The sequence below is a fragment of the Corallococcus sp. AS-1-12 genome, from assembly GCF_020036995.1.
Lineage (GTDB): Bacteria > Myxococcota > Myxococcia > Myxococcales > Myxococcaceae > Corallococcus.
On sequence record NZ_JAIQDD010000008.1, the window covers coordinates 1 to 357,425 of the forward strand.

303 protein-coding genes and 1 pseudogene are annotated in these 357,425 nt (G+C 71.4%); 169 read left to right on the forward strand and 135 right to left on the reverse strand.

Translation table 11 applies throughout. The annotated features are described in order from the left end of the window. The first annotated feature begins 509 nt into the window (after nucleotides 1-509). The 3 genes from K8556_RS15250 (at nucleotide 510) to K8556_RS15260 (ending at nucleotide 4,618) form a co-directional block, all read left to right on the forward strand. Nucleotides 510-1,415 carry a DUF2381 family protein gene (locus tag K8556_RS15250; protein ID WP_223740808.1) on the forward strand — a complete coding sequence of 302 codons (906 nt, stop codon included), beginning with the start codon at nucleotides 510-512 and terminating at the stop codon, nucleotides 1,413-1,415. After that, nucleotides 1,412-3,337 carry a serine/threonine-protein kinase gene (locus K8556_RS15255; RefSeq protein WP_223740809.1) on the forward strand — a complete coding sequence of 642 codons (1,926 nt, stop codon included), beginning with the start codon at nucleotides 1,412-1,414 and terminating at the stop codon, nucleotides 3,335-3,337. Before K8556_RS15250 ends, K8556_RS15255 begins: the two co-directional genes overlap by 4 nt. 117 nt (nucleotides 3,338-3,454) lie before the next feature. Then, nucleotides 3,455-4,618: a protein kinase gene (locus tag K8556_RS15260; protein WP_223740810.1), complete on the forward strand. Its 1,164-nt coding sequence runs from the start codon at nucleotides 3,455-3,457 to the stop codon at nucleotides 4,616-4,618. Nucleotides 4,619-4,642: 24 nt separating this feature from the next. Here the strand turns inward: K8556_RS15260 and K8556_RS15265 are convergent, their stop codons facing one another. Then, complete coding sequence (locus tag K8556_RS15265) at nucleotides 4,643-7,540, reverse strand: PAS domain-containing protein (RefSeq protein WP_223740811.1); 2,898 nt, start codon at nucleotides 7,538-7,540, stop codon at nucleotides 4,643-4,645. Between the two features lie 184 nt (nucleotides 7,541-7,724). Between K8556_RS15265 and K8556_RS15270 the strand changes: the two genes are divergently transcribed. Continuing rightward, nucleotides 7,725-8,105, forward strand: a complete 381-nt coding sequence (locus K8556_RS15270; protein WP_223740812.1) for a response regulator — start codon at nucleotides 7,725-7,727, stop codon at nucleotides 8,103-8,105. A gap of 10 nt (nucleotides 8,106-8,115) precedes the next feature. Here K8556_RS15270 and K8556_RS15275 read toward each other — a convergent pair whose 3' ends face one another. After that, the gene (locus K8556_RS15275) at nucleotides 8,116-8,493 is read right to left on the reverse strand and encodes a response regulator (RefSeq protein ID WP_223740813.1); all 378 of its coding nucleotides are present in this window, start codon (nucleotides 8,491-8,493) and stop codon (nucleotides 8,116-8,118) included. Nucleotides 8,494-8,582: 89 nt separating this feature from the next. Continuing rightward, the gene (locus K8556_RS15280; protein ID WP_370639929.1) at nucleotides 8,583-10,037 is read right to left on the reverse strand and encodes a response regulator; all 1,455 of its coding nucleotides are present in this window, start codon (nucleotides 10,035-10,037) and stop codon (nucleotides 8,583-8,585) included. A gap of 292 nt (nucleotides 10,038-10,329) precedes the next feature. On the opposite strand from K8556_RS15280, the gene K8556_RS15285 reads away from it, so the two are divergent. The 7 genes from K8556_RS15285 to cheB (K8556_RS15315) are packed head-to-tail and all read left to right on the forward strand — an operon-like array spanning nucleotide 10,330 to nucleotide 19,988. Continuing rightward, on the forward strand, nucleotides 10,330-10,722 hold the full coding sequence (locus tag K8556_RS15285; RefSeq protein ID WP_223740815.1) for a response regulator: 393 nt from the start codon (nucleotides 10,330-10,332) through the stop codon (nucleotides 10,720-10,722). Next, complete coding sequence (locus K8556_RS15290; protein WP_223740816.1) at nucleotides 10,719-12,791, forward strand: chemotaxis protein CheW; 2,073 nt, start codon at nucleotides 10,719-10,721, stop codon at nucleotides 12,789-12,791. The genes K8556_RS15285 and K8556_RS15290 overlap by 4 nt, the downstream gene beginning before the upstream one ends. Continuing rightward, nucleotides 12,788-13,234: a chemotaxis protein CheW gene (locus K8556_RS15295; RefSeq protein WP_223740817.1), complete on the forward strand. Its 447-nt coding sequence runs from the start codon at nucleotides 12,788-12,790 to the stop codon at nucleotides 13,232-13,234. Before K8556_RS15290 ends, K8556_RS15295 begins: the two co-directional genes overlap by 4 nt. Further along, nucleotides 13,215-15,758: a methyl-accepting chemotaxis protein gene (locus K8556_RS15300; protein WP_223740818.1), complete on the forward strand. Its 2,544-nt coding sequence runs from the start codon at nucleotides 13,215-13,217 to the stop codon at nucleotides 15,756-15,758. Before K8556_RS15295 ends, K8556_RS15300 begins: the two co-directional genes overlap by 20 nt. Nucleotides 15,759-15,763: 5 nt before the next feature. Continuing rightward, nucleotides 15,764-18,124: a HEAT repeat domain-containing protein gene (locus K8556_RS15305; protein WP_223741078.1), complete on the forward strand. Its 2,361-nt coding sequence runs from the start codon at nucleotides 15,764-15,766 to the stop codon at nucleotides 18,122-18,124. A 14-nt stretch (nucleotides 18,125-18,138) separates the two neighbouring features. After that, nucleotides 18,139-18,960 (forward strand): protein-glutamate O-methyltransferase CheR, encoded by an 822-nt coding sequence (locus tag K8556_RS15310; protein ID WP_223740819.1) that lies wholly within the window; start codon nucleotides 18,139-18,141, stop codon nucleotides 18,958-18,960. After that, on the forward strand, nucleotides 18,957-19,988 hold the full coding sequence (gene cheB / locus K8556_RS15315) for a chemotaxis-specific protein-glutamate methyltransferase CheB (protein WP_223740820.1): 1,032 nt from the start codon (nucleotides 18,957-18,959) through the stop codon (nucleotides 19,986-19,988). The genes K8556_RS15310 and cheB (K8556_RS15315) overlap by 4 nt, the downstream gene beginning before the upstream one ends. A 23-nt stretch (nucleotides 19,989-20,011) precedes the next feature. On the opposite strand, the gene K8556_RS15320 is transcribed toward cheB (K8556_RS15315), so the two are convergent. The 4 genes from K8556_RS15320 to K8556_RS15335 form a co-directional block, all read right to left on the reverse strand. Further along, a complete protein-coding gene (locus K8556_RS15320; RefSeq protein WP_223740821.1) occupies nucleotides 20,012-21,529 on the reverse strand; it encodes an ATP-binding protein in 1,518 nt (505 codons plus the stop codon). 404 nt (nucleotides 21,530-21,933) lie between these two features. Further along, the gene (locus K8556_RS15325) at nucleotides 21,934-23,340 is read right to left on the reverse strand and encodes a sigma-54 dependent transcriptional regulator (protein WP_223740822.1); all 1,407 of its coding nucleotides are present in this window, start codon (nucleotides 23,338-23,340) and stop codon (nucleotides 21,934-21,936) included. Beyond that, complete coding sequence (locus tag K8556_RS15330; RefSeq protein WP_223740823.1) at nucleotides 23,322-24,800, reverse strand: HAMP domain-containing sensor histidine kinase; 1,479 nt, start codon at nucleotides 24,798-24,800, stop codon at nucleotides 23,322-23,324. Before K8556_RS15330 ends, K8556_RS15325 begins: the two co-directional genes overlap by 19 nt. A 100-nt stretch (nucleotides 24,801-24,900) precedes the next feature. Beyond that, complete coding sequence (locus tag K8556_RS15335; protein ID WP_223740824.1) at nucleotides 24,901-25,095, reverse strand: hypothetical protein; 195 nt, start codon at nucleotides 25,093-25,095, stop codon at nucleotides 24,901-24,903. 246 nt (nucleotides 25,096-25,341) lie between these two features. Here K8556_RS15335 and K8556_RS15340 point away from each other — a divergent pair, with 246 nt between their 5' ends. After that, nucleotides 25,342-25,764: a response regulator gene (locus K8556_RS15340; RefSeq protein ID WP_223740825.1), complete on the forward strand. Its 423-nt coding sequence runs from the start codon at nucleotides 25,342-25,344 to the stop codon at nucleotides 25,762-25,764. Between the two features lie 6 nt (nucleotides 25,765-25,770). Here the strand turns inward: K8556_RS15340 and K8556_RS15345 are convergent, their stop codons facing one another. The 9 genes from K8556_RS15345 to K8556_RS15385 form a co-directional block, all read right to left on the reverse strand. Next, nucleotides 25,771-27,075 (reverse strand): dicarboxylate/amino acid:cation symporter, encoded by a 1,305-nt coding sequence (locus K8556_RS15345; protein WP_223740826.1) that lies wholly within the window; start codon nucleotides 27,073-27,075, stop codon nucleotides 25,771-25,773. Between the two features lie 17 nt (nucleotides 27,076-27,092). Further along, complete coding sequence (locus tag K8556_RS15350; protein WP_223740827.1) at nucleotides 27,093-28,874, reverse strand: monovalent cation:proton antiporter-2 (CPA2) family protein; 1,782 nt, start codon at nucleotides 28,872-28,874, stop codon at nucleotides 27,093-27,095. 96 nt (nucleotides 28,875-28,970) lie between these two features. Next, on the reverse strand, nucleotides 28,971-30,698 hold the full coding sequence (locus K8556_RS15355; RefSeq protein WP_223740828.1) for an ATP-binding protein: 1,728 nt from the start codon (nucleotides 30,696-30,698) through the stop codon (nucleotides 28,971-28,973). 112 nt (nucleotides 30,699-30,810) lie between these two features. Next, nucleotides 30,811-31,878, reverse strand: coding sequence for a chemotaxis-specific protein-glutamate methyltransferase CheB (gene cheB / locus K8556_RS15360; protein ID WP_223740829.1), 1,068 nt, complete (start codon nucleotides 31,876-31,878; stop codon nucleotides 30,811-30,813). Continuing rightward, on the reverse strand, nucleotides 31,875-34,028 hold the full coding sequence (locus K8556_RS15365) for a response regulator (protein ID WP_223740830.1): 2,154 nt from the start codon (nucleotides 34,026-34,028) through the stop codon (nucleotides 31,875-31,877). The genes cheB (K8556_RS15360) and K8556_RS15365 overlap by 4 nt, the downstream gene beginning before the upstream one ends. Nucleotides 34,029-34,031: 3 nt before the next feature. Further along, nucleotides 34,032-35,675 (reverse strand): methyl-accepting chemotaxis protein, encoded by a 1,644-nt coding sequence (locus K8556_RS15370; RefSeq protein ID WP_223740831.1) that lies wholly within the window; start codon nucleotides 35,673-35,675, stop codon nucleotides 34,032-34,034. Then, complete coding sequence (locus K8556_RS15375; protein WP_223740832.1) at nucleotides 35,672-36,286, reverse strand: chemotaxis protein CheW; 615 nt, start codon at nucleotides 36,284-36,286, stop codon at nucleotides 35,672-35,674. Before K8556_RS15375 ends, K8556_RS15370 begins: the two co-directional genes overlap by 4 nt. Before the next feature lie 12 nt (nucleotides 36,287-36,298). Continuing rightward, nucleotides 36,299-38,038 (reverse strand): protein-glutamate O-methyltransferase CheR, encoded by a 1,740-nt coding sequence (locus K8556_RS15380; protein ID WP_223740833.1) that lies wholly within the window; start codon nucleotides 38,036-38,038, stop codon nucleotides 36,299-36,301. Continuing rightward, nucleotides 38,035-38,520 carry a chemotaxis protein CheW gene (locus K8556_RS15385; RefSeq protein WP_171423634.1) on the reverse strand — a complete coding sequence of 162 codons (486 nt, stop codon included), beginning with the start codon at nucleotides 38,518-38,520 and terminating at the stop codon, nucleotides 38,035-38,037. The genes K8556_RS15380 and K8556_RS15385 overlap by 4 nt, the downstream gene beginning before the upstream one ends. 214 nt (nucleotides 38,521-38,734) lie before the next feature. On the opposite strand from K8556_RS15385, the gene K8556_RS15390 reads away from it, so the two are divergent. From K8556_RS15390 to K8556_RS15400, 3 genes are all read left to right on the forward strand, one after another. Next, nucleotides 38,735-40,318, forward strand: a complete 1,584-nt coding sequence (locus tag K8556_RS15390; protein WP_223740834.1) for an NAD(P)/FAD-dependent oxidoreductase — start codon at nucleotides 38,735-38,737, stop codon at nucleotides 40,316-40,318. Nucleotides 40,319-40,393: 75 nt separating this feature from the next. Beyond that, complete coding sequence (gene dgt, locus K8556_RS15395; protein ID WP_223740835.1) at nucleotides 40,394-41,842, forward strand: dGTP triphosphohydrolase; 1,449 nt, start codon at nucleotides 40,394-40,396, stop codon at nucleotides 41,840-41,842. Between the two features lie 28 nt (nucleotides 41,843-41,870). Continuing rightward, complete coding sequence (locus K8556_RS15400) at nucleotides 41,871-42,716, forward strand: hypothetical protein (protein ID WP_223740836.1); 846 nt, start codon at nucleotides 41,871-41,873, stop codon at nucleotides 42,714-42,716. A 6-nt stretch (nucleotides 42,717-42,722) separates the two neighbouring features. Here K8556_RS15400 and K8556_RS15405 read toward each other — a convergent pair whose 3' ends face one another. Both K8556_RS15405 and K8556_RS39490 read right to left on the reverse strand, forming a co-directional pair. Then, nucleotides 42,723-43,082 carry a VOC family protein gene (locus K8556_RS15405; protein WP_223740837.1) on the reverse strand — a complete coding sequence of 120 codons (360 nt, stop codon included), beginning with the start codon at nucleotides 43,080-43,082 and terminating at the stop codon, nucleotides 42,723-42,725. A gap of 166 nt (nucleotides 43,083-43,248) precedes the next feature. Then, nucleotides 43,249-45,033 (reverse strand): methyl-accepting chemotaxis protein, encoded by a 1,785-nt coding sequence (locus tag K8556_RS39490; protein WP_304503971.1) that lies wholly within the window; start codon nucleotides 45,031-45,033, stop codon nucleotides 43,249-43,251. A gap of 304 nt (nucleotides 45,034-45,337) precedes the next feature. On the opposite strand from K8556_RS39490, the gene K8556_RS15415 reads away from it, so the two are divergent. Continuing rightward, complete coding sequence (locus tag K8556_RS15415; protein ID WP_223740838.1) at nucleotides 45,338-45,547, forward strand: CsbD family protein; 210 nt, start codon at nucleotides 45,338-45,340, stop codon at nucleotides 45,545-45,547. An 89-nt stretch (nucleotides 45,548-45,636) separates the two neighbouring features. On the opposite strand, the gene K8556_RS15420 is transcribed toward K8556_RS15415, so the two are convergent. After that, entirely contained in the window at nucleotides 45,637-45,798 is a 162-nt protein-coding gene (locus K8556_RS15420; RefSeq protein ID WP_167548270.1) for a hypothetical protein, read from the reverse strand. Between the two features lie 435 nt (nucleotides 45,799-46,233). On the opposite strand from K8556_RS15420, the gene K8556_RS15425 reads away from it, so the two are divergent. After that, nucleotides 46,234-47,190 (forward strand): universal stress protein, encoded by a 957-nt coding sequence (locus K8556_RS15425; protein ID WP_223740839.1) that lies wholly within the window; start codon nucleotides 46,234-46,236, stop codon nucleotides 47,188-47,190. A 37-nt stretch (nucleotides 47,191-47,227) separates the two neighbouring features. Next, nucleotides 47,228-49,093 (forward strand): ABC transporter ATP-binding protein, encoded by a 1,866-nt coding sequence (locus K8556_RS15430; RefSeq protein ID WP_223740840.1) that lies wholly within the window; start codon nucleotides 47,228-47,230, stop codon nucleotides 49,091-49,093. A 7-nt stretch (nucleotides 49,094-49,100) separates the two neighbouring features. Here the strand turns inward: K8556_RS15430 and K8556_RS15435 are convergent, their stop codons facing one another. After that, nucleotides 49,101-49,460, reverse strand: coding sequence for a co-chaperone YbbN (locus K8556_RS15435; protein ID WP_223740841.1), 360 nt, complete (start codon nucleotides 49,458-49,460; stop codon nucleotides 49,101-49,103). Between the two features lie 214 nt (nucleotides 49,461-49,674). Between K8556_RS15435 and K8556_RS15440 the strand changes: the two genes are divergently transcribed. Then, nucleotides 49,675-50,925, forward strand: coding sequence for an SMI1/KNR4 family protein (locus K8556_RS15440; RefSeq protein WP_223740842.1), 1,251 nt, complete (start codon nucleotides 49,675-49,677; stop codon nucleotides 50,923-50,925). Nucleotides 50,926-51,031: 106 nt separating this feature from the next. On the opposite strand, the gene K8556_RS15445 is transcribed toward K8556_RS15440, so the two are convergent. After that, complete coding sequence (locus tag K8556_RS15445; RefSeq protein WP_223740843.1) at nucleotides 51,032-51,307, reverse strand: hypothetical protein; 276 nt, start codon at nucleotides 51,305-51,307, stop codon at nucleotides 51,032-51,034. 115 nt (nucleotides 51,308-51,422) lie between these two features. Beyond that, complete coding sequence (locus K8556_RS15450; RefSeq protein WP_223740844.1) at nucleotides 51,423-52,070, reverse strand: vancomycin high temperature exclusion protein; 648 nt, start codon at nucleotides 52,068-52,070, stop codon at nucleotides 51,423-51,425. Between the two features lie 285 nt (nucleotides 52,071-52,355). On the opposite strand from K8556_RS15450, the gene atpG reads away from it, so the two are divergent. The 10 genes from atpG to K8556_RS15500 all read left to right on the forward strand — a co-directional run bounded on the left by atpG (nucleotide 52,356) and on the right by K8556_RS15500 (nucleotide 61,338). After that, nucleotides 52,356-53,249 carry an ATP synthase F1 subunit gamma gene (gene atpG, locus K8556_RS15455; RefSeq protein WP_223740845.1) on the forward strand — a complete coding sequence of 298 codons (894 nt, stop codon included), beginning with the start codon at nucleotides 52,356-52,358 and terminating at the stop codon, nucleotides 53,247-53,249. Nucleotides 53,250-53,580: 331 nt separating this feature from the next. Next, nucleotides 53,581-55,026 carry a F0F1 ATP synthase subunit beta gene (gene atpD, locus K8556_RS15460; protein ID WP_120587022.1) on the forward strand — a complete coding sequence of 482 codons (1,446 nt, stop codon included), beginning with the start codon at nucleotides 53,581-53,583 and terminating at the stop codon, nucleotides 55,024-55,026. Between the two features lie 7 nt (nucleotides 55,027-55,033). Beyond that, on the forward strand, nucleotides 55,034-55,591 hold the full coding sequence (locus tag K8556_RS15465; protein ID WP_223740846.1) for a hypothetical protein: 558 nt from the start codon (nucleotides 55,034-55,036) through the stop codon (nucleotides 55,589-55,591). A gap of 29 nt (nucleotides 55,592-55,620) precedes the next feature. Then, a complete protein-coding gene (locus K8556_RS15470) occupies nucleotides 55,621-56,025 on the forward strand; it encodes a F0F1 ATP synthase subunit epsilon (protein WP_223740847.1) in 405 nt (134 codons plus the stop codon). 110 nt (nucleotides 56,026-56,135) lie between these two features. Then, complete coding sequence (locus K8556_RS15475) at nucleotides 56,136-56,405, forward strand: hypothetical protein (protein WP_206787250.1); 270 nt, start codon at nucleotides 56,136-56,138, stop codon at nucleotides 56,403-56,405. 414 nt (nucleotides 56,406-56,819) lie between these two features. Further along, on the forward strand, nucleotides 56,820-57,851 hold the full coding sequence (locus K8556_RS15480; protein WP_223740848.1) for an ADP-ribosylglycohydrolase family protein: 1,032 nt from the start codon (nucleotides 56,820-56,822) through the stop codon (nucleotides 57,849-57,851). Nucleotides 57,852-58,044: 193 nt separating this feature from the next. After that, complete coding sequence (locus K8556_RS15485) at nucleotides 58,045-58,449, forward strand: phage holin family protein (RefSeq protein ID WP_223740849.1); 405 nt, start codon at nucleotides 58,045-58,047, stop codon at nucleotides 58,447-58,449. Continuing rightward, complete coding sequence (locus K8556_RS15490) at nucleotides 58,446-58,943, forward strand: hypothetical protein (RefSeq protein ID WP_223740850.1); 498 nt, start codon at nucleotides 58,446-58,448, stop codon at nucleotides 58,941-58,943. Before K8556_RS15485 ends, K8556_RS15490 begins: the two co-directional genes overlap by 4 nt. Before the next feature lie 36 nt (nucleotides 58,944-58,979). After that, entirely contained in the window at nucleotides 58,980-60,326 is a 1,347-nt protein-coding gene (locus K8556_RS15495) for a cytochrome ubiquinol oxidase subunit I (RefSeq protein ID WP_223740851.1), read from the forward strand. After that, a complete protein-coding gene (locus tag K8556_RS15500; RefSeq protein WP_223740852.1) occupies nucleotides 60,316-61,338 on the forward strand; it encodes a cytochrome d ubiquinol oxidase subunit II in 1,023 nt (340 codons plus the stop codon). Before K8556_RS15495 ends, K8556_RS15500 begins: the two co-directional genes overlap by 11 nt. Here K8556_RS15500 and K8556_RS15505 read toward each other — a convergent pair. From K8556_RS15505 to K8556_RS15530, 6 genes are all read right to left on the reverse strand, one after another. Continuing rightward, nucleotides 61,328-61,855, reverse strand: a complete 528-nt coding sequence (locus K8556_RS15505) for a hypothetical protein (RefSeq protein ID WP_223740853.1) — start codon at nucleotides 61,853-61,855, stop codon at nucleotides 61,328-61,330. The two genes, K8556_RS15500 and K8556_RS15505, sit on opposite strands and share 11 nt — an antisense overlap. Before the next feature lie 42 nt (nucleotides 61,856-61,897). After that, the gene (locus tag K8556_RS15510; protein WP_223740854.1) at nucleotides 61,898-62,668 is read right to left on the reverse strand and encodes an SDR family NAD(P)-dependent oxidoreductase; all 771 of its coding nucleotides are present in this window, start codon (nucleotides 62,666-62,668) and stop codon (nucleotides 61,898-61,900) included. Nucleotides 62,669-62,725: 57 nt separating this feature from the next. After that, nucleotides 62,726-63,307 (reverse strand): SAM-dependent methyltransferase, encoded by a 582-nt coding sequence (locus K8556_RS15515; protein ID WP_223740855.1) that lies wholly within the window; start codon nucleotides 63,305-63,307, stop codon nucleotides 62,726-62,728. A 154-nt stretch (nucleotides 63,308-63,461) separates the two neighbouring features. After that, nucleotides 63,462-65,051 carry a glucose-6-phosphate isomerase gene (locus K8556_RS15520; protein ID WP_223740856.1) on the reverse strand — a complete coding sequence of 530 codons (1,590 nt, stop codon included), beginning with the start codon at nucleotides 65,049-65,051 and terminating at the stop codon, nucleotides 63,462-63,464. 162 nt (nucleotides 65,052-65,213) lie between these two features. Next, entirely contained in the window at nucleotides 65,214-66,110 is an 897-nt protein-coding gene (locus K8556_RS15525; RefSeq protein ID WP_223740857.1) for a sterol desaturase family protein, read from the reverse strand. 20 nt (nucleotides 66,111-66,130) lie between these two features. After that, on the reverse strand, nucleotides 66,131-66,778 hold the full coding sequence (locus K8556_RS15530) for a TetR/AcrR family transcriptional regulator (protein WP_223740858.1): 648 nt from the start codon (nucleotides 66,776-66,778) through the stop codon (nucleotides 66,131-66,133). 605 nt (nucleotides 66,779-67,383) lie between these two features. On the opposite strand from K8556_RS15530, the pseudogene K8556_RS39775 reads away from it, so the two are divergent. Beyond that, nucleotides 67,384-67,551, forward strand: a pseudogene (locus K8556_RS39775) (M23 family metallopeptidase); the annotation flags it as partial. Between the two features lie 222 nt (nucleotides 67,552-67,773). On the opposite strand, the gene K8556_RS15540 reads toward K8556_RS39775, so the two are convergent. Next, a complete protein-coding gene (locus K8556_RS15540) occupies nucleotides 67,774-69,483 on the reverse strand; it encodes a GTPase (RefSeq protein ID WP_223740859.1) in 1,710 nt (569 codons plus the stop codon). 79 nt (nucleotides 69,484-69,562) lie between these two features. Then, complete coding sequence (locus tag K8556_RS15545; protein ID WP_223740860.1) at nucleotides 69,563-70,270, reverse strand: hypothetical protein; 708 nt, start codon at nucleotides 70,268-70,270, stop codon at nucleotides 69,563-69,565. 313 nt (nucleotides 70,271-70,583) lie between these two features. On the opposite strand from K8556_RS15545, the gene K8556_RS15550 reads away from it, so the two are divergent. Then, nucleotides 70,584-71,903 carry a hypothetical protein gene (locus tag K8556_RS15550; RefSeq protein WP_223740861.1) on the forward strand — a complete coding sequence of 440 codons (1,320 nt, stop codon included), beginning with the start codon at nucleotides 70,584-70,586 and terminating at the stop codon, nucleotides 71,901-71,903. A gap of 78 nt (nucleotides 71,904-71,981) precedes the next feature. On the opposite strand, the gene K8556_RS15555 is transcribed toward K8556_RS15550, so the two are convergent. Continuing rightward, nucleotides 71,982-74,261: a di-heme oxidoredictase family protein gene (locus K8556_RS15555; protein ID WP_223740862.1), complete on the reverse strand. Its 2,280-nt coding sequence runs from the start codon at nucleotides 74,259-74,261 to the stop codon at nucleotides 71,982-71,984. A gap of 290 nt (nucleotides 74,262-74,551) precedes the next feature. Between K8556_RS15555 and K8556_RS15560 the strand changes: the two genes are divergently transcribed. After that, nucleotides 74,552-75,202 carry a 2OG-Fe(II) oxygenase gene (locus tag K8556_RS15560; RefSeq protein ID WP_223740863.1) on the forward strand — a complete coding sequence of 217 codons (651 nt, stop codon included), beginning with the start codon at nucleotides 74,552-74,554 and terminating at the stop codon, nucleotides 75,200-75,202. Beyond that, nucleotides 75,199-75,861, forward strand: coding sequence for an SRPBCC domain-containing protein (locus tag K8556_RS15565; RefSeq protein WP_223740864.1), 663 nt, complete (start codon nucleotides 75,199-75,201; stop codon nucleotides 75,859-75,861). Before K8556_RS15560 ends, K8556_RS15565 begins: the two co-directional genes overlap by 4 nt. A 22-nt stretch (nucleotides 75,862-75,883) precedes the next feature. On the opposite strand, the gene K8556_RS15570 is transcribed toward K8556_RS15565, so the two are convergent. Then, nucleotides 75,884-77,494, reverse strand: coding sequence for a sodium:proton antiporter (locus K8556_RS15570; RefSeq protein ID WP_223740865.1), 1,611 nt, complete (start codon nucleotides 77,492-77,494; stop codon nucleotides 75,884-75,886). Between the two features lie 183 nt (nucleotides 77,495-77,677). Here K8556_RS15570 and K8556_RS15575 point away from each other — a divergent pair, with 183 nt between their 5' ends. Both K8556_RS15575 and K8556_RS15580 read left to right on the forward strand, forming a co-directional pair. Next, nucleotides 77,678-78,580, forward strand: coding sequence for a dimethylarginine dimethylaminohydrolase family protein (locus K8556_RS15575; RefSeq protein WP_223740866.1), 903 nt, complete (start codon nucleotides 77,678-77,680; stop codon nucleotides 78,578-78,580). After that, the gene (locus K8556_RS15580) at nucleotides 78,570-79,364 is read left to right on the forward strand and encodes a hypothetical protein (RefSeq protein ID WP_223740867.1); all 795 of its coding nucleotides are present in this window, start codon (nucleotides 78,570-78,572) and stop codon (nucleotides 79,362-79,364) included. Before K8556_RS15575 ends, K8556_RS15580 begins: the two co-directional genes overlap by 11 nt. Before the next feature lie 6 nt (nucleotides 79,365-79,370). Here K8556_RS15580 and K8556_RS15585 read toward each other — a convergent pair whose 3' ends face one another. Next, a complete protein-coding gene (locus tag K8556_RS15585; protein ID WP_223740868.1) occupies nucleotides 79,371-80,024 on the reverse strand; it encodes an MBL fold metallo-hydrolase in 654 nt (217 codons plus the stop codon). Between the two features lie 139 nt (nucleotides 80,025-80,163). Here K8556_RS15585 and K8556_RS15590 point away from each other — a divergent pair, with 139 nt between their 5' ends. The 3 genes from K8556_RS15590 (at nucleotide 80,164) to K8556_RS15600 (ending at nucleotide 87,131) form a co-directional block, all read left to right on the forward strand. After that, on the forward strand, nucleotides 80,164-82,047 hold the full coding sequence (locus K8556_RS15590) for a lipase maturation factor family protein (RefSeq protein ID WP_223740869.1): 1,884 nt from the start codon (nucleotides 80,164-80,166) through the stop codon (nucleotides 82,045-82,047). Between the two features lie 139 nt (nucleotides 82,048-82,186). Next, entirely contained in the window at nucleotides 82,187-86,176 is a 3,990-nt protein-coding gene (locus tag K8556_RS15595) for a protein kinase (RefSeq protein ID WP_223741080.1), read from the forward strand. 115 nt (nucleotides 86,177-86,291) lie between these two features. Continuing rightward, a complete protein-coding gene (locus tag K8556_RS15600; protein WP_223740870.1) occupies nucleotides 86,292-87,131 on the forward strand; it encodes an Ig-like domain-containing protein in 840 nt (279 codons plus the stop codon). 9 nt (nucleotides 87,132-87,140) lie between these two features. On the opposite strand, the gene traB is transcribed toward K8556_RS15600, so the two are convergent. From traB to K8556_RS15620, 4 genes are all read right to left on the reverse strand, one after another. Next, entirely contained in the window at nucleotides 87,141-88,769 is a 1,629-nt protein-coding gene (gene traB, locus K8556_RS15605; protein WP_223740871.1) for an outer membrane exchange protein TraB, read from the reverse strand. After that, a complete protein-coding gene (gene traA, locus K8556_RS15610) occupies nucleotides 88,766-90,823 on the reverse strand; it encodes an outer membrane exchange protein TraA (protein WP_223741081.1) in 2,058 nt (685 codons plus the stop codon). Before traA ends, traB begins: the two co-directional genes overlap by 4 nt. A 185-nt stretch (nucleotides 90,824-91,008) precedes the next feature. Continuing rightward, on the reverse strand, nucleotides 91,009-92,073 hold the full coding sequence (locus K8556_RS15615; protein WP_370639930.1) for a hypothetical protein: 1,065 nt from the start codon (nucleotides 92,071-92,073) through the stop codon (nucleotides 91,009-91,011). Between the two features lie 87 nt (nucleotides 92,074-92,160). Then, nucleotides 92,161-93,906: a GTPase gene (locus tag K8556_RS15620; protein ID WP_223740873.1), complete on the reverse strand. Its 1,746-nt coding sequence runs from the start codon at nucleotides 93,904-93,906 to the stop codon at nucleotides 92,161-92,163. Nucleotides 93,907-94,017: 111 nt separating this feature from the next. Here K8556_RS15620 and K8556_RS15625 point away from each other — a divergent pair, with 111 nt between their 5' ends. After that, a complete protein-coding gene (locus K8556_RS15625; protein ID WP_223740874.1) occupies nucleotides 94,018-95,397 on the forward strand; it encodes a thioredoxin family protein in 1,380 nt (459 codons plus the stop codon). Nucleotides 95,398-95,425: 28 nt separating this feature from the next. Here K8556_RS15625 and K8556_RS15630 read toward each other — a convergent pair whose 3' ends face one another. Both K8556_RS15630 and K8556_RS15635 read right to left on the reverse strand, forming a co-directional pair. Continuing rightward, nucleotides 95,426-96,574: a metallophosphoesterase gene (locus tag K8556_RS15630; protein ID WP_223740875.1), complete on the reverse strand. Its 1,149-nt coding sequence runs from the start codon at nucleotides 96,572-96,574 to the stop codon at nucleotides 95,426-95,428. 42 nt (nucleotides 96,575-96,616) lie between these two features. Then, nucleotides 96,617-97,744, reverse strand: a complete 1,128-nt coding sequence (locus K8556_RS15635; RefSeq protein ID WP_223740876.1) for a LuxR family transcriptional regulator — start codon at nucleotides 97,742-97,744, stop codon at nucleotides 96,617-96,619. A gap of 389 nt (nucleotides 97,745-98,133) precedes the next feature. Between K8556_RS15635 and K8556_RS15640 the strand changes: the two genes are divergently transcribed. From K8556_RS15640 to K8556_RS15665, 5 genes are all read left to right on the forward strand, one after another. Then, nucleotides 98,134-99,309, forward strand: a complete 1,176-nt coding sequence (locus tag K8556_RS15640) for an amino acid deaminase/aldolase (RefSeq protein WP_223740877.1) — start codon at nucleotides 98,134-98,136, stop codon at nucleotides 99,307-99,309. 4 nt (nucleotides 99,310-99,313) lie between these two features. Next, a complete protein-coding gene (locus K8556_RS15645) occupies nucleotides 99,314-100,669 on the forward strand; it encodes a D-arabinono-1,4-lactone oxidase (RefSeq protein ID WP_223740878.1) in 1,356 nt (451 codons plus the stop codon). 143 nt (nucleotides 100,670-100,812) lie between these two features. Beyond that, entirely contained in the window at nucleotides 100,813-101,754 is a 942-nt protein-coding gene (locus K8556_RS15650; protein WP_223740879.1) for a hypothetical protein, read from the forward strand. Beyond that, the gene (locus K8556_RS39495) at nucleotides 101,751-104,612 is read left to right on the forward strand and encodes a DUF4105 domain-containing protein (RefSeq protein ID WP_370639931.1); all 2,862 of its coding nucleotides are present in this window, start codon (nucleotides 101,751-101,753) and stop codon (nucleotides 104,610-104,612) included. The genes K8556_RS15650 and K8556_RS39495 overlap by 4 nt, the downstream gene beginning before the upstream one ends. Before the next feature lie 748 nt (nucleotides 104,613-105,360). Further along, complete coding sequence (locus K8556_RS15665) at nucleotides 105,361-105,849, forward strand: hypothetical protein (RefSeq protein ID WP_223740881.1); 489 nt, start codon at nucleotides 105,361-105,363, stop codon at nucleotides 105,847-105,849. Between the two features lie 10 nt (nucleotides 105,850-105,859). Here the strand turns inward: K8556_RS15665 and K8556_RS15670 are convergent, their stop codons facing one another. Continuing rightward, on the reverse strand, nucleotides 105,860-106,195 hold the full coding sequence (locus tag K8556_RS15670) for a PilZ domain-containing protein (protein WP_158619177.1): 336 nt from the start codon (nucleotides 106,193-106,195) through the stop codon (nucleotides 105,860-105,862). A gap of 125 nt (nucleotides 106,196-106,320) precedes the next feature. Here K8556_RS15670 and K8556_RS15675 point away from each other — a divergent pair, with 125 nt between their 5' ends. Beyond that, nucleotides 106,321-106,842, forward strand: a complete 522-nt coding sequence (locus K8556_RS15675) for a GreA/GreB family elongation factor (RefSeq protein WP_223740882.1) — start codon at nucleotides 106,321-106,323, stop codon at nucleotides 106,840-106,842. Here the strand turns inward: K8556_RS15675 and K8556_RS15680 are convergent, their stop codons facing one another. Continuing rightward, nucleotides 106,843-107,559, reverse strand: a complete 717-nt coding sequence (locus K8556_RS15680; RefSeq protein ID WP_223740883.1) for a class I SAM-dependent methyltransferase — start codon at nucleotides 107,557-107,559, stop codon at nucleotides 106,843-106,845. A gap of 125 nt (nucleotides 107,560-107,684) precedes the next feature. On the opposite strand from K8556_RS15680, the gene K8556_RS15685 reads away from it, so the two are divergent. From K8556_RS15685 to K8556_RS15700, 4 genes are all read left to right on the forward strand, one after another. Then, nucleotides 107,685-108,173, forward strand: coding sequence for a hypothetical protein (locus K8556_RS15685; RefSeq protein ID WP_223740884.1), 489 nt, complete (start codon nucleotides 107,685-107,687; stop codon nucleotides 108,171-108,173). A gap of 149 nt (nucleotides 108,174-108,322) precedes the next feature. Then, nucleotides 108,323-109,048 (forward strand): SDR family oxidoreductase, encoded by a 726-nt coding sequence (locus tag K8556_RS15690; RefSeq protein WP_223740885.1) that lies wholly within the window; start codon nucleotides 108,323-108,325, stop codon nucleotides 109,046-109,048. Next, on the forward strand, nucleotides 109,045-109,839 hold the full coding sequence (locus K8556_RS15695) for a dihydroneopterin aldolase (RefSeq protein WP_370639932.1): 795 nt from the start codon (nucleotides 109,045-109,047) through the stop codon (nucleotides 109,837-109,839). The genes K8556_RS15690 and K8556_RS15695 overlap by 4 nt, the downstream gene beginning before the upstream one ends. Before the next feature lie 75 nt (nucleotides 109,840-109,914). Next, nucleotides 109,915-110,661 (forward strand): queuosine precursor transporter, encoded by a 747-nt coding sequence (locus K8556_RS15700; RefSeq protein WP_223740887.1) that lies wholly within the window; start codon nucleotides 109,915-109,917, stop codon nucleotides 110,659-110,661. 46 nt (nucleotides 110,662-110,707) lie between these two features. On the opposite strand, the gene K8556_RS15705 is transcribed toward K8556_RS15700, so the two are convergent. Then, nucleotides 110,708-113,317 carry a U32 family peptidase gene (locus tag K8556_RS15705; RefSeq protein ID WP_223740888.1) on the reverse strand — a complete coding sequence of 870 codons (2,610 nt, stop codon included), beginning with the start codon at nucleotides 113,315-113,317 and terminating at the stop codon, nucleotides 110,708-110,710. 131 nt (nucleotides 113,318-113,448) lie between these two features. Here K8556_RS15705 and grxC point away from each other — a divergent pair, with 131 nt between their 5' ends. The 4 genes from grxC to K8556_RS15725 all read left to right on the forward strand — a co-directional run bounded on the left by grxC (nucleotide 113,449) and on the right by K8556_RS15725 (nucleotide 119,567). Beyond that, entirely contained in the window at nucleotides 113,449-113,727 is a 279-nt protein-coding gene (grxC, locus tag K8556_RS15710; RefSeq protein WP_223740889.1) for a glutaredoxin 3, read from the forward strand. 264 nt (nucleotides 113,728-113,991) lie between these two features. After that, nucleotides 113,992-115,644, forward strand: a complete 1,653-nt coding sequence (locus tag K8556_RS15715; protein ID WP_223740890.1) for a nitrous oxide reductase family maturation protein NosD — start codon at nucleotides 113,992-113,994, stop codon at nucleotides 115,642-115,644. 52 nt (nucleotides 115,645-115,696) lie between these two features. Beyond that, nucleotides 115,697-117,655 carry a PAS domain S-box protein gene (locus tag K8556_RS15720; protein ID WP_370639933.1) on the forward strand — a complete coding sequence of 653 codons (1,959 nt, stop codon included), beginning with the start codon at nucleotides 115,697-115,699 and terminating at the stop codon, nucleotides 117,653-117,655. Then, on the forward strand, nucleotides 117,645-119,567 hold the full coding sequence (locus K8556_RS15725; RefSeq protein ID WP_223740892.1) for a GAF domain-containing sensor histidine kinase: 1,923 nt from the start codon (nucleotides 117,645-117,647) through the stop codon (nucleotides 119,565-119,567). The genes K8556_RS15720 and K8556_RS15725 overlap by 11 nt, the downstream gene beginning before the upstream one ends. A gap of 21 nt (nucleotides 119,568-119,588) precedes the next feature. Here K8556_RS15725 and K8556_RS15730 read toward each other — a convergent pair whose 3' ends face one another. After that, entirely contained in the window at nucleotides 119,589-120,449 is an 861-nt protein-coding gene (locus K8556_RS15730) for a general secretion pathway protein GspE (RefSeq protein ID WP_223740893.1), read from the reverse strand. A 314-nt stretch (nucleotides 120,450-120,763) separates the two neighbouring features. Here K8556_RS15730 and K8556_RS15735 point away from each other — a divergent pair, with 314 nt between their 5' ends. From K8556_RS15735 to K8556_RS15750, 4 genes are all read left to right on the forward strand, one after another. Beyond that, the gene (locus tag K8556_RS15735) at nucleotides 120,764-121,501 is read left to right on the forward strand and encodes a MotA/TolQ/ExbB proton channel family protein (protein ID WP_223740894.1); all 738 of its coding nucleotides are present in this window, start codon (nucleotides 120,764-120,766) and stop codon (nucleotides 121,499-121,501) included. Nucleotides 121,502-121,661: 160 nt separating this feature from the next. Next, nucleotides 121,662-122,150: a biopolymer transporter ExbD gene (locus K8556_RS15740; protein ID WP_223639154.1), complete on the forward strand. Its 489-nt coding sequence runs from the start codon at nucleotides 121,662-121,664 to the stop codon at nucleotides 122,148-122,150. 18 nt (nucleotides 122,151-122,168) lie between these two features. Then, nucleotides 122,169-122,747: a biopolymer transporter ExbD gene (locus K8556_RS15745; RefSeq protein ID WP_223740895.1), complete on the forward strand. Its 579-nt coding sequence runs from the start codon at nucleotides 122,169-122,171 to the stop codon at nucleotides 122,745-122,747. A gap of 113 nt (nucleotides 122,748-122,860) precedes the next feature. After that, nucleotides 122,861-123,520 carry an HAD family hydrolase gene (locus K8556_RS15750; RefSeq protein ID WP_223740896.1) on the forward strand — a complete coding sequence of 220 codons (660 nt, stop codon included), beginning with the start codon at nucleotides 122,861-122,863 and terminating at the stop codon, nucleotides 123,518-123,520. Between the two features lie 73 nt (nucleotides 123,521-123,593). Here the strand turns inward: K8556_RS15750 and K8556_RS15755 are convergent, their stop codons facing one another. Next, the gene (locus K8556_RS15755) at nucleotides 123,594-124,727 is read right to left on the reverse strand and encodes an acyl-CoA desaturase (RefSeq protein ID WP_223740897.1); all 1,134 of its coding nucleotides are present in this window, start codon (nucleotides 124,725-124,727) and stop codon (nucleotides 123,594-123,596) included. A gap of 358 nt (nucleotides 124,728-125,085) precedes the next feature. Between K8556_RS15755 and K8556_RS15760 the strand changes: the two genes are divergently transcribed. Then, on the forward strand, nucleotides 125,086-125,292 hold the full coding sequence (locus tag K8556_RS15760; RefSeq protein ID WP_014400218.1) for a cold-shock protein: 207 nt from the start codon (nucleotides 125,086-125,088) through the stop codon (nucleotides 125,290-125,292). Between the two features lie 92 nt (nucleotides 125,293-125,384). Further along, on the forward strand, nucleotides 125,385-125,576 hold the full coding sequence (locus tag K8556_RS15765; protein WP_014400217.1) for a hypothetical protein: 192 nt from the start codon (nucleotides 125,385-125,387) through the stop codon (nucleotides 125,574-125,576). A gap of 90 nt (nucleotides 125,577-125,666) precedes the next feature. Here the strand turns inward: K8556_RS15765 and K8556_RS15770 are convergent, their stop codons facing one another. Continuing rightward, a complete protein-coding gene (locus K8556_RS15770) occupies nucleotides 125,667-125,888 on the reverse strand; it encodes a hypothetical protein (protein WP_143903121.1) in 222 nt (73 codons plus the stop codon). 212 nt (nucleotides 125,889-126,100) lie between these two features. Between K8556_RS15770 and K8556_RS15775 the strand changes: the two genes are divergently transcribed. After that, nucleotides 126,101-128,554: an ATP-binding protein gene (locus K8556_RS15775; RefSeq protein ID WP_223740898.1), complete on the forward strand. Its 2,454-nt coding sequence runs from the start codon at nucleotides 126,101-126,103 to the stop codon at nucleotides 128,552-128,554. Between the two features lie 7 nt (nucleotides 128,555-128,561). On the opposite strand, the gene K8556_RS15780 is transcribed toward K8556_RS15775, so the two are convergent. After that, complete coding sequence (locus K8556_RS15780; protein ID WP_223740899.1) at nucleotides 128,562-129,152, reverse strand: YqaA family protein; 591 nt, start codon at nucleotides 129,150-129,152, stop codon at nucleotides 128,562-128,564. A 117-nt stretch (nucleotides 129,153-129,269) separates the two neighbouring features. Between K8556_RS15780 and K8556_RS15785 the strand changes: the two genes are divergently transcribed. From K8556_RS15785 to trxA, 5 genes are all read left to right on the forward strand, one after another. Beyond that, a complete protein-coding gene (locus K8556_RS15785) occupies nucleotides 129,270-129,926 on the forward strand; it encodes an LON peptidase substrate-binding domain-containing protein (RefSeq protein WP_223740900.1) in 657 nt (218 codons plus the stop codon). 127 nt (nucleotides 129,927-130,053) lie between these two features. Beyond that, nucleotides 130,054-131,946 (forward strand): NAD(+) synthase, encoded by a 1,893-nt coding sequence (gene nadE, locus K8556_RS15790; protein WP_223740901.1) that lies wholly within the window; start codon nucleotides 130,054-130,056, stop codon nucleotides 131,944-131,946. Between the two features lie 201 nt (nucleotides 131,947-132,147). Next, a complete protein-coding gene (locus tag K8556_RS15795) occupies nucleotides 132,148-133,341 on the forward strand; it encodes a hypothetical protein (RefSeq protein WP_223740902.1) in 1,194 nt (397 codons plus the stop codon). Nucleotides 133,342-133,510: 169 nt separating this feature from the next. Next, nucleotides 133,511-133,834 (forward strand): FKBP-type peptidyl-prolyl cis-trans isomerase, encoded by a 324-nt coding sequence (locus tag K8556_RS15800; protein ID WP_223740903.1) that lies wholly within the window; start codon nucleotides 133,511-133,513, stop codon nucleotides 133,832-133,834. 11 nt (nucleotides 133,835-133,845) lie between these two features. Then, entirely contained in the window at nucleotides 133,846-134,229 is a 384-nt protein-coding gene (gene trxA / locus K8556_RS15805) for a thioredoxin (RefSeq protein ID WP_223639122.1), read from the forward strand. A 38-nt stretch (nucleotides 134,230-134,267) separates the two neighbouring features. On the opposite strand, the gene K8556_RS15810 is transcribed toward trxA, so the two are convergent. Beyond that, on the reverse strand, nucleotides 134,268-135,140 hold the full coding sequence (locus tag K8556_RS15810) for a hypothetical protein (protein ID WP_223740904.1): 873 nt from the start codon (nucleotides 135,138-135,140) through the stop codon (nucleotides 134,268-134,270). Nucleotides 135,141-135,272: 132 nt separating this feature from the next. Here K8556_RS15810 and K8556_RS15815 point away from each other — a divergent pair, with 132 nt between their 5' ends. Then, entirely contained in the window at nucleotides 135,273-137,756 is a 2,484-nt protein-coding gene (locus tag K8556_RS15815) for a TonB family protein (RefSeq protein ID WP_223740905.1), read from the forward strand. Then, nucleotides 137,753-138,565, forward strand: coding sequence for a hypothetical protein (locus K8556_RS15820; RefSeq protein ID WP_223740906.1), 813 nt, complete (start codon nucleotides 137,753-137,755; stop codon nucleotides 138,563-138,565). Before K8556_RS15815 ends, K8556_RS15820 begins: the two co-directional genes overlap by 4 nt. 1 nt (nucleotide 138,566) lies before the next feature. Here K8556_RS15820 and K8556_RS15825 read toward each other — a convergent pair whose 3' ends face one another. The 6 genes from K8556_RS15825 to K8556_RS15850 all read right to left on the reverse strand — a co-directional run bounded on the left by K8556_RS15825 (nucleotide 138,567) and on the right by K8556_RS15850 (nucleotide 143,174). Next, nucleotides 138,567-139,103 (reverse strand): Uma2 family endonuclease, encoded by a 537-nt coding sequence (locus tag K8556_RS15825; protein ID WP_223740907.1) that lies wholly within the window; start codon nucleotides 139,101-139,103, stop codon nucleotides 138,567-138,569. Nucleotides 139,104-139,231: 128 nt separating this feature from the next. Next, the gene (locus tag K8556_RS15830) at nucleotides 139,232-140,200 is read right to left on the reverse strand and encodes an Ig-like domain-containing protein (RefSeq protein ID WP_223740908.1); all 969 of its coding nucleotides are present in this window, start codon (nucleotides 140,198-140,200) and stop codon (nucleotides 139,232-139,234) included. Nucleotides 140,201-140,312: 112 nt separating this feature from the next. Then, nucleotides 140,313-141,062 carry a putative metal-binding motif-containing protein gene (locus K8556_RS15835; RefSeq protein WP_223740909.1) on the reverse strand — a complete coding sequence of 250 codons (750 nt, stop codon included), beginning with the start codon at nucleotides 141,060-141,062 and terminating at the stop codon, nucleotides 140,313-140,315. 128 nt (nucleotides 141,063-141,190) lie between these two features. Then, the gene (locus K8556_RS15840) at nucleotides 141,191-141,835 is read right to left on the reverse strand and encodes a hypothetical protein (protein ID WP_223740910.1); all 645 of its coding nucleotides are present in this window, start codon (nucleotides 141,833-141,835) and stop codon (nucleotides 141,191-141,193) included. 9 nt (nucleotides 141,836-141,844) lie between these two features. Next, nucleotides 141,845-142,438, reverse strand: a complete 594-nt coding sequence (locus K8556_RS15845; protein WP_223740911.1) for a hypothetical protein — start codon at nucleotides 142,436-142,438, stop codon at nucleotides 141,845-141,847. A 40-nt stretch (nucleotides 142,439-142,478) separates the two neighbouring features. Continuing rightward, the gene (locus K8556_RS15850; RefSeq protein ID WP_223740912.1) at nucleotides 142,479-143,174 is read right to left on the reverse strand and encodes a hypothetical protein; all 696 of its coding nucleotides are present in this window, start codon (nucleotides 143,172-143,174) and stop codon (nucleotides 142,479-142,481) included. Nucleotides 143,175-143,410: 236 nt separating this feature from the next. Here K8556_RS15850 and K8556_RS15855 point away from each other — a divergent pair, with 236 nt between their 5' ends. Both K8556_RS15855 and K8556_RS15860 read left to right on the forward strand, forming a co-directional pair. Continuing rightward, the gene (locus K8556_RS15855; RefSeq protein ID WP_223740913.1) at nucleotides 143,411-144,274 is read left to right on the forward strand and encodes a deoxyribonuclease I; all 864 of its coding nucleotides are present in this window, start codon (nucleotides 143,411-143,413) and stop codon (nucleotides 144,272-144,274) included. 5 nt (nucleotides 144,275-144,279) lie between these two features. After that, nucleotides 144,280-145,992, forward strand: a complete 1,713-nt coding sequence (locus K8556_RS15860) for a carboxypeptidase regulatory-like domain-containing protein (RefSeq protein WP_223740914.1) — start codon at nucleotides 144,280-144,282, stop codon at nucleotides 145,990-145,992. Nucleotide 145,993: 1 nt separating this feature from the next. Here K8556_RS15860 and K8556_RS15865 read toward each other — a convergent pair whose 3' ends face one another. The 6 genes from K8556_RS15865 to K8556_RS15890 all read right to left on the reverse strand — a co-directional run bounded on the left by K8556_RS15865 (nucleotide 145,994) and on the right by K8556_RS15890 (nucleotide 151,187). Further along, a complete protein-coding gene (locus tag K8556_RS15865; protein ID WP_223740915.1) occupies nucleotides 145,994-146,533 on the reverse strand; it encodes a MarR family transcriptional regulator in 540 nt (179 codons plus the stop codon). A 141-nt stretch (nucleotides 146,534-146,674) separates the two neighbouring features. Then, entirely contained in the window at nucleotides 146,675-148,582 is a 1,908-nt protein-coding gene (locus K8556_RS15870) for a hypothetical protein (protein WP_223740916.1), read from the reverse strand. Between the two features lie 41 nt (nucleotides 148,583-148,623). Then, nucleotides 148,624-149,259, reverse strand: a complete 636-nt coding sequence (locus tag K8556_RS15875) for an EcsC family protein (protein ID WP_223740917.1) — start codon at nucleotides 149,257-149,259, stop codon at nucleotides 148,624-148,626. A gap of 43 nt (nucleotides 149,260-149,302) precedes the next feature. After that, nucleotides 149,303-149,743 (reverse strand): hypothetical protein, encoded by a 441-nt coding sequence (locus K8556_RS15880; protein ID WP_223740918.1) that lies wholly within the window; start codon nucleotides 149,741-149,743, stop codon nucleotides 149,303-149,305. A 108-nt stretch (nucleotides 149,744-149,851) separates the two neighbouring features. After that, nucleotides 149,852-150,244, reverse strand: a complete 393-nt coding sequence (gene panD / locus K8556_RS15885; protein WP_206787356.1) for an aspartate 1-decarboxylase — start codon at nucleotides 150,242-150,244, stop codon at nucleotides 149,852-149,854. Between the two features lie 100 nt (nucleotides 150,245-150,344). Next, entirely contained in the window at nucleotides 150,345-151,187 is an 843-nt protein-coding gene (locus tag K8556_RS15890; protein WP_223740919.1) for an LEA type 2 family protein, read from the reverse strand. A 90-nt stretch (nucleotides 151,188-151,277) separates the two neighbouring features. Between K8556_RS15890 and K8556_RS15895 the strand changes: the two genes are divergently transcribed. The 5 genes from K8556_RS15895 to K8556_RS15915 all read left to right on the forward strand — a co-directional run bounded on the left by K8556_RS15895 (nucleotide 151,278) and on the right by K8556_RS15915 (nucleotide 157,064). Continuing rightward, nucleotides 151,278-152,804, forward strand: a complete 1,527-nt coding sequence (locus tag K8556_RS15895; RefSeq protein WP_223740920.1) for an alpha/beta hydrolase — start codon at nucleotides 151,278-151,280, stop codon at nucleotides 152,802-152,804. Nucleotides 152,805-152,818: 14 nt separating this feature from the next. After that, nucleotides 152,819-153,553 carry an ATP-binding cassette domain-containing protein gene (locus K8556_RS15900; RefSeq protein WP_223740921.1) on the forward strand — a complete coding sequence of 245 codons (735 nt, stop codon included), beginning with the start codon at nucleotides 152,819-152,821 and terminating at the stop codon, nucleotides 153,551-153,553. Then, the gene (locus K8556_RS15905; RefSeq protein ID WP_223740922.1) at nucleotides 153,550-154,722 is read left to right on the forward strand and encodes an ABC transporter permease; all 1,173 of its coding nucleotides are present in this window, start codon (nucleotides 153,550-153,552) and stop codon (nucleotides 154,720-154,722) included. The genes K8556_RS15900 and K8556_RS15905 overlap by 4 nt, the downstream gene beginning before the upstream one ends. A gap of 93 nt (nucleotides 154,723-154,815) precedes the next feature. Next, nucleotides 154,816-155,889 (forward strand): DUF2804 domain-containing protein, encoded by a 1,074-nt coding sequence (locus K8556_RS15910; RefSeq protein WP_223740923.1) that lies wholly within the window; start codon nucleotides 154,816-154,818, stop codon nucleotides 155,887-155,889. Between the two features lie 110 nt (nucleotides 155,890-155,999). Further along, nucleotides 156,000-157,064 (forward strand): zinc ribbon domain-containing protein, encoded by a 1,065-nt coding sequence (locus K8556_RS15915; RefSeq protein ID WP_223740924.1) that lies wholly within the window; start codon nucleotides 156,000-156,002, stop codon nucleotides 157,062-157,064. Here K8556_RS15915 and K8556_RS15920 read toward each other — a convergent pair. Continuing rightward, on the reverse strand, nucleotides 157,056-158,408 hold the full coding sequence (locus K8556_RS15920; RefSeq protein WP_223740925.1) for a phosphoenolpyruvate kinase: 1,353 nt from the start codon (nucleotides 158,406-158,408) through the stop codon (nucleotides 157,056-157,058). The two genes, K8556_RS15915 and K8556_RS15920, sit on opposite strands and share 9 nt — an antisense overlap. Before the next feature lie 12 nt (nucleotides 158,409-158,420). Next, nucleotides 158,421-160,976, reverse strand: a complete 2,556-nt coding sequence (locus K8556_RS15925; protein WP_223740926.1) for a M1 family metallopeptidase — start codon at nucleotides 160,974-160,976, stop codon at nucleotides 158,421-158,423. 262 nt (nucleotides 160,977-161,238) lie between these two features. Here K8556_RS15925 and K8556_RS15930 point away from each other — a divergent pair, with 262 nt between their 5' ends. From K8556_RS15930 to K8556_RS15940, 3 genes are all read left to right on the forward strand, one after another. Continuing rightward, nucleotides 161,239-162,144, forward strand: a complete 906-nt coding sequence (locus K8556_RS15930) for a hypothetical protein (RefSeq protein WP_223740927.1) — start codon at nucleotides 161,239-161,241, stop codon at nucleotides 162,142-162,144. A gap of 131 nt (nucleotides 162,145-162,275) precedes the next feature. Then, nucleotides 162,276-162,986: a CHAP domain-containing protein gene (locus tag K8556_RS15935; RefSeq protein ID WP_223740928.1), complete on the forward strand. Its 711-nt coding sequence runs from the start codon at nucleotides 162,276-162,278 to the stop codon at nucleotides 162,984-162,986. A gap of 130 nt (nucleotides 162,987-163,116) precedes the next feature. Next, complete coding sequence (locus K8556_RS15940) at nucleotides 163,117-163,893, forward strand: biosynthetic peptidoglycan transglycosylase (RefSeq protein WP_223740929.1); 777 nt, start codon at nucleotides 163,117-163,119, stop codon at nucleotides 163,891-163,893. Between the two features lie 41 nt (nucleotides 163,894-163,934). On the opposite strand, the gene K8556_RS15945 is transcribed toward K8556_RS15940, so the two are convergent. Together K8556_RS15945 and K8556_RS15950 are read right to left on the reverse strand one after the other, a co-directional pair. Continuing rightward, the gene (locus K8556_RS15945) at nucleotides 163,935-164,876 is read right to left on the reverse strand and encodes a polysaccharide deacetylase family protein (RefSeq protein ID WP_223740930.1); all 942 of its coding nucleotides are present in this window, start codon (nucleotides 164,874-164,876) and stop codon (nucleotides 163,935-163,937) included. Further along, the gene (locus K8556_RS15950) at nucleotides 164,873-165,343 is read right to left on the reverse strand and encodes a MauE/DoxX family redox-associated membrane protein (protein WP_223740931.1); all 471 of its coding nucleotides are present in this window, start codon (nucleotides 165,341-165,343) and stop codon (nucleotides 164,873-164,875) included. Before K8556_RS15950 ends, K8556_RS15945 begins: the two co-directional genes overlap by 4 nt. Nucleotides 165,344-165,441: 98 nt before the next feature. Here K8556_RS15950 and K8556_RS15955 point away from each other — a divergent pair, with 98 nt between their 5' ends. Then, on the forward strand, nucleotides 165,442-166,380 hold the full coding sequence (locus tag K8556_RS15955; RefSeq protein WP_223740932.1) for a LysR family transcriptional regulator: 939 nt from the start codon (nucleotides 165,442-165,444) through the stop codon (nucleotides 166,378-166,380). Nucleotides 166,381-166,410: 30 nt separating this feature from the next. On the opposite strand, the gene K8556_RS15960 is transcribed toward K8556_RS15955, so the two are convergent. Together K8556_RS15960 and K8556_RS15965 are read right to left on the reverse strand one after the other, a co-directional pair. Continuing rightward, entirely contained in the window at nucleotides 166,411-166,995 is a 585-nt protein-coding gene (locus K8556_RS15960; protein ID WP_223740933.1) for a hypothetical protein, read from the reverse strand. Then, nucleotides 166,992-167,690 (reverse strand): hypothetical protein, encoded by a 699-nt coding sequence (locus tag K8556_RS15965; protein WP_223740934.1) that lies wholly within the window; start codon nucleotides 167,688-167,690, stop codon nucleotides 166,992-166,994. The genes K8556_RS15960 and K8556_RS15965 overlap by 4 nt, the downstream gene beginning before the upstream one ends. Before the next feature lie 192 nt (nucleotides 167,691-167,882). On the opposite strand from K8556_RS15965, the gene K8556_RS15970 reads away from it, so the two are divergent. The 5 genes from K8556_RS15970 to K8556_RS15990 all read left to right on the forward strand — a co-directional run bounded on the left by K8556_RS15970 (nucleotide 167,883) and on the right by K8556_RS15990 (nucleotide 174,830). After that, nucleotides 167,883-169,259 (forward strand): bifunctional lysylphosphatidylglycerol flippase/synthetase MprF, encoded by a 1,377-nt coding sequence (locus K8556_RS15970; RefSeq protein ID WP_223740935.1) that lies wholly within the window; start codon nucleotides 167,883-167,885, stop codon nucleotides 169,257-169,259. A gap of 289 nt (nucleotides 169,260-169,548) precedes the next feature. Beyond that, nucleotides 169,549-171,444, forward strand: a complete 1,896-nt coding sequence (locus K8556_RS15975; RefSeq protein WP_223740936.1) for a sodium:proton antiporter — start codon at nucleotides 169,549-169,551, stop codon at nucleotides 171,442-171,444. Between the two features lie 102 nt (nucleotides 171,445-171,546). Continuing rightward, nucleotides 171,547-172,857 (forward strand): cytochrome-c peroxidase, encoded by a 1,311-nt coding sequence (locus K8556_RS15980; protein WP_223740937.1) that lies wholly within the window; start codon nucleotides 171,547-171,549, stop codon nucleotides 172,855-172,857. Between the two features lie 12 nt (nucleotides 172,858-172,869). Further along, nucleotides 172,870-173,988, forward strand: a complete 1,119-nt coding sequence (locus K8556_RS15985; protein WP_223740938.1) for a metallophosphoesterase — start codon at nucleotides 172,870-172,872, stop codon at nucleotides 173,986-173,988. A gap of 23 nt (nucleotides 173,989-174,011) precedes the next feature. Beyond that, nucleotides 174,012-174,830, forward strand: a complete 819-nt coding sequence (locus K8556_RS15990) for a c-type cytochrome (protein WP_223740939.1) — start codon at nucleotides 174,012-174,014, stop codon at nucleotides 174,828-174,830. A 39-nt stretch (nucleotides 174,831-174,869) separates the two neighbouring features. Here K8556_RS15990 and K8556_RS15995 read toward each other — a convergent pair whose 3' ends face one another. Together K8556_RS15995 and K8556_RS16000 are read right to left on the reverse strand one after the other, a co-directional pair. Next, entirely contained in the window at nucleotides 174,870-175,058 is a 189-nt protein-coding gene (locus K8556_RS15995; RefSeq protein WP_223740940.1) for a hypothetical protein, read from the reverse strand. A 56-nt stretch (nucleotides 175,059-175,114) separates the two neighbouring features. After that, nucleotides 175,115-175,324: a hypothetical protein gene (locus tag K8556_RS16000; protein WP_223740941.1), complete on the reverse strand. Its 210-nt coding sequence runs from the start codon at nucleotides 175,322-175,324 to the stop codon at nucleotides 175,115-175,117. 944 nt (nucleotides 175,325-176,268) lie between these two features. Between K8556_RS16000 and K8556_RS16005 the strand changes: the two genes are divergently transcribed. Beyond that, nucleotides 176,269-178,632 (forward strand): hypothetical protein, encoded by a 2,364-nt coding sequence (locus K8556_RS16005; protein ID WP_223740942.1) that lies wholly within the window; start codon nucleotides 176,269-176,271, stop codon nucleotides 178,630-178,632. Nucleotides 178,633-178,674: 42 nt separating this feature from the next. On the opposite strand, the gene K8556_RS16010 is transcribed toward K8556_RS16005, so the two are convergent. The 3 genes from K8556_RS16010 to K8556_RS16020 all read right to left on the reverse strand — a co-directional run bounded on the left by K8556_RS16010 (nucleotide 178,675) and on the right by K8556_RS16020 (nucleotide 182,159). Then, nucleotides 178,675-179,709, reverse strand: coding sequence for a rod shape-determining protein (locus K8556_RS16010; RefSeq protein WP_014400170.1), 1,035 nt, complete (start codon nucleotides 179,707-179,709; stop codon nucleotides 178,675-178,677). Between the two features lie 207 nt (nucleotides 179,710-179,916). Then, entirely contained in the window at nucleotides 179,917-180,636 is a 720-nt protein-coding gene (locus K8556_RS16015; protein ID WP_223740943.1) for a glycosyltransferase family 2 protein, read from the reverse strand. 56 nt (nucleotides 180,637-180,692) lie between these two features. Then, nucleotides 180,693-182,159: a pyridoxal-dependent decarboxylase gene (locus tag K8556_RS16020; RefSeq protein ID WP_223740944.1), complete on the reverse strand. Its 1,467-nt coding sequence runs from the start codon at nucleotides 182,157-182,159 to the stop codon at nucleotides 180,693-180,695. 160 nt (nucleotides 182,160-182,319) lie between these two features. Between K8556_RS16020 and K8556_RS16025 the strand changes: the two genes are divergently transcribed. From K8556_RS16025 to K8556_RS16070, 10 genes are all read left to right on the forward strand, one after another. Next, entirely contained in the window at nucleotides 182,320-182,631 is a 312-nt protein-coding gene (locus K8556_RS16025; protein ID WP_223740945.1) for a hypothetical protein, read from the forward strand. Between the two features lie 64 nt (nucleotides 182,632-182,695). Further along, on the forward strand, nucleotides 182,696-183,523 hold the full coding sequence (locus K8556_RS16030; RefSeq protein WP_223740946.1) for a 2,3,4,5-tetrahydropyridine-2,6-dicarboxylate N-succinyltransferase: 828 nt from the start codon (nucleotides 182,696-182,698) through the stop codon (nucleotides 183,521-183,523). Between the two features lie 82 nt (nucleotides 183,524-183,605). Further along, nucleotides 183,606-184,238, forward strand: a complete 633-nt coding sequence (locus K8556_RS16035; RefSeq protein ID WP_223740947.1) for a cupin domain-containing protein — start codon at nucleotides 183,606-183,608, stop codon at nucleotides 184,236-184,238. Nucleotides 184,239-184,283: 45 nt separating this feature from the next. Next, a complete protein-coding gene (gene dapE, locus K8556_RS16040) occupies nucleotides 184,284-185,372 on the forward strand; it encodes a succinyl-diaminopimelate desuccinylase (protein WP_223740948.1) in 1,089 nt (362 codons plus the stop codon). 157 nt (nucleotides 185,373-185,529) lie between these two features. Next, nucleotides 185,530-185,925 carry a cell envelope biogenesis protein TolA gene (locus K8556_RS16045; protein WP_223740949.1) on the forward strand — a complete coding sequence of 132 codons (396 nt, stop codon included), beginning with the start codon at nucleotides 185,530-185,532 and terminating at the stop codon, nucleotides 185,923-185,925. A 223-nt stretch (nucleotides 185,926-186,148) separates the two neighbouring features. Beyond that, nucleotides 186,149-188,407: a family 2 encapsulin nanocompartment cargo protein terpene cyclase gene (locus K8556_RS16050; RefSeq protein ID WP_223740950.1), complete on the forward strand. Its 2,259-nt coding sequence runs from the start codon at nucleotides 186,149-186,151 to the stop codon at nucleotides 188,405-188,407. Between the two features lie 54 nt (nucleotides 188,408-188,461). Then, nucleotides 188,462-189,859: a family 2B encapsulin nanocompartment shell protein gene (locus K8556_RS16055; RefSeq protein WP_223740951.1), complete on the forward strand. Its 1,398-nt coding sequence runs from the start codon at nucleotides 188,462-188,464 to the stop codon at nucleotides 189,857-189,859. A gap of 28 nt (nucleotides 189,860-189,887) precedes the next feature. Next, complete coding sequence (locus K8556_RS16060) at nucleotides 189,888-191,288, forward strand: family 2B encapsulin nanocompartment shell protein (protein ID WP_223740952.1); 1,401 nt, start codon at nucleotides 189,888-189,890, stop codon at nucleotides 191,286-191,288. A gap of 147 nt (nucleotides 191,289-191,435) precedes the next feature. Then, nucleotides 191,436-191,954 (forward strand): cytochrome c nitrite reductase small subunit, encoded by a 519-nt coding sequence (gene nrfH / locus K8556_RS16065; RefSeq protein WP_223740953.1) that lies wholly within the window; start codon nucleotides 191,436-191,438, stop codon nucleotides 191,952-191,954. Further along, entirely contained in the window at nucleotides 191,951-193,384 is a 1,434-nt protein-coding gene (locus K8556_RS16070; protein WP_223740954.1) for an ammonia-forming cytochrome c nitrite reductase subunit c552, read from the forward strand. The genes nrfH and K8556_RS16070 overlap by 4 nt, the downstream gene beginning before the upstream one ends. Before the next feature lie 10 nt (nucleotides 193,385-193,394). On the opposite strand, the gene K8556_RS16075 is transcribed toward K8556_RS16070, so the two are convergent. The 6 genes from K8556_RS16075 to K8556_RS16100 form a co-directional block, all read right to left on the reverse strand. Beyond that, nucleotides 193,395-194,834, reverse strand: a complete 1,440-nt coding sequence (locus tag K8556_RS16075; protein ID WP_223740955.1) for a hypothetical protein — start codon at nucleotides 194,832-194,834, stop codon at nucleotides 193,395-193,397. A 317-nt stretch (nucleotides 194,835-195,151) separates the two neighbouring features. Next, nucleotides 195,152-196,396, reverse strand: coding sequence for a hypothetical protein (locus K8556_RS16080; protein ID WP_223740956.1), 1,245 nt, complete (start codon nucleotides 196,394-196,396; stop codon nucleotides 195,152-195,154). Between the two features lie 8 nt (nucleotides 196,397-196,404). Continuing rightward, nucleotides 196,405-196,716 (reverse strand): 4a-hydroxytetrahydrobiopterin dehydratase, encoded by a 312-nt coding sequence (locus K8556_RS16085; protein WP_223740957.1) that lies wholly within the window; start codon nucleotides 196,714-196,716, stop codon nucleotides 196,405-196,407. A gap of 75 nt (nucleotides 196,717-196,791) precedes the next feature. Beyond that, nucleotides 196,792-198,276, reverse strand: a complete 1,485-nt coding sequence (gene glpK / locus K8556_RS16090) for a glycerol kinase GlpK (RefSeq protein WP_223740958.1) — start codon at nucleotides 198,274-198,276, stop codon at nucleotides 196,792-196,794. A 213-nt stretch (nucleotides 198,277-198,489) separates the two neighbouring features. Then, complete coding sequence (locus K8556_RS16095) at nucleotides 198,490-198,726, reverse strand: hypothetical protein (protein WP_223740959.1); 237 nt, start codon at nucleotides 198,724-198,726, stop codon at nucleotides 198,490-198,492. A gap of 361 nt (nucleotides 198,727-199,087) precedes the next feature. Beyond that, nucleotides 199,088-200,071, reverse strand: coding sequence for an SDR family NAD(P)-dependent oxidoreductase (locus K8556_RS16100; RefSeq protein ID WP_223740960.1), 984 nt, complete (start codon nucleotides 200,069-200,071; stop codon nucleotides 199,088-199,090). 186 nt (nucleotides 200,072-200,257) lie between these two features. Here K8556_RS16100 and K8556_RS16105 point away from each other — a divergent pair, with 186 nt between their 5' ends. The 3 genes from K8556_RS16105 to K8556_RS16115 all read left to right on the forward strand — a co-directional run bounded on the left by K8556_RS16105 (nucleotide 200,258) and on the right by K8556_RS16115 (nucleotide 202,129). Further along, nucleotides 200,258-200,791, forward strand: a complete 534-nt coding sequence (locus tag K8556_RS16105; protein WP_223740961.1) for a hypothetical protein — start codon at nucleotides 200,258-200,260, stop codon at nucleotides 200,789-200,791. 4 nt (nucleotides 200,792-200,795) lie between these two features. Then, entirely contained in the window at nucleotides 200,796-201,638 is an 843-nt protein-coding gene (locus K8556_RS16110; RefSeq protein WP_223740962.1) for a hypothetical protein, read from the forward strand. Nucleotides 201,639-201,715: 77 nt separating this feature from the next. Then, nucleotides 201,716-202,129, forward strand: a complete 414-nt coding sequence (locus K8556_RS16115) for a DUF6194 family protein (protein ID WP_223740963.1) — start codon at nucleotides 201,716-201,718, stop codon at nucleotides 202,127-202,129. A 1-nt stretch (nucleotide 202,130) separates the two neighbouring features. Here the strand turns inward: K8556_RS16115 and K8556_RS16120 are convergent, their stop codons facing one another. Genes K8556_RS16120 through K8556_RS16130 form a run of 3 tightly spaced genes read right to left on the reverse strand, consistent with a single transcriptional unit; the run spans nucleotide 202,131 to nucleotide 206,605 of the window. Then, nucleotides 202,131-203,333 (reverse strand): lipocalin-like domain-containing protein, encoded by a 1,203-nt coding sequence (locus K8556_RS16120; protein ID WP_223740964.1) that lies wholly within the window; start codon nucleotides 203,331-203,333, stop codon nucleotides 202,131-202,133. A gap of 3 nt (nucleotides 203,334-203,336) precedes the next feature. Then, nucleotides 203,337-205,877 (reverse strand): FtsX-like permease family protein, encoded by a 2,541-nt coding sequence (locus tag K8556_RS16125; protein WP_223740965.1) that lies wholly within the window; start codon nucleotides 205,875-205,877, stop codon nucleotides 203,337-203,339. Further along, nucleotides 205,874-206,605: an ABC transporter ATP-binding protein gene (locus tag K8556_RS16130; RefSeq protein ID WP_223740966.1), complete on the reverse strand. Its 732-nt coding sequence runs from the start codon at nucleotides 206,603-206,605 to the stop codon at nucleotides 205,874-205,876. The genes K8556_RS16125 and K8556_RS16130 overlap by 4 nt, the downstream gene beginning before the upstream one ends. 224 nt (nucleotides 206,606-206,829) lie before the next feature. Here K8556_RS16130 and K8556_RS16135 point away from each other — a divergent pair, with 224 nt between their 5' ends. Continuing rightward, complete coding sequence (locus K8556_RS16135) at nucleotides 206,830-208,950, forward strand: ATP-binding protein (protein WP_223740967.1); 2,121 nt, start codon at nucleotides 206,830-206,832, stop codon at nucleotides 208,948-208,950. Here K8556_RS16135 and K8556_RS16140 read toward each other — a convergent pair. After that, entirely contained in the window at nucleotides 208,901-209,725 is an 825-nt protein-coding gene (locus tag K8556_RS16140; protein WP_223741082.1) for an alpha/beta fold hydrolase, read from the reverse strand. The genes K8556_RS16135 and K8556_RS16140 overlap by 50 nt on opposite strands. Nucleotides 209,726-209,795: 70 nt before the next feature. On the opposite strand from K8556_RS16140, the gene K8556_RS16145 reads away from it, so the two are divergent. The 10 genes from K8556_RS16145 to K8556_RS16190 all read left to right on the forward strand — a co-directional run bounded on the left by K8556_RS16145 (nucleotide 209,796) and on the right by K8556_RS16190 (nucleotide 218,032). Further along, on the forward strand, nucleotides 209,796-210,089 hold the full coding sequence (locus K8556_RS16145) for a DUF3467 domain-containing protein (RefSeq protein ID WP_223740968.1): 294 nt from the start codon (nucleotides 209,796-209,798) through the stop codon (nucleotides 210,087-210,089). 59 nt (nucleotides 210,090-210,148) lie between these two features. Then, nucleotides 210,149-210,901, forward strand: coding sequence for a hypothetical protein (locus K8556_RS16150; protein WP_370639936.1), 753 nt, complete (start codon nucleotides 210,149-210,151; stop codon nucleotides 210,899-210,901). A gap of 43 nt (nucleotides 210,902-210,944) precedes the next feature. Further along, nucleotides 210,945-211,844 (forward strand): oxygen-dependent coproporphyrinogen oxidase, encoded by a 900-nt coding sequence (gene hemF / locus K8556_RS16155; RefSeq protein ID WP_223740970.1) that lies wholly within the window; start codon nucleotides 210,945-210,947, stop codon nucleotides 211,842-211,844. Beyond that, complete coding sequence (locus tag K8556_RS16160) at nucleotides 211,844-212,365, forward strand: hypothetical protein (RefSeq protein ID WP_223740971.1); 522 nt, start codon at nucleotides 211,844-211,846, stop codon at nucleotides 212,363-212,365. The genes hemF and K8556_RS16160 overlap by 1 nt, the downstream gene beginning before the upstream one ends. Nucleotides 212,366-212,539: 174 nt before the next feature. Continuing rightward, nucleotides 212,540-213,607 carry an Immediate early protein ICP0 gene (locus K8556_RS16165; RefSeq protein ID WP_223740972.1) on the forward strand — a complete coding sequence of 356 codons (1,068 nt, stop codon included), beginning with the start codon at nucleotides 212,540-212,542 and terminating at the stop codon, nucleotides 213,605-213,607. 61 nt (nucleotides 213,608-213,668) lie between these two features. Then, a complete protein-coding gene (locus tag K8556_RS16170) occupies nucleotides 213,669-214,283 on the forward strand; it encodes an RNA polymerase sigma factor (protein ID WP_014400131.1) in 615 nt (204 codons plus the stop codon). An 85-nt stretch (nucleotides 214,284-214,368) separates the two neighbouring features. Further along, nucleotides 214,369-215,028 carry an anti-sigma factor gene (locus K8556_RS16175; RefSeq protein WP_223740973.1) on the forward strand — a complete coding sequence of 220 codons (660 nt, stop codon included), beginning with the start codon at nucleotides 214,369-214,371 and terminating at the stop codon, nucleotides 215,026-215,028. Continuing rightward, nucleotides 215,025-215,477 (forward strand): hypothetical protein, encoded by a 453-nt coding sequence (locus K8556_RS16180; protein WP_223740974.1) that lies wholly within the window; start codon nucleotides 215,025-215,027, stop codon nucleotides 215,475-215,477. The genes K8556_RS16175 and K8556_RS16180 overlap by 4 nt, the downstream gene beginning before the upstream one ends. A gap of 643 nt (nucleotides 215,478-216,120) precedes the next feature. Further along, on the forward strand, nucleotides 216,121-216,357 hold the full coding sequence (locus K8556_RS16185) for a hypothetical protein (protein WP_014400128.1): 237 nt from the start codon (nucleotides 216,121-216,123) through the stop codon (nucleotides 216,355-216,357). Nucleotides 216,358-216,418: 61 nt separating this feature from the next. Further along, nucleotides 216,419-218,032 (forward strand): phospholipase D-like domain-containing protein, encoded by a 1,614-nt coding sequence (locus K8556_RS16190; protein ID WP_223740975.1) that lies wholly within the window; start codon nucleotides 216,419-216,421, stop codon nucleotides 218,030-218,032. On the opposite strand, the gene K8556_RS16195 is transcribed toward K8556_RS16190, so the two are convergent. Both K8556_RS16195 and K8556_RS16200 read right to left on the reverse strand, forming a co-directional pair. Continuing rightward, a complete protein-coding gene (locus K8556_RS16195) occupies nucleotides 218,029-219,396 on the reverse strand; it encodes a hypothetical protein (RefSeq protein WP_223740976.1) in 1,368 nt (455 codons plus the stop codon). The two genes, K8556_RS16190 and K8556_RS16195, sit on opposite strands and share 4 nt — an antisense overlap. A gap of 104 nt (nucleotides 219,397-219,500) precedes the next feature. Next, a complete protein-coding gene (locus tag K8556_RS16200) occupies nucleotides 219,501-220,097 on the reverse strand; it encodes a hypothetical protein (protein ID WP_223740977.1) in 597 nt (198 codons plus the stop codon). Between the two features lie 270 nt (nucleotides 220,098-220,367). On the opposite strand from K8556_RS16200, the gene K8556_RS16205 reads away from it, so the two are divergent. The 7 genes from K8556_RS16205 (at nucleotide 220,368) to K8556_RS16235 (ending at nucleotide 227,565) form a co-directional block, all read left to right on the forward strand. Further along, the gene (locus K8556_RS16205; protein ID WP_120547074.1) at nucleotides 220,368-220,748 is read left to right on the forward strand and encodes a BlaI/MecI/CopY family transcriptional regulator; all 381 of its coding nucleotides are present in this window, start codon (nucleotides 220,368-220,370) and stop codon (nucleotides 220,746-220,748) included. A gap of 4 nt (nucleotides 220,749-220,752) precedes the next feature. Further along, the gene (locus K8556_RS16210; protein WP_223740978.1) at nucleotides 220,753-223,050 is read left to right on the forward strand and encodes a M56 family metallopeptidase; all 2,298 of its coding nucleotides are present in this window, start codon (nucleotides 220,753-220,755) and stop codon (nucleotides 223,048-223,050) included. 86 nt (nucleotides 223,051-223,136) lie between these two features. Then, nucleotides 223,137-224,852, forward strand: a complete 1,716-nt coding sequence (locus K8556_RS16215) for an aldehyde dehydrogenase (RefSeq protein WP_223740979.1) — start codon at nucleotides 223,137-223,139, stop codon at nucleotides 224,850-224,852. A gap of 51 nt (nucleotides 224,853-224,903) precedes the next feature. Beyond that, nucleotides 224,904-226,079, forward strand: a complete 1,176-nt coding sequence (locus K8556_RS16220) for a tetratricopeptide repeat protein (protein WP_223740980.1) — start codon at nucleotides 224,904-224,906, stop codon at nucleotides 226,077-226,079. A gap of 72 nt (nucleotides 226,080-226,151) precedes the next feature. After that, a complete protein-coding gene (locus K8556_RS16225) occupies nucleotides 226,152-226,703 on the forward strand; it encodes a hypothetical protein (protein ID WP_223740981.1) in 552 nt (183 codons plus the stop codon). Between the two features lie 78 nt (nucleotides 226,704-226,781). Then, complete coding sequence (locus K8556_RS16230; protein ID WP_223740982.1) at nucleotides 226,782-227,165, forward strand: hypothetical protein; 384 nt, start codon at nucleotides 226,782-226,784, stop codon at nucleotides 227,163-227,165. A gap of 7 nt (nucleotides 227,166-227,172) precedes the next feature. Further along, nucleotides 227,173-227,565 carry a hypothetical protein gene (locus K8556_RS16235; protein WP_223740983.1) on the forward strand — a complete coding sequence of 131 codons (393 nt, stop codon included), beginning with the start codon at nucleotides 227,173-227,175 and terminating at the stop codon, nucleotides 227,563-227,565. A gap of 108 nt (nucleotides 227,566-227,673) precedes the next feature. Here K8556_RS16235 and K8556_RS16240 read toward each other — a convergent pair whose 3' ends face one another. Beyond that, nucleotides 227,674-228,810: a cyclic nucleotide-binding domain-containing protein gene (locus K8556_RS16240; RefSeq protein WP_223740984.1), complete on the reverse strand. Its 1,137-nt coding sequence runs from the start codon at nucleotides 228,808-228,810 to the stop codon at nucleotides 227,674-227,676. After that, entirely contained in the window at nucleotides 228,807-230,396 is a 1,590-nt protein-coding gene (locus tag K8556_RS16245) for a cation:proton antiporter (protein WP_223740985.1), read from the reverse strand. Before K8556_RS16245 ends, K8556_RS16240 begins: the two co-directional genes overlap by 4 nt. Nucleotides 230,397-230,567: 171 nt before the next feature. Between K8556_RS16245 and K8556_RS16250 the strand changes: the two genes are divergently transcribed. Both K8556_RS16250 and K8556_RS16255 read left to right on the forward strand, forming a co-directional pair. Continuing rightward, complete coding sequence (locus K8556_RS16250) at nucleotides 230,568-231,338, forward strand: ABC transporter ATP-binding protein (RefSeq protein ID WP_223740986.1); 771 nt, start codon at nucleotides 230,568-230,570, stop codon at nucleotides 231,336-231,338. Next, nucleotides 231,335-232,138 carry an ABC transporter permease gene (locus K8556_RS16255; RefSeq protein ID WP_223740987.1) on the forward strand — a complete coding sequence of 268 codons (804 nt, stop codon included), beginning with the start codon at nucleotides 231,335-231,337 and terminating at the stop codon, nucleotides 232,136-232,138. The genes K8556_RS16250 and K8556_RS16255 overlap by 4 nt, the downstream gene beginning before the upstream one ends. Here K8556_RS16255 and K8556_RS16260 read toward each other — a convergent pair. After that, complete coding sequence (locus K8556_RS16260; protein ID WP_223740988.1) at nucleotides 232,135-233,307, reverse strand: sorbosone dehydrogenase family protein; 1,173 nt, start codon at nucleotides 233,305-233,307, stop codon at nucleotides 232,135-232,137. The genes K8556_RS16255 and K8556_RS16260 overlap by 4 nt on opposite strands. Nucleotides 233,308-233,472: 165 nt before the next feature. Between K8556_RS16260 and K8556_RS16265 the strand changes: the two genes are divergently transcribed. The 3 genes from K8556_RS16265 to K8556_RS16275 all read left to right on the forward strand — a co-directional run bounded on the left by K8556_RS16265 (nucleotide 233,473) and on the right by K8556_RS16275 (nucleotide 236,357). Then, the gene (locus tag K8556_RS16265) at nucleotides 233,473-234,051 is read left to right on the forward strand and encodes a type 1 glutamine amidotransferase domain-containing protein (RefSeq protein ID WP_223740989.1); all 579 of its coding nucleotides are present in this window, start codon (nucleotides 233,473-233,475) and stop codon (nucleotides 234,049-234,051) included. Between the two features lie 414 nt (nucleotides 234,052-234,465). Next, nucleotides 234,466-235,341, forward strand: coding sequence for a hypothetical protein (locus K8556_RS16270; RefSeq protein ID WP_223740990.1), 876 nt, complete (start codon nucleotides 234,466-234,468; stop codon nucleotides 235,339-235,341). Between the two features lie 131 nt (nucleotides 235,342-235,472). Then, a complete protein-coding gene (locus K8556_RS16275) occupies nucleotides 235,473-236,357 on the forward strand; it encodes a type IV toxin-antitoxin system AbiEi family antitoxin (RefSeq protein ID WP_223740991.1) in 885 nt (294 codons plus the stop codon). Here K8556_RS16275 and K8556_RS16280 read toward each other — a convergent pair. Next, the gene (locus tag K8556_RS16280) at nucleotides 236,334-237,221 is read right to left on the reverse strand and encodes a nucleotidyl transferase AbiEii/AbiGii toxin family protein (RefSeq protein ID WP_223740992.1); all 888 of its coding nucleotides are present in this window, start codon (nucleotides 237,219-237,221) and stop codon (nucleotides 236,334-236,336) included. The genes K8556_RS16275 and K8556_RS16280 overlap by 24 nt on opposite strands. Nucleotides 237,222-237,244: 23 nt before the next feature. After that, nucleotides 237,245-238,168 (reverse strand): DUF1684 domain-containing protein, encoded by a 924-nt coding sequence (locus K8556_RS16285; protein WP_223740993.1) that lies wholly within the window; start codon nucleotides 238,166-238,168, stop codon nucleotides 237,245-237,247. 116 nt (nucleotides 238,169-238,284) lie between these two features. Between K8556_RS16285 and K8556_RS16290 the strand changes: the two genes are divergently transcribed. Both K8556_RS16290 and K8556_RS16295 read left to right on the forward strand, forming a co-directional pair. Beyond that, nucleotides 238,285-239,127, forward strand: a complete 843-nt coding sequence (locus tag K8556_RS16290; protein WP_223740994.1) for a 2-oxo acid dehydrogenase subunit E2 — start codon at nucleotides 238,285-238,287, stop codon at nucleotides 239,125-239,127. A 28-nt stretch (nucleotides 239,128-239,155) separates the two neighbouring features. After that, nucleotides 239,156-239,386, forward strand: a complete 231-nt coding sequence (locus K8556_RS16295) for a hypothetical protein (protein ID WP_223740995.1) — start codon at nucleotides 239,156-239,158, stop codon at nucleotides 239,384-239,386. Between the two features lie 15 nt (nucleotides 239,387-239,401). Here the strand turns inward: K8556_RS16295 and K8556_RS16300 are convergent, their stop codons facing one another. Continuing rightward, on the reverse strand, nucleotides 239,402-240,151 hold the full coding sequence (locus K8556_RS16300; RefSeq protein WP_223740996.1) for an SDR family oxidoreductase: 750 nt from the start codon (nucleotides 240,149-240,151) through the stop codon (nucleotides 239,402-239,404). A gap of 104 nt (nucleotides 240,152-240,255) precedes the next feature. Here K8556_RS16300 and K8556_RS16305 point away from each other — a divergent pair, with 104 nt between their 5' ends. After that, a complete protein-coding gene (locus tag K8556_RS16305) occupies nucleotides 240,256-240,861 on the forward strand; it encodes a TetR/AcrR family transcriptional regulator (RefSeq protein WP_223740997.1) in 606 nt (201 codons plus the stop codon). 91 nt (nucleotides 240,862-240,952) lie between these two features. Continuing rightward, nucleotides 240,953-241,498 carry a hypothetical protein gene (locus K8556_RS16310; RefSeq protein WP_223740998.1) on the forward strand — a complete coding sequence of 182 codons (546 nt, stop codon included), beginning with the start codon at nucleotides 240,953-240,955 and terminating at the stop codon, nucleotides 241,496-241,498. Between the two features lie 54 nt (nucleotides 241,499-241,552). On the opposite strand, the gene rsgA is transcribed toward K8556_RS16310, so the two are convergent. Further along, nucleotides 241,553-242,644, reverse strand: coding sequence for a ribosome small subunit-dependent GTPase A (gene rsgA / locus K8556_RS16315; protein WP_223740999.1), 1,092 nt, complete (start codon nucleotides 242,642-242,644; stop codon nucleotides 241,553-241,555). Nucleotides 242,645-243,000: 356 nt separating this feature from the next. On the opposite strand from rsgA, the gene K8556_RS16320 reads away from it, so the two are divergent. Beyond that, the gene (locus tag K8556_RS16320) at nucleotides 243,001-243,738 is read left to right on the forward strand and encodes a MerR family transcriptional regulator (protein ID WP_223741000.1); all 738 of its coding nucleotides are present in this window, start codon (nucleotides 243,001-243,003) and stop codon (nucleotides 243,736-243,738) included. Between the two features lie 77 nt (nucleotides 243,739-243,815). Here K8556_RS16320 and K8556_RS16325 read toward each other — a convergent pair whose 3' ends face one another. Then, nucleotides 243,816-244,604, reverse strand: coding sequence for a hypothetical protein (locus K8556_RS16325; protein WP_223741001.1), 789 nt, complete (start codon nucleotides 244,602-244,604; stop codon nucleotides 243,816-243,818). 273 nt (nucleotides 244,605-244,877) lie between these two features. Between K8556_RS16325 and K8556_RS16330 the strand changes: the two genes are divergently transcribed. The 4 genes from K8556_RS16330 (at nucleotide 244,878) to K8556_RS16345 (ending at nucleotide 257,580) form a co-directional block, all read left to right on the forward strand. Continuing rightward, nucleotides 244,878-245,777 (forward strand): hypothetical protein, encoded by a 900-nt coding sequence (locus K8556_RS16330; protein WP_223741002.1) that lies wholly within the window; start codon nucleotides 244,878-244,880, stop codon nucleotides 245,775-245,777. Between the two features lie 222 nt (nucleotides 245,778-245,999). Next, nucleotides 246,000-253,442, forward strand: coding sequence for a HAMP domain-containing protein (locus K8556_RS16335; RefSeq protein WP_223741003.1), 7,443 nt, complete (start codon nucleotides 246,000-246,002; stop codon nucleotides 253,440-253,442). Between the two features lie 119 nt (nucleotides 253,443-253,561). Then, nucleotides 253,562-255,535: a PAS domain S-box protein gene (locus K8556_RS16340; RefSeq protein WP_223741004.1), complete on the forward strand. Its 1,974-nt coding sequence runs from the start codon at nucleotides 253,562-253,564 to the stop codon at nucleotides 255,533-255,535. Nucleotides 255,536-255,654: 119 nt separating this feature from the next. Next, nucleotides 255,655-257,580 (forward strand): sulfatase-like hydrolase/transferase, encoded by a 1,926-nt coding sequence (locus K8556_RS16345; protein WP_223741005.1) that lies wholly within the window; start codon nucleotides 255,655-255,657, stop codon nucleotides 257,578-257,580. On the opposite strand, the gene K8556_RS16350 is transcribed toward K8556_RS16345, so the two are convergent. The 13 genes from K8556_RS16350 to K8556_RS16410 form a co-directional block, all read right to left on the reverse strand. Then, the gene (locus K8556_RS16350; protein WP_223741006.1) at nucleotides 257,577-258,488 is read right to left on the reverse strand and encodes a DUF3396 domain-containing protein; all 912 of its coding nucleotides are present in this window, start codon (nucleotides 258,486-258,488) and stop codon (nucleotides 257,577-257,579) included. The two genes, K8556_RS16345 and K8556_RS16350, sit on opposite strands and share 4 nt — an antisense overlap. After that, nucleotides 258,485-259,276, reverse strand: a complete 792-nt coding sequence (locus K8556_RS16355) for a hypothetical protein (protein WP_223741007.1) — start codon at nucleotides 259,274-259,276, stop codon at nucleotides 258,485-258,487. Before K8556_RS16355 ends, K8556_RS16350 begins: the two co-directional genes overlap by 4 nt. A gap of 38 nt (nucleotides 259,277-259,314) precedes the next feature. Beyond that, the gene (locus tag K8556_RS16360; RefSeq protein WP_223741008.1) at nucleotides 259,315-260,247 is read right to left on the reverse strand and encodes a type VI immunity family protein; all 933 of its coding nucleotides are present in this window, start codon (nucleotides 260,245-260,247) and stop codon (nucleotides 259,315-259,317) included. Continuing rightward, nucleotides 260,244-260,957: a hypothetical protein gene (locus K8556_RS16365; RefSeq protein ID WP_223741009.1), complete on the reverse strand. Its 714-nt coding sequence runs from the start codon at nucleotides 260,955-260,957 to the stop codon at nucleotides 260,244-260,246. The genes K8556_RS16360 and K8556_RS16365 overlap by 4 nt, the downstream gene beginning before the upstream one ends. 114 nt (nucleotides 260,958-261,071) lie before the next feature. Further along, nucleotides 261,072-261,758 (reverse strand): DISARM system phospholipase D-like protein DrmC, encoded by a 687-nt coding sequence (drmC, locus tag K8556_RS16370; RefSeq protein ID WP_223741010.1) that lies wholly within the window; start codon nucleotides 261,756-261,758, stop codon nucleotides 261,072-261,074. Next, nucleotides 261,749-263,596: a DUF1998 domain-containing protein gene (gene drmB, locus K8556_RS16375; RefSeq protein ID WP_223741011.1), complete on the reverse strand. Its 1,848-nt coding sequence runs from the start codon at nucleotides 263,594-263,596 to the stop codon at nucleotides 261,749-261,751. Before drmB ends, drmC begins: the two co-directional genes overlap by 10 nt. After that, nucleotides 263,583-266,921 (reverse strand): DISARM system helicase DrmA, encoded by a 3,339-nt coding sequence (gene drmA / locus K8556_RS16380; protein ID WP_223741012.1) that lies wholly within the window; start codon nucleotides 266,919-266,921, stop codon nucleotides 263,583-263,585. Before drmA ends, drmB begins: the two co-directional genes overlap by 14 nt. Nucleotides 266,922-266,929: 8 nt before the next feature. Beyond that, nucleotides 266,930-270,847: a DNA methyltransferase gene (locus K8556_RS16385; protein WP_223741013.1), complete on the reverse strand. Its 3,918-nt coding sequence runs from the start codon at nucleotides 270,845-270,847 to the stop codon at nucleotides 266,930-266,932. Next, nucleotides 270,847-274,041: a DISARM system SNF2-like helicase DrmD gene (drmD, locus tag K8556_RS16390; protein ID WP_223741014.1), complete on the reverse strand. Its 3,195-nt coding sequence runs from the start codon at nucleotides 274,039-274,041 to the stop codon at nucleotides 270,847-270,849. Before drmD ends, K8556_RS16385 begins: the two co-directional genes overlap by 1 nt. A gap of 105 nt (nucleotides 274,042-274,146) precedes the next feature. Beyond that, nucleotides 274,147-275,061: a DUF3396 domain-containing protein gene (locus K8556_RS16395; RefSeq protein ID WP_223741015.1), complete on the reverse strand. Its 915-nt coding sequence runs from the start codon at nucleotides 275,059-275,061 to the stop codon at nucleotides 274,147-274,149. Then, nucleotides 275,058-275,768: a hypothetical protein gene (locus K8556_RS16400; protein ID WP_223741016.1), complete on the reverse strand. Its 711-nt coding sequence runs from the start codon at nucleotides 275,766-275,768 to the stop codon at nucleotides 275,058-275,060. The genes K8556_RS16395 and K8556_RS16400 overlap by 4 nt, the downstream gene beginning before the upstream one ends. A 113-nt stretch (nucleotides 275,769-275,881) precedes the next feature. After that, on the reverse strand, nucleotides 275,882-276,799 hold the full coding sequence (locus K8556_RS16405; protein ID WP_223741017.1) for a DUF3396 domain-containing protein: 918 nt from the start codon (nucleotides 276,797-276,799) through the stop codon (nucleotides 275,882-275,884). Next, nucleotides 276,796-277,566, reverse strand: coding sequence for a hypothetical protein (locus tag K8556_RS16410; RefSeq protein ID WP_223741018.1), 771 nt, complete (start codon nucleotides 277,564-277,566; stop codon nucleotides 276,796-276,798). The genes K8556_RS16405 and K8556_RS16410 overlap by 4 nt, the downstream gene beginning before the upstream one ends. Nucleotides 277,567-277,843: 277 nt before the next feature. Here K8556_RS16410 and K8556_RS16415 point away from each other — a divergent pair, with 277 nt between their 5' ends. Next, nucleotides 277,844-279,559 carry a DUF4157 domain-containing protein gene (locus tag K8556_RS16415; protein WP_223741019.1) on the forward strand — a complete coding sequence of 572 codons (1,716 nt, stop codon included), beginning with the start codon at nucleotides 277,844-277,846 and terminating at the stop codon, nucleotides 279,557-279,559. A gap of 6 nt (nucleotides 279,560-279,565) precedes the next feature. On the opposite strand, the gene yedA is transcribed toward K8556_RS16415, so the two are convergent. Beyond that, nucleotides 279,566-280,465, reverse strand: a complete 900-nt coding sequence (yedA, locus tag K8556_RS16420; RefSeq protein WP_223741020.1) for a drug/metabolite exporter YedA — start codon at nucleotides 280,463-280,465, stop codon at nucleotides 279,566-279,568. A 205-nt stretch (nucleotides 280,466-280,670) separates the two neighbouring features. Here yedA and hrcA point away from each other — a divergent pair, with 205 nt between their 5' ends. Further along, on the forward strand, nucleotides 280,671-281,702 hold the full coding sequence (hrcA, locus tag K8556_RS16425) for a heat-inducible transcriptional repressor HrcA (RefSeq protein WP_206787492.1): 1,032 nt from the start codon (nucleotides 280,671-280,673) through the stop codon (nucleotides 281,700-281,702). 15 nt (nucleotides 281,703-281,717) lie between these two features. Here the strand turns inward: hrcA and K8556_RS16430 are convergent, their stop codons facing one another. Then, entirely contained in the window at nucleotides 281,718-282,626 is a 909-nt protein-coding gene (locus K8556_RS16430) for a lipid kinase (protein WP_370639934.1), read from the reverse strand. A 309-nt stretch (nucleotides 282,627-282,935) separates the two neighbouring features. Here K8556_RS16430 and K8556_RS16435 point away from each other — a divergent pair, with 309 nt between their 5' ends. Further along, nucleotides 282,936-283,388: a transcriptional regulator gene (locus K8556_RS16435; RefSeq protein ID WP_223741021.1), complete on the forward strand. Its 453-nt coding sequence runs from the start codon at nucleotides 282,936-282,938 to the stop codon at nucleotides 283,386-283,388. Between the two features lie 69 nt (nucleotides 283,389-283,457). Here the strand turns inward: K8556_RS16435 and K8556_RS16440 are convergent, their stop codons facing one another. The 3 genes from K8556_RS16440 to K8556_RS16450 all read right to left on the reverse strand — a co-directional run bounded on the left by K8556_RS16440 (nucleotide 283,458) and on the right by K8556_RS16450 (nucleotide 285,473). After that, nucleotides 283,458-284,171 (reverse strand): HAD family hydrolase, encoded by a 714-nt coding sequence (locus tag K8556_RS16440; RefSeq protein WP_223741022.1) that lies wholly within the window; start codon nucleotides 284,169-284,171, stop codon nucleotides 283,458-283,460. 46 nt (nucleotides 284,172-284,217) lie between these two features. After that, entirely contained in the window at nucleotides 284,218-285,039 is an 822-nt protein-coding gene (locus K8556_RS16445) for a hypothetical protein (RefSeq protein WP_223741023.1), read from the reverse strand. An 86-nt stretch (nucleotides 285,040-285,125) separates the two neighbouring features. Beyond that, nucleotides 285,126-285,473, reverse strand: coding sequence for a hypothetical protein (locus K8556_RS16450; protein WP_120524715.1), 348 nt, complete (start codon nucleotides 285,471-285,473; stop codon nucleotides 285,126-285,128). A gap of 216 nt (nucleotides 285,474-285,689) precedes the next feature. On the opposite strand from K8556_RS16450, the gene K8556_RS16455 reads away from it, so the two are divergent. From K8556_RS16455 to K8556_RS16465, 3 genes are all read left to right on the forward strand, one after another. Beyond that, complete coding sequence (locus K8556_RS16455) at nucleotides 285,690-286,691, forward strand: site-2 protease family protein (protein WP_223741024.1); 1,002 nt, start codon at nucleotides 285,690-285,692, stop codon at nucleotides 286,689-286,691. Then, nucleotides 286,688-287,452: a hypothetical protein gene (locus tag K8556_RS16460; protein ID WP_223741025.1), complete on the forward strand. Its 765-nt coding sequence runs from the start codon at nucleotides 286,688-286,690 to the stop codon at nucleotides 287,450-287,452. The genes K8556_RS16455 and K8556_RS16460 overlap by 4 nt, the downstream gene beginning before the upstream one ends. A gap of 155 nt (nucleotides 287,453-287,607) precedes the next feature. After that, nucleotides 287,608-289,605 (forward strand): ATP-dependent DNA helicase, encoded by a 1,998-nt coding sequence (locus K8556_RS16465; RefSeq protein ID WP_223741026.1) that lies wholly within the window; start codon nucleotides 287,608-287,610, stop codon nucleotides 289,603-289,605. On the opposite strand, the gene K8556_RS16470 is transcribed toward K8556_RS16465, so the two are convergent. The 6 genes from K8556_RS16470 to K8556_RS16495 all read right to left on the reverse strand — a co-directional run bounded on the left by K8556_RS16470 (nucleotide 289,559) and on the right by K8556_RS16495 (nucleotide 296,119). After that, complete coding sequence (locus tag K8556_RS16470) at nucleotides 289,559-291,712, reverse strand: TonB-dependent receptor (RefSeq protein WP_223741027.1); 2,154 nt, start codon at nucleotides 291,710-291,712, stop codon at nucleotides 289,559-289,561. The genes K8556_RS16465 and K8556_RS16470 overlap by 47 nt on opposite strands. Nucleotides 291,713-291,840: 128 nt before the next feature. Beyond that, entirely contained in the window at nucleotides 291,841-292,110 is a 270-nt protein-coding gene (locus K8556_RS16475) for a DUF5684 domain-containing protein (protein WP_223741028.1), read from the reverse strand. After that, nucleotides 292,071-292,259, reverse strand: a complete 189-nt coding sequence (locus K8556_RS16480; RefSeq protein WP_223741029.1) for a hypothetical protein — start codon at nucleotides 292,257-292,259, stop codon at nucleotides 292,071-292,073. Before K8556_RS16480 ends, K8556_RS16475 begins: the two co-directional genes overlap by 40 nt. Before the next feature lie 116 nt (nucleotides 292,260-292,375). Next, complete coding sequence (locus K8556_RS16485; RefSeq protein WP_223741030.1) at nucleotides 292,376-293,482, reverse strand: type IV pilus twitching motility protein PilT; 1,107 nt, start codon at nucleotides 293,480-293,482, stop codon at nucleotides 292,376-292,378. Between the two features lies 1 nt (nucleotide 293,483). Continuing rightward, on the reverse strand, nucleotides 293,484-295,400 hold the full coding sequence (locus K8556_RS16490) for a type IV pilus twitching motility protein PilT (RefSeq protein WP_223741031.1): 1,917 nt from the start codon (nucleotides 295,398-295,400) through the stop codon (nucleotides 293,484-293,486). 179 nt (nucleotides 295,401-295,579) lie between these two features. Continuing rightward, nucleotides 295,580-296,119 carry an N-acetyltransferase gene (locus K8556_RS16495; RefSeq protein WP_206787503.1) on the reverse strand — a complete coding sequence of 180 codons (540 nt, stop codon included), beginning with the start codon at nucleotides 296,117-296,119 and terminating at the stop codon, nucleotides 295,580-295,582. 270 nt (nucleotides 296,120-296,389) lie between these two features. Between K8556_RS16495 and K8556_RS16500 the strand changes: the two genes are divergently transcribed. Then, nucleotides 296,390-297,115, forward strand: a complete 726-nt coding sequence (locus K8556_RS16500) for an ATP/GTP-binding protein (protein WP_120561098.1) — start codon at nucleotides 296,390-296,392, stop codon at nucleotides 297,113-297,115. Next, entirely contained in the window at nucleotides 297,112-298,608 is a 1,497-nt protein-coding gene (locus K8556_RS16505; RefSeq protein ID WP_223741032.1) for an ATP-binding protein, read from the forward strand. The genes K8556_RS16500 and K8556_RS16505 overlap by 4 nt, the downstream gene beginning before the upstream one ends. Before the next feature lie 30 nt (nucleotides 298,609-298,638). Here the strand turns inward: K8556_RS16505 and K8556_RS16510 are convergent, their stop codons facing one another. Next, complete coding sequence (locus K8556_RS16510; protein ID WP_223741033.1) at nucleotides 298,639-299,964, reverse strand: MgtC/SapB family protein; 1,326 nt, start codon at nucleotides 299,962-299,964, stop codon at nucleotides 298,639-298,641. A gap of 80 nt (nucleotides 299,965-300,044) precedes the next feature. Next, nucleotides 300,045-301,178, reverse strand: coding sequence for an aquaporin (locus K8556_RS16515; protein WP_370639935.1), 1,134 nt, complete (start codon nucleotides 301,176-301,178; stop codon nucleotides 300,045-300,047). Nucleotides 301,179-301,294: 116 nt separating this feature from the next. Here K8556_RS16515 and thiL point away from each other — a divergent pair, with 116 nt between their 5' ends. The 8 genes from thiL (at nucleotide 301,295) to larC (ending at nucleotide 309,598) form a co-directional block, all read left to right on the forward strand. After that, nucleotides 301,295-302,257 (forward strand): thiamine-phosphate kinase, encoded by a 963-nt coding sequence (thiL, locus tag K8556_RS16520; RefSeq protein ID WP_223741034.1) that lies wholly within the window; start codon nucleotides 301,295-301,297, stop codon nucleotides 302,255-302,257. A gap of 64 nt (nucleotides 302,258-302,321) precedes the next feature. After that, complete coding sequence (locus K8556_RS16525) at nucleotides 302,322-303,695, forward strand: methyl-accepting chemotaxis protein (RefSeq protein WP_223741035.1); 1,374 nt, start codon at nucleotides 302,322-302,324, stop codon at nucleotides 303,693-303,695. A 51-nt stretch (nucleotides 303,696-303,746) separates the two neighbouring features. Beyond that, the gene (locus K8556_RS16530) at nucleotides 303,747-304,169 is read left to right on the forward strand and encodes a chemotaxis protein CheW (RefSeq protein ID WP_014400068.1); all 423 of its coding nucleotides are present in this window, start codon (nucleotides 303,747-303,749) and stop codon (nucleotides 304,167-304,169) included. Nucleotides 304,170-304,240: 71 nt separating this feature from the next. Continuing rightward, nucleotides 304,241-304,609 carry a response regulator gene (locus K8556_RS16535; RefSeq protein ID WP_014400067.1) on the forward strand — a complete coding sequence of 123 codons (369 nt, stop codon included), beginning with the start codon at nucleotides 304,241-304,243 and terminating at the stop codon, nucleotides 304,607-304,609. 68 nt (nucleotides 304,610-304,677) lie between these two features. Then, nucleotides 304,678-307,041 (forward strand): chemotaxis protein CheA, encoded by a 2,364-nt coding sequence (locus K8556_RS16540; RefSeq protein WP_223741036.1) that lies wholly within the window; start codon nucleotides 304,678-304,680, stop codon nucleotides 307,039-307,041. Then, on the forward strand, nucleotides 307,038-307,628 hold the full coding sequence (locus K8556_RS16545; protein WP_223741037.1) for a chemotaxis protein CheC: 591 nt from the start codon (nucleotides 307,038-307,040) through the stop codon (nucleotides 307,626-307,628). Before K8556_RS16540 ends, K8556_RS16545 begins: the two co-directional genes overlap by 4 nt. A 44-nt stretch (nucleotides 307,629-307,672) precedes the next feature. Then, nucleotides 307,673-308,425: a nickel pincer cofactor biosynthesis protein LarB gene (gene larB / locus K8556_RS16550; RefSeq protein ID WP_223741038.1), complete on the forward strand. Its 753-nt coding sequence runs from the start codon at nucleotides 307,673-307,675 to the stop codon at nucleotides 308,423-308,425. Nucleotides 308,426-308,431: 6 nt separating this feature from the next. Next, complete coding sequence (larC, locus tag K8556_RS16555) at nucleotides 308,432-309,598, forward strand: nickel pincer cofactor biosynthesis protein LarC (protein WP_223741039.1); 1,167 nt, start codon at nucleotides 308,432-308,434, stop codon at nucleotides 309,596-309,598. A gap of 3 nt (nucleotides 309,599-309,601) precedes the next feature. Here larC and K8556_RS16560 read toward each other — a convergent pair whose 3' ends face one another. The 6 genes from K8556_RS16560 to K8556_RS16585 all read right to left on the reverse strand — a co-directional run bounded on the left by K8556_RS16560 (nucleotide 309,602) and on the right by K8556_RS16585 (nucleotide 316,807). Continuing rightward, complete coding sequence (locus K8556_RS16560) at nucleotides 309,602-310,369, reverse strand: VOC family protein (protein ID WP_223741040.1); 768 nt, start codon at nucleotides 310,367-310,369, stop codon at nucleotides 309,602-309,604. A 109-nt stretch (nucleotides 310,370-310,478) separates the two neighbouring features. After that, a complete protein-coding gene (locus K8556_RS16565; RefSeq protein ID WP_223741041.1) occupies nucleotides 310,479-312,113 on the reverse strand; it encodes a DUF6311 domain-containing protein in 1,635 nt (544 codons plus the stop codon). Between the two features lie 127 nt (nucleotides 312,114-312,240). Then, on the reverse strand, nucleotides 312,241-313,518 hold the full coding sequence (locus K8556_RS16570) for a hypothetical protein (protein WP_223741042.1): 1,278 nt from the start codon (nucleotides 313,516-313,518) through the stop codon (nucleotides 312,241-312,243). A 93-nt stretch (nucleotides 313,519-313,611) separates the two neighbouring features. Continuing rightward, nucleotides 313,612-315,342, reverse strand: a complete 1,731-nt coding sequence (locus tag K8556_RS16575) for a caspase family protein (RefSeq protein ID WP_223741043.1) — start codon at nucleotides 315,340-315,342, stop codon at nucleotides 313,612-313,614. Further along, nucleotides 315,339-316,139 carry a hypothetical protein gene (locus K8556_RS16580; protein WP_223741044.1) on the reverse strand — a complete coding sequence of 267 codons (801 nt, stop codon included), beginning with the start codon at nucleotides 316,137-316,139 and terminating at the stop codon, nucleotides 315,339-315,341. The genes K8556_RS16575 and K8556_RS16580 overlap by 4 nt, the downstream gene beginning before the upstream one ends. Then, entirely contained in the window at nucleotides 316,136-316,807 is a 672-nt protein-coding gene (locus tag K8556_RS16585) for an RNA polymerase sigma factor (protein WP_255651787.1), read from the reverse strand. Before K8556_RS16585 ends, K8556_RS16580 begins: the two co-directional genes overlap by 4 nt. Before the next feature lie 370 nt (nucleotides 316,808-317,177). Between K8556_RS16585 and K8556_RS16590 the strand changes: the two genes are divergently transcribed. Further along, complete coding sequence (locus K8556_RS16590) at nucleotides 317,178-318,746, forward strand: hypothetical protein (protein WP_223741046.1); 1,569 nt, start codon at nucleotides 317,178-317,180, stop codon at nucleotides 318,744-318,746. A gap of 15 nt (nucleotides 318,747-318,761) precedes the next feature. Here K8556_RS16590 and K8556_RS16595 read toward each other — a convergent pair whose 3' ends face one another. The 4 genes from K8556_RS16595 to K8556_RS16610 form a co-directional block, all read right to left on the reverse strand. Then, on the reverse strand, nucleotides 318,762-319,028 hold the full coding sequence (locus K8556_RS16595; RefSeq protein ID WP_223741047.1) for a hypothetical protein: 267 nt from the start codon (nucleotides 319,026-319,028) through the stop codon (nucleotides 318,762-318,764). 30 nt (nucleotides 319,029-319,058) lie between these two features. Then, complete coding sequence (locus tag K8556_RS16600) at nucleotides 319,059-320,975, reverse strand: serine/threonine-protein kinase (protein WP_223741048.1); 1,917 nt, start codon at nucleotides 320,973-320,975, stop codon at nucleotides 319,059-319,061. Beyond that, nucleotides 320,972-321,895, reverse strand: coding sequence for a DUF2381 family protein (locus tag K8556_RS16605; protein WP_223741049.1), 924 nt, complete (start codon nucleotides 321,893-321,895; stop codon nucleotides 320,972-320,974). Before K8556_RS16605 ends, K8556_RS16600 begins: the two co-directional genes overlap by 4 nt. A 139-nt stretch (nucleotides 321,896-322,034) precedes the next feature. Further along, entirely contained in the window at nucleotides 322,035-322,724 is a 690-nt protein-coding gene (locus K8556_RS16610; RefSeq protein ID WP_223741050.1) for a hypothetical protein, read from the reverse strand. 206 nt (nucleotides 322,725-322,930) lie between these two features. Here K8556_RS16610 and K8556_RS16615 point away from each other — a divergent pair, with 206 nt between their 5' ends. Then, the gene (locus K8556_RS16615) at nucleotides 322,931-323,587 is read left to right on the forward strand and encodes an outer membrane beta-barrel protein (protein WP_223741051.1); all 657 of its coding nucleotides are present in this window, start codon (nucleotides 322,931-322,933) and stop codon (nucleotides 323,585-323,587) included. 3 nt (nucleotides 323,588-323,590) lie between these two features. On the opposite strand, the gene K8556_RS16620 is transcribed toward K8556_RS16615, so the two are convergent. Then, nucleotides 323,591-324,157, reverse strand: coding sequence for a head protein (locus K8556_RS16620; protein ID WP_223741052.1), 567 nt, complete (start codon nucleotides 324,155-324,157; stop codon nucleotides 323,591-323,593). A gap of 119 nt (nucleotides 324,158-324,276) precedes the next feature. Continuing rightward, the gene (locus tag K8556_RS16625) at nucleotides 324,277-326,613 is read right to left on the reverse strand and encodes a lamin tail domain-containing protein (protein WP_223741053.1); all 2,337 of its coding nucleotides are present in this window, start codon (nucleotides 326,611-326,613) and stop codon (nucleotides 324,277-324,279) included. Nucleotides 326,614-326,856: 243 nt separating this feature from the next. Between K8556_RS16625 and K8556_RS16630 the strand changes: the two genes are divergently transcribed. The 5 genes from K8556_RS16630 to K8556_RS16650 all read left to right on the forward strand — a co-directional run bounded on the left by K8556_RS16630 (nucleotide 326,857) and on the right by K8556_RS16650 (nucleotide 332,080). After that, nucleotides 326,857-327,369: a transcriptional regulator gene (locus K8556_RS16630; protein WP_223741054.1), complete on the forward strand. Its 513-nt coding sequence runs from the start codon at nucleotides 326,857-326,859 to the stop codon at nucleotides 327,367-327,369. A 101-nt stretch (nucleotides 327,370-327,470) separates the two neighbouring features. Next, a complete protein-coding gene (grpE, locus tag K8556_RS16635) occupies nucleotides 327,471-328,310 on the forward strand; it encodes a nucleotide exchange factor GrpE (RefSeq protein WP_223741055.1) in 840 nt (279 codons plus the stop codon). A gap of 2 nt (nucleotides 328,311-328,312) precedes the next feature. Beyond that, complete coding sequence (dnaK, locus tag K8556_RS16640; protein ID WP_223741056.1) at nucleotides 328,313-330,142, forward strand: molecular chaperone DnaK; 1,830 nt, start codon at nucleotides 328,313-328,315, stop codon at nucleotides 330,140-330,142. Between the two features lie 95 nt (nucleotides 330,143-330,237). Further along, on the forward strand, nucleotides 330,238-330,540 hold the full coding sequence (locus K8556_RS16645; RefSeq protein WP_223741057.1) for a hypothetical protein: 303 nt from the start codon (nucleotides 330,238-330,240) through the stop codon (nucleotides 330,538-330,540). 103 nt (nucleotides 330,541-330,643) lie between these two features. Continuing rightward, nucleotides 330,644-332,080: a serine/threonine-protein kinase gene (locus K8556_RS16650; protein ID WP_223741085.1), complete on the forward strand. Its 1,437-nt coding sequence runs from the start codon at nucleotides 330,644-330,646 to the stop codon at nucleotides 332,078-332,080. 54 nt (nucleotides 332,081-332,134) lie between these two features. On the opposite strand, the gene K8556_RS16655 is transcribed toward K8556_RS16650, so the two are convergent. Beyond that, nucleotides 332,135-333,037, reverse strand: coding sequence for a YsnF/AvaK domain-containing protein (locus K8556_RS16655; protein WP_223741058.1), 903 nt, complete (start codon nucleotides 333,035-333,037; stop codon nucleotides 332,135-332,137). Nucleotides 333,038-333,398: 361 nt separating this feature from the next. Between K8556_RS16655 and K8556_RS16660 the strand changes: the two genes are divergently transcribed. The 8 genes from K8556_RS16660 (at nucleotide 333,399) to K8556_RS16695 (ending at nucleotide 342,237) form a co-directional block, all read left to right on the forward strand. Beyond that, nucleotides 333,399-333,719, forward strand: coding sequence for a hypothetical protein (locus K8556_RS16660; RefSeq protein WP_223741059.1), 321 nt, complete (start codon nucleotides 333,399-333,401; stop codon nucleotides 333,717-333,719). 161 nt (nucleotides 333,720-333,880) lie between these two features. Next, the gene (locus K8556_RS16665) at nucleotides 333,881-335,092 is read left to right on the forward strand and encodes an ABC transporter substrate-binding protein (RefSeq protein ID WP_223741060.1); all 1,212 of its coding nucleotides are present in this window, start codon (nucleotides 333,881-333,883) and stop codon (nucleotides 335,090-335,092) included. A gap of 18 nt (nucleotides 335,093-335,110) precedes the next feature. Then, nucleotides 335,111-336,031, forward strand: coding sequence for a branched-chain amino acid ABC transporter permease (locus K8556_RS16670; protein ID WP_120528500.1), 921 nt, complete (start codon nucleotides 335,111-335,113; stop codon nucleotides 336,029-336,031). Further along, nucleotides 336,031-337,101 carry a branched-chain amino acid ABC transporter permease gene (locus K8556_RS16675; protein ID WP_223741061.1) on the forward strand — a complete coding sequence of 357 codons (1,071 nt, stop codon included), beginning with the start codon at nucleotides 336,031-336,033 and terminating at the stop codon, nucleotides 337,099-337,101. The genes K8556_RS16670 and K8556_RS16675 overlap by 1 nt, the downstream gene beginning before the upstream one ends. Further along, nucleotides 337,098-337,976 carry an ABC transporter ATP-binding protein gene (locus K8556_RS16680; protein ID WP_223741062.1) on the forward strand — a complete coding sequence of 293 codons (879 nt, stop codon included), beginning with the start codon at nucleotides 337,098-337,100 and terminating at the stop codon, nucleotides 337,974-337,976. Before K8556_RS16675 ends, K8556_RS16680 begins: the two co-directional genes overlap by 4 nt. Beyond that, on the forward strand, nucleotides 337,973-338,725 hold the full coding sequence (locus K8556_RS16685; protein WP_223741063.1) for an ABC transporter ATP-binding protein: 753 nt from the start codon (nucleotides 337,973-337,975) through the stop codon (nucleotides 338,723-338,725). The genes K8556_RS16680 and K8556_RS16685 overlap by 4 nt, the downstream gene beginning before the upstream one ends. A 181-nt stretch (nucleotides 338,726-338,906) precedes the next feature. Beyond that, nucleotides 338,907-339,665: a hypothetical protein gene (locus tag K8556_RS16690; RefSeq protein WP_223741064.1), complete on the forward strand. Its 759-nt coding sequence runs from the start codon at nucleotides 338,907-338,909 to the stop codon at nucleotides 339,663-339,665. Nucleotides 339,666-339,837: 172 nt separating this feature from the next. Beyond that, nucleotides 339,838-342,237: an exo-alpha-sialidase gene (locus K8556_RS16695; protein WP_223741065.1), complete on the forward strand. Its 2,400-nt coding sequence runs from the start codon at nucleotides 339,838-339,840 to the stop codon at nucleotides 342,235-342,237. Nucleotides 342,238-342,247: 10 nt separating this feature from the next. On the opposite strand, the gene K8556_RS16700 is transcribed toward K8556_RS16695, so the two are convergent. Continuing rightward, nucleotides 342,248-342,901, reverse strand: a complete 654-nt coding sequence (locus K8556_RS16700; protein WP_255651788.1) for a YiiX/YebB-like N1pC/P60 family cysteine hydrolase — start codon at nucleotides 342,899-342,901, stop codon at nucleotides 342,248-342,250. 262 nt (nucleotides 342,902-343,163) lie between these two features. Between K8556_RS16700 and K8556_RS16710 the strand changes: the two genes are divergently transcribed. Continuing rightward, the gene (locus tag K8556_RS16710) at nucleotides 343,164-345,359 is read left to right on the forward strand and encodes a PhnD/SsuA/transferrin family substrate-binding protein (protein WP_223741066.1); all 2,196 of its coding nucleotides are present in this window, start codon (nucleotides 343,164-343,166) and stop codon (nucleotides 345,357-345,359) included. Here K8556_RS16710 and thpR read toward each other — a convergent pair. Then, the gene (thpR, locus tag K8556_RS16715) at nucleotides 345,356-345,907 is read right to left on the reverse strand and encodes an RNA 2',3'-cyclic phosphodiesterase (protein ID WP_223741067.1); all 552 of its coding nucleotides are present in this window, start codon (nucleotides 345,905-345,907) and stop codon (nucleotides 345,356-345,358) included. The two genes, K8556_RS16710 and thpR, sit on opposite strands and share 4 nt — an antisense overlap. A gap of 18 nt (nucleotides 345,908-345,925) precedes the next feature. Continuing rightward, nucleotides 345,926-346,471, reverse strand: coding sequence for a metal-dependent hydrolase (locus K8556_RS16720; RefSeq protein ID WP_223741068.1), 546 nt, complete (start codon nucleotides 346,469-346,471; stop codon nucleotides 345,926-345,928). 72 nt (nucleotides 346,472-346,543) lie between these two features. Between K8556_RS16720 and K8556_RS16725 the strand changes: the two genes are divergently transcribed. Then, nucleotides 346,544-347,785 carry an adenylate/guanylate cyclase domain-containing protein gene (locus K8556_RS16725; RefSeq protein ID WP_223741069.1) on the forward strand — a complete coding sequence of 414 codons (1,242 nt, stop codon included), beginning with the start codon at nucleotides 346,544-346,546 and terminating at the stop codon, nucleotides 347,783-347,785. Between the two features lie 70 nt (nucleotides 347,786-347,855). Here K8556_RS16725 and proS read toward each other — a convergent pair whose 3' ends face one another. Then, nucleotides 347,856-349,289 carry a proline--tRNA ligase gene (proS, locus tag K8556_RS16730; RefSeq protein ID WP_223741070.1) on the reverse strand — a complete coding sequence of 478 codons (1,434 nt, stop codon included), beginning with the start codon at nucleotides 349,287-349,289 and terminating at the stop codon, nucleotides 347,856-347,858. A gap of 127 nt (nucleotides 349,290-349,416) precedes the next feature. Between proS and K8556_RS16735 the strand changes: the two genes are divergently transcribed. The 3 genes from K8556_RS16735 to K8556_RS16745 all read left to right on the forward strand — a co-directional run bounded on the left by K8556_RS16735 (nucleotide 349,417) and on the right by K8556_RS16745 (nucleotide 351,859). Continuing rightward, nucleotides 349,417-350,112 carry a DUF4336 domain-containing protein gene (locus K8556_RS16735; RefSeq protein WP_223741071.1) on the forward strand — a complete coding sequence of 232 codons (696 nt, stop codon included), beginning with the start codon at nucleotides 349,417-349,419 and terminating at the stop codon, nucleotides 350,110-350,112. 118 nt (nucleotides 350,113-350,230) lie between these two features. After that, nucleotides 350,231-350,845, forward strand: a complete 615-nt coding sequence (locus tag K8556_RS16740; RefSeq protein ID WP_223741072.1) for an MXAN_6652 family MXYO-CTERM-anchored protein — start codon at nucleotides 350,231-350,233, stop codon at nucleotides 350,843-350,845. A gap of 96 nt (nucleotides 350,846-350,941) precedes the next feature. Then, nucleotides 350,942-351,859 (forward strand): endonuclease/exonuclease/phosphatase family protein, encoded by a 918-nt coding sequence (locus K8556_RS16745; RefSeq protein WP_223741073.1) that lies wholly within the window; start codon nucleotides 350,942-350,944, stop codon nucleotides 351,857-351,859. Between the two features lie 3 nt (nucleotides 351,860-351,862). Here the strand turns inward: K8556_RS16745 and K8556_RS16750 are convergent, their stop codons facing one another. Next, on the reverse strand, nucleotides 351,863-352,426 hold the full coding sequence (locus K8556_RS16750) for a hypothetical protein (protein WP_223741074.1): 564 nt from the start codon (nucleotides 352,424-352,426) through the stop codon (nucleotides 351,863-351,865). 219 nt (nucleotides 352,427-352,645) lie between these two features. On the opposite strand from K8556_RS16750, the gene K8556_RS16755 reads away from it, so the two are divergent. After that, the gene (locus tag K8556_RS16755; protein WP_223741075.1) at nucleotides 352,646-353,278 is read left to right on the forward strand and encodes a YdcF family protein; all 633 of its coding nucleotides are present in this window, start codon (nucleotides 352,646-352,648) and stop codon (nucleotides 353,276-353,278) included. Nucleotides 353,279-353,284: 6 nt separating this feature from the next. Here the strand turns inward: K8556_RS16755 and K8556_RS16760 are convergent, their stop codons facing one another. Then, the gene (locus tag K8556_RS16760; protein ID WP_223741076.1) at nucleotides 353,285-353,770 is read right to left on the reverse strand and encodes a MarR family transcriptional regulator; all 486 of its coding nucleotides are present in this window, start codon (nucleotides 353,768-353,770) and stop codon (nucleotides 353,285-353,287) included. Nucleotides 353,771-353,859: 89 nt separating this feature from the next. Here K8556_RS16760 and modA point away from each other — a divergent pair, with 89 nt between their 5' ends. From modA to modC, 3 genes are all read left to right on the forward strand, one after another. Then, entirely contained in the window at nucleotides 353,860-354,741 is an 882-nt protein-coding gene (gene modA / locus K8556_RS16765; RefSeq protein ID WP_223741077.1) for a molybdate ABC transporter substrate-binding protein, read from the forward strand. Between the two features lie 316 nt (nucleotides 354,742-355,057). Further along, complete coding sequence (modB, locus tag K8556_RS16770) at nucleotides 355,058-355,735, forward strand: molybdate ABC transporter permease subunit (protein WP_223741087.1); 678 nt, start codon at nucleotides 355,058-355,060, stop codon at nucleotides 355,733-355,735. 127 nt (nucleotides 355,736-355,862) lie between these two features. Next, on the forward strand, nucleotides 355,863-356,933 hold the full coding sequence (gene modC / locus K8556_RS16775) for a molybdenum ABC transporter ATP-binding protein (protein ID WP_223741088.1): 1,071 nt from the start codon (nucleotides 355,863-355,865) through the stop codon (nucleotides 356,931-356,933). Nucleotides 356,934-357,425 lie beyond the last annotated feature (492 nt).

Below are 357,425 nucleotides of genomic sequence, written 5' to 3' on the forward strand. Positions count from 1 at the left end.
TCAGGGCGCCCGGTGCGCCGCCCACTTCCTACGGAGCGCGCTCCGCTTGGCCGTCCCCGGGGCGATCCGCTTGGCCGCCCCCGCTATGAACAGCTTGGGTGACCCCGCTGCGATCCATTACCCCGGCCCATGACACGCTGGCACAGGGAGTTCTTCCGTTCGTTCCATACGCCAGCCATCGAGGATGTCGTCGTCGCGGGGACGTTCGAGACGCGTCAGGCGGCGGAAGAGTGGTTGGCGAGTGGCAGGGGGCAGGATGGAGACCTCCTCCGGATCGCGGGGCAGGGGTTCCAGGTCATCCGGACCCGCGGAGGACAGCAGGCGCTCTTGCGGACCCCCTTGCCTGAAGAGCTCATGAAGAAGTTCCCCCCGGGCCCAACGTAGATGCTTCCGCGGGGCAACCCGCCGCATGCCGGGCCTCGAACCTCCCCGTCACGTCACCCCCGTCTGTTAGGGTGCGATGCTGGAGGTTGCCGCTCGTGCTCACACCCCGTATGGTTGTCTGTCCAATGCTGCTGATGCTGCTGGGGGTGGCGGTTCCGGCGTGGGCCGGGGCCCCCGGACCGCGCGTCCCCCGGGAGCGGAAGCTGGTGGTGCGGGCGGAGGAGGCCACGACGCTGCACCTGCTGCGCGTCGCTCCCGGGACCGTCACCACCGTCGTCTTCAACGAGGACATCCTGCCCGCGTCCGTGGACGCCCAGGCCCTGGCACCGCTGTTCGGGCAACTGAAGGTGTACCCGGGCGTGATGGTGCTGCGCCCCGCCGTGGCCATGCCGGAGTCGTCCCGGCCGCTCATCACCGCGCGCTTCGCGGGCGAGGACGCGCCCCGGCAGGTGTCCTTCCTGCTCGTCACCGACCCCAAGGAGGTGGACACCGTCGTGGAGGTGTCCCGCCACGCGCTGTCCGCCGAGGACCTGGGTGAGGAGTTGGCCCTGTTGCGAGGACGGTGCGTCGCCGCGGAGGCGGGGCTCGCCACCCTGCGCGCGCAGTGTGCCCAGACCGGACTGGCGGGGGCGGTGCTCACCGGCGCGCTGGGGTCGGAGGCGGTGTTGGTGGAGCGATCTCCTGCCGCCGTTGGAACGCCGGGCCTGAAGGTCGTGGGAAGTGCGCTTCTCTACCGCCACATCCGAACCCGGTTGATGACCTTCACCCTGAGGATTTCACCCGATGCCGCCGCGTGGGTGCCCGGCGCGGGACGGCTCATCCAATTGGGGCCGGATGACAAGGAGGAGCGGGTCATCCACCGGGAGATTCCCGTCCGGATGCTGGAGGCCCGGCTGGCACCCGGCACGAGCGGCCAGGTGGTCCTGGAGTGGCACATGCCGCAGGACCTGGTGCCCCAGGCCCGCTATGTGCTGGAGGTCTGGAATCAGGAAGGTGATCGCTCCGTGCGATGGAAGGGACTGTCCCTGTGAGCAGCGAGTCACCCGAGCTGGGGCTTCGCCATGCGGAGGCGGTGCTGGGGCGGGTCCTGCTGTCCCCCGAGTGGTTGCCGCCTGGGACCCGGGTGGACCGCTGGGAGGTGGTGGAGCGGTTGGGCGCGGGGGGGTATGGCACCACGTACTCCGTGCGCCGCGCAGGCCGTCCTCGGGGCCGGCTGTATGCCTTGAAGTTGTCCCGGCGACCCGGAGAGCGGTGGTTCGCGCGGGAGGCGGCGCTGCTGGCCCGCGTGCGGCACCGCGCGGTGGTGCGGTTGATCACCCACGGTGTCTGGCGGTTGGGGCCCGTGGAGCACCCCTATCTGGTGATGGAGTACGTCGAGGGGGAGTCGCTCTATGCATGGGCGCTGGCCCGCAACCCCACGGCTCGACAGGTCACGGGCCTGCTGGTGCAGGTGCTGGAGGCGCTGGCCGCCGCGCACCGCCAGGGTGCGCTGCACCGGGACTTCAAGGGGGACAACGTCCTGGTCACGCCTGACGGCAGGGTCAAGGTCCTGGACTGGGGCGCCGGTTGGTACGCGGGCGCACCCGTGCTCACCGCCACCGCCCGGTTGCCGCCGGGCAGTCCGCGCTACTACAGCCCCCAGTTGTTCATGTGGCGCGTGCTGTCGGAGCGTCGGCCCGGCGCTTCCAGCCCCTATGCCTACTCCGTCGCGGACGAGCTGTACGCGGTCGGCGTGAGCTTCTATCGCCTGTTGACGGATCAGTACCCGGCCGCGCAATGGGGCATGCCCCGGGAGGCAGCGGAGCCTCATGGCCTGCGCGCCGTGCGGGACCTCAACCCCCACGTGCCGGAGGCGCTGTCGGAGGCCTTGATGCGGTTGCTGGCCTTCGAGCCGGAGCGGCGCCCCGAGAGTGCGGCGTTGCTGGCGGGTGAGCTGCGCCAGCGCCTGACGGATGGCGGGCCTGCCTGGGATGCGCCGCTGTTCGACTGGCGCGAACGGACCGCCAGCGGCTCCCGCACGACCCTGGAGGCGGAGGAGGTCCGGGGGCCCGTGATGCCGGGGCAGGAGGTCGCCCTGCGGGACGCCCGCGTCCGCCACCTGGAGGCGGTCCGCCGGCTTCGCGAGGTCCGTGAGCTGCGCAGACGCGATCCCGCGAGGGTGGCCGCCGCCGAGGCCCGGTCGCTCCAGTCGCGGGGGCGCGGGGGCCGCGCGCGGCTGCTCTTCTGGGGCGCGTTCACGGTGCTGCTGGTGGGGCCGCTCGTCGCCGGGCTCACGGTGTGGGGCTTGTGGCGGGCCCTGGCGCGGGAGGAGCCCGCGCTGGCGGTGAGCGAGGCGCGGAACGTCCAGCAAATGGCGCCCCGTCCCGGGCCGGAAGAAGCTCACAAGCCATTGACGGACACCTCCCCACCCGTCCCCTTTCCACAGGAGAAAGCAGCCATGACTCCCCCTTCGCCGCAGCAGGCGGCCGTCATTCCCACGCCCGCCCGGTCCGGCACGCTCAAGCGGTGCTCCGCGGCGGTGGGTGCCGCCGTCCTCACTGCCTGCACGGGCGCCCAGGTGCGGCCGGACGCGAGCCGATGCCCCACGGGGGCCCTGGAGGCCATGCGGAAGCTCGGCCTGAACAAGACTGGCAGCGCGAGCATCTACACCGACATCAGGCAGCCCGGCATGGGCTCTGAAGACGCCATCGTCCACGACGGCCCCATCGTCAGCCTCGTCATCGAGCAGTACGGCGACCTGCCCAAGGGGACCCGCCTGTATGGGCGCCTCTGGACGGGGGAGGGCCGGGTCACGGGCCGCTACACCCAGGCGGAGCTGCCGGACGGGAGCATCCATCCCGTGTGCTTCGTCTACGGGAACTTCGATGGCGGCGAGTGGAACGAGGGCTCCAAGCCCGGCGCGGTCCGGGTGCCGCGCACCTTCGCATATACCGTCGTGGATTCGTTCCCGTGAGTCCTGCTTGCGGGACCGCCGGGCCGGAAGAAACGTTCTAATACAACCTGATGGGTCCTGGAGAATCAGGCTACTCGAAAAGTAGTCTGGCGTTGTTTTCCAAGGAGCCCGCACGGCATGAGTCCTTCCAGGAAGGTGAAGCCTCCCCTGCCCGAAGTGCTGTTCAAGACCGGGTCCAGGTCGTTTGAACTGGAGCGGATCCTTCGGCGGCGCGGCCACGGGGAGCAGCACTTCCTGGCCGTCCGGAGGCAGCCCGGACATGAGCCCGTGCCGGTGTTCCTCCAGGCGCTGTCCCTGCGCGGCGGGGAGCTCTCCCCGTCGAGGGATCCCCGCGCGCGGTTGCAGGAGACGCTGGCACTCTCACGGCTGCTGGAGCATCCGCGCATCGCCCGGCTGCACGGCGGCCACGAGGTGGGTGACCTGCTCTTCCTCGAGTGGGAGCGCGTCCCGGGCTGCACGCTGGATGACGTGGCGATGCTGCCGCTGGTGTATGTGCATGCGTTTTCCGAGGCGTTCCTGGTGCACGTGGGCCGCCAGCTCGCGTCGCTGCTCGGGTTCCTGCATGGGAAGACGGACGCGCGGGGCGCTCCGCTGGGCTTCGTGCACCGCGACCTGCATCCGCAGGGCCTCCGGTTCGGGCCCGGGGGCGCGGTGGCGCTCACGGACCTGGGGGATGTCCTCTCCCGGATGCCGGGACGGGTTCCCTCCAGCATCACGCGCCCGCACGGCGAGGTGTACTACGGCGCGCCGGAGGTGCTGTTCGGGGAGGGGGCGGATGCGCGCTCGGATCTCTTCTCGCTGGGGCTCATCCTGCTGGAGCTGGCGACGGGCCTGCACCTCTACAGCCTGCCGCGCGCGCTCATGGGCGACCTGGAGGCGCGGCTGACGGACGCGGACGCGAAGCGCGTGTTCCAGGGGATGATGGTGGCGGCGCAGGCGGGGCACGGCTCGGACGAATACGCCGACGTCGTGATGCACGCCGCCGCCTACCGGTCGGAGGACCTGGAGTCACTGATGGCGCGGCTGTCACCCGGGCTGCGCGCCATCCTCCACCGGCTGCTGCGCCGGGAGCCGTCGGAGCGCTACGCGACGGCGGAGGCGCTGGAGGCGGACCTCCATGTCCGGGCCGTGGAGCTGGGCGGTCCATACGGAGGGCCGGAGGCGGCGGAGGAGCTCCAGCGGGCGCTCGCGATGACGGCGCCGCTGCTGAAGGCATTCCAGACGGACGTGGGCGCGTTTCCGCCGGGCAGCGTGCTGCACCTCCCGACGCCCGCGGCCTGAGCCGGTGGCACCGGCCCCGCGCACCTAGACTCCCGCCGCCGGCTTCGCGTCGGTGTGCGGCAGCCTCACCGTGAACGTCGTGCCGGCCTCCCGCGTGGACGTCACGTCGATGGTGCCGCCGTGCGCCTGCACGATGGTGCGCACGATGTAGAGCCCCAGGCCCACGCTGCGCGTCGCCGCGTCCACGCCCGGCGCCCCGCGCTGCATGGGCTGGAAGATGCGGGGCAGCACGTCCGCGGGGATGGGCTCTCCGGCGTTGTGCACCTCCAGCAGGACGCTCCCGGGCACCTCCCGCAGGCGCACCGTCACCGGCGTGTCCTCCGGCGAGTACTTCAGCGCGTTGCCCAGCAGGTTGATGAGCAGTTGCGTGACGCGGTCTGGATCCCAGCAGCCGCGCGGGCCCGCCTGCGGCAGCGACACCTGGAGGTCCCGCTCCGGGGCGGTCATCCGCGCCTCGTCCACCACCTGGCGCACCAGCGCCCCCAGCTCCAGGTCCTGGCACTGGATGGGGAGCCCGCCGCCCAGGCGCGCCTGGGTGAAGTCCAGCAGGTCGCGGATCATCCGCACCGCGCGCTCCGCGGAGGACTGGATGCGCAGGACGGCCTTCGTCGCGCGCTCGTTCAACTCCTCGCGCCTCAGCAGCGACGTCGTGCCCAGGATGATGGCGTTCAGCGGGTTGCGCAGGTCGTGCGACACGATGCCCATCAGGTACTGCTCGAACTCCGCGCGCTGGCGCGCCGTCTCCTCCGCGAGCTTGCGCTCCGTCACGTCCAGCCCCGTGCCCACGAAGCGCACGGGCTGACCGTCCGGCCCGAAGTGCACGTGGCCCCGTCCGGAGATCCAGCGCACGGGCTGGCCGTCCTGGGAAAGCCGCACGCGGAACTCGCTCGCGAACTCGCCGGAGCCCCCGGGCCGGGCGGCCTCCGCCATCGCGTGCTCCACCTGGGGCCGGTCCTCGTCCAGGACGAACCGCATGACCTCGTCGAGCGCCACCTCCGCCCGCTCGGACAGCCCCAGCATGGCGCGGAAGCGCGCGTCCCAGGTGGTCCGGCCCGTGGCGAGCTCGATGTCCCAACTGCCCATGTCCGCCGCGTCCAGCGCCAGCCGCAGGCGCTCCTCGCTGGCCTGGAGCGTCTCCGCCAGCCCTTCCGCCCGCTGACGGGCGCGCACCGCCTCCGTGACGTCGCTGGCGACGACGAGGATGCCCTGCAGGCCGACCTCCGCCTCGTGCAGCGGCTGGTAGACGAAGTTGAAGTAGGTGTCCTCCAGGGCGCCGCCGGGGGCCCGGGCCAGCCGGATGCGCAGCTCATGGCCCACGTAGGGGATGCCCGTGGTGAGCACGCCGTCCAGCAGCTCCCGGATGCCCTGCTCCTTCACCTCCGGCAGGACGTGGAGCAGGGGGCGGCCCAGGACCTGGGCGCTGGCGCGGCCCCAGAGCTGGCAGACGCGTTCGTTGGCCAGCTCCACGACGTGCTCGGGGCCGCGGAGGATGGCGAGCGCGACGGGGGCCTGCTGCAACAGCCGGTGCAGATGCCCGAGCGCCGTGTCCGCCTGGACGCGCGCGGTGCGGGCCTCCAGGAGCAGCCGCGCGCGGCCGCACTCCTCCTCGCGCTGGAGGGTGACGTCCTGCATGGCGCCCACCATGCGCACGCCCCGGCCCGTTGCGTCCCGCAGGATGACGCCCGTGTCCAGCACCCGCACGGCGCCGCCCTGGCGGTGGATGAAGCGGTACTCGTCCTGCCACCGCGCCTGCGTGCCCCGGATGGCCGCGTGGATGCCGTGCTCCACCCGCTCGCGGTCCTCCGGGTGGATGCGCTCGACCCACCAGCTCGCCAGGGGGCCTGTCTCCTCGGGCGCGAAGCCGAGCAGCCGGCGCGTCTCGCCGCTCCAGGTCACCTCCTGGGTGAGCAGGTCCCAATCCCAGACGGTGTCCGCGGCGGCCTGGCTGGCCAGCCGGTAGCGCGACTCGGACACCTCCAGCCGCGTGGCGGTCTCCCGGAGCTGGCCCATCAGCAGGGCGCGGTCGAGGATGCCGGAGAGGGTGTCCACCAGCGTCTCCAGGAAGCGCCGGGTCCGCGGCGGCACCGGCCGCGCCTCCGCGAAGCCCACGCAGAGCACGCCCATCAGTTCGCCATGGGGCCACAGCCGCAGGCCCAGGAGCGTGCCCCAGCCGGGGACGTGCAGGCCCTCGCGCGCGGCGTCCTCCAGGCCCCGCGCCTGCGTGAGCGCCAGCGGCTCCTCCGAGCGCGCCACGCGGCCCAGGAACGACGGCCCCTGCGAGTCCACCCACCGGCCCGGGGGCGGCACCCGGTGCTGGGTGTGCGCGACGGGGACCATCCGCCGGCCCCCCGCGTCCACGAGGAACAGCTCCGCTCCGGCGGCCTCCATCGCCCGGACGATGAGCTCCACCAGCGGCCTCACCGCGCCCTGCATGTCCGCGCCGGGCTCCAGCGACCGGGGCGCCAGCGCGTCCATCTGGCGCAGGAAGCGCTTCTCCCGCTGGCGGTCCTCCAGCGAGTAGCCGGAGAAGAGGACCCCCACGTGGTCCATGGCTTCTTCCAACTGCTCGAAGAGGCACTGGAGGTCCGCGGCGCCGGGCTTGCGCTCCGGCCGGGCGTCCTCCCAGAGCTGGGGGATGAGCCGCCCCAGCAGCGTGTACTCGTCCGTCGCGTCCTCCTGCGTGGCGCCCACGCGCAGCCGCAGGTTGATGTGGGCCTCCTCCATGCGCGCCCGCGTCTCCAGCCGCTCCGGCGTGGCGCCGTGCCGGCAGATGGCCGCCACCGCGTGCAGGTACTCCGGCAGCGTGGAGATGACCTCCGACGGCTTCAGGCCCTGCGTGCTCTCCAGCCCGCGCGCCGCCTCCGCGAAGCGCCGCACCAGGACGTCCAGGTTCGCTTCGATGAAGTCCGCAATCAGGTTCATGGTGCCGTAGAGAGGGGGTTAGGGGCTCGGGCCCGCGGGTGCAACCGACCCGCCTGGTTTCGCTCGCGATTCCCGACAGGCGGGCGGGCGGGGCCTGCGCCGCGTGACACTTCCTCGCGCGACGAGGGCCCGGGGTCACGTCATTCCTTGGCGCTCGTAGCAATACCTGCGTAGGCTGCCGCCCGTGAGCAGCACCCCCTCGCGTTCCATCATCCTCATCGTCGACGACGAACCGGACCTGCGCGAAGTCGTGGCGGAGTTGCTGGAGATGGAGGACTACACGGTGCTCCAGGCCGCCAACGGCCAGGCCGCGCTGGACGTCCTCGCCACGCACGGCGACCCGCCCTGCCTGGTGCTGCTGGACCTGATGATGCCGGTGATGGACGGACACGAGTTCCTCCACCGGCTGCGGGAGGACGCGCGCTACCGCGAGCTGCCCGTGCTGATGCTCACCGCGCACTTCTCCGCCAAGGCGCCGCCGGGCACGGTGGGCCTCTTGCGCAAGCCCGTGGACATCGCGGAGCTGCTGGCCATGGTGGCGCGGCACTGTCCCGCCGCCGCCTGAGCGCGGGGCTTCACGCCAGGGCGGTGTGCACCGCGATGGCGTCCAGCAGCTCCTCCAGCTTCACCGGCTTGCCCAGCCGTCCGGACACGCCTTGCGGCAGGGGCAGGGTGGGGTGCGCCGTCAGCACCAGCACCCGCGTGAGCGCGAGCGCGCCCGTGCCGCGCAGGTGTTCGATGAAGGCGTGGCCGTCCATCACCGGCATCACCAGGTCCAGCAGGACGAGCGCGGGCATCCGCTCCTGCTCCGCCAGCACGTCCAGCGCGTCCTGGCCGTTCACCGCCGTGAGGACGCGGTAGCCCTCCGACTCCAGGATTTCGCGCAGCGCCTCGCGGACGTCTTCGTTGTTCTCCACGAGGAGCAGCGGGGGGCGGTGTTGCGAAGTGGACACCCCTTCACCGTAGGGCACGGGCTCCAGCGTTTCCAGGGGGCTCGTGGGCCTGGACGCCCGGGAGGCGCGGGGGCAGGGCGCCTCGTGGCTCATGCGCCGCCGCGCGGCAGCGTCAGGGTGAAGACGGTGCGCTCCGCGTCCGACGTCACGGTGAGCGTGCCCCGGTGGCCCCGGGCAATCTGGTCGGAGATGAAGAGCCCCAGCCCCAGGCCGGACGGGACGTGGGCGCCCGTGTGCGCGCGCTGGAAGGGGTGGAACAGGGTCGCCAGCTCCTGCGGCGCGATGGGCGCTCCCGGGTTGCTCACCCGCGCGAGGACCTGGTCCGGCTCGCCCACGAGCGCCAGCTCCACGGGGGCGTCCGCGGGGCTGTACTGGAGCGCGTTGCCCACCAGGTTGCTCAGCACCTGCGCCAGCCGATCCGCGTCCCAGTTCCCCGTGAGGAGGCCGGTGGACGTCACCTTCACGGTGCGGCGGGGGTGCACCAGCTCCAGCTCCTCCACCACCTGGCACGCCACCTGGCCCAGGTCCGTGGCGGCGGGGCTCAACGGGATGCCGCTGCCCAGCCGGCTGCGGGTGAAGTCGAGCAGCTCGGTGATCATCCGCGTCATCCGGTCCGTGCTGAGGATGATGCGGCTGGCGGTGCGCTCCAGCGCCGGAGGCAGTTGCTCGCTGGCGACGAGGAAGCTGGCGCCCATGCGGATGGAGTGCAGGGGGTTGCGCAGGTCGTGGCCCACGATGCCCAGGAAGCGCTCGCGGAACTCCGCGGACGCGCGCAGCTCGGCCTCCGCCTGCTTGTGCCGGGTGACGTCCACCAGCACCGTGCCCACGCCCACCACCTCTCCCCGGGCGGTGCGCACCGGGTGGTAGCTGGCCATCACGTGCAGCCCGCCGCCGGGCGCGTCCGGGTGCTCCAGCGTGAAGCCCACCTCCTCCACGGGCTCGCCCGTCTCCATGACGCGGCGGAGCAGCGGCTCCAGCCGGTCGGCGAAGCGGGGCAGGACCTCCGCCAGCGTCCGGCCCGGGTAGGCGTCCACGGACAGCCCGTCCAGCTTCGCCATGCGCGCGTTGACGCGCACGAAGCGCAGGTCCCGGTCCAGCAGCGACAGCCCCACGGGCGAGGACGTGAGCAGCGCGTCCAACTGCGCGAACACCTCCGCCTTCTCCTCGCTGGAGCGCCGCACCTCGTCCGCCAGCCGCTTGGTGCGCGCGAGCGCGTCCACCCGCGCGCGCACCTCCTCCGTGCGGAAGGGCTTGGACACGTAGTCATTGGCGCCCGCGCGCAGGCCCTGCACCAGGTCCTCCGGCCGCCCGTGCGAGGTGAGCAGCAGCACCGGCAGGGCCTGCGTCTCCCGCTGGCCGCGCAGGAACTGACAGACCTCCGGACCGGACATTCCCGGCATCTCCCAATCCAACACCACCACGTCCGGTGCCCGTCCGGCGTGCAGCCGTTCGAGCATCGCCGCGCCGTCCGGGAACGTCTGCACCTGGAAGCCCGTTCCAAGCGCCGTCTTGATGAAGAGCGCTTCGCTGGCGCTGTCATCCACCACCCAGACACAAGGTGCGAGCTCTGGGGGACTCGGAGGAGGGCCCGGCGGGCGGGGGAAGGAGGCGTCGGGCGGAGGAGGGGGGCGCATGGATGGAATTCAGTTCCTGGAGCGGAAAAACAGCGGCGCGCAGGGTGCCGGATGTGCGGGCGGCCGTGGCGCTTCGTCGTCCGCCGTGGCACATCGTTCAAAGCGGGCGTGGACCAGCCAACGTTCAACGCGCGCCGGATGACTCATTTCTTTCAGCGGATCGGAATCGATCTAGCTTGGCCGGCCGTTGCCAGAGGACGCCATGCCCGAGGTACTCGTCGTCGATGACAGCAAGGTGATGCGCGACATGGTGGTCGCCTGCCTGCGGCCCTATCCGGACAGCCGCTTCACCCAGGCGTCCAGCGGACTGGAGGCCATCGAGCAGTTGTCGCTCAAACCGTATGACCTGCTCGTCCTGGACCTCAACATGCCGGACATCGGCGGCATTGAGGTGGTGGAGTTCGTGCGCGGGCAGGACCACCTGCGCGACCTGCCCATCATCATCGTCACCACGCGCGGCGACGAGGCCTCCCGCGAGCGCGCGTTGCAGGCCGGCGCGGACCGCTTCATGACCAAGCCCTTCACGCCGGACTCCATCCAGGGCACCGCCCGGGCGCTCCTGGAGAAGAACCCGGCCGAGGCGCCGCGCGGGTGACGGGGAACGGGGAGTTCGCGGAGTTCCTCCCCGCCTACCTGGCGGAGGCGGATGAGTTGCTCGCCTCCGCGCAGAAGGACCTGCTCGCGGTGGAGGAGGCCGTGCGCAAGGGGCAGGCGCAGCCCCGCGCGGTGCGCGAGCTGTTCCGCGCGCTGCACACGCTCAAGGGCCTGTCCGCCATGGTGGACGTGGAGCCCGTCGTCTCCCTGGCGCACTGGATGGAGGCGTCGCTGCGGCTGGCGGATCAGGCCGGCGGCCGGCTGCCGGAGTCCAGCGTGGAGCCGCTGGTGGAGGGCCTGCGCGCCATCGAGCTGCGCGTGCGGCAGTTGGGCGCCGGGAAGCTGGCGTCGCCCGCGCCCGCGAACCTGCTGGAGCGGCTGGAGGCGCTGGGGCCGCAGGTGCGGGACGCGGCCCCCAGGCGCGCGCGGCCCGTGACGCTGGACGCGGAGGCCGCGTTCGCCTCCCGCCTGGCCCCGTCCGAGCGCGAGCAACTGGAGGGCGGGCTCGCCGGGGGCCAGCGCGCGCTGCGGCTGGACTTCGTGCCGTCGTCGGAGCGCGCCGCGAAGGGGCTCAACATCAACACCGTGCGCGAGCGCGTGGCGAAGCTCGCGGACATCGTGAAGGTGCTGCCCCTGTCCGGCGCCGCCGCGGGGGGCGCGTCGCTGGCGTTCGCGCTGCTGCTCCTCACCCGCGCGGAGGACGCGGTGCTGCTGGACGCCGTGGGCGGCGCGCCCGCCACGGTGCGCTCGCTGGAGGCGCCCGCGCCCGCGGAGGCCCCGCCCGCGGACCTGGGGCCGGACGGCGCCGCGGGCCTGCCCGGCGCCGCCGTGCTCGACGAGGAGCTGGACGAGCCGGAGGTGCGCCGGGGCGGTGGCCTCTTGCGCGTGGAGGTGTCCCGGCTGGACGAGGCCATGGAGTGGCTGGCGGCGCTCGTGGTGAACCGCTCCCGGCTGACGCGCGCGGCGGCGGCGCTCACCCAGGCGGGCGCGCCCACGCGGGAGCTCACCGCCATCCTCCAGGAGAACGGCCGGCAGTTGCGCGATCTGCGCTCGGCCATCCTGCGGCTGCGCATGGTGCGCGTGGGCGACGTGCTGGAGCGGCTGCCCCTGCTGGTGCGGGGGCTTCGCCGCGCCACGGGCAAGGCGGTGCGGCTGGAGCTGGACGTGGGCGACGCGGAGCTGGACAAGGCGGTGGCGGACCGGCTCCTGCCCGCGCTGGTGCACCTGGTGCGCAACGCCGTGGACCACGCGCTGGAGTCCCCCGAGGAGCGCCAGGCCGCGAACAAGCCCGCCGAGGGGCGGGTGCGCCTCACCTGCCACGCGCGCGCCAGCGGCCAACTGGAGCTCACCCTGCGCGACGACGGGCGCGGCGTGGACGCGAAGGCGGTGGCGAAGGCGGCGAGCGCGCCCGTGCCGGACTCCCCGGACGCGCTCCTGGACCTGCTGTGCCGGCCCGGCCTGTCCACGCGCCAGGAGGCCACGCGCACCAGCGGGCGGGGCATGGGCATGGACATCGTGCGCCGCATCGTCGTGGAGCAACTGGGCGGCGAGCTGCGCATGGACACGCGCAAGGGCGTGGGCACCACCTTCACCGTCTGCGTCCCCCTCACGGTGACGCTGATGGACGCCATCGTCTTCGAGTGCGCGGGCCGCCGGTACGCGGTCGCGGTGGGCACCGTGGAGGAGCTCATCGACGTCGCGGGCGTGGTGCGCCCCGCGGGCGCGGACGGCGTGGGGCTGGTGGAGCGCCGGGGCGCGGCGGTGCCGCTGGTGTCGCTGGCGCGGCTCCTGGACGCGCCCGTGGACGCCCGCGCCGCGGGCCAGGACGCCAAGGCGCTCATCGTGCGCCAGCGCGGGGAGCCGGTGGCGTTCGCGGTGGACCGGCTCGTGGGGCAGCAGGAGATCGTCCTGCGGCCGCTGGAGGATCCGCTCGTGCGCGTGCCCGGCGTGGCGGGCGCCACGGACCTGGGGGACGGCCAGCCCACCCTGGTGCTGGACCTGGGCGCGCTGGGCGCGGCGCGCGCGGGCCGCCGCAAGCGTGCGAGCAGGGCCGGGGAGCGGGTGTCATGAACGTGCTGCACGTGCTGTTCAAGGTGGACGGGACGGAATACGCGATGCCCGCGGCGGACGTGGTGCAGATGGAGTCCTTCACCGGCGCGACGCCGGTGCCCGGGGCGCCCACCCACGTGGCCGGCCTGGTGCAGGTGCGCGGCCGGGTCATCCCGGTGGTGGACGCGCGCGTGCGCTTCGGGCTGCCGGCGGGGACGCAGTCCCTGGATTCACGGGTGGTGGTGGGTCAGTTGGGCGAGCGCACCGTGGGGCTGCTCGTGGACAGCGCCCGCGAGGTGTTGAAGCTGGACCCCCGCACCATCCAGCCGCCCCCGCCCATGGTGGTGGAGGGCGCGAAGGGGTTCGTGAAGGCCGTGGCGCAGGTGGGCCCGCGGCTGGTGATGCTCATCGATTTCCCCCGCGTGGTGGGGGAGGAGGCGGCGGATGTCGACGGACAACGGTAACAGCGTGCGGAAGCTGGAGGACGCTCGCGCGCTGGCCGAGCGCGCCTCGCTCCAGGTGGCGGAGGGCGTGGGGCTGGTGAAGTCCACCGAGCAACTGGCGGCGCGGCTCGCGTCCGCGGGCAACGACCAGGCGGCGGCGGGCGAGCAGGTGCGGATCGCCATCGAGTCCGTGGCGACGCAGGTGGAGCAGACGAGCGTCGCGGTGCAGGCGCTGGTGCGCAGCCAGGCCTCCGTGGGCGACGCGGCGAAGGGCGTGCAGGTGGAGGCGGAGACCACCGCGGCCACGATGCAGGAGGTGACGGCGTCGGTGTCCAGCGTGCGCAAGGACGCGGGCGCGCTCGCCTCCACCGCGGACGTGACGGCCTCCACGCTGGAGGAGGTGGCGCGCTCGGTGAAGGGCGTGAGCGCCAACGCGGAGGACCTGGCCGCCTCCAGCGAGGAGCTGCTGGCGAGCATGCAGGAGATGACCGCCACGGTGGAGGACCTGGTGTCGCGCAACCAGACCAGCGCCGCCACCACGGAGCAGGTCGCCGCCACCATCGAGGAGATGTCCAAGGGCATCACCCGGCTGTCCGCGGACGCGCAGGGCGTGGGCGAGCGCATGGGCCAGGTGTCCGGCGCCGTGGTGTCCCTGGGCAGGACGCTCCAGGACGTGGTGCGCGACGCGGGCGCCATGGCCTCCAGCGTGGAGGAGACGGCCTCCACCACGGAGCAGGTGGCCCGCAGCGTGCGCGGCGTCGCGGAGCACACGCGCACCCTGGAGGCGAGCGCGGTCACCACCGCGTCCACCGTGCAGGAGGTGGCCGCCAGCGTGGAGGAGGTGGCCGCCACCGCGGAGAAGAACGCCGCCGTGGTGGACGCCAACGCGGCCACCATCGAGCAGCTCTCGCGCTCCGCCCAGGCGGTGGCCCGCGCGGCGGAGAGCATCAACGGCCTGGCCTCCACCAGCGCCAGCGCGTCCTCGCAACTGGAGTCCTCCACGCGCCGCGCGGCGCAGTTGACGGAGGAGGCGCGGCTGGCCGCGGAGCGCGTGGGCGCGAGCGCGCGCGAGGGCGGCGCCACCGTGGCGCGCTCCATCGCGGGCTTCGGCCGCATCCGCCAGTCCATCGTGGAGTCGTCCGGGGTGATGAAGGAGATGGGCCGGCGCGCCGAGGAGATTGGCGACATCGTGCAGACCATCAACCTCATCGCGGACCGCACGAACCTCCTGTCGCTCAACGCCAGCATCGAGGCGGCGCGCGCGGGCGAGCACGGCCGCGGCTTCGCGGTGGTGGCGGAGGAGATCCGCGCCCTGGCGGACCGCGCGGCGGCGGCCAGCAGCGACGTGGCGAAGATTGTCCGGGGGCTCCAGACGACGGCGCGCGAGGCGGCGGTGGCCACCGGCGAGGGCGTGCGCGCGGCGGACGAGGGCGCGGCGCTGGCGGGAGACGCGGAGCGCGCGCTGGGCACCATCCTCAAGGGCGTGGACGAGGTGGGCACGAACGTGCGCGAGGCGTCGCGCGCGTCCGCGGAGCAGGTGCAGGCGGTGCAGGCGCTGGTGCAGGCCACGGCGAAGGTGAGCGAGCAGGGGCGGGTCATCGCCGCGTCCGCGGTGGAGCAGGCGCAGGCCGCGCAGGCGCTGACCCAGGGCGGCACGGAGATGCGGCGCATGGCGCGGCAGACCACCCAGGCCACCCAGGACCAGGCCAAGGCGCTGCGCGACGCGGTGCGCTCCAACAACCAGTTGACGGACGTGGCGGAGAAGGTGTCGCGCGCCATGCAGGAGCAGGCCCAGGCCGCCACGGACCTGGCCCGCGGCACCGCGCAGATGCGCCAGTTGGTGCAGGGCGTGAGCACCGCGGTGATGGCCCAGGGCCAGCAGGTGGGGGCGCTGGGGGTCACGGCGCAGGAGGTGGCGTCCTCCACGCAGCGCACGCTCACCGGCATCGCGGAGCAGGCCAAGGCCGCGCAGGAGGTGACGAAGGCGATGGAGGCCACGCGCAAGGAGGTGGCCCAGTCCACGCGCGCCATGTCGGAGCAGGCCCGCGCGCTCAAGCAGGGGGAGCTCGCCAGCCGCCAGGTGGCCACCCTGGCCAAGGAGGTCACGCGCGCCACGGACGAGCAGGCCCAGGCGCTCACCAGCCTGGTGCGCGGCGCGGAGGAGGTGCGCCGGGTGGCGAAGTCCACCGCGCGCGCGCTGGATGAGCAGACGGACGCCCTGTCCATGCTCACCGCGTCCGCCGCGAAGCAGGCCACGGGCGTGGCGGCGGTGGCGAGGGCCGCCGTGGATCAGGCCACGGTGAGCGAACAGCTTGGCCGGTCCGTGGAGGACATGCGCGTGCGCGCGAAGGAGATCGCCGGCACCACGGCGGAGCAGGCGCGCGCCATGGCCGTCACCGCCAGGGAGGTGAAGGAGGTGGCGGGCCGGCTGGGGCAGTTGTCGCGGCTGCACGGAGAGCAGGTGGAGGGCTTGAGCCACCTGAGCGGCCTGTTGGGCGCCACGGAGCCGGGGTCGCCCCGGAACACACGGGAGCAGGCCACGTGAGCAGCATGACCGCGAAGCAGCACCCGTTGTCCCTGTCCGCGGAGGACCGCGCCCGGGTGGAGGAGGTGGACCAGTTGGCGCGCCGGGGCCCGGCGAGCCTGCCGGTGCTGGTGGACGGGCTGGACGCGCCGTCGTGGGCGGTGCGCCGCGCCGTGGTGTCCGCGCTGGCGCGCCTGGGCTCCGCCGCGGTGGAGCCCCTGTGCCAGGTGCTGCGCCACCGCCGGGACAACGAGGCGCGCATCGCCGCGGCGGTGGACGCGCTGGTGGCCGCCACGGGGGACGTGGAGGGCCCGGTGGAGCTCCTGGGGGACGACCCCAACCCGGCCATCGTCTGCGACGCCGCCCAGGTGCTGGGGCGCCGCCGCAGCCGGAGGTCCGTGCCGCTCCTGTCGCGGCTCATCGTCCACCCGGACGACAACGTGGCGGTGGCCGCCATCGAGGCGCTGGGCCGCGTGGGCGGCGGCGCGGCGGTGGACGCGCTCCTGTCCTCGCTGGGCAGCGGCAACTTCTTCCGCATCTTCCCCGCCATCGACGTGCTGGGCCGCTCGGGCGACCCCACCGTCGTGCCGGCGCTGATGGCGCTCTTGTCCGACCCCTTCTACGTCCTGGAGGCGGCGCGCGCGCTGGGCCGCACCGGCCAGGAGGCCGCGGTGCCCGCGCTGGTGGGGCTGCTCCAGCGCGGCAACGACGCGGTGGTGCGCGTGGCGGCGGTGGCGCTGGTGGAAATCCATGACGCGCAGGTGCAGCGCTTCGGCGGCGCGCGCACGGTGCCGTCGGTGCTGCGCTCCAGCTCGGCGGAGCCGCACCCCACCGGGCGGCGGCTGGCCCAGGTCATCGCGGGCGCGGACGCGGGGGAGAAGACCGCCCTGGCGCGCCTGCTGGGCTGGGTGGGCGGCGCGGACGCGGCCACGGGGCTCCTGAAGCTCCTGGACTCGCAGGACCTGGGCGTGTCGCGCGCGGCCGCGGCGGCCCTGGGCGAGCTGGGCGCGGAGGCGGACCTCCAGATATTGCAGGCGCTGCGCGAGGGGGACAGCTCGCGCCGGCGGGTGCTGCTGCCCCTGGTGGGCAAGCGCTCCGCGGCGGTGCCGGACGTGCTGTTGTGCCTGGAGGACCGGGACGCGACGGTGCGCGCGCTGGCGGCGGAGACGCTGTCGCGCATTGGCGACACGTCCGCGGTGCCGGCCCTGTTCGCGCGGCTGTCGGATGACGACCCGCGCGTGTCGCAGGCGGTGGTGGGCGCCATCCAGTCGCTGGGCAGCGAGACGACGGAGGCGCTGGCGCTGGAGGCCGCGCGCTCCACGGACACGCGCCAGCGGCGGGCGGCGCTGCGCATCGTGGCGTACTTCGGCTACCCGCGCGGCCTGGACGCGCTGCTCCTGGCCATGCGGGACCCGGACGAGCGGCTGCGCGACGCGGCCATCTACGGCCTGCCCTTCATCGACGACCCTCGCGCGGTGGACGCGCTGCTGGCCGCCGCCAGCCACGAGTCGGAGCGCACGCGCGCCACCGCCATGCGCGCGCTGGGCCAGACGGACAAGCAGGCGCGCATCACCTCCACGCTGCTGGGCGGCCTGAACGACCGCGACCCGTGGGTGCGCTACTACGCGTGCCAGTCGCTGGGGAAGCTCAACGAGGAGGCCGCCGCGGACGCCATCGTCGCGCTGGCCAACGACGACGCGGGCCAGGTGCGCGTGGCGGTGGTGGACGCGCTGGCGCACATGCACACGGAGAGCGCCATGGCGGCCCTGCGCCGGGCGGCCGCCTCCGCGGACGCGGACGTGCGCCGCGCGGCCCTGCTGGGGCTGGGCGTGGCCCGGCGGCCGGACGCGCTGCCGGTGCTGCTGGAGGCGGTGCACTCGGAGGACCCCGCCACGCGGCTGGTCGCCCTGTCCGCCGTGGCGGAGTACGACGCGCCGGAGACGCTGCCCGCGCTCCTGCGCGCCGCCGGGGACCGGGATGACAGCGTGCGCAGCGCGGCGGTGGGCTTCCTCGCCACGCGCACGGGCCCGCACGCCACGCAGCAGCTCGTGTCGCTGCTGGGCGACGTGATGCTGCGCGAGCAGGTGGTGTCCGCGCTGGCGCTGCCGGTGGAGGGCCGGCTGCCCGGGCTGATGGCGGCGCTGGAGGCGGCGGACGACGCGACGGCGCCCCTGCTGGTGGCGGCGCTGGCGCGCATGCGCCGGGCGGACGCGCGGGCGGCGCTGATGCAGTCGCTCGTCGGCGCGAGCTCCGCGGGCCGCAGGGCCGCCGCGCCCGCCGTGGCGGCGCTGGGCACGGTGGAGGCGCGCGAGGCGCTGGACAAGGCGGCCCACCGCGACGAGGACCCGGAAGTGCGCCGCGCCTGCCTGCTGGCCCTGGGGCGCTAGGACAGCCACGGCCCATGAGCACGCTGCCGCTGTCCCCGCAGGTCCTGGCCATCCTCTCCATGCTCATCGAGCAGCGCTCCGGCCTGCACTACGGGGCGGAGGACCGGGACCTGCTGGCGGAGAAGCTGTCCACCCGGGCGCTGGACGCCGGGTTCGACTCGCTGCTCGACTACTACTACTTCCTCCGCTACGACCCGAAGGGGCCCCAGACGCTGGACTCGCTGGTGGAGGCGCTGCTCGTCCACGAGACGTACTTCTTCCGCGAGCCGCAGGCGCTGGAGGTGCTGGTGGACGAGCTGCTGGTGCCGGAGGTCCGCGCCGGCAGGAGGCCCCGCGTATGGTGCGCGGCGTGCTCCACCGGCGAGGAGCCCCTCACGCTGGCCATGCTCCTGGACGCGCGCGGCATCCTGGGGGACGTGTCCCTCCTGGCCACGGACCTCTCCTCCCGGGCGCTGGAGCGCGCGAAGGCGGGGGAGCACAACCTGCGCTGCCTGCGCGCGCTACCCCCGGGCGTGATGGGGCGCTGGCTGGACATGGTGGACGGCCGCCCCCGCGTGCGGCCGGACCTGATGGCCAAGGTGGAGTGGCGGCAGCTCAACCTGGTGGACACGGAGGCCTACCCGGAGCCGGGGAGCTGCGACGCCGTCCTGTGCCGCAACGTGCTCATCTACTTCCAGGACGACACCGCGCGCCGCGTGGTGGACGGCCTCACCCGGACGCTGCGGCCCGGCGGGCACCTGGTGGTGGGCACCTCCGAATCCCTGATGCGCTTCGGCACGGCGCTGTGTTGCGAGGAGCGCCGCGGCGCGTTCTTCTATCGCAAGGCGGACCCGTGACGTTGCGCGTGCTGGTGGTGGACGACTCGGCGTTCGCGCGCAAGGTGCTGCGCAAGGTGCTGTCGGAGGCGCCGGGGCTGGAGGTGGTGGGCACCGCGCGCGACGGCCTGGACGCGCTGGAGCGGGTGGCGGAGCTCAAGCCGGACGTCATCACCCTGGACCTGGTGATGCCGTCGCTGGACGGGACGGGCTTCCTGCGCGCCCTGGCCGGCATGCCGGACGCGCCGCGCGTGGTGGTGGTGAGCAGCGCGGGCACGGACAGCGAGCTGGCGGTGGCCGCGCTCCAGGCGGGCGCGGTGGACCTGGTGCACAAGCCCACGGCGCTCGCCACGGACCGGCTCTACGAATTGGGCGCGGAGCTGGTGGAGAAGGTGCGCACCGCGGGCAGCGCGGTGCCCCGTTATCAGCAGGAGCTGGCGAACGCCGCCGCCGCCCCGCCCTCCAGGCCCCTGCCCCCGGCGTCGTCGAAGCTGCTGGCGGTGGGCACGTCCACGGGCGGGCCGCAGGCGCTGACGCGGCTGTTGTCCGCGCTGCCCCGGGACTTCCCGGCGCCGGTGGTGCTCGCGCTGCACATCCCCGCCGGCTACACGGAGGCCGTGGCGAAGCGGCTGGACTCGCAGAGCGCGCTGGAGGTGGTGGAGGCGAGTGACGGCATGGAGCTGGTGCCGGGCCGCGCGGTGCTGGCACGCGCGGGCCACCACCTGAAGGTGGCGCGGCACGGGGCGCTCAACCTGGTGCGCCTGGACCGCCACCCGCTGGGCACCCCGCACCACCCCTCCGTGGACGTGCTCTTCCAGAGCGTGGCGGAGGTGTGGGGCAGGGACGCGCTGGGCCTGGTGCTCACCGGCATGGGCGAGGACGGGCTCCAGGGCTCGCGGGCCCTGCGCGCCGCGGGCGGCGTGGTGCTCACGGAGGCGGAGTCCTCCTGCGTGGTGTACGGCATGCCGCGCGCGGTGGCGGAGGCCGGCCTGTCCAACGGCAGCGCGCCGCTGGACGCGCTGGTGCCCCTGCTCTCGCGCTTCGTCTGACGGGCCTTGGGGGCCGCCCGGCCTCAGTCGCGGTGCGAGGGCGGCGCGGGCGGCTCGGGCGGCGGGCCCTTCCGGGGCGGCGCGCGGCGCGGCAGCGTGACGGTGAAGGTGGTGCCGTCGCCCTCGGTGGACGTCACGTCGATGGTGCCGCCGTGGGCGTGCACGATTTCGCGCACGATGTAGAGCCCCAGGCCGTAGCTCATCTTCAGCGTGCGCGTCTGCTGCGGGCCCTGGCGGAAGGGCTCGAAGAGGTGGGGCAGGGTGGCCTCCGGGATGGGGCGGCCCTGGTTGTGGACCGTCACCACCACCTTGTTGCGCAGCCCGCGCGTGGCCAGGCGCACGGGCGCGTCCACCGGGCTGTACTTGAGGGCGTTCTCCACCAGGTTGGACACCACCTGCGCCAGGCGGTCCGGGTCCCAGTGCCCCTGCGTGTTGCCCTTGTGCTCCACGACGATGTCGCGCTGCGGGAAGGCCACGCGGAACTCGTGCGCCACCTTGGCCAGCAGCTCCTGCGTGTCCGTGCCGCGCGGCTCAATCACCACGCCGCCCACCAGCCGGGCGCGGGTGAAGTCCAGCAGCAGGCGCGTCAGCCGTTCAATCCGCACCGCCGCGGTGGCGATGCGCTGGCTGGTGCGCGCCGTCTCCTCCGCGGGCCCGCCGGCCGCGAGCACGCGCGACCAGTTCATGATGGCGCCGAGCGGGCTGCGGATGTCGTGGCTGATGATGCCCATCAGGTGTTCCTGGAACTCGGCGTGCCGGCGCACCTCGTCCTCCGCCCACTTGCGCTGGGTGATGTCGCGGCTGATGCCGAACAGGCCGAACACGTTGCCTTCCGGGTCGCGCAGCGGGCCCTTGGTGGACATCCACACGCGCAGGTCCCCGCCGGGGTCGCGCTGCGAGTCCTCGTAGGTGAGGGGGTGGCCCGCCTTGAGCACGTCCCGGTCGTGCTTCATGTTGGCGCGGGCCTCGTCGGGCGGGAACAGCTCCGCGTCGGTGCGCCCGCGCACCTCGGACACGCTGCGGCCCACGGCGCGCGCGCCCGCGGAGTTGATGACCTGGTACCTGCCCTCCAGGTCCTTGATGTAGATGGCGTCGGTGGTGCCCTCCATCACCGCCTGGAAGAGCTGTCCCACGCGCTGCAGCTCGTGGCGGGCCTGGAACTCGTGGGTGATGTCGCGGCAGTGCACCAGCAGGCCGCCGTCCATGGGGCGGGCGCTCACCTCGAAGCACAGGCCGCCCTCGTGCCAGCGGTGCTCGTAGGGCGCGGCGGAGGGCTGCTCGGTGGCGGGCGCGTCCAGGCGCAGGCACGCGCCCAGCCCCAGCACGTCCGCCACCTTCTTGCGCAGGTCATCCCCCGGCTGGACGCGGGACCCCAGGAGCTCGCGCATGCGCCGGCTCAGCCAGGTGATGTGCCAGCCCGCGTCCACCCCGAGGAAGGCCTCCGGCAGCGCCTCCAGCAGCGCGAGCGGACCCGGGCCAGAGGCCTCCGTCGAGGACGGGGCGGAAGGACGGGAGCGCGGGCGGGCGGGAGCTTGGGCCATCGGTGGGTCGTCGGGGTGCGGGGAGCGGGTTCCTTCAGGTGGGAAACACAGCGGTGCCGCGGAGCGTGCCCGGCTTCAATGCCGGAAGACGGGGCCAGGGCGGCGAAGGGCGTCCTGGCCACCCGTTTACGCGAATCAGGGAGTCGTGGATTTCCGAGGGTAGGGAGGAACCTCTTGGAGGAAACGGGTGCGTGACATTCCTGTCGCCTGCTTCGCGCGCGAGGTCCACCACGCGACAGAAGCCACGGCTCTGGACAGGAACGGAGCGCATCCTGGCGAACCATACCCCGCGCGGGGCCAGGCGGGGGCCCCGCCCCGAGGGGTGACAGAGGCCTTGCGCCCCTGGCGGAGGGTTGCGGCCGGGGCGGATGGAGCGGGGCGCTCGGGTCCCGGGTGACCCCGGCTCAGGGCTTCCTGGCCTCGCGAGCCTCCCTTGCTTCCTTGGCCTCCCGGGCCTCGGCGTCGCCGCGCTCCAGCTTGCGGTAGAGCGTCTTGCGGTCCACGCCCAGGATGCGCGCGGCGAGCGTGCGGCTGCCGCCCACGGCCTCCAGCACGCGGTGGATGTAGCGGCGCTCCAGCTCCTCCAGCGTCACCAGCTCCGACGGGTCCGTGTTCTCCGGCACCACGCGCGGCGTGCTGTAGTTGCGGATGCGCTCCGGCAGGTCATCCACCGTGAGCTGCTCGAAGGACGTGAGCGCCACGGCGCGCTCGATGCAGTTCTGCAGCTCGCGCACGTTGCCCGGCCACCCGTAGGACAGCAGGCGCTGCGCCGCGGCGGGGGACAGGCCCACCACCTTCTTGCCCGTGCGGGACGCGAACTGCTCCACGAAGCGCTGCGACAAGAGCAGCACGTCGTTGCCCCGCGCGCGCAGCGGGGGCAACTCCAGGCCAATGACGTTGAGCCGGTAGTAGAGGTCCTCGCGGAAGCGGCTCTCCTCCACCGCCAGCTCCAGGTCGCGGTTGGTCGCCGCGACGATGCGCGCGTCGAAGGGCGTCTCCGTGTCGCCGCCCACCGGGCGCACCACGCGCTCCTGGAGCGCGCGCAGCAGCTTCGGCTGGAGCGTCATGGGCAGCTCGCCCACTTCATCCAGGAACAGCGTGCCGCCGTTCGCCTTCACGAACAGGCCCGTGCGGGACGCCTTCGCGTCGGTGAAGGCGCCCTTCGCGTGGCCGAACAGCTCGCTCTCCAGGAGCTGCTCCGGCATGGCCGCGCAGTTGATGGCCACGAAGGGCCCCTCCTTGCGCCGGCCCCGGGCGTGGAGGGCGCGCGCGGCCACCTCCTTGCCCGTGCCGCTCTCGCCGGTAATCAGGACCGTGGCGTCCACGTCCGCCACCCGGTCGATGAGCGCGTACGCCTGCTTGAGCGCGGGGCTCTCCCCCACGAGCGCGCCGTCGTCCTGGCGCTGGTCCAGGGCCTGGCGCAGCCGGCGCACCTCCGCGCGCAGGGCGCGGTGCTGCACGGCGCGCTCCAGCACCAGCACCAGGGCGTCCAGGTCGATGGGCTTGGTGATGAAGTCGTAGGCCCCCGCGCGGATGGCGGCCACCGCCGTCTCCAGGCTGCCGAAGGCGGTGACGACGACGACGGGGATGTCCGGCCGGTTGAGCACGATTCGCTCGCACAGCGCCAGGCCGTCCATGCCCGGCATGCGCAGGTCGGTCAGCACCGTGTCGAAGTCCTCGGCGGCCAGCTTCTGGAGCGCCTCGTCCGCGGCGGCCACGGCCACGGGCTGGAAGCCCCGGCGCTGGAGGCCCTTCTCCACCATGGCGCGCATCTCGCGCTCGTCTTCGACAATCAGGATGCGGCCTGGCATGCGTGCGTCCCCGGCGGCAGGTAGATGGAGAAACAACTCCCACGGCCCGGCTCGCTTTTCACGTCAATCCAGCCGCCGTGGTCCCGCACCATCCCATAGGAGACGGACAGTCCGAGCCCCGTTCCCTCGCCCACGTCCTTGGTGGTGAAGAAGGGCTCGAAGACGTGGGGCAGCACGTCCGCGGGGATGCCCGTCCCCTCGTCCTCCACGTCCAGCCGCACCCAGTCCTGCTCCGGGCCGCCCACGTCCGCGGGCGGCGTGGCGCGCAGCACCTGCGAGCGCACCCGCAGGGTGCCCGGCCGGTTCATCGCGTGGAGGCCGTTCATCACCAGGTTGGTGAGCACCTGCTGGAACTGCCCCGCGTCCACCTCCACGGTGAAGCCCTGGGGCACCTCCTGGGACAGCGTCACGCCCCGCTTGGTGGCCATGGGCTTGAGCAGCGACAGCGTGCGCTCCGCCAGGAGGGACAGGTCCTCCGGCGCGCGGGACGGCGTGCGGCGCCGGGCGAAGTCCAAAAGCTGCCGGATGATGCCGGTCATGTGCTGCGCCTGCTGGAAGATGATGCGGGCGCACTCGTTCACCTCGTCGCCCTCCGCCTCGCCGGAGGAGACCATCTTCGCGCGGCCCATGACGACGTTGAGCGGCGTGCCCAGCTCGTGCGCCACGCCGGACGCGAGCTTGCCCACCGTGGTGAGCCGGTCCGCGTGCCGCAGGTGCTCCACCGTGCGCAGGCGCGCCGCCGTCTCCGACGCCAGCCGCGCGCGCGTCTCCTCCAACTGCTCACCCATCCGGTTCATGGCCACCGCCAGCGTCGTCAGTTCATCGCCCTGCTCGCGCCGCAAGGGGACGCGCGCGGTGAGGTCGCCCTCGCCAATCCGCCCGGCCAGGTGCACGAGCTGCTCCACGGGCTGGCCCACCAGCTTGCGGCCCATGGCCATGGCGGCCAGCAGGAAGAACAGGGACAGCGCCGCCGTGGCGATGAAGGTGCCCACCACGGTGGTGCGCACGTGCATCTCCTGCTCGGACATGGACTCGGTGATTTCAATGGCGCCCATGCGCCGGCCCAGGAACACCGGCGTGTACGAGCGCAGCACGCCCGGGCGGGTGGTGTTGTCCATCAGCCAGCCGTCGTTGCCCGCGCGCAGGCTGAGCAGCAGGGCGGGGGGCAGCGCCGGAGCGAAGCCGGAGCCCGGGCCCCCGTCCAGCCACACCCAGCGCAGCCGCACCTGCTCCTGGAAGCGGTTGGCCTGGTTGAGGAGCGTGAGCGCCTCGGCCTCGCCCGCCAACTGCCACGCCTTGCCAATGGAGCCGGCCAGCGTGTGGCCCAGCAGGCGGTGGTCGTGCTGCGTGTCGATTTCCGACCGGGCGAGCTCCCGGTTGACCTGGAACGCCTGGAGCCCGGCCATCACCGCGACGGCGAGCAGCACCAGGGCCAGGGTGAATTTGCGAGCGAGCTTCACGGAAGAGGCAACCCCCGGTTCGTGCGTGAGGGGGAAGGAACACACGGACCGGGGAGGTACGCTACGGGTACCGCGGGTGCTGCGTCACGACAGGGTGTGGCTAGTTGCTGCCCGAGCCCTCGGCCGGCGCGGCGGGGGCCTTCTGGGGGGCGCCCTGCTTCGCCTTCTTCGCCTTGGTGCCGGCCTTCGCCTGGGCGGTGGGCGCGCTCTTGGCGGCCTTGGGGGCGGCGGCGAACGCGCCCATGGAGGCGAGGGACAGGGACAGACCGAGGACCAGGGCGGAAGTGCGCTTCATGGAGAGACTCCGTGTCATGCCCGCGAGTGTGAAGTGGGGTATGGGGTGCGGGCTGACGGGGGCTAGAGCATTGGCCATGCCAACACGCGCCCCAGAGCGGGGTGCCGCCAACGCGGGGCATGATGGCCATGCATGCCTGGGGCACATTGCCCCGGCGGGGGCAGGATGCCCCGGAGGCCCCCGCGACCTGACGGCGCCACGTCCCCTGAGGGCACGTGGCATGCGCCATGCTCCTTTCGCAATCCAATGACGAACGCACCTCCCCAAGAAGAAGCGGCGCACGCCGCGCGCATCCTGGTGGCCGAGGACGACGACGCGATGCGCGCGATGCTCGTGCGCACGCTCAAGCGCGCGGGCTACACGGTGGTGGAGGTGGAGGACGGCTTCGAATTGGGGGACTACGTGGCGATGATGCAGGGGCACGGCGGCACGCTCGCCCCGCCGGACCTCATCGTCAGCGACGTGCGCATGCCGGGGCGCACCGGCCTGGAGGCGCTGGGGCGCTTGCGCGCGCAGGGCATCGCGTGCCCCGTGCTGCTGCTCAGCGCCTTCGCGGATGAAGAGACGCACGCGGAGGCCCTGCGGCTGGGCGCCCGGCGGCTGCTGGACAAGCCGGTGGACCTGGACGTGCTCAAGGCCGCGGTGCGCGAAGCGGTGGCGCGGCCCTGAAGCGGCTCAGGCCGGCGTCCCCGCGTCGGCCGGCGGGGCCTCGGGGGCGGGAGCGCCGTTGAGCTCGGCGCGCAGCCGCTCGCGGTCCAGCTCGTTCTCCCAGCGGGACACGACGATGCTGGCCACGCCGTTGCCAATGAAGTTGGTGATGGCGCGCGCCTCGCTCATGAACCGGTCGATGCCCAGGATGAGCGCCAGCCCCGCCACCGGCACGGACGGCACCACCGCCAGCGTGGCGGCCAGGGTGATGAAGCCCGCGCCCGTCACGCCGGAGGCGCCCTTGGACGTGAGCATCGCCACGCCCAGCAGCGTCGCCGTCTGCGCGAGCGTCAGGTCCACGTTGAGCGCCTGGGCCACGAACAGCGCCGCCATGGTGAGGTAGATGTTGGTGCCGTCCAGGTTGAAGGAGTAGCCGCTGGGCACCACCAGCCCCACCACGGACTTGGAGCAGCCCAGCCGCTCCAGCTTCTGCATCAGCGGCACCAGCGCGGACTCGGACGACGACGTGCCCAGCACCAGGAACAGCTCCGCGCGGATGTAGCGCAGGAACTTGAGGATGGAGAAGCCCGTCATCCGCGCCACCAGCCCCAGCACGCCCACGATGAACAGCGCGCACGCCAGGTAGAAGCACCCCATGAGGCGCAGGAGCGGGCCCAGGCTGGTGATGCCGTAGGCGCCCAGGGTGAAGGCCATGGACGCGCCCGCGCCAATGGGCGCCAGCTTCATCACCGTGCCAATCATGTGGAAGAAGGCCTTGGAGAGCGCCTCGAAGAGGACGACCACGGGCCTGGCCTGCGCGCCAATGGCCGTGAGCGAGAAGCCGAACAGCAGCGCCAGCAGCAGCACCTGGAGCAGGTCGCCCTCGCCGGTGAAGGCGTCCACGAAGGTGCGCGGGATGATGTGCAGCAGGAAGCCCGCGGTGGACTGGTCATGCGCCTGCTGGGCGAAGCGGGCCACGGCGCTCGCGTCCAGCGTGCGCGGGTCCACGTTGAAGCCGGCGCCGGGCTTGAGCACCGTCACCACCAGCGCGCCGATGATGAGCGCGAACGTGGAGATGACCTCGAAGTAGAGCAGCGCCTTGCCGCCCACCCGGCCCACCTTCTTCATGTCCGCCACGTTGGCCACGCCCAGCACCACGGTCAGGAAGATGACCGGGGAGATGAGCATCTTCACCAGCGCGATGAACCCGTCGCCCAGCGGCTTGAGCTTCACCGCCGTGGACGGCGCGAAGTGGCCCAGCAGGCCCCCCGCGAGGATGGCGGCCAGCACCCACAGGTAGAGGCGGGAGGACTTGGAGCCGTTGGCGCTCATGGTCGTGTGCTCCCCCCTCAGGCCGACTCCTGCTCGGCTTCGTCCTTCTCGAACAACTGCTCCAGCTCCCGGCGCGCGCGGACGATGACCTCCATCATCTTCTTCTCGTCCTTGAAGACCTTGGCGCTCTCCAGCATCAGGGCCTCGTCGTGCTCGCGGAAGCGCTCCACGGAGCGGCGGGCCTCCGCGAAGGTGAGGCCCAGCTCCTGGAGCACGTCGCCCGCCATGGCGAGGCTGGCGTCGAACGTCTCGCGGATGAGGTGGGTGACGCCCAGGTCCATCAGCCGGTACGCGTGCTCGCGGTTGCGCGCCCGCGCGTAGATGGTCAGGTGCGGGAAGTGCTCCTTCACCATCTGCGCGGTGCGCAGGGACGCGGCCATGTCGTCGATGGCCAGCACGAACACCTTCGCCTTCTCCGCGCGGGCGGCGCGCAACAGGTCCAGCCGGGACGCGTCCCCGTAGAACACCTGGTTGCCGAAGCGCTGGATGAAGTCGATGTGCTCCGCGCTCGCGTCGATGGCGGTGAACCCGATGCGGCGGGCGCGCAGCAGGCGGGCCACCACCTGCCCCACGCGCCCCATGCCCGCGATGATGACCGGGTGGTCCTCCTCCGGGGCCACGTCGTACTCGCGCTGCGGGCCCTTGGGCTTCAGGCGCGGCGCCACCCAGCGCTCGTGGATGGCGGACAGGAACGGCGTCACCACCATGGACAGGCCCACCACCAGCACCAGCAGGTCCGCCTGCTCGCGGTCCATCACGTGGAAGGACACCGCCAGGGAGAAGAGGACGAAGGCGAACTCACCGCCCTGGGAAATCACCACCGCCAGGCTCGCCGCGGAGCCCGGCTTCTTCAGCCCCACGCGGCCCAGGCCATACAGCACCAGCGCCTTGAGGAGCGTGAGGCCCAGCACCAGCGCCAGCACGCGCAGGGGCTCGCGCGCCAGCAGCGACAGGTTCACGGACATGCCCACGGCGATGAAGAACAGGCCCAGCAAGAGGCCCTTGAAGGGCTCGATGTCCGCCTCCAGCTCGTGGCGGTACTCGGACTCCGACAGCAGCACGCCCGCGAGGAACGCGCCCAGCGCCATGGACAGGCCCACCGCGCTGACCAGGGACGCGGTGCCCACCACCACGAGCAGCGCCGTGGCGGTGAACAGCTCCTGGCTGTGCACGGACGCCACCGCGCGGAACACCGGCCGCAAGAGGTAGCGGCCCGCCACCACCACCCCCAGCACCGCGCCCACGGCCTTCAGGGCCATCAGCCACCCGGCCTCCGTGGCCGGCGTGTCGGACGTGCCCAACAGCGGCAGCGCGGCCAGCAGGGGAATCACGGCCAGGTCCTGGAACAGGAGGATGCCGAAGGCCAACTGCCCGTGCTCGGTGGTGAGCTGGTTCTTCTCTCCGAGCAACTGGAGCGCGAACGCGGTGGAGGACAGGGACAGGCCGAAGCCCGCGATGATGGCCGCGCCCCAGGACAGCCCCAGCGCCTTCGACACGCCCGCGAGCAGCAGGCCCGTCAGCACCACCTGCGCGCCGCCCATGCCGAACACGGAGCGGCGCAGGTTCCACAAGCGGGACGGTTGCAGCTCCAGCCCGATGACGAACAGCAGGAGCACCACGCCCAGCTCCGCGATGTGGAGGACGTTCTCCACGTCGGAGATGAGGCCCGCGCCATACGGCCCGATGGCCGCGCCCGCCGCCAGGTAGCCCAGCACGGAGCCCAGCCCCAGCTTCTTGAAGAGGGGCACGGCGACGACCGCGGCGGCCAGGTACACCAGCGCCTGATGCAGGAAGGACATAAGGCGCCTGCATGGCACGCTGAAGGCCACCTCGGCAACAGGCGTGGGATGCGGCCCGGGCCTGCCCGGGCGCCCTCGGACGCGGGCCGCGCGGCGTCAGTGCTCGTAGGGGTCGCGCGGACGCGACATGCCGCCGGCCTGCTGGGGAACGGCGACGGGCACGCCCACGTGGGCCACGGGCAGGGTGAAGGTGAAGACGCTGCCGGTGCCCAGGATGCTCTCCGCGCGGATGGAGCCGCCGTGCGCCTCCACCAGGCCCTTGGCGATGGCGAGCCCCAGGCCGGTGCCCCGGGCGGCCGCGTCGCGCGCCTGCCAGTAGCGGTCGAAGATGTGCGGCAGCGCGTCCGGCGCGATGCCATTGCCCGTGTCGCGCACGTCGAAGGACACCTCGCCGCCGCGCATGACCGCCTTCACCGCCAGCGTGCCGCCCGGCGGGGTGAACTTCACGGCGTTGCCCAGGAGGTTGCCCATCACCTGGAGCACGCGGCTGCGGTCGCACTTCACGCGCAGGCCCTCCGTGGGCAGGTCCGCCTCCAGGTGCAGCCCCTTGGCCTCCGCCAGCGGCCGGATGGCCTCCAGCGCCTCGGTGGCCAGCGCCACGGCGGTGTGCTCGCCCAGCTCCAGCGGCAGGTGGCCCGCCTCCAGGCGGCCCCAGTCCAGCAGGTCGGAGATGAGCCGCGACATGCGCTCCGCCGCGTCGTTGATGCGCGTGGCCTGCTTGGCCACCGCCTCGCCGCCCGGCTTGCCCGCCGTGCCGCGCAGGAGCAGCGCCGCGCCCAACTGCACCACGCCCAGCGGGTTCTTCAGGTCGTGCGACACCACCGCGAGCAGGTCCTCGCGCGCGCGGGCCGCCCGGCGGGACTCACCCACCAGCCGCGCGTTGTCGATGGCCAGGCTGGCGCGCAGGCACAGGTCCTCCGCCAGCGCCAGGTCGTCCGGGCCGTAGCGGCGGCCGGAGCCGGAGCTCACGAACGTCACCGCGCCCAGCGTGTGGCCGCGCGCGCGCAGCGGGATGATCATGTACGAGCGGGCCTGCAGCGCCTGGAGCATCGCCGGGTGCGCGGGCTCCGCCGCCGCCGCGCGCAGCAGCGACTCCGTCACCGCCGGCACCAGCTCCGGCTCGCCCGTGCGCAGCACGCGCAGCAGGCCCACGGGCGCGTCCTCGCGGACCTCCATGCGCATGGGCAGGCCCCGGGCGCGCTCCTGCTGCGTCGGGTCCAGGCACGCCACCGCCGCGCGGCCCACCCACGAGCCCTGCTCCAGCGCGTCCACCAGGCACCAGTCCGCCAGGTCCGGCACCGCCAGGTGCGCGAGCAGCGTGTACATGCCCTGCGGATCCGGCGGGTGCGTGAACAGCGTCGTCATCGCCTGGTACAGGAAGGAGCGGCGGCGCTCGGCGGTCTCCACCTCCGCTCTCGCGGCCTGCTCCAGCTCCAGCGCGCGTGAGTAGACGGCCTCGGCCTCCGTGAGCGCCCGCGCCGTCACCAGCACCGCCGGGGACGCCTCCGCGTCCGTGCCCAGCGGCGTGAGCACCAGCGCGTGCCGGTGCAGGCCCTGCGCTCCCGGCCAGGGCGCCTCCACGGTGGTGGACTCGCGCAGCGTCACCACGCGCACGCGCGCGGTCTCCAGCGCGGCCAGCGCCTCCTGCGGCAGCCCCAGCTCGCTCCAGTGCCGTCCCGGAACCGCGCCCGCCTCCAGGCCGAGCGCGCGGGCGCCCGCCGCGCTGCACGACACCAGCCGGCCTGTTCCATCCAGCAGGTAGGCGGGGTCGGGGATGGCGGCGAACACCGCTTCGTAGGCCAGGCCGGTCGTGGGAGCGCTCATCGGGAGGAGGGGGGCGTGGGGAGACCCCGATTGGACCCGATATTGACACTCCGTGCCAGGGCCGCCATTCCGGCCACGAACTCCGACGAATCAATTTCACTCAACCAACACTTCAGCCCAGCCGCCCCCCGGGCTGGAGCAGCGCCAGCAGCCTGCGGGCGATCTGCCCGAGCGGCAGGACCTCGTGCGCCAGGTTGGCGCCCACGACCACGGCGGGCATGCCGTAGACGACGGACGTCGCCTCGTCCTGGGCAATGACCCGCCCGCCCGCCTGGTGCAGGTCCCGGATGCCGTCCAGGCCGTCCTGGCCCATGCCGGTGAGCACCACCGCCAGGGCCGTCTGCCCGTAGGCGCGGGCCACGGAGCGGAAGAGCCAGTTGGCGGACGGCCGGAAGCCCTGGATGGGCGCGGCGCCGGACACCTGCGCGCGCTGGTCCATGGTGACGCCCAGGTGCTTGTCGTCCGGGGCCAGGTACACGGTCCCGGCGGTGAGGGGCTCGCCGTCCTCGGCCACCTTCACGCGCAGCTTCGTGGCCGTGCCCAGCCACGTGGCCAGGCCGGAGCCGAAGCCCAGCGCGATGTGCTGCACCAGCAGGATGGGGGGCGGGGGCGCGTCCCTGCCGCCCAGGTCGGAGAGGATGCGGTGGAGCGCGGCGGGGCCTCCGGTGGACGCGGCCATCGCCAGCACGGCGGGCGGGCGGGCGCCGGGCGTGGGCGTGGACTCCTGCGGGGGCTGCGGCGTGGCGGCGCGGTCCGGCCAGCGGCGCACCACCTTCACCTGGGCCATGGCCTTGAGCGTGTCGCGCAGGCGGCGGCTGTCCGCCTCGAAGTCCGGCGACTCCGGGCCCACCGGCTTCTGGAGCACCGCCAGCGCCCCGGCCCTCAGCGCGGCCATGGACGTCTGGATGTCACGCTCCACCAGCGTGGACACCACCACCACCGGCGTGGGCACCTCCGTCATGATGCGGCGGGTGGCGTCCAGGCCGTCCATGCGCGGCATCTGGATGTCCATCGTCACCAGCGCGGGCTGCAGCCGCTGGCACAGCTCCACCGCCTCCAGGCCGTCCCGGGCCTCGCCCACCACGGTGAGCGCCGGGTCGGTGCGGAGGATCTCCACCAGCAGCCGTCGGGCGGTGGGCGAGTCCTCGGCCACCAGGATGCGCAACGGTTCGGTCTTCATAGCAGTCGCCTCAGGGTCTCCAGCAGACTCGTGGGGTCAAACGCGCTCTTCACGATGTAAGCGCTCGCGCCGGCTTGCAGGCCGCGCGCCTTGTCCTCGGGCTTCTCACGCGACGTGACGAGCACCACCGGCACCCGCCCGAAGCGTGGAGAGGTGCGCACGGCCTCCGTCACCTGGAAGCCGTCCATGCGCGGCATCTCCACGTCCATCACCATGGCGTCCGCGCCGCCCGCCTGGAGCCGCTCCCACGCCTCCGCGCCGTCCGCGCACGCGACGACCTCGTAGCCGGCGCCCTCCAGGATGCTCTGCTCCAGCATGCGCGTCGTGGGCGAGTCGTCCGCCAGCACCACGCGCCGGCGCGCCACCTGCTCCTTGGGCGTGGGGAAGAACTGCGCGGAGGGGCGTCCCCCCGCGGCCCGCACCAGCGACGCGGGGTTGAGCAGCAGCGCCATGCGCCCATCCGGGAGCACCGCCGCGGCGGCCACGTGCCGGGCGCGCTTCACGCGGCTGCCCAGCGAGCGCACCAGCACCTCCTGCTCCGCGATGACCTCGTCCACCACCAGCGCCGCCTGCGCGGTGCCCGCGGACAGCACCACCGCGGGGGGCCGCGCCCTGGGCGGCCCGGGGGGCAGCTCCAGCACGCCCGCGAGCGACGCCAGCGGCACCAGCGCCTCCGGCGTCACCCAGGACATGCGGCCCTCCACCTCGCGCACGTCGGAGGGGGACAGGCGCAGGAGCCGGTCCACGCCCTCGCTGGCGAGCGCCAGCACCTGCCCGCCCACGGACACCAGCAGCACGCGCAGGGTGCTCAGGGTGAGGGGCACGTCCAGCGTGAAGCGGGTGCCCTGGCCCGCCTTGAAGGCCACCTCCACGCTGCCGCGCAGGGCCTCCACCTGGGCGCGCACCACGTCCAGGCCCACGCCCCGGCCGGACACCGCCGTCACCTTCGCCGCGGTGGACAGGCCCGGCAGGAACACCAGCCGCGCCGCGTCCTCGTCGTCCTCGGGCGCCTCCAGGCCCCGGGCCCGCGCGCGCTCGCGCAGGGACTCCAGGTCCAGGCCGCGCCCGTCGTCCTCCACGGCCACCTCCACCCGGCTGCCGCGGAGCCGCGCGGACAGCACCACGCGCCCCTCCTCCGGCTTGCCGTGGCGCACGCGCTCCTCCGGCGCCTCCAGGCCGTGCGCCACCGCGTTGCGCACCAGGTGCAGCAGCGGCTCGCGCAGGGACTGGAGCAGGGAGCGGTCCAGCTCCAGCCCGCCGCCGTGCACCTCCATGCGCACGCGCCGGCCCAGGCCGTGCGCCACGTCGCGCGCGGCGCGCTCCAGGCCGGTGCAGCCCTCCTCGAAGGGGAGCATGCGCGCGCGGCGCACCTCATCATCCAGGCCGGTGGAGGACTGGAACAGCGCGCGGCGGTCCTGCGCCAGCACGCGCGCCACCCGCGCCAGCTCCAGCTCCACGCGGCGCAGCGTCGCCTCGGACTGCGTGCCGCGCACCCGCTCGCGCAGCCCCGTCACGTCGTCGCGCAGCGCCTCCAGGGACTCGGCGTGGCCCTCCAGGCGCAGCATCGCCACGCGCAGTTCACCGCTGCGGCCCAGGAGCGCGTCCAGCTTCTGCCCGGACACGCGCACCGGCAGCGTCTCGCCGCTGGCCTGCGAGGGGAGGGCGGGCTCCGGCTCGGCCTCCGAGGGCTTCTCCGGGGAGGCGGGGGCGGCGGGCTCCGGCTTCGGGGCGGGCGCCGGCGGGGGCCGGGAGGGCGTGCCGTGCGCGGCCTGCTCCAACTGGGGCAGCAGCGTCTCCAGCGGCGAGCCGGCCAGCTCCTGGCGCGAGGCCAGGCGGCGGCCCGCGTCGTCCAGCGCGTCCACGGTGGCGAAGCACAGCTCGAAGAGGTCCGGCGAGGGGGCGCGCCCGTGGATGAGCGGCTCCAGCACCTCCTCCATGCGGTGGCAGGCGTTCTCCACCATGCTGGCGCTGGCCGCGCGCGACGCGCCCTTCACGCTGTGCAGCGTCCGCAAGATGCCGGGGATGAGCTCCTTCGCGCGCGCCGGGGCCTGCTCCAGCGCGAGCAGGTCGCGGTTGAGGGACACCACGTGCCCCTCCAGCTCCTCCAGGAACGAGTCCAGCAGCGCCTGCGCCAGCCTGTCGCGATCCATGGGTTAGCGCCCGAACTCCCCGAGCAGCCCCTTGAGCTTCTGGCCCATGGCGTTGATGTCCTGCATCGCGCGCTCCGTCTGCCGCGACGAGATGAGCCCCTGCTGCGTGGCCTGGTTCACGTCGTGCATCGCCTGGCGGATCTGCCCGATGCCGGTGGCCTGCTGGTTGGCGGACGCGGCGATTTGAGCGGCCGTGAGCGACGCCTGGGTGAGCAGGTCCGCCAACTGCTGGATGGTGGCGCCCGCCTCCGTGACGACGCGCGTGGCGGCGGACACGCTCTTGGTGCCCTCCTCCGTGGTCATCACCGCGCCGTGGGTGGCCTTCTGGATCTGCCCCAGGATCTGGCGCACCTGCGCGGTGGCCTTCTTGGACTGGTCCGCCAGGGCCTTCACCTCGGAGGCGACCACGGCGAAGCCGCGGCCGTGCTCGCCCGCGCGGCTCGCCTCGATGGAGGCGTTGAGCGCGAGCATGTGCGTCTGCTCGGAGATGTCGTTGACGGTGGTGATGATGTCGCCAATGGCCTGGGCCTGCTCGGCCAGGGCGAGGATGCGCGACGCGATGGACTCCACCTGGTCGCGCACGGCGCCCATGGAGGACACGGCCTCCTCCACGGCGCGGCGGCCGGAGCGGCCCACCTCCTCGGAGTGACGGGCGGACTCGCTCACCGCGCGGGCGCGGCCGGCGGCCTCCTCCGACGTCTTGGTGATCTCCTCGATGGTACTCACCGTCTCCGTGACGGCGGTGCCCTGCTCCTGGGCGCCGGCCACCTGCTCGGTGGTGCTGGCGAGGATCTCGGAGGACGCGCCGGCCAGTTGGTTGACGAACTCCGCCACGGTCTTGAGGGTGTGCTCGCGCTGCTCGGCCTGCTTGGCCAACTGGATCTCCGCCTGCTGGCGGCGCTCCGCCATGCCATTGAAGGCGCCGGCCAGGTCGGCCATCTCGTCCTTGCCGCGCACGTCGATGCGGTGGGTGAGGTCGCCCTTGCCCAGTTGCTCCGCGCCGAAGGTGAGCTTGCGCAGGGGGTCGGTGATGCCGCGGGTGATGACGAAGCTGCCCACGCCCACGATGGCCAGGCCCAGCAGGGTGCCCAGCGCCAGCACCCAGACGCTGCGCTGCGCGGCCTGGGTGGCGGCGTCGGAGTACTGCTTCCAGCGCTCCTCCTCCGTGTCGCGCATCTCGAAGATGATCTCCCGGATGCTCTCCATCTCCTTCTGGCCGCGGTTGGTCTTCACGATGGCCTGGGCCGCCTCGAAGCCCTGCTCGCGGCGGACGCGGATGGTGTCCGCCAGCTCGTCCAGCTTGTTCAGGACCAGGGGCTCCAGCTTCGCGAAGCGCGCGCGCTGATCCGGGTAGCGGGCCATCGCCGGGCGCAGGGCGTCCAGGTCCGTGCGCAGCTCGGCCAGGGCGTTCTGGTACGGGCGCAGGTAGGTGTCATCCCCGGTGAGGATGAAGCCGCGCTGGCCGGTCTCCGCGTCCACGACGAGCGCGCGCACCTCGCGCAGCAGCTTGTAGTTGTTGTGGGCCTCCAGCAGGCCCTCGGTGGTGGTGGTGAGCTGCTGGGCGCCCTGGAAGGCCACGCCGGCGATGATCAGCAGCACCAGCAGGGACAGCCCGAAGCCCAGCGCGATGCGATTCCCGATGCTCATGCGACTCCTTCTTCGGAAAGCTCGAACACGAGACGCTCGTCGGCGAGGAGGGCCTCTCCCTCCAGGACGAGCGTGCCGTCGGGGCTGACGCCGGACACCAGCGCGCCCGCTTCCTCTTCCAGGGAGGGGGGCGCGGGCAACAGCTCCGTGCCCGTCAGCACCGCCACCTCCACCACCTCATCCGTGCGCAGGCCCAGCTCCGCGCGGGCCGTGCCCACCACCAGCACGGGGCCGGTGCCCTGCGCGGCGGGCCGGCCGAACAGCGGGGCCAGCTCCACCACGGGCAGCACCTCGCCGCGCAGCAGCGTCAGGCCGCGCAACAGCGGCGGCGCGCCCGGCAGCAGGGTGAGCTCCGGCGCGCGCAGGACCTCCAGGATGAAGCGCGACTCCAGGGCATACACCTGGCCCGCGGCCCGGAAGCGCACCATCTCCCGCTGGCTGCCGGGCAGCACGGGGAGCTCCGGCGGGCGGGCCAGGGAGAGGGCGCGCGCGTCGAGCGCGGCGAGGGCCGCCGCGTCGGTGAAGGCGTCGCGCGCCTCGGTGGCGCGCTCCAGCGCCTCCAGCCGGGCCCGGGCCTTGTCCCAGTCGATGTTTCCCTCGCGCTTCGGCATCCGCTCGCCTCTTTAGACTTCGGTCCGCTCCAGGCGCCGCCACTCCGCGCGGGCCACGTCCGCCAGCGCTCCGGCCCGCTCACCTTCGGCCAGCGGCACCAGCGCCTCTGGCGACAGCTTCCGGCACAGCCCTTCCGCCTCGCGGTAGGCCCGGGCGGCGGCGGCGGCCTGGTCCTGCCGGCGCAGCACGTGGCCCAGGAGCAGGTGGCCCACCGCGAGCCCCGGCTCCAGGTAGAGCGCCTGCCGGGCGGACCTCTCCGCGTCGGTCAGCCGCGCCTGTCCCAGGAGCAGCAAGGCCTCCAGATACCGCAGACCGGCGACCAGTGGGTGACGAACCGCGGCCTCCGCGCAGGCGAACAGCGCCGCGCGCGGGTCCAGGTTGGCCAGTGCACGAACCGCGGCCAGGGCGCCCTCCGGGTCCGCCGACCAGGCCCCGGCCCGCCGGGCGGCCTCGCGCCAGTCGCCGCGGGCCAGCGCCGCCCGCACGGCCTCCAACGCCTCCACGCTGAGCGTGAAGCGGGTGCGGGTCCCGGACGTGGAGGCCTCGCCGGCGCGACCCGCCGGTGTCCCCGCCGAGGGAGCACCGCCGCCCGAAGTTCCGAGGCCCGACGAGGGCGCACCGCCGCTGGGAGGCCCGAGGCCCGAGGCGGGAGCACCGCCGCCCGCAGCTCCGAGGCCCGACGAGGGCGCACCGCCGCCCGAAGTTCCGAGGCTCGACGAGGGCGAACCGCCGCCGGGCGTTCCCGGCGCGACGCCTCCCTCCAGGGACGGCCGGAGCCCCGGTGACGGGGAGGCGCCAGGGACGGGGAACGAACCGGCTCCGGGACGTCCGGCGGGGGCCGCGCCCGGCGGGCTTACGGTGAAGGGCGTGCCATCCGCGCGCAGCGGCGCCAGGGGCTGGAGCGGGACGAAGTGCCCGGCGTTCGAGCCGGCCAGGGGCCTGCGGTACAGCACGCCCCACTCCGTGAGGACGGGCTCGAACGGCGCGTAGTCCCCGAGCGGCGGATCCGACGGCCCCGTGAACAGGTACCCGCCGTCGTTCAGCGACGCATGGAGCCTGCGCGCCACGCCCTCGATGGTGGCGCGGTTGAAGTAGATGAGGACGTTGCGGCAGAAGACGACGTCCAACTGCCACAGGCCGCTCTCCGCCGAGGGCCACGTCTCCAGCGCCAGGTTGAGGTAGCCCAACTGCACGTGGCGCTTCACGTCCTGCGACAGCAGGTAGTAGCGGCCCTCCTGCTTGAGGTGGGGGCGCATGCGGTCCGCGGAGGGGCCGCGCAGGGACCAGTCCGTGTAGCGGGCCTGCTGGGCGCGCTGGAGCGCGGTGCGCGACACGTCCGTCGCGCGCACCGTCATGTGGTCCTCCCAGCCCTCGGCCATCAGCAGCGCGGCGATGGAGTAGGGCTCCTCGCCGGAGGAGCACGCCGCGCTCCACGCGCGCAGCAGGTGGTCCGGCCCCTGGCGCTCGCGCAGCTCCGGCAGCACCACGCGGCGCAGGTGGTCGAAGTGCTCGTGCGTGCGGAAGAAGTACGTCTCCCCGATGGTGAGCTCGGTGAGCAGGTCGTCCAGCAGCGCGTTGTCGAACGACAGCTCGCGCAGGTAGACCTCCACGTCGTCCTGGTCGGCGCGGGCCATGGCGCGCTGGATGCCTTCCAGCGCGGCGGCCAGGCAACTGGGCGCGGCGAGCCCCGCGCGCTCCTCCACCAGGGCGAGCACCTCCTTGAAGCCCGGGGGGAGGACGCCGCCAATCAAGCGGGCTCCGGAAGGGCTCCGAGCGCGGTGTCGAGTTGCAGGGCCTCCGCCTCGGAGAGGAACGAGCGCAGGTCGTGCACGAGCACCAGCCCGTCCGGGAGCTTCGCGGCCCCGGCCACGTACCCCACGCCCGGCAGCTCCCGGGGGGACGGGTCCCACTCCCCGGGGGTGACGGCGTGCAGCCCCTCCGCCCGGTCCACGCGCATCGCCACCGGCCGTCCCCCGGCGGAGGCGACGATGAAGTGGTCCATGGGGGACAGGGCGCGAGCGGGGTGGCGGAAGCGGCGCCGCAGGTCCAGCACGGGCAGCAGCTCGCCGCGCAGGTTGAGCAGGCCCTCCACCACGTCGGGGGCCCGGGGCAGGGGCGTGAGGCGCGCGGCGCGCACCAGCTCGCGCACATCCTCCACGGGCAGGCCGTAGCGCTGCCGCTCCAGGGTGAACAGCAGGACTTCCTGTGGGCGGGCCTCCGAGGGGGGATTCATGGATGCGCGTCGCAGGCTACAGGAGGGAGGGCGCCCTGGGGATTCAGGATGTTGGCCCGTCTTCCAGAGAACGCTCCGGGGGGGAGGGAGCGGGGGGCGGCCTGGAGCCAACGCCCGGCGGAGCGCCAGGAGTCCCGGAAGGAAACGCTTTTTCGTGCGGGCCGTCCTCAAGGGACAGTCGCCAGCAGGCACGGGGCCGGGCATCGTGAGGCACATGGTTCAGCACGTCATCGTCGTGGGCGCGGGCCCGGGGGGCCTGACGGCCGCCATCAACCTCGCGGGGCAGGGCTTCCGGGTCACCGTGGTGGAGAAGGACGCGGTGCCCGGCGGCCGGATGAAGGGGCTCACGCTGGGCGAAAGCGGCGAGTACGCGGTGGACACCGGCCCGTCCATCCTCCAACTGCCCGGCATCCTGAAGCAGATCTTCTGGCGCGCGGGGAAGCGGCTGGAGGACTACGTCACGCTGGTGCCGGTGGACCCGAACACGCGCGTGCACTTCTGGGACGGCACGCACCTGGACACGCGGCGGGACCTGGAGCGGATGGGCCAGGACCTGGAGCGGTTCGGGCCGGGGAAGGGGCGCGCGCTCCAGGAGTGGATGGAGGACGGGCGGCGGAAGTACGCGCTCGCGTACGAGAAGTTCATCTGCACGAACGCGGGCAGCCTGGACTACTACGCGCCCTGGCGGCTCGCGCCCACGCTGCGCTTCAAGCCGTGGCAGACGCTCTACAAGCAGTTGGACTCGTTCTTCCACGACGACCGGATGACGTACGCGCTGGCGTATCCGTCGAAGTACCTGGGGCTGCACCCGACGACGTGCTCCTCGGTGTTCAGCGTGATTCCGTTCATCGAGCTGTGCTTCGGCGTGTGGCACGTGCAGGGCGGGTTCCGGGAGCTGTCCCGAGGGATGATGAAGTGCGCCCAGGACCTGGGCGCGACGTTCCGGATGGGCACGGCGGTGGAGCAGGTGCGCACGGAGGCCGGGCGCGCGGTGGGGGTGAGGCTCGCGAGCGGCGAGGTGCTGGACGCGGACGCGGTGGTGGTGAACGCGGACCTCGCCTACGCGGCCCAGAAGCTGCTGGCCCCGGAGCTGCGCGAGGGCACGCGCCTGTCGGACGGGGCGCTGGAGCGGGCGAAGTATTCGTGCAGCACGTTCATGGCGTACTACGGGCTGGACACGACGTACGCGGACCTGCCGCACCACCTCATCTACCTGTCGGAGAGCGCGAGGCGCACGGACAAGGACGCGCTGGAGGACCGCACGGTGGACGTGGACGACCCGCCCTTCTACGTGTGCAACCCGGGGGTGACGGACGGCACGGGAGCGCCGAAGGGGCACTCGACGTTGTACGTGCTGGTGCCCACGCCCAACACGGCGCGCCCGGTGGACTGGGCGAAGACGGAGGCGACGCTGCGCGAGCGCATCCCGAAGATGCTGGAGAAGGTGGGCATCAAGGGGCTGCGCGAGCACGTGAAGGCGGAGCGCTACTTCACGGCGGAGACGTGGAGGGACGACTTCAACGTGTTCCGCGGCGCGGTGTTCAACCTGTCGCACACCTGGATGCAACTGGGCCCGCTGCGGCCCCGCGTGAAGAACGCGCAGGTGGACGGGCTGTACTTCGTGGGCGGAGGCACGCACCCGGGCAGCGGGCTCCTGACCATCATGGAGAGCGCGAACATCGCGGCGGACTACCTCACGCGCGAAGCCGGCAAGGGCCCGCTGAAGGGCTGGCCGTACGTTCCGCCCATGGAGGACGCCTCAGAAGAGGCGCCGCTCCGGATGGCCCGGAGCGGCTGAGGGGGCGCGCCGGCCTTCACTCCATGTCAGACCTCCCCGGTAGGTTCGGCGCCGTCGTCGAAACGGGGGGACACCATGGCGTTGGATTGGAAGACCTTGCTGTGTGACACGCGGATCCGCGAGGCCATGGGGGGACGGGCCTCCGCGCCGCTGGAGGACGATGGGCGGACCGAGTTCGATAGGGATTATGACCGGACGGTCTTCTCGACGCCGGTCCGGCGCCTGAAGGACAAGACCCAGGTGTTTCCGCTGGATCCGAACGACGCGGTCCGGACGCGCCTGACGCATTCCATGGAGGTCTCGACGCTGGCCCGAGGGCTCGCGCGTGGCGCGGCCCGTTGGATGTGGCGCGAGGGCCACATCGATTCCAGCCAACGGGTCCTCGACATCGAAGCCATCGCGGCGACGTGCGGCCTCATTCACGACCTGGGAAATCCTCCATTCGGTCATGCGGGCGAGGAGGCCATCAGCAGTTGGTTCAAGAAGAGCTTCGGGGAGACGGGGAAGGGGCTCTACCCCGGGGCGGAGACGGCTCCTGCGCGTGACGGCCAACTCCGGAATGATTTCTTGCGGTTCGAAGGAAACGCCCAGACGCTCCGCATCGTGTCGCGCCTTCAACTGCTCGCGGACTCCTACGGGCTGAACCTGACGGTGGGCACGCTGTCGGCGGCGATGAAGTACACGGCCGCTTCGGATGAGACGTCCGACACGGGTCCCGCCGACAGGAAGAAGCCCGGTTATTTCGCCTCGGAGCAGCCCCTCGTGGACCGGATCCGGTCGCTCACCGGGACGGGCACTGCGCGCAACCCCATCGCGTACCTCGTCGAAGCCTGTGACGACATGGTCTACGCGACCGTGGACCTCGAGGATGGGGTGAAGAAGGGCATCGTGAGCTGGCATGAGGTCGAAGCCTTCCTGGAGGGGAACGACGACTCGGGCCTGGCGAAGCGCATCCTCAAGAGTGTCCATGAGTACATCGAGAAAGCGGACACGCCGCTGGCGGGGCGGGCTCGGGACGAAGCCCTCGCGCAGCACTTCCGGACGCTGGTCATTGGCGAGGCCAAGAAGGAGGTCCTCGCGGCCTTCCGGAGGTACTACGCCCGGCTCATGCAGGGAGAGGCGCTGACACAGGGCGACCTCATCAGTGCCAGTGGAGCGGCCCGCCTCATCGAGGTGTGCAAGAAGTTCGGGCGCGAGCACGTCTACAACGCTCCGGAGACGCTCCGCCTGGAGACGCTGGGCCGCCGCGTCATCCATGGATTGATGGACATCTTCTGGGAGGGGGCCCATGGCTGTCCGGACCCGGTGGACACCACGAGCAAAGCCTGGAAGAAGTTCAACAAGAGCCCTGAAGGCAAGGTCTACAATCTGCTGTCGAGGAACTACCGGACCGCGTTCGAATCCGCTTCCAAGAGCTCAAGCCTTCCTCCGCTGTACCACCGCTACCAGTTGGTGACGGACTACGTCTGTGGAATGACAGACACCTTCGCTTGCGACCTCCATGCGCGGCTCACCCACGGATAGCGCGGTCATCCACGATCCTGTCGGCGTCTTGCGCAGGCGTCTGAGCGACTTCGTCACCCGTGTGCCCCATCCCTGGCACGGCGCGATGCGGACGCTCCTGGACGTCTTCCGGGAGCATGACTGGCAGGTCTTCGTCTTCGGCGGCACGCTGCGGGACCTGCTCGCTGTGTCGGCGACGGCGGCGCCCCGGGACGTCGACCTGGTGGTGGCGGGAGCGACGGGGGATGCGCTCCGGCAGGTGTTCTCCCGGGAGCTGGTCCGGGTCAACCGGTTCGGGGGGCTGCGACTCCAGGTCCAGAAGCTCCCGGTGGACGTCTGGACCCTGGAGTCCACGTGGGCCTTCCAGCAGCGGCTCGTTCCCGGAGGGGACTTCGCGCACCTGCCGAGGACGACCTTCCTCAACGTGGAGGCCGTCACCGCGGAGTTGGACACCCGGAAGGGGCGTGCTCGCCAGGTATACGGAGACGCTTTCTTCCGTGCGGTGCGCGAGCAGGTGCTCGAAATCAACCTGGAGGAGAACCCCTACGAGGGCCTCTGTGTGGTCCGGTCCCTGCTCACGGCGAGGAAGCTCCACTACGCGCTGGGGCCTCGGCTGGCGCAGTACATCGCCCATCATGGCTCCCGCATCGACGCGGCCGAACTGGAAGCCATCCAGCGCTCCCACTACGGCCGCGTCCGGCTCGACCGGGACCAGTTGATGCGCCTGACCCGGATCGTGAGCCGGAAGGTGACGGCCACGCGACCGAGGCCCGTCGAACTGCCCCGGGTGCGTCAGCTCGAATGGAAGCTGCCGCGTCCCCAGCAACTCGACTGGCACTCCCGGGAGTGGAGGTCCACGTCCCGGGGAGGGCCCACCTCGCAGAGCACCGGCTGATCCTTTTCAGGGGCGGCAGCTCACCTCCACGAGGATGCCGCCCGGGGCGCGGCAGTAGACGAGGGTGCCCCGGTTGTTGCGGATGACGTCGGACACCTCCAGGCCGTCCGCCTTCACGCGCTCATGGAAGGCGAGGACGGGGGCCTCGGAGTCCTGGAGGAAGCCGACGTGGAAGTCCTCGGGGAAGACGTCGGCGTCGCGCTTGCGGCGCTGGAGGATGAGCACGAAGCCATCCGTCCCGCCGAGCATGGCGATGGCGGGCGAGTCAGGGTTCTTCGCGTGCGACGTGAAGCCGCAGTAGCGCGTGAAGAAGCGGGCGGTGGCCTGGACGTCGGGGACCTGGAGATCAAGGTGGTTCAGCTTCATGGTGGACCTCGCGAAGGCACACGAGTGCCTTCGAAGGGCCGTGGGTCCTGACTCCCGAGGGAGACGGACAAGTGCTTCCACCATGGAAGTGACCGGGGCTCACCGAACCGGTCCGCCGTTTTCCGACCGGCGTGAAGGCTAACGCAATGACAGACGGAAGACCAGCCTACGAAACGTAGCGCTCCGCCAGCTCCGACACCTGCCCCGTCGCCTGCGCCACCGCCGTCGCCGCTTCCTGCGTCGTGCCCAACTGCCGCAGCGTCGCGGCCATCAGCTCGTCCATCTCGCTCACCGCGCTGAACAACTGATCCACGCCCGCGTGCTGCTGCGCCACCGCTTCGGCGATCTGCCGCACCGCCGACGCGGACTCGTGCGTCAGCTTGATCAGCTCCCGCAGCCGCTCGCCGCTCTTGCGCAGCGGCACCAGCGCCGCCTCCACGCCCGCGGAGCTCTTGTCCGCCGTCACCACCGCCTCGCCCGTGGCGGTCTCCATGCCCTCCAGCAGCCCGCGCACCTGGCCCGTGGCCTTGATGGACTGGTCCGCCAGCTCGCGCATCTGCCGCGCCACCACCGCGAAGCCCCGGCCCTGCTCGCCCGCGCGGCTCGCCTCGATGGCCGCGTTGATGGCCAGCATGTGCGACTGGTCCGCCAGCGACTTCACCACCTCCGACACCCGGCCCACCTCGCGGGCGCGCGTGCCTAGGTCCACCACCTGCCGGTTCAAGCCGTGCGTCAGGCCCCGGATGTCGTCGAGCCCCTGCTCCGTGCCCGCCAGCGACTCCTCGCCCAGCTTGCCCATCGCCGCGGCGCGCTCCGCCACCTGCAGGACGCTCCCCGCGCGGCTCGCCGCCAGCTTCGACATCTGCTGGATCTCCTGCGCTGTCGTGCGCGCCTGGTGGATGGCGGACGCCTGCCGCGACAGCGTCTGGTTCTGCTGGTCGCTCGCCTCCGTCAGCCGCGTGCCCGCCTTCGCCAGGTGCCCCGCGGACGAGCTCAGCGCCCGGGGCAGCTCCTGCAACTGCTCGTAGAGCAGCCACGTGCGCGCGGACAAATCACCCAACTCATCCGTGGACACCCACTGCGGCGGCGCCGCGCGGCCCTCCACCAGCGCGTCCAGCGACGCCCCCACCGCCCGCGCCCCCTGCGCCAGCCGGCGCGCCGCCCACGCCGCCGTGAAGATGGCCCCCAGCGCCGCGAACCCGCCCAGGAACGCCACCGGCAGCGTCAGGTCCCGCTGCAACGGCTGGATGCGCGAGCGCACCCGCGCCGCGCCCCGGTACTCGCCCGACAGCTCCAGGTCGTCCGCCAGCGAGGACAGGTTCTTCTCCAGCCGCAACTGCAACGTGGCGATGCTCGTGATGCACGTAATCAACAGCGCGGACACGACGATGGCCGGCAGGAACCAGCTCTGCCGGGGCAGGAACAGCCCCTCGCCAACGGGGCGCTCGTGCGGCGCGCGGCGGAACGCCTCCAGCGTCACCGCCGCCAGCGCCTTCTCGTAGAGCATGTACAGGATGGGCGCGCTGAAGAGCCCCGCGCTCATCGCCACCGCCACGCCCACCAGGATGACGCGCGGCGGCCGGTCCAGCGCCAGGCCAATGGCGCCGTTGAAGAAGATGCCCCCCAGGAACCAGCCCGACTGCGCCTCCACGAACGTGAGCACGCCCGGCAGCCGCAACAGCCGCCCCAGCCGCTCCGCGGGGCCCACCTCCGCCTCCACCGCGTGCCGCAGCAGCGCGCCCACCGCGCCAATGGGCACCACCAACGCCAGCCCGCCAATCACGATGGGCGTGACGACGCCCAGCACGAACCCGACGTTGCTCGCGTCCACCTCCAGCAACTGCATGTCGACGTAGATGGCCGGCGCCACCGCCACCGTGACGACCAGCGTGCGCAGCAAGAGCAGCTTGAAGAGCAGCGCCTGGGTCGAAGAGGGGGATGGCAGTGTCATCGGGTGACGGATCCGGTTGAACGGCTCAAGCCTGAGGGCGAAGCGCGGATGCGTCAATGCAACGCCGCCGTCTTGTGACACAGACTCCCGGGTCTCCGTGGATAACAGGGACGCAGCGGGTAGGGAGGGCAGGGCGCGTGTCGTTTCACCGCGCGCCGCGCGCTGTCCATTGCCTGACATTCCGGCCTGTCCCGACCCCGAGGAGGGCGGCCGTGCGGACGAGCCGGCAGCACCCTGGCGCGCGCCCGTGACGTGAGCACATTGTCCTCCACAACGCTTCACACACCGACGTCAGGAGGACGCCATGGGCGAGTGGACTGACAAGACCAAGGGCAAGGTGAAGGAGACCGTGGGCGTGGCGACCGGCGACCGCTCGCTGGAAGCCGAGGGCAAGGCGGACACGCTCAAGGGAAAGATCAAGGGCGTGGTCGAGGACGTGAAGCACGCCATCAAGGACAAGGCCGACGAGCGCGAGGAAGTGCGTCGCGGTGACGCGGATCCGTATCAGCGCTAGCGATACCTCGCTGAAACCCCGTTGAAACCGTTCGGGCCGCGGAAGCCTTCGTGCTTCCCGCGGCCCGGGCTGTCTTCAGCGGCGCGTGCTCACTGCCGCATCTTCTCGCAGGGACACGCCACCTCCAGGAAGGTGGTGGACTTCCCGCTGAGCATCACCCAGAGACAGCGCAACACACAGGCTGTACCGAACTCCCGGTAGATGAGTCCCAGGTTGGAAACCACCTCACGTCCGGTGATGACCCCTCGCATGTTCCCGCTCCCTTGCGTCCTGCCGTCCGACCCGCCGCCCATGGCCTCGTGAGAGGCCGGGCAGAGGTCTTTGCAAAGGGCTGGCCGAGCCGCTGAAAGCGCCCCCCTTCCCCAGGGTCCTGCGGTGAACGTCTCAAACCGTTGAAACAGCGGCCCTGGACGCACGCCTGCCCTGGAGTCCTTGAACGAAGCGGTGCGGCGCCCTGAAAACGTTACAGAAACAGGATGGCGTCCAGGGGATGGAAGGCCTGTCCGCCTGCCCCCGCCGCTCGCGTGCCCCGCCGCCCGGCTGCGGACGCAGCGTCGCCGCGAAGGACGGGTGGCACATCCACCAACGGGTCTGAATGTATGTCCATGAGGGCCCGCGTCAGGCGGGAGGCTCTTCCGCGGTGCGTCCCAGTGGTGAAGGGGAAGGGAGTCGAGATGAGGCCAAACGTGTCTTCCAGGAGGAGCCAGCCGCTGCTGCCCGACGGACTCCTGCGCGCCCAGCGGGGGCTGCGGCGGGTGGCGGTGGGGTTGGACTTCTCCCTGCAGTCCGAGTTCGCGCTGGCCCGCGCGCTGCGGCTCCCGCTCGCGCACGGGGCGGCCTTCAGCGTGCTGCACGTGAGCCCGCCGTTGGATGGCCACACCGGCCCGGACGGGACGGTGGACGGCGAGCGGTGCCTGCGCCGGTCGGTGTCGTCCGCCGTGAAGCGGCTGCGGCAGCGGCCGGACGTGGACGTGCGCGAGGAGCTGCGCACCGGGGACGCCCCGCACGAGGCGGCGGAGCTGGCGAAGGACCAGGGCGTGGAGGTGCTGGTGGTGGGCCGGCCGCACCCGACCCAGCCGGTGAAGCCGCTGCCCGAGGACGCCATGGTGATGCGGCTGGTGCGGGAGGTGGACGCGTCCGTGCTGGTGGTGATGCCGCGCCCGGGCCGCGTCTACCACCGGCCCCTCGTCGCGGTGAACTTCTCGCGCGAGTCCCGCCGCGCGCTGGAGCTCACCATGCGCCTGTGTCCGGTCTCGACCCCCATCGAGGTGCTGCACGTGGTGGACCTGCGCCAGGAGGAGGCGGCCCTGCTCCACGAGGACGCCTCCCTGACGTCTCGACTGCGGCTGCGGCAGGAGCGCGAGGACGCGGCGCGAAGGGCGCTCGGGCGCTTCCTGGCGCCGTACCGGGAGACGGGCCGGGTGATGGAGAGCCACGTGCGCTTCGGGGACCCGTGCGAGTGCATCCTCGCGCAGGCCCGGGAGGGTGACGCGGACCTGCTCACGCTGGGCATGTCCTCCGCGAACCCGCCCACCGCGGTGACCGAGGGCGTGCTGCGGCACTCGCGCTGCGACGTGCTCATCTCACGGCACGCCGCCCCGCCCACCCCCCTGCCGGACGGCGGGGGCACGCCGGCCTCCTGAAGGCAGGGAAGTCCAGCGCGGCGGGCGCTGGAGCGTTATGAGGGGCGGCACCTTGTCACGCCCCCTGCCGACACCGCCGCCTACGCTCCGGGCCCGCCTGAAGAACGCGGGCGTCCTCTTCAAGCAGCTCCCGGGCACCTTCCACCTGTTCTGGAGGGCGAGCCCCCGGGGCGCGGTGGTGCTGGGCGCGCTCACGCTGGTGGCGGCGGTGCTGCCGGCGGGCATCGCGTGGGTGGGCAAGCTCATCGTCGACACGGTGGTGGCCGCGGCGAAGGGCGACGCGGCGGCGGGCTCGCGCGTGGCGGGGCTCGTCGCCACGGAGTTCGCGCTGATGGTGGCCTCCGCGGTGGTGGACCGGGGGCTGACGCTCACGAAGGACCTGCTGCGCGCGCACCTGGGCAACCTGCTCAACGAACGCATCCTCCAGAAGGCGCTGGACCTGGAGCTCAAGCACTTCGAGGACTCGGACACCTACGACAAGATGCAGAACGCGCGGCGGGAGGCGAACGCGCGCCCGCTGTCGCTGGTGATGCAGGCGTTCAGCATCGTGCGCAACGTCATCACCCTGTCCACCTACGCGGTGCTGCTCGTGGCGCTGTCGCCGTGGAGCGTGGTGGTGCTGCTCGCCGCGTCCATCCCCGCGTTCATCGCGGAGGCGCGGCTGGCGGCGGAGGGCTTCCGGCTGTACTCGTGGCGCGCGCCCGAGGGCCGCAAGCTCAACTACCTGGAGTGGATCCTCACGCGCGACAGCACCGTGAAGGAGGTGAAGCTCTTCGGGTTGGGGCCGCTGGTGATGGGGAGATACCGCGACCTGTTCCAGAAGTTCTTCGCGGAGGACCGGGCGCTCGCGCGCAAGCGCATGGTGTGGGGCCTGGGCCTGGGCCTGCTGTCGCTGGCGGCCTTCTACGGCTGCTATCTCTTCGTGGCCAGCCGCGCGGCGGCCGGCGGCATCTCCGTGGGTGACATGGTGCTGTACCTGGCCGTCTTCCGGCAGGGGCAGGCCGCGTTCCAGGGCATCCTCACCAGCGTGGGCTCCATGTACGAGGACGCGCTCTTCATGAGCAACCTCTTCGCCTACCTGGACATCCCCACGGTGGAGAACACGCCGAGGCTGCTGCCCGCCGTCTCACCGCCGCGCGGCAGGGCCAACGCCATCGAGATGAAGGACGTGTCCTTCCGCTACGCGGGCAAGGACGCGTGGGCGCTGCGCAACGTGAACCTCACGCTCAAGCCCGGCCAGAAGCTGGCGCTGGTGGGGGAGAACGGCGCGGGGAAGAGCACGCTGGTGAAGCTGCTCCTGCGCATGTACGAGCCCACGGAGGGCCAGATTCTGTACGGCGGCGTGGACACGGCGCGCATGGACGCGGACGACCTGCGCGGCCGCTTCGGGGCGGTGTTCCAGGACTTCGTGCGCTACCAGTTCAGCGTGTCGGAGAACATCGGCCTGGGCCACGTGCCCGCGCTGGAGGACCGGCCGCGCATCGAACGGGCGGCGGAGCAGGGCGGGGCGAACACGGTCATCGCGGCGCTGCCGGCGCAGTACGACACGATGCTGGGCGGCTGGTTCGAGAAGGGCCAGGAGCTGTCCAGCGGCCAGTGGCAGAAGCTGGCGGTGTCGCGCGCCTTCATGCGCGACGACGCGGAGGTGCTCATCCTGGACGAGCCCACGGCCAGCATCGACGCGGAGGCGGAGCACGCCCTCTTCGAGCGCTTCCAGGCGCTGGCCGCGGACCGCATCGCCATCGTGATTTCGCACCGCTTCTCCACGGTGCGCATGGCGGATCAGATCGCCGTGCTCCACAACGGCACGGTGCAGGAGCTGGGCAGCCACGACGAGCTGATGGCGCTGGACGGGCGCTACGCGCACCTGTTCCGGCTCCAGGCGCGCGGCTACCGGGACTGAGGGCTTCTCAAGCCTGGGCCTTGGCGCCGCCGGGCAGGTGGTCCCGGATGACGCCCAGGAAGTACGGCTTGCCGTAGTACTGGCTCATCTTCCCCAGCAGCTTCCCGTTGCGGAACAGCAGGAAGGTGGGGATGCCGTACAGGCCGAAGCGGGTGGCCAGGGCCTCGTGCTCGTAGGCGTTGACCTTGACGACGCGCATGGGGGCGCCGTCCAGCTCCTGGAGGAGCTCCGGTTCAGCGGCCGCGTAGATGTCGCAGTTCGGGCAGCCGGGCCCCCAGAAGTCCACCACCACCAGCTCGTCGCGGGGTTCCATGACGAGCGAGTCGAAGGTCTCGGTCGTCGCCTCGATGCTTACGGGATGCGCCATGGGGGCCTTCCTAACGCCCGGGGGGCGGGCCTTCCATCCGGGTTGCCTGGACCCGGGGCGGGCGGCCAGGAGGGATGGAGGGGGCGGGCGTGTCAGGTTGTCCAGGTATGTCTACAGGCGTCGGGTGGACGAAACCCGACATGCACACTGCTCACGGGGGCCCAAGGCGCCATAAGGTGCGAGCCCTGGTGGCTGTCGATGTCGTGGAGGGGTCATGCACGAGTGGTTGGAGGCACTGCGCAAGTCGGCGAAGGCGACCTCGGAGGGTGTGCAGGCGGAGGAGGTCCGCCGCGCGGAGACGGAGTGCGGCGTCCCGTTCCCCGAGGACCTGGCGGACCTGTACCAGGCGCTCAACGGCGGTGAGTTCCAGGGCGAGGTGCGGCTGTTCCCGCTGCACGGCGGCGAGGGAGCGCCCAGCGTCCTGGAGAAGAGCCGGCTGATGGTGGTGGGCCTGCCCGCCGCGGGCGTCTGGCGCTTCGGGCTGAAGGGGGCGCACCGGCACCTGTTCGTCGCGCGCAAGTCCGCGATGGTGGAGCAGGGGGACGGTGGTCCGCTGCCCGGCTGGGTGGACGCGCTGGACGGGGACACCTGGGTCTTCGGCACCTGGGACGGCGAAAAGCGGGAGATGCGGCTGTACCGCCGGCTCAAGGACATGCTCGAGGTGCTGATTCCGCCCGTGGAGGAGGTGGAGAGCTTCGGGGAGCGGACGTTCGCGCGGGCCATGAACGCCGTGCTCCAGGGAGCGCTGTCCGGAGCGGCCGCGCAGGCGGAGGACGAGGAGGAGGCCCCCGCCGGACGTGGCGGCGACGACTCGAGCGACCTGGCCGCCCTGGCCCGTGACGCGGGCGAGGACGAGGAGCTCGAAGCCGCGGAGGCCGCCGACGAGCTCGAAGCCGGGGAGGCCGAGGTGTCCGGCGAGGAGGAGCTGGAGGCGGAGATGGCCGAGGACACCGGTGAGGAGGCCCCCGAGCAGGAGGAGCTGTTCGAGGAGCCCGAGCGCCCCGCCGTGAAGAAGGCCCGCCGCGAGAAGGCCGTCACCGAGACGCCGTCCGCCCCCGCGAAGAAGGCCGCGGGCAAGGCTGCCGCGAAGAAGGCTGCCGCCGCGAAGGAGGCCATGGGCAAGGCCGCCGTGAAGAAGGGCGCCGCCGCGAAGAAGTCCACGGGCAAGGCTGCCGCGAAGAAGTCCGCTGCGAAGGGGGCTGCTGCGAAGAAGGGTGCCACCGCGAAGAAGTCCGCCGCGAAGGGGGCGAGCCAGAAGCGCGGCGCTGCCGCGAAGAAGGCCACGGGCAAGGCCGCCGCGAAGGGCGCTGCCCAGAAGCGTGGCTCTGCCGCGAAGGGGGCGGCCCAGAAGCGTGGCGCCGCCGCGAAGAAGGGCGCCGCCGCGAAGAAGGGCGCTGCCCAGAAGCGCGGGGCCACCAAGAAGGCCACGGGCAAGGCCGCCGCGAAGAAGACCTCGCGCCGTTAGCCCTGGCCGCGCGGGGCCTCCCGTCGAGGCCTCGACTGAAAACAAAGGGCGCGTCCCATGCACTGGGGCGCGCCCTGTTCACAGCCGCATCCGGTGGTCGGCCCGGCTACCCCTCGGGCAGCAGGTCCGGCGACTGGGCGCGCGGTCCGGGTTCGTCAGGCTGCGCGGTCAGCTCGCGCTCCTCTTCCTCCTCATCAGCCCGGCCGAAGCGCTGGATCTGATCCGGCAGGATGTCCCGCGCATCCGCCTCCTCCTCCATGGGCGGCGACAGCGCCAGGTCCTGGTCCGAGATGTTGATCTCGTCCTCTCCAGTCTCCGGGTTGCGGTGGCGCAGCGAGGTGGACTCGCCCACATCCTCGTCTCCGAGCTTGTTGAACTTCATGGGGTCTCCTCGACAGGGACGGTTGAGAAAAGCTTCCGTGTCCCCACGAAAATGGGACCCCCGGACAGGAGCGGCAATGGACGCCGCCCGCCTGCCTGCCGGGCCCAACCGCTCGTCAGCGGGGAGCCGTCGGCGGCTGGCCGTCAGGGCTGCCGGGCTCCACCTCCAGCAGCACCATCCCCAGCGCCAGCACCCGGGAGAGCGTCTCGCGCACCGTGTAGCGCCAGGGAGTCGCCCGTCCCTCGTCCGCCGCCACGCCCCACGCGTCGATACCCACCGAGTTGGCGATGAAGAGCGCCCGCGACAGGTGGAAGCGCTGCGTGACGAGCACCGCCCGGTCCGCGCCGAACACCGAGTGCGCCCGCAGGCAACTGTCGTAGGTGGACAGCCCCGCCTCGTCCCCCACCACCGCGTCCTCCGGCACCCCGCGCTCCAGCAGGTAGCGCCGCATGGCCCGAGTCTCGTTGTGGAAGGGCGCGGAGTTGTCCCCGCTCACCAGCAGCGACCGCACCTTGCCCTGCCGCCAGAGCGCGATGGCCGCGTCCAGCCGCTGCGCCAGCACCGGCGACGGCACCGCGCCCGGCGCCAGCCCCGCCCCGAACACCAGGGCGATGGGGGCCTCCGGCGCGACCGCCAGCGGCACGATGCGGCCCTGGTAGCGCAGGCGCACGAAGTGCGACAGACCCAGCAGGACGGCCAGGGCCAGCCCGAGCAGCCCCAGGCCCCTGCGTACCCACACCCTGGTCGTGCCGCCAGCCTTCATGGACCTCGCGCAACGTCGGAAGGGGCCATTCTCTTCCGGCGCCCCCCGGTCGGAAAGCACCACGGGCGGCCCTCTGGCGGGAACTGGTCACGCCCGCCCGGCCCCCGGACGGCGGTGGCGGCGGGCTCCGGGCACGGGCCCTGGTGGCAGGCAGGGGCCCCGGGTCCGGGCACCCCGCCGTTGACCGGCCTCCGCCCCGCCTATATAGGGGGCCCGCCGTCCCTGAAGGCCAGCCCGGGCTGTCACGGGGCACGCGCCGCACGTCTTACGAGGAGTTTCCGGTCCATGGCGTCCCTTCGCGACATCCGCAAGCGCATCCGCTCGGTGAAGAACACGCGGCAGATCACCAAGGCCATGAAGATGGTCTCCGCCGCGAAGCTGCGGAAGGCGCAGGACGCCATCCTCGCGGCCCGCCCGTACGCGCAGACGCTGGAGCAGATCATCTCCGAGCTGGCCGTGCGCTCCGCCGACCAGGAGCTGGCGCACCCGCTGCTCGCCACCCGCCCCATCCGCCGCGTGGAGCTGCTGCTCCTCACGTCCGACCGCGGCCTCGCCGGCGGCTTCAACTCCAACGTCATCCGCCGCGCCAACCGCTACCTGTACGAGAACAGCAACCTCCAGGTGCGCGTCTCCACGGTGGGCCGCAAGGGCAACGACTTCTTCCGCAACCGCGGCCAGTCCATCCGCAAGGACTTCGCCGGCCTGTACGCGACGCTGAACTACCGCTCCGCCGCCAACGTCGCGGAGGAGCTGGCCGCCGCCTTCCTCAACGACGAGGTCGACGCGGTCTACGTCGTCTACAACGAGTTCGTCTCCGCCATCACCCAGAACGTGGTCGTGTCGCAGCTCCTCCCGCTGCAGCCCGCCACCACGAAGGCCGCCACCCCCGCCCCGGAGGCCGTGACCTCCGCCCCGGCCCTGGTGGACTTCAAGTACGAGCCGTCCCGCCAGGCCGTGCTGGACCGGCTGGTGCCCCAGGCGGTGAACATCAAGCTGTACCGGGCGCTGCTGGAGAGCGTGGCCAGCGAGCAGGGCGCGCGCATGAGCGCCATGGAGAACGCCACCAACAACGCCACGGACATGATCTCCAGCTACACCCTGCTCTACAACCGCACCCGCCAGGCGGTCATCACCAAGGAGCTCATGGAGATCGTCTCCGGCGCCGAGGCCCTCAAGTAGTCCGCCTCCCGGCCGGTCGCACCCCCTCGGCTCCAGACGATGGGCCCGCTGCTCCCGCTCCCACGAGCGCCGGGCACGGGCCCTTCGTCGTTCCAGACTCCCCCCTTCGAGGCTCCCCAACGAGCAGGCGCGTCAGAGGGGAAGCGCAAGGGACTGGCGCTGGGGACACCGCTCCGCTAAGCGGGACTTACGCAGGCGGACCCGGGAGGCTTGACCCTGCCGGGCACCCCCCGGTAAAGGGGGCCCGCCCACACCCCTCTTCGGGGTTCGATTTCCTGACGGGCGGCGGCGCCCCGGCCGCTCGCCACACGAGACAAGGCAGAGGAGTCCCATGAGCGCTCAAGTCCCGACGACTGGCAAGATCACGCAGGTTCTCGGCCCCGTGGTCGACGTGGAGTTCCCGCCCGGCGGGCTCCCTGAGGTGTACGCCGCCCTCAAGGTGACCAACCCCAACCTGGGCGCGGAGAAGGACAACCTCACCATCGAGGTCGCGCAGCACCTGGGTGAGAACACCGTGCGCTGCATCGCCATGGACTCCACGGAGGGCCTGGGCCGCGGCATGCCGGTGAGCAACACGGGCGCCCCCATCCAGGTGCCGGTGGGCAAGGCCACCCTGGGCCGCATCATGAACGTCACCGGCGAGCCGGTGGACGAGATGGGCCCCGTGAACGCCACCGAGTACTGGCCCATCCACCGCGCGCCCCCGCCGTTCACGGAGCAGGACGTGCGCGTGCAGATGTTCGAGACCGGCATCAAGGTCATCGACCTGCTCGCCCCCTACACCCGTGGCGGCAAGATCGGCCTGTTCGGCGGCGCCGGCGTGGGCAAGACGGTGCTCCTGCAGGAGCTCATCCGCAACGTGGCCGTGGAGCGCGGCGGCTTCTCCGTGTTCGCCGGCGTCGGTGAGCGCACCCGCGAAGGCAACGACCTGTACCACGAGATGCAGGAGACCAAGGTCATCCAGACCGACAACCTGGAGAAGAGCCAGGCGGTCCTCGTGTACGGCCAGATGAACGAGCCGCCCGGCGCCCGCGCCCGCGTGGCCCTCTCCGCGCTGACCATGGCGGAGTACTTCCGCGACGTGGAGGGCCGTGACGTGCTCCTCTTCGTGGACAACATCTTCCGCTTCACCCAGGCCGGCTCGGAAGTGTCCGCCCTCCTGGGCCGCATCCCCAGCGCGGTGGGTTACCAGCCCACGCTCGCCACGGAGATGGGCGGCCTGCAGGAGCGCATCACCTCCACCACCAAGGGCTCCATCACCTCCGTGCAGGCCATCTACGTGCCCGCGGACGACCTGACGGACCCGGCCCCCGCCACCGCGTTCGCCCACCTGGACGCGACCACGGTGCTCAACCGCTCCATCGCGGAGCTCGCCATCTTCCCCGCCGTGGACCCGCTGGACTCCACCAGCCGCATCCTGTCCGCGGACGTGCTGGGCGCCGAGCACTACGCCGTGGCCCGCCGCATCCAGGGCATCCTGCAGCGCTACAAGGAGCTCCAGGACATCATCGCCATCCTCGGCATGGACGAGCTGTCGGAAGAGGACAAGCTGTCCGTGGCGCGCGCCCGCAAGATCCAGCGCTTCCTGTCCCAGCCGTTCTTCGTGGCCAAGGTCTTCACCGGCCTGGACGGCCGCTACGTGAAGCTCCAGGACACCATCCGCTCCTTCAAGGAGATCGCGGACGGCAAGCACGACGACCTCCCGGAGTCCGCCTTCTACATGGTCGGCTCCATCGAGGAGGCGCAGGAGAAGGCCCGCAAGCTGGCGGCGGCGTAAGACACCCATGCGCCTGACCGTCGCGCTCGCCCTGCTCATGTGTGGTGCCGCGCCTTCCGCCCTGGCGGGGGAGCGCGGCAGCCGGGCACGGGTGAGCGCGAACGGCCTCTACAGCGTCCGCCTGGTGGACGTGGGCGTGGGGAAGTGCCGGCTGGAGATGCTCAAGGAGAGCGGGCCCCTCTGGTCGGCGGACGTGTGCGTGGGGACGGTGGACGACCTCTACTTCGCGTCCAATGACGGGGAGAAGGTCTGGGTGCTCTACCCGCTGGTGGAGAAGGGCAAGGCGCCCCCCAGCATGAGCAGGAAGAAGACGAAGGGCCACAGCCTGGCGTGGGCCCGGGTGATGGTGGCCGCCCAGTTCGACCGCACCGGGCAGAAGCTCCAGGAGCGGCGGCTGACGGAGCTGATGACGACGAAGCAGTTGTCGGAGGTGCGGCAGTTGGCCCACCACCTCAAGTGGCTGGAGGGCACGCTGGGCATCCCGGGCAAGGGCCCGCGCCTGACGGACGCCGGGGTGTTGGAGTTCGAGCCGGTGGGCGTGAAGACCCAGCGGCTGACTTTCTGATGCGGTAGTGCGGTAGCACGAGGACCTTCATGGCCAAGCTGACTGTCGAGATCGTCACCCCCGAGAAGCGCATCCTGTCCGTGCAGGCCGACGAGGCCATCGTGCCGGGCGGAGAGGGCCTGTTCGGCGTGCGTCCCGGCCACACGCCGTTCCTGTCGCTGGTGGAGCCGGGCACGCTCACCCTCATCGAGGCGGGCAAGCAGGACCGCTACTTCGTGGCCGGCGGCTTCGTGGAGGTGAGCAACGACAAGGTGCTGGTGCTGGCGGACGCCGCCGAGCACGTCACCGGCATCGACGTGGCGAGCGCCCGCCGCCGCATGGAAGAGGCCCAGGCGCGCCTCAAGGACCTGAACAGCGCGGACGCGCGCTACGCGCTGGAGCAGGCCGCGGTGCGCCGCGAGGCCGCGCGCATCAGCGCCTCCGAGTCCCGCTAGGGGCTTCCCCGCGCGGTCTCCGGGAAGGGTGGTGCTCCGAAGCCCCGCGAGCCACGGGGGCCGGCGCTCCACCCTTTTCGCGTTCCAGAGCGCATGATGTGGCGCAAGTCATGAGCACGCCCGATTCGCCCGTCCTGGAGCTGTTCCACCGCATCGCGGATCCTCCGTCCGCCACCGCGCGCCGCTTCGTCACGGACCACGCGCTGGAGGACCGCGTGCGCTTCCGCAACCTCACCTACGAAGAGGTGGAGCAGGACTGGCGCGAGCGCGGCGGCCACACGTCCCCCGCGCTGTGGGACGGCGCGCGGCTGCACCAGGGCGCGGAGGCCGTGGTGGCGCGCCTGATGGCGGTGGTGAACCTGGGCCGCGACGACGCGTGATCCGCGCGCACGCGCATGGACGAAGTGAAGTCGCTCACGTCAAGGTGAACACCTGAGCCCGTGGGCACTCCACGCGCACGAGTCCACCCGTGCGTCCCTTTCGGTTCATGCGCAGCATTCGAAGTTGGACATGCATGCGGGCTCGCGCGTTTCCACGGGCTCGCCTGCTTGCTGAAACGCAGCGGGATGCGATAGCTACCGCGCCCCCGGTTGCGCCGCGGTGACGGCGGAGGAGGCGGACAGTGGCGATGCGCGCGGTGCAATCCAGCGGGACCTTTCTTGTCCAGCGCTCCACCGCACCCGCTTCGTGCACGTCAAGGCCCCATGATCGATCCGCCGTCGCGTCGCGCGCCATCGCAGCGTTCATCTCGGTGCTCGTCCTTGGCTGAGGCTCGGGTAATCTCCGCCCCTCCGATGCCGCTGACTCCCGCAGACCGCCAGGACCGTTTTCATGCGGCATTCCTGGGGCTCGCCATCGGGGATGCGCTCGGCTTTCCGCTGAGGGGCATCCCCCCGGCGAGCCTGGCGCGGCTGCCCGGCCTGGCGGAGGACTTCGCGCCCCGGCCGCGCGGCAAGTTCGCCAAGGGCCAGTTCAGCGACGACACGCAGCTCCTGCTCGCCGCCGCGGAGAGCGTCATCCGCGAGGGCAAGGTGGACGGCCGCAGCGCGGCGCTGCACCTGGCGTGGCTGTGGCAGGAGGGCATCATCCTCCAGCCGCCGCGCAGCCTGTCGGAAGCGCTGCAGCGGCTGGCGGGCGGCACGCCGTGGATGAGCGCGGGGGCTCCGCTGGGCACGAAGTGCCCGTCGGTGCTCAGCCGCGCGCTGGTGGTGGGGCTCTTCGAAAGCGGCCAGCGCGCGCGCCTGCCGCACGACGCGGGCGTGCTCACCGTCATCACGCACAAGGACCCCGTCTGCGCCGCCGCCGCGGCCGCGTTCGCGCAGGCCGTGGCGCTGGGCATGGAGCAGGAGGCCCTCACGCCCGCGGCCTTCTGCGAGGCCCTGGCGCTGTCCGCCGCCGTGCACGACAAGAACCTGGCGGAGGAGATCCGCCACCTGCCGCGCCTGCTCACCTGGGACACCCAGCGCGCCCTCAACCAGTTGCGCAAGGTGGGCGTGCCCCCCAGCGAGCTGAAGGGCGTGGACGGCCTGCCGTGCCACGTGGTGCCGGTGCTGCTCACGTCGCTGTACGCCACGCTGAAGGTGCCGCACGACTTCCGGGAGGCCGTGGTCCTCACGCTGCGCTGCGGCGGCGAGGCGGACGTGGCCGCCGCCCTCACCGGCGCCCTGCTGGGCGCGCACCTGGGCACCCGCGCCATCCCGGCCCGCCTGCGCAAGCAGGTGCTGTACGCGGAGAACCTGCTGGACACCGCGGACCGCCTGTTCCGCGCCCGCCAGGTGCGCGAGACGCTGGCCACGGCGATCGCCCATCAGAAGACCCGCCGCTAGCCGCCCGCCCCCAGCCGGCCCGCCCGGAGGGGTGGGGGCACCAGGCAGGCAGCCGGACGCGGCCGGGGTGTGCGGCGGGACTTCTCCCACACACCCTTCCTGACCACCTTGAGGGACAGACCGGGGACAGCCGGGACGCCAGGCAGGCGGCCGTCGGTGATGCCCTGGACGTCACCCTGTCGGAGGCACGGTCGTGGACCTCGAATCGGAACGCCTGGAGCGCAGCCAACTGGAGACGCTCTCCACCCCGGAGCTCATCCGGCACGCGCTGTCGGAGACCCGCCTGTTGGTGAAGGCGGAGGTGATGCACGCCAAGAAGGAGCTGAAGCAGGAGCTGCAGGCGGCCAGGCTGGCGGGCATCTTCCTGGGCGCGGGGGCCGTGCTCGCCCTCACGTCCCTGGCGGTGCTCTTCGTCGCGCTGGGCCTGGCGCTGCCCCTGGGGGCCGCCGTGGGCGTGCTCATCGTGGGCGCGGTGCTGCTGGCCGTGGCCGGACTCCTCCTGTTCCTGGGCACGAAGCGGATTCCCAAGAAGCCGCTGGTCCACACCCAGGAGCGCTTGAAGACGGACTTCCAGATGACCCGGGAGACGCTGCAATGAGCCAGGCCTCCGAGACCGAAGCGCACGTGGACCACGCCATCACCAGGCGCATGGGCGACCGCGAGCAGGTGGAGCAGACCGCGGACCGCATCCGCGACGAGCTGCTCCTCACCCTGGAGGAGCTGGACCGCCGCCGCACCCGCGCCACGGACGTGCGCTACCACGTCAACCAGAACAAGGACCTGCTCATGACCGTGGGCGCCGCCGCCCTGGTGGTGGTGGGCCTGGGCGTGGGCATCGCCATCTACCGCGCCCGCCACCACGACGAGCGCGTGCGCCGCCAGCGCCGCAAGGCCCTGGAGCGCGCCTGGGCCCACCCGGACCGCGTGGCCACCAGCATCGAGGACAAGCCGCTGGGCGCGGAGCTGGGCCGCAAGGTGGTCATGATCTTCGCCACCTCGCTCGCCACCGCCGTGGCCCGCAACTCCATCCAGACCCTGGTGCCCTCGCGCACCGTCACCAAGGTGCCTGCGGACAAGGATAAGAAATCCTGAATGCGTAAAATGCGCGCATAAAGCAGACTGATTTCCATGACGGACCTGCTCTATGCGCGCGCGCAGATGGGACTGTCGCTCGCGTTCCACATCGTGTTCGCGGCGGCCGGCGTGGCGTTGCCGGTGCTGATGGTGTTGAGCGACCTGAAGCACCGGCGCACGGGGGACGCGGACTACCGGAAGCTCAGCGAGAAGCTGGCCAAGGGCACCGCCATCCTGTTCGCGGTGGGCGCGGTGAGCGGGACGGTGCTCTCGTTCGAGCTGGGCCTGCTGTGGCCGGAGTTCATGGGCCGCTACGGAGAGGTGATTGGCCTGCCCTTCAGCCTGGAGGGCGTGGCCTTCTTCACCGAGGCCATCTTCCTGGGCATCTACCTGTACGGCCGCGAGCGCGTGTCGCCGGGCCTGCACCTGTTCAGCGGCGGGATGGTGGCGGTGAGCGGCGCGGCGAGCGCGTTCTTCGTCACGCTGGTGAACACGTTCATGAACAACCCGTCCGGCTTCACGCCCACGCCTTCGGGGCCCACGGACGTGCAGCCGCTGGTGGCCATGTTCAGCCCCGGCTGGCAGTACCAGACGGCGCACGTGCTCCTGTCCTGCTATCAGGCCAGCGCGTTCGCGATGGCGGGCATCCACGCCTTCATCCTGCTCAAGCACCCGGGCGCCGCGTTCCACAAGAAGGCGCTGTCCATCGCGCTGCCGCTCGCGTGCGTCACCGCGCTCGCGCAGCCGCTGGTGGGGGATTTGTCCGCGAAGCACGTGGCGCGCGCGCAGCCGGTGAAGCTGGCCGCGATGGAGGCGCACTTCGACACGGAGGCGGGCGCGCCCCTGCGGGTGGGCGGCTGGCCGGACGCGGAGAAGGGCACGGTGTCGGGCTCCATCGACCTGCCGAAGGGGCTCTCCATCCTCGCGTTCGCGGACCCCGACGCGGAGGTGAAGGGCCTGAACGAATTCCCCCGCGACGTCTGGCCGCCGGTGGCCAAGGTGCACCTGGCCTTCCAGGTGATGGTGGGCACGGGCAGCCTGATGGCGCTGCTCGCGCTGGTGACGCTGTGGCGCCGGTGGCGGGGCCGCGAGTGGCCGCACGGCAGGGGGATGATGCGCGCGTGGCTGCTGTCCGGGCCGCTGGGGCTGGTGGCGCTGGAGGCGGGGTGGCTCGTGACGGAGTGGGGCCGGCAACCGTGGATCGTCCGGGACGTGATGCGCACGGGCGAGGCGGTGACGCCGGTGCCGCACCTGGCCGCGCCGTTCTTCACCTTCACGGCGGTGTACCTGTTCCTGGGGGTGACGGTGCTCTTCGTGCTCTGGCGGCAGGTGGCGGGCACGCTGCCCAGGCCCCGGGAGCCCGGCGCGGACGTGGACGGCGAGGCGGCCCATGCCCATTGAGACGACGGTGCTGGGGTTCGCGGTGGCGGGCACGTTCGTGCTGTACGCGCTGCTGGGCGGGGCGGACTTCGGCGGCGGGGTGTGGGACCTGCTGGCGCGCGGGCCCCGCAAGGCGGAGCAGCGCGCGCTCATCGCCCGCGCCATCGGCCCGGTGTGGGAGGTGAACCACGTCTGGCTCATCGTGGGGCTGGTGCTGCTCTTCAGCGGCTTCCCTCGGGCCTTCGCGGCCTTGAGCGTGGCGCTGCACGTGCCCCTGACGCTGCTGGTGCTGGGCATCGTGTTCCGGGGCACCGCGTTCACCTTCCGCGCCTACGACACGCGCGGGGACGCGGTGGAGCGCCGCTGGGGCGTGGTGTTCAGCGTGGCGAGCGTGGTGGCGCCGCTGCTGCTGGGCATGTGCGTGGGCGCGGTGGCCAGCGACTCCATCCGCATGCGGGGGCACGCGGTGGTGAGCGGCTTCTTCGCGTCGTGGCTGTCGCCCTTCGCGCTGTCCGTGGGCGCGCTGACGCTGGGGCTGTTCGCGTTCCTGGCGGCCGTGTACCTCACGCACGAGGCGCGGACGCCCGAGCTGGCGGACGACTTCCGGCGCCGGGCGCTGGTGACGGGCGGGCTGCTGTTCCCGCTGGCCCTGGCCGTCCTGCTGCTGTCGCGCGAGGGCGCGCCCCGGGTGTGGACGGGCCTGCTCCAGACGCCGTTCGCCCTGGCGCTGCACGCGGGCACGGCGGTGGCGGCGGTGGCGGCGTTCGCGCTCCTGTGGACGCGGCGCTTCCGGGCCGCGCGGGTGGCGGCGGCCACGCAGGGCGGGCTCATCGTGCTGGGGTGGGCGGTGTCGCAGGCGCCGTACCTCGTCTATCCGGACCTGACGCTCCAGGGCGCCGCGGCGCAGCCGGTGGTGCAGCGGCTGCTGCTGGTGGCGCTCGGGGTGGGGCTGGTGACGGTGGTGCCTTCGCTGGTGCTGCTGTTCCGCGTCTTCGGGCCCCGGGGCCAGGCGCCCCGAACGCCTACGACTTGAGCACGGGGAACAGCGGCGGGTGCACGACGCGGGGCTTCTCGTCGCCTCGCGCCACCAGCACGCGGGCCCCTTCGAGCAGCTCCTCCGCGTCCAGTGCCTCCACCACGGTGCGCGCGGCCGTGTCGGGGTCCATCACGCGGCAGTGCACGCGCATGCAGCCCTCTTCCGTCTCGCCGCCCTCCACCTCGCCGTTACCCGTCCAGCCGAGCGCGTCCGTGAGCAGCTCCTCCACGGCGTTGCGCTGCTCGAAGTCGTGGCCGGTGCCCTTGCCCTGCACGGTGTACTCGACGAGCAGCACGGCCATGGCGTCCGGCTCGGGCTCGTCGTAGCCGGCGTCCACCTGGGGCTCGGCCTCCTGGGCGATGACCATGTCGGGGTCCTCGTCCGGGGGGACGGGGACGGTCTTCTGCTCGCCGCCGTCACCGACGCTGCCCCAGTGCACCGTGACGACGCCCTCGTGCTCCCACGCCTCCCAGTAGCGCAGGGTGTCGCCGTCCTTCTTGTAGAGCTTCAGCAATGCGTTGGCCTCATTCGCGCGGACTGCATACCGCAACTGGGCTCAGTAGGCACGGCCCTGGCCGCCGTCCACGGGGAGCGTGGAGCCCGTCACCCACTTCGCCCGCTCGGAGCAGAGGAAGGCGACCACGTCCGCGACCTCCTCGGGCGTGCCGAAGCGGCCCCAGGGAATCTGCTCGCGCACCATCTTGGCCACCGCCTCCGGGTCGTGCTGCTGGCGCCGGTCCCAGCTCCCGCCGGGGAAGAAGATGGAGCCCGGGGCCACGGCGTTGACGCGGATGCGGTGCGACGCCAGGTCCACCGCCATCTCCTTGGTGAGCGCGATGAGGCCCGCCTTGGCCGCGCTGTAGGGCGCGCTGGTGGCGTACTCGCGGCCGAAGATGGAGCTGATGTGCACGATGCTGCCGCCGCCAAGCTGGCGCATGATGTTCACCGCGCGCTGGCTGCACCACACGGCGGACATCAGGTTGCGCTGGAAGACGTCGTTCCACTGCTGGGTGCTGGCCGCGTCGAAGGCGCCCGCGCCGCCGCTGCCGCCCACGTTGTTCACCAGGATGTCCAGCGAACCGAAGGCGCGCACCGCGGAGTCCACCGCCAGGTACGCGCCCTCCTGCGTGGCCACGTCCGTGACGACCGTGGCCACCTGGGCGCCCTCGGAGCGCAGCTCCTTGGCGAGCGCATCCAACTGCTCCGGGTGGCGCGCGCACACGCACACCCGGGCGCCCTCGCGCGACAGCACCATGGCGATGGCCCGCCCGATGCCCCGGCTGCTGCCGGTGACGAGCGCCGTCTTCCCCGTGATTCCGAGTTCCATGCCGCCCCTTCTACCGCCGGCCAGGGCCGGGTGGGGGACGGGATTCACCCGGGGCGTTCAAAGCCGCTCGAAGATGTCCAGGCGCCAGGTGCCCTCCATCTCGCCGCGCAGGTGGCGCAGGTGCCTGGGGGTGAGCTGGCGGAAGGCGTCATGGACCTCGTGGCCGCCGCAGCGCATGTCGCGCGTCTGGCCGGTCCAGTGCACCAGGACCAGGTGCCCGCCGGGCTCCAGGTGCTCCAGGATGCGCTGCTGCGCGAGCGCCAGCTCCGGGAGGCTCCAGTAGGCGCCGCGCCCGGACACGAGGGTGAGGTCGAAGGTCTGCTCGGGGTAGCGGTCCGGCACGTTCATGCGCTCGAAGCGCACGTGGGACAGGTGGCGGCAGCGGTGGATGGCGCGGGCCTGGGCGGACTCGGAGGTCTCCAGGGAGAGCAGGGCCTCACAGCGCGCCTGGAGCTTCTCCGTGAGCAGGCCGGTGGCGCCGCCAATCTCCAGGCCGGAGCGGTAGCGCGCGCGGGGGAGCGAGTCGATGGTGACGTCGTAGCGGCTGCGCACGCAGCCCAGCGCGTCGAAGCGCCACGGGTCTTCGGCTTCTTGAGAGGGGACGGGAGGGGCCAGCAGGAAGGCGGAGGAGGGTTTCATCGAGAGGGCACCTGGGGGATGTCGTGCCTTCAGGATGGAACCCCCCCGGACCCTCCACATCCCGTCCGCCCGGGGCCATGAAGGTGTCGACCCCGGGGCAGTCCGGGCCTCGCCGGACGCGGGAGCGGTGCCTGCCCCCGCGGGCAAGGCTTTGTCACCCGGCCTGGAAGCGGGCCTCCGCCGGACGCGCGCCGCCCGAGCGCTTCACGCCGTGGTCGCCGTTCGCGGACAGGTGCTCCAGCAGCTTGAACACCGTCTCCACCTCGTCCGCCGCGCCAAGGTCCTGCGCCCACTGCTCCGCCGACCGCGCCTCCGCCTTCGCCGCCTTCAGCTTCGCGAGCAGCTTGCCCTGGAGCTCCAGCACGCGCCCCGCGGCCTTCTTGCCCGCCTCCACGCCCGGCTGGTGATAGGCGTTGATGTTCACCAGGCTCGCGTAGAGGCCCACCGCGCGCTCGTACAGGGCGATCAGCGCCCCCACGGTGCGCGCGCTCACGTCCGGCACGGTGAGCGTCATCGACTCGCGGCCCTTCTCGAACAGCGCCCGGCGCGTGCCCAGCAGGAACCCCAGCAGGTAGTCGCCGCTGGTGTTGTCACCCTCCACCGCCAGGGACTTCCCGTCCCGGTCCTTCAGCACCTCCACGAAGGTGACGAAGAAGTTGTTCACGCCCTCGCGCAACTGCTGCACGTAGGCGTGCTGATCCGTGGAGCCCTTGTTGCCGTAGACGGCGATGCCCTGGTTCACCACCTGACCGTCCAGCGACAGCTCCTTGCCCAGCGACTCCATCACCAACTGCTGGAGGTACTTGGACATCAGCATCAGCCGGTCCTTGTACGGCAGGATGACCATGTCCTTCTGGCCCTTGCCGCCGCCCGCGTGGAACCACATCAGCGCGAGCAGCGCCGCCGGGTTCGCCGCCACGTCACGCGCGCGCGTCGCCGCGTCCATGGCCTTCGCGCCCGCGAGGAAGCCGTCCACGTCCAGCCCCTGCAACCAGGCCGGCAAGAGCCCCACCGCCGACATCACCGACGTGCGCCCGCCAACCCAGTCCCACATGGGGAAGGTGCGCAGCCACTGGTGGCCCCTGGCGTAGGTGTCCAATTCACTGCCGTCGCCCGTCACCGCGACCGCGTGCGCGCCGAAGTCCAGGCCGCGCTGCTCGTAGGCGGCCTGCGCCTCCAGCATGCCGTTGCGCGTCTCCTTGGTGCCGCCGGACTTGCTGATGACGACGGTGAGCGTCTCCGCCAGCCGCTCGCCCAGGCCGTTGAGGACTCGGTCCATGCCGTCCGGATCCGTGTTGTCCAGGAAGTGCACCTGCATGGCGTCCCGGCCGCTGCCCAGCGCGTCCGCCACCAACTGCGGACCCAGCGCGGAGCCGCCGATGCCGACGATGAGCACCTGCGTGAACCTCGCCGCCTTCGTGGGCTTCACCTTGCCCGCGTGCACGTCCTTCGCGAACGCGGCCACCTGGGCCTGCATGTCCGTGATGGCCGTCTTCAGCTCCGCGTCCGGCGCCAGCTCCGGGGCGCGCAGCCAGTAGTGGCCCACGCGGCGCTTCTCATCCGGGTTGGCGATGGCGCCCTTCTCCAGCGCGTCCATGGCCTGGAACGCCGCGTCCATGCGCGGGCGCATCCCGTCCAGGAAGTCCGCGCCGAAGTTCATGCGGGAGATGTCCAGCGTGAGCCCCACGGAGGGGACGACGCACAGGTGCCGCTGGTACCGCTCCCACAACTCGCGCTCCGTCATGATCCGACTCCCTTGCAAGGGGCGCCGACCTCATGCGCGGCGCCCGCCAGAACCGACCGTCGCGGCGCACCGTAGCAAGGCCCGCACGGCCCGGACGCAACGATGTCGCGCGCCGCGTTGCCTGGACGTCGCTTCTGTCCTCCACCCGGAGGCGCGCGGTCCCTACGGTGCCGGGTGCGCGGCCTCCACGGACGGGGGCTCCGGCGCCAGCGCCCCCTTGGGCTTCCAGGCCGGGTTGCGGAAGATGTAGCCCAGCCGCTGGCTCAGCGGTCCGGGGCGGGCCGCGTCCCTCGCGATGGCGGCGAACTCGTGGAACGCGATGCGCACCGGGTTGTGCGTGGTCAGGTTCTTCGTCAGCCCGTAGATGGGGCGCTCGGTCTCCGGGACGAAGGTGCCGAAGAGGCGGTCCCAGAGGATGAGGATGCCCGCGTAGTTCACGTCGATGTACGCCGCGTTGGACGCGTGGTGCGCGCGGTGGTGCGAGGGCGTGTTGAACAGCCACTCGATGGGACGCGGCAGCCGGCCGATGGCCTCCGTGTGGATCCAGTACTGGTACAGCAGGCTCACCGCCTGCTGCGTGACGATCATCTCCGGGGAGAAGCCCAGCAGCGCCAGCGGCGCCCAGAACACCCAGCCCGTCATCGGCGTCCACGTCTGCCGCAGCGCCGTGGACAGGTTGTAGTGCTGGCTGGAGTGGTGCACCACGTGCGACGCCCAGAAGAAGCGGCTCTCATGGTGGACGCGGTGGAACGCGTAGTAGCAGAGGTCCTCCAGGAAGAAGAGCAGCACCCACGCCACCAGCCCGTGGCCCAGGCGCAGGGGCGTCAGGTGGTAGAGCGCCGCGTAGCCCGCGAACGCCACGCCCTTCCAGAACACGCTCACCGCCACGTTGCCCAGCCCCATGGAGAGGCTGGCCAGCGTGTCCTTCCACGTGTGGCCCTTGATGCGCTCGCCGCGCTCCCGCCGCAGCTTTCGCACCCAGAGCGCCTCGGCGATGACGGTGATGACGAACACCGGGATGGCCGGGGTGATGAGGTCGGGGATGTGCGACATGTCCATGGCTGCGGACCTCCTGCGAATCAGACCTTCGGGTGCGGTGGGGCGAACGCGACGCGCATGAAGCGCGCCAGCGTGTCCAGCATGCGGCGGTGCGCCGGGTCCTCCGGACGGGCGGCCCCACCCACCGCCGCGCCCTGCACCGCGTCCAGCGCCAGCTCCACCACGTCGTCGAAGTCCGGGTGCGTGGCGGCCACGTCCGGGAACAGCTCGCGCGCCACGCGGCGCATGTTCTGGCGGTGCGGACCGTCCACCGCCGCCAGCGCCCTCTGCAGCTCCGGGCTGGTGCGCGCCGCGACGTACAGCTCGATGGCGGCCTGGAGCTCCGGCCGCTGGTACGCGGCCCACAGCATGTCCACCGCCGCCCCCACCCGGTCCTTCCCGGACGGACGCGCGCCCACGCCCGCGAGGAAGTCCTGGATGAGGCGCGGGAAGAGGTGCTCCACCGCCACCGCGAGCAGCTCCTCCTTCGTCTCGAAGTGCGTGAACAGCGCCCCCTGCGACACGCCCGCCCGCTTCGCCACCTCCACCGTCGTCAGCCGCGCGTAGCCCTGCTCCACCAGCGCCTCGATGGTGGCGTCCAGCAGCTTGCGGCGCGTCGACTCGCGGCGCTCCGCCTGCGTGCGGCGCGCCGGGGCCGCGGCCTTCCTGGGGGCGGACTTCGGGGACATGCCGGGACGATAACCGCCCACTTAAAAAGTGACCAGTCACTTTTGGAAGGGGCCTTCCGGGGTGCCGGACCACCGCCGTCCGGGCCTGCCCGTGGGGCGTCCGTGCAGGCGGGCGTCTGTCTTCAAGGCCGGTCAGATGACAGGCATTGGAGCGGCAAGGATTGAGAGACGCAGAGCCTGCCAACTGGACAGGCAGGGAGCCAGGCGCTCCTATGCTTTTGATACATCTCCCCTCTGGAGTGTGGTCAAGAATCGCCCCCTTGAGACAGAGCGGGGCGCGGCTCGGCTGCTAGTGATCCGTTCGGGATCAGGCAAAAATGTCTGGGAAATACCGCAAGCACTTGCGCTGGTTGTCCGCCCGCCCCGATATGAACATCTCCGCTCTTTTCGTCGGCTCCCTCCTCGCTTCGGCGCCTGTTCTCCCTCCCTCCGCCACGGCGGCCGCGAACATGCCCGAGGTGGGCGTGCCCTTCGCGTGTGGCCGCATCTACACGGTGAGCCAGGGCCATGAGACGGGCAGCCACCAGCACAACGACACGTTCGCGTGGGACTTCCGGATGCCGGAAGGCACGCCCATCGTGGCGGCGCATGACGGCGTCGTGCGCATGGCGCGCGGTGACAGCAGGCAGGGCGGGTGCGGCGAGCAGTTCGCGCCGCTGGCCAACTACGTCGTCATCTCCCACGGCGACGGGCTGGAGACGCAGTACCTGCACTTCAGCGCCGTGGTGGTGAAGGCCGGTGAGAAGGTGAAGGAGGGCCAGCTCATCGGCTTCTCCGGCGCCACGGGCTGGGCGTGCGGCGCGCACCTGCACTTCAAGGTCGCCAAGGAGCAGGGCGCCGGGTGGAACAACCCCTCCGTGCCCGCGCGCATCGTGGGCTATGGCGACCCGGTGCGTGACACGCTGGTGTCGGCGCCGCTGTGCAAGGACTCCGCGCAGCCGATGATGGCCTCCAACGGCGGCGTCCACGTCCCGGGCCAGGCCGTCATGTCCATGTCACCCGACAGCGCGAATCCGCTCCAGGATGCGACGCGCGGCCTGCCGCCCGGTGCCAAGTCCATCATCGACGGCCTCTCCCAGCCTCCCGCCCAGGGCGGCGAGGGCCTCGACAAACCGGCTCCGGCCCGCGCGCCCCGCATGGCGAGCGGCTCCGACGAGACTCGCTGACGCGAGCAGCGCTCCGGCGCCCGCGAGCAGCCCGAAGAAGGCCCCCGCGTTGACGAAGTACTCCAACGGCAGCAGGGGGCCTTCGACGTAGCCGCGCACCACGCGGTAGCCCACGTGCCCCAGCAGCGCCAGCAGGGGCAGGTTGATGAGCGGCAGCACCAGCCACCGGGCCGTGCGCCACCAGCGGGCCACGGCCTCCGCGACGGCGGTGGAGGCCGTGTAGCGCCAGGCGCCCGCGCGGGTCACGCGCAGCTCCGCCAGCATCACCTCCACGTCCGGCACGCCCAGCGCTTCCGCCTCCAGGCCCTGCGTGCGCGCCACGCTGCGCGCCTCCGCCAGGGCGGTGCGCGCGGCGGACTCCGCGAGGAAGTCGTCCTCGAAGGGCTCCACCACGGCCACCTCCGCGGCGCGGGCGCGGGCGCGGTCCCTCACCGCGTCCACCACCGTGGAGGCCGCCGCCACCGCGAGCCCCGCGGGCAGGCTGCGGCGCGCGACGAGCGCCCCCACGCCCATCCCGGACGCCCCCCACAACGACAGCCGCAGCCCCCACGCGGCGGGGCCCCAGAAGCGGCCCGCGGCCTGCCTGCGGACCTCCGACGCCAGGTGCCCGTGGGCCAGGGACAGCCGCGCGTCGAAGTCCGCCTGGAGCGCCTGCGCCGCGCGCGAGAGCCCCGCGTCCAGCGCGGTGCGCGTCCTCGCGAGCAGCGCGTCCGTGTCATCGAGCGCCTTCTGCACGGTGGAGGCCAGTTCCTCCAGCGCGCCCAGGGCGTTGGTGTGGCGCACGCGCGCGGCGACGGCCTGGGTGGCCAGCCCGCGCAGGTGGAAGAGGAGCGGGCCGAACTCGCCGGAGACGTCCTGGCCGTCCTTCGCGGCCCTCGCGCTGATGGCGAAGACGGGCACGTCCTCCGCGGCCAGGCCGTAGTGCTGGGTGGCCACGCGGCGGACCTGGGACTTCAGCGCTTCGCGCGACTCGGCGGACAGCTCGTCCGCGAAGTTGAGGATGAAGACGAGCGCGCGGCGGCGGGCGAACTCGGTGAGGAACTCCACCTGGGTGGCCTCCGCCACGCTGCCCCGGTGCATGACCACGAGCGCCACGTCCGCCTTGTCCAGCGCGGCGCGCGCGACGTCGCGGTGCTGGGTGGCCACGCTGTTCAGGTCCGGCGTGTCGATGAAGACCTGGCCGCTCCACAGCCCCTGGGGCCCGGGCGTGTAGCGCACCACGCGCGCGCCGGTGCGGGCCAGCTCGTCCGTGGCCGTGCCCTCCGGCGCGAAGAGGGTGGAGGCGGTGCTGGTGGGGCGGTCCACGCCCTCGCGGGAGAGGTTCTGCCCGGAGAGGGCGTTGAGCAGGGTGGACTTGCCCGCGCCGGTGGCGCCCACCAGCGCGACGACGAGCGGCGCGTCCTTCCGGGCCACGCCCCGCGCGTAGTCCTCCAGGAGCCGCTCCAGGCGCGGGCCATGGGGCTGGAGCGCGGGCAGCGACAGCGCGTCGGTGAGCAGCGGGCGGAGGGCTTCGGGGTCGGGGAGGCGGGTGTCGTCCACGGAGGGGCCAGCGTGGCGTGGCGCGCGCGTGCTGGCTACCGGGATGTGCGGTGACGGTGCGCCAGCGTGCATTCCCCCTTCAGCCCGCGACCGCCTCCGCGGCCCGCGGGACCTGGGCCGTGTCCCCCACGGTCTTCCAGAGCCAGGCGTTCACGTCGAAGCGCGGGTCGCCCAACTGGCGCCCCAGGTCGATGCCGTCCCAGGCCAGGTGTTGATCCTCCGGAGGGCCCAGGTCGCCGAGCGTGCCCATCAGCTTGTTCCACTGCGCTTCGGGAGAGCTGTCGTTGGAGGCGCCGAACATCGCGTAGAAGGCCAGGTGGTGCGTCGGATCCTCCCGAGGGCCGTCGTCGTCGAGCCGGCGGGTGCGAAAGCCGGTGGGCGGGAGCGGGTGCGGGTGGTTGAGGTTCCAGCGCTGCTCCTGCTCCGACGTCAGGCCATCCAGTCCGGAGTCGGTGCCCGCGAACAGCAGGCCCAGGTCGCGCCCGGCCTCCGCGCCGTGGATGCGCGTGGTGGGCCCGTCGCCGGTGGTGAGCAGCCACCGGACGCGCTGGACCGCGCGGGAGAACAGCTCCAGCGCGAGCCGCCCCTCCCGACGCTCCTCCTCGGCCCGCTCCCGGAGGAAGTCGCGCCGCAGGTGGGCGTGCTGCCGGAAGAACTCGCGCACCGCCGCCACCCGCCGCGCCGCGACGGCGGTCAGCCAGTGTCCCCGGGCCTCCATGAAGGCCACCGCCTCCACCTGGAGCTCACTGTCGGAAAGGGGAGGCGGAGGGGCGGGATGCTGCGCCATGGGCGTTCTCCGGGAAAAGGAACGCCGGAAAGGTCGGAACGCTTCACGAGGCTGGGAGTGGGGAGTCCCCCTCACCTGTCTGCCATCGCGCATCCCGGACGCCGAGCGTGCGCCCGTGCGCAGTCGCCTGGGCCAGCCGGGTGTCAGGCGGCCTCCGCGCATGTGTTCTCGCGGTGGAGGAGGGGGGCGCGTTCATGCGCGCACCGTGAGCCCGGGGAGCTGCTTCGCGCTTCGTGAGAATAGCGGCCGGGGCCGGCGTATCCCCCTTGCTCGAGCGCGGCCGTCGCCGCTGGCTCCTTCCTGGGTGGCATTCATGACGCGATACCTGACCGGCCTTCCTCACCTCCTTCCCTTCGCGGTGGCCTCCGTCCTGGCGGCCTGCGGCGGAGACCCGGCCGGGCCGGGGGAGGACCCCGGAGAGGACCCCTCCCCCAGCGGCTGTGTCCGGACCATCTCCAATGACGTGACCTCCACGACGGCCTGGGCGCCGGGGGAGGAGCGGTGCTCGTACGCGGTGACGGGCGTCGTGGAGGTGAGCGGCGCGCTCACCCTCGCCCCCGGCACGGTGGTCCGCTTCGGCCCCGACGCGGGACTGCTCGTCACCGCGACGGGCTCCCTCCACGCGGTGGGCACCGAGGCCGCGCCCATCACCTTCACGGGGACGACGCCCACGCCGGGCTTCTGGAAGGGGCTCGCCTTCAAGTCCAACACCCCCGAAAACGCGCTGGAGCACGTGGTCATCTCCTACGCGGGCAGCGAGCAGTCCTTCTGCTGTGACTTCTTCTACGGGCCGGGCGGCAGGCTGGAGGCCCGGGCGGCCGTGGTGGTGGGCTCCAACCTGGGCGCCGGCAGCCAGGTGCGGATCGCCCACACGACGGTGGAGAAGAGCGGCACGCTGGGGTTGTTCGTCTTCAACAAGGCGCGGCTGCCCGGCTTCTCGCGGAACCTCTTCCGGGGCAACGTGGGCGCCCCCGTGGTCGTGAGCGTGTCCACCGCGGGCGCGCTGGACGGGGAGAGCCTCTACTCCGGGAACAGCCCCACCCAGCCGGAGGCCAACGGCGACAACGCCGTCCACCTGGTGGCGGCGCCGGAGGCGGACACCGCCACGGCGCAGACGCTGCGCAAGCTGGACGTGCCCTATGGCGTCTCCACCGGCCTTCCGGACACGACCGTGGAGTACGCGGGGGCGCTCACCCTGGAGCCGGGGGTGCGCCTCCAGTTCGAGGCGGAGTCCGGGCTCCGCATCACGGAGACGGGCTCCCTGGTGGCGCGAGGGACGGCGGAGGCGCCCATCGTGTTCACGGGCAGGACGGAGACGCCGGGGTACTGGAAGGGCATCTCCATCCTCTCCCTGAACCCGGACAACGTCCTCGCCCACGCGCGGGTGACCCACGGCGGCTCGGACCCCTTCTGCTGTGACTACTTCACGCGCACCGGTGACATCCGGGCCAGCATCTCCGTGGGGAGCGCCCTGGGGCGGGGACAGTTGCAGTTGACCAGCTCGCTCGTGTCGCAGGGCGCCGGCTGGGGCGTCTTCGTCTTCAAGAACGCCACCTTCACCCAGAGCGCCAGCACCTACGACGGCAATGCCGCCGGCACCGTGGGCTACGAGGCGTCGCCGCTCGCGCCCTGAGACGACACGACGCCGGACGCGAGGGGCACGGCTGGCCCCTCCCGCCCGGCGTCCGTGATTGAAGCCGGCTCTGACGCCTTACAGCGAGTTGACGAACTTCAGGAGCGCGTTGCGGTCGGAGGCGCTGAGGTTCACGAAGGCCTGCCTGGCGGCCTCGCCCTCGCCGCCGTGCCAGAGGATGGCCTCGGTGACGTTGCGCGCGCGGCCGTCGTGCAGGTACGCCTCACCGCCGGACACGCCCGCCGTCAGGCCAATGCCCCACAGCGGCGGCGTGCGCCACTCGGCGCCGGAGGCCTGACCTTCCGGCAGGTTGTCCGCCAGGCCCGCGCCCATGTCGTGCAGCAGCAGGTCCGTGTACGGCCGGAGGGTCTGGCCGCGGAACTCGGTCATCGCCGCGTACGGGCTGGTGGTCAGCGTGGGCGCGTGGCACTTCGCGCAGCCCGCGTTGGTGAACACCGTCTCACCCTGGAGCGCCGTCGCGTCCGAGTGGTCGCGGCGCGCGGGGACGCCCAGGAGCGCGATGTAGCGGGTGAGCTTGTCCAGGTCGGCGTCGGACAGCTCCGCGCTGGTGCCCGTGCAGCCCTGCTGCGACGTGCCGCAGTCCTGCGTCTTGAACACGTTGGACGTCACGCCCATGTCGCTGTTGAGCGCCTCGGCCACCTGGTGCTTCACGCGCGCCGCCGCCGCCTTCCAGCCGAAGCGGCCCATGCGGGTGACGCCCGTCTCCGGGTCCTTCACCGTCTGCATGCGGCCGGAGATGCCGTCGCCGTTCGCGTCGTTGGGGTCCGCCAGGCCCGCGATCTGCGACTCCGGCACCGCCTCCAGCAGGCCCATGCCAATCAACTGCGGCGTGATGCGCGCGGAGAAGTTCGTCGGCGTCACGTTGAGGAAGCTGTAGTTGGGCTTGCGCAGGCTGTACGTCGCGCCGCCGTTCAGCGTGCCGCTCGCCGTCGTCGTCCAACTGGAGATGCGCACGTCCGCCTCCGGCGTGCCGCTCACCGCGCGCGGCTGGAGGCGGAAGCCCAGCGCCGGATCCACGGACACCACGCCGTTGTTCACCTTGCCCACCTTCACCACGTAGTTGTCCAGCGTGGTGTTCGTGGTGGAGGGCGGCAGGCCGCGGCCGTTCTGCTTGTGGCAGGAGACGCAGGACACGTTGACGTAGTTGTTGCCCAGCTTGTTCGCCTGCGCGCTGAAGACGGGGTTGTCCGGCTCGGAGTGGCTGCCGTCGCGGAAGTTCGTGTGGTGCAGCCGGCGGCCCTCCACGAAGGGCTGCGCGTTCACCGGCGCCAGGTTCGTGGGCATCTGCAGGAAGCGGTTGTCCGGCTCGTTGGAGAACGGCGTGTGCAGCGTGCCGCGGCCGCCCGACCAGGCCTTCTCCGGCAGCGGGAAGGAGTCGCGCAGGCTGCCCTGGCCCTCGAAGGGCACCAGGCCGCCCTGGCCCACGATGTAGAGCATGCCCGTGGAGTAGTAGTTGAAGCGGCCCTCCACCGGCTGCTGGAGGAACACGCCCACCTCCAGCTCCATCCGGTCGCCGTTGCGGATGGCGCGGCCCTCCTTGGCGTTGAAGTTCACCGACGCCGTGTACTTGTAGTCGTTGACCTTGGTGAAGTCCGCGTTGTGCCAGTACTCGGCCACCGTGTTGATGCCGCGGAAGAACGCGCGGAAGTCCGGCGAGTCATACGGATAAATCGTGTACAGGTTCACCGTGATGACGCTGCCGCCCTTGGCGACCTCGTCCACGATCTCAATCCAGTGGGTGCGCTTCTCGAAGTACAGCTTCAGGTAGTGGTCGTAGGCCTGGTACTGGTCCTCGCGCATGTGGCGGTCGCGGACGCGGTCGCCCACGCGGGTGATGAGGGCCGTGGAGGTGTTCTCCACCGTGGCCGCCTCCAGCGCCGTGCTGCTGGTGAACAGCGGCACCACCGGGCCCGCGTCGCCGTTGGGCGGAGGGCCGGCGTCCACGCCGGTGCCCGCGTCGGTGCCCGTGCCCGCGTCGGTGCCCGTGCCCGCGTCCGTGCCGCCCGTGCCGGTGTGCGTGTAGCGCGTCCAGGCCGTGTCCCGCGCGCAGGCACAGGACACGTCCCAGTACGTGAAGAAATAGTCGATGGTGTTGCCGGTGCTCAGGCCGGTGACGGTGTACTGGTTGCGGCCTCCCGTCACCGTCATGCGGATGTTCTGCTGTCCGCCGCCGTTGAGCACGTAGTGGATGTCCGCCCAGTCCGTCGTGTCGACGTAGAAGACGGCGGAGGAGCCCGATGGCGTGACGCCATACGTGGCGGCTTCTGCGGATGGCACCGCCAGACAACTGACGGCCAGGAATGCGAGCGCGATTCCCGTGAGTCTGCTTCGGCTCATGGTTGCGAACTCCGGTGTGGGGGTGGATGGGGCGTGGGACGGCGTGCGCTGCGAAGGGGACTTCGTAGCTTGTCCGAAGAAAGTCTGAACGCCCTGGGAGCCGCAAGGTGGGAGTCCGGAGAATTCGACTTAGACGTGATAACTGATAAATAAGCGAAAATGATGCAAAGCGTAACGCGCTGTGTTGTCAGGGATTGACGCGTCGTGTTGCCAGACGCCGTGAAAGGGCCCGGCCCCGAGTGACGGCGGGGGATGGGGCGGCGCGGCGTGGGTGGGTAGACTCCGGGGCCATGCGCTTCCAGCCACCGTGGGGTGGAGCCTTCCGGCTCGACACCTTCTTCCACCGCACTCCGGACGTCCTCCCCGAGGAGACGATGGCCTCCATCCGCTCGGCCATCCTGGGCTCGTCGCTGCTGGGGGAGTCGAACCTGTCGGGGCAGTTCTCCGGCACGTACGGCTTCTCGCTGACGTTCCGCCGGGACGCGCTGCCGGAGGTCCACGAGCGCTTCCCGGCGTTCGCGCCGTACCTGGCCCGGACGCTCCTGCCGGAGTGCAACGCCTTCCTGCTCAACCCGCTGCTGGTGGGCAAGGGCCGGAACGTCGCGGCGCACATCGACCGGAGCCTCGAGTTCTACGGCCCCAGCATCGGCTGTCCGGTGGCGGTGAGCGTGCTGTATGTCCAGGTTCCGAAGGAACTCCGGGGCGGGGCGCTGCGGCTCTACCACCGGGGCGGAAGGGTGGCGGAGCTCGCGCCGCAAGAGAACGCGCTGGTGATGTTCCGGGGCGACCTGCTGCACGAGGTGGAGGCCATCACCTCCGGCGCGGAGTCGATGCGGGAGTCGCGGATCAGCCTGGTGGTGGAGCAGTACCGCGCGCCGGAGGAGCAACTGGCCAACGTGCCCCGCTTCGAGCTGCGCACGCGCTCGGGGGTGCGGGCGTGAGCGACCTGACGCTGGAGTGGACGCTGCCCGCGCCGCCGGACGCCGTGTTCCCCGCCTTCTCGGAGCCCGCGCTCATCCGCCGCTGGTTCGGCGCGCCGCCGGGCTGCTACCGCACGCACGCGCCGGACCCCGGCGCGCTGGGCCAGCCCTACCGGGTGGGCCTGCGGGACTCGGCGGGCCGGGTGTTCTCGCAGGTGGGCTGCATCGTGCAGGTGGAGCCGGGGCGGTTCCTGGCGCTGGAGATGGACTGGGAGGGCGGCGGGCCGGTGCCGCCGGGGCGCACCCGGGCGGAGCTGACCTTCCATCCGGCCGGAGACGGCACGCGGCTCCAGCTTCGCCAGGGCCCGTTCGCGGACGACGCGGCCCGGGACGCGCACCGCGCCTACTGGGCGGCGTGCCTGGGGCGGCTCGGGCGCGTGGTGGCGGGCGAGGCGGTGCCGTGCTTCGAGGAGTTCTGGGAGGAGTCGCGCGGCTACGTGGGGCCGCTGGCGGTGGCCGCGTACACGGTGCTGGCGGGGCTGCGCGAGTCGGGCGCGCCGAAGGAGGCGGTGGCCCACGTGGAGGACCTGCTCTACACGCACCTGTCGCGGCTGCGCGAGGACACCGCGGACGTGCTGGGCGCGGTGCTCCAGTCGCGGGTGGAGGGCGGCGCGAGCTGACGCCGCCGCCCCCCGGGGACGCTCAGGAGGCCAGGGCCCGCGGCGGAGGCGTGCCGGTCTCCTCCTCCGGGACGTGGGACTCCGCGTCCTTCGCCTGGGCGATGCGCTCGTCCAGCTCCGCGGTGAGGTGCTCGAAGACCTCCTTGTTGAGCGTGCCCTGCTGGTAGGCGCTGAAGAGGGCGTCCTTCTCCACGACGAGGACGCGGCGGATGGCCTCCTGCTTCTCCTCGTCGTGGAAGCGGTTGGACTGCTGCTTGAGCGCGATGAGCTCCTGCTCCACCGCCTGCGCCTTCTGCTGGTAGTCGCGCTCCAGGGGCTCCAGCGTGTCCACCGGGATCTCGCGGCCGCGCCGCATGGCCTCCAGCGACGCGAGCGCCGCGTGGATGGCGCCCAGCCTGCCGCGGGCCAGCTCGTACTGCTCCTGATAGACGTCCTTGATGCCGGTGATGCCCAGCGCCTTGAGCATGGGCGCCATGGTGAGCCCCTGGACGATGATGGACAGCACCACCACGCCGAACGTCATGTTCACCAGCAGCTCGCGGTGGGCGAAGTCGTTCGGGAGGCCCAGCACCAGCACCATGGACACCGCGCCGCGCAGGCCGCTCCAGGTGAGCACCGCGCTCCACTTCCAGGGCAGCTTCTCCGACGTGAAGCGCAACAGGCCGGACACGCCGTAGACGACCACCGCGCGGCCCAGCAGCACCGCCCCGTACGCCAGCAGGATGGGCAGCCACGAGTCGAGCAGCGACGATAGCTGCACCTCCAGGCCGATGAGCAGGAACACCACCGAGTTGAGCGCGAACGCCAGGTACTCCCAGAAGCTCTCCACCGCGATGCGCACCGTGGGGCCCATGCCCTCCTGGGCCGCCCAGTTGCCGCACACCATGCCGGCCACCACCACCGCGATGACGCCCGAGTAGTGGAAGTGCTCCGCCACCACGAAGGACCCGTACGCGGCGATGACCGTGCAGGTGATCTCCACCATGGCGTTCTCCACGCGCAGGATGACCTTGCCCACCACGAAGCCCACCGCCGCGCCGATGACGGCGCCCATGCCCGCCACCTTGATGAAGTCCATCACCGCGCCGCCCGCGGTGAACGCCTGGCCACCGGCCACGCCCACCACCAGGGTGAAGAGCACCACGGAGGTGCCGTCGTTGAGCAGGCTCTCGCCCTCCACCAGGATGGCCAGCCGCTTGGGCGCGCCCAGCGCCTTGAACAGGCCCACCACCGCGATGGGGTCCGTGGACACGATGAGCGACGCGAACACCATCGCGTGGATGAGGCCGAAGCCCTCCAGCGCGTTCAGCCCGCTCATGGCCGGGGACAAGAACAGCGCCGTGAGCGCCATGGACGCCACCAGGCCCGGAATCGCCAGCGAGGTGATGGCCAGCTTGTTCTTCATGAACTTGCGGAAGTCCACGTGGAACGCCGCCTCGAACAGCAGCCCCGGCAGGATGACCGCGAACAGCAGCTCCTTCGTCAGGTGCGGCGGTTCAAAGGCCTGCACGATGCCCAGGCCCAGGCCCGCCAGCACCAACGCCACCGTGTACGGAAACTTGAAGTAGCGCGCCGCGATCGCCACCGCCGTCGCGATGGAGAAGAGCAGCACGAAGGCCAACTCGAAGTGCATGAATCCCCAGCCCCGTTTGTGCTCAAAAATGGCGAGGATGCCATGCGCGCGGGGCGGTGGGGCAACCCCCTTCCGGGGGGAAAGTGAGAGGGGACGGGCAGGCGTTGCATTTTGCCAGACTGTTTTCTCAAGCCTGGAGACAGACGCGTTGTGAGGCTTGGAGCCGGTGGCTAGAAGCGAGGGATGATGGACCTCTTCCTGATGTCGCCCCCGGGCCGGGGCTGGGCGTTGCGAGGCCGTTCGAACTTCCGCAGCCGTGAGGCCGCTCCGGCGGATGCGCGCGGCGCGCGGCGGGAGTGGCTGACGCTCGCCCGGCACATTGAATCCCGGGGCGGCACGGTGGTGGCGCTGCCCTCGCCGTCGGACGCGCTGACGGGCATGCCCTACGCGGCCGAGTGCGGCCAGGTGGTGGCGCGCGAGGGCCAGGCCCCGCTGTTCCTCCTGCCCCGGATGATGAGCGCGCATCGCTTCGCGGAGCGGGACCACTGGGCGCCGCTGGCGAAGCGCCTGGGCCTGGAGGTCGTGGACCCCGGCGTGGGCATCTGGGAGGCGCATGGCGACGTGGCCACGTTCGACGGCGTGACGCTGCTGTTCTGGGGCGGGCGCACGACGCTCGACGGGCTGGAGGCGGCGCAGCGGTCCTTCCCCGGCGAGGTGCTGCGCGTGCAGGTGCGCGAGCCCGCCTTCCACGGGAACATGGCGGTGCTCCCCCTGCCGGCGGTGGACCGGCTGGTCGTGTGCCCGGACGTGATGGCGCCGGAGTCGGTGGCGCTCCTGGAGCAGCGCTTCGGCGCGGACCGGCTGGTGCGCGTGACGGAGGCGGACATCCGCCGCTACGCGACGAACGGGCTGCCGCTGGGCAGGGACCTGCTCGCGCCCACGGTGATGCCCGCGCACATCGCGGAGACCTACGAGCGCCTGGGCATGCGCGTGGTGTCCATGCCCATGCCGGAGCTGACGGAGAAGGGCGGCGGCTCGTCGCGTTGTCTGGTGTCGCGCGCGTCGGTGGACGCCTCGCGCGTCACGCTCCCGCCGGAGTACCGGCTGGACGTCGTGGCGAAGGACCTGGAAGCCGATGGCGGGTGAACTCGCGTCGCTGGCCCAGGCGTTCTTCGCCGCGGCCCCGGAGCTGTCGTTGCAGGCGCTGGGCTCCGGCGTGCATGTCCCGTCGCTGGACCTGTCGCCGTACGGCATCCCGGTGAAGCACCTGCTGGCGGAGCACAACGCGGAGCTCGCGCGGCAGTACCTCACGCTCAACCAGTTGGCGTTCGGCGGCATCGGGGTGCCGCGTTGGGTGCTGTCGGACCTGTACCTGCTGCCCGGCGCCATCGGGCTGCTGCGCTGTCCGGCGCGGCTGCTCAAGGCGCCCGCGCGGGAGCGGCTGCTGCTGGCGGACGAGGAGCCGGCCATTGGCGCGGCCTGCTACGTGGCGCCGTCGCTGACGCCGGGGCTGTTCGTGGGCGTGTCGCTGTTCAGCTTCCTGCCGGGGCGCAGCGCGTCCGCGTGGGTGAAGCTGCTCACGCTGGGCATGGTGCGCGCGAAGCGGCTGCGCGGCGTCACCCAGTGGGACAACCCCGCCGTGCGCGTGCACTCGCGGCTGGGGCCCATGCGGCTGGTCGGGCGCGTCCCCGGCGGACACGAGTACGACGAGCGCACCTTCGTCTACGAGACGGACCTCTCCGACGAGGCCCGCGTGGCCCGGGCGATGCTCCGGGGGGACGCGGCCCTGCCCGCCGTGCGCATCCCCGTCACCGACCTGCTGTCGCTGGGCACGCTGCTGGACCGCGCGGAGGCCGGGGCCCGGCTGGAGCTGGTGCCGCCCGGCCAGGACGACGGCCACGTGCTGGTGCGCGAGGTGCCTCCGGGCTGAGGGCCCTCAGGGCGCGGGGGCGTGCGGGAACTCGTCGTCCTGCTCCAGGGCCTTGCGCAGGGCGCTGGCGCCGTCCTTGAGGATGGGCGCGCCGTGCGCGAAGCAGACGGTCTGGATGGGCAGGTGGTCCAGGATGCGCTGGATGCTGGTGCGCGTGCGCAGCGGCTCGTCCTGGTACTCGCCGGGGACGAAGGTGGGCGTGCGCCGGCCCTCGTGTGACAGCAGGTCGGAGATGAACACCACGGCGTGCGGGCTCTTCTGGAGCCACAGCGTGTACATGGCCTCCGTGGGCCCCGGCGTCTGGAAGGTGTTGAGGCCGCCCGGCAGCGTGGTGCCGTTCACGTATTCGAAGTCCGGCTTCTCCTCCAGGCCCTGCGCGCCCTCGGGCGCCCAGACGGGCACGCCGAACGCCTTGCGCAGGCGCCACGCGGAGCGCTGGTGGTTGCCCGCGGTGAGCACGATGGCGTCGATGTCGCCCAGCTTGCGCAGGGCCTGCTCGTCGATGGGCAGCGGGTCGATGAGGGTGACGGTGCCGTCGTCGTCCACCACCGCGTAGGCGTCGCTGCGGATGCCGCCGAGCCGGTCGTCGGAGACGGTCCAGTGGTGCACGCCGGGGACGATCTCATCCGTCTTCTTCGCCTGGGCCTTGGGCTCGCTCATGCGGACAAAGCTAGGCACCTGTCCCCGGATGACAGGGGGGCGCGCTCCGCCGCCCGTCTGCCCCTCCAGCGAGCCCTCCTGGCCCCTTCGCATCCCGCCCGCCGCGCGCACTTTTGTCATTGGACGAAGGAGCGACCCGATGCGCGCGATGAGCCGCGAGATGCGACCGCTGGTGGTGTTCGATGGGGACTGCGGCTTCTGCAAGCGCTGGGTGGCGCGCTGGCGCCAGGACACCGGCGGCCGGGTGCGCTTCGCGCGGGGGAGCGGGTGGCTGCTCAAGCTGCTGGGCATCCCGAAGCAGGACATGCGCCGGGCGATGCAGTTGGTGGAGCCGTCGGGGCGCCGCTCGTCCGGCGCGGAGGCCGTCTTCCGCATGCTCGCCTGGTCGCCCCGCTGGAGCACGCGCCTCGCCGCGCGGCTGGGGCTCACGCCCGGCGTCCGGCAGGTGGCGGGCGCGGTGTACTCGGTCATCGCGCACCACCGCCGGAGCGCGTCGCGCTGGGACACGTGGTTGTTCAGCCGCGTGACGGAGCCCGCGGAGCACCGCCTGGTGCGCTGGGCCTTCATGCGGCTGTTGGGTGGCACGTTCCTCGTCGCCTTCACGTCGCTGGGCAGGCAGGTGCTGGGGCTCTACGGGGAGAAGGGCATCCGTCCCATCCGCGACGTGGCGCAGTCCGAGCGCCAGGCCGAGCAGGGCCGCTGGCGCCGCCCCTCCGTGTTCTGGAAGGACGCGTCGGACGCGGCGCTGGTGCGCGGCTGCCGCGTGGGGCAGGCCCTGTCGGTGGCGCTGCTCCTCAACGTGGCGCCGCGCCCGAGCGCCGCCGCGCTGTGGGCGCTGTACCTGTCCTATGTGTCGCTGGGGCGCGAGTTCCTGTCGTTCCAGTGGGACGTGCTGCTCCTGGAGATGGGGCTCTTGGGCGCGCTCACCGCGCCGGCCGGCGTGAGGCCCGGGCTGGGGAAGCGGGACGTGTCCGCGCTGGAGGTGTTCCTCTTCCGCGCGCTCGTGTTCCGGCTCTACTTCGGGTCGGGCATCAGCAAGTTCCACTCGGGCGACCGGACGTGGCGCGAGCTGAGCGCGTGCGACGTGTACTTCGAGACCGCGCCCCTGCCCACGCGCGGCGGCTGGGCCGCGCACCAGTTGCCGCGCCGGGTGCGCCACGCGGGCACGGCGGCGGTGCTGGCGTCGGAGACGGTGGTGCCCTTCCTGGCCTTCGGCCCCCGGCGCGTGCGGCAGGCCGCCTTCGGTGCCTTCTCCGCGTTGCAGGCGGCCATCATGGCCACGGGCAACTACGGCTTCTTCAACGTCCAGTCGCTGGTCCTGGGGCTGTGGCTGCTGGACGACGCGGCCCTGCGGCGCGTGCTGCCGGAGCGGCTGTGGCGCGACGCCGGTCCCGCGCGGTGGCCCTCGGTGCCGGGCACCGTGCTGTCCGTGGCCGCGGCGGTGCCGCTGCTCACGCTGGGCACCATGGAGCAGCTTCGCCGGATGGGGTGGTGGCCGCGCGGCCCGGAGCGCCTGGTGCGGGCGGTGGACTGGCTGGAGGACCGGCTGACGCCGCTGCACTCGGTGAACTCCTATGGCCTGTTCGCGGTGATGACGGTGGACCGGCCGGAGATCACCGTGGAGGGCTCGAACGACGGCGTGCACTGGGTGGAGTACCCGTTCCGCTACAAGACGTCGGGCGTGGACCGGCCACCGCGCCAGGTGGCCCCGCACCAGCCCCGGCTGGACTGGCAGATGTGGTTCGCCGCGCTGGGGTCGCCGCCGTCGTGGTTCCTGGCCTTGATGGAGCGGCTGCTGGAGGGCTCGCCGGAGGTGCTGCGCCTGTTCGCGTCCAATCCCTTCCCGGAGCATCCGCCCCGGCTCGTGCGGGCGGTGCTCCACGACTACCGGATGACCTCCCGGGCGGAGCGCCAGCGCACCGGGGCCTGGTGGACGCGGGAGCGGCGCGGGCTATATGTGTCGCCGCTGACCCTCGCGCCCGGGTCGTCCGAGCAGGCGGGACGGCTGACCTGGTACGTCTGAAACAGGGCCGGGTCGACGTGACTCGCGCGCGGTACGCCAGGACCCCACACGGAGGCGGAGCGGCTAATGGCTCCCCGTGCGAAAGCGAGGGGCCGGGGACTGGCGGGGGATGGCAATCGCTGGGTACGGTTCAAGGGCGATGGTGTCCGGTGCTTCCCCGTCTTCCCTCATCTTCGGCAGGTATGCGGTGCTACGCCGCGTGGCCGTGGGGGGCATGGGGGAAATCTTCCTGGCACGTCAGGTGGGCGTGAGCGGCTTCGAGCGCCCCGTCATCCTCAAGAGCCTGCTGCCGGACCTGCTGGAGCACGACGGCTCGGTGGAGATGTTCCTCGACGAGGCCCGGGTCGCGGCGCACCTGAACCACCCGAACGTCGTCTCGCTGTACGAGGTCGGCGCGTGGCAGGGCACGTTCTACATCGCCATGGAGTACATCGAGGGCGAGAACCTGGGCCGTCTGGCGAAGGCGGCGCAGCGGGCCGGCACGCCGCTGCCCCACCGCGTCTGCGCGCAGATGATCCGCGACGCGGCGCTGGGGTTGGACCACGCGCACCACGCGCGTGACAGCCAGGGCCAGTCGCTGGAGCTGGTGCACCGGGACATCAGCCCGCAGAACATCATGGTGCGCCTGGACGGCCTGACGAAGGTGGTGGACTTCGGCGTGGCCAAGGCGACCATCCGCGCCAGCCGCACGCGCACGGGCGTGCTCAAGGGCAAGCTGCGCTACATGTCGCCGGAGCAGGTGCGCAACGAGCCCGTCTCCGGCACCAGCGACCAGTTCGCGCTGGGCGTGGTGCTGTGGGAGCTGTGCACGCGCCGGCCGTTCATCGACACGGACAACCCCGCGGAGGCCATGCGGCGCATCGCGCTGGCGGCGGTGCCCCGGCCCTCGCAGTTCGTGGAGGGGCTGTCGCCGCTCCTGGAGCAGATCATCCTGCGCATGCTCCACCGCGCGCCCGGTCAGCGCTTCGCCCGCTGCGCGGACGTGGCCCGCGCGCTCCAGTCCTACCTGGATGAGACGCCGGAGGCCCCGGAGGAGAGCGTCCCCGCGGTGGTGACGCGGCTGGTGGGCGACGTGGTGCTGGCGCGGCTGCGCGACGCGGGCAGCGGCGAGCCCGGGCTGCCCCAGGTCCGCGAGCCCTCCAACGTGTCGTGCCCGCGCTGTGGCCAGTCCACCCCCGCGACCAGCCGCTTCTGCCCCGCGTGCGGAAACTCGCTCACGCCCCCGTCCGGCGACGCCGCGCCGAAGCTGCTCACGCCCGTGTCCGGAGATGACGCGCCGAAGCTGGCGCGGACGCCCGCCTCCGGAGGCGCCGCGCCCCGGCTCCCGCTGATGCCCGCGCTGCGCGAGCCGCCCGTGCACCTGGGCGACGAGGACCTCCCCGACGCGCCGACGGCGAAGGCCCCCGCGCGCCGAGGCGACGGCGCCGTGCACGAGCCGCCCACGGACCCGACGATGGAGGTGCCCGCGCCGCTGGCCTCCGCGCTGGCCGGGCCGCCGTCCGCCACCGACGCGGACGACGACGGGCCCCCGGCCCTGGGAGACGAGGCCCCGGGCCCCACGGTGAAGATCCGCGCGATGGACGCGCAGGCGCGGATGAGCCGGCTCACGCTGCTGGTGGTCGCGGGAGAGCCGGCCCACGCGGCCCGGCTGCGCGAGGCGGTGGTGCAGGCCTCGGCGCGCCACCACGTGGAGGCGGTGGCGCTGTCGGACACGCACTGGTGTCTGCCTTTCGGTCTGCCGCAGGCGCACGCCGAGGACGCGACGCGGGCGCTCAGGTGCGCGGAGGAGCTGGGGAGCAGCGCCGGGGCGAGCCTGCGGCGGGGCCTGGAGTCCGGCGTGGTGCGCACCAGCGCGGAGGCCGGGGCGGCCCGGCTGTCCGGCCTGGGGTTGGAGCGGGCGCGGGCGCTGGCGGACGCGGCGGTGCCCGGCGAGCTGCTCGTGGGCGCGTCGGTGAAGGCGCTGCTGGTGGAGGCGGGCGGGGTGCGCATCGGCATGGCGCGCGAGCTGCCCGGCGGCACGGCGTGGCGGGTGGAGTCCGGCGCGCCCGCGACCCGCGTGGACGCGCTGGTGGGGCGCGACGAGGCGCTGACCCAGGCGGCGCTGGTGGTGGAGTCAGCGTGCCGGGGCGAAGGCGGCGCGCGGCTCTTCGTGGGGCCCTCGGGCGTGGGACGCAGCCGCTTCCTGGAGGCGGTGGCGGAGCTGTCCACGGGCGCCTCGCCGCGCGTGGTGTACGCGTGGGGCGGAGACCCCCGCTCCGCGGGAGCGCTGGGGCTGTGGCGCACGGTGTTCGCCGCGCTGTCGCGGGCCGCCACGGGGACGGACGCGCCGCCGCCGCTGTCGGGCCTGGGCTTCTCCGAAACGGAGGCCGCCGCGCTCTGGCGGAGGCTCGCGCGGGGCGCGCCGCCGGGCGGGGGGCACCTGCCGGCGGGCGACGGCGCGGTGGTGGACGCCATCCAGCGCGTGGCGAAGCCGTCCGGCCTGCTGCTGCTGGTGGACGACGTGCACCGCGTGGACGGCCCGTCGCTGGAGCTGCTCGCGGGGCTGCTCGCGGCGAAGGACCGCGTGTCGCTGGTGGCCACGGGGGACGTGGACGCGGTGCCCACGGCCCTGGCGTCCCTGCCCGTGACGGTGCTGGAGGGGCTGTCGCCGTCGGAGCTGAACGCGCTGCTCACCGCGAGCCTGGGCATGGCCCTGTCGCCGCCGTTGGAGCGGGCGGTGGCGGACCGGGTGCGCGGCAATCCCGCGCATGCGCTGGCGCTGGTGCGGCTGCTGGTGTCGGTGGGGGTGTTGCAGCGCACGGAGGGCGGCTTCCAGGCCAACGGCCCGCTGTCCCCCGCGGCGCTGCCGCAAGGCCTGGGGCAGGCCCTGGGCGCGCGGCTGGAGCTGCTGCCCGCCGCGTCGCTGCGCTTCCTCCAGCGGGCCGCGGTGGAGGGCTCGCTCTTCCGCGCGGAGCTGGTGCGCGCGTCGTTGACGGCCTCGGAGGGCGCCGGGGTGCTGGAGGACGCGGAGTGGGTGGTGCCCGTGCCCGGGCAGCCCGGCATCTTCCGCTTCATGAGCGAGGAGGCGCGGCAGGTGCTGCGCGAGCGCCTGTCGCCCTCGCAGTTGCGCGGCGCGCACCAGTCGCTGGCGGAGACGCTGGAGGACGAGGCGTTCGCGCAGGAGCCGGCCCGCGAGGTGCGCGTGGCGGACCACCTGCTGGGCGCGGACGCCGCCGGCGCGCCGGCCGCGTGCGAGCGGGCGGGGGACTGGTTCGCGGCGCGAGGCGAGTGGCGCTCGGCGGTGGAGTTCTACCGCTGGGCCCTGGGCCGGGCGCCCGGCGCCACGGCGGCGGTGGTGCGCTGGCAGTTGGACGTGCTCGCGCGCGCGGCGGGGTGCCTCACGCAGGTGGACCCCGCCGCCGTGGACGGGCTGGTGACGCCGTGGCTGGACCGCGTGCCGGTGATGCAGACGCCCGGCCGGTGGGCGGAGGCCGCGCGGCGCCTGGCCGTCGCGGAGCTGAAGCTGGGGCGCGTGGACGACGCGGAGGTGCGCCTCACCATGGCGCAGGGCCCGGCGGGCGCGGAGCCGGAGGCCGAGGCCCTGGTGCTGGGCGAGCTCGCGCGCGTGCGCGAGGCCCGGGGCGAGACGACGGCCGCGGTGGAGCTGCTGGCGCGGGCCTTCCAGCGCATGGGGAGCCGGACCCCGCAGCTCGCGGACTTCTTCTGGGAGCACTACCTGCTCCTGGGCCGGCTGCAGCAGCGGCTGGGGCAGTTGGACCGGGCGCGGGTGGCCTTCACGCGCGCGGCGGAGCAGGCGCGGTCGGTGGGCAGCGCGGTGGGCCAGGCGCGAGCGCTGTCGCAGCTCGCGGGCCTGCGGGTCCTCGCGGGCGAGCCGGCCCAGGCGCTGTCGGACCTGGAGCGCGCGCTCACCCTGGCCGAGCAGGGCGGGGACGCCCAGGAGGTGGCGCGCATCCACTACAACGCCGGGCGCCTGCTGGTGGCGGGAGGCCGGGCGCCGGAGGCGCGCGAGCGGCTGGAGCAGGCGAGGGAGCGCGCCCGGGTGGCGGGCTGGCGGGAGGGGGAGGCCCTGGCCGCGCAGGTGCTGGGGGCGATGGAGGCCCGGGCCCCGCGCCGGGGAAGTGGGCAGTAGTCGTCAGCAGGCGTGCGGGCGGGCGGACTTCGTCGCGGGCGCTCACGGTTTTCACGCCCGCCGGGTGATGCACCGGTAGACTCGGCCATTCCCCACCTGCCCCGTGCCTGCCTTCGTGAAGACCTCACGTCCCGTCTCCTTTTCCCTGTTGGGTTTCCTCGCGCTGGGGGTGCTCGGCGCGTGTGGACCGACGCCCACGACCATCACCCTGGAGCAGCCGGAGCTGCGCTACCTGCGCACGCAGGGGCAGAACCTGCCGCTCAGCTACACGGTGTTGGACGCGGACGGGCGCAAGATGATGGACACGCGCCTGCGCTGGACCAGCTCCGCGCCGGAGGTGGCCTCCGTGCTGGAGGACGGCACGGTGGTGGCGCGCAAGTCCGGAAAAACAATCATCGGCGTGCAGGGCGGACGGGCGAAGGCGGCGCTGCCGCTGGAGCTGACCATCCTCGCGTCCCTGGACGTGCGCGCGCCGGGCGCGGACTTCGTGGAGGTGGGGCGCACCATCAAGCTGCGCGTGGTGGCGCGCAATGAAGCGGGCCACGTCATCCCCGACGCGGCGCCCGACTTCCGCTCCAGCAACGAGGCCGTGGCGCGCGTGGAGAACGGCGAGCTCATCGCCGCGTCGGCCGGCGTGGCCACCGTCTCCGCGACGCTGGGGCACCTGCACCGCGCCATCGCCGTGCAGGTGGTGCCGCCGGACTTCGCGCGCCTGGGGCTGAACCTCACCTCGTACACCTTCAAGAAGAAGGGCCAGTCGGTGATGGTCCAGGCGCGCGCGTACAACCGCAACGGCGTGGCGCTGGAGAAGGTGCCGCTGGAGTGGTTCAGCTCCAACAGCGCCGTGGTGACGGTGTCGCCCGAGGGCCGCGTGACGGCCGTGGGCAAGGGCCGCGCGGTGGTGTCGGTGGTGGCCGGCCGCCGCCGCACGGCCGCGGACTTCATCGTCGAGTAGCGCCGCCCCCTACGGCTTCTTCCTGGGCGGCGCCGGGGACTTCGGCGCGGGGCGCTTGCCCCCCTTCTTCTTGGACGCGGCCTCCACGTCATCCGGGCAGGGCGGGCGGGGCCCGTCGCTCGGCGGCTGGATGGTGAACTCCACGCGGCGGTTGAGGGCCATGCCCTCCTCCGTGGCGTTGTCGGCCACGGGCATGCCGCGCCCGAAGCCCTGCGAGCACACGCGCTCCGCGGCGACGCCGCTCTCGATGAGGAATCGCTTCACGCTGGCGGCGCGGCGCTTGGACAGGTCCAGGTTGTACTGGTCGCTGGCGCGCGAGTCGGTGTGACCCTCGATGAGGATGCGGTCCATCTTCGGGTTCTCCTCCATCACCCGCGCGACCTCCTCCAGCACCGGGTAGGACTCGGAGAGGATGACGTCCTGGTCGGTGGCGAAGTTCACCTGCTCCAGGATGACGATCTTGTTCCCCGACGTGCGCGCGAGCGGGCAGCCGTCGCGCCCGCGCTTGCCCTGCGGCACGTCCGGGCACTTGTCGATGCGGTCCACCACGCCGTCGGAGTCCGCGTCGGTGTCCGGGCAGCCGCTGTTCTCCACCGGGCCCGCCAGGTCGGGGCAGCGGTCGCGCTCACCGATGACGCCGTCGAAGTCCGGGTCCACGGGCGGCGGGGGCGGCGCGGGCGGCTCCTTGAAGCGCTCGATGGCCTCCCACTCGCGCGTCTTGGCGGGCACCCAGAGGATGGACGTGAAGAAGCTCAGGTTCGGCGACGCCAGCGAGCAGCCGCAACCCAGGCCGCCGCCGAAGGTGAAGGTGACGCCCAGCGAGCTGTACCAGCGCAGGCCGATGAGCAGCTCCGCGGGAATCTGCCGCTCCTGGCCGGGGGCCTTCTTGAGGCCGAACGCGCCGTTCACCATGCCGAGCGCGGTGATGCCGCTGCCGCGCAACAGGGGCACCTCCGTGCCCAGGCCGAACGGGGCCATGTCCCCCAACTGCACGCCGCTGAAGATGACGTCCGGCCGCTTCCAGAAGCCGCCGTTGAAGGCGAGCAGGATGCCGGACTCGAAGCGGTAGTCGAGCACCAGGCCCGGCGCCCAGGTGAGCTCGCCGTCGCCCGCGAAGGCCTCCTGCACGCCGGTGGGGAAGCTGACGTTGAGCGTGAGCGCCGCGCCCCAGCCGTGGCCCTCCGCGGAGCGGCGGAAGCCGGGGATGGCCACCTTGCCCATGAGGCGCAGGTCGCCCAGGGCGAAGCTCTCCACGGGCCCTTCGGTGCCGATGACCTCCAGGTTCTGGCCGCCCTGCAGGAGCACGAGCGGCATGTCCACCCCGACCTCGAACCAGTCGAAGAGGCCCACCGTGGCCATGACGTCCAGTTGGAGCCGGTTGCCCACGAGGCTGATGGAGCCCAGGTCCCCGTCCCTGGGGACGAGCGAGAGCGGGTTGAGGGAGTAGCTGAAGTAGGGCCCGGCGGAGACGGACAGGTGGGACAGGGGCCGGGACTGGGTGACCATCACCAGGTCCTGCGGCGCGCCGGAGGGGCGGAAGACCTGGATGTTGAAGCGCGGATCCGGCGCGGCGTGGGCGGCGGTGGACAGCGCGAGGGCCAGCAGCAGCGGGAGCAGCGGCGAGCGGGAGGGCTTCATCGGACGCGGCGGGCGGAGCGCAGGAAGAGGAAGCCCAGGGCGAGGGTGACCAGCATGGCGGTGCTGCCGGTGGGGGTGTCCTCGGCGGTGGTGCCGCAGCAGAAGGCGCCGCCCTGGGGCTCGGTGCCGGGCTTGCGGCGGCCGCGCTCGCACTGCTGGGTCTCGGCGGAGCAGAACTCGACGCCCAGGCAGTCGCCGCTGTCGGCGCAGCTTTCGAGGCAGGTGTTGGTGGCGACGTCGCAGGTGCCGCCGCAGGGGCAGTGCGCATCGGCGAAGCACTCGACGCACGCGGAGCCGTCGCACACGGTGCCCTCCGCGCACGTCACGGCGCAGGCGCCGGTGTTGGAGCAGGTGCGGGTGGTGGGGTCGCAGGTGCCGCTGCCGCAGTCGGAGTCGTTGACGCAGCCCACGCACACGCTGTTCCGCGCGGTGCCGTCGGAGAGGCAGAAGGGCGTGTCGCCGCCGCACGAATCGCAGCGGGGGCCGCAGCGATTGTCGGTGGTGCAGGAGCTGCACTCACCGCTGAGGCAGAACTGGCCGTCACCGCATTCCAGGTCGTTGCGGCACTGGACGCAGACCTCGCCGTCGAGACAGTAGGGGCGCTCACCGGGGCACTTGGAGCAGCCGGGGCCGCAGCGGTCGGAGGTGTTGCACTCCGGGACGGCGTCCACGCAGGCGCCGTTCAGGGTGTCGCAGCGCTGGCCGTTGGCGCACTGGCTGTCGGTGGTGCACTCGACGCAGGAGGGCGGGGCGCCGGGAGTGGGCGCGGCGCACTGGGTGCCATTGGGGCAGCAGTTGCAGGAGTTGCCGGCGCAGGCGTCGTTGGTGTCGCAGGGCGTGCAGACGTGGTTGGAGCACGACTCGCCGCGGTCGCATTGGGTGTCTTCGTTGCACTCGACGCAGGTGTTCGCGGTGAGGTCGCAGACCTGGCTGCCGGGGCACTCCGCGTCGGCGGTGCACTGGACGCAGGTGAAGTTCGGCTCGTCGCAGACCTGGCCGGAGCCGCAGTCGGAGTCGCGGACGCAGCCGGTGCACACGTTGTTGGTGGTGTCGCAGCGGCCGGTGGCGCAGTCGCTGTTCTGGGTGCACGCGACGCAGGTGAACTGGCCGTTGACCTGCGCGCAGATGGGCGCGGTCGGTCCGCAAGGCGAGCACGTGTCGCCGCAAAGGAGGTTCGTGTCACAAGGCGCGCAGAGCGCGGCGGAGTTGCAGTAGTAGGACGGACCGCAACTGCCATTGCCGGGCTGGTTCGCGAACTGCCGGTTGCACTGGACGCACTGGTCCAGGTTGCCCGGGAACGACGGCCGGCCGGTCTCCGTCTGGAACAACTGCGCGGGCTGGACCAGGGAGAAGCCAGAGGTGTTGAGCGGGACGACCGGAGGAACGTTCGCGGGACGGTCGAAGTCCGTGAACGCTCCGTCAAGGACCGCGAACTCAAGCGCCGCGTGCTCCACGATTTCTACGTAGAGCAGCTCAATGGGATAGAGCCCGGACTGGGTGAAGGTGACGGTGTTGGTGGTGCGTCGTGTCGGAGCCCCGATTTCCGGCGGCCGGATGACCACGTCGTAGCGCGTGCTGGCCTTGTCGAACAGCACGAGGCTGATGGCGTCGTCCGCGTAGAAGCCGAAGTGCAGGACCCGCCCGACCATGGCCGGGGTGACGTTCAGGTAGCCGCGAAAGCGGGAGACGAACCGGGTGTTCGGATCGTTGTAGTGGAAGGGGCAGCCACCCTGGGCGCAGCCCGAGACCACGTTGACGAAGTCGCCGTAGCTCAGGATGCGACCGTCGTTCAGATTGTTCGACAGGTCGAACGCGGAGCGCAGCACGGAGGTCATGCGCGTCGCGCGGTTCTCCTCCATGTATGCATTCAGGACGTCCGTGTAGAGCGACTGGCTTTGCGGATACTCCGCCGCAGGTCGCGTCCACACGCTGGACGCCATGCACAGCCCTGTGCCTGAGTCAGTGGGCGACGGCGCCGCGGGTGCCCCCGTCACCACGACATCCGGCAGCTTCTGCGCCACGGCAGACGCGCTCGCGAGGCACACGGCGAGCAGGGACAGCGCGGCAACCGCGCGGAGGGGAAGGGGAGCTGTGCGCAAAACGGGCGCAGCCTTACAGATTAAGTTGACGTTCTCAACCTTCCGCCCGCGTCTCAAATCCCCGTGGGGAATGCGACCTCCAGGGTCCTTCGTCCCTCCGCGCTGCAATCAACCCGGACAGCGTGCAAAACAGGAAACCGTCACGCGCGACGACACGCGACGTCACCGTCCTGCGAGCGGATGAACGCCGCGGCGAGCTCGTTGCCCAGGGCCGCGCACAGCACCTCGAACGTCCGCCGCCGGGCGCCGCCGAAGAAGCCCGGCTGCCGCGCCAGGGTCTCCGGGTGACGCACGAAGACGTTGTACCCGAGGATGCACCCGTCCGCGCGCAGCACGGTGATGCCGTCCGTGGCCATCATGCCTCGCAGGAGCTGCGCGGCCGCCCGCACCGCCGACGCCGCGCTGCCGTCCTGCGTCGCGTGGTGCCGCTCCAGCAGCGCCACCACGTCCATGGGGCGGGGCAACAGGATGCCGTCCACGAACAGCGCCGAACCCGCGCGCTCCCGGGGCAGCACCGCCACCAGCGTGCCGTGCGAGGACTGCATCACCTCGAACAGCACCCGGCGGAAGAAGCCCCGCGCGTACTCGCGGCTGGAGGGCAGGACCTGCTCGGTCACCGCGCTCGCCAGGGTGTCCAGCACCACGGAGGGTGGCTCCACGTCGATGCGCGCGCCGGACAGGTACACGTGCCGGCACAGGCCGCCGCATCCGCGCAGCTCGATGATGTTGTCCGCGAGCTGCAACACGCCCACCACGCGCGCGCCCCGGTCCGGCGCGTGCCGCAGGCGCTCCAGCGGGGTCTCCGCCAGGGGGAACGGATCCGTGCGGAAGATGCCGTAGCTGAGGCCCGCCGGCTCGCGCAGCAGGTACAGCGCCCACCAGCGCCCCTGGCCCAACGGCGCGCACTGCTTGAGCGCCCGCTGGATGGTGGAGCGCGTGCGCGGCCCGACTCCCAGGGGAATCGGGTCGTGCCCGCCCAGCAGCTCCATCATCGCGCCCAGGTCGTCACCCAGGAACGCGGTGGGGAACAGCAGCGCGCCCTCCTCGCGGTAGCGCGACAGCGTCACCAGCAGCTCGCTGAGCGAGTCCGCCGTCTGTGGGCACGTCATGTCCGCCTCGTCGAGGAACGCACTGACGGACTCGGTCAGCAGATGACGAAACGACAGGATGAGAGGAGAACCCGACTCCGGGTCCGGACCGGTCATGGCGGACCCAGCATGACGCATCGGTGACGGCGAGGCACGAAGTCTCGCCTCCACCCCGGAGGCGGGAGCCTGTCAGGAACCGGCCGCCTACTCCGCCGCCCGCCGCGCCGCCTCCAGGGTGGAGGCCGTGCGCAGCCAGCCCTCCGCCTGGGCGTCCAGGTGGGACAACAGCTCCGCGAAGAAGCGCGTCTCCAGGGCCTGCGCCAGCGTGGCCCCGTGCGCGTCCGCCCACTTGCGGGTCACCGTCGCGCGCACCTGGGCTCCCAGCAGGTCCACGAAGCGCTCCAGCAGCGGGGTGGACAGGAGCGTCCCCGCCCACACCACCGCGTCATGGCCCAGGCCGCCGGTGGCCACCGTCACCACCGCCGCCGCGCCGGACGGCACCGAGTACACCAGCGTGGTGAGCGCCTGGAGCAGCTCCTCGCGCATGCCGCCCTGCAGCTCGCTGCCCACCAACTGGCGGCAGAAGTCATACAGCGTGGCCCGGTCCGCCGCGTGCGCGTGCAGCGCGCCCAGGTCCAGCGGCGCGTCCAGCCGGCCGAGCATCGCGGGTCCGAAGGACTGCTCGAGCCTCTCACGCGTCTCCGTGTCCCCGCGCCACGCGGCCACCTCCGGCGCGAAGGCGTCCACCAGCCTGCGCAGCCCGTCCTTCAGCGAGTCATCCACCGCCTGCGTGGGCAGCGCCTCGGTCGGCTGGGGCCCGGTGAAGGACTCGCGCACCTTGCGGCTCACGAACGTGAGCGCCGTGGCCAGCCCGCGGAACGGCAGCCGCACGAACCGGTGGAAGGTGCTGCGCGCGTCCAGCTCGTCGCGGAACGCATCCACCAGTACGTCCGCGGGCACGGCCTTCAGCGCCGCCTGCGCGCCAATGCCTCGCAGGTCGTGCCGCAGCCGCTGCCGCAGCCGCTCCGGCTCGCGGGCCGCGCGGGTCGCCGCCCGCGCCACCGCGTCCAGCTCCGAGCGCGCATCCGACAGCGAGGCCTCCAGCGCCCGCGCCTTCAATTCGCGCGCATGCTCCGCCTGTCCCAGCAGCGCGGCGAGCGGCGGCCGTCCATCCAGCGCCTCCGTGGCCAGGGGCTTCAGCCCCGCCTCCACGTCCGGCTGGTGCGGCGCCAGGTAGCGCGCGATGGGCGGGTGGCCCACGTCCTGGGCCAGCTTGTCCAGGTGGCCGCGCGCCACCTCCTCGCGCGTGGCCTCGTTGTAGATGAGCAGGTACGGCTTGCCGTGGCCCACCGCCGCGCGCAGGAAGTCCACCAGCGCCGCGTTCTGGTACGTCTGCCGGCTCACCACGAACACCAGCACGTCCACCGTGACGAGCAGCGCCTCGGCCCGCTCGCGGTTGTCGCGGTACACGCTGTCGAAGTCCGGCGTGTCCATCACCAGCAGCCCGCGCGGCACCGCGGCGGACAGCACCAGGTACAAACGGCCCGGAGGCCCGGGCTCGTCCACGGGCGCCACGGTGCCGTCGGCCACCGGGATGATGTCGTAGCGCTGGGTGAGCACGTCCTTCAGCGCGCCCGTCCACGTCTCCGGGTTCGCCGCGGCCAGGCACTGCTTGGTGAGTCCGCCCTCGGGGCGCGCGGGGGACAGGGACGCCTTCGCCAGCGAGTTGAAGAGCGTGGACTTCCCGACGTTGTTGGGGCCGGCGATGGCCACGAGGAGCAGCGGCGCGTCCCCGGCGCCGGAGCCCAGGCGGGGCAGCAGGTCGCGGCGCAGGCGCTCCGCCAGGCGGCGGGCCACGTCGGCGTCAGCGCTGTCGGGGAAGCGCTCGGAGGCGGGCAGGGCGTCCAGGGCGGACGCGAGGGCGGTGCGCAGGGCGCGAGGGTCCTTCATGGGCATAGGGGGCCGCGCGCAGGACAGCACGCGCGCCGCGTGGTGCCCAGCGCGGTGTGCGCGCTCTGTCCACCGGGGACACCCCTGGAGAGGCGCGGTAGGGTGCGCCGCATGCGCTCCCTCCTCGCCTGCCTGCTCCTGTCGGGGTCCATCGCCTGCACGGCCATGAACGCCAACGCGCCCGCGCCCGCGTCCGCCGAGGCCCACGCCGAAGGCCCGCTGCCCTTCATCCCGGACGACTACGCCCGCGCGCTCGCGGACGCGAAGGCGAAGGGCGTGCCCCTGTTCGTCGACACCTGGGCGCCGTGGTGCCACACCTGCCGCTCCATGCGCGCGTACGTCTTCACGGACAAGGCGCTGGCGAAGCACGCGGACCGCTTCGTGTGGCTGGAGCTCAACACCGACCTGACCCGGAACGCGACGTTCCAGGAGAAGTACCCGGTGGAGTTCTGGCCCACCTTCTTCATCATCGACCCGCGCGAGGAGAAGGCCCTGCTGCGCTTCGCCGGCAGCGCGACGGTGCCGCAGTTGGAGCGCCTCTTCGAGGACGGCGAGCGCGCCTATCAGGGCGGGGCCACCGGCGCGGAGGCGCTGCTCGCCCGAGGGGATGCCCTCTACGGGGAGCGCAAGCCCGCGGAGGCCGCCGAGGCGCTGTCGCTCGCGCTCGCGGAGGCTCCGGCCGACTGGTCCCGCCGGGGCCGCGCGCTGGAGTCGCTGCTGATGGCGCAGTACGGCGCGAAGCAGTACGAGCCCTGCGCGCGCAAGGCGGTGGAGGAGCTGCCGAAGGTGCCGCGCTCGCTCAGCCTGGCCAACGGCGTCCTCAACGGGCTCGGCTGCGCGCTGGCCATTCCGGAGGGCACGCCCCAGGCGGCGGACCTGCGGCACGCGCTGGAGGCGAAGGCGCGGGACGTGCTCGCGCCGCCTGCCATCGACATGGAGGCGGATGACCGCTCCGGCCTGTACGAGGTGCTGGTGGAGGCGCGCAAGCAGGACCACGACACCGTGGGCGCGAAGCAGGTGGCCCAGGAGTGGCTGACGTTCCTGGAGGGCGAGGCCGCGAAGGCGCCGAACCCGGAGGCGCGCAGCGTGTTCGACTCGCACCGCATGCTCGCGGCGATGACGCTGGAGCAGCCGCGGCGGGCCATCCCCGCGCTGGAGCAGAGCGAGAAGGACCTGCCCCAGGACTACAACCCGCCCGCGCGGCTCGCGACGCTGTACCGCCTGTCGGGCCGGCTGGACGACGCGCTCGCCGCGAACGACCGGGCGCTGGCGCGGGTGCAGGGCGCGCGGCGGCTGTCCGTGCTCTCCGGCCGCGCGGACATCCAGGTCGCGCGCAAGGACACCGCGGGCGCGGTGAAGACGCTGGAGGAGGCGCTGACCTTCGCGAAGACGCTGCCCGCCGCGCAGGTGTCCCCGCGTCAGGTGGAGTCGCTGGAGAAGAAGCTCGCCGGCCTCAAGTCGCCCGCCGCCGTTCCTGGCGCGGCGCCGTAACAGAGGCACGGGCCCTCGCGCGGACCCATCACGGAGCCAGCGGCACCGCGCGGCGGGCATCCAGGTCGAACAGCTCGAAGTCCTCCGCGCGGCCCTCGCGCATGGCGCCGTCGGTGAACACCATCACCGCCTCACCCCGGCCCGTCGTGGGCGGCGGGCCGTGCGCGTAGTCCACGCGCGTCCCGTCCGTCACCAGGTGGCGCAGCACTCCGTCGCGCACGGGACCGGGGGACACCAGCTCCCGCACCCGCTTGTCCCGCGTGTGGCCCACCACCTGGGTCAACCCGGGCGGCAACCTCCGGGGGTCGAACCTGCGGCGAGGTGTCCCCCGCACGCGCTCCCCATCCTCCGCGGCCAGGCTGGGCCGCTGGTAGAAGATGCCCACGCCCTCGCCGTCCTTCGCGTTGCCCGGATGGTGCAGCCCCGGCAGCACGAGCGGCCCGCCCTTCCACGCCGCCACCGCCCGGTCCATCACCCCGTTGAGCGCGTCCGCCACCGCGCGCGCGTCCGCCCACCGCTCCGGCTCCAGCCCCACGACCCCCAGGTCCTCGCGCGTGACGCCCGCGTGCAGCACCAGCAGCGAGTCCCCGGCCGCGTGCGCCACGCGGAAGCGCCGTGCGCGCAGCAGGTGCTCCACCCACGCGCGCTGCTCCCCGGTCCAGGTGCTGAAGTCCCGCGCCGCCAGCTCCGCCGTGGGCAGGCCGGGCCAGCGCTGGAGGAACGCGCGCTCCGCCGCCGCGTCGGTGTCGTCCCCCGCGTAGACCCGGTCCGCCTCCGCCCGCGCGGCGCGGAACGTCTCATCGGTGAAGTCCGCCAGCTCCCCCACGCGCCCCAGGTCGTGGTTGCCCAGGAGCATCACCGCCTGGTCCGCCGGATGGGACGCGAGCCACGCCACCAGCCGGAGCGCGCTTCGGGCCACGCGCTCCCGGTCCGCCGCGGGACCCCAGTCGAAGAAGTCGCCCACGCACACCAGGCACACGTCCGGCCGCAGTCCTCCCTCCGCGTCCAGCAGCCCATGCAGGGAGAGGATGGACAGCACCCGCTCGAAGTCCGCCTGCGGGTCCCCCATCGCCACGTGCAGCGTGCGGCGCTGGCCATCCGCCGCCAGCGCGTGTGGCCCCTTCGCCACCGCCGCGTCGGCGCGGGCCAGCGCCTTCCTCAAGAGCGCGTCATCCATCCCTCCATCCTAGTCATGCGCCGGGCCGTGCCCACCGGCGCATCAGGACTGGAAGAAGCGCGAGATGAGCGCGGAGCGGCTCTCCACCTGCGCCTTGTTCAGCAGGTGCGTGACGTGCACCTCCACCGTGCGCTCGGCGCAGCCCAGGTGCAGGGCGATGGCCTTGTTCGTCTCTCCCTGCACCACGTGCTCCAGCACCTGCGCCTCGCGCGCGGTGAGCCCCCAGCGCTGGGTCAGCACCGGCAGGCGCGACGTCGGCTCCATCGGCGGTCCGGGGTCCAGCACCAGGTAGTGGTCCGGCAGCCCCTGCGTGCGCAGCGGCCCGGAGGAGAACAACGGCCCCGTGCCCGGCGGGCTCCGCAGACACTCGCGCACCTGCGCCGCCAGCGCCTGCGAGTCCTGCTCCCAGCGCGCCTGCCCCGCCTTGTTCGCGTGCATCACCCGGCCGCTGAACGTGACGACCCACGCGGGCCGCCCCAGCACCTCCAGCGCCGCGCCCAGGGCCGGCCCCAGCAGGCCCGCCTCGCGCAGCCGCCGGTCCATGGCCATCCGCCGCTGGATGGCGGGCGTCAGCGCCTGGAGCAGCCGCTGCTCCCGCTCCGTGAAGGGCTCTGTCCGGAAGGCGCCCACCCACCCCAGCAGCATGTCGCCTTCACACACCAGCACCCGTAACTGCGCCAGGTGCTCCAGGCCCAACTGCCGGTAGAGCTGGGCGGCATGCCCGGCCAACTGCGTCCGCGCGTGCTCCCACTCGGCCTCGCTCAGCCCCAGCCGCTCCCACAGGGGGCCCTCGCCCTCGCCGGTGATGGGCAGGGCCCGCAGCGGCTCCGGCATCCCCAGGGGCGAGAAGCGCATCGCCCGGTTGCGCTGGGCCAGCGGCGGACGCGCGGGATCGAAATAGCCGAAGCGGCTCCCCGCCGGCGGCAACGCCGCGTCAAAGGCCTCGGTGAGGACCGAGGGCGGCTGCGGGAACCCCACGCCGTGCACGAACGCCGTGTGATAGCGGTCCGGGCCCACGTCCACGCCGTAGGCCGCCGTCCGCTCCGCGCGCAGGGCGCCTCGGAGCGCGGCGAGGACCGTCGGCAGGGCCTCGGAGCCGGGCTCCAACCCCTCCAGCAGGCCCTCCAGCTCCTGCAAGAGGCGTTGGTCCTCGGAAATCAAATCAATCACGATTTACTTACTATAGCGGCTGGGGCCAATTGGAAGACTTGTGAGGTCGGGAGTGGAATCAGTGCTTCTTCCGCCTGTCCAGGTGGGAAGTGAGTTCCCGCCCCCCGAGTCGTTTACGACTCGCGTGATTTCCTCAATAGAAATGACTTTCGGCCGACGGCACCATGGCGTTCCGTGCCCTTCCGGGGGGGTGGGCCGACCTAGGAGTCGAAGTATCCGCGTGTGCGCGCGCCGGGCGTTCCCCCAGGGATGTCCGGCGCGCTGCCCCTTTTCCGGCTCCTGTCCCCGCCTGTCCACCACCCCACGCGCCCGGTGCCAGCAGGCCCCGGGCCCGACGGGGCGCGGCGATGATGTCCGCTCCCGTCGTGACCGCGCCCGGAGGCCCTGAAATGCCGCGTGATTACGCCTACTACGCCCAGGCGCTGGAGGGGCGGAGGCTGCCCCTGGCCTTCGCGGACCTGGACCTGCTCGACGAGAACGCGGCGGCGCTGGTGCGGCGCGCGGGCGGGTTGCCGGTGCGGCTGGCCACGAAGTCGGTGCGGTGCGTGACCCTGCTGCGGCGCGTGCTCGACGGGCATCCCGGCTTCCAGGGCCTCATGTGCTTCAGCGCCGACGAGGCCGTGCACCTGCGCGAGCGCGGCTTTAGCGACCTGCTCATGGGCTACCCCGTGGTGGATGCCGAGGCCCTGGCGGAGCTGTGCAGGCCGCCAGCGCCCGTGACGTTGATGGTGGACTCGGTGGAGCACGTGGCGCTCGCCGCCCGGGCGGCCCGCCTGCACGGGACGCGAGCGCCGCTGTGCCTGGACGTGGACCTGTCCGTGGACCTGCCGGGCCTGCGCTTCGGAGTGCACCGCTCGCCGGTGCGCTCGCCGGAGGACGCGCTGGGGGTGGCGAAGCGCATCGAGGCGGAAGGGGACGCCGTCTTCCTCGCGGGCGTCATGGGCTACGAGGCGCAGCTCGCGGGCGTGCCGGACGCCGCGCCGCACGTGGGGCCGAAGAACGTGGTCATCCGCGCGCTCAAGCGGGGCTCGGTGGGCCGCGTGCACGCGCGCAGGCAGGCGGTGGTGGCCGCGCTCAAGGGCGCGGGGTTCGCGCCGCGCTTCGTGAACGGCGGGGGCACCGGCAGCCTGGAGTCCACGCGCGAGGACGCGAGCGTCACCGAGCTCACCGCGGGCAGCGGCCTGTACTCGCCCGCGCTCTTCGACGGCTATCGCGGCTTCCACCACCAGCCCGCGGTGGCGTTCGCCATCCCCGTCACGCGGCGTCCCGGCCCGGGCCTCTTCACGCTCCAGGGAGGCGGCTTCGTGGCCTCCGGCTCGGCGGGCGTGGACAAGCTGCCCGTGCCCTACCTGCCCGAGGGCGCGAAGCTCCTCCCGCTAGAAGGCGCGGGCGAGGTGCAGACGCCCATCGCGTACGTGGGGCCGGTGCCGCTGCCCCTGGGCGCGCCGGTGTTCTTCCGGCACGCGAAGGCGGGCGAGCTGTGCGAGCACTTCCGCACGCTGCTGCTCATCTCCGGGGGCCGCGTCGTGGAAGAGGTCCCGACCTACCGGGGCGAATGGGGGTGACGGCATGACGACCGAGGCGACGAAGACGAGGACGTGGCGCAACTGGTCGGGCGGGGTGGTGGCCCATCCCTCCGGCTTCCTCCAGCCGGACTCCGTGGACGCCCTGAAGGCCGCGCTCCACGACGCCAGCGCCCGGTCGCGCACGGTGCGCGTGGTGGGCAGCGGCCACTCGTTCCCGCCCCTGTGCGCGACGGACGAGACCATGGTGTCGATCGAGGCGCTGCGGGGCCTGGAGTCCGTGGACGAGGGCAGGCGCGAGGCCGTGGTGTGGGCGGGCACGAACCTGCGCGAGCTGGGCGCGCTGCTCGCGTCGCACGGGCTCGCCATGGAGAACCTGGGCGACATCAACAAGCAGTCGCTGGGCGGCGCGCTGGGCACGGGCACGCACGGCACGGGCGTGGGGCTGGGCATCCTCTCCACGCAGGCGGCGGCGATGACGCTCGTCACGGCGAGCGGGGACGAGGTGACGTGCTCGGAGGACGCATCGCCGGAGCTGCTCCAGGCCGCCCGGGTGTCCCTGGGCGCGCTGGGCGTGGTGACGCGGGTGCGGCTGCGCCTGCTGCCCGAGTACCGGCTGCGGCTGACGCGGCGGAACCTGGCGCTGGAGGAGTGCCTGGCGGGCCTGGATGAAGCGCGGGCGCGCCACCGGCACTACGAGTTCTTCTGGTTCCCGCACTCCGACCGCGTGATGACCAAGGCCATGGACCTCACGGAGGAGACCCCGCACGGGGTGGGCGTGGGGCGCTGGTTCAGCGAGATGGTGATGGAGAACGCGGTCTTCGGAGCGGTGAGCCGTGCGTGCCGGATGCGGCCGGCGTGGTGCGCGCCGGTGAGCCGGCTGTCCGCGAAGCTGGCGTCGGAGGGCGTGCTGGCGGGGCAGAGCCACACGCTGTTCGCCACGCCGCGGCTCGTGCGCTTCCAGGAGATGGAATACGCCGTGCCGGTGGAGCGCGGGCCGGACTGCCTGCGTGAGCTGTCCGAATACATCACGCGCGAGCAACTGCCCGTGCACTTCCCGGTGGAGTACCGCTTCGTGCGCGGCGACGACATCTTCCTCAGCCCGGCGCACGGCGGGGACCGCGCGTTCATCGCGGTGCATCAATACCGGGGCATGCCGCTGGAGCCCTACTTCTCCGGCGCGGAGGCCATCTTCCGCAACCACGGCGGCCGGCCGCACTGGGGCAAGCTGCACACGCAGACGGCCGCGACACTGAAACACCTGTATCCCCGCTGGGATGACTTCCAGCGCGTGCGCGAGCAACTGGACCCGGAGGGGCGCTTCCTCAATCCCTATCTGAGACGTCTCTTCCTGGAGGACGTGCGTCACACCCGCGGTGAATCAGGGGCGCGAAGCGCGTGACGCACCCCGGAGGTGTATTTTCGCGCCGTATCGCGTCAGACGATCCACCAACCTCTCGATAATGCACAATCCAGCGCCCGGCATGCGGTTGGCTAGGGCACTGGCTGGCGCCAGGCCCGGTGGCGCCCTTTCGAGGGGGATGGATGCGGACGAAGTCTTCGTGGAAGCGCATGGTGACGGCGTCGATGCTGGTGCTCGCCGTGGGGTGCCGCACGCCCGCCGCGGGCTTGAGGGCCGCGGAGGTGTCGGACTCGGGCAACTCGTCGGAGTCGGGCGCTTCCAGCCAGGGGGACTCCAGCCAGTCGGACTCGGGCAACTCCAGCCAGGGCGACTCCAGTCAGGGCAACTCCAGCCAGGGTGACTCCAGCCAGTCGGAGTCCAACGGCTCCAGCGACGAGGGCTCCAGCGAGTCGGGCTCGGGCGAGTCCAGCGACTCCGACTCGGGCAACTCCAGCCACGGGGATTCGAGCAAGTCGGACTCGGGTGACTCCTCGGGCTCCAGCGACCACAGCTCGCGGGAGGGGGGCTCCAGCCACTCGGGCTCCAGTGAGAACAGCAACGCGGGCACCAGCGAGTCGAACCAGGTGGACCAGGGCGACGATTCGCGCACGCGCAGCGAGAGCAGCAATGGCCGCGAGAATCAGCTCCTGTCGACGGCCACGGTCGCGCTGACGGTGATGGGCCTGGGCATCATCATCTGGCAGGTGCACGCGAGGGCGGAGCGGCGCAAGGGCAGGCGGCACTCGCCGAAGGAGGTGGGGCAGGCGGCCCAGGTGTACCTGCGGGCGCGCACGCACCAACTGCGAGAGGACCTGGCGCTGGGCGCGGGCCCGACGGTGGAGGACCTGGCGCAGGCGGCGCGCATCCGCCGTGAGAACCTGGAGGTCTTCGGCAAGCTCTTGCGCACGCACCGCGAGGAGCTGCTGATGATGGCGGACGCGAAGACGCTGACGCCCGAGCGCGCCCGCGCCTGGCTGGAGCGCGTGGGCCAGTTGGCGCGCACCGAACCCCGGCTCGAGGAAGACCGTCAGGCCTTCATCCTGGAACAGGAGGGAGCGCCCCAGACGGCCGAGGCCCTCCAGTGAGGCCTCGCACCGCCTGGCTGGGATGGCTCGCGGTGCTGCTGTTGCCCGTGAGCGCGCAGGCGCAAGAACCCCCGGGCCACCTGGCGGTGCCGGCGTTCTTGAAGAGGCTGTCCCCGGAGGTCGTCCTGGCGGAGCGGGTCGCGGCCTTGGAGGCCACCGCGGGCATCGTCCTGCGTGGCGCCGCGGCGCGGGATGCCTTGCTCGTCTCCGACGTGGAGGCGGGCCTCGCCGCCCTGCCTCCCGCGATGCGCCGTCCGCCCGGAGGCCGGTTGGAGTTCGTGCTCCACGCGGCGCCCGCGCCGCTGGGCCTGGGGGACGGCACGGAGGCCCGCCCCGAGTGGTCGGAGGCGCGGCGCGAGCAGTTCCACCTCTACCGCTACGCCCCTTCCGAGGAGCGCCGGGCCACGCTGCGCCTGTCACGTCTCACCGACGCGGAGGCCGAACGTCTGTGGCGCCGCCGCGCCGTGGTGCACGCGGTGGTGCAGCGCTGGGACGACGCGCGCGGTTGGAGCAGGCGTCCCCAGTGGCGCAGGCTGGACGGATGGCTGCTCCCCTTCGAGCGCCCCCTCACGTGGAAGGAGACCGCGAGCATCACCTACGCGGGGGCCTTCAGCCGCGCCCGGGGGCAGGCCAGCGCCTCGCTGGACCTGGTCACCTTCGCGGAGGAGCTGTTCGTCCCCGTGGAGTCCCTGCGCCCGGACGCGCTGCCCCAGGATGATCAGGTGCGCTGTCAGGAGCTGTCCAAGGCGCGCGCACTGTCGGAGTTCATCTCGGAGGCGCGCCTGGGCACGCTGCCCGCGCGGGGGGACTGCCCGGCCTTCGACGCGTGGGCGGAGGCGGATGCGCTCTCCCACCTGGAGGTCCTGCTCGTCGCGGCCACGGGCCGCCAGCCCCAGTCCCTCTTCGGCCACCTGCTCCTGCGCCCGGTCTGGCGCGAAGGCGCCACGGTGCAGGGCCCCGGCTTCGAGCGCGTCGTGCAGCTCGTGGCCCTCACCGGCATGGAGGAGAAGGGCCTGGGCTACCTGATGAAGGGCTTGACGGGCGGCTACAGCACCGTCTTCCTCACGGGCACCCTGGGCGACATCACGCATGAATCGCTGGAGCTGGAGCAGCGCACCATCCGCCGCTTCCGGCTGAACCTCACGCCCGGCGAGTCCCAGCGCATGCTGGAGCGCACCTGGGAGCTCGAGCGTCGCGGCTACCTGGGCTACTACTTCTTCACCGACAACTGCGCCGCAGCGCTGCTCTTCCTCCTCAACGGCTCGCTGGAGAACGGCCGCCACGTGAGCGCCCCCGGCACGCTGTGGGTCCTGCCCACGGCCACGCTGGACACGCTGGCGAAGACGAACGTCGTGGACGCGAGCGGGCGCACGGTGCCGCTGCTGGAGCACGTCCCGGACGCCTTCGAGTCCACGGGAGACCGCGCCCGGCGCGCGCTCGTGGAAGAGGAGCGGTTGCTCACGAAGCTGGCCTCCCTGCTTCCCTCCACCGCGCTCGCGCCGCTGCGCCAGGTGCACCGCCGCCTCCAGTCCCCCGAACCCGAAGTGCGCAGGCAGGCCTGGGAACAGATGGTCCACGCCGTGACGACGGCGCTCGACGCCGCTCCCGCCTCCGCGCGCGCCGAAGCCCGCGAGGCCCTGCACGCCTGGGTCGCGCACGCGGTGCGGGTGGAGCGCGCGGCGGTGGATCAGGCGGAAGGGGAGAAGCTCGCCATCGAACGCGAGCGCCTCGTCGCCGTCGAGCTGAAGGGGCAGGGCGGCGCCGCCCAGGGCGTGAAGGACCGGCAGGCCCTCTTCGAGCGCGAGGACGCCATGCAGCGCAAGCTCGCGGTGCTCGACCGCACGGCCCTGCTCCAGCAGGCACTGGACACCGCCATCAAGCGCCCGCCCACGCCGGACGAGCTCAAGGCCCTGGTCCGCGCGGAGCACACCGAGGCCGCCTTCGCCGCGGCCACCGAGGCGCAGGGCGCGCTCAACGACGGACCGCTCGCGGATGTGGATCCGCGGGCCTTCCTCGCGAAGGACCATGAACAGAAGGTGGAGACGGAGACCACCTGGGCCCGGGGCGCGCTGCGCGAATCCGGCGCGGCCCGCACGGTGGTGAGCGGCGGCGTGGACTTCCCGGAGGTGGGCGCCGCGCGGCCGGTGGTGAGCCTGCGCACCTCCGCGATGAACGAGGCCCTGGGCGACGCGCGCCTGCACGGCTTCCAGTCCAGCAGCGAGCTGCGCGTGCTGGACGGCGAGCTGTCGGTGGAGCCGCGCTGGGGCGTGCCGCGCCTCCTCGGCTCGCGCCTGACGCTGGTGGGCTACCGCACGCTGCTGCCCGAGCTGCCCCAGCAGCAACGGTCGTTCTCCGACTCGCTGGGCTGGGGCGCGGAGGCGAGGATGTCCACGGACATCGGCCGCCCGCTGCCCTACCGCGCGACGGTGGAGGCGGAGGCGCTGGGCGTGGTGGCGGCCTCGGAGCGCTTCGACACCTTCCTCGCGGTGGGGTTGGGCGCCCAGGCCAGCATGGCCTGGAGCCCCCGGGAGACGGTCCCCACGGTGGGGCCCCGTCTGTCATTGGCCCATCGCACGGGCCTGCCCGGTCCGGGCAATAGCGCCCTGCGCCTGGAGGCCACGTACGTGCCGTCGTGGCGCAAGGGCATCACGCCGGGCTTCACGCACGAGGCGGACGCGACGCTCCAGGTGGAGTGGTACCTGGGGCGCGTCGCCCGCTGGAGCGTGCTGCTCACTCCCCGCGCACAGGTCCACTGGGAGGGGACACTTGCGTCGTGGGCAGGTCCCGGGAGAAGTCTCGCGAGCCTGCCGGAAGGGCTGGCGCGACATCGCCTTGCGTTAGGAGTGGAGCTCCGCTGACGTACTGCGCGCGGAAGAGGGGGACCTCCCCGGTGAACACCGGGCGGCTGGAGGCGCCGCAGAGCGCGCCGATGAACAGGCCGATGGCGTGCAGCATCGTCCAGTTCCACCAACCCAGGCCGTAGAAGACGCGCACGGAGCCGACGCTGAAGACGTTGAACGCCACGAAGAGCGTGGCGGGCACCGCCACCGCCGTGACGAGCGCGGCGGCCAGCGCCCGGCGGGGACGCCCCGCGTGGAAGCCGCCGAACGTGCCCGCCAGCAGGCCGTTGAACAACGGGATGAAGAACGTGGAGACGCTGATGAGCACCATCGTCAGCACGCTCACGTCGAACCGGTTGTGCTTCCAGACGATGCGGCTCTCCTCCACGCGCGTGTCGGGCGGGAAGGTCACGTAGTCGGCCCGCCCGTTCTCCAGCGGGTAGCGGTGATCCGGACGCGCGACGCGTCCGGGTTCCTCCACATGGGTCTCATCCATGGAGCATTGACCTCCGTGCGGGCGGGGGAAGGACGTGCCCGGACACCTTGGGAGATGGTGCTGGAAGCGTGCGGGTGGAAGGGCTGACGGCTCCACCGGTCCTCGGGGAGGAGGGCCCCTGCCGTGCCTGCCCGCCGGGAATTTCCGGGACCCGCCGTGGGGGCGGATGCCGCACCCGGGGGGCGTGACGCATCGGAGACTTGGCGTCCGGTGGCTGGCGGCTATGCTGCCGCGCCTCCGCCGTACCGCTTCCCAGCCTGGATGGATTCCATGAGCCTTCGCCGCAACCTGCTGACCATCGCCGTCCTCTCCTCCGCGCTGCTGTCCGGCTGCGCGCTGCGCCCGCGCTACAACGAAGTCATCCAGGCGAACGGCGCCACCGCGCTCCAGGCGGGCCAGCTCGTGGTGCTGCGCGTGACGGACGCCGCGACGGGCAAGCCGGTGAAGGGCGCCAAGGTGCTCGGCGGCGAGTACCGCAACCACATCAACGCCACCACCGACGAGAACGGCGAGTTCTCCCTCCAGCTCGACCCGGGCCTGGTGAAGGAGAACCCGCTGGTGGAGGTCGTGCTGCCCAAGGGCGTGCGCAGCTACAAGCTCCAGGTGGTGCCCTCCGGTCAGGCCCCCGCGCCCGAAGGCGAGCCCATCGCTCCCCCGGCCGGGTCCGCCGCGGAGCCGGCCGCTCCGTCCACCACGCCCGCGACCCCCGGCGCTCCCTCCGAGACCGCGGCCCCGGCGGCCTCCGAAACGGCGAAGTAGTTCCGGTTCGTCAGGTGAACCAGCGGATCAGGCGCCTGCCCTGCAAGCGCCTGAACGCCCCCAGCCTCCGCTGGAAGTCCTCGCCGATGGTGACGAAGCGCACGCCGCAGCGTCCCCGCGTGCGCTCCCCGGCGGAGCGGCGGGCCCACATCACCCGGGCCTGGAACGGGACCTCCTCGTCCCCCAGCAGCAACGCGCCTTCCAGGAGATCGCCCGCCTTCATCGGCTGGAGCATCTCCGCGCAGAAGCCGCTCTCCGACACATCCCGCGTGTAGAGCGGCAGCATGCCGCGCAGACGGACGGCCAGGCGATGCTCGAAGCGAGGCACGGCTCGGGGGAGGTGCATGCCCCGAATCCTGGCGGATTCCGTCTGAGTAGTAAAATTGCGCCAATGGAGAGCAGGCGGGCAGGCGGCCCGGTCGTGCAAGGCCCGGGAAACGTTGAGAAATCTCCTGGGAGGAGGGAGCGGCCATGTCGAAGGCATTCACCAAGGAAGACGGGGGCGGCGACGAGGGGCTCACCCCCGCGCGTCCCAGGTCGACGTCGGCGGAGCGGCGCTACATCACGCCGGAGGGCTACCGCGCGCTCCAGGAGGAGCTGCTGGAGCTGCAGGGCCCCGCGCCCCGGGACTGGCCGGAGCTGGAGGCGGGCGTGCGCAAGCGCGAACGGGAGCGCCGGGCGCGCGAGCTCACCGCCATCCTGGAGGACGTGCGGGTGGTGGCGCCGGAGCCCTCGCAGGCGGGCCGCGTCTTCTTCGGGGCGTGGGTGGTGCTGGAGGACGAGGACGGCGCGCGCATGCGCTATCGCATCGTCGGTCCGGATGAGGCGGACGTGAAGGCGGGGCGGCTGAGCGTGGAGTCCCCGCTGGCGCGCGCGCTCCTGGGCAAGGAGGCCGGCGAGGCCGTGCAGGTGGAGCGTCCGCGCGGCACGGTGGAGTACGAAATCCTCGCGGTGGAGTACGCGGAGTCCGAGGCCGCCGCGGCCGCGCCGTGATCAGCGCTTCGTGGCGATGACGGTGACGAGCCGGCCGAAGGGCTCCGGCATGTCGCCCTCGCGCACCTCCACGTCGAACCCCGCCGCCTCCAGCAGCGCGCGGGCGCGGGGCACGAGGAACGTCAGGTAGTACATGACGAACGGCGGCTTCCAGAGCGCGTTGCGCACGCGCATGGCGGCGTTGAAGCCCTTCGCCACCCAGTAGCCGGGGTTGAGCGCGGATGGCGGTTGCGCGGTGACGAAGATGAAGCGGCCGCCGGGCTTCAGCGCCCGCGCGATGCCCTCGACGAGGCGCGGCTCGTCCTGCTCCAGGATGTGCCCGAAGGCGCCGAAGCTGGTGACCACGTCGAACGCCGCGTCGAAGGGCAGCGCCAGCGCGTCGCCCCGGACGAAGTCGAGCGCCGCGCCGCCCGGCGCATCCCCGAGCCCGCGCCGCGCCTCCTCCAGCATGCCCTGGCTCAGGTCGAACCCGACGACGCGCTCGCGGCACAGCGGGCGCAGCACGCGCATCGCGGCGCCGGTGCCGCAGCACACGTCCAGCGCGCTGCCCACGCTGCCTTCGGGCCCCACGTGCGCGAGCGCGGCCTTGAGCACCGGATCCGGCGTGCGGAACGGCGTGTGCTCGAACTTGGGCGCGAGCAGGTCGTAGCCCTCCTCGACGGAGGTGAGGGCCTGCCGTGCGAGCTCGCGGAAGGTGGGGCCGTCGCGGTGGAACATGGGATGAGGTGTACCCACATCCCCCTGGCTCCGCCACCCGGGTGGAGAGGGACTCGACGGGATTTGAATGTTCCGGCGGGGGCCCCGTCAGTCAGGACAAGCAACTCGGACGGAGGATGGAAGACATGGCTTTCAAGCTCGGACTCGCGACCCTGGCCTTCGGTGCACTGCTGCTCGGTTCCTCCACGTCGTTCGCGGCGGACTGGCGCGGCCCGACCCGGGCGGACTCGCAGTGGGGCGGCCAGCAGCGTTACAGCGGCGACTGGGACTCCGCGCCCCGGGGCCAGGCGTTCCGCTACGACAATGACGACGCGAAGACGCGCCGCTTCATGGGCTGCCGCGGCCCGAACTGCAACCACGGCCCCATGCCGCGCCCGGTGGACTCGCGCGGCCGCTACGAGCTGCAGACGGTGGAGCGCTGGGTGCCGGCGCGCTACGAGCAGGTCTGGGTCCCCGAGCAGTGCGTGGCGCGGGGCCGCCACGGCCGCCACGTGCGCTGCACGCCGGGCTACTACGACCAGCAATATGTGCCGGGCGGCTACCAGGCGGTGACGGAGTGGGTCTGGGTGCCGTACGGCGGGCGCCGCTGGCAGACGGTGGTCTACTACCCGTAGCAAGCACGAGGAGACGAGCCGGGACGGACGACGCAAAGGGGACGACGCAGTGCCGCGGGGCGGTGCCTGGAGAGGGGTCTCCAGGTGTCGCCCCGCGGTGTTTCGTGCAGGTGCCTTTCGCGGGCGGGCCTGTTAGGGAGGGCCCGCATATGGGGACCGCATTCATCACGGGCGCGGGCGTGCGCATCGGCAGCGCGGTGGCGCGCGCGCTCGGCCGCGCCGGCTACGACCTGGCGCTTCACGCGAACCGCTCCCTGGAGCCGCTGGAGGCGCTGGCGCACGAGCTCCGGGCGCTGGGACGCGAGGTCACGCTGTACCGCGGCGACCTCTCCGACGCGCAGGCGGTGGACGCGCTGGGCGCGCAGGTCCAGAAGGCGCACCCCGCGCTGGACGTGGTCGTGCACAACGCGGGGCTCTATGAGCGGGTGGACTTCGCGGCCGTGACGCGCGAGCAGTACCGCCGCATGCTCGCCGTGAACGTGGACGCGCCGTTCTTCATCACGCAGGCGCTGTTGCCGTCGCTGCGCGCGGGGAAGGACCCGCTGGTGGTGCACCTCACCGACATCGGCGGGGAGCGGGCGGTGAGCCACTACTCGCACTACTCGGTGAGCAAGGCGGGGCTCGTGATGCTGACGCGCGCGCTGGCGGTGGAGCTGGCGCCGCACGTGCGCGTCAACGCCATCTCGCCGGGCGTGGTGGCCTTCCCGGAGGACTTCGACGAAGCCGCGCGCAAGGAGGTGCTCGACCGCGTGCCCATGGGCCGCGAGGGCAGCGTGGAGGACGTGGCGCGCACGGTGGTGTTCCTCGCGCGCGAGGCGCCGTACCTCACCGGGCAGGTCATTGCCGTGGATGGTGGAAGGAGCGCGCGACTGTGAGCCAGGAACCCGTGTGGATCCACCCCGTGGTCACTGACGCGCAGGGGCGTCCGCTGGACGTGATGGAGCTGCGCGGGCTCACGGTGGACGTCATCGTGGGCCTCTACAACCGCGAGCGCGTGACGCCGCAGCCCTTGCGGCTGGACGTGGCGCTCTTCCTGGATGCGAGGCAGGCGGCGGTGGGCGGCAGGCTGGCCAACACCGTGCACTACGGGCGGCTGGCCGGGGAGCTGCGCTTCCTCCTGGATGCGTGCCGCTTCGAGCTCTTGGAGTCCGCGGCGGAGGCGGTGTGCCGCTACCTCCTGGCGCCGCCCACGGACGCCGCGCCGCACGCGCCGCTGCACGCCGCCACGGTGCGGGTCACCAAGCCGGAGGCGCTGACAGGGTGGGCCATCCCGTCGCTCCAGGTGCACCGCACCGCGGCGGAGATGGTGTACCGGACGGACGCGAAGCCCTTCGGCCACGTGGACATCATCCACGAGGGAGCGACCTACGGCGTGTACCGGCTGCGGGTGGAGCCGGGCGGCGGCATCCCGCCGCGCGCGGACGGCCACACGGAAGGCATGGAGCTGGTGCTGGGCGCGGGGCTGGTGCTGCAAGGGCAGCCGTTGGGGCGGGGGATGGCGTTCAGCGGGCCGGAGGTGTTCGGGCACGGCTACGACAACCCGACGGCCACCGAGCAGACGGTGCTGGGCGTGTACCGGCCGCGCCTGGTGCTCTCCGGGGCGGGCGGCGCCGGGGAGACGACGGCGCCCGTGGGGCCGGGCAGGCAGTACTACCTGCCCGAGTAGGCCCCGGGCGTCCAAGCGACGGGGGCGGAGGGTATGCTAGCTGTAGCGGCGCCTCGCTCTTGAAGGACGCATCGGATGACCCTGGACCGGCGGATTCAGCTTTTCTTGGTGCTCGCGGGGCTGTTCATCACCTCGCTGGTGGTGGGCGACATCATCGGGGTGAAGCTGTTCGAGGTGCACCTGGGCCCGGTGGTGGCGGTGATGTCGGTGGGGATGTTGCCGTTCCCGGTGACGTTCCTGCTGACGGACATCCTCAACGAGTTCTACGGCAAGAAGGTCGCGCGGTTCGTGACGTGGGTGGGCTTCGTGATGGCCATCTTCACGTTCGTGATTGTCGCGCTGGCGGGCCTGATTCCGTGGGCGCCGATGACGGAGGCGAAGGACTACGGCGGGACGGTGGCGGCGTCGTTCAACAACGTCTTCGGCGGCTCGCAGCGCATCCTGGCGGCGTCGATGATGGCGTACCTGGTGGCGCAGTTCCTGGACATCTCGGTGTTCAACCTGCTCAAGCGGGTGACGAACAACCGGATGCTGTGGCTGCGGGCCACGGGCTCCACGGTGGTGTCGCAGTTCATCGACACGGTGGTGGTGCAGTTCGTCGCCTGGACGGGCGTGCTGCCCCGGGAGGTCATCTTCCGGATCATCTTCACCTCGTACGCGGTGAAGCTGCTGGTGGCCATCGGCCTGACGCCGCTCGTCTACCTGGGGCACGCGCTGGTGGAGCGCAAGCTGGGCATCGCCCCGGTGGTGCTGGGCGAGGACGGTGAGCCGGTGAACCTCGTGACGCCCAAGGCCGAGCCCTCATCGGCGGCAGCGGCCTGAACGCGGTAGGCAGGGCCCAGAACAGGAGCCCTGCCCGCACCGTGTCTCAGCGCGCGTTCGCGGCCGGGTGCTTGAGCACCTGCATCGTGCCGCGCGTGACGCCGAACTGCTCGTGCACCGCCGCGCGCTTCACCGCCTCCGCGGGTGACAGCCGGCCCGCGAGCAGCTCCTGGTACGCGCCCAGCACCCGCGCGGCCTCCTCGCGCGTCTCGCGCACGAACTCCACGCGGAAGCGCCGCACGCCGCGCTCCAGCAGCCGGGGCACCAGCGACGCCGCGCTCTGCGCCTGCGCGTTGAACACCGTGTTGCGGCACCCCACGTCCACGATGACCGGATGCTCCAGGCCCAGCCGGTCCTTCAGCGCGATGGCGCTCTTCTCACACGGCCGCCCGCAGGTCTTGTAGTCGCGCCCGTTGGACAGCGTGTGGGAATACACGCAGTGCTCCGTGTGGAACGTCGCGATGTGGTGGTGCAGCGCCACCGCGAACCGGTGCGCCGGCGCCTGCTCCAGCAGCGCGAAGAGCTGCTCCGAATCCAGGTCGTGCGACACCGTCAGCGTGTCCAGCCCCAGGCTCAACAGGTGCGCCGCCGTCAGCGAGTTCGTCACGTTCAGCGAGAAGTCCCCGTGCAGCACCGGCCGCGACGCCCCCGCCGGCTGCTCCAGGAAGTGCATCATCGCGCCCCAGTGGCGCACCAGCACCGCGTCCGGACGCAGCCGGTCCAGGCGCGTGTCGTAGCCCTCCTCGCCGGGCTTCTGCACGCGCACCGTGGCGATGGTGACGCGCAGCCCCGCCGCGCGCGCCCGCTCCACCGCCTTCTGGAGCCCCACCATCTCCATCCAGTCCAGTTCCACCTCGCGCAGCCCCGCGGCGATGACCGCCTCCAACTGCGCGTCGTCGCGGCACAACGGCAGCAGCCGGGGCGCCTCCTCCGCCGGCCGCGTCGCCACCTTCGAAAGCAACGCCTGACGCACGCCGGCCTCCACCGCCTCCGTGCTCACCGTCCGCGCGGGCCCCCGCTCCACGTCCGCCGTCAGCTCCGCCACCAACTGCCGCCGCAGCGCCTTCAGCTCCGACACCGGCAGGTGCAGCCCCGGCGCCAGGCCGGACGCGTCCAGCTCCGCCAGGTGGAACGACGTGCCGCCCAGCGCGGCCAGCTTGTCCTTGAGCAGCGCCGCGTCCACGCCCGCGCCCCGCGACGGCGCGAGCACCGTCGTGCCCACCGCCTCACGCGTGAAGCGCGCGGTGCTCATCCGCACGCGCAGCGGCGTGCCCTCCGCGCCGGACACCACCAGGGACAGCGGGATGCGGCCCTCGGGCTCACCCTGCGCGAGCAGCTCCCCCGTGCGCCGCGCGAGCGCAGGGTCGCTGTTCAGCCACACGCGCTGCCCCGGCGCCACGCGGCCCAGGTCCGGACCCGGGTGGCCGAAGCCCAGCACCCACGCGTCGCCCTCGCGCTCCACGCGGAAGATGGGGCCGCCCGGCTCGTGCTTGTCCTCCGGCGCGCCCGCGTCGAACACCACGCCCATGCCCGGACGCGGATCCACGTCCGCGGGGTCGGGCTCGCCCGTGAGCGGCGCGGACACGTTTCCCGCCGGAGCCTCGGGCCGCTCGTGGCCCAGCCCCAGCGCGCCCGTCCACGGCCGGTCGTCCGGCACCACGAGCACGTCCTTGCCGGACACCGCCCGCACCCGGCCCAGGTACAGCCCGCGGTGCTTCGGGAAGCGCCCCTCCACCAGCGTCTGATGGTCGGAGCCCGCCAGGAACCCGTGGGAGAAGCCCCGGCTGTACGACAGCGACATCTCCGCCAGGTCCTTCGCCAGCCGCGCGCCGTCGGGCTTGCCCGCCATCACGCCATCCAGCCAGCGGCGGTAGCCCTGCACCGTGCTGGAGACGTACGCCGGCCCCTTGAGCCGGCCTTCAATCTTCAGGCTGTGCACGCCGATGTCCGCCAGCTCCGGCACCGCGCGCACGCCCGCCAGGTCCTTGGGGCTGAGCAGGTACTTCACCTCGCCCAGGTCGCGCGTCTCGCCGTCCACCACCAGGTCGTACGGCAGCCGGCAGGACTGCGCGCACTGGCCCCGGTTCGCGGACCGGCCGCCCCACGCCTCGCTCGTGAGGCACTGGCCGCTCCACGACATGCAGAGCGCGCCGTGGATGAAGACCTCCAGCTCGATGTCCGTCTGCGACGCCAGCCGGCGGATCTCCGCCACCGACAGCTCACGCGGCACCACCATGCGCGTGAAGCCCAGGCCCGTGGCGAACCGCGCCCCCTCCGCGCTGGACAGCGTCATCTGCGTGGACGCGTGCAGCTCCAACTGGGGGCAGAGGGCCCGCGCGAGCAGCGCCACCGCCGGGTCCTGCACGATGAGCGCGTCCACGCCCGCCTTCGCCACGCCGCGCAAGAGGTGCTCCACCACCGGCAGCTCCGGCTCGAACACCAGCGTGTTCAGCGTCACGTAGGCGCGCGCGCCCGCCCGGTGGATGAGCCCCACCGTCTCCGGCAACCGCTCGAGCGAGAAGTTCTCCGCGCGGGCTCGCGCGTTGAAGCCTTCATCGAGCCCGAAGTAGACGGCGTCCGCGCCACTGGCCAGGGCGGCACGCAACGACTCCAGGTCACCAGCGGGGGCGAGGATTTCGGGGCGTCGGGGAGACATGACGCCTACCTAGCACGCCCGGCTTCAGGGGCATCGGCGGCCGGAGACGGGACCGGGCAGGGGAGCGGGCGGCCTCGCGCCGGGTGGCGGACCGGGGACGGCGTTCCCACCCTTCGACGCAGGAGGTCGTGATGCCCGAGGTCGTCGTCTACATGAAGCGCACGTGTCCCTATTCGCGGCAGGCCATGGAGCTGCTCAACGAGAAGGGCTGCGAGTTCCAGAAGGTGGATGTCGCCGCGGATGAAGCGCGGCACGAGGAGATGCTGCGGCGCTGCGGCCGGCGGACGGTGCCGCAGATCTTCATCGCGGGCCGCCACATCGGCGGTTGCGATGACCTCTATGACCTGGAGGCGCGAGGGCAGTTGGACGCACTCCTCGGCAGGGAGGCCCGGGACTCCACCGCCCCCTGAACCCGTCATCCGCCGCAGCACCCGGGCCGTGTCCCCCATGGGGACACGGCCCGCGTGTTTCTGCGCGCGCGGCCCACCCTCCGGCACATCCGCGGTCCCCTGGCGCCAGGCCCAACCGCGCGGATTCACAGTCCTGCCCGGCTGCCCGGCAACCAGGCGATGGCGGAGTCCACGGCTGACGGGGAATGCACGGCACGCGTGTTCCCGTTGCCCGCCGACCCCGCGAGCGCACCCCCGCGCCGTGAACCCTCACGAGGAGTCCACATGCGCTTCCGCCAGACCCTGACGACCATCGTCTGCGCCACCGGGATGCTCGCTGCCACCGTCGGCTGTACCGGCAAGGTCGAACCCGCGCCCGCGACAGCCACGCCTCCAGGCACGTCCGGTCCACCCATCGTCACTCCGCCCGGGCGGCCCCAGACACCGGCCGACGCGGGCACGCCCCCTGAGGAGGATGCAGGCACCACCCCCGCGGATCCCGTGGACCCACCGCCCCCGGAGGAGCCCCAGGAGCCCGAGCCGCCGCCGCCCGCCGAGCCCCAGTACACGCGCGTGCTCTGGGTGTCCCCCAGCGGCAACGACTCCGCGGCGGGCACGGAAGCGCTGCCCCTGCGCACGGTGGCGCGCGCCGTGTCCCTGGTGAAGCCCGGCGAGGCGGTGTTCCTCCAGTCCGGCACGTGGCGCGAGCACGTGGCGCTGAAGGAGCGGCAGGGCACGGCGGACCAGCCGCTGACGTTGAGGGCCGCGCCGGGCGCCACGGCCATCCTCAAGGGCGGCGCCATTGGCCAGACGGCGCTGGTGGACGTGAGCGGCGCGCACTGGAACATCCAGGGGCTCACGGTGGACGTGGGCGGCGAGTCCACCTTCGCGGTGATGTGGCGCGGCGCGGGCGCGCACCACGGCGTGCTCCGGGACAGCATCGTGAAGAACGGCACGGAGGGCGCGGGCGTCTACGTGACGGAGAAGGCGCACGACGTCCTCATCGAGAACAACGACATCTCCCACTTCGACCAGGGCGACGTGGACAGCCACGGCGTCGCGGTGCAGACCTCCGCCAGCAACGTCACCGTGCGCGGCAATGACATCCACCACAACTCCGGCGACGGCGTGCAGTGCCTGGGGCCGGAGGGCGGCGCCACCACCCCGGGCACCCCGTTCGACAACCTGCTCGTGGAGAACAACCAGCTCCACGACAACCGGGAGAACGGCGCGGACATCAAGACGTGCACCCACGTCACCCTGCGCGGCAACACCGTCTACAACCACCGCGCCGTGTCCACCTCCGCGGGCGAGGGCATCCTCATCCACATGTCCCCCTCCGACGTCACGCTGGAGGACAACGTCTTCTACGCCAACGCGCGCGCCATCCAGATTGGCGGCAACCGCGAGGGCGCGCCCCCCACGCGCGTCATCCTGCGCCGCAACCTCATCCACGACGGGCTGGGGGAAGCGGACGGCGAGGAGGGCACCGGCATCCGCGTGGACGCGTCCGTGGACGTGAAGGTGCAGCACAACACGGTGTGGAACCTGAGCGGCGCGTGCCTCGTCTTCGGCACGGGCTCCAACGGCGCGAGCCAGGGCCTGGACGTGCGCAACAACCTCTTCGCCGGCTGTGGCATCGCCGCTCGCGGCGGCGCGGGCCGGAGCGGCGCGGTGGTGGACGGCAACCTGTACTTCCGCGGCGGCGGCGCGGCGGTGTTCAACCTGGAGGGCGCCACGCTGGGCCTGGCGGACTGGCGCACGAGGGCCGGCCTGGACAAGCGCTCGCAGGAGCGCGCGCCCGGCTTCGTGGACACGGGCGCGGATGACTACCAACTGTCCGCGCAGTCCCCCGCGCGCGAGGCGGGCCTGTCCCTGGGCCTGCCCTTCTGCGGGGCGGCGCCGGACCAGGGGGCCTTCGAGTCAGGCTGCCCCTGACCCCGGGGGTTGTGTAGACTCCGGGGCCCCTCGCTCCGGAGTCCAGCGCCCCGTGTCGGCCCCGTCGGAACCCGCCTTCGGCATCGTCCTGGTCCCCCCAGGGTCGGTGGCAAGAGAACCCCTGAACGCAGCCGCCGAGCGCGCGGGCCTGCGCGTGGTGGACGACCCGGACGACGCCGCCCTGGCGCTGGTGGACCTCACCGCCCCCGGCTGCGGCCCCGCGGTGGTGGAGCTGCTCACGTCCCTCAACGGGCCGCACCTCACGCTGCTCGCGGTGGTGTCCCCGGAGCCGCGAGGCTTCGCCGCCGTGGACACGCTGCGCCCCGCGGACATCGTCACCCACCAGGGGCTGCCGCACGAGCTCACCTGGCGCCTCCAGCGCGCCGCGGAGCGCCACCGCGAGCGTGAGGAGCAGGCCCGCAGCCAGACGGACCTGGCGCTGCTGCTGGAGCTCACCGCCGACTACGCGGAGAGCTCCGACGTGGAGGCGCTCCTGCACGGCGTGACGCGGCGTCTGGCGGAGCAGTTGGACATCGCGCGCGCCACGCTGGTGATGGTGGGCGGCGGCGTGGACGAGGGCGTCATCGTCGCCGCCAGCGACGACCCGGGCATGAAGGACCTGCGCATCGACCTGGCGCGCTATCCCGAAATCCGTGAGGTCGTGCGCACCGGCAAGCCCGTGGTGATGCAGGAGGCCGCCACGCACCCGCTCCTGGGCGACCTGGAGCGCCGGGCCGTGGCCGCGCGAGGCATCCACGCCATCGCCGCGTTGCCCCTGCCCATCCGGGGCCAGGTGCGCGGCGTGCTGCTCCTGCGCGCGGCCGGACGCAGGCGGGCCTTCAGCACGCGGGAAATCGACTTCCTCACCACGGTGGCCCACGCCACGGCGGTGGCGCTGCGGAGCGCGTCGGTGCTCCAGTCCGTGCAGACGGCGCGGCTGGCGGCGGAGGAGAAGGCCGCGTCCTTCAAGCCCTACCAGCTCTTCTTCGCCCACGTGAGCGAGGGCGTGGCCATCCTCGACGACGAGGCCGCCGTGCTGTCGCTCAACCCCGCGGGCGCGCAGATGCTGGACACCACCGCGGGCGAGGCCCGCGGCAAGCACCTGAATCAAATCACCCAGCCGGTGGACGACGGCGTGCTGATGGAGCTGGTGACGTCCGCGTCGCGCGGCGAGGCGCGCATGGGCGTGGACGTGGTGGTGCGCACGCCCGCCGGCCGCTGCCTCACGCTGTCCATGTCCGCCGCGCCGCTGCGCGACGAGGACGCGGCCACCATCCTCTCCTTCCGCGACGTCACCCACGCGCGCAAGCTGGAGGACGAGCTGCGCAACACGAAGGACTTCCTGGAGCGGCTCATCGACTCGTCGGTGGACGCCATCATCGCGGCCGACCTGAAGGGGCGCATCATCCTCTTCAACAAGGGCGCGGAGGCCATGTGCGGCTACACCGCGCAGGAGGCCCAGGAGAAGCTCAACGCGCTCCAACTCTACCCGCCCGGCGTCGCCCAGCGCATCATGGCCCAGCTTCGCGGCCCCGAGATGGGCGGCAAGGGCCGGCTGTCCCTCACGCGCCAGGAGCTGATGCACCGCTCCGGCGAGCGCGTGCCGGTGAACATGACGGCCTCCATCGTCTACGAGGGCGGCCGCGAGTCCTTCACCGTGGGCATCTTCACGGACCTGCGCGACCGGGTGCAGTTGGAGCGCAAGCTGTCCGACGTGGAGACGCGGCTGGAGGAGAGCGAGAAGAACGCCGTCATCGTCGCGCTCGCCGGCACCGCGGCCCACGAGCTCAACCAGCCCCTCACCTCCGTGATGGGCTACGCGGAGCTGCTCAAGCGCAAGCTCAAGGAGGAGGACTTCGCCTGGAGGCCGGTGGACATCATCTACCGCGAGGCGGAGCGCATGGCGGAGATCGTCCGGAAGATCGGGAAGATCACCCGCTACGAGACGAAGTCGTACGTGGGGGCGCAGCAGATCCTCGACCTCGACAAGGCCAGCTCCCATGAAGAGTGAGGTCCGCGCCGTGCGCCCGTCCGGAAATCTGGCCCCCGACGCCTTCCAGGCCTTCTTCGACGCGCTGGACGAACCCGCCGCCGTCTGCGACGTGGCCCTGCGCATCGCGGCCGTGAACCCGGCCATGCGCCGCTTTTGCGCCACGCACGACATCAGCGTGGACGTGGTGGCGCAGGCCCTGGCGGACGCCGTGGCCCCGGAGGACGGGCAGTCCCACGAGGTCGACCTCGTGCTCCAGAGCGGCACCTCGCTGGTGCTCACCCTGTCGCGCCGCTCGGACACCGTGGCGGTGCGCGCCCGCGTGGACACGGAGGTCATCAGCGGCCGGCTGGTGGTGGCGGAGCGGGCACTCCTGGAGCAGGCGCGCACGGAGGGCGTGCTCCTGGACCTGGGCCGCAGCGTGGCGGAGGCCGGCGGCGAGGAGGAGCTGGTGGCCGCGGTGGCGCGCGGCGTGAAGGAGCTCTTCCCCGGCCGCGCCTTCTGCATCCGCATCGTGGACGCGCGCACCGGCGGCCTCACGTCGCTCTACGCGGAAGGGCGCCTCAAGGAGGGCGCGCACGAACCGCTGGTCCTCTTCCAGCGCTCCGTGGAGAAGACCAACCTCACGCAGACGGCGCTGCCCCAGGGGCGGGTGACCATCTCCGAGGAAGTGCCGCTGCTCTTCCACGGCAGCACCCGCGCGGTGAGCGCCCCCCTGGTCGCGAGCGGCCAGCTCTTCGGCGCCATCAACATGGAGTACCCGGAGGGGCTGGACGCGGACCCCGCGCACGACGAGCGCGTGCTGCTCCAACTGGCCAGCCAGGTCGCCGTGGCGGTGAAGAACGCGAAGCTCATCGACGAGCTGACGTTCGTGCGCAAGTACCTGGAGGAGCTGCTGGAGAAGGCCAACGCCCTCATCCTGGTGGTGAACCGGGACAAGCAGGTGGTGGTCTTCAACCAGGCCCTGAGCGCGCTCACCGGCCTCACCAAGGAGCAGGTGCTGGGGCGGGATTTGTCCTCGCTGGTGGCGGACAGCGAGCAGCTCCGGCTGGTGCCCGTGCTGGCGGCGGCCATGCGCGGCGAGTCCGTGAACAACTTCGAAACGCGCCTGCTCACCCGCGACGGCGGCGAGGTGCGCGTGTCCTTCGCCACCTCCTCCATGCTCACCCAGCCCGGGGAGGTGGAGGGCGTCATCGCCATTGGCCAGGACGTCACGGTGGTGAAGGAGCTGGAGAAGCGCATCATCCACGCGGAGAAGCTGGCCTCCATCGGGCAGCTCGCGGCCAGCGTGGTGCATGAAATCAACAACCCCATGACCGCGGTGGCCACCTACGCGGACGCGCTGCTCCAGCGCTCGCGGTTGACGCCGGGCGCGAACCCCGCGGACCAGGAGAAGCTGAAGAAGATTCTGGAGAGCAGCCACCGCATCCTGCGCTTCACCCGCGACCTGGTCAGCTACGCGCGCCCCGCGCAGGACCGGCCGGAGCGCGTGGCGCTCAACGCCGTCGTGGACATGGCCGTGGGCTTCTGCGAGCACGTCGTGTCCCAGGCCCGCGTCAGCGTGCAGCGCGACTACGCGAGCGACGTGCCGCCCCTGGCCGCCGTGCGCGCCAACCTGGTGCAGGTGTTCGTCAACCTCATCACCAACGCGTGCCACGCCATGCAGCCCGGCGGGCAGGTGTCCCTGTCCACGTCCCAGGAGGGCATGGAGGCGGTGGTGCGCGTGAGCGACACCGGCACCGGCATCGACCCGCGCAACCTGTCGCGCATCTTCGAGCCCTTCTTCACCACCAAGCCGGAGGGGCGCGGCACCGGCCTGGGCCTGTCCATCTGCCAGGGCATCGTGGAGAACCACGGCGGGCGCCTCACCGTGGAGAGCACGCTGGGGCAGGGCACCACCTTCACGGTGCGGCTGCCCCTCGCCGCGGACTGAGCGCGAGCGGTGGGGGGCGCCTCAGCCCTCGCCGCCGTCGTCGTCCAGCTCGCGCCGGAACTCCTCGTTCGTGAGCAGCCCCTTGCGCGCCATGATGCGCATCAGCGCCCAGAACCGGCGCTCCAGCTCCTCCAGCCGGTCCGGCTCCTCGCGCGCCGCCTGGCCGAAGAGGTAGTCCAGGTCATCCAGCACCCCGCCCCCGCCGGACGAGGGCGCCCGCGCCTTGGGCTTGTCCCCCGCGCCGCCGCGCTTGCGCTTCGCCTGCTCCTCGCGCTCGCGGATGAGGTCCGCCAGCGACGTGCGCTGCGTCTTCTCCGACGCGGGCAGCTCCTCGCCGACGATGACCTCCTCGTCGTCCTCCACCACGGCCGGACGCACGGGCACCGGCGCCGCCCTCGCGGGAGGCCGCGCCGGAGCGGGGCGGGGGCCCGAGGCCACGGGGACCTTGTGGTAGTAGCGCAGGATGGCGCCGCGCACCGCGGACAGCGCCGTCACCCGGCCGCTGACCTTCAGCCCGCTGGTGAACTCAATCTCTTCGATGGCGGTGATGTTCAGCGGATCCGCCATCGCCACCACCAACTGGCGCTTGCCGCCCACGTTCTCCAGCGCGTACGGGAACAGGTCGTGCTGTTCGCAGAAGCGCGCCCGCAGCAGGTGCACCGCCGCCCAGTCCGGGGTGATCGCCGCCAGGTCCACCTGCGGCATCCCCAGCGCCTCGCTGAGCGCCTGCGCCAGCGTGGCCTCCGTGATGGCGCCCTGCCCGATGAGCGTCACCCCCAGCCGCTGCCGCGTCTGTCGCTGCGCCGCGAGCCCCGCCTCCAACTGCTCCGGGGTGATCGCGCCACGTTCCACCAGCAGCTCACCAATCCGCTTCCTGGCCATGGTTTTCCCGCCTAACACGTCATTCCAAGCTGCCCAAATCGCTGGCATGGCTGTTGCGCAAGCCACGGAAAAGGGCCCGTCCTGTGCCCTGTGGAGCGACTTGGCAAGCCGCGCGCCAACGCAAAATTCCTGTGAGATTTCAGTAACTAACGCTGAGGGTGCCTGCCTTGACACGCCTGGGAGCGGTTCCTAGACTCGGCGCCACCGTGATCCAAAATTCCTGCCGCTGACCTGGGTGGATGTCCACCCGGCCGGCAGCAGTGCGGAGTGGTTCGCAAGCGCGTGCCGCGCCGTCCATCTGGAGGCTTTCCGTGATGAACCTGGGGTTCGTAGCCAATCTGTCCGTTCTCGCCAACGCCGGCGGAAGCAATGAGACCTTCCTGCAGGAGCTGGGGCGCCGCTGGGAGTCCGGTCAGGCCGGTATGTACCCCATCGCGGTCTGTCTGGTGATCGCGCTCTCCATCATCATCGAGCGCAGCATCGTCCTGTTCGGCAAGGCCTCCATCAACAAGGAAGGCTTCCTGCGCGGGCTGAAGAAGCACATCTACGCGGGCGACCTGGACAAGGCCATCAACTACGTGGCCGGCCAGAAGAGCACGCCGCTGACCAACGTCGTCAAGGCCGGCCTGATGAGCGTGCCCAAGGGCCAGGAAGAGGTCCAGGCGGCGCTCGACGAGGCCAGCCTGCGTGAGACGCCGAAGCTGGAGGCGCGCACGGGCTACCTGGCGATGCTCGGCAACGCGGCGATGCTCGCGGGCCTCCTGGGCACGGTGAACGGTCTCATCACCTGCTTCGAGGCGGTGGCGAACGTGAACCCGGCCGACAAGGCGACCATTCTGGCGAACGGCATCTCCGAAGCCATGAACTGCACGGGCTTCGGTCTGCTCACGGCCATCCCGGCGCTGGTGGCCTTCTCCGTGCTGATGGGCCGCACCCAGAGCATCATCAACGACATCAACGAGACCAGCGTCTCCGTGCTGAACCTCATCGTGGCCAACCGCGACAAGTTCAAGAACCTGAACATCCCGGCCTCCGCCCACGCCGAGGAGTAGTCCTCCTCGCGGTCGCGCGGTGGTCGTGGAACCTGAAGTCCTGGCGCGCTGTCTGGATGCCCCGAGGCATGGAGAGCACCCGCAGGCGCGCCATCCTTCGCAGTCTTCTTGAAACGTCGTTCGTGCGCGAAGAGCGCGGTAGGGTTGGGAGGTAGTCGCCATGGCCGGCGGAATGGACCTGGGCACCGGTGGAAAGGGTGGCAAGAAGCCGCTCGACACCGCCATCAACATGGTGCCCTTCATCGACCTGATGGCGGTGACCATCAGCTTCCTCATCATGACGGCGGTCTGGACCCAGATCGGCCGTCTCCAGGTGTCCCAGGCCGGCGGGGCCTCCACGGACGAGCAGCAGGAGGAGGAGAAGACCAAGACGGTCCAGCTCACCCTCCTGGTGTCGCCCACGGAGATGCGCCTCACCGCCGACCAGAGCGCCTTCGACCCCATTCCCCTCACCCGGGATGACAAGGGCCGGCCGGACCTGACCAAGCTGATTGCGCGCTTCAAGGAGTTGAAGGCGCAGCTTCCGGACCAGTCCGCCATCACCCTTCAGACCGAGGACGCGGTCCGCTACGAGGACCTGGTCCGCATCATCGACGAGTGCATCGGCTCCGGGTTGCCCCAGGTGTCGGTCTCCGCGGCGATGGGCTAACAGGAGAGCACCCAAGCCATGGGCATCAAGGTTCCCGGTAAGCGGTACGGCAAGCGGCTGGAGCACTCCAAGGTCTTCGGCCACGGCGGTCACGGCAAGAAGAACGGCAACGCGGACCTGCTCATCACCCCGCTCGTCGACATGTTCGTCATCATCGTGCTCTTCCTCATCGCGAACTTCTCCGCGACGGGCGAGGTGCTGATGATGACCAAGGACATCGTCCTTCCCGAAGCGGTCAACGTGAAGGAAGTGGAGATGCACCCGGTGGTGATGGTGTCCAACGACCAGGTCAGCGTGTCGGGCACCATCGTGGGCCGGGTGGAGGACCTCACCAAGGACGAGTACCTCAACATCCCCGCGCTGGAAGAGAAGCTGCGGGACATGAAGAAGCAGTTCGAGGACCTGCACTCCATGGCCGGCGGTGGCGAGACCTTCAAGGGCGACGTGAACATCCAGGCCAACAAGGACGTGCAGTTCAAGATCATCAAGCGGGTGATGTTCAGTTGCGCCACGGCCGGCTACAGCAACATCAACTTCGCCGTCATCCAGGCCAGCGGCGGCGCCGGCGGTGAGAAGACCGCCGCCGCCACGCCGTAGCCCAACCGCTTCGCGGCGGCTCCCGGCCGGTTCCGGGGGCCGCGCTTGACAAAAGACGCCCTGACCCCGCGTGGGTCGGGGCGTTCGCGTTTCTGCTAGAGAAGCGCCCCATCATGCTCCTGCGCGCCGTGCTCTTCGACCTGGATGGGACGCTGGTGGACTCGCTGGGGGACATCGCCGCGGCGATGAACCACGCGCTCACGCAACACGGCCTGCCGCCGCACCCGGAGGCCGCCTACCTGCGCTTCGTGGGGGAGGGCGTGGCGAAGCTCGCGGAGCGGGCCACGGGCGGGGCCGCCCCCGCGCTCCAGGGGCAGGTGCTGGCCACCTACCACGCCTATTACGACACCCACCTGTTCGACCGGACGTATGCCTACCCGGGCGTGGAGGACGCGCTCGCGCGGCTGGCGGCGGACGGCGTGCGGCTGGGCGTGCTCAGCAACAAGTCCGACGACTTCGTGAAGCGGCTGGCGGCGCGGCTGCTGCCGGCGGTGCGCTTCACGGCCGTGTACGGCGAGCGGCCCGGCATCCCGCGCAAGCCGGACCCCACCGCGGCGCTGGCCCTGGCGGAGGAGCTGGGCGTGGCGCCGGGCGCGTGCGGCTTCGTGGGGGACACCTCCGTGGACATGGACACGGCGAAGGCCGCGGGCATGTACGGCGTGGGCGTCACCTGGGGCTTCCGCACGGCGGAGGAGCTGCACGCGCACGGGGCTCGCGCGGTGGTGTCGTCCGCCGGGGAGCTGCTGGCGGCGCTGCGGAGCGCGGGCGCCTGAAAAGCAGCAGGGGCCGCCTCCCTCGGATGAGGAGGACGGCCCCTGGGGCTTGCCGCGCGGCTGTCCGGGTGGATCAGGCGGCCACGGCGAGCTTCGGCTTGGCGCCTTCCTCGACGGCGTCCACCGCGGGCGGGCGGCCCAGCCGCTTGAGCATCCGGTAGTGCGAGGCCACGCCGCTGCGGAAGGTCTCCGCCTCCAGGTAGGGCAGGCCGTGCTCCTGGGCGGTGGCCTTCACGATTTCACTCAGGGCCGGGTAGTGGATGCTGCACACCTTGGGGAACAGGTGGTGCTCCACCTGGAAGTTGAGGCCGCCCACGTACCAGCTCAGCAGGCGGTTCTTGCGGGCGAAGTTCGCGGTGGTGCGCAACTGGTGCACCATCCAGGCGTCCTCCACCTTGCCGTCGGTGTCCGGCACGGGGAACTCCGCGTCCTCCACCACGTGCGCCAACTGGAAGACGATGCCCAGGATGAAGCCCGCCGTCAGGTGCATGGCCAACTGCCCCAGCACGAACTGCCACCAGGTCACGTCCAGCACCAGCCACGGAATCACCAGCGTCCAGCCGTAGTACACGGCCTTCATCGCCACCAGGCGGGCCCACTCCGCCGGCGCGTGCTTCTTGCCCTTGTAGGGGCCCAGGTCCTTCTGGAAGAAGTACTTGTAGTCCTTGGCGAACACCCAGAAGACGGTGGTGAACGAGTAGGCCGCGAAGGCGTACAGGTGCTGGAAGCGGTGGTACCCCTTCCACTCGCTGTACGGCGACAGCCGCAACTGCGGGCTCACCGTCAGGTCCTCGTCCATGCCCTGGATGTTGGTGTACGTGTGGTGCAGGACGTTGTGGGTGATGCGCCACATGTAGCTGTTCGCGCCAATCAGGTCGAACGCGAAGCCCACCACCGTGTTCACCCGCGCGTCGTCGCTGAAGGAGCCGTGCACGCCGTCATGGCCGATGCAGAAGCCGATGCCCGCGATGGCCACGCCCATCAGCACCGACAGCCCCAGCATGCCCCAGGCGTTGAAGAGGCCGCTGAGCAGCAGTCCGTAGACGCCCGCCGTGAAGCCCAGGATGGCCAGGGCCTTCACGTACATGGCCTTGTTGGCCCGCTGCGAAAGGTTCCGGGTCTCGAAGTACTCGGAGACACGCTGCTTCAGGTCCTCCGCGAAGGAGGCATCGCGCTGGCCAAAGGTCACACGGGTCGGGTTCGTCACTGGGAGGGGCGCCTCACGGGAGGGGGACGGCGGGGTGGAGCGGGTCCGGCGGACTCCACGATAGGACACGTCCAGGCGGAAGTGTTCAGGGGTGGAAACTATTCCGGAACACCGCCGGCCCCAAAACCTGTCACCCCCTGGCTGCCTGGAGCGTCAGCCAGCGGGAAATGCCCGGCCCCGAGAAGGCGTTTCACCCTGAGATCGAGGTTGTTACCTTCGTCGGCGTGAGGGAGACCGGGAGTGGTTCCCGGCTCGACTTCATGCCTGTTCAGGGTTAAGGCGCGGTCTTCGCCCCAAAGTCACGGGGCGGGCAGCCCGGCGCTCTCGCCAGGTTGTCTGTGGGACAAGGAAGCAGATCATGGCAAGTGGTACGGTGAAGTGGTTCAATGATGCGAAGGGCTTTGGTTTCATCACGCAGGACAGCGGTGGTCCGGACGTGTTCTGCCACCACACCGCCATCCAGTCGGACGGTTTCCGCACCCTGGCCGAGGGCCAGAAGGTGGAGTTCGACGTGAAGAAGGGCCCCAAGGGCCTGCAGGCGGAGAACGTCCGCCCGGTCGGCTGAGCCCACCGGCTCGGTTGCTCTTCACGCATCCACGAGGTCCGGCCTTGACGGGGCCGGGCCTCTTTTTCGGTCAATGTTTCCCAGGAGGTTCCATGCAGGGAAGGTCCACAAAGCGGCAGAAGGAGATGGCGCGCGCGCAGAAGCAGCGCGAGAAGGACGCCAAGAAGGCCGAGCGCAAGACCGAGAAGGACAACCGTCCGACTCGCGGGCCGGGCGAAGAGGATCCCGATATCGCCGGCATCATCCCGGGCCCGCAACCGCTGCCCGACGCGTTCAACACCTGAGCTTCATGAAGCGACACCGCCCCGGCCCATGAGGGCACCGGGGCGGCGGTGGGCGAGGGGCCAGCGGGCCCCTTTTTCATGTCCGCGTGACTAGCCCATGCCGTATCTCAGCCGCTCCTTGTCCTCGGCGCGGTTGTAGGCGGTGGCCGCGGCGATGACGTGGCACACCCAGCCGAGGATGCCGCCCGTGCCCAGCCAGAAGCCGGGCGTGATGATGAGCCAGAAGACCCCGCGCAGGATGTCACCGTTGTAGATCTGCCCCACGCCGGGGATGAAGAACGACAGCAGCGCAGCAAGTCCGGGACGCGACATGGATTTCGTTCCTCCTTGCCCCTTCCTACGGTCCCCCAGTGTGGTCATTGCATCGCCTGCCGCACACCGCCTGCCTGCCGGGCGGGCCTGCCGGCGGACGGGGTGCAACGCACCGCGGTCCCCGCTAGCATGACGCATGTTCCTGCCGGCCCTGGTGTCACGGCCCGGAGAGGACGGGGGGAGTCATCATCCAAGGTCGTCCTCAGGCCCGTGTGGCGGCGTTCCCGGTCCGGGGCCTCGTGGAGGTCCTCGCGTTGGCGGCGGTGTACCTGCTGGCCGCGCGGGTGGCGCTGTCGCTGGCCGCGGAGAAGAGCCACATCTGTCCCGTGTGGCTGCCGTCGGGCGTGGCGCTGGGCGGGCTCCTGCTGCTGGGCGTGTCGCGCTGGCCGGCGGTGGCGCTGGGCGCGGGCGCGGTGGCGTACGCCATGGGGGTGACTCCGGGCGTGGGGCTGTCCGTCGTGCTGGGCTCCACGCTGGAGGCGGTGCTGCCGGCGCTGCTGTTCCAGCGCATGGGCGGCGCGCGGGAGCTGCACCGCGTGCGCGACGTCGCGTGGCTGGGCGCGGGCGCGGGGCTGGGGGCGCTCGTGGGCTCCGGGCTGGGCACGCTGGGGCTCGTGCTGGGCGGGGTGGTGCCCGCCGCGCAGTGGGGCCCCTCCGGCTGGCTGTGGTGGATGGCGGACCTGCTGGGCATGCTGCTGGTGACGCCGGTGGTGCTGCTGCGCAGGCCCCGGCGCATGGCGCGCTCGTGGGAGGCGCTGCTGCTCACGGCGCTGACGGCCGCGGTGTGCGTGGGCGTCTTCGCCTTCCCCCGGCCGGGCTCCGGGGCGGCGCACGCCCTGACGTTCCTGCTCTTCCCGCTGATGGCCTGGGCGGCCCTGGGCTTCGGCCTGCGGGGGGCGGCGCTGTCCTCGCTCTCCATCGCGCTGGCGGCCATCGCCGGCACGGCGCGGGGGCTGGGGCCGTTCTTCACGGTGGACCTGCCGCACCGGGGGCTGGTGGTGCTGCAGCTCTTCATCGGCATCACCGCGCTGACGGGCCTGCTGCTGGCGGCGGCGCGCGCGGAGCGCCGCCAGGCGGTGGAGCTGCTGGAGCTGCTGGCCACCACCGTGCGCGCGGTGCACGAAGGCGTGCTCATCTGCGAGGTGCGCGAGTCGGGCGGCCTGCACACCGTCTTCGTCAACGAGGCCCTGTGCGCGCTGGTGGGCCGGCGGCGCGAGGAGCTCGTCGGCGCGGCGCCGGGGGAGCTGCTGGCGTCCGCGGACGGCGGGGACCGGCAGCGGCTGCTGGAGGCGCTGCGCGAGGAGCGCTCGCTGCGCGCGGAGGTGGCGCTGACGCGGCCGGACGGCACGCGGGTGTGGAGCGAGATCCAGCTCTCCCCGGTGCGCGCCAACGGCCAGGCCGTGACGCACTTCGTGGCGACCCACCGCGACGTCACCGCGACGAAGGAGCTGCAGGCGCGGCTGGTGGCCGCCGAGCGCGTGGCGGCCGTGGGCACGCTGGCCGCGGGCGTGGGCCATGAAATCAACAACCCGCTGGCCTACCTGGCGCTGAACCTGGAGGCCGCGCGCAAGAGCCTCGCGGGGGAGGGGGCCCAGGCCCCGCAGGCCGTGCGCGACGCGCTCGTGAGCGTGCGCGGGGCCCAGGAGGGCGCGGAGCGCATCCGCCTCATCGTGAGGGACCTGCAGGTGTTCAGCCGCGAGGGCGCGCCGGAGCGCGGCCTGGTGGACCTGAACGCGCTGGTGCCGCCCGCGGTGCGCGTGGTGTTGCACGCCCTGCGCTCGCGCGCGCGGCTGGTGGAGGACTTCGGGCCGGTGCCGCGCGTGCTGGGCAGCGAGGCGCGGCTGGGGCAGGTGCTGCTCAACCTGCTGGTGAACGCCCTGCAGGCCATCCCGGAGGGGGAGCCCGGCCGCCACGAGGTGCGCGTGCGCACCGGGACGGACGCGTCCGGCCACGCGCGCGTGGAGGTGGAGGACACGGGCGGCGGCATCCCGCCGGACGTGCTGCCGCGCATCTTCGACCCGTTCTTCACCACCAAGGGCAACGACGAGGGCACCGGCCTGGGGCTCGCCATCTGTCAGCAGATCGTCCGCACGCACGGGGGCGAGCTGCGCGTGCACAGCGCGCCGGGGCAGGGCGCCACCTTCACGCTGCTGCTGCCGCCCGCGCCCGTGCAGAGCGCGGGGAGCCTGGTGCCGCTGCACGCCGTGGCGCGCGGCGAGGAGGCGCCGGAGACGGCGGCCTCCGGGCGGCGCGGGCGGGTGCTCATCGTGGACGACGAGCCCCGGCTGGCGCAGTCCATGCGCCTGTTGCTGGAGCCCGGCCACGACGTGGTCACCGTCACGCGCGGCGAGGACGCGCTGGCGAGGGTGGCCGCGGGCGAGTCCTTCGACGTGGTGCTGTGCGACCTCCAGATGCCGGGCATGGACGGCATCGCGGTGTACCGGCGGCTCCAGTCGGAGGCGCCCGCGCTGGCGTCGCGCGTGGTGTTCATCTCCGGCGGGGCGTCATCACCGGAGGCGAGGGCGTTCGTGGAGGCGGTGGCCCAGCGGGTGCTGGAGAAGCCGGTCCGCCCGGACGTGCTGCTGTCCACGGTGGAGGCGGTGCTGGAGGGCGGCCCCCAACCGGTGGCGGCGCGCGGCGCGGTGGGCGGCACGCGCCGCGGCTAGGGTCCGCTCAGACGCGCAGCCACTTGCGGGCGGTGGGGCCGAAGAAGCGCACCACGCCGCCCACCAGGAAGAAGCGCACCGAGCGGCCGATGATGGACGCGAGCAGGAAGCGCTCCAGCGGCACCGACACCAGGCCGCTGCCGATGGCGACGATCTTGAACGGCGTGGGCAGGATGGAGCACAGGAGCGCCAGCACCCAGAAGTTGCGCCCCAGCAGCTCGCCCACCGTGCCGGACACGCCGAAGCGGTCCACGCGCACGTCCAGGTCGATGTGCAGGAGCTGGGTGATGCCCTCGCCCACGAACGCCCCCAGGCCATAGCCGATGAGGCCGCCCACCAGGCTCGCCAGGGTGCCCAGCAGGCAGTAGCGCACCCACTTCTTCGGCTGGGCGAGCACCATGGGGACCAGCACCGCGAAGGGCGGGATGGGGAAGACGGAGCCATCCACCACCGACACCGCCATCATCGTGGCGAGCGCGTGCGGGGTGGAGGAGGCGGCCTCCACGCGCTGGTACAGCCGGCGGTACCAGGACGGCTTCGGGGCGTCAGCGGCCGTGGCGGCCGGGGAGGTCTGGGGGGAAGGCTCGGTGGAGGACATTCGGGGGCGCACCCTAGCGGAACCCGGGGCCCTTGCCACCGGGCCCCCGGGCCCGGATGCCTGCCTGATTGGAATGCGCCCCATGCCCCGGGGGCTTACACACGGGGAAGGGTGACCATGACCGCACAAGAGACCGTGGAACGCGCCGCCGGTGCGCTGAAGGTATTTCCCCTGCCGTCGGCGGTCCTGTTCCCGCACACCGTGATTCCCCTGCACATCTTCGAGCCCCGCTACCGGGCCCTGGTGAAGGACGCCCTCGCCACGGACCGGGTGCTGGCGCTGGGCCAGTTGGAGCCGGGCTGGGAGGGCAACTACGAGGGCCGCCCGCCGCTCCAGCCCCTGATGTGCGCGGGCGTCATCGTCTGGGACGAGCAGGTGGAGGACGGGCGCTACAACATCCTCCTGCAGGGCGTCAGCCGCGTCCGGATGGTGACGGAGCTGGCGCCGGACACGCCCTACCGCCAGGTGCGCGCCCAGGTGCTGGCGGATCCCCCCTACACCGGGCCGGAGGAGGAGCAACTGCGCCAGGCCGTCTTCGAGCTGGCGGGCCGGGTGCCGCCCTCGTTCGCGGAGAGCCTGCTGCCGGTGGCCGCGCGCGCCGGCGGGGGCATGCTGGCGGACGTGGTGGCGTCCGCGCTGGTGCCGGAGCCTGGACGGCGGCAGGAGCTGCTGGGGGAGCTGGACGTGCGGCGCCGCCTGGAGCAGGTGCTGGAGGACGTGAGCGACCTCTTGAGCCAGCTCCAGCCCATGCGCCCCAGCGGACCGCTGAACTAGCCGTGCGGTCGCGCCCGGCGCGGGAACTGAACGCGCCGGGTCCGGGGCCGCAGCATCCGCTTGCCCTGGCGCCCCCAGGCGCGCATTGCTCGGGGCCTCACGCCTTCTTGAGGGAGAGCGACGCACCATGCGGCTCGTGAAGATTGGCATCGCCAGCGTCAACACCACCGTGGGCGCCTTCCAGGCCAACACCGACCGGGTGCTGGACCTGGCGAGGAAGATGACGGCGGAGGACGTCACGCTGGGCGTCTTCCCCGAGCAGGTCATCGCCGGCTACCCCGCGGAGGACCTGGTCCAGTGGCAGGGCTTCATCGACCACCAGTGGCCGGAGCTGGAGCGCTTCGCGAGCCAGACCGCGGCGCTGCCGCTGGTGAGCATCCTGGGCGTGGGCGTGGCCCACCAGGGCGTGCGCCTCAACTGCGCGGCGGTGGTGGCGGGCGGCAGGGTGCTGGGCCTGGTGCCCAAGGAGAAGCTGCCCACGTACAACGTCTTCTATGAAGGCCGCACCTTCGGCCACGGCCAGCCGGGCATGGCGGAGCGCCACCGGGGCGTGCCGCTGGGCGACTACCTCTTCCAGTTCGACTTCGGCACGCTGGCGCCGGAGGTGTGCGAGGACATCTGGAGCGCGGACGGCCCCATGCGCCGGCGCGCGTACTCCGGCGGCGAGCTGGTGGTGAACCTGTCCGCGTCCCCCTTCCGGCTGGGCTTCTGGGAGACGCGCCGCGAGCTCATCGCCACGCGCGCGTCCGACCACCAGGTCACCATCGCCTACGCGAACGCGGTGGGCAGCAACGACGGGCTCATCTTCGACGGCGGCGGCTTCATCAACCAGAACGGCCGCCACGTGCTGGAGACGCCGCGCTTCCAGCAGGGCTTCACCTCCGCCGTGGTGGACCTGGACCGCACGCTGCGCCTGCGCACGGAGAACACCACCTGGCGCGTGGACCGCGAGGACTGGATCGCGGCCGGCGGTGGGAAGGTGCCCACCCTGGACTGCACGCAGGCGGTGAAGACGCAGCGCCAGAAGCTGACGTACCCCGTGCCCGCGCACCGCAGCTTCTTCCTGCCCGCGCCGGACACCCGCCGCACCGCGCGCGTGGCGCTGTGCGAGGACATCCTGGACGCGCTGTCGCTGGGCGTGGGCGACTACTTCGAGAAGACGCGCGCCTTCAAGCTGTTCGGCATCGCGCTGTCGGGCGGGCGGGACTCGCTGCTCACGCTGCTCATCGCGCACCGGTACGCGAAGCGCGCGCGGCCGGACAACCCGGGCTCGCTCATCCAGGCGTTCTACATGCCCAGCCCGTACTCCAGCCAGCAGACGCGCGACGCGGCGGAGACCATCGCGCGGGAGCTGGGCGTGCCCTTCCAGGTGGTCTCCATCGAGGAGGCCTTCGAGCGGGAGAAGGCCGCCGCCCAGACGATGCTGGGCGAGACGAAGCTCACCCCCATCACGGAGCAGAACATCCAGGCCCGCATCCGCGCCCAGCGCATGTGGAACTGGAGCAACTCCTGCGGCGGCCTGTTCCTGCAGACGGGCAACATGAGCGAGAAGTCCGTGGGCTACACCACCATCGGCGGAGACCTGATGGGCGCGCTCGCGGTCATCGCCAACGTGCCCAAGACGGTGGTGATGTACCTGCTGGACTACCTCCAGGAGACCACCGGCTACGAGGGCATCCGCAAGGTGCTGGCCAGGCCCGCGGGGCCGGAGCTGGCGCATGATCAGGTGGGCGAGGAGGAGCTGATGCCCTTCCCCATCCTGGACGCGTGCTTCTACCTGCACGCGGGGGAGAAGCTCACCCCGTCGGAGATGCGCACCGCGCTCACCGCGATGTTCCCGGAGGTGGAGGCGGACCGGCTGGGCGGGTACGTGGACCGCTTCGTGCGCCTGTTCCAGCAATCCATCTACAAGTGGGTGCAGGCGCCGCTGTCGCTGCACATCGGCAACCTGGACCTGGACCGGGAACGCGCGCTGCAATTGCCTGTCGTCACCGGCTCGGCCTGGCTGCGCAACGCGTGACGGATGTTTATTGATGTCTGGTTTTGACGGTGGACGGGGAGGCGTCCAGGCCCTCCGCCCCCGTGAAGTGGCTCTGAAACCACGCCTCGCCCCCTGGGGGGCAGGCGGGCAGGTCACCTTTCTTTGACGACCCGCGCAAGGCTTGCCGGACGTCCCTCGCACGACAACCTTCATGTCAGTCAGTCGACGATGGAGGGTTGGATGAAAGCGAAAATTCTGGCGGGCGCCGTCGCGGCGCTCATGTATGGGACGGGCGCGGGTGCGGCGGAGAAGGATTGCCCTCCAGGGCAGACCGCGGTCCACAAGGACAAGCAGCAGACGACGGCGCAATCCTCCCAGGACGGGGTCCAGGAGGAGGATCTCCTCATCGAGGAGACGCCGGTGGATGAATCGCTTCAGGGGACGGGCGGCAGCGGGTCGATCGATGACTCCTCGCAGACCAGCCAGAACCTGGGCACCAGCGACCGGGGCCTGAGCAGCCCCAGCGCGGACGTCAAGGGCGGCAGCGGCGCCGTCTACCTGAACATGCCGCTGCGCTGCGAGCCGGTGAACCAGGCCGGCGTGGGCGGCAGCGGCGCCGGCGTGGGCGGCAGTGGCTCCAGTGGCACCACGATGCCGCAGAGCGAACCCATTGAACCGGCGCCCGCGGCGCCGCCTCCCGCGCCGCCGCCTCCCGCGGCGCAGCCTCCCGCGCCGCCTCCGCCTCCGTCCGGCACGAGCAGCGGTGGCATGAGCCAGCGTGACAGCGGGATGTACGGCCAGGAGGCCACGGGCGGCAGCGGCGTGACCACGCCTCCTCCGGCCTACTCGCCCTCGGCGTCAGCCAATGAGGACATCCAGCCGCTGGAGGTGGAGAAGAAGAGCAAGGGCGACAACAAGGGCCTGACGCTGCTCATCGGTGGCGGTGTGGAAGGCTACACCGGCGCCCTGGCCCCGCAGCTCGCCCCCGGCCCCTCCGCGGCCGTGACGGCGTCGCTCAAGCCGACGTCCGTGCTGGGCATCGAGGTCGGCTACTCCGGCGCCTTGAACAACATCAAGGACGCGGGCTCCGCGGGCGCGGATACCGGCCCGGACCTGGTGCGCAACGGCGGCCAGGCGGCCCTGACGCTCGCGGTGACGCCCACGGCGGTGCAGCCGTACCTGCTGGGTGGCATCGGCATCAGCAACTACCACTTCCGCGGCGGTGAGTCGCTCGGCTACAGCGACGACACCGTGGGCAACATCCCGGCGGGCGTGGGCGTGCGCGGCCACTTCGGCCACTTCACCGCGGACCTGCGTGGCTACTACAACTTCCTGTTCGACAAGCAGTTCGCCCCGGACATCCAGCCGGGCGGCAGCGACCCGTCGGGCGGTGGTAGCTACACGACCACGCTGAACGTGGGCGGTACCTTCTGACCTGAAGTCTCCATGGCAGGAGCTGACGGCGGGGTGTCCGGAATCATCCGGGTCCCCGCCGTCACTTTTTTATTCCGGTCCGGGGCGGGGCATTCAGGGAGGCAGGAGGGTGCGCGCGGCGTTAGAGTGCGCATTTTTCCATGGCGGATTCCCGCCTGAGGAGCCTGGCATGAGCCTGGGAGTAGAAGACGTGAAGGTCGGGACCGGGGCGGAAGCGGTCTCTGGCAAGCGGGTGACGGTGCACTACGTGGGCACGCTCACGGACGGCAAGAAGTTCGACAGCAGCCGGGACCGGGGGCAGGGCTTCACCTTCCCGCTGGGCGCCGGCCACGTCATCCAGGGCTGGGACCAGGGCGTCGCCGGCATGAAGGTCGGCGGCATCCGCAAGCTCACCATCCCGCCGGAGCTGGGCTACGGCTCGCGCGGCGCGGCCGGTGTGATTCCCCCCAACGCCACCCTCCTGTTCGAGGTGGAGCTGTTGGACGTCCGGTAGGAGGAGACTTCATGGCGACGCTCGAAATCACGAAGGACAACTTCAAGGAGACGGTGGGCAAGAGCGGCATCGTCATCCTGGACTGGTGGGCGACCTGGTGTGGTCCCTGCCGCGCGTTCGCGCCCATCTTCGAGAGCACCTCCAACAAGCACGCGGACATCGTGTTCGGGAAGATCGACACCGACGCGCAGCCGGAGCTGTCCGGTGCTTTCGAGATTCGCTCCATCCCCACGCTGATGGTGTTCCGGGACGGCATCCTCCTGTTCGAGCAGCCGGGCGCGATGCCGGCGGCGGCGCTGGAGGACCTGCTCCGGCAGGTCCGCGCGCTGAACATGGATGACGTGCGGCGCGAGGTCGAAGCGCAGCGCGCCGCGAAGGAAGCGCCCAAGGCCTGAGGGTTCGCCGGGGCCTTCCCTGTCGTGACGGGGAGGCCCTACGGCGCGGCGACGGTGCAGACGCCGCCGCCGTTGAGGTGCGCCTGATCCACGATGCTCCGGGCGACGAACTCCTGGAGCGTGCGCAGGGCGTAGGCGCCCGGCTGGTAGACGACGGGCTGGCCCTGGGCGTCGCGCAGCTCGCCCCCATCCAGCCCGCGCAGGTCGAGCAGGTCCTGGGTCGCCAGCCCCTCCGGCGTGATGGCGTGGTTCACGTCCGCGGTGGCGGCGATGGCCTCGAAGCGGAGCTGCACGCCGCGGTGGGTGCCCAGCCGGTCGTAGAACATGTGCTCGGCGTGGATGGTGACCTCCGCCTCCGCCACGGAGCCCTCCGGCACGACGATGCCCTGGGTGCCGTCCGCGCCGTTGATGCAGTCCACCATCCGCGCGTCCACGGGGAAGCCCATGCGGAAGGTGTAGACGCCCAGGGTGGGGTCGCGGTTCTGCGCGCGGCCCTCCACGAAGTAGCTGAAGCCGCGCTCGCGCATCATCGCCAGGTCTTCCGAGGACACGGACGCGCCCGCCACGGTGCGGGCCTCCGGAGGGCTCACGCGGAAGGCCACGCCGTAGCGCCCCGCCTCCAGGCCCGTCAGGCCGGTGAGGGGCACGTCCCCCTTCTGCACATCCACCAGCAGGTGCTCCGTCGTGGCGTGCACGTCGCCAGCCGCGGAGGTGAGGGTGAAGTCCCCCAGGGACACCAGGTACTTCGTGAACTGCACGGACCAGCCGTCCTGGAAGAGGTGATCCGCGTAGCCGCGCTGCGTGCCGTCCCCGCCGCTCAACGACACCCGCGCGTCACCTCGCGCCACGGCGTCGCCGCAGCCGGAGGCCGCGAGCCCCAGCGCACCCAGCAGCAGGCCACGAGTCCACATGCTTCGTTGGTTCATGCATCTGGTTGGTATTTGTAACTATGTTGCAAGTCAAGTCTGGGTTGCGGTATCCACGGGCGGCCGTTGGAAGGGCCGCCCGTGCCGGGTGGGCCCCGAAGGCCGAGGTCGTTGCCCGTGTTCATCCCGACGCTGGTGCTCTGGCTGTTGAGCGCGTCGCCCGAAGCGCCCGTGACGCCGCCCGTGCCCGTGGAGGCGCCGCCGCCCGTGATGCCGGCGGACGTCCCGCCGTTGACGGAGGCCGTGCGGGTGCTGCTGCGGCTGACCATCGACAGCGGGGGAGAGGTGTCCCAGGTGGAGGTCCAGGAGTCCGGGGGCACCGCGTTCGACCGGGCCGCGATGGCGGCGGCCCTGCGCTGGCGCTTCGAGCCCGCGCGCCAGGGTGGAGCGCCGCTGGAGGTGCGCGTGGACGTGCCGGTGACGTTCGAGCCGGTGGCGCAGGCCGTGCCGCTCGCGGCGGAGCTGCCAGGGCTCGCGGGGACGGAGCAACCCACGACGCCCCCGAAGCGGGAGCCGCCCGTGTTCTCCACCACGGTGCGCGGGCAGTCCGCCGCGCCGCCTCCTGTCGCCGTGGGGGACTTCCACATCACGGTGGGGCAACTGGCGGACGTGCCTCGCAACTCGGCCACGGAGCTGATGCTGCTCGCGCCGGGCGTGATGCTCGCCAACCACGGCGGGGAGGGGCACGCGGAGACCGTCTACCTGCGCGGCTTCGACGCGGGCGAGGGCAAGGACGTGGAGATGCGCCTGGACGGCGTGCCCCTCAACGAGGTCTCCAACGCCCACGGCCACGGCTACGCGGACACGTACTTCATCATCCCGGAGCTGGTGCAGTCCCTGCGCGTGACGGAGGGGCCCTATGAGCCGTCCCAGGGCGACTTCGGCGTCGCGGGCACGGTGGAGTACCAACTGGGGCTGGAGCGGCGGGGCCTCACCGCGTCCGCCAGCTACGGCGGCTTCGCGTCGCGCCGGCTGTCCCTGGTGTGGGGCCCGCCCGAGTCCACCGCCGCCACCTTCGTCGGCGTGCTGCTGCGCCAGGGGCATGGCTTCGGCCCCAACCGCGCGTACGCGAACGCGGGCCTGATGGCCCAGACGGAGCTGCGCCTGGGGCCGGAGACGAAGCTGCGCCTGTTCGGCGCGAGCTACGGCGCGCGCTATGCCTCCGCGGGCGTGGTGCGGGAGACGGACGTCGTGGACGCGCGGCTGCCGTGCGGGCCGGACGCGGACTCGCAGTTCTTCTGCCTCTACGACCCGAACCAGGGCGGCGCGAGCCAGCGCCATCTTGCCTCCGTGGAGCTGACGTCCCGGCTGGAGCGCGGAGGCCGCTTCGTGCAGCAGGCCTTCGCCATCGCCCGGCAGATGCGCAGCCGCGAGAACTTCACCGGCTTCCTCCAGGACACGCCCCCCATCGGCGAAGCCCAGCGCGGTGACAACACGGAGCAGTCCTACCAGGGCACCACCGTGGGCCTGCGCGGGCGCTACACCCCGGGCCTCACCGCGTGGGGGCAGCCTCGGCCGGTGGAGCTGGGCTACGTGGCCCGCTACGACGACGTGCACACCCGCGCGCGGCGCCTGCGCGACAAGGGCGGCGCGCCCTACGCCACCGTGTTCGACAACCAGGTGCGCGTGACGAACCTGGGCGCGTACCTGTCCCTGCGCGGCGCGCCGCTGGAGTGGCTCACGCTGCGGGGCGGCGCGCGCGTGGACGCGTTCCTGTTCGGCGTGGAGGACCTGAACCGGCCGGCGGCGGACCGGCAGGGGGCGCGCATCCCGGAGGAGTCCGTGGAGGCCTACGGCTTCTTCGCCAGCCCTCGCGCCAGCGCGGAGGTGCGCCTGACGCCGCGCCTCACGTGGCTGACCAGCGCGGGCCTGGGTGCCCGCTCCAGCGACGCGGCCGGCCTGTCCGACGCGGAGTTCGCGCCCTACGCGCGGGTGACGTCGGGGGAGACGGGCCTGGGCTGGCGGTGGGGCGACGGCCCGTCCGCGCTGGAGCTGCGCGGCGCCGTGTTCGCCACGCGCGTGTCGCAGGACCTGGTGTTCAGCGAGACGACCGGGCGCAACCAACCCATTGGCCCGTCGCAGCGCCTGGGCGCGTTCGGCAGCGCGCGCTTCCAGTGGGAGCAGCACCTGGACGTGCTGGCGAGCCTCGCGTGGGCCCGCGCGACGCAGCCGTTGCCTGGAGCATCAGCCTGGAAGCTGTGGGACGGCGCGGTGCTGCCGTACATCCCGCAGGTGCTGGGCCGCGTGGACGCGTCGTGGCGGGGCACGGCCACCGTGGCCCGGCAGCCGGTGGGGTGGAGCGTGGCGCTGGGGCACAGCGCCATCGGGCCCAAGCCCCTGCCGTTGAACCGCTACAGCGAGCCCATCTTCCTCTTCGACGTGGCGGCCCGCGCGCGCTGGCGCGCCGTGGAGCTGGGCCTGGCCGTGGAGAACCTGCTGGACGCGCGCTGGCGGGAGTCCGAGTTCAACTACGTGTCCAACTTCCGGGGCCCCGACGCGCCCGCGTCCCTGCTGGCCACGCGCCACTTCTCCGCCGGTGCCCCTCGCACCGTGCGCGGCACCCTCACCGTGTACCTGGACCTCCAGGAGGACCCGCCATGAAGCGCTGTTCGCGTCGTGCCTTCACGTGGATGTTGGGCGGAGCGCTCGCGGCGGGCTGCGGCCTGTCCGGCACCGGCGGGCGGAGCATCACCTTCCGCATGGGCCTGCGCACGGCGCTCGCGCCCGGGGAGACGACCGTCGGCGCCTTCACCACCGACACCGGCTGGCGCGTGACGCTCACCACCGCGCGCCTGGTGCTGGGGCCCATCTACCTGTTCGAGAAGGCCTCGCCCCTCCAGCCCCAGGCCCTGCTGCGCCGCCTGGGAGACGCGCTGCTGCCCACCGCGCACGCGCACGAAGGGGACTTCTTCTCCGGGGGCCGCGTGCTGGGCGAGTGGGACCGGGAGGTGGTCTTCGACCTGCTCGCGGACGCGGGACAGGCGCGCGTGTTGGGGCGCTCTCCTGGCATCGCGGGCCTGGCGCGGTCGCTGTCGCTGCTGCTCCAGCCGCCATCGAGCGCCCTGGGCGCGGAGGCGGACGTGATGCAGGGGCGCTCCCTGTTCCTGGAGGGCGTCGCGACCCAGGGCGCGGCGCGCGTGCCCTTCCGTGTGGCGATGGACTTCCCGCCGCCCGTGGAGCTCCAGCGCGTGGACTTCGTGCCCATCGAGGTGGACCTGGACGACGAGGGCCTCTTCGTCCTGGAGCCCCAGCCGCACCGCTGGTTCACCGGCGCGCGCTTCGAGCGGCTGACGGTGCCCGCGGAGGGGACGCCGGTGGACGTGGGGGCGGACACCCAGGTGTACCGCGCGCTGAGCGTCAACGTGCGCCGCTACGACGCGTTCACGGGCGCGTGGGAGCCCGCGGCGTGATTCACACCTGCGTCCAGAATGGCGCCAGCACCAGGTCGACCTTGTTGAAGGGCTCGACGCGCACGCGCTCCTCGTTCACGAAGGTGTGCAGGAGCACCCAGCGCTCGTGCTCCTGGCGGAACACCTCCACCACGCGGTGCACAGGGTTGATGACCCAGGCGTTGCGGATGCCCGCGCGGGCGTAGCGCGGCAGCTTGATGGTCAGGTCCAGCTTCGCGGTGGCGGGCGTGAGCACCTCGCAGATCCAATCCGGCACGCGGTCGATGAACGAGCCATCCGGCAGGGTCGGCGGCCGGCCGCTCATCCAGCCCGCCAGGTCCGGGACGAGCACGTCCTCGCCCAGCAGCAGCCGGGGCTCGGAGGTCCACCACCAGCCCTCCGGCGCGCGTCCCATGAGCGGCGTCATGCCCTGCTTGCGCGCGATGGGCGGCGACGAGACGTAGAGGATGCCGTCGAGCGCCTCGCCCACCAGGTAGTGGGGCAACGTCTGCACTTCCTCGTAGGGGGCGAGCGTCCTTCGGGGAGCGGCGTGGCGCATGCGGGGTGCCTCCGGGTCCGAGAGAGACCGTCACCGTAGCGGGCAGCCCGTCACGCGGCATTGGACCGGCGGGGCGGCCCACCTTGTCCTGGTGGACGCAGGCCCTCCCCGCGGGCCGTGTGGGGTTGCTATTCGCGCTCCAGCACGAACTGGATGTGCTCCGAGGCCACGGGGCCGAACTGGAGCAGGTGGATCTGATCCCCCGGCTCCGACGTGAACGTCAGCGTGTGCGTGATGCCGGCGCAGATGAACCGCGCGGGGGCGAGCACCGACGCCACGTCCGTCCCCGCCGTGTCGTTGGTGACCTTCGTGGGGACCTCCTGGTTCAGGTAGAGCGTGACGTGCTCGGCGTTCTCCGGGTCGGAGATGAAGCCCGTGTAGCCGCCGAAGCCCGCCTCGACGGGGCGCAGGGTGACGTCGTAGCGCGCGTGGCCGGTGTGCGTGTCGGGCGGGAAGTCGAAGGGCGTGCGGCCCGCGGTGACCGCCTCCGGTGGGTTGGCGAGCGTGTGCGTGCACGCGTGCTCCAGCTCCGGGTCGCGCTCGCCGGTGGTGAAGTCCAGCGCGGTGTCGCCGCCCAGCCCCACGGTGTCCGCTGACAGCGCGCGTCCGGCCGCGTCCTTCAGCGCGTCCAGCGACAGGGCGTGGTGCGTGGAGACCTCCAGCGGCCGGGTGCTCTCCTCGGTGCGCGGCACGGTGACGGTGAGCGTGCGCGCGTCCTCGGACCAGGTGCCGGTGAGGACGCGGGCGGGGGCGGTGGTGTCCGTGCGGTCGTGAAGCGTGACCCGGGCGGCGGACGGGTCCATGGGCTCGCTGAAGGTGAGCGTGAGCACCTTGCGGAAGGCGATGACCGGCGTCTGTCCGGACGCGTCCAGGTACATCTCCAGCGGGTAGACGTCCGCCTCGCCCTCGGAGGGACGGGAGGTGGTGACGGTGGCGCTGGACACGCTCGTGCCCGCGTCGGTGCTGGTGCCCGCATCGGAACCCGCGTCGGTGCTGGTGCCCGCGTCCGGCGTGACGATGGGGGCGTCGTCAGCGCAGCCGGTCAGCGCGAGGGCGGCACAGGTGGCGAACAGGAAGGTGGCGGAAGAGAGACGCATCGGGGGGAGTCCTTCGTGCATGCGGGGAAAGGCTCGCGCCAGAGCACCCTTCCGAGGGAGGTGCTCCGGCGCGGGGAGCGGACCTTCTCAGGCCCGCGTCAGGAGACGGCGGTCAGCACTGCGACCCGTCGCAGTTGTCGTCGATGCCGTTGCCGCAGATCTCCGTGGCGCCCGGGTTGATGCTGGCGCCGGAGCCCGGCGTGTCATTGCAGTCGAAGCGCTGCGTCGTGTAGCCGGAGGGCGGCGTGCACGCGGTGTAGACGGACACGGAGCTGTTGCCGTACCCGTCACCGTCCGCGTCCTGGTAGTAGCGCGTGCGCGTGTCGTTGAGGAACTCCGGCACCACGGTGAGCGCGTTGCCGGACGCCGGCCCCGCCGCGAGGATGTACGTCGTGCCCGCCGTCAGGTCGTAGACGGACACGTACGCGAGCGAACACCCGGAGGCCGACACGGTGTGCGCCAGCGCGGAGGGCACCGTGGCGCTGGTGGCGCCGTTGACGACGGTGAAGGCCACGTTCTGCGTCCGGTAGAACGCGTACGAACCGGTGGTGGCCGGCACGTACGTCACGGAGCCCTCGGCGCCGGACGGCAGCGCCAGGTCATAGGCCTTGTGCTTCGTGCTGATGGCGGGCGCGCTGGTGACACGCGTGGCGCTCGCCGTGATGGACACGTGGTCCGTGGGGTTGCCGGCGTGGGCGCACGCGTGCGTGGTGATGCTCGTGCCCAGCGACGTGCAACCGGCCTCCAGCTCCTGCGAGTCCTGCGCCTCGAAGGAGGCCTCCGGCGCCTCCTCCATCGGTCCGCAGGCCGTCAGGCCGAGCGACAACAGCGCGCCCAGCGCGATGCGCTTCATCTTCAACATGGGTGTTTCCTTTCGGGATGCCGGACGCGGCGGGGTGCCAGGCGGTCAAGAACCGCCGGTGCGTCCGGTGAATGATTCATGATGCAAAAGCAACTGTATTGCAATTAATCCCAGCGCGATTCAGGCCGTCACTGGAGGTGCTCGATGACGAGCCCGAGGCTGGTGAGCGGGGTGGGGCCGAAGGTGACGGTGTACTGGACCTTGTCCGTCAGCTCGTAGCCGACCATGTGCTTCAGGCCGTCGCAGGAGCCGCCCGTGGCCTGGGTGCCCTGGGGCTCCACGACGCGCTCGCCTTCCTTCACGGTGACGGCGACGTCGGGCGTGCTCAGGTAGAGGATGAAGTCACCGCTCGCCCAGGCCTTGAAGCTGAAGGTGCCCACGGACTGGCCGTTCTCCGGGCGCAGTTGGACGGTGTAGTGCGTGTGGAAGTCATCCACGCGCGGCTGCCGCTCGGGCGACGCGGTGACGGTGGCGAAGGGGCCGTTCGTGACGTGCCAGCAGGCGTGCTCGCCCTTGTCCCCGAAGTCGAAGTCCGTGCGCGGCACGTAGTTCGGGTCCGTCACGCAGGACAGGCCCGCTTCGCTGGCCAGGTAGCCCCGGTTGCAGTGGCACCAGTCGCCCTCAGGCTCGCGGTGGATGTGGCCGTTGGGGGCGCATGGGTCGCCCTGCTCCTGGGGCGTGTCGTCCGGGCCGGGTGATGCGTCGTCGCCGCCGCAGGCGGTCAGGACCGCGAGGCCGCCGGCCAGGAGGAGGGCTGGAAACGGGGTGCGCATGGGGCTGCCTCACCTGGCTTCGTGGTGGTCGTGGCCCGTCTCCTCCACGATGAGGAGGAACGTGGCGGGCTGGGGAACGACGGCCGCGAAGTCCAGGCGGTAGTCCACGCCACCCTCCAGGTCGGCCGTGACGGCGGTGCGCAGGTTGCCGCAGACCTCCTGCGGGACGTGGTAGCGGCACTCGAGCCCGACCTCCTCGTTGGTGGCCGCGTTGAAGACGCGGACGGCGCGGTAGCCGGAGGTGAGGATGGCGTACTCGTTGGACTCTTCCGGCGTGAAGATGACGGAGCCCGCGTAGGCCAGCGTCCACTGCTGGTAGGTGATTGCCGGCAGGGTGACGTTGTACGCGGTGTGCCCCACGCTCACGTCCACGAAGGACGGGCCGCCGTAGGGCGCGGCGGTGACGGACTCGAAGGGTCCGTATTCGGCGTGGATGCAGGAGTGCTCGGCGACCTCCGCCAGCTCCGCCGTGTCCTCGCAGGCGGCGAGCAGCTCCGACTGCTGGGTGACGGGGGCTTGCGACTCCGGGGCGGGGGCTTCTTCGGTACCACAGCCGGCGAGCAGGACGACGGCGCCAGCGGCGAGCAGGGCATGCTTCAACATGGGGAACTCCTTGGATGGGTGCGGCGGGTGAAGACGGGGGCTAGGTGCGGTCCGGGCGCAGGACGAGCCACGGGACGCGCACCTCGCCCGAGGGGAGGTGCTCGGGCGGGAGCTGGAGGTGGGCGCCGCTGGCGCTGGGGGACAGGCGGGCCGTGCGTTCCCAGGCGTCGCGGAAGGACGCCTCGTCCGGGAAGGTGACGCGCGTCACGCAGCCCGCGGCGTAGCAGTGGGGCGGCTCCGCCTGGACGGGCCGAACGTCCTGCCCGATGCGCGCGTGCCACGTGTCCAGCGCGGCGCGGGCGTCCCGGGTCCAGGGCTCCGCGCTGTCGCCGGACGCGGTGAGCTCCGCGAGCACTGCGTCCCGGCGGGCTCGAGGAGTGGGGTGGTCCTCGCGCAGGGCCCGCACCAGCCGCACGCGCGTGTCGTGCAACACCCGGCGCTCACGGTCCCGGAGCTCCGGCTGCGGAGGCCCCTTCACCGCCAACGCCGCGTCGAGGAACACCTCGGGCGACAGGGGCGTCTCCGGTTCCGGCGCGGCAGGCGTGGACGCCCGCACGGGCCCGGTGGGGCGGGGCGCGGCTTCGGCCCCCGAGGGAGGGGCGGGCGCCGGCTGGGACACGGTGGGCGGAGCGGGGACCGGCTCGGCGGGGAGCACCAGCGGCCGGTGCAGCCAGGCCACCGCGAGACACGACAACACGACCCCCGTGCCTCCCACACTCCAGATGATGCGGCTCATGGTGTCCCCTCCGGACGCACCTGTGGCGGTGCGCGCGCCGCCCCGCCTTCCCGCGAGGGGCCCGCAATAGATGCCACCACGAGTCACATGCAATCAAGTTGCATTTGTTGGGTCGAGGCCGGGGAGTGTCGTGCGGGGTGGCTGTCACCTCGATTCCACGAAGGGGGGCTGGTCCTGGGGCGCGGGCGTGCGGAAGATGGGGCGCTTTTGTCCCGCAGGGCTGGAGGTGCCGTGAAATGAGAGGGTCGTCCTTCTTGTCGCGCGTCCTGGTGTTGTCCGTGCTGGTGCTCCCCGCGTTGGCGCAGGCGGGCTCGTATCTCCGGGTGGTGAGCTGGAACCTCCGCCACGAGGGCTGGGCGGCCGAGCAGACCTACCTGGATGACGCGAAGCAGTTGTGGAACCAGTTCGGCGCGAACAGCAACTCGAACAATGGCTGTGACCTGGTGTTCCTCCAGGAGGTGATGGCCGCGTCCGCGGCGACGGCCATCGCGCAGAACCTGACGCAGGTCTCCGGGGTGACGTGGACGGCGGTGGTGACGCCGCTCATCGGCCGGTCGTCCTACAAGGAGTCCTACGCGGTGCTGTACCGGACGGACACGGTGTCGCTCCTGTCCTCCACGGTGTGGACGGACACGGGGGACCTGTTCGAGCGCGAGCCGCAGGTGGTGAAGGTGCGCCACGTGCCCACGGGCGCGGACTACACGTTCCTCAACTGGCACGCGGTGTGGGGCACGGCGACGGACCGCACGCTGGAGGCGCAGGCCATCGACGGCGTGTTCGCGTCCGTGCAGTCCGCCAGCACCTCGGACCAGGACGTCATCCTCGTGGGCGACCACAACATGGCCTGCACGCACGCGTCCTGGAGCCAGTTGAAGGGCCTGTCGCCCGCGGTGACCTGCAAGCTGGACGTGGCCACCACGATGAACACGTCTGGCGGCTACGCCAACCCGTACGACCACTTCTGGATGCAGGACACCTACGTGACGGAGTTCTCCAGCACGGGCCGCGACTACATCGCGAACCCGCTGGACTACGTCACCCGGCTGTCGGACCACGCGCCGGTGTGGCTGTCCCTGTACTCCAGCAGCGACACGGACTGATGCGCGTGAAGCGGCGCCTGGCCGGGATGCTGGTGGCGGTGCTCGTGGGCGTGGGCGTGTGGATGCTGCTGCGTCCCGAGCCCGCGCCGCCGCTGGCGCCGCCATCACCTCCCGTGTCCGCGAGGGTCGAGAACGCCGGTGCGCCGGAGGTGGCGCCCCCGGTGGAGGCCGCGGTGGACGCGGGCCTGTGGCTGACGGCGACGCTGGAGGGCTCGCGTCCGTTCGAGGGCAAGGCGCGCGTGGGCGCGGCGTTCATCTCCGATTCGGATCGCGGCTGGTGGGAAGAGGAGGGCCGCCGGCGCCTCTCGCGCGCGGGGCCCAAGCGCCTGGAGGAGATGGCCAACGTGCGGGAGTGGGTGGAGGCCCCGGTCACCGCGTCCGCGCAGGGCGGCGGGGTGGGACCGGTGGCGGTGCCTTCCGCGCCGCGCTACCAGGTGATGGCGTACGCGCCGGACGGCACGGTCTGGTGGGGCGACCATGTGCCGGACACGCAGCCGGTGACGGGGCGGGTGGACGTGGGCCGGCTGCGGGAACACCCGCCCACGGGCGTGCGCGTGCGGCTGGAGGGGGCTCGGGATGTCTCGGGCACCTTCACCGTGCGGATGCAGCGGGGCGTGGATCCGGACGACGCGGAGGAGGCCAGCATGCTGCTGCCGGTGCTGGCGCTGGCGGCGCCGGAGTGGATGCACGCCTTCGAGAACGACACCCCCGTGCCCCTGGTGAAGGACGGGGAGACGCGGCTCGCGCCCCTGCCGCCGGACCGGTCGCTGCGGCTGTGGTTGCGCACGCCTTCGGGGAGGCAGAGCGAGCCGGTGGAGGTGCCCCTGCGCGAGGGCATCGTGGCGCCGGTGACGCTGGACGTGGCGAAGCTGTTCCCCGAGGGCGTGGGCGACACCGTCACGCTGCGGGGACGGGTGCTGCTGGGCGATGGGGCTCGCCCCCTGGGGCCGGCGGTGTACCGGCAAGGGGATGGCGGTGAGGAGCACCCGCTCGCGCCGGACGGCCACTTCACGATTCCGGACGTGCCGACGTGGACGGAGACCCGCTTCACGGTGCGGCGGGAGGTGACGGAGGACGAGGGCCGGCCCGTGGGGCCCTCGTGGTGGGACTTCGTCTTCACGCCGACGGCGGAGTCGCGGGGCACCGTGGACGTGGTGTGGCGCATGCCGGTGTACCGGTGGCTGGTGCTGCGGATGGATGGCTTCACCCGGGCGCAGTTGAGGGAGCGCTCATCGCCGCCCTATCCGGTGTACCTGCTGGAGCGCCGCGACGCGCGAGGCGCCTGGAGCATCGTGCCCACGCGGGAGTTCCGCCCGGAGGAAGACGGCCTCGCGGTGTCGCTGCTGGAGCCCGGCACGTACCGGCTCCAGGTGGCGTCGTCGCCGTACGCGTCACGGCCGAGCAGCACCGCCCGGGCGGGCGAGGACTTCTCGGACGTGGAGACGCGGCTGTCACCGGAGGACGCGGCCGTGTCCACGTGCGAGGTGCGGGTCACCCGCGAGGGACGGCCGGTGGCGGGCGCGCTCGTCATCGCGGGCGGAGCGAATCCCTCGCTGCCGCCCGTGCGTGGAGAGACGGACACCGCGGGCCGGTGGCGGATGGGGCCCATCACCTCCAACGCGCTCCCCTTGCAGGTGCATGGCGGGGACGCCATGGATTGGGAGGGCGACGGAGCGGAGGCGTGCCACCGCTCGGGGGTCGTGGAGGTGCGGCTGTAGTTCAGGCGGCCGACGCCGTTAGAAGCTCGTCGGGGGCGTTGGCCAGCTCGGCGTTCTCCTCGGCCACTTCCTCGGCGGTGCGGGCCTGGACGGTCAGGGCCTGCACCCACAGCTCCAGCACGTCCATCAGGGCGCTGCGCGTCTCGCCCTGGAGCGGGGCCAGCCGCCGGGCCATGCGCTCCTGCACCTGCGCGTCGAGCTCGTCCGCGAGCGCGCGGCCCGCGTCGGTGAGGCGCACGCGCACGCGCCTGCGGTCATGCCGCACCGAGCGCTCCCGCCGCACGAGCCCGCCGTCCTCCAGCCGGTCCACCAGTCGGCTCAGGCGCGGCATGGCCAGTCCCCCCAGGCGCGTGGCGAGCACGCCCACGGGCAGCAGGCTCTCCGAGCGCAGCCACCAGAGCGCCTGGAGCTCCCGGGGCTCCCAGTGGGGATGGGTCAGGGCCTCCAGGGGACTCTCCAGCGCGCCGCAGCGGGCCGCGTCCACGAGGAGATTCCGCCACCGCGCCACCTGCACGCGCACCTCCGCCGAGAGCTCCGTCATGCACCCCTCCGTGCCGTGAGCAAGCGCCCGCGTCCAGGCCCCGCGTGCGTCGCATCCGGCATCCCGCGGGCCGCGGCCCGCGAGGTCATCAACGGAAATACGTGACGGACATATCGAACCGGTTTCTGACCGGATTTCCGCTCAGCGGAAGGTCACGGCCTCGAAGGTCTTCCCATCCGACGAGGAGGCGAGGTGGTGGGGGAACACCGCCCACAACCTTCCCCCCGCGGCCTTGAGGCGCGGGAAGCCGGGCGCGGGCGTGGGCACCTCCAGCGGCACGGCCCGGGTCCCCTCCACGCGGAAGACCTGGTCGCGCACGCTGACGAAGACCTGCCCCTGGAAGACGGCCAGCGAGTGCACGCGGCCCTCCGGCAGCTCCAGCGCGGTGGCCTCGCCGCCATCCGGCAGGACGAGTGCCTGCGATTCGGTGCGCAGGATGAGACCGCCGCCGGGATGCGACTCGACGTCCAGCACGGGCTCCTCCGTGGAGCAGCGGGCCACCAGCGTGTCGCCGTCGAGCGCCCACAGCCCGTCCTCTCCCAGCACGAAGAGCGTGCCGGCCAGGGAGCGCAGCCCGCGGAAGCCCTGCTGCTCCGTCTGGATGCGCTCGAAGCGGGAGGAGGTGATCCGCCCCAGGCCGTTCGTCTCGCAGAGGGCGAAGAGGGTGCCTTCGTGCACCACGCCGTCCACGAGGTTGAGCGCGGTGGCGCCGGTGACCTCCTGGACGGTCCACTCGCCGGAGGCACCCGCTGCTCCCGCGAACGCGAGCGCGGACACGCCAAAGCCCGTCAGGCCCCAGGGCGTGCCCAGGTCGCGGAGGGTGGGCGCCACGTAGCCGTAGGGCAGGGCCCTGGGCAGGCGGTGGCGCTCCCACGTCTTGCCGTCGTGGATGAGCAGGCGGTTGCAGTCCACTTCGTAAGATGGCTCGAAGGGGTCCACCTCGTCCTCGTCCACGGTGACCTGGGAGAGCCACACCTGGTCGGACCAGGGCTGGTTCCAGGGGATGCTCTCGTCGAAGTCCCACAGGTCATCCCCCGACACCGCGCCGTAGTCCGAGGACGGGTGGGGCGTGCCCCCGAGCACCACGACGTGGCCCGCGTCCGTCACGTGGAGATCCGTGAAGGACAGCGCGACGGTGCTCCGGTCCACGGGCGCGGCCTGCGTCTTCGCCTCCGGCGCGGGGGACGCGAGCGCCTCCAGCTCCTTCACCAGGGCCGCGTCGCCCAGGCGCTTCGCGTGCTCCAGCAGGGACTGGCCCTGGACCTTCACGGACAGGTCGCCGCCCAGCGCCCGCAGCGCGAGCAGCCGGCCCACGCGGCAGGGCGTGGACACGGGGCCGTTCAGGAAGGCGAACGTGTCCCAGTCCACGACGTGCTCCAGGCCCAGTAGGAGCTGCCGGGCGAGGGCGTCCTTCGCGGACCGGGGCTCCTGCGCACGCAGCCACGCGAGGAAGCCTTCGTCCGCGAACGCCTGCTCCAGGCCGCGGAACGCACAGGCGTGTTCATCGTCGTGGAAGGGCGAGGGGCGCGGATGCTCGGCCACCCAGTCCAGCAGCGCCTGATACGCCTGGGGCTCACCGTTCCGGGCGCGGTGGATGGCCTTCCACGCCATGACGCCGCGTTCCGCGCGGCCCTGCTCGGGGCCCTCCGGGCGCAGGGCCTGGCTCTCCGCGAGCGCGGCTTCGACCTGCTGGAGACGCGCCGTGTCCGGCGGGGACTGGAGCAGGGCCTCCGCGTGGTGTGCGAGCGCCAGCGACCGGGCCTTGCGCTCGAGGGTCAGCGGCTCGCCGGGCTTCACGTTCCGGGTGAGCGCCAGGATGCGCTCGCGCAGGAGGGCCTGGGCGGACTGCTCTTCCTTCTGCCAGCGGCCGGGCTCCAGGTCCCGGTCGCGGTCCAGCGACCAGTTCAGGTCATGCAGCGCTTCCAGGTGGTCGGGCTCCAGCGCGAGCACCTGGCGCAGCAGCTCCTTGGCCTGCTTGAAGTTCTTCGGGTACGTGTCCAGGAGCTCCGCGGCGCGGGCATGCAGGGTGGCGGCGTCTTGCGATGACATGCGCGCTGTCTAGCGCAGCGGGCGCCCCGGGGGCATTCACTTCACTCCGCGCCCGCCGCCTTGCGCCGCGCCGTCCGCGCCTTCGCGTGGGCCTTGTCGAAGCCCTCGTAGAAGCGCACGGCCTGCTCCCCCACCATCTGGATGTGCTGGTTGTTGAGGTACGCCGTGATGGGCGCGGCGACCAGCGGCATCGCGCGGCCCAGCGTCGTCATGCCGCCCTTCGCGAGCAGCAGCGCCGCCAGCTTGCCCAGCACCTTCGGCCCGGAGCGGTGCAGCGGACCCAGCCCGTTGGCGTAGCCGAACAAATCCAGCAGCTCCCCGCGCGCGCGCTCCGTCTTGAGGTTCGCCTTGTAGAGCGTGGCCACGTCCGTGAGAAGGATGAGCTGCAGGTACGCCATGAACGTCAGGTCCGCCGGCAGCGAGATGAGCCCGAACACGCCGCTCACGCCGCCCACCATGCCCGCGAAGCTCTTCTTCTCGTCCACCAGCCGCTGCGCCAGCTCCTTGGTCGTCGCGGACGGGTAGCGCTTCTCCAGCGCCGCCACGCGCACGCGCGCCCGGCCAATCTCCGCCTGGATGAGGTCCGACAGGCGCAGCGCCCCCAGCTTCTTCATCTCCGCGGGGGTCAGCTTCTTCATGAAGCCCAGCCGCTCCGTCACGCTGTCGTAGAAGGCCATGCCGTCTCCTCCCTGGGGCCGCGATGAACGCGGCCGGTCGTCTCTAGTAACCCCGTTCGGCCAGATACAGGTCCACCAGCGCGCCTTCTTCGTACCAGCCGTGTCGCATCTCCGACTTGAACCACCGCGAGTCCGGACGCGCCGAGCGCACCTCCAGCTTCACCCGGTTGGGCCCCGTGTCGATGACCGCCGCTCTCGCCTTGCACGTCGCGCCCGGCTCCTCGCCGAAGCCGCCCTCCAGGCACACCTCGTCCCCCACCGACAGGCGCCGGGCGTACTCCTGGGCCAGGTAGAGGGCGTCGTCACAGCCGCCGCGCACGGAGGACGTCCCCAGCGCCGCGCAGCGGTCCTGGGCGGGCGCCCGGATGACGGGCACGTTGGAGACGAACGCGTCCTCCTCGTTGGGGTCGCGCTGATACGGGCCCACCTGCTTGCACCCCGCCACCGCCACCAGGACCGTCAGCCCCGCCCACGTCCACTTCATCGCGTCATCGCCTCCGGGACGCGCGTCGCCGCGCCCGCGCCTCAAGGGAAGGGCGGGAAGCATGGCAGACAGGGCCGGAGCGGCAAAGCCGCCCTGGGCAAAGCGTCCCTAGGCGATACGGCGCGCGGGACCGGGGATTTCCTCGGTGACGCCGGGGACCGCCCGGTTCTTGCCGTCCACGAAGACGACCGTGGGCTTCCAGTTGGCGACCTCCGCCTCCTCCACCTCCGCGAAGGTGGCCAGGATGACCAGGTCGCCCGGCTGGTTCAGGTGCGCGGCCGCGCCGTTGATGCAGATGACACCGCTGCCGGACTCGCCCTCCAGGGCGTACGTCTCCAGCCGGGTGCCGCGCGTGACGTTCCACACCGCGACCTTCTCGAAGGGGAGGATGTCCGCCGCCTGGAGCAGGTCCTTGTCGATGGTCACCGAACCCTCGTAGTCGAGGTCGGCCTGGGTCACCGTCGCGCGGTGGATCTTGGACTTGAAGAGGATGCGGCGCATGGGGGGCCCTCGGGAAGCGGCGCAACCGTAACGGCTCCCCTGCCCGGGGACAACATCCCCGGTGTCCCACGCACCGCCTGCTTCCCTGCACGCCCACCGTTTACTTCGTGAAATTCACGAGCTGGCTGAGGTTCAGGGGCACGGACTGCGCGTCTGACGTCAGGTTGCCCGTCAGGCTCACCTGCGCGTTGCCGCCCGAGCGCAGGGCCATGGCCGCGGCGGCCGCGCTCGCGAAGTTGATGGTCAGCGGGAGCGTCACCTGCCGGGTCCCGCTGCCGTCCAGCATGCCCAGGTTGCCCGTGGACAGGTTGCCCACGTTGGCGCCCGCCACCTTGAGCGCGCCGGTGATGCCCGCCACCGGCAGGGGGAAGGCGTTGCGGTTGGTGATGGCCAGGGGGAACTCCACCGTGGCCCCGCTCAAGGTGACGTTCGTGATGCGCGGCGACTGGAACTGCACCTGGGGAATCTTGGGGACGGGGAACGTGCCCTCCTTCTCCAGGGGGAAGTGCAGCACGCCCAGCGGCGTCTGGACGCCCAGCGAGCCCTGCGCCTTGAAGGCCGCCACGTCCTTGTTCAGGAACGTGGTCACCACCGGCGCGATGTCCGCGAACTTCACGTTGGCGGGGAAGACAATCTGGCTCTTGCCGTTGGACTTGAGGCTCAGGCCCTCCTTCGGCTTGCCGGCCACCAACTGCTTGCCCTCCACGAAGAAGGCATAGTCCACCGACGCCAGCTTCAGGCCCAGGCTGTTGGGGTTGTCCAGCTCGTACACCAGGTCCACCGTGGCGTCGGACAGGGAGGCGTTCGCCAGCCGGGCCGTCTTGAACTTCAGCGTGGGCTTCTTGAAGGCTCCGTTGAGCAGGCTCTGCAGCGCGGCGCAGCCGGAGAGCGTGGTGAGCGAAAGGGCGAAGAGGACCAGGAACGCGCGTTTCTTCATGGGCATGGGCGTAGCAGAGGACGCCCCGCGTTCGCGCGGATTCAATCGCCGCGCGTGACGGGGCTTCGGCGGGTGCACCTTCGGTGCGCCAATGGTATGCGCCAGGGACTCCCCCGTGCTGGAGGTTCGCCCGCCGTGACAGGTGGCATCTTGTCTCACCCCCTCGCCACGCTGGCGGTGCTGGCGGCGCTGTCGCTCACGGGCTGCTCCCGGTCCTCCAGCGCCGAGGCCGCCTCCGCGCGGCGGATGGACCTGAAGCCGTGCCGGCTGGACGGGGTGGCCGCGCAGACCCTCTGCGGCACGCTGGAGGTCTTCGAGGACCGGGCCGCGGCGAAGGGGCGCAAAATCTCCTTGCGCGTGGTGGTGGTGCCCGCGCTCGCGTCGCAGCCGAAGGAGGATCCGCTGTTCTTCCTCGCGGGCGGCCCCGGCCAGGCGGCGTCCCGCACGCGCATCCTGCCCGCGCTGGAGCGCATCCGGCGCCAGCGCGACATCGTGTTCGTGGACCAGCGCGGCACGGGGGACTCGCACCCGCTGGACTGCGAGGCGTTGAACCCCTCGCGCACGTCGCTGGCGGAGCGCTTCGAGGACCGCGAGGACGCGGACGTGATTCCCCAGTGCCGCAAGGGCTGGGACGCGGACGAGCGGCTCTACACCACGTCCATCGCCATGGACGACCTGGACGACGTGCGCGCGGCGCTGGGCTACCGGCAGGTGAACCTGTGGGGCATCTCCTACGGGACGCGCGCGGCGCTGGTGTACATGCGCCAGCACCCGGACCGCGTGCGCACCGCCATCCTGGATGGCGTGGCCCCCATGGGGCAGTACCTGCCGCTGTACGCCGCGCGCGACGGGCAGCGCGCCCTGGACCTGCTGATGGACGCGTGCGCGAAGGACGGCGTCTGCGCGAAGGCGTATCCGGACCTGCGCGCCCGCACGGAAGGACTGCTCGCGAAGCTGGAGGCCGCCCCCGCGAAGGTGCACCTGGCGCACCCGCGCACGGGCGTGCCGGAGGACTTCACGCTCACCCGGCGCGTCTTCCTGTCGGAGCTGTTCTCGCTGCTCTACAGCCCGGACGTCGCGTCGCTCGTGCCCCTGATGCTGGACCGCGCCGCGAAGGACGACTGGACGCCCTTCGTCGCGCTGTCGCTGGGGCTCACCGACGAGGTGGCGCGCACCACCAGCCGGGGCATGTTCCTGGCGGTGGCGTGCGCGGAGGACGCGCCCTTCTTCACGGAGGAGGACGCCGAGCGCGAGGCGAAGGGCACCTGGTTCGGCCCGCGCATGGCGCTGGACCTCAAGCGCGCGTGCGCGAAGTGGCCCCAGGCGAACGTGCCCCAAAGCTTCCGCGAGCCCGTGAAGTCGGACATCCCCACGCTGCTGCTGTCCGGCGAGCTGGACCCCGTGACGCCGCCGCCCTGGGGCGAGGAGGCGAAGCGGACGCTCACGCACAGCCTGCACGTGGTGGTGCCGGGGCTGGGGCACAACACGGTGGGCGCGGACTGCGCGCGCACGCTGATGGCGGACCTGCTCACGCGCGGCAGCGTGGAGGGCCTGACGCCCGACTGCGGCGCGGGCCTCAAGCGGCCGCCCTTCTTCACCTCCTTCGCCGGCCCTGTCCCGTAGGACTCAAAGCGCCCATGATTGAAGCCAGGAACCTGCACAAGCGCTTCGGCTCCGTGACGGCCGTGCACGACGTGACCTTCACCGCGGAGGACGGCGTCATCACGGGCCTGCTGGGCCCCAACGGCGCGGGCAAGACGACCACGCTGCGCATGCTCTACACGCTGGTGCGCCCGGACGGCGGCACCGCCACCGTGGACGGCGTGGACGTGGCGAAAGAGCCGGAGGTGGCCCGGCGCGCGTTGGGCGTGCTGCCCGACGCGCGCGGCCTCTACCCGCGCCTCACCGCGCGCGAGCACGCGCGGTACTTCGGCGAGCTGCACGGCCTGTCCGGCGCCGCGCTGGACGCGCGCGTGGAGGAGCTGGTGGAGCTGCTGGACATGAAGGACATCGCGGACCGGCGCACGGAGGGCTTCAGCCAGGGCGAGCGCGTGAAGGTGGCGCTGGCGAGGGCGCTGGTGCACGGGCCCCGCAACGTGCTGCTGGACGAGCCCACCAACGGCCTGGACGTGATGGCCACGCGCTCCGTGCGCACGCTGTTGCGCAAGCTGAAGGCGCAGGGCTGCTGCGTGGTGTTCTCCAGCCACGTGATGCAGGAGGTGGCCGCGCTGTGTGACCGCATCGTGGTGGTGGCGCGCGGGCGGGTGGTGGCGGACGGGACGGCGGACGCGCTGCGCGCCTCCACCGGCAAGGACAGCCTGGAGGAAGCCTTCGTGAGCGTGATTGGCAGCGAGCAGGGGTTGCGCGAATGAAGGGCCTCGTCGGGACGGTGCTGCGCAAGGAAGTGCTCGACCACCTGCGGGACCGGCGCACGCTGGGCTCCGCGGTGATGTGGCCGCTGCTGGGCCCGCTGGTGTTCCTGGTGATGTTCAACGTGATGGCGTCCTGGTACCGGCAGGACCGGCCGCTGGAGATGCCGGTGGTGGGCCGTGAGCACGCGCCCAGCCTGATGGCCTTCCTGGAGCGCTACGGCGCGAAGCTGTCGGAGGCGCCCCAGGACTACGAGGCGCTGGTGCAGGCCGGGAAGCTGGACCTGGTGCTGGTGGTGCCGGACGACTACGCGAAGGACTTCGCGGACGGGCACACCGCCGCGGTGCGGCTGGTGGTGGACAGCTCGCGCAACAAGGCCCGCCAGTCCGTGCAGCGCGCGCAGCGGATGCTGGCGGTGTATTCGCAGCAGACCGGCAGCCAGCGCCTGTTCGCGCGCGGCGTGTCCCCGGAGCTGGCGGTGCCCGTGCGCGTGGACGAGCTGGACCTGTCCACCCCCGAGCGCACCGCGGCCACGGTGCTCACCACCATCCCGCTGTTCCTGGTGATGGCGGCGTTCGCGGGCGGCATGCAGCTCGCCAGCGACACCATGGCGGGCGAGCGCGAGCGCGGCTCGCTGGAGCCCCTGCTGCTCAACCCGGCGCCGCGCGGCGCGGTGGTGGCGGGCAAGTGGCTGGCCACCTGCGCCATGGCGGGCACGGGCGTGCTCCTGTGTCTGGTGGGTTACTTCCTGGTGGTGAAGCGCGTGCCGCTGGAGGACCTGGGCGTGCGCGCCCGCTTCGACGCGCCGGCCGCGCTGGGCATGCTGGCCGCGGTGATGCCGCTGGTGCTGGCCGCGTCCGCCGTGCAGATGTGGGTGTCCACCTATGCACGGTCGTTCAAGGAGGCGCAGACGTACCTGTCGCTCCTGATGGTGCTGCCCACGCTGCCCGGGATGATGCTGGCCCTGTCCCCCATCCAGACGCAGACGTGGATGTTCGCGGTGCCGGTGCTGGGGCAGGAGCTGCTCGCGGGCGAGGTGATGCGCGGGGAGACGCTGGGGCCCCTGCCCTTCCTGCTCGCGCTCGCGTCCTGCGTGGCGGTGTCGCTGGTGGCGCTGCGCTTCACCACGCGTCTGTTGACCCAGGAGCGCATCATCTTCGGCAGGAGCTAGCGGGCAGGCACGCGGCCCCGAGTGTCTTCGGGGCGCAACTTGGGCGGCGTGTTCACGTGACAGCGCCAGCGAAGTGCCGTCCAATGTTTCGTGATGACGCTCGAGCGTGAACGAGAAGCCCTGCTGCCCTTCGCCCCGAACTCGGTGGCCTCCACGGAAGGGGAACCGCGGTTCGGGACGTATCAGGGCGAGCTGCCGGAGGTGGACCTGCCCCGGCTGCTGGGGAAGTGGGCGCCGGGGCGCGCGACGCGGCTGCTCAAGCGCAAGCGCTGGCACTACACCTTCGTCGCCACGCAGGAGGTGGCGGCCCTCTTCGCGGTGGTGGACCTGGGCTACACGGCCAACGCCTTCGCGGTGGCGGTGGACCTCCAGGAGAAGAAGCCCCTGTGCGACGTCAGCTTCCTGGGCGTGCCCGGGCCGCTCGCGGAGGTGAGCGACAAGCCGGGCGCGGGGCTGGTGGCGGCCTTCCGCACGCTGGGCGGGCGCATGTCCGTGAAGCGCGGCGAGTCCGACGAGCGCTACCAGGTGGAGGTGGACGTCAGCCGCATGCGCACGCAGTCGCTCCAGTCGTTCCAGTGGAACGGGGAGCTGCTGGTGGCGGGCGGCCCGCCGGCCCTCACCGTCATCGCGCCGGTGGCGGGCGACGGGCTGGTCAACGTCACCCAGAAGCGCAGCGGCCTGCTGGCCTTCGGGAGCCTGGAGGCGGGGGGCCGGCGCTTCCGGCTGGACGGCGGCGTGGGCGGCATGGACTACACGCAGGGCTACCTGGCGCGGCACACCGCATGGCGCTGGGCCTTCGCGGCCGGGCGGCTGCCGGACGGCACGCCCGTGGGGCTCAACCTGGTGGAGGGCTTCAACGAGGGCGCCACCGAGGCCAACGAGAACGCCGTCTGGCTGGGCGACCGGCTCTACCCGGTGGGCCGCGCGCGCTTCGAGTACGACGCGAAGGAGCTCCTGGACCCGTGGCGCCTGACGACGGCGGACGGCGCGGTGGACCTGCGCTTCAAGCCCATCTACGTGCACCGCGAGGAGCGCAACCTGCGGCTGGTGGTGAGCCACTTCGCCCAGCCCGTGGGCTTCTTCGAGGGCACCCTGCGCGTGGGCGGCCAGGAGCTGCGCCTGTCCAACGTCCCCGGCGTCACCGAGGACCAGGACATGCTCTGGTAGCAGCCGGGCATGCGGGGGCCCCGGGGGCTTGCGTGCGCGTTCATGGAGGATGCGGCGGGGACGCGGTGTAGGCTTTCGCGCTCCTGTTTCCTTCGAGGAGGACTCGCGCCATGTCCTGCCCGCACTGTGGTCAGCCGCTCCCTGAAGGCCTGTCGTCACGGACGTGTCCCCACTGCGGCGGGGACCTGAACGCGCCCGGGTCGCCGGTGATGGACGAGGTGGCGGACAAGGCGCGGCGCGCGGCGGACTCGGCGGGCCGCGCGGTGCAGGACGTGCTGGACGACCCGAGGCTGCGCGAGCGGCTGCCCGGGGGCTCGCTGCCGCTGCTGGGTTCCGGACTGGTGGCGGCGGCGGTGGTGGTGCCGGTGCTGCCCTTCGTCGGCGGCGGGCTGGGGCTGCCGTGGTCGGTGTTGATGCTGGTGGGCGCCGGCATGCTGGGCGCGCGCGAGTGGGTGGCCTCGGGCCGGAAGCTGCCGGACGCGCTGGTGCCGGTGGTGAAGTGGGCCGCGCATCCGGCGTTCCTCCCCATGTTCACGGCGCTCACGGTGACGCAGGCGTTCCTGTCGCTGGGGCTGGGTGTGGCGCCGCTCCTGTGGGTGCTGGCGGCGGTGGTGCTCGCCTCCGTGCAGTGGCGGGCGTTCAAGGCGTCGTCGCTGGCGGAGCCTTCGCTGACGAAGCGGCCGGCGGACGTGCGGCTGAAGCGGTGGGTGTTCGCGGGCGTGGCGGCGTGCGCGGTGGGGCTGCTGCTGCCGTGGAGCTCGGCGTGGTCGCTGGTGCCCACGGCGCACCTGCAGCGCGAGCGCAACATCACCATCGACGACAACTTCGCCTGGGACATCCAGGACAACGACACGTGGAAGTTCAACACGCTGGTGCTCCCGTCGGGGCAGGGCGCGGGGACGGGGCGCGGGCGGCTGGGCGCGACGGGCGTGGTGCTGGGGCTGCTGGCGCTGGGCGTGCTGGGGGCGGTGCGGCGCGCGCGGGAGGCGCTGCCCTCGGTGGTGCCGCCGGTGCTCGCGGGGCTCATCACCGTCTGGGCGCTGACGGGCCTGTCGGCGAAGCTGGGGCCGTGGCTGTTCCTGTTGGGCATCCTCGCGGTGGACGTGGCCGTCGCGCGCGAGTGGCTGGGGCACCGGAGCGCGGTGCCCCCCACGGAGCCGCCCGCGTCAGCGTGACGCGCGGCCCTGGACGATGGCGCGGAAGGAGCGGCTCCTCAGCTCCTCCAGCGTCAGGCCGGTGGCGCGGGCCTCCTCCTCCGTGAGGGCGCCGCACGCCAGGCCGCGCAGGAAGAAGTTGAGCAGGCCCTGGCCGGTGGCGGCGTCGTCGAACACGTCGCCCAGCAGGGTGGCCTGGGCGGCCTTGTCGATGAAGGCCTTGAGGCGCTGGGACGCGGGCTCCAGGCCCTCCAGGAAGAAGGCGTAGACGGCGGCGTAGCGCACGGGGAGCTGGGCGGGGTGCAGGTCCCAGCCCTGGTAGTAGCCGCGCTCCAGCGAGTGGCGCGTGTGCCGGTACGCCACCTGCCACGCGCGGTGCACGGCGTCGGTGTTCTCGCGCCGCTCGGTGGGGAGCAGCGGGGTGTCGCCCTGCTTGCGGTGGGGGCCCACGGGCATGACGTTGGTGGCGCCGTCGGACAGGCGCACGCCGCTGCCCGCGAGGAGCACCTGCACGGTGTCGCGCAGGAAGTCGCAGGCGGGGTGGAGCATGTGCTGCATGTGCGCGCTGACATCCAGGGCGGCGGTGTAGTCGTAGACGCCCAGGTGGACGTGGGAGCAGCGGCCCTCGCCGGCCTCCACGAGCGAGCGCAGGTGCGGCCGGCCGCGCGAGTCGAAGAGGGCCTGGGGCGTCTCCACCATCAGCTCCAGGCTGAGGGCGCCGGGGGACAGGCGGTGGGCGGACTCCAGCTCCGACAGGAGCTTGGCCAGGGCGGTCACCTGTTCGGGCACGGTGACCTTGGGCAGGGTGACGACGAAGGATGGCGGCATCCTGCCACCGGATTGCTCCAGCAGCGCGGTGACGAAGAGGTCCAGGGTGCGCGAGGCGCGGGCGTAGAGCTCCTCGGTGAAGGACTTCACGCGGATGCCGATGAACGGCGGGAGCGAGCCCTGCTCCAGGCCGCGAGCGACCTCCGTGGCGGCGGCGACGGCGTGGGCGTCCTCCTCGGCGTCGGGGCGGTGGCCATAGCCGTCCTCGAAGTCGATGCGGAAGTCCTCCACGGGTTCACGCTGGAGCTTGTCCACGACGCGGTCATGGACGCGCTGGGCGAAGCCGCCGCGCTGGGGCAGGCCCAGGCCATGGGCGAGCTGGGAGCCGTCAGCGGCGTAGTCGCGCAGCGCCGCGAGCGCCAGGTCCCCCATCTTCCGCGCGGTGCCAGCGCGGAAGAGGTGGGCGCCGCCGTACACGGTGTGCACGGGCTGGCGCCGGGAGGAATCGCCGGGATAGGCGTGGCCGAACGCCACGTTGGCGCGGCGCAGGGCCTCACGGGAGGCGGCGGAGGCTTCGGGCGTGAGCGTGGTCTTCATGGGCGCCGGATATCACGGCCGTCGCTTCAACCACGCGGCCACCTCCGGGGCCACGCGCTCTCTCAGGGCCACGTCCTGGGTCAGCCTTTCCAGCGTCTGCGCCGTGGCCTGCTGGGCCTCCGGGATGGGGTTCGCCTGGAGCAGGGCCTTCATCTGCTCCAACTGCTCGCGCGTGCGCAGCAGGCCCAGGCCTTCCACCACCCGGCGCAGCAGCATGGGCGCCGCGCCCGTGCGCGCCACCAGGTCCTTCCAGCGCTTCTGCAACTGCGCCCACCACGCGTCGCGCCCGGTGCGGTTGCCCAACAGGCCCGTCGCGAAGCTCGCCACGTCCTGCGTCTTCACCGTCTCCGTGAACAACAGCCCCTGCGCGCGCTCCGCCAGCTTCGCGTCCTCGAAGGACGTCAGCGCCATCAGGTAGCGCCGCTGCGTCGCCGGATCCGGCTCCCTCGGCATCCGCTGCAACAAATCGTCGAACAGCGCCGTGTCTCCCGCGCGCGCCACCATGCCCACCGCCGTGTCCAGCAGGTTCGCGTCCAGCGCGGACTTGTCTCCCTGGAGCATCCGCTGCACCAGCGGACGCGCCTGCGCCAGCACCTCCGGACTGCGCGCCAGGCCACCCACCGCGCGCACCAGCGCCGCGCGGCGCAGCTTCACCCGGTCCGGCTCGCCCTGCGCCGCCTGCCAGCCCAGCTTCTTCAGGCCGCCGCCCAACAGCCCCTCCACCCACCGGCGGAAGCGCTCCTGGTCCTCGCCCTCCGTCAGCCGGTTCTCGATGTAGCCGAGCCGCCCGACGAGCTCGTCCAGCACCGCCTCGTCCTCCTCGTCCCCGAAGCGCGCCGCCAGGTCCAAGAGGTCCGCCACCGGCGCCTGCGCCGAGCGCACCAGCGCCCACGTGTCCGCCAGCAGCGAGATGCGCTCCGACGGCGCCAGCGTCCCCAGGTTCGCCGCCAGCGCGTCCAGCGCCGGCTTCTCGTACGCCACCCGGTAGAAGCCCGTGGAGCCGCCGTTCGCGCACAGCCACTTCACGTCGCCCGAGCCGCCCTCCAGCGTCACCGTCGCCTGCGCGTCGCGGAAGAGCACCCGCTGCTCCCGCACGCCGCCCGCGTCCTCGAAGCGCAGCACCATGGGCACCGGCCACGTCTCCGGGCTCTTCACCCCCGGCTCCGAGTAGAAGCGCCGCTGCGACAGCGACACCTTCCGCCCCTCCACCTTCACCGACACCAGCGGGAAGCCGCTCTGGCCAATCCACTTCGTCGCCAGCTCGTTCACCGGCTGCTTCGCCGCCTCACCCAGCGCGTTCCACAGGTCCTCCTTCACCGCGTTCGCGCGCGCGTGCTTGCGCATGTACAGCCGGATGCCTTCGCGGAAGGGGCCCTCTCCCAGGAACCCCTCAATCATCCGCAGCACCGCGCCGCCCTTCTCGTACGTAATCGCGTCGAAGCTCTCACCGGCCTCGCCCGCGTTGCGCACCTCCCCGTGGATGGGGTGCGTGGACTTGAGCGCGTCCAGCGCCAGCGCGCTCGCCCGGTGCGCGTCGAAGTCCAGCCACATGCGCCAGTCCGGCCGCCACTGGTCGACGATCTTGAAGGCCATCCACGTGGCGAACGCCTCGTTGAGCCAGAGGTCGTCCCACCACACCATCGTCACCCAGTTGCCGAACCACTGGTGCGCCAGTTCGTGCGTCACCACCTCCGCCACGCGCTTCTGCACGGACAGCGGCGCGGTGGCCGGGTCCAACAGCAGCGCCACCTCCCGGTAGGTGATGAGGCCGGCGTTCTCCATCGCGCCCGCCTCGAAGTCCGGGATGCCCACCTGGTCCACCTTGCCAAAGGCATACGGCAGCCCGAAGTAGTCCCGCAGCCGGGGCAGCACCTGGAGCGCCGCGTCCTGCCCGAACTTCGCCAGGTGCGCCTTCTCCGGCAGCGCCCACGTGCGCACCGGGACGCCCTCCACCTGCTCCTCCGGCGTGCCCACCAGCGGGCCCACCACCAGCGCGATGAGGTACGAGCTGAGCAGCTCCGTCTCCTCGAACGTCACCTTGCGCAGGGCCCCGTCCTTCTCGTCCTTCACCACGCGGCCGTTGCCCAGCACGGTGTGGCCCTCCGGCACGCGCACCGTGAGCGCCCAGCGCGCCTTGAAGGCCGGCTCGTCGAAGCAGGGGAACAGCCGGCGCGCGTCCGCGGCCTCGAACTGCGTCGCGGCCACCTGGCCCGCCGCGTACAGGCCGCGCAGGCCGTCGCTGAAGTGCCCCGTCCAGAGCACGTCCAGCGTGGCGCTGCCCGCGGGCAGGGGCGCATCGAACGTGAGCACCACCGTCTCGCTCACCGGGGCCACGCGCTTGGACGCGGGCTTGCGCACGTCGTTGCCGGCGCGGAAGGTGACCTCGCCCAGCTCCAGCGCGTTCGCGTGGAGGATGATCTCCGAGGTGGGCTGGGACAGCTCCAGCTCCACGCGCTGCTCACCCGCGAAGGTGCGCCCCTCCAGGTCCAGGGTCACCGTCGCCTGATAGCGGCGCGGACGGAGGGTGGTGGGCAGGCGGAAGTTCTTGTCGTCGGTGGGATGCGCCATAGGGGCGGCAATCTAGCGCCGGCCGCGCCTTGTGCTCGTGCTCCATTTCCCAGTGTCCGCCGCTTCACGGCGTTTCGCCCCCGCTGCCGGGGTGCGCCCGCTGCCCGAAGTGGCTCGATTCGCACCGGAGTTCCAGCCAACCCGCCCGGTCCTGTCGCGCCGTACATCCACCTCCACCGGGCGACACCTCCGTTGGCCGGCGGGCAGGAGGAGGCCCGCGTGGATGGCTTTGGCGCGGGGGACTCGCGCAGACTGCCGGGCCATGGGCTCTCGTCTTGTCCACGTCCTCGCCCTCTCCGGGGTCACCGTGCTGGGGCTGCTCGTCCCGTGGATGCAGGCGGACGCCTGGGTCCACCTGCTGGAGACGGTGCTGGGCTCGGCGGCCATCTGGCGGCTGTCCGTGGTGGAGCAGGGCGTGGTGCACCGGCTCGCGGAGCTGGCGGTCTTCGCGGTCGCGGGGGCGATGCTGGGCAACGCGCAGGCGTTCGCGCTGCGCCGGGCGGGGCTCCAGGTCCCCGGCTGGGTGGGGCGCACGGCGATGGCGGTGGCCGTGGGCCTGGTGGGCTCGCGGGCCCTGGCCGTGGCGCTGGCGCTGTCGCCCGGGACGGCGTTCGTCGGGATGGGGGTGGCGTTGGGCCTCGCGCAGGGGTGGCTGCTGCGGCGCGAGGTGCATGGCGCCGCCGTGTGGGTGGCCGCGTGCGCGGTGGGCTACGGCATGGCCGGTCCGGCCGCGGACTGGAGGGACCAGGCGTGGAAGGCGGCGGTGGACCTGGGCGCGACCTGGCGCCTGTCCTCCATCGTCATCACGGCGCAGGCCATGACGTGGGGAGCGCTCGCGCTGTGCACGGCCATTGGCGGTGCGTTCATCCTGTCGAGCCTGCGCGCCCAGGTGCTGCCCGCGCCCGGCTCGCGGACGCCTGGCGCCGTGGGGCGGTTCGCGGTGCTGGGGCTGGCGCTGCCCCTGATGGTCGCGCTGGAGGCCCGGGAGAGGAGCCCGGCGCCGCTGGCGGCTCCGCCCCCCAGGCTGATGCAGCCCAGGCCCGCGCGGACCTGGGCCCCGGGCACGCCCGATGGAGCCTTGAGCCCCGGATGCGCCGGCAGGGGCTGCGGGCCGGCGCGGACCTACCGGAATGAAGACGCCCCTCCGCCCCCGGTCGTCGTGCCCTGAGGGCTTCAGGGCGCGCGGTTGCCACGGGTGGGAACTTCCTTGCCCACCGCGTGCCGGAGCGAGCGCGCGCTCCGTCGTGAGGTGGACACGAGCAACGCCGCGGGGGCCGGGCACGGCGGTTGCTCTGCCGCGTGCGCATGGGACGAGGCGTGTGGGTGGGCGCGTTGGTGAGCGCGCTGGTGTGGGGCGGGGCGGCGCAGGCCGCGAGCAAGGCCACGGCGACGAAGAAGGCCCGGCCGGTGGTCCAACTGGCGGACCGGGCGCTGTGGCGGGCGAAGTCCTGGGTGGGGATGACGACGCTGGCGAAGATGAGCTCGACGGTGACGGACGACTGCTCGGGCATGACGCGGCTGGCGTTCCAGCAGCGGCGGTTGGACCTGCTGCCGGACGACGTGCTGCCGGAGGAGAACGGCGTCACGGCCATCCACCGCAAGGCGCGCGCGCTGGGGATGCTGACGGAGACGCCGACGCCGGGCGCGCTGGTGTTCTTCAAGGACACGTTCGACAAGAACCGCGACGGCCTGATGAACGACGGCCTCACGCACATCGGCATCGTGGAGCGGGTGGGGGCCGACGGCACGGTGACGTTCGTGCACAAGTCGGGCGGGCTGGTGAAGCGCTCGCGCTTCAACCTGGTGCAGCCGGAGGCGCGCAAGGACGCCAAGGGGCACGTCCTCAACGACTGGCTGCGCCGCAAGGGGAAGAAGACGCGCGGCTACCTGGCGGGGGAGCTGGTGGCGGGCTTCGCGTCGGTGGACGAGCGCTGGCGCTCGCCCGAGCCCCCGCGCCTGGCGTCCGCGAAGCTCACCGTGAAGGGTGACGCCCGGACGGCGCGGCGCTAGACACGGCCGGCAGATGTCCACCGTCGAAGGTCCGTCCGAAGCCCCGAGCCCCGAACCCGCCGGGCCCCTCCCGCCCGCACCGCCACGGGTGCCTCCCGCGCCGCCGCGACGCAGGCGGTGGGCGCGCTGGGTGGCCGTGGGCGTGCTGGTGCTGGGCGTGGGTATCGCCGCGGCCACGTTCATCGGGCTGCCGGACGCGGCCCCCCTGGCGAAGGAGAACCCGAAGACGACGGCGCTCATCGAGCAGCGCGCGAGCGAGGCGCGCGAGGCCGGGCGCAAGCCGCGAAGGCGTCAGCAGTGGGTGCCGTTGTCGGCGGTGTCCAAGCCCGCGGTGGACGCGGTGCTCCTCTCCGAGGACGCGAGCTTCTACCTGCACGACGGCGTGGACACGGTGGAGCTGGCGCGGGCGGTGGGGCAGGCGGTGGAGAAGGGCGAGCTGGGGCGGGGGGCGTCCACGCTCACGCAGCAACTGGCGAAGAACCTCTGGCTGTCCACGGACCGCAGCCTGTCGCGCAAGCTGAAGGAGCTGGTGCTGGCGCACCGGCTGGAGGAGGCGCTGACGAAGCAGCGCATCCTGACGCTGTACCTCAACGTGGTGGAGTGGGGGAACGGCGTGTATGGGATTGAGGCGGGCGCGCGCGAGCACTTCGGCGTGTCCGCGTCCCAGCTCTCCGTGGCGCAGGGCGCGGTGCTGGCCGCGATGTTGCCGTCCCCGCGCAAGCGCTCGCCGGCCAGCGGGTCCCGCGCGCTGTGGAAGCACGCGCACCGCGTGGTGGACGCGCTCAAGGTCTACAAGCGCATCAGCGCGGCCCAGGCGGAAGGAGCGCACGCGGAGGTGGACCGGCTGCTCGGCCGCGCCCCGGTGGATGGCGGGGGCGCGGACGACGCGGAGGACGACGGCTCCTGACGGGGCGGCACGGGGCGTCGCCCTGTCCGGATGGCGGCGCCTCAGGTGCCGGCCTGCTCCAGCGTCCAGCGCGCCAGGGTGTCCTTCCGCGCGAACCAGACGCCCGGCTGGCGCTGCGCGTAGCGGATGAACTCCTCCAGCATCTTCACGCGGCCCGGCCTGCCGGAGATGCGGTCGTGCATGCTGATGGACATCATCCTGCGGCGCTCGCCCGCTTCGGCATACAGCGCGTCGAACTCGTTCTTGAGCTCGCTCGCGAACTGGTCCGCGGTGTAGTTGCGCGACTCGAAGTTGAGGATGTCGTTCATCCCCAGCGTGTAGGGCACCACCGCGAAGGGCCTGCCCCGCACGTCCACGACGAAGGGCTCGTCCCGGCTCACGTCGTCGATGTGGTACAGGAACCCCAGGTCCTGGAGGATCTCCAGCGTCCGGGGCGTGCCGCGCATCCAGAAGGCGTTGAAGCCCACCGGCGTCTGTCCCGTGGCGCGCTGGATGGCGCGCACGTTGGCCTCGTAGGAGGCGCGCTCCTCCTCGGGCGTCATGGAGAACTGCGGCGTCCACGTCTGTCCATGCGCGGCGGCCTCGTGCCCGCGCTCGACGATCTCCTTCGCCAGCGCGGGATGGCGCTCCACCGCCTGCCCCACCATGTGCGAGGTCACCTGGACGCCCCGCCGCGAGAACATCTCCAGCAGCCGGGGGATGCCCTCCCTGACGCCGTACTCGTACCAGGTGGCCACCGGCAGGTCCGGGTACTTCGCGTCGATGGGCGGGAACGGACTGCTCGCGCCGCGCTCGGGCTGCGCGCCGGCTTCGAACTGGAGCGACAGGGAGATGGCCAGCCGCGCGCCTCCCGGCCAGAAGCCCTTCTTCGCGGAGGCCTTCGCCGCGCCGCGCGCGGGGACTTGCGCGGCCACGGCCCCCGACACCGCGAGCGCGCCGGCGGCCACGGCGGTACCGGACAGGAACTGGCGCCGGGTGCTCACGGGACGCTCCGGGGCGTCGCGGCGGGCGCGGAGGGGCGCAGCCGGTCCAGGGCCAGGGCGTTGAAGCGCGCGGTGCCCAGCAGCGCGGCGTAGAGGCCCACGTAGAGCATCTGCACGCTCAACATCTCCCACTCGCTCCGCAGCGCCGTGCCGAACACGAGCGCCAGCATCAGCAGCCCTCCCGCCGCGAGCGCATGGCGCGTCAGCAGCCCCACCAGCACCAGCGCGCCCACCGCCGTCTCCGCGAAGGGCAGCACCCACGCGAAGGGCCGCACCAGCGCCCCGGGCAGCAGGGAGGACTCGAAGGCCTTCACCAGTCCGTCGGCGAAGGCCCCGGGGCCCCCCACCAGCCGCACCACGCCGTGCAGCAGGATGTTGAGGCCCAGGGTGATGCGCAGCAGGGCGTAGCCGGCCTCGCCGTCGGTGAGGCCGAACAGGCGTCCGGCTTCGGGGGAAGGTGTCCGCATGGGTGCTCCTCCAGAGGGGGGCGCGGTGGGCGTCCCCGGTGCCCTTCTCTTGCGCCGGGGGAGCGGGATTGGGAACGTGGTCCCGAGGAACGACGCCTGTGCCCCAGCGGAAAAAGCCGAGCCCCCTGCTCTTCGACGAGGTGATGCCGCTGCACGTCTTCGTGCGGGTCGTGGAGGACGGCGGCTTCTCCGCGGCGGCGCGAAGGCTGGGCCTGACGCCCTCCGCGGTGAGCAAGCAGGTGGCCCACCTGGAGTCGCGCCTGGGGGCGCGGCTGTTGCGGAGGACCACGCACCACGTGAGCCTCACGGAGGCCGGCCGCGTCTTCCACGAGCACTGCCGCCGGGTGTTGGCGGAGCTGGAGGACGCCGCGCTGTCCGTCACGGCCCTGGATGAAGCGCCCCGGGGCCTGCTGCGCATCGCCGCGCCCGCGGTGCTGGGCGAGGTCCACGTCGGCGCGATGGCCGCCGCGTTCCAGGCCGCCCATCCGGAGGTGCGGGTGGACCTGGACGCCAGCGACCGGCTGGTGGACCTGGTGGAGGAGGGCTTCGACGTGGCGATCCGCATCGCGGACGCGCTGGAGGACAGCACGCTGGTGGCGCGGCGCCTGGGCCCGGAGCAGCGCCTGCTGTGCGCGAGCCCCGCCTACCTCCAGCGGCGCGGGACGCCGCGCACGCCAGAAGCCCTGCTGGAGCACGACTGTCTGACCTTCAAGCGCGGGCATACCCCCATGGCGTGGCAGCTCGAGGGTCCTGACGGCGGACACCGCCTGCGGGTCTCCGGGCCCTTCCAATCCAACAACAACCTCATCCTGCGGCAGGCCGCCCTCCAGGGACGGGGCATCGCCAACCTGCCCGGCTATCTGGTGCTGGACGACCTGCGCGCGGGCACGCTGGTGACGCTGCTGCCGCGGGCCCCGGTGGCCGGGCGGAGCATCTTCCTGGTCCATCCGCACCGCCGGCTCATCCCCGCCAAGGTGCGCGCCTTCACGGAGTTCTGCGTGCACGCCTTCGCCCGCTTCCTCCCGCCTCCCGCGTGAGGCGCGGCCTCCGGCACCGGGACCCGGGCCCTACAGCCCACCCACCTCCAGCGCGCCGCCCAGGCCCGGGAAGGTCTTGGTGACGTTGGCGCTGAAGATGATGTCCTCCAGCACGATGTTCACCGGCAGCCCGCCCGTGGGCAGGCCGCTGGTCCGCGTGACGGTGTTCTCCACGATGAGCCACACGCGCCGCTGGCCCAGGGCCTGCTTCAGCGCGGGGCTGTCCACCGTGAGCGGTGTGCGGCTGGCGGGCGCGAACGCGCGCGGCGCCAGCAGCAACGTCGACGCCGCGTAGTACGGCGGCAGGTTGGCCTCCGTGTAGGTCCTGGGCGTGCCCGGCTCCGCCTGCCCCGTGAAGGACAGCCGCGCGCCCATCTGGAGCGTCAGGACCTGGGAGGGATTGACCACCGTGAGCGCGGCCTGCACCGTGTTGACGGTGACGACCGACAGGTCGCGCGTCTCCTCCGGCAGGTCCAGCGCCACCTCCGCGTAGACCGGCGCCAGCACCGACGTCACCGGCACCGTCTGGGTGAACGGCGCCGTCTCCACGTGGATCTCCGCCGAACACGACGCCAGCAGCAGCCCGGCCGCGCACGGGATGAGTCGCCGCATCATCGGAAGCTCCAGGACAGGTCGAAGGTGGGCAGCACCGGCAGGTCCTCGCCCGGGAGCGCCGGGTCGCTCAGGTCCACGTAGGCCGCGCCCAGCGCCAGGCCAAGGTGCTCGCCGCCGTAGCGCACGCCCGCGGCGGCCTTCAGCTTCGCGCCGCCCTTCACGCGCATGCCGCCTTCCGCGATGAGCGACCACGCCCCGGTGAAGTTCCACGCCACCGCGCCGGTGAAGGCCAGGTAGTCGGAGTCGTACCGCGCATAGCGCGCCTCGCCCTGCACCAGCACCGGGCCCAGCGACAGGCCATACACGCCGTAGAAGGCCGGGCCGGACAGCTCCGGCGTGAAGCGCTGGATGGCGGGCTCCTGGGACTCCACCTGGCCCGAGTACACCGACGCGCCCACGAAGTGCGTGTAGCGCGCGCCCAGCGCCACCCGGTGCGGCCCCGCAGCCAGCGCCCACCGCAGCCCCAGGTTCGGCGCGAGCAGCGCGTCCGCGTAGAGGGACGTGTCCACGGAGAAGCCGGCGAACAGCGGCAGCGCCGTTCGCTGGAGGCCCACCACCGGCGCGTCGATGACCTCCGCCGCGTCCGAGGTGAGCAGCCGCGCGACGTTGGTGCGCACCTGCGCGGAGGCCGCGGCCGGCAGCAGGAGCAGGGCGGACAGCAGCCCGGTGGATGGGATGAAGCGGGATGGGGGCACGGCTCACGGCTCCGGAAGAACGCGGGGACGTCTTCCATCGTTGCGCTCAAGCGGCCGGATTGGATCCATTCCCCGCGCACTCCCCCTGGGGACGGTGCACTTCCACACGGTCCGTCCAGGGAGGGCCCTGTCTCCCCGCGTGGCTTTGGCTGGCGGGGCTGCTCCGTGGGACGTAGTTTGAGCGCAAACACCATGGCCGACCCCCTCCAGGACCCCGCAGGCGACCCGCGCGAGCGGGTGCTGGCGCTGCTCAAGCGCCACGGCTGGAACGCGACGTCCTTCCAGGTGCTGCAGCCGGGCTTCCAGTACTGGTTCGCGCCGGAGGGGGACGGGTGCATCGCCTACGTGGACACGGGCGGCGCGTGGGTGGCGGGAGGGGGCCCCATCGCGGCGCAGGAGCGCGTGCGTGACGTGGTGGAGGCCTTCCACCGTGCGGCCCGGGGCGCTGGCAGGCGCGTGAGCTTCTTCGCCACGGAGTCGCGCTTCTCGCGGCTGGTGCCGTTCGAGGAGCTGCCCATCGGCGAGCAGCCGGTGTGGGACCCGGCGAAGTGGGAGGCGGTGGTGAAGGGCAGCCGCAGCCTGCGTGAGCAGCTCCGCCGCGCGCGCTCCCACGGCGTGCGGGTTCGCGAGGTGCCCGCCGAGGTGATGGAGACGGAGGGCCACCCGCTGCGCGCGGCGGTGGAGGTGCTGGCCGAGCACTGGCTCGCGTCGCGCCGCATGGCGACGATGGGCTTCCTGGTGGGGCTGGCTCCGGGGGCCTTCGCCCGGGAGCGCCGCGCCTTCGTGGCGGAGGTGGAGGGCCGCCTGGTGGGCTTCCTGTCGGTGACGCCGGTGTACGCGCGCGAAGGCTGGTTCCTCCAGGACCTGCTGCGGGAGCCCACCGCGCCCAACGGCACGGCGGAGACGCTGGTGGACGCCGCGATGCGGGCCGCCGCGTTGAACGGGCGCCGGTACGTGACGCTGGGGCTGGCGCCGCTCGCGGGGCCGGTGCGGCCGTGGCTGCGGTTCGCGCGCAGCGCCGGGCGCCCGCTGTTCGACTTCGAGGGCCTGCGCTCGTTCAAGGCGAAGTTCCGCCCTGACGCGTGGGTGACGCTCTATCTGTCCCACCCGAAGGACGAGCCCGCGCCGTGGGCCATCTACGACGCGCTCCGGGCATTCGCGCGGGGGAGCCTGGTGAAGTTCGGGCTCGTCACGCTGCTGCGCCGGCCGCGCCTCTTCGTGCGCGCGCTGACGGCGCTGCTGGTGCCGTGGACGGTGTTGCTCGCGTTGCCCATGAGCGCGCACTGGTTCCCCTCGCCGTGGGTGCAGCACGGCTGGGTGGTGTTCGACGTGGGGCTCATCGCGGGCCTGCTGCTGCTCCTGCGCCGCTGGCGCGACGGACTGGCCACGCTGCTGGGGCGGCTCACCACGGCGGATGCATGTCTGACCCTGGTCCAGGCCCTGGCCTTCAACGCCGCCCGCGCGCGAGGGCCGTGGGACTGGGGCATCATCATCGCGTCGGTGCTCGCCCCCGCGACGGCGTCCGCCATGCTGCTGCGCTCACGCGATCTGCGCGTGCCGGAGCCGTGAATCACGGGGAGGCTGCGTCCGTGGCCGGCGCTGACATGGATCTCCAGGGAGCGGCGCTCCCAGAGCCTCTTCTCCACATCGCAAGGCCAGGCAGGGATGTCCGAGGTGAAGGCTCCTGAAGACGACCAGGACCTGGGGGCGGTAACGGATCCTCATCTCTGCTCCTGAGGACAATCATGGCGCGGGAGCCCGCCGCGTGTCGAAGGCGAGGCTTCGTCTCCCGGCCAACCCTCGGTCCACGGCTCCGGTCCACGCCGCATGCGAGCGGCTACGGTGCGCGGCCGCATCCATGGCCTCCCCTTCCTTCGACAATCCCTCGCTGACGCTCGGCCTGTCCCTGGTGGCGGGCATCCTCGCGCAGTTGCTGGCCCGGCACCTGAGCGTGCCCGGCATCGTCGTGCTCCTGTCCTCGGGCGTGCTGCTGGGGCCGGAGGGCCTGGGGCTCATCCAGCCCGCGTCCCTGGGGCCCGCGCTCCAGACCGTGGTGGGCTTCTCCGTGTCCGTCATCCTCTTCGAGGGCGCCATGAGCCTGGACGTGCGCAAGCTGCGCCGCGAGGCCCGCTCCATCCAGCGGCTGGTCACCCTGGGCGCCGCCATCACCGCCGTGGGCGGCACCCTGGCCGCCCGGGCCCTCATGGGCTGGGACTGGAGGGTGTCCGCCCTCTTCGGCACCCTGGTCATGGTGACCGGCCCCACAGTCATCACTCCGCTGTTGCGCCGCGTGCGCGTCACCCACCGCGTCGCCACCGTGCTGGAGGCCGAGGGCATCTTCGTGGACGCCGTGGGCGCCATCATCGCCGTCGTCGCCCTGGACATGGCGCTGCACGCCGAAGAGGGACCGTGGCTCCTGGTGAGCGCGCTGGGCTCGCGCTGGGGCGTGGGGCTCGCCGTGGGCGGCATCACGGGGCTCCTCATCACCTTGGGCCTGCGCAAGGTCTCCTGGGTGCCCGAGGACATGACCAACGTCTTCGCCCTCGCCCTGGTGCTGGGCGCCTTCCAGGTGAGCAACGCGCTCGCGCCGGAGAGCGGCGTGCTGGCCGCCATCGCCGCCGGGCTCGTCGTGGGCAATGGCAAGGTGCCCGCCCGCCGGGAGGTGCTCGCCTTCAAGGAACAGCTCACCCTGATGCTGCTGGGCATGCTCTTCATCCTGCTGGCCGCGGACATGCGGCTGTCCCAGGTGACGGCGCTGGGCTGGCGCGGCCTCCTCACCGTGTTCGTCCTGATGCTCGTGGTGCGGCCCGTGGCCGTCGCCGCGTCCACCGCCGGCTCCGGCCTGTCCCGGAACGAAAAGGCCTTCATCGCGTGGCTGGGCCCGCGCGGCATCGTCGCCGCCGCCGTGGCGTCCCTGTTCGCCACGCGCCTGGGCGACCAGGGCGTGCAGGAGGGCCAGGCCCTGCGCGCGCTGGTGTTCCTGGTCATCGGCGTGACGGTGGTGGTGCAGGGCCTGTCCGGCGGCTTCGTGGCGGGGCTGCTGGGCGTGCGCCGCGTGGTGCCGAAGGGCTACGTCCTCCTGGGCGCCAACGCGCTCGCGCGGCAGGTGGCGCACGCGCTCCAGGCGCGCGACGAGGCCGTGCTCCTCGTGGACTCCAGTGACGCCACGCTGAAGCGCGCCCAGCAGGAGGGCCTCCGCGTCCTCTTCGGAAATGGCCTGGAGGAGCGCACGCTGCTGCGCGCGGAGCCCGAAGGCCGTCAGGGCTTCGTGGGCCTCACCCACAACGAAGGCGTCAACCTCCTCTTCGCCGAGCGCGTGCGTGCCCTCCAGCGCACCGCCCGCAGCTACACCGCCCTGCACCGGGGCCACGTCGGGGTGTCCGCGGACACGGTGAGCGCCACGGGCGGCCACATCCTCTTCGGCGCGGAGCGCGACCTGGACGTCTGGGTGACGCGCTGTGAACAGGGCGCCGTGTCCCGCGAGTCCTGGCGCCTGGACGCCCCGCAGGTGGAGGCCACCGTGCCCCCCGCCACCGGCAACCTGGAGGAGGCGCTCGTCCCGCTCGTGCTGGAGCGCGAGACCGGCACCGTCCTCTTCGACGAGTCCACGGTCCCCATGGCCGGCGACCGCGTGGACTTCCTCGTCGCGCACGGACGGAAAGATGAAGCCCACGCGTGGCTTTCCTCTCACGGCTGGCGGCCCGCGGTGTCTGAGATTCCAATCCCAGACACTTCTCCCTCCCCATCGGCCTAGCGGCCGTTGAACGTTTCGCGCGGGTTGCGTGAAATGCCCTGACCGGCCTCGGACCCGGGCGGATGTCCCGCGGCGGCTCCAGAGAACGGGCAGGAGGCGTTCATGCGGCTGCCTTCGGGCGTCGTCACGATGCTCGCCGTGGTGCTCCACTCCGGCGCGGGATGGGCGGCATCTCCCCCTTCAACCCCCGCGACCGCCACACCGCCGAAGCTCCCGCCGGGCGTCTCCGCCACGCTGTGGCGGCTCGCGGTGCCCCAGGGCTCGGAGCCCACGCCGGAGCGGGTGGCGCTGGGGGAGAAGCTCTTCCGCGAAAAGCGCCTGTCCGTGGACAACACCGTGGCCTGCATGACGTGCCACGAGCCGGAGCTGGGCTTCACCGACGGCAAGGCGCTGTCCGAGGGCGTCAAGCAGCAGAAGGTGACGCGCAACAGCCCCACCGTGCTCAACGCCCTCTTCAACGCCACCCAGTTCTGGGACGGCCGCTCGGCCACGCTGGAGGACCAGGCGAAGCTGCCCATCCTCAACCCGCGTGAGATGGGCATGCCGGACCCGGACACCGTCGTGAAGAAGGTGCGCGGCATCCCCGAGTACGTCACCGACTTCCAGAAGGTCTTCGGCCGCGAGCCCAACTTCGACGACCTGGCCGTCGCCATCGCCGCGTTCGAGCGGATGCAGTTCTCCGGCGACGCGCGCTTCGACAGGTTCATGGCGGGGGACAGCAAGGCGCTCACCGCGTCGGAAAAGAACGGCTGGGCGCTCTTCAACGGCAAGGCGCGCTGCAACGCCTGTCACGCGGGCAACGCCGTCTCCCCGCTGTTCAGCGACCAGAAGTTCCACAACATCGGCGTCGCCGCGCACAAGCAGGACTTCGTCGCCCTGGCGCGCAAGGGCGTGCAGGTGGTCCGCACGGGCGACGAGAAGCAAATTGACGAGCTGGCGCTCAACTCGGAGTTCTCCGAGCTGGGGCGCTTCCTCGTCACCAAGCAGGAGAACGACGTGGGCTCGTTCAAGACGCCCATCCTGCGCAACGTGGGCATCACCGGCCCGTACATGCATGACGGGTCGCTCACCACGCTGTGGGACGTGATGGACCACTACAACAAGGGCGGCGTGGCCAATCCCTATCTCGATGGGGGGATGCAGCGGCTGGGGCTCACGGAGCCTGAAATCGACGACCTGGTGGCGTTCCTCTTCACGCTCACGGACACGAAGTTCGACAAGCTCAACAAGGAGCAATTGGCGAAGCAGCGCGCCCGGAAGAACACCCGGCCGGAGCGGGACACCGCCATCGCCACGGGCAAGAAGGGCAACCTGGGGGACCTGGCTCCCAACCCGGACCTGAAAGTGAAGAACCCAGCGGACCTGGGCTTCTACGGCGACGTCACCCCGGTGACGACCACCCAGCAGCGGTAGCGGAGGCGCGCCATGGCCAACAAGTTCCAGAGCATCGAGACGAAGCACTACGCCGAGCGTGACGCCTTCTTCGAGGGCCTCAAGAAGCTGGACCGCCGCGCCTTCATGCGCGTCGCCGGCATCTCCGCGGGCATTGTCGCGGGCATGGGCAAGCTCACGCCCAACAGCTTCCAACTGGTCAACGTGGCGGAGGCGCAGGGGGAGAAGCCGAAGTTCTCCTTCGCGTACATCTCCGACACGCACCTGTATGAGAACAAGCTCAACGACCGCTTCGTGCGCGCCATCCTCAAGGCCGTGGACGACGTGAACGCGCTGGACCCCCAGCCGGACTTCGTCCTCTTCGGCGGTGACCTGGCGCAGTTGGGCCAGGCCGGCGAGCTCAAGCTGGGCGCCCAAATCCTCAAGGCCGTGAAGGCCCCCATCAAGATGATGGTGGGCGAGCACGACTGGTTCCTGGACATGGGCGAGCAGTGGCGCGACCTGTTCGGCGCGCCCCACTACTCCTTCGACCACAAGGGCGTGCACTTCGTGGTGCTCAACTCCATCCTCGAGAAGGACTTCTGGACGGAGCGGAAGCTCTCCCCCATGGAGCGCATGAAGATCGTCGCCGGCCTGGACAATGGCATCCAGTCCCGCTTCGAGGTCGGCGCCGAGCAGCGCCAGTGGCTCCAGAACGACCTGGCCAAGGTGGCGAAGACGACGCCGGTCATCGTCTTCAGCCACTCGCCGCTCTACAAGTACTACAAGCCCTGGAACTTCTGGACCGACGACGCGGACGAGGTGCAGGCCCTCCTCAAGCCGTACGAGAAGGTCACCGTCATCCACGGCCACACGCACCAGTTGCTCAGCAACCGCATTGGCAACATCTCCTTCCACGGGATGCTGTCCACCGCGTGGCCGTGGCCGTACGCGCCGGAGGGCCTGCCGTCCCTCACGGTGCCCATGAACCGCGCGGATCCGTTCAGCCAGTTCGACGGCTGCGGGGATGGCCGCATGGACGTGCTGGAGTCGGGGCTCGTGGACAAGCTCTACAACCTCTGGCAGCGCGACCCCATCACCGTGCGCGCCAGCTACCTGGGCTCCGGTGGCAGGCAGTCCGCGCCCCCCAAGCCCAAGCTGCCCACCTATTAGGACCGGAAGAGGAACCCCTTCCCATGAACCTGCGAATGAAGCTGCTCGTGGTCCCGTGCGCGGCCCTGTCCTTCGCCGGCGGCGTGGCGCTCGCCACGTCCCCGGAGTCGAAGCCTGCGCCGTTGCCCAAGCACGTCGTGCCCGCGTCCAGGGACGGCAACCTGGTGCTGGGCTTGTGTGACGGTGAGACGTCCATGGAAGTGCCCGGCGTGAAGGATGGCCAGAAGCTCACCCGCGCCCAGGCCATCACCGCCACCGCGCAGTTGATGGACGACTGGCGAAAGAAGAACCCGAACGCGAACTGGGACGACGTGCCCGGCCCGGTGCTGGCGCAGGCCTCGCCCCCGGCCACGAAGAAGTCCCCGGCGCCCGCGCCCCAGCCCAACCCCGGCACGAAGCCCGCGGGCAACGACGTGCGCCAGGGCGGCGTGCACGCGGAGTCGGGCGCGAAGGCGGTGCCCCAGCAGCAGAAGGCAAACGTCCAGACGGGTCACACCTACGGCGCGTACTCCGAGCGCGACGAGCAGGTGTGGGCAGACTCCGTGCAGGAGGCCGTCAAGGAAGGCCACCGCGTGTTCCACGACGCGGACGCGCTGGGCGGAACGGTGGGCGTGTCCTGCGACATGTGCCATCCGGACGCGGCCAACACCCACCCGGAGACCTACCCGAAGTACCAGGTGCAGCTAGGCCGCGTGGCGTTGCTGCGCGACATGATCAACTGGTGCATCGAGAACCCGGTGCGCGGCAAGCCGCTGGCGGACGGCGACCCGAAGATGCGCGCGATGGAGGCGTACATCTACGCGCAGCGCAAGGGCGTGAAGCTGGAGTACGGCAAGCACTGAAGTCCGGGCGGTACCGAGGGCCCCGGGCGCTTCATGCGCTCAGGGGCCCGGCAACAGGCCCAGGGCCATATGCGCCGCGCGGAACGGCTCCGCGAGCAGCAGGCCGAAGACGATTTGCAGCGGCGTCAGGTGCCGTCCGTCGGTCGATGACGCCCTTCGTCGGGCCGCGTTCATCCCGGCGGCGCAGGGACGCCCCAGCGCGAGGACGCCACCCCGGACACGAGCCATGGGCTCACGAGAGAAGGCATCCAGCGCGCTCGGGATGGGACGCGAACCCGCGTCCGTCACATGCGGTTGAGGAAGAAGCGGACCAGGAGGAACAGCGCCATCGCATAGGCGTATCCCAGCAGCACGCGACCGGCGATGCGCTGTGGCGACGGCTTGCGCGGACCGGCTTCCGGAGGCGGCGCACGGCGCTGGTCGCGCATCACGAGGAAGCGCCCCAGACCGAGCGCGACGATGACGGAGATGATCACGAGGTCGAAGGCACCCATGGTGCGGGAGCTTCGGACAACGGCCCGACGGGATTCAAGGCAAGTGACATGCCTCGTCCCGCCAGTGTCGAACCGCATGAGCCGGTCCATCCGGTTTCCACGGGTCCGATGGGGTGCTCCTCCGGCCGCCGTTGCCCCAAAACCTGTCCGACAGTCGGACAGGTTTCTGAGGCCCGCCTGAGGGGGGGCCCACCCGGTCACGGTGCGCCAAAGCTGTCCGACAGTCGGACCGGTTTCCTCGGCACGGATGGCGGAGGCTCCCTGCCAACCACGGTGGCCCAAGGCTGTCCGACAGTCGGACCGGTTTTCTCGGCGCGGATAGCGGAGGTCCGGGCGGCCCAAAGCTGTCCGACGGTCGGACCGGTTTTCTCGGCACGGATGGCGGAGGCTCCCTGCCAATTACGGTGGTCCAAAGCTGTCCGACAGTCGGACAGGTTTCGGCGGCTCGCATGGGGGCCCCCCCAGTCACGGTGTGCCGGACTTGTCCGACAGTCGGACAGGTTTCCTTGGCCCCCATGGAGGATGGGTCCAGCCAGTCACGGCGTCCCGCCCTTGTCGGACAGGTTTCCCCGGCTCGGATGACGGAGGCCCGGTGGCCCACAGCGGTCCGACAGTCGGACAGGTTTCCTTGGCTCGGATGACGGAGGTCAGTGGCTACAGCGGTCCGACTGTCGGACAGGTTTCCTTGGCTCGGATGGCGGAGGCCCTGGTGGTCCAAAGCTGTCCGACTGTCGGACCGGTTTTGGCCGCTCGCCGCCAAGAGGGGGGCCGGCAGGGTTCTTATGTTCTCATTCGTGGGGGGCGGCCTTCTGGCCCGAAGGCCCTGTGCCGCGACGGATGCTGGTTGCCCTCCTGCGGTTGACGGCATTCAGGGCCTTGGTTTGACGGGATTCCAGGTTCGGGGGCTTGCCTTTCCCCCGCCCGCACCCGGTTGAATGCGGGCCATGTCCCTCGCCCCTGTCTCGGACCCCAGCGGCCTGCTGGAGCGCGCGCCGCGTCTGACGGAGCTCCTGCCGGATGCCGCGCTGTCGGAGGCGCTCTCGCGGGGGGATGCGTGGGCGGTGCACGCGGTGCTCTCACGCCGGCTGGAGCACGAGCCTCCCGGACCCACACGGGCGCTGCTGACGGCGCTGGTGGAGGACCGCGGCGCCTTCGTCATCGCGGGCCGTCCGCCGCCCGCGTCCTCCGTGCTGGGCACGGGCGTGCGGTGGAAGGGCTCGCCTCCGCGCGGCGCCGCTCCGGACGCGCCCTTCGTCGCCGAGCGCACCGTGACGGTCCTGGGCGTTCCCGTGTGGCCCCTGGAGGACTACCTCGTGCGCGCGGATGGCAAGGCGCCGCTCCAGGTCATCGGGCAGGTGCCGCCCTCACGCGGCAGGGCTCGCCGCCGCGCCGTGGCCCTGGCCGGGATGGCGCTGGGGCTCTGCGGCCTGGTGGGGCTGGGCGCGGTGTGGCTGGAGGCTCGCGGCATGCGCGCCGTGACCGTCGTCAATGGCCTGTCACGCCCCGTGGACGTGCGCATCGGCGGCGAGCACTGGGTGGTGGCGCCCGGGACGCAGGAGCAGGGGCGCGTGAAGCTGGGAGACGACCTGCTCCACGCGGTGACGACCTGGCCCGGCCAGGCGCCCGTCATCGAGGACGTGGTGCTGCCGACCGAGGGCGAGCGCATCCTCTACAACGTGAAGGGCGCGGCGATGCTGAAGGCGGAGGCCTCCGACAGGAGCCTCCCCTCCCGGTCCCTGCCGGAGGCCGCCTCGGTGCTCCAGTCCGGCGAACAGCTCTCCGTCCAGGCCGCGAGCTGGGAGGCCGCCGCGCAGGCCTTCGCGGAGGAGGGGCGCTGGCAGGCCGCGGGCCGCGTGGCGTCCGCCGTGGCGGAGGTGGAGCCGGGCAACACCCTGGCGCGCGAGATGGCCGCGCGCGCGTGGCTCTTCGTGGACACGCAGGTGCCCGCGAATCTGCCGGCCGACCTGCGCTGGCGCAACACGCGCGACTTCGCGGCGATGCTGATGCACACCTGGCAGGAGGACCCGGCCGCGCAGGCGCTGGCCCTGTCGTTGATGCGCTACATCGGCCAGGGGGCCCAGGCCCGCGCACGCTACGCGGAGCACGCGCAGATGCATCCGGGCTCACCGCTGGCGGCCCTCTACCTGCAGCGCGCGAGCCCGCCGGACCTGGGCTCCGCGGGCGCCGTGGACGCCTACGCGAAACTGGCGGAGCGCTTCCCGGACTCGCCCGAGCTGATGCGCGCGTGGTTCGAGGCGCGGTGGCGCTTCGAACTGGAGCACCCGTCCAAGTCGGACCGGGGAGACGACCTCGGAGGCCCGCCGTACGAGGTCCGGACGGCGGAGCTGTTGAAGCCCTTCCTGGAGAAGCACCCGCCGGAGACCCTGGAGGCGCTGGAGCTGGACGTGCGCATCCTCCTGCGCGCGCGGCTGCGAGACGCGGCCACGGCGCTGGTGCGCCGCTACGGCCAGGACCCGCGCCGCCGGACCTGGGACTTCCTGGTGCTGGCCGGACGCACGGCGGAGGCCGCCGGGCCCGAGCACACGTCCTACGTGATGCGCGATTGGATCCCCTCCGCCCTCGCGCGCCAGCCGGAGCGGATGGCGCTGCTGGACCTGCTCACCGGCCAGCGCTCGCCAAAGGACGCGGAACTCGCCGCGCTGGCGTCCCCCGAGGCCCGCTCCGTGCTGCGCCTCACCCGGGATGTGCTCGTGGACCCGAGGCGCGCGCTGAAGGAGGCCGAGGGCGACCCCTCGGCCGTGCTGTCCCAACTGGACCCCGAGGTCCTCGCGCTGCTCGCCCTGGAGTACACGCGCACCGGCGATGACGTGGGCAGACGGCTCTTCAGCTTCTCGCTGCCGCTGATGCTCGCGCGCGATCCGCTGCGAAAGCACGTGCTGTCCGCCTCGGGCGCCCCTGGACCGGACTTCAGCCGCCTGCCCCTGGGCTTTCGCGCCGCCGCCACCCTGGTCCACGCCCGGCGCGACGCGAAGGAGGGCTACGCGGTGTTCACGGAGCGGCTGGACGGGCTCTCCCGCATGGACGCCCTGGGCGGCTTGTCGGTCCGCGCCGCCAGCGCCTGGATGCGGCGCGCGTTCGACGCCTGCATGGGCACGAAGGTGGAGCAGCCCCTGCCTCCGGGCACCCTCCTGAGCGGTGAGCTCCTGACGGAGAAGGCCCGCCAGGAGGATGACCGGGAGGGCCGCCGCGCCCACTGCGAGGCGCGCATCGTCACCCCCACCGGGCTGCCTCTGCCCCGGGCCACCGCCACGACGGCGGCCGGAAACGCGAACGGCGCCGACCCCTGAGAGAGGTCCGGCGCCGTCACGGTGCTGCGGGGGAGGGGAACCTCAGCCCGGCTGGCAGACCTGGCGGAGGATGTCCAACGACTCCAGCGCCTTGCCCGCGCCAATCACCACGGCGGACAGCGGGTCCTCCGCGAGGAACACCGGCAGGCCCGTCTCCTCGCGCAAGAGCGTGTCCAGGTTCTTGAGCAGCGCGCCGCCACCGGCCAGCACGATGCCGCGGTCCGCGATGTCACCGGCCAGCTCCGGCGGCGTGCGCTCCAGCGTCAGCTTCACCGCTTCCACGATGCCGTTGACGGGCTCCGCGAGCGCGTCGCGCACCTCGTCGCTGGACACCGTCAGCGTGCGCGGCACGCCGGCCACCAGGTCGCGACCCTTGATCTCCATGGTCATGACCTCGTCCGTCGGGTACGCCGTGCCGATGCCCATCTTGATGAGCTCCGCCGTGCGCTCGCCGATGAGCAGGTTGTACTTGCGCTTGACGTACTGGATGATCGCCTCGTCCAGCTTGTCGCCGCCGATGCGCACGGACTTGGCGAACACGATGCCCGCGAGGCTGATGACCGCGACGTCGGACGTGCCACCGCCGATGTCCACGATCATGTTGCCGCTGGGCTCCGTCACCGGCAGGCCCGCGCCAATCGCCGCGGCCATGGGCTGCTCGATGAGGTAGACCTCGCGCGCGCCCGCGTTGGCGGCCGCCTCACGCACCGCGCGGCGCTCCACCTCCGTGATGCCGGACGGGATGCCGATGATGATGCGCGGGTTCACCAGCGTCTTGCGGTTGTGCGCGCTCTGGATGAAGTAGCGCAGCATCGCGGCGGTGATTTCGAAGTCCGCGATGACGCCGTCCTTCATGGGCCGGATGGCCACGATGTTGCCCGGCGTCCTGCCGAGCATCTCCTTGGCCTCCTTGCCCACGGCGAGCACCTTCTTGCCGCCGCGCGAGTCCTGCTGCACCGCCACGACGGAGGGCTCGTTGGACACGATGCCCTGGCCGCGGATGTAGATGAGCGTGTTCGCCGTACCCAGGTCGATGGCGAGGTCGCGCGAAAACAGGGTGTGGAGCCAGTCGAACATACGGGGACGGAAACTTTCGGAAGGGCCGGAAAACTCCCCGCCCTTCAGACGGAGTGCGTTGTCGAAACTACTACGCGCCGCAATACGGAGGAAGAAAAGCTGGAACGCCCTTCAGGGTGCCGCTCGCTGGACAACCAACCGCACCCGCCCCTCTGTTCCCTTGTCCGCACTCCCACCGCGCTCCCCCGGGCAGCGGCCAGGCGGCCTTCAGCGCTTCAGCGAGTACTTCGCGATGGCGTAGAGGGCGCGGACGCCGTCCTTCCAGCCAATCTTCTTGCCCTCCTCGTAGGTGCGCCCATGGTAGCTGATGGGCACCTCGAAGACGCGCCAGTTGCCGCGCGCCACCTTGGCGGTGATTTCGGGCTCGAAGCCGAACCGGTCCTCCTCCACGTGCACGGAGCGCAGCACCTCCGCGCGGAAGGCCTTGTAGCAGGTCTCCATGTCCGTGAGGTTCAGCCCGCTCGTCATGTTGGAGAGCGTGGTGAGCAGGTGGTTGAGGACGGTGTGCCAGTAGTACAGCACCCGGCGCGGTGACCCGATGAACCGGCTGCCGAAGACGACGTCCGCGTCCCCGTCCAGGATGGGCTGGATGACCCGGGGGATGTCCCGGGGGTCGTACTCCAGGTCCGCGTCCTGCACGAGGACGATGTCCCCCGTGGCCTCGGCGAAGCCCCGGCGCAGCGCGGCCCCCTTGCCCTGGTTCTGCTCCTGGAACAGCACGCGGATGTCGTTCCGGTTCTTCGGCGTGCCCCCCAGGATGTCCAGGCCCTGTTCGGAGAGCTGGCGCAGGAACTCGCGGCTGCCGTCCTTCGAGCAGTCGTCCACCAGGACGAGCTCCTTGGGGAAGTCCACGGCGACGCAGCGCCGGAGGATTTCCGCCAGGGTGGGAATCTCGTTGTAGACGGGGATGACGAGCGAGACGAGCATGGCGGCCCCGCCCTATCGCATTTCCCCCGCCAGGGCGACTCCCTTGCTCACAAAATTCAGGGCCGGGCCGCGCCCCGGAGCGCGTCCAGCAGCGACGCCAGGTCCGCGTCCCCGGTGAGCGGGTGGATGAGCGTGGTGCGCAGGTACGTGCCCCGGGGCAGCCGCGTCTGCACCAGGTAGAAATCTCCACGGGACACCAGCGCTTCACGCAGGCGGACCTGGAGCGCGTCCCAGCCCTCCGGCGGCACGTGCGCGGGGGTGTGGCGGAAGCAGACGATGTTGCAGTCGGGCTCCAGGGCCAGCTCGAAGTCCGGGGCGGCGGTGAGCATCCGGGCGAAGCGCCGGGCCTGGTCGTAGGAGGCGGTGATGGCCTCCTCGAAGACGCGCGTGCCCAGCACGGACAGGCACGCGTAGACCTTGAGGGGCATCATCTCCTTGGTGCACTCCAGCGTGCGCAGGGCCACGTCGCTGTAGGGGCGCGCGTCCTCGCCGTCGCCGTGGAAGAGGTAGTGGGCCTCCTGGGAGAAGGCGTCGAAGGAGCGCGCCCCGTCGCGGAAGAGCACCGCCGTCACCAGCGCGGGCATGAGCAGCCCCTTGTGCGCGTCCCACACCACGGAGTCCGCCCGCTCGATGCCCTTCACCCGCGCGCGGTACTTCGGGCTGAGGGACGCCGAGGCCCCGTGCGCGCCGTCCACGTGGAACCACAGGCCGTGCGCCTGCGCGAAGTCCGCCACGGGCTCCAGCGGGTCGAACGCGCCGGTGGCGGTGGAGCCCGCGCTGGCCACCACGGCGATGGCCTTCCTCCCCGCGCGGGTGGCCCGCGCGAGCGCGTCCTCCAGGGCGTCCGGCCGCACGCGGAAGTGCTCGTCCACGTCCACCGGGGTGAGGCCGCCCTCGCCCCAGCCCATGATGCGGACCGCGCGGGCCAGGCAGTAGTGGGCGGAGCGGGGGACCAGCGCCGTCAGGGGCGGGCCCGCGTGCGCGCCGCCGTTCCACGCGTCGTAGCCGGCCTTGGCCTGACGGGCGGCGAGCAGGGCGGTGAGGTTGCCCGCGCTGCCGCCGGAGGTGAGCACGCCCCGGGCCGTGGAGGGCAGGCCCAGCTTCGCCGCCATCCACGCGAGCACGTGGTGCTCCATCGCGGTGGCGACAGGGCCCATCTCGTACACGGCCATGCCGTTGTTGAGCAGCGACGACACGGCGTCGCACAGCGCGGCCAGCGGCACGGGCGCCGTCACCTGGTGGCCCACGTAGCGCGGGTGGTGCAGGTGGTGTGAGTCCTTCAGCACGCGCGCCATCAGCGCCGCGAAGGCCTGGGAGACCTCCGGCGCCGGCTCCTCCGGGAAGGCCGTGGCGAAGCGCTCCTGGTTCACCGCGGGCGGGGCCCAGGGCAGCACCGGCATTGCGCCCCCGGCGAGCGCGGCCTTCAGGTAGTCCGCGAGCTGATCCATCAGGGCGTGGGCGGTGGCCCGGAAGGCCTCCGGTTCATAGGCGGCGCGCAGCGGCGGGAAGACGGGGGGCGTCATGGCGGGGGGCACGCTAACGGGAGCGCCCGTCCAGGGCCCGGGAATCCCGTCGCCGTCCCTCCCCCTGGGGCCGGGCGGGCAGGGGCCCGGCGGCGGGGCGGGCGGCTCCCGGCGCCTCCGGGCCGTCCCCAGCTTTCCCGCGCACAGGAGGAGACGACCGATGGCTTTCGACGACACGCCGTCCGAACGGCGCTCCATCATCAGCGGCATGCGCGTCCGCTCGGCGGATGGGACGCTCCTGGGGTACGTGGCCCTCATCGGCCAGGAACACCTCTACGTCCGGCGCTCGCCCTTCGTGCGCCACCGGGACTGGAAGGAGGCCCCCCTGTCCGCCGTGGGCCGGGTGCTCCAGGGCGCCGTCATCCTGAAGGAGGGCACGGGCCCGTTGGCGCACGCGGATGCCATGTTTCACGGAGAAATCCCGACACAGACCCTGCCCCTGGTGCTGGGGCTCGAGCCGTCGCACGCGTGAGTCCGTCCGGCGGTGCACACTGAGGAGCGGCGCGGTCCCTTGAAGTGTGATTCAACCCGGTGTCATGGCGACTTCCCTCGAAGAGCTCTCCCAGCGGGTGTCCGCGGCGTTCGCGGACCGGGCGAAACTGAAGGACGCGGACACGGTGGCGGCGGTGCGCGAGACGCTCGCGCGGCTGGACACCGGGGAGCTGCGCGTCGCGGAGAAGGGCCCGGACGGCTGGCGGGTGAATGCCTGGGTGAAGGAGGCCATCCTCCTGTTCTTCGCCGTGTCGGAGATGCAGGTGATGGAGGTGGGCCCCTTCGAGTTCCACGACAAGGTGCCCCTGAAGAAGGACCTGCGGGCGGCGGGCGTGCGCGTGGTGCCGCCGGGCACCGTGCGCTACGGCGCGTTCGTGGAGCGGGGCGCGGTGGTGATGCCCGGGTACGTGAACATCGGCGCGCGGGTGGGCGCGGGCACCATGGTGGACACCTGGGCTACGGTGGGCTCGTGCGCGCAGGTGGGCCGCGACGTCCACCTGTCCGGCGGCGTGGGCCTGGGCGGCGTGCTGGAGCCGCCCACCGCGTCGCCGGTCATCATCGAGGACGGCGCCTTCCTGGGCAGCCGCTCCATCGTGGTGGAGGGCGTGGTGGTGGAGGAGGAGGCGGTGCTCGGCGCCAACGTGGTGCTGACCGCGTCCACGCAGATCATCGACGTCACCGGGCCGCAGGAGGTCATCCACAAGGGCCGCGTGCCGGCGCGCAGCGTGGTGATTCCGGGCATGCGGGAGAAGCAGTTCCCCGCCGGGAAGTACATGGTCCCGTGCGCGCTCATCATCGGGCAGCGCAAGGCGTCCACCGACCAGAAGACCAGCCTCAACGCCGCCCTGCGGGACTTCGCCGTCGCGGTGTGAGCCCGCGACAAATCCGGCGCGGTCGGGGGCGCGTATAGGTGTTGTACGCGACTTGTCACGGCCGCGTCGTTTTCAGGAGAGCATGGACCACCTCGACGACATCCTCCCCGAGTGGCTGCTCGGGACCCTGGAGCCTGCCCGGCGTGACGCCGCGGCCCGGCACCTGGAGGGCTGTGCGCGCTGCCGGGCGGAGCTGGCCCGGCTGGCGCCCGCCGTGGATGCGCTGGGGGCGCTCGTGGAGCCGGTGGCGCCCCCCGCCGGAGCGCTCCAGCGGCTGATGGGCCAGATGGAGGGCCCCGGCCGCTTCGCCCGTTGGGCCGGGAAGGTCGCCGCGTTCCTGGACCTGACGGAGGCGCGGGCCCGCGAGCTGCTGGAGTCCATGGCGGAGCCGTCGCAGTGGATGCCCGGCCCGGTGGAGGGCGTGGAGCTGATGCCCGTGGAGACGGGCCCGGCGCGCGAGGGGATGATGGCCGCCGTCGTGCGGCTTCAGCCCGGCGCCCGCTACCCGCGCCACGCGCACCTGGGCCGCGAGTGGAACCTGGTGCTGGAGGGCGGCTTCCGCGAGGACAACGGCCACGAGGTGTGGCCCGGGGACGAGCTGGAGAAGGTAGACGGCTCGCTGCACGACTTCACCGCGCTCCAGGGCCCCGCGTGCATCTGCGTCACGGTGTTGGATGGCGCGACGTCCTTCGAGGAGCAGGTGGACGGCGCCTGACGGGACGATGTCCCGGGCCCGGGCGGGGAGTATGGTGCTTCACGCATGGCCTCCATCGACCTCGCCACCCGACTCGCCCAGACGACGCTCGAGCTGTGTCGCATTGAAAGCCCCATTGGCCACGAGGGCCCCATCGCGGACCACGTGGAGGGCTGGGCGCTGAAGCACTTCCGCCGCGAGGAGGTCTTCCGCGTCGGGCACACGCTGCTGCTGGGCTCGCTGGAGGACCCCCGGCCCACGGTGGCGCTCATCGGCCACCTGGACACGGTGCCCATGCACCCCGGGGATGTGGGCCGCGCGCCGCGCATCGAAGGGGAGCGCGTGCACGGGCTGGGCGCGTCCGACATGAAGGGCGGCGTCGCGGTGATGATGGCGCTGGCGGAGGACCTGAAGCGCGCCGAGTTGCCCGTCAACGTGGCCTTCCTGCTGTACGAGCGCGAGGAGGGCGCCTACGCGGAGAGCGGCCTCATCCCGCTGTACGCGAAGCGGCCGGACCTGTCCCAGGTGAAGTTCGGCATCGCCATGGAGCCCACGGACGGCGTGGTGCAGGTGGGCTGCGTCGGCAGCATGCAGGTGACCGTCCGCTTCACGGGGCGCAGCGCGCACTCCGCGCGGCCGTGGCAGGGGGAGAACGCCATCCACAAGGCGGGGCCGCTGCTCACGGAGCTGCTGGGCCGCGAGCGCGTGGAGGTGAACGTCGCGGGCTTCCCCTTCTACGAAGTCATCAGCGCCACGCTGGCCAAGGGCGGCCGGGCGCGCAACGTGGTGCCGGAGGCGTTCGAGCTGAACCTCAACTACCGCTTCGCGCCGGGCAAGAGCGTGGCTCGGGCGAAGGAGGACGTGCTGGCGCTGGTGGCGGGCCGCGCGGAGGTGGAGTTCACGGACGCGTCCCCCAGCGGGCCGGTGGCCGCGGGCAACCCGCTGTTCCAGCGGCTGATGTCCCTCACGGGGCTGCCCGCCGCGTCCAAGCAGGCGTGGACGGACGTGGCGCGCTTCGGCGAGTGGGGCGTGGACGCGGTGAACTTCGGGCCCGGTGAGACGGCGCAGGCGCACCAGCTCCACGAGAGCGCGCCCATCCCTCCGCTGGCCGTGGCGTACGAGAAGCTGGCCGCGTTCCTGAAGGGCGCGGCCTGAGCGGCGCGCGCGTGCGCTCCGGGGCCGGATTTTCGGCCTCGCGCGGCCTGAGCGGCGCGCGCATTCGTCAGGTGGCGTGCATCCGCGCGGCGGGGCATGCGTGCACTTGCGGCGGTTGCGCTTACCCTTGCGGGGTTGTCATCCCTGGAGGTTGTTGATGCACGCCGAGTCGAACATGCAGGGCCCGAACGAGACCCCGTCGTCCAACACGATGCTCCCGGCCGGTGAGGCCACGCCCGCCGCGCCGTCGCGCCGCCGCTCCCCGGGCGCGCGCAAGGGCGCTCGCAAGGCGTCGTCCCGCCGCACGGGGGCCGCGAAGAAGGCGACCTCCAAGCGCACCACCGCGAAGAAGGCCGCGGGCAAGCGCACCGCGAAGAAGGCCACGGCGAAGCGCGGCGCCGCGAAGAAGGCCACCGCGAAGCGCGGCGCCCGCAAGGCCCCGGCCCGCCGCGCCGCCGCCGGCCGCACCGCGCGCAAGACGTCCGGCCGTGGCGCGTCCACGCGCAAGGCGTCCGCCCGCAAGAGCTCCGCGCGCCGCTCCACGCGCCGCTAGAGGTTCACGCAAGGCGGCACGCGGGGAGGCGGAGGTCCCTTCGAAAGGACGCGCTCCCCCGCGGGCGGCTCTCTCCTTCTCATCCTCTGGTCCGAGTGGGTCATCCCCCATCCCCGCGAAGCCTTATTCGCGGGATTAATCATTTTTTCCTGCTCAAACTGCTATCCGTGGTGTTGACCATTGGACGACAGTACAAGCCCTCGGGGATCAACGAGGGGCGAGCATGTCCAAGGGGAAGCAGAAGCAACCGTTCCAGTTGCCGGAGTTCTACGTGCCATGGCCGGCGCGCCTGAACCCGAACCTGGAGGCGGCCCGCGCGCACACCAAGGCGTGGTCGTACCAGATGGGCATCCTGGGCCCGCCGCGGGATGGCACGGACCGCGAGGTCTGGTCCGAGCGCCGCTTCGACGGCATGGACTACGCGCTGCTCTGTGCGTACACGCACCCGGAGGCGCCGGGCCCGGAGTTGGACCTCATCACGGACTGGTACGTCTGGGTCTTCTACTTCGACGACCACTTCCTGGAGGTCTTCAAGTACTCGCGCGACGTGAAGGGCGGTCAGGCCTACCTGGACCGGCTGCCGCTGTTCATGCCGCTGGACATGTCCCCGCCGCCGGAGCCCACCAACCCGGTGGAGCGCGCCCTCTGGGATTTGTGGCAGCGCACCGTGCCCTCCATGTCCATGGACTGGCGCCGCCGCTTCTTCGAGAACACCAAGCACCTGCTCGATGAGTCGATGTGGGAGATCGAGAACATCAGCGAGGCGCGCGTCTCCAACCCCATCGAGTACATCGAGATGCGCCGCAAGGTGGGCGGCGCGCCCTGGTCGTCCGACCTGGTGGAGCACGCCGTCGCCGCGGAGATTCCGGACCGCGTCGTGCGGAGCCGCCCGATGCGCGTCTTCAAGGACACGTTCTCGGACGCGGTGCACCTGCGCAACGACCTGTTCTCCTACGAGCGCGAATTGGAGGAGGGCGAGCTCTCCAACGGCGTGCTGGTGGTGGAGGAGTTCCTCGACTGCGACACCCAGCGCGCGGCGGACCTGGTCAACGACCTGCTGACGTCGCGGCTCCAGCAGTTCGAGACCACCTTCGCCACGGAGCTGCCGTGGCTGTTCGCGGAGTACGCGCTCAACCCGGTGGAGCAGGCGCAGGTGCTCACGTACCTGCGCGGCCTGCAGGACTGGCAGTCCGGCGGCCACGAGTGGCACATGCGCTCCAACCGCTACATGAACCAGCACTCGGAGGAGCGGCCGGCGCTGTCCATCCCGGTGCCCTCCGGCCTGGGCACCTCCGCGCTGCGGCTCCCGCTGACGCCCGGCGGGCTGGGGCTGGGGCCTCGCGCCCGCTCGCTGAGCCACGTGCCCCGCCAGCACGTGGGCCCCACGAAGCTGCCGAAGTTCTACATGCCGTACACCACGTACCAGAGCCCGCACCTGGACCGCGCGCGCAAGAACTCCAAGGCGTGGGCGCGGCGGGTGGGCATGCTGGAGGTGGTGCCCGGGGTGGGGTTCTACGTCTGGGACGACCACAAGTTCGACGCGGCGGACGTGGCCCTCTGCGGCGCGTACATCCACCCGGACGCGACCCCGGAGCAACTGGACCTGACGGCGTGCTGGCTCGTCTGGGGCACCTACGCGGACGACTACTTCCCCATGCTCTACGCGAACACGCGGGACATGGCGGGCGCGAAGCTGTTCACCGCGCGGCTGGGCCAGTTCATGCCGGATGACGTGGAGGCCGCCAACGCCGCGGTGCCCACCAACCCGGTGGAGCTGGGCCTGGTGGATTTGTGGAAGCGCACCGCGGGCCCGCTGTCTCCGCGCGGCCGCAAGCTGTTCCGCAAGGCCATCCAGGACATGACGGACAGTTGGGTGTGGGAGCTGAACAACCAGTTGCTCAACCGCGTGCCGGACCCCGTGGACTACGTGGAGATGCGCCGCAAGACGTTCGGCTCGGACCTCACCATGAGCCTGTCGCGCCTCTCCAAGGGCGACGCGGTGCCGGAGGACGTCTTCAACACCCGTACGCTGCGCGGGCTGGAGAACTCCGCCGCGGACTACGCCTGCTTCGTCAACGACCTCTTCTCCTACCAGAAGGAGATTCAGTTCGAGGGCGAGCTGAACAACTGCGTGCTCGTGGTCCAGAAGTTCCTGGGCGTGGACAAGGACGAGGCCGTGCTCACGGTCAACGAACTGATGACCGCGCGCATGAAGCAGTTCGAGCACCTGGTGGCCAAGGAGCTGCCGGTGGTCATCCGCACCTTCGACCTGGACGAGCAGGCGCGGGAGAAGCTGAACAAGTACGTGGAGCAGCTCCAGCAGTGGATGGCGGGCATCCCCCGGTGGCACGCGGAGGTGGCCCGCTACACGGAAGAGGAGCTCCTCCACGACGCGGCGCCGAAGCTCCAGGCTGGGAACGTCTCCGCCCTGGGCACCTCCGCCATGCGCATCGCCGAGCTGTTCCGCGCCGGCAGGTCCTGAGTCCCCACGCAGTCCCGAAGCCTTTCGAATCCCCAACCTGGAGAAGGTGGCCCCATGTCCAACGACCTGAAGAAGTTCGACGACAACAACCAGAGCCTTGGCACGCAGGCGGCGCGTCAACTGGCGACGACGACCAAGTCCGAGCCGCAGATGCAGGGCATCTCCTCGCGGTGGCTGCTCAAGCTGCTGCCGTGGGTGCAGGTGTCCGGCGGAACGTACCGCGTCAACCGCCGCATGACCTACGCCGTGGGTGACGGCCGCGTCACCTTCACCAGCACCGGCGCCAAGGTGCAGGTGATTCCCCAGGAGCTGGGCGAGCTGCCCCTGCTGCGCGGCTACGAGGACGTGGAGGCGCTGACGGCGCTGGCCAACCGCTTCGTGCAGAAGGAGTACAAGGCCGGTGAGGTCATCACCGAGGCCGGCAAGGAGGCGGACTCCATCGTCCTCATCGCCCACGGCAAGGTGAACCGCATCGGCACCGGCAAGTACGGCGAGCCGCTGGTGCTGGAGACGCTGGCGGACGGCGACCACTACAGCTACCAGGCGCTGCTGGAGTCGCAGGACTACTGGCAGTTCACGGCCAAGGCCGTGACGCCGGTCATCGCGCTCATCCTCCAGCAGTCCGCCTTCGAGGCGGTGGTGGCGCAGGTCCCGTCGCTGCAGAAGCACATCGAGGGCTTCAAGGCCCGCTCCAAGAAGAAGCAGGACACGTCCGGCCAGAAGGCCATCGAGCTGGCCGCCGGCCACCACGGCGAGCCGGTGCTCCCCGGCACCTTCGTGGACTACGAGACGCACCCGCGCGAGTACGAGCTGGCCGTGGCGCAGACCGTGCTGCAGATCCACACGCGCGTCGCGGACCTCTTCAACGACCCCATGAACCAGACGCAGCAGCAGTTGCGGCTGACCGTGGAGGCGCTGAAGGAGCGCAAGGAGCACGAGCTCATCAACAACCGCGAGTTCGGCCTGCTGCACAACGCGGACCTGAAGCAGCGCATCCACACCCGCTCCGGCGCGCCCACGCCGGACGACATGGACGAGCTGCTGGCCACGGTGTGGAAGGAGCCGTCGTTCTTCCTGGCCCACCCGCGCGCCATCGCCGCGTTCGGGCAGGAGTGCAACAAGCGGGGCATCTACCCCACCAGCGTGGAGATGAACGGGAACCACGTGCCCGCGTGGCGCGGCGTCCCCATCGTGTCCTGCAACAAGATCCCCGTCTCCGAGTCGCGCACCACGTCCATCATGCTGATGCGCGCGGGTGAGAAGAACCAGGGCGTCGTGGGGCTGCACCAGGCGGGCATCCCGGACGAGATTGAACCCAGCCTCAACGTGCGGTTCATGGGCATCAACGAGAAGGCCATCATGAACTACCTGGTGACGGCGTACTTCTCCGCGGCGGTGCTGACGCCGGACGCGCTGGGCATCCTGGAGAGCGTGGAGCTGGGCCGCTCGTAGTCCCCCCGCGCGACCCGGAGATTCTTCCATGGCGAACTCACAGAAGGACGTAGCGGCGCACGAGGGCACCAGCCTCAGCACGGCGGGTGCGCGCCAGCTCGCGACGACGACCAAGACGCAGCCGGTGATGCAGGGCATCTCGCCCCGCTACCTGCTGGGCATCCTGCCCTGGGTGCAGGTGTCCGGCGGCACGTACCGCGTGAACCGGCGGCTGACGTACACCGTGGGCGACGACCGGCTGAACTTCAGCAACATCGGCGTCAAGGTGGAGGTCATCCCCCAGGAGCTGCTCAAGCTGCCGCTGATGCGGGGCTTCCAGGACGTGGATGACCTGCTCATCCGCACCCTGGCCGGCCGCTTCACCCAGCAGCAGTACAAGGCCGGGGACACCATCGTGGAGGCGGGGAAGTCCGCCGAGCACGTGTTCCTGCTGGCGCACGGCAAGGCGCAGAAGCTGACGGCCGGCAAGTACGGCGACCCCGTCGTGCTGGACACGCTGGCGGACGGCGACCACTTCGGCGACCAGGCGGTGGTGGAGTCGAACGACGTGTGGCCCTTCACCGTCAAGGCCGTCACGGCCTGCACGGTGATGGCGCTGCCCCAGGACGTGTTCGAGTCCCTCATCACCCAGTCCCCGGCGCTGAAGGCCCACGTGGAGCGCTACCGGGCGAACCTCAAGAAGCCCCAGGACAAGGCGGGGCAGGCCGCCATCGCGCTGGCCGCGGGCCATCACGGCGAGCCCGTGTTGCCCGGCACCTTCGTGGACTACGAGCTGAAGCCGCGCGAGTACGAGCTGAGCGTGGCGCAGACCATCCTGCGCGTGCACACCCGCGTGTCGGACGTCTTCAACGACCCCATGAACCAGACCGCGGAGCAACTGCGGCTGACCATCGAGGCGCTGAAGGAGCGCAAGGAGTGGGAGCTCATCAACAACCCGGAGTTCGGCCTGCTGCACAACGCCGACCTCAAGCAGCGCATCAACACCCGCTCCGGTCCGCCGACGCCGGACGACATGGATGAGCTGGTGTCGCGCCGCCGCAAGACGCGCTACTTCCTGGCCCACCCGCGCGCCATCGCCGCGTTCGGCCGGGAGTGCAACAAGCGCGGCCTGTACCCGACGGTGGTGGACGTGGGCGGGGCGAAGTTCCAGGCGTGGCGCGGGGTGCCCATCCTCCCGTGCGACAAGCTGCCCATCAGCCGGGAGAACACCACCTCCATCCTCGCCATGCGCACCGGTCAGGACGACCAGGGCGTGGTGGGCCTGCACAACGCGGGCATCCCCGACGAGGTGGAGCCCAGCCTCACCGTGAAGCGGATGTCCGTGAACGACCAGGCCATCACGAACTACCTGGTGAGCACCTATTACTCCGCCGCCGTGCTCGTCCCGGACGCGCTGGGCGTGCTGGAGAACGTGGCGCTCGGCGGCTGAGGCGTTCCCCGCCGTGAAGCATGGACGGGCCCGGTGCCTTCAGCGCGCCGGGCCCGTTTGTCTTTGGGGGCACCGTGCGCTGTCGCGCGGTGGAGGTCCTGGAACATTCTCCCTCCAAGGGGCGCGGCGCCGGGTAGGGTGACCCACGTGCCCTTCGCCTCCCGCACCGTGCTGGCCGTGATCCTCGGGACCGCCATCGGAGTGATGGTCGGCCTTGGCGGCTTCACCTTCGCGTACGCGAAGGGCGCGTCCTACCTGCGGGACGACCCGGCCGCCTGCGCCAACTGCCACATCATGAATGAGCAGTACGACGGCTGGCGCAAGAGCAGCCACCACGCGGTGGCCACCTGCAATGACTGCCACACGCCCGCGGGCTTCGTCCCCAAGTACTACACGAAGGCGAGCAACGGCTTCTGGCACTCCTTCTACTTCACCACCGGCACCTTCCCGGACCCCATCCGCCTGCGCCCGGGCAACCGCGAGGTGACGGAGGGCGCGTGCCGCAAGTGCCACGCCTCCATCGTGGAGGCCATCGAGACGCCGCCCACGGGCCACGCGCGGGTGGACCCCGGCGAGCAGCTCCAGTGCCTCACCTGCCACAACTCCGTGGGCCACCCCGAAGGGTCGGGGAACCCCGAGCTCATCCGTAAGGAGATTGCACGATGACCGAGCCCGAGAAGGCTCCGGAGAAGCGCCGGCGCTTCAGCGGCATCCGGCTCGTGGTGGCCGTCGCGGTCGCGGCGGCGCTGGCCTCGGCGGGCGTCACCGCCCTCCTGGTCAACATCATGGAGCGCAAGCAGGAGGCGAAGAGCCCCTTCTACCGGGTGGTGGAGCTCGACGACACCATCACGGACCCCGCCGTGTGGGGGAAGAACTTCCCGCTGCAGTACGACGGCTACCGGCGCACGGTGGACCAGAAGCGCACCCGCTACGGTGGGAGCGAGGCGGTGGCGCGCACGCCCACCCAGGCGGATCCCCGCTCGGTGGTGGCGCAGAGCCGGCTGGAGGAGGACCCCCGCCTGGTCACGATGTGGAGCGGCTACGCCTTCGCCACGGACTTCCGCGAGGAGCGCGGCCACGCGTACATGCTGGATGACCAGACCTTCACCCAGCGGCAGCAGGTGACGCAGCAGCCGGGCACCTGCATCCACTGCCACGGCAGCGTGTACGTGCCCTACAAGAAGCTGGGCGACGGGGACCTCATCAAGGGCTTCGAGAAGATGAACCCAATGCCCTTCGCGGAAGCGCGCAAGCTCGTGGAGCACCCGGTGGCCTGCATCGACTGCCACGAGCCCTCCACGATGCAACTGCGCGTCACGCGCCCCGGCTTCATCGAAGGCATCGCCGCGCTCAAGGCCAGCCAGGGCGTGGCGGACTTCCAGGTGAACCGGGACGCGACCCGCCAGGAGATGCGCACGTACGTGTGCGGCCAGTGCCACGTCGAGTACTACTTCAAGGGCAAGGAGAAGCGCCTCACGTACCCCTGGGCCAAGGGCATCAACATCGATCAGATCATGGCCTACTACGACGAGGACGGGCACGCCGACTGGATCCACGCGCTCACCGGCGCGAAGGTCCTCAAGGCGCAGCACCCCGAGTTCGAGCTGTACAACCAGGGCATCCACGCGAAGAGCGGCGTGGCGTGCGCGGACTGCCACATGCCCTACCAGCGCGAGGGGGCGATGAAGATCAGCGACCACCACGTGCGCAGCCCGCTGCTCAACATCAACCGCGCCTGCCAGACGTGCCACAAGTGGAGCGAGGCGGAGCTGCTCGAGCGGGCGGAGACCCTCCAGACGCGCACCTTCCAGACGCGCAACATCGCCATGGACGCGCTGGTGGACCTCATCCACGACCTGGAGCGCGCGCAGAAGGCGGGGGCGCCCGAGGAGTCCCTGGCCAGGGCGCGCGACCTGCAGAAGCGCGCCCAGTTCTACCTGGACTTCGTGGAGGCGGAGAACTCCATGGGCTTCCACGCGGACCAGGAGGCTGTGCGCATCCTGAGCAACTCCATCAACTTCTCACGCCTGGGCCAGAACGCGCTGCGGCCCGCCGGAGCGCCCGCCACTGGAAGCGCGGGCGCCCAGCCGCGGTAGCGGGCGGCGCTCAGTACTTCACGCGCACCAGGAAGACGTCGCCGCGCGTGGGCCTGAGCTTGTCCACGCCGAAGTCCGTGACGCGGTCGGTGTGGCCGAACAGCACCGCGTCGCCGTCCGGCATCAACGTCACCGCCGGCACCGCCTCCACGCCGTACAGCTCGCCGCGAGCCTCCGGCGCGGGGGCCAGGAACAGGCGCGAGGCCAGCGGCTGGCCCGTGGGGTCGAAGCGCTGGGTGAAGAGCTGCGCGGACCCCAGGCCGTCCGTGCCCGTGGCGCCGTTCTCCAGCCACGAGTACGTGTAGCCCACCACCAGCACCTCGCCGGTGGAGTGGAGGGCCACGCCCTGCACGGACGCGTCCACGCCCAGGTCGCGCGCCCAGCGCTCGGTGCCGTCCGCGCCCGTCACCACCACGAAGGGGCTGGGGCTGGCGGCGCCCTTCAGCGTCGCGCCCGCCCAGGTGAAGCCGCCCTGGAAGTCGCCGCCCGCCACCACGTCCCCGGCGGCGTCGCGGCTCACGTCCCGGGCGCTCCCCTTCACGCCGGGCCGCACCTTCGCCCAGCCGAGCGCGCCGTTCCGCCGGTACAGCGCCACGAACGGGCTGCCCGCGCTGGAGCCCTGGGTGACGTTGGTGCCGAAGCGCACGGTGCCCGTGTAGCGCCCCGCCACCGCCACGCTGCCGTCCGCGCCGGGGGCCAGGGACAGGGGCTCGGCGCTGGCGCCCTCGGACTCCGCGCTGCCCACGGCGAAGGCGCGCTCCGCGGCGCCGTCCGCCGCGAACACCGCCACGCCGGCCGAGGCTCCCTTCACGTCGTTGCCCAGGTCCACGCGGCCCGGCGCGGTATAGGCCACGTACAGCCTCCCTTCGGCGTCCGCCGCCACGTCCTTCACCGTCAGCTCACCGGGCACCCGGTACGCCCAGAGCGTCGCGCCGTCCGGGGACAGCCTCGCGACGAAGGCGCCGTCCGCGAACTTCCCCGTGCCCAGGTCCACCGTGCCCTGGAGGTTGCCGGCCAGGAGCATGCCGCCCGCGCCGTCCGCCGCCACGCGGACATGCACGTCCGCGCGCAGCGCTTCGGGCACGGCGTCCACGCGCACGTCGTACGCGTGCGTCCACAGCGTCTGCCCCGCGCCGGAGCGCCGCGTGAGCACCAGCTCCACGGCGTCATCCGTGGGCGTGCGCGCGTCCAGGTCGTCGTAGCCGTGCACGGCGGCGGTGAAGAGGTCGCCCGTGGCGTCCACCGCCAGGTCCAGCGCCAGGTCGTCCTGCGCGGCGCCCTCCTTCGCGAGCCACAGCGTGGCCCCCGACGCGGGCGGCACCTTCTCCGGCGGGTTGGCCGGAGGCGGTGGTGTCTGCGGGTTCTGATTGCCCGGCGGCGTCTGCGTGCCGCTCCCCGGCGGGGGAACCTCGCCCGGAACGGAGGGCTGCTCCGAGGGCGGGCACCCCATCTTCGAATCCTGGCAGGTGTCCGGATCGGGCGTCTCCGCCCCGCCTCCGCACCCCCACCCTCCGCCAAACGCGAAACCCAGCACCGTCGCGCCCACGACAGTCCGGCGCCACCCCCGCCCCAGATACATGGAATCCCCTCCGTGTACGGCAGGGTTCGCACGCCATCCCACCCCGGCAAATACGGCACGGAAGGTTGCTCGGCCGCCCGCTGCCGGAGGGCGCGTGGAGCGCACGCGTGGGGTTCGGGGCGCCGTGGAGGGGCGACGCGAGCACCCACGAAGGTGCTCGCGTTACCCACGCGGCGCAAAGCCAGACACTACCGCCAGAAGCCGATGGAGACGCCCCAGTTGGAGTAGCGGCTCGCCAGGTCGAACGACGCGGTGATGGACCAGTCCTCCCAGTAGCGCAGCACGAACAGCTCGAAGCCGCCGGTGAGGTGCGGCCGGGGGTTGCGGTCCTGGAAGGGGGACGGCTCCAGCCACGTGCCCGCGCGCAGGCGCAAGAGGCCCGGGAAGGTGTCCCACTCCGCGCCCAGGCGCGGCTGGAAGGTGGCGGTGTCGCCCACGGGCTGCGGCTCCGCGGTGGTGGCCAGCGAGCGCGACGCCACCGCGTTGCTCACGCTGGAGATGAGGTCCACCTGCGCGGTGATGAGCCACCGGCCGGCCAGCGCGTCGCGGGGTTCCTCGTCCGGCACCGGCAGTGCGTCTCCGTCCACCTGGAGCTGCCGCCGCGCCGCGGGGGACAGCCGGTTGTAGCGGTGCGCGCCTTCGCCCAGCCGCCAGCTCGCGCCCAGGGACAGCACCGCGGGTGACACCACGGCCGCGTAGATTTGGCGGCCCGCGATGAAGGGGCTCTGACCGTCGTCGCGGCGCCAGCCCGCCACCACCTCCGGGCGCACCGCCACGCCAATGCGGTAGGGCCGCCCGTGCGGACGGAAGAGCATGTCCACCGCCACGCCGGTGTCGCCGTAGCGCCAGGACTGGTCGCCCAGCTCGCTGAAGCTGGCCTGCGCGGAGAAGATGCCCAGCGACAGGATGAAGTCGTCCTGGCCGAAGGCGATGGAGCCCGCGAGCGTGGACTGCGTGAGGGAGACGCGCAGCTTCTCGCCCTCGCCCCGGCAGCCCAGGGTGAGGCAGTAGCCCGTGCGGCTGTTGCGCCAGAGAAAGCCGATGCCGAAGCGCTTGTATTGCAGCATCAGCGCGCCCAGGAGCTGGCGGCTGTCCACGGATTCGTCCGCCAGGCCGTCGTTGTCCACGTCCCGGCGCTTGGTGCCGGTGAAGGGCAGGTCCAGCCAGGACAGGGTGACGCCCAGGTCCCAGTCGCGCTCCAGCGACGGGCTGCGCTGGGCCAGGGCGGCCAGGTTGCTGGACACGCCCGCGGCGCCCTCCGCGATGCCCACGTAGGCGCCGCCCAGGCCCACCACGCGCGCCGACCCCAAGAGCGCGCCGGAGTTGAAATACAGACGTTCCGGACGGGGCTCCGTGGGAGCGTCGTCCTGGGCCAGGGCCGGGAGCGCGGCGAGGGACACCGCGCACGCCAGGGCCGCCAGGGTGCCACGCACGCCGTGAATCACCGGACGGAGGTCCCTTCGCTGAAGAGGCGGTCCGCCTCCGCCGCCAGGGCGGTGTCGCGGGACGTGAGGCCGCCCGCGTCGTGCGTCACCAGCGCCAGCGTCACCTTACGCCACCGGATGTCGATGTCCGGGTGGTGGTCCGCGGCCTCCGCGGCCTTCGCCACGCGCTCCACGAAGGCGATGCCCTCCAGGAACGAGGGCGCTTCGTAGGTGCGGCGGATCATCCCGCCCTCGTGCGTCCAGGCGGGGTGCTGGGTGAGGAAGGTCTGGAGCGCATCCGGGGAGAGCAACGTGCGGTCGTAGGCCATGGCGGCCGTTCTACCCGCTCCCCCGCCCGATGGAAGCCCCGGCGCGTTCAATGCGCCGGGCTCCCCTGTGTCACTTCACGCGCGAGAAACCGCCTGCTTCCACTTTTCCAGGTGGCGCGCGCGCACCTCCGGCTTCATCTTCGGCTTGAAGGTCCGGTCCGCCTTCCACGCGCGGCGGATGGCGTCCGGGCTGGTCCACACGCCCGCGCCCAGGCCGCCCAGGAAGGCCGCGCCCAGGGACGTGGTCTCCAGGTTGCGCGGGCGGACCACCGGCACGCCCAGCAGGTCCGCCTGGTACTGCATGAGCAGGTTGTTGGCCGCGGCGCCGCCGTCCGCCTTGAAGACGGGGATGTCCCGCCCGCTGTCGCGGCGCATGGCCTCCGCCAGGTCGTGGATTTGAAGGGCCACGCCCTCCAGCGTCGCGCGCGCCAGGTGCGCCACGGTGGTGGAGCGGTCGATGCCGGCGAACAGGCCGCGCGCCTCCGGGCGCCAGTGCGGCGCGCCCAGGCCCGCGAGCGCCGGGACGAAGACGACGTCGCCGGAGTCCTTCACGCTGGCGGCCAGCGCCTCCACGTCCGGGGCCTTCTTGATGACCTTGAGGCCGTCGCGCAGCCACTGCACGGCGGCGCCCGCGATGAAGGAACTGCCCTCCAGCGCGTAGTGCGTGGTGTTGCCCAGCTTCCACGCCACCGTGGTGAGCAGCCCCGCGGTGGAGCGCACCGGCTGGGTGCCGGTGTTCATGAGCAGGAAGGCGCCGGTGCCGTAGGTGCACTTGGACTCGCCGGGCTCGAAGCACGCCTGCCCGAAGAGGGCCGCCTGCTGGTCGCCCGCCATGCCCGCGACGAGGATGCCGTCCGGCAGGCTGCGCATGCCGCGCGTGGTGCCGTACACCTCCGCGTTGCCGCGAATCTCCGGCAGGCACGCGCGCGGCACGCCCAGCAGCGAGCACAGCTCGTCATCCCAGTTGAGCGTGCGCAGGTCCATGAGCAGCGTGCGGCTGGCGTTGGACACGTCCGTGACGTGGGCGACGCCGCCGGTGAGCTTGTGGACGAGCCACGAGTCCATGGTGCCGAAGCACACGTCGCCCTTCTCGGCGCGCTTCTTCGCGCCCTTGAGGTGCTGGAAGAGCCAGGTGAGCTTGGTGCCGGAGAAGTAGGGGTCCAGCACCAGGCCCGTCACCTCCCGCACGCGGGGCTCCACGCCCTCGGCCTTGAGCCGCTGACAGATGTCCGCGGTGCGGCGGTCCTGCCAGACGATGGCGCGGGCCAGGGGCTCGGAGGTCTCGCGGTCCCAGAGGCCCGTCGTCTCGCGCTGGTTGGTGATGCCCACCACGGCGATGTCGCGGCCGGTGAGGCCGGCGTCCTTGAGGGCGCGGGCGATGCACCACTCGCTGGTGTTCCAGATGTCGATCAGGTCGTGCTCCACCCACGACGGCTTGGGGAAGTGCTGGGTCAGCTCCTTGTAGGAGCGGCCCACCACCTGCAACCGGGTATCGAGGATGGAGACGTGGGTCCCCGTGGTGCCCTGGTCCAGCGCCAGGACGTATTTCGCCTTCGCCATGCGTGCGGAGCCTCTTTCGTCGGCCAGTGGCCGGACACGGAAGGGGACCCTACCCCAAGCGGAGGCGCCCGCACCCACGGCGCGTGCGGGGATGTCAGGCACCGGGAGCAGTCCGTGGAACGCTCCCGTGCCCGCGTGGGGGTGCCGCGGCGGCGCGCCTTGCCGGGGGAAGTCCACGGTACTTCCCGGCGCTGCCGCGCGCGGCGCCCGCTTTCAGTAACCCGTGGCCCGTGAGCGGTTGTTGAAGTAGCGGCGCAGGCCGTAGGCGCCCAGGCCCGCGAGGATCATCCGGCCCAGCGAGCCGCCCGCGCCGGAGGAGCGGCGTCCCCGGTACCCGTAGCCGAGGGGACGGCGGCCGTAGGCGCTGCGTCCGCGGTTCCAGCCACTGCCCTTGAAGACGCTCCGTCGCGACGCGCCCAGCGCGCCCAGCAGGTTGGATAGCAATGCCATGGTGTCACTCCGTGGTGAGGGTTACGGGGCCGAGCGGCCTCGACGGGGGTCGGACCCGAGAAGGACGTGCGTGCGTTGAAAGGTGGGCCTTACGCCGTGTGTCGACACCCCATGTCGAACAGGAGGCACGAAAGCCCGTGTCCCGGGCCGGAGGGCAGGCGGGCGGGTGGGGGGGGAGCGCCGGGGGCGGACGAGCGTCTCCAGATTCCCATCCAGATGGGCGCACCTCCGGCGCCCCGGGGCTCCATCACGGTCAACGCGCGGGAGGGCACAGGGGCGCGCGAGACGCTCGGATTGCGGTAGGCAGTCGCGGCACGCGTGGGGGGCCGTCATCCCTGTGGGGCGGCCCCCCATGTTCTTTTCAGGCGCGCGGGACGAGTCCCTGTTCCCGCAGGAAGGCGACGGTGCGGGCCACGCCCTCCGCGAGCGGGGTGGGGCGGAAGGCCAGCTCCCGCTGGGCCCTGGCCGCGTTCACGTGGGCCTCCCAGCGCATGAAGGACAGTTGGCCGGGCGCGACGAGCGGCGTGAAGGGGAACACGCGCGCGAGCGGCGCGGACACGCGGGCCAGGGCCTCCATCAGGAAGACGGGCGCGACGGCGGGCGGCTTGCCGGCCCCCGCGGCCTGGTGGATGGCGAGCGCGAGGTCCGCGTTGCTGACGTACTGGTCGGAGACGAGGTAGCGCTCGCCGTTGACGCCGCGTTCGGCGGCGGCGAGGTGCACGTCGGTGCAGCCGTCCACGTAGACCACGGACATGCCGCCCGGCGGCAGCAGCGGGGCCTTCTTGTTGAGCAGTTGGATGAAGAAGGAGTTGAGCCCCACGTGCACGGGGCTGGGGCCGTAGACGGCGGCGGGGTTGACGTAGACGACGTCCAGGCCCTGCTGGCGGATGGCCTCCACGGCGCGCTCGGCGTCCTGCTTGGAGCGCTCGTAGGCGGTGGGCTTGGGGTGCGGGTCGAGGTTCGCCTCGGTCAGCTCGCCGCCCCGGGGCGCGGCGAAGACATCCATGGTGGACGTGTAGACCACGCGGCGCACCCTCGCGGCGTGCGCGGCGGACAGGACGTTGACGCTGCCCTGGCGGTTCACGCGGTCGAAGATGGAGTCGTCCCGCTGCCACTGCTCCGGCATGCCCGCGGCGTGGAAGACGCGCTCCACGTCCTGCATCGCGGCGGGCAGGGTGCCCGGGGACGTGACGTCACCCTGGATGAGCTTCACGGAGTCCGGGAGCAGCTTCGCGGCGCGGGCCACGTCCCGCACGAGCGCGCGGACGGAGGCGCCCTGCTTCACGAGCCGCTGCGCGATGGCGTTGCCGATGAGGCCGGTGGCCCCGGTGACGAGGACGTTCATGGGACCGGCAATCTAAGCCCCCGGGCCCGCTGGCTGTACACGGCACGCCGGCACCGGCCTTGCCGTGGCGGCGGAGGCCCCGGCGGGGCCGGGGCTTGAATCAACAAGGTGTTGCTGTCGAACGCCGGGGCATGGCAGCGTTCCAATGTGCGACATTCTAAACATTGTCTGTGGTCGTTTTCCCTGATGCTGTTGACCTCGGCGGGGGGGCTCGCAGCGGAGAAGACGCCGCCCCCCGAAGCTCCCGCCCAGGTGCGCAAGGTGGACCCGACCGCGGCGCAGACGGAGGAGTGGCTGCGCGAGCACATCGAGGCATGGAATGACTCGGAGGTGCACGTCACCGTGAAGGACTGCCGCATCATGGTGCTCGACAAGCCCCGGGAGCGCACGGAGATCGTCGACCTGCGTGGGCTGTTGCTCCCCATCGAGGTCATCCGGCTCGACAACGGCAAGGACGCGACCTTGCGGCTGCGCGTGAAACAGAAGCACACCGGCACGTATTCGATGTTCCGCAAGTGTGGCCCGGAGAACCGCTACTGCGCGGAGCCGACCGGCAAGTTCCAGAGCCTGCCCTACGTCGACCTCACCGTGACGTCGGTGACGGACTTCATCAGCGGCCGCCGGACGGACGAGGACAAGAGCCTCCGTCTGGAGCGGGCGCTGGAGCACTACTCGCGGCTTTGTGGAGCAATGGAAGATGCGCGCAACCGTCTCTTCTAGGGGAATGGTCACGGGGCTCGTGGCGCTGCTGCTCACCCAGGCGGGCTGCACCACCTCCTCCGAGTATGTCCGTGGCGAGCGCCTGCGGGAGTCCTCGCTCGGCGAGAAGCACACGGACACGCTGCGGACGAATGTGGACCCGTCCTACGTGGGCAGCGTCGTCGTGGAGCGCAACACCTGCACTGAAGTCTCCACCGAGTTCAGCCGCAAGCGCATCGACACGAAGGAGGGCCCGCCCATGGGCTCGCTCATTCTGGGCGTCGCGATGCTCGGCGGTGGTCTCGTGCTGATGTCTCAGTCGGGAGGCTCCTCCGACGAGGAGGAAGACGATGGCCTCTCCTCGGCGCTCGGGATAGGGCTGTCGGCCGCGGCCATCTATCCCCTGGTGACGGCGCTCACCGACAAGGACGTCAGACAGGTCGAGGTCGTCACCGGCGAGGTGGAGGATGTGCGCACGGAGCGTTGCGAGGATCGCTCCTTCACCCTCAAGGCGCCGCTGCAATGGAGCGTCGTCATGGGGTCGGCGCAGCGCAAGGGCCGCACCGGGAGCGACGGCACGGTGGCCTTGTCGAGCCTGCTCAACGAGATGGTGGCGGAGTCTGTCACCGAGGAGTCCAGCATCCGGCAGCTCGTCGCTGGCCGAGGCATCGGATTCCGACTGGAGTTCGAGCGGACACCCGCCGCCACCTTCCGGCTCGACTCGAAGGCGCTGCCGGACGGCTACTTCCGGCGCTTCGCGGACCAGTATCGGCAGGGGCTCGAGGGAGACGCGCGCGCCCGCTTCGAGAACTGTGAACTCATTGGCAAGTCCGCGCGTGAGTCGCTGGAGTGCTACTGGTCCCAGTAGCCTCGTCCGCGGACCCTCCCCCGAGGTTGCGCCGTGCGTGCTAAGTCACGCACGGTTCGACCTCAGGGGAGGACGTCATGACGGGAGCCATCAGCCTGGAGGCCTTGGCGGCGTACATCCGGGATGCGTTCAGGGACGTGCACATGGACACCAGCACGCCGGACCTCTTCTTCTTCGCCGGGGACGAGCGGAAGTTCCCCTTCGCGACCATCGTCACGCGGGACACGGAGCTCGACCACCACTCGGAGCTGGACCGCGATGGCGTGTTCCGGCTGAACCTGGGCTTGAGCAAGGAGAGCTTCCAGAAGCTGTTCCCGGAGCCCGACCCGAACGTGGACTACGCGGACCTGGACGTGCTCCTGCCGCACCCGACCTACGCGCGCATGTTCTGGCTGAGCGTGCTCAACCCCAGCCACGAAACGCTCCGCCTGCTGCGCCCGTACCTCAAGGAGGCCCACGACCTCCAGGTGAAGCGCGCCGCCCGCGGCTGAGTCACGGCGTGCGGCTGCGCACGGTCTCGTCGCTCCGGGGCGCGTCCGCGTAGCCCGTCATCTCCAGGTAGCCGCGCCCCTGCACGGGCTGGCCCTCGCGAGTGCCGTCCACCGTCACCGCGCCCTCCCAGTAGCGCACCAGCACCGGCAGCTCCTGGTCCGGCAGCTTCGGCGTCACCGTCAGCGCCAATGACACCTTGGGGACCTGGACGCGCCAGCCCGCCGGGTACTCGCCGCCGCGCGGGCTCTTCCAGGTGTCCCGGGGCTCCAGCTTCATGTCCTCGGCGCCCAGGTGCACGGCCTCGCCCGTCGTGGGGACGTACGTGCCCGCGCTGAAGGCGTCCTTGGACCCGTCCTTCTTGCGCAGTTGGTAGAGCATCAGCTCGCTGCCGTCGGAGAGCTGGAGCGCGAACCAGTCCCAGCCCACCTGGTCGCCGCTCAGCGCGCTGGTGCTCCACTCGCGGTCCATCCAGCTCTCCCCCTTCACCTGCACCGTCTGCCCGTCCACCGACACCGTGCCCCGCGAAGGCATGCGTGGCATCGAGTAGTAGTAGGAAGCGTTGCCCCGCTCCGGGCCCTTCTGGCTCAAACCCTTGTCACCCTGGAGCACCGGCGGCTTGCCTTCATCCAGCGTCAGCTCCAGCGTCACGCCGTCGCCCTGCGCGCGCAGGTGCATGGGCCACGTGCCGCCGTTCGTGCCTTCGCCGCGCACGTCCCAATCCTGAAGCCAGACATGGAAGGGCGCCCCGTCCGCGCCCGCCAGCCCCTGCGCCGCGCGGCTGAAGCGCTCGGTGACGTGGAACCTGCCGGCGCTCACGTCCGTCAGCGTGAAGTGCCCCATGAACACCTGCCGCGTGCCCCAGCCGGACTCACGCTGGGGCTGCTCCGGCGACAGCGCGCTGCGGAACAGCGTGAACTGGTAGCCGAAGGCGCGCCCGTCCTGCGTCTCCAGGTTTCCCGTCCAGTACCACCACTCGGTGCGGAAGTCGGGGTGGGGGCCGTGGTCCTCCGGGAAGTGGAAGGGCCGGGGCTCCATCGCGCGCGCGAAGCCCTCCGTGCCGCCGTCCCCGCCCATCGCGGACGCGACCGTCATGCCGCCCGCGTTCGCGGGGCCGGTGTCCTCCGTGTCCCGCAGCACCACGCCCACCGCCACGCCCAGCGCGGCCAGCACCACCACCACCCCGATGACGAGTCCCCGCCCCATGCCTCACTCCTCCCGCAGCGCCATGGCCGGGTTCGCGCGCGCCATGCGCCACGCCGGGTACAGCCCCGCGAGCGCCGCCGCCACCAGCGCCAGCACCAGCGCCTGTCCCACCACGCCCGGCGCCACCACCAACTGCAACGTCCACCCGAACGAGCGCTGGTTGATGACGTGCACCAGCACGTAGGCCAACGCCAAACCCAGCGGCACGGAGAACAGCCCCGCGAGCAGCCCCAACAGCCCTGTCTGCAACGACACCATGCCCCACAGTTGTCCCGGCGTGAGCCCCGTCGCGCGCAGCACCGCGAACTCGCGCGCCCGCTCCAGTTGCAACGACATCAGCGCGCTCAGCACGCCCACGAACGCGACGCCAATGGCCAGCAGGCGCAGCACCTGCGTGATGGTGAAGGTCCGGTCGAACACCTCCATCGACGCCTGCCGCAGCGCCCGGTTCGCGCGCACGTTCAGCGCCTGCTCCCCGCCCGCGCGGTCGCGCACGCGGGCCACCAGCTCGTCCACGTCCTGTCCGGGCGCGGCGAAGAGGGACAGGCCCGTCACGCCCCGGTCCTCGTACCAGTGCTCGTACGTGGCGCGCGGCATCAGCACCGTCCCCACGTCCGAGCCATAGTCGAAGTACACGCCCGCCACGTGGAAGTCGTGCGGCCCCTTGTCCGTGGCCACGCGCAGCGTGTCGCCCGCGTGCACGTTCCGGTGGAACGCGAAGGGCTCCGACACGATGAGCGCGTCCGGTGACGCGTCCAACCGCCGCCACACGTCCTCCGCGCGCCCTTCCTTGAAGCGGTACGTCCGCTCGTGGCCCTTCGCGAAGTCCACCGCCAGCAGGTCGGTGTCCACGTCGTTGACGCGCACGTGGATGACGCGGATGGAGCCGCTCGCCTCGACCCCCGGCGTGGACCGCAGCTTCTCCGCGAGCCCCGGCACCAGCGACGAGTCCCCGCGCCGCGCCACCAGCGACGGCGGTGACACGAACACGTCCGCCTGCAACGCGGACTCCAGCCACGCCGCCACCGTGCCGCGGAAGCTGGACACCATCAGGCCCACGCCCACCGTCGTCGCCACCGCGACCATCAGCGCCGCCAGCGCCACCGCCGTGCGCGACAGGCTCGCCGTCACGCCTCGCGCCGCCATGCGCCCCAGGGGACCGAAAATCGCGCCCAGCGGCCGGGCCGCCGCCACCGTCAGCTTCTCCGTCACCCACGGCACCAGGAGCGCGCTGCCCAGCAGCACGCCGAAGAGCCCCGCGTACGCCGGCAGCAGCGCCTGCGTGGGCCACGCGAGCACCGCCGTCGAGAGGGCCAGGATGAGCAGCCCCAGCACCGCCAGCCGGGGCGCCCGGTCGCGGGACACGTCCTCCACCGTCGAGCGCCGCAGCGCCGTCACCGGTGCCGCCCGCGCCGCCTCCCACGCGGGCACCAGCGCCGCCAGCACCGTCGCGCCCAGGCCCAGGCTCAGGCCCTTGATCAGCGTGAATGGCTCCAGGGACAGGCGCCGCACGTTCACCACGAAGTACAGGTCGTTGATGGTGCGGGTGATGAGGCCCACCAGGCCGCTGGCCATCAGGATGCCCAGGAGCAGCCCCGCCGCGGTGCCCACGATGCCCAGCAGCAGGGCTTCGCCCAGCACCACCGCGAACAGCTCGCCGCGCGTCACGCCCACCGCGCGCAGCCGGCCCAGCATCCCGCGCCGCTGCACCACGGAGAACGTCATCGTGTTGTAGATGAGGAACATCCCCACCACGAGCGCCAGCAGCGACAGCGCGGTGAGGTTGGTGCGGAACGCCCGCGTCATCTGCTCCACCGTGCCCGCGCGCCCGGACGTCTGGACCAGCTCCGCGCCCGGCGGCAGCGTGGCCCTGAGCGCCGAGGCCTGCGCCTCTCCGCCCTTCAGGCGCAGGTCCACGCGCGTCAGCCGGCCCTCCAGGCCCAGCACCTCCTGCGCGGTGGAGATGTCCGCGATGAGCAGCGACTCCAGCGCGCGCTCCGTCGTCTCCCGCGAAGGCGTCAGCAGCGCCGACACGCGCAGCTCCCGGCGAAGCCCCGTCACCGTCACCGGCAGCGTGTCCCCGGCCTTCACGCCCAGGCTCCGCGCCGTCTTCGCGCCCATCACCACCGTGCCCGGCCGCGTGAGCAGCGCGCCCACGTCCCCCACCGCGCCGCCCGTGGAGAAGTCCCGGAAGGGGGCCTCCGCGAAGGGATCCAACCCCAGCAGCGTGAGCGTGCGGTGGTTGCCGCCCTCCACCTGCACGAAGCCCTGCACCACGGGCGCCGCGTCCGGTGCGTCCGGCCGCAGCTTCAGCGCCGTGTAGACACCCTCCGGCAGGCCGGACGTGCCGCCGGTGATTTGGTGCGTGGCGCGGCCCGCGACGACGTCCGTGGACTGCTCGAAGGCGCGCAGCGCGCTGCCGCTCGCCAGGTCGATGGACACCACCACCGCCACGCCCATCGCGATGCCCAGCAGCGACAGCGCCGTGAGCCACGGGTGCCCGCCCAGGTGCCGCAGGCTGGAGCGCGCGAGCAGCGCCCTCATGGCGTCGCCCCCCGTCCGCGCGCGCCGCCGGGGCGGTCCACCAGCCGCCCGTGCTCCAGCGTCAGCACGCGGTCCGCGCGCTCCGCCATGGCGGGCTCGTGCGTGACGATGAGCGCGCAGGCGTTGCCCTGCCGCGTGAGCCCCTCCAGCAGGTCCAGCACCTGGCCGCCCGTCTCCTCGTCCAGGTTGCCCGTGGGCTCGTCCGCCAGGAGCAGCGGCGGGGCGTGGGCCAGCGCTCGCGCCACCGCCACGCGCTGCTGCTCTCCGCCGGAGAGCCGGTCCGGGAAGCTGTTCGCGCGCGTCCCCAGGCCCACGCGCGTCAGCAGCTCCCGCGCCCGCGCGCCGGCCTCCGCGGCCGAGCGGCCCAGCAGCTCCAGCGGCAGCCGCACGTTCTCCTCCACCGTCAGCGTGGGCAGCAGGTTGAACGCCTGGAAGATGAAGCCGATGCGCTCGCGGCGCAGCAGCGTGCGGTCCCGCTCCGGCATGCGCCCCAGGTCGCGGTCCTCCACGAGGATTTCGCCGTGCGTCGCCTGGTCGATGCCGCTGATGAGGTTGAGCAGCGTGGACTTGCCGGAGCCGCTGCGGCCCAGCAGCACCACGAACTCGCCCCGGTACAGGGCGAGCGACGTGCCGGAGAGCACCTCGCGCACGGAGTCGCCTTCCGCGTAGGACTTGGTGACGGCGCGCAGTTCGACGAGGGGCCGCGAATCGGGAGGAGAGGAGGGCATGCCGGGCATCCGACATAGCCGATGCCCGACGTCCGGGAGCGTTTCCCCGCACGACCGGCAGGGATGCCCGCTACTGGACGCCAGCAGCGCCAGGGAGCGCTCAGCCCATGACACCTGACAGGTAGGCCGGGTTGCTTTTCGTGCGTGCCGGCATGTCCCGGTGTTTGATGGCCGCCTCTTCTCGCCGGAGGCCTTGCCTTCCGCCGGGGTAGGGGGGGCCACACATGAACGAAGCCCAGGCCGGGTGGGTCGCGGCGTCCGGCGGTGTGCCCCCGCCGCTGCATGAGCTGCTTCAGCAGCTCCCTGCCTTCTTCGGCCTCTACCGCGGCCCCGGCCACCACATCGAGTTCAGCACCGCCACGCGCCTGCCGCTGCTCGACGCGCGAGGCCAGGTGGGCATCCCCCTGCGCGAGGCCTGCCCCCAACTGGAGGGCCCCGGCTGGCACGACGCCTGGGACCGCGTCTTCGCCACCGGAGAACCCCTGCACCTGCGCGAGGCCTCCGCCCGCGCGCGCCCCGCCGACGAGGAGCGCTTCTTCAACCTGTCCCTGCTGCCGCGACGCGACGCCCAGGGGCGGGTGGAGGGCGTGCTCGCCTTCGCGGTGGACGTGACGGAGCTCGTGCGCACCCGCCGCGCCGCGTGGACCACCGCGGCCTGGCGCACCGAGCGCCTCCAGGCGATGACCGCCGCGCTCTCCGAGGCGCTCACCCCCGCGCAGGTGGTGGAGGTGGCCGCGCGCGAAGGCGCCCTCGCCATGGGGGCCCTCACCGGCCTGGTGGTGGTGCCCACGGGGGCGGCCCTGGACGTCTTCGAGCGCGCCGCCGCGCACGGCTTCTCTCCCGGGGAGTTGGAGGGCTGGCAGCGCTTCGAGGTCTCCGCGACCTGTCCCCTCACGGACGTGACGCGCACCCGCGAGCCCTGCGCGCTGGGCTCGTGGACGGAGTGCATGGCGCGCTACCCCAGGCTGGCGCAGTTGTCCCGCGAGCGGACCCTGGCGGCGTGGGCGTGCGTGCCGCTGGTGAGCGGCGGGCGCGTGTTCGGCGCGCTGGGCCTGGGCTTCGGCGACGCGCGCGACTTCGACGGGCCGGAGCGCGCCTTCCTGCTGACGGTGGGCCGCCTGTGCGCGCAGGCGTTGGACCGGGCGCGCCTGTACGACGAGGAGCGCGCGGCCCGGAGCGCCGCGGAGGCCGCCAGCCGCGCCAAGGACGCGTTCCTCGCCACGGTGTCCCATGAGCTGCGCACGCCGCTCACGTCCATCCTCGGCTGGTCGCAGATGCTGCGGCAGGGCCTGCTGGGCGAGGACAAGCGCCAGCGCGCGGTGGAGGCCATCGAGCGCAACGCCCGCGCGCAAAGACAGCTCATCGAGGACCTGCTCGACATCAGCCGCATCGCCAACGGACGCCTGCGCCTGGAGCCGGTGCCGCTGGAGCTGGGCAGCGTGGTGGAGGCGGCGCTGGACGCCGTCAGGCCCACGGCGCTCGCGCGCGAGCTGACGCTGCATGTCTCCGTGGACGAGGACGGCGTGCCGCTGTTCGGCGACCCGGACCGCTTGCAGCAGGTGGTGTGGAACCTGCTCTCCAACGCCATCAAGTTCACCCCGCCCGGCGGCCACGTGACGGTGTCCGCGCGCACGCGCGACGAGGGCGCGGAGCTGGTGGTGCGCGACGACGGCGAGGGCATCCCGCCTGACTTCCTGCCCTTCCTCTTCCAGCGCTTCCAGCAGGCGGACACCGGCGTGAGCCGCCAGCACGGAGGCCTGGGCCTGGGCCTGTCCATCGTGCGGCACCTGGTGGAGCTGCACGGCGGCGCCGTGACGGCCGCCAGCGACGGGCCGGGGAGGGGCGCCACCTTCACCGTCGTGCTGCCCCGCTCGCGCGTGGGCACGGCCCCGGGGTCCTCGCGCGAGCCGCGCCCCGTGGAGGGCCTGACGCTGCCGCGCTTCCCGGAGCTGGAGGGCCAGCGCGTGCTGGTGGTGGATGGCCAGCCGGACGCGCGCGAGTGGATGTCCGTGCTGCTCACCCGCGTGGGCGCGCACGTGCTCACCGCCACCAACGTCACCGACGCCATGGACGAAGTGCGCCGCTCCCCGCCCACCGTGCTGGTGACGGACGTGACGCTGGCTGGCGAGGACGGCTACTCGCTCCTGTACCGGCTGCGCGCGCTGCCCTGGGAGTCCGGAGGCGGCGTGCCCGCGCTCGCCGTCACCGCCGCCGCGCGCCGCGAGGACCGCGACCGCGCCCTGCGCGCGGGCTTCAGCGCCTTCGTCACCAAGCCGCTGGACGCGGTGGAGCTGCTCACGGCGGTGGCGCGCCTGGCCCCTCCGCTCGAACCGGCCAGCTCCTGAGGTCCTCCTCCTCGCGCCACGGCTGGAGGAAGTCCCCCACCTCCCGGGCGAGCCGCGCCCCGCACACGTCGCGCGGGATGATGTGGAAGCCCTCCGGGTACGCCACGTGCCGCACCGCGGGAGACGCCTTCATCCGCCGCGCGAGCCAGCGCCCGCCCTCCGGATCCACCACGTGGTCCTGGTCCGCGGTGGCCACCAGCACCGGACAGCGCACCCGGGGCGCGTCCGACAGCGCCAGGTCCTGCAGCCGGCACAGGTCGCGCAGCCGGGCCACCGGGAACACGGGCAGCACCGGCGCCTGCGCCAGCGCGGCGGGGTCGGAGATGTCCGTGCCGCCCTTGTCCACCCACGGCGTGGTCCACTCCAGCAGCGGCGTGCGGCACAACTGGCGCACCAGCGCCATGCGCGCGCCCCGGAAGCGCACCGCGGGCGCCACCAGCACGAGCGCGTGCACCGCCTCCGGCTGATGCGCGGCCAGCCGCAGCGCCAGGAGCGCGCCCATGGACAGTCCGGCGACGAACACGCGCCGGTGCCCGGAGAGCGACGCCAGCGCCTCGTCCGCGCAGGCCTGCCAGTCGCGGAAGTCCACGTCCAGCATCGCCTCCGGCGTGGTGCCGTGGCCCGGAAGCCGGGGTGCCACCACGCGCATCCCGCGCGCGGCCAGGGCCTCACCCAGGGGGCGCACCTCCCACGGGCTGCCGGTGAAGCCGTGCAGGAGCAGGCAGGCGTCCGGCCCCCGCCCCAGGGCGAAGGGCGCGGTGGACTCCCCGTCGATGTCCCGCCAGCGCGTGCTCACCGGGAGGACACTGGCCACGGCGGGCCCCAGGCGCTATGCCGCCTGATTCATGGCCGACACTCCGACGAAGCCTCCTGAAGTGCAGCTCCAGGTGCAGATGACCGAAGAGGTGGCCAATGGCCAGTACAGCAACCTGGTCCTGGTGAACCACACGGACTCGGAGTTCGTGTTGGACTTCCTCTATGTCCAGCCGCAGCAGCCCCTGGCCCGCGTCCGCTCGCGCGTCATCACCAGCCCGCGCCACGCCAAGCGGCTCTTGAAGGCCCTCCAGGAGAACGTGCAGCGCTACGAGGCCCGCTTCGGCGCCATCACCCTGGGCGAGGACGAAGGCCCCCGGCACTGAAAGTGCGCGGGCCGTCCGGGACTTTCCCTCGCGGCCGTTCCCGGCGCACACTGCGCGGCATCGTGTTCCGCGCCCTCGTGTTCGCCGCTGCCCTGCTGTCCGCCGTCAACGCCTCCGCCCAGTGCACCGGGGACGGAGTGCAGTTGTATCCCGCGCCCGGCGGCATCGTCCCCACCAACATGCGCATCCTGCTGGAAGGCGTGGGCACCGCGAAGTCGCCGGTGCTGGGGCTGGTGGGCAAGCCGCTGAAGCTGGTCTCCACCGACCACGAGGTGAAGCTCAAGGTCACCAAGGGCTGGGAGAGCTCCCTGGGCCGCGCCACCGTCATCCTCAAGCTGGCGGAGCCGATGCAGCCGGACAAGCGCTACTTCCTGAACCTGCAGGAGGTGCTCCCCAACATCGCCCTCCTCAACGGCCAGGTGGGCGCGCAGCCGTCATGGCTGAGCGGCAAGGGACCGGACGCCAAGGCCCCCAAGTGGGTGAAGCGCCCCGCCGTGTCGGAGGGCTTCGTGCGCCGCTCGCCCCAGGGCATCGCGCGCTTCGTGAAGCTCAACCTGGCGCTGCGCGAGGAGAGCCCCGCCTTCCTGGTGGTGAAGCTGTCGCCGCGGCGGCTGGGCCTCTCGCCGCAGCAGTACCTGCTGCCCGTGCAGGGCAACACGGCTTATCTGGGCCATGAGGCCTGTGGCGGGGCGTTCTCCCTGGAGGACGGGCGCAGCTACCGCGCGCGCATCGAGGCCTTCGACGCGGCGGGCAACCTGGCGCCATCCACGCCCCCCGTGGACTTCGAGGCCCCGTCCGCCCAGGGCCCCTAGTAGTGTTTCCGCCCGTTCAACCCGAGACAGGGAGACAACGGGCATGACGGCGACGGTGGACGTGGAGGGTTTGAAGGGGCGCATGGCCGCCTTCATCCAGAAGCTCCAGGACGACATCTGCGGAGCCCTGGAGGAGCTGGACGGCCAGGGCCGCTTCCGCGAGGACGCGTGGAGCCGCCCCGGCGGTGGGGGTGGCCGCAGCCGCGTGCTGGAGGAGGGCGCCGTCCTGGAGAAGGCGGGCGTCAACATCTCCATCGTCCACGGCGAGCTGGAAGAGGCCTTCGCGAAGAAGCTCCAGGGCGAGGGGCGCTCCTTCTGGGCCGGCGGCCTGTCGCTGGTGCTGCACCCCAGGAGCCCGCATGTGCCCACCGTGCACGCCAACTACCGCTTCATCCACCAGGGCGCGCGCGCGTGGTTCGGCGGCGGCGCGGACCTGACGCCGTACTACCTGGACGACGCGGACGCGGCCCACTTCCACCGCGTGCACAAGGCCGCGTGTGACGCGCACGACCCCACGTACTACCCGCGCTTCAAGGCCGCGTGTGACCACTACTTCCACCTGCGCCACCGGGGCGAGGCGCGCGGCGTGGGCGGCCTCTTCTTCGAGAACATGGGCGGGGACCTGGAGCGCGAGTTCGCGTTCGTGCAGGCGTGCGGCAACAGCTTCATCCCCGCGTACCTGCCCATCGCGCGCAAGCACAAGGACACGCCGGTGACGGAGGCGCAGCGCTTCTGGCAGGAGGTGCGCCGGGGCCGCTACGTGGAGTTCAACCTCGTCTACGACCGGGGCACCATCTTCGGCCTGGAGACGCAGGGGCGCACGGAGTCCATCCTCATGTCGCTGCCGCCGCGCGTGCGCTGGCGCTACGACCACCACCCGGAGCCCGGCACGCCCGAGGCCCGGCTGGTGGAGGTGCTGCGCAACCCCCGGGAGTGGGCCTGATGGCGGCGGCTCCGGAACCTGGGGAGCCCGGCCCCGCGCGCCCGCGCAACACGGCGGTGCGCACGGGCATCGCCGTCACCGTCTTCGCGGCGATGGCCGCCACCGGCCTGTTCATCGTCCGGTTGCCCGCGATGAAGGCCTCCCGGACCGTGCCGCCGGAGCAGGTGGCCACCGAGGCCCGCGTCCAGGTGCTGGCCCTGTGCGACGCGGTGCAGGGCTTCCGCGACGAGCACGGCGACTACGTGTCCGTCGCGCCCGCTCCCGTCCCCGTGCCCCGGCACGGCGAGGCCGTGCCCTTCCCGAAGGACCACGAGGACTTCCGCCGCATCGGCTTCGACCCCGGCCCCACCGTCCACCTCCAGTACGAGGTGCGGGTGGAGGAGAGCCCCGTGGGGGAGCCGGAGGTGTCCTGCTTCGTCCGCGCGGACACGGACGGGGACGGCCTCAACGCCGTGTACCGCGTCCGTCTGGATGCCAACGGGATGACGACCCCCGTGGAGGTGGAGCACGAGGGGGAGTAGCCCCCCATGCAACTCGGGCTTCTCGTTGTGCGAGAATCCCCCGTGATGGGAAACGTCGGCGACATCCGCGGCCCCCGCGCAGGAGGTCCCTCCGGCCCTGGTGGGCCCCGCTCCGGCGGTGGCCCCTCGGCGCCCGCGAGCCCGTCGCCGGCGTCTCCGTTCCGCGATGACGGGATGGAGACCTCCACCCCCACCACCTCGCCCGGTGACCGCACCCGCATCGGCGCTCCGCCCGTGGGGCTGCCCCCCGAGGCCGACGGCGGCGCGCCGCTGGAGCCTGGAAGTGAGCCCGGCGAGCCCGGCCTCCCCGGCGGTGAAGGGACGGAGGCCGGCGCCTCCCTGGAGGGGGGCGACGTGGGCCCCCGTTCGGTCCGCGTCGGCGTGCCCAACCGGGGCCCCCAGGGCACGACGCGCGCCCCCCGCGCGGACGCCGGCACGGGCTTCGAGTCCCCCGGCGCGGCCGCCCAGACTCCCCGGCGCAAGGGCGCCGACGGCTTCCGGACGCCCGGCTCCCTCCCCACCACCGCCAGCCCCTACCTGGGCGCGGGCGAGGCGCGCGGCCCGGTGCTGGACGTGGAGTCGCTCATTCCCTCCGACCTGGACGACCTGGAGGGCCACCTCGCGGTGGGCAAGCGCTTCGCGTCGGACGCGGCGCTGCTGTCCGCGCAGGTGCGGCCCTCGTCGCTGCCCTCGTCGGACCGGGTGGCCCGCCTGTGGGCCTTCTTCGCCGCCTACGCGGAGGCCGCCGCGCGGCACCCGCCCGCGGAAGAGGGCAGGGCCGCCTTCGAGCAGGCCCTCAAGGACCAGGGCTTCGCCCAGCTCCAGGACGCCCACACCGGGCAGAACGGCGTGGCGGCCGGGATGTGGGTGATGGACGCGCCCACGCCGGAGGAGGCCCGCGAGCGCGCGGACGCCGTCCAACTGGAGCCCCCGCCCGACGTGCGCCACTCCGAGCAGGCCGCCCCGCTCACCCCCGGCCTCTACCAGCACCTGCCGGGCCCCTTCGTGCGCCGGGACGCCCAGGGGCGCCCCCTCCAGAACGACGACCCCCGCGACCGCCAGGGCACCGACCGCCGCCTGGGCGCCCGCATGTTCTGGAACGTGCTCCACGCCTTCCGGGCCGGCGAGGACACGGAGGACTCCGCCGTCACCCAGGCCCAGTGGGACCGCATGGTCTTCGGGGCGGTGCTGGCCATGGTGGGCCTGGCCCTGGCGGCCGTCGCGCTCGTCAGCTCCCTCTAGGAGCGGCGGGGCGCGTCGAAAGCCTTGGGCTTGGCGCGGCCTGTGTTACGGTGCCGCGCACTTGGCCACCGACGACCTCACACTCGTCAAGCGCGTCCGCAGCGGGGACCAGCGCGCCTTCAAGCTCCTCGTCGAGCGTTACCAGCGCAAGGTGTATGCCGTCGCGCTCGGAATGCTGAAGGACAAGGAGGAGGCGATGGACGTCTCCCAGGAGGCGTTCGTCAAGGTCTACAAGTACCTGGACCACTTCAAGGGCGACGCGTCCTTCTACACGTGGCTCTACCGCATCACGTCCAACATCTGCATCGACGTGCTGCGCAAGCGCCGCGGCGGCGGCGAGCCCGTGGAGTTCGACGAGACGCAGGACGTGGACCTCTCCGAGGCCCGCATCGGCGCGCTCGGCAGCCGCCTGGGGACCAATCCCCAGAAGAGCGCCCTGCGCAAGGAGCTGGCGGAGAAGATCCAGGAGGCGCTGGCCACGGTGCCGGAGAAGCACCGCGCCATCCTCCTGCTGCGCGAAATCGAGGGAATGTCCTACGAGGACCTGGCCCGCACGCTGGACATCCCCAAGGGCACGGTGATGAGCCGGCTCTTCCACGCGCGCGCCAAGGTGCAGAAAATCCTGGGGGATTACCTGGAGCTGGACGAAGCCAAGAGCGGGGTGGGCAACGAATGAGGATGCCAGAAAGGCCTCCTCGAATATCCGTGGGTCCCGTCGCGTCCCCACCGACGAATTCCCACCAGCCCGCAGGGTGAAGAGTATGGCCGGAAATCCCGCGTGTGAGCGCTTCGTACCGCTCCTGTCTCCCTACATCGACGGTGAACTCGCTCCCGGGGAGCGCGTCCACGTGGAGCGGCACCTGGCCGCCTGCCGGGACTGCACGGGCCGCGCGGCGGACCTGCGCGCGGAGTCCGGGCTGCTCCGGGTCGGCCTGGACATGGCGGTGGACGACGTCGACTTCAAGGACTTCGCCCAGAAGGTCATGGCCCGGGTGACGCCGGAGAAGCCGCCCCTCATCGAGCGGATGCGGCTGGCCCTGTCGGAGATGTTCCTCTACCAGCGCACGGCGATGATCTCCTCGCTGGCCACCGCCGCGGTGGTGATGCTGGTGGCGCTGCCGCTGGTGCTGCGCGACAACGCGCCGGAGGGCTACGCCGCCGAGCGCATGACGGTGAAGTCCATCCAGTCCTACCAGGGCGCCCGCGTGGCCCCGGTGGTGATGGAGACGGAGGGCGGCGCCTCCATCATCTGGATGGTGGACGAGCAGGAGCAGGCCCCGGAGCCCGTGAAGGACGCCGCCGGGCAGAAGAAGCCGGGCGCGGCGCAGTCCCAGGATTCGAGCGTGGAGTCGGAGGACCCGGAAGGACAGCCGACGCCGGCTCCGTCCGTCCCGCCCCGGCCCACCGGAGGAGCACTATGACGAAGCCGACGTGGGCGGTGCTGGCACTGCTGTTCGCCGTGGGCCTGGTGCTGGGGCCGGCGGTGGCCTCCGCCCAGGAGCAGAAGGTGAAGGTGCAGGTGGAGGTGGTGCTGGCCTCCAACAAGGGCACCGTGGTGGACCCGCCGGAGCTCTCCAAGATGAAGGAGGCGTTCCAGAAGCAGAACTTCAGCTTCACCTCCTTCAAGCGCATGTCGCTGGACACCGTGGAGGTGGGGGCCCAGAAGCCCACGGAAGTGAAGCTCCCCAACGGGACGAACGCGTCGCTCCAGCTCCTGGGCATGAAGGACGGCAGCGCCACGCTGCGCGTCATCATCCCGAACCAGTCCTCCGTGGAGGTGGAGCTGGGCCGCCAGGGCGCCGTGTACCAGAAGGCCGGCAAGCACGTGGGGGGCGAGCTCATCCTCGTCCTGGTGCCGCCGTCGAAGTAGCCGTGTGAGTCGTGCCGGATGCGCGCCGCCCCCAAGGCAGGCGCCGTCCGCGAAAAGCCCCACCCTGACGCCTGGATGGCCCCCTCCTCCCCGGACGGCCCCGCGTCAGGGCTCCTCCCTCCTGAATCTTCCCCGGTCCTCGCACATCCACCCCTGCGTGGCCGGTGTGCTGTCCCGGCGTCGGACGGCTCCGTTCCACGCCTGACGTGCGCCGGGGGGCGCATGGCACCGGCGGGCAGGAAAGAGGGCGGAACTCCCTGCCGCGAGGCTGAAAAAAAGTCAGTCCTGCCCGGCGGTACAGGGGCACTTCCAGGCTTTCTTCCCTCGGAAAACGCCGGGTTGGGCGACGGCACGGCAGTTGCTCTTGGGTCTGAGGGCAGGGCGGGCGGGACGGTGGGCGGGCAGGGCGGCGGGGCGGGACGGGGCAGCACGGGGCGGTACGGGGCAGGGCGGGTCGGGGCAGCAAGGCAGGACGGGGCGGTACGGGCGGGACGGGGCAGGGGCAGCAAGGCGGGACGGGGCAGGGCGGGTCGGGGCGGTACGGGCGGGACGGGGCAGGGGCCGCACGGCAGGACGGGCGGTACGGGGCGGTACGGCACATCACGCAGACGGGCAGACACTTCATCCTCGGAGAACGAAGACCATGGCGACCAAGACCCAGAAGCAGACCATCCAGCGCAAGGCCCGTCAGGTGAAGGCGAAGACGGTCAAGGCCGTGTCCAACGCCGGCAAGCAGGCGAAGCGCGTGCAGGTGACGCTCGGCGACCTGATCGCCGCGGCCTTCGACACCGTGGGGGGCGAGGCTCGCAAGGTGGCCAGGGTGGTCTCCTCGACCGACATGACGCTGGCGACCGGAAAGCACATTGTCTTCGTGGGGTGATGCTTTCCGCCGGCCGGGCGCGGACGACATCAGGGATCCACTCCAGGGCCAGGTGACCGACGTGAAACGCATCCTCAACCCCGGACGCAACTGCTGGACGCGGACGGAAACGCATGACGCGGGCGTGCTGGTGGACGCCCGGGACTACTACCGGGAGCTGTACCGGGCCATCCGGAAGGCCCGCCGATCCATCGTCATCACCGGCTGGCAGTTCGACAGCGACGTGACGTTGCTGCGCGGCGAGGACCTGGAGGAGGCACAGGGCGGGGAAGTCCGGCTGCTGCCGCTGTTGGACCAGATGTGCCGGGAGAACCCGGAGCTGCACGTCTACATCCTCGCGTGGGACTTCAGCATGCTGCTCGCCATGGAGCGCGAGTGGATGCAGCACATGCTCTTCAACTGGACGACGAACGAACGGCTGCGCTTCCGCTTCGACTCCTCCAGTCCGCTCTACGGCGCCCACCACCAGAAGCTCGTCGTCGTGGACGGCGTGATGGCGTTCACCGGCGGCATGGACGTGTGTGACTGCCGCTGGGACGACCGGGACCACCCCGCGCGCTCGAAGCTGCGCTGCGACTCCGGCCGCGACCCGCACGGGCCCTACCACGACGTGCAGACGGTGCTGACGGGCCCCGCGGTGAAGCCGCTCGCGGAGCTGTTCGAGGCGCGCTGGGCGCACTCGGGCGGGGGCGAGCTCCACCTGGAGCCCGTGAACCGCGACGACATGACCTTCGAAGCGACGATGCCCGCGCCTCCGGGCCCGGTGGCCATCAGCCGCACCTTCGGCAAGACGCTCCTGCCTCCGCAGGACGAGGTGCAGGAGATCCGCGCGCTGTACGTGGACGCCATCGACGCGGCCGAGCGCTTCATCTACATCGAGAACCAGTACTTCTCCTCACGCGCCATCTACGACGCGCTCGTCAAGCGCATGCGCGCGGCCGGGCGGCCCCGGCTCCAGGTGATGCTGGTGCTGCCCCGTCAGCCGGAGGCGCTGCGCGAGCAGATCGCCATGGGCGTGGCCCAGGTGCGCCTCTTGCGCGCGCTGCGCGAGGTGGCCTCGGAGACGGGCCACGGCTTCGCGGTGTACGGCTCGGCGGCGAAGGACGAGGACGGCACGGACGTCTTCACGTACATCCACTCGAAGGTGCTCATCGTGGATGACACCTTCATGACCATCGGCTCCGCGAACACGACCAACCGCAGCCTGGGTTTGGATTCGGAGCTCAACCTGAGCTGGGAGGCGGAAGCCCCCGGCGACGACGTGTCGCGCGCCATCCGCCGCGTGCGCGTGTCGCTGATGGCGGAGCACGTGGGCCTGTCTGGCGTGGCCGCGCTGCGCCCGCTGGTGGACGCGACGCACCTGGTGGAGGCGTTGGACGGGCTGGCCCTCGCGGGACAGCACCGGCTGCGTCCGCACCCGCTGGAGACGGTGTTCGACCAGAACCCCCTCTTCAAGCCGCTGGAGCCGGAGGAGTTCCTCATCGACCCGGAGGAGTCGGTGCTGGACGAGTCCCTCTTCGAGGCCCTGCACAAGGGCGACGACGGCCTCTTCGCCTCCGGCGTGCGCCTGCTGTCGCGCTGGCTGGTGGGCAAGTCGTGCGAGACGGCCCGGCGGCACAGCGCCATCCTGCCGTGCGAGCCCGCCCCGGAGGAGGGCGGGACGGTGGGGAACTAGCGGCGGGCGAAGTCCACGCCAACGCCCGCGCCGACGCTCACGCCGCGCACCAGCGTGTCGTCCGGCTGCGGGAAGGTCACCGTGGCGCCGGCGCCCCAGATGTACATGGCGGGCAGCACGCGCTGGCGGAACTCCGCGGCCACCGAGTAGCGGGGGTTGTCACCCAGGCCCATCACCACCACGCGCGCGATGCCTCGCGACTCGCCGCCCGGGGTGCTGAAGCTCAGGGACAGGTCTCCGTCCGTGCGGCCGTAGGCGGAGTACTCCACGGCGCCGCTCGCCACCACCTCCGGCGAGTCCGGTCCGTCGCCGCGCGCCACGGACAGCTCCAGGTAGCCGGAGAAGTCCTTGGGCACGCGCTGGTCGGCCTGGGGCTCCTCGGAGAGGCCCACGCCGGAGAAGCGCGCCAGCTCGTAGCCCGCGCCGAAGTAGCCGAAGCGGAAGCCGCCGCCCTGCCGGCGCCCCTGCACCGTGACGCTCAACTGCGTGCCCTTGAAGTTGCCCTCGAACGCGACGCCCAGCAGGCCGCCCACGTCCTGCGCGCCCTCGTTGAGCCGCGCGCCGCCCGCGAGCAGGGCCCACGAGCGCAGCCGCTCGCCCTTGTACATGGCGAACTCGCCGCCCACCGACGCCACCGTGGCCTCCGGCGTCACCCCGCCCGCCTCGCCGAAGTCGTGCGCCGCCGAGGCGCGCACCAGGTAGCGGTCGAAGTTCGCCTCGCTGTCGCTGGCGATGCGGCCGATGTCCAGGAGCAGCTCGCCGGAGAACACGCGCGCGGCGAGCACGTCGCTGGCCAGGAGCTGCACGCGCGCGGGCCCCGCGGTGAACGACAGCGTGCCGCCCGCCGGGTGGTAGTTCGGGTTGAGCTGGTTGTCGTAGCGGTTCACCAGGTAGCCGCGCCCCAGGGACTCCTCCAGGAACGGCTGCACGCGCAGCCCGAAGCGGCCGGACTCGTCGCCAATGCGCAGCAGGCGCACCACCTGTCCGAAGTCGCTGCGCTCGTCCCAGTCCTCGCGCCGCAGCCACGCGCCGTAGTCGTCGTCCTTCTGCTTCGGCTCGCTGTCCAGCAGCCGGAAGCGCAGCGGCGCGCCCAGCATGAAGGCGAAGTCCTCGCCGCCATCCACGCCCAGCGACGGGTACGCGTAGGCGAACAGGTCCTGCTTCCCACCCCGCGTCCCGGACGGGAAGCTCAGCGGCCCCACCTCCAGGAGCGCCCGGAACCCGATGCCGTCCGAGCCCTCCGCGCTCCCCGGGGATTCCGACGCGGAGTACGGCCCCCGCGGCGGATCATTCGGGACCTCCTCGATGGTGGAGGACTGGGAGTGAAGCAGGGCGAGAAGGGCCACGAAGGGAGCACCAGTCATTGGTGCTCACTCTAGTTGGCGGGGCGCGGGCTGGACAGACGAATACCCGGGACGACCCGCGAGCGGGCTTTCCCGGGTATCCGCCCTCGCGTGGGGCGCGATGACTAGTTGGTGGGATCCGGCGTGGCGTCCGTCTCCACCTTGGAGCGGTCCGTGCTGGAGGCGTCGTCCAGGTCGCTGTTGAGGGCGCCGGACGACCCGGTCTCGTCGCTCACGTCGCTCTTGCCGTCGGTGCTGGTGGCGCCGGAGCCGCCGGTGCCGCCCAGGTTGCCCTCCGTGCCCAGGTTGCCCTTCTCCTTGGGATCGCGGTTCTGGTTCACCGCGCCGGAGGGGGACTGCGTGTCGCCCAGCTCGGTGGGCGTGTTCTGCTGCACGTCCCACTTCTGGCCGTCGCCGGTCTTCACGGCCTCGTCGGGAGCGCCGGAGCCGCCGGTGGCCTCGCCCTCGTAGACGGTGGGCGCGTCCATGCGGTCGCGCTTCTCCAGGTCGCTGACGTTGCCGGTCTCACCGGGCAGCTCCTGGTTGGAGGAGTCCGGGGACGAGGAGTCGATGCTCCCGCTGGTGTCCGTGGTGCTGCCGGCGCTGCCGGAGCCGCCGATGGCGCCTGCCTCCGGCGAAGAGGCCTCGCGGGTGTTGGCGTTGTGGCTGGCGCAACCGTACAGCGACAGGGCGGCGATCGCCGCGAACAGAGGGAGCTTCATGGGAAATCTCCGTGTGTGTCGGGTGGGTTCAAGTCGGCTGCCAGAAATTGGGTTGCCCTTCCGACAGAGACAAGGACACACACGGTCCTCTGCTACCTGACCCTTACCTGAGCGGCCGGGCGAGCGGGCGCCCAGGTGCCGGGCCGTAGGCGCCCTCGCCAATCCCAATCACGAAGCGCGCCCGCCCCGCGGAGACACCTGCTTGACTACGGCTGTAGTCAGGCGTACCTTGCCTCTTGACTACAGTTGTCGTCATGAAGGGCAGGGCGCATGAAGAAGCCGGTGGGAGAGCAGGAGCTGGCGGTGCTGCGGTACGTGGCCGAGCACGGGCCAGCGACGGTGGGTGAAGTGGCCGAGCGCTTCGGTGAGGCGCAGGGCCTGGCGCGCTCCACCATCCTGACGGTGATGGAGCGGCTTCGGCTGAAGGGGCACCTGACGCGGAGCAAGGTGGACGGGGTGTTCCAGTACGCCTCGCCGGTGGCGCCGCAAGAGCTGCTGCGCGACGTCGTCGGGAACTTCGTGCAGCGCACGCTCTCCGGCTCCCTGTCGCCGTTCGTGACCTATCTGTCGGAGACGGAGGACGTGTCCGACGAAGAGCTGAAGCAGCTTCAGGACGTCGTGGCGCGCCTGCGCCAGAAGCGGAAGGAGTGAGCCCGTGACGCCTCTCATGACCTCGCCGTGGTGGTCGTCGTGGTCGGAGTCGGTGTGGCGCGCCTCGTGGCAGGGGGCGCTGTGCGCGCTGGCCGTCTGGGTGCTGGCCCGGGCGGTGCCGCGCCTGCCCGCGGCCCTGCGCGCCGGCCTCTGGTGGCTGGTGGCGCTCAAGTTCGTGCTCACGCTCGGCTGGCCCAAGCCCATGCCGCTGGCGCTGCTGCCCGAGGAGGCCGCGACCGCGCAATCCCAGACGCTCCGCGTGGAGGGCGCGCAATCCCAGACGCCGGACGTGGTGGTGATGATGCACACGGAGCCCGAGGTGCGCGGCGCCCCCGTGCGCATGTCGGTGTCTCAGCAAGAGCGGACACCGGCTCGCGTGGAGGGCCCCTCGGCTGGAGCGCGGGTCGCCGCGTTCTTCAAGAGCGCGGTGGCGTCGCTGCGCGAGCATCCGTGGACGGTGGGTGGGGTGTGGGCGCTGCTCGTGCTGTGGGGCGCGGGCGTGGCGTGGAAGGTGCGGGGCCACGTGCTGGCGTGGCGTCAGGTGCGGGGCATGCGGGAGCGCGCGCGGCCCCTGCGTCACCCGGTGCTGGAGGAGGAGGCGGAGTTCCTCGCGAATGAAGCGGGCCTGCGGCGTCCGCCCACGCTGCTCGTGTCGGACGAGGTGGTGAGCCCGCTGGCGGCGGGGCTGGTGTCGCCGGTCATCGTGCTGCCCGCGAAGGCGCTGCGCGACCTGCCGGAGGACTCGTTGCGCATGGCGCTGGCGCATGAGGTGGCGCACCTGCGGCGCGGGGACCTGTGGTTGGGCTGGGTGCCGGCGCTGGCGGAGACGGTGCTCTTCTTCCACCCGCTCGCGCGACAGGCGGCCCGTGAGTACGCGCTCGCCCGGGAAGAGGCGTGTGACGCGGAGGCGCTGCGCCTCACCGGCGCGGAGCCAGCGGACTACGGCGAACTGCTCATCGCCTTTGGCATCACCCGGCCTCCGGGCAGCGCAGCGGCGCTCGGGGCGTCGGCCCACCTTCACGCGCTGCACAGGAGGCTCCGCATGCTGGAACATGTCGACGTCGTCCCCACGAAACCCCGCCGGTGGCTGAAGGGGGCGCTGTTCGCCCTCGGCGCGGTGGTCCTGATGCCCTTCCAGGTCGTCGCCAAGGCGCCCGCGGAGAGCACCGCCCCCACCGCGAAGGACACGGCCCCCGCACCCGTCAAGGTGGGCACCGTCAAGCAACTGCCCGAGGACGCCGCGCCGGCCTCCAACGCGAAGCCGTCGACCGCGGCGAAGCCGTCGACCGCGTCGAAGCCCACCGTGACGGAGCACACCGCGAAGGCGACGGGGACTCCCTCGGATGCGCCGCCGCTGCCCGCGCTTCCCGCGCTGCCTCCTCCCACGTCGGGGGCGGCGAGGTCCATGCTGGTCACCCTGCCCGCGCCGCCCGCGCCCGCGCCCATCCCGGACAACGACAATCGGGCTCCGGTTCCGCCCGTGCCGCCCGCGCCTCCGGTCGCTGGCAGGCCCATCCCGCCCGCGCCTCCCGCGCCTCCGGTCCGCGGCGCGGTGTCCCCGCTGGCCCCCATGCTCGCGGTTGCGCCGCGTCCTCCCGCGCCTCCCGCGCCGCCCGCGCCTCCGGACATGGACCTCGATGACGGCGACACCTTCGCGTACCTCTCCGACGGCCGCACGATGATGGCCGGCTCCACGGACGACATGTACCTGGCGCGCACCTTCAAGCAGCAGGGCAAGGACCTGCTCTTCGTGCGCCGCGACAACAAGCCCATGCTGATCCGCGACGCGAAGACGCTGGAGCAGGTGCGCAAGCTCATGGAGGACGACCGCAAGCTGGGCGACGCGCAGGGCGCGCTCGGTGAGAAGCAGGCGGCCCTGGGCAGGCAGCAGGCGGAGCTGGGCCAGAAGCAGGCGGAGCTGGCCTACCCCATGTCCCAGCTCGCCGCGAAGCACGCCGCCATCGCCTCCAAGCGCGCGGAGATCGCCATGGAGCGCGCCCGCCTCCACTCGCTCGCGGACGGCCCCGACCGCGACCGCAAGGAAGCGGAGCTCGACAAGCGCGACGACTCCTTCGACACGGAGCTGGAGGCGCTCGACAAGCAGCAGGAGGAACTCAGCGAGAAGCTGGAGGCGCTCGGCGAGCAGCAGGCGAAGCTGGGTGAACAGCAGGCGAAGCTCGGCGAGCAGCAGGGCAAGCTGGGCGAGCAGCAGGCGGCGCGCGGCCGCGAGAACATGAAGAAGGTGATGGCCGTCATCGACGAGGCCATCCGCAAGGGCCTGGCCGAGCCCCTGCCCACCTGAGGACGGAGGGCGCGGCCCCTCGATGACGGCGCACGCGGGGGTTCCCTCCACCGGGACCCGGTGTGAAGCCTGTCTCGGAGGTCGCCATGTCCGCCGCCGTCCCGCAGCACACGTCACGCACCACCATCGACATCCTGGTGCGCCGGGTCCGTGAGGGCTCGAGCGCGTGGGCGAAGCTCGCCCTGACGGAGCGCATCCGGCTCCTGGAGGACCTGTGCCACGCGTACGCCGCCATCGCGGAGCCCAGCGTGCGCGCGGCCTGCGAGGCGAAGGGCATCGACCCCGGCGGTCCACTCGCGGGTGAGGAGTGGCTCGCCGGGCCCATGGTGGTGGTGCGCAACCTGCGGCTGCTCTCGGACGCGCTGAAGGACATCCAGAAGCACGGCGTGCCCGTCATCCCCGCGAAGCACCTGCGCACGCTGGAGGACGGGCGGCTCGCCGCGCGGCTGTTCCCCCGGCACCGGCTGGAGGGGATGCTGCTGCCCGGCACCACGGGCGAGGTCTACTTCCAGCCCGGCGTCACCGCGGCCAACCTGCGCGAACACCAGGCGTCCTTCTACAAGAAGCCCCACAAGGGCCGGGTCTGCGCGGTGCTGGGCGGCGGCAACGTCAACTCCATCCCGCCCATGGACTGCCTCTACAAGCTCTTCGTCGAGGGCACCGCCTGCGTGCTCAAGATGAACCCCGTCAACGCGTACCTGGGCACGTTCCTGGAGCAGGCCTTCGCCCCGCTCATCGCGCGCGACGCGCTGGCCATCGTGTACGGCGGCGCGGAGGAGGGCGCGCAGTTGGTCCACCATGACGCGGTGGACGAGGTGCACATCACCGGCAGCGACAAGACCCACGACGCGCTCGTGTGGGGTCCGCCCGGCCCGGAGTCCGATGAGCGCCGGAGGAGGAACGAACCGCTGCTCGCGAAGCCTGTCTCCAGCGAGCTGGGCAACATCTCCCCCGTGGTGGTGGTGCCGGGGCCGTACTCCGACGGCGAGCTGCGCTTCCAGGCGAACGACATCGCCGGCATGGTCGCCAACAACGCGTCCTTCAACTGCAACGCGGCGAAGCTGCTGGTGCAGCCCAGGGACTGGAACAAACGCGGCATGTTGGTGGACCGCATCCAGGCGAGCCTGGGCCACGCGCCCGTGCGCCGCGCGTACTACCCGGGCGCGCGGGAGCGCTGGCACCAGTTCACGGACGCGCGCCCGAACCTGCGGCTGGTGGGCAACCCCGGCGAGGGCGACCTGGCCTACGCGCTGATTCCAGACGTGGATCCATCGAAGACGGACGACCGCGTCTTCCACCACGAGCCCTGGTGCACGGTGCTGTCGGAGACGGGGCTGCCGGGCTCCGACGAGCCGGTGGCCTTCCTGGAGGCCGCGGTGGCGTTCCTCAACGAGAAGGTGTGGGGCACCCTGAACGCCACCCTCATCGTCCACCCGAAGACGCTGCGGGACCCCCGGGTGCGCGCGTCGGTGGAGAAGGCGGTGCGGGATTTGCGCTACGGCACCGTGGCCCTCAACACCTGGCCCGCGGCGGCGTACGCGCTGGGCAGCATGCCCTGGGGCGGCCATCCGTCCACGTCGCCCCGGGACATCCAGAGCGGGCAGGGCTGGGTGCACAACACGTTCATGCTGGAGTCCATCGAGAAGGCGGTGCTGCGCGCCCCGCTCACGGCCCTGCTCTCGCCCCCGTGGGTGCCGGGTCACAAGGGCGTGGCGGAGCTGGGCCGCCGGTTGGTGGAATTCGAGCAGTCCCCGTCTTGGTGGAAGCTGCCGGGTGTCGCCCTGGCCGCGCTGCGCCGGTAGGGGCAGGCGGGGAGGCGGGGATTCTGGAGGCTCGTGGTAGGTAGGGGGGCCATGGCATCCAGGTACGCGCAAGAGGGTGGGCAGTCGCTTCAGCAGGGGCAGCCGGCGGAGGCGGTGAAGAGCTTCCAGAAGGGCCTCTCCATCGACCCGAAGGACGTGGACTGTCTGATGGGCCTGGTGCGCACCCACCTGAGCACCGGCGCCGCGAAGGAGGCCGAAGGGGCCGTGACGCGCCTGTTGCAGGTGCAGCCGGACAACACGGAGGCGCAGGCGCACCTGGCCATGCTCAAGGCGCAGGCGGGAGACCCCGTGGCGCTGGTGACGCTCAAGGCGCTGGCCGCCGCGCCCACCGCCGGCTACTTCGAGCGCTTCAACCTGGGCACGCTCCTGGCCGAGCGAGGCGACCTGGAGGGCGCGAAGGCCGCCTTCGAGGCCGCGCAGGTGGTGGCGCCCCACAGCGTCTATCCGCACTTCGAGCTGGGCCGCATCGCGGTGCTGCGCAAGGACACGGCGGCGGCGGCGGCGCACTTCCAGCAGGCCTCCGCGCTGGCGCCTCAGGAGGCCCTGCCGCACCTGATGCTGTCGCGCGCGCACGCGGCGAACGGCGCCATCGGGGCGGCCATCGCGGCGGCGACGCGGGCCCTGGAGCACGCGCAGGGCCGCACGCGCGTGGCGGTGTTGCAGGACCTCTTCCGCCTCTACCTCCAGGCCAGCAGCAAGGACGCGGCCCGCCGCACCATCCTGGAGCTGCGCGAGCTGGACCCGGCGCAGGTCCGCTACGTCCACCTGCACGGCCTGGCGAGCATGCTGGCCGGGGAGCTGGCGGAGGCGAAGGCCCTCTTCACGGAAGCCCTCCAGCGCGCCCCGAACCAGTGGGACATCCGCCACTCGCTGGCGCAGGCGCACGAGGCGCTGGGCGAGCGCGCCGAGGCCCGCAAGCTCCTGGAGGAGACCGTGGCGGTGGTGCCCCACGAGCCCGGCCCCACCAACGACCTGGTGCGCCTGTTGATGGGGGACCAGGACCACGCGCGCGCCCGCGTGCTGCTGGAGCGGGTGCTGGAGGCGAACCCCGAGGACGCGCTCACGCACCTGAACCTGGCGCGCGCCACCCAGCCGTTCGACCGGGCGGAGGCCACCCGGCACGCCAGGCAGGCGCAGTCGCTGGGCACGGCGGACGCGTCCGTGAAGGACCAGGCGGCGCAGCTCCTCACGGAGCTGAGCGGCTGACGCACCCCGTCTTCCCCTGTCCCGGGCCCGTGCCTACCTTCAGGCCCGGTCCAATCCGGGGCAGGGGGGCGCATGCGCAAGGCGGAGCAGGCATTGATCGAGCAGTTGGAGGCGCGCTTCCGGGAAGTGACGCGGCTGCTCTACACGACGTCCATCCCCGCGTCGGTGCTGGACGCGGAGCTGATGCCGATGATCGCGGAGGACGTCACCTTCACCGACCCCTGGCAGAAGGGGGGCGGCAAGGAGACGTACCGCAAGGGCGCGGCGGGCTTCCACTGCATGTTCCGCTTCGACTTCGACATCTTCCAGCTCAACGTCCAACTGGAGCCGGACGGCAAGAGCGGGCGGGCCATCGTGGACGGGGTGATGAACCTCAAGCAGTTCGCGTGGCTCTACACGTACCCGCTGCGCACGCTGCTCGTGTACGACTTCACGCTCCAGCGCGGCGAGGACGGCGGTGAGGTGCTGCCGCTCATCCACGCGCATGAGGAGATGTGGAGCTTCGGCGACATGATCGCCAACGTGCCCGGCGTGGGCGCGCTCTACGACCGCTTCCGCAACGCCTTCAGCGTGGGCTTCCTGGCGGCGTCCGCGCTGTGCGGGCGCATCAAGTCATCTCCCTGACGCGCGCGTGTCTTGGTATGTAGGGCGGGTCTTCTTGTTGGGGGGCCCGCGATGCGCCGTACCGTGAGGGGAATGTGGTTGGCGCTGGCCGCCATGGGCTGTGGCGGCGAGGACCTGCAGGCCCCCGACATCACCAGTGTCCAGGCCACGCGGCTGGAGGATGGCCGGGTGTCGCTCGATGTTTATGTCATTTGCGCGGTGCTCAAGGGGCAGCGGCCGGCGGACGACGACTGCGGATGGCCGGAAGACCAACCCCTCTGCGTCGATGCGGCTTGGCACCCGGCGCAGGACACCACCTTCAGCGCGCCCCTGTTCTCACAGCGGACATGTGAGCCGGCAGGCACCCGCATCTACAGGACCATGAAGGTCGTCTCGCCGGACGCTGTCCCCGCGGAGCGCGGCCTGCGCATCCGGGTCCAGGTGGATCCGCGCACCACCCGCTTCATCATCGCCAGCCCCTGAGGTCCCCATGTCCCCGCGCATCCCCTGGATGTTGACGTGCTGTGGCCTGCTTGCCGCCTGTGGCTCCGGCGCGGACCTGGTGGGCGTCCGAGCCGCCACCGCTGTGCGTGACGCGGACGACCACGTCACGGTGACGGCCATCCTCACGTGCGTGTCGCGGGACGGTTCCCTGGGAGGGGACTGCGACGCGGACGGCGAGGAGCACTGTGTGATGGCCACCTGGGACAACGGGTACAGTCCGTCGTCCACGAAGAGCATCACGTCGGGCGTGCAGTGCGTGACCCCGCCGCGGGTCGAGGGCGCGACGGTGGTCATCCGTTCGTTGGACCCCGTGCCGCGCCAGGGGGCCTTCACCATCCAGCTCGGCTTCACGCCCAGGGTGGTCATCGACAGCCCGTGACGGGCCACTTCAGGCGGGGATGCGCTTCTCCGCCTGGAGTTGACGCACCCGCGCCGTGTGCTTCGTCGTCATGGAAGAGGCCCGCGAGGGGGAAGGGTGTCTGTCTTTTCAGCGCCCGAACAGCCCGCGCCGCTTCGCCGGCTGTGCCTGTCCGCCCAGGCGGGACAGGCGCTGGCCCAGGATGCGGCTCATCTCCAGCGCGACGGCGGGGTTGGCCATCATCACGCCGCGGAAGTCCTCGCGGCCCACGGCGGCCAGCTCGCACGGCGTGGCGGTGACGGCGGTGGCGTTGCGGGGCTCGCCCGTGAGCAGGGCCAGCTCTCCGAAGAAGCCGCCCTGCTTCACCGTGGCCACCGTCTGCCGGGAGGCGTCCTTCATCGCCACCTCGCCGGAGATGACCACGTAGAACGTCTCGCCCGCGTCGCCCTGGCGGAACAGCTCCGTGCCCGCGGGCGTCTGGAGCAGCTCCGCGCCGCGCGCCACCGTCTCCAGCTCGCCGTCACTCAGGGGCGCCAGGAAGTCCAGCTTGCGCAACGTCGTCGCCAGCGACGACGCCAGGCCCGCGCCCAGCGGCGGCTCCGACGTGAGGAACTCCACCGCCTGCGCCACCTGCGTGCGCCGCGCCACGAGGATGACGTTGTGCCCGGCCTTCAGCACCGTGTTGCCCTCCGGCAGCGCGGTGTGGCCCTGCGGATCCACCAGCGCGATGAAGATGCACTCGCGAGGAAAACCCTCCATGCCGCGCACCTGCGCCACCGTCTGCCCCGCCACGCGGGCGCGCACGGGGATGGCCAGCTCGAAGAGGAGCGCGTCGCCGCTGCTGAGCGGCAGCGACCCGGACACCTGCGGGAAGTCGATGGCGGTGGTCATCTTCGCCACCACCACGTCCGCCTCCGCCACCAGCTCCTTCACGCCCGCCAGCCGGTACGCGTCCCGGTAGTTCGTGTCCAGCATCCGCACCATCAGGCGCGCGCTGGACGTGGAGCGCACCAGCATGGCGAACGCCAGGTTCGCCGGGTCGTGCGCCAGCACCGCCGCCGCCACGTCCGCCGTCCCGATGCCCGCCGCCTCCAGCACGCGCGGGTTGGTGGCGTCCCCGCACACCGTCACCACGCCCACCTCTTCAAAGAGGCGCGCGCAGATGGCCGCGTCGCGTTCGATGACCGTCACCGTGTGCTGCTCCGACACGAGCCGCGCCGCCAGCGCGCCGCCCACCCGTCCTCCCCCCGCGATGACGATCTTCATGACGCCTTGTGCTCCTTGCCTTCCAGGCTCGCGTGCCCGCCGTGCAGCACCTTCTCCAGGTCCAACATCCGCGCGTCCAACTGCGCCAGCATCTCCTCCGCCGTCCCCTCCGGAATCAGCCCGTTGCGCCGCGCGCCCTGCAACGCCGTGCGCTCCGCGTCGATGAGCCTCCGCCGCGTGCTCAAGAGGTCCTTCGCCCCCTCCGCCAGGTGCTGCTCGCTGATGCGCCGCAGCTCCCGCTCCGCCCGGGCGATGTTCACCTGGTACTCGCTGCGCAGGTGCTCATAGGCCGCGCGCGGCAGCAGGCCCTGCGAATGCAACGCGTCCAGCTCCACGTGCGCCGCGCGGCTGGCGATGAGCTTCCCGCGCTGCTCGGCCATCTCCAGCGCCACCGCGTCCTGCTGGAACAGCCCCAGCCACTTGAGCGCGCCCGTGAGCATCAGCCCCTGGCCCACCATGGACACCAGCGTGACGCCGAACGCGATGGAGACAATCTGCTCGCGCGCGGGCGTGGTGTCCGGAAGACCCAGCGCCAGACCGATGGACAGCGCGCCCTTGATGTTGCCCACCAGGAACACGTGCTGCCAGCGCACCGGGATGGACTCCGCGGGCTTGAACAGGCGCAGCAGCAGGAAGGGCAGGTAGATGGCCACCGCGCGCCCCAGCACCACCGCCACCACCGCGATGCCCACGCCCGGCAGGTGCCCCTGGAGCGCCTCCGGCCGCGTGTCCAGGCCCACGGAGAGGAAGAGGAACGTGTTGACGCCGAAGGTGGCGTACTCCCAGAAGGAGTGGATGGCCACCTGGCTCTGCGGCGCCACCTCCCGCCGCAGCGTCACGCCCACCGCCAGCCCCGCCACCACCGCGGAGATGGCGCCCGACAGGTGCACCTCTTCCGCCATCACGTAGGAGGCCAGCGCCACCGCCGTCGTCACCATGATCTCCGCGAGCGGATCCTCCGCGCGCCGGATGATGAAGCCGCCCAGCAAGCCCAGCGCCAGGCCCACCACCGCGCCACCCACCGACGCGAGCAGCACGTGGCCGCTCAACGAGCTCAGCGAGGGCGCAGCGCCGCCCGCCACCACTGACGCGATGGCCGTGTACGCCACCAGCGCGGTGCCGTCATTGAAGAGGCTCTCGCCCTGGATGATGCCCGACAGCCGCCCGGGCACCGGCGCGCGGCGGAAGGCGTAGAGGATGGACACCGTGTCCGTCACCGCGAGGATGGAGCCCAGGAGCAGCGCGGGCCCCCACGCCAGGTGCAGCATCCAGTGCAGCGAGGCGCCGGTGGCGCCGATGGCGAGGACCATCCCCAGCGTGGACAGCAGGCCAATGGGGACCGCGTTCGCGCGGATGCCATTGAGGTCCGCCATGATGCCGCCCTCGAAGAGCAGCAGCGGCAGGCAGATGAGGAACACCACCTGGGGGTTGAGCGGAGGAACCCCCGGCAGCAGGTGTGCAACCGAGATGAGCAAGCCACCAAGCACCAGCGCGACGTTGTACGGCACGCTGGCCCGCTTGGCGGCGATGGCAAGCGCGATGGCCGCCACCATCAGGCCGATGAGGATGGGTACTTCCAGCAGCACGGCGACTCCACTGGGACCGGGAAGGGACGCGAAGCTTTCCAGATTCGCGCGGACCGTGCACGGGCACCGTCCGCTTTTCATCGCCCCGCCCGAGGCCCCGCCCGCCTGCCTTCCCCCCGTCGGAAGTGCGCCCTGGCGATACGGCGCGCGCGTGGTACAGCGAGCCCCCCGATGAACTCCGGCTCGCTGGACACCCTGGTGCTCTCCGTCACGGCCCTGCGCAAGACGTACGGCGCCCGCACGGCCGTGGACGGCATCTCCTTCCACGTGCGCCGCCGCGAAATCGTGGGGCTCCTGGGCCCCAACGGCGCGGGCAAGAGCACCACCATCAACATGCTCCTGGGCGTGCTCCAGCCCACCTCCGGCACCATCGCCATCGAGGGCACCGACCTGGAGACCCAGCGGGTGAAGGCGCTGTCCCGCACCAACTTCGCCGCCGTCTACGCGCCCCTGCCCGGCAACCTCACCGTGGCCCAGAACCTGCGCGTCTTCGGCCTCGTCTACGGCGTGAAGGGGCTGTCCGCCCGCATCGAGTCGCTGCTGGAGCAGTACGACCTGAAGCGCTTCCGGGACACCAAGTGCGGCGTGCTGTCCTCCGGCGAGCAGACGCGCGTGTCCCTGGCCAAGGCCATGCTCAACGAGCCCCGCCTGCTCCTGCTGGACGAACCCACCGCGTCGCTGGACCCCGCCACCGCGCTGGACATCCGCACCCGCATCAAGGCCTTCGCGGCGAAGGGCGACAGCGGCGTGCTGTGGACGTCCCACAACATGTACGAGGTGGAGTCCGTCTGCGACCGCGTCCTCTTCCTGGCGCGCGGCCGGGTGCTGCTGGAGGGCGACCCCAGGACGCTGCCCCGCGAGCACGGCAAGGCCACGCTGGAGGAGCTGTTCATCGCCGTGGCCAACGAGCCGCTGTCGCTGGAGAGGACCGAAGCGCCATGAACCTGGACCACGTCGCGGGCATCGCGCTGCGCCAGTTCTATCTCTACAAGGGCAACTTCGCGCGCGTGGTGCCGCTGTTCGCCTGGGTGGCCGTGGACATGGTGCTGTGGGGCTTCATGACCCGGTACCTCAACGAGGTGACGTCCTCCGGCTACGACTTCGTGCCGGCGCTCCTGGGCGCGGTGCTGCTCTGGGACTTCTTCGCGCGGGTGATGCAGGGGCTGACGACGGGCTTCTTCGAGGACGTCTGGTCGCGCAACTTCCTCAACGTCTTCGCCACGCCGCTCACGCTGCCGGAGTACGTGGGCGGCCTGGTGGTGACGAGCATCGCGACCAGCGCCATCGGCCTCGTCGTCATGCTGCTGTTGTCCACCACGGTGTTCGGCCTGTCCTTCGCCGCCTACGGGGCGCTGTTCATCCCCTTCGTGCTGGTGCTGTTCCTCTTCGGCATCGCGCTGGGCATCCTCAGCAGCGCGATGGTGCTGAGGCTGGGCCCCGCGTCCGAGTGGTTCGTCTGGCCCATCCCCAGCCTGCTGTCCCCGTTCGTGGGCGTCTTCTACCCGCTGTCCACGCTGCCGGAGTGGATGCAGTGGGTGGCGAAGCTCCTGCCCCCGTCCTACGTCTTCGAGGGCGTGCGCACGCTGGTGGCCGGCGGCGAGTTCTCCGGCGCCACGCTCGGCTGGGGCTTCGCGCTGGCGCTGCTGGACATCGTGCTGGCGGGCTGGGTGTTCCAGCGCGTCTACCGCTACGCGGTGCGCACGGGCCTGCTGGCCCGCTACAGCGCGGAGAGCGTGAGCTAACGCCGCACGCGCAGGAGCAGGTCCTTCCTGGGGCCGCACTCGCCCCGGCCGTCGCAGTTGCTGGTGGTGACGTACAGGTGCCCGTCCGGCCCCATCAGCACGTCGCGCAGGCGGCCATACGTGTCGCGCAGGTACACCTCGTGCCGGGCCACGCGGTGGGGCTGCCGCGCGTCGAACTCCACCCGGTGCAGGTGCCTGGACTTGAGCGTCCCCACCAGCAGCGACCCCTTCCACTCCGGAATCGCGCTGCCCGTGTAGACGGCGGCGCCGCCCGGGGGCGCGGCGTCATCGAACGTGAGCGACGGGGTGATGCGCCCGCCCTGCGTCTCGCACGAATAGATGCCGGGCCAGCCCAGGTTGTCGCCCGCCTTCACCACGTTCACCTCGTCATGGCCAAAGCGCAGCGTCTCGCCGCTGGGGCCGTGGTCGGTGAGGTACAGCGTGGTGGCGTCCTTCCAGTCAAAGCCTTGCGTGTTGCGCACGCCCAGGAGGAACGCGGGCGAGTGGGGAAAGGGATTGTCCTGGGGCACCGCCCCGTCCGGCGTCAGGCGCAGGAGCTTGCCCGCGGGGCTGGCCACGTCCTGGGACAGGTCCGGGGCCCGGGCGTCGCCCGTGCCCACGTACAGCATGCCGTCCGGCCCGAAGCGCAGCCGCCCGCCGTCGTGGTACTTCGCGGACGGGATGCCGTCGAAGATGACGCGCTCGAAGGTCGCGCTCGCGCCGTCCGGCGACAGCGTCCAGCGCTCCACCCGGTTGCGGGCCTTCCCGTCCGCTTCGGTGGTGACGTACAGGTAGAACGCGCGGTTCGTCGCGAAGTCCGGGTGCGCGGCGATGCCCAGCAGGCCGCCCTCGCCGTTCGCCGCCAGGGGCAGCGTGGCCACGGCCCCGGGCTGCAACTGGCCTCCGCGCAGCAGCCGCACGCGGCCCGGCCGCTCGGTGATGAGCGCGTCCGTGCCCTGGCCCGGCAGGAAGGCCACGCCCCAGGGGACCTCCAACCCCTCCGCCACCACGTCCACGGTGATGGGCACGCCGCCGTCCTGGCCCCAGCCGTCCTCCACCCGGACGCAGTCCGCGGCGGACGCCGTCCCCTGCGCCTGGCTCCTGCGGCAGGCGGAGGCGGAGGCGGCGAGCACCACGAGGGCGGCCAGGAGCAGGCGTCGGGAGCGCATGGGGTCAATCTAGCGTGGGTGAACGCGGCCCACCGACCTGGAAGGGGGGCAGGCGAGCGCGGCCGGGATGGGACAACGGTCCCGGATGGCGTTGTCGCGGCCCCTGTCGTGGGCACCTTGCTCGGGCGGGTTCAACGACACCAATGCCCAGCGGGAGGCAGTTCCATGGCGCGCATCGCATTCATCGTGGCCAACGACTTCGAGGACTCCGAGTTCCAGGTCCCCTTCGACAAGCTCAAGCAGGCGGGCCACGAGCCCGTCGTCATCGGCGTGGAGGCCGGCAAGGCGCTCAAGGGGAAGAAGGGCGCCGAAATCCGCACGGAGAAGGCGGTGAAGGAGGTGAAGGCCGCGGACTTCGCCGCGCTGGTGATCCCCGGCGGCTACTCGCCGGACCACCTGCGCATGGACATCGCCATGGTCGGCTTCGTGCGCGACTTCTTCAAGGCGGACAAGCCCATCGCCGCCGTGTGCCACGCGCCGTGGATGCTGGTGGAGGCGGACATCGCGGACGAGCGCACCGTCACCTCGTTCCCCTCCATCAAGACGGACCTCATCAACGCCGGCGCGCGCTGGGTGGACCGCCAGGTGGTGGAGGACGGCAACCTCATCACGTCCCGCAAGCCGGATGACCTGGAGGCCTTCAGCGCCGCCCTCCTGCGCCAGCTCAAGGACGGCATCGCCCCACGTCTGGAGTCACCTCTGGCCCCGGAGGCCGCCGCGGACCGCGCACCGCCCGTGCACTGAGCCGAGAACAGGCCTCGAAACGGTCCAGCAGGACCCAGACCCCCGGGGGGCTTCATGCGCTCCGGGGGTCTTTGCGTGCCGCGTCAGGGGACGCACTCCACCCCAGGGCCATGCCTGCCTGCCCCCACTTCCAGAGGGGGAAATGTTGGCGGGACAACCCCTCATCCCCCAGTCGCATGGCGCTGTCGCACGCATGCGTCGGGTTTTCGCTGCTCTGGAATTGTTCCGTTGTCTTTGGCGCTTCGATACAAGACACTCAGACGTTTGTACGGGGTTTCACCAACCCCAGGGGAGTCATCTCTTCCCTGAATTTTACAGCTAGGTTGCGATTGTGCAGCGGTGTTGCTTATTATTTCGCCAGCCCCGCCCCCTTGACGGACCGCGCCAACACTGGTGGTCACTCTGGACTCCCGCATGAACCCGGCTCCTCGAAACGCGGTGTCCCAGCCCCGTCAGGTCGTCCGGGCGGTATTGAACGAAGCGCTGGAGAGCAAGCTGGGCGGCGAGGTGGTGGTGAAGTCCACCACGGTGTCCGGGCGCGTCTTCGTGGTGGAGCGCAAGGTGGCGTGGACGGTGCTCACGGGCCCGGGCGCGCGCAGCTTCTCCACGGCGCTCATCGACGCGAAGCTGGTGAACCGCGAGGACGTCGAGCAGGTGATGGCGGAGTGCCGCAAGAGCGGCGGCAACTTCTGCGAGACGCTGGTGGCGTGGGGGCTGGTGCCGCGCGACACGCTGCGCGACCTGCTCCGCCACCACGTGGCCGCGCAGTTGGAGACGCTCTTCGGGCTGGCGGAGGCGCAGGCGCTCTTCGTGCCGCAGCCGCGCTCCTACTCCAGCCAACTGACGTTCGAGCTGGCGGAGCTCACGGCCCACCCACCGCAGTCGCAGTCCCCCTCGAGTCCCCCCGAACTGGATGGTGAAGTCATGGCGAACGTGAAGCAGGCGCTGGAAGAGGCGATGAAGATTGAAGGGGCGTTCGCGGTCTGTCTGGCGGATGCCAACAGCGGGATGACCCTGGGCAGCGTCGGTGGGAACGCGACGTTCAACGTGGAGGCGGCGGCCGCGGGCAACACGGAGGTGATGCGCGCCAAGCTGAAGACGATGAAGGCCCTGGGCATCAAGGACCGCATCGAGGACATGCTCATCACCCTGGGCGAGCAGTACCACATCATCCGCCCGCTCGCGGCCCGCGAAGGCCTGTTCCTCTACATCGCGCTGCACCGCGCGAACGCGAACCTGGCGATGGCGCGCTTCCGCATGGCGGATGTGGAGAAGACCATCCAGCTCTGAGGCTTCACCTGAGTGCCACCCCCACGCCGCCCGTTTCCCTCCTGGAGGGAAGCGGGCGGTGGCGTTTTGAGGTCATAGGTTTCATGACAGGCGGAGTGCCCAGGTATATATACCTGGGCACTCCGCCTCCCATGCCGCGTCGACCGAAACTCCAGCTTGCCGCCGGGCTGATCGCCCAGGCCTTCCAGGATGAGCCTGGACGGGTCTACTCGCGCCCGGCGCTGACGGCGATGCTCAAGCGGCACCGCGAAGCATGGGGGCTTCCTGCTTCAGTAGGGCTGTCCGGCTTCATCCAGTTCCTGTCGGACTCGAAGCGGCTCTCCGTGGTTCGCCTGTCCTCGGACACGGGCGAGGTGGTGACGCGCTACGTGTGGGAGCAGGCGTCGCCCCTGGCCGTGGCGCTGACGCTGCGCCCGTCCGCCTATATCTCACACGGGACGGCGGCGTGGTTGCACGGGCTGACCGACCAGTTCGCCAAGGTCATCTATGTCAACAAGGAGCAGAGTCCGAAGCCCCCTCCCAGGGGAGGGCTCACCCAGGAGGCCATCGACCGTGCCTTCAAGGGACGGCAGCGTGCATCCACCTACGTCTTCCACTTCGACATCTACCGGGCCGTCCTGCTCAGCGGAAAGAACACGGGAGCGCTGGGGGTGGAGGATGTCCCGACACCCGAAGGGGAGTTCCTGCCCGCCACGAACGTCGAGCGGACGCTGATCGACCTGACGGTCCGCCCCACCTACGCAGGTGGAGTCGAGGAGGTCCTGGGGGCCTTCCGGCGTGCGCGTGAGCAGGAAAAAGTGGACGTGGAGAAGCTGCTCCAGACGCTTGCTCAACTGAACTACGTCTATCCCTATCACCAGGCTTTGGGCTTCTACATGGAGCGGGCGGGCTTTGATGCTGACGCCCTTTCCCCCCTGCGGGCGCTGGGACTTCACCACGACTTCTATCTGGCTTATGGGCTCAAGGACCTCGTGTACGACGCGAGCTGGCGGCTACACCATCCCCGCGGCTTGTAGCCGGGCAACCTCCGCGCAGACGAATTCGAAATAGAAGTCGAAGGACTCCAGCACTTCGCCCGTGACCGCTGCCTCCACGGCGGACCAACTGCGGCGATGGAACTCCCGGTGGCGCTCCTCCGCAAGAAGCCGCAGGAGCGTCAGGGGCACATCCTTGGATGCGAAGATGCCCTCCAGGAGCGCGCGGTGCGTGGTCAGGTCCACACCCGCGTAGCGGACGCAGGCGTGCAGGTCATAGAAGTCCCGTGCTCGGCTGGCAGGGTTCTTCCGCGGCTCGTACTCGTCCATCTGCTGGCAGAGGGCCCGTAGCTTCTCGGCGGCGATCATCGCGGGCGTGTACACGAAGCAGCGCTGACCATTGATGAGGGTGGCCTCGGCCTTGCCCTGGCAGAACTCGAACTTGCTGATGTCGATGGTCCGCTTCGGCGCACTTCGCCGATGCAGCTCCTGGACCTGAGCCGGGTTGGGAATCGCTCCTTTCTTCGCCTCACGTCGGCGCAGCTCTTCTTCCAGCCGCTTCATCGCCGCGACAGCCAGGACCTTGAACTCCGCATGGTAGCCGCCCCAATTCACCCCAGGGCCTGAGCTGGAGGGCTTGGGCCCGAAGCGGAAGTCGATGAGCGCATAACCGGCAGCGGAGAACCGCGATGCCAGCGCGGCCTCCAGCTCACGCCCCAAGGCACCTGCGTCCTCGACGTCTCCTTCCATCGAGTAATCCAGGTCCATGGAGGCGCGCGCGCCCAGTTGGTGGATCAACTGCAACGCGTTTCCTCCCTTGAGCACCAGCCGGTCCAACAAGGACTCATTGGACGCGATGGCGGAGGCGGTGAGGACCGCGAGCTCGAATGCGGGAGTGGACGTCACGGTGGCAGTTCCGGCAACAGGGGTCAGTGTTCTCCCGCGCGCTTCTCACCGGCTTCCACGCGCAGGGCCAGGCGGTTGCCGCGCGGGGGCAGCGGGCAGGTGGCGAAGCGCGAGAAGGCGCACGGCGGATTGTAGGCGCGGTTGAAGTCCAGCACGACGCGCCCGTCCTTGTCCGGCAGCGGCGCCTCCAGGAAGCGGCCGGCGCCGTAGGTCGCGTCGCGGTTCGTCTCGTCGCCGAAGACGATGAACAGCTCGTCCGAGCCCTCCTCCGCCACGGGGATCAGCCGGTACTCCTTGCCCCCCACCGTGAAGACGAGCGTGCCGGCGGACTTCATCTCCTCCGAGTACCCCAGCACCGTGGGCACGCTGAGCATGCGCGGCGTTTCATCCGGCACCAGCCGCGCCTCCACCTTCCAGTCCGCGCTGGCCGGATACAGCGGGATGCCGTGGAACTGCTTGCGCGCCGCCGCCTCCGAGTCCTTTACCCGTACGCCCAGCCGGTCCTGCCGGCGGATGATCTGGAAGCTCACGCCCCCCAGCCGCACCACGTCCGGCGCGCCCTTCTCGTCTGTCTTCAGCGCGCCGCCCGTGAAGGGTTTGCCCTCCCGCGTGAAGGCCACCCCCGGCGCGGGCTGGAAGCTCACGGTGTCCCCCTGGCGCACGAACGTCCCCGCCCTGGCCGGCACCGGCGAGGGCAGCGGCACGGCGCTGTCGGGCGCGGAGCCGGCCGTCTGCTCGCCCTCCTTCAGCCAGGTGAGCCCCACCAGCGTCAGCCAGCCGTCCGGAGACGTCAGGCGTTGCAGCCGCTCGGCCTGCCACGCCTGGGTGGCGGCGGCGACGTCCTCCGCGGGGGCCTTCTTCTGCGCCTGCGCGGCGGGCTTCGGGAGCGGCTTCGCGGGCGGCGAGGCCTGCAGGGCCAGGGACAGGACCAGGGCGAGGGTGCTCATGCGGATGGGCCTCGGAGCGCGGGAGGAGGGGCAGGGGCGCTGGGGCCAATGTCTAACAGGTGCCCGCCCTGGTTGCGCGCGGTCCCCCCGCCGTGCAAAGGCTTGAGAAACCTTCCATGAACCTGGACCTCCACCCCGCGCCCCCGGCCAGTGCCCTGCGCAAGCTCGCGCTGGGGACGTGGCGCGCCCCCCGCGACCCCACCGCCTACGCGGCGCTGGAGGTCCGCATGGAGCCGGCGCTCGCGTTCATGGCCACGCACCGCACGCGCACCGGCCGCCGGCTGACGGTGACGCACCTGGTGGCCAAGGCCGCGGCGGACGCGCTGCGCCGCTACCCGGAGGCCAACGTCGTGCTGCGCGGCCAGCGCCCGTGGCTGCGCGAGGACGTGGGCGTCTGCGTGCTGGTGGTCCAGCCGGCGAGCGGCGCGTCGCGCGTGGACCTGACCACCGCCACCGTGCACCGCGCGGACCAGAAGTCGCTGGAGGCGCTGGCGGACGCCATGGAGGCGCGCGTGTCGCGGGTCCGCGCGCGCGAGGACGTGGAGATCGAACGGGGCAAGCGCCGCTCGTCGCTGTTGCCCGGCTGGCTGATGGGCCCCGCGCTGCGGCTGTTGTCCTTCGTCTGGTACGGCCTGAACGTGGACCTGCGCCGGGTGGGCATGCCGTTCGATCCGTTCGGCTCCGTGGCGGTGACGAACCTGGGCTCGCTGGGGCTGGAGCGGGGCTTCGTCGCGATGGTGCCCTACACCCGCGTGCCGCTGCTGCTGGCGCCCGGGCTCGTGCGGGACGTGCCCGTGGTGGAGGGCGACGCGCTGGTGCCCGGCAAGGCCATGACGCTCACCTGCACCTGGGACGCGCGCCTCATCGACGTGGACCTGGCCGCGCGGGTGCTCCGGCACATCGGCGGCGCGCTGGAGGACCCGAGCGGGTGGGATGCACCCGGGACCGAAGCGCGGTAGAACAGGGGCGTCATCCGGAGGTCAGCGCATGTCCGTGGATCCCTTTCGTCGCGTCGGCTCGTCCCGCCCCATCGGCCGGGTGCTGAGCGGTCAGGACCGCTTCGAGAAGGAAGCCCTGGAAGGGCCCCCTGAAGGCCCGCTCGCCATGGACCGCCGCCAGCGCATGGCCGGCGGCCCGCCGCCGGTGAACGGCGAGAGCCCCTTCGCCGCGAAGCTGCGCAAGCTGGCCGCGTCGAACCCGGACGGCAAGGACGACTGACGCGTCCGCCGGGCCTCAGACCTGTCCGGCGCCGCCGTCCACGAAGAGCTCCGCGCCGTTGACGAAGCTGCTGTCGTCCGACGCGAGGAACAGCGCCGCCTTCGCCACCTCGTCCGGCTGCCCCATGCGCCCCAGCGGGATGAGGCTGGTGAGGTGGTCCTTGATCTGCTTCGCCCCCGCCGCGTCGGGCGCCAGCCCGTTGAGTCCCGGCGTGTCGATGGGGCCCGGGCTGAGCGTGTTCACCCGGATGCGCCGCCCCTTCAGGTCCGTGGCCCAGGTGCGCGCGAACGAGCGGATGGCCGCCTTCGTCGCAGCGTAGACGCTGAACGCCGCGGAGCCGTCCGAGCCCGCGGTGGAGCCCGTCAGGATGACGGAGCCGCCGTCCTTCAGGAGCGGCAGCGCCTTCTGCACCGTGAACAGCGTGCCCTTCACGTTGATGTTGAACGTCTGGTCGAAGTGCGCCTCCGTGATGGAGCCCAGCGCCGCGAACTCGCCGCCGCCCGCGTTGGCGAACACCACGTCAAGGTGCCCCGCCTCCTCCTTCACCCGCGCGTAGAGCGCGTCCAGCTCCGCCATCACGGACACGTCCCCGCGCACGCCCACCGCGCCCTGGCCAATCTCCTTCACCGCCCGGTCCACCTCCGCCTGCCGGCGGCCGGTGAGGAACACCTTCGCCCCCTCCTGCGCGAAGCGCTTCGCGGACGCGAAGCCGATGCCCGTGGTCCCACCCGTGACGACTGCCACCTTCCCGTCGAGCCTGCCCATGTCCCGCTCCTTGTCCCGTCCCCGCGCCAGCGAGGAGTTATGGACTTTGTGGTCCATATCTAAGAATGGTGGACCGAGCGGTCAATAACTTTTATTTTCCAGGCATGGCTCGGCCTCGGACATTCGATGAAGCGCAGGTGCTGCGGGCGGTGCGCGACCAGTTCTGGAACAAGGGCTACGCGGCGACGTCCATGGACGACCTGATGCAGGCCACGGGGCTGGGCAAGGGCAGCCTCTACGGGGCCTTCGGCGACAAGCATCAGCTCTTCCTGAAGGTCTTCGACGCGTACTGCGTGAGCTCCGTGGAGTCGGTGAAGAAGACGCTGGAGGGGCCGGACGCTGGCGCGCTGGAGCGGCTGCGTCAGTACATGCTGGGCGTGGCGACCGCGTCCGCGTCGCCCACGAACCGGCGCGGGTGCCTGCTGGCGCGCGGCACGTCGGAGCTGGCGGCGCAGGACGGGCAGGTGGCGGACCGGGCGCTGGAGACCCTCCGGGGGCTGGAGGCCGCGTTCGTGCGCTGCCTGGAGCAGGCCCGGGCGCATGGGGACCTCGCGCCCCAGGCGGACCCGAAGAGGTTGGGCGCCATGCTGCTCGGGGTCCACCGGGGGCTGGAGGCCGTGGGCAAGGCGGGCATGGACGAGGCCACCCTGCGCGGCATGGTGGAGACCGCGTTCGAGAGCCTCCCCGCCGCGCCGAAGCGCCGACGGTAGCGCCGCCCTCTTCCGGTGACCCCGGCGTTCAGGCTAGGCACGGGGCCTGACCGCCGGTGCGGGCGGTCACTCACCGGGATTGGGGGCATGGATGCGCAAGGCACACGCGGTGGCGGCGTCGATGGTGGCGCTGATGCTGGGGCAGACGGGCTGCTATCGGACGAGCATCGTCACGAACCTGCGGCCGGAGCCGCGGGTCCACCAGGACCGGCAGTGGTTCACGGTGGCGGGCCTGTTGCCCGTGTCCAGCCCCCCTGGCAGCGAGTGCAAGAACGGCGTCGCGTGGGCGCAGAGCCGCGCGACCGCCAGCGACTTCCTCATCCAGGCGGGCCTGGCGGTGGCGGGCGCGTTCGTCGGGGCGGCGGTGTGCGCCGGTGGCAACCGGACCGACGAGGAGCGGGGCAACTGCGCCGCGATGGGCCTGCTATTGCCCACGGTCCTGGTGGGCTCGCGCACCGTGGCCTACGCCTGCGCGGCGGAGCCCTCGAACATCCACCCGCGGCACGACCCGGGCCCGGAGACGCCGGTCCGCGCCCCGGACGCGCCGGAGGAGGGAGAGGTCCCGGCGCTCGAGGCCCCGACGCCGCCGCCGCTGCCGCCGCCCGGCTCCGTGCCGGACTCGAACCCCGGCCTCTGACGCACCTCCGGACGCGGCGCGGAAGGTGTCCGCGCCGCGCCCGGGGATGTCTGTCTATTCGCCGCGCCGCTTCGAGCGCGTCAGGGCCCAGCCCTGGTTGGACCGGGCGCGCTCCACCCGCTTGTGCGCACGCTGCGCGGCGGCGTCCGTCTGGCGGTGCTGGAAGGCCTGCTCGCGCTGGAGCTTCTGGAAGCTCGCGTGCCGCTCCTCGGAGAGCGTGCCGTCCTCCACCGCTGCTTTCACCGCGCAGCCCGGTTCGCCCTGGTGGCCGCAGTCGCTGAAGCGGCAGCCGGTGGCCAGCGCGAGCACGTCCGCGAAGGCGTTGGCCAGGCCCTCCTCTTCATCGCCCCACAGCCCCAGCTCGCGCATGCCGGGCCCGTCGATGATGAGGCCGCCGTTCTGCAGCACGAACAGCTCGCGGTGCGTGGTGGTGTGCCGGCCCCGGTCGTCGTCCGCCCGCACGGGCTGGGTGACCAGGCGCGCGGCGTCCAGCAGCCGGTTGGCGAGCGTGGACTTGCCCACGCCGGACGAGCCCAGCAGCACGCCCGTCCTTCCGGGAGGAAGCCGGGCGCGCACGTCCTCCACGCCCAGGCCCGTTTGCGCGCTCACCGCGAGCACGTCCACGCCGGGGGCCAGGGCCTCCACCTCCAGGACGCGCTCGGCCGCGTTGTCCGCGAGGTCCGCCTTGCTGAGGAGCACGACGGGCGTGGCGCCGCTGTTCCAGGCCACGGTGAGGGAGCGTTCGACGCGGCGGGGGTTGAAGTCGCCGTCCAACCCCATGACGAGGAACACCACGTCCACGTTGGCGGCGATGAGCTGGCCGTCGTGTTCGCTGCCCGCCTCGCGCCGCTTCAGGAGGCTGCGGCGGGGAAGCACGGCGTGCATCAGCGCCTCGCCGTCACCGGACGCGGGCGGTTGCAGGAGGACCCAGTCGCCCACGGTGGGCAGGGCCTCCGCGCCCTGGGCCTGATGGAGGAGGCGTCCGGCGGCGCGCGCGAGGAAGGCCGCGCCGGCGGTCTGCACGGTGAGCAGTCCCCGCTGCTGGCGCACGACGCGCCCGGGGACGAGGGACGAGGACGACTGCGAGAGGGTGTTGGACAGCGCGAGGTCGAGGTCGGGACCCCAGCCGAGGGTTTCGAGTGACACTTGAGGAACTCCGGGCAGAGCGATGCCAGGACGCGCGGGAGGGGACTCCGGGGCGCCGGGCGTGAAGGAAGCGGGCTCGCGCTGCGACGGACGACGGTGCTGCGACCGGCTCAGCGGATGCACGCCCGCGTGGCGGACAGGGCCGCGACGACGACAAGGGGCGGAGTCATCAGGACAGGTCTCCTCAAGGGTGCGTGGAACCACCGGCGGTCATCGCCGTTCCAGGCGGGAACCCTAGCAATCCCTGTCGTCCATTGGCCACCCCCGTGCGTTTTCCCCCTTGAACCTCACGCGACGTGAGGTTGTACCCACGACATCCAGTCGCGCGAAGGGGCGTGGCTGGAAAGGGGTGAGGCATGCAGCACACGGAGCTGAAGGTAGGGGAGCTGGCCCGGCGTACGGGGCTGTCCATCCGCGCGCTGCACCACTACGACGAGATTGGCTTGCTCAAGCCCTCGGCGCACACGGCGTCGGGGCACCGGCTCTACACGGCGGCGGACATCGCCCGCCTGAGTCACATCCTGTCGCTCAAGCAGCTCGGGTTCTCGCTGGAGGAGATCGCCGAGACGCTGGGCCGGGCGGACTTCTCCGCCCTGCGCGTGGTGGAGCTGCGGCTCCAGCGGGCCCGGGAGCAACTGGCGGAACAGCGTCAGCTCTGCGACCGCCTGGATTCCCTCGCACGGCAGTTGCGCGCGGCGGAGCCCGTCTCCGCCGACGACTTCCTACAGACCATCGAGGCCATGACCATGTTCGAGAAGTACTACACCCCGGAGCAGTTGAAGGAGCTGGAGGCCCGCCGCCAGGCGATGGGGGACGACGCCATCCGGCAGGTGGAGGCCGAGTGGCCCCGCCTCATCGCGAGCATGCGCGAGCAGATGGAGCAGGGCGCCGACCCCGCCTCCGAGCCGGTGCGCGCGCTGGCCACGCGCTGGCGCGAGCTCATCCGCGCCTTCACGGGAGGCAACCCCGGCATCGAGAAGTCGCTCCAGACGATGCACCAGCAGGAGCCCCGGATGACCGAGCGCCAGGGCCGCGACCCCCAGCTCATGGAGTACGTGGGCCGGGCCATGGCCTGTCTGGACGCGCCGAAGTAAAGCCAGACATGGAGCGACGGCCGCCAGCGAAGGGCTGGCGGCCGTGGCTGTCATTGCAGGCCATCCGGGCGCGAAGGCTACTGGCCGCCGACGGTGCCGGCCGACGAACCATTGGTTCCGCCGGTGCCGGTGCCGCCCACGCCGCCCATGGTGCCGCCGGAGCCGCTGGTGCCGGTGCCGCCCACGCCGCCCGTGGTGCCGCCGGAGCCACCCGTGCCGGTGCCGCCGACGCCGCCCGTGCCGGTCGTGCCGCTGGTGCCGCCCGTCCCGGTGCCGCCCGGGTTGAGGACGGTCGAGCCGTTGGACTCGGTGCCGGGCTGGGTGGCGCCGGTGGTGCCGGTGCCCGTGCCGCCAATGGTGCCGGTGCTGGTGGTGCTGCCAGCGCCCGTGGCGCTGGTGCTGGTGCCCGAGCCGCCGTAGGTGCCGGTGCTCGTGGAGGGCTGCGTGTATGAGCCCGTGCCGGTGGAGGGCGCGGTGCTGCCGGTGCCGTAGGTGTCCGTGCTGGAGCCGGTGGTGCCGGTGCCCGTGCCGATGCCGCTGGTCCCGGTGCCGCCGGTGCCGGAAGTGCTACCGCCGGTGGTGCCGGTGCCGGTGGTGCCCGGGGTCGGGTTCACGCTGGTGCCAGAGCCCCCCGTGCCGGTGGCGGTGTTGCCCGTCTCCACGCCGGTGGAGTTGGTGGTGCCGGGCGTGACGGTGCCCTGGGAGCCGGCGCTGCCGGTCTGGCCGCTGTTGACCATCTCCGGAGAGGCGCCGGAGGAGCCAGGGGTCGTCCCGGGGCTCGAGCCGTCGCCTACCTGCTGGGCGAGCGCGCTGGTGGAGAGGAGGAAGCTGAAGGCCAGTGCCGCGGTGCCAATGGAGCGTCGCATGTGAAGGAACCCTTTCCGTCGCTTGAGGCGTAAAGGTGTGTGCTTCACCGGACAGGGCAACCCTTGGAAACCCGCTGGCACATGGCAGGCCGCCAGCTCGCAGGTCGTTCATGGAACGAAGCACGCGGGGCAGGGGTTGCGCGCACGCGCGCCGGGTTCCGTGAAACAGGTGGGGGCAGCGCACTCGGGTGTCCAACACCTGCGTTTCCGCATCGCTGTGGGAAGTCTTCGCCCCGTTTCTGTGCTGTCCTCCGGTCCAGTGAAGGAGCGTGCGTGAGCGGACGGGACGGGCAGTTGGCGGTGGGCCGCACGAGCGCGCGCCTCGCGCGAAGCGTGAGCGCCCGGGCATGGCCGCTCACGCTCGTCATCGCCGCGGGCCTGGGCCTGCTGCTCTACGTCGCCACCACCAGCCTCCCGTACCTCATCGCTTCACCCGCCGGAGACGCGCACCTGGGCGCGCTCAATGACTGTCTGGCGCGGCAGTTGGAAGGGGCCACGCGGCTGGGCTGGGCCGTGGCCCCGGATGCGTCGCGCGCGGCCGTGTTCGGACCCCGCGTCGTCGCCGTCTGCGGCGAGGATGGCTCGCACTCGCGCCTGGAGATCCCCGGCACCACCGCCATCGCCTTCGATGGCGAGCGCCGGCTGTGGGCCGCTGCTGGAAGCCGCCTGTTGAGGGAGCGGGACGGCGCGCTCCTGCCGGTGGGCGACATCTCGCCACCGGAGTGGCTGATCGGCCACGCGGGCGGGGTCCTCGCGCTGGATGCCAGCGGGCAGCTCGTCTCCGTGGCACCGGACGGCAAGGTGCTGGGGCAGGCGCAGGTGCCCGGTCCGGGAGGCCGGCTGTCCATCGGCCCCGGCGGCGTGCTCGCGGCGGTGGAGTGGGGCGGCGGCGTCATCGTCTACGACGCCCGCACCCTGGAGCTGGTGCGGGCGGAGGCCCCGTGCGCCGTGGAGTTCCTCTGGTGGCTCGACACCGCGGATCAGGTCCTGCTGGCCTGTGGCTCGCCTGCTTCCCAGGACGCACCTGCGCCGGCCTCACTCCGCTTCGATGTCCGCACCGGCGCACGTGAAGAGGTGCCCGCGCGCCCACGCGCGCCTGCCCGAAGGCTCTCGGGGCGGGCGTTGTATGTGCAGGGGTGCGATGGCTTCCCGTGCACGGCCTCGCCTCCTTGAAGCTGTTATGGGGAGGTTCCTCCTCGGGCTCGTGACCGCGACCCGGGGCTTCCGGGGTTGGTGGGGCTCAGGTCCAGGCATGACGTTCAGTGCCCGACACCGAGGGCCTTTCCGCCCCGGCTTTACATTCGACAAACCCGCGAACTCATTGGACGTTCCTGGGATCGCGGGCCGTCTTCGCAGGTCCGGTCGCAACGCTTCCGCCGATCAGGGGTTTCACTCGTGGACGACACCAAGGTTTCCAGCTCCTCCGCTCCCCGCAAGCGCGCCAACGGCCGAAGGACGGCCGCGACCGCCGCGAGCCAGGAGGCTGGCCCCGCGGGCCCCCGCTCCCAGGGCAACGTGGCGGCCAACCGGTTGAGCAACACCGAAGCGACGCGTGCCGAACCCGCGCCCTCCCGCCGCGCTCCCGCGCGGAGCCGCAACGGCAACAGCCGCCCGGCCGCCGATGACGGCCTGCGCCCCGGCGGCCCTCCTCCGCTCCAGCAACTGCTGGCGGCGCTCCGGGCCGTGCAGGGCGGTGACTTCTCCGTGCGGCTGCCCTCGGGCGCGCAGGACGTGGTGATGGATGAGATCGCCCGCGCGTTCAACGCGGTGGTGACGCTCAACTCCACGCTCACCCACGAAATCGTCCGCGTGGAGCGCGTCGTCGGCCGCGAGGGCCGCATGGGCGAGCGCGTCACCCTGGGCGACGTGCGCGGCGACTGGGCCACCAGCGTCCAGTCCATCAACGCCCTCATCGGCGACCTGGTGCAGCCCACCACGGAGGTCGCCCGCGTGCTGGTGGCGGTGGCCGAAGGCGACCTCACCCAGAAGATGGCGCTGGAGATCGACGGCCAGCCCGTGAAGGGCGAGTTCCTCCGCATCGGCACCACCGTGAACGCGATGGTGGATCAGCTCAACAGCTTCGCCGCCGAAGTGACGCGTGTCGCGAAGGAGGTGGGCACCGAAGGCAAGCTGGGCGGCCAGGCCGACGTGAAGGGCGTGTCCGGCGTGTGGAAGGACCTCACGGACAACGTGAACGTCCTCGCCGGCAACCTCACCGCGCAGGTGCGAAACATCGCGGAGGTCACCACGGCGGTGGCCCGCGGCGACCTGTCCCGGAAGATCACCGTGGACGTGAAGGGCGAGGTCCTGGAGCTCAAGAGCACCATCAACACGATGGTGGACCAGCTCAACAGCTTCGCCTCCGAAGTGACGCGCGTCGCGCGCGAGGTGGGTACGGAAGGAAAGCTGGGCGGTCAGGCCGCGGTGTCCGGCGTGTCCGGCACGTGGAAGGACCTCACGGACAACGTGAACTTCATGGCGTCCAACCTCACGACGCAGGTGCGCGGCATCGTGAAGGTGGTGACGGCGGTCGCCAACGGTGACCTCACCCAGAAGCTGATGGTGCCGTCGCAGGGTGAAATCGCCGCGCTGGGCGCCACGCTGAACAACATGACGGACACGCTCAACGTGTTCGCGCAGCAGGTGACCAGCGTCGCGCGCACGGTGGGCGTGGAGGGCAAGCTGGGCGCCCAGGCCCAGGTGCCCGGCGCCGCGGGGACGTGGAAGGACCTCACGGACAACGTGAACCTGATGGCGTCCAACCTCACCAGCCAGGTGCGCAACATCGCGGAGGTCTCCACCGCCGTCGCCAATGGCGACCTGTCCCGGAAGATCACCGTGGACGTGAAGGGCGAGGTGCTGGAGCTCAAGAGCACCATCAACACGATGGTGGACCAGCTCCGCGCGTTCGCCGCCGAAGTGACGCGCGTCGCGAAGGAGGTGGGCACGGACGGCAAGCTGGGCGGTCAGGCCGCGGTGCCCGGTGTCGGCGGCACGTGGAAGGACCTCACGGACAACGTGAACAGCATGGCCTCCAACCTCACCACCCAGGTGCGCAACATCGCCCTGGTGACGACGGCGGTGGCCACCGGTGACCTGTCCAAGAAGATCACCGTCGACGCGCGCGGCGAAATCCTGGAGCTGAAGAACACCATCAACACGATGGTGGACCAGCTCAACAGCTTCGCCTCCGAAGTGACGCGCGTCGCCCGCGAGGTGGGCACGCACGGCAAGCTGGGCGGTCAGGCGGAAGTGAAGGGCGTGTCCGGCACGTGGAAGGACCTCACGGACAACGTGAACTTCATGGCGTCCAACCTCACCACCCAGGTGCGAGGCATCGCCAAGGTGGTGACCGCCGTCGCCAACGGCGACCTCACCCAGCGCCTGAAGATGGAGGCCAAGGGCGAGGTCGCGGAGCTCGCGGACACCATCAACGCGATGACCCAGACACTCTCCATCTTCGCGCAGCAGGTGACGGACGTCGCGCGCACGGTGGGCGTGGAAGGCAAGCTGGGCGCCCAGGCCGTGGTGCCGGGCGTCGCGGGCACCTGGAAGGACCTCACGAACAACGTGAACCTCCTGGCGAACAACCTCACCGACCAGGTCCGTAACATCGCCGAGGTGACGACGGCGGTCGCGAAGGGCGACCTGTCCCGCAAGATCACGGTCGACGCGAAGGGCGAGGTGCTGGAGCTCAAGAGCACCATCAACACGATGGTGGACCAGCTCCGCGCGTTCGCCGCCGAAGTGACCCGCGTCGCGAAGGAAGTGGGCACGGACGGCAAGCTGGGCGGTCAGGCCGACGTGAAGGGCGTGTCCGGCGTGTGGAAGGACCTCACGGACAACGTGAACAGCATGGCCTTCAACCTCACCACCCAGGTGCGCGGCATCGTCAAGGTGGTGACGGCGGTGGCCGACGGCGACCTGTCCCAGAAGCTGGTGATGGAGGCCAAGGGCGAAATCGCCGCGCTCGCGGACACCATCAACGCGATGACCCAGACGCTGTCCGTCTTCGCGCAGCAGGTGACGGACGTGGCGCGCACGGTGGGCGTGGAGGGCAAGCTGGGCGCCCAGGCCGAAGTGCCGGGCGTCGCGGGCACGTGGAAGGACCTCACGAACAACGTGAACCTGCTGGCCAACAACCTCACAGCCCAGGTGCGAAACATCGCGGAGGTCACCACGGCGGTCGCGAACGGCGACCTGTCCAAGAAGATCACAGTGGACGCGAAGGGCGAGGTGCTGGAACTCAAGAGCACCATCAACACGATGGTGGACCAGCTCCGCGCGTTCGCCGCCGAAGTGACGCGCGTCGCGAAGGAAGTGGGCACCGAAGGCAAGCTGGGCGGTCAGGCGGACGTGAAGGGCGTGTCCGGCGTGTGGAAGGACCTCACGGACAACGTGAACGTCCTCGCCGGCAACCTGACGGACCAGGTGCGCAACATCGCCAAGGTGACCACGGCGGTGGCCAACGGCGACCTGTCCCAGAAGATCACCGTGAGCGTGAAGGGCGAGGTGCTGGAGCTGAAGAACACCATCAACACGATGGTGGACCAGCTCCGCGCGTTCGCGTCGGAAGTCACGCGCGTGGGCAAGGAAGTGGGCACGGAGGGCAAGCTGGGCGGTCAGGCCGCGGTGCCCGGCGTCGCGGGCGTGTGGAAGGACCTCACGGACAACGTGAACGTCCTCGCCGCGAACCTGACGGACCAGGTGCGCAACATCGCCAAGGTGACCACGGCGGTCGCCTACGGCGACCTGTCGCAGAAGATCTCCGTCGAAGCGAAGGGCGAGATCCTGGAGCTCAAGAGCACCATCAACACGATGGTGGACCAGCTCCGCGCCTTCGCCTCCGAAGTGACCCGCGTCGCGAAGGAGGTGGGCACGGACGGCAAGCTGGGCGGTCAGGCCGCGGTGCCCGGCGTCGCCGGCACGTGGAAGGACCTCACGGACAACGTGAACAGCATGGCGTCCAACCTCACCAGCCAGGTGCGCAACATCGCGCTGGTGACGACGGCCGTCGCGAACGGTGACCTGTCCAAGAAGATCACCGTGGACGCGAAGGGCGAGATCCTGGAGCTGAAGAACACCATCAACACGATGGTGGATCAGCTCAACAGCTTCGCTTCCGAAGTGACCCGCGTGGCGCGCGAGGTGGGCGCGGAGGGCAAGCTGGGCGGTCAGGCGGAGGTGAAGGGCGTGTCCGGCACGTGGAAGGACCTCACGGACAACGTGAACTTCATGGCCCGCAACCTCACCACCCAGGTGCGCGGCATCGTGAAGGTGGTGACCGCGGTCGCGAATGGCGACCTCAAGCAGAAGCTGGTGGTGGACGCGAAGGGCGAAGTGGCCGCCCTGGCGGAGACCATCAACAACATGACCGACACGCTGGGCATCTTCGCGGAGCAGGTCTCCACGGTGGCCCGCGAGGTGGGCGTGGAAGGGAAGCTGGGCGGCCAGGCCCGCGTGCCCGGCGTGGCCGGCACGTGGAAGGACCTCACGGACAACGTGAACTTCATGGCGTCCAACCTCACCACCCAGGTGCGCGGCATCGTGCGCGTGGTGACGGCGGTGGCCAACGGCGACCTGACCCAGAAGCTCATCGTGGACGCGAAGGGTGAAGTCGCGGCGCTCGCGGACACCATCAACAACATGACCGACACGCTGGGCACCTTCGCGGAGCAGGTCTCCACGGTGGCCCGCGAGGTGGGTATCGAAGGAAAGCTGGGCGGCCAGGCCCGCGTGCCCGGCGCGCGCGGCACGTGGCGGCAGTTGACGGACAACGTGAACCAGTTGGCCGGGACGCTCACCAGCCAGTTGCGCGCCATCTCCGACGTGGCCACCGCCGTGACCAAGGGCGACCTGACCCGCAGCATCACGGTCGTCGCCGAGGGCGAGGTCGCGGCGCTGAAGGACAACATCAACCAGATGATCGTCAACCTGCGTGAGACGACGCAGAAGAACCAGGAGCAGGACTGGCTCAAGACGAACCTGGCGAAGTTCAGCGGCATGATGCAGGGCCAGAAGTCCCTGGACGCCGTCAGCCGCCTCATCATGAGCGAGCTGACCCCGCTGGTGTCCGCGCACCACGGCGCCTTCTTCCTCTCCGACCCCGAGGGCGGCATGCCGTCCCTCAAGCTCACCAGCACCTACGCGTACCGGGAGCGCAAGCACCTGGCGAACCGCTTCCGCCTGGGCGAGGGGCTGGTCGGCCAGTGCGCGCTGGAGAAGAAGACCATCCTGCTCACGCGCGTGCCGTCGGACTACATCACCATCTCCTCCGGGCTGGGTGAGGCCGCGCCGCTCAACATCATCGTCCTGCCCGTCCTCTTCGAGGGCGAGGTGAAGGCCGTCATCGAGCTGGCCTCGTTCCACCCGTTCAGCGCCATCCATCAAATCTTCCTGGATCAGCTCACGGAGAGCATCGGCGTGGTGCTCAACATGATCATGGCGAACATGCGCACGGAGACGCTGCTCTCCGAGTCGCAGCGCCTGACCCAGGAGCTCCAGAGCCAGTCGCGCGAGCTCACCCAGCAGCAGGACGAGCTCAAGCGCACCAACATCGAGCTGGAGGACAAGGCGAAGGAGCTGGCGGACCAGAACACCCGCGTGGAGGAGAAGAACCGCGAGGTGGAGCTGGCGCGCGTCAGCCTGGAGGAGAAGGCGGAGCAGCTCACCATCATCTCCAAGTACAAGAGCGAGTTCCTGGCCAACATGAGCCACGAGCTGCGCACGCCGCTCAACTCGCTGCTCATCCTCGCCAAGCTCCTGTCGGACAACAAGGACGGGAACCTCTCCACCAAGCAGGTGGAGTACGCCAACACCATCTACGCGTCCGGCGGGGACCTGCTCAGCCTCATCAACGAAATCCTCGACCTGTCCAAGGTGGAGGCGGGCAAGATGCAGGTGGAGCCCCGGGACATCGTCCTCACGGAGCTCAACCAGTTCATCGAGCGCAGCTTCCGCCCGGTGGCGGACCAGAAGGGCCTCACCTTCCAGGTGGAGGTGCTCGCGGGCACGCCGCGCCACGTGCGCACCGACCCGCAGCGGCTGCAGCAGGTGCTCAAGAACCTGCTCTCCAACGCCTTCAAGTTCACCGACGAGGGCGGTGTGAAGCTCTCCGTGCGCCTGGCGGAGAAGGGCATCCGCTTCGACCACGAGGCGCTGCGCCGCTCGCGCCACGTGCTGGCCTTCGCCGTGAAGGACACCGGCATCGGCATCGCCAAGGACAAGCAGCGCATCATCTTCGAGGCGTTCCAGCAGGCGGACGGCTCCACCGCGCGCAAGTACGGCGGCACCGGCCTGGGCCTGTCCATCAGCCGCGAAATCGCCAAGCTGCTGGGCGGCGAAATCCGCCTGGAGAGCGAGCCGGGCAAGGGCAGCACCTTCACCCTCTACCTGCCGCCGGAGTACCAGGGCGCGGACGAGGAGGTGCCGCAGGGCGGAGAGCCGGCCGGCCGCGCGGTGGGGACGCTGCCGGAGACGCTCGTCACCCCGTCCACCTCCGGCACCCCCGCGACGACGCCGCAGTCGGCGCTCGCCCAGCCGGCGCCGGTGTCGGTGGCGGAGCCGCAGGCCCACGTGCTGGACGCCGCGCTGCCCCCCCAGGTGGAGGGGGCGCACACGCCCGTCGTGGTGGAGGACGACCGCGAGTCCATCCGCGAGGGTGACCGCACCTTGCTCATCATCGAGGACGACCTGAAGTTCGCCCGCATCATGGTGCAGATGGCGCGCGAGAAGGGCTTCAAGGCCCTGGTCGCCACGCGCGGTGACAGCGGCCTGTCCATGGCGCACGAGTACCAGCCGGACGCCATCACCCTGGACATCCAACTGCCCGTGGTGGACGGCTGGAGCGTGCTGGACCGCCTCAAGCGCAACCCGCGCACGCGCCACATCCCCGTCCACATCATCAGCGTCATGGACAAGCACCTGGGCAACACCCAGGGCGCGTTCGGCTACCTGACCAAGCCCGTGAGCAAGGAGGGGCTGGAGCGCGTCTTCGGCCAACTGTCGCGCTTCCTGGAGCGCCGGGAGCGCCGCCTGCTCGTCATTGAAGACGACGACGTGCAGCGCAACAGCCTCACCCAGTTGCTCAGCGACGGCGGTGACGTCGTCGTCACCGCGGTGGCGTCCGGCCAGGAGGCCCTCCAGAAGCTGGAGGAGAACGAGTACGACTGCCTCGTCATCGACCTCCTGTTGCCCGACATGGACGGCATCAAGCTGGTGGAGGAGGTCAAGACGCAGCAGCGCTTCCGCGACCTGCCCATCGTCGTCTACACCGGCCGTGAATTGACGCCCAAGGACGAGTCCCGCCTGCGGCGTTACACCGGCAGCGTCATCCTGAAGAGCGGCGCGAAGAGCCCGGACCAACTGCTCAGCGACACGGCGCTCTTCCTGCACCGCCTGGATGAGAACCTCCCGGCGCGCGCGCGCGCGGCCCTGGCGCAGCGCAACGACCAGGACGCGCCGCTGGCCGGCAAAAAGGTGCTCCTGGTGGATGACGACATGCGCAACATCTTCGCGCTCACCAGCGTGCTGGAAAATCACAGCATGCAGGTCGTCTTCGCGGAGAACGGGCGGGCTGCCATCGAGATGCTCGGCCAGCACCCCGACGTGGACGTCGTGCTGATGGACGTGATGATGCCGGAGATGGATGGCTATGAGACCATGCGTGCCATCCGCAAGGACCCCAAGTACGCCAGCCTCCCCATCATCGCCGTCACCGCGAAGGCGCTGAAGGACGACCGTGAGAAGTGCATGGCCGCTGGCGCGAGTGACTACCTGCCCAAGCCGGTGGACACCGACAAGCTGCTGGAGCTGGTCCGGCTGTGGGTGAGTGCTTGATACTCAACGAGGGCGATCCATCCTCGTGCCCCCTTTGCACTTCCGTCTGGAAGGGGGCAGCCCTAGCCTTGTTCGCCGTGTCTCGGGTCCCCTGACCCACGCGCTCCCCCACCGCGCACATGAACTCCACTGAGCACACTCCGGAACGTCCCCAGGAAGCCGCCGCGAGCCCACGCGCGGCCATCCTGATGGTGGACGACCACCCGGCCAACCTGCTGGCGCTGGAAGCCATCCTCGAGCCCCTGGGCCAGGAACTGGTGAAGGCGACCAGCGGCGAGGAGGCGCTCAAGCAGTTGTTGCAGCGCGACTTCGCGGTCATCCTGATGGACGTGCAGATGCCGGGGCTGGACGGGTTCCAGACGGCGGCGCTCATCAAGCAGCGCGAGCGCACGCGCACCATCCCCATCATCTTCCTCACCGCGCTCAGCCGTGACGCGGCGCATGTCTTCAAGGGCTACGCGCACGGCGCGGTGGACTACCTGCTCAAGCCCTTCGACCCGGAAATCCTCCGCTCGAAGGTCAGCGTCTTCGTGGACCTGTTCCTCAAGGAGCAGCAGCTCCAGCGCCAGGCGGCCCTCCTGCGTCAGCGCGACCGCGAGGCCCTGGAGCGCCAGAGCGCGCTGCGCTACCGCCGGCTCACGGAGGCCCTGCCGGAGCCCATGTGGGCGGCCCGGGCGGATGGCTCGCTGACGTACGCCAACCGCGCCTGGCGGGAGTACACGGGCCACCAGGAGGGCTATGAGCTGTCGCTCTCCTCCTTCCTCCAGGACGTGCACCCGGCGGACCGCGAGCGGATGCGCGGCGTGTGGAGCGAGGGTGTGGTGCAGGTGCAGAGCAGCTCGCAGGAGTTCCGGCTGCGGCGCAAGGACGGCGTCTACCGCTGGCACCTGGCGCGCGCGGTGCCCGAGCAGGACGAGCACGGGCAACTGGTGGGCTGGCTGGCCATCGCCACGGACATCGACGACAAGCGGCGCGCGGAGGAGGCGCTGGGGCGCTTCAAGACGACGCTGGACGCCACGCTGGACTGCGTCCTGATGTTCACCCCGGACTCGCTCACGCTCGCGTACGCGAACGCGGGCGCGGCCAAGCAACTGGCCTCCTCCGTGGAGGAGCTGGTGGGCCTGTCCGTGCTGGAGGTGGAGAGCGCCTTCGACGAGACGGGCTTCCGCAAGCTGCTGGCGCCGCTGATGTCCGGCACGCTGCCGTCGCAGACGTACTCCACCAACCACCGCCGCCGCGACGGCTCGGAGGTGCCGGTGGAGGTGGTGCTCCAGTACGTGGCGGAGGGGGACGGCCCCGGCCGCTTCATCTCCGTGGCGCGCGACATCACCGAGCGCCAGCGCGCGGAGACGGCGCTGCGGCTGGCGAGCGAGGCGAAGGACGCGTTCCTCGCCGCCGCGAGCCACGAGCTGCGCACGCCGCTGGCCGCGGCGAAGGGCCACGCGCACCTGGCGCTGCTCAAGCTGGGCGGGCAGACGGAGGCCGGCCCCGGCAAGTCGCTGCAGATCATCAACCGGCAGATCGACCGCATGGCGAAGCTGGTGGAGGACCTGCTGGACATCAGCCGCCTGCAGGCGGGGCGTCTGTCATTGGAGCTGGAGCCGTTCGACCTGTCGCAGTTGGTGCTGGAGACGCGGGACCGCATGGCGGTGCTGTCGCAGACGCACGAGCTGAAGGTGGAGGCGCCCGAGCACCTGGAGGGCACGTGGGACCGGGGGCGGCTGGACCAGGTGCTGACGAACCTCCTGTCCAACGCCATCCGCTATTCGCCGGAGGGCGGCCAGGTGCTGGTGCGCCTGGTGGCGGAGGGCGACAGCGGCGTGCACCTGTCCGTGAAGGACCAGGGCGTGGGCATCCCCAGCGAGAAGCAGCGCCTCATCTTCGAGCGCTTCGGCCGCGCGCACGGCAGCAAGTACGGCGGGCTGGGGCTGGGGCTCACCATCAGCCAGGGCATCGTGGAGCAGCACGGGGGCCGCATCTGGGCGGAGTCCACGGGCACCGCCGGCCAGGGCTCCACCTTCAACGTCTGGCTGCCCCGGCGCACGGAGGCCCAGGCGGCGACGCCGACGGAGTCCTCGCGCACGCCGAGCTGAAAGCCCGCGCGTCGGGCCGGGACGCGGCGTGCGTCCCGGGGGGACGCGGTCCGGGGGGCGGGGGTCTCCGCCCGTGGCTCTGAAGCGCCGTTGGTACGGCGCGTGCTCAGGGACGGGGCATGCCCTCGTCCTCGCGGCCCAACATCCTCATCCTGACGGTCGATCAGCTCCAATTCCCCCGCTTCGCCTATGGGCCGGAGGGCGGCTTCCTGCCGGCCATCAAGGACATCCTGGGCTTCGTGGCCGAGGGCGGGGAGGACAACCCGTTCCGGAAGTTCTTCCCCGGCTTCGCGGCGCTGCGGAAGAACGCGGCGGTGTTCCGCAACCACACCATCGCGGCGTCGGCGTGCACGCCCAGCCGCGCGGTCATCTACACGGGGCAGTACGGCACGCGCACGGGCGTCACGCAGACGGACGGCCTGTTCAAGAGCGGGGACGCGGCGGCCTTCCCGTGGCTGTCGGCGCAGGGGATCCCGACGCTGGGGCACTGGTTCCAGAAGGCGGGCTACCACACGCACTACTTCGGCAAGTGGCACGTGAGCAATCCGCCGGACCACTCGTTGAAACAGTATGGCTTTGACGACTGGGAGCTGTCGTATCCGGAGCCGCACGGGGCCTCCATCAACAACCTGGGCGCGTTCCGCGACGAGGGCTTCGCGGACGTGACGTGCGGCTTCCTGCGGCGGATGGCGCTGGGGGAGCCGTACAACCGGGCCCTGGCGGAGCAGTCGTACGCGGCGCCCCGGGCCGCGGCGCCGGAGGGCGAGGCCCAGCCATGGCTGGCGGTGGCGTCGTTCACCAACCCGCACGACATCGCGACGTATCCCATCCTGCCGCGGCAGTTGGACCCGGGGGCGCCCAAGCTGGGGCCGCTGCCGGTGCCGGCGCAGGGGGCGCGGTCGGTGACGCCCACGGCGGGGACGCTCACGGTGCCGCTGAACCCGCTGGGGTTCCCGCAGGACAACGCGAGGGTGCCGTCGAACCTGCGCGACACGCTGGCGAACAAGCCGGACTGCCAGCGGGACTACGCGTACAAGATGGGGCTCGCGCTGTCGTCGAAGACGGGGCTGACGTTCCACCAGGCGAACGAGAACATCGACCCGGTGACGGTGACGTTGAACGCGGGCATCCCGTTCCAGTTGACGCACGACCCGGAGAAGGCGGCGGAGCGCTTCCAGCAGTACTACGCGTGGCTCATCCACCTGGTGGACGGGCACCTGGCGAGGGTGCTGAAGACGCTGGACGAGACGGGGCTGCGGGAGAACACGGTGGTGGTGTTCCTCTCCGACCACGGCGAGTACGGCGCGGCGCACGGCTACCTGATGGAGAAGTGGCACGCGTCCTACCAGGAGGCGCTGCACGTGCCGCTGGTGGTGCAGTTCTCCCAGGAGCAGGAGACGCGGTACATCGACGCGCTGACGAGCCACGCGGACATCGTGCCCACGGTGTTGGGGCTGGCGGGGATCACGCGCGAGGAGCAGGCGGCGATCCGCACGGACCTGCGGCTCCACCGGCCGGTGCCGCCCTTCGTGGGCGCGGACCTGAGCCCGCTGGCGAAGGGCGAGTCCACCACGGTGCTGGAGCCCAACGGCACGCCGCGAGAGGGCGTCCTCTTCATCACGGACGACGAAATCACGGAGCCGCTGCCGCGCACGGGAGACCCGCACCAGGTGCACGACGACGCGCTGTTCAACGTGTACACGCGAGCGGTGGAGCGGCTGCGGGAGCAGGGCAAGGTCCCCGGGTTGAGGCCCGGAGCGGTGTGCCAGCCCAACCACGTCCGCTGCGTGCGCACGCCCCGCTGGAAGCTGGCGAGGACGTTCGACCCGTCCGGAGCGCACGCGGACCAGTGGGAGCTGTATGACCTGCGGACGGACCCGCTGGAGCTGGAGAACCTGCTCGTCTTCGACCAGCCGTTCCCGACGTTGATTCCGTCACTGCCGCGAGGGCTGTCCCGCGTGGAGGTGGAGGAGGCGGCGCGCGCGACGCACGCGCTGCTGGAGCGGTACGAGGCGGAGAAGCTGTCGCCCTGGCCGCAGGGCTAGAGGAACCGCCGGAGCCACTGGTTCGTATCGCTCTCGTATGGAATGAGTTCTTGCCCCTCGTACTTGAACGTAAACGGCTCAAGCAGGCGCGCAAGGGCGCGGTACTGGGGGGGGATGGCCTTGGCCTGTGTGTCGATGGGGTCAGGCCATTCGTCCAGGGTGACGAGCACGCGGTCTCCGTCCATGGGGAGCAGGGAGACCTCTGGGAAGGGGAGCGCGTTCCTCAGCGCATGGAGGCCCCCCAGTGAACCGAGTAACGGCTCACCCAGAAAGGTGAGCCAGGATGCGCTCAATGCATGCGTGCCGAGGCGTGAGCTGAATTCGCCGGCATGGGGGATATCCAGGCCCAGATAGCGGGCGAGGAGCGACTCGACCTGATTCCAATCCGCTGCGGCCCATGAACCCCTTGAGGAGACAATCGCGAAGCTGGCGTATCCAAAGGTGAGGGGAAGATCGCGGGCCAGCTCCAGGGCCAGTGCGCGCAGTTGGACCGCGCCGTGCTCCAGCAGGTACTCCGTGGGAAACGTGAACGAGAGCGTGGTGGCGGGATCCTCATGGATGGGACTGTCGAGTCGCCGTCCGTAGTATTCGACCTGGTAGCTCCCGGTTTCGCTGGGGCTCTCCCGCAGCTCAACGGTCCGGCTTCCTCCCCCCATACGCTCAATCACCACATGGCGATTGTGTTCCCAGCCTTCGTCATCCAGCGGGACCATGTCCCCGTCCGCCGACGTGTACCAGTTGAGCGATCCGGGCGGGATGGCGCGACGATAGGTTTGGATCGATCGCCAGATCGCAGGCCCTACCTCTGAGTGGTCGCGATGGATGAAGAGGGCAAGCACGATGCCATCTCGTCCGGCGAGCCACCCACCCCTGCCTCGAAGTCGGATGAACGGGAAGACAGGCTTCATCGCTTGAATGGCTCCACCCCTGCTTTGGGTGACACGAGCATGGCCCGCCCACCCAGTGCTTTCTCGTAGATAGCCCCTTGGGACTCATAGGCGTAGGGGCTGTTGCTTCCGTATTCTGTCCACCGAGCTGGGTTGGTGTCCGGACACGGGAACTTGAAGTCCAGGGTGAGCGCGGATTTGAGCAGGTTGCGGTCTTCGTGCAGGACAATGTCCGGCTTGATGGTGCCTCGGAGTTCGTCTGTGCAGCCATCGGCGATGAGTTGCGCTTCCTTCGCCCGGCTGATGGTCTCCAGGAAGCGGGCGTTCGGGTAGTAGCGGTAGCGCTGCTCGATGCTGAAGGGCGCGGGCCACAGCTCCTTCAGCACCGCTTCCGCGCACTGAAGCGCGAGCACGTGCTTCTGCTTCCCCAGCTTCATGGCCCGCGTCACGGGCTTGCCACAGCGGTCCTGCTCCACCACCTCCGCGCACTCCTGCCGAGTCGGAGGCCGGTCCTTGAAGTAGCGCGCGTTCCCCAACTGCTCAGCTTGGACCGCACACGCGACGAGTTGCTGCTCCAGCTCATCCGCGTCGTGCTCCTGCTGCATCAGCGCGAGCACGGCTGGAGGGATGGCCCGGACCAGAGGCGACGCCATGGCCTGGGTCGCCGCCCGCGCGGACGCCTGCTCCGCCACGTAGGCCGCGTGCCGTGCCTTCCCGGCCGTCTCCGTGTCCACGAACCGCAGCGTCCCATGCCGTGAACCTCCGGCACACGCCGTGAGCAGGACGCAGACCACCCAGAGTGTCGTCACGGGTCGCAAGAGTTGACGGAGTGGCTGTTGCTCAGTTCTCAGGGGTGAAGGAACCGGCGGAGCCATTGGTTCGTATCCTGTTGGAAGGGGAGCAGCCCTTCTCCTTCGTACTGGAAGAGAAAGGGCTCCATCAGGCGGGCCAGCGCGCGGTACTGGGGGGGGATGGCCTTGGCCTGCGTGTCGATGGGGTCAGGCCATTCGTCCAGGGTGACGAGCACGCGGTCCCCGTCCATGGGGAGCAGGGAGACCTCCGGGAAGGGGAGGGCATTGCGGAGCGCGGTGATGCCGCCCAGTTGTCCCAGCAGGGGCTGGCCCAGGAACGTGAGCCAGGCGGGGGCCAGGGCTCGGGTTCCCAATATGGACCTGAAGCCAGTGCCTTGATGGAGATCCAAGCCTCGATAGCGAGCGAGGAGTGCCTCGACGATGGGCCACTTCGCCGCGCCCCACATTCCATGGGAGGAGATGATGGCGAAGCTGGCGTATCCGAAGTTGAAGGGCAGCTCCCGAGCGAGCTCCAGCGCCAATGTGCGCAGGTGAGCCGCACCGTTCCCCTGGAGGTAGTCCGTGGGAAAGGTGAATGACACCGCGTTGACGGGAGCCTTACCGAACGGCGTGTCGAGTGGATGCCCGTCGTACTCAAAAACGTACCCGCTGGAGAGCTCACCTCCGCCAGGGCTCTCGGAGAGCTCCGCATTCCCACTGGTGCCCCAGGGACGCTCGAGTATTTGCTGGCGAGCGATCTCCCAGCCCTTGTCATCCAGCTCCAGGATGTCGCCGTCGTCCGTGCCGTACCAACCCAGCGAGCCCGGAGGAATGGCGCGAAGATAAGCCTGCAGCGCACGCCATACGGAGGGCGCGATCTCCTTGTGATCGCGGTGGATGAAAAAGCTGAGGCCAATGCCATCACGGGCCGCGGGAAGCGGGGGCGAACCTTTCGACCACAGGCGGATGACAGGGTATTCCCTGGTCATGGCTCCACCTCCTTGACCCCTGTACGGGGCGATATGAGCAAGGCCTGCCCTCCCAGGGCTTCCTCGTAGACGGACCGCTGGGACATGCCGGCGTAGGTGCCTGTGCCATACCTCGTCCAGGCTGGACCATTGGTGTCCGGACACGGGAACTTGAAGTCCAGGGTGAGCGCGGACCTGAGCAGGTCGCGGTCTCCGTGAAGGACAATGTCCGGCTTGATCGTGCCCCTGAGTTCGTCGGTGCAGCCGTCTGCGATGAGTTGCGCCTCTTTCGCCCGGCTGATGGTCTCCAGGAAGCGGGCGTTCGGGTAGTAGCGGTAGCGCTGCTCGATGCTGAAGGGAGCGGGCCACAGCTCCTTCAGCACTGCTTCCGCGCACTGAAGCGCGAGCACGTGCTTCTGCTGACCGAGTTTCATGGCCCGCGTTACGGGCTTGCCGCAGCGGTCCTGCTCCACCACCTCGGCGCACTCCTGGCGCGTCGGAGGCCGGTCCTTGAAGTAGCGCGCGTTCCCCAACTGCTCAGCTTGGACCGCACACGCGACGAGTTGCTGCTCCAGCTCATCCGCGTCGTGCTCCTGCTGCATCAGCGCGAGCACGGCTGGAGGGATGGCCCGGACCAGAGGCGACGCCATGGCCTGGGTCGCCGCCCGCGCGGACGCCTGCTCCGCCACGTAGGCCGCGTGCCGTGCCTTCCCGGCCGTCTCCGTGTCCACGAACCGTAGCGTCCCATGCCGTGAACCACCGGCACACGCTGTCAGCAGGGCGCAGGCTACCCAGAGGCTCGTTACGGAACGCACACGCCGGACTCTATCCGGCGCTGCGTCGAATCAGGCGACCCTTGAGAACCACTCCCCCGTGGAGAACTGGGCCTCCAGCACCGCCGCCAGGTGCGCATCCTCCAGCAGCACGCCCACCTCGATGTTCCGTGTCTGTCCCCGGTCGGTGAAGTTCGCGGACGTCACGAAGACCCACCGCGCGTCCACCACGACGCACTTCGCATGCAGGCTGGCGAAGACTCCCTTCTCCGGCGAGAAGCCGTGACACTCCGGAAACGGTGGCCCGAACGGCCAGTGCTCCTTCAGGAACGCCGAGGCCACCGAGGCACTGGCATAGAGCCGGCAACCCACACCCCGCTTGAGCGCTTCGTGCAGCGGCTTCAGGACCTCCGCCGCGTGGTCGAACGCGAACCCGGCCACCAGCACCGTGCTCGTGGCCTTGTGGAACAGGTCCGCCAGCACCACCGCCGTGTCGCGGGCGCCGCTCCAGCGCGTCTCCGGCCCCGTCCAGACCAGCTCCGGACGCCGGGCTCTCCCGCGCCGCTCCACGAGCAGCGTGTCCAGCAACACGAGCGTCCCGTCCCGCCCCAGCGCGTTCAACGCCGCGGCCTCGCCCGCCAACCGCTCCAGCCCTTCACCCTGGAGCGCCAGCCGTGACAGCGGGAACCCGAGCCTCCGCGCGGCCACCACGTCCCTCAGCCGCTCCAGGTCCAGCGTCGCCACGCCGCTCAGGTCCACGGCGTCTTCAGGAAGGCGACGTCCTCGTGGCCCAGCGTGGGCACGACGAGCGCGCGGTCGAGGTATTGGTTGAAACGCTCGCAGGAGCACTCCGGCAGGAAGAGGCAGCCGTGGCACGCGGCCCCTTCCAGGTCGCGGTCGTCACGACCCGTGGGCTCGTGGTGCGCGCAGACAGGGTCGTTGGAGCAGAGGCGCGCGTCCTCCAGCGCGCGGGACAGGTGCTGCCCCAGCCTCCGCCCCTCCTCCACCAGTCCGCCCAACGTGCCCTCCGCGCCCGTGGTTCCCGTCATCAGCAGGATGCCCGCCATGGGGACGGCATCGCTGTGCGGCGCGCAGTACAGCCGCTCGCGGATGGAACTCGCGGGGTAGCCACACTCCAGCGCCACCTCCGTCATCAGGAGGTGCGCCAGCGAGTGCAGCAGGTAGAGCCGCACCCCCGGGAAGGTGTGCTTCGAACCGGAGCCCTGCTTCCAGCGCTCCCAGCCGGCCTGGAGCACCTCCTCGCGCCGTCGCACCGGCTCGGAGGTCTCCCATGCGTGCACCTGCTGCTCGTCGAGCACCAGCAGCATGCCCTCGCCCTGAATCTCCGTGACGGGCACCCAGTCCCGGTGCAGCGACATCGGCGCGAGCGCCACGTCCAGGTCGTAGCGGCCCTGGAGGTCCTTCGACAGCGGCTCCAGCCGCGTGAAGCCGACCTGGGCCTGGACCTCGCGCAGCCGCCGCGCCAGCACCACGCGTTCGACCAGCGAGGGCAGCCCCTGGGGCCGGGCGATGCGCCGCGCCCAGAAGACCTCGGTGCGGTCCCGGGGCATCTCACCCGGCTTCTCCTGCGGCTGCGCGAGGAACTGGAGCCACTCCGCGGTGCGAATCTCCGGGACGGCCTCGGGCGTGTGCTCGCGCTCCGCCTGGATGGCCGCCAGCACCTCCGCGTTGGAGGCGGAGCCCAGCGCCGCCTGGACCTGGGGGATGGTCCGGAAGGCGGGCAGGCTCTCCGCTGTGGCCGCCTGGAGGATGTTCCACGCGGACTGCACTTTGCGCCGGAGCGACTCGGGCTCGGGGATGGTGATGGCGCTGGTGGTCTGCGCGAAGTAGCCATTGCTGGCGGTGCGGACCAGCAGCCGCTGCTTCTCGTCGCAGCGCTCCCGGGCCTCCAGCCCCAGCCAGGGCCGCTCTCCGTCGCAGCGGTCCTGCTGCTCCTTGACCATCATGTCGGCAAGGCGCTTGCGCTTGCCGCACGTCGAGCACGCGACCTCGATGTCGCTGAAGTCTCCGCTCACGCCTTCTTCCAGCCTGAGCTGCGGGGCGTCGCAGGGCTTGCGCTCGTGCGTCCACCAGGACCAGTCAATGTCCGACAGATGCCCCCGGGGACACGCCGCGACGAAGCGCACCGGTACGCACCGCTCCGGCTTCGCCTCCACGCCAGAACAGCGGTGGCGGTACTCCTGGTTCACGCGCTCCAGGCTGTTGGCCCGCACCAGCGCACGGCAGTGGGGGTTCTGGCAGACGAACCAGCGCGGAAACTCATACACCTGGATGCCGCAGGACTCCGTCGGCTCGCGCTCATCCCCGGCGGGTGGTTTGCGGAAGGGCGCCTCCTTGCTGAGGGGCCACTTGTTGCGGTGGTAGAGCGGTTCGACGATCTCCAGGAGCCTGGGCTCGTTGACCACCTCGCCCTGGCCCTTGAGCCGCCAGAAGTCCAGGCCTCCCACGAGGACCGCATCGTTGAGCAGGTCCAGCATGCTGCCCGGGCCGAAGGTGGAGACCACCTGGCTCTGGCGCACGCGCCCATCCGGCGGCCGCGTCGAGCGGGCCCGGGTCCACTTCCTACGGTTCGTCATGCGTCACCTCCTCCGTCGCGGCCTTCGGGGCGCGGTAGCCGCCCAGCGGTTGACGTGAAATCCACAGGTGCACCGAGGACTCCACGTCGCGCATGGACGTGGGCGCTTCGAACTTGAGCTCGTCCTGGGTGAGGTTCTCGGTGGTGTCCAGGAAGCCGCGCAGCAGCGGCTTGAGACCCTTTCCCTCCGGGTCGTAGGGCGAGTACGCGCGCTGGGCGGCGTCCTTCTTCGCCTGCTCGATGATGTTGCGCCACGAGTCGAGCAGGCTCCGTGCGCGCTGCATCACGATGGCGCTGGCGCGCTCCGACTCCTCCTTGGGCAGCCCGCGCCCCGCGCGCTTCGCCAGCGTTTCGAGCGTCTGCTCCAGCGCGTCCCGGTGCGCCTGCAACGACTTCCATTCCAGGGGGGCGGTCATCGCGGTGTCCAGCAGCCGGCCCAGCGCCACCACCACGCCCGCGAGGCCCCGGTCGAGCGCCGGGGCGGAGAAGGGCGTCACCGAGGTGGCTTCGACGAAGCGGTAGAACGACTCATGGTACGTCCCGAAGCGCTCGTAGTGGCTGCGGTCGCGAGGCTTGGCTGCGTTGAGGCACGTCACCACCAGGCCGGGTTTGTTCGTGTTGCGGCCCACGCGGCTGGACGCCTGGATGTACTCGCTGGTCGTCTTGGGTTGACCCGCCACGACCATGAGGCCCAGCCGGTCGATGTCCACGCCCACGGAGATCATGTTGCTGGCGAGCACGACGTCGATGCTCTGGGGCTGGCCGTGCGTGAGCTCCAGTCGGTTCTTCGAGGCCTTGATGTCGGCGGTCTTCTCCCGGCTGGTCAGCTCGATGGGCTCGCCACGGATGGTCCGGCTCCGGTACCAGGGGTGCTCGGCGTCCTTGTCGAAGTCCTCGGGGCGGCGGCGGGCGCGGTCCATCACCAGCCGTCGCACTTCGTCCTCGACGAGCCGGCGCATGCCGCCCAGCTCCCGCAGGCTGTTGAAGTAGCCGACGAGGGTCAGGTACGGGTCGGCGCCGGGCGCGCCGTGGAGTTGTTCACCGCGCGCGGCGGCGGCGAGCACGCTGACGTAGACGCGCAGCAGGATGGCCTTCATGGGCCGCCCGGGCGCCGCCACACCCACGTACTGGCGCGCGCCCTTCTTGCCCACGGAGGCGAAGAACGTCTCGGAGGCGTCCACGCCGGGGGGCGGGAAGAGCGCCACGTCCCGTCCATAGAGGCGGCTCACCTGTTGCCGCGAACGGCGGACCGTGGCCGTGGAGGCCACCAGCTTCGCCCGGGGCGCGAGCGTCAGGACGGCCCCTTCGTAGAGGCCCACCATGGAGCCCAGGGGGCCGGAGATGAGGTGCAGCTCGTCCTGCACGATGAGCTCCGGGGGGCGCAGGCCCTTCGGGAGCGTGACGAGCGCCGCCTTCACGTCCGCGGCGTCGTCGCACGGGCCGACGAAGCGCTTCCCGGTGCGGCCCAGGGCCCGGCCGAAGAGCAGCCCGGTCTCTCCACGCCAGGGCAGCATGGCGAACTTGTCCACGGTGGCCACGAGGAAGCATGGCAGCTCGCGGTAGATCTGCTCGTCGACGAAGAGGACGGGGAGCCCCTCCGGGTTGCGGCCCAGGTTGAAGGCGCACGCGATGTTCGCGCAGCCGACGAGCACCTCCTCGGGCCTGGACTTGGAGGGCCGGAGGATGAAGCACTCCCGTTCGAAGGGCGTGGCGCACCACGGGCAGGTGGCGAGCGGGAAGGGCGACTGGGCGCGGGCGCTGTTGTCGTTCTTGTACTCGGTGATCTGCGTGGAGACCTGCTCCAGGGTGTTGGCGGTGGCGGAGCGGCCGACCCACAGGCCGATGGAGAAGCGCACCGCTCCCAGGCGTTTCGGCTCCTGCTGACGGAGCACGTCGAGCGCGCAGATGAGCGTCGCCGCGCGGCCGAGCTGGTCGAGCGTGAGCAGCCGCAGCGTGTAGCGCAGCAGCACGGCCACCCCCAGGCCGCCGTGGAGATGCGCCTGGCCGCGGAGGCGGCGCAGGAGCAGGGTGAAGGCGATGAGGCCCAGGTACGCCTGCGTCTTGCCGCCGCCCGTGGGGAAGAAGATGAGCTCCACGAGCTCGCGGTCCGCGTGGGCTTCGTCCTCGACGGACGGGAGGTTGAGCAGGATGAAGGCGAGCTGGAAGAGGCGCCATTCGGGAGCCCGGTCCGGGCGGGCCTTGCGTTCGGCCTGGGCCATGACGCTGTTCATCCAGCGGAAGGCGTCGAAGGCGAGGGGCTCCCGCTCCAGGAGCTGGATGCCCTCCTCGATGCGGGTGGCCGCGCGGTGGGCGCGGCGGACCAGCTCATCCCGGGTCTCCTCGCGGCGCTCGCTGCCCACGTCGAGGGTGGCCTGGGTGGTCACCCAGTCTCGGTAGGCACGCACCAGGGGGCTCAGGGCCGCGACGGCTTCCGAAGGCGTCGTGAACGCGGCGAGCTGTTCCATTCCCACCGCGACCTCGCGAATCTGGCGCGCTTCGACGGGGAGCACCTCGACGCGAGGCAGCCAGTCCGTCTCCACGCGGGTGACGGGCATGGAAGTGGAGGGGACGCGCACCGAGACGCCGTGGCCCACGGCCCACTGCTGACGGTGGCGGAACTGGAGGTCGTTGACGCGGTCATCATCGTCCTCGCTCCGGGCGTCGCTGGAGTCCTGCCGGCTGACGAAGCCCTGCGCGCACTCCAGGGCGAGGTGCGTCTGGAAGGCATAGGCCTCGTCGCGGTCCGCGGCGGTGGAGGTGGGGGGACGCGCGTTCACGAGGAAAATGGCGACGGCGAGCTCCCCTTCGCGCGTCCTCTCCACGTGGCCCTCCAGGCGCAGGCCCCGGCTGTCCTGGAGGTGCACGCCTTCGCGCAGCACCGAGTCGTTCAAGGACAGGGTGACGGTGCGTTGGTGGAAGGTGCGGCTCCACGGCTTGCGCCCGTCCGCCTCGGTGCGCTGGTAGTCCGCCCAGCAGACATGCGCGGTGAGCTGGGACGTGCTTGAGGGGACGAAGACGGACAGACCCATGGACGCGGGAAGACGGCGCACCTTCTTGGCGGTCGGGTCGGGACGGGAGGCTTCCTCGTTGTCCTCGTCGTTGCCCGCGGCCAGGTCGTCCTCTTCGTCGTCCGGGTCGTCCTCGATGACACCCTGGTCGAGTGGAACGAGGAAGCCTGTCAGGTACCAACGGGAAGGCGGTGTGCGGAGCACTTCGGTGGCGTCCGACACGGGAGCGCCTGGGGGCTTGTGGAACGGACCGACGAGGTCCGCTTCGAGCGCATCGATGAGGTGGGAGCGGACCGCTCCGGCGTCATGGGCATTCATGGGAGGGCTCAGGCGGTCTGGGGGCGGGACTTCGAGGGACGGCGGGAAGTGGGGTGGGCTTCCTCGTGGGCGCGCTGCTCGTTCAGGTCGAAGAGGCGGTCGAGGACTTCGTCCTCGAAGGCATCGAGTTGTTTGGGAGTGGCGCCGCAGTAGGGAGGTGCGTGGAGGTCATTCCAGCCGTACGCATCCAGGACGGCCTGATCCACGGCGACGTGCAGCTCACGCAGCCGCTGCGTCGCGGCATCCGTGACGGACCTGTCCTTGAGCCGGTTGTACGTCGTCGTCAGGCCGATGTTGTGGGCCTGCATGTACTGGCTGCGCTCGAAGTGGAGCCGTTCACCTATCGCGTCGAGGGCTGCTGCGTGTGACTCGTCGGGGAAGGGGAAGGTTTCGAAGCAACTGCTTGGGGTGTAGCGGAGTCGGTCCTCAAGCGAGGATGACAAGAGTCGTGCCCAAGCTTCATGCACCCGAGACTGCAAGACGGCGAGCCAGCGGTCGTGCACGACACTGTAGGCGTATACTGTGTTGGCGAAAACGACGTCTGTTGAACTCCAGTCGAATGTGAGGTGTTTTGATATTTGTGAGTTTATGAGGCAGCGCTTGAGGGGGCGGAGGGTTTGATATAGTTCTGGTCGCGGACGAGTGAATTGCCACCAAAGCTGCTTGGCTCTTTTGTCTTTTCCTTTGTCGCGGTCCGGCTTTACTAGGTCGCGAACAATGTGAATGAGATCGGGCCATTGTTCGGCCTGCTCAAGTTTCATCTGGCCGAAGTTGATGACGTATCTTTCGACTTTCTGAACAGGGTCCGCATTGTGTTCTTCGCCGCCGACATATCGGAAAATGCAGTCGGCGTTTTTGGGCGACCTGGCAATCAGCGCTGTTCGCTGCTCAAGACTTAATACGAACCCCATTCCCAGTACACTGCTTCCCTGATGGCTCTTGTTTTCATTTGTAATGAGCATCGCGGGATCTGCTCGTTCGGATTTGTCTCTTAGCCGGGAGTTGAGCTTTTCTGCGGGTTGGCCATTCAGCCGAGGCTTGAGTTTCAGATTTGAGACGTGGCCTTTGGCCAAATGCACTACAGAAACCGTGACGTTGGTGCCGGTCACGGGCCACTTCATGGAACGCACGGCGTCGTACAGGTGGCAGCCATGGTCCACCAGGTACTTCAGCCCCGTGGCCCTCGTGTCACCCTGTGAGATGGTATTGGTGGCGATGAACCCGAAGCTGCCGTGCTCACCCAGCAGGTGGAACGCGCGGCGGAAGAAGTGCGCGGACAGGTCCGCGTTGCCGTGTGCTCCCTCGTGGACCGCCTGGAGCCAGGGCAGGTAGTTTTCTCCCCCTTTCTCGATGATCGCGTTCTTCCCCGCGAAGGGCGGATTGCCCACGAACCCATCGATCCATGCCGCCTTGTTGGGCTGCTCGTTGTCGAGCGGATCGGGCCGGCTCCCATGGAACACCTCGGGGAACTCCAGCGGCCAGTGGAACGTCCAGGGCGGCGCGGAGAACGCGGCGATGTCCGCCGGCATGGGCGGCAGAACGCCCTTCTTCTCCTGGGCCAGCCACGCTCCAATCCGATCGAGCCGACGGACGCGCTCCTTCTCCCGCTCCTTGTCCGACCCATGGGCGAAGAACGCACCGACGCACGCGTTGGCGATCCGTTTGACGTCCGCCAGCGCCGCGTCCGCGTCACGGAGCAGCCCTTCCTTCACCCGGCCAGGGTCCAGGTCCAACTGCAATGGCTTGCGCTCCGGTCCTTCCAGGTCGAGCGCGAGCTGGAGGATCTCCTCGCGCTTCTCGAGCGAACGCGTCAGTTGCTTCTTGATGAGCGCCCACGGCAGCTCTGACTGCTTCTTGGTGGCCGGGTCCCAGTGGAACGCTTGAAGCTGCTCCAGGTCGAGCCCGACCAGCGAATCCCCACACTTGAGCGCATGGTCCAGGAACGTGAACGGCTCTGTCTTCGCCAGCGTCACGAGCCACAACGACAGCTTCGCGAGGCTCACCGCCCACGGGTTCTTGTCCACGCCGTACAGGCACCGCTGGGCCACCAGCCGGCGCGCTCGCATCACCTCATCCTCGTGCTTGTCGCGCTTCAGCACGCCCTCACGGGTCCAGGCGGCGACGACCTGGTCCGCGAGGAAGCGGCAGGACTCCACGAGGAACGCGCCCGACCCCATGGCCGGGTCACAGATCTTCAGGTTGAGGAGGCGCTCCGAGGACGGCTGGGGTCCCATCGTCTTGAGCAGCGGCTCCAGCGCACGCTGGACGATGGGCGTGGAGAGGCTTCGAGGCGTGTAGTGGCTGCTCGTCCGCCGTCGCTCGTCTCCGGGCTGGAGCACCCACTGGGAGGCTCGCCGCGTCTCGGTGCCCCTCACGCGGTACGGCTCCAGCGCTGCCAGGACCATCTGCTGCGTGACGGCCTGCTCCAGCGTCTTCGCCAGGGCCTTCACGGCCTTCGTATCAAGACCGGCTTCCTCCCCCAGCCATGCGGCGCGCCGCTTCGCGGGCTGGGCCAGCACCTCGTCCGCGGAGACCCAGACCTTCGAGGGCTTGAGGCAGAGTCCAGCGCCGGTCAGGCGCTTGACGTGAAAGCCCATCAGCCCCTCGTACACGGAGCCGATCTGCTCCACGTCGAGCGACTTGAAGCTCAGTCGCTGTCCCTTGAGGAAGATGAGCCGCTCCAGGACCTGGTGGATGGTCTCATCATCGATGGATGGCGTTGGCGCCTGCGTGCCCGCATCGTCGGAGGTCCCGCCACCCAGGAAGGGAAACCTGTCGGGGTCGAAGAGCTGCCCGCGACGTGCCGGCATGCGCAGCTTGTCGTGTGAGGCCCCCAGATAGATGCACCGGAAGAGCGCCAGCAGCCGTGGCCACGCGCCGAACCGGCGGTTCATCGCGTCGGGGTATTGGCTGGCGTCCTCGACCAGTTGCTCGTGAAGCGCCTTCACCGACAGGTCGTCGCGGTAGGGCTCCTGGTCCACGGGGAGCAGGCCCTGGTCCTCCGCGTAGAGGATGAAGACGAGCCTCAGGAGGGTCGAGAGGAGTCCTCCGTAGACATGGTCCTCTCCGCGCGCGAACGCCTCGTCCAGGGCACGGGAGCCATCCCGCTCAGCGGCCGTCTCGAACCCCGTCAGCAAGATGCTGAGCGCCTCCAGCACCTGGTCCGCCAGCTCCTCGGTGACATCGGCCTGGCGGCGGCGGGACTGCTCCAGGAGCGCGGGGAGCTGATGCTCGGGCAGCACGCCGAAGAAGCGGCGCGCGTGCAGGAGCATCACCATCGCGTCGAACAGGGGCCGGCCGCTGGAGGTGACGAGGTCCTTGAACCGGAAGGTGAGGTGCCCCGAGGTCTCCCCGTGGGGTGCGTAGACCAGGCGCACGCAGTCCCCATTGAACAGCAGGCCGATGGGGACGCGGGCTGCGCGCAGCAGGCGGTCGAACTTGGCGGTGGGCTCGTAGAACCACGCGCCCGTGGTGTCCTCCTTCTTGTCCAGGTCCAACCCGAGCGGCAGCTCCCAGGTGAGGAGCGCGAAACCCTCCGCGGCCCGGCTGACCGGTGTGGAGTCGTCCGGCAGGCCCTCCGGCTTCGCGGGTGGAGGACCGCGCCGCCGCAGAGCCCGCGTGGGCCGGATCGTCTGGTGTCCCTCCGCGATGTCGAGCCGGAGGTCCTCCGGGAACTCCGTGACGAAGTCATCGTCGGAGAAGCCCAGCACTTCCCGGAGGAAGCGCGGGACATCCGTCACGCGAGGTGACTCCCGGCCCGCGAGCAGGATGAACCGCGACTGCGCGGACACCGGCAGGCGCTGCATGCACTGTGCGTCCTCGAGGACCGGGATGGAGACCACCAGCCCTTCGATGGGCTGCGCCATCCCCATCCATGTCTGGTGATAGCGACGCTCGACGTCACCGCCAAAGCCCTGGCCGTTCATCAGCGCGCCCCCGGCCACAGGTAGACCATGCCCACGGGCACCAGACGGGCGACCCGCACGGCGTAGGTGGCTTTCAAGGATTCGGGCTGCTCAACGAGCTCCTTCCCGAGCGCTGTCAAACGTTGTTCGAGGTGGGCCTTGTCTCGCCTCCATTGGTCCTGCTCCGCCCGTGCGTCGAGCTTGAGCTCGAGCTGTGCGCCCAGCGCCTCTTGGATGGCCTCCTGCTGCGTGAGGAGAATCTGTGTCAGGGCCTTGGCTTCGGATGCCCCCCGAGCCGCCAGCTTCTTGCGAGCCTCCTTCTCCCGCTCCGAGGCCTGCTCCTCGATGGCGGGCCAGAGCTTCGAGAAGTCGGACGCGGCGCTGGCCAGCAGTCGCTTCTGGACGGCCTTCGGTGTCGCGGAGAGCGCGGGCGCTTCCGCCAGCGTGGTCTCCAGTTGATCAATCGCCTTGCGGTCCGCCTCGTCCGCGAAGGGCTTCAGGTGCCCGCGGCCGCCGCCGTCCAGCCACTTCGCTGAGACGGAGACAACCTCGTCATGGAGCCGCGCCGCGCCTTCACCAAAGAGCGACAGCCGGCCGAAGACGATGACGCGCGCCACCGAGTCGCGCTTCGTCTGGACCACCGTGACCCGGCTCAGGTCGTTGGCGGAGAACCCCTGCGCCAGGAACCGCTGGAGCACCCGCTGGACGAGCGGATGGGACAGGTGCAGGTGGGCGAGCTTGCTGGAGACCCCCGGAGGCGCCTCGAAGACCACGGGAGACAGGGGGCGCTTGCGCCACTCCCAGGGCGCTTCGTCCTGCTCCCGCCTGGGGCGGATGGCATCCAGGGTCGAGTTCCATGAAGCGGGGAGGGCGGGAACCTTCCAGGCCTCCAGCGTCCGGCCCTCCTCCGTGACGGTCTCCCGCTCCAGCTGTCCCGCGCCAGCCAGCTCGAACCCCACGTCCAGCGCGTCGCGCAGCAGGACGGGGTTGAAATCCATGACCTTGCCGCTGCGGTCGCGGAGGTCTCCAATCGCATCCAACTCCTTGCGCAGCGACTGCAGCGTGCGTTGGGACTCCAGTTCCCGCTTCGTGACCTCGGTGCGGGAGGAGGTCGCGGCGCGGGAGAGGCTCTCCAGGGTGCCTTTGTTGATGCCCGAGGCGAGGGCATCGTGCATCTGGTCCATCAGCACGCAGCCCAGGCTGCCCAGCTCGCGCGTGATGGTCTCGACCTTGCGAGCCAGGGTGTCGAGCACCGCGTCCTCGGCGCGCTGGCTGTAGACGAAGTAGCCGCAGCGGACCGCCGGCGCGGGCTGCAGGGCCCGGTCGATGCGACCGTTGCGCTGCTCCATGCGCGAGGGATTCCACGGGACATCGTAGTGGAAGAGATCCGCGCAATGGCCCTGCAGGTTGATGCCTTCGCGCGCGGCGTCGGTCGCGAGGAGGACCCGGACGGGAGACTCCTCCATCGGGCCGTTGAAGGCGGCCTGGACCTGTGCGCGCCTCACGTCATCGATGCCGCCCGTCAGCGTGAGGATTCGCTCATCGCCCCGGTGGGTTCCTTCGAAGGCCGCGGTGAGCTGCTCCTTGAGGAATCGGAGCGTGTCGCCGTACTCCGTGAAGACGATGACCCGGCGGGGCTTCCAGGGGGCACCCCGGGTGAGCGGACATTGGTGCTCGCGAATCCAGTGGAGCAGGGCCCGCAGCTTCGCGTCCCGGGCGGTGCGGTGCCGGGCGCTCAGCTTGAGCATGTCATCCAGGAGCTGACGTGCCTGGATGCTGGCGGACAGCTCCTGGCTCTGCTCGCGGATGGTCTCCGCGAACGCCTGCTCGAGGGATTCGTCCGTCTCGCCGTGTTCCTCGGAGTCGGGGGTCGTTTCGCCGGTGAGTCCTCCGCCGTCAGGGGCCAGGCTCCCAGCGCCGAAGGCCGCCGCATGGACGGAGAGGGTGCGGTGGAAGGCCTCGATGCTGGAGAGGAGGCGCTTCTGGAGGTTGATGAAGACCAGGCGCCCCTGCTTCGTCGCGGGCGCCATCAGCTCCGTGTAGCGCGCGAGCTTCTGGGACAGCTCCAGTTCAGCGGCCGAGCCTTCGCCCAGGTCGACTCGCTGTTCGACGCTCTTTCCGTCCGGCGCGAGCCACTCGGCGAGCCAGCGCCCTGCCTCGTGCGTCAGGCGCACGCCCACGACGTGTCGCTCGGGGTAGCGCTGTGCACTGCCCAGGGCGCGCAGGTCGCCCTTGAGCCGGCGCACCATGACGGGGGCGAGCTGGGCTTCGCGGACGCGAGTGCCTCGGGTGAAGCGCTGCGGGTCCAGCATCTCCAGCAGCGCGGAGAAGCTGTTGGAGTGGCCGTTGTGGGGCGTGGCGGAGAGGAAGAGCCGGTGCTCGAAGCGCTCCGCGAGGGAGCGGATGCTGCGGGTCGTCTCCGTGTCGATGGCGTACCGGCTGGCCGATGCGGGGGCGACGACGTGCGCCTCGTCCAGCACCAGCATGGACTTGTGGTGGCCCTTCTCTTCCAGCAGGGTCTTGAGTGGCTCGAAGTACTCGCTGCGGCGCAGCGTCTGGTACGACACGATGAAGCGCGAGTGCGTGGCCCAGACGGGGACCTGGAAGCCGCGCTCCTGACGACGGCGGGAGACGAACTCGCTGTTGAAGATCTCGAAGCGCAGGCCGAAGCGCTTCTCCATCTCATCGCGCCACTGGAGCGTCACGGACGCCGGGCAGACGATGAGGACGCGGTCCACGCGCTGGCGGAGGATGAGCTCCTGCAACACCAGCCCGGCTTCGATGGTCTTTCCCAGACCTACGTCGTCCGCGATGAAGAGGTTCACCCGGGGCAGCTCGAGCGCCTTCTTGAGAGGCGTGAGCTGGTGGTTCATCAGGTGGATGCCCGCGCGGAACGGCGCCTGGAAGAGCCGGGCATCGGTGGCGGTGACGGAGCTCCACTTGAGCGCGTGCAGGTACGCGGCGAAGTGACGGGGTTCGTCGAAGCGCTCGGGGGTTCCCAATCCACCGTGTTCAGGCCGGATGACCCGCGCCGCGAGTTCCCGCTCCCACAGGACAGACAGGGGACGGCCCTGTGCGTCATCATCCAGACAGGTGAGACGGACGAGGGTGTGTTGCTCCCGGACATCCGAAGGAGCCACGACCTCGTTGACCAGATATTGGCGGTGTCGGACCTGCGCGATATCACCCGCGCACGGCATGGGAGCGGAGGGCATGCGTGCAACATGCCGCTACAGCTTCGGACTAGACCATACCTCTTTCGGGGCAGCGTCGTCGTGGCGCGAAACCCATACAATCAGGATGCCGGTACTGCTGTTCGCTCATCTCAAGTATCTTCGTAGCCACTGATTCATGTCTTGTTCGTAGAGGGGAAGCCCTTCCCCTTCGTACTGGAAGAGGAAGGGTTCCATCAGGCGGGCCAGCGCGCGGTACTGGGGGGGGATGGCCTTCACCTGCGTGTCGATGGGGTCTGGCCATTCATCCAGGGTGACGAGCACACGGTCTCCGTCCATGGGGAGCAGGGAGGCCTCCGGGAAGGAGAGCGCGTTGCGGAGCGCGTCGATGCCGCCCAGTTGTCCCAGCAGGGGCTGACCGAGAAACGTGAGCCAGTAGGGGCCCAGGGTTCGGGTTCCAAGGCGAGAACTGAAACTCCTCGCAGCAGGCGCATCAAGGCCGGGGTAGCGAGTGAGGAGCGCTTCGGTGATGTCCCAATCCCCTGCAGCCCAGGAGCCCTGTGTCGAGACAAGAGCGAAGCTGGCGTAACCGAAGTTGAAGGGCAGCTCTCGAGCCAGTTCAAGTGCTAGCGAACGAATGTGCGTCACACCGTGCTCCACGAGGTATTCCGTGGGGAACGTGAACGCCAACGTGCTGACTGGAGCATCATGGAAGGGACTGTCGAGCCGGCGCCCATAATACTCGACCTGATAGTCGCCGGTTTCGCTGGGGCTCTCCAGCAGCTCAGCGGTCCTGCCGCCGCCCCCGCCGCGTCCAACGACTTCCTCGCGGTTGTGTGTCCACCCGTCGTCGTCGAGCGGGACCATGTCTCCATCCGCTGACGTGTACCAGTTGAGTGAGCCGGCCGGAATGGCACGAACGTAGGCCTCGATAGCGCGCCAGATCGCGGGGCCGATCTCTGAGTAGTCGCGAGGGATGAAGAATGAAAAGACAATGCCATCCCGCGCCGTGAGCCAGTCATTCCTGCCCCGAAGTCTGATGACTGGGTAGTTCTCTTTCATGGCGGCGCGATTCCTTTGGTTGGCGAGATGAGGAGGGCTTTGCCACCTAACGCTTTTTCGTAGACGGTCCCCTGGAGCTCATCTGCATAGGGGCTGCTGCTTCCGTAGCGAGCCCATTGTGGCCGATTGGTGTTAGGGCAGGGGAACTTGAAGTCCAGGCTGAGCGCGGACTTGAGCAGGTTGCGGTCCTCGTGCAGAACGATGTCCGGCTTGATGGTGCCTCGGAGTTCGTCGGTGCAGCCGTCGGCGATGAGTTGCGCTTCCTTCGCCCGGCTGAGGGTCTCCAGGAAGCGGGCGTTCGGGTAGTAGCGGTAGCGCTGCTCGATGCTGAAGGGCGCGGGCCACAGCTCCTTCAGCACTGCTTCCGCGCACTGAAGCGCGAGCACGTGCTTCTGCTGACCGAGTTTCATGGCCCGCGTTACGGGCTTGCCGCAGCGGTCCTGCTCCACCACCTCGGCGCACTCCTGGCGCGTCGGAGGCCGGTCCTTGAAGTAGCGCGCGTTCCCCAACTGCTCAGCTTGGACCGCACACGCGACGAGTTGCTGCTCCAGCTCATCCGCGTCGTGCTCCTGCTGCATCAGCGCGAGCACGGCTGGAGGGATGGCCCGGACCAACGGGGACGCCATGGCCTGGGGCGCGGCCCGCGCGGACGCCTGCTCCGCCACGTAGGCCGCATGCCGTGCCTTCCCGGCCGTCTCCGTGTCCACGAACCGCAGCGCTCCATGCCGTGAACCGCCAGTACACGCTGTCAGCAGGACGCAGACCCCCCAGAGTCTCGTCACGGGTCGCAAGCGTTGACGGAGTGGCTGTTGCTCAGTTCTCAGGGGTGAAGGAACCGCCGGAGCCACTGGTTCGTATCCTGTTGGAAGGGGAGGAGCGCTTCGCCTGGGTACTGGAAGAGGAAGGGTTCCATCAGGCGGGCCAGCGCGCGGTACTGGGGGGGGATGGCCTTGGCCTGCGTGTCGATGGGGTCAGGCCATTCGTCCAGGGTGACGAGCACGCGGTCCCCGTCCATGGGGATCAGGAAGACCTCCGGAAAGGGGAGGGCGTTGCGGAGCGCGGTGATGCCGCCCATTTGTCCCAGCAGGGGCTGGCCCAGGAACGTGAGCCAGGCGGGGGCCAGGGCGTGCGTGCCGATGACCGCGCTGAGCTCCCTGTTGTTGTAGGCGTCCAGTCCCGGATACCGGTTGAGGAGCGCCTCGGTGATGTTCCAGTCGGCGGAGCTGAACAAGCCTTGGGGGGAGACGACGGCGAAGCTGGCGTAGCCGAAGTTGAAAGGCAGCTCATTCCCGAGTTGGAGTGCAAGGGCTCGCAGGTGTGAAGCCCCGTGCTCCTTGATGTATTCGGTAGGGAAGGTGAACGACACCGAGCTGATGGGGTCCTCGAGGATGGAGTGCTCGAGTTGCCGCCCGTAGTATTCGAAGTGGTAGCTGCCAGCCTCGCTCGGACTCTCCAGGAGTTCGATGGGGCGGAGTCCATTCCAGGGAGGCTCCAGTAGACATTCCCGGAGATACGTCCATCCAGTGTCATCGAGAGGAGTCATGTCTCCGTCGTCGGATGGGTACCAGCCCAGCGTTCCCGCAGGAATGACTCGACGGTAGATTTGCAGGGCGCGCCATACCGCAGGAGCGACATCCTGGGGGGGACGATGGATGAAGAAGGAGATGACGATGCCGTCGCGTCCCGCGAGCCAGCCTCTCCTGGCGCGAAGCTGGATGACCGGAAAGATGTCCTTCACCGCGGCCTCACTCCATTGCCTGGAGAGATGAGCAGAGCCGGTCCGCCCAGCGCTGCCTGGTAGACTTCACCCTGGTTCATGCCGATGTATGGACTGTTGGGGCCATACTCTGTCCACTTTGGCAGGTTGCTATCAGGGCAGGGGAACTTGAAGTCCAGGGTGAGCGCGGACTTGAGCAGGTTGCGGTCCTCGTGCAGGACGATGTCCGGCTTGATCGTGCCCCGGAGTTCGTCGGTGCAGCCGTCGGCGATGAGTTGCGCCTCCTTCGCCCGGCTGAGGGTCTCCAGGAAGCGGGCGTTCGGGTAGTAGCGGTAGCGCTGCTCGATGCTGAAGGGCGCGGGCCACAGCTCCTTCAGCACCGCTTCCGCGCACTGAAGCGCGAGCACGTGCTTCTGCTTCCCCAGCTTCATGGCCCGCGTCACGGGCTTGCCACAGCGGTCCTGCTCCACCACCTCCGCGCACTCCTGCCGAGTCGGAGGCCGGTCCTTGAAGTAGCGCGCGTTCCCCAACTGCTCAGCTTGGACCGCACACGCGACGAGTTGCTGCTCCAGCTCATCCGCGTCGTGCTCCTGCTGCATCAGCGCGAGCACGGCTGGAGGGATGGCCCGGACCAACGGGGACGCCATGGCCTGGGGCGCGGCCCGCGCGGACGCCTGCTCCGCCACGTAGGCCGCATGCCGTGCCTTCCCGGCCGTCTCCGTGTCCACGAACCGCAGCGTCCCATGCCGTGAACCTCCGGCACACGCCGTGAGCAACACACAGAACATCCAGGGACTCGTCGCGGGACGCACGCGCCGGACTCTATTGCCTCCTCTGTCTCCAGCGATGTCCATGGTTGATGGAGTCACTTGGATTCCGAGGACGCTGGTCGATGCACGGCGTGTCTTCCTCGGCTCGCGTGAGCGGGGCGCCCGGGTGTAGTAGACCGTTCACGAGACACGCCTTGATACATGGGGAGCCCGGAACTTGGATGCTCGGCACAGTTGGATCTCTCCCACGCTCCTGGCTCAGGCCTGCGCTCGGGGCCAGGCACTCCCAGGGGCGTTGCGTGTCCGGTTCGAGCGCGCCTTCGGGACCGGCCTGAGCGCTGTGCGCCTGCACGAGCACCCCCTGGTCGCGCGGCTGGGCGCCAAGGCCCTGTGCTGGGGCGAGCAGATCCTCTTCGCTCCGGGAACCCTGGAACTCGACCTGGCTCGCGGGAGCCGGATCCTCGCGCATGAGCTGGTGCATGTGCTGCAACAGCGCGCGGGGCGCGTCCCTCATGGGAACGGTGGGACCGGGTTGCTCGTGGATGAAGCCCTGGAAGCAGAGGCCGAGACCCTGGCGGCCCAGGCCCTCTCCGGTGCGGACCTCGCGGCTTCCTGGGCGCGCGCAGGCCGGTGGACCTCGCCCACTCCCGCGCTCCAGGCGTACCACGTCATCCCGAACGCCCAGCTCGCCGCCCAGGACGTCAACCTCCACAACGCCACCTTCGAGACCCAGCGCGACGGGCTGCGGCCCCAGCCCTACCCGAAGACGAACGGCGAAAGCTTCCTCATCAATGCCGGGACCGCGAACGTCATGGTCCGGGGGCACGACCAGGTCGCGCTCCGGTTCTCGGATGACAACGAACTCGCCATCGAGGACACCGATCCCCGCCACCAGCAGGCCAAGCACTTCTTCGCCACGGACCGCGCCATCGACCGGTGCAACCGCGCGCTGCGCTCCGTGGGCTCCAGCTATCGGATCGCCAAGGTCCCCGGGCCGCGCTACCTCGAAATCGGCCCCCCCGCGCAGCCGGGCTGTCTGCCCTTCCTGAGCGGCCCGGGACCCAAGCGGCTGTTTCAGGTGGCCATGTCCGAGGACGGGCACCTCGAGCCCGCCGTGTCGCAGAACTGCAACGAAATCTCCGGCAAGGTCATGGGGGAGCAGCAGGACTCACAGCGCACCGTGCGGCTCTCGCAGTCCGGCAATCAGCTCTTCCTCAACCTGCCGCGCTGGCAGCTCGGAGGATGGGCCCCCGTCTTCCCCGCCCACGGTGACATCCCCTTCCGGCTGGCGGTGCTCCTCACCACGTTCCTCTTCCACGGACAGGGAGAGGGCCCCAACGCCGCCGCGGCCCGGCAACGCGCCGTCAACGACTACCAGGTGGGGCTGCAGAACGCGCTGGCGGGCGCCAACACCCCCAATGCCCAGATGGCGGCGCTCGCGGGCTACTACGGCCCCATTGGCCGCAACTACGGCCGGCTGGTGAACCGGGTCCGCGCCAATGCCGGCATGACCCTCAACGGCGTCAACCTCAACGGGCAGACGCTGAGCGCACGCTACGAGCAGCTCCTCTACCGGCTGGGCCTCAACGCCTACGCGGATCCGCGCGTGGGGGACGCGTTCCAGACGTACTCCGTGGGCGCCATGGAGCGCTACCAGGACGCCCAGAACCGCAACTGGATGCGGATGCGGGACGAGGTCGCTCCCCGCCCGGTGGCGCCCATCCCTCCGCCCGTCTACTGCGAGCCGGTGTGGGAGTATCACTGGGGCGGCGTGGTCGCGGAGAGCGGCGCGGACCGCATCACCTTCGAGAACTACGCCCGCAACTACGAGGACCGCAACGGCCCCCAGCTCCAGGGCGGCGAGTTCCGCGCGTTCTTCCAGATGACCCGCGTGCCCACCGGGGTCAATGATCCGCTCATCGCCCAGTCCTGGCACGAGAGCTGTTACGCCCACGGCTTCGCCAACGCCCTCACGCTGTGCGTGTCCAAGCTCAGCCGCTGCGGGCGCTGAAGCGCCTCACCGCTTCCCGCGAGCCAGCAGCATCACCGCGACCAGGATGGCGCTCATGGCTCCCCAGGTCATGGGGCCCAGCGTCTCTCCCGCGAACACCACGCCCAGGAGCACCGCCACCGCCGGGTTCACGTACGCATAGCTCGTCGCGAGCGCCGGCCTCGCGTGCTTCAGCAGGTAGCCGTACGCGCTGAACGCCACCAGCGAACCGAACACCACCAGGTACACGAACGACGCCATCGCGCGCGGGGGCACCGCGTCCGCCATCCGCTCCCCCAGCGCGAAGCTCAGCGCCATCATCATCACGCCCGCGCTCAACATCTGCGTCGCCGGCGTCATCAACCCCGAGGCCATCGGCAACCGCCGGCTCCACACCGACCCGAAGGCCCACGCGGCTGGGGCCACCACCACCGCCAGCGCCGCCACGCCGCCGCCGCTCATGTCCCCGCCCAGGTTGAGCAGCGCCACCCCCGCGAACCCCAGCACCAGCCCCGCCAGCTCCGCGCGGCCCGGCTTCTGCCCGAACGCCGCCCCGAAGATGGCCGCCCACAAGGGCATGCTCCCCACCACCAGCGCCGCCACCCCGGACGGCACCCCCAGGTTCTGCGCCACCGCGATGCCCCCGTTGCCCAGCACCAGCAACAGGAAGCCCGTCACCACCCCCGCCCCCCACTGCCGCAGGCCCGGCCCCGGCTGCCCCTTCAACCGCAGCCCGGCGAACAACACCCCGCCCGCCAGCAGGAAGCGCAGCCCCGCCATCCGGAACGGCGGAAAGCCCGTCAGCGCGAAGCGCATCGCCAGGTAGGTCGACCCCCAGATGACGTAGAGCGCGAAAAGACTGAACAGCAGGCGTCCCCGGTGGGGCGCGGGCTCGGCTACGTCGGGGGTCACGGTCGCGGTCGTCACGGCGGCGGCCTTCTAACGCCCGACCTCCCCGCCGTGCGATGTGCGCTTTGCCGTACCCGCTCCACGGGCCGGCGGACCAGCGCCCCGCCTGCCTGCCCTCCAGCAGGCCCCTCCCAATTGAATGCCCCGGGCGTCCCTTTTAGAATTCTACAGGAGGCATGGAGACCCGGAGGTCGGGCCGACACCCTCCGGAGCGTGAGCGGGAATGCCCGACGAATTGGGTGAGCGCGAGAAGGAAGTCCTCCGGGCCGTGGTGCAGGAGTACATCACCACCGGCGGCCCGGTCGGCAGCCAGCAGTTGACTCGCAGAGGCGAGTTCGAAGTGTCCTCCGCGACCATGCGCAACGTGCTCGCGGACCTGGAGGCCCTGGGCTTCCTGGAGAAGCCCCACACGTCCGCCGGCCGCGTGCCCACCGACCGGGGCTACCGCTTCTACGTGGACACCCTGGTGAAGCTGCGCGACCCCGCCCCCCGCGACCGCGAGCTCATCCACGCCGGCCTGGTCCACGAGTCCAACCTGGATGACGTCCTGTCGGAGGCCAGCCGCGTGCTGCACTCGCTCACGCGCCACGCGGGCGTCGTGCTCACGCCCCGCGCCGACGCCGCCGTGTTCCAGCGCATCGAGTTCCTGCGCCTGCGCGAGAACCGCGTGCTCGCCGTGCTCGTGGGCCAGAACGGCCAGGTGCACAACAAGGCCCTCACCGTGGACTTCCCGGTGACGTCCGACGAGCTCATGAAGGCCAGCAACTACCTCTCCGAGCTCTTGCACCAGGTGCCCCTGGAGGAGGCGCGCGAGCGCATCCGCGCGGAGATGGACCAGGAGCAGGCGCTCTACAACGCGCTCACCGCCAAGGCCCTCAAGCTGGGCGCCGCCGCCACCGACCTGCAGACGCCCGAGCGCGTGCTCATCGAAGGCACCGGCTCCTTCCTGGAGCAGCCGGAGTTCGCGGACGTGGAGCGCATCCGCGCGCTGTTCCGCGCCCTGGATGAGAAGCACAAGCTGCTGCACCTGCTGGACCGCGTGCAGCGCACCAAGGAGATGCACGTCTTCATCGGCGCGGAGAGCGAGTTCTCCGCGGCCGGCGACGTCACCGTCATCGCCAGCCCCTACGGCACGGCGGAGGCGGTGCTGGGCACGGTGGGCGTCATCGGGCCCACGCGCATGGACTACCGGCGCGTGATTCCCCTGGTGAACTTCACCGCCCAGGTGCTCTCCAGCGTGCTGGAGAAGGTATAGCCGCGCGAAGCGGCCCTACTGCGGCGCGGGCGCGTAGACGCGCAGCGCCGCGGGGGCGACCTCGAAGCGCATGGGCGTCATGCCCACGTTCTCCCCGTCCGCGTTCACCTCCATGGGCGGGTCCGTCTCCACGACGAGCCGCGAGGTGTGCAGGTGCACGACGGACTCGTGCTCCAGGTGCCCGCCGCTCCTCATGCCCAGCGCCACGCGCGCCAGCGTGGCCACGTCCTGCAGGTGGCCCAGCCCCGTGCGCTCCCCGCCCTCCGCCGCCGAGGGCGCGGTGATGGCGTAGACGTGGAAGCAGCGGTCATCCAGCGTCGCGTCCGGCGCCACCATGTTGCCCGCGCCGTGGTAGCGGCCGTTGCCCACCACCAGTTGGAGCGCGTCCACCTCCAGCGTCCGGCCGTCCGCCTGGAGCCGGACGTGGAAGGGCTGCAGCGTGCGCATCTCCGCGGCGGCGGCCATGGGGTAGGCCAGCTTGCCGGCGCGCTGCTTCAATTCCTGCGTGAGCCGCTTCGCGATGGCGGTGGTGAGCCCCAGGCTGGCGGCGTTGAGGAAGGGCCGCCCGTTGACGAGCCCCACGTCCACGCGCGCCGTGTAGCCACCGGCGATGACGTCACACGCGGCCTCCAGCGTGTCCGGGATGCCCAGCGAGCGGGCGAAGTCGTTGCCGGTGCCCAGCGGCACCACGCCCAGCGTCACGTCGCGCCCCATCAGCGCCTGCACCGCGCAACTGATGGTGCCGTCGCCTCCTCCCACGAGGACGCGGCGGGCCCCCTGGGCCAGGGCCTCCTCCACCACCTTGCGCAGGCGCTTGGGCCGCGTGAGCGCGTGCGCGGCCATGAGCGGGATGCCGTGGGCGGCCAGCAGCTCCCGGGCTTGTTCGAAGGCGTCGCGCCCCGAGCGCGAGCGCGTGTTCACCACCAGGACCGCGGGCCCTTCATCCAGGTGGCGAAGGCGCGGCGGTGCGTTGAGTGCGGGTTCCAGGGGAAACCTCGGCTTTCTGTGCGGCGTCTCCAAGCTGCGCACGACCGTCCCCGCGCACCAGCGGGAGCCGGGAGAAAAGGGCAGGGGCACTGTCCATTCCCCACCTCCCGCGCGCGGAGAGCTTCCACGGGTGGACAGGGGTAGGGGGCCGGCGGGTTCCCTCGCTGGGCAGGCGTGTTCACCTTCCAGGCGACGCGGACTCCGTGCCACGGACCCGCGCCGGGACGTTCTCCAGGAGGGGATTGAATGGCACGAGGAAGCAAGGACAAGTACTCGGCGAAGCAGCAGCGCATGGCCCGGCACATCGAGAAGGGCTACGAGGACCAGGGCACCAGCGAGAAGACCGCGGAGGCCCGCGCGTGGGCCACCGTCAACAAGCTCACCGGGGGCGGCGTGAAGGGCGGCTCCGGCAGCAAGGCGAAGGCGGCCCGCCGGCGCCCCGCGGCCCGCAAGAACGCGCGCAAGGCCGGACGCGTGGGTGGCAAGCGCCGCGCCGCCACGGCGAAGAAGACGACCTCCAGCCGCGGGAAGGCCGCGCCCACCCGGGCCCGGCGCACCACCACCGGCCGCAAGGCCACCTCGCGCACCGGGACCGCCGGCAAGCGCTCCACGGCTCGCAAGAGCACCGCGCGTCGCGGGACGGCTCGCAAGAGCACCGCGTCGCGTTCACGCGCGAAGCGGGGCGGTTCGCGCAAGTAGCACCCGGAGGGCTCCACCGGTGGCCACGGGTCCGTGGCCGCCGGGGACGCCTTCACCCCACGGCGGACGTCAGCGCGACTCCTCGTCCTTGGAGGTGTCCCGCGACGCCGCGTCCCAGGGCCAGATTTCGGGATCCGTCTCCAGGCGGCGCAGCAGCTCCGCGGGGTCCTTCACCAGCGTGCGGCAGCCGGCCGTGCGCAGGTCCTCCGCGCGGAAGCCGCCGCACAGCACGCCCACGGACGCCAGGTGCAGCTTGCCCGCGGCCAGCGCGTCGAAGGGCGTGTCACCCACCACCACCACCGTGGCGGGGTCCGGCTTGCCCAGCTTCGCGAGCGCGGCCTCGAAGATGTCCGGGTGCGGCTTGCTCTTGTCGACCTCGTCCTTGGCCGTCTTCGCCTCGAAGAGTCCGTCGATGCCGCACAGCTCCACGTAGCGCTTGAGCTCGTCGTCCTTGGCGCTGGAGGCCAGGGCGATCTTCCGGCCGCGCTTGCGCAGGAACTGGAACAGCTCCTTCACGCGCGGGAAGGCGCGCACCTTGGGGAGGAACTCGCGCTTGAAGCGCGCGGAGCGGTCCTCCTCCAGGTCCTTGCCGAAGCGCTCCAGCTCCTCGTCGTTGAAGAAGACGGGCAGCAGTTGGTCGGCGCCCTTGCCAATCTGGCTGCGCACGTGGGCGAACGGGATGTCCCGCCCGAACTCGATGAACGACCGGCGCCAGGCCTCGGCGTGCTCGTCCACGGAATCCACCAGCGTCCCATCCACGTCGAAGATGACGTTCTCGACCATTCGCGGCAAACCTCCGCCGCCAAGGTGGCGACGGGCGGCGGGCCGGTCAACCGCCCGCGGGCGACTTCGGTCCACTCTCCTGCGCTTCGCTGTCCACGAGTGTCCGGGTCTGCACGCTGTATCCGTCCGGAGCGGCGGGGGTGAAGGCGTCGTTGGGCAGCGGCGTCTTCAGGTCCACCTTCGACAGCACCGTCTCCCCCTGCTTCGCGTCCCCCAGCCAGCGCGTCAGCTTCCGGGGCACGCACAGCCCCAGGGACGCGTCGCAGTGCTCCTCCTCCATCCGCACCTCCGCCCGGGTGCCGTCCGGCGCGCGCGTCTTCTTGGCCAGGAAGTCCAGCGAGGGCCAGCGCAGCACGTACGTCACCTCCACGCCGCCGCCCGCCTCGCCCTCCAGCGCCATGGTCAGCTCCACGGCCTCCTTCGCCTGGGGCAGGCCGGTGGTGCGCTTCGCCTTCGCGCTGCGCAGGAGCAGCGGCGCGCGGAAGCCGTCCGGCACGAAGGGGGTGAAGATTTCGGTGAGGAACGCGGACAGCTTCTCCGCGGAGACCTGGGAGGTGAAGGTGGTGAACTGCTTCGTCGCCTCCACCTGCTCGTACAGGTGCTTGCCGTCCCACCACACCTGCCGGGCCTGGGGCGCGGACACGGTGCCGCGCATCTTCTGGGGCGCGCGGTAGGCGAAGGTGAAGCCCGCGGAGGCCGTCTCCCCTTCCGTCTGGGTGCCCTCCAACTGGTAGGCCTGGAGCTTCGCGTCGCGCGCGGCCAGCTTCTCCCGCACCTGGGCCATCAGCTCCGCGTCGTTCGCGCCTCCGGACGAGGACGAACGGCACGCGAGGACGCACACGAGGGGCACGAGGAGGAGGGCGCGCATGGGGAGAATCCGGGGGCTGGAAATGGAAAAGGCCCCGCTGTTCCCAGGGGGCCTTCGGACTGCCACGGTGAGGAGGCAGCTTCGGACTACTTCACCGCCACGCCGGTCGCGGAGGAGCTGGTGATGCCGATGATGGTGCCGAACAGGGCGAAGATGCCGTGACGGGGCGTGGTGTTCGCCGACTTCAGGTCCACCTTGGAGGCGCCCATGGCCTTCGCCTCGGTGATGAGGAGCTTGTTCACCACGGTGTCCAGGTCGCTCTGGACGATGTCGATGATGTGGAAGATCGCGGTCAGGCCCAGCGAGCTGCCCTGGATGACGGCCACGGCCTCGCCGTTGGCGGCGATCTCGGAGCCGGAGACGACGGCGGACTCGACGCTGGTGCAGCCCACGAGGGAGGCGGCGGCGACGGCGGACAGGATGAACTTCTTCATGTTTTATCTCCCCAACAGACGGTGGCTTGGATGGTGACGGAACGGCCCGGACGGGCCCTCCGCCGTTCAGTAAAACCTCAAGCGGCCGGGTACGTAGCAGAAGGCTTTTTCAAGTCAAGGACCCGGGTCGGGGTATTCCGAGTTCTGTTGGACACTTCATCCGCCGGGCGGCGCGGGAGTGGTCGCCCCTCTGGCGGACGTGAGGCATCTTCGCGCATGCACCCGGTTTCCGTTCCCCGTCCCGCCCCGGCCCGCGTCTGGCTGCACCTGCTGCTCTTCGTGGTGACGCTGGGGACGACGTTCCTCGCGTACCTGCTGCTCTTCGGCCGCTCGTTCCCGTTCAGCGGGGGCGGGCTGCTGGCGGAGGACCGGACCCAGGCGCTGTTCTTCAGCGGGTCGCTGCTGGCCATCCTGGGCTCGCACGAGATGGGGCACTACGTGCTCGCGCGGTGGCACCGGGTGGACACGTCCCTGCCGTACTTCATCCCGCTGCCGGTGCCGGGGAGCCTGGGCACGCTGGGCGCGGTCATCCGGCTGCGCGGGCGCATCCCCACGCGCGACGCGCTGGTGGACATTGGAGCGGCGGGGCCGCTGGCGGGCCTGGTGGTGGCGCTGCCCCTGCTCTACTGGGGGCTGCTGCACTCCACGGTGGTGGACTCGCCGCCGGTGCCGTCCGCGTTCCCCGGCGAGTCGTCGCTGTGGGTGCTGGGGCAGGACCTGCTGCGGTGGGCGATGGAGAAGCTGACGCAGGCGCCGCCCGCGATGGCGCCCGTCTACACGAGCCACCAGACGCTCTTTGGCGACAACCTCATCATGAAGGCGCTGACGTGGCTGGCGCTGGGGCCGCTGCCGGAGGGCAAGGACGTGGTGGTGCACCCGGTGGTGATGGCGGCGTGGTTCGGCCTGCTGGTGACGCTGCTCAACCTGCTGCCGGTGGGGCAGTTGGACGGCGGGCACCTGACGTTCGCGGTGCTGGGGCCCCGGGCCCGGTGGGTGGGCCACGGCGTGGCGGTGGTGCTGCTGTTCCTCACCGTGTTCGTCACCGTGTCGTGGGGCCTGTGGCTGGTGGTGGCGAGCAAGGTCGTGGGCTTCGGCCACCCGGAGGTGCTGCGGCCCGAGGAGCCCCTGAGCGCCTCGCGCAAGGTCATCTGCGCGCTGTGCCTGCTGGCGCTGGTAGGGTGCGCGATGCCCATCCCGCTGCGAGAGGTGTGGTCATGAAGTACCAGTGCGAGAGCTGCGACCGGCTGGTGAAGGTGGAGACCTACGTCCTGGAGGACCACGCGCTGGCCGTGGCGTGCCCGGCGTGTGGGGCGTGGACGCGGGCGGCGCCGTCCCTCTCCCCGCCTGCATCCGCGCGGCCCGCGCCTGCTCCGGCGGGTGACGGAGGGGAGGGCCTGGCGGTGGCGGTGCCGGTGAAGGCCCCCGCCGAGGGCCCTCCGCCGCCTCCGTCGCGACCCAGTGTCACCGCGCTGCGGGTGGTGCGCCAGGACGCGCCCGCCGCGGATCCGCGGGTGTCGGGTGAGGACCCCTTCCAGGCGCCCCCGGGCCGCTGCCCCAAGTGCGTGGCCCCCATGCGCGAGGACGCCGGGTCCTGTTCGGCGTGCGGGCTGGTCTACGCCAACTTCATCCCGGACGAGCACCAGCCCTCCGAGCTCCTGGCCGGGGAGTGGCGCGAGCTGCTGGAGGCCTGGCACGACTGGGACGCGCATGACCGCCTGCTGTCCCAGGCGATGGGGCGGGGCGAGATGGCCATGGTGGGCCGGCTGTACCGCATGCGGCTGGCCCGGGCGCCGAACGACGCCCAGGCGCTGCGCGGACGGGATGAGGTGGTCCGCCGGGTGACGACGGCGACGCCGCTCACCTCCGACGGGCCGTCCCCGGTGCTGGGGCGCAAGGTGAAGACCGTGGTGATGGGCGCCGTGTTGGTGGTGTCCCTGGTGCTGCTGCTGGTGCTCGTCCAGATGATACGCGCGGCCTGAGCCTGCCTCGGGCGCGGCGGAGCGCCGGCCGGCCCGCTTCCCGGGCGGGCGGGAGGCAGGGCTTCCGGGCCGCGTCAGGGAACGCGCGGGGGGCGCCGGGCGCTGTTATCCTGCGGGGCCGCCTTTCGCGTCCTCCTGCCCCCGAACCGCCCCGCATGTCCGCGCCCGCGCCCCGTCCTCTCTCTGTCGACAGCCTGCTGGGGCCCGGTGGCGCGCTGGAGGAGGCGCTGCCCGCGTACGAGCACCGCCCGGAGCAGCTCCAGATGGCGCGCGCGGTGGAGCGGGCCTTCGCGGAGGGCAGCTACCTCTTGGCGGAGGCCGGCACCGGCACGGGCAAGACGCTGGCGTACCTGGTGCCCGCGCTGCTGTCCGGGCGCAAGGTGGTGGTGTCCACGGCCACGAAGACGCTCCAGGACCAGGTGTTCTTCAAGGACCTGCCGCTGCTCAGCGAGAAGCTGGGGCTGCGCTTCCAGGCGGCGTACCTCAAGGGGCGCGGCAACTACCTGTGCCTGCACCGCTACGACTCCTTCGAGAAGGACCCGCAGTTCGTCTCGAAGGACGAGGCGAAGCAGTGGCCGCTGCTCAAGAAGTGGGTGACGCAGACGGAGACGGGGGACCGGGCGGAGCTGGATCTGCCGGAGTCCTTCGCCGCGTGGTCGCGGCTGTCCACCACGTCGGAGACGTGCCTGGGCTCGCGCTGCTCGCAGTACGAGACGTGCTTCGTCACGCGGATGCGCAAGCGCGCGGAGGCGGCGGACCTGCTGGTGGTGAACCACCACCTGTTCTTCGCGGACCTGGCGCTGCGCAGCTCCGGCAAGCGCACGGAAGGGGTGCTGCCCTTCTACGACGCGGTCATCTTCGACGAGGCGCACGCGCTGGAGGACGCGGCCAGCAGCCACTTCGGGTGCAGCGTGTCCAACTACCGGCTGGAGGAGCTGTCGCGCGACGCGGTGGCGGCCCTGCCGGCGAAGGACGAGCGGCACGCGACGCTCTCCGCGCTGGCCCAGCGGGTGCGCTCGCACGCGGACGCGCTGTTCCTCCAGGCGCCACGCGCGCTGGGGCTGTCCAGCCAGGAGTCCACCGTGGCCCTGCGCCCGGAGACGATGGGCAAGCTGTCCGGCGCGCTGGAGCAGGTGCGTGAAGGCCTGGCCGCGCTGGCGTCCTTCGCGGGCAGCGAGCGCGAGCCGGAGCTGGCCGCCATCCACCGCCGCGCGGAGGAGATGGCGGAGCAGCTCACCTTCCTGGAGAAGTCCGAGTCCGCGGACCACGTGTACTGGGCGGAGGCGCGCGGCAAGGGGCTGTTCCTGCGCGCGAACCCCATCGACGTGGCGAAGGAGCTGCGCGACCGGCTCTACGGCGCGCTGGACACGGTGGTGTTCACCTCCGCGACGCTCGCGGCGGACAGCCGCTTCGACTTCTTCGCCAGGCGCATGGGCATGTACGACGACGAGGGCCAGCCCGTGACGCGCGTGCGCACGCTGGCGGTGCCCAGCCCGTTCGACTTCCCCCGTCAGTCCGCGCTGTACCTGCCCACGCACCTGCCGGACCCCAGCGCCCCGGGCTTCATCGAGGCGGCGGCGGAGGAAATCATCCAGTTGTGCGAGGTGACGGGCGGGCGCGCGTTCGTGCTCTTCACGTCGCTGCGCAACATGGTGCGCGCGTACGAGCTGACGGCGACGCGGCTGCCCTACCAGGCGCTGCTCCAGGGGGAGCGGCCCAAGCAGCAGTTGCTGGACGCCTTCCGCCAGACGCCCAGCGTGCTCTTCGCCGCGCACAGCTTCTGGGAGGGCGTGGACGTGCCCGGGGACGCGCTGAGCCTGGTCATCATCGACCGGCTCCCGTTCGCGTCTCCCGGCGACCCGCTGGTGGCCGCGCGCATCCGTCAGATTCAAGCGCGCGGGGAGGAGCCCTTCGACCAGTACCAGCTACCGCAGGCGGCGCTGGCGCTGCGGCAGGGCTTCGGGCGGCTCATCCGCACGCAGGCGGACCGGGGCATCGTGGCGATGCTGGACCGCCGCATCGTGACCAAGGGCTACGGCCGCGTGTTCCTCTCCAGCCTGCCGCCCGCGAAGCGGATGGACGACACGACGGAGCTGAGCCGCTGGTTCAACGGCCCGGTGCGCCCGGTGCCGCCCGTGCGCTCGATTCGCTGAACACGTCGCGCAGGCGCAGGCCCACGCGCGCCTGGAAGGGCGGGGCCAGGGTGTCCACGCCCGCGCGGCCCGCGAGGTAGCGCCGGTCGAAGAGGTTCTCCACCGCGCCGAAGGCGTCCACCTTCCAGAAGAGGTGGCGGCTCACGAACAGGTCCACCACCGCCGCGCCGCCCATGCCGCGCGCGTTGAGGTCGTCCTCGTACTGCGGGCCGAACACGCGCAATTGCGCGGTGACGGAGATGATGGACGGGTCGTCGAAGGAGACCGCGAGCGCGCCGCGATGCCGGGGGTCCTGCGGGAGCTGGCGACCCACGAGGTCGGGCTGTCCGGGAGCCCGCGTGACGACGGGGTCCACGAAGGTATAGGCGGCGAGCGCGGTCCACCGCCGTGACACGCGCCAGTCCGCGCCCAGCTCCACGCCGCGCACGCGGGCCCGGCCCAGGTTCTGGCGCTGGCGGGTGGCGCCGCCCGGCAGCGGCGTGGCGAGGGTGACGTTGGTGACGGGGGCGTCCAGCACGTTCCAGAAGCCGGTGACGCGGCCGGTGAGCCCGCGCGGGCCGGTGGCCTCCACGCCGGCCTCGGTGCCCCAGAGGCGCTCGGCGCCCAGGTCCGGGTTCGCGGCGGTGAGGACGGTGCCCACCTGGAAGGGGCGGTAGAGCTCGTTGAGGGTGGGGGCGCGGAAGGCGCGGTACGCGGAGGCGCGCAGGGTGAGCCACTCCCGCGGGCGCACGCGCGCGGCGAGGCGGGGGCTGAGCTGGCTCGCGGTGCGGGGCGTGTAGGCGGTGGCGGTGGTGGTGCCGTTCGCGAAGCTCTCCAACTGCCTGCCGTCGAAGTTGCGCCACGTGTCCCAGCGCAGGGTTCCGGCGAACTCCAGCGCGGGGGACACGGTGTAGAGATCCTGCACGAAGACGCCGCCTGAGAGCTGTGTGCCCCGCGTGTTGCGCGCGTAGAGCGTCGTGGCGGTGTAGGTGGGGGGGAAGAGCAGCTCATCGGCCCTGCCGTGGGAGCGCCGCACGTCCACGCCCGCGGCGAGCACGTGGCGTCCTCCCAGCGTCAGCTCCGGGCCGGTCCAGACGAGCGAGCCGCCCTGGTCGTTCGCGGGCACGTCCTGGAGGGCGGAGCGGGTCTCGAAGGCGCGGTCCGGGGCGACGCGGGCGCGGTCCTGGGCGAAGTGCTGGGTGCGGCCGTAGAGGCCCAGTTCGAAGGCGCCGGCGGCGTCCGTGCGCAGGCGGGCGTTCGCGGCGAACCACGCCAGGTCCACGCTGGCGACGGTGTGCTGCGTGCCGCCGTTCTGCACCTCGCGGAACACGCCCGCCCGGGCGGAGAGGGAGAGGTGGTCGGTGGCCGCCGCTTCGACGCGGGCCTGGGCGCTGACGTGCTCGGAGGGCGTGTCGCCGTCGATGCGGCCGCGCTGGCCCTCGGGGACGATGCGGTAGCCGTTGCTGGTGAGGCCCTCGACCTCCAGGGTCGCGCCCACGCGGCCCCAGCGGTCCGCGATGCGCGCGGCGGCGAAGCCGGTGCCCAGGTTGCCGGCGGACACGTCGGCATCGAGCACCGGGCCGGTGATGGGGCGGGAGAACCACTGCACCACGCCGCCCAGCGCGGCGCTGCCGTAGAGCGCGGAGCCGCCGGTGGGGACGACCTCGACGCGGTCCAGGCCCAGGCGGGGCAGGGCGCGCCAGAAGACCCAGCCGCCGTAGGGGTCGTTGAAGGGGAGTCCGTCCAGCAGCACCAGCCCGCGCGCCACACCGGAGGGCGCGAGCCCGCGCAGGTTGAGCCCCTGCGCGGTGGGGTCCGCGACGAGCGACGGCGTGCGGCGGAAGGTGGCCGCGGACGGCAGCGTGCGGATGAGCGCGTCCTGCGTGAGCGTGGGGCTGCGCTCCATCTCCGCGCGGGGAATCACCACCGTGGTGGCGGGCACGTCCCGCAGCGGACGCGGCAGGCGCGTGGCGGTGACGACGGTGCGGGTCTCACTGGGGACCTGTTCCTCCTCGGGCTCCGTCTCCACGGGCGGCACGGCCTGCGCGCTGGCCACTCCGGGCAGCAGCAACGCGAGTCCGAGGCCGAAGGGGAGCGACAGTCGAGAGGGAGCGCGCGGTCCAGGCATCGCGCTCCGCTCTAATGGATGTCGGGCGCCCGGGCGAGTGATGGCGGGCTCTACAAACACGAACGGCGGTGAAGCGACCGGAAGGCCACTCCACCGCCGCCGCTCACGGCCTCGGAGGCCGTGGGGGACTACGCCGCGGACATGCCACCGGAGGCGGCGGCCGGGCCCTGGTACTGCGCGTCGCCGAAGCCGAGGATGGCGTAGAAGACCGGGCCGAGCAGCGCCAGCCCGATGCCGAAGCCCACGCCCTTCCCGAAGGACTTCGCCATGTCGATGCTGATGATGAACAGCGCGATGAAGTTCACGCACGGCAGGAGCGCCAGCACCACCCACCACGCCGGACGGCCGACGATCTTGGTCAGCACGTAGATGTTGTAGAAGGCACGATGGCCGCCCACCCGGGCTCGCCCGCCTTGGCGAACGTCTTCCACATGCCGGCGATGATGAAGCCGATGAACGCCAGGTAGAAGATCCAGAACAGCGGGCCCGGGCCCGCCGCCTGCTGGTCCTGCATCTGCTGCATCATCTCGAGCTGCTGCTGATCCATGACTTCCCCCTCGGAAGTGCGGGCCCCACCCCGGTGGGCGGGTCCCAGTTCACTCCCGAACAAAGGCGAAGTCGGGGGGGGAAAGCAAATGTCTTCCCCTCCCGGGCCGGGCCCGCTCAGGCCTTCAGCGTCTCCGGCACCTGCCAGTCCGGCTTCAGGCGCTGGATGATCTTCACGAAATTCTCTTTGTCCTGGGCTTTCTCCAGGGCGGCCTCCGGGAGGATGACGTCGTCCTTCACCAGCCGCTCCAGGTGCATGTCCAGGGTCTGCATGCCCTGGCCCTGGCCCGCCTGCATCTTGGAGGCGATCTGGAACACCTTGCCCTCGCGGATCATCGCGGCGATGGCGGCGCTGCCCACCAGGATTTCGAGCGCGGCGACGCGGCCCTTGCCGTCCGCGGTCTTGATGAGCTGCTGGGCGACGATGCCGGCCAGCGACTCCGCGAGCATGCCGCGCACCTGGCCCTGCTCGTCCGCGGGGAAGGAGTTGATGATGCGGTCGATGGTGGCGGGGGCGCTGTTGGTGTGCACCGTGGCGAAGACGAGCACGCCGAAGCTCGCGAGCTGGAGCGCCAGCTTCATGGTCTCGTTGGTGCGCAGCTCGCCGATGAGGATGACGTTGGGGTCCTCACGGCCCGCGGAGCGGATGGCGGTGGCGAAGCTGGAGGCGTGCGGGCCCACCTCGCGGTGGGTGACCTGGGCCTTGAGCGACTCGTGCACGAACTCCACCGGGTCCTCGATGGTGAGCACGTGCGCGGGGCGCGTCTTGTTGATGTGGTTGATCATCCCCGCGAGCGTCGTGGACTTGCCGGAGCCCGTGGGGCCCGTCACCAGCACCAGGCCGCTGCGGCGGTCCGCCATCTTGCGCACCACCTCCGGCGTCTTCAGGTCCTCCAGCGACAGGACCTTGCTGGGGATGGTGCGGAACACGGCGCCAATGCCGGTCATCTTGTAGAAGTAGTTGGCGCGGAAGCGGGCCTTGGAGCCGTAGCCGTAGGCGAAGTCCAGGTCCAGTTCCTCGGTGATCTGCCGCTTCTGTTCGGGCGAGCAGATCTCGAAGAGCACCGACTCCAGCTCGTCGGTGGTGAGGGCCTCCTCGCGCAGGGGCACCAGCTCGCCGCGGATGCGGCCCAGGGGCGGGTAGCCCACGCTCAGGTGCAGGTCGCTGCCCTTCCTGTCGAGCAGCATGTCGAACCAGCCGGCGATGCGGGGGGTGTCCGTCATGTCAGGCGCCCTTCTTGCCAAGCAGTGAGCCCACCTTGGACAGCATCCGCGCGCCCTCCTGGGCGCTGGCGGGCGTGGGCACGGTGGGGGCGGCGCCGGGCCGCTTGCCCGTCACCATGGCTTCAATCTCGTCCGGGTTCTCCGCGAAGCCCTTCACCGTCTCCAGCGTCGCCTTGCCGGAGCGGGCCAGGTCCGCGAGCGAGTCCTCGAAGCGGATGATGCCCAGCGACTTGCCGCGCTGCTGGAGGGAGGGGATCTGGAACGTCTTGTTGTCGCGGATGAGGTTGCCCAGGGCCACGGAGCCGGTGAGCACCTCGGCGGCGGCGACCAGGGACTTGCCGTCCGTGGCGGGCATCAGCCGCTGGCTGACGATGAGGCGCAGGCCGCTGGAGAGCGACAGCCGCACCTGCTGCTGGTCTCCCGGCGGGAAGAGGTCGATGAGCCGGTCGATGGTCTTCGCCGCGCTGGGCGTGTTCATGGTGCTGATGAGCAGGTGGCCCGTCTCGCTGGCGGCGAGCGCCATGCGCACGGTCTCCGTGTCGCGCAGCTCGCCCACGACGATGACGTCCGGGTCCTCGCGGAGGCTGCCCTTGAGGGCGCTGGCGAAGGTGCGGGTGCTGGTGCCCACCTCGCGCTGGCTGATGAGGGCGCGCTTGCGCGGGTGCACGTACTCCACCGGGTCCTCCACGGTGAGCACGTGGTGCGTGGTCTCGCGGTTGATGATGTCCACCAGCGCCGCGAGCGTGCTCGTCTTGCCGTGGCCGGAGGGGCCGGTGAGCACGATGAGGCCCTGGTGGTGGTGCGTGGCCTTGGCGATGTCCGGGGGCAGGCCCAGCGACTCCAGGGTGGGGATTTCGCGGGCGATGACGCGGAAGGTGCCCTTGAGGCCCGTGCGCTGGCGGCCCACGTTGACGCGGAAGCGGCCGGTCTCCTCGGAGTCCAGCGCGAAGTCCACGCTGCCGTCCTTCTCCAGCACGGGCCGCAGCCGCTCCGGGATGATGGGGAGCAGCAGCCGCTCCACCGTCTCCGGGGACAGCGGCGTGTCCTGAGGGAGCAGCTCCCCGGCCAGGCGCAGCAGCGGAGGCCGCCCGGCCACCAGGTGCAGGTCGCTGGCGCCCATGCTGCGCGCCTGCTCCAGCAGCACGGTCAGGTCGCGGCCCGGAGCGGACGTCGCGCGCGAGATGGGGATGATCCGCGCGGGGGGATTCGCGCCGGCGGTGGAGTGGGCCGGAGCGCCCGCGTGTGAAGGAGCACCCGCGTGGGAGGCCGCACCCGCGTGTGAAGGAGCCGCCGCGTGGGAGGCCGCACCCCCGTACCCGGCCGCGCTCGCGTGTGAAGGTGCGCTCGCGTGTGAAGGCGCACCCGCGTGGGAGGCCGTGCCAGGAGCTCCGCGCGCGGCGGCTCCCGCGCCCATGCCACCGGGCTGCGCGGCCCGCGCGGACGCGTCCACGGGAGCGGAGACCGCGGGCACTCCCGCGTAGGGCGTGCGCGTAGGCGCCTGCGCGGACACGGCCGGCATTCCCGCGTAGGGCGTGCGCGTGGGCGCGGCGGGTGCCGCCGGAGCCGCGGTCGCCGGAGCCGCCGCGGCCGCTGGAGCCGCCGCGGCTGGCGCGCCCTCCGTGCCTCGCGTGAGGCGCACGTTCATCAGCTCGCCCCGGCGCACCGCCGCGATGTTGAGGGAGCCCAGGCCCGTGGCGTTCACCGTCCACTGCACCGGCGTCTCCGATACCGAGGACGCGCGCGCCATGCCCACCATCGCCTGGAGGGCCTTCACGAGCTCATCGGTGGAGAGGGCGCCTGGATCAATGGGCTCGTAGCCGTTGGCGCCTCGCACCATCGGAGGACGGCCGCTGGCCAGGGCCAGCTCGGTGATTCCAGGACGCGAGAGATGACGCAGCAGTTCCGCGAGCGGTTTCATTCAGGGGGGAGGCCCCACCGCTGCCGTGCGTCAGGCCCGGCGGGGTGGAAACTCCCGCGAGGATAGTCGACCGCCGCGCTCCAGGTCACCCTGGGGGCATGGGCCCGAACGCACGACGGGAGCGGCCGTGCGAGGGCCCCTCCCGTCGGGTCCAACCGAGTGCGTTGGGGTACGGCGGACTACAGCTCGCGCGACATCAGGAGCCGCAGCTTGCCGGACTTCTTGGAGACCACCGTGGCCACCGTGGTGAAGCCCGCCTTGCGGTAGAAGCCCACCGCGGGCGCGTTCGCCGGGTCCACGCGCAGGGCGATGGTCTTGCGGTACATGTCGCGCGCCGCGTCCAGCGCCTTGTCCAGCAGCATGGCGCCCACGCCGTGGCGCCGCAGCTCCGGCTTCACCACGATGTTGCGCAGGTAGGCCGCGCCCGGCACCGGACCGTCGCGCTCCACCGTCACGTAGCCCACCACCTGGTTCTGCAGCCGCGCCACGTGGAGGAAGGGCTTCAACTGGGTGAGGGCCTTGAGGCTCTCCTCCTGCGTCTCACCCCGCCCCTTCCAGGGCTCCGAGTTGGCGCGCAAGGCCGACACCGTGGTCAGGTCCTCGTCGGTGGGCGGACCGAATTTGACCCCGGTCACCAGATCGTTGGGGAGCGTCGCTCCGTCCAGCACCGGCGTGGGGGCCGCCACCTCGACGCCAGGGTCCACCTGCTTCATCGTCATCGCCTTGCTCCTCCGTCGCGTCCGCGATCCTAACCGGTCCCCCCGTACCCATGCACGCGATCATTCCGCGCGCATTGTCCTGTTTTCAGTGTGGGGAGACGTCCTCCTCCCAGGCGGGGAGCAGGAACTTCTCGAAACGTCACTTGCGGAGGCGTCATTCCGGGAAGACACGTCCCGCTCCGCTGTCTGGACTGCGAGCGGCCTTCCGCGCGGAGCGTGAGGCCATTATAAAACCCCTGTCCGGGTCCCCCTCGGTCCGAGTTCCGCCCCTTGCAACTCAACCACGCCCAGCGCGAGCTGACGCTCAAGATCGTCTATTACGGCCCCGGGCTCAGCGGGAAGACGACGAACTTGCGCAAGCTGCACGCGCGAGCGCGGCCGGACGTGCGAGGGCGCCTGCTGTCGGTGGATACCCACGACGACCGGACCCTCTTCTTCGACCTGTTGCCCGTCTTCTTCTCCACCTCCACGGGCTTCAAGGTGAAGGTGAAGCTCTTCACCGTGCCCGGGCAGGTCATCCACAACGCCACGCGGCGGGTGGTGCTCCAGGGCGCGGACGCGGTGGTCTTCATCGCGGACAGCCGGCGCGGGGCGGCCCAGGAGAACAACGCCTACTGGCGCAACCTGCAGGAGAACCTGCGGGAGATGGAGCTGGACCCCACGCAGGTGCCGGTGGTCATCCAGTTCAACAAGCGCGACCTGCCCGACAGCCTCACGGACGAGGAGCTGGCGGAGGTGCAGCGCCGGGGCAGCCAGCCGGTGGTGGGCTCCGTGGCCGTGCGGGGCGAGGGCGTGGTGGAGACCTTCCACGCCGTGGTGCAGACGGCCTGGCGCGCGCTGGAGGGCCGGGCCCAACTGTCGCGCAACGTGGGCCTGAGCGAGGAAGAGTTCCTGGGGCAGATCTTCCGGCACATCGACCTGAGCGGCACGGCGCTGGAGGGGCGGTACGGCCCCGGCGCCATGCCTGGCGGCAGGGAGAGCGGGAGGGCGCCATGAGCGGCGCGTCAGGCGGAGGGCCCCGGAACACCGCGAGCGTGCCCCGGCGCGAGTCCGCGCTCCAGCGGCGGCTGTCGCTGGGGGACCTGCTGGACCTGCCGTCCTTCACGGAGGTGGTGAAGGGCTTCAGCGACCTGTACCGCGTGGGCATCAAGGTGCTGGACACGCGCGGCAACAAGCTGGCGGACGTGAAGGTGGGCCACGGCGACTTCTGCGCCTACGTCTTCTCCTTCCCGGACGGCCGCCACGCGTGCACCGCCATGGTGGGCCGGGTGAAGGACGGCCCCGTGCTGCCGGAGGCCGGCGGGCGCGTGGCGGACGGGGACGTCTCCGAAGCGGCGGGCCTCATCGCGCTCACCTGCTTCACCGGCCTGCGCTACGTGGTGATGCCGGTGCGCTGGGACGGCGACCTCTTGGGCCGGGTCATCCTGGGGCCCTTCACGCCGGAGGAGCTGACGGACTTCCCCCAGACGCTCACCGGCATCCACGGCCTGGACCTGGAGCGCGCGCAGGAGCTCTTGGGCCGCGTGCGCCGCGTGCCGGAGCGCACCGCCGCGCAGGTGCTGGGCCACTTCGGCCAGGTGCTGGGCGCGCTCGTGGCCAGCGGGCAGAAGGCGTACCTGGCCACGCACCTGCATCTGGAGTCCACGCTGGAGGTGCACCGCGAGTTGGAGGCGCAGAACGCGCGGCTGCTCCAGGCGAACGCGCGGCTCAAGGAGCTGGACCGGCTGAAGTCCACCTTCCTGGGCACGGTGAGCCACGAGCTGCGCACGCCGCTCGCGTCCATCCTGGGCTACTCGGAGATGATGGCGGAGGGGCTGGCGGGGCCGCTCAACCCGGAGCAGCTCCAGTACGTGCGCACCATCGTGGAGAAGGGCGAGACGCTCCTCTCGATGATCTCCTCGCTGCTGGACCTGAGCCAGATTGAAGCCGGGCGCCTGCGCCTGTCCATGGCGCCGGTGGACCCCGGCTACGTCATCCAGACGGCGGTCTCCAGCGTGCTGCCGCAGGCGCAGCGCAAGGGGTTGGAGCTGGAGGTGCGGCTGCCGCACACGCCGCAGCCCCGGCTCGCGGGTGACCTGGACAAGCTGCGCCAGGTGGTGGTGAACCTGCTGGCCAACGCGGTGAAGTTCACGCCCGCGGGCGGCCGGGTGAAGGTGACGCTGTCGGACGCGGCGATGCAGCAGGAGCTGGGCGTGCCCGGCTACCGCATCAGCGTGGAGGACACCGGCGTGGGCATCCGCGCGGAGGAGTTCGAGCGCATCTTCCAGAGCTTCTACCAGGTGGACGGCAGCTCCACGCGCGAGTTCGGCGGCGCGGGGCTGGGCCTGGCCATCGTGAAGAGCCTGGTGGAGGGGCACGGCGGCCGGGTGCGCGTGGAGAGCGAGTTCGGCCACGGCTCGCGCTTCATCGTCCAACTGCCGCTGCACCCGCCCATGCAGGAGCGCGGGCTGACGGCCGCGCCGCCGATGCCGGAGCCAGACCGCTTCTAGCGGTCGCCGGAGCCAGCCCGCTTCTGAGGGTCAGGGCTGGTGGGGCTCGATGAGCCCCGGCCCTCCTGGCGTGGTGGGGAGGAACTCCGGCAGGCGCGTCTGCACGAGCGCGCCCACGAGCCCCAGCAGCATCACCACGCCCAGCGCGCGGCCCAGCCTGAGCGTGAGCGAGCGCTGCTCCGACACGCGCGCCACGAGGATGAAGTTGATGGCGGCGCTGGCGAGCGACGCGATGATGGCGCCCACCCCGGCCGTCGTGGGGGAGATGGTGCCGTTGGCGCACAGCGACGCGGCGGACGCCACCGCGGAAGCGCTGGACACCAGGCCGCCCACGGCGCTCACCGCGTAGAAGCCCCAGCGGCCCAGGAGCGTCTGGCCCACGGTGCCCACCACCTGGAGCGCCAGGAAGATGAGGCCGAACTTCAGCGCGGACGGCAGGGAGAAGGGCGACTTCAGGGGCAGGGCGGGGGGCTCGGCGCCGGGCGTGGGCTCCGTGCGCGAGCGCATCAGTGCCAGGCCCGTGCTGGACAGGAGGATGAGGACCAGCGGGATGGCGGAGTCCACCAGCGCGCGGAAGGAGAGCAGCCCCAGCAGCACGGCGTTGCGCAGCGCCATGGCGGCGGTGGCCAGCATCACGCCCCGGTAGGCCACGTCCAGCAGGCGCCCGGACGTCTCGCGCACGCGGTTGGCCAGCTCCGCCACGGTGACGGTGCTGTTGACGAGCCCGCCCAGGAACCCCGTCACCTCCACGCCGTGCGTGCCGAACATCTTCCACAGCAGGTAGTTCACGAAGCCGATGGCCGCGATGAGGATGACGGTCACCCACGCGGCGCGCGGCTCGATGAGGCCCCACGGGTCCACCGGCTGCGCGGGCAGCACCGGGTAGATGGCGAACGCGAGGATGGCCAGCAGGATGGCGCTGCGCAGCTCCTCGGCGGTGATTTTGTGGCTGAAGGTGGCCATCCGCTCCTTCCACGCGAGCAGGCCCGCCGTCGTCACCCCCACCGCCGCGGGCGTCACCGTGTGGCCCAAACCGCACAGCACGCCGGTGAAGCCCGTGACGAGCAGCGCGGCGGACGTGGTCAGCTCCGCGCCGCCGTTGGCGCGCAGGGACTGCCAGTTGAGGAAGCACAGCAGCACGCCCAGCAGCGCGAGGCTGAGCAGCGCGAAGTTCGGGCCCAGGAGGCCGCCCATGCCGCCCAGCAGCGCCGCGAAGCCGAACGTGCGCAGGCCGGCCTCCTTGCCGCGCCACTCGCGCTCCAGCCCGACGAACAGGCCCACCGCGAGCGCGAGCGTCAGCCGCATCAGCGTCTGCAGCGGCGGCCAGGAGACGACGGGGGGAAGACCTTCCATCATGCGAAAACCCTCTCCTCTTTCTCTGCTCGCGTGCCGGGCGGACGTCAACGCCGCACCCCGTCACGCACCCGAGGCCCACGTCAGGTGAGCGCGCGGGGGCCTTCGGGAGCGGGGCCGCCGGGGATGACGTGCAGCCGCTCCCAGCCCTGGCGCGCGAGGAGCTGATGCAGCCGGAGCCGCAGCGCCGCCTGCAACGCCTTCACTCCGGCCTCGTCCTTCAATGACAGCGCGGGCAGCGACCAACGCTCCCTCACGCGTGCGTCCATGCCGGGCGCATGGCCCGCGACGTCGATGAGGACGTAGTGCGATGCGGGCACGGTCCGGTCGCGCGTCGGCGCGGCGCGCAGGTTCGTCTCCCGCATCAGCGCCTCCACCGCCGGCGGCGGCCCGTCATCCAGGCCCGCGCCCGGCGGCGGCGCCACCACCGCCCGCGCCCGGTCCGGGTGCGCCAGCGTGTTGAAGAGGGCGGCGGCCAGGTGCGCGGGCCCTGCCTCCGCGCACTCGAAGACGACGGTCTCCACGGCCGTGGGCGCGGGCCTCGGCGGGCCGCCCAGCAGCCACCGGAAGAGGAACACCGCCAGCGCCGCGCCCAAAAGCTGCGCCGCGACGAAGGACTCCACCTCCCACGGGCTCATCACGCCCAGGTGGGCGCTGGCCGCTCTCGCCAGCACCAGCGCCGGGTTCGCCAGCGAGCGCGAGTCCGTGAACCACACCGTCGCGGCCACGTACCCCGCGATGGCCAGCGGCGTCGCCGACGGACGCGTGCGCACGCAGCCCCGCACCACCACCAGCAGCCCGAACGTGGCCACCATCTCCGTGAGGAACCGCGCCCCGTCCGCCGCGGGCATCCTCGCGGTGAGCAGCAGCGGCTCATTGCACATGCGGTGCGCGACGAGCCGCCCCACCAGGCTGCCGGTCAACTGCGCCAGCGCGTACAGCGGCACCTCGCGCCAGGGCGTGCGGTCCCCCAGCGCGTCCGCGAAGGTGAGCGCCGGATTCAGGTGCGCCCCCGACAGCGGCCGCAGCACCCACAGGAGGCACGCCAGCACCGCGCCGCAGGACAGGGACATGAAGAGGCGGCCCTCCGTGGCGCTCGCGCCCAGGTGCTCCGCGACGTGGTGCGACCCCTCCAGCGCCACCACCACCAGCCCGCAGCCCAGCGCTTCCGTCACCAGCCGGCGGCGCAGGTCCATGGGTGGGGTGGAAGAAGGCACTCCCCAGTCCTATGCCTGGGCGGTCCGACACCGTCAACGCCACGCGCCCCCATCCCGCCCTCACGTTCGCGGGTCGTCATTGCGTCCCCCGGCGCGGGCGTGGTCTTCAGTGCGCCATGCCCGGCGAGTTCGACCTCATCCAACGCTTCCTCGCCTGCTTCCCGCGCGCGCGGGTGCCGGTGGGCCCGGGAGACGACTGCGCCGTGCTCGCGCCGTCCCGGGGCGCGCTGTGCGTCACCACCGACGCCGTGGTGGAGGACGTGCACTTCACCCGCGCGACGTTCTCCGCCGCGGACATCGGCCACAAGGCGCTCGCGGTGAACCTGTCGGACCTGGCCGCCATGGGCGCCACGCCGCGCTGGTTCGTCTGCGCGCTCGCGCTGCCCCTGGACTTCCCCGCCCGCGAGGTGTCCGCGCTGGGCCGGGGCATGGCCGCGCTGGCGAAGGCCCACCGCATCATGCTCGTGGGCGGCAACTTCACCTCCGCGCGCGAGGTGTCCGTCACCCTCACCGTCACCGGGGAGCTGTCCCACGCGCCCCTCACCCGCGCCGGCGCCCGGCCCGGAGACCTCCTCTATGTCTCCGGCACGCTGGGCGACGCGCGCCTGGGGCTCCAGCACCTGAAGGCCGGCGTCCGGCGGGGCTCGGCCGTGAGACGCCAGCGCCGTCCCGAGCCCCGCATCGCCCTGGGGAGGCTGGCCGCGCGCTTCGCCTCCGCCGGGATGGACGTGTCGGATGGCCTGGCGCAGGACCTGGGCCACCTGTGCGCCGCGTCCCGGGTGGGCGCGGAGCTGGCGCTGGACCGGCTGCCCCTGTCACGCGCCGTGCGCGCGGCGCTGGGACCGGAGGGGGCCCTGCGGGGAGGGGAGGACTACGAGCTGCTGCTCGCCGTCCCTCCCTCGCGCATGCAGGCGTTCGAGCGGGCGTGTGCCCGCGCCGGGCAGGAGGTGACGCGCGTGGGCGTGCTCACCCGGGAGCGGACGTTGCGAATCCGGGACGCGGGGGGGCACCTTCTGACCCCTCCCGCGGGATACGATCACTTCGCCCGGTCAGGCAGGCAGATCCGGCCGGATGATTGACCCGTACCGGACAGCAAGGCTAAACCCCTGGGCTGTTTTCCGCCCCTCCCGCTGAAAGCACCCCGTGCGCCGCCCCCTTCGCGACGACCCCTCCTCTGGCCTCACCCCCCGACGCGAGCCGGTGCAGCGACTGCTGCGCGCCGTCGAGGGCCCCAAGGCGGTTCGCGAGCAGTCCCTGCACCGGAAGATCACCACCGGCTACATCCTGCTGGGCCTGCTGCTGGGCACGTGGCTCTTGTGCACGGAGAGCCTCTTCGACGCGTCCTGGGGCAACTGGAGCTTCATCATCCGGGTGGGCGTGGGCGTGCTCATCACCTTCGGCGGCGCCACGTTCCTGCCGTCGCTGCTGGCGCGCGTCACCCGCGTGAAGGTGCTCAGCCGCTCCGCCTTCGAAATCTCGCAGGGTGACCTGTCCAAGCCCGTGGCCGCGGAGGTGCACAGCACCCGCGACGAAATCGACGAGCTGACGGGCGCCATCTCCCGCATGCAGGAGAACCTGCGCGAGCTGGTGGGCAAGATTCAAGACACCGCCAAGAGCGTGGCGGACACGGCCATCGACCTGCAGCGCAGCGCGGAGAACGTCAACGGGTCCACGGAGGAGGTGGGCTCGTCGATGGAGAAGATCGCCAGCGGCGCGGAGACCCAGTCGCAGTTGGTGTCGCAGGCCTCCAAGGTCATCACGGAGATGGCCGGCAGCATCCAGCGCACGGCGGCCAGCGCCCTGGACGCGGCCCGCACGTCCGCGGAGACCAGCAGCAGCGCGGAGGACGGCTCCAAGGCGGCGCGGCTCGCGGGCGACAAGGTGAAGAAGGTCTTCAACCGCATCGAGTCCGCCAGCCAGCAGGTGTTCGCCTTCGGCGAGAAGACGCAGGAGATTTCGAAGATCGTCGACGCCATCACCCAGGTGGCGCAGCAGACGAACCTCCTGGCCCTCAACGCCACCATCGAAGCGGCGCGCGCGGGCGAGTACGGCCGCGGCTTCGCGGTGGTGGCGGATGAAGTGCGCAAGCTGGCGGAGAGCGCGGGCCGCTCCGCGGAGCAGATTTCCCGCCTGGCGCGCGACATCTCCGGCCAGTCCACCTCCGTCGTGAGCGCCATGAAGGAAGGCATCGCGGAGCTGGCGGAAGGCCGTGAGGACCTCACCGACATCATGCGCTCCATGGGGGCCATCACCGACACCGCCCGCAAGGGCGCGGAGAAGGTGACGCTCATCTCCGACAGCACCCGCGACCAGATGAAGGGCAGCGAGGAGATGGTGAAGGCCATCGAGGAGATCAAGCTCGTGGCGAAGAACAACGCCAGCTCCACGGAGGCCATCCAGGCCGTCATCCAGGAGCAGACGGCCGCGGTGTCGCGGATGACGTCGCTGGCGAGCGAGCTGACCAACCTCTCCGTGGAGCTGCAGAGCGTGGTGCGCAGCTTCCGCCTGGGGCCCTGAAAGCCCCCATCCCCCGCCTTTCCGCCGCCTTCCGGCACCAGGGCCCTCACCGTGCGGCACGTCATCTTCCGGGTCGAGAAGGAACGCTACGGGTTGCCCTTGTCGGCCGTCCGGGAGGTGGTCGTCCCTCCAGAGCGCTACACCCGTGTACCGCGCGCCCCCGCCGCCATCACCGGGGTGATGAACCTGCGCGGCCGGGTGGTGACGGTGGTGGAGCTGCGGCAGTTGCTCCATTTGCCAGAAGGTCCCACGCCCCTGTGCCGGGTCGTGCTACTGGACCGGGGTCGCAGGGATTTGGGGCTGCTGGTGACGGACGTGGATGGCATCGAGGCGGTGGAGCGCGTCAGCGCCGCGCCGGGCAAGGTCATGCCCGCGGTTCGCGGCGTTGCCCGCCTGGGCGGTCTGGGAGTGACCGTGCTGGATCCGGAAGGACTTGATGCGGCGGTCGTTGCCTTGTTCACTCCCTCCAAGTGAGTAGCCCCCTGGAAACGGCCGGTGATAGGGTGCGCTCCCTCTAGGCCTGAAACGGAGGCGGAGTTCTTCACATGGCTAAGCGGGTGCTGGTCGTCGACGACGCCATCTTCATGCGCAACATGATCAAGGACATCTTTGCGTCTGGAGGGTTCGAGGTCGTCGGTGAGGCGGCCAACGGCCTGGAGGCCGTGGAGAAGTTCAAGGAGTTGAAGCCGGACCTCACGACGATGGACATCGTGATGCCCTTCAAGAGTGGCATTGAAGCCACACGGGAAATCATCAAGGCCGACAGCAGCGCGGTCGTCATCATGTGCTCGGCGCTCGGGCAGGAGAGCCTGGTGATGGAGGCCATCGAGGCGGGTGCCTCGGACTTCATCGTCAAGCCGTTCCGGGCGGAGGACGTGCTGGCGGTCGTCAAGAAGGTGCTGGGCGAGGCCTGAATCGGCGCACACGGGGCCGCTGCCGCCCGGGTCGCGGCCCTGTCCGCCTGTGAAGGAGGTGCCGGGTCATGACGATGGACATGTCCCGGTACCTGGGCCTCTTCATCTCGGAGGCCACCGAGCACCTGGAGGCGCTCGGGCGGGACCTCGTGGCGCTGGAGCGCGAGGCCACCGCCAGCACCGTGGACTCGATGTTCCGGCACGCCCACTCGGTGAAGGGCATGGCGTCGTCCATGGGCTTCGAGCCCATCGCGATGCTGGCGCACCGGGTGGAGGACCTGGTGGACGCGGTGCGGCAGGACCGCAAGCTCCTGAACCGGGACCTGGTGGACCTGCTGCTGAGCGCCACGGACACGCTCACCGCCCAGGTGCGCGCCGTGTCGTCCAACCGCGAGCCGGAGCAGGCGGAGGGGTTGCTCAAGCAGTTGAGCACCCGCGTGCAGTCGCTCACCGGCCACGCCCCCGCCGCGACCCGCGTGGCCCAGGTCACCGCGCTCAAGCCCGCGACCCCGTCCGGAGACGACGGGGAGGGCTCGGGAGGCGGGGAGGGGCCGTCGGGTGCCTCGGGCTCGGGGACGCCGGGAGGCAACGCCGGGCCCGCGCCGGCTTCGGGGACGCCGGGAGGCTCCGCGGCTTCGGGAGGCTCCGAGGCCCCGGGAGGCTCCGCTTCAGGTGGCGCCGGGCCTTCGGACTCGGGGGCCTCGGGTTCGGGAGCATCCCGCGGTGAGGCGGCCTCGGGAGCAGGCGGAGCGCCCTCCTCCCTGGCGGTGATGCCGCCGGCCACGTTGATGCCGCCTCGCGACCTGAGCGGCCCGGATGCCCTCTACGGTGCCCCGGGGGCGCGGTCCCTGGCGGTGGTGCCGGAGAACGACGCTGCCGCGTCCGTGGCGGCGCTGGCCTCCGGGCTCAAGGCCGCCGCCAGCGCGGGGGACGGCAAGGCCGGTTCTCCCCGCTGGTCGGTGCGCCTGCGCATCTCCCCCAACTGCCAGGTGCCCGGCGTGCGCGCGTTCCTCGTGCACAAGCGGCTGTCCTCCCTGGGCACGCTGGTGGACCTGCGCCCGCCCCTGGAGGAGCTCAAGGCCGGCCGCATCCCGGACGGCTACATCCAGGTGGACGTGGAGACCGGCGTGGGCGACGCCGGCATCCAGACGGCCCTGCGCAACGTGGCGGAGGTGGAGGTCGTCTCCGTCGCCCCGGCCGTCCCGGAGCCGCCCGCGCTCCCCGTCGCCGCGCCCGCGTTGGACCCGGCGCGCGCCACCGCGGACGCGGGCTCCCGCACGGTGCGCGTGCGCACGGAGCTGCTCGACTACTTCCTCGACACGGTGGGGGAGCTGATGCTCGCCACCGCGCGCCTGCGCGAAGTGGGCAAGGTGCTGCCGGAGAACACGCGCCCCGCGCTGGAGGAGGGCGTCTACCGGCTGCACACGCTGGTGAAGGACCTGCACGACAAGGTCATGAGCGCGCGCATGACGCCGCTGTCGCTCATCACCGACCGGCTGCCCCGCGCCGCGCGCGACCTCGCCCGCCGCAAGGAGCGCGAGGTGGAGCTGGTCATCACCGGCGCCGAAATCGAGCTCGACCGCGCCATCCTCGACGAGCTGGCGGACCCGCTGCTGCACCTGCTCCGCAATTGCATCGACCACGGCCTGGAGTCCCCGGAGGAGCGGGTGGCCGCGAAGAAGTCCGCGCGCGGCCGCGTCACCGTCACCGTGCGCCGCGCCCGCGACCGCGTCATCATCGACATCGAGGACGACGGCCGGGGCATGGACCCCGCGAAGCTCAAGGCCTCCGCGCTCAAGCGGGGGCTCATCACCGAGGACGCCGCCCAGCGCATGGCGGACCGCGACGCGTTCCTCCTGTCGTGCCTGCCGGGCGTGTCCACCGCCAAGGACATCACCGACATCTCCGGCCGCGGCGTGGGCATGGACGCGGTGAAGCGCGTGGTGGAGAGCGTGGGCGGCACGCTCGAAATCGACAGCGAGCGGGGCCGGGGCACGGTCTTCACGCTGCGCCTGCCGCTCACCGTCGCCGTGGTGCACCTGCTCCTCGTGGAGGTGGGGGAGGAGGTCTTCGGCCTGCCCATCGCCAAGGTGGTGGGCGCCACGGAGGCGGACCCGCAGTCCCTGAGCAAGAGCCGGGAGACGGCGCTCCTGCCGCACGGCAACGGCCTGCTGCCGGTGCACGCACTGGAGGTGCTCCTGGGCGTGCCCGCGGCGCCGAAGCCGGGCTACCGGCCCTTCGTGGTGATGGAGGGCGACGCTGGCACCGGCAAGGTGGCGCTGGCGGTGGATCGCCTCCTGGGGCAGGAGGAAGTCGTGCTCAAACCCTTGTCCCGCCCCCTGGACTTGCTGCCGGGATTGTCCGGCGTGACCATCCTGGGCAGCGGTCGTCCCGTGTTCATCCTGGACGTCCCGAGGTTACTGACCGCGTGAGCCCCCCCCTGCCCAGTGACGCGCAGCTCGACGCCCTGCGCGAGGTGGCCAACATCGGCTGTGGACACGGCGCGAACGCCCTGGCCCGGCTGGTGGGTGGCCGCGTGGACCTGTCCGTCCCGGAGGTGCGCGTCACGGACGCCACTCAAGGCCCCGCGCTCTTCGCGGACGACGCCCCCGCCGTCGCCGTGCGCCTGGGCATGACGGGAGAGCTGCGCGGCGCGCTGGTGCTGGCGCTGCCGTCCAGGGACGCGGAGGCGCTGGAGTCCGCGCTGGTGCGCGGCCACCCCGCGTCCCCCGAGGAGCGCGAGAGCGCCCTGGCGGAGGCCGCGAACATCCTCGCCAGCGCGTGCCTGTCCGCCATCGGGCGGCTGACGGGCTGGCGGCTGCTGCCCTCCGTGCCCCAGCTCCAGCGCGGGCCCGTGCGCCCCGTGCTGGCGGGCGTGCTGGGAGACGTGGAGCCGGGGCCGGGCGTGGTGCTGGCGGCGCGCTTCACGGCGTCCGGGCCCTCGTCGCTGGGGGGGCAGATGGTGCTGGTGCTGGAGCGCGGGAGCGCCCAGGCGCTCCTGTCCCGGCTGGGCCTCTAGGTCCGCCTGGAGGCGCGGGGGCGGCTGGGGTAGACCGCTCGCCCATGGACGAGAAGGCGCTCAGGGCCCTGCTGGGCCAGGTGAAGACGGGCAAGGTCAGCCTGGACGACGCGGTGGGCAAGCTGAAGGACCTGCCGTACGCGGAGCTGGGCTACGCGACGGTGGACACGCACCGCAACCTGCGGTTCGGCTTCCCGGAGGTGGTGCTGGGAGAGCCCAAGACGGCGGAGCAGATCCTGGGCATCGTGGGCGCGCTGGTGGAGCGCAAGCAGACGGTGCTGGTGACGCGGCTGCAGCCGGAGAAGGCGGAGGCCCTGGTGGCCCGCTTCCCCAAGGGCCAGTACCACCCGGTGGCGCGCATCTTCCACCTGCCCCAGCGCAAGGTGAAGGCGGGCCGCGTGGCCATCGTGACGGGCGGCACCAGCGACCTCCCGGTGGCGGAGGAGGCCGCGCTCACCGCGCAGGCCATGGGCGCGGACGTGCGGCGCGTCTACGACGTGGGCGTGGCGGGCATCCACCGGCTCTTGCGCCGGCGCGAGGAGATTCAGGAGTGCCACGTCGCCGTGGCGGTGGCGGGCATGGAGGGCGCGCTCGCGTCCGCGCTGGGGGGCCTGGTGGGCATCCCGGTGGTGGCGGTGCCCACGTCGGTGGGCTACGGCGCGAACCTCGGGGGCATCTCCGCGCTGCTCTCCATGGTGAACTCGTGCGCCTCCAACGTGGCCACGATGAACATCGACAACGGGTTCGGCGGCGGCTTCTACGCGGCGCTCATCTCCCGCACCAAGGGACGGAGCTGACAGGCCATGCGGCGCATCCTCTACCTGGAGCCGGTGGGCGGCATCGCCGGGGACATGTTCCTGGCGGCGGGCATCGACCTGGGCGTGTCCCCGGACGCGCTCGCGCAGGCGCTGTCCGGCCTCAACGTGCCGGGCTGGAAGCTGGCGGTGTCGCGAGCGGTGCGCCACGCCATCAGCGGCACGCACCTGGACGTGGTGCTGGACGCGAAGGAGGCGCACCCGCACCGCGCCTACGCGGACATCCGCCAGTTGATTGAGGCCGCGCCCACGCTGCCGGAGCGCGCGAAGGCGCGGGCCCTGGCGGTGTTCCGCGCCATCGGCGAGGCGGAGGCGAAGGTGCACGGCGTGTCCATCGACGCCATCCACTTCCACGAGGTGGGCGCGGTGGACTCCATCGTGGACATCTGCGGCGCCGCCGTGGTGCTGGAGCTGCTGGGCGACCCGGAGGTGCACGCCGCGCCGCCGCCCCTGGGCAGCGGCACCATCCGCGTGGCGCACGGCCAGATGCCCATCCCCGTGCCGGCCACGCTGGAGCTGTTGCGCGACGTGCCCGTGCGCTTCGAGGGCGTGGGCGAGCTGACGACGCCCACGGGCGCCGCGCTGCTCAAGGTGCTGACGCGGATTGGCCACCCGCCGGACTTCATCGTGGAGAAGGTGGGCTACGGCGTGGGGACGAAGGACTTCCGCGACCGGCCCAACGTGCTGCGCGCGTCGCTGGGCCGCGTGGAGACGCAGGCCACCGAAGGGCTGTGGGTGGTGGAGGCGAACCTGGATGACGCCACGCCGCAGCTCCTGGCGCACCTGGTGGAGCGGCTGTTGGAGGTGGGCGCGAAGGACGCGTGGGTGTCCCCGGTGGTGATGAAGAAGGGCCGGCCGGCGCACCTGTTGGGCGCGCTGGTGGAGGGCGGCCTGCGCGAGGCGGTGGTGGACGCGCTGCTGACGGAGTCCACGTCGCTGGGCGTGCGCTACCACCGGGTGGAGCGCCACGCGCTGGCGCGCGACTTCGTGGAGGTGGAGACGCCCTGGGGCCGGGTCCGCGTGAAGCGCGGCCTCAGGGACGGCCGGGTGCTCAACGCGCACCCGGAGTTCGACGACTGCGTCCGGCTGGCCCGGGCCGCGGGCGTGCCGGTGAAGCAGGTGATGGCCGCCGCGATGGCGGCCCTCACGCCGTGACGCCTAGGCCGGCCGCGCCAGGGTGATGACGCCGAAGGACGCGCCGCCGGGGTCGGCCACGATGGCGATGCGGCCGTAGGGTGAGTCGAACGGCCGCATGAGCACCTTGCCGCCCCTGGCGGTGACGGTGGCGGCGGCCTCGTCGGTGTTGGCCACGGCGAAGGTGATCATCCAGTGGGGCCCCACCTCGGCGGGCGTCTTGTCGTCGAGCTGCATCACGCCCGCCGCCTCGGTGCCGCCCTGCTTCAGCACCCAGTAGTGCATCCGGTCATCCGGCATCTTGTCCGCCGTCATGCCGAAGAGGTCCTTGTAGAAGGCGACGGCCTTGGCGCCGTCGCGCGTCTTGGCCTCGAACCAGGCCACGGCGCCGGGCTCGTTCACCAGGGCCGCACCGGGGAACAGGTTCGGCTGCCAGAAGCCGAACGCCGCGCCGGTGTTGTCCGCGCAGAAGGCCATGCGCCCCGCCTCCATGACGTCCATGGGCTCCAACATCACCTTGCCGCCCAGCTCCTTCAGGCGGGCGACGGAGCGGTCCACGCTCTCCACGGCGAAGTAGGTGTTCCACGCCGGCGGGGGCGGCGCGTCCTTGGGGCGCGGCATCAGCGCCGCCACGAGCTGCCCGTTCTTGCGGGCCATCGTGTAGTAGCCGTTCTGCTGGGACGTGGGGTCGAACGTCCAGCCGAACAGCGCACCGTAGAAGTCCCGGGCCTTCTCCAGGTCCCAGGCCGACAGGTCCACCCAGGACACCGTCCCCGCAGCGTGCTTCGTCATCGCAGGCATCGTCGCTCCCCTCGCAGTGCGCCCGGTGGGACACCGGGGCTACCTGGAAGGTAACAGCGGATTTGCGGTGGACTGAAAGGATTTTCAGTGGTGCTCCGCGTCAGCGGCGGGGCTGACGCGCGAGCCCCTGCGCGAACGCATCCGTGTTGCTCCCCACCACGCACACCGGCAGGTCCTCCACGAGCCCGCAGCGCGCGCCCGCGTCGAGGAAGGGCCGCACGTGCGGCGGCAGCACCACGTACGCGGTCTTCGCGTCCAGGCCGCCCGAAGGCAGGGGCGCGCGGCACTCCGCGGCCAGCGCCTCCGGCGTGCGCGACGCGTAGCCGCTGTTGAACGTCAGCTTCAGCCGGTACGCCTGATACGCCAGCGCGTTCACCAGCGGCTCGTCGTAGCGGCACACCCACTGCACCTGCGGCGGGAAGAGGGCCAGGTGCTGGTAGGAGCCCTTCAGCGCGTCCCACTCCGGGGACTTCAGGCGGTGGAAGCGCACGGGCTTGAAGAGGGCGCTCTTGTCCTCGCGCACGTCGTACGCCTGGAGCGCCAGCGCCACCGCCAGCGCGGCCACGGCCACGGCGGGCACGCCGCGCCACAGGCGCACCACCCCCAGCACCGCGCCAACGACGAGCAGGTAGTGCAGCGGCCAGACGAAGCGGCCGGACGCGCGGAACGCGTTCGTCGCCTTCGTCAGCGGCGCGTACAGCGCGCCCAGGTCCGCCACCGGCTGGCCCAGCCACGTCACGCGCGAGGACAGCGCGTAGAAGGCCATGAGCAGCACCACCGCCGCCGCGGGCAGCACCCGGCGCCAGTCCAGCGCGCGCGCCTCCCGCATGCGCGCGAACAGGCTCACGCACGCCACGGCGCCGAGCAGCAGCGCCCCCGCGCCCAGGTAGCCGAAGCCCTCGCCCTGCCGGGGCGCGGCGGGCAGGTCAGGCAACAGGCGCGCCCAGCCCATGGGGTTCACCAGCGTGGCCAGGTCCGCGGAGAAGTCCCCGAAGCCCTCCGCGCCCAGCCCGCCGCCGCCGAAGTAGCCGAAGAGGGCGAACAGCCCCACGTCCAGCGCCGCGATGCCCGCGCACAGCGCCGCGACGCGCGCGGGGCCCAGCTTCCGGCTCCAGGCGAGCCGCACCCCGAGCGCCAGCGTCAGCGGCATCAACATGGCCACCCAGTACGGATGGGTGCCGGACGCGATGGCGTTGAAGAGGGCCGCCAGGCCCAGGCTCCGCGTCGCGGCGCGCGCGTCCGGGATGTCCCGCAGGTTGAGCCACAGCAGGGCCAGCAGCAGCCAGTGCGCGCACAGCGTGGGGTGGCCGAAGCGCGCCGCCATCACCGGCGACAGCGCCAGCAGCGTGCCGCCCAGCGCCATGGGCACCGGACGCGGGGACACCGTCTCCACCAGCCGCGCGCCGAAGTACCCCATCAGCGCGTAGCACAGGGCCAGCCACGGCCCGGTGTACTGGAAGTCCACGGGCAACAGCGGCGAGAGGGGCTTGAAGAGCAGCGCCACCCACGGGTTGCCGTCCGTGAGCGCCACCGACGAGCCGTACGGGTAGAAGTGGTTGGGCGCCGCGCCCAGGGGCAGCGTCCAGTCCGCGTTGCGGAAGAAGAGCCAGCCGAAGATGTGCGCGGCCCAGTCCTCGCGCATCATCCAGTCGATGCGCGTGGGCGGCAGCACCGGCCCGCCGCCCAGCCACAGGAACCAGCCCAGCCCGCCGAGCACCGCCAGCGCTCGCGCCACGACGAGGGCCCGGTGGGAGGTGGACGGGGAGGGCGGGGGGCTCGGGGGAAGGACGGACTGGCTCAAGGCGCGGCGACTGTAGGCGCCCGCTTCCGTGCCCCGCAACCGCGCGCTGCCCCCGTGGAGCTCACGGGCAGTAGCGCGCGTAGCGCAGGCCGCGCGTCGTCTGCAGCGCGCCGCCGTCCGGCGGGTAGTAATAGTGCACGTAGGAGAAGCCCACCTGCACCTGGTCCTGGTCGTCCACGTGGACCGAGGAGTGACCGGGGAACGCGTTCCCGCCGTCCAGTGTCTCCAGGACGAGCGGCGGTGTCGCGCCGGCGGGGGTCGTGCCGTCCAGCGCCTGCACGAGCAACTGGCTGGTGCCCCCCGTCACATCCGCGTTGATGGCCGCGTCGTCCAGCAGCGCGTGGCGGAGGCCCGGGACGGAGGCGCTCCTCGACAGCGCGGGGCCCCGGCTGCGGAAGGCGCCCAGCGCGTAGGACCGCCAGCCGCTGTCCTCCTTCACCCACAGCCGGGCCTCCTGGTCGTCGGAGGCCAGCAGGGAGGGCCGCCCCGTGGAGTCCACCTCCAATGCGATGCGAAGGCGCGGCGAGTTCAAGGGAATCATCCAGTCCAGCGGCTCGGGGAGCCAGGTGCCCGACGCATTGCTCGCGTAGAAGACCTGGCTCTTCGTGCCGAACCCACGCGCGAACACGAGGTGGCCGTGGCCATTGGCATCCACGACCAGCCGCTCGCGGTCGCCCGCGGCACCGAGCGACTCCACCGGCGGCAGGCTCCAGGTGCCGTTGGCGGCCACGGTGCCAAGCAGGTAGCCGTCCAGGGAGGGTTTGGCGATGAGCACGTGGGCCCGGCCCTGCGAATCGAGCGCGATGGCCCTCGCCCAGCCCCGGACCAGGATGTGGAAGGTCCAGGTCCCGCTGGCGTCGGTCGCGTAGCCGACCTGCTCTCCCTGCTGGTACAGCACGCGGTGCGTCCCGTCCGCGGCCACCACCATGTTCACGTCGTAGGCGGTCCACACGTTCCACACCCGCGTCGGCACGTCGCCCGGCCGGGTGGTGCCGATGTGGAGGTTGGAGTTCTTCGAATAGGCGTAGTGGCCCACGCCCTGCGCGTCGAAGACGAACGTGGCGGTGAGGGCGTCGATGCCCTCGTCCACCACCTGCGTCGTCCAGCCCGGCCCGGCGCCGCACACCCCACCATCCGTGCCCCCGTCCGGGTCGCCCTCCGCGCCGGCGTCGGGGTGGGTGACCACCAACTGCACGCAGGTGCCGGCGGCGTTCCGGGTCACCTGTCCCTGCCCGGGACTGGAGACCCCGTTCGTGCAGATGGGGTCGCAGCCGGCCAGCAGGGCGGTGGCCACGGCGGCGCTCGACAGCGCGGTGTACACGAGGAATGAACGGGACACGGGAGGGACCGTCAGGGCTCGAGGTTGGCGCGGTGGGCGCGGACAGCGGCGCACCCACGCACGGACACGGTCGGGCCCAACGGCCCGCGTCCGCTAGCGCCTCAGGGAAATCTCCAGGCCGTACTGCTTGTCCATGCCGGTGTGGCCGTTGGCGGTGACGCGATCCATGCCCACCCGGGCCGAGAGCCGCAGCGGCATGCCCGCGAGCCGCCCCATCACGCCCGCGGCCACGTGGCCGGTGAGCATCGCCGGGTCCGCCTGGCGGAAGCCCGGCGCCGTGAGGCCCAGCAGCCCCCAGCCCAGGCCCACCTCCGCGAACAGCGGCGTGTTCGCGGGGCGCTCCAGCCCCACCAGCCCCTCCACCGTGAAGCGGTGCAGGCGGATGCCGTCCCGGGACGCGAGCGGCGTGACGCCATACGCCCCGCGCACGCCGTAGTAGAGCAGGTCCACGGAGGACGGCGTGCGCCACGACAGGCTGGGCCCGGCGGCGAACTTCGCCAGCCCCAGCGGCGAGCGCCCCGCGCCCAGGCCCAGCTCCAACCGCGACGTCCAGTCGGACGGCGCCGCCACGGCCAGCGGCGAGCGCGCCCCGCCGATGACGGACGGCTGGAAGGGGTCGCCGAAGTCCACCGGCACCAGCCCCACGGCGGCGACGTATTCGTCGTAGAACGACCGGTCCAGCGGAACGGCGAACAGGCCCCGGCGGAGCGCCTCCTCCGCGGGACCTCTTTCCTGGAGCTCGCGCGGGCGCAGCTTCGGCGTGCCCGAGGACACCTGCGCCAGCGTGATGCGCGCCTCCGCGTCCGGCGCGCGCACCCAGTACACGTCGCGCAGCGGCAGCAGGATCTGCGTCCACTGCTCCTTCGAGCGCCGCACGTCCACCAGCCGCTGGCCGTCCGCGTCCTCCACGGAGAGGCGCGCGTACTCGAAGCCGGCGGGGAAGGTGACCCGGGGCCCTTCGGGCGCGGGGCCCACCAGCGGGCGGCGGGGCTCGGCCGTGGGCGCGAAGGCGTTGACGGACAGGCGCGCGGGCATGCCCTTCACGCCGTGCAGGGACGCGGCCACGAACGCGGCCAGCTCGCTGTACTCCACCTGGCCGTCGCCGTTGATGTCCGCGCCGCCCAGCAGGCCGGAGCGGGCCACGTGGCTGAAGACGCCCGCACGGATGCGGGACCACTCGTGCGTCTCGCCATCCTCGCTCTCCGCGAAGAGGGCGCCCACGTGGGGGCGCGACGCCAGTTGCTCGCGCGCGAGCACGCCGCGCAGCTCCGCCAGCACCGCCGCGTCCGGCGTCCCGCCTCGGCTGCCCACCACGCCGGAGGCGCGGCACGCATCCGCGATGACGTGCACGTAGTCCGCACCCAGCGGATCCACGAGCTCCGAATAGAGGCTGCCGCGGTCCAGGCGCGCGTCGGCGAGCGTGAAGTAGGCGCGGCCCGCGTCGTCCGTGTTGCCGTGACCCACGTAGACGATGAGCACGTCCGTCTGGCGTCCCGCCGCGTGGTCCGCGAGCGCCGCCGCCTGCAGCCGCTTCACGGCCTGCTCCACCGCGGCGCGCGTGGGCGGCTGCGCGGACTTCAGCGCCAGGCTGCCGCTCTTGCGCGTGGGCTCGTCCGGGTCCACGAGCAGCGTGGTCTCCACGCCCAGCCGCTTGAGCGTCTCCGCCCACAGCACGCCGTCGTCGTCCGCGTAGCGCAGCGGCGCGAGCGCGGGGTCGTCACTGCCGTTGTGGGCAATGACCAGCGCGCGCCGCACGGTGTCCGCGACCGCCTCCGGCGCCGCCGCCAGCAGCGCCACCCCCAGGAGGACTTCCAGCTTCTTCATGGAGATTCCTTTACCCGGACCTCCTGCCTGAGCACCACCACCCCCTCCGCCGTGCCCTGACGGAGGGCCGCCAGGGTGGCGTCCGGGTGCGCGGAGAACGTCGCGGTGACCTCCGCCATATCGGCGCCCGCGGGCAGCGCGACCGTCAGCTCCAGGGGGCGCTCCTCGCCGGCCTTGCCGCTGAGCAGGAAGGGGCCGTTGACCTCCTCGCGGCCGCCGGCGCGCACGCGCACCGCGACGTGGGTGTAGGGCGGGCGGGCACCGGCCGCGAAGGCCAGCGTGGCGCCCGGGGTGCACGCGGCCCCGGCGCGCAGCTCGCGCAGGGCCTGGCCGGGCTTCGCGCAGAAGACGCGCAGGACGGCCTGGGCCACCGGCGCGGGGGGCGCGACCGGGTCATGGCTGGCGCCCCGGACGCTGAACTCGGGCTCGGTGGGTTCGGTGGCGGCGGTGGGCGCGACGGACGAGGGCGTCACCACCACCGCGAGGAACAGGGCCGCGAGCGTGGCGCCGAGCACCGCGAGGGTGGGCCACCGGGCGGGGGCGGCGTCCGGGGGCGAGGCGGCGGTGAGGGCGGCTTCGAGCCCCGCGGCGGTGAGTGTCTCCAGCTCCGTGGCGGTGGGGGTGTCCGTCTGGCCGGATTCGAAGACGCGGTGGGCGCGGGCCCACTTGTCGTAGCGGGCGCCGCAGCGGGCGCAGGCGTGGGCGTGGCGCAGGAGCCGCGAGGATTCGGGGGTGGACAGCTCCCCCAGGGACCAGCGCGTCAGTCCCGCGTCCACATGTCGCTCGTACCACTTCATGGGAGGCTCCCGAATGGGATGGCGCACAGCAGGGCCAGGGTGGCGAGCAGGGCGCCCCACTGCAGGCGTCCCGGCACGACATCGCTGTCCAGCCAGCCCGAGTCCTTCAGGTGTTCGGTGAACTGCAACCGCAGGCGGCGTTCGCGCACCCGCACCTCGCCGCGGGTGAGCTGGAGCTGGTCGGCGGCGGACTCCTGGGACAGGCCGTCCATGAAGCGAAGCTGGGCCAGGGCGCGCCCTTCGGCGGGCAGGGCCTCCAGGAAGCGGCGCACGATGGAGCGGACCTCGGCGCCCAGGGCCTCTTCCTCCGGGCTCTTGCCCTCGGTGGGGGCGTGGGTGAGCTCCGGGGCGTCATCCAGGGGGATGGCCTCCCGGGCCACGCGGCCGGAGGCGCGCATGAGGTCGATGGCGGTGGAGCGGGCGACGGTGAGCAGGAAGCCCAGGTAGGGGCGCACGCCGTCGTAGGCCTGGCGCATGTGGGGGCGGAAGGCCCGCACGAAGGTCTCCTGGTGCGCGGCGTCCAGGTCCAGGGGCGTGAGCGAGACGGAGCGCGTGCCGGTCTCCGAGTGGACGGCGAAGCGCCGGGACAGGTAGCGCAGCACTTCTGGCGAATAGGCGCGGTAGACCTGGGTGAGCACGGCGGTGTCACCCCGGCGGAAGGCCTCCAAGACTGACCGCTCGGTTCCAGGCAGCACGCGGAATGCTCCGTGTCATGGAGGCGCCCGGCCGGGCCCCTTCTGGAAATGAGATACGAAATGACCCCGAAATCCGGGTCGTCCCCACACGCACGGCGCGCGTTTTATTGAGCCGGGCCCGGAGATGGTTGCGAATTGGGGAGGGTCTCCGGCGCCGGAGGCTGTGGGTGCGAATCCTGCATCGAGCCAGGGGGAGGTTCGCGGAAGCAGGGGAGGCGGAAGCCGTCACCCTGCCCGCGGAAAAAATTGGAGGCCGAAACCCACGCGGATGAACAGCTCCCGGGTGGGGACGGCCTCCGTAGAGAGAGCGGTCCAGTGACCTGCTCGAAAAGTAAGGCGCTCGGTGCTCGAAAGCAAGGACAGCTCACAGCGGGTGGCGGCACGTCTCCTGGAGTTCTTCGAGGCTTGGACCGCCTGGTTCCGAGGGCTCTGGGAGGTGGGAACGGTGCTCAGCCTCCGTGAGCTGTTGGAGGCGGTGGAAGCCGTCCCGGCGGGCGTGCTCTCCGACAAGGCGGTCGAGTGGCTGGCGAACGAATTATCCCGAGCGCTGGGGCCCGATGAAGGCATCTCACCGCAGTCCCGGAGCCTGCTGCAGCGGCTGCTCGGCTCGCCGTTGAGGCCCCGCTCGGGGGAGCTGCCCGCGGTGCACCGTCTCACCGAGGAGATTGATGCGTCATATCTGTCCCGCTGGGCGGAACAGCTCGCGCTGGGCATCCCGGTGAAGCCAGAGCGGGTGGCCCGCGCCGTCGCCTCCCATCTGCTGGATGCGGGGTTCAGCCCCGACTTCCTCCATCGCTGGCTGACGTACCGACTCGTCCATTCCACGCAGGTCTATCGTCTATCGGAGCTGCTGGAGGAAGCGCATGCCCTGGCCCGGACGCCGCCCTCTCGCTTCCAGGTCCTCTTGACCGTGCGCAGCGCGCTGGGGCTCCAGGGGCCTCTGCCTCGAGAATGGTGTGACGCGCCCTTGGTCTCGAAGTGGCTCATCGCGAATGGGTTCGACGCCACCCACGTCCGGCAAGGCGGAGGCTGGTTGCTGACGGTTCATGCCCGCGATGCCTTCTCCGCCGCGGAACAGGCTTCGGAGACAGTAGAGAAGTTGGCCGCGCGGCTCCTCATTGGAACAGGCCATCAGATGCGGCATGGCGAGCACGCATATGTCGAAGGCAGCCGGCAGCCGCTGCCGCTCCGCAGGCATCGGCGGGTCGAGGTCCGCAGTCTGGAGCGTCAGGACCAGCTCTTCGCGTCCGGGCCTTTCAGCCGTGTGGATGCGGCCTTCGAGTTGCTCGGTCAGTTGGATGCGCCCGCCGTGGTCGCGGTGGCCGCTGGCTGGGCCTCCATCGAAGCGTTGCTGGTCGCACCCGAGGATGGCCAGAAGGCACCTGCGGGGGACCGGTTGGCCGCCCTGGTGGCGTGTTCGTTTCCCAGGGCGGAGCTGACATTGCTGGCATCCCTCCAAAGCAAGAGCAGCGCCAGTCCCCTCCAGGAGCAACTCCTGAAGTGCACGAGCAATCACGAGCGCGCATCCCGAATGTTGGAAGCCATCCAGCAAGCGCGGTCGCTCCCCTGGGAGGGACCTGTCTGGAGCCACCGGGCGGCGGTCGCACGGATGGAGGGACTGCTCAAGGACCCACGCAAGAAGTTGAAGGACGTGGAGGGCTACGCGGTGCGGGCATTCCGCCGGCTCTATCGTCAGCGAAACCTGGTGCTGCACGGTGGGCAGACGAACGCAGTGGCTCTCCGCGCCAGCCTGCGGACGGCGGCGCCGTTGATTGGCGCGGGCATCGACCGCATCGCGCATGCATGGTTCCGCCATGGCGTTCAGCCCCTGGAGCTGGCCGTGAAGGCCCGTCACCGGCTGGACCTGCTGGAGCCCAAGGAGCCCCTGGCGATCCTGGATCTGCTGGAGTAGCGCGGCGTGGGCCGCTCAGGCTTCTGCGTCCAGCGCTGCGCCCGTCCACCATCCCGGAGCGGTCTCCTTCCAGCGCAGGGGGGAGGAGCGGCCGAAGAGCTCCACCAGTGTCTGCTCCATCCGGGCCCGGGCCTCCTCGAAAGAAGTGGATGGGGTGCTGTCGAGCAGCCTCCCATCCGTGACGCCTTCCTGGGTGTAGATGGCGTAGCGCCAGCCCTCGGTGGGCTTGGGGTGGTAGAGCACGACGGAGCGGAGCGCTTCATTCGCCAGGATGTGGCTCATCCCCCGGGTCTTACCTCGGGCGCACGACGCTTATGGGAACGCGTCCACCACGGTGTAGCCCGCGGTCCGGGGAAGGAGCGCGGCGCCGGGCTTGGAGCCCGTCTCCAGTGGCCAGAAGCCATCGTCGTTCCCCAGGACGAAGCAGACCGGGTAGGTGTGGCCGTCCGGCGTCTCCGCTCGCGTGTAGCGGCCCATGACCCGTTCTCCCCCTGTCCACAGTCGTCCGTAGAGCAGGGTCCCCTTCGGAAGCCCGCCGCGTTTTTCCTCCTGGACGCTGACGATGTCGCCGTCATGCACGGAGAGCATGAGCATGGCATCCAGGCGGTCGGGATAACGGATGTCGACCGTGATGGCTGCCTTCGCATCCCGCCGCAGCTTCAGCGCTTTCATCGCCTCCAGCGCCTCCGTGGGGCATCGCTGGGGTTTGGGCACCACCTGTGCACCCGCGCAGGCAATGAGGGTTGTCGCCGCACCGACAGCCAACGTGCAGCCGCGTGACAGTGAACGTCCGCGGACAGGTGGGTCCTGCTTCAAGGGAATGCTCATGAGGTCCTTCTCCGGCGGGAGCGGCGCAGGGGAAGGAGGGGCCGCTCCGGACGCGGCAGCTTGGTCGGGCGCAAGCGCCCGCGCCACGGGAGGCGGGGAAGGGCGAACTGGCGCATTGATGTCGGACCTTGAAAAGAGTCCCAGGCTCCAGCCCAACCAGACCATGAACAGCACGCATGCGAATCCCACGGCACCCTGACGCCACAGGGTCCGCCACGTCCGTCGGCGGCGCACCGTGCTCGCGGCCAGGATGGCCTTGGCCTCCGCCCGAGCGACATGACGCGGAGACCGGCGCCGCAGCTCGCGTGCTTCGCGGAGGCGTTGAACCCGGTCCAGACGCTGAAGGCGTGCGTGCTGGAGCGGCACCTCCTGACCCGGTGCCACCGGTCCCACCATCCCGGGCGCCTCCTGCGTCGTGCGTGAGGAATCCGAGGGAGGTGTGGCCCAGTCGAACAGGGGCAGGTCCCAGGTGGTATCCGCATGGGCCAGGACCTGATGCAGTTCGGAGGCCAGAGCGGAGGCGCTCGGAGGCCGTGCTTCGGGCGCGAACGCGAGCAGGCGGCTGACGAGCGAAGCCAATGCCCTCGGCACCAGCGGGTTGGGCCATGCGTGTTCAGGCCCTTCAACTTCCATTGGGAGCGCCGGATAGCTGTCGGTCATCAATCGATGGAAGGTGACGCCCAGGGCGTACAGCTCATCCGCCTCGCCATAGCGAGGACACTCCTGTGACGGAGCCGCCATCCGCCAGCGGTGGAGCTGGGGACTCAAGTAGTGAGCCGTGCCAGGAGGAAGCTGGCCCGTTCCGGTCAGGGGCTTCGCTTCGGGATGCCAGCCCGCTCCCCAGTCCAGAAGGGTGAGCCGTCCACCGGGCTGGACGTGGAGGTTGTCGCCTTTGACGTCGCGGTGCAGGACACCGTGCTGGTGCGCGAAGGCCAGGACCTCCGCGGCCTGGATGAACAATGCGCTCACCTCGTGGGCCGTGGGGTTGCGAGTGCGGGCCCATTCATAGAGCGACTCACCCTCCACGTGCTCCATCACCAGGAAAGGGTAGTTTCCGGACCCTGACCGCCATGCCCCGGCCTCCATGAGGCGAGGCACCCCCAAATGCCGCAGGCGGGACAGCACCTCCGCTTCGCGTGAGAACCAGGGGCTGTCGGGCTGTCGCGCCAGCTTCAGGGCGTACCGCCTGCCGCGAGGCCGGTGGTTCGCCTGAACGACGTAGACCGTGCCGTACCCGCCTGATGCCACCCGACGGAGGACGCGCCAGGGACCGATAAGGGTCCCCGGTGGAAGCGCATCCACCATCAGCAGCAAGGAAGGTCGGGCAGGGCCGTGGGCCTTCTTGCCGGGCTGGGTGGAGGCATGATGCTGTTCGCCGGGCGGTGCCTCGTGCGGGCTCATGGCGCCACCTCTTCCCAGCGGACGCCGCGTTTACCCTTCGAGTCCAGCAACTCCAAGGTGTAGTGCGTGCCAGCAGGCAGGTCCGGAAGCGCGCGCCATTCCACCACCACGGTGGCCTGCTCCCCAGGCGCCAGGTGATTCACCTGCATGAGCAGGGGGAACTCACGGGCCGGCGGTGCATTGGACCCGCGTGGTGTCATCCGCGCGAACCCCGGTATCCAGGGGGCGCTCCCCACGGTGTTGATCAGCAATGTCGACAGGGCACGGGTGCTTTCCGTGCGGTAGAGCACATGAGGGCGTTTGGCGAGCATCCCCGGGCTCACGGACGGATCCCGGAGGTAAGCCACCGCGACGCCGCCAGGGGTGACATCCCCCATCAACACCGCGCCGCCCAGCCCACTGCGCGCGCACTGTGCCCGCAGCGGCGCGAGCCCTGCCTCGGTGACCGCGCACCGGGCCCGCAGGTCCGCGAGCTCCTTCCCCAGATCCTGCGCGGTGCGCTCCTGCCGGAACACCTCCACCTGTGAATCCACCTCCGCCGCCACGGTCGTGAGCACGAAGCCCACCTGTGCCGGAGCGCCGGGCCCGGCGAAGCGCACGGTGAGCACGGGCTCCCTGCCCGCGGGGATGTCCATGGACGCCTTCAGGACGAGCACGTCCTCATGCGCCGCCACGCGGGTGAAGAAGGGCGCGAGCACGCTCCGGTCCACGGACTCCGGAACGATGGGCGCATCGAAGGTGACGGTGGTCACTTCATGGGCCGCGACATGCAGCGGATGCAGCACCGGAGGCTCCTCCGCGCGCAGCGTGAGCTGCCGGGCCTTGCGCTCCCGGGGCACGGGAGTGCGGGACTGCGCCGCCGCCGTGGCGCCCAGCAGGACCGTCAGCACCAGGGGAATGGCCGAAGTGGACAGCGACATCACGGGTCACCTCCATCCTTCAAACCTAACAGATAGGGGTGACACGCACGGGGATGCACGGGCCTGGATAGGCTCTGGATGCGGCGGCTGGACAAGGAAAAACCAGCCTACCTCAAGCGTCTTTGAGAGGAAGGCCTACCTAAGAACGCCGGCCCGTCTTCCGCGCGAAGAACTCGCGGTTGAACGTCGCCACTCCCCACCTGCGCGGGTCATCCGGGAAGTCCTCCTTCGCCAGGGACTCGTCGCTTTGTTCCGCCAGCCAGCGGCTGAACTCCTCCCGCGACGCGAAGGTCCGCTTCGGCTTGGAGTCTCCCTGGAGGTACCGGTGGCCCTGCGCGTACGTGCCATCCCCGGACCGCCACAGCGCGCGAGACACGCCCTCGCGCGGGTCGACCGTGATGGACAGGTCCGCTCCCGCGTCCAGCAGCTCCGCCACCCGCTGCGCCAGCGCGCGTCCGTACTTGCGCGAATCGAAGCGGGCCTCCGCGCGGGCTTGCTCCTTCGCCTCGTGCTCCCGCGTGGCCGCGTCCGTCATCTGGAGGCGCGGCGCCGCGTGCGCGTCACAGACGATGGACAGCGAGACGTCCCCCAGCCCGGACGCGGACGCGTGATGCCGCTGCATCAGCGCCTGGACCTGGGCCCGTGGCGCTTCCGGCAATGAACCGAACGTCAGCGCTCCGTCCGGCGCCGTGAAGAGCAACGTGTCATCCAGCAGCTCCCCTCGATGCTTCAACGAAGCGGACAGCTCGATGCGGGCCAGCCCGCGGGTCTCGCGCTCGGCGCGCAGCCAGCGGACGATGTCGGAGTCTTCGGTCAGCGGGGAGGACATGGCTTGCTCCAGGACTCTGGCACGGCGTGAACCTGCCATGACCTGAAACGAAAGACTGACATTCCTGTCGCGCTTCGGCGCTGTCCCAACACCCCGAGACGTGCGAAGCCCTGGCGCCCGCATCCTGCGAATCCTGGCCGTGGGCTTGCAGTGCGTGCCGCCAACACCCAACGCCGTCGGATGACGGCCTCTTCTCCCTGGACGACATGACTTCACGACGCTTCATCGCATCGCTGGTTCTGACCTTCTGTCTGGGCGCATTGCCGGCGGCGGCCCAGGAGCCCAAGGGCTCCGGGCTCGCGCTGGGCGCGCGCGGCGCCATTGGCATTCCCGTGGGTGACGCGTTCGCGGAGAGCGCGCTGAAGGACACCTTTGGCAGCACGGTGGCGCCGCAGGTGGACCTCTCCTACTTCTTCAACCGGCAGCTCTCGCTGGGCGCCTACTTCCAGTACGGCATCGGGTCCGGACCGGGCGACCAGTGCGAGGACGGCGTGAACTGCAAGAGCACGGTCCTGCGCTTCGGCATCGACCTGGACTACCACTTCCGTCCGGACGGCTTCTTCTCGCCGTGGGTGGGCGTGGGCGTGGGCTACGAAATCGGGAAGGTGGAGATGGGGGAGGGCGCCGCGAACTCCTATCTGAAGCTGGAGGGCTATGACCTGGGTCACGCCCACTTCGGCGTGGACCTCCAGCTCACCCGCTCCATCGCGGTGGGGCCCTACATCTCCGCGTCCGTGGGGCAGTACCGCGAGGGAACGGTCCGGCTTGGCGGTTCGGCCGAAGTCAGCAACGACCTGTCCGACGACGCGAAGCAGCTCCACGTCTGGATCCAGCCGGGCGTGCGCGTGCAGTTCCGGCTGTAGTCCTCACGTCTCCTGTGACGGAGGCGTGGGCGCGGGCAGGGGGTAGAGGACGCGGTAGTCGATGCGGTGGTGGTAGGCGGCCAGATACGGCGCCCCCGCGATGTCGATGACCACCTGCTGGGGAGGCGTGGGCTGCTGGTTCATCCACGCCTCCGCCTCCTCCTTCGCGGCGAAGGACAGGCCTGAAGGCGGGCGCCGCTGGTCCGCCATCTCCTGGAGATAGAACTCAAGGCGAGGCTGACGGCCCAGGGCCCTCCACCCGCTCGTGGGATTGAAGAAGACCGAGTAGTACTCATCCGCCACCAGGATGGAGGCAAACACCGGTGGACGTTTCTGGGCCATCAGCCAGGCATCGGCATCCTGCCGGGTGTCGAACCGGGCAATGGCAAGCGGCGGCGCGTAGGCTTCGAGGTTCCGGACGTAGTCCTCGAAATCAGCAACCTGCCCCGTCGCGTCGATGAATTGGAGGGCAGCCGCGGCGGTGCGGATGGCCTCCTCACTTCCAGGAGTCTTCGGAGCGTCGTCGAGCAGGACCCGCCCGAGTATCTCCATCTGGTCGAAGAAGTGCATCCTGGTGCGCTCTGCGCCGGTGACACGGATGGCGTCGTGAGAAGCAATGCGGGTGCGAGCAGGATGAGCCCCGCGCCCGCTGAGACGACGACGAACAAGTCATGTCACCGTGAAGCGCTTCAGAACGCGGAGCCGTTCGCCTTGGTGCCCGGGGTCGGGGCGGAGTCCAGGTTCCAGGTCCCCGTGGCGCTCAGGTCCGGGGACCTGTTGAACGACCGGCCCGACGTCACCGGCACGTTGGCGCTCTGGTACGAGTGGCTGTCCTGCACCGTCCCGTCCGGGCGCACCAGGTACACGATGTCACCCGCTCCGTAGGACGTGCCGTTCCACTGGTTCGTGCCCCGGTCGAACCGCAGCCCGTAGCCGTTGTTGTTCGCGTACGTCGCGTACTGCGCCCCCGCCGGCACCGCGGACAGCCCCGAGTACACCACGTACGCCTTGCCCGCCGGCAGCACCGTGCCCGACGCGAACGTGTGCCGCGGCGCCCCGGACTGGTACGACGACGCGTCGTGGATCTTCCAGCCGCTCAGGTCCACCGCCGCCGTCCCGGAGTTGTAGATCTCCACGAACTGCTGGTCGTAGTCCGGCGTCCCCGAGGAGCCGGCGGACGGCTGCGGCAGGTACTCGTTGATGAACACCAGCGGCACCGGCCGCGTCAGCGTGAACACCCCGTCGCTCACGTCCGCCACGTCCGCGCGCGCCGCGTCCGCCACGCGCACCTTCGCGGAGGTGGAGGACTCGCTCGGCACCGTCCACGCGTAGCGGCCGGTGGACGCCGTCACGTTCGACGCCACCGAGCGCCACACTGTCCCGTCCAGCGTGTACGTGATGTTCACCTGCGACACGTTGCTGGACGTCCAGGTGATGTTGAACGACGTGCCCGCCTGCAGCGTCTCGCCGCCATTGGGCGCAGTGACCCGCACGCTGCCCGGCTGCGCGGCCGAGCCGAAGTTGAAATCGCTGAAGATGGGGTAGTGGTCCGACGTGGTGCTCTTGTAGCTGACGATGCTCGGCTTGAGCACCTTCGTGGAGTCCGCCACGTGGTACGCCGCCAGCTCGTTCGTCACCAGTTGATGGTCGATGAACTGGCTGTTGCTCACCGTCGAGCGCTCCCCGGACTCCGACAGCGGCTGGGTGAGGAACTTGTAGCGCGCGGCATCGTTCACCAGGTTCAGGTACGGCGACTCGTAGGGCGTGTAGATGGACGCGTCCACGTCGTCGTTCCAGTCACCCAGCACCATCACGTTCTGCGTCGGCAGGTTCGTGTCCAGGTAGTCCTTGAGGCACACCGCCGCGCCCTTGCGCCGCAGGTACGAATCCGAGTCCGCGTACGCCTTCATGTGCAGCACCATCACCGTCAGGTCCACCGGCGAGGAGCCCCGGAGCACCTTCAGGTCCACGCGCAAGGGCGGCCGGTAGGCGAAGTCCGGCGCGCAATCCGTCAGCACGACGTTCGCGCTCACCAACTCCACCGTGCTCGTCTTGTAGAGCAGGCCCACCTTCTGGGCCGTGGAGCCGTACCAGCCATCACCCGCGAGCAGGCCGCTGTAGCCGTTGAGCCCCGCCTTCAACGAGTTGAACGCGTCCACGCCGACGATCTCCGCCACGCCCAGCACGTCCGGCCCCGCGTCCGCGATGACCGCCGTCGCGTTGGTCAACTGCAGCGCCTCGTCCGTGGGGCCCTCGGCCGTGGAGCCGAACCATTCAATGTTCCAGTTGCCCACCTTCAGCGGCACCGCCGTCGGCTGCGTCCCGCCATCCGTCTTCGTGCCGCCATCCGTGCCGCCATCCGTCTTCGTCCCGCCGTCCGTCACCGGGCCGCCGTCGGGCAGCTCGCCGGTCGACGTGGTCAGGGGCAGCCGGAGGACCGCCTCCGCGTGGGCGCCGTTGGCGTCCTCCACCCGCGCCGTGAACTCATACAGCGCCGGGCCAAACGGCGTGCCCGTCAGCACCCCGTCCTCCGTCAGGCTCAGGCCCTCCGGAATCGCGCCGCCCACCTGGGACCAGGTCAGCGGCGGCGCCCCGCCCGTGGCGGTGAAGGTGAAGGTGTAGGCGCTGCCCTCCTTCGCGTCGGGCAGCGGCGACGTCGTGGTGATGACCGGCGCCGGCCACACGCGCAACGCGTAGCCCCGCGCGTGCTGCAGGCCCTTCGCGTCGCGCACCCCCACCGTCAGCGACCACTCGCCGGCCGTCGTCGCGGGGCCCACCAGCCGCCCGCTGTCTCCATAGAAGGAGAAGCCCGGCGGCACCTGGTCCACCGAATACGTGAGCGGCGCCGCGCCCCCCGTCGCCGTCAGCACCTTCTCGTAGGCCGTTCCCACCGTGGCCGCCGGCAGCGTCACCTGGGGCAGCACCGGCCCGGATGACTCCGCCTCGTTGGAACCACAGGCCACCAGCGCGAACAGGGACGTGAGCACGACGAGCGAGGACAGCGCTCGCAAGGACCGGGACGACATAGAGGAACGCTCCAGCACCGGGCCCGCCCCAACGCGGCCTTCCCGGAAGAGGGCACGCACCTTAACGTGTCCGCCATCCGACTGTCGCGCGCTCCCCCCTCTTGCACCCCGGCGGAGCCCCTGACGCACTGCCACACGGCAATCGATGGCGCGCTCCGCCGTCCTACATGGACAGCGCGGAAGGCTTTGCGCGCCGTCCACACGTGCAGTTGGATGGGTTCGAGCAGACGGAGGAGACACGTCATGGCCGAGAAGTGGGACAGGCAGTTGATGGACTTCCTCAAGCGCACCGGCGAGGACCTCAAGCGCACCACGGACGACCTCCGCGGCGAGGCCGAGCGCCTCCTCAAGGAGGTGAAGGACCCGGAAAAGCAGGCCAAGGTGAAGGAAGGCCTCGCGCAACTGCGCACCTGGGCCGCCGCCACCACCAAGACCGCCGCGGAGAAGATTGAGACCGCCGTGCGCCGCGTGGAGACCTCCGTGGAGGAGGCCTTCAAGCCCGGCTCCACCTCCGGCGCCGACTCCACCCCTCCGCCCGCCGCCGAAGCCAGGGCTCCCAAGGCCGCCCCCCAGCAGGAGGCCGCCCCCAGCCGCCCGCCCCGCGCCAAGGGCGCCGGCGCGTCCAAGGGCGGCAACAAGTCCATCGGGCGCAAGAAGACCGCGGGCGCTCCCGCCGCCGCCAAGGGCGCCCGGGCCCCGAAGAAACCAGCTTCCAAGAAAACGCTAGGCCGCAAGAAGCCCGCGCCCGGGACGTGAAGTTCCGCTGCCCATGAAGTCGCGCCTGCCCGCACGCCGGGCATGCGCGACCGCCCCGGGTCCTGTTGGATCGCTCCCCGTCGCGTGAGATAGTGCGCGCCGTGTCGGGTACCAATGACAAGGGCAGCATCCAGACGGACATCGGGCAGGACGTGATCGACGAGGCGGTTCGCAGCGTCGAGCGTCGGATGGACGGAGACGCGGACAGCGCGGGCGCGGAGACGGAGGTGGAGCTGGACGTCTCCCCCCCGGCCGCCGAAGCGGAGGCCTCCACCCCCGAAGTCGCTCCCCCCACCGAGGACGCGGCCGCGCTCCGCCAGGAGGTGGAGTCGCTGCGCGCGCAGTTGGAGTTCAGCCAGACCAAGGCCCGCGAGACGCTGGAGCGCCTGAAGGAGGCGCACGAGCGCGCCAAGGACTTCCAGGACCGGGCCATCCGCTCCGCCGCGGACCTGGAGAACTACCGCAAGCGCGCGCAGAAGGAGAAGGAGGACGTCCAGAAGTTCGGCGTGGAGAAGCTCCTCAAGGACCTGCTCCCCGTCGTGGACAACATGGACCGCGCGCTCGACGCCGCGGGCAAGTCCCCCGACTTCGACAGCTTCCAGAAGGGTGTGGCCATGACGCGCAAGTCCTTCGAGGACTCGCTCGCCCGCCACGGCGTGAAGGGCTTCTCCGCCAAGGGCCAGCCCTTCGACCCGCGCCTGCACGAGGCCATCCAGCAGGTGGAGTCCGCGGACGTCCCGGCGGGCCATGTCCTCTTCGAGGTGACGCGCGGCTTCTACCTCAACGAACGCCTGGTGCGTCCCGCCATGGTCGTCGTCGCCCGCGCGCCGGAAGCCGCCGTGCCCGCGGCCGCAACGGAAGCACCGAAGGCCTCTGAAGAAAGCGGCGCGGAGCCCCAGACTTCCGCGCCGTCCGACAGTTCCTCCGGGGGGGAGCAGTAGTCATGGCGAAGGTGATTGGAATCGACCTGGGCACCACCAACTCCTGCGTCGCCGTCATGGAAGGCGGCGAGCCGGTGGTCATCCCCAACAGCGAAGGCAGCCGCACCACGCCCTCCATGGTGGGCTTCACCGACTCCGGTGAGCGCCTGGTGGGGCAGATCGCCAAGCGGCAGGCCATCACCAACCCGGAGAACACGGTCTTCGCGGCCAAGCGCCTCATCGGCCGCAAGTTCGACTCGCCGGAGGCGAAGAAGGCCATTGGCGTCTCCTCGTTCAAGGTGGCCTCCAGCCCCAACGGCGACGCGTGGGTCGAGATCCGGGGCAAGGGCTACAGCCCGCCGGAAGTCAGCGCCATCGTGCTGATGAAGATGAAGCAGACGGCGGAGGACTACCTGGGTGAGCCCGTCACCGAGGCCGTCATCACCGTCCCCGCCTACTTCAACGACAGCCAGCGCCAGGCCACCAAGGACGCGGGCCGCATCGCCGGCCTCAACGTGCTGCGCATCATCAACGAGCCCACGGCCGCGGCGCTCGCGTACGGCCTGGACAAGGTGAAGGACGCCACCACGGAGCGCGTGGCCGTCTACGACCTGGGCGGCGGCACGTTCGATATCTCCATCCTGGAGCTCACCGCCGGCGTGTTCGAGGTCAAGAGCACCAACGGCGACACGTTCCTGGGCGGCGAGGACTTCGACCAGCGCCTCATCGACTACCTGGCCAAGCGCTTCGCGGAGCAGAACAACGGCCTGGACCTGCGCAAGGACCGCATGGCGCTCCAGCGCCTGAAGGAGGCCGCGGAGCGCGCCAAGCACGAGCTGTCCAGCGCCCCGGAGACGGAGGTCAACCTCCCGTTCATCACCGCGGACGCGTCCGGCCCCAAGCACCTCACGGAGACCGTGGACCGGTCCACCTTCGAGGCGCTGGTCGCGGACCTCATCGACCGCTCCATCGAGCCGTGCCGCATCGCGCTCAAGGACGCGGGCATCACCGCGCAGGCCATCAACCAGGTCCTCCTGGTGGGCGGCATGACGCGCATGCCGCGCGTGCAGCAGAAGGTGAAGGAGTTCTTCGGCAAGGAGCCCCACAAGGGCATCAACCCGGATGAGGTCGTCGCCGTGGGCGCCGCCATCCAGGGCGGCGTGCTCAAGGGCGAGGTGAAGGACGTCCTCCTGCTGGACGTCACGCCGCTGTCGCTGGGCGTGGAGACCGCGGGCGGCGTCTTCACGAAGATCATCGACAAGAACACCACCATCCCCTGCAAGAAGGGCCAGGTGTTCTCCACCGCGGTGGACAACCAGCCGCTCGTGTCCGTGCACGTCCTCCAGGGCGAGCGCGAGATGGCGGCGGACAACAAGACGCTGGCGCGCTTCGAGCTGGTCGGCATCCCGCCCGCGCCGCGCGGCGTGCCGCAGATTGAAGTGTCCTTCGACATCGACGCGAACGGCATCGTGCACGTGAGCGCGCGCGACCTGGGCACCGGCAAGCAGCAGCAGGTGCGCGTGGTGGGCAACTCCGGCCTGTCCGAGGCCGAAATCCAGGCGATGATCAACGACGCCCAGTCGCACTCCGCGGACGACAAGAAGAAGAAGGAGCTGGCGGAGCTGCGCAACAACGCGGACGGGCTCATCTACACCACGGAGAAGAGCCTGGAGGAGTACGCCAACCTCCTGTCGGAGAAGGACCGCGGCGAAATCCAGGCGGACCTGGAGCGCCTGCGCGCCGTGCTCAACACCTCCGACGCGGGCGCCCTGAAGGAGGCCTTCCAGCGCCTGGAGGGCAGCGCGTACCGCATCGCGGACGCCATCTACACGGACCAGGCCAAGTCCGGCTGATGCCCCGCCCCGGGCGCGGGCCGGGCGGTGTGCAATCGCCCGGTCCCCCCGTTCGTAGGCCCGGGGTCCACCTCTCTTTTCCCGGAGCCTCCCGCATGGAAGTCACCGAAGCCGTCATGGTCATCATGGTCACCGGCATGACCGTCGGTGTGCCGCTGCTGGGCCTCACGCTGCGCTTCGCCCTCAAGCCCGTGGTGGAGACGTGGCTGCGCGTGCGCGAGGCCCAGGCCCGGGGGCAGGTGTCCGCCGTGGAGCTGGAGGGGCTGCGCGCGCGCGTGGCGCACCTGGAGCACATGCTGGACCGCCACGGCATGCTGGAGCACCCCGTCACCCGCGCCTCCCCCGAGCTGCCGGAGCGGCTGGCGCCGGTGGTGCGCGTGGACCGCGAGCGCGTCTGACGTCCCACCCGGTGGGCGCTGCATCCCCACCGGGTTTTCGGGTATTGATGGACGCGTGGCGTTCCAATCCCCGGAAGAAGAGCTGGCCTTCCTGCGCGGCCTGATGGCCGTGAACCGGATGGCCGACGACATCCTCGAGGACTGCCTGGAGCGGGGGCTGGACCTCGACACCGGCCTGGATGTGTTCCTCACGCAGTGCGCCCGCATGGTGCACGCGAAGGCGGGCTTCGTGTCGCTGCGGGGCACGCGGGGGCCCGTGCTGACGCGCGTCCTGGGCGAGCTGGGCGTGGACGTCTTCGCGGCGGCGCACTGGAGCGGCCCCCGGAAGCTGCGTGAAGGCCGGATGCTCTTCTGCCAGCAGCTCACCCTGGGGAAGCTGAACCTGGGCGGGCTGGGCCTGGTGGTGGACGGGGACTTCGCGGACGGCGGCCAGCGGGTGATGGGGCTGGTGGAGGCGATTGGCGAGCAACTGGACTCCGCGGTGCTGTCCTTCCTGGCGCTGACGGACGGCCGGGGCCCGCTGGAGCGGCTGGACGAGCTGGACGTGGAGGGCACGCCCGTCAACCGCGGGCGCATTGGCCGCTATGAAGTCGTGAAGCCCCTGGGCACGGGCGGCATGGCGCAGGTGCTCATCGCGCGCACGCGCGGGCCGGAGGGGCTGGGGCGGCTGGTGGCGCTCAAGCGCATCCTGCCCCACCTGACGGCGCAGCCGGAGATGGTGCAGCAGTTCCTGGACGAGGCGCGCATCGGCCTGCGGCTGTCGCACCCCAACCTGGTGCACGTCTACGACTTCGGCGAGGCGCAGGGCGCGTACTTCATGGCCATGGAGCTGGTGAACGGCATCGACCTGGACCGGCTCTTGCGCGCCAACAAGGGGCCGCTGGAGCCGCCGGTGGCGTCCGCCATCGTGTCGCAGGCGCTCCTGGGGCTGCACGCCGCGCACTCGCTCAAGGGCGAGGACGGCGCGCCCATGGAGTTGGTGCACCGCGACCTGTCACCCCACAACGTGATGGTGGGCTTCGACGGCCAGGTGAAGGTGCTGGACTTCGGCGTGGCCAAGGTGCGCGCGCAGCGCACGGTGACGCTGCCGGGCATCGTGAAGGGCAAGCCGCTCTACATGTCCCCGGAGCAGGCGCTGGGCCAGAAGCTGGACTCGCGCAGCGACCTGTTCGCCATGGGGCTCGTCCTCTACCAGGCCCTCACGGGGCGGCGCGCCTTCGAGCGCGAGGACGAGTTGGACACCATGAAGGCCATCTGCCAGGAGAAGCTGACGAAGCCTCAGGAGGTGCCCGTGCCCCTGTGGAACGTGCTGTCGGTGGCGCTGTCCAAGGACCCCGCGGCCCGCTTCCCCTCCGCGCACGCCATGGCGGACCGGCTGGTGTCCGCGTGTCCTCCCGCGCGCGATACGGCCCTGGCGGCGCTGGCGGGCCGGCTCTTCCCGGACCGGCTGCGCGAATCGCAGCGGCTGGAGACCGCCGTGGATCGCCAGCGGGAAGCCCCCACCCGCGCGACGCCGCCCGTCCGCACGCCGCGCGCGTGAAGGCGCGGCATGCGGGGCGGAGCACAAGGACGGTGAGGCTTCCTTCCACCAGCGCTACGAGCGCTTGAGCGGATCGATGTCCGTGTCCGCGCGGTAGCCGGCGCGGCGCTTCTCCTCGTCCACGGTGGGCTCGGTGCGGACCACCTTCACGTCCTCCAGCTCCTCGTGGCGGACGCGGCCCTCCATGCTGCGGCGCTCCTCGATGGGGCGCTTGTGGATGGTGATCTCCTCGTCCGTGTACGCGCGCTTGGTGAGCTCCGCCTCCTCCGCGCTCAGGGGGATGCGGATGGTCTCCTCCTGGAAGGTCGCCACGTCGCCGGGGATGTTGTCCCCCTTCACCGCGCGGCGCACCACCTCCACCTCCTCGTGGCGCAGCGGGACCTCCACCGTCTTCAGCTCCTCGACGACAATCTTGCGCACCTGCGCCTCGCCCGCGGAGCGCTGGTGCTTGGTGACGCCCAGCTCCTCATGGTGCGTGCGCAGCGTGACGTCTTCGTTCGCGATGCGCTCGGCGGCGCGCATGTCGGTGCGCAGCTCGCGCTCCTTCAGCTCGCGGTCCTTGAGGCCCACCTTCTCCGCGATGCCGGCCTTCTCCGCGCCGGTGCGGGGGACCTCCGCCACCTTCGTGGGGCCCGTCTTCAGCCCCGCGCCAATGCCGCCCGTCGTGGCGCCGGTGGCCGTCGCCGCCGTCGCGCCCACCGCGCCGGGGCCCCGGCTCGCCGCCACGTCGCTGGAGTCGGACAGCCCTCGCAGCGCCTCGCGGCCGTGGTTGAGGTAGATCTCCCCGTTGCGGATGTCGCTCACCTCCACGTAGCGGACCAGGTAGTCCTTCGGGAAGAACATCCCCTTCTCGATGTGGAACTCGCCCTCGCTCACGGCGAACACCTTGCCCAGCTTCTCGCCGTCGCTGCTGCGGACCGTCATCCCTTCCTTGATGTCGTTGCGCTTGATCATCATGGACTTGGCTCCTTGTGCCTTCACGTCGGGTCGGATGTGGTCGCAAGCGGAGCGCCAGGGCCGTCCAGCGCGCTGGAGAGGGGTTCCTGGGGGGAAAGTGGACGCGAGGTGCCCGCCACGGCCATCACCCGAAAAGTGGGTTCAATGACGCCCAAGAAAACCCCTGGTGCTGGATGGTCCAGGGGCTCGGCACGCCGCACGCCGTGGGCAACGCCGCGCCGGACGTCTCCCCGCTCCCTGTCCGGAGGGCAGGCATGCGGCAGCGGAGCCCGGGGGCTTCACGCTGGCCGCGCGCGTCCTCACACCTCACTGTGAGGGCGCGGGCCCGGATGGCCCGGCCCGCGCGAGCAAGGAGTCTGCGATGCGAGCCACGAGGCCTGGCCTGGGACTCGGGTGGATGGCCGGCGCGGTGGGAATGCTGGTGGCGGGCCGGCTCCTGCGCCGACGCGCGGGAGCGGCGCTCCCGGAGCCCGCCCCCGAAAGAGCGTCAGCCCTGGAGCCCGTCTCCTGGACGCCCACCGCGCTGCCGGGCGCCGAGGACCCGCCCGGCGCCGGGTGGGCGCTGACGCACGAGGACATGCCGGCCTGGGAGGACGGCGGGGCGCAAGACGCCGGGGCCCAGGGCCCGCCGAGGATCCGCCGGGGCCCGTCAGGCCGGGAGCACTTCTGGCTGGAGCCCTGAGCGGGCAGGGCGCGCACTCGGGGTCGGGGCAGGGGATCGCCACAGCGATGTTTCGGGGTGTTGACGGGACTCCGGAGCCAAGCTGTGCGCTTGACCCATGGGGAGGGCTCCCCTAGAAAACCGGGGCTTTGCCCGTCATCTCCCCCGGAGGAAGCCCCCGCATGCGACGACTTGCCCCGATGCTCCTCGCCGCGCTCGCCGTCCTGGCGGCCGCCTGCGAGAAGAAGACGCAGCCCACGGGAGAGGCGGGAGGCGCGCCCGCGGCGCAGGCCCCGGCCACGGCGCAGGGCGGCGGCGCCCCCCCGGCGGGTGACGACGTCATCGTCCTGGGCGAAGTGGGCGCGCTGACGGGCGGTCAGGCGACGTTCGGCATCTCCACCCGCAACGGCATCGCGCTGGCGGTGAAGGAGGCCAACGCGGCCGGCGGCGTGAAGGGCAAGAAGCTGGTCGTGCGCGTGTATGACGACCAGAGCAAGCCGGAGGAGGCCGCGCAGGCCGTCACCCGCCTCATCACCCAGGACAAGGTGGTGCTCATCCTGGGCGAGGTGGCCTCGTCCAGCTCCCTGGCCATGGCGGAGAAGGCCCAGGCGGCCGGCGTGCCCATGATCACCCCGTCGTCCACCAACCCCTCCGTCACGGAGAAGGGCGACAACATCTTCCGCGTCTGCTTCATCGACCCGTTCCAGGGCTTCGTGATGGCGAAGTTCGCGCGGGAGAACCTCAAGCTCAACAAGGTCGCGGTGCTCCAGGACAACAAGAGCGCCTACTCCATCGGCCTCACGGAGGTGTTCCGCCAGAAGTTCGCGGAGCTGGGCGGGAAGATCACCGCCACGGAGAGCTACAGCCAGGGCGACACGGACTACCGCGCGCAGCTCACCGCCATCAAGAAGACGCAGCCGGAGGGCATCTACGTGCCGGGCTACTACAGCGAGGTGGGCATCATCGCCCGCCAGGCGCGTGAGCTGGGCCTGAAGGTCCCGCTGATGGGCGGCGACGGCTGGGACTCCGAGAAGCTCTTCGAGCTGGGCGGCAGCGCCATTGAAGGCAGCTACTTCTCCAACCACTACTCGCCGGACAACCCGGACGAGCGCGTGAAGAAGTTCATCGCGGACTACAAGGCGGACAACAACGGCGCGGTGCCGGACGCGCTCGCGGCGCTGGGCTACGACGCCGCGCGCGTCGCCATTGAAGCGCTCAAGAAGGCCCCGGACACCAGCGGCCCGGCGCTGCGCGCGGCCATCGCGCAGACGAAGGACTTCCCCGGCGTGGCGGGCAACATCACGCTGGACGCGAAGCGCAACGCGGTGAAGTCTGCGGTGGTGCTGAAGGTCCAGGACGGCAAGTCCACCTACGTCACCACCATCTCGCCGTAACCCAGGGCCCCCCCCGGCATGTCGCAGCTTCTCCAGCACCTCATCAACGGTCTGGCCGCCGGCACCATCTACGCCCTGGTCGCCCTGGGCTACACGATGGTGTACGGCGTCCTCAAGCTCATCAACTTCGCCCACGGCGACGTGATGATGGTCGGCGTCTACATGGGCTACGCGACCGCCTTCGCCCTCGGGCGTCAGGCGCAGCGGTCCCTGTGGGGCGTGGTCGTCATCTTCGCGGTGGCCATGGTGGGGTGCGCGCTGCTCGGCTTCCTCATCGAGCGCTTCGCCTACCGGCCGCTGCGCGAGAAGCCGCGCCTCACCGCGCTCATCACCGCCATCGGCATCTCGTTCGCGCTGTCGTACGGCTTCCAGTTGGACATCGGCTTCCTGCCGGGCGCGTCCCCCCGGGCCTTCCCGGAGGTCATCGTCCCCAGCGAGTGGTTCATCATTGGCGACCGCGACGTGGTGGTGTGGAACTGGCAGGTCATCAGCTTCCTCATCGCCGTGGGGCTGATGGCCGCGCTCCAGTTCCTCGTGTACCGCACGCGCTTCGGCAAGGCGATGCGGGCGGTGTCCTTCGACCACCGCACCGCGGCGCTGATGGGCATCCCCACCGACCGCATCATCGCGCTGACGTTCATGCTCTCCAGCGCGCTGGCGGCGGGCGCGGGCCTGCTCTACGCCATCAAGGACACGTCCGTGAGCCCGCTCATGGGCCTGTACGTGGGGCTCAAGGCCTTCGTGGCGGCGGTCATCGGCGGCATCGGCAACGTGCCGGGCGCCGTGGTGGGCGCGCTGCTGCTGGGCCTGGTGGAGGAGTTCGTCGTGGGCTACGCGGCCAGCACCTGGCGTGACGCGGTGGCCTTCGGCTTCCTCATCCTGGTGCTGCTGGTGAAGCCGGGCGGTCTGTTCGGCCGCGTCGCGGCGGAGAAGGTCTGATGGCGGCCCCTGGCGTAACGACGCTGACCGACGTGGACGCGGGCCGCGTGCCCCCGGCGCTGCGCGGCATCCTGCCCGTGCTCATCGCGCTGCCGGTGCTGGCGCTGGCGGAGGTGCTGCTGGGCGCCTCGCCCTTCGCCACGTACCTCTTGTCCGTGGTGGGGGTGAACATCATCCTCGCGGTGAGCCTCAACATCGTGAACGGCATGACGGGCCAGTTCTCCATTGGCCACGCGGGCTTCATGGCGGTGGGCGCGTACATCGCGGGCGTCACGTCCCTTTCGCTCAAGGAGGTGGCGCTGTCCTTCCTGCCGGTGGCCGCCAGCGACCAGGTGCTCTTCACCGTGGCGCTGCTCGCGGGCGGCACCTGCGCGGCGCTGTGCGGCTTCCTGGTGGGCCTGCCGTCGCTGCGGCTGCGCGGGGACTACCTGGCCATCGTGACGCTGGGCTTTGGCGAAATCATCCGCGTGGTGGTGCAGAACACGGAGGCCTTTGGCCGCGCGCTGGGCCTGTCCGGCATCCCGCAGTACTCCAGCGTGGCCATGGTGTACTTCTGGGTCTTCCTGGTGGTGCTGGTGGCCCGGCGCATCGCGGGCTCCAGCCACGGCCGCAGCCTGTGGGCCATCCGCGAGGACGAGGTCGCCGCCGAGGCCATGGGCGTGGACACCACCGGCTACAAGGTCCGCGCGTTCGTCATCTCGTCGTTCTTCGCGGGCATCGCGGGCGGCCTGTTCGCGCACTTCGTGCCCATCATCAACCCGGGCTCGTTCACCTTCGTGAAGTCCATGGAGATCGTCGTCATGGTGGTGCTGGGCGGCCTGGGCTCCACCACGGGCGCCATCGTCGCGGCCATCTTCCTCACGCTGCTGCCGGAGGGCCTGCGCTCGCTGTTCGGCGCGCTGGGCGCCGAGGGCAGCCTGGCGCAGAAGGTGGATCAGATCCGCATGCCCGTGTACGGCCTCCTGCTGGTGGTGCTGATGCTCGCGCGTCCGCAGGGCCTGTTCGGCACGAAGGAGCTCTGGGACGTGCTGCCCCGGTGGCTTCCCCGGAAGAAGAAGGGGCTGACATGAGCACCGTTGCCGCCGCTCCCGCTCCTGGCGACGCGCTGCTGCAAGCGTCCGGCGTGAGCATCCGCTTCGGGGGCCTCAAGGCCCTCACGGACTTCAACCTCACCGTGCGCCAGGGCGACCTCTTGGGCCTCATTGGTCCCAACGGCGCGGGCAAGTCCACCGCGTTCAATGTGCTCACCGGCGTGTACCAGCCCACCGAGGGCGAGGTGCGCGTGGCCGGGCAGCGGGTGAACGGCTGGGTGCCGCACCAAATCAACCACCTGGGCCTGGCGCGCACGTTCCAGAACATCCGCCTGTTCCGCGCCCTGACCGCGCTGGACAACGTGAAGGTGGCCTGCCGCGCTCAAGGCGGGCTGCACCCGGTGCGCCTGGGCCCCATGGCCAAGGCCGCCACGGCGATGCGCAACTACCGCGACTGGTGGCGCGCGCTGCTGCTCACCCCCGGCTTCCAGGCCGAGGAGCGCGAGCTGACGCGCCAGGCGGAGCACCTGCTGGAGGTCATGGGCCTGTCGCACCGCCGCGACGAAGAGGCGAAGAACCTGCCCTACGGCGAGCAGCGCCGGCTGGAGATCGCCCGCGCGCTGGGCACGCGCCCCAAGGTGCTGCTGCTGGACGAGCCCGCGGCGGGCATGAACACGCGGGAGAAGGCGGACCTGATGGTGCTCATCCGCCGGCTGCGCGACGAGTTCTCGCTGGGGGTGCTGGTCATCGAGCACGACATGAAGCTGGTGATGGGCATCTGCGAGCGCATCACCGTGCTGGACCACGGCGAGACCATCGCCCGCGGCGCCCCGGCGGAGGTGCGAAGCGACCGCAAGGTCATCGAGGCGTACCTGGGCGACAGCTACCTGGAGTCCCACGGAGGCGCGGCGTGAGCGAGCCGGTGAAGGTGCTGGGCGAGCGGCGCGCGTTCGAGCCGCTCCTGTCGGTGGAGGGCATCCAGGTCCGCTACGGCGCCATCCAGGCGCTCCGGGGCGTGTCCCTGACGGTGGGCCGGGGCGAGATGGTGGCCCTCATCGGCGCCAACGGCGCGGGCAAGACGAGCACCCTGCGCGCGGTGAGCGGCATGCTCAAGCCGTCCGCGGGCCGCATCACGCTGGCGGGGCAGGACATCACCGGCCTCAAGGCGCACCAACTGGTGCCGCGCGGCATGGCGCACGCGCCGGAGGGCCGGGGCATCTTCCCCAACCTCACCGTGACGGAGAACCTGGAGCTGGGCGCGTACCTGCGCAAGGACACCGCCCAGGTGCGCCTGGACATGGACAAGGGCTTCAGCCTGTTCCCGGTGCTGCGCGAGCGTCAGAAGCAGCTCGCGGGCACGCTGTCCGGCGGTGAGCAGCAGATGCTGGCCATCGCCCGGGCGCTGCTCAGCAAGCCGCAGCTCCTGCTGCTGGACGAGCCGTCCCTGGGCCTGGCGCCGCAGGTGACGGAGACCATCTTCCGCACGCTGCGCGAGGTGAACGCCACCGGCGTCAGCGTGCTGCTGGTGGAGCAGAACGCGCACCTGGCCCTCAACGCCGCCCACTACGGCTACGTGCTGGAGACGGGCGAGGTGGTGATGGCCGGCCCCGGCAAGGCGCTCCTGGACAGCGCCGAGGTGCGGCGCGCGTACCTGGGCGAATAGCCCTCCCGCGCCGATTTTCCGGCCTCGCTGCACGTTGTCCGCCCCCGGACGCTTCCGGGGGCGGCGCGTGGGCAAGTTGCTCGCGCCGTGTCGAAACTCGGGTAGTCAGCGGCGGAGGACTTCGTCTACCGTCCGACAAGTCAGTCTGTTTTCTTCCACTTCCCTCTCAGGAAGCGTGCCCATGCGCCCGTTGTCCCGCCTCCTCCTCGCGTCGCTCACCACCCTCGCGCTCATCGCAGGTGCGTGCGCCAACCAGCAGAAGACCGAAGGCTCCTCGTCGTCCACGTCGGGCGGCACCGGTGGCCCCCAGGCGACCTCCACCATCGAGGACGTGCCCAACGAGGGCTCGGCCACCCCGGCCCCGGCCTTCAAGCCCTACGAGGCGACGGAAGGCTTCTCCATCGAGATGCCGACGGAGCCCCAGGTGGAGCGCAAGCAGGTCCCGCTGGGCGCCAACACGGTGAACACCGCGGCCTTCTCCTCGCGCACCGAGGACGGCACCATCTACTCCGTCAGCACCGCGGACTACCCGGAGCGCCTGGTGTCGAGCCGTCCCCCGGAGGCCCTGCTGAACGAGGGCAAGGACGGCCTGGTCAAGCAGGTCCAGGGCACCATCAAGGAAGAGTCGGACGTCACCCTGGATGGCTACCCCGGCAAGGCCTACACGGTCAGCTCGCCGGTGGTCGGTGAGGTGAAGGCGCGCAACTTCCTGGTGGGCCCGCGCCTGTACACGCTGCTGGTCATCTACAACCCCAACCACCCCAACACCACGGCGGACCAGTTCCTCACCTCGCTGAAGCTGGTGAACCCGCCCCCGGCCGTCACCACGGCCACGCCGGACGCCGGCACGGACGCGGACGCGGGCACGCTCGAGGGCATGGACGCGGGCACCGCCACCGACGCGGGCACCCCCGCCCCGCGCCGCCGCAAGGCGAAGTAGTCGCAGGGCACCGGCGCGGCGCTCCCAACAGTCCGGGGGCGTCGCGCGGTGGGGTGTGTTCACCTGTCCGCGCGGAGATGGCCGGGCCCTCCAGGTCCGCCTCCGCCGGATTGCTCCCGGGTCTGCCGTCCCTACCTTTCGGGCGGGGATACGACAGGGGGCGCGAAATCACATGATGTCCTGGGTGGGGGCCCTGCTGACCACGGTGGTGGCGGCGGGAGGAGTGCCCATGGTGCCGGCCGGCGGGGGCAATGCCCTGACGCTGCCGGCGCACCGGCACGCGGTGCGGATTGAAACAGGCAACGGGCATGCGCCCACGTGGCTCCTGGCCATCCAGCAGCAGGGGGCGGAGGGCCAGGGGCTGAACCTGTTCCGTTCCGAGGACGGGTTCCAGAGCTTCTCCAAGCTGGCGGAAATCCAGCCGGACGCGTCGCACCACGACCGGGCGGAGCTGGTCGCGGTGGGGCGCGACGTGGCGATGGTGTACGCGTACGAAGCCCCCTCGCTGGCGGCGTCGTCGCGGCACGACGTGTACTTCCAGTGGTGGCGCTACGACGCGGACGGGGACACCTGGACGCCGGAGCCGGCGGTGCGGGTGTTCAACGCGGACAGCGCGACGGCGTACTCGCGGGCGCTGCTGGCGCGGGACTCGAAGGGGCGGCTGTGGGTGCAGGCGTTCCGGCTGGAGGCGGACGGCGGCGCCACGGCGGTGGTGGCGGTGTCCACGGACGGCGGCGCGAGCTTCCAGCGGCAGCCGGACCTGGGGCGGACGCGGAAGCGGGGCGGGGGACGGCTGCTCAGCGTGGGGTCCAAGCTCGTCTTCTTCTGGGCCATGCACGACGGCTTCGAGCCCACGCGGATGCGGGTGCGTGACGCGGCGGAGCCGCTGGACACGTGGGGGCCGCAGCGGGACGCGTTCTCCGACGGCATCTACCACGGCGCGGCGCTGAGCGCGGTGGAGGACGGCAAGGGCGGCATCCACCTGGTCTACAAGGACGAGACGGAGCGGCTGTACTACCGGCGCTTCGACGGGACGTCGTTCGGCTCGCGCATCCTGGTGGAGGGGACGCCGGACTGGGCGTTGCAGCCCGCGGTGACGCGCATCGGGGACGCGCTGTATGTCTTCTACAATCACTTCCAGACGGCGACGGATTACGAAATCCGCGCGCGGGTGCTGCGCAATGGCGTGTTCAGCGACCCGGTGACGCTGGATTCGCGCACGAGCTTCAAGGGCTACCTGAGCACCCTGGACGTGCTGCCGGACAGCGTCACGGAGGTGCCGTGCTTCTACGGCGACGCGGTGGATGCGAACTCCAGCGGCCGGGTGATGCGCGTGGCCCTGGCCCGTCAGCCGGAAGGCGGCGGCGGCTCCGGGCAGGACGGCGGGACGCCGGATGGCGGCTTCGACGCGGGGACGCCGGATGGCGGCTCGGGCACGGATGCCGGAACGGGCACGGATGCCGGCGTGGACGCGGGGACTCCGGACGCGGGCTCGAGCACGGATGGCGGCGTGGACGCGGGGACTCTGCCGGGGGATGGCGGGGCGCAGGGGCCGGTGACGCTGGAGCCGGTGTTCACGAACACGACGCATGAGGTGCTGGCCGTGGACGGCGCGGGCACCGTGTACGCGCTGGCGCTGGACGGGAGCCGCTCGAAGCTGTTGGCGAGCACGGACGGCGGGCGCACCTTCAGCGCGCGAGGGCAGGGCGTGGGCGGCGCGTCGTTCTGGGTGATGGCGGTGCTCCAGGACGGGACGCTGCTGGCGCAGATGAGCCGCAGCGGCGGCTACCACCTGGAGCGCTCGACGGACGGCGGGCGCACGTGGGCGGACGTGGCGGCGCTCGGGAGCTACCGCGCGATGTCGCCCGCGAGCTTCGCGGAGCTGGGCGGCGCGGTGTTCTTCCTGGAGTACCAGACGTTCACCTCCGCGAGCACCCTGCTGCGGCTGTGGGCGAGCACGGACGGGGGCGCGACGTGGTCCACGCGCGCGACGTTCCAGGGCCACCGGCACGGCACGGCGCTGTACGCGGACGCGACGCGCGGCGCGCTGTGGGCCACGTTCGGCAGCAGCAGCGCGCAGGCGGCGGTGGTGCGCTCGACGGACGGGGGCCGCAACTGGACGAAGGTGATGGGCGGCTACGCGGCCAACGCGGTGACGGGGACGGTGTTGCCGGGAGGCGAGCTGCTCATGGGGCAGTCCACCCTCTACGAGCCCGAGCACCCGAAGCTCCTGCGCGTGTACGCGAGCGGAAGGGTGGACGCGCTGATGACGTTGCCGGGCCCGGCGTACTCGCTGGAGGCGCTGACGGGCGGCGGCTTCGTGCTGGGGACGGCCAGGGCGGACGTGGGCGACGTGCAGCCCGCGTCGGACCTCTTCGCGCGGCTCTTCACCAGCACGGACGGCGTGGCGTGGACGGAGGCCCGGAGCTACGAGCGGGCCACCAGCGGCGTCCTCGCCCGCGTGGAGGTCTGGGGCGTGCTGCCCGGCGGCGACCTGGTGGTGCGGGCGGAGAACCTGAAGGGCTTCGGAGCCGGAGGAAAGGGGTTCCAGGTCCTGCGCGTGAAGCGCTGAGGCGCGGGCGTCAGGGCGCCCGCGGGAAGTCCGAATGCACGACCGCGAGCCGGGCATCCGCCGCCAGGCTCGCGGGCGTCACCAGCTCCAGGTCCACCGGCACCGGCCCCCGGTAGCGCTCCGCGATCTCCCGCCGCAGCCCCGCCACGTCCAGGTCGCCCAGCCGCTCCATCCTGCCGTACTCCACGCCGGCGCCGGCCGCGTACGCCTTGCGCACCAGCTCCGAGCAGTACATCGCCTCGTCCCCCCACCCGAAGAGCGCGTCGTACGGCTTGCCCAGGTGCCGCTTCGCCTCCTCCACCGCGCGCGCCTTCGCCGCGTCATCCACCCCCTGCGGGCGCATCACCAACAGCCGCCCCTTCACCCCGCGCGCCTTCCATTGCGCGAACGGCGTGCGCTTCACCGGCTGCACCGCCTCCACCACGAACACCCCCTCCGGCGTCACCTCCACCAGCCCCACGTGCGACAGCGGGCTGTGCGTGGCCACCTGGATGGCCTTCGACTGGCGTGATCCCGACGTCTGGAACACCACGTCCCCCGTCCGGACCTTCGCCGCCACGCCCTCCGCCTGTCGCGGCGCCGCCTGCGTCCCGCGGCCCACCAGCCACGCCGCCCCCACCAGCACGAGGGCCAGCAGCCACAGCCCCCTCACGAGCCAGCGCATCCGTCCGCTCCTTCCATGGGTTGCATCCGTCCACCCACCCCCAGTGCAGCCCGGGTGCCAGCCCCTCCGGAGTCGGGTTTCACTCACGGTGCGCGGAAGTCGCCTCCGACCCTGGGTCGGAACGTGGTAAACCTGGGGAATCTACTTATTACAGCGAATCAAGAATAGTGTGGCATCGCCGTAAATTTTGGGGTAGTCAGGGAGCACTCGCGCGCCGGCAGTCCGTGCATGCGGGAGAGGGGGCTCATCGGAGGAATTCGTCGTGACCGCATCGAACGCGCCCATCCGTTGCCTGCTCTATCCGACCCTCGGTGAGGTGCGGGAGCACGTGCGCGTGGAGCTGTTCGCGCGGGCGCTGTCGGAGCGGATGGGCCGCCCGGTGGTGATGTCCATGGCGCCCACCTACGAGTACCTGGAGGCGGAGCTCGCGGCGGGCCGGGTGGAGATGGCCTGGGGCACCGCCGAGCAGTGCAACGCCTTCGAGCCGCAGGCGCGCGCGGTGCTGCGCGCGGTGCGCTCCGGCAGTTGCTACTACCACGCGGCCTTCATCTGCCGCGCGGACGAGCCGCTGACGCTGGAGACGCTGCCGGGCAAGCGCGTGGCCTGGGTGGCGCCGCGCTCCACCGGCGGGCACCTGTTGCCGGTGCGCCACCTGGAGTCGCTGGGCCTGCGCCCGGACACGCTCTTCTCCGAGCAGCGCTTCCTGGGCACCTACCGCAAGGCGCTGGATGCCGTGCTGCGCGGTGAGTCGGACCTGTGCGCGCTCTTCTGCAACCACAAGGACGCGCACGCGATGCGCGCCACGCTGACGACGTACCTGGGCGCGGACGCGCCGAGGCTCACGCCGTTCCTCTTCACCATCCCCACGCTCGCCGACGGCCTCATCCTCACGAAGCGGATGCCGGAGGCGGACGCGCAGGCGCTCATCTCCGTCCTCACCCGGATGAACACCGACGGCGCGGGCCTGGAGATGCTCATGGGCCCCTTCCGGGTGGAGACCTTCGTCCGGTCGCCCGGCCTGGACGCGCCCGCGTCCGGCCCGCGTCCCACGGGGACCGCCGAGTACCTGGCCGGAGAGCTGGACGCGGAGGGCCGCTGCCTGCGGCTGTGGTCCCCGTCCGGCCGCGCCTTCGGCCTGAGCGTGCGCGGTGGGGAGGGGCGCATGCTGGAGGAGGTCCTGGGCACCGCCGCGAGCAAGCCCCTCATGTCCCTGCTCGACGCCGTCCTCCGGGGCGGCTCCGACGGGCGGCTGGAGTACCGGCTCACCGTGAACGGCGACGAGCGCGTCTACGCGGCCGAAATCACCCCGTGCGAGCCCTCGCCCGGGGACACGGGCGTGCGGCTGGGCCTGCTGGTGCGCGACGTCAGCGGCCTGCGCGCGCTGGAGGACCCGCTGTACCGGCTGGCGTCGTTCCCGCTGCTGCACCCGGAGCCGCTGCTGGAATTGGGCATGGACGGGGCGCTGCGGTACGCGAACCCCGCCACCCACGCGGCCTTCCAGGACCTGGTGGAGAAGGGCGCCGAGCACCCGCTGGTGAACGCCGCCATCGTCTGGGCGTGGCGGGGCGCGCCCCCGGGAGAGCCGCCGCCCACGGTGCACCTGGACGGGCGCTACTGGGAGCTCACCATCGCGCAGCTCTGGGACCCGCCGGGCCTGCGCGTGTTCGCGCGCGACGTGACGCTGCGCAAGCAGATGGAGGCGCGGCTGTTCCAGGCGGACCGGCTGTCCGCGCTGGGCTCGCTCGCGGCGGCGGTGGGCCATGAGATGAACAACCCGCTGGCCTTCGTGCTGGCGAACCTGTCGTTCATCCGCGAGGAGATGGACCGCCTGAAGCAGCCGCTGCTCGAAGGCAGGCCCGTGCCCCGCGCGGACCTGGACGACATGCTGGAGGCGCTGGGCGAGACGGTGGAGGGCGCCACCCGGCTCAAGCACATCGTGCAGGACCTGCGCACGCTGTCGCGCAAGCCGCCGGAGCACCGCGCCCGCGTGGCCGTGCAGCCGGTGCTGGAGAACGCGCTCAAGCTCCTGCGCGGCGAGCTGCAGCACCGCGCGCGGCTGGAGCGGGACTTCCACGACATGCCCACGGTGGACGCGGACGAGGCGCGCCTCACCCAGCTCTTCCTCAACCTGCTGCTCAACGGCCTGCACCAGATGGACGCGCAGGACGCCGCGCACAACGTGCTGCGCGTGGCGGCCTACACCAGCGAGGACGGCGAGGTGGTGGTGGAGGTGCAGGACTCCGGCAAGGGCCTGTCGCAGGACGCGCTCGCGCACATCTTCGAGCCCTTCGCCACCGCGCGCCCCCACAGCACCGGCCTGGGCCTGTCCGTCAGCCACACCATCGTCACCGGCCTGGGCGGCACGCTGCGCGCGGAGAGCCGCGAGGGCCGCGGCACGCTGCTCACCGTCACGCTGCCGGCCGCCGTGCCCGTGGCGGAGTCCCTGCGCGCCTGCTAGCCGCGCTCCAGCATCACCTCCAGGCGGGGCACGTAGTGGCCGCGCGTGCTCTCGAACAGCACCAGCCGGTCCACGCGCCCCTCGCCCCAGGACGCGCCCTGCAGCTCGCTCGCGCACGCCGCCAGCGCTGGGTCCCCGCGCGGCGGCCGGGCCCGGGCCAGCGTCAGGTGCGCGATGTATTCGCCGTGCTCCGACGTGAAGCCCAGGGGCTCCAGCGCGCGCGCCACGTCCGCCTGGAGCGCCTTCAGCGCGGCGGTGTCCCCGCGCACGTCCGCCCAGAGCACGCGCGGGTGGGACGGCGGACCGAACGTCCCTCCCCCCGCCACCGACAGCACGAACGGCGCGTGGTAGAGGCCCACCGGCTCCAGCGCGTCGCGCAGCTCCGGCAGGCGGCCCTCCTCCACGTCCCCCAGGAAGAGCAGCGTCAGGTGCACGCCCTCCGGCCGCACCCACTTCGCGTCCGGAGCCAGGGCGCGCAGGCGCTCGATGCCCCGCTCCGTCTGCGCGGTGAGGACCTCTCCCAACGTCACGGCGGTGAACAGGCGCATCGCGAAGGACCTCCTCCTTCAGGGAACCTGGACGCTCCCCACCGCGCGCGCCCTCTTCCGGGGCCACAGCGCGTAGGCCCAGGCGGGCAGGAACACGAGGAACTCCACGCCGCTCACGTACAGGCCCCGCGCGGACAGCATGCCCGCGCCAATGGGCGCCACCGGCAGCGGACGCACCGGGGCGAAGACGCGCGCGTCGGAGAAGGGCCAGAAGAGGGCCGCGCCCAGCCCGCCGTCCGTGAGCGTGTCCAGGATGCCGTGGCTGGCCACCGCCGCCAGCGTCAGGAGGCCCCAGCGCGTGGCGGACTCGCCCTTCCACCGGGCCAGCGCCGCCACCGCGAGCGCCACCGCCGCCGCGAACACGAGCGAGTGCGACGCGCCGCGGTGTCCCCACGTCGCCGCGTAGGGGATGCGCAGCGCGAACGCCACCACGTCCGCGTCCGGCAGCAGGGCGAGCAGGGACAGGAACCCCATCACCGCCACCCGCCGCCGCCAGGGCGCGCCCGCCCCCGTCTCATGACGCCCCAACGCCATGCCCACCGCCACGTGCCCGATGCTCGCCATGGGCCGGGACCCTAACGCACGGGGACCCCGCCTGGAGAGGGGCCCCACGCGTGGGGTAGCCTCCGGGGAGACATGCGGTTCCTGTTCTCACGCGCCCGAGTCGAAGGCACCCTGCAACGCCGGCTGGGCGAGTGGCGGGCCGATGTCGGCTCCTGGCTCAGCCTGACGCGCGTTGGCGCCACCGCCGCGTGGCTGCTGATGGCCGTGGCGGACGACTGGAGCGTGTCTCGCGGCGTGCTGGGGGCCTATCTCGCGCTCGCGGTGGCGCTGTGGGCGGCGGGGCGCAAGGTGCCGGACCTGCTGCGGCGGCCCGCGCTGGGCGTGGCGCTGCTGGACATGCCGCTCATCTACTTCCTCCAGGCGCAGGCCATCCCGGCCACCGCCAACGGCGTGCCCACCGCGCTGCTCACCATGGGCGCGTACATGGTGCTGGTGGTCATCGTGTCCATGGTGACGCTGTCGCGGCTCATCGTCGCGGGGGCCACGGCGCTGGGCATCGTCGCGGTCGCCCTGCTCACCTTGAGCGCGGGCCTTTCGCCCTCGCAGTTCCTGCCCGGCATGGTGCTGGTGATGGTGCTCGCGTCGTCCGTGGCCTTCTTCATCAGCCGCACGGTGATGGGGCTGGTGACGGACGTGGTGCGTGAAGAGATGCAGCGCGAACGGCTGGGCCGCTTCTTCTCCCCGGAGGTCGCCCGGCGCATCTCCGAGCGCGGCACCGACGGCGAGGCCGGCGAGCACCGCGAGGTGACGCTGCTGTTCTCCGACATCCGCGGCTTCACCTCGCTGTCGGACCGGATGGACAGCCCCCAGGTGGTGGCGCTGCTCAACGAGTACCTGTCGCGCATGGTGGAGGTGGTGTTCCGCCACGGCGGCACCCTAGACAAGTTCATCGGCGACGGCATCCTCGCGTACTTCGGCGCGCCCCTGGAGCAGCCCGACCACCCGGAGGCCGCCGTGGCCTGCGGGCTGGCCATGCTGGACGCGCTGAAGGCCCTCAACCAGGAGCGCGCCGCCCGGGGGGAGTTCACGCTCGACATCGGCGTGGGCATCCACACCGGCCGCGTGGTGGTGGGCGCCGTCGGCAGCGAGCAGCGCCGCGAGTACACCGTCATCGGCGACGCGGTGAACCTGGCCAGCCGCATCGAGGGCCTGACGAAGAAGGTCGGCGCCCCGGTGCTCGTCTCCCACGCCACGCGCGAGCGCTGCGGGGACACCTTCGACTTCGAGGCCGCCGCCCCGCTGCCCGTCGCGGGCAAGCCGGAGCCGGTGGCCACCTTCCTGCCCCGCAGGCGCGGCCTGCTCGCCGCGAGCTGACGCGCTGGAATGACAACGGGGCCGGGAGTCGCCTCCCAGCCCCGCGGATGCGGCGGACGCGCTCCCCGGCTCAGTACGCCTTGGAGAACACGATGCGGCCCGGCGAGGGGTTGCCGGTCAGCACGCACTTGCCCGGCTCCTGCTTGAGGCTGAACGGGCGGCAGCGGGTGGTGAGGCCCGTCTCCTCCTTGATGCGCGCCTCCGTCTTCGGGTCCAGGTCCCAGTGCGCCAGCAGGAAGCCGTCCTCCGCGCGCGCCTTCAGCTCCTCGTAGGAGTTGACCTCGAAGGTGTGCGAGTCGCGGAAGTCCCTGGCCTTCTGGAACAGGTCCTTCTGCATCTGGTCCAGCATGGCCTGGGCCTTGGCGACGGCCTCGTCCAGCGACACGAACTCCTTCTGGCGCAGGTCGCGGCGCACCATCACGCACGAGCCCTTGGCCAGGTCCTTGGGCCCCAGCTCGATGCGCAGACACGTGCCGATGAGTTCGTGCTCGTTGTACTTGAAGCCCGGGCCCTTCGTCTCGTCGTCGTCCACCACCACGCCCAGGCCCGCCTTGCGCAGGTCCGCGGCCAGCGCGTGCGACTTCTCCATCACCTGCGTCTTCTCCGCGTCCGTCGCCTTGCCCGCGATGGGGATGATGACCACGTGCGTGGCCGCGATGCGCGGCGGCACCACGAGGCCCGCGTCATCCGAGTGCGTGAGGATGAGGCCGCCGATGAGGCGGGTGGAGGAGCCCCACGACGTCTGCCACACGTGGTGCACCTTGCCGTCGCGGCCCTGGAACGTGGTGTCGAAGGCCTTGGCGAAGTTCTGGCCCAGGTTGTGACTGGTGCCCGCCTGGAGCGCCTTCTTGTCCTGCATCATGGCTTCGATGCTGTACGTGCGCAGCGCGCCGGCGAACTTCTCCGACTCCGACTTGCGCCCCGGCAGCACGGGCATGGCCATGTAGTCCTCCGCGAACGTGCGGTAGACCTCCAGCATCTGCAGCGTGCGCTCCTCCGCGTCCGCCTCCGTCTCATGGCAGGTGTGGCCCTCCTGCCAGAGGAACTCCGTGGTGCGCAGGAACAGGCGCGTGCGCATCTCCCAGCGCATCACGTTGGCCCACTGGTTCACCAGCAGGGGCAGGTCGCGGTAGCTCTGGATCCACTTGGAGAAGCTGCGGTTGATGATGGTCTCGGACGTGGGCCGGATGACGTACGGCTCCTCCAGCTTCGCGCCGCCCGCGTGCGTGACGACCGCCAACTGCGGGTTGAAGCCCTCCACGTGCTCGGCTTCCTTCTTGAGGAAGGACTCCGGGATGAGCAGCGGGAAGTAGGCGTTCTTCACGCCCGTATCCTTGAACATCTTGTCCATCGTCCGCTGGATGTTCTCCCACAGCGCGTAGCCGTTGGGGCGGATGACCATGCAGCCCTTCACGTCCGAGTAGTCGGCGAGCTTCGCCTTCTGGACCAGGTCGACGTACCACTCGGAAAAGCCCTTCTCGCGGGGCGTGAGCTTCTCGGCCATGTGCTTGGGAACCTTGCTAGGGGATGGAAAGTGGGGGTTGCCTACGCTGGGATGTTCCGGAAATCAACGCCGGACGCAGGCCGGACTCGTCCCCTGGACGCCGTCCATGCTTGGAAAACGACCCGCCATGCCCACGCCCCCTGACACCTCGCCCCGCCAGCTCGCTGACGGCGTCCACGTGTTCGACGCCCCCTTCTCCCTGTTCGGCGTGCCGGTGGGCGGCCGCATGACGGTCCTCCGCCTGCCGGACGGCGGGCTGTGGGTGCACTCGCCTGTCGCCTTCACGCCGGAGCGCAGGGCCGCCGTGGCCGCCCTGGGCCCCGTGCGCTTCCTGGTGGCCCCCAACCTCTTCCACCACCTGCACCTGCCGGACTGGGCCGCGGCCTTCCCCGGCGCCCGCGTGGTGGCGCCCCGGGGGCTGCGCGCGAAGCAGCCGGCGCTGCGCATCGACCTGGAGCTGGAGGACCTCCCGGACCCCGCCTGGGCCCCCGTGCTGGAACAGATGCACGTGCGCGGCATGCCCCAGCTCAACGAGTTCCTCTTCTTCCACCGCCCGTCGCGCACCGCGCTCGTCACCGACCTGGCCTTCCACTACGCGCACGCGGAGGGCCTCAAGCTGCGCGCGTACCTGTGGCTGGACGGCGTCCTGGGCCGGTTCGCCGCCCCGCGCTTCCTGCGCCTGTTCACCAAGGACCCGGAGGCCGTGCGCGCTTCGCTCCAGCGTGCGCTGAGGTGGGACGTGGAGCGCGTCATCGTCTGTCACGGCCAGGTGCTGGAGCACGGCGCCCAGAAGGCCCTCCACGACGCCTTCTCCCGGCTGTAGGTCGCGGTACGCCCTGCCTCCGCGTCGCAGGGGAGTGTCACCTGCTGCACTCCACGCCGCGCTGCGCTACAAGAGGACCTCCCTCTTTTTCCTGAGTTCCCCCCAGGAGGTCCATTCCATGCGGTCCATTCTTCCGTCCGTGGGCGCGGTCGCGGTGTGCCTTGTCGCGGGCTCCGCGTTCGCCAACTCCACCGGCATCAGCGGGCGCAGCGGCAAGCAGAGCGTGTCCTGCACCGCGTCCGGCTGCCACGGCGGCGGTTCGAGCACCCCCACGGTGACGCTGGAGGGGCCCACGGCGCTGACGGCGGGCCAGACGGGCCAGTACTCGTTGATCATCACGGGCGGCCCTGGCGCGAAGGCGGGCATGAACGTGGCCTCGGACGGCGCGACGCTGACCGCGGGCTCGGGCACGAAGGTGCTGAACGGCGAGCTGACGCACTCGCTGCCCAAGGCCTTCTCCAACGGCTCGGCGCGCTTCGACTTCTCGCTGGTGGCCCCGGCCACCAACGGCACCTACAAGGTGTACGCCGCCGGCAACTCCGTGAACGGCGACACGGCCGCCACGGGGGACGCGCACGCCAACGCCACGCTGGACGTCGTCGTCACCGGCGGCAGCGACCCGGCGCCCATCAAGGAGGACGAGGGCGGCTGCTCCGTGGCCACCGGCGGCGCTCCCGCGGCGCTCATCGCGGTGTTCGCGGCGCTGGCCGCGCGCCGCCGCCGCCGGTCCTGAGCCGGGGCCTTGGGCCCGCCTGCCCTCCGGCCGGGCCCCGGGGGGCGGGACGACAGCGCGAGGGCGGGCGGCCTACCATCGCCCCCCCTGATGCGAATGACGCGAACGAGCCCCCTGCTGACCGCCCTGTTCGTCGCGGGAACCCTGGCCTGTGCCTCCGGTCCCGTGCGTCCCACCCTGTCCTCGGGCACCACCCCCGTCGCCGCCGCCCCCGCGCGCGACCCGGGCGCCCTGCGGGTGATGACCTTCAACATCCAGTCCGGCCTCAAGGGGCTGGAGCAGGTGGCGGAGGTCATCCGCCAGGAGGGCCCGGACGTCGTCGCGCTGCAGGAGGTGGACGTGGGCTCCACGCGCGCGCGCGGCGAGGACCAGGTGGAGCGGCTGTCCGCGCTCACCGGCCTGAAGTACCGCGCGCACTTCGGCACCACGCGGCTGTACGGCGGCGCGTACGGCATCGCGCTCCTGTCGCGCCACCCGTTCCAGTCCCTGGCGCAGTACCCGCTGCCCACGCCGAGGGGCGCGGAGCCGCGCACGCTGGCGCACGCCGTGCTGGACGTGGACGGGCGCGAGGTGAGCGTCTACGCCACGCACCTCATCCGCCGGCCCTTCAACGGCGCGGCGCGCGTGCGCCAGAGCGTCTTCATCTCGCGGCTGCTGGCGAAGGACACCCGGCCCCGGCTCCTGATGGGGGACCTGAACGACGACCCGGACTCGCGCCCGGTGCGCCTGTTGCGCCGCCAGCTCCAGGACGTGGCGCGCGTCACCCGCTCCGACGGGACGGGCACCTACCCCATGCCGCTGTTCCTGAGGTCCCTGCGCATCGACTACGTGATGGCGTGCGGCGCCTTCACCCCGGTGTCCACGCGCGTGCTGCGCGTGGGCGCGTCCGACCACTACCCCGTGGTGGCGGACCTGCGGCTTCAGCCCTCCCAGGCACCGGTCGAGGCTCCGGTCGTCGTGGCTCCGGCTGGAGCCGCGCCCGCGGGCACGGCCACGGCCGCCTCGGCGCCCTGAGGCTCACGCCGGGGGGGGCAGGGTGAAGCGGTAGAGGACCTCCATGTCCCCCTTGCTGAAGCCCTTCAGCACCTCGTGGTGGATCTCCTTGCGGCCGCTCAGGTACGCGAGGCCCCCGGAGGCGAAGCCCATCACCGCGAGCTCGAAGTAGATGTGCGGCCGGGGCACGCCGGTGATGCGCAGCTCCACGGTGTCGCCCTGCAACTGCGCGGTCAGCTCGCCTTCGGTGAAGTAGCCCTTCCAGATGCCGGGGGTGAACAGGGCGAAGCGGCGGAAGTCGTCCTTGCCGAACATCGTCTTGAGCTGGCCCTGGCCCAGCGCGTACTCGGCGGACTTGATGCCGTATTGCCAGTAGGCCTTGGTGTCGCCGCCGTAGAAGCGCTGGGTGAAGGCCTCGTTGAGGCGGAGGAAGGCGTCCGCCGGGATGCGGGAGACCGGCATGATGAGCTGCCCGAAGATGGGGTCCCGCTTCGCCTGCTCCGCGAGGAAGGCCTTCCACGCCGGTTCGCCGAAGGCCTGCACCGCCATGGTCTGCCGTGCCAGGAATGCGACGCCTTTGACATCCATCCGTATGCCTCCCACCGGCCGCCCCGGGTTCGCCTCGGACCCCGGCCGGGTCATTTGCGCATTGTGTCTTGAGACCCACTCCGGGGCGATACGCATCGCGACAATTCACCGGGTCGTGCGTCCACCTCACACCGTGAAACCTGTCATCGCGGACACACTGCCTCGCTGAAGGCGTATCCGGGGCCGCGGGATGTCCGGTGCAGGACTAGGGTCCTGGCGGTGCGTCCCCTTGCCCTCCTCCCCAGACCCGGACGTGCGCGCCGGGCGGTGCTCCTGTGCGCGGGCGTGCTCACGGGCGGTGTGTTCGGGCTGGCCTGGTGGGTGGACCGCTTTGGCCGGCGCGAGCGCGTGACGGACGCGGACGCGCTGGTGGTGCTGGGCGCGCGGGTGTTGCCGGGCGGCGTGCCGTCCGGGGCGCTGGTGGCGCGCGTGGAGCAGGCGGTCGCGCTGTATCACCGGGGCGTGGCGCCGTGGTTGGTGTTGTCCGGAGGCGTGGGCGCCCATCCGCCGTCCGAGGCGCGAGTGATGCGCGAGCTGGCGGTGGCGGCGGGCGTGCCCGCGTCCGCGTGCGTGCTGGAGGAGGACAGCCACTCCACGCAGGCCAACGCGCGGTTCAGCGCGCGCGTGCTGCGCGAGCGGGGCGCGCGCCGGGTGGTGGTGGTCTCCGACCCGTATCACCTGCTGCGCGCGAGGCAGTGCTTCTGGCGCGAGGGACTGGAGGTGGCCACGAGCCCCGCCCCCATCGCCGGGCGGATGCGCGCGGGGGACCGGGCGTACTGGACGGTGCGGGAGGCGTTCGCGCTGCTCCTGCACCCGCGCCTCCTGTGGGCGCGGGCTCCGGACGGGCGTTGACGGCCTTCAGCTCCCGGACGCGGCGTCCGGCGCGTCCAGCTTGCTGAGCACCTTCTCCAGGACGCGGAAGAGGGCCTGCCGGTCGTCCGGGTCGAGCATGCCCATCACCACGCCCATCGCGCGGTGCATGGAGCGGTCGAGCTTGGCGAAGGTCTGCTTGCCCTTGTCGGTGAGGCGGCAGCGCACGACGCGCCGGTCGGTCTCCCCGCGTTCGCGGACGAGGTGGCCTTCGCGCTCCAGGCGGTCCACGACGCCCGTGACGGTCTTTTCGGTGACGCCCAGTCGCCGGGCCAGCTCGCCCATGGTGAGCGAGCCGTCCAGGCCCAGCCACAGCAGGGCATGCACCTGGGGCGGCGTGAACTGGAGCTGCTCGCAGGTGCTGGCGATGGGGTCACGGAGTGAACGGCGACGACCCAGCGAGAACATCAACTCCTGCAGCCGGTCGATGTCCTTCGAGAGCGCTTCATCCTCTTTATGGATATTCCGTGACACAGAATATTCATTAGCGGCGGGGTGGGAGCGGGTCAACTTGTAGGCTCGGAAAGGGCTCCCGGCGGGGCCGGTGGCGGGAGGAGCGGACGATGCGACATGCGGGGTGGGCGTTGTTGCTGGCGTGGGTGTCGGTGTCCGCGGCGCGAGCGGAGGAGGTGCTGGTGTTCGCGGCGGCGAGCACGACGGACGCACTCCAGGTGCTGGCGCCCGCGTTCCAGCAGGCGTCGGGGCACCGGGTGCGGTTCGCCTTCGGGGCGTCCAGCGACCTGGCCCGTCAGGTGGTGGCGGGGGCTCCGGCGGATGCGTTCCTCTCCGCCGACGAGGCGAAGCTGGACGTGGTCGACCGGGCGGGGCTCGTGCAGGCGGGCTCGCGGGTGGACCTGCTGTCCAACCGGCTGGTGGTGGTGGTGCCGGTGAAATCGGCCGTGAAGGTCGCCGGGCCGGCGGACCTGAAGGGGCTCAAGCGGGTGGTGTTGGCGGAGCCGGCGGCGGTGCCGGCGGGCGTGTACGCGAAGGCGTGGCTGACGAAGGCGGGCGTATGGGCGGAGGTGGCGCCGCGCGTGGTGCCGGCGGTGGACGTGCGGGCCGCGCTGGCGGCGGTGGAATCGGGCAGGGCGGACGCGGGCGTGGTGTACGCGACGGACGCAGCGCAATCGAAGAAGGTCCGGGTGGTGTTCACGGTGCCGGAGGGGGACGCGCCGCGCATCGTGTATCCGGCGGCGGCGCTGACACAGGGCAAGGCACCGGAGGGCGGGCTCGCGTTCGTGCGCTTCCTCCAGACAGAAGAAGCGCGAAAGGAGTTCCGCCGGCTGGGCTTCCTGGACGCGAGCACGGCGAAAGCCGCGCCGGACGCGAGAGTGACGGGCACGGCGCCGGGCAGCTCGGGTGGCCCGGGGCCACTGGATGCAGGGATGCCGCGAGCCGTACCGGCATCGAAGTCCGGAGCTGGGACGCGGAAGGAAGCGCCGTGACGGTGGCTGCTGGCGCGGGTGCTGAGGCCGTAGCCTCGAACGTAGAAGGACGCGCTGTGCCGGTGGCTGCTGGCGCGGGTGCTGTGGCCCTGGCTTTGGACGCGGAAGGAAGCACCGTGATGATGGCTGCTGGCGAGGGCGATGCCGGACGGTGTGGGCACATGGAAGGACGCACCATGATGGTTGTGCCAGGACTGGCGTGTGCCGCGGGGAAGGGCGCCCGTGAGTTCCCTCGCTCCAGTGTTTCGCCGCGATGCCTGGCACCGGTGCGGGTGAGGCATTGCATGGCCTTGGCCACGGGGCATCCCTCGCCGTGATGGACGACGGACTGACAGGGCTGGTGCTGTTCACGGTGGCGGTGGCGGCCCTGTCCACGGTGCTCATCCTGGTGCCGGGCGTGGCGGCGGCGTACGCGCTCGCACGCTGGAGGGGCCCGGGGCGCGGCGTGGTGGAGACGGTGCTGGCCCTGCCGCTGGTGCTGCCTCCGACAGCGGTGGGGCTGGTGCTGCTGGAGTTACTCGCGCGGGACTCGGCGCTGGGGCGGATGCTGGACGCGCTGGGCGTGGAGGTGGTGTTCACGCCGAAGGCGGTGGTGCTGGCCAGCGCGGTGATGGCGTTCCCGCTGCTAGTGCGCTCCGCGCGCGCGGGCTTCGAGGAGGTGGATCCACGGCTGGTGGCCGTAGCGCGCACGCTGGGGGACACGCGCACGCGGGCCTTCTTCCGGGTGACGCTGCCGCTGGCGTGGCGCGGGGTGCTCACGGGCGCGCTGCTCGCGTTCTCACGGGCGCTGGGCGAGTTTGGCGCGACGGTGCTGGTGGCGGGCAACATCCCGGGCAGCACGCAGACACTGTCGCTGGCCATCTTCCAGCGCACGCAGGTGGGGCAGGACGCGGAGGCGCTGAGGCTCGCGGGCGTCTCGGTGGTGCTCGCGTTCGGGGCCATGTACGTGACGGAAGTGGTGACACGGCGGCGCGGGGCCCGGGGGCTCGCGTGAGCCACGGGCCTGCACGCTGGGCGATGCACGTCGTGCGGTCCCGTATGCCCAAGCCGGCGGCTTCGGGATACCGCGTGTCCACGGAGGGTGGACGGGGCACCACGTGGGCAGGGGGCGCGCGCTCGTGATGGAGCTCTCCCTGCGGTTGCCCCTGGCACGCTTCACGCTGGAGGTCGAAGCGCGCTTCACGTCCGCGTCGGTGGCGGTGCTGGGGCGCTCGGGCTCTGGAAAGACGTCACTCCTGGAGGTGCTCGCGGGTCTGCGGCGGGGCGCCACGGGGCGCGTCGTGGTCGATGACCGCGTGCTCCTCGACACGGCCGCTCGTATCGACGTGCCGCCCGAAGCGCGCCGCATGGGCTACGTGCCGCAGGACGCGTTGCTCTTCCCGCACCTCACCGCCGGACAGAACGTGCGCTTCGGCGTGCGCGCCGGACGGCCGTCGCGCGTGGACGAGGCCGTGCATCTGCTGGAGCTGGAGCCGTTGCTGCACCGCTACCCGGTGACGCTGTCCGGAGGCGAGAAGCAGCGGGTCGCGCTGGCGCGGGCGCTCGCGACGAACCCCGCGCTGCTGCTGCTGGACGAACCCCTGGCCGCGCTGGACGTTGCGTTGAAGGAGCGCGTGCTGCCGTACCTCCTGCGTGTTCGCGACGAAGCCCGGGTACCCCTGCTCTACGTCACCCACCAACTCGGTGAGGCACGGGCCCTGGCCCGCGAGGCGCTGCTCCTGGACGGCGGCTTGGTGAAGGCCGTGGGCCCCGCGGACACGGTGCTGGGCACCGTGGCGCGAGGCCTGCTCACCGGTGAGCCCGAGGAGAACATCCTCGAAGGCACCCTGGAACATCCCTCATCCGGAGGCACGCGGCTGCGCGTCACGGAAGACCTGTCGCTCTGGGTGCCGGACGCGCCGGAGCTGCCCCACGGAACCCGCGCCGCCTACGCCGTGCCCGCCGAGGACATCCTCCTGTCCACCGGACCGCTGAGCGGCGTCTCAGCGCGCAACGTGCTCGACGGCACGGTGACGAAGCTGGAGGACGCGGGGGCAGGGGAGTGCGGGACCCACGTGGACGTGACGGGAGTGCACTGGGTGGTCCGCCTCACACACGCCGCCGTGCATGAGCTGCGCATTGCCCCGGGGCTGCGCGTGTACCTCGCGGTGAAGTCCTCCGCCTGCCGCCGCCTGGCGGGCCGGACTTCCTGAGCAGTGGGGCAGAGGCACGTCGAGGAGGTCATGGACCTGAAACGACTCCACAGGACACGCGCCTCGCGGAGTTCAACGGGGAGCCATCTCAGTCCAGGGTGATTTCGCGGACGTCAGGAAGGGCGGAGTCACCGGCAGAGGCGGCCCGCCGGGCGCGCTCGCTCAAAACCTGTCCGACTGTCGGACAGGTTTTCGCCGCACGATGCCTGAACCCGCGAACGTGTCCGACTGTCGGACAGGTTTGCATCGCTCGGGGCTGGAGGGTGCCCCCTTCCAGCAGGCCACGCGGACGGTGGGGGCTCGCGCCCATGTCAGACCCCCATGGTTGGATGGCGATGCTGAGGCGAAGAGGGGGATGGGGATGCACCGGGGCGGGCTCGTGGCGTACGTGGAAGCGCGGATTGAGAGCGATATCGAGGTAGTCACAGAGGGTGTGGAAACGAGAAAGGCGACGTAACGATCCCCGGTGAGCACCACCGAAACGAGGCCGGG

What these genes read in the sequence shown, in the direction of transcription:
- hemF (WP_223740970.1), top strand. Translation starts at nt 210,945, where the DNA reads ATGACGGCGACGGTGGACGTGGAGGGTTTGAAGGGGCGCATGGCCGCC.
- K8556_RS15370 (WP_223740831.1), bottom strand. Translation starts at nt 35,675, where the DNA reads ATGAGCATCGGGAATCGCATCGCGCTGGGCTTCGGGCTGTCCCTGCTG.
- K8556_RS16035 (WP_223740947.1), top strand. Translation starts at nt 183,606, where the DNA reads ATGGACCACCTCGACGACATCCTCCCCGAGTGGCTGCTCGGGACCCTG.
- K8556_RS16595 (WP_223741047.1), bottom strand. Translation starts at nt 319,028, where the DNA reads ATGAGCCACATCCTGGCGAATGAAGCGCTCCGCTCCGTCGTGCTCTAC.
- K8556_RS16030 (WP_223740946.1), top strand. Translation starts at nt 182,696, where the DNA reads ATGGCGACTTCCCTCGAAGAGCTCTCCCAGCGGGTGTCCGCGGCGTTC.
- K8556_RS15345 (WP_223740826.1), bottom strand. Translation starts at nt 27,075, where the DNA reads ATGAGCGCCAACGGCTCCAAGTCCTCCCGCCTCTACCTGTGGGTGCTG.
- K8556_RS15365 (WP_223740830.1), bottom strand. Translation starts at nt 34,028, where the DNA reads ATGGATCGCGACAGGCTGGCGCAGGCGCTGCTGGACTCGTTCCTGGAG.
- K8556_RS16285 (WP_223740993.1), bottom strand. Translation starts at nt 238,168, where the DNA reads ATGAGCACCCTCGCCCTGGTCCTGTCCCTGGCCCTGCAGGCCTCGCCG.
- K8556_RS16095 (WP_223740959.1), bottom strand. Translation starts at nt 198,726, where the DNA reads ATGGCATTGCTATCCAACCTGCTGGGCGCGCTGGGCGCGTCGCGACGG.
- K8556_RS16015 (WP_223740943.1), bottom strand. Translation starts at nt 180,636, where the DNA reads ATGCTCGTCTCGCTCGTCATCCCCGTCTACAACGAGATTCCCACCCTG.
- K8556_RS16535 (WP_014400067.1), top strand. Translation starts at nt 304,241, where the DNA reads ATGGCTAAGCGGGTGCTGGTCGTCGACGACGCCATCTTCATGCGCAAC.
- K8556_RS15875 (WP_223740917.1), bottom strand. Translation starts at nt 149,259, where the DNA reads ATGGCCTTCTACGACAGCGTGACGGAGCGGCTGGGCTTCATGAAGAAG.
- K8556_RS16675 (WP_223741061.1), top strand. Translation starts at nt 336,031, where the DNA reads ATGGCGGCCCCTGGCGTAACGACGCTGACCGACGTGGACGCGGGCCGC.
- K8556_RS16625 (WP_223741053.1), bottom strand. Translation starts at nt 326,613, where the DNA reads ATGTCGTCCCGGTCCTTGCGAGCGCTGTCCTCGCTCGTCGTGCTCACG.
- K8556_RS15765 (WP_014400217.1), top strand. Translation starts at nt 125,385, where the DNA reads ATGCAGGGAAGGTCCACAAAGCGGCAGAAGGAGATGGCGCGCGCGCAG.
- K8556_RS15625 (WP_223740874.1), top strand. Translation starts at nt 94,018, where the DNA reads ATGCGCTCCCTCCTCGCCTGCCTGCTCCTGTCGGGGTCCATCGCCTGC.
- drmA (WP_223741012.1), bottom strand. Translation starts at nt 266,921, where the DNA reads ATGAATGCCCATGACGCCGGAGCGGTCCGCTCCCACCTCATCGATGCG.
- K8556_RS15770 (WP_143903121.1), bottom strand. Translation starts at nt 125,888, where the DNA reads ATGTCGCGTCCCGGACTTGCTGCGCTGCTGTCGTTCTTCATCCCCGGC.
- K8556_RS15645 (WP_223740878.1), top strand. Translation starts at nt 99,314, where the DNA reads ATGACGACCGAGGCGACGAAGACGAGGACGTGGCGCAACTGGTCGGGC.
- K8556_RS16215 (WP_223740979.1), top strand. Translation starts at nt 223,137, where the DNA reads ATGTCCGCCGCCGTCCCGCAGCACACGTCACGCACCACCATCGACATC.
- K8556_RS16020 (WP_223740944.1), bottom strand. Translation starts at nt 182,159, where the DNA reads ATGACGCCCCCCGTCTTCCCGCCGCTGCGCGCCGCCTATGAACCGGAG.
- K8556_RS16465 (WP_223741026.1), top strand. Translation starts at nt 287,608, where the DNA reads ATGTCCGCGCCCGCGCCCCGTCCTCTCTCTGTCGACAGCCTGCTGGGG.
- K8556_RS16735 (WP_223741071.1), top strand. Translation starts at nt 349,417, where the DNA reads ATGCCCACGCCCCCTGACACCTCGCCCCGCCAGCTCGCTGACGGCGTC.
- K8556_RS16345 (WP_223741005.1), top strand. Translation starts at nt 255,655, where the DNA reads ATGCCCTCGTCCTCGCGGCCCAACATCCTCATCCTGACGGTCGATCAG.
- K8556_RS16610 (WP_223741050.1), bottom strand. Translation starts at nt 322,724, where the DNA reads ATGTCCTCCCCGCTGACCGAAGACTCCGACATCGTCCGCTGGCTGCGC.
- K8556_RS16130 (WP_223740966.1), bottom strand. Translation starts at nt 206,605, where the DNA reads ATGCCCTCCTCTCCTCCCGATTCGCGGCCCCTCGTCGAACTGCGCGCC.
- K8556_RS15325 (WP_223740822.1), bottom strand. Translation starts at nt 23,340, where the DNA reads ATGCCAGGCCGCATCCTGATTGTCGAAGACGAGCGCGAGATGCGCGCC.
- K8556_RS15550 (WP_223740861.1), top strand. Translation starts at nt 70,584, where the DNA reads ATGACGCGATACCTGACCGGCCTTCCTCACCTCCTTCCCTTCGCGGTG.
- K8556_RS15615 (WP_370639930.1), bottom strand. Translation starts at nt 92,073, where the DNA reads ATGACCGGTCCGGACCCGGAGTCGGGTTCTCCTCTCATCCTGTCGTTT.
- drmB (WP_223741011.1), bottom strand. Translation starts at nt 263,596, where the DNA reads ATGACGAACCGTAGGAAGTGGACCCGGGCCCGCTCGACGCGGCCGCCG.
- K8556_RS16135 (WP_223740967.1), top strand. Translation starts at nt 206,830, where the DNA reads ATGAACGAAGCCCAGGCCGGGTGGGTCGCGGCGTCCGGCGGTGTGCCC.
- K8556_RS15840 (WP_223740910.1), bottom strand. Translation starts at nt 141,835, where the DNA reads ATGCGCACCCCGTTTCCAGCCCTCCTCCTGGCCGGCGGCCTCGCGGTC.
- cheB (WP_223740829.1), bottom strand. Translation starts at nt 31,878, where the DNA reads ATGAAGACCGAACCGTTGCGCATCCTGGTGGCCGAGGACTCGCCCACC.
- K8556_RS15900 (WP_223740921.1), top strand. Translation starts at nt 152,819, where the DNA reads ATGATTGAAGCCAGGAACCTGCACAAGCGCTTCGGCTCCGTGACGGCC.
- K8556_RS15680 (WP_223740883.1), bottom strand. Translation starts at nt 107,559, where the DNA reads ATGTTCCACCGCGACGGCCCCACCTTCCGCGAGCTCGCACGGCAGGCC.
- K8556_RS15670 (WP_158619177.1), bottom strand. Translation starts at nt 106,195, where the DNA reads ATGCACCTCCCCCGAGCCGTGCCTCGCTTCGAGCATCGCCTGGCCGTC.
- K8556_RS16665 (WP_223741060.1), top strand. Translation starts at nt 333,881, where the DNA reads ATGCGACGACTTGCCCCGATGCTCCTCGCCGCGCTCGCCGTCCTGGCG.
- K8556_RS15995 (WP_223740940.1), bottom strand. Translation starts at nt 175,058, where the DNA reads ATGGCTCGTGTCCGGGGTGGCGTCCTCGCGCTGGGGCGTCCCTGCGCC.
- traB (WP_223740871.1), bottom strand. Translation starts at nt 88,769, where the DNA reads ATGAAGCCCTCCCGCTCGCCGCTGCTCCCGCTGCTGCTGGCCCTCGCG.
- K8556_RS16740 (WP_223741072.1), top strand. Translation starts at nt 350,231, where the DNA reads ATGCGGTCCATTCTTCCGTCCGTGGGCGCGGTCGCGGTGTGCCTTGTC.
- K8556_RS16450 (WP_120524715.1), bottom strand. Translation starts at nt 285,473, where the DNA reads ATGAAGAAGTTCATCCTGTCCGCCGTCGCCGCCGCCTCCCTCGTGGGC.
- K8556_RS15740 (WP_223639154.1), top strand. Translation starts at nt 121,662, where the DNA reads ATGGCCGGCGGAATGGACCTGGGCACCGGTGGAAAGGGTGGCAAGAAG.
- K8556_RS15555 (WP_223740862.1), bottom strand. Translation starts at nt 74,261, where the DNA reads ATGAGCCGAAGCAGACTCACGGGAATCGCGCTCGCATTCCTGGCCGTC.
- K8556_RS16575 (WP_223741043.1), bottom strand. Translation starts at nt 315,342, where the DNA reads ATGAAGAAGCTGGAAGTCCTCCTGGGGGTGGCGCTGCTGGCGGCGGCG.
- K8556_RS15375 (WP_223740832.1), bottom strand. Translation starts at nt 36,286, where the DNA reads ATGCCGAAGCGCGAGGGAAACATCGACTGGGACAAGGCCCGGGCCCGG.
- K8556_RS16300 (WP_223740996.1), bottom strand. Translation starts at nt 240,151, where the DNA reads ATGGGCAGGCTCGACGGGAAGGTGGCAGTCGTCACGGGTGGGACCACG.
- K8556_RS15930 (WP_223740927.1), top strand. Translation starts at nt 161,239, where the DNA reads ATGGGCTCTCGTCTTGTCCACGTCCTCGCCCTCTCCGGGGTCACCGTG.
- K8556_RS16075 (WP_223740955.1), bottom strand. Translation starts at nt 194,834, where the DNA reads ATGGGGTGCCCGCCCTCGGAGCAGCCCTCCGTTCCGGGCGAGGTTCCC.
- K8556_RS15960 (WP_223740933.1), bottom strand. Translation starts at nt 166,995, where the DNA reads ATGATGCGGCGACTCATCCCGTGCGCGGCCGGGCTGCTGCTGGCGTCG.
- dgt (WP_223740835.1), top strand. Translation starts at nt 40,394, where the DNA reads ATGGCGTTGGATTGGAAGACCTTGCTGTGTGACACGCGGATCCGCGAG.
- K8556_RS15415 (WP_223740838.1), top strand. Translation starts at nt 45,338, where the DNA reads ATGGGCGAGTGGACTGACAAGACCAAGGGCAAGGTGAAGGAGACCGTG.
- K8556_RS16160 (WP_223740971.1), top strand. Translation starts at nt 211,844, where the DNA reads ATGGCGGCGGCTCCGGAACCTGGGGAGCCCGGCCCCGCGCGCCCGCGC.
- K8556_RS15890 (WP_223740919.1), bottom strand. Translation starts at nt 151,187, where the DNA reads ATGCCCATGAAGAAACGCGCGTTCCTGGTCCTCTTCGCCCTTTCGCTC.
- K8556_RS15855 (WP_223740913.1), top strand. Translation starts at nt 143,411, where the DNA reads ATGAGAGGGTCGTCCTTCTTGTCGCGCGTCCTGGTGTTGTCCGTGCTG.
- K8556_RS15475 (WP_206787250.1), top strand. Translation starts at nt 56,136, where the DNA reads ATGAGCACGCCCGATTCGCCCGTCCTGGAGCTGTTCCACCGCATCGCG.
- K8556_RS15405 (WP_223740837.1), bottom strand. Translation starts at nt 43,082, where the DNA reads ATGAAGCTGAACCACCTTGATCTCCAGGTCCCCGACGTCCAGGCCACC.
- K8556_RS16670 (WP_120528500.1), top strand. Translation starts at nt 335,111, where the DNA reads ATGTCGCAGCTTCTCCAGCACCTCATCAACGGTCTGGCCGCCGGCACC.
- K8556_RS15515 (WP_223740855.1), bottom strand. Translation starts at nt 63,307, where the DNA reads ATGAAACCCTCCTCCGCCTTCCTGCTGGCCCCTCCCGTCCCCTCTCAA.
- K8556_RS15630 (WP_223740875.1), bottom strand. Translation starts at nt 96,574, where the DNA reads ATGGATGACGCGCTCTTGAGGAAGGCGCTGGCCCGCGCCGACGCGGCG.
- K8556_RS15435 (WP_223740841.1), bottom strand. Translation starts at nt 49,460, where the DNA reads ATGGCGCATCCCGTAAGCATCGAGGCGACGACCGAGACCTTCGACTCG.
- K8556_RS16105 (WP_223740961.1), top strand. Translation starts at nt 200,258, where the DNA reads ATGCTGTTGACCTCGGCGGGGGGGCTCGCAGCGGAGAAGACGCCGCCC.
- K8556_RS16680 (WP_223741062.1), top strand. Translation starts at nt 337,098, where the DNA reads ATGAGCACCGTTGCCGCCGCTCCCGCTCCTGGCGACGCGCTGCTGCAA.
- K8556_RS15700 (WP_223740887.1), top strand. Translation starts at nt 109,915, where the DNA reads ATGACCCTGGACCGGCGGATTCAGCTTTTCTTGGTGCTCGCGGGGCTG.
- K8556_RS15545 (WP_223740860.1), bottom strand. Translation starts at nt 70,270, where the DNA reads ATGGCGCAGCATCCCGCCCCTCCGCCTCCCCTTTCCGACAGTGAGCTC.
- K8556_RS15735 (WP_223740894.1), top strand. Translation starts at nt 120,764, where the DNA reads ATGAACCTGGGGTTCGTAGCCAATCTGTCCGTTCTCGCCAACGCCGGC.
- K8556_RS16255 (WP_223740987.1), top strand. Translation starts at nt 231,335, where the DNA reads ATGAACCTGGACCACGTCGCGGGCATCGCGCTGCGCCAGTTCTATCTC.
- K8556_RS16700 (WP_255651788.1), bottom strand. Translation starts at nt 342,901, where the DNA reads ATGCGCTGGCTCGTGAGGGGGCTGTGGCTGCTGGCCCTCGTGCTGGTG.
- K8556_RS15510 (WP_223740854.1), bottom strand. Translation starts at nt 62,668, where the DNA reads ATGGAACTCGGAATCACGGGGAAGACGGCGCTCGTCACCGGCAGCAGC.
- K8556_RS16540 (WP_223741036.1), top strand. Translation starts at nt 304,678, where the DNA reads ATGACGATGGACATGTCCCGGTACCTGGGCCTCTTCATCTCGGAGGCC.
- K8556_RS16560 (WP_223741040.1), bottom strand. Translation starts at nt 310,369, where the DNA reads ATGACGAAGCACGCTGCGGGGACGGTGTCCTGGGTGGACCTGTCGGCC.
- K8556_RS15285 (WP_223740815.1), top strand. Translation starts at nt 10,330, where the DNA reads ATGCCCGAGGTACTCGTCGTCGATGACAGCAAGGTGATGCGCGACATG.
- K8556_RS16510 (WP_223741033.1), bottom strand. Translation starts at nt 299,964, where the DNA reads ATGATGGAAGGTCTTCCCCCCGTCGTCTCCTGGCCGCCGCTGCAGACG.
- K8556_RS15730 (WP_223740893.1), bottom strand. Translation starts at nt 120,449, where the DNA reads ATGGCCAGGAAGCGGATTGGTGAGCTGCTGGTGGAACGTGGCGCGATC.
- K8556_RS16000 (WP_223740941.1), bottom strand. Translation starts at nt 175,324, where the DNA reads ATGGGTGCCTTCGACCTCGTGATCATCTCCGTCATCGTCGCGCTCGGT.
- K8556_RS16025 (WP_223740945.1), top strand. Translation starts at nt 182,320, where the DNA reads ATGGCTTTCGACGACACGCCGTCCGAACGGCGCTCCATCATCAGCGGC.
- K8556_RS15250 (WP_223740808.1), top strand. Translation starts at nt 510, where the DNA reads ATGCTGCTGATGCTGCTGGGGGTGGCGGTTCCGGCGTGGGCCGGGGCC.
- K8556_RS16260 (WP_223740988.1), bottom strand. Translation starts at nt 233,307, where the DNA reads ATGCGCTCCCGACGCCTGCTCCTGGCCGCCCTCGTGGTGCTCGCCGCC.
- K8556_RS16195 (WP_223740976.1), bottom strand. Translation starts at nt 219,396, where the DNA reads ATGACTGGTGCTCCCTTCGTGGCCCTTCTCGCCCTGCTTCACTCCCAG.
- K8556_RS15590 (WP_223740869.1), top strand. Translation starts at nt 80,164, where the DNA reads ATGCGCGCGATGAGCCGCGAGATGCGACCGCTGGTGGTGTTCGATGGG.
- K8556_RS15745 (WP_223740895.1), top strand. Translation starts at nt 122,169, where the DNA reads ATGGGCATCAAGGTTCCCGGTAAGCGGTACGGCAAGCGGCTGGAGCAC.
- K8556_RS15310 (WP_223740819.1), top strand. Translation starts at nt 18,139, where the DNA reads ATGAGCACGCTGCCGCTGTCCCCGCAGGTCCTGGCCATCCTCTCCATG.
- K8556_RS16320 (WP_223741000.1), top strand. Translation starts at nt 243,001, where the DNA reads ATGCAGCACACGGAGCTGAAGGTAGGGGAGCTGGCCCGGCGTACGGGG.
- K8556_RS16650 (WP_223741085.1), top strand. Translation starts at nt 330,644, where the DNA reads ATGGCCGTGAACCGGATGGCCGACGACATCCTCGAGGACTGCCTGGAG.
- K8556_RS16660 (WP_223741059.1), top strand. Translation starts at nt 333,399, where the DNA reads ATGCGAGCCACGAGGCCTGGCCTGGGACTCGGGTGGATGGCCGGCGCG.
- K8556_RS16605 (WP_223741049.1), bottom strand. Translation starts at nt 321,895, where the DNA reads ATGTCGCTGTCCACTTCGGCCATTCCCCTGGTGCTGACGGTCCTGCTG.
- K8556_RS16310 (WP_223740998.1), top strand. Translation starts at nt 240,953, where the DNA reads ATGCGCAAGGCACACGCGGTGGCGGCGTCGATGGTGGCGCTGATGCTG.
- trxA (WP_223639122.1), top strand. Translation starts at nt 133,846, where the DNA reads ATGGCGACGCTCGAAATCACGAAGGACAACTTCAAGGAGACGGTGGGC.
- K8556_RS15570 (WP_223740865.1), bottom strand. Translation starts at nt 77,494, where the DNA reads ATGCACTTCGAGTTGGCCTTCGTGCTGCTCTTCTCCATCGCGACGGCG.
- K8556_RS16410 (WP_223741018.1), bottom strand. Translation starts at nt 277,566, where the DNA reads ATGTTCTGTGTGTTGCTCACGGCGTGTGCCGGAGGTTCACGGCATGGG.
- K8556_RS15260 (WP_223740810.1), top strand. Translation starts at nt 3,455, where the DNA reads ATGAGTCCTTCCAGGAAGGTGAAGCCTCCCCTGCCCGAAGTGCTGTTC.
- atpG (WP_223740845.1), top strand. Translation starts at nt 52,356, where the DNA reads ATGGCGTCCCTTCGCGACATCCGCAAGCGCATCCGCTCGGTGAAGAAC.
- K8556_RS16460 (WP_223741025.1), top strand. Translation starts at nt 286,688, where the DNA reads ATGAAGTACCAGTGCGAGAGCTGCGACCGGCTGGTGAAGGTGGAGACC.
- K8556_RS16085 (WP_223740957.1), bottom strand. Translation starts at nt 196,716, where the DNA reads ATGGCCTACGACCGCACGTTGCTCTCCCCGGATGCGCTCCAGACCTTC.
- K8556_RS16340 (WP_223741004.1), top strand. Translation starts at nt 253,562, where the DNA reads ATGAACTCCACTGAGCACACTCCGGAACGTCCCCAGGAAGCCGCCGCG.
- K8556_RS16055 (WP_223740951.1), top strand. Translation starts at nt 188,462, where the DNA reads ATGTCCAACGACCTGAAGAAGTTCGACGACAACAACCAGAGCCTTGGC.
- K8556_RS16495 (WP_206787503.1), bottom strand. Translation starts at nt 296,119, where the DNA reads ATGACGATGAAGCAGGTGGACCCTGGCGTCGAGGTGGCGGCCCCCACG.
- K8556_RS15620 (WP_223740873.1), bottom strand. Translation starts at nt 93,906, where the DNA reads ATGAAGGACCCTCGCGCCCTGCGCACCGCCCTCGCGTCCGCCCTGGAC.
- K8556_RS16745 (WP_223741073.1), top strand. Translation starts at nt 350,942, where the DNA reads ATGACGCGAACGAGCCCCCTGCTGACCGCCCTGTTCGTCGCGGGAACC.
- K8556_RS16750 (WP_223741074.1), bottom strand. Translation starts at nt 352,426, where the DNA reads ATGGATGTCAAAGGCGTCGCATTCCTGGCACGGCAGACCATGGCGGTG.
- K8556_RS15650 (WP_223740879.1), top strand. Translation starts at nt 100,813, where the DNA reads ATGCGGACGAAGTCTTCGTGGAAGCGCATGGTGACGGCGTCGATGCTG.
- K8556_RS15665 (WP_223740881.1), top strand. Translation starts at nt 105,361, where the DNA reads ATGAGCCTTCGCCGCAACCTGCTGACCATCGCCGTCCTCTCCTCCGCG.
- K8556_RS16070 (WP_223740954.1), top strand. Translation starts at nt 191,951, where the DNA reads ATGACCGAGCCCGAGAAGGCTCCGGAGAAGCGCCGGCGCTTCAGCGGC.
- K8556_RS15495 (WP_223740851.1), top strand. Translation starts at nt 58,980, where the DNA reads ATGACGGACCTGCTCTATGCGCGCGCGCAGATGGGACTGTCGCTCGCG.
- K8556_RS16125 (WP_223740965.1), bottom strand. Translation starts at nt 205,877, where the DNA reads ATGAGGGCGCTGCTCGCGCGCTCCAGCCTGCGGCACCTGGGCGGGCAC.
- K8556_RS16480 (WP_223741029.1), bottom strand. Translation starts at nt 292,259, where the DNA reads ATGGATCAGCAGCAGCTCGAGATGATGCAGCAGATGCAGGACCAGCAG.
- K8556_RS15980 (WP_223740937.1), top strand. Translation starts at nt 171,547, where the DNA reads ATGCGGCTGCCTTCGGGCGTCGTCACGATGCTCGCCGTGGTGCTCCAC.
- K8556_RS15925 (WP_223740926.1), bottom strand. Translation starts at nt 160,976, where the DNA reads ATGGCGCATCCCACCGACGACAAGAACTTCCGCCTGCCCACCACCCTC.
- K8556_RS15950 (WP_223740931.1), bottom strand. Translation starts at nt 165,343, where the DNA reads ATGCGGACACCTTCCCCCGAAGCCGGACGCCTGTTCGGCCTCACCGAC.
- K8556_RS16235 (WP_223740983.1), top strand. Translation starts at nt 227,173, where the DNA reads ATGTCCCCGCGCATCCCCTGGATGTTGACGTGCTGTGGCCTGCTTGCC.
- K8556_RS15920 (WP_223740925.1), bottom strand. Translation starts at nt 158,408, where the DNA reads ATGAAGACCACGCTCACGCCCGAAGCCTCCGCCGCCTCCCGTGAGGCC.
- K8556_RS16645 (WP_223741057.1), top strand. Translation starts at nt 330,238, where the DNA reads ATGGAAGTCACCGAAGCCGTCATGGTCATCATGGTCACCGGCATGACC.
- K8556_RS16145 (WP_223740968.1), top strand. Translation starts at nt 209,796, where the DNA reads ATGGCCGACACTCCGACGAAGCCTCCTGAAGTGCAGCTCCAGGTGCAG.
- K8556_RS16615 (WP_223741051.1), top strand. Translation starts at nt 322,931, where the DNA reads ATGACTTCACGACGCTTCATCGCATCGCTGGTTCTGACCTTCTGTCTG.
- K8556_RS16110 (WP_223740962.1), top strand. Translation starts at nt 200,796, where the DNA reads ATGGTCACGGGGCTCGTGGCGCTGCTGCTCACCCAGGCGGGCTGCACC.
- K8556_RS15870 (WP_223740916.1), bottom strand. Translation starts at nt 148,582, where the DNA reads ATGTCATCGCAAGACGCCGCCACCCTGCATGCCCGCGCCGCGGAGCTC.
- K8556_RS16005 (WP_223740942.1), top strand. Translation starts at nt 176,269, where the DNA reads ATGTCCCTCGCCCCTGTCTCGGACCCCAGCGGCCTGCTGGAGCGCGCG.
- K8556_RS15990 (WP_223740939.1), top strand. Translation starts at nt 174,012, where the DNA reads ATGAACCTGCGAATGAAGCTGCTCGTGGTCCCGTGCGCGGCCCTGTCC.
- K8556_RS15785 (WP_223740900.1), top strand. Translation starts at nt 129,270, where the DNA reads ATGACCGCACAAGAGACCGTGGAACGCGCCGCCGGTGCGCTGAAGGTA.
- K8556_RS16455 (WP_223741024.1), top strand. Translation starts at nt 285,690, where the DNA reads ATGCACCCGGTTTCCGTTCCCCGTCCCGCCCCGGCCCGCGTCTGGCTG.
- K8556_RS16350 (WP_223741006.1), bottom strand. Translation starts at nt 258,488, where the DNA reads ATGAAGCCTGTCTTCCCGTTCATCCGACTTCGAGGCAGGGGTGGGTGG.
- K8556_RS16440 (WP_223741022.1), bottom strand. Translation starts at nt 284,171, where the DNA reads ATGGTCGAGAACGTCATCTTCGACGTGGATGGGACGCTGGTGGATTCC.
- K8556_RS16490 (WP_223741031.1), bottom strand. Translation starts at nt 295,400, where the DNA reads ATGAAACCGCTCGCGGAACTGCTGCGTCATCTCTCGCGTCCTGGAATC.
- K8556_RS15850 (WP_223740912.1), bottom strand. Translation starts at nt 143,174, where the DNA reads ATGAGCCGCATCATCTGGAGTGTGGGAGGCACGGGGGTCGTGTTGTCG.
- K8556_RS15975 (WP_223740936.1), top strand. Translation starts at nt 169,549, where the DNA reads ATGGCCTCCCCTTCCTTCGACAATCCCTCGCTGACGCTCGGCCTGTCC.
- K8556_RS16470 (WP_223741027.1), bottom strand. Translation starts at nt 291,712, where the DNA reads ATGCCTGGACCGCGCGCTCCCTCTCGACTGTCGCTCCCCTTCGGCCTC.
- K8556_RS15525 (WP_223740857.1), bottom strand. Translation starts at nt 66,110, where the DNA reads ATGGACATGTCGCACATCCCCGACCTCATCACCCCGGCCATCCCGGTG.
- K8556_RS16325 (WP_223741001.1), bottom strand. Translation starts at nt 244,604, where the DNA reads ATGCGACGCTCCATTGGCACCGCGGCACTGGCCTTCAGCTTCCTCCTC.
- K8556_RS16185 (WP_014400128.1), top strand. Translation starts at nt 216,121, where the DNA reads ATGGCGACCAAGACCCAGAAGCAGACCATCCAGCGCAAGGCCCGTCAG.
- K8556_RS16725 (WP_223741069.1), top strand. Translation starts at nt 346,544, where the DNA reads ATGCGGTTCCTGTTCTCACGCGCCCGAGTCGAAGGCACCCTGCAACGC.
- K8556_RS16220 (WP_223740980.1), top strand. Translation starts at nt 224,904, where the DNA reads ATGGCATCCAGGTACGCGCAAGAGGGTGGGCAGTCGCTTCAGCAGGGG.
- K8556_RS16435 (WP_223741021.1), top strand. Translation starts at nt 282,936, where the DNA reads ATGGCACGAGGAAGCAAGGACAAGTACTCGGCGAAGCAGCAGCGCATG.
- K8556_RS15520 (WP_223740856.1), bottom strand. Translation starts at nt 65,051, where the DNA reads ATGACGGAGCGCGAGTTGTGGGAGCGGTACCAGCGGCACCTGTGCGTC.
- K8556_RS15895 (WP_223740920.1), top strand. Translation starts at nt 151,278, where the DNA reads ATGCGCCAGGGACTCCCCCGTGCTGGAGGTTCGCCCGCCGTGACAGGT.
- K8556_RS15820 (WP_223740906.1), top strand. Translation starts at nt 137,753, where the DNA reads ATGAAGCGCTGTTCGCGTCGTGCCTTCACGTGGATGTTGGGCGGAGCG.
- K8556_RS39490 (WP_304503971.1), bottom strand. Translation starts at nt 45,033, where the DNA reads ATGACACTGCCATCCCCCTCTTCGACCCAGGCGCTGCTCTTCAAGCTG.
- K8556_RS15690 (WP_223740885.1), top strand. Translation starts at nt 108,323, where the DNA reads ATGGGGACCGCATTCATCACGGGCGCGGGCGTGCGCATCGGCAGCGCG.
- K8556_RS16175 (WP_223740973.1), top strand. Translation starts at nt 214,369, where the DNA reads ATGGCCGGAAATCCCGCGTGTGAGCGCTTCGTACCGCTCCTGTCTCCC.
- K8556_RS15265 (WP_223740811.1), bottom strand. Translation starts at nt 7,540, where the DNA reads ATGAACCTGATTGCGGACTTCATCGAAGCGAACCTGGACGTCCTGGTG.
- K8556_RS15430 (WP_223740840.1), top strand. Translation starts at nt 47,228, where the DNA reads ATGAGGGGCGGCACCTTGTCACGCCCCCTGCCGACACCGCCGCCTACG.
- K8556_RS15530 (WP_223740858.1), bottom strand. Translation starts at nt 66,778, where the DNA reads ATGTCCCCGAAGTCCGCCCCCAGGAAGGCCGCGGCCCCGGCGCGCCGC.
- larC (WP_223741039.1), top strand. Translation starts at nt 308,432, where the DNA reads ATGCGGCGCATCCTCTACCTGGAGCCGGTGGGCGGCATCGCCGGGGAC.
- K8556_RS15910 (WP_223740923.1), top strand. Translation starts at nt 154,816, where the DNA reads ATGACGCTCGAGCGTGAACGAGAAGCCCTGCTGCCCTTCGCCCCGAAC.
- K8556_RS15685 (WP_223740884.1), top strand. Translation starts at nt 107,685, where the DNA reads ATGGCTTTCAAGCTCGGACTCGCGACCCTGGCCTTCGGTGCACTGCTG.
- K8556_RS16445 (WP_223741023.1), bottom strand. Translation starts at nt 285,039, where the DNA reads ATGCGCGCCCTCCTCCTCGTGCCCCTCGTGTGCGTCCTCGCGTGCCGT.
- K8556_RS15445 (WP_223740843.1), bottom strand. Translation starts at nt 51,307, where the DNA reads ATGAAGTTCAACAAGCTCGGAGACGAGGATGTGGGCGAGTCCACCTCG.
- K8556_RS15575 (WP_223740866.1), top strand. Translation starts at nt 77,678, where the DNA reads ATGATGGACCTCTTCCTGATGTCGCCCCCGGGCCGGGGCTGGGCGTTG.
- K8556_RS16360 (WP_223741008.1), bottom strand. Translation starts at nt 260,247, where the DNA reads ATGACCAGGGAATACCCTGTCATCCGCCTGTGGTCGAAAGGTTCGCCC.
- K8556_RS15385 (WP_171423634.1), bottom strand. Translation starts at nt 38,520, where the DNA reads ATGAATCCCCCCTCGGAGGCCCGCCCACAGGAAGTCCTGCTGTTCACC.
- K8556_RS16165 (WP_223740972.1), top strand. Translation starts at nt 212,540, where the DNA reads ATGGAGACCTCCACCCCCACCACCTCGCCCGGTGACCGCACCCGCATC.
- K8556_RS16295 (WP_223740995.1), top strand. Translation starts at nt 239,156, where the DNA reads ATGTCCGTGGATCCCTTTCGTCGCGTCGGCTCGTCCCGCCCCATCGGC.
- K8556_RS16240 (WP_223740984.1), bottom strand. Translation starts at nt 228,810, where the DNA reads ATGAAGATCGTCATCGCGGGGGGAGGACGGGTGGGCGGCGCGCTGGCG.
- K8556_RS16270 (WP_223740990.1), top strand. Translation starts at nt 234,466, where the DNA reads ATGAACCCGGCTCCTCGAAACGCGGTGTCCCAGCCCCGTCAGGTCGTC.
- K8556_RS16200 (WP_223740977.1), bottom strand. Translation starts at nt 220,097, where the DNA reads ATGAAGCTCCCTCTGTTCGCGGCGATCGCCGCCCTGTCGCTGTACGGT.
- modC (WP_223741088.1), top strand. Translation starts at nt 355,863, where the DNA reads ATGGAGCTCTCCCTGCGGTTGCCCCTGGCACGCTTCACGCTGGAGGTC.
- K8556_RS15705 (WP_223740888.1), bottom strand. Translation starts at nt 113,317, where the DNA reads ATGTCTCCCCGACGCCCCGAAATCCTCGCCCCCGCTGGTGACCTGGAG.
- dnaK (WP_223741056.1), top strand. Translation starts at nt 328,313, where the DNA reads ATGGCGAAGGTGATTGGAATCGACCTGGGCACCACCAACTCCTGCGTC.
- K8556_RS15320 (WP_223740821.1), bottom strand. Translation starts at nt 21,529, where the DNA reads ATGGCCCAAGCTCCCGCCCGCCCGCGCTCCCGTCCTTCCGCCCCGTCC.
- proS (WP_223741070.1), bottom strand. Translation starts at nt 349,289, where the DNA reads ATGGCCGAGAAGCTCACGCCCCGCGAGAAGGGCTTTTCCGAGTGGTAC.
- K8556_RS16505 (WP_223741032.1), top strand. Translation starts at nt 297,112, where the DNA reads ATGAGCGGCGCGTCAGGCGGAGGGCCCCGGAACACCGCGAGCGTGCCC.
- K8556_RS15335 (WP_223740824.1), bottom strand. Translation starts at nt 25,095, where the DNA reads ATGAAGCGCACTTCCGCCCTGGTCCTCGGTCTGTCCCTGTCCCTCGCC.
- K8556_RS16720 (WP_223741068.1), bottom strand. Translation starts at nt 346,471, where the DNA reads ATGGCGAGCATCGGGCACGTGGCGGTGGGCATGGCGTTGGGGCGTCAT.
- K8556_RS15560 (WP_223740863.1), top strand. Translation starts at nt 74,552, where the DNA reads ATGCGCTTCCAGCCACCGTGGGGTGGAGCCTTCCGGCTCGACACCTTC.
- K8556_RS15300 (WP_223740818.1), top strand. Translation starts at nt 13,215, where the DNA reads ATGTCGACGGACAACGGTAACAGCGTGCGGAAGCTGGAGGACGCTCGC.
- K8556_RS16250 (WP_223740986.1), top strand. Translation starts at nt 230,568, where the DNA reads ATGAACTCCGGCTCGCTGGACACCCTGGTGCTCTCCGTCACGGCCCTG.
- K8556_RS15825 (WP_223740907.1), bottom strand. Translation starts at nt 139,103, where the DNA reads ATGCGCCACGCCGCTCCCCGAAGGACGCTCGCCCCCTACGAGGAAGTG.
- K8556_RS15350 (WP_223740827.1), bottom strand. Translation starts at nt 28,874, where the DNA reads ATGTCCTTCCTGCATCAGGCGCTGGTGTACCTGGCCGCCGCGGTCGTC.
- K8556_RS15845 (WP_223740911.1), bottom strand. Translation starts at nt 142,438, where the DNA reads ATGTTGAAGCATGCCCTGCTCGCCGCTGGCGCCGTCGTCCTGCTCGCC.
- panD (WP_206787356.1), bottom strand. Translation starts at nt 150,244, where the DNA reads ATGCGCCGCATCCTCTTCAAGTCCAAGATCCACCGCGCGACGGTGACC.
- atpD (WP_120587022.1), top strand. Translation starts at nt 53,581, where the DNA reads ATGAGCGCTCAAGTCCCGACGACTGGCAAGATCACGCAGGTTCTCGGC.
- K8556_RS16695 (WP_223741065.1), top strand. Translation starts at nt 339,838, where the DNA reads ATGATGTCCTGGGTGGGGGCCCTGCTGACCACGGTGGTGGCGGCGGGA.
- K8556_RS15725 (WP_223740892.1), top strand. Translation starts at nt 117,645, where the DNA reads ATGAAGAGTGAGGTCCGCGCCGTGCGCCCGTCCGGAAATCTGGCCCCC.
- K8556_RS16690 (WP_223741064.1), top strand. Translation starts at nt 338,907, where the DNA reads ATGCGCCCGTTGTCCCGCCTCCTCCTCGCGTCGCTCACCACCCTCGCG.
- K8556_RS16115 (WP_223740963.1), top strand. Translation starts at nt 201,716, where the DNA reads ATGACGGGAGCCATCAGCCTGGAGGCCTTGGCGGCGTACATCCGGGAT.
- hrcA (WP_206787492.1), top strand. Translation starts at nt 280,671, where the DNA reads ATGCCCGACGAATTGGGTGAGCGCGAGAAGGAAGTCCTCCGGGCCGTG.
- K8556_RS15880 (WP_223740918.1), bottom strand. Translation starts at nt 149,743, where the DNA reads ATGAAGTGGACGTGGGCGGGGCTGACGGTCCTGGTGGCGGTGGCGGGG.
- K8556_RS16275 (WP_223740991.1), top strand. Translation starts at nt 235,473, where the DNA reads ATGCCGCGTCGACCGAAACTCCAGCTTGCCGCCGGGCTGATCGCCCAG.
- K8556_RS16045 (WP_223740949.1), top strand. Translation starts at nt 185,530, where the DNA reads ATGCACGCCGAGTCGAACATGCAGGGCCCGAACGAGACCCCGTCGTCC.
- drmD (WP_223741014.1), bottom strand. Translation starts at nt 274,041, where the DNA reads ATGCCCTCCGCTCCCATGCCGTGCGCGGGTGATATCGCGCAGGTCCGA.
- K8556_RS15865 (WP_223740915.1), bottom strand. Translation starts at nt 146,533, where the DNA reads ATGACGGAGCTCTCGGCGGAGGTGCGCGTGCAGGTGGCGCGGTGGCGG.
- K8556_RS16060 (WP_223740952.1), top strand. Translation starts at nt 189,888, where the DNA reads ATGGCGAACTCACAGAAGGACGTAGCGGCGCACGAGGGCACCAGCCTC.
- K8556_RS15830 (WP_223740908.1), bottom strand. Translation starts at nt 140,200, where the DNA reads ATGCGTCTCTCTTCCGCCACCTTCCTGTTCGCCACCTGTGCCGCCCTC.
- K8556_RS15780 (WP_223740899.1), bottom strand. Translation starts at nt 129,152, where the DNA reads ATGTCCTCCACCGAGCCTTCCCCCCAGACCTCCCCGGCCGCCACGGCC.
- K8556_RS16205 (WP_120547074.1), top strand. Translation starts at nt 220,368, where the DNA reads ATGAAGAAGCCGGTGGGAGAGCAGGAGCTGGCGGTGCTGCGGTACGTG.
- K8556_RS16265 (WP_223740989.1), top strand. Translation starts at nt 233,473, where the DNA reads ATGGCGCGCATCGCATTCATCGTGGCCAACGACTTCGAGGACTCCGAG.
- K8556_RS15390 (WP_223740834.1), top strand. Translation starts at nt 38,735, where the DNA reads ATGGTTCAGCACGTCATCGTCGTGGGCGCGGGCCCGGGGGGCCTGACG.
- K8556_RS16120 (WP_223740964.1), bottom strand. Translation starts at nt 203,333, where the DNA reads ATGGGGCGGGGACTCGTCATCGGGGTGGTGGTGGTGCTGGCCGCGCTG.
- K8556_RS16580 (WP_223741044.1), bottom strand. Translation starts at nt 316,139, where the DNA reads ATGAAGTGGTACGAGCGACATGTGGACGCGGGACTGACGCGCTGGTCC.
- K8556_RS15470 (WP_223740847.1), top strand. Translation starts at nt 55,621, where the DNA reads ATGGCCAAGCTGACTGTCGAGATCGTCACCCCCGAGAAGCGCATCCTG.
- K8556_RS15640 (WP_223740877.1), top strand. Translation starts at nt 98,134, where the DNA reads ATGCCGCGTGATTACGCCTACTACGCCCAGGCGCTGGAGGGGCGGAGG.
- K8556_RS15795 (WP_223740902.1), top strand. Translation starts at nt 132,148, where the DNA reads ATGAAAGCGAAAATTCTGGCGGGCGCCGTCGCGGCGCTCATGTATGGG.
- K8556_RS15595 (WP_223741080.1), top strand. Translation starts at nt 82,187, where the DNA reads ATGGTGTCCGGTGCTTCCCCGTCTTCCCTCATCTTCGGCAGGTATGCG.
- modB (WP_223741087.1), top strand. Translation starts at nt 355,058, where the DNA reads ATGGACGACGGACTGACAGGGCTGGTGCTGTTCACGGTGGCGGTGGCG.
- K8556_RS16485 (WP_223741030.1), bottom strand. Translation starts at nt 293,482, where the DNA reads ATGACGGACACCCCCCGCATCGCCGGCTGGTTCGACATGCTGCTCGAC.
- nadE (WP_223740901.1), top strand. Translation starts at nt 130,054, where the DNA reads ATGCGGCTCGTGAAGATTGGCATCGCCAGCGTCAACACCACCGTGGGC.
- K8556_RS16385 (WP_223741013.1), bottom strand. Translation starts at nt 270,847, where the DNA reads ATGAACGGCCAGGGCTTTGGCGGTGACGTCGAGCGTCGCTATCACCAG.
- K8556_RS15985 (WP_223740938.1), top strand. Translation starts at nt 172,870, where the DNA reads ATGGCCAACAAGTTCCAGAGCATCGAGACGAAGCACTACGCCGAGCGT.
- K8556_RS16395 (WP_223741015.1), bottom strand. Translation starts at nt 275,061, where the DNA reads ATGAAAGAGAACTACCCAGTCATCAGACTTCGGGGCAGGAATGACTGG.
- K8556_RS15760 (WP_014400218.1), top strand. Translation starts at nt 125,086, where the DNA reads ATGGCAAGTGGTACGGTGAAGTGGTTCAATGATGCGAAGGGCTTTGGT.
- K8556_RS15750 (WP_223740896.1), top strand. Translation starts at nt 122,861, where the DNA reads ATGCTCCTGCGCGCCGTGCTCTTCGACCTGGATGGGACGCTGGTGGAC.
- K8556_RS15355 (WP_223740828.1), bottom strand. Translation starts at nt 30,698, where the DNA reads ATGAGCGCTCCCACGACCGGCCTGGCCTACGAAGCGGTGTTCGCCGCC.
- grxC (WP_223740889.1), top strand. Translation starts at nt 113,449, where the DNA reads ATGCCCGAGGTCGTCGTCTACATGAAGCGCACGTGTCCCTATTCGCGG.
- thpR (WP_223741067.1), bottom strand. Translation starts at nt 345,907, where the DNA reads ATGCGCCTGTTCACCGCCGTGACGTTGGGAGAGGTCCTCACCGCGCAG.
- K8556_RS16620 (WP_223741052.1), bottom strand. Translation starts at nt 324,157, where the DNA reads ATGCACTTCTTCGACCAGATGGAGATACTCGGGCGGGTCCTGCTCGAC.
- K8556_RS15905 (WP_223740922.1), top strand. Translation starts at nt 153,550, where the DNA reads ATGAAGGGCCTCGTCGGGACGGTGCTGCGCAAGGAAGTGCTCGACCAC.
- K8556_RS15480 (WP_223740848.1), top strand. Translation starts at nt 56,820, where the DNA reads ATGCCGCTGACTCCCGCAGACCGCCAGGACCGTTTTCATGCGGCATTC.
- K8556_RS16100 (WP_223740960.1), bottom strand. Translation starts at nt 200,071, where the DNA reads ATGAACGTCCTCGTCACCGGGGCCACCGGCCTCATCGGCAACGCCATC.
- K8556_RS15715 (WP_223740890.1), top strand. Translation starts at nt 113,992, where the DNA reads ATGCGCTTCCGCCAGACCCTGACGACCATCGTCTGCGCCACCGGGATG.
- larB (WP_223741038.1), top strand. Translation starts at nt 307,673, where the DNA reads ATGGACGAGAAGGCGCTCAGGGCCCTGCTGGGCCAGGTGAAGACGGGC.
- K8556_RS15500 (WP_223740852.1), top strand. Translation starts at nt 60,316, where the DNA reads ATGCCCATTGAGACGACGGTGCTGGGGTTCGCGGTGGCGGGCACGTTC.
- K8556_RS15675 (WP_223740882.1), top strand. Translation starts at nt 106,321, where the DNA reads ATGTCGAAGGCATTCACCAAGGAAGACGGGGGCGGCGACGAGGGGCTC.
- thiL (WP_223741034.1), top strand. Translation starts at nt 301,295, where the DNA reads ATGCCCGGCGAGTTCGACCTCATCCAACGCTTCCTCGCCTGCTTCCCG.
- K8556_RS16050 (WP_223740950.1), top strand. Translation starts at nt 186,149, where the DNA reads ATGTCCAAGGGGAAGCAGAAGCAACCGTTCCAGTTGCCGGAGTTCTAC.
- K8556_RS16600 (WP_223741048.1), bottom strand. Translation starts at nt 320,975, where the DNA reads ATGAGCCCGCACGAGGCACCGCCCGGCGAACAGCATCATGCCTCCACC.
- K8556_RS15835 (WP_223740909.1), bottom strand. Translation starts at nt 141,062, where the DNA reads ATGTTGAAGATGAAGCGCATCGCGCTGGGCGCGCTGTTGTCGCTCGGC.
- K8556_RS16305 (WP_223740997.1), top strand. Translation starts at nt 240,256, where the DNA reads ATGGCTCGGCCTCGGACATTCGATGAAGCGCAGGTGCTGCGGGCGGTG.
- K8556_RS16630 (WP_223741054.1), top strand. Translation starts at nt 326,857, where the DNA reads ATGGCCGAGAAGTGGGACAGGCAGTTGATGGACTTCCTCAAGCGCACC.
- K8556_RS16290 (WP_223740994.1), top strand. Translation starts at nt 238,285, where the DNA reads ATGAACCTGGACCTCCACCCCGCGCCCCCGGCCAGTGCCCTGCGCAAG.
- K8556_RS15450 (WP_223740844.1), bottom strand. Translation starts at nt 52,070, where the DNA reads ATGAAGGCTGGCGGCACGACCAGGGTGTGGGTACGCAGGGGCCTGGGG.
- K8556_RS15970 (WP_223740935.1), top strand. Translation starts at nt 167,883, where the DNA reads ATGGCCGACCCCCTCCAGGACCCCGCAGGCGACCCGCGCGAGCGGGTG.
- K8556_RS16225 (WP_223740981.1), top strand. Translation starts at nt 226,152, where the DNA reads ATGCGCAAGGCGGAGCAGGCATTGATCGAGCAGTTGGAGGCGCGCTTC.
- K8556_RS15800 (WP_223740903.1), top strand. Translation starts at nt 133,511, where the DNA reads ATGAGCCTGGGAGTAGAAGACGTGAAGGTCGGGACCGGGGCGGAAGCG.
- K8556_RS15585 (WP_223740868.1), bottom strand. Translation starts at nt 80,024, where the DNA reads ATGAGCGAGCCCAAGGCCCAGGCGAAGAAGACGGATGAGATCGTCCCC.
- K8556_RS16180 (WP_223740974.1), top strand. Translation starts at nt 215,025, where the DNA reads ATGACGAAGCCGACGTGGGCGGTGCTGGCACTGCTGTTCGCCGTGGGC.
- K8556_RS15305 (WP_223741078.1), top strand. Translation starts at nt 15,764, where the DNA reads ATGACCGCGAAGCAGCACCCGTTGTCCCTGTCCGCGGAGGACCGCGCC.
- K8556_RS15810 (WP_223740904.1), bottom strand. Translation starts at nt 135,140, where the DNA reads ATGTGGACTCGTGGCCTGCTGCTGGGTGCGCTGGGGCTCGCGGCCTCC.
- K8556_RS16010 (WP_014400170.1), bottom strand. Translation starts at nt 179,709, where the DNA reads ATGTTCGACTGGCTCCACACCCTGTTTTCGCGCGACCTCGCCATCGAC.
- K8556_RS15915 (WP_223740924.1), top strand. Translation starts at nt 156,000, where the DNA reads ATGTCCTGCCCGCACTGTGGTCAGCCGCTCCCTGAAGGCCTGTCGTCA.
- K8556_RS15440 (WP_223740842.1), top strand. Translation starts at nt 49,675, where the DNA reads ATGCACGAGTGGTTGGAGGCACTGCGCAAGTCGGCGAAGGCGACCTCG.
- K8556_RS15580 (WP_223740867.1), top strand. Translation starts at nt 78,570, where the DNA reads ATGGCGGGTGAACTCGCGTCGCTGGCCCAGGCGTTCTTCGCCGCGGCC.
- K8556_RS15465 (WP_223740846.1), top strand. Translation starts at nt 55,034, where the DNA reads ATGCGCCTGACCGTCGCGCTCGCCCTGCTCATGTGTGGTGCCGCGCCT.
- glpK (WP_223740958.1), bottom strand. Translation starts at nt 198,276, where the DNA reads ATGGCGAAGGCGAAATACGTCCTGGCGCTGGACCAGGGCACCACGGGG.
- K8556_RS15420 (WP_167548270.1), bottom strand. Translation starts at nt 45,798, where the DNA reads ATGCGAGGGGTCATCACCGGACGTGAGGTGGTTTCCAACCTGGGACTC.
- K8556_RS15295 (WP_223740817.1), top strand. Translation starts at nt 12,788, where the DNA reads ATGAACGTGCTGCACGTGCTGTTCAAGGTGGACGGGACGGAATACGCG.
- K8556_RS16655 (WP_223741058.1), bottom strand. Translation starts at nt 333,037, where the DNA reads ATGATGATCAAGCGCAACGACATCAAGGAAGGGATGACGGTCCGCAGC.
- dapE (WP_223740948.1), top strand. Translation starts at nt 184,284, where the DNA reads ATGGCCTCCATCGACCTCGCCACCCGACTCGCCCAGACGACGCTCGAG.
- K8556_RS15340 (WP_223740825.1), top strand. Translation starts at nt 25,342, where the DNA reads ATGACGAACGCACCTCCCCAAGAAGAAGCGGCGCACGCCGCGCGCATC.
- modA (WP_223741077.1), top strand. Translation starts at nt 353,860, where the DNA reads ATGCGACATGCGGGGTGGGCGTTGTTGCTGGCGTGGGTGTCGGTGTCC.
- K8556_RS15490 (WP_223740850.1), top strand. Translation starts at nt 58,446, where the DNA reads ATGAGCCAGGCCTCCGAGACCGAAGCGCACGTGGACCACGCCATCACC.